The organism is Pricia antarctica (assembly GCF_900101815.1).
GTDB lineage: Bacteria > Bacteroidota > Bacteroidia > Flavobacteriales > Flavobacteriaceae > Pricia > Pricia antarctica.
In genome coordinates this window covers 57,672-435,199 of sequence record NZ_FNAO01000006.1, presented here as the reverse complement: position 1 = coordinate 435,199, position 377,528 = coordinate 57,672, and the positions used below count along the sequence as shown (strand labels likewise).

The 377,528-nt window shown below is 43.8% G+C and carries 317 protein-coding genes, 2 tRNA genes, 3 pseudogenes and 1 riboswitch (1 of these 323 only partly in view); of the genes and pseudogenes, 169 read left to right on the top strand and 153 right to left on the bottom strand.

Annotated elements, in window-relative coordinates:
- Positions 1-125: 125 nt before the first annotated feature.
- The 6 genes from BLT07_RS13890 to BLT07_RS13860 all read right to left on the bottom strand — a co-directional run bounded on the left by BLT07_RS13890 (position 126) and on the right by BLT07_RS13860 (position 5,962).
- Positions 126-566, bottom strand: a complete 441-nt coding sequence (locus tag BLT07_RS13890) for a helix-turn-helix domain-containing protein (protein WP_091869830.1) — start codon at positions 564-566, stop codon at positions 126-128.
- A 9-nt stretch (positions 567-575) separates the two neighbouring features.
- Complete coding sequence (locus tag BLT07_RS13885) at positions 576-887, bottom strand: DNA-binding protein (protein WP_139205146.1); 312 nt, start codon at positions 885-887, stop codon at positions 576-578.
- A gap of 1,245 nt (positions 888-2,132) precedes the next feature.
- Positions 2,133-2,209, bottom strand: a tRNA-Pro gene (locus tag BLT07_RS13875).
- Positions 2,210-2,332: 123 nt separating this feature from the next.
- Positions 2,333-3,253, bottom strand: a complete 921-nt coding sequence (locus BLT07_RS13870) for an alpha/beta hydrolase (RefSeq protein ID WP_091869822.1) — start codon at positions 3,251-3,253, stop codon at positions 2,333-2,335.
- 100 nt (positions 3,254-3,353) lie between these two features.
- The gene (locus BLT07_RS13865) at positions 3,354-4,079 is read right to left on the bottom strand and encodes a M15 family metallopeptidase (protein ID WP_091869819.1); all 726 of its coding nucleotides are present in this window, start codon (positions 4,077-4,079) and stop codon (positions 3,354-3,356) included.
- Between the two features lie 26 nt (positions 4,080-4,105).
- Positions 4,106-5,962, bottom strand: a complete 1,857-nt coding sequence (locus BLT07_RS13860; RefSeq protein ID WP_091869816.1) for a DUF5060 domain-containing protein — start codon at positions 5,960-5,962, stop codon at positions 4,106-4,108.
- Positions 5,963-6,179: 217 nt separating this feature from the next.
- Here BLT07_RS13860 and BLT07_RS13855 point away from each other — a divergent pair, with 217 nt between their 5' ends.
- A complete protein-coding gene (locus BLT07_RS13855) occupies positions 6,180-7,949 on the top strand; it encodes an arylsulfatase (RefSeq protein ID WP_245726547.1) in 1,770 nt (589 codons plus the stop codon).
- A gap of 94 nt (positions 7,950-8,043) precedes the next feature.
- Here the strand turns inward: BLT07_RS13855 and BLT07_RS13850 are convergent, their stop codons facing one another.
- From BLT07_RS13850 to BLT07_RS13800, 11 genes are all read right to left on the bottom strand, one after another.
- The gene (locus BLT07_RS13850; RefSeq protein ID WP_091869810.1) at positions 8,044-9,669 is read right to left on the bottom strand and encodes a sulfatase family protein; all 1,626 of its coding nucleotides are present in this window, start codon (positions 9,667-9,669) and stop codon (positions 8,044-8,046) included.
- A gap of 91 nt (positions 9,670-9,760) precedes the next feature.
- Entirely contained in the window at positions 9,761-10,585 is an 825-nt protein-coding gene (locus tag BLT07_RS13845) for a sugar phosphate isomerase/epimerase family protein (RefSeq protein ID WP_091869807.1), read from the bottom strand.
- Positions 10,586-10,789: 204 nt separating this feature from the next.
- Entirely contained in the window at positions 10,790-11,509 is a 720-nt protein-coding gene (locus BLT07_RS13840; protein WP_091869804.1) for a gluconate 2-dehydrogenase subunit 3 family protein, read from the bottom strand.
- A 6-nt stretch (positions 11,510-11,515) separates the two neighbouring features.
- Positions 11,516-13,234: a GMC family oxidoreductase gene (locus tag BLT07_RS13835; protein WP_091869801.1), complete on the bottom strand. Its 1,719-nt coding sequence runs from the start codon at positions 13,232-13,234 to the stop codon at positions 11,516-11,518.
- Between the two features lie 74 nt (positions 13,235-13,308).
- The gene (locus BLT07_RS13830; protein ID WP_091869798.1) at positions 13,309-15,420 is read right to left on the bottom strand and encodes a thioredoxin domain-containing protein; all 2,112 of its coding nucleotides are present in this window, start codon (positions 15,418-15,420) and stop codon (positions 13,309-13,311) included.
- A 194-nt stretch (positions 15,421-15,614) separates the two neighbouring features.
- On the bottom strand, positions 15,615-16,709 hold the full coding sequence (locus BLT07_RS13825; protein ID WP_091869795.1) for an amidohydrolase family protein: 1,095 nt from the start codon (positions 16,707-16,709) through the stop codon (positions 15,615-15,617).
- A gap of 14 nt (positions 16,710-16,723) precedes the next feature.
- Positions 16,724-17,329, bottom strand: a complete 606-nt coding sequence (locus BLT07_RS13820) for a nucleotidyltransferase family protein (protein ID WP_091869792.1) — start codon at positions 17,327-17,329, stop codon at positions 16,724-16,726.
- Positions 17,329-18,339: an XdhC family protein gene (locus BLT07_RS13815; RefSeq protein WP_091869789.1), complete on the bottom strand. Its 1,011-nt coding sequence runs from the start codon at positions 18,337-18,339 to the stop codon at positions 17,329-17,331. The genes BLT07_RS13820 and BLT07_RS13815 overlap by 1 nt, the downstream gene beginning before the upstream one ends.
- A 26-nt stretch (positions 18,340-18,365) precedes the next feature.
- Positions 18,366-20,600 (bottom strand): xanthine dehydrogenase family protein molybdopterin-binding subunit, encoded by a 2,235-nt coding sequence (locus BLT07_RS13810; RefSeq protein WP_091869786.1) that lies wholly within the window; start codon positions 20,598-20,600, stop codon positions 18,366-18,368.
- A gap of 83 nt (positions 20,601-20,683) precedes the next feature.
- A complete protein-coding gene (locus BLT07_RS13805) occupies positions 20,684-21,145 on the bottom strand; it encodes a (2Fe-2S)-binding protein (protein WP_091869783.1) in 462 nt (153 codons plus the stop codon).
- 191 nt (positions 21,146-21,336) lie between these two features.
- Complete coding sequence (locus BLT07_RS13800; protein ID WP_091869780.1) at positions 21,337-23,511, bottom strand: DUF5916 domain-containing protein; 2,175 nt, start codon at positions 23,509-23,511, stop codon at positions 21,337-21,339.
- Between the two features lie 148 nt (positions 23,512-23,659).
- Between BLT07_RS13800 and BLT07_RS13795 the strand changes: the two genes are divergently transcribed.
- Together BLT07_RS13795 and BLT07_RS21045 are read left to right on the top strand one after the other, a co-directional pair.
- The gene (locus tag BLT07_RS13795; protein ID WP_091869777.1) at positions 23,660-24,745 is read left to right on the top strand and encodes a vWA domain-containing protein; all 1,086 of its coding nucleotides are present in this window, start codon (positions 23,660-23,662) and stop codon (positions 24,743-24,745) included.
- A 226-nt stretch (positions 24,746-24,971) separates the two neighbouring features.
- Complete coding sequence (locus BLT07_RS21045) at positions 24,972-25,148, top strand: hypothetical protein (RefSeq protein ID WP_175455332.1); 177 nt, start codon at positions 24,972-24,974, stop codon at positions 25,146-25,148.
- A 224-nt stretch (positions 25,149-25,372) separates the two neighbouring features.
- On the opposite strand, the gene dapA is transcribed toward BLT07_RS21045, so the two are convergent.
- The gene (gene dapA, locus BLT07_RS13790) at positions 25,373-26,263 is read right to left on the bottom strand and encodes a 4-hydroxy-tetrahydrodipicolinate synthase (RefSeq protein WP_091869774.1); all 891 of its coding nucleotides are present in this window, start codon (positions 26,261-26,263) and stop codon (positions 25,373-25,375) included.
- Complete coding sequence (locus BLT07_RS13785) at positions 26,263-26,796, bottom strand: DUF6913 domain-containing protein (protein ID WP_091869771.1); 534 nt, start codon at positions 26,794-26,796, stop codon at positions 26,263-26,265. Before BLT07_RS13785 ends, dapA begins: the two co-directional genes overlap by 1 nt.
- Positions 26,797-26,903: 107 nt before the next feature.
- On the opposite strand from BLT07_RS13785, the gene BLT07_RS13780 reads away from it, so the two are divergent.
- Both BLT07_RS13780 and BLT07_RS13775 read left to right on the top strand, forming a co-directional pair.
- Positions 26,904-27,665, top strand: a complete 762-nt coding sequence (locus BLT07_RS13780; protein WP_091869769.1) for a 5'-nucleotidase C-terminal domain-containing protein — start codon at positions 26,904-26,906, stop codon at positions 27,663-27,665.
- A gap of 124 nt (positions 27,666-27,789) precedes the next feature.
- On the top strand, positions 27,790-28,701 hold the full coding sequence (locus BLT07_RS13775) for a metallophosphatase (RefSeq protein ID WP_091869765.1): 912 nt from the start codon (positions 27,790-27,792) through the stop codon (positions 28,699-28,701).
- Between the two features lie 50 nt (positions 28,702-28,751).
- On the opposite strand, the gene BLT07_RS13770 is transcribed toward BLT07_RS13775, so the two are convergent.
- Positions 28,752-29,057, bottom strand: a complete 306-nt coding sequence (locus tag BLT07_RS13770; RefSeq protein WP_091869762.1) for a hypothetical protein — start codon at positions 29,055-29,057, stop codon at positions 28,752-28,754.
- Between the two features lie 62 nt (positions 29,058-29,119).
- Here BLT07_RS13770 and BLT07_RS13765 point away from each other — a divergent pair, with 62 nt between their 5' ends.
- Together BLT07_RS13765 and BLT07_RS20775 are read left to right on the top strand one after the other, a co-directional pair.
- On the top strand, positions 29,120-30,400 hold the full coding sequence (locus BLT07_RS13765) for a hypothetical protein (RefSeq protein ID WP_091869759.1): 1,281 nt from the start codon (positions 29,120-29,122) through the stop codon (positions 30,398-30,400).
- A 109-nt stretch (positions 30,401-30,509) separates the two neighbouring features.
- Entirely contained in the window at positions 30,510-30,677 is a 168-nt protein-coding gene (locus BLT07_RS20775) for a lmo0937 family membrane protein (RefSeq protein WP_139205145.1), read from the top strand.
- A gap of 257 nt (positions 30,678-30,934) precedes the next feature.
- Here BLT07_RS20775 and ligA read toward each other — a convergent pair whose 3' ends face one another.
- From ligA to BLT07_RS13745, 4 genes are all read right to left on the bottom strand, one after another.
- Positions 30,935-32,947: an NAD-dependent DNA ligase LigA gene (gene ligA, locus BLT07_RS13760; protein ID WP_091869756.1), complete on the bottom strand. Its 2,013-nt coding sequence runs from the start codon at positions 32,945-32,947 to the stop codon at positions 30,935-30,937.
- 75 nt (positions 32,948-33,022) lie between these two features.
- The gene (locus BLT07_RS13755) at positions 33,023-33,604 is read right to left on the bottom strand and encodes an LOG family protein (protein ID WP_091869753.1); all 582 of its coding nucleotides are present in this window, start codon (positions 33,602-33,604) and stop codon (positions 33,023-33,025) included.
- A 72-nt stretch (positions 33,605-33,676) separates the two neighbouring features.
- Positions 33,677-34,573 (bottom strand): peptide chain release factor N(5)-glutamine methyltransferase, encoded by an 897-nt coding sequence (gene prmC / locus BLT07_RS13750; RefSeq protein ID WP_091869750.1) that lies wholly within the window; start codon positions 34,571-34,573, stop codon positions 33,677-33,679.
- 169 nt (positions 34,574-34,742) lie between these two features.
- A complete protein-coding gene (locus BLT07_RS13745; RefSeq protein ID WP_091869744.1) occupies positions 34,743-35,237 on the bottom strand; it encodes a GNAT family N-acetyltransferase in 495 nt (164 codons plus the stop codon).
- Positions 35,238-35,282: 45 nt separating this feature from the next.
- On the opposite strand from BLT07_RS13745, the gene ribD reads away from it, so the two are divergent.
- Genes ribD through BLT07_RS13730 form a run of 3 tightly spaced genes read left to right on the top strand, consistent with a single transcriptional unit; the run spans position 35,283 to position 37,777 of the window.
- Positions 35,283-36,314 carry a bifunctional diaminohydroxyphosphoribosylaminopyrimidine deaminase/5-amino-6-(5-phosphoribosylamino)uracil reductase RibD gene (gene ribD, locus BLT07_RS13740; protein ID WP_245726546.1) on the top strand — a complete coding sequence of 344 codons (1,032 nt, stop codon included), beginning with the start codon at positions 35,283-35,285 and terminating at the stop codon, positions 36,312-36,314.
- A complete protein-coding gene (locus BLT07_RS13735; protein ID WP_091869739.1) occupies positions 36,307-36,912 on the top strand; it encodes an HAD family hydrolase in 606 nt (201 codons plus the stop codon). Before ribD ends, BLT07_RS13735 begins: the two co-directional genes overlap by 8 nt.
- A 1-nt stretch (position 36,913) precedes the next feature.
- On the top strand, positions 36,914-37,777 hold the full coding sequence (locus tag BLT07_RS13730) for a DMT family transporter (RefSeq protein ID WP_091869736.1): 864 nt from the start codon (positions 36,914-36,916) through the stop codon (positions 37,775-37,777).
- 93 nt (positions 37,778-37,870) lie between these two features.
- Here BLT07_RS13730 and BLT07_RS13725 read toward each other — a convergent pair whose 3' ends face one another.
- Positions 37,871-38,269 carry an acyl-CoA thioesterase gene (locus BLT07_RS13725; protein WP_091869732.1) on the bottom strand — a complete coding sequence of 133 codons (399 nt, stop codon included), beginning with the start codon at positions 38,267-38,269 and terminating at the stop codon, positions 37,871-37,873.
- A 205-nt stretch (positions 38,270-38,474) separates the two neighbouring features.
- Between BLT07_RS13725 and dnaA the strand changes: the two genes are divergently transcribed.
- From dnaA to BLT07_RS13690, 6 genes are all read left to right on the top strand, one after another.
- Positions 38,475-39,899: a chromosomal replication initiator protein DnaA gene (gene dnaA / locus BLT07_RS13715; protein WP_091869726.1), complete on the top strand. Its 1,425-nt coding sequence runs from the start codon at positions 38,475-38,477 to the stop codon at positions 39,897-39,899.
- Positions 39,900-40,187: 288 nt separating this feature from the next.
- Entirely contained in the window at positions 40,188-40,637 is a 450-nt protein-coding gene (locus BLT07_RS13710) for a low molecular weight protein-tyrosine-phosphatase (RefSeq protein WP_091869723.1), read from the top strand.
- Positions 40,638-40,650: 13 nt separating this feature from the next.
- Positions 40,651-41,373, top strand: a complete 723-nt coding sequence (locus BLT07_RS13705) for an SAM-dependent methyltransferase (protein WP_091869720.1) — start codon at positions 40,651-40,653, stop codon at positions 41,371-41,373.
- Positions 41,374-41,849: 476 nt separating this feature from the next.
- Positions 41,850-42,563: an acetyltransferase gene (locus BLT07_RS13700; protein WP_091869938.1), complete on the top strand. Its 714-nt coding sequence runs from the start codon at positions 41,850-41,852 to the stop codon at positions 42,561-42,563.
- A 469-nt stretch (positions 42,564-43,032) separates the two neighbouring features.
- Complete coding sequence (locus tag BLT07_RS13695; RefSeq protein ID WP_217633320.1) at positions 43,033-44,565, top strand: fibronectin type III domain-containing protein; 1,533 nt, start codon at positions 43,033-43,035, stop codon at positions 44,563-44,565.
- Positions 44,566-44,593: 28 nt separating this feature from the next.
- The gene (locus BLT07_RS13690; protein ID WP_091869717.1) at positions 44,594-45,955 is read left to right on the top strand and encodes a tyrosinase family protein; all 1,362 of its coding nucleotides are present in this window, start codon (positions 44,594-44,596) and stop codon (positions 45,953-45,955) included.
- Between the two features lie 111 nt (positions 45,956-46,066).
- Here BLT07_RS13690 and BLT07_RS13685 read toward each other — a convergent pair whose 3' ends face one another.
- The 7 genes from BLT07_RS13685 to dapF all read right to left on the bottom strand — a co-directional run bounded on the left by BLT07_RS13685 (position 46,067) and on the right by dapF (position 54,553).
- Complete coding sequence (locus BLT07_RS13685; RefSeq protein WP_091869714.1) at positions 46,067-46,366, bottom strand: hypothetical protein; 300 nt, start codon at positions 46,364-46,366, stop codon at positions 46,067-46,069.
- A gap of 130 nt (positions 46,367-46,496) precedes the next feature.
- Entirely contained in the window at positions 46,497-49,253 is a 2,757-nt protein-coding gene (locus BLT07_RS13680) for a tyrosinase family protein (protein ID WP_091869711.1), read from the bottom strand.
- 229 nt (positions 49,254-49,482) lie between these two features.
- Positions 49,483-50,817 carry a phenylacetate--CoA ligase family protein gene (locus BLT07_RS13675; RefSeq protein WP_091869708.1) on the bottom strand — a complete coding sequence of 445 codons (1,335 nt, stop codon included), beginning with the start codon at positions 50,815-50,817 and terminating at the stop codon, positions 49,483-49,485.
- A 447-nt stretch (positions 50,818-51,264) separates the two neighbouring features.
- Positions 51,265-51,897, bottom strand: coding sequence for a hypothetical protein (locus BLT07_RS13670; RefSeq protein ID WP_091869705.1), 633 nt, complete (start codon positions 51,895-51,897; stop codon positions 51,265-51,267).
- A 145-nt stretch (positions 51,898-52,042) separates the two neighbouring features.
- A complete protein-coding gene (mltG, locus tag BLT07_RS13665) occupies positions 52,043-53,086 on the bottom strand; it encodes an endolytic transglycosylase MltG (RefSeq protein ID WP_091869702.1) in 1,044 nt (347 codons plus the stop codon).
- Positions 53,087-53,258: 172 nt separating this feature from the next.
- The gene (locus BLT07_RS13660; protein ID WP_091869699.1) at positions 53,259-53,783 is read right to left on the bottom strand and encodes a GNAT family N-acetyltransferase; all 525 of its coding nucleotides are present in this window, start codon (positions 53,781-53,783) and stop codon (positions 53,259-53,261) included.
- A complete protein-coding gene (gene dapF, locus BLT07_RS13655) occupies positions 53,777-54,553 on the bottom strand; it encodes a diaminopimelate epimerase (RefSeq protein WP_091869696.1) in 777 nt (258 codons plus the stop codon). Before dapF ends, BLT07_RS13660 begins: the two co-directional genes overlap by 7 nt.
- Before the next feature lie 312 nt (positions 54,554-54,865).
- Here dapF and BLT07_RS13650 point away from each other — a divergent pair, with 312 nt between their 5' ends.
- From BLT07_RS13650 to BLT07_RS13615, 8 genes are all read left to right on the top strand, one after another.
- Positions 54,866-56,269: a trypsin-like peptidase domain-containing protein gene (locus tag BLT07_RS13650; RefSeq protein ID WP_091869693.1), complete on the top strand. Its 1,404-nt coding sequence runs from the start codon at positions 54,866-54,868 to the stop codon at positions 56,267-56,269.
- A gap of 159 nt (positions 56,270-56,428) precedes the next feature.
- On the top strand, positions 56,429-57,055 hold the full coding sequence (locus BLT07_RS13645; protein WP_091869690.1) for a tRNA (guanine-N1)-methyltransferase: 627 nt from the start codon (positions 56,429-56,431) through the stop codon (positions 57,053-57,055).
- A 50-nt stretch (positions 57,056-57,105) separates the two neighbouring features.
- Positions 57,106-57,780, top strand: coding sequence for a tRNA (guanosine(37)-N1)-methyltransferase TrmD (gene trmD / locus BLT07_RS13640; RefSeq protein ID WP_091869687.1), 675 nt, complete (start codon positions 57,106-57,108; stop codon positions 57,778-57,780).
- Positions 57,781-57,897: 117 nt separating this feature from the next.
- Entirely contained in the window at positions 57,898-58,248 is a 351-nt protein-coding gene (rplS, locus tag BLT07_RS13635; protein ID WP_091869684.1) for a 50S ribosomal protein L19, read from the top strand.
- Between the two features lie 782 nt (positions 58,249-59,030).
- A complete protein-coding gene (locus BLT07_RS13630) occupies positions 59,031-61,250 on the top strand; it encodes an NADP-dependent isocitrate dehydrogenase (RefSeq protein WP_091869932.1) in 2,220 nt (739 codons plus the stop codon).
- Positions 61,251-61,290: 40 nt separating this feature from the next.
- Positions 61,291-63,681 carry a TonB-dependent receptor gene (locus tag BLT07_RS13625; RefSeq protein WP_245726551.1) on the top strand — a complete coding sequence of 797 codons (2,391 nt, stop codon included), beginning with the start codon at positions 61,291-61,293 and terminating at the stop codon, positions 63,679-63,681.
- Between the two features lie 4 nt (positions 63,682-63,685).
- Positions 63,686-64,525: a DUF4249 family protein gene (locus BLT07_RS13620; RefSeq protein ID WP_091869681.1), complete on the top strand. Its 840-nt coding sequence runs from the start codon at positions 63,686-63,688 to the stop codon at positions 64,523-64,525.
- A 142-nt stretch (positions 64,526-64,667) separates the two neighbouring features.
- On the top strand, positions 64,668-64,910 hold the full coding sequence (locus BLT07_RS13615; protein WP_091869678.1) for a DUF6095 family protein: 243 nt from the start codon (positions 64,668-64,670) through the stop codon (positions 64,908-64,910).
- A 10-nt stretch (positions 64,911-64,920) separates the two neighbouring features.
- Here the strand turns inward: BLT07_RS13615 and BLT07_RS13610 are convergent, their stop codons facing one another.
- Entirely contained in the window at positions 64,921-65,604 is a 684-nt protein-coding gene (locus tag BLT07_RS13610) for a DUF4294 domain-containing protein (RefSeq protein WP_091869674.1), read from the bottom strand.
- Between the two features lie 148 nt (positions 65,605-65,752).
- On the opposite strand from BLT07_RS13610, the gene BLT07_RS13605 reads away from it, so the two are divergent.
- Complete coding sequence (locus BLT07_RS13605) at positions 65,753-66,844, top strand: M42 family metallopeptidase (RefSeq protein ID WP_091869671.1); 1,092 nt, start codon at positions 65,753-65,755, stop codon at positions 66,842-66,844.
- Positions 66,845-66,945: 101 nt separating this feature from the next.
- The gene (locus BLT07_RS13600; protein WP_091869668.1) at positions 66,946-67,494 is read left to right on the top strand and encodes an NUDIX hydrolase; all 549 of its coding nucleotides are present in this window, start codon (positions 66,946-66,948) and stop codon (positions 67,492-67,494) included.
- Between the two features lie 232 nt (positions 67,495-67,726).
- Here the strand turns inward: BLT07_RS13600 and hisS are convergent, their stop codons facing one another.
- The 6 genes from hisS to rpsF all read right to left on the bottom strand — a co-directional run bounded on the left by hisS (position 67,727) and on the right by rpsF (position 71,073).
- Positions 67,727-69,112 (bottom strand): histidine--tRNA ligase, encoded by a 1,386-nt coding sequence (hisS, locus tag BLT07_RS13595; protein ID WP_091869665.1) that lies wholly within the window; start codon positions 69,110-69,112, stop codon positions 67,727-67,729.
- A gap of 151 nt (positions 69,113-69,263) precedes the next feature.
- Complete coding sequence (locus BLT07_RS21040) at positions 69,264-69,410, bottom strand: hypothetical protein (protein WP_175455331.1); 147 nt, start codon at positions 69,408-69,410, stop codon at positions 69,264-69,266.
- A 7-nt stretch (positions 69,411-69,417) separates the two neighbouring features.
- Positions 69,418-69,900 carry a DUF6495 family protein gene (locus BLT07_RS13590; protein ID WP_091869662.1) on the bottom strand — a complete coding sequence of 161 codons (483 nt, stop codon included), beginning with the start codon at positions 69,898-69,900 and terminating at the stop codon, positions 69,418-69,420.
- 69 nt (positions 69,901-69,969) lie between these two features.
- Complete coding sequence (gene rplI, locus BLT07_RS13585) at positions 69,970-70,422, bottom strand: 50S ribosomal protein L9 (protein WP_091869659.1); 453 nt, start codon at positions 70,420-70,422, stop codon at positions 69,970-69,972.
- Between the two features lie 11 nt (positions 70,423-70,433).
- Positions 70,434-70,730 (bottom strand): 30S ribosomal protein S18, encoded by a 297-nt coding sequence (rpsR, locus tag BLT07_RS13580; protein ID WP_091869657.1) that lies wholly within the window; start codon positions 70,728-70,730, stop codon positions 70,434-70,436.
- Between the two features lie 4 nt (positions 70,731-70,734).
- Complete coding sequence (rpsF, locus tag BLT07_RS13575; RefSeq protein ID WP_091869655.1) at positions 70,735-71,073, bottom strand: 30S ribosomal protein S6; 339 nt, start codon at positions 71,071-71,073, stop codon at positions 70,735-70,737.
- 234 nt (positions 71,074-71,307) lie between these two features.
- Here rpsF and BLT07_RS13570 point away from each other — a divergent pair, with 234 nt between their 5' ends.
- A complete protein-coding gene (locus BLT07_RS13570) occupies positions 71,308-72,000 on the top strand; it encodes a LytR/AlgR family response regulator transcription factor (RefSeq protein WP_091869652.1) in 693 nt (230 codons plus the stop codon).
- Between the two features lie 136 nt (positions 72,001-72,136).
- Here the strand turns inward: BLT07_RS13570 and priA are convergent, their stop codons facing one another.
- From priA to nadC, 4 genes are read right to left on the bottom strand one after another with little or no spacing between them, the layout of a single operon-like run.
- Positions 72,137-74,593, bottom strand: coding sequence for a replication restart helicase PriA (priA, locus tag BLT07_RS13565; RefSeq protein WP_091869649.1), 2,457 nt, complete (start codon positions 74,591-74,593; stop codon positions 72,137-72,139).
- 11 nt (positions 74,594-74,604) lie between these two features.
- Positions 74,605-75,045, bottom strand: coding sequence for a DUF2147 domain-containing protein (locus BLT07_RS13560; protein ID WP_091869646.1), 441 nt, complete (start codon positions 75,043-75,045; stop codon positions 74,605-74,607).
- The gene (locus BLT07_RS13555) at positions 75,032-76,012 is read right to left on the bottom strand and encodes a YihY/virulence factor BrkB family protein (RefSeq protein ID WP_091869643.1); all 981 of its coding nucleotides are present in this window, start codon (positions 76,010-76,012) and stop codon (positions 75,032-75,034) included. The genes BLT07_RS13560 and BLT07_RS13555 overlap by 14 nt, the downstream gene beginning before the upstream one ends.
- On the bottom strand, positions 76,013-76,870 hold the full coding sequence (nadC, locus tag BLT07_RS13550) for a carboxylating nicotinate-nucleotide diphosphorylase (protein ID WP_091869640.1): 858 nt from the start codon (positions 76,868-76,870) through the stop codon (positions 76,013-76,015).
- Between the two features lie 205 nt (positions 76,871-77,075).
- Between nadC and rlmH the strand changes: the two genes are divergently transcribed.
- The gene (gene rlmH / locus BLT07_RS13545; protein WP_091869637.1) at positions 77,076-77,549 is read left to right on the top strand and encodes a 23S rRNA (pseudouridine(1915)-N(3))-methyltransferase RlmH; all 474 of its coding nucleotides are present in this window, start codon (positions 77,076-77,078) and stop codon (positions 77,547-77,549) included.
- Positions 77,550-77,578: 29 nt separating this feature from the next.
- Here rlmH and serA read toward each other — a convergent pair whose 3' ends face one another.
- From serA to BLT07_RS13525, 4 genes are all read right to left on the bottom strand, one after another.
- Positions 77,579-79,471, bottom strand: a complete 1,893-nt coding sequence (gene serA / locus BLT07_RS13540; RefSeq protein ID WP_091869926.1) for a phosphoglycerate dehydrogenase — start codon at positions 79,469-79,471, stop codon at positions 77,579-77,581.
- 199 nt (positions 79,472-79,670) lie between these two features.
- A complete protein-coding gene (locus BLT07_RS13535; RefSeq protein ID WP_091869635.1) occupies positions 79,671-80,366 on the bottom strand; it encodes a DUF3307 domain-containing protein in 696 nt (231 codons plus the stop codon).
- Complete coding sequence (locus tag BLT07_RS13530) at positions 80,360-80,974, bottom strand: sigma factor-like helix-turn-helix DNA-binding protein (protein ID WP_091869631.1); 615 nt, start codon at positions 80,972-80,974, stop codon at positions 80,360-80,362. The genes BLT07_RS13535 and BLT07_RS13530 overlap by 7 nt, the downstream gene beginning before the upstream one ends.
- Positions 80,975-81,305: 331 nt before the next feature.
- On the bottom strand, positions 81,306-81,758 hold the full coding sequence (locus BLT07_RS13525; protein WP_091869628.1) for a methyltransferase family protein: 453 nt from the start codon (positions 81,756-81,758) through the stop codon (positions 81,306-81,308).
- 26 nt (positions 81,759-81,784) lie between these two features.
- Here BLT07_RS13525 and BLT07_RS13520 point away from each other — a divergent pair, with 26 nt between their 5' ends.
- From BLT07_RS13520 to BLT07_RS13485, 8 genes are all read left to right on the top strand, one after another.
- Complete coding sequence (locus BLT07_RS13520) at positions 81,785-82,369, top strand: non-canonical purine NTP diphosphatase (protein ID WP_091869625.1); 585 nt, start codon at positions 81,785-81,787, stop codon at positions 82,367-82,369.
- A gap of 125 nt (positions 82,370-82,494) precedes the next feature.
- Entirely contained in the window at positions 82,495-84,300 is a 1,806-nt protein-coding gene (locus tag BLT07_RS13515) for a DEAD/DEAH box helicase (RefSeq protein ID WP_091869622.1), read from the top strand.
- 102 nt (positions 84,301-84,402) lie between these two features.
- A complete protein-coding gene (locus BLT07_RS13510; RefSeq protein WP_091869619.1) occupies positions 84,403-85,176 on the top strand; it encodes a carboxypeptidase-like regulatory domain-containing protein in 774 nt (257 codons plus the stop codon).
- A gap of 163 nt (positions 85,177-85,339) precedes the next feature.
- On the top strand, positions 85,340-87,052 hold the full coding sequence (locus BLT07_RS13505; RefSeq protein WP_091869616.1) for an alpha-amylase family glycosyl hydrolase: 1,713 nt from the start codon (positions 85,340-85,342) through the stop codon (positions 87,050-87,052).
- 195 nt (positions 87,053-87,247) lie between these two features.
- Positions 87,248-88,057 carry a metallophosphoesterase gene (locus BLT07_RS13500; protein ID WP_091869614.1) on the top strand — a complete coding sequence of 270 codons (810 nt, stop codon included), beginning with the start codon at positions 87,248-87,250 and terminating at the stop codon, positions 88,055-88,057.
- An 83-nt stretch (positions 88,058-88,140) separates the two neighbouring features.
- Positions 88,141-88,833, top strand: coding sequence for an SIR2 family NAD-dependent protein deacylase (locus BLT07_RS13495; RefSeq protein WP_091869611.1), 693 nt, complete (start codon positions 88,141-88,143; stop codon positions 88,831-88,833).
- A 102-nt stretch (positions 88,834-88,935) separates the two neighbouring features.
- Positions 88,936-90,279: an adenylosuccinate lyase gene (purB, locus tag BLT07_RS13490; RefSeq protein WP_091869607.1), complete on the top strand. Its 1,344-nt coding sequence runs from the start codon at positions 88,936-88,938 to the stop codon at positions 90,277-90,279.
- A gap of 110 nt (positions 90,280-90,389) precedes the next feature.
- Positions 90,390-91,298, top strand: a complete 909-nt coding sequence (locus BLT07_RS13485; protein WP_091869605.1) for a mechanosensitive ion channel family protein — start codon at positions 90,390-90,392, stop codon at positions 91,296-91,298.
- 12 nt (positions 91,299-91,310) lie between these two features.
- Here BLT07_RS13485 and BLT07_RS13480 read toward each other — a convergent pair whose 3' ends face one another.
- The 5 genes from BLT07_RS13480 to BLT07_RS13460 form a co-directional block, all read right to left on the bottom strand.
- Entirely contained in the window at positions 91,311-91,847 is a 537-nt protein-coding gene (locus tag BLT07_RS13480; RefSeq protein WP_091869602.1) for a DUF4252 domain-containing protein, read from the bottom strand.
- 77 nt (positions 91,848-91,924) lie between these two features.
- Positions 91,925-92,470 carry a DUF4252 domain-containing protein gene (locus BLT07_RS13475; RefSeq protein ID WP_091869599.1) on the bottom strand — a complete coding sequence of 182 codons (546 nt, stop codon included), beginning with the start codon at positions 92,468-92,470 and terminating at the stop codon, positions 91,925-91,927.
- A 173-nt stretch (positions 92,471-92,643) separates the two neighbouring features.
- A complete protein-coding gene (locus BLT07_RS13470; RefSeq protein ID WP_091869596.1) occupies positions 92,644-93,192 on the bottom strand; it encodes a DUF4252 domain-containing protein in 549 nt (182 codons plus the stop codon).
- 76 nt (positions 93,193-93,268) lie between these two features.
- Positions 93,269-93,718, bottom strand: a complete 450-nt coding sequence (locus BLT07_RS13465; RefSeq protein ID WP_091869593.1) for a FecR family protein — start codon at positions 93,716-93,718, stop codon at positions 93,269-93,271.
- Entirely contained in the window at positions 93,705-94,214 is a 510-nt protein-coding gene (locus tag BLT07_RS13460; protein ID WP_091869591.1) for an RNA polymerase sigma factor, read from the bottom strand. Before BLT07_RS13460 ends, BLT07_RS13465 begins: the two co-directional genes overlap by 14 nt.
- A 253-nt stretch (positions 94,215-94,467) precedes the next feature.
- Between BLT07_RS13460 and BLT07_RS13455 the strand changes: the two genes are divergently transcribed.
- Complete coding sequence (locus tag BLT07_RS13455) at positions 94,468-96,018, top strand: S41 family peptidase (protein ID WP_091869588.1); 1,551 nt, start codon at positions 94,468-94,470, stop codon at positions 96,016-96,018.
- Positions 96,019-96,095: 77 nt separating this feature from the next.
- A complete protein-coding gene (locus BLT07_RS13450) occupies positions 96,096-97,583 on the top strand; it encodes a S41 family peptidase (protein ID WP_091869587.1) in 1,488 nt (495 codons plus the stop codon).
- A gap of 111 nt (positions 97,584-97,694) precedes the next feature.
- On the opposite strand, the gene BLT07_RS13445 is transcribed toward BLT07_RS13450, so the two are convergent.
- Together BLT07_RS13445 and BLT07_RS13440 are read right to left on the bottom strand one after the other, a co-directional pair.
- Entirely contained in the window at positions 97,695-98,798 is a 1,104-nt protein-coding gene (locus BLT07_RS13445; RefSeq protein ID WP_091869584.1) for a YncE family protein, read from the bottom strand.
- A gap of 4 nt (positions 98,799-98,802) precedes the next feature.
- Positions 98,803-100,632, bottom strand: coding sequence for a TonB-dependent receptor plug domain-containing protein (locus BLT07_RS13440; RefSeq protein WP_091869582.1), 1,830 nt, complete (start codon positions 100,630-100,632; stop codon positions 98,803-98,805).
- 30 nt (positions 100,633-100,662) lie between these two features.
- A riboswitch (cobalamin riboswitch) is annotated at positions 100,663-100,978 on the bottom strand.
- Between the two features lie 70 nt (positions 100,979-101,048).
- Between BLT07_RS13440 and BLT07_RS13435 the strand changes: the two genes are divergently transcribed.
- From BLT07_RS13435 to BLT07_RS13410, 6 genes are all read left to right on the top strand, one after another.
- Complete coding sequence (locus BLT07_RS13435; protein ID WP_091869580.1) at positions 101,049-102,194, top strand: ABC transporter substrate-binding protein; 1,146 nt, start codon at positions 101,049-101,051, stop codon at positions 102,192-102,194.
- Positions 102,195-103,226 carry a FecCD family ABC transporter permease gene (locus BLT07_RS13430; protein WP_091869577.1) on the top strand — a complete coding sequence of 344 codons (1,032 nt, stop codon included), beginning with the start codon at positions 102,195-102,197 and terminating at the stop codon, positions 103,224-103,226.
- Positions 103,227-103,308: 82 nt separating this feature from the next.
- The gene (locus BLT07_RS13425; protein ID WP_091869573.1) at positions 103,309-104,100 is read left to right on the top strand and encodes an ABC transporter ATP-binding protein; all 792 of its coding nucleotides are present in this window, start codon (positions 103,309-103,311) and stop codon (positions 104,098-104,100) included.
- Positions 104,101-104,252: 152 nt separating this feature from the next.
- Positions 104,253-105,626, top strand: a complete 1,374-nt coding sequence (rmuC, locus tag BLT07_RS13420; protein ID WP_091869570.1) for a DNA recombination protein RmuC — start codon at positions 104,253-104,255, stop codon at positions 105,624-105,626.
- 125 nt (positions 105,627-105,751) lie between these two features.
- On the top strand, positions 105,752-106,117 hold the full coding sequence (locus BLT07_RS13415) for a 6-phosphogluconate dehydrogenase (protein ID WP_091869568.1): 366 nt from the start codon (positions 105,752-105,754) through the stop codon (positions 106,115-106,117).
- A 112-nt stretch (positions 106,118-106,229) separates the two neighbouring features.
- Positions 106,230-106,772 (top strand): acyl-CoA thioesterase, encoded by a 543-nt coding sequence (locus tag BLT07_RS13410; protein ID WP_091869566.1) that lies wholly within the window; start codon positions 106,230-106,232, stop codon positions 106,770-106,772.
- Here BLT07_RS13410 and pgl read toward each other — a convergent pair.
- Together pgl and zwf are read right to left on the bottom strand one after the other, a co-directional pair.
- Positions 106,756-107,478 carry a 6-phosphogluconolactonase gene (gene pgl, locus BLT07_RS13405; RefSeq protein ID WP_091869563.1) on the bottom strand — a complete coding sequence of 241 codons (723 nt, stop codon included), beginning with the start codon at positions 107,476-107,478 and terminating at the stop codon, positions 106,756-106,758. The two genes, BLT07_RS13410 and pgl, sit on opposite strands and share 17 nt — an antisense overlap.
- Positions 107,479-107,556: 78 nt before the next feature.
- Positions 107,557-109,086, bottom strand: a complete 1,530-nt coding sequence (gene zwf, locus BLT07_RS13400; RefSeq protein WP_091869561.1) for a glucose-6-phosphate dehydrogenase — start codon at positions 109,084-109,086, stop codon at positions 107,557-107,559.
- 464 nt (positions 109,087-109,550) lie between these two features.
- On the opposite strand from zwf, the gene gndA reads away from it, so the two are divergent.
- From gndA to BLT07_RS13375, 5 genes are all read left to right on the top strand, one after another.
- Positions 109,551-110,963, top strand: coding sequence for an NADP-dependent phosphogluconate dehydrogenase (gndA, locus tag BLT07_RS13395; protein ID WP_091869558.1), 1,413 nt, complete (start codon positions 109,551-109,553; stop codon positions 110,961-110,963).
- A gap of 47 nt (positions 110,964-111,010) precedes the next feature.
- On the top strand, positions 111,011-111,571 hold the full coding sequence (locus BLT07_RS13390; protein WP_091869555.1) for a DUF3124 domain-containing protein: 561 nt from the start codon (positions 111,011-111,013) through the stop codon (positions 111,569-111,571).
- Between the two features lie 266 nt (positions 111,572-111,837).
- Positions 111,838-114,015 carry a tetratricopeptide repeat-containing hybrid sensor histidine kinase/response regulator gene (locus BLT07_RS13385; RefSeq protein WP_175455330.1) on the top strand — a complete coding sequence of 726 codons (2,178 nt, stop codon included), beginning with the start codon at positions 111,838-111,840 and terminating at the stop codon, positions 114,013-114,015.
- Between the two features lie 21 nt (positions 114,016-114,036).
- Positions 114,037-114,381: a ribose-5-phosphate isomerase gene (locus tag BLT07_RS13380; protein ID WP_091869550.1), complete on the top strand. Its 345-nt coding sequence runs from the start codon at positions 114,037-114,039 to the stop codon at positions 114,379-114,381.
- An 81-nt stretch (positions 114,382-114,462) separates the two neighbouring features.
- Positions 114,463-116,091 (top strand): long-chain fatty acid--CoA ligase, encoded by a 1,629-nt coding sequence (locus tag BLT07_RS13375; protein ID WP_091869547.1) that lies wholly within the window; start codon positions 114,463-114,465, stop codon positions 116,089-116,091.
- Between the two features lie 96 nt (positions 116,092-116,187).
- On the opposite strand, the gene carB is transcribed toward BLT07_RS13375, so the two are convergent.
- From carB to BLT07_RS21035, 3 genes are all read right to left on the bottom strand, one after another.
- Positions 116,188-119,043, bottom strand: a complete 2,856-nt coding sequence (carB, locus tag BLT07_RS13370; protein ID WP_091869544.1) for a carbamoyl-phosphate synthase large subunit — start codon at positions 119,041-119,043, stop codon at positions 116,188-116,190.
- 141 nt (positions 119,044-119,184) lie between these two features.
- Entirely contained in the window at positions 119,185-119,352 is a 168-nt protein-coding gene (gene rpmH / locus BLT07_RS13365; protein ID WP_072991142.1) for a 50S ribosomal protein L34, read from the bottom strand.
- Complete coding sequence (locus BLT07_RS21035; protein WP_175455326.1) at positions 119,300-119,551, bottom strand: hypothetical protein; 252 nt, start codon at positions 119,549-119,551, stop codon at positions 119,300-119,302. The genes rpmH and BLT07_RS21035 overlap by 53 nt, the downstream gene beginning before the upstream one ends.
- Here BLT07_RS21035 and BLT07_RS13360 point away from each other — a divergent pair.
- Both BLT07_RS13360 and BLT07_RS13355 read left to right on the top strand, forming a co-directional pair.
- On the top strand, positions 119,538-120,431 hold the full coding sequence (locus BLT07_RS13360) for a DUF6263 family protein (protein ID WP_091869541.1): 894 nt from the start codon (positions 119,538-119,540) through the stop codon (positions 120,429-120,431). The genes BLT07_RS21035 and BLT07_RS13360 overlap by 14 nt on opposite strands.
- A gap of 73 nt (positions 120,432-120,504) precedes the next feature.
- Positions 120,505-121,020 (top strand): hypothetical protein, encoded by a 516-nt coding sequence (locus BLT07_RS13355; RefSeq protein WP_091869538.1) that lies wholly within the window; start codon positions 120,505-120,507, stop codon positions 121,018-121,020.
- Between the two features lie 179 nt (positions 121,021-121,199).
- Here BLT07_RS13355 and cls read toward each other — a convergent pair whose 3' ends face one another.
- From cls to BLT07_RS13340, 3 genes are all read right to left on the bottom strand, one after another.
- Positions 121,200-122,672 carry a cardiolipin synthase gene (gene cls, locus BLT07_RS13350; RefSeq protein WP_317040766.1) on the bottom strand — a complete coding sequence of 491 codons (1,473 nt, stop codon included), beginning with the start codon at positions 122,670-122,672 and terminating at the stop codon, positions 121,200-121,202.
- A gap of 218 nt (positions 122,673-122,890) precedes the next feature.
- On the bottom strand, positions 122,891-123,856 hold the full coding sequence (locus BLT07_RS13345; RefSeq protein ID WP_091869535.1) for a lytic transglycosylase domain-containing protein: 966 nt from the start codon (positions 123,854-123,856) through the stop codon (positions 122,891-122,893).
- Between the two features lie 238 nt (positions 123,857-124,094).
- The gene (locus BLT07_RS13340) at positions 124,095-124,757 is read right to left on the bottom strand and encodes an alpha/beta hydrolase (RefSeq protein ID WP_091869532.1); all 663 of its coding nucleotides are present in this window, start codon (positions 124,755-124,757) and stop codon (positions 124,095-124,097) included.
- 183 nt (positions 124,758-124,940) lie between these two features.
- Here BLT07_RS13340 and BLT07_RS13335 point away from each other — a divergent pair, with 183 nt between their 5' ends.
- Positions 124,941-125,234, top strand: coding sequence for a GNAT family N-acetyltransferase (locus BLT07_RS13335; protein WP_091869529.1), 294 nt, complete (start codon positions 124,941-124,943; stop codon positions 125,232-125,234).
- A 94-nt stretch (positions 125,235-125,328) separates the two neighbouring features.
- On the opposite strand, the gene mtaB is transcribed toward BLT07_RS13335, so the two are convergent.
- From mtaB to BLT07_RS13320, 3 genes and pseudogenes are all read right to left on the bottom strand, one after another.
- On the bottom strand, positions 125,329-126,687 hold the full coding sequence (mtaB, locus tag BLT07_RS13330; RefSeq protein ID WP_091869526.1) for a tRNA (N(6)-L-threonylcarbamoyladenosine(37)-C(2))-methylthiotransferase MtaB: 1,359 nt from the start codon (positions 126,685-126,687) through the stop codon (positions 125,329-125,331).
- Between the two features lie 145 nt (positions 126,688-126,832).
- On the bottom strand, positions 126,833-128,008 hold the full coding sequence (locus tag BLT07_RS13325; protein WP_091869523.1) for a GlmU family protein: 1,176 nt from the start codon (positions 128,006-128,008) through the stop codon (positions 126,833-126,835).
- 423 nt (positions 128,009-128,431) lie between these two features.
- Positions 128,432-128,680, bottom strand: a pseudogene (locus BLT07_RS13320) (type B 50S ribosomal protein L31); the annotation flags it as partial.
- A gap of 184 nt (positions 128,681-128,864) precedes the next feature.
- On the opposite strand from BLT07_RS13320, the gene BLT07_RS13315 reads away from it, so the two are divergent.
- The 4 genes from BLT07_RS13315 to BLT07_RS13300 all read left to right on the top strand — a co-directional run bounded on the left by BLT07_RS13315 (position 128,865) and on the right by BLT07_RS13300 (position 134,332).
- A complete protein-coding gene (locus tag BLT07_RS13315) occupies positions 128,865-129,386 on the top strand; it encodes a DUF4199 domain-containing protein (protein WP_091869519.1) in 522 nt (173 codons plus the stop codon).
- 51 nt (positions 129,387-129,437) lie between these two features.
- Positions 129,438-130,421 carry a glycosyltransferase family 2 protein gene (locus BLT07_RS13310; RefSeq protein WP_091869516.1) on the top strand — a complete coding sequence of 328 codons (984 nt, stop codon included), beginning with the start codon at positions 129,438-129,440 and terminating at the stop codon, positions 130,419-130,421.
- A gap of 236 nt (positions 130,422-130,657) precedes the next feature.
- Positions 130,658-132,367, top strand: a complete 1,710-nt coding sequence (locus BLT07_RS13305) for a phospho-sugar mutase (protein WP_091869510.1) — start codon at positions 130,658-130,660, stop codon at positions 132,365-132,367.
- Between the two features lie 138 nt (positions 132,368-132,505).
- Positions 132,506-134,332, top strand: coding sequence for an ABC transporter ATP-binding protein (locus BLT07_RS13300; RefSeq protein WP_091869504.1), 1,827 nt, complete (start codon positions 132,506-132,508; stop codon positions 134,330-134,332).
- Between the two features lie 21 nt (positions 134,333-134,353).
- Here the strand turns inward: BLT07_RS13300 and BLT07_RS13295 are convergent, their stop codons facing one another.
- Positions 134,354-135,565, bottom strand: a complete 1,212-nt coding sequence (locus tag BLT07_RS13295) for a serpin family protein (protein ID WP_091869499.1) — start codon at positions 135,563-135,565, stop codon at positions 134,354-134,356.
- Positions 135,566-135,748: 183 nt separating this feature from the next.
- Between BLT07_RS13295 and BLT07_RS13290 the strand changes: the two genes are divergently transcribed.
- The 3 genes from BLT07_RS13290 to BLT07_RS13280 all read left to right on the top strand — a co-directional run bounded on the left by BLT07_RS13290 (position 135,749) and on the right by BLT07_RS13280 (position 137,312).
- Positions 135,749-136,294: an RNA polymerase sigma factor gene (locus BLT07_RS13290; protein WP_091869495.1), complete on the top strand. Its 546-nt coding sequence runs from the start codon at positions 135,749-135,751 to the stop codon at positions 136,292-136,294.
- Positions 136,295-136,366: 72 nt separating this feature from the next.
- Positions 136,367-136,879, top strand: a complete 513-nt coding sequence (locus BLT07_RS13285; protein WP_091869492.1) for a hypothetical protein — start codon at positions 136,367-136,369, stop codon at positions 136,877-136,879.
- Positions 136,872-137,312 carry a hypothetical protein gene (locus tag BLT07_RS13280; protein ID WP_091869485.1) on the top strand — a complete coding sequence of 147 codons (441 nt, stop codon included), beginning with the start codon at positions 136,872-136,874 and terminating at the stop codon, positions 137,310-137,312. Before BLT07_RS13285 ends, BLT07_RS13280 begins: the two co-directional genes overlap by 8 nt.
- Before the next feature lie 47 nt (positions 137,313-137,359).
- Here BLT07_RS13280 and BLT07_RS13275 read toward each other — a convergent pair whose 3' ends face one another.
- Positions 137,360-138,403, bottom strand: coding sequence for a WD40/YVTN/BNR-like repeat-containing protein (locus BLT07_RS13275; RefSeq protein ID WP_091869483.1), 1,044 nt, complete (start codon positions 138,401-138,403; stop codon positions 137,360-137,362).
- A 344-nt stretch (positions 138,404-138,747) separates the two neighbouring features.
- On the opposite strand from BLT07_RS13275, the gene BLT07_RS13270 reads away from it, so the two are divergent.
- From BLT07_RS13270 to BLT07_RS13230, 9 genes are all read left to right on the top strand, one after another.
- Positions 138,748-139,959 carry an RsmB/NOP family class I SAM-dependent RNA methyltransferase gene (locus BLT07_RS13270; protein ID WP_091869480.1) on the top strand — a complete coding sequence of 404 codons (1,212 nt, stop codon included), beginning with the start codon at positions 138,748-138,750 and terminating at the stop codon, positions 139,957-139,959.
- A gap of 264 nt (positions 139,960-140,223) precedes the next feature.
- On the top strand, positions 140,224-144,126 hold the full coding sequence (gene purL, locus BLT07_RS13265; RefSeq protein ID WP_091869477.1) for a phosphoribosylformylglycinamidine synthase: 3,903 nt from the start codon (positions 140,224-140,226) through the stop codon (positions 144,124-144,126).
- An 87-nt stretch (positions 144,127-144,213) separates the two neighbouring features.
- Complete coding sequence (locus BLT07_RS13260; RefSeq protein WP_245726544.1) at positions 144,214-144,672, top strand: GNAT family N-acetyltransferase; 459 nt, start codon at positions 144,214-144,216, stop codon at positions 144,670-144,672.
- Between the two features lie 300 nt (positions 144,673-144,972).
- Positions 144,973-146,745 carry an AMP-dependent synthetase/ligase gene (locus BLT07_RS13255; RefSeq protein WP_091869475.1) on the top strand — a complete coding sequence of 591 codons (1,773 nt, stop codon included), beginning with the start codon at positions 144,973-144,975 and terminating at the stop codon, positions 146,743-146,745.
- Positions 146,746-147,049: 304 nt separating this feature from the next.
- Positions 147,050-147,499, top strand: coding sequence for a MarR family winged helix-turn-helix transcriptional regulator (locus tag BLT07_RS13250; protein WP_091869472.1), 450 nt, complete (start codon positions 147,050-147,052; stop codon positions 147,497-147,499).
- 57 nt (positions 147,500-147,556) lie between these two features.
- Complete coding sequence (locus BLT07_RS13245; RefSeq protein WP_091869469.1) at positions 147,557-149,962, top strand: 3-hydroxyacyl-CoA dehydrogenase/enoyl-CoA hydratase family protein; 2,406 nt, start codon at positions 147,557-147,559, stop codon at positions 149,960-149,962.
- 204 nt (positions 149,963-150,166) lie between these two features.
- Positions 150,167-150,391: a four helix bundle protein gene (locus BLT07_RS21650; protein WP_317040765.1), complete on the top strand. Its 225-nt coding sequence runs from the start codon at positions 150,167-150,169 to the stop codon at positions 150,389-150,391.
- A 72-nt stretch (positions 150,392-150,463) separates the two neighbouring features.
- The gene (locus BLT07_RS13235) at positions 150,464-151,654 is read left to right on the top strand and encodes an acetyl-CoA C-acyltransferase (protein ID WP_091869466.1); all 1,191 of its coding nucleotides are present in this window, start codon (positions 150,464-150,466) and stop codon (positions 151,652-151,654) included.
- A 19-nt stretch (positions 151,655-151,673) separates the two neighbouring features.
- Complete coding sequence (locus BLT07_RS13230) at positions 151,674-153,488, top strand: acyl-CoA dehydrogenase family protein (protein WP_091869463.1); 1,815 nt, start codon at positions 151,674-151,676, stop codon at positions 153,486-153,488.
- A gap of 194 nt (positions 153,489-153,682) precedes the next feature.
- Here the strand turns inward: BLT07_RS13230 and BLT07_RS13225 are convergent, their stop codons facing one another.
- Positions 153,683-155,485 (bottom strand): glycoside hydrolase family 15 protein, encoded by a 1,803-nt coding sequence (locus BLT07_RS13225; RefSeq protein ID WP_091869460.1) that lies wholly within the window; start codon positions 155,483-155,485, stop codon positions 153,683-153,685.
- A 307-nt stretch (positions 155,486-155,792) separates the two neighbouring features.
- On the opposite strand from BLT07_RS13225, the gene BLT07_RS13220 reads away from it, so the two are divergent.
- The 4 genes from BLT07_RS13220 to BLT07_RS13205 are packed head-to-tail and all read left to right on the top strand — an operon-like array spanning position 155,793 to position 162,183.
- On the top strand, positions 155,793-158,000 hold the full coding sequence (locus BLT07_RS13220; RefSeq protein WP_091869457.1) for a bifunctional alpha,alpha-trehalose-phosphate synthase (UDP-forming)/trehalose-phosphatase: 2,208 nt from the start codon (positions 155,793-155,795) through the stop codon (positions 157,998-158,000).
- A 25-nt stretch (positions 158,001-158,025) separates the two neighbouring features.
- Entirely contained in the window at positions 158,026-159,207 is a 1,182-nt protein-coding gene (locus tag BLT07_RS13215; protein ID WP_091869454.1) for a nuclear transport factor 2 family protein, read from the top strand.
- A gap of 12 nt (positions 159,208-159,219) precedes the next feature.
- Positions 159,220-160,554: a M28 family peptidase gene (locus tag BLT07_RS13210; protein ID WP_091869451.1), complete on the top strand. Its 1,335-nt coding sequence runs from the start codon at positions 159,220-159,222 to the stop codon at positions 160,552-160,554.
- A gap of 21 nt (positions 160,555-160,575) precedes the next feature.
- The gene (locus BLT07_RS13205) at positions 160,576-162,183 is read left to right on the top strand and encodes a M1 family metallopeptidase (protein ID WP_091869448.1); all 1,608 of its coding nucleotides are present in this window, start codon (positions 160,576-160,578) and stop codon (positions 162,181-162,183) included.
- 171 nt (positions 162,184-162,354) lie between these two features.
- Here BLT07_RS13205 and BLT07_RS13200 read toward each other — a convergent pair whose 3' ends face one another.
- A complete protein-coding gene (locus tag BLT07_RS13200; RefSeq protein ID WP_091869446.1) occupies positions 162,355-165,759 on the bottom strand; it encodes a ThuA domain-containing protein in 3,405 nt (1,134 codons plus the stop codon).
- Between the two features lie 183 nt (positions 165,760-165,942).
- Here BLT07_RS13200 and BLT07_RS13195 point away from each other — a divergent pair, with 183 nt between their 5' ends.
- The gene (locus BLT07_RS13195; RefSeq protein ID WP_091869443.1) at positions 165,943-166,710 is read left to right on the top strand and encodes a CDP-alcohol phosphatidyltransferase family protein; all 768 of its coding nucleotides are present in this window, start codon (positions 165,943-165,945) and stop codon (positions 166,708-166,710) included.
- 186 nt (positions 166,711-166,896) lie between these two features.
- Here the strand turns inward: BLT07_RS13195 and BLT07_RS13190 are convergent, their stop codons facing one another.
- Complete coding sequence (locus tag BLT07_RS13190; RefSeq protein WP_091869440.1) at positions 166,897-167,433, bottom strand: RNA polymerase sigma factor; 537 nt, start codon at positions 167,431-167,433, stop codon at positions 166,897-166,899.
- A 295-nt stretch (positions 167,434-167,728) separates the two neighbouring features.
- Here BLT07_RS13190 and BLT07_RS13185 point away from each other — a divergent pair, with 295 nt between their 5' ends.
- The 5 genes from BLT07_RS13185 (at position 167,729) to BLT07_RS13165 (ending at position 174,293) form a co-directional block, all read left to right on the top strand.
- Complete coding sequence (locus BLT07_RS13185) at positions 167,729-168,898, top strand: FecR family protein (RefSeq protein ID WP_091869437.1); 1,170 nt, start codon at positions 167,729-167,731, stop codon at positions 168,896-168,898.
- A 159-nt stretch (positions 168,899-169,057) separates the two neighbouring features.
- Entirely contained in the window at positions 169,058-172,000 is a 2,943-nt protein-coding gene (locus BLT07_RS13180; RefSeq protein ID WP_245726543.1) for a TonB-dependent receptor domain-containing protein, read from the top strand.
- A gap of 181 nt (positions 172,001-172,181) precedes the next feature.
- Positions 172,182-172,784 (top strand): superoxide dismutase family protein, encoded by a 603-nt coding sequence (locus BLT07_RS13175; protein ID WP_091869434.1) that lies wholly within the window; start codon positions 172,182-172,184, stop codon positions 172,782-172,784.
- Positions 172,785-172,944: 160 nt separating this feature from the next.
- The gene (locus BLT07_RS13170; protein WP_091869431.1) at positions 172,945-173,496 is read left to right on the top strand and encodes an RNA polymerase sigma factor; all 552 of its coding nucleotides are present in this window, start codon (positions 172,945-172,947) and stop codon (positions 173,494-173,496) included.
- Positions 173,487-174,293, top strand: coding sequence for an anti-sigma factor (locus BLT07_RS13165; RefSeq protein WP_091869428.1), 807 nt, complete (start codon positions 173,487-173,489; stop codon positions 174,291-174,293). The genes BLT07_RS13170 and BLT07_RS13165 overlap by 10 nt, the downstream gene beginning before the upstream one ends.
- A 176-nt stretch (positions 174,294-174,469) precedes the next feature.
- On the opposite strand, the gene BLT07_RS13160 is transcribed toward BLT07_RS13165, so the two are convergent.
- The 3 genes from BLT07_RS13160 to BLT07_RS13150 all read right to left on the bottom strand — a co-directional run bounded on the left by BLT07_RS13160 (position 174,470) and on the right by BLT07_RS13150 (position 177,386).
- Positions 174,470-175,327, bottom strand: a complete 858-nt coding sequence (locus BLT07_RS13160) for a phospholipase A (RefSeq protein ID WP_091869916.1) — start codon at positions 175,325-175,327, stop codon at positions 174,470-174,472.
- A gap of 76 nt (positions 175,328-175,403) precedes the next feature.
- Positions 175,404-176,447, bottom strand: a complete 1,044-nt coding sequence (locus BLT07_RS13155; RefSeq protein WP_091869425.1) for a VOC family protein — start codon at positions 176,445-176,447, stop codon at positions 175,404-175,406.
- A 228-nt stretch (positions 176,448-176,675) separates the two neighbouring features.
- On the bottom strand, positions 176,676-177,386 hold the full coding sequence (locus BLT07_RS13150; protein WP_091869421.1) for a TIGR04283 family arsenosugar biosynthesis glycosyltransferase: 711 nt from the start codon (positions 177,384-177,386) through the stop codon (positions 176,676-176,678).
- Between the two features lie 190 nt (positions 177,387-177,576).
- Between BLT07_RS13150 and BLT07_RS13145 the strand changes: the two genes are divergently transcribed.
- Positions 177,577-178,365, top strand: coding sequence for a DUF547 domain-containing protein (locus BLT07_RS13145; RefSeq protein ID WP_091869418.1), 789 nt, complete (start codon positions 177,577-177,579; stop codon positions 178,363-178,365).
- Between the two features lie 43 nt (positions 178,366-178,408).
- On the opposite strand, the gene BLT07_RS13140 is transcribed toward BLT07_RS13145, so the two are convergent.
- Entirely contained in the window at positions 178,409-179,686 is a 1,278-nt protein-coding gene (locus tag BLT07_RS13140; RefSeq protein WP_091869913.1) for a tetratricopeptide repeat protein, read from the bottom strand.
- A gap of 725 nt (positions 179,687-180,411) precedes the next feature.
- Here BLT07_RS13140 and BLT07_RS13130 point away from each other — a divergent pair.
- On the top strand, positions 180,412-181,599 hold the full coding sequence (locus BLT07_RS13130) for an LETM1-related biofilm-associated protein (RefSeq protein ID WP_091869415.1): 1,188 nt from the start codon (positions 180,412-180,414) through the stop codon (positions 181,597-181,599).
- Between the two features lie 80 nt (positions 181,600-181,679).
- Here the strand turns inward: BLT07_RS13130 and BLT07_RS13125 are convergent, their stop codons facing one another.
- The 7 genes from BLT07_RS13125 to BLT07_RS21580 all read right to left on the bottom strand — a co-directional run bounded on the left by BLT07_RS13125 (position 181,680) and on the right by BLT07_RS21580 (position 186,165).
- The gene (locus BLT07_RS13125) at positions 181,680-182,435 is read right to left on the bottom strand and encodes a LytR/AlgR family response regulator transcription factor (protein WP_091869412.1); all 756 of its coding nucleotides are present in this window, start codon (positions 182,433-182,435) and stop codon (positions 181,680-181,682) included.
- A 67-nt stretch (positions 182,436-182,502) separates the two neighbouring features.
- Positions 182,503-182,832, bottom strand: coding sequence for a 2TM domain-containing protein (locus tag BLT07_RS13120; RefSeq protein WP_091869409.1), 330 nt, complete (start codon positions 182,830-182,832; stop codon positions 182,503-182,505).
- Positions 182,833-182,891: 59 nt separating this feature from the next.
- Positions 182,892-183,194, bottom strand: a complete 303-nt coding sequence (locus BLT07_RS13115; protein WP_091869406.1) for a 2TM domain-containing protein — start codon at positions 183,192-183,194, stop codon at positions 182,892-182,894.
- A 117-nt stretch (positions 183,195-183,311) separates the two neighbouring features.
- The gene (locus tag BLT07_RS13110) at positions 183,312-184,646 is read right to left on the bottom strand and encodes a histidine kinase (protein ID WP_091869403.1); all 1,335 of its coding nucleotides are present in this window, start codon (positions 184,644-184,646) and stop codon (positions 183,312-183,314) included.
- 188 nt (positions 184,647-184,834) lie between these two features.
- The gene (locus BLT07_RS13105; protein WP_317040764.1) at positions 184,835-185,653 is read right to left on the bottom strand and encodes a hypothetical protein; all 819 of its coding nucleotides are present in this window, start codon (positions 185,651-185,653) and stop codon (positions 184,835-184,837) included.
- Complete coding sequence (locus tag BLT07_RS13100) at positions 185,650-186,036, bottom strand: hypothetical protein (RefSeq protein WP_139205144.1); 387 nt, start codon at positions 186,034-186,036, stop codon at positions 185,650-185,652. Before BLT07_RS13100 ends, BLT07_RS13105 begins: the two co-directional genes overlap by 4 nt.
- A 6-nt stretch (positions 186,037-186,042) precedes the next feature.
- On the bottom strand, positions 186,043-186,165 hold the full coding sequence (locus tag BLT07_RS21580) for a hypothetical protein (protein WP_262503255.1): 123 nt from the start codon (positions 186,163-186,165) through the stop codon (positions 186,043-186,045).
- 536 nt (positions 186,166-186,701) lie between these two features.
- Between BLT07_RS21580 and BLT07_RS13095 the strand changes: the two genes are divergently transcribed.
- The 3 genes from BLT07_RS13095 (at position 186,702) to BLT07_RS13085 (ending at position 189,523) form a co-directional block, all read left to right on the top strand.
- Positions 186,702-187,145: a hypothetical protein gene (locus BLT07_RS13095; protein ID WP_091869397.1), complete on the top strand. Its 444-nt coding sequence runs from the start codon at positions 186,702-186,704 to the stop codon at positions 187,143-187,145.
- Between the two features lie 105 nt (positions 187,146-187,250).
- The gene (locus BLT07_RS13090) at positions 187,251-187,814 is read left to right on the top strand and encodes a hypothetical protein (protein WP_091869394.1); all 564 of its coding nucleotides are present in this window, start codon (positions 187,251-187,253) and stop codon (positions 187,812-187,814) included.
- Positions 187,815-188,434: 620 nt separating this feature from the next.
- Positions 188,435-189,523: a Gfo/Idh/MocA family protein gene (locus BLT07_RS13085; RefSeq protein ID WP_091869391.1), complete on the top strand. Its 1,089-nt coding sequence runs from the start codon at positions 188,435-188,437 to the stop codon at positions 189,521-189,523.
- Between the two features lie 513 nt (positions 189,524-190,036).
- On the opposite strand, the gene BLT07_RS13080 is transcribed toward BLT07_RS13085, so the two are convergent.
- The 6 genes from BLT07_RS13080 to BLT07_RS13055 form a co-directional block, all read right to left on the bottom strand.
- Entirely contained in the window at positions 190,037-191,572 is a 1,536-nt protein-coding gene (locus BLT07_RS13080; RefSeq protein ID WP_091869389.1) for a YifB family Mg chelatase-like AAA ATPase, read from the bottom strand.
- A gap of 235 nt (positions 191,573-191,807) precedes the next feature.
- Positions 191,808-193,433, bottom strand: a complete 1,626-nt coding sequence (locus BLT07_RS13075; protein WP_091869386.1) for a hypothetical protein — start codon at positions 193,431-193,433, stop codon at positions 191,808-191,810.
- A gap of 148 nt (positions 193,434-193,581) precedes the next feature.
- Positions 193,582-194,769: a DUF4249 domain-containing protein gene (locus BLT07_RS13070; protein WP_091869383.1), complete on the bottom strand. Its 1,188-nt coding sequence runs from the start codon at positions 194,767-194,769 to the stop codon at positions 193,582-193,584.
- Positions 194,770-194,774: 5 nt separating this feature from the next.
- Positions 194,775-197,543, bottom strand: a complete 2,769-nt coding sequence (locus tag BLT07_RS13065; RefSeq protein WP_091869380.1) for a TonB-dependent receptor — start codon at positions 197,541-197,543, stop codon at positions 194,775-194,777.
- A 1-nt stretch (position 197,544) separates the two neighbouring features.
- The gene (locus tag BLT07_RS13060; protein ID WP_091869377.1) at positions 197,545-198,228 is read right to left on the bottom strand and encodes a hypothetical protein; all 684 of its coding nucleotides are present in this window, start codon (positions 198,226-198,228) and stop codon (positions 197,545-197,547) included.
- Between the two features lie 143 nt (positions 198,229-198,371).
- Positions 198,372-200,768, bottom strand: coding sequence for a penicillin acylase family protein (locus BLT07_RS13055; RefSeq protein WP_091869374.1), 2,397 nt, complete (start codon positions 200,766-200,768; stop codon positions 198,372-198,374).
- 169 nt (positions 200,769-200,937) lie between these two features.
- On the opposite strand from BLT07_RS13055, the gene BLT07_RS13050 reads away from it, so the two are divergent.
- Positions 200,938-202,116, top strand: a complete 1,179-nt coding sequence (locus BLT07_RS13050; protein ID WP_091869371.1) for a hypothetical protein — start codon at positions 200,938-200,940, stop codon at positions 202,114-202,116.
- Positions 202,117-202,183: 67 nt separating this feature from the next.
- Here the strand turns inward: BLT07_RS13050 and BLT07_RS13045 are convergent, their stop codons facing one another.
- The 3 genes from BLT07_RS13045 to BLT07_RS13035 form a co-directional block, all read right to left on the bottom strand.
- Positions 202,184-204,160 (bottom strand): protein-disulfide reductase DsbD family protein, encoded by a 1,977-nt coding sequence (locus tag BLT07_RS13045; RefSeq protein ID WP_091869363.1) that lies wholly within the window; start codon positions 204,158-204,160, stop codon positions 202,184-202,186.
- The gene (gene tilS, locus BLT07_RS13040) at positions 204,157-205,464 is read right to left on the bottom strand and encodes a tRNA lysidine(34) synthetase TilS (RefSeq protein WP_091869360.1); all 1,308 of its coding nucleotides are present in this window, start codon (positions 205,462-205,464) and stop codon (positions 204,157-204,159) included. The genes BLT07_RS13045 and tilS overlap by 4 nt, the downstream gene beginning before the upstream one ends.
- Positions 205,465-205,587: 123 nt before the next feature.
- The gene (locus BLT07_RS13035) at positions 205,588-206,886 is read right to left on the bottom strand and encodes an anthranilate synthase component I family protein (protein ID WP_091869910.1); all 1,299 of its coding nucleotides are present in this window, start codon (positions 206,884-206,886) and stop codon (positions 205,588-205,590) included.
- 144 nt (positions 206,887-207,030) lie between these two features.
- On the opposite strand from BLT07_RS13035, the gene BLT07_RS13030 reads away from it, so the two are divergent.
- A complete protein-coding gene (locus tag BLT07_RS13030; RefSeq protein ID WP_091869357.1) occupies positions 207,031-208,215 on the top strand; it encodes a heparan-alpha-glucosaminide N-acetyltransferase domain-containing protein in 1,185 nt (394 codons plus the stop codon).
- 175 nt (positions 208,216-208,390) lie between these two features.
- Here the strand turns inward: BLT07_RS13030 and BLT07_RS13025 are convergent, their stop codons facing one another.
- A complete protein-coding gene (locus BLT07_RS13025) occupies positions 208,391-209,338 on the bottom strand; it encodes a hypothetical protein (RefSeq protein ID WP_091869354.1) in 948 nt (315 codons plus the stop codon).
- A 372-nt stretch (positions 209,339-209,710) separates the two neighbouring features.
- A complete protein-coding gene (lpdA, locus tag BLT07_RS13020; RefSeq protein WP_091869351.1) occupies positions 209,711-211,117 on the bottom strand; it encodes a dihydrolipoyl dehydrogenase in 1,407 nt (468 codons plus the stop codon).
- Between the two features lie 330 nt (positions 211,118-211,447).
- Here lpdA (BLT07_RS13020) and nhaC point away from each other — a divergent pair, with 330 nt between their 5' ends.
- The 7 genes from nhaC to ribB all read left to right on the top strand — a co-directional run bounded on the left by nhaC (position 211,448) and on the right by ribB (position 220,130).
- Positions 211,448-212,971: a Na+/H+ antiporter NhaC gene (gene nhaC, locus BLT07_RS13015; RefSeq protein WP_091869907.1), complete on the top strand. Its 1,524-nt coding sequence runs from the start codon at positions 211,448-211,450 to the stop codon at positions 212,969-212,971.
- A 170-nt stretch (positions 212,972-213,141) separates the two neighbouring features.
- Positions 213,142-213,648, top strand: coding sequence for a thiol peroxidase (gene tpx, locus BLT07_RS13010; protein ID WP_091869348.1), 507 nt, complete (start codon positions 213,142-213,144; stop codon positions 213,646-213,648).
- On the top strand, positions 213,641-214,006 hold the full coding sequence (locus tag BLT07_RS13005; RefSeq protein WP_091869344.1) for a diacylglycerol kinase: 366 nt from the start codon (positions 213,641-213,643) through the stop codon (positions 214,004-214,006). The genes tpx and BLT07_RS13005 overlap by 8 nt, the downstream gene beginning before the upstream one ends.
- Before the next feature lie 81 nt (positions 214,007-214,087).
- Complete coding sequence (locus BLT07_RS13000) at positions 214,088-216,469, top strand: FtsK/SpoIIIE family DNA translocase (protein WP_091869342.1); 2,382 nt, start codon at positions 214,088-214,090, stop codon at positions 216,467-216,469.
- Positions 216,470-216,554: 85 nt separating this feature from the next.
- Positions 216,555-217,202 carry an outer membrane lipoprotein periplasmic chaperone LolA1 gene (locus tag BLT07_RS12995; protein WP_091869340.1) on the top strand — a complete coding sequence of 216 codons (648 nt, stop codon included), beginning with the start codon at positions 216,555-216,557 and terminating at the stop codon, positions 217,200-217,202.
- Between the two features lie 286 nt (positions 217,203-217,488).
- Positions 217,489-218,991 carry an LptF/LptG family permease gene (locus tag BLT07_RS12990; RefSeq protein ID WP_245726550.1) on the top strand — a complete coding sequence of 501 codons (1,503 nt, stop codon included), beginning with the start codon at positions 217,489-217,491 and terminating at the stop codon, positions 218,989-218,991.
- Between the two features lie 8 nt (positions 218,992-218,999).
- Positions 219,000-220,130: a 3,4-dihydroxy-2-butanone-4-phosphate synthase gene (gene ribB, locus BLT07_RS12985; RefSeq protein ID WP_091869336.1), complete on the top strand. Its 1,131-nt coding sequence runs from the start codon at positions 219,000-219,002 to the stop codon at positions 220,128-220,130.
- Here the strand turns inward: ribB and BLT07_RS21740 are convergent.
- From BLT07_RS21740 to BLT07_RS12955, 6 genes are all read right to left on the bottom strand, one after another.
- Complete coding sequence (locus BLT07_RS21740; RefSeq protein WP_091869334.1) at positions 220,063-220,347, bottom strand: sigma factor; 285 nt, start codon at positions 220,345-220,347, stop codon at positions 220,063-220,065. The genes ribB and BLT07_RS21740 overlap by 68 nt on opposite strands.
- Before the next feature lie 387 nt (positions 220,348-220,734).
- The gene (locus BLT07_RS12975; protein ID WP_091869332.1) at positions 220,735-221,523 is read right to left on the bottom strand and encodes a 3-keto-disaccharide hydrolase; all 789 of its coding nucleotides are present in this window, start codon (positions 221,521-221,523) and stop codon (positions 220,735-220,737) included.
- Between the two features lie 26 nt (positions 221,524-221,549).
- Positions 221,550-223,886: a GH92 family glycosyl hydrolase gene (locus tag BLT07_RS12970; RefSeq protein ID WP_245726542.1), complete on the bottom strand. Its 2,337-nt coding sequence runs from the start codon at positions 223,884-223,886 to the stop codon at positions 221,550-221,552.
- 18 nt (positions 223,887-223,904) lie between these two features.
- A complete protein-coding gene (locus BLT07_RS12965; RefSeq protein WP_091869330.1) occupies positions 223,905-224,366 on the bottom strand; it encodes a TonB-dependent receptor plug domain-containing protein in 462 nt (153 codons plus the stop codon).
- A gap of 97 nt (positions 224,367-224,463) precedes the next feature.
- Positions 224,464-225,660: a DegT/DnrJ/EryC1/StrS family aminotransferase gene (locus tag BLT07_RS12960; RefSeq protein WP_091869328.1), complete on the bottom strand. Its 1,197-nt coding sequence runs from the start codon at positions 225,658-225,660 to the stop codon at positions 224,464-224,466.
- A gap of 117 nt (positions 225,661-225,777) precedes the next feature.
- On the bottom strand, positions 225,778-226,413 hold the full coding sequence (locus tag BLT07_RS12955) for an NAD(P)H-dependent oxidoreductase (RefSeq protein WP_091869326.1): 636 nt from the start codon (positions 226,411-226,413) through the stop codon (positions 225,778-225,780).
- Positions 226,414-226,878: 465 nt separating this feature from the next.
- Here BLT07_RS12955 and BLT07_RS12950 point away from each other — a divergent pair, with 465 nt between their 5' ends.
- Complete coding sequence (locus BLT07_RS12950) at positions 226,879-228,465, top strand: sensor histidine kinase (protein ID WP_091869324.1); 1,587 nt, start codon at positions 226,879-226,881, stop codon at positions 228,463-228,465.
- Positions 228,466-228,468: 3 nt separating this feature from the next.
- Positions 228,469-228,855, top strand: coding sequence for a response regulator (locus tag BLT07_RS12945; protein WP_091869322.1), 387 nt, complete (start codon positions 228,469-228,471; stop codon positions 228,853-228,855).
- A gap of 220 nt (positions 228,856-229,075) precedes the next feature.
- On the opposite strand, the gene BLT07_RS12940 is transcribed toward BLT07_RS12945, so the two are convergent.
- The 3 genes from BLT07_RS12940 to BLT07_RS12930 form a co-directional block, all read right to left on the bottom strand.
- Complete coding sequence (locus BLT07_RS12940) at positions 229,076-229,717, bottom strand: response regulator transcription factor (RefSeq protein WP_091869320.1); 642 nt, start codon at positions 229,715-229,717, stop codon at positions 229,076-229,078.
- 737 nt (positions 229,718-230,454) lie between these two features.
- Entirely contained in the window at positions 230,455-232,296 is a 1,842-nt protein-coding gene (locus BLT07_RS12935; RefSeq protein WP_245726541.1) for a PorP/SprF family type IX secretion system membrane protein, read from the bottom strand.
- A gap of 216 nt (positions 232,297-232,512) precedes the next feature.
- Complete coding sequence (locus BLT07_RS12930) at positions 232,513-233,757, bottom strand: PD40 domain-containing protein (RefSeq protein ID WP_091869898.1); 1,245 nt, start codon at positions 233,755-233,757, stop codon at positions 232,513-232,515.
- 460 nt (positions 233,758-234,217) lie between these two features.
- Here BLT07_RS12930 and BLT07_RS12925 point away from each other — a divergent pair, with 460 nt between their 5' ends.
- A complete protein-coding gene (locus tag BLT07_RS12925; protein WP_245726540.1) occupies positions 234,218-237,484 on the top strand; it encodes a sensor histidine kinase in 3,267 nt (1,088 codons plus the stop codon).
- A 563-nt stretch (positions 237,485-238,047) separates the two neighbouring features.
- Here BLT07_RS12925 and BLT07_RS12915 read toward each other — a convergent pair.
- Positions 238,048-238,132, bottom strand: a tRNA-Ser gene (locus BLT07_RS12915).
- Between the two features lie 124 nt (positions 238,133-238,256).
- Here BLT07_RS12915 and BLT07_RS12910 point away from each other — a divergent pair.
- The 6 genes from BLT07_RS12910 (at position 238,257) to BLT07_RS12885 (ending at position 244,287) form a co-directional block, all read left to right on the top strand.
- Positions 238,257-239,264, top strand: coding sequence for a glycosyltransferase family 2 protein (locus BLT07_RS12910; protein WP_091869316.1), 1,008 nt, complete (start codon positions 238,257-238,259; stop codon positions 239,262-239,264).
- Between the two features lie 165 nt (positions 239,265-239,429).
- The gene (locus tag BLT07_RS12905; RefSeq protein WP_091869314.1) at positions 239,430-241,352 is read left to right on the top strand and encodes a BatA domain-containing protein; all 1,923 of its coding nucleotides are present in this window, start codon (positions 239,430-239,432) and stop codon (positions 241,350-241,352) included.
- 111 nt (positions 241,353-241,463) lie between these two features.
- Positions 241,464-242,717 carry a dihydroorotase gene (locus BLT07_RS12900; protein WP_091869312.1) on the top strand — a complete coding sequence of 418 codons (1,254 nt, stop codon included), beginning with the start codon at positions 241,464-241,466 and terminating at the stop codon, positions 242,715-242,717.
- Positions 242,718-242,762: 45 nt separating this feature from the next.
- Positions 242,763-243,074: a magnetosome magnetite crystal formation protein family gene (locus tag BLT07_RS12895; protein WP_091869310.1), complete on the top strand. Its 312-nt coding sequence runs from the start codon at positions 242,763-242,765 to the stop codon at positions 243,072-243,074.
- 92 nt (positions 243,075-243,166) lie between these two features.
- On the top strand, positions 243,167-243,490 hold the full coding sequence (locus tag BLT07_RS12890; protein ID WP_091869308.1) for a hypothetical protein: 324 nt from the start codon (positions 243,167-243,169) through the stop codon (positions 243,488-243,490).
- Between the two features lie 137 nt (positions 243,491-243,627).
- Positions 243,628-244,287, top strand: a complete 660-nt coding sequence (locus BLT07_RS12885; RefSeq protein WP_091869306.1) for an alpha/beta hydrolase — start codon at positions 243,628-243,630, stop codon at positions 244,285-244,287.
- Between the two features lie 4 nt (positions 244,288-244,291).
- Here the strand turns inward: BLT07_RS12885 and BLT07_RS12880 are convergent, their stop codons facing one another.
- Both BLT07_RS12880 and BLT07_RS12875 read right to left on the bottom strand, forming a co-directional pair.
- Positions 244,292-244,786 (bottom strand): hydrolase, encoded by a 495-nt coding sequence (locus tag BLT07_RS12880; RefSeq protein WP_091869304.1) that lies wholly within the window; start codon positions 244,784-244,786, stop codon positions 244,292-244,294.
- Positions 244,787-245,020: 234 nt separating this feature from the next.
- Positions 245,021-245,785: an MBL fold metallo-hydrolase gene (locus BLT07_RS12875; protein WP_091869302.1), complete on the bottom strand. Its 765-nt coding sequence runs from the start codon at positions 245,783-245,785 to the stop codon at positions 245,021-245,023.
- A gap of 87 nt (positions 245,786-245,872) precedes the next feature.
- Here BLT07_RS12875 and BLT07_RS12870 point away from each other — a divergent pair, with 87 nt between their 5' ends.
- Positions 245,873-247,327 (top strand): nicotinate-nucleotide adenylyltransferase, encoded by a 1,455-nt coding sequence (locus tag BLT07_RS12870; protein ID WP_091869892.1) that lies wholly within the window; start codon positions 245,873-245,875, stop codon positions 247,325-247,327.
- 213 nt (positions 247,328-247,540) lie between these two features.
- On the opposite strand, the gene bcp is transcribed toward BLT07_RS12870, so the two are convergent.
- Entirely contained in the window at positions 247,541-247,993 is a 453-nt protein-coding gene (gene bcp, locus BLT07_RS12865) for a thioredoxin-dependent thiol peroxidase (RefSeq protein ID WP_091869299.1), read from the bottom strand.
- A gap of 48 nt (positions 247,994-248,041) precedes the next feature.
- Between bcp and BLT07_RS12860 the strand changes: the two genes are divergently transcribed.
- Complete coding sequence (locus BLT07_RS12860) at positions 248,042-248,698, top strand: endonuclease III domain-containing protein (RefSeq protein ID WP_091869297.1); 657 nt, start codon at positions 248,042-248,044, stop codon at positions 248,696-248,698.
- A 434-nt stretch (positions 248,699-249,132) separates the two neighbouring features.
- On the opposite strand, the gene BLT07_RS12855 is transcribed toward BLT07_RS12860, so the two are convergent.
- Both BLT07_RS12855 and BLT07_RS12850 read right to left on the bottom strand, forming a co-directional pair.
- Entirely contained in the window at positions 249,133-249,714 is a 582-nt protein-coding gene (locus BLT07_RS12855) for an RNA polymerase sigma factor (protein WP_091869295.1), read from the bottom strand.
- Positions 249,715-250,240: 526 nt separating this feature from the next.
- Positions 250,241-250,822, bottom strand: a complete 582-nt coding sequence (locus BLT07_RS12850; protein ID WP_091869293.1) for a sigma-70 family RNA polymerase sigma factor — start codon at positions 250,820-250,822, stop codon at positions 250,241-250,243.
- 300 nt (positions 250,823-251,122) lie between these two features.
- On the opposite strand from BLT07_RS12850, the gene uvrA reads away from it, so the two are divergent.
- Together uvrA and BLT07_RS12840 are read left to right on the top strand one after the other, a co-directional pair.
- The gene (gene uvrA, locus BLT07_RS12845) at positions 251,123-253,912 is read left to right on the top strand and encodes an excinuclease ABC subunit UvrA (protein ID WP_091869291.1); all 2,790 of its coding nucleotides are present in this window, start codon (positions 251,123-251,125) and stop codon (positions 253,910-253,912) included.
- Between the two features lie 383 nt (positions 253,913-254,295).
- The gene (locus BLT07_RS12840; protein ID WP_091869289.1) at positions 254,296-255,633 is read left to right on the top strand and encodes a hypothetical protein; all 1,338 of its coding nucleotides are present in this window, start codon (positions 254,296-254,298) and stop codon (positions 255,631-255,633) included.
- Positions 255,634-255,712: 79 nt separating this feature from the next.
- On the opposite strand, the gene BLT07_RS12835 is transcribed toward BLT07_RS12840, so the two are convergent.
- From BLT07_RS12835 to BLT07_RS12815, 5 genes are all read right to left on the bottom strand, one after another.
- Positions 255,713-258,022 (bottom strand): FdhF/YdeP family oxidoreductase, encoded by a 2,310-nt coding sequence (locus BLT07_RS12835; protein WP_091869287.1) that lies wholly within the window; start codon positions 258,020-258,022, stop codon positions 255,713-255,715.
- 260 nt (positions 258,023-258,282) lie between these two features.
- A complete protein-coding gene (locus tag BLT07_RS12830; RefSeq protein ID WP_091869286.1) occupies positions 258,283-259,737 on the bottom strand; it encodes a lipopolysaccharide biosynthesis protein in 1,455 nt (484 codons plus the stop codon).
- Positions 259,738-259,882: 145 nt separating this feature from the next.
- Entirely contained in the window at positions 259,883-261,154 is a 1,272-nt protein-coding gene (locus BLT07_RS12825) for a glycosyltransferase family 4 protein (RefSeq protein ID WP_091869284.1), read from the bottom strand.
- Positions 261,155-261,256: 102 nt separating this feature from the next.
- Entirely contained in the window at positions 261,257-263,692 is a 2,436-nt protein-coding gene (locus tag BLT07_RS12820) for a YfhO family protein (RefSeq protein ID WP_091869889.1), read from the bottom strand.
- A gap of 76 nt (positions 263,693-263,768) precedes the next feature.
- The gene (locus tag BLT07_RS12815; protein WP_091869282.1) at positions 263,769-264,044 is read right to left on the bottom strand and encodes a DUF4834 family protein; all 276 of its coding nucleotides are present in this window, start codon (positions 264,042-264,044) and stop codon (positions 263,769-263,771) included.
- 147 nt (positions 264,045-264,191) lie between these two features.
- Here BLT07_RS12815 and BLT07_RS12810 point away from each other — a divergent pair, with 147 nt between their 5' ends.
- Both BLT07_RS12810 and BLT07_RS12805 read left to right on the top strand, forming a co-directional pair.
- On the top strand, positions 264,192-265,250 hold the full coding sequence (locus tag BLT07_RS12810; protein WP_091869280.1) for a transporter: 1,059 nt from the start codon (positions 264,192-264,194) through the stop codon (positions 265,248-265,250).
- Positions 265,251-265,329: 79 nt separating this feature from the next.
- A complete protein-coding gene (locus BLT07_RS12805) occupies positions 265,330-266,451 on the top strand; it encodes a GNAT family N-acetyltransferase (protein ID WP_091869278.1) in 1,122 nt (373 codons plus the stop codon).
- Between the two features lie 190 nt (positions 266,452-266,641).
- On the opposite strand, the gene BLT07_RS12800 is transcribed toward BLT07_RS12805, so the two are convergent.
- From BLT07_RS12800 to BLT07_RS12790, 3 genes are all read right to left on the bottom strand, one after another.
- Positions 266,642-267,901 carry a cysteate-C-fatty acyltransferase gene (locus tag BLT07_RS12800; RefSeq protein ID WP_091869276.1) on the bottom strand — a complete coding sequence of 420 codons (1,260 nt, stop codon included), beginning with the start codon at positions 267,899-267,901 and terminating at the stop codon, positions 266,642-266,644.
- 126 nt (positions 267,902-268,027) lie between these two features.
- A complete protein-coding gene (locus BLT07_RS12795) occupies positions 268,028-269,071 on the bottom strand; it encodes a cysteate synthase (protein WP_091869274.1) in 1,044 nt (347 codons plus the stop codon).
- A gap of 196 nt (positions 269,072-269,267) precedes the next feature.
- Positions 269,268-271,403 (bottom strand): S9 family peptidase, encoded by a 2,136-nt coding sequence (locus tag BLT07_RS12790; RefSeq protein WP_091869887.1) that lies wholly within the window; start codon positions 271,401-271,403, stop codon positions 269,268-269,270.
- A gap of 191 nt (positions 271,404-271,594) precedes the next feature.
- Between BLT07_RS12790 and BLT07_RS12785 the strand changes: the two genes are divergently transcribed.
- Positions 271,595-271,924 (top strand): YbaB/EbfC family nucleoid-associated protein, encoded by a 330-nt coding sequence (locus BLT07_RS12785; protein WP_091869273.1) that lies wholly within the window; start codon positions 271,595-271,597, stop codon positions 271,922-271,924.
- A gap of 72 nt (positions 271,925-271,996) precedes the next feature.
- Entirely contained in the window at positions 271,997-272,938 is a 942-nt protein-coding gene (locus BLT07_RS12780; protein WP_091869271.1) for a LysR substrate-binding domain-containing protein, read from the top strand.
- A gap of 31 nt (positions 272,939-272,969) precedes the next feature.
- On the opposite strand, the gene BLT07_RS12775 is transcribed toward BLT07_RS12780, so the two are convergent.
- Positions 272,970-273,167 carry a hypothetical protein gene (locus BLT07_RS12775; protein ID WP_091869269.1) on the bottom strand — a complete coding sequence of 66 codons (198 nt, stop codon included), beginning with the start codon at positions 273,165-273,167 and terminating at the stop codon, positions 272,970-272,972.
- A 153-nt stretch (positions 273,168-273,320) separates the two neighbouring features.
- Here BLT07_RS12775 and BLT07_RS12770 point away from each other — a divergent pair, with 153 nt between their 5' ends.
- Together BLT07_RS12770 and BLT07_RS12765 are read left to right on the top strand one after the other, a co-directional pair.
- Positions 273,321-274,589, top strand: coding sequence for a D-alanyl-D-alanine carboxypeptidase/D-alanyl-D-alanine-endopeptidase (locus BLT07_RS12770; RefSeq protein WP_091869268.1), 1,269 nt, complete (start codon positions 273,321-273,323; stop codon positions 274,587-274,589).
- 109 nt (positions 274,590-274,698) lie between these two features.
- Positions 274,699-276,252 carry a M81 family metallopeptidase gene (locus BLT07_RS12765; protein ID WP_091869266.1) on the top strand — a complete coding sequence of 518 codons (1,554 nt, stop codon included), beginning with the start codon at positions 274,699-274,701 and terminating at the stop codon, positions 276,250-276,252.
- Here BLT07_RS12765 and BLT07_RS12760 read toward each other — a convergent pair.
- The 4 genes from BLT07_RS12760 to BLT07_RS12740 all read right to left on the bottom strand — a co-directional run bounded on the left by BLT07_RS12760 (position 276,249) and on the right by BLT07_RS12740 (position 278,972).
- Positions 276,249-276,665 carry a response regulator gene (locus BLT07_RS12760; protein WP_091869264.1) on the bottom strand — a complete coding sequence of 139 codons (417 nt, stop codon included), beginning with the start codon at positions 276,663-276,665 and terminating at the stop codon, positions 276,249-276,251. The two genes, BLT07_RS12765 and BLT07_RS12760, sit on opposite strands and share 4 nt — an antisense overlap.
- An 89-nt stretch (positions 276,666-276,754) precedes the next feature.
- Positions 276,755-277,408 (bottom strand): DUF2461 domain-containing protein, encoded by a 654-nt coding sequence (locus BLT07_RS12755; RefSeq protein WP_091869262.1) that lies wholly within the window; start codon positions 277,406-277,408, stop codon positions 276,755-276,757.
- A 199-nt stretch (positions 277,409-277,607) separates the two neighbouring features.
- Complete coding sequence (locus BLT07_RS12745; protein ID WP_091869258.1) at positions 277,608-278,405, bottom strand: TIGR00266 family protein; 798 nt, start codon at positions 278,403-278,405, stop codon at positions 277,608-277,610.
- A gap of 111 nt (positions 278,406-278,516) precedes the next feature.
- Positions 278,517-278,972: a DUF4442 domain-containing protein gene (locus BLT07_RS12740; RefSeq protein ID WP_091869256.1), complete on the bottom strand. Its 456-nt coding sequence runs from the start codon at positions 278,970-278,972 to the stop codon at positions 278,517-278,519.
- 133 nt (positions 278,973-279,105) lie between these two features.
- Between BLT07_RS12740 and BLT07_RS12735 the strand changes: the two genes are divergently transcribed.
- The 8 genes from BLT07_RS12735 (at position 279,106) to BLT07_RS12700 (ending at position 288,008) form a co-directional block, all read left to right on the top strand.
- The gene (locus BLT07_RS12735) at positions 279,106-279,588 is read left to right on the top strand and encodes a DUF4870 domain-containing protein (RefSeq protein ID WP_091869254.1); all 483 of its coding nucleotides are present in this window, start codon (positions 279,106-279,108) and stop codon (positions 279,586-279,588) included.
- A 274-nt stretch (positions 279,589-279,862) separates the two neighbouring features.
- The gene (locus tag BLT07_RS12730; protein WP_091869884.1) at positions 279,863-280,192 is read left to right on the top strand and encodes a PadR family transcriptional regulator; all 330 of its coding nucleotides are present in this window, start codon (positions 279,863-279,865) and stop codon (positions 280,190-280,192) included.
- An 87-nt stretch (positions 280,193-280,279) separates the two neighbouring features.
- Positions 280,280-282,097 carry a PspC domain-containing protein gene (locus tag BLT07_RS12725; protein WP_091869252.1) on the top strand — a complete coding sequence of 606 codons (1,818 nt, stop codon included), beginning with the start codon at positions 280,280-280,282 and terminating at the stop codon, positions 282,095-282,097.
- Between the two features lie 198 nt (positions 282,098-282,295).
- Positions 282,296-283,027, top strand: a complete 732-nt coding sequence (locus tag BLT07_RS12720; protein WP_091869250.1) for a head GIN domain-containing protein — start codon at positions 282,296-282,298, stop codon at positions 283,025-283,027.
- Between the two features lie 109 nt (positions 283,028-283,136).
- Positions 283,137-284,147, top strand: a complete 1,011-nt coding sequence (locus BLT07_RS12715) for a dipeptide epimerase (protein WP_091869248.1) — start codon at positions 283,137-283,139, stop codon at positions 284,145-284,147.
- Entirely contained in the window at positions 284,144-285,196 is a 1,053-nt protein-coding gene (locus BLT07_RS12710; protein ID WP_245726539.1) for an aminotransferase class I/II-fold pyridoxal phosphate-dependent enzyme, read from the top strand. Before BLT07_RS12715 ends, BLT07_RS12710 begins: the two co-directional genes overlap by 4 nt.
- Positions 285,197-285,336: 140 nt before the next feature.
- On the top strand, positions 285,337-287,025 hold the full coding sequence (gene ggt, locus BLT07_RS12705) for a gamma-glutamyltransferase (protein ID WP_091869881.1): 1,689 nt from the start codon (positions 285,337-285,339) through the stop codon (positions 287,023-287,025).
- A gap of 77 nt (positions 287,026-287,102) precedes the next feature.
- A complete protein-coding gene (locus BLT07_RS12700; RefSeq protein ID WP_175455329.1) occupies positions 287,103-288,008 on the top strand; it encodes a serine hydrolase in 906 nt (301 codons plus the stop codon).
- A gap of 48 nt (positions 288,009-288,056) precedes the next feature.
- On the opposite strand, the gene BLT07_RS12695 is transcribed toward BLT07_RS12700, so the two are convergent.
- Both BLT07_RS12695 and BLT07_RS12690 read right to left on the bottom strand, forming a co-directional pair.
- The gene (locus BLT07_RS12695) at positions 288,057-289,472 is read right to left on the bottom strand and encodes a SusD/RagB family nutrient-binding outer membrane lipoprotein (RefSeq protein ID WP_091869244.1); all 1,416 of its coding nucleotides are present in this window, start codon (positions 289,470-289,472) and stop codon (positions 288,057-288,059) included.
- Positions 289,473-289,525: 53 nt separating this feature from the next.
- Positions 289,526-292,603, bottom strand: a complete 3,078-nt coding sequence (locus BLT07_RS12690) for a SusC/RagA family TonB-linked outer membrane protein (RefSeq protein ID WP_091869242.1) — start codon at positions 292,601-292,603, stop codon at positions 289,526-289,528.
- A gap of 262 nt (positions 292,604-292,865) precedes the next feature.
- On the opposite strand from BLT07_RS12690, the gene BLT07_RS12685 reads away from it, so the two are divergent.
- Positions 292,866-293,312: a hypothetical protein gene (locus BLT07_RS12685; protein ID WP_091869240.1), complete on the top strand. Its 447-nt coding sequence runs from the start codon at positions 292,866-292,868 to the stop codon at positions 293,310-293,312.
- 117 nt (positions 293,313-293,429) lie between these two features.
- Here the strand turns inward: BLT07_RS12685 and trxB are convergent, their stop codons facing one another.
- Entirely contained in the window at positions 293,430-294,398 is a 969-nt protein-coding gene (gene trxB, locus BLT07_RS12680; protein WP_091869238.1) for a thioredoxin-disulfide reductase, read from the bottom strand.
- A gap of 328 nt (positions 294,399-294,726) precedes the next feature.
- Between trxB and BLT07_RS12675 the strand changes: the two genes are divergently transcribed.
- On the top strand, positions 294,727-295,425 hold the full coding sequence (locus BLT07_RS12675) for a LytR/AlgR family response regulator transcription factor (RefSeq protein ID WP_245726538.1): 699 nt from the start codon (positions 294,727-294,729) through the stop codon (positions 295,423-295,425).
- A 181-nt stretch (positions 295,426-295,606) separates the two neighbouring features.
- Positions 295,607-296,332, top strand: a complete 726-nt coding sequence (locus BLT07_RS12670) for a LytR/AlgR family response regulator transcription factor (protein WP_091869236.1) — start codon at positions 295,607-295,609, stop codon at positions 296,330-296,332.
- Here the strand turns inward: BLT07_RS12670 and galK are convergent.
- The 3 genes from galK to BLT07_RS12650 form a co-directional block, all read right to left on the bottom strand.
- Positions 296,321-297,448: a galactokinase gene (gene galK / locus BLT07_RS12665; protein ID WP_091869234.1), complete on the bottom strand. Its 1,128-nt coding sequence runs from the start codon at positions 297,446-297,448 to the stop codon at positions 296,321-296,323. The two genes, BLT07_RS12670 and galK, sit on opposite strands and share 12 nt — an antisense overlap.
- Positions 297,449-297,477: 29 nt before the next feature.
- The gene (locus tag BLT07_RS12660) at positions 297,478-298,620 is read right to left on the bottom strand and encodes a formylglycine-generating enzyme family protein (protein WP_091869232.1); all 1,143 of its coding nucleotides are present in this window, start codon (positions 298,618-298,620) and stop codon (positions 297,478-297,480) included.
- 291 nt (positions 298,621-298,911) lie between these two features.
- Entirely contained in the window at positions 298,912-300,252 is a 1,341-nt protein-coding gene (locus BLT07_RS12650; protein WP_091869227.1) for a Gfo/Idh/MocA family protein, read from the bottom strand.
- 602 nt (positions 300,253-300,854) lie between these two features.
- On the opposite strand from BLT07_RS12650, the gene BLT07_RS21030 reads away from it, so the two are divergent.
- From BLT07_RS21030 to BLT07_RS12640, 3 genes are all read left to right on the top strand, one after another.
- Positions 300,855-301,022 carry a hypothetical protein gene (locus BLT07_RS21030; protein WP_175455328.1) on the top strand — a complete coding sequence of 56 codons (168 nt, stop codon included), beginning with the start codon at positions 300,855-300,857 and terminating at the stop codon, positions 301,020-301,022.
- 123 nt (positions 301,023-301,145) lie between these two features.
- Positions 301,146-302,414 carry an MFS transporter gene (locus BLT07_RS12645; RefSeq protein WP_091869225.1) on the top strand — a complete coding sequence of 423 codons (1,269 nt, stop codon included), beginning with the start codon at positions 301,146-301,148 and terminating at the stop codon, positions 302,412-302,414.
- Positions 302,415-302,600: 186 nt separating this feature from the next.
- On the top strand, positions 302,601-302,786 hold the full coding sequence (locus BLT07_RS12640; protein WP_091869223.1) for a CsbD family protein: 186 nt from the start codon (positions 302,601-302,603) through the stop codon (positions 302,784-302,786).
- A 59-nt stretch (positions 302,787-302,845) separates the two neighbouring features.
- Here the strand turns inward: BLT07_RS12640 and BLT07_RS12635 are convergent, their stop codons facing one another.
- Complete coding sequence (locus BLT07_RS12635) at positions 302,846-303,718, bottom strand: DUF808 domain-containing protein (protein ID WP_091869221.1); 873 nt, start codon at positions 303,716-303,718, stop codon at positions 302,846-302,848.
- Between the two features lie 319 nt (positions 303,719-304,037).
- Here BLT07_RS12635 and BLT07_RS12630 point away from each other — a divergent pair, with 319 nt between their 5' ends.
- The 4 genes from BLT07_RS12630 to BLT07_RS12615 all read left to right on the top strand — a co-directional run bounded on the left by BLT07_RS12630 (position 304,038) and on the right by BLT07_RS12615 (position 307,107).
- Positions 304,038-304,538: a pyridoxamine 5'-phosphate oxidase family protein gene (locus BLT07_RS12630; RefSeq protein ID WP_091869220.1), complete on the top strand. Its 501-nt coding sequence runs from the start codon at positions 304,038-304,040 to the stop codon at positions 304,536-304,538.
- A 135-nt stretch (positions 304,539-304,673) separates the two neighbouring features.
- Positions 304,674-305,675 (top strand): DNA topoisomerase IB, encoded by a 1,002-nt coding sequence (locus tag BLT07_RS12625; RefSeq protein WP_245726537.1) that lies wholly within the window; start codon positions 304,674-304,676, stop codon positions 305,673-305,675.
- A 189-nt stretch (positions 305,676-305,864) separates the two neighbouring features.
- Entirely contained in the window at positions 305,865-306,356 is a 492-nt protein-coding gene (locus tag BLT07_RS12620; RefSeq protein WP_091869218.1) for a hypothetical protein, read from the top strand.
- A gap of 127 nt (positions 306,357-306,483) precedes the next feature.
- Complete coding sequence (locus tag BLT07_RS12615) at positions 306,484-307,107, top strand: SLC13 family permease (RefSeq protein WP_245726536.1); 624 nt, start codon at positions 306,484-306,486, stop codon at positions 307,105-307,107.
- 78 nt (positions 307,108-307,185) lie between these two features.
- On the opposite strand, the gene BLT07_RS12610 is transcribed toward BLT07_RS12615, so the two are convergent.
- Positions 307,186-307,965 carry an alpha/beta fold hydrolase gene (locus BLT07_RS12610; protein WP_091869214.1) on the bottom strand — a complete coding sequence of 260 codons (780 nt, stop codon included), beginning with the start codon at positions 307,963-307,965 and terminating at the stop codon, positions 307,186-307,188.
- Positions 307,955-308,398, bottom strand: coding sequence for a hypothetical protein (locus tag BLT07_RS12605; protein ID WP_091869212.1), 444 nt, complete (start codon positions 308,396-308,398; stop codon positions 307,955-307,957). Before BLT07_RS12605 ends, BLT07_RS12610 begins: the two co-directional genes overlap by 11 nt.
- A gap of 302 nt (positions 308,399-308,700) precedes the next feature.
- Between BLT07_RS12605 and BLT07_RS12600 the strand changes: the two genes are divergently transcribed.
- The 4 genes and pseudogenes from BLT07_RS12600 to BLT07_RS21735 form a co-directional block, all read left to right on the top strand.
- Entirely contained in the window at positions 308,701-309,519 is an 819-nt protein-coding gene (locus BLT07_RS12600; RefSeq protein ID WP_091869211.1) for an SDR family NAD(P)-dependent oxidoreductase, read from the top strand.
- A gap of 120 nt (positions 309,520-309,639) precedes the next feature.
- Positions 309,640-310,779 carry a DUF2254 domain-containing protein gene (locus tag BLT07_RS12595; RefSeq protein ID WP_091869209.1) on the top strand — a complete coding sequence of 380 codons (1,140 nt, stop codon included), beginning with the start codon at positions 309,640-309,642 and terminating at the stop codon, positions 310,777-310,779.
- Positions 310,780-310,886: 107 nt separating this feature from the next.
- The gene (locus BLT07_RS12590) at positions 310,887-311,336 is read left to right on the top strand and encodes a PA2169 family four-helix-bundle protein (protein ID WP_091869207.1); all 450 of its coding nucleotides are present in this window, start codon (positions 310,887-310,889) and stop codon (positions 311,334-311,336) included.
- Positions 311,337-311,503: 167 nt separating this feature from the next.
- Positions 311,504-311,681 (top strand): annotated as a pseudogene (locus BLT07_RS21735) (ribonuclease BN); the annotation flags it as partial.
- A 66-nt stretch (positions 311,682-311,747) separates the two neighbouring features.
- Here BLT07_RS21735 and BLT07_RS12580 read toward each other — a convergent pair.
- Positions 311,748-312,119, bottom strand: a complete 372-nt coding sequence (locus BLT07_RS12580) for a YtxH domain-containing protein (RefSeq protein ID WP_091869205.1) — start codon at positions 312,117-312,119, stop codon at positions 311,748-311,750.
- A gap of 336 nt (positions 312,120-312,455) precedes the next feature.
- Here BLT07_RS12580 and BLT07_RS12575 point away from each other — a divergent pair, with 336 nt between their 5' ends.
- On the top strand, positions 312,456-312,791 hold the full coding sequence (locus BLT07_RS12575; RefSeq protein ID WP_091869203.1) for a hypothetical protein: 336 nt from the start codon (positions 312,456-312,458) through the stop codon (positions 312,789-312,791).
- Positions 312,792-312,929: 138 nt separating this feature from the next.
- Here the strand turns inward: BLT07_RS12575 and rpsA are convergent, their stop codons facing one another.
- Complete coding sequence (gene rpsA, locus BLT07_RS12570; protein WP_091869201.1) at positions 312,930-314,783, bottom strand: 30S ribosomal protein S1; 1,854 nt, start codon at positions 314,781-314,783, stop codon at positions 312,930-312,932.
- Positions 314,784-315,046: 263 nt separating this feature from the next.
- On the opposite strand from rpsA, the gene BLT07_RS12565 reads away from it, so the two are divergent.
- Positions 315,047-315,427: a LysM peptidoglycan-binding domain-containing protein gene (locus BLT07_RS12565; protein WP_091869199.1), complete on the top strand. Its 381-nt coding sequence runs from the start codon at positions 315,047-315,049 to the stop codon at positions 315,425-315,427.
- A gap of 198 nt (positions 315,428-315,625) precedes the next feature.
- On the opposite strand, the gene cmk is transcribed toward BLT07_RS12565, so the two are convergent.
- Positions 315,626-316,315 (bottom strand): (d)CMP kinase, encoded by a 690-nt coding sequence (gene cmk, locus BLT07_RS12560; protein ID WP_091869197.1) that lies wholly within the window; start codon positions 316,313-316,315, stop codon positions 315,626-315,628.
- Positions 316,315-318,765: an endopeptidase La gene (lon, locus tag BLT07_RS12555; protein ID WP_091869195.1), complete on the bottom strand. Its 2,451-nt coding sequence runs from the start codon at positions 318,763-318,765 to the stop codon at positions 316,315-316,317. Before lon ends, cmk begins: the two co-directional genes overlap by 1 nt.
- Positions 318,766-319,038: 273 nt before the next feature.
- Here lon and BLT07_RS12550 point away from each other — a divergent pair, with 273 nt between their 5' ends.
- The 5 genes from BLT07_RS12550 to BLT07_RS12530 all read left to right on the top strand — a co-directional run bounded on the left by BLT07_RS12550 (position 319,039) and on the right by BLT07_RS12530 (position 322,685).
- On the top strand, positions 319,039-319,590 hold the full coding sequence (locus tag BLT07_RS12550) for an RNA polymerase sigma factor (protein WP_091869193.1): 552 nt from the start codon (positions 319,039-319,041) through the stop codon (positions 319,588-319,590).
- 1 nt (position 319,591) lies between these two features.
- Positions 319,592-320,152: a hypothetical protein gene (locus tag BLT07_RS12545; protein WP_091869191.1), complete on the top strand. Its 561-nt coding sequence runs from the start codon at positions 319,592-319,594 to the stop codon at positions 320,150-320,152.
- Positions 320,130-321,224 carry a hypothetical protein gene (locus BLT07_RS12540; protein WP_091869189.1) on the top strand — a complete coding sequence of 365 codons (1,095 nt, stop codon included), beginning with the start codon at positions 320,130-320,132 and terminating at the stop codon, positions 321,222-321,224. The genes BLT07_RS12545 and BLT07_RS12540 overlap by 23 nt, the downstream gene beginning before the upstream one ends.
- 49 nt (positions 321,225-321,273) lie before the next feature.
- A complete protein-coding gene (locus tag BLT07_RS12535) occupies positions 321,274-321,999 on the top strand; it encodes a head GIN domain-containing protein (protein ID WP_091869871.1) in 726 nt (241 codons plus the stop codon).
- 155 nt (positions 322,000-322,154) lie between these two features.
- Complete coding sequence (locus BLT07_RS12530) at positions 322,155-322,685, top strand: hypothetical protein (protein ID WP_245726535.1); 531 nt, start codon at positions 322,155-322,157, stop codon at positions 322,683-322,685.
- 30 nt (positions 322,686-322,715) lie between these two features.
- Here BLT07_RS12530 and BLT07_RS12525 read toward each other — a convergent pair whose 3' ends face one another.
- From BLT07_RS12525 to BLT07_RS12510, 4 genes are all read right to left on the bottom strand, one after another.
- Positions 322,716-323,000 carry a DUF3817 domain-containing protein gene (locus BLT07_RS12525; protein ID WP_091869187.1) on the bottom strand — a complete coding sequence of 95 codons (285 nt, stop codon included), beginning with the start codon at positions 322,998-323,000 and terminating at the stop codon, positions 322,716-322,718.
- 195 nt (positions 323,001-323,195) lie between these two features.
- Complete coding sequence (lpdA, locus tag BLT07_RS12520; RefSeq protein ID WP_091869184.1) at positions 323,196-324,587, bottom strand: dihydrolipoyl dehydrogenase; 1,392 nt, start codon at positions 324,585-324,587, stop codon at positions 323,196-323,198.
- A 293-nt stretch (positions 324,588-324,880) separates the two neighbouring features.
- Positions 324,881-325,381 (bottom strand): peptide-methionine (R)-S-oxide reductase MsrB, encoded by a 501-nt coding sequence (msrB, locus tag BLT07_RS12515; RefSeq protein ID WP_091869182.1) that lies wholly within the window; start codon positions 325,379-325,381, stop codon positions 324,881-324,883.
- A 174-nt stretch (positions 325,382-325,555) separates the two neighbouring features.
- A complete protein-coding gene (locus tag BLT07_RS12510) occupies positions 325,556-326,107 on the bottom strand; it encodes a collagen-like triple helix repeat-containing protein (RefSeq protein WP_091869181.1) in 552 nt (183 codons plus the stop codon).
- Between the two features lie 194 nt (positions 326,108-326,301).
- Here BLT07_RS12510 and glgB point away from each other — a divergent pair, with 194 nt between their 5' ends.
- The 4 genes from glgB (at position 326,302) to BLT07_RS12490 (ending at position 333,000) form a co-directional block, all read left to right on the top strand.
- Positions 326,302-328,200 (top strand): 1,4-alpha-glucan branching protein GlgB, encoded by a 1,899-nt coding sequence (gene glgB / locus BLT07_RS12505; protein WP_091869179.1) that lies wholly within the window; start codon positions 326,302-326,304, stop codon positions 328,198-328,200.
- Between the two features lie 100 nt (positions 328,201-328,300).
- A complete protein-coding gene (locus BLT07_RS12500) occupies positions 328,301-330,700 on the top strand; it encodes a glycoside hydrolase family 31 protein (RefSeq protein ID WP_091869177.1) in 2,400 nt (799 codons plus the stop codon).
- 77 nt (positions 330,701-330,777) lie between these two features.
- Complete coding sequence (locus tag BLT07_RS12495; protein ID WP_091869175.1) at positions 330,778-331,587, top strand: M48 family metallopeptidase; 810 nt, start codon at positions 330,778-330,780, stop codon at positions 331,585-331,587.
- A 66-nt stretch (positions 331,588-331,653) separates the two neighbouring features.
- A complete protein-coding gene (locus tag BLT07_RS12490) occupies positions 331,654-333,000 on the top strand; it encodes an MFS transporter (protein WP_091869173.1) in 1,347 nt (448 codons plus the stop codon).
- A gap of 73 nt (positions 333,001-333,073) precedes the next feature.
- On the opposite strand, the gene aroQ is transcribed toward BLT07_RS12490, so the two are convergent.
- Together aroQ and BLT07_RS12480 are read right to left on the bottom strand one after the other, a co-directional pair.
- A complete protein-coding gene (gene aroQ / locus BLT07_RS12485) occupies positions 333,074-333,490 on the bottom strand; it encodes a type II 3-dehydroquinate dehydratase (protein ID WP_091869865.1) in 417 nt (138 codons plus the stop codon).
- 35 nt (positions 333,491-333,525) lie between these two features.
- On the bottom strand, positions 333,526-334,104 hold the full coding sequence (locus BLT07_RS12480) for an outer membrane beta-barrel protein (protein WP_091869171.1): 579 nt from the start codon (positions 334,102-334,104) through the stop codon (positions 333,526-333,528).
- A 78-nt stretch (positions 334,105-334,182) separates the two neighbouring features.
- Here BLT07_RS12480 and xerA point away from each other — a divergent pair, with 78 nt between their 5' ends.
- Positions 334,183-335,088, top strand: a complete 906-nt coding sequence (gene xerA / locus BLT07_RS12475) for a site-specific tyrosine recombinase/integron integrase (RefSeq protein ID WP_091869862.1) — start codon at positions 334,183-334,185, stop codon at positions 335,086-335,088.
- Positions 335,089-335,094: 6 nt separating this feature from the next.
- Here the strand turns inward: xerA and BLT07_RS12470 are convergent, their stop codons facing one another.
- Positions 335,095-336,411: an NAD(P)/FAD-dependent oxidoreductase gene (locus tag BLT07_RS12470; RefSeq protein ID WP_091869859.1), complete on the bottom strand. Its 1,317-nt coding sequence runs from the start codon at positions 336,409-336,411 to the stop codon at positions 335,095-335,097.
- A 139-nt stretch (positions 336,412-336,550) separates the two neighbouring features.
- Between BLT07_RS12470 and BLT07_RS12465 the strand changes: the two genes are divergently transcribed.
- Both BLT07_RS12465 and BLT07_RS12460 read left to right on the top strand, forming a co-directional pair.
- The gene (locus BLT07_RS12465; protein ID WP_091869169.1) at positions 336,551-337,045 is read left to right on the top strand and encodes an RNA polymerase sigma factor; all 495 of its coding nucleotides are present in this window, start codon (positions 336,551-336,553) and stop codon (positions 337,043-337,045) included.
- Between the two features lie 5 nt (positions 337,046-337,050).
- A complete protein-coding gene (locus tag BLT07_RS12460) occupies positions 337,051-337,707 on the top strand; it encodes a hypothetical protein (RefSeq protein WP_245726534.1) in 657 nt (218 codons plus the stop codon).
- Positions 337,708-337,716: 9 nt separating this feature from the next.
- Here BLT07_RS12460 and BLT07_RS12455 read toward each other — a convergent pair whose 3' ends face one another.
- Both BLT07_RS12455 and BLT07_RS12450 read right to left on the bottom strand, forming a co-directional pair.
- Positions 337,717-338,532, bottom strand: a complete 816-nt coding sequence (locus BLT07_RS12455; protein ID WP_091869168.1) for a lysophospholipid acyltransferase family protein — start codon at positions 338,530-338,532, stop codon at positions 337,717-337,719.
- Between the two features lie 173 nt (positions 338,533-338,705).
- Positions 338,706-339,311: an NUDIX hydrolase gene (locus tag BLT07_RS12450; RefSeq protein ID WP_317040762.1), complete on the bottom strand. Its 606-nt coding sequence runs from the start codon at positions 339,309-339,311 to the stop codon at positions 338,706-338,708.
- A 43-nt stretch (positions 339,312-339,354) separates the two neighbouring features.
- Between BLT07_RS12450 and BLT07_RS12445 the strand changes: the two genes are divergently transcribed.
- A complete protein-coding gene (locus BLT07_RS12445; RefSeq protein ID WP_091869164.1) occupies positions 339,355-340,080 on the top strand; it encodes a peptidylprolyl isomerase in 726 nt (241 codons plus the stop codon).
- 50 nt (positions 340,081-340,130) lie between these two features.
- Here BLT07_RS12445 and BLT07_RS12440 read toward each other — a convergent pair whose 3' ends face one another.
- The gene (locus tag BLT07_RS12440; protein ID WP_091869163.1) at positions 340,131-340,745 is read right to left on the bottom strand and encodes a trimeric intracellular cation channel family protein; all 615 of its coding nucleotides are present in this window, start codon (positions 340,743-340,745) and stop codon (positions 340,131-340,133) included.
- Between the two features lie 480 nt (positions 340,746-341,225).
- Here BLT07_RS12440 and BLT07_RS12435 point away from each other — a divergent pair, with 480 nt between their 5' ends.
- From BLT07_RS12435 to BLT07_RS12410, 6 genes are all read left to right on the top strand, one after another.
- A complete protein-coding gene (locus tag BLT07_RS12435) occupies positions 341,226-341,768 on the top strand; it encodes a hypothetical protein (RefSeq protein WP_091869161.1) in 543 nt (180 codons plus the stop codon).
- Positions 341,769-342,177: 409 nt separating this feature from the next.
- Entirely contained in the window at positions 342,178-344,367 is a 2,190-nt protein-coding gene (locus tag BLT07_RS12430; RefSeq protein ID WP_091869160.1) for a M28 family metallopeptidase, read from the top strand.
- Between the two features lie 14 nt (positions 344,368-344,381).
- Positions 344,382-344,915 carry a DinB family protein gene (locus BLT07_RS12425; protein ID WP_091869158.1) on the top strand — a complete coding sequence of 178 codons (534 nt, stop codon included), beginning with the start codon at positions 344,382-344,384 and terminating at the stop codon, positions 344,913-344,915.
- 124 nt (positions 344,916-345,039) lie between these two features.
- Positions 345,040-345,273, top strand: coding sequence for a putative signal transducing protein (locus tag BLT07_RS12420; protein ID WP_091869156.1), 234 nt, complete (start codon positions 345,040-345,042; stop codon positions 345,271-345,273).
- A gap of 62 nt (positions 345,274-345,335) precedes the next feature.
- Positions 345,336-348,752: a DUF7133 domain-containing protein gene (locus BLT07_RS12415; protein WP_091869154.1), complete on the top strand. Its 3,417-nt coding sequence runs from the start codon at positions 345,336-345,338 to the stop codon at positions 348,750-348,752.
- A gap of 204 nt (positions 348,753-348,956) precedes the next feature.
- Positions 348,957-350,147, top strand: coding sequence for a molybdopterin molybdotransferase MoeA (locus tag BLT07_RS12410; RefSeq protein ID WP_091869152.1), 1,191 nt, complete (start codon positions 348,957-348,959; stop codon positions 350,145-350,147).
- A 215-nt stretch (positions 350,148-350,362) separates the two neighbouring features.
- On the opposite strand, the gene BLT07_RS12400 is transcribed toward BLT07_RS12410, so the two are convergent.
- The 3 genes from BLT07_RS12400 to BLT07_RS12390 form a co-directional block, all read right to left on the bottom strand.
- The gene (locus tag BLT07_RS12400; protein WP_091869148.1) at positions 350,363-351,664 is read right to left on the bottom strand and encodes an amidohydrolase family protein; all 1,302 of its coding nucleotides are present in this window, start codon (positions 351,662-351,664) and stop codon (positions 350,363-350,365) included.
- A 16-nt stretch (positions 351,665-351,680) separates the two neighbouring features.
- The gene (locus BLT07_RS12395; RefSeq protein WP_091869146.1) at positions 351,681-354,671 is read right to left on the bottom strand and encodes an amidohydrolase family protein; all 2,991 of its coding nucleotides are present in this window, start codon (positions 354,669-354,671) and stop codon (positions 351,681-351,683) included.
- A 109-nt stretch (positions 354,672-354,780) separates the two neighbouring features.
- A complete protein-coding gene (locus tag BLT07_RS12390) occupies positions 354,781-355,848 on the bottom strand; it encodes a DUF3810 domain-containing protein (RefSeq protein ID WP_091869853.1) in 1,068 nt (355 codons plus the stop codon).
- Between the two features lie 100 nt (positions 355,849-355,948).
- Here BLT07_RS12390 and BLT07_RS12385 point away from each other — a divergent pair, with 100 nt between their 5' ends.
- Entirely contained in the window at positions 355,949-357,409 is a 1,461-nt protein-coding gene (locus BLT07_RS12385) for an aminoacyl-histidine dipeptidase (protein ID WP_091869144.1), read from the top strand.
- Between the two features lie 19 nt (positions 357,410-357,428).
- Positions 357,429-357,590: pseudogene (locus BLT07_RS12380) on the top strand (CBS domain-containing protein); the annotation flags it as partial.
- A gap of 47 nt (positions 357,591-357,637) precedes the next feature.
- On the opposite strand, the gene BLT07_RS12375 reads toward BLT07_RS12380, so the two are convergent.
- From BLT07_RS12375 to BLT07_RS12365, 3 genes are all read right to left on the bottom strand, one after another.
- On the bottom strand, positions 357,638-358,750 hold the full coding sequence (locus BLT07_RS12375) for a peptidylprolyl isomerase (RefSeq protein WP_091869142.1): 1,113 nt from the start codon (positions 358,748-358,750) through the stop codon (positions 357,638-357,640).
- A 170-nt stretch (positions 358,751-358,920) separates the two neighbouring features.
- Positions 358,921-359,490, bottom strand: a complete 570-nt coding sequence (gene gldI, locus BLT07_RS12370; RefSeq protein ID WP_175455327.1) for a gliding motility-associated peptidyl-prolyl isomerase GldI — start codon at positions 359,488-359,490, stop codon at positions 358,921-358,923.
- Between the two features lie 151 nt (positions 359,491-359,641).
- Entirely contained in the window at positions 359,642-360,667 is a 1,026-nt protein-coding gene (locus BLT07_RS12365; RefSeq protein WP_091869140.1) for a DHH family phosphoesterase, read from the bottom strand.
- Between the two features lie 79 nt (positions 360,668-360,746).
- Here BLT07_RS12365 and BLT07_RS12360 point away from each other — a divergent pair, with 79 nt between their 5' ends.
- Positions 360,747-361,166: a nucleoside-diphosphate kinase gene (locus BLT07_RS12360; RefSeq protein WP_091869847.1), complete on the top strand. Its 420-nt coding sequence runs from the start codon at positions 360,747-360,749 to the stop codon at positions 361,164-361,166.
- Between the two features lie 5 nt (positions 361,167-361,171).
- Here BLT07_RS12360 and BLT07_RS12355 read toward each other — a convergent pair whose 3' ends face one another.
- The 3 genes from BLT07_RS12355 to recF all read right to left on the bottom strand — a co-directional run bounded on the left by BLT07_RS12355 (position 361,172) and on the right by recF (position 363,138).
- Positions 361,172-361,468, bottom strand: a complete 297-nt coding sequence (locus tag BLT07_RS12355; RefSeq protein WP_091869138.1) for a DciA family protein — start codon at positions 361,466-361,468, stop codon at positions 361,172-361,174.
- A gap of 29 nt (positions 361,469-361,497) precedes the next feature.
- A complete protein-coding gene (locus BLT07_RS12350; protein WP_091869137.1) occupies positions 361,498-361,917 on the bottom strand; it encodes a hypothetical protein in 420 nt (139 codons plus the stop codon).
- A gap of 114 nt (positions 361,918-362,031) precedes the next feature.
- Positions 362,032-363,138, bottom strand: a complete 1,107-nt coding sequence (gene recF, locus BLT07_RS12345) for a DNA replication/repair protein RecF (RefSeq protein ID WP_091869135.1) — start codon at positions 363,136-363,138, stop codon at positions 362,032-362,034.
- A gap of 306 nt (positions 363,139-363,444) precedes the next feature.
- On the opposite strand from recF, the gene BLT07_RS12340 reads away from it, so the two are divergent.
- The 12 genes from BLT07_RS12340 (at position 363,445) to BLT07_RS12285 (ending at position 376,669) form a co-directional block, all read left to right on the top strand.
- Positions 363,445-364,212 (top strand): tetratricopeptide repeat protein, encoded by a 768-nt coding sequence (locus BLT07_RS12340; protein ID WP_091869134.1) that lies wholly within the window; start codon positions 363,445-363,447, stop codon positions 364,210-364,212.
- Positions 364,213-364,277: 65 nt separating this feature from the next.
- Complete coding sequence (gene ribH / locus BLT07_RS12335) at positions 364,278-364,760, top strand: 6,7-dimethyl-8-ribityllumazine synthase (RefSeq protein ID WP_091869132.1); 483 nt, start codon at positions 364,278-364,280, stop codon at positions 364,758-364,760.
- A 184-nt stretch (positions 364,761-364,944) separates the two neighbouring features.
- Complete coding sequence (locus tag BLT07_RS12330) at positions 364,945-365,238, top strand: riboflavin synthase subunit beta (RefSeq protein WP_317040761.1); 294 nt, start codon at positions 364,945-364,947, stop codon at positions 365,236-365,238.
- A complete protein-coding gene (mutL, locus tag BLT07_RS12325) occupies positions 365,238-367,085 on the top strand; it encodes a DNA mismatch repair endonuclease MutL (protein WP_091869129.1) in 1,848 nt (615 codons plus the stop codon). The genes BLT07_RS12330 and mutL overlap by 1 nt, the downstream gene beginning before the upstream one ends.
- A complete protein-coding gene (locus BLT07_RS12320; RefSeq protein ID WP_091869127.1) occupies positions 367,086-367,817 on the top strand; it encodes a rhomboid family intramembrane serine protease in 732 nt (243 codons plus the stop codon). It begins immediately after the preceding gene.
- 13 nt (positions 367,818-367,830) lie between these two features.
- Entirely contained in the window at positions 367,831-368,718 is an 888-nt protein-coding gene (locus BLT07_RS12315) for a rhomboid family protein (protein WP_091869125.1), read from the top strand.
- 382 nt (positions 368,719-369,100) lie between these two features.
- Positions 369,101-369,448, top strand: a complete 348-nt coding sequence (locus BLT07_RS12310; protein WP_091869123.1) for a hypothetical protein — start codon at positions 369,101-369,103, stop codon at positions 369,446-369,448.
- Complete coding sequence (locus BLT07_RS12305) at positions 369,445-371,469, top strand: tetratricopeptide repeat protein (RefSeq protein WP_091869121.1); 2,025 nt, start codon at positions 369,445-369,447, stop codon at positions 371,467-371,469. The genes BLT07_RS12310 and BLT07_RS12305 overlap by 4 nt, the downstream gene beginning before the upstream one ends.
- Before the next feature lie 46 nt (positions 371,470-371,515).
- Complete coding sequence (locus tag BLT07_RS12300) at positions 371,516-373,780, top strand: caspase family protein (RefSeq protein ID WP_091869119.1); 2,265 nt, start codon at positions 371,516-371,518, stop codon at positions 373,778-373,780.
- A gap of 11 nt (positions 373,781-373,791) precedes the next feature.
- Positions 373,792-374,016 carry a hypothetical protein gene (locus BLT07_RS12295; RefSeq protein WP_091869117.1) on the top strand — a complete coding sequence of 75 codons (225 nt, stop codon included), beginning with the start codon at positions 373,792-373,794 and terminating at the stop codon, positions 374,014-374,016.
- A gap of 273 nt (positions 374,017-374,289) precedes the next feature.
- Positions 374,290-375,378: a patatin-like phospholipase family protein gene (locus BLT07_RS12290; protein ID WP_091869115.1), complete on the top strand. Its 1,089-nt coding sequence runs from the start codon at positions 374,290-374,292 to the stop codon at positions 375,376-375,378.
- 37 nt (positions 375,379-375,415) lie between these two features.
- On the top strand, positions 375,416-376,669 hold the full coding sequence (locus tag BLT07_RS12285) for a peptidoglycan-binding domain-containing protein (protein WP_091869113.1): 1,254 nt from the start codon (positions 375,416-375,418) through the stop codon (positions 376,667-376,669).
- Positions 376,670-377,240: 571 nt separating this feature from the next.
- Here BLT07_RS12285 and BLT07_RS12280 read toward each other — a convergent pair.
- Positions 377,241-377,528 carry the 3' portion of a DUF4231 domain-containing protein gene (locus BLT07_RS12280; protein ID WP_091869111.1) on the bottom strand. It continues 177 nt past the right edge of the window, so 288 of the gene's 465 nt are visible here — the last part of the coding sequence; the start codon falls outside the window, past its right edge — the gene reads right to left on this strand; the stop codon is at positions 377,241-377,243.

The following is a 377,528-nucleotide window of genomic DNA, read 5'->3' as shown; positions in this document are numbered from 1 at the left end:
CCGATTTTATGCCGGATCAAGATCCGTCACAAAATCCGGGCTTAAGAACAAAAAATTTCTGAATTTAGCATTGTCCTAAAACGGGTAAGGCTACAAACGTTCCGACCGATTATTTTCCATAGGTCCTATTCTAAAATTCGATTTTTTACTTTTAAATAATTAATTGATTTTATGTCTTGTTTTGTAGCTTGTTTTATATGATGGTCATTTCTGACGTTGCTGCCACGATAGAGATGTCCATCCTGCCTGGACACTTTTGTCGTATCAGGTGCGCCCGTTCGGAAATTGAACTCGAGTGCGCTCCTTAGATACCGCCTCCTCCCGTCGAAGGAAACCTCCTCCATCCAGCCGATCGTCTTCAGTTCGGAAATATATCGGGAAACCTGCCGTTCGGAGATATTCAGGAACGACGAGATATATCCGTTCGACATATAACATTCCTTTCCGTTCGCGGTAAAGCTGTGTATCTCCAGGAACAGGATCTTGGCGTACCAGTTCACCTCGGTATTCAAGTAGATCATCTTGGGGATCCATATGCCCTGAAAATTCCTATCGGCAGCTTTCATAGCTATATATTATGAATTACCGCGATGGTTTTTTCTCAAGTGTGCACTGACCCTTTCCTCGATATCGTCTTCCGTATAGGAAGGGTTTTGAAGCAGCCATTCCTCGATCTTCTCCCGTTCGAAGAACAGCGACCCGTTGGTCGGTTTGGAAAATGGGATCAACCGTGCCGAGGTGAGCTTGTAGATCTTGGAAAGGCTCCAGCCCGTATACATCTGTAAATTGGAGACGTTGAACACCTTTTTTTTGACCAGGGCGGCCTCGTCCAGATGGTATATTTTTTCGAGGAGCAGTCGTACCAGGGAAGAATTCTGTTTGTCCATATCGCTTTCGGATTGAGTTTTCACATTGTTTCCATGATCGGCCCATGGAACTATTTGAAAGCAATTTGAGGGTATTATGTAATGAAATCAAGTAAAGGAAAGCGTTCCGCCGTTTTCCTATGCATTCCCTTTCATTTTATGATCGGTCAATAAGTACAAGGTGGTTTTCGATATCTATCTTCAGGTCCATACGCCGTTTCGGATTGCAGTTTTTCCAGCCCGAATGTGCCTTTTGAAGTTGTTTTACCGACCATTCCATATCCCTTGACTCAAAGTGGGAAATGATATAGTTACATAGGCGTAAAAGGTTTTCCCCGTAATACCCTTACAGGTTCTCTTCGGAGATATGGTTCAGGAACTCGAAAAAAAGCCGGAAGTTGGGCAGCTTCCTATCGGTCAAGGGCAGCCATATCAATTTTTGGGAAACCCGCTTTCCCGATTGCAGTCTTAAGAAGTCCTCCCTATCCGTTCTTAGATAGTCCTTAAAAAGATTGGCCCTATCATAATCAATGCAATGGGCTGTTTTGGAATAGCGGAAAGGTATCTCGAAATCGCTTTCGCTATATGGGATTTCTTGTTTTGGATCGGATACGGGCTCGTATAATTGAGAAGCCGTGAAATGTAGATTTTAGCGAACACCAAGAACAGGATCGTAAATACCAGCAGAAAGAAAGATCCAAGATATCCAAAAAAGGATATTTGCGGATTCGATAGGAACGGCCATAACTGCCAAAGTAAAAGAAAGTACGACCCGATCGCGAAGACCAGAACGATCCAATGTGGGACTTTCCTGTTTTTCCACGCCGTACCCGTTCGATGCAGATCGAAAATTGTTTTGTCGATCCGCCGGAAAAGCGAAATAATGGTATCTTTAAAGGAGTATTTCATAACCGCATGAAAGCCGCTTATGAAGATAGGAAGATAAATGCAAAGATTAATTGTTTCACCCTTGTTTCAACCCTGCCAAAAAAGAAAGGCCCCACATTTCTGCGGGGCCTTTGTTGGTAATAGCTTCTCCTCTTGGGCTCGAACTAGCGACAACCTATTCAACAGGTAAATTTCAAAATTGAATCTTGCAGTCTTCAAGATTGGATTAAAAATCCATCATTCCCAAATCGGTGTTTTTTAAAAGTAATCCACAAGGTTATGTTCGTACAGGTTCAGTTACATATTTCAAAACATTCAAAAATGTTGTACCTGTGGAAAAACAAAAGGCCCCCGATCTCTCGGAGGCCCCGTGCTTACTGGTCGGGATGACAGGATTTGAACCTGCGACCACACGCCCCCCAGGCGTGTACGCTACCGGACTGCGCTACATCCCGAAAAATAGCTAACGCTATTACATTCCAAATTCGAAAAAAAGGGATTCCGTTTTTCGAAATTGGATTGCAAAAATATAAAACACCTTTTGATTACCCTTCGTTTTTTACGAAAAATCCGAAAAACTAATTCAAACTTTCCATCCATTCGAAAAGTTGTTCTGTCCAACCTCTCAAGTGCGGGTCTTTGCGCGCCAGGGAAAATCCGTGTCCGCCTTTTGGATAAACGTGCATCGTGGCGGATACGTTCTTGTCTTTTAAGGCCTGAAAAAACATGAGACTATTCTCCACCGGAACGCCGGGATCATCGGTTGCATGTACCAATAGGGTTGGCGGGGTTTCCGAAGTCACTTGAAGCTCGTTCGAGAAATGTTTTAGCATTTCTTGTGTTGGATTTTCTCCCAAAAGGTTTTTTTGCGAACCGGAATGCTTTGTACTTTTCGTAAACGTAATCACTGGATATATCAATGCCATAAAATCGGGGCGGGCACTCTGAGCATCCGCCTCATCAATTTGATCGTATACTTTTTCTTCGAAATGCGTACCCAAGGTCGATGCCAAATGACCCCCTGCGGAAAAGCCGATAATTCCAATTTTGTCAGAGGCAATATTAAAATCCTTTGCCTTGCTACGTACCAATCGTAGGGCGCGCTGGGCATCGATAAGGGGCACGTTCCATTTTTCGGTCTGCGATTTGTCGGAAGGTAATCGGTACTTTACCACAATCCCGGCAATGCCCTTTCCGTTGAGGAATTTAGCAATATCAGTACCTTCCCAATCATAGGCCAAAATTCCATATCCGCCACCTGGAAATATCAACATGGCCTGTCCGGTAGCGTTTTTTTTGGCGGGCAGATATACCTCGATCGTAGGTTCTTGCACCTTGCTGATCCTTACAATGTCTTCGCTGACATGCTCCTCTTTTTCATCACTTTCGATGCGATTTGGAATTTTATCTTTGGGCCATAGGGGCATGATGGTGTCTTGGGCCAGAACAGTGGCTCCGAAAAAGAAGGTTGACATAATAATGTAAATTTTATTTTTCATAATGATACTATTACTTTTTGGACAAATGGAAATTATTTTCAAATCTACCGATTTTTAAACCGGTCTGGCGGACACACGGACAAGTTTTCAAATTCAACCATCAATCGCAGTCCCATTTAAAATCAGCCACCCTATCATTGGATGCCGCCCCTAAGTTATAATGCCACCACTCGGTTCTAATGGACCAAAAACCATGTTTTTCCATAGTTTCCTTGAGCAATTTTCGGTTATCGAGTATCTCTTGCCGCAAATCGGACATATCGTGGTAGGCTCGCTTTCCGAAAAAATCAAAATCCGTACCCATATCGAGTTCCTCCCCCGCCAAGGTTTCCAAAGTAATGTCTACCGCTCCACCTTTATTATGAATGGACCCCTTTTTAGGATTGGCGACGTATTGGGGATTCGGTACGATTTCCCACATTTTATACTGCACGGAATTCGGCCGATAACAATCAAAAAACTTGATTCGTACCCCATTATCGTGAAATTCGCTGTTGGCCGCCAGCAAAGCCTTGGCAGTTTTTACCCGGGTATAGCACTCGGCGCAGTCGTACACTTTTTCCTTTAAAAAATTATTTGTGGTAGCATAGCGCAAATCATAGGCAAAGCCGTCGCTAAAATCCGCCAAACGCACAAAGGTAGTATCCGCCAGGTGCTCAAAAGTACGAAACGATTTTTGGGGAGAGGTCTGTTTTTGCGGTACTCTATTGATAGTTTCCTCAATCTTCTGAAACACCGCTGCGGGTTTCTTTTCTTTATTTGGATTTTCTTTACATCCGTAGAAAAAACTAATTGTTAAAAATAATATCAAGGTATTGCGAGTCATTTGGTGCTTTCTGTATAAGCTTTAGGTTATTTTCTTTTTATGACAATCACCCAATCTTTGTTCTTTTGACCGTTAAACGCCGAAAGTTCTACGCTATTCGGTTTGGTGATTTTCCATCCTTCGTTTTGTTTGTCGAGCAGCATGCCGCCCTTTTTCGGGTCATAGAAGGCTATGGTAAAGGCACCATCGCCGATCTGAAGGTCGGTTGTCTCATTTTTGGGCAGGTACACCACGTAAATATCATCTTTTTTGGCAAAACAGTAGCTTTTTTCATTGCTCACCAGTTCATCGTGATTTTGCATCTCCCAAAATGGCAGATGGTGATTGAAAAACTGGTGGGCGTTAGTGGCTATATCCCACCATTGATCCCGTGTCCTAAAATCTTCTGCGGACAGATCATTGTTGGGAATATCAGAACCTCCAAAATACCAAGATGTCCCCGCCCCACCAGACATCAGGCTTCCCCAAAGACTAGTGTGCATGACCGCGTCATAATTATTGTTGGCCGCGGAATCGGTGGTGACGCCAATATCATAAGGGCCGATCTCATCTAAATATATGACCCAAGGTCGCTTTTTATCCAAGGAAAGATTACGCCATTTGTTGACTTCCTCATGAATCTCCATGGTATCGGCCATCTGTAACGACGGAATCTCAAAGTCTTTAAAGCCCAACAAAGGCAAAAATGTTTCCTGTATGGGATCTAATGGCCTTCCTGCAATACTTTTTCCGGTTACCCGAACGTGATTGTGCGCCGCTATGGGATGATTATACGGATCGACACTTCGAATGTAAGTGGCATAGCTTTCCAATTGTTCGGTACTACGGTTGGTCTCCTCGCCCAGATTCCACACAACGCCTAAATGATGACCGAACCGTGCCACGAGTTCTTTGTAATATAACTTTCGCTCGAGACCGAGGTCCCCATGGTTCAAAAGCGTATCGTTTTCGGTCTCCTGGGTGAAAACGTTCATCGCCATACCCAACTTGTCCATATGTGTAAAAACCTTTTCCCACTGCGCCAGCTTGCTAACATCATATCGGGTTTGCTTGTCCGGATCGATCCACGGCCATACATCGTTGCCGTCGCCCGCCACATTCATAGTCATGAAATACAGGCTGTTCATGCCTTTATCGGCTAAATAATTAAGCGAGCCAATAATTCCCTTGCCCTTATCGTCGCCCCAAATGGGATCTCCATCCTTCCAATCGCCTATATGTTGCGAATACTGGTGCAATCCATTCGTCAGCGTGGGAGTTTCTGCCCCTCCGTTATCAAAAGTACCGTCGAATTCATGATAGGCCAAAAAGTTCTCTGGGCTACCTACACCACTTTTAAGGAACTGCTTTCCGGTTTCGGATTCCTCCAAATAATGCTTTCCGGTGTACTCCAATCTTCCCGTACTATAGAATCCTGTCGCCGTAGAATCTGGGGGAGCAATTTCAAAACTTCCAGATGATTTCCATAAGGCCTTTTTCTTTTCCTTCAGCGGATCTTCGCTAATACCTATATCCGTGCCTTCCGCCAAATACGCCTCGAATTCCCATTTTCCTTCTGCATCTGGCGCGAATTTTACTCGCCATTTGTTGCCACTTTCGGCTCCGGTCTCGGCGGCCTCCCCATCCGCGGCAAAATAACCGTGAACCGTAAAATACTCTTTGCCATTATGAAAATTCACCAAAAGCGCATAGTCCAAAAACGGATTGATCGCGTCGTTTTTCGAAACTTGAGGTCCGTCAAAAGTAAGGGTTACAGGCTGCCATTTTTTAAGGGAACCTTCGAGTACATGATTTTGGACTTTCTCTTTTTTATTACAGGCCGATAACCCGAAAATGAGTGCACATAACGACAGATAAAACGTATAGAATCTTCGGTGGGACATTGGGGTAGCTGTTCGGTTTTACCAGCCTCAAGATACCATTTTTTTTGAATTCAAATGTTAAATCCGAGCTGGCCCGATATAGGAATTTATCGTTATATCCACTGAAACAAAGGTGGGTTAGGCTATGCGTAGCATCAGAATACAATAAATCGTATTTTTACCTACAAAAGTTTTAGAAACCATGTATAGTCGTCTTAGCATCGTCCTATTTTATGTTATGTTTTGTTTAATAGGATGTCAAGAAAAGAAGGAAGAAACCCCCAAAAACGCCGATTCACGTGGTGAAAAAAAACCGAACATCGTACTGATCTTGGCCGATGATCAAGGTTGGGGAGATCTTGGCAGCAGTGGAAACACCGACCTCAAGACCCCGAATATCGATGCCATTGCCAAATATGGCATATCATTCGATAATTTTTACGTGCAACCGGTCTGCTCCCCTACCCGCGCCGAACTGTTGACCGGAAGGCACTTTCCACGAACCGGAGTCTATTCCACGTCGGCCGGTGGCGAACGGATGGACTACGAGGAGACCACCTTGGCGGAAATCTTGAATAAAGCAGGCTACCAAACTGCCGCTTACGGAAAATGGCACAACGGAACGCAACCGCCCTATCATCCGAATTCACAGGGATTCCAAGATTTTTACGGATTCGCCTCCGGCCATTGGGGCAACTATTTCAGTCCCATGCTTGAACATAATGGACAACCCGTTGAAGGAAATGGATTTTTAGTGGATGACCTCACCGAACACGGACTGAAGTTTATCGAAAAAAACCAGGACAATCCATTTTTTCTTTATCTGCCCTTCAACACGCCACATAGCCCTATGCAAGTACCCGACGAATACTGGGATAGATTTAAGGACAAAGATTTAACCCTAATTTCCAATGAAAAGGATGCAAAAGATACCGAAAACATAAATGTTAACAAAGCAGCGCTGGCGATGGTAGAAAACATCGATTACAACGTCGGGAGGATTATGGCCAAGTTGCGCAAGCTGTACCTAGAGGATGACACCATTGTCATCTATCTGAGTGACAACGGCCCGAACAGTTTTAGGTGGAACGGCGGAATGCGCGGCAAAAAAGGGGATACGGACGAAGGAGGCGTGCGTACCCCCTTCTACATCCAATGGAAAAACTCACTTCCCGAAGGGAAAACAATTCCTCAAATCGCTAGTGCGTTGGACATTTTGCCCACACTGTCGAAATTGGTAGGCGTGCCGCCGATTACCGCCAAACCTATCGATGGGAAAGACCTAACGCCATTACTTTTCGATAAAAATCCCGAATGGGAAGATCGCTTGATCTACAATCATTGGAACGGAAGAACCAGCCTACGCACCCAAAAATACCGATTGGACGCTGAGGACCAACTTTACGATATTCAAAAAGACCGGGGACAAAAAACCGATATCTCCGCCCGATATCCACAGTTGAGGGATTCTTTGGTAAAGGCAAAAACGGATTGGCTGTCCGAAGTCAAACCGCAGACAGCGGAAACCGATACAAGGCTTTTTACCTTGGGTCATCCTAGCTATCTGTACACATGGTTCCCCGCCCGCGACGGTATTCCCCATGGTGCTATCGAGCGTAGTAACCAATACCCGAACGACAGTTTTTTCACCAATTGGTCAAGCGCAAATGATTCCATTACGTGGGATGTCGAAGTCTTGGCCAATGGTCATTTTGATGTCGAACTTTACTACACTGTTACCGAAGAAAACCTGGGATCTATCGTTGAACTGAGCCTTGGTAACAGTAAAATAGCCAAAAAGATAACCGAGTCGAACAATCCGCCGTTAGAAGGAATGGAAAATGATCGCGTACCCAGAAAAGAATCCTATGTAAAGGATTTTAAGCCCATGGATTTGGGTACGATGGTATTGAAAAAAGGGAAGGGTACGTTGACCTTGAAAACCTTGAAAGTCGCCGGCCGGGAGGTTGCGGATGTTCGGTTGTTGGTTTTTAGGAAGGTGGAATGAAAATTAGCTGTAAAAATGGATTCACCTAACCACATATCCGCTATTTTCGGTTCGAAACAAAAAGTCTAAGTGTGTTCCATAACAGAAATATCGACTATTCAAACCGCAAAACCGCAGAATCCGAATAGCCGATCCGCTCTGCTTTGGCCTCGAAGGGAATAGTGGCGGGCAAGGGTTCACCATAGACGTTCCAAACGGAATCTTGAGGCTGCTTCCAAACGATGGTGGCATCCGATTTTTTGGAGATAAGACGGATACTTTCATTTTTCTCTTCCACTTCCAAGGGGGGTAGTTTGGGTTGTTTGCCGTCGACCAACCAGTTATCGATCAGTTCCTTTTCTGGATATTCTCCGAGATCCTTGGTATCCTTAATCCAATCTTTCAAGATTTTTCGATAGCGTACCAAGGTGTCCTTTAAATCTTTATTGCCGGCCAGATTATGGAGTTCATACGGGTCTTTCTGGAGGTCATAAAGCTCTTCCTCGGGTTTTATGGTGCTGAGCCAAAGGTCTTGGTTAACGTTCAACTTCCCGGTTTCATGCAGCTTTCTAAGTTCTTGCATCATGGGCATCTGCTCGCGATAGCCTACGGGCAGGGCATGGCTGATATTGGTATTGTAACTTTTTATGTATTTATAGCGTTTTGATCTGACGGCGCGGAGGCGATCGTAGAGTTCATCGAAGCGGTCTGAAGAATGAAAAGTATATTCGGATTCCTTTTCTACCTCATACGCTCCGAACTGCGCGATACCTTGCATGACTTTGGGCGGTTCTATACCGGCAAAGGATAATACCGTCGGCGCATAATCGATAAAACAGAACAATCGGTCGTCACGTTCACCTGCATGCGCATTTTCAGGGAATTTTATGATCAGAGGCACTAGGACGCCCGTATCGTATAAGGCCCGTTTATGCCTTGGAAAAGGTCCGCCATGGTCGCCATAAAAGAAAATAATGCTATTCTCGTAGAGGCCATCTTCCTTTAAATCAGCGATAATTTCTCCGATTTGTTCATCGAGCCGCTTGAGGTTGCTGTAATTGACCGCAAGATCGTGGCGAACGGTCTCCGTATCCGGAAAATACGGAGGTACGTGGATTTTTGAAGGATCCACAAAAAGGGAATCCTGACCCCTTTTCCAAATTTGGGATTCGTGGCAAACGGCAAAATTAAAAACTGTGAAAAAGGGCTGCCCGTTCCTCCTTTTTCGCCAATGTCGATCCGAGCTGCTTTCGTCCCAAGCGGCATCGGTCTTTTCGAAGTTGTAGTCTTCCTTAGGGCCGTTAGCGGTATAATAGCCTTTCCTCCGAAGATATTGGGGAAACATTTTGACGCCGTCGGGAACCACGGGAGAATAACTTGGAATGTCCAAACCCGGATACGGCCGGTCGCCCTCCCGTCGGCCTGGCGCATAGGTACGCATATTGTGCGTACCTAGGGTTGTCGGGTACATACCCGTAATCAATGCACTCCTTGCCGGAGCACAGACGGGAACGGGTGCTACAGCATTGTCGTACACCACACCGTCTTTGGCCAAAGCTTCTAAATTCGGCAAGGATATCGTACTGTCGCCATACATGGGGAACCATTCGGGAGACTGGTCTTCGGCAACAAGCCAAATGATATTGGGAAGGGGTTTGTTTGTAGCAGCTTCTTCGGATATTTTTTGATTACAACTTGAGAGTGATAGGGCAAAAAGACAAAATAAGCTTGGAATTCTCATATAGAACAGCTTTTAAGGGGGATGTTCCTTTAAGCAGTCGTAGAAAGCTCCACCCATTTTTTCACTTGACTCCGACGACCGATACCTAAACTCATTGATCCTCTAGTCCGTTCAAAAACTCCAAACTTTGGGGTACTTGCTCGACCACCCTAGAAGATTCGTCCTCGATAAACATATACTCTATACCTAATTTTTTGGCTTCCGCAACCGTACCGGCGATATCTATCTGACCCGTACCGAGTACCACATTGGTCTCCACGTCTTCATGGCCCGTATTGTTGCCTTTCACGCCCTTTTCCATATCCTTTAAATGCATCAAACTGAATTTATCGGGATATTTTTTCATCAACGCCAAAGGATCCGCTCCTCCGTGCTGGGCCCAATATACATCGAGTTCAAATGTAAAATCGGTGGCGTTCTGGGCCATATAATCGAAAAGCGTACCGTCTTTATACGGGCGGAATTCATATCCGTGAGCATGATAGGCCAGGGTTAAACCGTTCTTTTTCAACTGCTTTCCCGCTTTGTTGAACACCTCGGTAGCATGTTGGGTCTCTTCGAGATCCCATTTGTTATTATCATGTGGCACCCAGGCGCACATGACGTATTTTGCCCCGAAAGATTTAGCATTGTTGATTACTTTTTGGACATCGTTCTCCAAATCTCCAAAATCGGCGCCCACACTTACCACTTCAAGATTGTTTTTCTTTAAAAGCGCCTCGAATTCCTTCATGGGCAGGTCGTAAGTTCCTCCGCCCTCGATCTTCGTGATACCCCAATCCTTGATCACCTGCAACGTACCAGGTACGTCTTCCTTGAACTGGTCGCGCAAACTATAAAGTTGTAGACCGACTTCTTGCGCGAAAATTGGACTTGTGAACACTAGTATCCCTAAAACAATGAGTAGTTTTTTCATTTAAAATTTTATCAATTAACCTGTGACTTTAAACCTTTAACTTTTTTACCTTGAACGCTTTTGCTGAGTGCATCCGAAGTATTGAACCTGCTTTTAGACAGTATAAACCCATCTCCTAACCTTTTCGACTGGGCTGAATGAACTTCGTGGAAGAGCCGAACAATTAACCTGTTCGTTGAAACCTTTAACAAGCAACCATACATACTACGTCAGCAGCTTCCCGTTCTCGTCCCACTCCGCAATCTCGTTACGCTTGCTTTGATCAACACATTTGGCGATCCATTCCGGGTCGTACGCCACACCGTGTTGATCTAAAACATCTTGCGGTACCCCATCCCAGACATTGGGCGAATTTCCCTTGTAGCCCAAATCGGCAATTCCTACTTTTGAGGTGTAGTAGCCTGATACGGTTAGATTTCGCATCAATGCAAAGAATTGGATTTCTAAAGGTTGCCTGTTTAAGGGAATTTCCGGATCATGAAAACAAATTTCATCACATATTTGTTTTTGCTGCTCGAGCGTTGCGGATTTAAATTCGATTCCGAACTCCGTATTGCTCTTATGGTCCATCCACATGAGTCCTCCCAGTAAAGTGTTCTGCATCTCTGGAATATCCTTGCCCATGAACTCGATGAATTCGGGAACGTCTGCCTCGATCGGGCCTCCGTGGGGTTCTTTTGGAGGCAGGATGACCGTACTGAGAACAGCTATGGTTTCCATTTCGTGGTCGTTGAACAATTGCTCGGCGTTCAGTTTTTCTATCCGTTCCAGTTCCACGGGCCTTCGTCCAAAATATTTAGTATCGTCGGTCGCCGGAATATCTTCGTTTACCGTTTTTTCCCCATCGGTCTTACAACCATGAAACGCCAAAGCGGATGCTCCGGCACCTAGGATTATCGTTTGTATACTTTTTCTTCTATCCATGCTGTCCTAGATATTTTGTTGTTTTAATTGTTCGATTATATAATCTGATGCCCGCCAAGAAAGTGCCATAATCGTCCAAGTACAATTTTTATCCGCTTGTGATACGAACGGACCGGCATCGACTATGAATACGTTATCCACATCATGAAGCTGTTGAAATTTATTGGTTACTGACGTTTTTGGATCATTACCCATACGGGTCGTTCCTACTTCATGTATAATTTCGCCTGGGGCATGAAGTCCGTAATTCCGATCTTTTCCTGGTTTATCTCCCATTGGTTCCCCACCCATATTATGGATGATTTCTTCAAAGGTATCCTGCATATGTTTGGCCTGATTTATCTCAAAGTCCGACCATTGATAATTGAACTTTAACACGGGAATACCATAAGCGTCTACTGTTGTAGGATCTATTTCACAATAATTCTCTTTTCGCGCTATAGCCTCTCCTCTACCCGCCATGCCAACAACTGCACCGTAATATTTCTTAACATCAGTTCTTAGACTATCCCCGTAACCGCCTACTGGAAGACCAAAAAACGCATTGAACGCATTTGGGTTCATACCAAAACCATAATTGGGATTTCCCATACCCCCACCGACTTCAATATGATAACCCCGCGGGAAATCGAGCTTTGAATTGTCGCCCCACCATGGTGAATAGACATGCATACCCCCTACGCCATCTTCATTGTATGAAACCTTTCTGTTCATTAAATCGGGAACGAAACCTGCACGGTCCCCGCCGGTAGAATCGTGTAAATATTTACCGACCAAATCACTACTATTGCCTAAACCAGTAGGATGTTGTTTGCTTTTGGAATTCAACAGAATACGGGCAGAACTACAAGCAGAAGCCGCCAAGACCACCACTTTGGCCTTTAATTTATATTCCTTTCGATCTATTTTATTGATGAACGATACTCCTGTAGCCTTTCCTTCCTCATTGGTAGTCACTTCTCGTACCATAGAGTCACAGTACAGTTTAACTTGGCCGCCTTTTTGGGCCGGAAATATCAAGCAACTTCCCGCAGAGAAATCGGCGTATACCGAACAGGAACGATTACATTGGCCGCAATAGAAACACACGCCTCTATCATTGTTTATCCGTTTTGTCAACATGGATAGCCTTCCGGGTATTACGGGAACTGCCGATTTTTTGGCGCCTTTGATGTAGAATAGTTCGTGCAATCGAGGTTTTGGCGGCGGAAGAAAGAAGCCGTCTGGATCGTTCTCACGACCTTCGTTGCTGCCAAATACGCCTATCAATTTGTCTACTTTATCGTAATAGGGCTTTACGTCTTCATAGCCGATGGGCCAATCTTCCCCATGGCCATCACGTGATTTTCCTTTAAAATCCTTTGGGCCAAAACGCAGCGATATACGTCCCCAGTGATTGGTACGCCCACCCAGCATTCTAGAACGCCACCAACGGAAAGTAGAACCTTCAGCATGTGTGTACGGTTCTCCCTCGACTTTCCAATCGCCCCAAGACATATCGGCGCCGCCGAAAGCACGGTCGGTTCCGGCAAACCTCCGTGGAGATTCATAGGCCCATTTCAATTGGGTCATCGTCTTGGGATCCGCAGGGTCGAAAAACGGACCCGCCTCTATAACGGCGACGTTTAGACCGGCATCGGCCAATTGTTTGGTGGCCATACCGCCACCAGCACCCGATCCGACAATTATCACGTCATACTGCTCGGGGGTTTCCTTTATTTGCATAGTTTGGATTTTTTGTAATTCAATTAAGCAGACAAGTTAAAAATTATATATCTAAAACACTAAAAAATTAGTTTTCAAAAATTCCTCAACTGATACAAGGCTTTTTCAACCGTTTCCACCGGCAACTTACACGTCGTATTCTTACATACGTATATAAAGGTACCATCATCAAAATAGCGATCTTCAAATAGTGGCAGATCACTCTCGGAAGTACTTCCAACGACCACGGTATTTGGTACATAATTCTGAGCAAGCGCTTTGAGCAAAGGCGCTGCTTTTTTACCTACTACGGCAATCTCGTAATAAGGATAGGCCGTGTTTAGTAACAGGGAATTCCACTTTGAATAACTGGGGGCGTGTTCTGTTATCATGGGAACCATGGCCGAAAGCATCCGCTGCGCTTTTTCAGTGTAATCGGTTTTGTATTCGAGGTGTCCCAATCTGAAAAGATTGTGCGCCATGACGGCATTGGGCGAGGGCAGCACGCCGTCATCCGTCTTGATTATCTTGGCGATTAGCTCATCACCGTCGTTGTAGCGGTACATGCCCGAGGCGGTATCGAAAAATAGGTTTTCCGCCTTTTGGGTCAACTTTTGCGCAAATTTAAGGTATTTGGTATTCATGGTCGCGCTGTAAAGCTGCAGGGATGCATCCGTTAAAAACGCATAATCCTCCAAAAACCCTTCCTTTTGGCGACTGCCCTTCTTATAGGTATGCACCAGTTTTCCATCATCGTAGGCATTTGCCTTTATAAATTCATAAATGGATTTCGCTTTGTCCAGATGCTCAATTTCCCCAAAGGTTTCATACACATCTATAAATCCATTGATTAACAGGGCGTTCCAAGAGGTAATGATTTTATCGTCGGTGGACGGCCGTATTCTTTCATCCCTAGCTTTCAAGAGTTTATCACGCCATACTTTCTTGGAAACTTTAAGTTTATTTTCCGCTAAGGAATGCTCCTTTTCAAAAGCAGAATCGGGCATTGGCTTGTGCAGTACGTACTTTCCCTCTTCCCAAATCGCTTTGGGCTTGATGTTATTATAGGATGCAAAAAGCTCGAAATCGTTCCCTAAGACGGACTTCAATTCAGCTTCTTGCCAGACGTAAAACTTGCCTTCCTCTCCCTCGCTATCCGCGTTCAATGCGGCGAAATAGCCGCCAGCGGTGTTCTTCATTTCCCGGTCTAAAAATTCGATGGTTTCGAAAACGACCGCTTTGTATTCCGGATTTTTGAAAATTTGGTAGGCCTTGGCATACAGACTCAACAATTGGGCATTGTCATAGAGCATTTTTTCAAAGTGTGGCACTTTCCAATGAGCGTCCGTACTGTATCGGTAAAATCCGCCTCCGAGCTGATCATAGACACCGCCGAGTGCCATTTTATCCAAAGTATTTTTCACGTGCGCTTTGGCACTAGCATCGCCGGTCAATAGCGCATAATCCAAAAGAAAGCTCAAATTCGTGGGAATCATGAATTTCTGCGTACCCTTATCACCCCCTTCTTGCAAATCCCAGTTCGGTTTCCAATTTGCAATACTTTTAGTAACGGTCTCCTCTGTTAGCGAACCGATATTTTCCGCAGGCTCGATAATATTGGCATCGGCAATGCCGGAAGCGACCATATCAGCATATTCAGCCGCCTTTTTGGGGTCGTTATTGTAAAGATCGCTGATTTTGGTCAACACCTTGGCCCACTGTTCCTTGGTGTGGTAAGTGCCACCGTAAAGGGGTTTCCCATTTGGCAGGGTAATGACGTTCAGGGGCCATCCGCCATTGCCCGAAATCAACTGCAAGGCGGTCATATAGACCTGGTCGACATCGGGCCGCTCTTCACGGTCGACCTTGATATTGATAAAGTTTTCGTTCATTATCTTGGCCACTGCTTCATCTTCAAAGGTCTCCTCTTCCATAACATGGCACCAATGGCAAGAGGAATAACCGATACTGACCAACACCAATTTGTTCTCTTTTTCAGCGTCTTTTAAGGCTTCTTGGCTCCAAGGTCTCCAATTTACGGGATTGTGGGCGTGTTGCAACAGATACGGACTGGTCTCGTCTGCCAAGGCATTAGTAAATTTATGGGTTTTTTCCATTTGTTGGCCTTGGTTTTCCTTGCAGGACAAAAGAAAGAGTAAGGGCAAGACAAGATATCCTAAAGACGGTCTTGGGAACGCAAAAATCATAGCTGTTTATTATCCTACGAAAATACGATATTCAAAATCAAGTTCAAGTGTAATGTTAAGTTCAAGCCTATGCGCTTTAGCAAAGTTCAAGCCTTCGACGCAGTTTATGGCGGGTGTTCAAAGATGCCTAACGGCAGACTCGTTATTTCGACAAAATTTTAATTGCGTAAGGACGAAATGCACGGGACCTGGAATCAATTTTTGGAAAAAAGACTTTTATCCAAACCGGGAATCAGTTTCAGGGCATTTTTATAGTACACCTTTTTTAAGACTTCATCCGGTAGGTTCAACCCGTACATGGCCCAGAAGGCATGGTACTTTTTATAATACGGGAAATATTCGTCATCGGTTTCCAACACCCTGAAATAGGTCGGAAACTCCTCAGGTTGCCAACTGTCCTTACCAAATAAGATGCGATCCTGGTACTTGATAAAGAACTCCCTTGCATTACGGGGCTGCCGACCCAATTCGGCAATAACGGCGGCAATACCTACATTCATATTCGGTATTTCGTCCAAAAGCTGGCCCAGTTTGCCCAAATCATTGGCGTACCAGCCCATGTGGGCATTTATGAATTTTGTATTCGGATGTTTTTTGAACATCCGGTGCTGCTCCTCAATAATCTGTTCCCAAGAGGCCGGATCTGTGTCGGAACGTTTTCTTCGGGGATGCGTTTTCAACTCTAGCCAGCGTTCGTTGTCCCCATCCATATCGTCCCAAAAGGATTTTGGATCTGCGGAATGTATCAATACGGGGACGCCCATTTCCGCACATTTCGCCCAGATGGCATCTATACGCTCATCATCGACCGCCAATCGGTTACCATCGCTATCCATGTTCCGTAAGCCAAGACTTTTGAATACCTTGAGTCCCTTGGCACCGTTTTTAATATCCGCTTCAAGTTGTGCTACTGCGTTTTCCGTCCATCCTTTGGTGCCGACGCCATCAAAGTCGACATTGGCAAACACCACGAAACGGTTGGGATAGACTTGGTTGATATTCTCGATTTGCTCCCGAAGACTTGAACCCGACCCGCCACTTAAATTGACCATGACGGCCTCGTTCAAGGCATCCATATCGGTGATCAGCCCTTTCAAGCTTTCGGGGGACATATTACGTTGATGACTATGGACATCGATAAAAGGAAATTTAGACTTTGACACTTTATGCACGGGCACTACCAGTGTAGATTTAGGATTGTATTCCTCAAAGCCCATTTCTTGGGCGGGCAATTCTGGCACATAGAACAATATAGAAGATATTGAAAAAAATAATAATCTAATTTTCATATATTTAAAACACTTTAACTTAAGTCTTTATTTACTTTTTTGTAGTCTGATTTTGTATCTATGTCAACAGTAATCTTCCCAAAATTTAAAATCGAAACCTTCTTTTTATCACAATCTATGATTTTCTTCGCTCCAAAATCATCATCTAAATTAGTTAATTTCTTATAATAGTCTTTAGAAAATAATGCGGGTACGCCTGCCCTATCTTCATACGCAGTGGCAATAATCATTTCTTGCCGAGGATTGAAAACGGCCATCATCGCATTGAGATAGGCGGGATCAATCAAAGGCTGGTCGGCCAACATGACTAAAATACCTTTAGGTTTATTTTTTTTTCTGAGCAGGAATATCGTCCCGCAGGCAATGGAACTTCCCAATCCGGAAGCCCAGCCCCGGTTTTCCACAATTGCTATCTGACTTTCTGAGATTTCGTTTCGGATAGCTTCCGCATTTGCACCCAACACGACAGTTACGGAATTGGCATGGGAAGCTTTTGCGTTTCGAATGGCGTTGCCCAACAAAGTGGTATCCTGCCACGGCAACAATTGTTTGGCCTCACCCATTCGGGAAGAAGCCCCGGCAGCCAGTATGACAATGGCTATTTTTTTAGGGAAAGTCATCAACTTAAAATCTTACCTGACTTGTTTTTCAACAGCATAGGCTTTTTGTTCCTGGTCACGGAAAGTATTTCTGCAATAATGGCCAGGGCGATTTCTTGAGCCGTTTCCGCACCGATGTTGAGACCCGCCGGACCATGGATATTCTCGATAAACGCATCGGAAATTTCGGGGTGGCGTTCGATAAAATCCCCCAATAATCTTTCCCGGCGTCTTGACGGACCTAAAAGGCCCAAATAGGCCGGTCGGGAGTTCTTATAGGCCAAAAGATATTTCAGGTCGCGCACGTAGCTATGGGTCATGATCATCAATGCGGTTTGCCCATCGATATTTTCTGTGGATAGCATTTCGGGCTCTATCGACCTAAAATTTTCGGCACCCGGAAAATCGGTAATTTTCTTTTCTTCGGATGCCGAGGCAACAATAGTCACCTCCCATCCGGAAAGGGATGCGAGGAGGCACAATTGAACGGCATCGTGTTCCGCCCCGACAATCACAAGCTTAAAGCAAGGTTGCATCTGTTGTTCAAAACATTCCGTGACCGTATTTGGTTTCAATGAGGACCGAACAGGGATTTTCTTTCCATCAAAACGAAAAACGGACCCATAGGCTTGGTCCGAACCCTCCGTTTTTGAGAAAAAGGAAGTTACCTGAAACGGATGGCGTTTTTGTAGCATATCATCAAAAGCCGTAAAAAACTCGGTTTCGGGTTCAAATGGCTCGATTAAAATGTACAGAATACCTTCACATCCCAATCGATAGCGCCCATCGTAAGTCATCATTTTCGGAACGCCGGTGGCAAAAACGCTTTGGGCCTGTAAAACAATTTCCTTTTCGACACATCCCCCGCTCACCGCACCGACCGTTCTACCGTCATCGCGAACAAGCATGCGGACTCCTGGCCTTCGATACGAAGAGCCCTCTAAAGCAACGACCGTCACGAGGACGGTCTTTACCTTTTTGGCCTTTGCATTTTTAAAAGCTTGGATAATCTTTTTTAGTTCGTGGGTCATTTAGTGTGAACTTGTGTTTGACCTATTTATCCTATGATTTCCTTTTCCTCGACCCTCCAAAAATCCAGATCTTCCATAAAGGGCTGTTTGTAAATGCGTTTTCCGGTGGCGGCTCTTAGTGCGTTGGCGACTGCGCCACCAGCTGGTGGTAGGGCCGGCTCGCCAAGTCCCGTTGGGGAAAGTTCATTTTGTATCATGTAAGCGTCGACAACCGGAGCTTCATTCATACGGATGAGCCGATACGTATCATAATTGTTGGAACTGGGCACACCATCTTTAAATCCGAATTGGCCGTACATGGCATGTCCGACACCGTCGATTACCCCGCCTACGATTTGATTCTTGGCACCTAGGGGGTTGATTACGATACCGCAATCGACCACACAAGTCACTTTTTTCACGACCGGCATGCCGTTTTCAATCTGTACATCGGCTACCTCGGCGACGTGGGAATTGTGACAATAATAGGCGACGACTCCTTGATACGTGCCTTCCGGCGCCTTGCCCCATCCAGATTTATCAACAGCCATTTTAAGGACCGCCTGAAGGCGTTCGGGGTTGTATTGAATTCGCTCGTCTGTAGTACCCTTTACTTTTTCAAGCAAATCTAACCGCAATTGCACTTTGTCCATATCCATCGCCTCGGCGATTTCGTCAAAAAAGCTCTGTTCGGCATAGGCCAAAAAGTTGGTGTAGGGTGCGCGCCAAGCCCCCGTGGTGATATTGCTCTCATAATTGGCGACATCTACCCGATAGTTTTCTACCGCACCAGCGGGAAAGAAATTGGGAATGAGACCGTACATATTGCCGTTGATTGCTGCTTCTTTTAATTGATATCCCGTTAATTTACCGCCTTTTATAGCCGCTTTGATGCGATATTTAATGGCGGGACGGTATACTCCTGTGGTCATATCGTCTTCTCGTGAAGAGACCATCTTGACCGGTTTCCGAATGGCATCCGCTATTTCGGCAGCTTCGTAAACGAAATCGCCATATAATCGTCGCCCAAAACCGCCTCCTTGACGGGTCATTTCCAAATGGATGTCCTTTACGTCACGACCTAACAACTCGGCTACCGTGTTTGCCGCATCTTCGGGCGTTTGTATAGGACCCACTAAATGGATTTTTTTATCGGTTACATGGGCGAAGAAATTCATGGGCTCCATACAATTATGAGGCAGGAACGGGGATTCGTAGGTACGCTCCAAGACATTATCGGCTTGGGCGAAGGCTTTATTGACATCGCCATCTTCCCTTAGGGTAGTAAACTCCTTACCATCTAAAAGATCGTTTAATTTTTTGTCCTGATACTCTGTGCTTTCCAAGGTTGAGGTATCTTTCCACTGGGCCTTGATGGCTTTTTTTGCCTTAAAGGCATCCCAGGTTGTTTTGGCGATTACGACCACTTTTTCACTAGGGCTTAATTGTGCAGTCCAGTTGATTTCTTCTTTTCCTAAAAGTGCTTTTGCCTTTTCGCCAATTTTGATAACGTCGATAACCCCGGGCATGGTCTTGGCCTCGGTCGCATCGTACGATTCCAGCTCCTGTCCGAATGCAGGCGGGCGCAGTACTGCGGCATAGACCATTCCGTCTACCTTATAATCCAACCCGAAAAGGGGTTTTCCTGTGATAATTTTGTCGATATCGACGTTAACCTGATCCGTACCAATGATTTTATAATCCTTGGGCTCCTTAAGTACAACATTTTCGGGTATTTCGAGCTTCGCGGCTGCGTCGACTACATCACCATATCCTAAAGTTTTCCCAGCCGCGTTTGTAATCACACCTTCACTGACCGAAAGTTCTGAGGCATCGACGCCCCATTTGGCAGCAGCGGCGTTCACCAACATTTGTTTTGCGGTCGCCCCCGTCTGGCGTAGGGCGTCCCAGCTAAAACGAATAGACTGGCTACCCCCTGCCACTTGTCGGGTGTAGTTTTCGGTGTCGAGAACACCCTGCTCCACCAACACTTTATCCCATGCGACATCCAATTCCTCTGCGATGATCATGGGCATCGCTGTTTTTACGCCCTGACCGATTTCGGGATTCGGCGAGAAAATTGTGACCGCGCCATTCTTAGCTATTTTAATAAAGGCATTGAAATCTTTATAGTTAAGTTCTGCCAAATCAATTGGAGGTTTAACATCGGATTTGCAAGCGGTAAAGAGATTGAAACCGATAAGAAGACCACCACTGGCCAAGGATGACGTGCGGAGAAAATTTCTTCTGCTGAAAGTTATTGAAGCTGATGTTGCTGACATGTTTTGAAAGTTAAGGATAGAGTTAGTAAGACTTCCATCATGGTGGATGATTACCAATTAGGAAATCCTGTTCCAAAAGGTTTTTATTCCATATTTCCGGCCGCGATTTCCACGGCTTTCTGAATGCGATTGTACGCCGCACAGCGACAAATATTACCGTGCATAACGTTCTTGATTTCGGCTTCGGACGGATTTTTGTTCTGCGCTAAAAATGCGGAGGCTGTCATGATCTGACCCGCCTGGCAATACCCACATTGGGGGACATCAACTTCTTTCCAGGCCATCTGTACGGGGTGCGAGCCATCTTCTGAAAGTCCCTCGATTGTAGTAATCTCCTTGCCCTCCGCCGAAGCTACAGGCAAAGAGCAGCTGCGGGCCGCGTTTCCATCGATATGGACAGTGCAGGCACCGCATTGGGCAATGCCGCATCCAAATTTCGTGCCGACCATGTCTAGATGGTCCCTTAAAATCCACAACAGGGGAGTATCTGCGCTGGCTTCGATAGACCGGGGTTTTCCGTTGACGTTCAGATTATATTTTGGCATATGTGCTATTTTTCAATTGATTCCAGAACCTAGAATCTATAAGATTAGCTTTGAAGATATGAAAAAAATCGGCTTTTAATTTTATTTTAACAATTTCTTAATTTCAAGGGGGCTCCAAACCCCTTTTTTCCGCGATTCATTAAGTAAGACTAGTTTTGCAATACTAAAAATCCGTGAGTTGTTTTCCGCCACTACCGGTTGAACCAATAGGTGAATTTTAAGGTCAACCCCCAATTCCGCCCTTCGAAAGGTTCGATAAAATAATTGTTGGTGTAGACCAAAAATAGATCTGAAGCGGGACTGTACCGCCATTGAAAACGGGAATTCAAGTTAAAGTTTTTCGTCTGTTCGTTGTATTGAAATAGATTGGCAAAAAACAGCTTATTGGTAAAGGTTATATCAATTTCGGAGCCTATAAGCCAAAATTCATTCGTATTCCAAGGTGCGGGCAATCGTATATGATTATAGTTCAAGTTGCCGCTTAGGCTTACATACGGCTGAAAGCGGTAGCCTAGTTCCGCCGTTAGGCTGGTACGGTTGCCATCGAGGTAATAGCCGCCTAAACGTCCGGCAAGGGTATAGGTGAACAGGCTCTGTGGTTTCGATATATACTCCCACCCCAGTGCATTCCATTGATGTTCGGTGCCAATATTGAGTTTTGCTATGCCAAGTTGGGTAGGGTCGAAAGGGGACAGTAGTTTTACGTAATCGTCGGAAACAAAGACCATCAAGTCGCTTCGATTTCGAAAATTGACCAAGTATTGTAAGAAGCTGGTATTGTCAGTCTTAGCAAAATTCTCATTAAAGTAATATTTGGCGTTCATACGAGGGCCGTGGCTTAATACGGTGCCACCTTTCGGAAAGAACAAATGGCCAACATATCCATTAAAGTTTAAATATCCGATTCTAGGCACAAAACCGACTTCGGCCGAATAGTCATCGCTTACCCATTCTTCTTGAACCCGCCAGCTCCACTTTCGGCTTTTATATTCCAAATGGGCTGCCTGTGTAATGCCGTTCGCCGTTTCATCGGGGGAAAAGGATTTTAGAAAAAAGGCTTTCCCGTTCCATAGATTGTCGGATGAAGCCAAATTATATTCCAATCCCAAATTCCGGTTAAATTTTGGATAAAGTGCTGAAATCGAGTCGTTTTCCCGAGGATAGTTGACAGATTGCTTGTTCACGAAAAGCAATCCGATATTAGACCTGCTGAAAACCTTGCGTTGCAGTGACAACACTCCAAAATTCTGACTCGGCAATCCCGTTTCATCAACGCTTGCGGTCTGCATATCCATCAGGCCCAAACGCCATTTTTTGTTCAGGTTGCCACTGACCCTTGCCCCGGCCTGAATGGGCACGCCCAAACCGATACGCCGCGAAAAAAAGGGACGGATGTTCTCATATCCGAAACTGGCGAAGAGGTCGCCGTTCTCTAAAAAAAACTGCCGCTTTTCCGGAAAAAACAGTTCGAACCGATCCAGATTGGTAATCTGCCGGTCTACTTCCACCTGCGAGAAATCGGGATTTACGGTCAGGTCCAGATTCAGGGAAGACGTAAGACTGAACTTCACATCACCACCTACTTTGATAACGTATTCCGAATCCCCGGTATTTTCGAGATCCTTGCCGACGCTCCCCAAAACATAGGGAATAAGAGAAAAATTTAGGCCAGGCGGCGGCGGCGGGGTATCCCATACCAACGTACCGGTATGCGCCAGGGATGCAGTGGGCAATTGCCTTGGTATAGGCGTCCAGCTTGATTTTTCGGTGGACTTCAAATCCAAACGGCTAAAGTTGATGCCCCATTCCGAAACGCCATCCTCATAGCGAATGGACTTAAAGGGGAGTGCCATCTCGAAAACCCATTTTTCATCGTCACGGGTCGTTTCAGAAATCCACTTACTATCCCAATTCAAATCTACGGTGCTACCGTTGTACATGGTACCGTCCCATTGGGCACCATAGGCATTCGATCCAAAGGAAAAGCCGGTAGTCTGGTTGTTGAACGGATCTAAAAATAGCAGAAAGTTGTCGTTTTTTCCGAAATTAAAATCCCGCCGCAGTGATTCTACATAGTAATCCCCCTTCATATTATGGTAAAAAGTTGCCAGCAAGTATATATTTTTATCATCGTAGGCCATCCGGATTTCTGTGGGTTCATTGGCCTTTCCTTCATCCATAGGCAAAACCATAAAAAAATCGGTGGCCACATCGGTATCCTGCCAGGCCTTATCGTCGCCAACACCATCTATGGTTATCGGTGCCGAAGCCTTCCGAATGTTTAGTCGGAACGACGCATTCGTTTTTTGGGAAAGGCAAGGCTGGAAAGTGCAAAGTAGGAGAAGAAAAAAGGCAATCCGAATCATAAATTCTGCATTATAAAGAAATCTGTGGGAAAACTACAAAATTATAGGGCATCCTACTTAACAATCTTTAACATTTTTTGTGGTTCCTAGTATACTATTCAATCGAATTGTTCGTTGTGTTGGTTGAAACTAACACTAAATCTCAACAATGAAATCCTATTTCAATTTATTAGTATTATTTTGCGCTATCAGCTTATTTGTGTCTTGTGGCAATGCCGATGACGACGTGAATTTCGGCCTGAACACCGGTGGAGATCTCGGCGAAGGAAAGCCGGTCGATGATTGTCTTGAACTTGGCGAGAATGACCTCATCCTTTCCATTCAGGACCAGTATACCACAGAACCGGGGAAAGTATCGGTATTTTTCAAGGTTTCCGATGCGGACGGAAATCCCGTACCGGGCCTTACCGCAGATGAATTTACCATCTACGAGCAGGGGCAAAATGATGCTTGTTTCAATACCATATCGAAATCAGAGGCCAACTCCCGTATTTCACCCAATTCGCAGATTTTTAGCAATAATACATTGTTGGTACTCGATTTGAGCAACAGTGTATTAAGCAGCAGCCTCGATGAACTAAAGACCGCCAGCGCCAGTTTTATAGAGAATGTGATGCCCGCGACTACCCAAGAGTCCTATAAAATGGCCATCTATTGGTTCGATGGCGAAGACGTATTGCACGAACTGAACCCGTTGACCTCAGAAAAGGCGGAACTTACGGCGGCAGTCGAAGGTATTACGGTCGATATAAGCAACGACCCCTCTACCGATTTGTACGGGGCGGTCATTAAATCTACCGATATTGCTTCTAACCTTTTGGCGGAAAGCACAAAAGGTGAAAAAATCGGGGCGGCGTCGGTCGTCATCTTTACCGATGGTACCGATCAAGCTTCCCGTTTTACGCAACAGGCCGCACAGAAGAAAGTCGATACGGCCAATCCTAATATCTCTTTCTTTACGATCGGTCTCGGTGCCGAAATCGATACCCAGGTGCTGACCGATATCGGAAAGACATCGAGTGTTGTTGCGAATAATAAAGAAGAGCTTGAAACGACCTTTAACAATATATCGGAATTGGTCTCCCTTAGGGCCAGCAGTTTTTACCTTTTCGAATACTGCAGTCCGAAACGTAGTGGTGATAACAATCTGGCCATTCAAGTAACAAAAGGTGGTGTACAAGGCGCGGTCCAGACCAAATTTAACGCCACTGGTTTTTCCGGGGGATGTGAATAGATATATTGATCTGGACATTTCGAGACCCCAAACTTAAAAAAAGGAAGAACGCTACTGTTCTTCCTTTTTTTATGCCGTTCAGCGAAAAATAATACTGCGAATTAGGGATTTGGTTCTATTTGTTGTTTCATTGCAAAGAACCCCAAGTTCGACAGAGACCGAGACCTACATCCGAAAAAATCATGCTGTGTGTATTAACGAACTCAAAACGAGTTTAACACTAAAAATGAAAAATATGGATGTTTATTACACTATTGTTCAAAACACTTCTCTTAAAGACATGCCGAAATGGTTCAAGGCCACATCGCTTCTGTTGTTTACAGCGATTGTCAGCCTTATTTTAGCCATGTGCACGATGTTGTTCATGTACGGACCTAATATGGTGATACGGTATGGGTATTAATCCGGTAGCCCAATCAAAAAATAAAAAGGCGTCTCAAAACAAAACGAGACGGCTTTTTTGGTGGTTTATTCACGGGTTCCTACAAGAGAGGATTCTTAAATAGTCAATTCTCAGCGACCTTCAAGAGTATTGAGTTACGTGCCCCGTTGTCGGAACGGCCAAAGAAAAACGCAATTGTTTTTTTGGATTTGATCTTGAGATTTCGGGGGATTTGCAATTTTTTTTCATGCCGTAACCTTCAAAAACGGCTGTACAAAGGCGGCAATGTCCTTTTTTAAAGCCGATGAAGCTTCCACCAAAGGAAGTCGCACTTCGGCGCTCGAAAGGCCCAGCGTCTCGAAAATCGCTTTGATTCCTGCCGGGTTTCCTTCCTTAAATATGAGTTCCATGCCATCCTGCAATGCATAATGTAGCTGGTATGCCGCGTCTACTTCGCGATTCAGGCCCGCTCGGATCATCTGAGAAAATGCTGTGGGCAATCCCTGTCCCAAAACGGATATCACGCCAGATCCCCCGGCGAGAACCGTCGGTAAAGCGGTGATATCATCCCCGGAAATCACCATGAAGTCCTTGTTTTTATTTTTTAGGATTTTCTGTACCTGCACCATATCACCCGAAGCTTCTTTAATTCCGATTATATTTTCAAAATCATGCGACAAGCGTAGGCTAGTTTCCGGCAGCATATTGCTGCCCGTTCTACCGGGCACGTTATACATGATAATCGGGGTATGGGTCACCTCTGAAATGGCTTTGAAATGCTGATAAATACCTTCTTGGGTAGGCTTGTTATAATAGGGGGAAACGGAAAGAATTGCTGAAAAATGCTCGGATTCAAAGGACTTGATTTCATCTACGATTCTATAGGTACTGTTGCCACCTATACCCAATACCAAAGGTAAACGACCCATGTTAGCGCTAACAATAGTATCCATTACCAACATTTTTTCGGCCTTGTTCAGGGTAACGGACTCGCCTGTTGTACCGAGTACGACCAAATAGTCGACCCCGCCATCGATGCAATAATTGACGATGCGCCGCAAAGCCTCGGTATCTATGGATAAGTCTGTATTAAACGGGGTGACCAGTGCCACGCCCGTACCTTGTAATTGTTCCATTATCGTATCTCGTTTAAAACACCGAGGTATTTTTTAATTTCCTTTCTAAAGGTGGTAAAATCATTCAATGGAGTGTCAATAATCAAATCATTGTAGACCCGGTCTACATCTTTGAAACCCACCCGAAAACGGGCTCGGGTCTTGATACTCATTAACTGGATGAGCAAATTCTCTGACGTATAATAATTGACCAACAGATCGTATTCCCTACTTAAAAATTCATGGGCGTAACTGTTTTCGATATTGCCGTTCCAGCCTAAATCCTTATCCGAAAAAACGGGAGTGGAATAGGGCGAAGTCTTATCGTAGTAGCTTCTGTAGCCGATAATCTTGACCCCGTTGGGCCGCAGATTATAATCCTCCACAAAATCATAGAACAGGTTGGCATCCTCAAAACTGTCTAGATCTACGATACATCCTACCGAGCTGATACCACTTTCCCGCTCTATTTTCGGGGGGTCTTTTGCCAATTCCTGCTTAAGGAATTTAACACTCGAATTGTACTTGAACTTGTCTTTTATACCCGTAAACATGTACTTTTACATTTTGTGCATCCGACATTCCAATATAAAGAAAGGCAGCCATACAAATGTAAGGAAACTCCTCGCATTATTTTTATTGCACAAAGATAAAACGAACCATGAGTTTAAAAATTGAACATTTTGTTATATTTTTAACAATCAGTTGTTTTTTATCCTGTCGGGATGTCACTTCCTTAGCCAAAATCCAAGGCCGGCAGATTGGAATTGAGGCATCGATCAAGGCCTCGGATTCCATAGAAAATTTTGTCTCCCCCTATCGAAAGCGGATAGACGCGGTGCTGGATAGCGCATTGGCTTATGCTCCGTCGACGATTTCAAAAACAGACGGTAAGTACAATACCACCGCAGGGAATCTTTTGGCCGATATCGTGCTATCCGAAGCGGAACCTATTTTTAGGTCCCGTACCGGTGAGGATATTGATTTCGTACTACTGAACCACGGGAGCATCCGCTCCATCATTTCCAAGGGCAAAGTGACCGCTCGCAATGCATACGAAGTGATGCCCTTCGAGAATTCAATCGTCATAGCGGCGCTTAGCGGAAAATCCGTGCAGAACCTGGTGCTTTATTTGAGGGATTATGGAGTACCGCATCCCATATCGGGCCTACAGGTAGTACTTACCAAAGAAAACGAGATTCAGTCCATTCGTATACAGGGAAAGCCCTTAAATGAAAAGGATACCTACAACGTAGCCACGTCGGACTATTTGTTGAACGGAGGTGATGATATGGTTTTTTTCAAGGATGCAACCCAAGTAACTAACATCGATTATAAGATCCGAAATGCCATAATCGATTATTTCAGTAAAGTGGATACCATTACGCCAGATATTGATGATCGGTTTTATAGGATGGAGTGAGGGGGTGCGGGATGTTAGGATTGGTAAAGATGAATGCGTACTTACTTTTACGACCCCTACTCGCAGACTAGCAGTAGCGCATCTGAATTGGTATTTTTAGGTGGATAGGATTTGAACATTTTTCATGAAAAGAAGAAAATTTATTAAGCAGGGTGCCGCTTCGACCGCACTGTTAGGCCTTAGCGGGATATCCCTAAATTCCTGCCTTGGGGAGACCAAAAAGCACATCACCGTCTTACACACCAACGACGTGCATAGCCATATCGACCCGTTTCCGAAAAGTCATTCCGAATTTCCAAATTTGGGAGGCCTGGCGCGGAGGGCTACGTTAGTGGATACGATTCGTAGGGAAAATCCGAATACCTTATTGTTCGATGCAGGAGATATCTTTCAGGGTACCCCCTATTTTAACTTTTACGGCGGCGAACTGGAATTCAAATTGATGAGCAAACTGAAATATGACGCCGCGACCATCGGCAACCATGATTTTGACAACGGTATAGAAGGACTTTTAGCCCAAATGCCGAATGCGGAATTTGACCTGCTCTCCGCCAACTACGATTTTAGCAATACCGTGATGGACGGACATGTCAAACCCTATAAAACCTACACGGTCGATGGTATCAAAGTCGGGGTCTACGGCTTAGGTATCGGATTGGCAGGTTTGGTCGACAAAAAAATGTACAAAGAAACGGTGTATCTTGATCCGTATGAGATTGCCATTGATTTCGAGCGCCGTCTTAAAGAGGATGAAAACTGCCATCTGGTTATTTGCCTATCGCATATTGGTTACGATTATAAAATCAATGACAGACCCAACGATCTTGCGCTTGCGGCCAAAACCAGATACACCGACTTGATTATCGGGGGCCATACCCATACTTTTTTGGACAAGCCTACCATCGTAAAAAATAGAATGGACCGTGAAATATTGGTCAACCAAGTTGGATGTTTCGGTCTCAACTTGGGGCGAATTGATTTTTATTTTGATAGCAATACCAGTAGAACGGCGGAGGGGGTATCGATAATGGTGTGAAAATAGCGGTGTTAACTGTAGTGGATGATTGATGCGTAATCATATAGGTTTTAGATTCCAATTACAAACTCCGTAATCTTCCGATGTTCCTCCTCCAATGAAATTTCAGGGAACTCTTGGTTCGCCCTTCGGTACCAATATCCCGCATTGTATTCATCACCTTCTTTTCGGTGCAGATAGGCATGGATCCAGCTTCCGATATCATTGTGTAGTTCTTGGGCGATATCATGGGAAGCTTTCCAATCACCTTTGGCATCGTACCAAAGGGATTTTAGCGCTTCCGGCCAGGCGGAATCCGGTTTTTTATGTAGTAGCGTACTTTTAAAATCCTCGTAGTTCTTTTGATCGGGCATCATTTTCAGTTTTCGTGTTCTTTCTTTTCCAAAATTACCTAAATTCGATGGGTTAATCCGTATCCATGACGCTTACAAGGTTCGAAAAAATAGTACGCTGGCCGCCCCTACCCTATTTGGTGGCATTGTCGTTTACATTGATTATTCTCGGCATCCACATGCTGCCGAATATGGATAGTATGCTGAACGAGAACAACACGCGTATCTCCCACGGATTTTTAAAATCGCAGATTGATTATCACCAAGAGATTGCTCCCTTTGCCCGAAGGCCGCTTACCAGTTTTCTTATCGAGAGTGTCACGGGTAAATTCGGACTGCGATCCGGACACGCCTTTATTTTAATCAATTTTACACTTTTGTTCCTCAGCGGATTGGTACTTTTCAAGTTATCAAAAACTCTAAAAGCCAGTACCGAACAGGCCTTGGCCAATATATGTGCCTATTTTTTATCCTTTTCCGTACTGTTTGCCTTTTTTCCGCCGGTTTTTAGCTATGACGAGCCGTTGCAATACTGTTTTATTTTACTGGCTCTTATCGCTTTCGTTCAAAAAAAATGGGCCTGGTACGTGCCTTATTTTACGCTGGCTTTGATTTCGAGGGAAACGAGTATGTTAGTACTGCCGGCTTTGTTATTCTTTATGCCGGGGCTGAGAAAATTAAATGAAAATTTGTTTTCCAAAGAACACCTAAGACTATGCATTCCGATTTTGCTTCCTCTACTCTTCTATAGTATCTATCTAGCACTTTTTATTTACACCCATGACCAGCTGAAAGCGACCCAAATCGAAATGGCCAGTCGCTACTCCTGTTTCCTTGAAAATTTTGAGAGTGCCAAGAACACTGTTGAAACTTGGACATCCGTTTTTCTGGCCTTGGCCCCGTTTTTGTATTTGGTCGCCGTGCAAATGCGAAGAAAACAGGCCCTCGCCTCCCCAAAGAAATGGGTCGGCGCCTTTCTGATCACCGTAATAATCAACACACCTATCGTTATTCTGACCGCCTTCGCACGGGAAACGCGATTGTTCGCACTACCTCTATTCTTTATATGGCCCGTGTTTTTCCAATTATTCGGACAGGAAATCAAACTTATATTTTCATTTGGACTTTATTCGAAGGTATTTAAAAGAGGATCCTATCTACTTGCCTTTATGGCCTTAAATTCAGTAAACTTTTGGTTCTGTTTTCAGTGGTATCCTGAATTGGGCCTCGGGCAAAATACGTTTTTTGGGGAGTACTTATTTTTACTAATTGCACTGATGGTACTTCATGGAATGCTGTATCATTTTGTAGAAAAAAATCCCGAAAGAGATTTGAATTTTAAATTCCCATCCCCAAATCCATCCTAGAATCGTCGCGTACGTAGCTTATACCATATACTCCATTTTTTTTCTTCAATTTATGACTCGTATTAAAATCTTTAGTATATTAGTTAAATAAATCATAAAATAATCAATCATGAGAGGACTTCTTTGGCTTGTAGCCGTAATCTGTATTGTAGTTTGGCTTTTGGGGATGTTGGGTGTTGTGCCTGGACTGGGCACCAATAGCCTAATCCATATTCTAATTGTTATTGCGGTTGTGATAATACTTTACAACATCATTTCTGGGCGTAAACCGCTTTAAGAGCATGTTTTAAGGATTCTTGGACAATTTTTTTACGGAAAGTCGATTCCATGGGGTCGACTTTCCTATTTTGGAATGTTTAATTTCTGCTATTTTTAGAGAATAAATCAAAAAAGGATGAAGAATCCATTCTTTGTTGCGGTATTCTATTTTGCATTTCTTTCAGGACTCAATGCCCAAAATCAGCTGCCTTCCATATCGCGAAACTGACGTTCGCTTCTTACTCAGCTAATCCCATAAGACCTAATTTTTTCAACCTAATCCTGCATGGGGGAGTCGACCATTTTCATAAATTCTCCCTCAGAAATGATCGGTATGCCAAGACTTTCGGCCTTTGTACGTTTGCTCGGACCCATATTATCACCAGCGACGAGATATGCGGTTTTTGAGGATATACTCGACCCGACCTTGCCCCCATTGTTCTCGATCATTTTTTTTAGTTCGTCACGGCTTAGGCTTTTAAAGACTCCCGACACCACGATGGTCAACCCTTTGAAGGTATCTGTTTGGTTTTCCATCTGTTTTTCGGACAAAGAGAACTGTATGCCGTAGCCTTTTAAACGGGATATGATATCGCGATTCGCCTCGTTTTGGAAAAACTCCGTTACCGAGTTGGCGATACGTTCCCCGATTTCGTTTACGGCGGTCAGTTCTTCTTCCGAAGCGGACATCAGGGCATCAATATTCTTATAGGCCCTAGCCAGCTTTTTAGCCACCGTTTCGCCTACAAAGCGGATGCCCAATGCAAAAAGTACCCGTTCAAAGGGAATCTTTACCGATTCCGCTATTCCTTTGACCAAATTCGCTGCTGATTTTTCGGCCATCCGGTCCAACGGAAGAATCTGTTCCTTGGTCAATGTATACAGGTCGGCGTAATTTTTTAGCAATCCCTCTTTAAACAACAACTCTACGGTCTCCCCACCTATACCTTCGATGTCCATTGCCTTTCGGGATATATAATGTTGGATGCGTCCTGTAATCTGAGGCGGACAACCGTAAAAATTGGGGCAATAATGTTTGGCATCGCCCTCGGTGCGTTCCAATTGGGTGCTACATTCAGGGCAATGGTCAATATATAGGGTTGGCTTCGAATCTTGGGGTCGTTTCGAAAAATCGACTCCGATAATTTTAGGAATGATTTCCCCACCCTTCTCTACAAAGACCGTATCCCCCTCACGGATATCGAACTTGGCAATCTGATCGGCGTTGTGCAGAGAGGCCCTTTTCACAGTGGTACCCGCCAACAATACTGGCGCGAGATTAGCTACAGGAGTAATAGCTCCGGTACGACCCACCTGATAGGTAATCTCGTTCAGTAATGTGGTAACCTGTTCCGTCTTGAATTTATATGCCATTGCCCATCGGGGAGATTTTGAAGTGAATCCCAGTTCATCCTGATGTTGAATACTATTTACCTTCACCACTACCCCATCGGTCTCATAAGGCAAATCGTGCCGGTTATTGTCCCAATAATTCACGAAGGCCATGACCTCGGATGTCGACTTGCACAATTTGGCGGCCGTGGGTACTTTGAAGCCCCATTCCCTCGCTTTTTCCAGCATTTGCCATTGGGATGTTATTCCCGTGTTTTGACCTACAATCCCGTAAAGCAAGCAATCGAGCGGGCGTTGCGCCACCACGGCGCTGTCTTGTAACTTCAAACTGCCGGCGGCGGTATTCCGTGGATTCATATAGGGTTCTTCCCCATTTTCTATCCGATCGGCGTTCATTTTTGCAAATCCTTCGAACGGAAGCACTATTTCGCCGCGAATATCAAATTTATCCGGATAATCGCCCTTTAAACGCAACGGGACCGATTTAATGGTCTTTACGTTAGTAGTGACGGCATCGCCTTGAAAGCCATCGCCTCGTGTTAGCGCCTGCACAAGTTCACCCTTTTCGTAGGTAAGGCTTATCGACGCGCCATCGTATTTCAGTTCGCAGGTAAATTCCACTTCGGCATCACCCAAAATACGTTGGATCCGTTTTTCCCAATCCTCTAAATCCTCTTTGGAATACGAATTGTCAAGAGAATACATGCGGTAATTGTGTACTACGGTCTCGAAATTTTTGGTCACCATACCCCCGACCCGTAAAGTCGGCGAGGTCAGATCTTGAAATTCCGGATACTGTTCTTCCAGCTTCTGCAATTCCTTCAATTTCATGTCGAAATCGTAATCGGAAATTATCGGGTTGTCAAGCACATAATAATTATGGTTGTGCTCACGAAGTTCTTTTCGCAAAGATTCTATGTTCTCTTTATTGGTCATGGTCAAAAATAATGGCTTTAGGGGTAAAGATGTGCAGGTCACCATTTAAAAATATAAAATTCAAGAATATTGACTTCACATTTGGTCTTTTTGAATCCATTTGGGCAAGGGCAGGGGTTTATACGTGTCCATTTTTTGTAGCAGTCCGTTTACGGAATCGTCGACCAAAAGCATCTCGTAGTTCTCGTTTTTCAAGAATCCCTGAGACACCATCTTTTCGAGCATTTTTAGCAAGTCGTTATAAAATCCGTTTATGTTCAAAATTCCGATCGGTTTTTGATGCAGTCCCAGTTGCGCCCAGGTAATCATCTCAAAGAGTTCTTCTAAAGTGCCGTACCCGCCTGGCAGTGCAATGATGCCCTCGGAAAGCTCGTACATTTTCAGTTTACGTTCGTGCATATTCTTGGTGATGATTAATTCCGCCAAGCCGTTATGATAGACCTCACGGAGCATCAAAAAATCGGGAATCACACCGATAACATTTCCGCCATAATCTAAACAGCCTTGCGCCACTTTACCCATTACGCCGATTTTGGCGGCACCGTAAATTAAGGTAATTTGCCGTTCGGCCAAGGTCTTTCCCAGTCGGGCCGCATACTCCAAAATATCAGGGTCGTTGCCTTCGCTGCTGCCACAGAATACTACTATGCTTTTCATTTAAATTATTTTATTGAGAACTTTCTGAATCAGGGAATATTCGTTTTCACGCAAGGAAGTTCCATTTTCAAATCAATCCAACTTCAAATTGACACCTTTCATCATCCTAAAATTCCCGAACATATCTTTTCGTAGCTCGATTTCCGATAAATTATGTTTTCTGAGAAGGTGTTCGGTTTCTTTTGCTAGATACTGGTTGATTTCTAGATACAAACTTCCGTTTTTTTTCAGCTTTTTGCTGGCAAAAGTGGCGATGGCTTCATAGAATTTTAAGGGATTCTCATCGGAAACGAATAAGGCAAGTCCCGGTTCATGGTCGATGACATTTTTATGCATATCCTTTTTCTCCTGTTCCCGTACATATGGGGGATTGGAGACCATAATGTCATATTCTATGGTTGAATCTTCACTATTTACGGCTGAAGTTTCAATGTCTAAAATATCAATTTCAACGAAGGTGACGTCAACATCGTTTGCTTTTGCGTTACTTCTTGCAGTATGAAGCGCCCCGAGTGAAACATCCAATGCATGTACTTCATAATTTGGGAGATTTTTAGCCAAAGAAACAGCAATACAACCACTACCGGTGCCTATATCTAAAATGGTGCTCCTTTTGCTTCGTACCGGGCTCTTAATTGGGTCTAACTCTTCAATAATCCATCGTACCAGTTCTTCGGTTTCCGGCCTTGGAATAAGCACAGTACCATCGACCGAAAAATCCATATCCATAAAATGGGACTTCCCGATGATGTATTGTATAGGGCGATGTAATCGCAGTTGCGCCAAGGCTTCGAAAAGGGGTTGTTCTTCTTTCTTGTTTATGGTCAAATTCGGTTGCAAAGCCAACACGAAACGCTCCAGACCCAAATAATGCTCGATGAGCAAATAGAAAAAGCTGTCGACCTCTGCCTTGTCATAACTTCCGTCGAGTTCTTTGTGAAAGATGTTCTTTATTTCTTTTAGCAGCATATCTTTTGTGTTGACAGCAACAGTCGGCCGCGCAAGGTTCAAGCTTGACCATGCAAGCTTCACCACCACCTACCGATAAAACAGGTTTCGAAATTGGTATTTTCACCTAAGTCTTGAACAGCTACGAAACGGCGGTCAAACCTTGAATTTTTGCTACCTACGGCCCCTGTCATTGAACACTTTTAAGCATCCAAACCGGACACGAAAAATGGCCGGTATTTCCCATGGGGGCATCGATATATTCAAATCCTGATTTTGTATACAACTTTTGGGCGGCCTTCATGTACGGCATCGTTTCGATATATACTTTTTCGTATCCGTATTTCCTTGCCCTATCCAGACAAACTTGCATCATATCTTTGCCTATGCCCCTTCCTCGCGCTTGCTCCAAAAAATACATCTTTTGCAGCTCGCAGACATTGCCCTGGTAATTTTCAAGTTGGGCGATGCCCGCGCACCCCAGAATTTTTCCTTCTTGGACGGCCAAAAAATAATCGGCGCGCGGCACATCGTAGTTTTCATACATGTGGTCCAAGGCCTTGTCGGCATAGGCCGTACCTACCCTTGGAACGCCTATTTCAACTAGGACCTTTCTGATCACCTGGGCCACTTCGGCATTGTCTTCCGGTCTGATCTCGCGAATGACAGGGGTGCTGGATTCCATAAATTAATATCCTATTTTTGCGCTGTGAATATACGGCAAAAATATATGTCAAGGGCCATTGAAATCGCTCGAAACGGATTGGGTCCTGCGGCACCGAACCCTATGGTGGGGGCAGTACTAGTTCACGACGGGCAACTAATCGGCGAGGGTTTTACGAGTCCCTATGGCGGTCCGCATGCCGAGGTGAATGCTATCGGTTCGGTAGCCGATAAGGCACTCTTGAAAAAAGCTACCTTATATGTGACCTTGGAGCCCTGTTCTCATTTTGGGAAAACTCCGCCTTGCGCCGATCTGATTATCAAACATAAAATTCCGTCTGTAGTTGTCGGACTCTTGGATCCGCACGAGAAAGTAGCCGGCCAAGGTATTGCAAAACTTCGGAATGCAGGTGTTGACGTCATTACGGGAATACTGGAATCCGAGTGTCGCGATCACCATAAGCGTTTTTTGACATTTCACGAAAAAAAACGCCCCTATATCGTTTTGAAATGGGCCGAAACTGCGGATGGTTTTATAGCTCCAGATACAACGGAACGCAATGAAAATCCGGAACCCTATTGGATCAGCAATTCATATTCCCGACAATTGACACATAAATGGCGGAGCGAGGAACAGGCGATTTTGGTGGGTACGAATACGGTATTGGAAGATAATCCGAAACTGGATGTACGGCAATGGACAGGAAAAAATCCGCTTAGGGTCGTACTAGACCGGAAATTAAGGATAAATGGGGATTACCATGTGTTAGATGGCAGCAATCCCACCCTGATCCTCACCGAAATCGCAGAGGCTTCGCGCTATTATGAAGGCATCGACTATCGGATATTGGATTTTTCTAAGGATGTAATATCGCAAATTTGCAGTATCCTTCATGAAATCAACATCTTGAGCGTTCTGGTCGAAGGGGGCGCACAGACTCTTCAAAGTTTTATCGATGCCGGTCTATGGGATGAAGCCCGCATTTTTACAGGAACATCCTCCTTTAAAAAAGGAATAGCCGCACCCCACTTATCCGGAAAAATAGTAGCTTCTACACCTATCGGTTTGGAAACTTTAAAAATCCATTACAATGATTAAAAACATCATCTTCGATTTTGGCGACGTCTTTATCAATCTTGATAAACAGGTTATCTACCGGGAAATGGTAAAATTCGGGGGTACCGCCGAACCTACTCCTGAAATCATAACGCTCAATGATACTTATGAGGTCGGTGGTATTTCTTCGGAGGAGTTTATCGAAAATCTGGGCCAAGTATATCCCCGAGCCAAATCTGAGGAAATTACACACATATGGAACAGCATGTTACTGGATTTTCCAGATGAGCGCCTAGAATTCATAGAGGCTTTGGCTGAAGAAGGCCACTATCGCCTATTTCTATTGAGCAATACCAATGCCCTCCACATTCCACATGTAGAAGATATCATGGGCAGCGAAAAGTTCCATCGATTCAAGAATTCCTTTGAAAAGTTCTATCTGTCCCACGAAATCAACTTAAGAAAGCCCAACCTCGAAATTTATGAGTTCGTTCTCAATGAAAACGGATTAAAGGCCGAAGAGACGTTCTTTATCGACGACACCCGGGAAAATACGGAAGCCGCTGAAAAATTGGGTATCCATTGTTGGAATCTACAGGTAGGTAAAGAGGATATCGTACAACTAAAATCCAAATTATAGCGTGATCTATTTGGCTCTGAGCGTTTTATCGTCCTCATTCATTTTTGTTGTATTCAAGCTGTTTACTCGATTCAAAGTCGAGACGCTTTTCGCCATTGTCGTTAATTATGTGGTGGCCTGCGCTGCGGGACTGTTTTTTTATAAGGGGGATGTTTCCCTTTCCGAAATTCCCGGAAAATCATGGTTTTTTGCAACCGTGGCATTAGGCTTACTTTTTATTCTGGTATTCAATCTCATGGCCACAACAGCGCAAAAAGTGGGTGTCTCGGTGGCATCGGTCGCTACAAAAATGTCATTGGTTATTCCCGTAATTTTTGGGGTTAGCGTATATCACGAAGAACTGGGGCCTTTGAAAGTTGTTGGAATCGTTTTAGCCTTGGCCGCCGTCTATTTTGCATCCGCCAAAGATACATCCGTCAACTTGCAAAAAACTTCCTTTCTACTGCCTTTATCGGTATTTTTGGGATCTGGCATTATCGACACAAGTATCAAGTATATTCAGGAATTCCATATTAGGGAAGACGACTATCCCATTTTCTCGGCGACCGTGTTTGCCGCTGCGGCCATGTCTGGTATTCTATTTATCGGCTTTAAATCGTCTAAAAAGCGAGTTAAAATTAATTTCCGGAATATTTTGGGAGGTATTGCCCTAGGGGTTCCCAACTATTTTTCAATCTACTTTTTGCTCAAGGCACTGCAACAAGATAGCTTAAACAGCGCCTCTGTTTTTACGATCAACAATGTGGCTATCGTCATGTTCTCTACCCTTTTGGGTATCGTGCTTTTTAAAGAGCATATCAGCGCCAAAAACTGGGGCGGCATCGGGCTGGCGGTCATAAGTATTTTATTAGTCGCCTTTTTCTGATGGATATCACTTCTGATACATATACATTGAATGATGCCGACGAGGTACCGCAATTTTTTGATGGTATTTAGGGAATAGAAATATAGGACACCTCTACATTTTGATTTTGTCCAAAACATAATCCGGACATTTGACCGGACGTTTGGTATGCTTGTCCAAAAACGCCAAAACGGTATTAGCTTCCGCTAACAATTCCTGCTTTTCATTGTAAATTTTATAGTTGAATTCAATCTTGACCAGTGGCGTTCTTTTGAGCTGGGTTTCAACGGTAATAAGATCGTCATACAGGGCTGATTTTTTAAAATTTATATGTAAAGAAACGACAGGCAGCATAATACCACTTTCTTCCATACTTTTGTAAGAAATTCCGAACCTCCTCAACCACTCGATTCTTCCCATCTCCAAGTATTGCGCATAGTTGCCATGATAGACGACACCCATCTGATCGGTCTCTGCATATCGCACACGGAAAGAAATTTTGTTAAAATTCATCTAGTATCGGTTTAAAATCCTATATTTAAAAGATATGGATATAGGGTCTTCGAACATGGTGAAAAAAAAGGGTAAAATCAATAGACTTTCGATTTTTTTTTTAGCTTTTTTGTTCACATATTTGCCCATCCAAGAAAGTAAGTCTCCTCCGACGGATTTCGACCAACTGACGTTTTTTCTAACCGATAAATAAGTAAATTTTAACATGGGTGCGACTGCAAATTCCGTATGGAACAACTGTTTGGTATTTATCAACGACAACATTCAACCGCAGGCATTCAAAACTTGGTTCGAACCCATAAAACCCGTCAAGCTTTGCGACAGTGCTTTGAGCATTCAGGTACCCAGTAAGTTTTTTTACGAATGGCTCGAAGAGCATTACGTAAAACTTTTAAAGGTGGCCCTGACGAAAGAGCTCGGGGATACGGCGAAATTGGTGTATATCATCCGTATGGAAAACACCTACGGCAATAAAGAACCTTTTACCGAAAAAATACCCAGCTCTAACCGCGGGAATATGGGCGCCCAAGAAATGGATGTTCCCATAAAATCTAAAAACCCGCAGCTGAAGAATCCCTTCGTGATTCCGGGTATCCGCAATATCAAGATCGAATCACAATTAAATCCCAACTATAATTTCGATAATTTTCTGGAAGGCGATTCGAACCGTTTGGCGCGATCAGCCGGTATGGCTGTGGCCAACAAACCGGGCGGTACCTCGTTCAATCCGTTACTGGTATTCGGTGGTGTCGGTCTTGGCAAGACCCATCTGGCCCATGCCATAGGAGTCGAAATCAAAGACAAGTATCCAGAACGCACCGTACTCTATATTTCTGCCGAGAAGTTTACCCAACAATATATCGAATCGGTCAAGAAAAACACCCGAAACGATTTTATCCACTTTTATCAGTTGATCGATGTGCTGATCATCGATGATGTACAGTTCCTTTCCGGGAAGTCGGGTACACAAGATGTATTTTTTCATATTTTCAACCATTTGCACCAAAACGGAAAGCAGGTCATCTTGACATCCGACAAGGCCCCCGTCGACATGCAGGATATCGAGCAACGGCTATTGTCCCGATTCAAATGGGGGCTTTCCGCCGAATTGCAGAATCCCGATTACGAGACCCGGGTGTCCATTCTGAAAAATAAGCTATACCGCGACGGAGTTGAAATGCCCGATGATATTATTGATTATGTGGCCAAAAATATCAAGACCAACATTCGTGAACTTGAGGGTGCCGTTATTTCACTGATCGCCCAGTCTTCGTTCAACAAAAAGGAGGTTACCCTTGAACTCGCCCAGCAGGTCGTTGAAAAATTCGTCAAGAATACCAAGCGCGAGGTATCGATAGAATATATTCAAAAAGTGGTCTCCGACTATTTCGAAATGGATGTGGCCACCCTACAATCTAAAACTCGCAAAAGACATATTGTACAGGCACGCCAATTGGCCATGTTCTTTGCCAAAAAACTCACTAAGGCCTCGTTGGCCAGTATCGGTTCACAAATCGGAAAACGCGACCACGCCACGGTATTGCACGCCTGTAAGACCGTCGATAACCTGGCCGAGACCGATAAGCAGTTTCGTAAATACATTGAAGATCTTCGTAAGAAGTTGTCATGATCACGGATAATCGCCTATCTACGAACGATAAAACATATAAAATTTGGCTTAGAAATTGAAGAGGCATTAAAAATTCAAAGTTCAATCCCTACTTCGTTGCTGTTCAAGGTAAAGATTACATTGAACATACTGCAAGGCGCACTCACCTTACTGGACTAATAGATTTGTACTTTAAATTCTTGGTCTACAATTTTCATCGGCAATTTTAACCTTTTATTTATTGGGTTTGCCCTTTTAAACGCCTCTTTATTCCTTCCATTGACCTATTAAAGTCAAAAAGATCTTTTTATGAGATATAAAGTGTTAATGGTATGTCTTGGAAATATCTGTCGGTCGCCTTTGGCCGAAGGTATTCTCAAAAGCAAAGTTAATCCCGAAGCCGTTTTTGTCGATTCAGCAGGCACGGGCGGTTTTCACGTCGGAAATGCTCCCGACCCCCGTTCCATTGCCGTTGCCCGGAAATATGGACTAAACATCGAAAAGCAGCGTTGTAGAAAGTTTCAAGTGCCGGACTTCCAGAAATTCGACGTAATTTATGTCATGGATAAAACAAACTACGATAATATCGTTGCCTTGGCTCAAAACAATACCGATATCCAAAAGGTAAAATTACTTTTGGAGGAAGTCGATTTGCCTGAAAAACAAGTCCCCGATCCATATTATGATGAAGAGGATGGCTTTGAGCATGTGTACCACCTTATTGATCAGGCCTGCGATGCAATCGTAAAAAAAATATAACCGAACCTAATTCATGGCAAAGAAAATTAATGGTACTGGAAAACTGTATTTGATACCCGTTACCTTGGGCGACACCGCACCCTTGGAGGTTTTACCCATTTCCATTAAAAAGGCCATCGAACGCATTGACTATTATATTGTTGAAAACGAAAAGTCCGCGCGTCGTTTCATCAAAAAAATAAGCTCGGGAAAGTCCCAATCCGCCCTTCATATATCGGTCTTGAATAAGTTTACGGAAGCACAGGAAATTCCTAGTTTTTTGACGCCCGGTTCCCAAGGCCATGACATCGGTATCATTTCCGAGGCCGGCTGTCCCGGTATTGCCGATCCAGGTGCCGACGTAGTGCGGATTGCTCACGAAAAAGGCATTCAGGTTGTTCCCTTAGTCGGCCCTTCTTCGATAATCTTGGCATTAATGGCAAGTGGAATGAACGGACAGAATTTTGCCTTTAACGGCTATCTGCCCATCGATACGGCCGAGCGAAAGTCAGCTATCAAGCGTTTGGAGAAAATTTCACGGGATTCGGGCCAAACCCAACTTTTCATAGAAACCCCCTACCGCAATGACAAGCTGTTGGCGGAACTCATTAAAGTGCTGCATCCGAACACCCGATTATGCGTGGCTTGCGATATTACACTTCCTTCTGAATACATTGCCACCAAATCTGTTACAGATTGGAAAATGACCAAAGTCGAACTTCACAAACGACCGGCAATTTTCATTGTTCAAGGATAGAAGGTGAACAACACTTCCTCAAAGGACTTTAAGATTACTTCAAACTAATTTTCAGTAGTTCGTTCGTAGTCTCAAGGTCGGCAAGACCTCAAATTTTTAGAATATCCAAATCGCATCAGTTTTGGTATACTGATACTGTACACCATCTCAAAACGGGCTCTAAATTGGGCCATCCCACATAAATCCTACTTTAAAAATGAAGTGGAACCTTTCAAAAGGTACATTTTTACGTGCTTTATACATTTTTATTGTCTAGTTATACAAAACCATATGGTACGGCCTAGAATATTTTAGAGATTGCAATCATTGAACATCAAAGTTTTCCCTCCATTATACTTCTTACATCCCTCCGGCTTACTTTTCAAGTAAAATCCCCCACCTAGTTTTTTTAAAGTCTAAGTAATTCAGTCGTGGTACTGTTCAAATTTACTTTACCCTATTTTAATATTCTATATATCGCTTTAACACTTATTGAAATGAAAAATATTGTAATCATCGGAGCTTCAGGTCACGGGAGTGTGATTCTGGATTGTATTGAAAAGGAAGGTAAATTCAACGTTATGGGATTCATAGATTCCTTTAAGGAAAAAGGAGGAAAACAAAACGGATACGAACTACTGGGAAGCGAGCACGACCTTCCGTACTTGATTGACATGTTCAATTTGCATGGCGGTATTGTGGCCATTGGTGACAACTGGACTAGAAAGAACGTTGTGGAGAGAATCTCTGAGATAGCCCCAAACTTCAAGTTTATTACATCGATCCATCCAAAAGCCGTAATCGGGAAGGATGTACAAATCGGAAAAGGCACCGTAATCATGCCCGGAGCCATCGTAAATGCCAATTCTAGACTGGGAGATTTTTGCGTTTTGAATACGAATGCAACACTTGGGCACGACAGTTTTATGGATAATTTTTCCAGCATGGCATCCGGTGTCACTGCTGGAGGCTGTTTTTATCTCGGAAAATTTTCCGCGGTTTGTTTGGGGGCCAATATCATAGAGAATATTAGGGTTATGGACCATACAGTTATCGGTGCGGGTTCTCTTGTAATAAAAGATGTTAGGGGAAGTGAGGTAGCCTATGGATCCCCCGCGCATAAAGTGAGAAAAAGGAAAGCTGGCGAACGCTATCTCAGCGGGGGTAAGCGCAAGACTCCCAAGTTGTCATTAGTAGCCCGCAACATGTGACCCATCGTTTCCATGCGGGGAAGCTTTTTGTTCCATCATACCTTATGTATTTGCAGTAAATATGTGTCAAATATACTTTTGTAGCTACGCTAATGTTCCTTACGAATTATTGATTGCTTTACCCTGAAAACCAAAATATTAATCTGGAAAGTTTGTAAAAAATATGCAGTTCATCGTCATTTATTTGTTGTTCGAAGATTAATTTAAAATATATCAAAAAATAGAGATATTTTTATTGAAAATCCCTCTTCATTTTATTTTATTTTCCCCCGAAAAAATACCTGCTTTGCAGGCAATCATTTTCTTTTTTCTTAGTCTGAGTGCAAACTCTGGCCGCGATTTGTTTTGGTTATGTAATCCTTTTGTCCATCGGTATTAATCACCAATCGGCATTTTTCCCCTATATCTCCCCCAATGGATAAGGCTTTAAAAACCTTTTGACAAGGCGATATATTTTAATAAGAAGCTTATGAAATCAGTACCATTACTACTTTTAGCAATGTGCCTAATAAGCACTCAGATGGGGGCCCAAAACGCGCATACCCATGCCAATGCCGCTTCTATTGAAAATGAGGCCAACTCCGTAACAGGTTGGTCGGGCGGAGCCGTAATTTCTTCGGATGCCTCAGAGTCGCAACACGGAAGTTTTTCTATAAGAGCAGTTTCAACCGCTTCGAACGGTCGTACTTTGACGTATACCTACAATGCGCAGATCGGGGTACAATATACCATTCGCATTTGGGCAAAAGAAGGGCCACAGGTTTCCAATCCCGCAGCTCCAGCTTTTGCCGTATGGTCCGGAATGACCGGATTTACGACCACTTTGATCCGTGGAACCGATTGGGCGGAGTATGTGTTCAATGTCACGGCTACCTCGACTTCACCTCTGATAAGAATTTATACGAGCAATGCAGCCACGAGTTCCACGGCAGGAAACACCATCTTTATAGATAACGTATCCATACTGCGAGTGAACTCCGATTCCGCGCCGCCGAGCGCGGTCACGACGCTGGCGGCCACCGGCACGACCGCCACGGGAACGCAGCTCTCCTGGTCGGCCTCCACCGACAATATCGGTGTCACCGGCTACCAAGTGTTTCGGAACGGGACGCAAATAGGGACCCCGGTGGGCACTGCCTATACGGTCACCGGTCTTACGCAGAGCACCTCATACGCATTCACAGTAAGGGCGGTCGACGCCGCGGGCAATGTCTCCGCCGCCGGTAATACGGTCAACGTCACCACCACACAGGGCACTGACTCCGCGCCGCCGAGTGCGGTCACGACGCTGACGGCCACCGGCACGACCGCCACGGGAACGCAGCTCTCCTGGTCGGCCTCCACCGACAATATCGGTGTCACCGGCTACCAAGTGTTTCGGAACGGGACGCAAATAGGGACTCCGGTGGGCACTGCCTATACGGTCACCGGTCTTACACAGAGCACCTCATACGCATTCACAGTAAGGGCGGTCGACGCCGCGGGCAACGTCTCCGCCGCCGGTAATACGGTCAACGTCACCACTCAAGGATCCGGCGGAATAGTAGATTACACTTCCCAAAATGCAAATTTGGCCTCGGTCGATTGGCAAGCCAGAAATGTATTCGCCGCCCAAACTTTGGGTATAGGGACTACCGATACGCAGGGTTATGCATTGGCCGTCGCCGGAAATGTTTTGGCGGAGAGCGTTAAAATAGCATTACAGACGAATTGGCCCGATTATGTATTTGATAAAGATTACAGCCTTTATTCACTGGAAGAAGTGGAAAGATTTATAATCGAAAAAGGGTATTTACCGGGTTTGCCCAGCGCAGATGAAGTCAAGGACAACGGAATTGATGTGGGAGAAATGAATGCCCTACTATTAAAGAAAATAGAGGAGATTACTTTATATGTAATACAGCAAGATAAGAAAATAAAGGAACTTGAGAAAAAGGGCAAGAGGCTTGAGTTCTTTCACGTAACCCCAGAACAAAGAAAAAGGAATAAAAGCACTTATTAGTCTCAAGGCAAACCACAATTCTACTCCTATGAAATATTACGTGTTTTTTGTATTGGCCTTTCTTGCATTTGAGATTCATGCCCAAAGCATCCGTAAGAATTATCAAGAAATGACAGTTGCGGAAAAAAGCGCGCTCGTCAATGCGTTTTACCAATTACGAACAGGCCCGGATTTAATCAGTGACCTTGCCAATTTTCATAGTGATAATTTTAATTTTGGAATTTCACCCCAACCGGACATTCATTTTAACTTGCCCGATGAGCCTGAACGTCAAATTTTCTTTGCCTGGCACAGAATGCAGATGTTAGAGCTAGAACGGGCCATGCAAGCTATCGACCCGAATATCAGTATTCCGTGGTGGGATTCTTCGACAGATCAATCTCCAACGTCACCTCTATGGGCCCCCGATTTTATGGGCCAATTTAATACCGCCTGGGCGTTGAACAGGAACTTGGGAGGAAATGGCCCATTGCCAACCCCTACCGTAATTTCGACAGTACAGAATACAGGCGATTTCCTCGTATATTCCAATGATATGGAACGAGGAGCTACACATAGGGGTGCCCATGTTTGGACGGGTGGGGCGATGAGTACGCCACTTTCCCCTAGAGACCCTATTTTTTATCTTCACCATACCTATATCGATAAACTTTGGGCGGATTGGGAACACCTACATCAAGGGGAATCTTCCTTTATAATTAGTTCCATGCTACGATATGATGGCACGTATGTTTTTGACGGCTCAACCCTCCCATCTGTAGATCCGAATGACCTGATTACCAGCAACACCCTAGGCGTCTTTTATGCAGAAAATCAAATGGCAGAATTGTTTGGGTACACCGTGAACAATGCGTACAATCCCGTAGAAAGTTTTTATTATCAATATACCATCGAAGTGGGTAATGGTTTTATGGTGCCTTCCGGTGCCAACTGTAAAATAGAATCTGTCAATGAGATAAGGCTTGTTCCTGGTTTTGAAACGGCTGCCGGTGCCTTATTTGTGGGTAGTATAGACACTGACAACGATATTTTACCCAAAGCACTACTCTTAAATACTGGAATTGCAAGAAGTCAGAACCCATTTGAATACGATGCGGCAATTTTGGATGTAAACGCCTATGATCTGGTGGAATTTATGGTTAACAACATAGCCATAACCTATTCACCCAATCCGTTTACAGATATTATTGGAATACAAATGGATAAGAGAATCCGTACTTCTACCGTACTAATGTATAACCTGTCGGGGAAAATCGTAGCATCAAAATCTTTTAATAATAAAGCCTATTTAGAAATGGATAACGTAACCGATTTACCAATTGGGTTCTATGTCATTGAAGTGATCGCCGATGGGGAAACGGTACTGAGAGAAAAAGTGATCAAGAAATAATATGAAATTTAGAATAATCTCTTGCTATTTTCAGCTTTTGGGCCAAGCTGTGTACGAGGCAACATATATTTCTCCATAAACAAGCCTTTGTTTCTAAAAATAGACTGGTTGTCAATATCCCGAATTGGAAGAAGTACATCCTTTGACGCAAATACAATAGGGAATCATCATTTTCGGATTACCCGAAACATCTTGTACTTCCAGTTCAAACTGCCTTAAAAATTCCCTACGCAATGCGGTAGAAGCAGCTCCTTTATGCGCTGCGCCCATGACCATACTATGAATCCAGATATATACGTCATATCTGTATTGTGCCCCGGCCATATTGGCGGCGGCAGGCCTTGCACTCGTAGTATCGGCCTTTAGGGCCAAAACCGCATTAACGTAAGCGGCTTTCTCCGCTGTGCTCATTTTACTAATGTTCTTTCTAATGTTTATATCTATATTTTTTATGTATCACCGAGGATTTTTTAAGCATTGAGACTCGCAGCCGGTTTAGGCCCGATAACCTAATCCGTTGTACACCGGGCCTTAGTTTTTGTCATGCACCGATAACGCCAATACTAATATTTAACAGTCTTGAAAAAGTTTCAGGTTCGCCTTCGTTCGCGGGCGCATTTTCCATGTTTCCATGCTCGTGGTTATTTTTCTCATTAGGGGCGTTGGGGATATAGGTACCTTCTACATAAATACCGAAATGATAGGTACCCGGCACCTCAGTGTCTTTCACATGAACATGCAAAGGCCCGCCCTCATGGCTTACTACTTTAACCTCGCTATCCTTGATAAATTCCAGTCCTTCTTTTTCTTTTTCTAAGTGGCCTAGTATAAGGGCTATATCAAGTTCGGATTTACATTTTCCATCTTTCTTCCCGTCATTCTCCCGCTTTGGATGTTCGATTTTTTTTAGTATAATGTCCACTTTATCCTTGGGCAATAGTTTTTGAATATCAAAACCTGGTGCGACCATTCGGGCAAATCCGCTTAATTGGTTTACTCCGCCTATCATGGCTTGCATGTTTACCATAATATTCAGTTCCTCTCCTGATTTGATTACCAAGCTCTTGGGGTCAAGTGTTACTTTCAGATTGGTGCGCGAATAGATGTTCACCGTAATATTGCAGGCATCGTTGTCGTTTCTATTGGAACTCAAGGCCCGCATATCCAACCCATGTTGGCTCTTGGTAAAAATATTCCTGACGGCCGTCCTTTTTTTGGGCTGGGCAAGGAGACGCGAATACCGATGGCCCCTTATAGGTCCGGCTGCAACGGGGAACATCAATTCCCCCAGCATCTGCATCACCATTCCGTCTATATTTTTGGCTTTGTAGGCGATCATGAGCTCCCATTTTCCGACCCAGCAATGCTTTGCGGTATTCCCCCGTTGCACCACTACCGTCAAACGCCCATCGGAGCGCTTGGCAGTAACATGGGGGGAAGGACAGCAATGATGGCAAGATTCCCCGTGTCCATGCGCCATATCATCTCCATAGAGCACATACCCATTGGGGCCATGCAACATAAATTTCCAATTTCTGTCCTCAAAATCCATTCCCTGGGCGGTTATAAAAAAGGAATCCTCGGCAGAGGTGGCATCAAAATAAAGATGGGTATGCTCCCCGGCAAAAAGTTCGATGACGGGATCAAAAATAGTCGTAAAGCCAATAGCTGCAGCTAATGAATTCGAAAAGAACTTATCGATGGTACCGGCATTTTCCCCGTGGAATATCTGCTGTGAACCCAATATTTGCCCCTTGTTCCTCATCGTCTCCAAGGTAGTATAACTTACATCGGCCCCGGTACCGAAACCCATCGCAAAGATGGCCGTTCTGCTAAAACTGCCGTTTGGGATGGAGTTCATGGGAGACCCGGAGGTTCGTACGCCATCGGTCAACATGGCCAGATAGCGCCGTTCATCGCCGGGGTCGCCGCCGAATGGGGTTTCCACCAGGGTATTTTGCACATCCTGAAGCGCATCGGCCAAGGGCGTGCTCCCCCCAGGGGTTACCGAGGCAATATTAGAATCAAAAATCGATTTGCTAAAACTGCTTCCTGTTTTAATCAGTCCATAATCCGGAGCACCAAAGACGGAGTCAAAATCATTAGCGATTAAACTCCGAAAAGTCTTTACACCGGCCGTCAAATAGATTTCGCCACTGGCCTGGGCGGTTTCGGCATCCTGTAAAAATGCGGACACTCCTCTTTTGGCGGCTTCCCATTTGGTGACATCAGCATCGGTAACGACCATGGGATCGGGCGTAAGGCCGGTCATGCTGCCGGTACGGTCAAGCCCTATGCCCATTATGGGAATGGTATCGTAGGTATAATCGAATTCGTTTCGGAAATCGAGGGTGTTTGCGTTCGTTTTTGCACCAGGCCCCGTTACCCAAGAAGGCATGGGCACGGAACCCGCAATGGCCGCATTGGTACCATACCCGGCCGCACCCCCCATCCAAGGGTACATTAAGTCGTTTCTACGGTGGTGCTGAAAGCCCCCTGCATTGGGATATTCGTTCATGTGACCGTCCGTTTGCCACATGGCCCAAAGCCGATCTACATTGGCGTGCACCAGATAAAAAAACGGGTCGAAAGGAGATGCCTGAAGAATCTGCATATGTCCCCCGATCCATTTATGCATATCGTTGTGCAATCGATGTCCCGAGGCTATTCCTGCACCCGCTTCCAAGGCGCCTTGAAAGTCCGGGAAGTTGGCCTTGGCAAGGGCCTGCTGTATATCGGCAGGAGAAGGCAGCGGTGTGGCTGCGGCGGCCCCTGTACTGCGTTTAAGCCCCCCACGGGCGTTTGTAGGAAATATATTGCTCAAGGTCCACCCGTCGAGCGATGCCGGCCACCAGCCGGGAGAAGTAGTGGTGTTCGGACCCGTGCCGGGCCTATTCACCGCAAAATAGCCCTGTTGTACCCGACCCCCTGTCGTTCCGTCAGGGCCCATAAAGGTATTGGTCATGATACTGGTGGGATCGGTCCAATCCCAATAGGGTACAGTTACACCAGCAACTTTGGTTTGCAGCTGCTGTTCCATATGGAACAAAAAATAACGATGCCAGCTCAAAAACGAGTACGCCCCCATACCGCCATGACCAAAATTAACGGTCGGGGATCCCGGCGCAAATGCCTCTTGAATCATCCAATGTACTGCAGCAAATTCGTCCCATTTACTATATCGTAGGCTCGCCAGGGCTCCCGGATTTACGATATCGGCCTTAAGCAAAACGCAGGCCCTCACAAAATTTTCCCTTTCGGAAGGAGTTAAAAACTTGGCGTTCTTTCTTGTTCCCATGATGTTTTTTTTTGGGTTTATGATTTTTCTTTGGGGGAACAATTGAGTTGGGGAATCCTAATCTTCAATATATTATGAAATAACCAGTTAAGATTCATTTGAGGATGAAAGAACCATAGTTCCCGTACGCCCAAGAATTTTAAATCCTGTGGCAATACAGGCAACTAACCATGGGACCTTGTTTTAGGAAACAATTCGAATTAAAAATCGTTATATTTTCTAATTTCCTTCACGCCTGCAATCGCGATGGTTCCTCTACTAAGTTACTGCGCCATTTGTTGATGACAAATTTCCGTTTGCCAGAAGAGAGCAACGGAATATCCTCTACGAAATCCAGCAGGATCTCTGCGTCCGTTCCCAGATGTTTCTTGAACTCACTAAGAATGTTCTTACCGCTATTGAACTCAGGTGATACGTTCAATTTGATCAAATACTTTTTTTCGCCTTCCTGAATAAACTGATACTGTTTTATATGCGGATATTTTAAAATATGGTATACCACGTAGGGTGACATCATTTCACCGTCGGTATCATATATCATATCCAATTTTCGCCCTTCCACCCTATCCAAGACGGGATACTCCATACCATTTTTAATACGGTAGTCCATCTGACCCAGATCACCGGTATCATATCTGATCATAGGCATACACTGGTTATATAGATCGGTAATTACGATTCGGCCACGCTCGCCGGGTGCAGCGGGCTCATCGGTATCCATATCCAATACTTCAACAAAATAACTGGCCCAGTTGATATGAAATTCATTACCAGTTAAGAATTGCTGAGCCAAGATTCCGTTTTCTACATTGGCATATCTTGAGACAACGGGAACGCCCAAATGCTTTTCAATACCTTTTTTTGTATCCTCTTTTAAAGTCTCGGAAATAGCAATTATGGAATTTATCCGCTCAATCGATGGTGCCGTATCGGAACTATCTAAAAAGATTTTCATTTCATCCAAGACCGAAGCATAGCATAAGATTCCCTTTGGGGTCGTGTCTTTTGACATTGTGTCGAAAAGGTGGTGCAAATCTTCATGGGATAATCGTGATACCGGATGCATATGCACGTTTTTTCTCCAGACCATCCAAGGGTTCGATGTATTGTATTGGTCCCAATGCCTAATGTAGTAAGATTTATGGCCTATCTCAAAACCAGCTTTTCGGTTAAAATAGGTAACGTCGGCCGAATGCCTGTCCCTCTTATTCTTGTCGTGGAATATTCTAAATGGGGTGCCGGTAGAACCGCTGGTGTAGACAGCATAATTTTTTTGATCCCTAAATATCGAAGACTTAAAATCATCGTAATGATCACGGATCATATTTTTGTTTATGACCGGAAAGTCGTTCAACGAGGAGAAGTTCGTAAACCTTTTATAAAAAGGAGTGGTATTTACCGCATGTTTCAAAAGTTTGCCAAGACATTCGGCCCTTTTCTTTTTTGATTCAATCGAATCAAAATTTTCCAGAATATTCTTGACATCCTTGTAGTGGGTCTTGATCTTGCTTCCCTTTAAAACGTCCAATGACCAAAACAATTTTTTCCTGAAAGTTTGTAGCATTTTCCCCGCTTTTGAATTAATTGAGATTACATAACTTCATTGGGGGCTTTTTTTACACAAGTTCTAAACAAGTAACCGATGAGCACTTCTTGCAAAATTCTAAATTATTGAACTGGAACATCAAGTCATATTCACCAACTACTTAATGTCATTACTATTGATAAAAATAACAAATAAATTAGGATCGACCGGATGAATTGTGTGAATGGTAAGTTTTACGGGATGAACTGCCTATTTTTATTTTTAAAGTCTACCAGTCCAATTTAAAAAATAAACCCCGATGTTGCCGTCGGGGCCTATCCCATCTTCATATGTACTAAAAATTGTACTGTTGCAACGAAATAGCCAAGTGCTAGAATCCGGTAAGGTAACTGAGCTTGTTTCCTGAGCCTCGTCGAAGGATTTGGAAGGGCAGCTGTGGAAGTTTTACCATACTAGTAGGTACACTTAAACCTTCGGATTGCGTTTCATAGCTATGTGTGATACATCGTATCCCGAAAACTTTTTCATGTAGTTAGCAATGTTGGTCCCGTAGCTGTCCGAAACGTCGAAGGCACCCCATGAACGCAGGTATCTTTTTACGTTACCGGCACCGGCCAAGTGGGCCGCAGCGAGCATACCGGATTCCGTAATCTCGATACCGCCGATAGTTGCACCGACGAAACGTTCGATATCCTTTCTGAGAATCCATTTGTTACGGGCTATGTTCGTGTGAAAAGCCTGTTCCTGCAAAATAGGATCGTTCAAAAAAAGTGTGGCATTGTAAACACCCATAAGCTGTAAGGTGCCTATACCAAATTGGTATTTGCCCAAGTACCCCAAGGTGTTGATCGTAAAGTAATTACCTCGAGACTCTTTAAAGGCCAAGGCTTCTTTAAAACCGATGTACGAGCTGCCCAAAAAGGGCGGAGCCATTAACATCTTAGCATTCAAGGTTTTGTTTTTGGGGAACAAAACCGCAGTAGGTTTGTTGACTTTAAGGGTTTCGGGCACTTTAACCTCTTCTTTTGGTTTGAACGCAAAACTCAATAAAATACTGGTAATGATCAGGGGAATCGAAACTCGAATCCACTTTCTCATATGTTGCTTTTCCTAAGACTTACGAAATTAAAGGTTCGCTTAGATTACTGGGGACAAAGATAAAGGCGTTTATATCCTATTTTATAAATGCTTTGTTAAAAAATGCGGGTTTTAGATGACCGACATTTAAATACGGATGAATTGCCTATCTCTTAATTTTCTGTTCATTCAACCATCGGATATACTGTACCTTATTACGGTTATGCTGCGCCGCCGTTTTCGCAAACATATGATATCCGAAATTCTGGACATCGGCGACCATATAATAATAGTCGTTTTTTTCAGCATTTAAAACCGCGTCAACGGCTGTGATATCGGGCATGGTAATTGGTCCCGGGGGTACCCCCGCATATTTATAGGTGTTATAGGGAGAATCCAATTCTAAATCTTTGTACAGCACTCTTTTAATAATGGTATCAAAATTTCCCGTACGTTTTTTTATGGCATAAATAACGGTAGGATCTGCCTGTAGCAACATTCCTGAACGAATGCGATTAAGGTAAAGCCCGGCGACCCTGGGGCGTTCATCGACCTTGGCGGTCTCTTTGTGTACGATGGCGGCCAAAGAAACTACTTCCGAAGGCGTCAAGTTAAGCGCTTTCGCCTTTTCCAAACGCTTTTGGTTCCAAAAGCGTTTGTATTCCTTTAGCATGCGATCTCTAAAATCTTCGGCCGAAGTATTCCAGAAAAATTCATAGCTGTTCGGAACGTACATCGTCAGTTTTGTATCATCGGTAAATCCGCTGGCTTTTAAAAAATCGGGGTCATTCAACGTATTCATTAATATGAGGCTATCGGGTTCCAGTTGAACGGCTATCCGTCCGGCGAGATCCGCCAAAGTTTCCTGGTTATTAAAGGCCACTTTTACAGGAAGGTTGTTACTACGGAGGGAGTTGATGATCTCATTGTTGTTCATTCCCTTTTTGATGGCGTACTTTCCTGCTTTGATATTGAGAATATATCCTTTTCTATCCGCCACTTTGCGAAACGAATCCATGTCCTGCAAAAGGGGATCCAATTGTTGTTTCACATCCTCAAAATTAGCATCCGAGGGAATAAATACATAGGCCTGTTCATTACTGAAACTGGTATTGGGCGCAAATATGGCATCGTAGACCATGTAGGCGAATATGCCACCTACCACAAGGCCGGCGAGAAGAATGAAAAGCAATATTTTTTTAATGTACATGAAGTTGTTGGGTTCGTGGTTACTAGTTTGTGATTCGAAAAAGTGACCTTCATACGCTGTACCTCATATTATGTACCTCGTACTTTGTTTTTTTAATAACTACCTACTGCTAGGTTAAGCCAAAATCGTTGTAAAATTCAATACGCCTTTCGGCTTACTTAACACTAGTACTTCAAGTCTTCAATTTTTGAAACAAAATTTCATCTTTATACCTACCATTGGAAAAAATCCAGTCTTTCTTTATACCTACCTCCTGAAAGCCCAACTTTTTAAAAAGATGGATGCTCGCATCATTCCCTACCAACACATTGGCAAATAATTGCCTCAAGGCCAAAGTAGAAAATGCATAATCCATCATAAGACGGATGGCTTCTGTACCTACTCCCTTATTCCTATTTTTATCCTCTAAAACGATGATGCCTATACCGGCCCTGTGGTTCTTAGGGTCAAAATCGAACAAGTCGATAAGGCCGATACCCTTGTCATTTTTATCACAGATACACAATCGCAATTGTTTTACGTCGTATATGTCGCGATGGGCATTGTCAAGATACTGCTTCAACACGTGCCGGGAATAAGGGGTCGTCGTACCGCTTATTTCCCAGACGGTCACATTGTTTTCCAGTTCGTATAAAAAGTCAAGATCATCAGTCTCTAGGGCCCGTAGACGTATGTGCTCTCCTTTTAAACTCAACATGTGACCTCGCCTTTGAATACCTGTTTTGCAGGCCCGATTAAATGGATGTTTCTGTAGGTGCCCCCATTTTGTTCAAACTCAACCATCAAGTCTCCACCCTGGGTCTTGACCGTTACCACATTTACTTTGGTTTTTCCCGTTTTGTGCATCGCCAAGGCCACTGCGGTAACACCCGTACCGCAAGACAGGGTTTCATTTTCTACCCCGCGCTCATAGGTTCGCACCGCAAAGGTCGTATCGTCGAGCTGCTCAACAAAATTGATATTACTACCGGATTTTCCATACAGTCCGTACCGTAATTTTCTACCTTCCGCAAACACTTCAAAATCGGCAAGACCCTTTACCAGTTGCACATGGTGGGGAGATCCGGTATCCAAAAAGAGACAATCTGGTTTTACCCTGATTTCAGAGACCTCTTGCATTTGAAGGCTTACCCGATCGTGGTCAATAGTGGCTTCATGTATTCCATCTACGGCGGTAAAAGTCGCGGTATCCGCAATAATATCCAAATACTTCGCAAAGGCTACCGTACATCTTCCCCCATTACCGCACATACTGCCCTCGTTACCGTCTGCGTTAAAATACACCATTTTAAAATGGGAAAGCGCGTCATTTTCCAAAAGGATGAGTCCGTCCGCGCCGATGCCGAATCTGCGGTCACATAGCGTTGACACCAACTTGGCATTGTTTTTGTAAAAAACGGATTGCCGATTATCGATCATTATAAAATCGTTGCCGGTACCTTGATATTTATAGAAAGGAACAGTCATAGTTTAAGAAACGACAAATATAAGGCATTATACTTTTTACTGTGTATAGCGCATCGGTCAATCTGGAAAAGAGCGTATTGCTGAAGGGATTTCGCTTTTTATTTTCTCACTATAAATTAGCTAAATCCAAGTTGCAAATAAAATTATCCCAACAAATTTAAAGAGCGAAATCACCATATGAGAGGGATTAGGGCTTTTTTGGTAAAAAATGTTTAAGAATTTCTTGGCAGTTAAAAAGCCGTTAAAGCGTGCCAAAAGAGAATAGGATTGTCTCTTAAAACCTTAATTTTAACATTATAAAATAACAAAAACATGAAAAGGATTGCAAGTACATTATTGGTCGCCGTTTTTGCGGGAGCGATTACTTTGGGGGCCTACAAATATTTCTTTGAAAACACCAAATACGCCGTAGTTTCCGACGACCCAGGTACATCGACGTTCCATACCAGTTTGACCCCTACGTCGCCCAATGGTTCGGGACTCAATGACGTTGATTTTACAACGGCTGCAGAACGCACCGTAAATGCGGTAGTGCACGTTAAAAACGTCTCTATCGGCAGGTCCCAGCCTTCGAATATCATGGAATTTTTCTATGGGCAGGGCAGCGGTCAGGAAAGGGCGCAGGTAGGCACAGGTTCGGGGGTAATCATCTCCCAAGACGGTTATATCGTAACGAACAATCACGTCATCGAGAATGCCACCCAATTACAAGTCACCCTCAATAATAATAAGACCTACGATGCCGAGCTGATCGGTACCGATCCAAATTCCGATATTGCATTGATTAAAATCGATACGGACAGAGATTTACCCTACCTCGCGTTTGGGGATTCCGACAATATCAAGATTGGCGAATGGGTCTTGGCGGTCGGCAATCCGTTTAACCTGACCTCCACGGTTACCGCGGGTATCATAAGTGCCAAGGCAAGGGATTTGCATATGGGCCGCAACCAATCGTTCATACAAACGGACGCTGCCGTTAACCCTGGTAATAGTGGTGGTGCACTGGTAAATACCAATGGAGATCTCGTTGGCATCAACACTGCCATCACGTCGCAGACCGGTTCTTACGTAGGGTATTCTTTCGCCGTACCTAGCAACATTGCCAAAAAAGTGGTAGACGATATTTTGGAATATGGTAATGTGCAGAAGGGCATTTTAGGAGTGAATACCATTCCAATGAATACGCCCTACGCCGCGAAAAAGGGGATTAAGGATATCGATGGGGTTTATATAGATGCGGTCGAAGAAAACACCGGTGCGGCCGATGCCGACCTTCGCAGTGGGGACATCATTAAACAAGTAGATAATATTGCGGTACATCAGTTTCCCGACCTGACCGGATATCTTTCTACCAAAAAACCGGGAGACGAGGTGAAGGTTACCGTTGATAGGGATGGCGAAAAATTGACCCTTCCCGTAATGCTTAGCGAGATACAGACCTTGGTGGTTCCTGAGATGGGCCTCGAGGTTAAAAATCTAACGGATAAGGAACGTAAAAAGTTTAAGATAAAATCCGGAGTACGTATTGTCGGGGTGCCCGAAAGATATCGCGGATACGGACTTGACGGAAAAATATTGTTGGCTCTCGGTGATGAGGAAATCAACGATATACAGGAGGCACGTGCCCTTTTTGGCCGGATTTCGAACTATGGAAAGACCGTTATCACCATGTTGAACGAAGATGGGGAACGCGAAAGATTGATTTTTCAATAAATAATGAACCTCCTTAAAATAAAAAAACGTCCTTAATTAGGACGTTTTTTTTTGGTGCCCACCTGCTAAAGGATAACCTTATGGGCAATTTTTTTTCTAAATTGAGAATATTGAATTACTTTCGTCCCCTAAATCAATAACGCAAAGACCCAACTTTACATGAAAGGTTTTAGAATACTACTGATGGCAGCGGCCTTGTTGACTTTTGGTCTACAATTTTCGCACGCCCAAGACGAGGATCAAGAGGAAGAGGTGTCGTTGGAAAGAGGTCCGATCGATAGTCAATTTGAATTTGTTTATAAACAATCGGGGAACTATAGAGCGGATGGAAAAAGATACGAGGTGGTACGCACAATTTCTTTGGACCAGCTTCGCCAAAATGTTTTAGACACCCTTAGTGGATTCAATACCCGCGCTGCTGAACTGAAAGCAACCATTGCGGGCCACGAATCGACGATTACTTCTTTAGAAAAAAAACTGGAGGATACCACGAATAGCCTCGCGGTCGTTACCGAAGAGAAAGACAATATGTCGTTCTTGGGCATTGCTGTGTCAAAAGGCACTTACAACGCTATTTTATGGACGGTCATCGCCGGACTGCTCATCCTTTTACTTTTCTTTATCTATAGATTTAGGAACAGCAATATTCTGACCCAAGAAGCCAAAACCAATCTTTCGGAACTGGAAACGGAATACGAAGACCATCGAAGAAGGGCGCTGGAAAGAGAGCAGAAGATAAGTAGACAACTGCAGGACGAAATCAATAAATACAAAAAACAGAAATAAAAATCAAAAAAGCTCCCTTCGGAGCTTTTTTAAGTTTACCAAAGGCCCTTATGCGCATTGATATCATCACCGTTCTACCGGAACTTTTAGAAAGTCCATTCGGGGCCTCCATACTAAAAAGGGCCATCGAAAAAGGATTGGTAGAAGTACATATGCACAACCTTAGGGACTATACTGACAAAAGCTACAACCAAGTAGACGACTATCAATTCGGCGGCGGTGCGGGAATGGTCTTGATGATCGAACCTATCGACAAGTGTATCGCCGCTCTGAAAGCGGAGCGGGATTACGATGAAATCATTTATATGACGCCTGATGGCGAGACCCTGAACCAAAAGATGGCCAACGGCCTTTCGCTATTAAAAAATGTCATTATTCTTTGTGGCCACTACAAAGGTGTTGACCACCGGGTCAGGGAGGCTTATATTACCAAAGAGATTTCTGTAGGCGATTACGTGCTTTCAGGGGGTGAACTTGGGGCTGCCATAGTGTGCGACGCCGTTATTCGCCTTATTCCCGGTGTACTTAACAATGAGACCTCCGCCTTGACCGACACGTTTCAGGATAATCTTCTCGCCCCGCCCGTATATACGCGTCCCTCAGAATACAAAGGCATGAAAGTGCCCGCAATACTACTGAGCGGCAACTTCAAAAAAATCGAGGAGTGGCGTGAAGATGAAGCCCAGAAGCGAACGGAACGATTGCGACCGGATTTAATGGAATGAAAAATTCAAAAGAAATACATTGCAGGTTCTAATATATCTCTTATTTTTGCATCCTGTTAATTCAACCTCTGACGAAAATCGTGAACGTTGATTTTAATATAACCATAAATCAAGTTCATGGATTCATTGATACAATTCGTAGAAGACGAGTTTGTTCCAAAAAAAGAGTTTCCGAAATTTTCAGCAGGTGACACCATTACGGTGTACTACGAAATTAAAGAAGGTGAAAAAACACGAACCCAGTTTTTTAAGGGGATAGTCATTCAGAGAAGGGGAAGCGGCTCTACGGAGACCTTTACCATTCGCAAAATGTCAGGCACCGTCGGGGTAGAAAGAATATTTCCCGTAAATATGCCCGCTTTGCAAAAGGTTGAAGTAAATAAAAAAGGAAAAGTACGAAGAGCACGTATTTTCTATTTCCGAGAGCTTACCGGTAAGAAAGCACGGATTAAAGAAATACGCTCGTAGCCTTATTTTAAGCGCATATACACGACCCGTCAGGATATCTATCTTGACGGGTCGTTTGTTTATGAACAATTGTTCATAACTTCTGTTCATAAAGTGTTGATTTTACATTTGGTAAATAATTTGGTAACTGAACTATTTTACACTATTTTTAAAGTATGATTAGGAAGGATGCTTGTCTAAAGCGGATTTTGAAATCATTATAAAGTTCACGTTCTTTATATTTATTGTTTAGTTTTTAGTTGGGTATACTGATTCTTAATGATATCATGACTACCAATTAAAAAACGAGCTTGGTGCCAAGAGGCTGTCGCTTTTTGGACAAAGACCAGGTGGATGTATCACTTGTTCGAACCTGTAAAACACTGGTTTTACACACAGAAACAAGCATATTAAAACAATGGAAAAGAAACAATAATTGGTCGTTTGGCGTAAAAATCAAGGACTGAAACTGTTTCAAACGTCAGGATGAGTGATGCGAATGCGATCAAGGATTGCCGATCTGTTTTTATACAGTGAAGAGAGTTCGCTAACTACTTCTTAAAAGCCATATCAATGTATTTATACAATGATATGGCTTTTTGTTTTACTGCGATTAAAATTACACCGCCATGCGACTTTTATCTTTCCCTTCCCAACATCACATAAAATTGTATATTTGCTCCGCTTAAAGCAAGAACTGCCTTTGAGTTTTTTCTTTTAGGACGTATTGAAATGCAATGCCCCTTATACTCCCGCAGTTTTACGGATTAAAGTACAAGACGAATTCCAAAATTAAAACCTTCATGTCCAAAATTTTCTACACCAAAACAGACGAGGCCCCGGCTTTGGCTACCCAATCCTTTTTGCCGATTGTAAAAGCTTTTGCACAAACAGCGGATGTTGACCTTGAAACAAAGGACATATCGCTTGCAGCGCGGTTAATCGCTTCTTTCCCCGACTTTTTGAACAACGATCAGAAAATCTCGGACGACCTTGTCGAGTTAGCGCAACTCGCCAAAAAGCCCGAAGCCAATATCATTAAATTGCCGAATATCAGCGCATCCGTACCCCAATTAAAAGAAGCAATCAACGAGTTGCAGCAAAAAGGTTACGCTTTGCCCGATTACACCGATGAACCCTCGAACGACGAGGAAAAGGAAATAAAATCAAGATACGATAAAATTAAGGGAAGTGCTGTAAATCCAGTACTTCGGGAAGGTAATTCCGATAGAAGGGCACCCCGTGCGGTTAAAAATTATGCTAAGAAAAATCCACACTCCATGGGCGAATGGAGCGCCGATTCAAAAACGCATGTCGCGACTATGAATCACGGTGATTTCAAATCCAATGAAAAATCGCTTACCATCGAGAAGGCTACCGATATAAAAATTCAATTGGTACAAAACGATGGAAAAACCATTCTTTTAAAGGAAAAAACTTCACTGTTGGCCGGTGAGATTATCGATGCCACGGTGATGGAAAAAAAAGCGTTGATGAGCTTCCTTCAGAAACAGCTGAAGGATGCCAACGAAAAAGGAGTGCTTTTTTCATTGCACTTGAAGGCCACCATGATGAAAGTTTCCGACCCAATTATTTTCGGCCATGCGGTCGAAGTATTTTTTGCGGACGTTTTTGATAAATACGAGTCCACTTTCAAGAAACTGGGCGTCAGCGCCAATGATGGACTCGAAAACCTATACCGCAAACTCGACGAATTATCTTCAGATAAACGCGAAGAAATCGAAAACGATATCAAAAAAGCCATCTCCGATGGGCCTGATCTCGCTATGGTCAATTCCGATAAGGGCATTACGAATTTACATGTACCAAGTGACATAATCATCGACGCTTCGATGCCCGCCATGATCCGCAATTCCGGAAAAATGTGGAACGCCCTCGGAAAAACACAAGATATTAAAGCCGTGATACCCGATAGCAGTTACGCCGATGTCTATTCCGCCACAATTGCTTTCTGTAAAAAACACGGGGCTTTTGACCCGACTACCATGGGTACGGTGCCCAATGTCGGGCTTATGGCCCAAAAGGCCGAGGAATATGGCTCACATGATAAAACTTTTGAAATCGGCGCTGCCGGTTCGGTCCAGGTAATAGATTTGGACACCGAGGCCGTGCTGTTCGAACGTTCCGTTGAAAAGGGCGATATCTGGCGTATGTGCCAAGTGAAAGACGCTCCGATCCAGGATTGGGTAAAGCTGGCCGTGTCACGTGCAAGGGCCACAAAAGATCCGACCGTTTTTTGGTTGGACGAAAATCGCGCCCACGATGCCCAGTTGATCAAAAAAGTAAACACTTACCTTCCGCAACACGATACCTCAGGTCTTGATATCCGTATTTTATCACCTCTAGAAGCTACAAAATTTACGCTTGAACGGATTAAGGAAGGAAAAGATACCATATCCGTAACCGGAAACGTGTTGCGTGATTATCTGACCGACCTCTTTCCTATTTTGGAAGTAGGGACGAGTGCCAAGATGTTATCGATCGTTCCATTGATGAACGGCGGTGGTCTCTTTGAGACCGGTGCTGGCGGTTCCGCGCCAAAACACGTAGAACAGTTCTTGGAAGAAGGACATCTTCGATGGGATTCCCTAGGGGAATTCTTGGCCTTGGGAGTATCGCTGGATTTTTATGGCGAGAAATACAACAATGAAAAAGCCCGTATTCTTGGGGATGCTTTGGATACCGCCACGGAAAAATTTCTCCTCAATGATAGGTCACCTTCTCGCAAGGTAAATGAGCTCGATACCCGTGGCAGCCATTTTTATTTGGCATTCTATTGGGCCGAAGCCTTGGCTGAACAAAATAAAGATAAAGATTTGAAATCTAGGTTCTCAGAGGTTTTCGAAATCCTGAAGGAAAACGAATCAAAAATAATCGGGGAGTTGGCGGCCGCCCAAGGTCGTCCACAAAAAATTGGGGGATATTATTTGCCTGACTCAAAAATGGTGGAGGAAGCCATGCGGCCCAGTAAAACCTTGAATGGGATACTTGCGAATATTTAGAGGATGCCCGATGCTAAAAAAATTGTCGTTGATGGATAGAATGACCCAAATCTTTCTTTTTATTTTTATCAACAGCTTCCTACTGGCCTTTCCACAACAAAAATTTACCATCAGCGGCACCGTTTCCGAAGCGGCCAGCAATGAAACCCTAATTGGCGTAACTGTTGCCGTCCCAGAACTAAGAACCGGGGTAACCACCAATGAATATGGTTTTTATTCCATTACACTTCCCGAAGGGGAGTATCAGCTGCAAATAAGTTATCTAGGTTTCAAAGAAGTAGTGCAGACCATCGGTCTCTCCCAAAATTTAAAGCTCAACATCAAAATGGAGGAGGCTGCCGAAGCACTGGATGAGGTCGTGGTTACCCAGGATGTGGAAAAAATGGATATTCGGAAACCTCAAATGAGCGTCAATACATTATCCGCAGGAACTATTAAAAAGATTCCCGTGATTTTGGGAGAAGCCGACGTTATTAAATCCATCTTGCTATTGCCCGGCGTGACGAATGCCGGAGAAGGCGCATCCGGATTCAATGTTCGGGGTGGTGCGGTAGACCAGAATCTCATTTTATTGGATGAAGCCATCATTTTCAATTCCTCGCATCTGTTCGGTTTTTTTTCTGTCTTCAATCCCGATGCTATCAAAGATATCAAGTTGTATAAAGGGGGAATTCCCGCACGTTATGGCGGTCGGGTCTCGTCGGTGCTGGATATTTTTCAAAAAGAAGGCAACAGTAAAAAATTCGAGGTCAACGGAGGTATCGGACTGGTCGCGAGCAGGCTGTTGGCAGAAGGCCCCATCGTAAAGGACAAGGCAGCGTTCTTGGTCGGTGGCCGATCATCATACGCGCATTTGTTCCTTCCGCTCTTCAATATAGATAATAAAGCGTATTTCTATGACCTGAATACGAAAATCAACTACAACATCAACGAGCGGAACAGTGTTTTTCTTTCCGGTTATTTCGGTAGGGACGTTTTTAGCATCAGCGATAGCTTCGTCAACACCTATGGCAATGCCGTTGGCAATTTTCGCTGGAACCATCTCTTTTCCGACAAGTTATTCTCCAACCTATCCCTCATTTATTCGGATTACTACTACGGTCTCAAACTTGATTTCGTAGGCTTCGATTGGAATTCCGGCATTCAGAACTTCAATCTGAAATACGATCTTAAGCACTATGTCAACGATAAGTTACAGATAAACTATGGCGTCAATGATATCTACTATCGGTTTAATCCCGGTAAAATTGAGCCCAGCCGAGCGGATTCGGGAATTTTGGAAGAGCAACTCATCCAAAAATATGCCAATGAATTTGCGGCTTACGTCGATGTAGAACATGAAATTACTCCGAAACTGAGCCTGAATTACGGCCTTCGTTTGAGCAACTTTATCCGTCTGGGGCAAGAAGAACTGAACGTATACGAAAATGATAATCCAGTAGCCTATGATTCTTCCTTATCCATATATTCCGAGGCCGACCCCATAGGAACTATTAATCCAGGTCGGGATGGTAGGTTGGCCACTTTCAATACTTTAGAACCGAGGGCCGCGCTCGCGTATACCATCAACGATTATAGTTCGGTAAAGGCAAGCTATACCCGCTTGGCGCAATACCTGCATCTATTGTCGAACACCAGCTCCCCTACCCCATTGGATGTTTGGACACCCAGCGGCCCGTTTATCAAACCCCAGCTTTTAGATCAATATGCCCTGGGCTATTTTAAGGATCTCAAAAATGGTGATTATTCCTTGGAAACTGAGGTCTTCTATAAGGATGTAAAAAACCGGATCGATTATATCGACGGGGCCAACCTGATTGCCAACGACGCGATTGAGACCGTAATATTAAACGGAAAGGCAAGGGCTTATGGCCTTGAACTATTGTTACGAAAGAACGAGGGGCGGTTTCAGGGATGGTTGGCCTATACCCTTTCCAAATCCGAACAGCGAACACCCGGTAGAATCGCAACCACCGAAAATGGACTCTCAGAAAATGAACCCGGCATAAATTTCGGTGAATGGTACAATACACCCTACGATAAAACCCATGACTTTTCGCTGTATGGCAGTTATGACCTGAACAAAAAATGGACCTTCAATGCCAACTTTGTGTATCAGACCGGACAGCCTACCAATTACCCCATTGGTCAATTCGAATTTCAAAATCTTACCGTACCTTATTACGGGGTGCGCAACGAACAGCGTCTGCCCGACTATCACCGTATCGATGTTGCGGCGACCCTTACCCCAAAAAAGAACGCCGGTAGAAGATGGCAGGGCGAATGGGTGTTCAGTATCTACAATCTGTACAACCGTCGAAATGCGGCTTCGATCAGTTTTAGTCGCAACCAAGACACGGGAGTTAATGAAGCCGTACGTACTTCGATTTTCGGTATTGTTCCTGCAGCAACCTATAATTTCAAATTCTAAGGCCATGAAGCGATATATTCTATTCTTTGTAGGGATATTCCTTTTTATCGGATGTGAAGATGTCGTAGAAATCGACACACCTTCCGAACCGCCACGACTTTCAGTAGACGCCCTAATCCGTATCGATGAGAGCGAGCCTATTACCAATGTCGTCGTCAAGGTGAATCTTACCAGTTCTTTTTTTGGAGATACCGAAGCTGCAGATTTGGATGAAATCAGCATTTTGAACCGCGATTATATACCCACGGGACCTTCAGATGAAAATTTTATAGCACTGACCAAAACTGGGGCCGGTCGTTATGAGGCCACAAAAAACACGTCGTTTTTCACCGACGGAACCTTGGAACTTTCAATCATTCACGGTGACACCCGCTATCTAGCGATAACCAAATACGTACCCGCTGTACCTATCGACAGTTTAGTACAGGGCGAAGGAGAACTGTTTACGGGTGACGAGACCGAAATACTGGTCGCTTTTACCGACAACCCAACCCGAGATGATTTTTATCTCTTTGATTTCGATTTTAATGAATATTTAGTTACCGATGACGGATTCTATCAAGGACAGACTTTCGAATTTTCCTATTTCTACGATGAGGATGTTAACCCGGGAATGGAAATCAAAATAGACCTTCTTGGTGTTGATGAAACTTTTTACAATTACATGAACCAATTAATAGTACAGGCAGGCGGTGATCAAGGCCCGTTTCAGACCCCCTCGGCAACCGTTCGGGGCAATATTACGAATGTAACGAGCAGCGACGATATTGAAAATCGTAACAATTTTGGACTAGGCTATTTTGCAGTTTGCCAGACGTTTAGTAAGTCGATTGTAATAGAATAATCTAAGTGGACCGTGTAGCGTCCGAATTAGGATTTCGCGATGACGGATGACAATCACTCCTGTGGCATCCAAAGAAGCCATAAATTTATCCGAAATTAACAGAACCCTCATAGTACCGCTATAAGCGGTCTAAAAATAAGTAATGAAAACGGATAAAGACCTGCTGGTAAAAGGATTAAAGTACATCGCATACACCATTGCGCTCATGTTCTCGGCACCGGTCGTCATCTATCAGGCGTTCAAAAATGAAGAACATGCTTGGTATTGGCCTGTGCTTATCGTAGGATTGATACTCGGCGTATCGGCAATAGCCATGGGATTTTACGGCATTAAAGTTATTCTTGATTCTTTATTTGGAAAGAAAGAGAAAAGCAGTAATCGGTAGCTCGTTCGGCCTATTGCTTCGCACCCGTAGATCCCCACTTGTCGGTAAGTTGGGCGTAATCGTAGTCTAAAACGGATTCCTGCCGTTCTAATCGGTAGGCTGCAAAAGCGCGTTGTAGAATGTCTTCGATCTGGTAGTCTTCATGAATACGCTCGGGATGAAATTGCTCTTTAAGGCTAATGCTAAATATGCTGGCGGTCGTATTATACCAAAAAGCGCGCCACCCGCTACGCAATTCCTTGACCAGATCAAAAGCGGTGGTACCCGTTTGCCGATAAATAAGCTTGACGAGAATCTGGCCCTCGGTACGCGTCAATTTCTTGAGTTCCGCTGAAAATTCATCCTCAATAAACTTTTGGACTTCCTTGGTGTAACGCTTCTGATGTCTTCTTTTCTTGATTTTAGTTATGCTATCGTTCAATTCGACCAGCCGTTCCGCCGCTAATTTGGCGTAAGGGTAGACCTTTAGAGTCTTTCTGCGAAGAATGTAATACCGCAGCTTATCTTTATAGGAGTCAAATTTGAGGTTTCCGAAAAGATAGACCTCGTCAAGATCGATGGAACTGCGAAAAATGGAATCCCCCTCGATAATAATCATGTTTTCGGTGGTGGAATCGATAGGTTGTTCCTCGACTTGGGCATAGCCCGACCAGCCGAGAATCAAAAAAAGTAAAGTACTATAAAACTTTTTCATTGGGGTTGTTGGAACAAAAGTCCTGCCAAAATTAACGATAAATAAACGCTCTTATTATCGAATTCCTCTTAATTTAAAGTGAATATTAGCTTTAACATTTTGCATGCTCTTAAACATACTCTAAGTTTGTGGGAAATAAGAAAAACAAATGGCCAAAAAAAATATACTGAACAAAAAATCACTGGATTTTTTCGAAAAATACCTGAATAATCCTTCCCCGACCGGATATGAATGGGAAGGGCAGAAACTCTGGATGAACTACTTAAAACCTTATGTAGACACTTTTATTACAGACACTTACGGTACAGCGGTCGGTGTCATCAATCCAGAAGCGAAATACAAAGTGGTCATCGAAGGGCATTCCGATGAAATTTCATGGTACGTTAATTACATTACCGATAACGGATTGATCTACGTCATTCGAAACGGGGGCAGCGACCATCAGATAGCGCCTTCAAAGTGGGTGAACGTCCATACCAAGAATGGAATGGTGAAAGGGGTCTTCGGGTGGCCTGCAATTCATACAAGGGATAAATCAAAGGAAGAAGCACCTAAACTGGACAATATTTTTATCGATATCGGTGCCAAGGATAAAAAAGAGGTAGAGAAATTGGGCGTGCATGTCGGCTGCGTTATCACCTACCCCGATGAATTTCAAGTCTTGAACAAGGATAAATTCGTGTGCCGGGCCATTGACAACCGGGCAGGAGGATTTATGGTCGCCGAGGTAGCGCGCTTGCTTCATGAAAACAAAAAGAAACTCCCTTTCGGATTGTATATCACCAATTCGGTACAAGAAGAAATCGGTCTACGCGGTGCGGAAATGATTACGCAGCGGATCAAACCCAATGTGGCGATTATCACCGATGTATGTCATGATACGACCACCCCAATGATCGAAAAGAAAACACAGGGCCATACCGAAATCGGTGCGGGACCTGTCATCTCCTATGCCCCCGCGGTACAGAATAAACTACGCGAGCGGATACTTGAAACGGCAGAGAAAAACAAGATACCCTTTCAACGCATGGCGGCATCCAGAGCTACTGGAACCGATACCGACGCCTTTGCCTACAGTAATGGAGGCGTAGCATCTGCCTTGATTTCATTGCCTTTACGCTATATGCACACCACGGTCGAAACCATTCATCGAGACGATGTGGAGAACGTAATCCGATTGATCTATGAAACCTTGCTGAATATCAAGGATGGGGAGACTTTTAGTTATTTTGAGGATTAGCGGTATAATAGGTAGAATTCCAACGAACCTTGACCAAACCATCCGCCTACGGCACCTCCCCTCAAAATTGAGGAGAGGCTTTTGAGTTAATTTTTTTTTCAATGGATGAACTTGTAGATATTCTCGATTCCGAAGGTAAATTTACCGGTAGAACCGGTCTAAAATCGGAAGCACACGAAAATGGCTGGTTTCACGCTACCGTGCACATTTGGTTTTTTACTTCGGATGGGAGCGTTTTAATTCAACAGAGGGCAAAGAACAAGGACGCACATCCCCTACTCTGGGATGTATCCGTAGCGGGGCACGTGGGCGCTGGAGAACAAATTGAAGATGCTGCAGTTCGGGAGGTAAAAGAAGAAATTGGACTTGAAATTATCAACGCCGATTTACAGGAAATAGGCATTTTCAAAGCGATTCATAAACACACTGAAAATTTGTTAGACTGCGAATTTCACCATGTATTTTTAGGCAAGTTGAATCTACCCTTGAGCGCATTGATAAAACAGGTTAGCGAGGTAGCGGAATTGAAATTGATTCCCCTTATCCGCTTTTCTGAAGAAACTTGGGGATTAGCCAATCTCGGCAAATATGTACCGCATGGGGCGGAGTATTACAAAACGATTATAAAGGCGGTAAAGGAACGATTGTAAAGGTTTTCAGAAGTAAGGTTTTTGGAATCGTCGAATTTTAGTTAAAAATCATCGGGGCAAGCCCCCCAAGGCAGTTTTCGGGACCTATTTTTCATTTCATGAGGCAAGGCTTAGGGAATTATACCCAATAGAGATTATAAGCGGGCACGAGAAAACTCCTGAATTTTATTGGTAAACAGGGGGGAAAAGCCTTAGAGTCTTCCACCAGCCCCCGCTTTATAACCGATATAGCTTACCCGTTTTTCAATTGTTGAATAAAATCATCGGGGTTTTTAAGGTCATAGGACTTTTGGTCCCCGCTGTCCATATGCTTTACCACAAACGAATTCCCCTTCAATTCCTTTTCACCGATTAAGATTACATAGGGAACATTACGGTTATTGGCGTACTTAAACTGTTTTTGGATTTTAGCATCCGATGGATACAAATCTGCCTTAATTCCTGATTTTCGTAGGGAAGTCGTCAGTTTGAGAGCGGCCATTGCTTCTTTTACCCCAAAATTTAAACATAGTACTTGTAAACTTTGGTCCAAAGTGTCAGGAAACAATCCCAATTCCTCCAAAACCAAATAGATCCGATCCAATCCAAAGGATATACCAACACCACTGACATCTTTAAGGCCAAAGATTCCCGTAAGGTCATCGTAGCGGCCACCACCACCGATGGAACCCATATCTACGTTTTTGGGAGCGGCTACCTCTAAAATCGCACCGGTATAGTAATTCAGTCCCCGGGCCAAGGTAACGTCTATGGAAAGTTTTGCGGATTGAAGTCCCAATGCCGCTACGGTTTCAAAGATATAGGCCAGCTCTTCAACGCCCTTGCTTCCTTCCTCGCTATCGGACAACAGTTCCTTTAAAGTGGATACTTTTGCGGAATTGCTTCCGGATAATGAGAAAAGTGGTTCGACTTCAGCGATGGAATCCGCTGAAATACCTTTGGTGACCATTTCCTTTTTTACGCCTTCCGCTCCGATTTTGTCCAATTTATCCAATGCGACCGTAAAGTCGATCAGCAAATCTTTGGCTCCGATTACTTCGGCAATACCTGCTAAAATTTTACGGTTGTTGATTTTGATGTCGACTCCATCTAGTCCTAGATCGGTAAAAACGGCGTCATATAGTTGTATGAATTCTACTTCCTGGAGTAAAGAATCTGCACCTACGACATCGGCGTCGCACTGGTAAAACTCCCGGAATCGGCCTTTTTGGGGGCGGTCGGCACGCCATACGGGTTGGATCTGATAGCGCTTAAAGGGGAAGTCGATTTCGTTGTGGTGCATGACGACGTAGCGGGCGAAGGGTACGGTCAAATCGTAGCGGAGGGCTTTTTCGGAAATTTTTGAAGTTAAAGAGGTGCTATTCTTAGTTGTATAGGTGGCATCATCCACCTTATTTAGGTAATCTCCCGAATTCAAAATCTTAAAAATCAAACGGTCCCCCTCATCGCCATACTTGCCCATCAAAGTTTCGGAATTTTCAAAAGAAGGGGTTTCAATAGGCTGAAAACCGAAGGTTTCGAAATGTCTTTTTGTAACATCGAATATGTAGTTGCGCTTTGCTACTTCTGCGGGCGTAAAATCGCGAGTGCCTTTAGGTATACTTGGTTTTTGTGCCATTTAAATAATTTGATGTACAAATATCCCTTCGATTACTCTCTGGGACCACTAATTTTTTTCATGCACGAAGATAACAGTTTACGACCTTCAAATAATAATGGATAGCGTTGTTTTCCCACAGTCTAAGAAGGAAGAACAAATAACTTGGGCTCTAAATTTCACTTTCAAAGTTTAATGCAACTTTCAAATCAGAATCCGCTTTGAGCTTTGAACTGTGAGCTTTGAGCTTTGAATCTACCATCGCAAGCATTAAACTCTCAATTTTTTCAGCAAAGCGGCATTGGAAACCCAAATTCATTTAGAAACTATTTGGCCGAGGGACCGATCACGTTCTCAAACCACTGATACAATTCCCCTTTCGTAATCACCGCACCCTGGTCGATTAACTTAAACTTATCGAGGTTAGGTTCTTCGGAATACGCCTTTGAGGCGGTCAGGTATTCCACAAAATCTGATTGCCAGTTTTTCTTAAACCAATCGAAGCCTATTGTGGTGGTCAGATCGATATCAGGATTCATTATTTTAACCGACAGCAGTTTCATTTCCTTTTCCTCACAATGAAATAGATGCATGTTCATGGCCGAAATATTTTCGAGATAGGCTACTTTACCAAGTACCCCTTCCCAGATCAAATCGCTAAAAACATCGATTTCATCCTCGGCAACGGCGGGTTTTTCCGCCTTTAACGTTTTCCATTCTTCACCAGTAATGGACTGTGTAGCCAGAAAGTTGATGAACTCCGGTTTCAATTCTTCCAACTGTTGTTGCGTGAGCCTTCTGTATTTCATTTCATAAACGTTCACAAAAAAGCCCTCCTGGAATTACGGGAAGGCTTATCTTATTTAACTTAATAGGGGTTACTTCTGATCAGAAACCACCTCGAAATTGAACTCGACGATGACCTCTCGGTGCAATCGGATATCGGCGGTGTAAGGCCCGGCTCTTTTAATAGCTCCCCCTTTAATACTGATAAATTTCTTATCGATTTCATGACCATCTTTGGCCAATACATTGGAAAGATCTGAAGCAGTAACCGAACCGAACAATTTGTCGGCGGCACCTACTTTTGCGGGTATCTTAATATCCAGTGTTTTAAGTGCTTCAGCAGTTTTATTGGCCGAATCAACGACTTTTTTCTCCTTATGGGCACTTTGGCGCAAATTCTCCTCCAATACCTTTTTGGCCGAAGGAGTCGCCATTGTGGCCATGCCACGTGGGATCAAATAATTTCTACCGTATCCGTTTTTCACGTCTACGAGGTCATCCTTAAAGCCCAAATGCTCTACGTCTTTTTTTAGTATAAGTTCCATCTTTGCTTTGATTATTTTAGTAAGTCCCCTACGTACGGCATGAGTGCGATGTGACGGCACCTTTTAATGGCCTGAGCCACTTTGCGCTGATATTTCAATGATGTTCCGGTAAGCCTCCTGGGCAAAAGTTTGCCCTGTTCGTTTACCAGCATCATAAGAAAATCGGGATTCTTATAGTCGATATATTTAATACCGTTTTTCTTGAAACGGCAATACTTCTTTTTCGTATTGGTCTCAATGTTCAATGGGGTCAAATAGCGGATTTCGCCATCCTTTTTCCCTTTCGCCTGTTGTTGTAGTGTTGCCATACTTTTACGCTTTGGTTTTTAACCTAGTTCTTCTTTCCTCTGCCCACGCGATGGCGTGCTTATCCAATCGTACCGTTAAAAAGCGCATAACACGCTCTTCCCTTTTCAGTTCTTGCTCATATGGAGAAACAACTTCGCCGGGGGCGGTAAATTCGAACAAGTGGTAAAAACCACTTTTTTTGTGCTGTATGGCATAGGCCAATTTTTTAAGTCCCCAATTTTCTTTGGTGACCATTTTGGCGCCATTCTTAATTAAGAAATCCTCGAATTTCTTAACTGTTTCCGCTATCTGTTCATCAGAAAGCACGGGATTCAAAATGAAAACAGTTTCGTAATGGTTCATATAATATATATTTTTTAAGTGCGCAAAAGTAAGAATAATTGAGACACATTACAAGAAAACTGGAATTTCTTCGTTCTATAGGAGTATAATCCTAAAAATCGAACTTTACCCAAATCTTAACCTATGTTCATTGTCAATTATAAAGAAAACACGACCGGCAATACATTATTTTGTAGTTGAAGGAGTTTTTTTTAGTATTTTGTCGATGATTTAACCCCACAAATCGCCCTATTTATGAAACTAAGAAGTATTATCGTAGACGATTCGTCTATGCAACGTATGGCCGTTGCAAAGTTGGTGAACAGTCATCCGCACCTTGCTATGGTTGCGGAATACAGCAATGCGATCGAGGCCAAAAACGGTATTAAAAATCATGAGATCGATCTTATTTTTCTCGACGTTGAAATGCCTATCATTAACGGATTCGACCTACTCGAATCGCTAGAAAACAGTCCACAGGTAATATTAATCACCGGTAAACCCGATTATGCGCTCAAGGCATTTGATTATGACGTAACCGATTATTTGCACAAGCCGATTACTTTGGCCCGCTTCGATGCCTCGGTCAAAAGAGCTATTTCGAAATTCGAGCAAATGCATCAGGTACAAGAAGACGAGGAGCATATTTTCGTCAAGAGCAACCTGAAAAAGCGCAAGGTCATCCTTAACGATATCAAATGGATCGAAGCGCTTGGCGATTACATCAAATTAGTAACGGACGAGGCCAATATCGTTATCTTATCGACGATGAAGTCTTTCGAACAGCAATTACCCGAAGATAAATTTCTTCGTATTCACAAATCGTATATCGTGAACTTGGAGAAAATCGAAAAGTTCAATAGTAAAAACGTCGAAGTAAGTGGACGGTCTATTCCTTTAAGCAGGAACAAGAAGACCGAGTTGGCCGAAGCATTGAGCAACGTCTAGCACTTCTACTTCTTTAAGTATAGACCGCTGTTTCCTGAAGGAAATGGCGGTTTTTTTTTGATTACCCCTCGACTGCCAGCCCGATATGTCATTCAAGCGCGCGCTCGGGATGACAAATTAGGCTATTTGCTTAATCTTAAATATGATCCACATTATAAATTACCCGCACACTTCGATACTGGGATACCGAGTTGAACGATTTTTCGATTCGCTTGATCACCGTCTTGGTTTTTGGCAAGGATTGATTTTGGGGAATCTTGACCATCACATTCTTTAAGAATTGATTACGTATTCGAGCGACCGGTGGGTATTCGGGCCCCAACACATTAATGCCTAATGCATTTCGCAGTGCTTGGGCGAACCATTCGGCCGCCTCATTTAATCGGTTGTATTCCTTATGCTTAAATGTAATGCGGATAATACGGTTTTGAGGGGGATAGTTGTACTGCTCCCGTTCGTACAATTGCTCTTTAAACATACCTTCGTAGTCGTTTGTCGAGACCTGTTTTAAGATTTGATGGTAAGGATTGTAACTTTGGATGAGCACCCTGCCCTGTTTCTTTGTCCGCCCTGCCCTGCCTGCTACTTGTGTCAACAATTGAAAGCAGCGCTCGTGCGCCCGATAGTCAGGAAAGTTCAAGAGGGAATCCGCATTCATAATACCTACTAAGCTAACATTTCTGAAATCGAGGCCCTTGGTAAGCATTTGGGTTCCGACGAGAATATCCATCTCTTGCTGTTCAAAGGCGGTAATTATTTTTTCATAGCCGTGCTTGCCTCGGGTGGTATCGAGATCCATACGCCAGGTCTTGGCGTCGGGAAATAAGGTTTCCAGTTCTTTTTCAACTTGCTCGGTACCGAAGCCCTTAGTATCCAACGAAAGGCTTCCGCAGGCTTGGCAACTTTCCGGCAGTGCCATATGATAACCACAATAATGGCAGCGCAACTGTTTTTTGTACTGATGAAAGGTAAGGCTCACATCGCAATTGGAGCATTGGGGCGAATGGCCGCATGTCGTACATTCCACGATAGGCGCGTATCCGCGGCGGTTTTGAAACAGGATGACCTGTTCGCCAGCATCCAACGTTTCTTTTATTTCCTCAAGCAAACGTTTCGAAAAATGGCCTTTCATCCGTTTTTTTCGGGTGTGCTCCTTAAGATCCAAGAGTTCTATCTCTGGCATGAGTACGTTGCCATAGCGGCGTTTTATTTGGGCATAGCCGTATTTGCCCGTTTGTGCATTAAAAAAACTTTCAATGCTGGGCGTGGCCGAACCCAGTATAATATTGCTTTGGTGCAGGTTTGCCAGTACAATAGCGGCATCGCGGGCGTGATAACGCGGAGCAGGGTCGAACTGTTTGAAAGACCCCTCGTGCTCCTCGTCGACGATGATCAAACCCAAATCGGAATAGGGTAAAAACAGGGCGGACCTTGCCCCGATAACTATCTGTGCCTTTGGTTTTTTGGCCAAAACATTGTTCCATACCTCTACTCTTTCCTGTATGTTGTATTTGGAATGATAAACGGATACCTTCTCTCCGAAATAATCTTGCAAACGGGAAATCAACTGGGTTGTTAACGCAATTTCCGGCAAAAGATAAAGCGCCTGCTTGCCCAACCGGATGCATTCCTCGATCAATTTCACATACACCTCGGTCTTTCCCGAAGAGGTGACGCCGTGCAACAATACCGTTTTTTTATCCTCAAAACCTCGGGATATATCCTTGAAAGCCTGCTGCTGATATTGGTTTAGCTCCTTAAGGGCGAAATTCTCTTCTTCACCCTCATACTTTACCCGATCGGTTCGGATGAAATATTCCTCTAGAATTTCCTTGTCCACCAAAGATTTGATGACCGCCTTTGAACCTCCGCTGGTTTCCTCGAGCTCCGAAACCTTTATGGGTTTTTTTTTGACCGCTTGCAACTGAAAAAGGGACAGTACGACCTGACTTTGTTTTGGGGCGCGGCTCAAGGATTCCAACAAAGCTTCCAATTTTTCTTCGGATAGATATTTCGTATCCAACTTGACGTAGCGCACCAATTTCGGCTTATACTGCTCGTACATTTCCTCCTTTAAAAGGATGACTTTCTTTTCCAGCAACCGATTGAGAATGGGCAGAATATTCTTTTTATCGACGATGGAATTTACTTCATGAACCTTAAGGGTGGACTGATGTTGTAGGGCCTCATAGACCAAAAATTCATCATCCTCCAAATCGCTTTCAAGGACCTCTACCCTATCGTTGCGCAGGATCAGGGTCTCACTTTCCAGTAAAAATGCACTAGGCACGGCCGATCGGAAAACTTCCCCCAATGAACACATATAGTAGTCCGCGATCCACTGCCAATGTTCAAGCTGATAAAGATTTACGATGGGATGTTCATCTAAAATCCGATGGATTTCTTTGGCCTCGTATACTACGGGTGGCTTGTTATGGACCGAATACACCAAGGCCGTATAAATTTTGGACTTCCCGAAGGGGACCCCTATCCGCATTCCGGGTCTTAAAAACTCCGCTTCCGACTTTGAAACACTGTATGTGAACAATTTTTCTAAGGGAATCGGTAAGATGACGTTGATGAAGTATTCCATGGCTTTTTTCGTCACCCTCCAACACGCTTCCACGTCTGCGTACGATAAATAAAGGCAAAATAGCCTCTAACCATGAGCTCGTTGGGGTTTTCGGGGTTTAGCCAAATCTTACAGCGAAAGGTCATGGCCTGTTGCGGGTCGAATAAGGTATCGCCCTTGTAAATGCCCTCACCTTTATGTTCGGCATCTTCTATAATGGTCATGCCCAAAACGGGTTTGTCTCTGCGGTCACCTTCACATTTTTCGCAGATAAAATTTTCTTTTCCCTCTTCAACTATTTCGATGACCTTACCATCCATCAAGCCCGCATCATCTTTATAAATATCGATAATGGCCTTCGGCTTCCCGGTACGGTCGTCAATGGTCTTCCACTTTCCGAAAACGGATTGTGCCTGCAGCGTAGGCACGGCTAGTATCAAAAAGCATATAATGACTAATTTATTCAATATCATCCTGTTTTTTATAGGTTTTCCGAAGGGAATTCAAGGTGGCGTTCAACTCAAAGCCGAGCAACAATATATTGGAATTTATCCAGATATAGACCATTAAAATCAATAATCCCCCCAAGGCACCGTACAATTCGTTGTACCGCGCAAATTTATCCACATATACACCAAAGAGATAGGAAGTTAACATAAAAAGTAAAGTGGTCATTAAGGCTCCCAAAGAGAAAAACCGAGCTTTTTTACCTTCAGCTGTTCCAAAATAATACAAGATGGCAGTAGTAAAATACGACAGTATGATAAAGAAAAGTATCTTACCGACCTGTGCCGCGATAATATCGCCATCGGTAAGATCGTAACCCCTCGTCTTCGATGCCCAAACGCTCAGATAGTCCAAAATATAAAATTCAAAATATACAAAAACGATTGCGCCGACAATCAGTAGAACAGAAAGAATGATACCAACCATGAGCGCGTAGAGGTATTGCCTGAAAAAATTACGTGTCAGTTCGACATGGTACGAATTTTCAAATCCTCCAAAAATGGCGTTTACCCCATTGGCCATTAAAAATATAGATATAAAAAATGCGGATGATAGCAGGCCGCCTTGCTTCTGGTCTTTTATCTGTTGGTAGATCTCATGGAAATAATCGCTGGTAGCAGAGGGTAAGAACGATTCCAAAAACAAGAGAAACTGAAAATCAAAATCCTCGGTTCCGACGCTTACATAGGGAATTACGAACGGGACCAAAGTCAGTAAAAAAATCAGTAAAGGAAAAAGGGCCAGGAACAAGCTGAAGGCAATCGAACTGGCGCGGGTGGACAAGGTGCCTTTTAAAATACCGAAAACGTAAATTTCCAGAAGATCGAAAAGTGAGAGACCTTCAAAAGCGGATAGCTTTATCCCCTTTAAGAAGCGCACCAAAACTTTGACACCGGGAATTTTATCTAATTTTTCCTCTACTTCTTGAGACATTTATACCGCTTTAAGGCTCAAATCCAAATTATAAACGGAATGGGTCAGGGCACCAGAAGAGATATAGTCCACACCGCATTCCGCATATTTTCTGATTGTCGTTTCGTCAATACCACCTGAGGATTCTGTCAGGCAGGTATTACCGATCATTTCTACCGCCTTTCGGGTATCCTCATAATTAAAATTATCGATAAGAATGCGATACACGTCTTCGAATTCTAGAATTTCTTTGATTTCATGCAAATTTCGGGCCTCAACGATGATTTTTAGATTGCGGCCAGTATCTTCGAGATACTGTTTTGTTTTCTGGATGGCCTTTGTGATGCCGCCTGCAAAATCGATATGGTTATCCTTTAGCATAATCATATCGTACAATGCGAATCTATGGTTCTCGCCGCCACCGATTTTGACCGCCCACTTCTCGATGGCACGTATGCCCGGTGTGGTTTTACGGGTATCGAGAATTTGGGTACGGGTACCATCCAATAACTTTACAAAGGCGTTGGTTTTGGTAGCAATGGCACTCATGCGCTGCATGGCGTTCAATACGATGCGCTCTGCTTTCAAAATGCTCCTTGAACTGCCGGAAACATAAAAGGCGATATCCCCGTATTTTACCGGTGAACCATCCGTAATACCAATTTCAAGTTCCAAATTTCCATCTATCCGCGCAAAGACCTGCATAGCAAAATCGATACCTGCAATTATACCGTCTTCCTTGACCAGCAATTTGGCCTTTCCCTTGGCCGATTTGGGTATACAGGCCAATGAACTATGGTCACCATCGCCCACATCTTCGCGAATAGCGTTTTCTATGATACGATCGATTTCTTTTTGAAATTGTGCTTCGGTAATCATGTGTGCGATTATGGGTTTGTGCTAAAGTAGTAAATTGTTATTAGGTTCTATGGTATTAGCCAGAGTTACACATAGAATTCACAGATAGAAAATGCGATAGTGATAGATGTACTTTTACGAAGCCAGTCGTGCGCTTGAAGGTAGGATTGCATACATTTTGGAATTTGTTGCTTGAGATTTGGAATTTGCAAATTACATTTGCCACATGACCATCAAATTACTCGCCATTGGCAAAACGGACAGTAAACCACTTCAACAGCTTATTTCAGAATATGAGAACCGCTTGAAGCATTACGTTCGGTTTAAGCTCGAGACCATTGCAGATATCAAGAACGCAAAAAACCTTTCGGAAGTACAACAAAAAGATAAAGAGGGCGAATTAATTTTAAAAAAATTGGGGCCGACCGATATCCTCGTGCTTCTTGACGAAAACGGAAAACATTTTTCCTCAATCCATTTTTCGAAATATCTTCAAAAGAAGATGAATTCAGGCATTAAGCAATTGGTGTTTGTCATTGGAGGCCCTTATGGTTTCAGTGATGCCATTTACAACAAGGCACATGGCAAAATCAGCCTGTCAAAAATGACATTTTCCCATCAGATGGTGCGTTTATTTGTTGTCGAGCAGGTATATAGGGCGTTTACGATCTTGAAGAACGAGCCATATCATCATGGGTGAAGTCCAAAAGCAAACGCAAACGACAAAAATTAGTACAGCACCCGAAACTTGATCGTATTCTCCACTTTTTTCAAGGCCTTGATAACATCTTTGTTATATTCTTTGTCCAAATCCGTGATTACGTAGCCTACTTCGCTGTCGGTAGATAGATACTGTCCCGAAATGTTCAGCTCATACTCAGCTAAAACTGCGTTGATCTTAGCCATTATTCCAGGCATGTTTTTATGGATATGCAAAAAGCGGTGTGCCTTACTCAATTTAGGCAAACGAATATTGGGAAAGTTTACGGCATCGACCGTATTACCTGAATTAATATAGTCCATTATTTTATTGGGAACAAAATCGGCTATATCTCGTTGGGCCTCTTCGGTACTTCCCCCGATATGTGGTGTAAGAATTACATTGTCAAGGCCTTGCAATTCAGTCTTGAACTCACCATTGCTCGCAGGTTCTTCAGGATATACGTCAATGGCGGAACCCCCCAGTTTTCCACTTTTCAGGGCCTTCGCCAAGGCTTCGATATCCACTACAAAACCTCGGGAGAGATTGACCAAAAGGGCTCCGTCCCGCATCTGCTTGATTTCGCGTTCGCCGATAAAATTCTTGTTTGCCGGATTGTCGTCGATATGCAGGGTGACCACATCGGAAACGTTCAATAGATCTTCAAGGGTTGCGCATTTTTTTGCGTTGCCCAAGGCCAGACTATCCTCTATGTCATAATAATAAACCCGCATGCCCAAGGCTTCCGCCAAAATGGACAATTGTTTTCCGATATTTCCATAGCCCACGATACCGAGGTTCTTTCCCCGAACTTCCCGTGATCCAGTAGCCGTCTTTTGCCAAGATCCGCCGTGTATTTCAGTACTTCTGGGAAATATACTGCGCATTAGCATAATAATTTCGCCTATGGCCAGTTCGACCACCGATCGCGTATTACTATAGGGGGCATTGAAAACGACTACCCCCTTCTTTTTGGCATGTTCAAGATCGATCTGGGTAGTACCGATACAAAAAGCTCCGACCACCAATAATTTATTGGCGGCATCGAGCACTTTTTGGGTAACTTGGGTCTTCGATCGAATACCCAGTACGTGTACTCCTTTGATCTTTTCAATAAGTTCGTCTTCGGGAATGCTATGTTTTAAAAGTTCTACGGAAAATCCATCCCCCGAAAGATTATCGAAAGCGTTAGGATGTACATTTTCCAACAACAATATTTTAATGCGGTTTTTGGGATAAGAAATATTTCTAGGTAAATCGTTCACAAATAAAAATTCATCCATATTCGGAGTTATATAATCGGCTTTATTGGCTGCTTTTTCGCGGTGTACGTTTTCGGTATAGGCAAAGAATTTGTGGGCGATTCCGGCCTCTCGCATCACATAATCGCTGTATCCATCGCCAATGACCTGAACCTCACCATCTAGGTCCAAGCGCTTTAGGCACTCGATTTTACCATTATGGGAAGCGAGTACGTTATCTTCGTCGAACCCGATTATCTTTCCGTCTTCATCGAATTCAAAGGTGTTGGCGTATACCCTATCCGACGGAATATTGTATTCTTTCACTATTGGATCGATAAACTCCTTGAATCCGCAGGAAATCACATAGATATCATCGGAGAATTTTTCAAAGAACTCTTTGTTCGCTTCGATGGATTTAGAAATTTTCTGCCTTAATTCTTCCACCAATGGCTCAAGATCATTTTTATGTGCGTTTAATAATTTAATCCGCCTTTCCAAGGATTCCGTAAAAGAAATATCCCCATCGATACCCAAATTGGTGATTTCCTGGATTTTGTTGATGATTTCATCGCGGTTGGAATTTCCCGCCAGGGTCATTTCCGCCAAAACATCCAAGGCCTCTACCCTGGTCAAAGTGCTATCGAAATCAAATACGTACTTTCTACCTGTATTTACCATATATCTATTGCAACCAAATCCTGTATAACGACTGGAATCGGCATTTAATTTTAAAATTAAGGAGACAAATGTAAAGATAAATTTTTTCCGATTTCCGGGATTGGCATTAAATGTTATTCCTATCACTAATCCATAGTAATTTGATAGGGATTTATCGAAACGGATACGAATCGATAATCGCTTTTTAAGCGGAAATTTTTTAGCCTCTGTATATAATACCGGTCACAATGGCAAGACCGAAACTCATAAGCGTGCCGATCAAGATATACTCCGTGAGCTTCCGATTATTGCTTTCCTTCAAATCATTGAAACGAAAAACGGATTTGGCACCTATCAATAATCCGATAGCCTCCCAACGTCCTAAAATAATGAACATCAGAACAAAAAGGCGTTCGATGATACCGATATATTTTCCCGCATTGGGAAGGGATTTATGGTCCAGTTCAATCTTTTCGCCCATAGCTTCCAACAATTTTCCCATGATGATTGCTGCGGGAAAGGTGACAAAGACAATGGCGGTGACCAATGGCCAATCCAGTTTTTCGAACAGGGCAATCGTATGCCCTACCAGATTCCCGTAGTATGCAACGGCATACAAAACAGCCAAATGTAAGACCTGATCAATGAAAAAAGGGATGCTCCTCAGTCTGAACAAAGGCGTGGTGTATAGCTTGGCCAAATCGATAATGAAATGGGAAACGGCAATGATCAAGACCAGTTTCCAGTACTTCAAATCCCACAAAAGCATCATGGTCAGCACAAAATGTAGCAATACATGTATATATAGATATTTAGATCTGACCTTGTTTGCTTCCTTGTGAACGATCCAGCGTTTTGGCTGTACTAGGAAATCCCCAATTAAATGCGCCAGTAGAAGTTTCGTGAAAATCAGCATGGGTTCAGATCTTTTAAAATTTTATCGTAATAATCAAGTAATTCAAAGACCAGGTCTAAACGCGCCCTTTTTTGGCGTTGGCTCACGGCCGATTGCTGGATGCCCAACCGTTTGGCCAAATCGGCTTGCGAAGCTTTTGGATGTTCAAAGGCCATAACCACGATTTCTGCGGAAACGGGGCTCCAATCATCCATGAAGTCGAGGGCCAATTTGAGCATTAGGTTCAGGGTATCGTCGTAGAAACCGCTGCCCGTTGCGATGGTAAGGTTCAATTTATCTTCTTTCAACGATTCGAAAGTTCTACCGGAACGTTGGTACGCAGGCCCGTTGGATTCACTGACCCCTGAACCTGTAAAGGTTTCGGTGCCCAAGCCGATACCCATGCGTACATCTAGCCCTTTTATGGTCTTTAACAAAGCTTTGATGTGTATTGCCACACCAAGTACGTCTTCGCGGGGTATTTTTAATTGAAACTCGTCGCCCCGGTATACATCCCAGTCGGTGGGCGATTCACCAAAATTGGACAAGTACTTTTTTAATATGCCGAGCCACTCGGAAACCTCATAGTTTTCGGAATTAATAATATCGCCCGTTATAATCGCTATCATATCAAATTATAAGTCAAAACGCTAATATATGAATATATAATCGAATTAGCTAATATTTCATTATATAAGCTAAAAAGCTAATAATATGCAATATAAGTTAAAATGCTTATCGTGGGAAACTATTCCAAAAGTTTCTATGGGTGTACGACAAATTTCCATAAATCCAGCTATTTAATTAAAGCACGTCTAAAAGCAAACTCAAGATCAGTGGATTGAGCTTTTGGCCATAGCTATAAATAGGTTCATATCGAGATACGGAACCTATTTAGTTTGACGCCAAGGTTCTCAAAATGCTGTTTGAGAAAGCAGGGTCTTTAAACATGTTCTACTATCAAAACCATCTTCGGACCAATAGACCATATTGTTTGTAGTCTTTATTGAAAATTTTCGTTAACGCCTGCTCTTCGGGTTCGATTTGAAATCGGTTCATATAGGCAACAAAACCTGCGGCCAAAAGGGTATTGAACGCATTGCCCAGCCAAACGCCCCACGCTAGCAACAGTAACAGCATTGCAAGATACATCGGGTTTCGGGTATAGGCATAGATTCCATTGGTTACCAATTTTTTTGTTTTACCGGGTTGTGTAGGATCTATCGTGGTATTTGCAGCGTAAAACTGGAAAAGTGCCACTCCTGCAATTAGTATAGCGGAAATGGCCAAGACAATCATAAGATGATGGCGTCCAAAAAAATCAAAATATCCGACAGGAAGAAATTCGGCGAGTAGGTACATCAACAAACCGAAACTCAAAAAAACAACGCCCGGGGGAATTTTTAGCTTCATGCGCTAAATTTACTATTTTTACAAGAATGAAACTCGTCTTCGCAACACACAATCAAAACAAATTCGCTGAAGTCAAAAAACTGATACCTGCGCATATAGACCTGGTGGCTCTGGCCGATATCGGATGTACGGTAGAAATCCCCGAAACAGGAAAAACATTGGAGCAGAACGCCAGAATAAAAGCAGATTACGTGACCGATAATTTTGACTTATCCTGTTTTGCCGATGATACGGGACTTCTAGTAGACGCCCTTCATGGTATGCCAGGCGTGCTTTCTGCTCGATATGCCGGAGACCAAAAAAGCTCGGAGGACAATATGGATAAACTACTAGCAGCACTACAAGGTAAAAACGACAGAAAAGCAAGATTTACGACTGTAATCGCCCTCAACCTTAACCAAGAACGCCATACCTTCACAGGCTCGGTAGAAGGTGAAATCATAAACGAAAAAAGAGGAAGCGGCGGTTTCGGCTACGACCCTATCTTCAGGCCTTCGGGCTACGAAAAAACCTTTGCGGAACTTTCCGTAGCAACAAAAAACAAAATCGGCCACCGGGGAAAAGCCATACATCAACTGCTATGCTTCTTGGAAAATAGCATATCCCAATAAATAAACGTACCTTTGCCGCCATTTTTAACGCCGCCGGTATGGCAGGTGTTGTACGGAGAAGTCCAATGGGTTATACGCTAATCGCTCTTTACAACACACATATTTGCGATTAACTATAACACATTATGACTAAATTTGAAGCACTGGGGCTAAACAAGCCTCTATTAGATGCTGTTGCTGACATGGGTTTTGATACCCCATCGGAAGTACAGGAAAAAGCAATCCCTATTTTATTGGAAAGCGATACCGATCTGGTCGCACTTGCCCAGACTGGAACGGGAAAAACCGCCGCTTTCGGATTTCCGCTCATCCAAAAACTGGATAGCAATAGCCGTACCACACAAGGATTGATTCTCTCCCCTACCCGCGAACTCTGCTTGCAGATCACCAACGAAATGCAGGCCTATTCCAAGTACGTAAAAGGGCTGAACACCGTTGCTATTTATGGGGGTGCGAGCATCACCGATCAGGCACGGCAAATCAAACGCGGAGCGCAGATAATAGTCGCTACCCCCGGTCGGATGAAAGATATGATCGGCCGCGGACTTGTCGATATTTCCAAAATCGATTATTGTATTCTAGATGAGGCCGATGAGATGCTCAATATGGGCTTTTATGAGGATATCAAGGATATTCTCAGCAATACGCCCAAAGAAAAATCCACTTGGTTGTTTTCTGCCACCATGCCAAAGGAAGTTTCGAAGATTGCCAAGAAATTTATGGACAATCCTGTTGAGATTACCGTAGGTACCAGAAATGCAGGTATCTCAACGGTCAACCACGAGTTCTATGTGGTCGGCGGACGAGATCGATATCCTGCCTTGAAAAGACTGGCCGATGCTAATCCCGATATCTTTTCCGTGGTCTTTTGTCGAACGAAAAGAGATACGCAACGCGTTGCCGAAAAACTGATTGAAGATGGATATAACGCAGGCGCTTTACATGGGGATTTAAGCCAGAACCAGCGTGATCTGGTCATGAATTCCTTTAGAAAAAAGCAGATACAGATGTTGGTCGCCACCGATGTGGCGGCACGCGGTATCGATGTAGATGACATTACGCACGTCATCAACTATCAGCTTCCCGATGAAATTGAAGTATATACCCACAGAAGCGGGCGTACGGGTCGAGCCGGCAAATCGGGAATCTCAATGGTCATTGTGACGCGTAGTGAAATTCGTAAAATAAAATCCATAGAGAAAAAAATCCAACAGCAATTCATCCAAAAAACGATACCTACAGGTATTGAAATCTGTGAGACCCAGCTCTATCACTTAGCCAATAAAATCAAGGAAACCAAAATAAACAAGGACGTTGAAAACTATCTGCCCGCTATCAATGAGGTTTTGGAAGGTATTGATCGCGAAGAGTTAATAAAAAAAATCGTATCGGTCGAATTTACCCGTTTTTCTAACTACTACAACAAGACGAAAGACCTGAATACGGTCGATAGTAGAGAAAGTAGAAGTAGCAGGGGCGATCGAGAAGCTAGCAGTGCGCCATCATCTAACGGATCTGTGCGCTATTTCATTAATGTGGGCGAAAAAGACGGCTACGATTGGATGACCTTAAAAGATTTTCTGCGTGATACTTTGAGCCTAGGCCAAGACGATGTGTATAAAGTCGATACTAAAGAATCTTTTTCCTTCTTTAACACAGAAGCCGAACATACTGATCAGATACTCAGGTTCTTTACCGATTTTAAATTGAACGGAAGGTTTATCAATGTTGAAATTTCACAGAATCCCGGAGGCAGCGGCGGCGGTGATAGCGGTGGCTATCGCGGCAAGAAAGGCAAAGGAAAAAGAAAGGATAACAAATTCAACGATCGAGGTGGCCGAAGTAAGGGTCGCGAAAGAAACGGTGCGAAAGATAAATCGGGTAATTCCGGCAAAAGAAGGAGCAAGCAGAGCAGAAGTGATTTCTTTTAGCTTATCTTGATAACCTAATTTTTGAGTTAATTGTATATTAAAAAATACGCTTCGGCGTATTTTTTTGTTTTGTTTAGTACATTTATTCCGTAACCATACATAATGAGACCATTTTTATTGTTTGTCTGTATCCTATTTACAAGTATTGCTTTTTCCCAACAAGACGAAGCTGTCGACCAGGAAATTACCGCCGTGGTGGTAAATGCACAGAACGAAAAAACCATGGAAAGCGTTCATGTCATCAATCTCAACCAAGTGGTCGGTACGATTACCAACGAAAAAGGTGAGTTCACGATTTCCGCAGCGGTAAACGACACCCTTTATTTTTCCTTTTTAGGTTTTAAGTCCCAAAAAATAAGGGTCACAAATGATATGTTTAAGTTTGAGGACACCAAAATTTCTTTGACCGAACTAGCCTATGCCCTCGAGGAAGTCATTGTACGGCCCTACCAACTTACGGGCTACCTAGAAATAGACGTAAAGAATCTTCCTATCAACAATGCCTACCAATACAGTATTTCAGGGCTTTCGGTGGGCTACGAAGCGGGTAACAAAAGCGCGAGTGCGGTCACCAAGGTTTTGGGGGCAATTCTAAATCCCGCCGACCTGCTGCGCAATTTATTCGGCAAACAGCCCAACCAAATGAAGAAATTGCGCAAGATGAAGGAAGATGATCAGATACGGGATTTATTGGCCTCGAAATTCGATCGTGAAATTCTTATGGAAATGCTACAGATCGAAAAAGTTGATATTCAGGATATCTTAAATAACTGCAATTACTCAAAATCTTTCATCACCACCGCAAACGACCTTCAAATTCTGGATGCCATCAGCAGTTGTTACGAAGACTTTAAGGTACTCAATCGAAAAAATTAGGCAGGTCAGGTGCATGCGTGCTTTGCGCTAAAAGCATATCGCACTGCGCTTTTTTTGCTCCTCGTAATGCGGATTTCGGGTAGGGGAAAGCTTCTTCTCAACGAAACAAATTATAGCTTCAAAAATATTTTTCGTTTCCACCTTCATTTTATAGCTTTAGAACATGAAAAAAATGCTCCTGGCTATTGTGATTTTGACTTTTTTTGCTTCCTGCAAACAAGCAGAAACCGATACAATCCAAAACACAACTTTAATCAGGGATTCGATTCCCGCAGCGCCTAATCCTAATAAAGTGCCTTTTGCTTGGGAAGGGGCAAATATTTATTTTCTACTTACCGACCGTTTCAACAACGGTGACACTTTGAACGATGTCAATTTCGAGCGAACGGACCCCACAGGTCCCTTGAGAGGCTTTATGGGCGGCGACATTGTTGGTATCACGGAAAAAATAGAGCAGGGCTACTTTAGCGAACTAGGGGTGAATGCCATTTGGTTTACCCCGGTAGTGGAACAAATTCATGGTGCCACAAATGAAGAAACCGGGAATACGTATGGCTATCATGGGTATTGGACCAAGGATTGGACGGTGTTAGATCCCAACTTTGGCACGAAAAAAGACCTGGAAGAATTGGTCGAAACCGCTCATAAATTTGGTATTCGTATGCTTATGGATGTGGTGCTTAACCATACTGGTCCCGTTACTGAAAAAGATCCCGTTTGGCCCGAAGAATGGGTACGCACTGACCCTACTTGTACGTTTGCAGATTATCAGAGTACCACCCAATGCACCTTGGTCGAAAATCTACCTGACATCCGTACAGAATCCGACAAAGCGGTCGAACTGCCCGACGGCCTTTTGGCAAAGTGGAAGGCAGAGGGCCGTCTGAGCCAAGAACTCGACGAACTGCAATTGTTTTTTGAACGGACAGGCTATCCACGGGCACCTAGATACTACATAATTAAATGGCTGACCGATTATGTGAACGCCCTAGGAATTGACGGCTTTAGGGTCGACACCGTAAAGCATGTAAACGAAAACGCATGGACGGAACTGCAAAAAGAAGCTTCGCACGCCTTTGCAAACTGGAAAAAAATGCATCCTGACGAAGTGTTGGACGATACTCCCTTTTACATGGTCGGCGAAGTATACGACTATGGAATTTCAGAAGGAAGGAAATTTGATTTCAAGGATAAAAAAGTAGACTATTTCAACCACGGCTTTAAAAGTCTGATCAATTTTGAGCTTAAAACGGATGCGCTTCAAGAATACGAGACGATCTTCACGAAATATAGCGATATTCTGCATACCACCTTAAAGGACAAAAGCGTATTGAACTACCTGACATCCCATGACGATGGCCACCCTTATGACGTCGAACGTAACGACCCCTTTAAGGCCGCCAATATACTACTATTGACACCAGGTGCATCACAAATCTATTATGGGGACGAAACCGCGAGAGACCTTACCCTAGAAGGCACTGAAGATCGTCCCGTGATGGGCGATGCCACTTTGCGATCTTTTATGAACTGGAACGAAATCGATAGTCTTCCCCAAACCCTAAAAATACTTGAACATTGGCGTAAATTGGGGAAATTTAGACACGACCATTTGGCAGTAGGGGCCGGCAAACATCTCAGGCTTGGCAAAAAACCCTATGTTTTTAGTAGAACCTATCTCAATGGTACTATTAAGGATAAGGTGGTCATCGGGCTCGAATTACCCAAGGGGAAAAAATCGCTATGGGTAAAAGGTTTCTTCGGTGATGGCACCAAACTTCACGACACATACTCAAATACCGTGGTTACCGTTGCGAACGGCAAGGTAATTCTCGATAATGAATATGATATTGCCCTTCTTGAAGTGGCCGAGTAAGGTTTAGCCTCTTTTATGACTTTCCGATTGCATTTTGGTCGATTTTCGGTTTTTTTAAGTATTCCTATATGCGTATGGTATGGCTTTTGACCATTGAGGGCTTTTCGTCTCAATTCCAACTTTCAAAGACTACATGTTTTAGTACTGACAAACCATAATTCTAGAATGAACATCCTAAAAACCAAGAGATCAACAATGAGTAGAAGAAAGTTTCTTCTAACGTTTTTTCTGGGAAGCATGGGTTTGGTGTTCTTAGATTCATTTTGGCTCGAGCGATATATTATCGATTGGAAGGAATTCGATATTTCGGAAGGTTCTGAGAATAAGATAAAATTGATACATCTCTCGGATCTACATATCAATTCCATCAAGTCTTTTCACAAAACGATGGCCGAAAGAATCAACAACGAGCGGCCCGATGCTCTTTTTGTGACCGGCGACTCCGTAAATAGTAAGCGTGGGGTTCCGATCTTGGATGCCTTTTTATCCATGATCGATTACGACATCCCCAAATTTGCTATAATGGGCAATGTAGATTATACGGGGCGAGTCAACAGTGCTACGTTGAGAGAAACCTATAAAAAACATAACGGAAAGCTTTTGATCAATCAAAATCATAAGCTTAAAGTGAGAGATCGTACAGTGAACATTGTCGGTGTTGACGACTACCTCTGCGGTTATCCGGATTTTTTGAAAGCTTCCCGAGATTTAGACCTGTCGGTAGATACCATCGTTCTTAACCATTGTCCGGCCTATCGAGACGAAATAGATGCGATAAACGCCAAACTCGGGCAAAAGATAAAATTGATTCTATCGGGCCACACGCATGGCGGTCAAATAACTTTTTTCGGAAAAGCTATTTTCACTCCTCATGGCAGCGGCAACTATGTCAAAGGCTGGTATAAAAATGCCCTGAGCAGCCTGTACGTTTCAAAGGGAATAGGGACCAGAGGCCTGCCCCTGCGCTTCGGATCAAGGGCCGAGGCGATCATATTCCAGGTTTGACCCAATTTACCCATCCTCTTTATTCTTTATCCTGCGGTTGAAAAGTCTGGGGAGAATGGGTAAACTTTATTTATTTTTATAGGATGAAGAAAATTACCGTTTTGACCGGTGCTGGCGTAAGTGCGGAAAGTGGTATTAATACCTTTCGGGATGCGGGGGGACTATGGGAAGGTCACGAGGTGATGGAAGTGGCCTCCCCGCAAGGTTTTGCAAAAAATCCCGCTTTGGTCCTCGATTTTTACAACCAAAGACGAAAACAATTAAAGAAAGTTTCCCCCAATCGTGCCCATTTCGCTTTGGTGGAACTCGAGGATCATTATGACGTAACCATTATTACCCAAAATGTTGACGATCTGCACGAACGGGCGGGAAGCTCCAACGTAATACATCTACATGGTGAACTTTTGAAAATGCGGAGTTCGGGAAATGAACGTTCCATTTTAGACTGCGAGGGGGATATAATGCTCGGAGATCTTTGCGAACAAGGGTATCAACTGCGGCCTCATATCGTATGGTTCGGCGAGGCCGTGCCGCTGTTGGAAAAAGCGGCAGAGAAGACCCAATCGGCCCATATCGTCATCATTATCGGTACATCTATGCAAGTATATCCCGCAGCTAGTCTGGTAGATTATGCGCAAAAGGGCGTACCTGTCTATTTTATCGACCCCAAACCCAGCGTTTCAAAATACGATTACGACAATTTGACTATCATTCCCAAAACGGCTGTGCAAGGGATTCCTCCTTTAGTTTTGGATTTAATCGCCCAATCTTCGTGACCAAAAGACAACAATACCCCTTTTTAGATTAAGTAAGCCGCCCTAAACTTTTTTTAATCCAGTATCTTTGTATTTTCCAAAAATCCAATCCAAATAAAAATTATGTCCTTACATATACTGAACGCAATCTCACCTATCGACGGGCGTTATCGAAACAAAACGGAATCACTGTCCCCTTTTTTTTCCGAAGAAGCCCTGATCAAATATCGCGTTCGGGTAGAAATCGAGTATTTTATTGCCCTTTGTGAGCTTCCCCTGCCGCAGCTATCTTCTTTTGACGCTTCCCAATTCGAAGCTTTGCGGAACATTTATCGGGACTTCAATACGACCAATGCCCAAGAAATCAAGGAAATCGAAAGCACGACCAACCACGATGTAAAAGCGGTTGAGTATTTCATTAAAAACGCTTTTGACGGATTGGAACTCCAAAAATTCAAGGAATTCATTCATTTCGGATTGACATCCCAAGATATCAATAACACGGCCGTGCCGCTTTCCGTAAAAGAGGCCATGAACGAGGTCTACGTTCCACAATATCTCGAACTATTGAAAAAGCTAGAGCAATTGGCATCAGAATGGGCCGACGTACCCATGTTGGCACGTACGCACGGGCAACCGGCCTCTCCTACCCGTTTGGGCAAAGAGATCGCCGTATTCACCGTACGCTTAAAAGAACAGTTCAATCTGCTGAACGACATCCCTAGTGCCGCTAAGTTCGGCGGTGCCACGGGAAACTTCAACGCCCACAAAGTCGCATATCCGCAGATAGACTGGAAGGCTTTTGCTCAAAAATTCGTACAGGAGCAATTGGGCTTGCACCACTCGTTCCCAACCACACAAATCGAACATTATGACCATCTGGCAGCCCTGTTCGATACCTTAAAACGCATCAATACCATTATTCTCGATTTGAACAGGGATTTTTGGACCTACGTATCCATGGATTATTTCAAACAACAAATTAAAAAAGGCGAAGTCGGTTCATCGGCCATGCCCCATAAAGTCAACCCGATCGATTTTGAGAACTCCGAGGGGAACCTGGGCATTGCGAATGCTCTTTTCGAACACATGTCGGCCAAGCTTCCCGTTTCACGTTTACAGCGCGACCTGACCGATAGCACAGTCCTACGGAATGTTGGAGTGCCTTTTGCCCATACGATAATTGCCTTTCAATCGACCTTGAAGGGATTGAACAAACTATTGCTCAATAGGCCCAAGTTCGATCAAGATCTCGAAAATAACTGGGCGGTCGTTGCCGAGGCGATTCAAACGATTTTGAGACGCGAGGGCTATCCGAATCCCTATGAAGCCTTAAAAGGGCTGACCCGTACCAATACCCAAATAGATCAAAAATCGATTGCCGGATTTATAGATACCTTGCAGGTTTCAGACAGCATCAAAAAAGAACTGAAAGCTATTTCCCCCATGAATTACACAGGTATTTGAAGCAGGATTTTTTCAGATTACAGCCATAGAATAACAGATTGTAAATGGATTAAGCGATATTTGTTATAGCTATGCTATACGTAAATAGCAACTAAAAAACACAAACGAACATGCAAGACAAATTTTCGATACAAGACTCCATTGGCAAACTTTGGGATAAAATGGATGCATGGCTAGATGCAATCATCTTGAAACTACCCAATATTGTATTGGCCATTTTAACCATGGTTCTTTTCTACTTTATTGCCAAGGGTGTCCGAAATTTACTCAGAAAATATCTCTTGAGGCATATTGGTCAAGAGTCTATACAAAATATTGTGGGCAAAAGCGTGTTCATCGCAGTAATCTTGATAGGATTTTTCACCGCCTTGAGCGTTCTAGATTTGGATAAGGTTCTCACCAGTATTTTGGCGGGAGCCGGGGTTCTGGGTCTGGCCATCGGTTTGGCCTTACAAGGTACCCTGAGCAATACCGTAGGAGGTTTTATGCTCTCCTTTATGCCCGACATCCGCATTCATGATTCTATTAAGAACGGGGATGCATCGGGTGTAGTACAGGAAATTTCGCTTCGCAACATCGTTATAAAGACCCCGGAGAACTACATTACCGTAATACCCAATTCAAAATTTGTAGATGGGGCTTTTACCAATTATTCCTTAACGGAGAGAGGCCGTATTGCCGTTAATTGCGGTGTAGGCTATGAAAGCGATCTTCAAGAAGTCGAAGACCTTACCGTCAAGATTATAGGTGAGAATTTTGAACAAAGAAATGGTGAGGGCGTAGAATTTTTCTTTACCGAATTCGGAGATAGCTCCATTAACTTTATGGTGCGTTTTTGGACGGATGTTACAGGGTTCAAACAGGAACATGCCGCCAGGCACAAAGCCATCAAACTGATGAAGCAGCATTTCGATGGCAACGATATCAATATCCCTTTCCCCATTCGCACGTTGGATTTTGGTAAGAATAATTTGACCGTTCATACGGAAAGCCAAATTGGGAAGGAGTCGAAGAGTTAATACCTTAAATCATCATTTGATCAGCTCTCCTATTTTTTCAAGGCCCTCGCCATTATAATCCGACTTTTGTAGCGCTTGGGTAAATTGGACGATTTTGGCTGGATTCATGTTTTTGCCCAAAACCCTTACCAACATAAAACCTTTCTCGTCGCTGTCACCGTAAATGACCACCTCATCAATGGCATCCTCAGCACCCAAGTAGGTGATTGTGGCCTTGCCGTAGCTTGTATTTATCTTCATGAGCTCGTTAAACTTTTTCTGCTGCAAAATAGATTTTACTTTGGCCTTTTCGGTTTTGAATTCCGCAACATTGTCATCCGTTTTTTTGAATGCCAAAACATTGAGCTTGCGTAGAGACTGCAATGCATCTTTTTGCGCTCCCGTCAAATCGGCCTTTGTCATGTTCAAGAGACTGACAGGCAAATCGACGGACAAAAAATTCGGGTTTGAAGAATTCTCTACATAGTACTCCTGTAGGCTTTGAGTCGAATTACACGCAGCAAAGGCCAACAAAAACAGCGTATAGATGCTTAGTCTTATAGTTTTCATATTGATATTTTCAGATTATTAGGGAAAGTCAAGGGTCTTCAATGGCTGCGCTCATTGTCCTCCGCAAAAGCGTCTGCCTATTTCCTGCTTGCTTGATTCAGTTCTTTTGGCAGCCCCATCTTGTTGGTTAGCGCCCCGATTTTATTCAAATCTATATTCCCTGTCATGGAAACTAAAATACTTTCGAATTTTCGGTTCTTGAATCCGATTTTGGGGTTGTCAATATCGGATACAAACAGTAATAGTTCGCTGACATGGTCCTCGTCTTTTCCCTCCTTAACGTAGAGTTTTACTGTGGCATCTTTATCTTTTACTTGCATCAGTTCCTCTAAGGTCGAAGCTTTCAAATAGTGTTTAACAGTTAGGGCCATATCTTCTGAGATATCGGCATCCTCGGTTATAAAAACCTTGATGCCCTCCAGACTTTGGGCAATGTCCGCAAAATCCTGGGATTCTTGGTCGTTTTGATCGAAGGCCGCAATACTGCCCGCAAGTTTGATCATGCTTTGGTTTACGGTTACCGAACCCACATTATCCATGGAGTCATATTTATCGAAAACGGATTGTGAAAAACCGAAGAGCGGCAAAAGCGCCAAAGCGAAGATTACATTTAATTTTTTCATGACTATTTGTTTTTCACCCTGAATGTATTTCAGGGCCTGATTAATGATTATTAATTGATGATTAAAATGAAACGAATTATTAATTATGTACTGTGGCGACTGAAGCTTTTTACGTAACTTGGTTTATATGGTTCAACATGCCATCACCTCCTGCAACTACCAACCGCAAATGCCTACCGACTCCCCGCTTTCTTCAACTGCTTCCCACCGGGCAAGTCCATTTTATCGGTCAGTTTGGCGATTTCCTGTAAATTGATATCCCCAGTTAGCGATAACAAAACGGTCTCTATTTTTCTTCCATCGATATCGATATCGGCTTCTTGAAGGCCCGTTACGAACATGAGCAGTTCTTTTACATGGTCGGCATCTTTACCTTCCTTGACATAAAATTTTACATTGGAACCGCCATCCTTGACCCGCATCAATTCTTCGTAGGCCGAACCTTTTAGGCGTGTGGTCACCCAACTGTCAATATCCTTTGAAATTTTGGCATTCTCGGTAGTAATGACCTTAAAACTGGTAATCGAATTCACCAGCTTAAAAAAATCCGCCGCTTCGGGATCATCGCTGCTGACACTCATTTTGCCGAGCATCTGGAACATCTTCGGCTGCATGGCCACAAAAGTGACCTGATCACTGTCTTCATATTTATCGAAAATATCCTGGCCAAAGCTTACGATGGGCAAAAAGGCCAGTACGGTTAGAATAATTGTCTTTGTCATGATTTCTAATTTATTTTGTTATTGAGGGATTTTATTCGCGCTTGCTATTTAATTAGTTTTAGTAATGTGATTTTTGTCAGTTATCCAAAAAACGGTTGGTGTTCTTTTCAAATTCTTCTAAATATACTATTTGCCCTGCTCCTTTATTGAAATTGATAGATAGTAGGGACAAAGCTTCTTGCGCGGCCGCAATTTCTTCTTGGGTGTACTCATCTTCCAAGGTACTTGAAGCCATAGATGTTTTGAAATAGGCCCCGACCAAAAGTAATACGATGGCTGCGATAGAAACCCAAGAGTACCAAATTCTTCGAGATGTACCGGTTTTTGGCTTCAACACCTCTTTCGTAAACCGCTCTTCTTTTTCTTTGGAAAAATACTGGAACATTGGAGCATACTGCTCTAAATGTTCCGCGACCGTATCTTGGGAAAAATAAGCACGCAGATCCGCTTCTTCGAAGGCCGTAGTGTCGGCCTCGAAATATTTTTCCAGTAATTGTTCTATTTTATCTGTTTTATACGATTCCATAATTATGTTTTTTTGTCAATTCTTCCCGGACCGCTTTCCGTGCCCGGGATAAAGCTACTCGTACTGCGGTAGGCTTCATTTCGAGCATTTCCGATATTTCCTCGTACTCGTACTGCTCCACATCTCGCAATTGTAATACCATTTTTTGTTGCTCGGGCAGTTCCTCCATAATTTTCTGTACCCAGGAGACACTATCGGTCGCCTCCAGTTTTTTATCCAGCGAACTATCGTTGTCCGTATAATTGCTGTGCACCAATTTCAGATTTGCCGCCTGTTTGGACTTCAGACGGTCCAAACAAAAATTCTTGGTCATGGTCATGGCGAAGGCTTCTACATTGTTATATCCTTCCATTTTCTTGTTTTTCGACCACAATTTCAACAGGACTTCCTGAGTAGCATCCTCCGCCTCCTCCTTCGAAACCAGCAAACGTTTGGCCAGTCGAAACAACTTATCCTTAAAAGGCATTACGATAGTAAGAAATTCCGTTTGTTGCATTTTGAGGTGCGCCTGATTGTTTTTTGATTGATGTGATCGTTCTACATAAGGAAGACGAAGTACAACGATTTTTGTTACAATAAATTTTAATTTCCCTGAAATGTAAGTAATTTAGGCAACCTTATACTAAATGCTTACGTATATTAGGATGTAATAAATCCATGCCATCCCCCGATTAATAAGTCATTTTCTTTTTCTTTGGAACGTTACTTGATTTGGGGATGTATCACATAATCCACGATACTCTTCCGCTATGAAAAAGTATATGAAATCTCTTTTAGTATGTATTGCCATGGGACTGTTCTTGACGAGCTGTTCCAATGATGATAATATCTTGCCGGATGTCGAACCGGAGCAGGAAAAGCCGCAACCAGCGGAAACAAAAACCGCAGCGGATTATCCCGTTCAGAATTTTATGTGGCAGGCCATGAATCTTTTTTACTTCTGGCAGTCTGATGTACCTAATTTGGCGGATAATAAATTTTCTGATTTGGAAGACCCAGATTATATTTCTTTTTTAGACTCCGAAGATAACCCGACCGATTTTTTCTACAAGGACCTAACTTACCAGCATGAGCAATCGGTCGGAAATAATGCCGCAATTGATCGGTTTAGTGTGGTCAATGAAAATTATAAAGATTTGGTAAACGCGTTACAAGGCATTTCACAAAGTAATGGCCTTGAGTTTAATCTGTACCTGAATGACGACGGTTTTGGGGTATATGGTGTCGTTACTTATGTAATGTTAAATTCCGATGCATCTACCAAAGACATTAAAAGAGGTGACGTTTTCGTAGGCGTTGATGGCCAAAATCTGAATATTGATAATTATATCAGTTTATTGTTCGGGGATGCAAGTAGCTACATCTTGAATATGGCCGACATTGCCGGAAAAGATATTGTGAATAACGGCAAAGCCATTTCTTTGGATAAAATTGTTGACTTTTCTGAAAATCCCATTCTTGTCCATAAAGTTATCGAACAAGGTGATAAAAGAATTGGTTATTTGATGTATAATGGCTTTCTGGCGGCATACGATGATGAACTAAATGATGTTTTTGGGGACTTCTCTGCACAGGGCATTGATGAACTCATACTGGATTTCCGATATAATCCGGGGGGAAGAGTATCCTCTGCCGTGCAAATCGCCAGTTCAATATATAAAGCGGATACTACCGCGATTTTTATTCAACCTAGTGTCAATAAAAATCTACAGGATACTTTTTTTGGACAGCCCGATAAATTTACCAATGTTACTATTGATTCCGAAACCCCGCTGAACGAACTTGGTCTCAATCGCGTATACGTGCTTACCAGCCGTTCTACCGCATCTGCCAGCGAGTTGGTAATAAACGGATTAGAGCCTTTTGTCGATGTCGTACAAATCGGGACCACAACAACGGGTAAAAGTGAATTTTCCTATACTTTGGTAGATGATCCTCAAGGTGCTTTTCTCTACGACCCCCAGCGGATACAGTTTATCAATCCCGACAATCAGTGGGCACTTCAGCCTTTATTAGGGAAAAATGCGAATGCCGACGGCTTTTCTGGCTATGAAAACGGACTTGTGCCTGATTTCGAAATAAGGGAGGACATTGAAAATTTAGGGGTTCTCGGTGATGAAAACGAACGCATGCTAGCGTTTACGCTTTCCGTCATTACAGGCAACACGGCAAAAAGTAGCTTTCAAGCTGTTTTATCTGTTGATTACCTTACCAACTCAAAAATGTTTAAACCCGCTGGTGATAATATGTTTATGGATGGTTTGATCAAACCATCTGCTTTAACATCCATTCAAAAATAAATTGATGTTTTTTTCGTTGTACCGTCTAGGAGGATCGACCTTTCATCCTTAAAATACAACCCATCATCGAAAAAGCTATGCTTAACTATTTTAAAACAGGGGTGATTTTATCCCTTTTCCTATTGTCCTCTTGCGTAAAAGAAGACGATTTATACCTCTCTGATACCGTAGAACCAGATCCCGATGCAGGGGTACAGGTTCAGGATTTTATGTGGAAGGCCATGAATTTCTGGTATTTCTGGCAAGCCGATGTCGAAAACCTGGCGGATAACCGATTTCCAAATACTACTCAAGGTACAGCAGCGTATACTGAATTTCTGGCCTCCGAAGACGATCCCGGTAAATTTTTTGAAAACAAATTACAATTTAACGAAGATCGTTTTAGTTTCTACAGTGACGACTATGTAGAACTGACACAATCACTTTCGGGTATTTCGAAAAGCAATGGTATGGAATTCGGCCTCGTTCGTATTCCTAATAGCAACGACATTATAGGCTATGTAAGATATATCATTCCCAATTCCGATGCCGCTACAAAACCTATTCACCGGGGAGACCTTTTTACGGGAGTCAACGGTACTACCCTGACGGAATCGAACTATCGAGGTCTGCTCTTCGGTAACAGCGACACCTATACCCTGAACATGGCTACTATAGTGGATAATACACCGGTACCCAACGGAGAAGAAATTACCTTAACAAAACAGAAGGACTTACAAGAAAATCCCGTTTTTCTTGACAAGATTATTGAAACCAACGGAAAAAAAATTGGTTATTTGGTCTATAACAGTTTTACCAATGAGTTTGATGAACAGTTGAATGACGCTTTCGGTCGGTTTAAAACCGGCGGTGTGACCGATTTGGTTTTAGACATGCGCTATAATCCCGGTGGTTCTGTGAATACTGCTCGCCTACTTTCGAGTATGATTTACGGAACAAATACCAAAGATGTTTTCTTAAAAGCCAGATACAATGATAAATATCAAAAAATTCTGGAAGACAAGAAAACCGATTTGCATGACTATTTTGCGGACAAGACTGGTAAAGGAACTGCAATAAACACCTTGAAACTTTCCAAGATCTATGTTTTGACTACTCAGGGCTCAGCCTCTGCTAGCGAATTGGTCATTAATGGCCTCGAACCCTATATGGATGTCGTGCAAATAGGTGAAAAAACCCGTGGTAAAAACGAATTTTCGGTCACCATGGTCGATGATCGGGAAAACAACTATCTCTACAGCCCGAAACGCGTAGGCAAAATTAAGTCCAATAACCGATGGGCCATCCAGCCTCTTTTGGGACGCAATGAAAATGCGGACGGATTCTCCGATTATACCGCAGGACTACAACCTGATATCCCATTAAAGGAAGATTTGTCCAACTTAGGTGATTTAGGTGATTTAAACGAGCCACTCTTGGCCAAGGCCATTCAACAAATCACGGGCACCGTCTCCGCCAAAATGGATTTTACGGTAGCCTTGCCCATGGAAACCATCACCAGTTCTAAGTTGCAAACCCCTATGGGAGATACTATGTATGTTACGGATTTGCCGGTGATTAGATAGATTCTATTTGATATACAGATGGCTGGTGATGAAACGCTAGAAAAAAAGGGTGGCTATGCGCACATAGATCACCCTTCTTAATTGAACTTATCTTGAGTCCTGTAAACTTTACTATTTTACCGCGGAACCGTTGAAATAGATCGCTCCGGGATTAATGCCAACTTCCTTAGTAGTTACAAGCGAATTATCAGATAGGTCATAAATTTCCAATGCCCCTTTGCTGGCGAAATCCTTGGCATCCGCGCCGTAAAGTTTTCCATCCTTTACCGTCATATCGTAAAAACGGGTTCCTGTAATCGTTGCTTCCCCCGGTAATGTCATACTTGAAACATCCATCTTAAAAATACTTCCCGCTACGCTATAATATAAAAGACCATCTTCATAAGCCAAGTATCCGGGATGTTCCGTCGAGGAGAACGCATACGTCTCGGTAACGGTATTATTGGACGTATCGATTTTATTCAGTTGACCAGCGGTTTCATCTTCCGTGTAGGCAGGCTTTCCACTGGAAAGTATCCAAAGGTTACCTTCTGCATCCAACTGTAAAGAATTAGGGCCTTCTGCGACCGTGATGGAATCTGCTACGGTATCGGAAGTCGCGTCGATCCGAATAACGCTGGTATTAAAATTATAACCACCCTCTAAAGCAACATAAATGGAATTATCCTTTACTAAAACACGCTCGGGACCTTCCCCAACCGGAATTTTTGTTGCGACGGAATTGCTTTCCAAATTTATGACGGCTACAAAATCGTCGTCGGGATTTTCTGGGTCTCCCCAATTGGACACATAGCCCTTTCCATTGGCAATCGCCATGTAACGGGGATTTAAAAATTCAGACTTACCGGGACCTCCGATGGTGGCGATAGATTCAAAAGTGTATCGGTTCACTATCTCTATTTTTTGGGAATAACTGACTACGATGTATCCAAAATCTCCATCAAAAGCCATACTCTGTGCCGTATCGCCCCAAGCATCTACCCCGTTAGCAGTATTGAAAATAGCATTCTGCACTTCGCTCAAATCATCGGATATAAAGCTTACCGAGGCGTTTCCATTAGTAATACCGCCTTCGTTCACGACTATAATTCCGTTTTCATAGGCCGCGGAATCGGTACCGGGTTCCGGCAAGACCGGTGCGCCATCATCGGTGCTACATCCTGTCAATAACAAAGCGGCCGCAACCGTGCTCAATACGAATTGTTTTAATCTCATCGTTTTAAAAATTTAGAAGTAATTGGGTTTGAATATTTCTGTTGGGCATGGGGCGCAGGGCCACATTTTCGTAATAGGTATTAAAAAGATTGTTCAGGGTCAAGCCAAGACTATATTGTAATTTTCCTTTCAATTTTTGTGAATACGTGATACCTGCATTGGCTACCTGATAGCCTTCGAGCTCTCCTCCGATTATGGATACCGGACCAGTATATAAGTGCTGATAGAAAAGGCCAACGTGTGACAGATTATAAGCGATAGAGGCATTAGCCTTATGGAACGGCACATAGATCAGCTGTTTATCGGTCGCCAGGTCTTCGGAAACCGTATAGGCATAGTTTGCCTTGAATTCGATATTTTGTTTTCTTTGGATGGGATAGGCCAGCGCTAATTCGCCTTCCAGCCCATAAATACGAACTGCGTCTATGTTGGATGGCGACCAGATATCCGATCCGTTTGGAAGCCATCGAATCATATCATCGGTGGCGATGTAGTATCCGTTTAAGTTGAATCTAGCTGCTCCAAATTCTAAACGCTGCCCTAAATCGATCTGGTACGAACTTTCGGGTACGAGGTCAAGGTTGCCGCCGGGTTTCCAATAAAAATCGTTGAAAGTAGGCATCCTGAAATTTCGGGAAGCACTTAATTGCAGACCATAGTGATCCCCTACCGTATACTCTCCATCCAAGGAAAAAACAAGGGGACTTGAAAAATCGGATGAGAAATCTTTTCGGAGTCCAAAATTATAAACAAAAACCTCTGAAACCTCGTGTTTTAGTAGGGCTGTCAAAGAAACATCATTACGCTGTGGGTCACCAAAACTACTACCACCGCCTTTAAAATGATTATACTCCAGAAAGGAGTTTAACCGAAAGGCATCGGAGAGCTTTATGTCATAAGCGTATCGGGCTAATAAAGTGGTCACGTTTCCCTCGGAGAAAATAGCGGAGTCTTTGTTCTCAAAATAGTTGAAACCTTCATAAAGATAGGCCAGCTTTAGTTTTGAGGTAGATGTTTTGCCCAAGCTTACCCATTCCAGTTGGGTGCGATAGTGATTATCTTCATATCGGCTCCTACCCTGTGTAACCAGATTACCGGAAAGGTTTCGATCTCCGATAAAGCTTTGATGATATAGGCGCAGCAGATTCTTATCTGACAGCACATATCCGGCATTAAAATTCAGGGTGACATTTTGGAATTCCCCATTGCGGTTCCTGTTATCCGTTTCCAGATATTTATAATCATTATCCGATGTCGTGTAATTGATTCCGAAATTATGTGACCATCTTCCGTTTCCAAAATTTTGGCCGTAGTTTACTTTTTTGGTATCAAAGCTCCCGTACCCCGCCAGAATCCGGTTGTCAAAATGGGTTTCGAATCGGAGGTCGTTGTTCAGGTGCACACTGCCACCGATCGCCCCGGTACCGAACTGAACGCTGCCCCCACCACTACGAATGTCTACCGAACTATAGTTAAAGGGATTGATGGTGTTGAAATCTACCTGTCCGTTCAACGGGGAATTGATATTAATGCCGTTCCAGATTACGGCGGTGTGAGAGGCATTGGTGCCCCGAAAGGCTGGGGAAGATACCATCCCAAAGCCGTTTTCCTTAAAATAGAGGTTGGAATTGAATGCAAGCAGCGCCGTTAAAAAAGTGCCGCTTCGTTGTATCGTGCTATCCTTTAAACGGCTCAACTTATGCCCTTCGGTGTAATTTTTTAAGCGGGTGTCGGATACGACCACTTCATCCAGTTCCCAGAGCGGTTTATCTTGGGCGGATACATGTCCGGATATAGACAATAGGAATGCTATGGCGGTTATGGCGCGTTTCATCGTTTGTAAACCCTTATCCCGAAAGTTTGACAGTATTTGATGAACCTGGCAGGTCTCCTGACTTATTTTATAGCATTTGACCTTCCCATCCGCTGAGGCGGACAGTGGTCTGAAGAAATACTATCCCTTGTTCGGGGTGCCAATACATAACTGCCGAAAAGCAGTTAGGGCAAAAACTTACAGTTGCGGGAACAGTTCCGGATTCTTTGATGTCCGATTGCGGAATTACGATCGTACTATTTTATGTTGTACCTCGTATTTTCCATCTCGTACCTCATCCCACCGGATTCCCTTTTAATCCCATCACCTCAAAATGGGGATAGAAACCAAAATTCACGGCGAAAGTAAACATTACGATTCATCTTTCAGCGTTAACTTGAAATAATACTACTTTTGGATGCACCAAATTTCCAGATTTGAAAAAAGTACTTCTTTTGATCTTTCTTATTTCTTTTGTTTCCTGTAAGGATGAAAAAAAAGAATCCCTTCCGACCCTACCGGTTACGCAAACTTCTACAATCAACTATGCCAAAGGCTTTTCCATAGAAAAATCGGATTCCGGACTGACCATCATCAAAGTAGCATCCCCATGGCCAGATGCTAAAACAGCTTTTACCTATGCCCTGATTCCCAAGAAAAAAATGGCGGCGATGACCTTGAACAAAGATGAATATGATGCCGTAGTCGCCGTACCCGTCGAGCGGATTGTCGTCACATCGACCACTCATATTCCCGCATTGGAAGCATTAGGCGTCGGCAATCGGTTGGTCGGTTTCCCGAATACGAAATACATATCCTCCGAAGCGACTCGAAAACGTATCGATGCGGGCCAGGTGAAAGAACTCGGCAACAATGAGGCCATCAATACCGAAATGGTTCTGGAACTGAATCCCGAAGTCGTAGTCGGCTTTGGCGTTGATGGACAGAACAAAGCTTATAGCACCTTGCAACGGGCGAATATTTCCGTTGTATATAATGGGGATTGGACGGAAGAGACACCTTTGGGAAAAGCGGAATGGATCAAGTTTTTTGCTCCTTTTTTTAATAAGGATGTGAAAGCGGATAGCATTTTTAAAGGGATAAAAACTTCCTACTTGGAAGCTAAGGCCCTGGCCAAAACCGCTAACAAAAAACCGACCGTGCTTAGCGGCGCGCTTTATAAGGATGTCTGGTACCTGCCCGGAGGAAACAGTTGGATGGCCCAGTTCTTTAGCGATGCCCATGCGGATTACTTATGGACGGACACTCAGGAAACAGGAAGCATTTCCCTTAGCCTAGAATCCGTTTTCGAAAAAGGGAAGTTAGCAGATTTTTGGATATCCCCAGCACAATTCACTTCGTATAAAGCCATACAAGGCGCCAACCGCCATTATCTGCAATTTGATGCATTCAAAAACCAAAACATCTATTCGTATGCCGGAAATACAGGGGAAACGGGTGGGGTGCTGTATTACGAACTCGCTCCGCAGCGGCCTGATCTTGTTTTGAAAGACCTCATCCATATCTTTCATCCCGAACTGTTACCCGACCATGAACTTTTCTTTTTTAAACCCTTGGATTAATTGAGAAGTCGAAAAACATATCGTCTTTCCTTTTCGCTGCTACTGGCCGCCCTTGTGGTCTGTTTTGGGTTGAATATCAGTTTGGGTTCCGTCTCCATTCCCTTTTCGGAAACCTTCAGCACATTGGTCGGCGGAAATCTTGAAAACCGATCGTGGGAATATATTATTTGGAATTATAGGATTCCCAAGGCTTTCACAGCCATTTTGGTCGGCAGCGGCCTGGCCTTAAGCGGACTATTAATGCAGACCCTGTTCCGCAACCCGCTCGCGGGGCCCTTTGTACTGGGCATCAGTTCCGGGGCGAGTTTGGGGGCCGCGCTGCTTATCATGGGCTCCTCATTATTTTCGGGATTTATGGCCTTCGGACTCCTAAACGACATTTCATTGGCCATCGCCTCAAGTATCGGAAGTTTTTTGGTACTGTTGGGCGTGATGGTCATCGCCGCGAAAGTTAAGGATACCATGGCCTTATTGATTATCGGCCTTATGTTCGGCAGTATTACCGCGGCCATTGTAAGTGTGCTATCCTATTTTACCGATGCGGAAAAGTTACAGCAATTCATCTATTGGTCCTTTGGAAGCGTAGGCAACCTATCTTGGGCGCAACTATCTATTCTATTGGGGATTATTCTAATCGGAATTCTCTGCAGTATTTTGTCGATAAAAGCTTTGAACGCCTTTTTATTAGGCGAAGATTATGCGCGAAGTTTGGGCGTCGACCTTAAAAGATCCCGCTATCTTATAATTATGGCGACCGGACTGCTGGCCGGAAGTGTAACGGCATTCGCCGGCCCCATCGCCTTTATCGGACTGGCAGTTCCCCACCTGACCCGACAGATTATCAGCACTACGGACCATAAAATTCTAATTCCGGCCGTGCTGGTCTACGGTGCGATTCTGATGTTGCTCTGCGACACCGTGGCGCAATTTCCGAATTCCGCCAGCGTCTTGCCCATCAATGCGATTACCAGTATTTTAGGGGCACCGGTCGTGATTTGGTTGCTGGTGAGGAAACGGCGGATGATTTTTTAAGGTAGAGAAAACGTGTGGAGTTCCGTTTTGAATTTTTGTTATGAGTTATGAGTTATGAGTTATGAGTTATGAGTTATGAGTTATGAGTTTTAAAAAGGATGAAAAATTAAGGCTTACCTTGGAAGTGGCGGATTTAGCGATCGGTTACAAATCCGCTGTTATTGCCAAAAATATCAATTTCAACGTGTCGGAGGGCGAACTGATGGCCATTGTCGGGATAAACGGCATCGGGAAGTCTACCCTGTTACGGACTTTGGGCAATGTACAGCCGAAATTATCGGGAAGCATCAAAATAGAGCAAAGGGAACTGGAAAATTATCCCGCTTTAAAACTGGCCGCCAAAATCAGTCTGGTGCTGACCGAACCCATCGCCTCCAAAAACATGTCAGTTCTCGAATTGATCGCACTCGGTCGGCAGCCGTATACGAATTGGCTTGGCAGCCTATCCAAAGAAGACCGAACGAAAATCAAGGAAGCCATTTCCATGCTCCAATTGGAAGAGCTGCAACACCGAAAATGTTTTGAACTCAGCGATGGGCAACTGCAGCGAGTGATGATTGCACGTGCCTTGGCGCAAGACACCACAATCATTTTACTGGATGAACCGACCACCCATTTGGATCTTTACCATAAAGTGAAGATTTTGAAACTCTTGAAATCCATCGCCCATCGGACCAAAAAAACCATTGTCTTTACTTCCCATGAAATCGAAATGGCCATTCAGTTATGCGATAAGATGGTACTGTTAGATAGAAAGAACAATCCCTTCGGGCAACCTTGCCATCTTATTGAACAAGGGGCGTTCGAGGCCCTTTTTCCGGGAGATGCTGTCTCCTTTGACGCCTCGACCGGTTCTTTTCGAATACAAAAATAAAATCATTTCCGCGGTCAAGGCTGCGAAACGCGGGGAATCTACTACGTGCATTTGCAGGATAGCTCTTACATAGAGTTGCATAGAGTACCGCAGAGATACACTGAGGATTCAATACCAATCTTGTATCTTTATCCCAAACCTTTTCACCACCAATGAACGACTATTTAACATACCTTCCAATAAGTCTTATATGTTTGGCCGTAGGCTATATTCTGGGCAACTACATCCAAATCCTGAAAACCAAAACTACTCAAGGCACGCTCGAAGAACGAGAACAACAATTGAAAAACAATATCACGGTATTGAATCAACGATTAAGCGATTCCGAAGCGCACAAAACCCACCTACAAGCTGAAAAAGAGCAGCTGGGCAACCAGATTGTACGTTATCAAGCCGATCTCGAGAACCTACACGAAAAGAACCTTGAGCAAAAACAAGAAGTGGAAAAACTACAGGAAAAGTTTACCAAGGAATTCGAAAACCTGGCCAATAAGATACTGGAAGAAAAAAGTCTGAAGTTTACCGAGCGTAATGAAAAGAATATCAAAAATATCTTGATGCCGCTCAATGAAAAGATTCTCCTATTCGAGAAAAAAGTGGAGGAAAGTAGAAAGGAAAGTTATGGTATCCATCAGGCGTTACGGGAGCAACTGCTCAACCTGCAAACCCAAAACCTAAAGATTACCCAAGAGGCCGAAAACCTGACCAAGGCCCTTAAAGGGGATAGTAAGATGCAGGGCAATTGGGGCGAATTGGTGCTGGAGCGCGTGCTCGAAAAATCGGGACTGGAAAAAGACCGCGAATACTCCGTGCAGCAAAGTTTTCAACGGGAGGATGGCTCACGGGTATTGCCCGATGTGATCATCAATCTTCCGGACGGTAAAAAGATGGTCGTCGATTCAAAAGTATCCTTGGTCGCCTACGAGCGTATGGTGAACGCGGAGGACGAGTTTCGGGATAAATTCTTGAAAGAACATATCCTATCTCTCAGAAATCACGTCGACCAACTTTCCGCCAAAAAATACGAGGATCTCTATGCGATGGAGAGTCCGGATTTCGTATTGATGTTCATTCCCATCGAACCTGCGTTTGCAGTTGCTATAAACAATGACAACTCTTTGTACAACAGGGCTTTTGAGCAGAATATCGTTATCGTTACACCATCGACCTTATTGGCGACCTTGCGCACCATAGACAGCATGTGGAATAACGAAAAACAACAACGCAACGCCCTTGAAATCGCGCGGCAGGCGGGAGCCCTCTACGATAAATTCGAAGGTTTCGTAACCGACCTCACCAAAGTCGGAAAGAAAATGGACGATGCGAAATCGGAGTACGAAGGCGCCATGAACAAGTTGGTGGAAGGCCGTGGTAACATTGTCTCCAGTATCCAAAAACTAAAAAAAATGGGTGCGAAAGCTAAAAAGTCCATTCCAGAACGTATATTGAAACGGGCGGAGGAAGATGATAATGAAGAAATTGAGATTGAGATTGAGATTGAGATTGAGAATGAGATTGAGAAGTAGCAGTTGCCGTTGCAGTAAACAAACTAGTGAAATTCCGAATAATCCAAGTCCTAATACGTAAAGCTCTTAATATCCTGTAGTCCTAAAATCCTAAATAGTCCTAATTCAGACCACAACAAGAACTCATGAAAAAAGCAGTAATTATAACCCTAGGCGGTATCGCAGTCCTTTTTGCCCTAATTTACGCCTTCATCTATTTTGTAACCTTTAGCGATGGGATCCGAACGGGCGAACTCATTAAGATAAGCCACAAAGGCATGCTTGTCAAAACCTGGGAAGGCGAGATTAGCCAAGGTATCTCCGGGGCACAGATATTTTCATTTTCCGTGTTGGACAAAGATCAAGAGGTCATCGAAAAACTACAGGAGTACCAAGGGCAATACGTAAAACTGAACTATATTGAACGTTACGCCACCTTCTTTTGGCTGGGCGATACCAAATATTTTGTGACAAATGTCGAACAGGAAGAATCGCCACATTTCAGAAAGTAATATCTCGAATATATAAATTCCGAAATAGTCTGCCTGCCGCAGGTTCCAAATGCGGTGGACGAAAAAACGAAAAACCCTATATCTTCCAACCTTTAAATGACCACCAGCAGCCATGAAAAACTACAAAAACCCAAGCGATTCGCGCGTATCGATAACCGAACTGATGCTTCCCTCCCACTCTAATTTTGGCGGAAAGGTACACGGGGGGCACATATTGAATCTGATGGATCAAATCGCTTTCGCCTGTGCTTCGAAACATTCCCAGCGCTATTGCGTAACGGCATCGGTAAATAGGGTGGACTTTTTAAGTCCCGTGGAGGTGGGTGAGCTAATTACGCTTAGGGCATCTATCAATTATACCGGTAAAACTTCAATGGTAGTAGGCGTTCGTGTGGATTCCGAAAACATCACCGAAGGCACCAAGCGTCATTGCAATTCCTCTTATTTTACGATGGTAGCCAAAGATGAGGAGGGAAAAAGCGTACCTGTACCCGGACTTATTCTGGAAAACGAACAGGCGGTGCGGCGTTTTGCGCGAAGCAAACAACGGAAAAAGGAAGCCTTCTCAAGGGATACCCGATTCGATGAATCGCAATTCCAGATGAAAGAGCACCTGAAAAGGTTGATCGATGAAAATGTTAAGATTGACTTGTAATTTCGGAAGCCGCAGCTTCGTCCAAAAACCAAAATAGATTTCCGTTTAGGGGATGAACCAAATTAGCGGGGTAGGATTTATAACCGCCTCTTTCATCGACAATCTCCCCAACCTTTTCCGCCTTACTTTCCCCGGTCACCAAAAAAGCTACATTATCTGCATGGTTGATGATTCTACCGGTAATGGTAATCCGTTTCTGCCCCGTATTCGGATGTTCGGCAACTTCGCAGAGCTGATCGGCATTCCACAATCCGATTTCATAAGGGAAAATGGAGGCTGTATGCCCGTCATCGCCCATACCTAAAATAATCAGGTCGAATTGTGGAAGGCCATCGATTATCGGGAGTTTCTCCCTTAAAACTTGCGTATAACGTTCCGCTTCCTGTCGTGGATCGTTCTCGCCCTTGATACGGTGGATGTTTTCTTCGGGAATCTCGATTTTCGACAAAAGATATTCTACGGTCATCTTATAATTGCTTTCGGGATCATCGGGAGAAACGCAGCGCTCGTCGCCCCAATATAAATGTACTTTCTGCCAGTCGTTTTTCGAAAGATGGCGTGATGCCAGTTCATCAAACACGATTTTTGGGGTACTACCGCCGGATAGGGCAATGTGCAGACTATCCTGCGAACCGATCAACTGTATAAGCCAATCCGTAAATGCCTCGGCCGTTTGCTGTTTTGTCCTTGAGATTTTCAATTGCATAATAATAGATTAGAATCTGTCGATCGGCAGGCAGTTTACATTTTTGAATTGGATACGTTCTTTTGAACTCGTACTTGACTAGCAAATTACACAATACCCAGGATCATCGGCCAACTGCTCACTGGGGTTTCGCCACATTCCGACACCGTCTATGAGGCTATCGGCATTCTCAGGGCCCCATGCCCCGGCGGAATATCCGTGCACCTTGGCGTCGGAATTCTTCCAATACTCCAATATCGGATCGACGAACGCCCATGCGGCCTCCACTTCATCGGCACGTGCATAAAGGGTGGCATCGCCTTGCATGGCATCTAAAAGCAAACGTTCATAGGCTTCCATAACATGGTTTTCTGCCAGACCGGAATAATAAAAATCAAGATTTGCCCGTTCGACCTTAAAGCCTTGTCCGGGAACTTTCACGCCGAATTTGATGAGAATGCCTTCGTCGGGCTGAATGCGAATGATCAACTTATTATCCTTATTGCTCATCCCCGCATCCTTAAAGATCTGGTGGTGCGGGGTCTTAAAATGAATGACCACCTCTGTTACCTTGGTGGGCATCCGCTTGGCCGTCCGCACATAAAAGGGCACCTCGGCCCAGCGCCAATTATCCACAAAAAATTTAATGGCCGCATAGGTTTCGGTCTTTGATTCCGGATCGACATCGGCTTCTTCCCGATATCCCTTTACTTTTTCCCCATCGATAACCGAACTTATATATTGGGCCCGTATAGTATTGTCATGGAGTACTTTGGGATCGGTCATTACCCGCAAAGATTTCAACGCTTTTAATTTTTCGTCACGTATCTGTTCTGCATTCGAATTTAACGGTGGTTCCATAATCACAAAGGCGATTATCTGCATCAGATGGCTTTGGAACATATCGCGCAACGCCCCTGATTTATCATAATAACCGCCACGTTTCTCGACGCCCCCGCTCTCGGCGTTGGTAATTTCGATATGGTGAATGTAATTCCGGTTCCAAAGCGGCTCGAAAATACTATTCGCAAAACGGGTCACCAAAAGATTCTGTACCGTTTCCTTGCCTAAATAATGGTCGATTCTGAAAATTTGGGGTTCCTTAAAATACTGGTGTAGACTTTTGTTCAACTTTTTAGCAGTTTCCAAGCTGTATCCGAAAGGTTTTTCCACAATCAGACGCCTCCAACCCTCATCTTCTTTGTGGAGTCCCTGCTGGTGTAGATTCTTAGAAATCGGACCATAAACGGATGGTGGTGTGGAAAGATAAAATATGTAATTACTGTCGGTATGATGTTCACTGTTCAGGCTATCGATACGTTTTTTCAGGGGACCATAATCGGAATCTTGATCATCGCTCAACTCGTGATAGAACAAGCGGTCGGCAAACCCCGTGATCATTTTCTTTTGACTCTCGTCAATTTTCTCTCTGAGATGCTTACTCTCGGTAACCACGTTTTCTCTGAACTCCTCGTCCGACCATGGGCTGCGGCTCGCGCCAAGAACGACAAAGTTTTCAGGCAAATAACCGTCCCTGGCCAAAGCGAATATAGCAGGTATCAGTTTTCGAGCGGTAAGGTCTCCCGAGGCGCCGAATATGACCAACATTTGGTTTTCTGTCTTGTTCATAGTGTATTATAAGATTTAGAACCTTAAAAGTATCGAAAAGAATGCCCAATACCAACGAGTTTCCCCTAAGTTAATCTTACATCTCAATATTTTCGTTTATTTTTGAAGGAAGTATGCTTAAAATGAAAACTTGAATTAGAGGATAAAAAAACACATACGTTGTTTATTTCGGGTGCTTGCAAAAATGCCCAACATGAAATTAATCCAAGTGATAAAATAAAAAACTTAGCGCATGTTTAAAACAAGGCGAACTGACAATCAGCAGTTTGAGGTTCTGGCTATACATTAAATCAGTTGCATATCGGGATACAGAACTTATTTAATTTGACGCCATGGTTTCTCAAAATACTGGTTTTCAGCAAATAGGTTTTTTAAACATGCTCTTAGGGATAAAATTCAACAGATTTCCGCCTGAGTTTCTCCTTAGGTGAGCCGCATGGCGGGAATGACAAATACATTTATTAATGGAAGAAAAATACGATTTCGGATTGGTAGGTCTCGGTGTAATGGGACGTAATTTTATATTGAACGTGGCGGATAACGGATTTTCCGCTTTCGGCCATGATCTCGACGTTGAAAAGGTCAATGCCCTTAAAAATGAAGGAAACAAAGCACATAAGATTGATGCTTCCACAAGTATCAAAACCTTTGTAAAAGCCTTAAAACAGCCCCGAAAAATAATGCTTTTAGTCCCTGCGGGAAAAATTGTGGATTCGGTGATCGAAAGCCTTTTACCGCATATCGATCGTGGGGATATCCTAATCGATGGTGGCAATTCCTTTTTTACGGATACCGATCGCCGGGAAGAGGAGCTTCAAAAAAGAGCGGTCAACTTTTTCGGTGCCGGAGTTTCCGGAGGAGCTAAAGGCGCCCGTCTTGGGCCAAGCATTATGCCTGGAGGTTCAAAATCCGCTTACGCCCATATCAAACCCATTTTTGAGGCCGTCGCCGCGAAATACGATGGGGAGCCTTGCGTAGCGTATCTAGGACCAAAATCCGCTGGGAACTACGTGAAAATGGTCCACAATGGTATCGAATACGGACTCATGCAACTCACCTCCGAAATATATGACCTTCTCAAAAAAGCCGGGGATTTCGACAACGACGAGGTACACAATAGCTTTAAAAAATGGAACGAAGGCCGTTTACAGTCCTTCTTAGTAGAGATTACCTCCCAAATCTTCAAACAAGAGGACGATGAAAGTAACGAAAGATTAATCGATAAAATTTTGGATAAGGCCAAGCAAAAAGGTACCGGTAAATGGACAAGCCAAAATGCGATGGACTTAGGTATTCCCGTGCCAACCATAGATATAGCGGTGAACATGCGCGAGATTTCCGCTTTAAAATCCGAACGCACGGCTGCGGACAAAATCTACGATAGGCCCAAAGTAGCAACCATGGAGAAGGCCAAACTGGAAAAATTGGCTGAAGAAGCCCTCTATTTCTCCTTTATAGTAACTTATGCCCAAGGACTGCATGTATTGGCGGAAGCCTCAAAAGAGTACGGGTATCAGCTTGATATTTCCGTTATCGCCAAAATCTGGCGTGCAGGTTGTATTATACGTGCTGCATTGTTGGCCGATATTACCGAAGCCTTCGAAAAAGACAAAGACCTTCCGAATCTATTGGTTTCTCCAAATTTTGTGGACAAAGTTCAGGGCAGTGTAGCTTCCGCCCGTGAGCTGGTCGCCTTTGGTGCCAAAAACGGTATTCCCTTACCGGGACTTTCAAATTCCCTGATTTATTTTGATGCCTACACAACTACCCGATTGCCTTTAAACCTAATTCAAGCGCAACGGGATTATTTTGGATCACATACCTATGAAAGATTGGACAAGGAAGGGATTTTCCATACGGAATGGGAGTCAAAGTAGCGGTAATTCGTGTCAAGCCCACCAACACAAGCAGGTAATTCTAAAAAATGAATGCTATTAACTTCGTACGTCCAGCTATTTTGGCAAAAAACGCTTTGACCGTTTCCATGTCGATCCTTTTATTTTGTGCTATTTCCTGCAAAGATTCGAACCCAGCAGATCAGCGGGTAGATGTGTTGGACGAACATACTTTAGATAGGCGTGTCAAAGAGGCTTTCGTTGATTCGCTGATGCGCGAAGTCTATGTACCCATCTATTCCGACATCTACAACCAGACCCGCGATTCTCGCACCTTACTTACCGCAACCTTGAGCATTCGCAACACCAGCATCGGTGACAGTCTTTTTATTAGTAAAATAGATTACTATAATACCGAAGGCGATTTGGTAAGAAGTTATATCGATCAGCCGATATACCTCCGCCCTATGGAATCTCTCGATTACGTCATAGAACAACGGGATAACGCTGGCGGCAGCGGCGCCAATTTTCTTATCGATTGGTATTCAAGAAAACCATTGCATCCCTTGTTTCAAGCGGTCATGGTAGGGGGCCTTGGGGCGCAGGCGTTCTCCTTTACTGCCGATGGGGTCGAAGTTTATAAGAATTGAGTTTCAATGTACTTTGTTGTAGAGTTTAAGTAGGGTATGGGATACCTACAGACACTTTTTATAGGATGATCGGGTTTCAGCAAAGAAACGCTCAGAACAGAAAAGTGAAAGCCATTATTCCAAAAAATTCCTACAAAAAATGCTGCAAATTAGTATCTTAGCAATGTAAGAAAGCTAGATAATTATAATCGAATGCATCCCCAATCGGCCTCATGACTCTTCGAATTACCATAATTATTTGCCTTCTTCTACTTTTGTCTAATCGTGTGACATCCCAAGAATTACTGGAGCATCAGATCGATAGCCTACAGTCGATTATTTCCCGATCGAACGAGGCCTATGAGACATATAATTACAAAGACGTTATAAAGTACGGTGCGACACTTATCAAAAAGGGTAAGGAATATAAAAGCGCCTACGCCACATTTTTAGGATATGATATGCTTGGCGGTGTTTACGCCGAACTTGATGATACCTTACGTGGCAGAATATATTCGGAAAAAGCTTTGGAGATAGCCAGAATTTCAAAGTCGGACAGTCTTATTGCCTGGGGTACCTTAAATCTGGGTATTCTATTCTCCGACATACCTCAAACGTACCAAAAAGCAATCCGGTTTTTTGAAGAAAGTATTACCATCAATGAACAAAACAATGAACTGGGCCAAGTCTATCTGACCTACATTAATTTGGCATGGACGCATTTAGACCACGCCGAAGTAGACAAAGCGTACATTGTATTAAAAAAAGCGAGATCCATAGGTAATACGACAAAAGTAGCTTCGTTAGATAGACGCTATGTCGAATTACTTTTTGGAAGGTATTATTTGGCCAAGCAAGAGTATACACCTGCAATAATTCAACTGGAATCTGTAGCAAAGGAGGCCGATAGAGACTCTTTAACAGACTTAGCCTTAGAGACCTATGAACATCTTGCCATAGGATATCATAAAGCAAAAGACTACAAAAACGCCTTCGAAAGTCTGAACAAATACAACCATTACAAGCAAAAAGCTTTTACCGAAGAAAAAATTGAGGAAACGGAAAAGGCAAAGGCCAAATTTAATCTGAATCAAACGCAAAAAGACTTGAATGCAGCGCTTAAGGAAAAGCAATATTCCCAAGAGCTTGTTTCGAAATCGAAGTTCTTCACCACCATTCTAATTGTGGCTACAATTATTCTACTTTTTGCCCTCTTGGGTTTTTACCTGTTTTTCAACACACGCAAGAAGTATATACGACAACTCAAAACCAAAAATCAAGAACTCGTATTGGCCAAAGAAAAAGCAGAGAAACTTTCGAAAATAAAGACAAGATTTCTGTCAACGGTAAGTCACGAACTGCGCACGCCTTTATATGGGGTCATAGGTATTTCAACACTTCTCAAGGAAGACGAGAAATTAAAGGCGTATGAAGAAGATCTGAAGTCACTAAAGTTTTCTGCGGATTATTTGTTGGCATTGGTCAACGATGTGCTATTGCTCAGTAAAATGGATGCCGAAGCGATAAAACTTTCGCAAAACCCATTCAAACTTGACTTTCTGATACAGAATATCGTTCGTTCCTTTGAATTTATTTTACAAAAAAACAACAATAAACTACATCTAAAGATTGATAAAAATATTCCCAATGCCTTAATCGGCGATCCCATAAGACTATCGCAAATAGTGATCAACTTGATTGGTAATGCCGCTAAATTCAATCAAGACGGAAATATCTGGGTAGCCTTAGACCTTCTCAAAGTCACTAACAAGGGCTTATATCAAACCCGTTTTACGATAAAGGACGATGGCCCCGGTATACCACTGGACAAGCAAAAAACAGTATTCGAAGAATTTTCACAAATTGAACATACGAACCATGATTATAAGGGAACCGGCCTAGGGTTGACCATAGTCAAAAAACTATTGAAATTATACAAAAGTAAAATTCAACTTGAAAGTAATCCGGGAGAGGGCTCGGAGTTTAGTTTTTCGCTTAATCTCAAAAAAAACACGGACGAGGTGGTAGAAAAAAATCAATATAGCGCCACAAAGTCTAGTCTTGCGGACCGCTTTAGCAATACCGATTTACATATTTTAATTGTCGACGATAATAGAATAAATCAAAAAATCACACAAAAAATCCTGAAACGATACCACATTAGATCAAGTCTGGCCGATGACGGGCAACAAGCCATAGAAATGAACCGATCGCAAAAATTTGACATGATATTAATGGATATCAACATGCCGAAAATTAACGGAATGGAAGCGGCAAAAATGATACTAAAAATTGACAAAACAATTCCGATTATCGCCTTGACCGCCGTCGAGCTGGATGAGATGCGAAATGATATATTGAACTCGGGCATCAGCGATATCATTCACAAACCCTATGAAGTTTCGGAATTTTTACATATTATCCTAAAGAATTTACCCTCTGAAAGGATTGATTTACAAAAGTAAAGTTAGATTGTTTTTAGTTTTATGCCAACATACCACATCTACGTCATCGAACTTTCCAAAAAAGTCTATACCGAAAACAAGCGGTTTCGTGAAGCCAACCCGCAGTTTAATGGGGTATTGGAATGCCTATATGTCGGCATGACCAGTAAGACCCCAAAAGAGCGTTTTAAACAGCATAAAACGGGCTATATCAATAAAAAAGGACATAAACTCTCATCCTCTATCGTGAAAAGATACGGTTCGTATCTGCGTCCTAGTCTTTACATCCATATTCAACCTATTCTTTCAAGAGCGGACGCCCTGAAAATGGAAGAGACCTTGGCATTGGAGCTGCGCCGAAAACGCTATGCAGTTTGGTTCAACTGATTTAAGTTTCAACAGAAATCCATTTTAAAAAAAGCGTAACTTTAGAAATTCGAACACAATAATTCATCCTAAAAACGCTTTATGGAAGGTTTGATGATGCACTACCCGCTTACCACCAATACGATATTGGAATATGGTAACTCCGCCTTTCCCCATAAAAAACTGATCACTCATTTACCGGATGGCACCCGCCACGAATACTGTTACGGAGACCTCTACAGACGTACCAAGCAATTGGCCAACGCCCTGACCAAAAAGTTGGGTATTACCAAGGGCGATATGGTCGGCACTTTCGCTTGGAACCATTACCAGCATGTGGAACTCTATTATGGTATACCGGCCATAGGAGCGGTCTGCCATACCATCAACATTCGGCTATCACCGCAACAGACGGAATTTATCATCAACCATTCCGAGGATAAGGTCATTTTTGTTGACGCGACCTTAGTGCCGCTATTGGAAAAAATCAGTGCGAAACTGGAAACGGTCGAACATTTTATCGTTATCAATGCCTCTGAAAGTTTCAGCACTAGCCTACCCAATATCCTGCATTACGAAGACCTAATGAAAGGACAATCCGAAACTTTCAAATGGCCAGAACTTAACGAGAACGATGCCAGTGGCATGTGCTATACCAGCGGAACGACCGGCATGCCCAAAGGCGTGTTGTATTCCCATCGTTCGACCTACCTTCATGCGCTGACCATCCTTTCCCCAAATGCGGGAAACTATAGCAATTCGGAGACTGTTTTATTGATAGTGCCCCAATTTCACGTAATGGCTTGGGGTTTCCCGTATATGTGCCTTTTGTGTGGATCCGATATGGTGATGCCATCCTCAAATCTTGGTCCGCAAGCGATTATCAAAATACTTCAAGAAGAAAAAGTGACCAAGGCCAACGGCGTTCCGACCATCTGGATGGCCGTATACGAGGAAATGAAGAAAAATCCTCCGAAAAAGAAATTGATGCTTAAGGAATATATCGTGGGCGGTTCGGCACTTACCGGAAGTCTGATCGAGGGTTTTGAAAAAGATTTTGGAATTAAAGCCGTACATGCTTGGGGAATGACAGAGACCTCACCTTTGGGCACGGCCAGCAGACTACAGCCGATGCATGAACATTTAAATCCGGATGAAAAAATCAAGGTACGTGCGAAGCAAGGTATCGAGTTCCCCGGAATCGAAATGCGGATAGTCGGGGAAGACGGATCGGTCGCCCCAAGAGACGGGAAAACTATGGGCGAACTTCAAGTACGGGGCGCTTGGGTAATCCGCTCTTATTTCAAGACCCACAACCGTGAGAATTTTACTGAAGACGGATGGTTCAGAACCGGGGATGTAAGTACCATTGACGCTAACGGCTACATGGAAATCACCGACCGCACCAAAGACCTGATCAAAAGTGGTGGCGAATGGATTTCGAGTGTAGCTTTGGAATCCGCATTAATGGCCCATCCCAAGATTAAGGAAGCTGCCGTTATCGCCATTCCCGATAAAAAATGGTCCGAACGGCCTTTGGCAATCATCGTTCTTGCGGACAAAAAGGAGACCTTATCGCACGACGAACTGAAAAAATTCCTAGCTCATGATTTTGTCAGCTACCAGATTCCCGATACCTATGTCTTTATCGAACAGGTACCCCGCACCAGCGTGGGCAAGTTTGACAAAAAAGAAATCAGACGGCTTTATGGGGAGGGTAAATTAACTTGAAAAAACAAAGACCTGCAACCCGCATCTAGCCAGAGACCCACATGATGGATCGTTCGTGGATCGTTCTTACTATACAGGACAAGAAGCGATAGAATGTTACTTCGATAAGTACATCTTCCGCCGACCGTAAAGGTCATAGAATTGATCATCCTTTAAGTTATCGATAAATAAGATACTCTCTCCCGTACTCTTCATTTCAGGCCCTAGGTTCTTGTTTACGTTGGGGAATTTGTTAAACGAGAATACGGGCTGTTTGATAGCAAATCCTTCCAATTGGGGATTGAAATCAAAGTCCTTTACCTTTTTCTCGCCCAGCATCACTTTGGTGGCGTAGTTTACGTAAGGTTCGCCATAGGCTTTTGCGATAAAGGGCACGGTTCGCGATGCCCTAGGGTTGGCCTCGATGATATAAACGATATCGTCTTTGATAGCGAACTGAATATTTATAAGACCGACCGTGTTGAGTGCCAAGGCGATTTTATTGGTGTGATCCTTGATTTGTTGTAGCACGAATTCCCCGAGGTTGAACGGTGGCAAGGTGGCATTCGAATCTCCGGAGTGTATTCCACAGGGTTCGATATGTTCCATAATACCGATGATGTAGACGTCTTTCCCGTCACAGATGGCATCGGCCTCTGCCTCGATGGCTCCATCGAGATAATGATCGAGCAGGAGTTTGTTATTCGGAATTTTTCGCAGTAGGTCTACAACATGTTCTTCGAGTTCAGTTTTATTGATGACGATTTTCATGCCTTGGCCGCCCAATACATACGAAGGTCGCACTAACAATGGAAAATCCAGTTTATCGGCCAGCGCAAGGGCTTCGTCCGCTGTTTCCGCGACCCCGAATTCGGGAAAGGGAATATCGTTGGCTTTTAGCAGTTCGGAAAAACTGCCCCGGTCTTCGGCAAGGTCGAGGGACTGAAAACTGGTGCCAATGATCTTGATACCGTACTTGTCCAGTTTTTCGGCCAATTTTAACGCGGTCTGCCCCCCAAGCTGTACGATAACGCCTTCCGGTTTTTCGTGCAGGATGATGTCGTAGATATGTTCCCAGAAAACGGGTTCGAAGTAAAGTTTATCCGCCGTATCGAAATCCGTTGATACTGTTTCGGGGTTACAATTGATCATAATGGTCTCATAGCCACATTCCGCCGCGGCAAGTACTCCGTGCACACAGCAATAATCGAACTCTATGCCCTGCCCTATCCGGTTTGGACCGGAACCGAGCACCACGACTTTTTTCTTATCGGTAACGATACTGTCGTTTTCAACATATCGCGTACCGTCGGGCTTTTCAATTTCTGCCTCAAAAGTAGAATAGTAATAAGGCGTCATCGCCTTGAACTCGGCCGCACAGGTATCCACAAGTTTATAGACCCGATTGATATCCATCTCTAGCGTACGCTTTTTATGGACTTCACTTTCGTAGCAATCGAGCATGTGTGCGATCTGACGGTCGGCAAAGCCCTTTTGTTTGGCTTCCAACATCAGTTCACGGGTAATCGTGGCGATGGTATAAGTTGATATTTCCTTTTCAAGATAATGCAGTTCTTCATATTGTTTCAAGAACCACATATCGATTTTAGTAATTTCGTGGATGCGGCTGAGCGGAATGCCCAATTGAATGGCATCGTAAATGACAAAGACCCTGTCCCAACTAGGGATAGTGAGTTTGCTGATGATTTGGTCGTAATCTTTATATCCCTTGCCATCGGCACCCAAGCCATTTCTTTTTATTTCAAGGGATTGTGTCGCCTTATGCAAAGCTTCCTGAAACGAGCGGCCGATACCCATGACCTCTCCTACGGATTTCATCTGAAGGCCCAAGGTACGATCGGAACCTTCGAACTTATCGAAATTCCATCGCGGGATTTTTACGATGACATAGTCCAAAGCCGGTTCAAAAAGGGCTGATGTCGATTTGGTAATCTGGTTATCAAGCTCATCGAGATGATAGCCAATGGCCAGCTTTGAGGCAATCTTAGCAATCGGATATCCTGTTGCCTTGGAAGCCAAGGCCGAAGATCGGGAAACCCTGGGATTTATCTCGATGGCAATGATATCTTCATTTTCATCGGGACTCACGGCAAACTGCACATTACATCCTCCGGCAAAATCTCCGATACTGCGCATCATATGAATCGCCATATCCCGCATCTTTTGATAGGTGCGATCGGAGAGGGTCATCGCGGGTGCGACCGTAATGGAATCACCGGTATGGATGCCCATTGGATCCATATTCTCAATGGCACAGATAATCACAACATTGTCATTTCTGTCGCGAAGTAGCTCCAGTTCATATTCTTTCCATCCGATCAAAGCCTTATCGATCATTACCTCGTGAATGGGTGATATCTCAAGGCCGCGGCTTAGCATTTCGTCGAATTCTTCCGGTTTATAGACAATTGAAGCTCCGTCGCCGCCCAAGGTGTACGATGCCCTGATGACCAAGGGAAATCCGAATTCTTGCGCAATTTCCTTTCCCTTTAAAAATGAAGTGGCCGTAGCTTGAGGCGCCATTCCTATTCCAATTTTCAACATCAGCTCACGGAATTTTTCCCTATCCTCCGTAATATTAATGGCATCGATATCGACTCCAATAATCTCTACTCCGAAATCTTCCCAAATACCTTTTTCGTCCGCTTGTATACACAAATTCAGTGCAGTCTGTCCGCCCATCGTTGGCAGAACCGCGTCTATCTGTGGATGTGCCTTTAAAATTTCAACAATAGATTTCGTGGTCAACGGCTTTAAATAGACATGGTCCGCCATGGTCGGGTCCGTCATAATCGTAGCCGGGTTGCTGTTTATCAGTATCGTTTCGACACCATCTTCGCGAAGGCTTCGCAAAGACTGGGATCCTGCATAGTCAAATTCACAGGCCTGACCAATGATAATGGGACCTGAACCTATAATCAATATCGATTTTAAATCTTCTCTTTTGGGCATTTGCTACATGGTGTATAAAAGGTTCTACGGAAATGGTATCGGATCTTGTCAGGCATAAACACCGGAAAAATTCCAGTGCAGGCAAAAAAAAGGTGCTACTTTAAAAAAGTAACACCTTAATATTTTAAAAGAATGGAATCATTATTTTTTGTGTCTCGGCTCAGAGGATACGGATAGCTTTTTTCTTCCTTTTGCCCTTCTTCGGGCCAATACTTTTCTTCCGTTAACGGATGCCATGCGTTCCCTGAACCCATGTTTATTTCGTCTCTTGCGCTTTGATGGTTGATATGTTCTCTTCTGTCCGGGCATTTTTTGATACTTTTCTTGATTGTGAAACTTGAAGGTTCGTCCCCAAAATTCCGGTGGCAAATATACAAAGGCTTTTTGCTTTTACAAATGGATTCGGTAAAATTATTTTTACCGAGCTTCTTTCTGTTACAAATGCCTTTTTCACTACTTTTGCAGCCTGAATTCGAGACGGGTACATACCATATATGAAATACTTCACCCCCTTACTTTTTTTACTTGTTTATAGCGTTCCCCTTTCGGCACAGTCCATTTTGGAATATACGCTGGAAAAAGGGGACACATTTACCATAAAACAAGATGCCGAACAGATCATAATTCAAGAGCTCGATGGGGCGACCCATGAATTGACCAACAAAATCGATGGTATCTTGCAGTTCAAAGTATTGACCCAACGGGACAGCACGTACGAAATTGCTTTGACCTTTAAAGACCTCAATCTTAAAATGACTTCGAGTATTCAGGGCGAACTGTTGAACGTACGTGCCAAAGAAATAAGCGAAGACGATATGCAATCGAAGGTATTCAGTAGTCTGTTGAATAGTCCTGTTCAAATGATACTTGCCAAAACGGGGGATATCCTAGAAGTCAAGGGAGGGGATAGCCTTGTGGTAAAAATGGCGGAGGCATCCGGACTAGAAGATGCGTTTTCGTTGAACATGATGAAAAAATCCCTTCAAAAGGAATTTGGTTCCGAAGCCCTTTCCGAAAGCTACAAACAGATGACTTTTATTTATCCCAAAAAACCGGTAAAGATCGGTGATAGTTGGAAAAATGAATATTCAGGTAAACTCGGGGCCAAAAATACATGGACCTTGGAAGCCTTAATGAAAGATGAAGCAACAATTAATGGAACCGCGGATGTCACCATGGATGTAATCGAGTTAGCGACCACCATGAAGCTTACCGGTACGCAACAAACCCGGATAACCACCGACACCGCTTCTGGATTTATCAAATTCATGAACGTTGAGGGCCAATCGAAAGGGACTTCGACCATGACCCAAATGGGAGACCAAGAAATTCCGACCCGCATAAAATCGAAGATTACCTATGAACGTATAGATTCATACGTCGAGTAGATTTTAAGGGGTAAGGGTTCAATTAGCAAAATTCGCGTCTCGTTATAAATAGAGACGCATAATTTAAAACAATATGTTCAATAAAAACATAAAACTTGTTATCGCCGGCCTTATCATCGCTTATGCCGTTTACCAGTTTGTCGACGGCAATATCGGCAATGGGATTGCATTGCTATTGCTTTCCCTTATCTTTATCTTTCTATATTTCAGGAATGAGATAATTTTATTGGCCTTTCTTCGGATGCGCAAGCAAGATCTCGAAGGCACCCAAAAATGGCTTAACAAGATAAAAAAACCGAAATCGGCATTGATTACCAAACAGCAGGGCTACTACAATTATCTCCATGGCATTATTTATTCCCAAAAAAATCTGACTACCGCAGAAAAATATTTCAAAAAAGCACTTAAATTAGGGTTAACTATGGATTATGACGTGGCCATGGCGAAATTGAGCCTTGCGGGTATCTCGATGCAAAAACGTCGTAAAAGGGAAGCTACCAAACTATTGCAGGAAGCCAAAAAGTTGGACAAGAACAATATGCTTACGGATCAAATTAAGATGATGCAGCAGCAGATGAAGAAAATTTAAATAACTGCAAATTTCAAATAGGAAAATTCCAAATTCCAATTTTCACGTTTAAACAGTAAAGCATCCTATTAAAATTATATCCCAACCTGAGCACAAACAAATCATCGACCCATCGCAGCGAAAAACACTTTTTTAGGAATTTGATGCTTGGGAATTGGTGCTTACGATTTGGTGCTTTTTCACAACAACGGTGCCCACAGCCGACTGAACGATTCCTTCAATTTCCGCCGAATACCACGTTCTTTCCAGCGATCTAATGTTACTTCTTCGCAATTTTCGAGGTCGGTTTCGAAGATGCCCGCCATTTGATCGTTGATAGCCGTGTTATAGATAAGGGCGGTAATTTCGAAATTCAGGGCAAAACTTCGATAATCCAAATTGGCCGTACCTATTGTAGACAATCGATTATCGACCAACATGGTCTTCGCATGCACAAAGCCTTTACAGTACCTAAATATACGGATACCAGACTCTAGACTTTCCTCGATATACGAATCGGAGGCATACTGCGCTGCCCAGGAATCGGATTCATAAGGCAATATGACCCGAACATCGACACCGCTGCGTGCAGCAGTTTTCATAGCTGTAAATATGGCGTCGTTGGGCATATAATATGGCGAAGTGATGAAAATACGTTCGCGCGCCGCGGTCATGGCACAGAAGAGTGCTTCCATTATATTGGCCCAATCGGTATCGGGCCCACTAGCAGCCATTTGTACCGCAACCGGATCCTGTGATTCGGGTTTGTTGTCAGGAAAAAGATTTTGATCGATCTCTGTTTCATCGCCCGTAACGAAATTCCAGGTCAGTAAAAAAGAAGATTGTAAAGAACCTACAGCACCGCCCTGCAAACGCAAATGGGTATCGCGCCAGTATCTTTCGTTGTTATAGGAGTTATCATATCTCTGATCAAGATTTATGCCACCTACATAACCGACAGTTCCGTCGATAACTACTATTTTTCTATGATCGCGATAGTTCAGTTTACTGGTAGAGTTCGAGAACCGCACGGGCATGAACGGTAAATGTAGCACGCCCGCCTCCGTCATCTTTTTCTTGGCTTTGGAAGATATATCGCTTCCTACGTCATCGTACACCAACCGTACCTTTACGCCCTCTTTCGCCTTTTTGCTGAGTATATCGATCAGTTCGGTACCCAATTCGTCGTCGAAGAGCACGAAATATTCCATATGGATATGATTTTTGGCTTTTCCGAGATCCTCCCGTAGGCGCTCGAACTTTTTTTCTCCGTTGACCAATATTTCCAACTCGTTATCGAAAGTAAGAATGGCTTTCTCGTTCTTTTTCAACAAGGTGTAGATCTTATAAATACCTTCGCCAAAATCCGATCGGAAACTATCCTTTTCTTCTTGATCGAGCTTGAACTGTTCACGCCATCCTTTTATTCGATCATTGTCGAGAATGTATTTTTTCTCAAAAATTTTCGATTTCCTATAGTCCTGTCCAAAGAAATAGTAAACCACCAGCCCTAAAAAAGGAAGCGCGGCCAGCGCAAATAGAAAGGATAGCGTCTTTACGGGATTCTTATTCTTTAATATGATGAAGATGGACAAGCTGATGACCAAAATATAGTTTATGGTCAGGGCGATAAGCCAGATATTGTCTCTGCCGTATGCAAGTATTGAATTCACGAACGCGAGTTTAGATTGCTTCGGAATCTAATGTACGGAATAAAATTATGGTTTTGTTAAAAGAAGATAAGTGACTAATACTATCGTAAAAAAAACAGGAGGGAAGCCATGCCTGGCGCCCCTTGGACAATTAGGGTGTTAACCTTAAAATTTTCTAATTAAAACCGTCCAATGTCATCCCCTACAGCAGCGGGCATCACCGCTAAAAGAAATTTTTTTTACTTAGTAACCCTGTAATATCCCGTTTTAGGAATTTCAATACTGTACTTCTTTCTCGAACTGTTGTTCAAGTGCGCCTCGCGCAGCCAAGGGTTATGCCTTTTCAAAATCTTATAGTTGATTTCATATTTTTGGGCAAAATCGGCGAAACTGAGTACAGGCTGATCCAAATCTACTTTAAAAGTAGGCACGGCGGTATAGAGATCTTCTTCTTTCACATCGAAACCATACTTTTCGGGATGGCTCAAAATCTCTTTTATCGCCATAATTCTGAAGACGTATCTACCGGTTTCTTGGCCGAGCAACAAATCGTAATAATTGGTGACTTGCTGTATGCCCATATATTTGTCTATTGCCCCGGTACCGGCATTATAGGATGCGGCAGTCAGCGTCCAAGTACCATATTTTTTCTTGTAGTTTTTCAGATATTCACAAGCGACCTGAGTCGATTTTTCCAAGTGATAGCGTTCATCGACGTTATCGTTCACCTCAAGACCGTACTGCTGGGCGGTGGGCTTCATGATTTGCCAAAACCCTGTAGCACCAGCGTGGGATACCACATTTTGGAGTCCACTCTCAGCAACGGCCAAGTATTTAAAATCATCAGGGATACCATTTTTAGCTAATATCGGTTCGATTATCGGAAAGTACATATTCGCCCTTTTAATCAACAAAACAGCATTCGACTGCCAATAGGTATTGACCAAAAACTCTCGGTCGATACGCTCCATGACCTCGGGATCGTTTTGGGGGACGGACTCTCCCGCAAAATTGAGGTCTTCGGGGATGTCGATTGCGGAAATGCGATATCCTTGTGCAACGTTTTTCTCTAGTATCGAGTCGGTCGCATCGGTAGGAATACGCACATTATTACCCTCTTCACTATCGCCCTGCACGGCATAAATTAAAGTGCTGACCACGAAAAAAAGGCCCAAAAATAGTAAACCGTTCTTTAAAATCTTCATATTTCTAATTGGTGTTTTTTCAAAGTTACGAACCGATTGTTATTATATATTAAAGAACTCGTCTTGAGTTTCTCTTTTGCCTGCGATTTTAAATTTTGCACACTTCATTTTTCTTTTTCGGGAACCGTATCTACGGCTATGCTGTTAAAAAAAGTCGTCATTAGCGCACAAAGTCGAAAATTTCGGTTCCAAAAAAACTCAAATCGAATTTATGAGTTAATATAATACTACAACTCCATTATTGCAAAATAATTGTGGGTAAATGTTCATTAAACCATTTTGCCCTATGGATGATCATGGTGTGCGTACCATTTTTCACGGGAATACAATCTGTAATGTTCCGAATCGGAAAAACGGTATCTTTTTCTCCATGGATATGTACAAGGTTATCGGGAAGTTCGGACTGTTGCCAATTGACCATCTTATCAATCGACCAATCGATGTACACTTTATCACGTAAAGAGAGATATTCTTCATATAATGATAAGCGTTTGGTCACAGTTTCGCCAAAAGCATACTTGGCGAGAAGTTCGATATTGTTGACTAAACCTGTTGGCAAAATCTTATGAATTTTAGTATATCTGGCAAAGTGCATCCGTCTGGGCAGTTCCGAAGCATCTTTTACACTTGAAATAATAATGATCTTTCGCACCGCAATCAATTTGGCCATCTCCTGGACAAGCAAACCCCCAAAAGAAACTCCTATCAAAACTGGATTCTCATGTGCTATCTGCCTATTCATGGTCCGGGCATAGTCCACAAGGCTCATATTCTTTGAGGGCACGAACCATTCCAGCAAATGCGGTTCAAAGATTTCATGTGGTAAATGGATGTGCTTAAAGATGGTAGGATTGGCTGCCATACCCGGCATAAAATAGACATGAATCTTGCTATCGTTCATAAAGAACTTTAATTTTTCAGTAGCAAAAGCAGGTAATAATTAGGAAATTAACATAGTATTCACTACTTTTGTTGTCAGCTTTGGAAAATTCCATCGTTTATCTAATCTAGGCAAAAGTAGCTAAATTAACGGCTTGAGAACACCGTTTTTTTCTTCTGATGCCAAAACACAAATCCTAACTATATGAATGAAGTAGAAATCAACGACAACAGTTTCTTGCGTCAATTTGAAACTAGGGTCGATGGTCACTTGGCCAAAATCGAGTATTCTTCACAGGAGCGTAAAGTATTTCTGACCAAATTAGTAGTTCCGGAAGAAATCACCAAAGCGGGTTTCAAGGAAGATTTTATAAAATCGGTTCTTCACCGCATTCAAGAGCAAAATCTTCGAGTAGTTCCAACAAGCCCTGAAATTGCAGGCTTTTTGAGGAAAAACAGACAGTACAAAGAGATGTTGCCCGTAGGCATCAGAATCTGATATGATTTTTAGGATTATCATAAAAAAATCCCGCCGATCGGCGGGATTTTTTTATGGGAAATTGCGAGCGAGGCGACGCAATCTATTGGGCATTCTAGAAAATTGAAACAGCTTGCGTCGCTTCGCTCGCAATGAATTCAAACCGCACCATTCCGTCATCCGCAATTTCGGTCAATTTGACCGTATGCAATGTATTTACCAAGGTTGGATCCCAAGGAGCTTTTACCTTAACGTAATTTTCGGTGAATCCATGAATATAGCCCGATTTGTTTTCCCCTTCGAATAAAACACGACGCACCGCGCCTAACTGACCCTCATAAAATACTCTACGTTTTTTGGCGGATAGCCCGCGAAGCATCTTGCTGCGCTTCTTTCTGACGTTGTTGGACACTACCCCATCCATTTCAGCTGCAGGGGTGTTTTCCCTTTCCGAATAGGTAAACACATGTAAATACGAAATATCGAGTTCGTTGAGATAATGATAGGTCTCCAAAAAAAGTTCGTCGGTTTCCCCTGGAAAGCCAACAATAACATCTACTCCGATACAGGCATGCGGCATGGCTTCCCTAATCCTTCGAACTCTATCCTCATACAGATTGCTCATATAGCGGCGGCGCATCCGTTTTAGCATCTGGTCGCTTCCGCTTTGTAAGGGAATATGGAAATGGGGTACAAAGGTTTTGCTCTGCGCAACAAAGTCAATGGTCTCGTTCTTTAAAAGATTGGGCTCTATGGATGAAATCCGCAATCTGTGGATGCCTTCTACTTCATCCAAAGCCTTAACCAAATCAAAAAAAGTATGTTCGTGCTTTTTGTTAGCGAACTCCCCTTTGCCATAATCACCAATATTGACACCGGTCAAAACGATTTCCTTAATTCCCTGGGCCGATATCTCCGCAGCATTTCTTAGCACATTATCCAGCGTATCGCTACGGGAAATACCCCGCGCCAGTGGAATGGTGCAATAGGTGCATTTGTAATCACATCCATCCTGCACTTTCAAAAAAGCACGTGTCCGGTCCCCGATGGCGTAGCTGCCAACGTAGAAGTCAGCATCCTCAATTTCGCAGGAATGAATTTCTGTCATCCTAAGCGCGGTCGAGGGACGATTCAAAATATCATTGATGTAATCGGTAATCTTAAATTTTTCGGTAGCACCCAAAACCAGATCGACACCATCGACCGCGGCCAGCTCTTCGGGCTTTAGCTGTGCATAGCAACCAATGGCAGCCACAAAGGCATCGGGATTCGCTTTTTGCGCTTTTTTCACAATGGTCTTGAAGCGCTTGTCGGCATTCTCGGTTACCGAGCAGGTATTGATGACGTACATATCGGCAGCTTCCGAAAAGGCTACGCGTTGGAAGCCTTCCTCGGTAAACCCTCTTGCTATGGTAGAGGTTTCGGAGAAGTTGAGCTTACAGCCCAAGGTGTAGAAGGCAACTTTCTTGTTCATACCCTAATTCTTTTCAAATACTTGCAAATACGCTTTCCAATGTATGGATTACAAATATACTGGTGCCATTTAGAAATTTGGGAATTTTGGTAATTTGTTTTTCTTATTATGGTATCCCCGTAGCCTCGGGACTCACTTGCACCCCCTAATAATGCCGCCACTTCTTCGTAAGCTCAAATACATGCTCTAGAATATGGGCTTCCCTATTGTCGAATTCCACATGTCTTCGAGCCATCATTACTTGGGCAGCTTCAAATGCTTTTTCAGGCAAGTAGGTAGAAAAGCCAGTTGCCCCGCCCCAACTAAAACTAGGAACGAAATTTCTCGGAAATCCGGGTACATAAATATTACAGTTCACGCCGATTACGGTGCCCGTATTGAACATGGTATTAATAGCCGTTTTGCTATGGTCGCCCATCATCAGGCCGCAAAACTGGAGTCCCGTTTGTTCAAAAGTTTCAGTAGCATAATTCCATAAACGCACTTTGGCGTAATTGTTCTTTAGGTTCGAGTTGTTGCTGCTAGCACCGATATTGCACCACTCACCCAGCACCGAATTGCCCAAATATCCGTCATGGCCCTTACTGGAATACCCAAAAATCACCGCATTACTAATTTCGCCACAGACTTTGGAATAGGGCCCGATGGTAGTGGCGCCATAGATCATGGCACCCATTTTTACCACTGCTTTTTCACATAGCGCAAAAGCACCGCGAATCAAATTACCTTCCCAGATTTCGCTATCCTTCCCCAAATAGATCGGGCCATCTTTAGCATTCAAAATACTATGCTCGACAATCGCACCATGCTCCGCAAAAATGCGATCGGGACAGATTAGGGTATTTGATTTTGAAATGGGTGCACTTTTTCTTCCAGAGGTAATCAGCTCGAAATCGGCTTCGAGAGCCGCTCCATTTTTTTCGAAAATATCCCAGGTATTGACAAGCCTCAGTATATCTTCCTTGAAGTCTATGGCTTTATAGGATGAAAAATCAACCTCTTCCTGGCTTTGCTTTGTAAAAAAGGCAATGACTTCCTCCCCTTGGAAAATGGCCTCGTTCTCTTTGAGATCTGCTATCAAATTTGCCAATTTTTTGGTCGGTAAAAAGGAGGCATTTATCAAAACATTCTCCTCCATTTCTACCATCGGATATTTTTCGGATAGGTAGTCTTCAGTAATCGTCGTAGTCGTATTTCCCAGATACTTTTCCCATTTTTCGCGGATGGTAAGAATACCGATACGGATGTCCGCGACTGGTCTGGTAAACGTAAATGGCAACAGATTGTTCCGGACCGCGCCGTCAAAAAGAATGTAGTTCATGGGTTGCTATTTCGGTGAAGCAATAAAAAGCGGTATTGCCTTAAAAACGCTAAAGTTTGATGCTTATTCTATTCGAAAGGATTTTGTTGGACGAAGATGTGGAAAAAAAATGCCCCCGAACATCGAGGGCATTTTATAAAATAGCTTTGTACAAAAAGATTACTCTTTTTCTTTGGTATCCCCTGCAGCTTTCGGAGCCTCCTTTTTAGGAGTGTCTGCCTTTGCTTCGGCTTTTGGAGCTTCCTTTTTAACAGTGTCAGCTTTTGCTTCTGCCTTCGGAGCTTCTTTTTTAGCGGGTACCGCCTTTGTTTCAGCTTTTGGAGCCTCTGTTTTAATAGCTTCGGCTTTTGGTGCTTCCTTCTTGCCAGCTTCGGCCTTTGGAGCTTCTTGCCTTGCCGATTTTTCTGCGGGAGCCGCCTTTTTCTTCTTGAACTTGTCGTACTTGTTCTTGAACTTGTCGATACGCCCGGCAGTATCCAAAAGTTTGGCCTTTCCGGTATAGAACGGATGCGATGTTCTTGAAATTTCCAACTTCACCAGTGGATATTCGGTTCCGTCGACCTCTAGGGTCTCTTTGGTATCCGCGGTAGATTTGGTCAAGAACACTTCGTCGTTCGACATGTCCTTAAAAGCTACCAATCTATAATTCTCTGGGTGGATGTCTTTTTTCATTGAGCTAAAAATTTTATGCGCCCATTCCGACAGGCACTCATTTTAAGGCTGCAAATTTAGGTATTTTTTGGAGAATTGCAATGCTAACCTATAAAAAGTACGATAAAAATAATGTACATTTAGCTGTAACAATATCCCATTTGGAACAACCAACTTTTTAAACAACCTAAAATTAGAACTTAAAATGGAAGAAAATCAACCTAAAACCGGAAAATACGCTTTGAATTATGGCTTGCTCGTAGGTGGTGCGGGTATTGTATTCGGCGTTATGCTTTACATGATAGACATGCAATACGAACGGGGTATTGCAGTTCAAGGCACTCAAATAGCCATATTAGCTGCTGGTATCGTTTTGGGTATCGTACAATTTAAAAAAGCGAATCTCGGTTTTTTAACTATTTCCGACGCACTAAAGGTGGGGGCCGGTGTGGCCTTGATCGCCGGGGTAATCGGACTACTTTATTTTTACGTTTTTTCGAACTTCATCGAGCCCGATTATATGGCAAACCTTACAGAAATCGGAAAACAGGAGGCGTTGGCAAACAATCCAAAACTTACCGAGGAGCAAATTGATCAGGGTATCGAGATGCAAAAGAAATTTGCATGGGTGACATATCCCCTAATCCTCCTATTTAACATTATTATTGGTTTTGTGATTGGTTTGATTACCGGCCTTATTCTAAAAAAACAAAAACCGGCCTATTAAATATCTTCGGTATCAAAATCGTATTTTTGGACGGATCTACAGCAGCAATCCATGAATCTATCCATAATCATACCGCTTCTCAACGAGGAAGAATCCCTTCAAGAACTGCACGATTGGATTGTTAAGGTCATGCGGTCAAAAGGGTATTCGTACGAAATTCTATTTATCGATGATGGCAGTACGGACAATTCATGGGAACTGATCCAGCAGCTTTCCCAAGCGTATCCCCAAGTCAGAGGTATACGTTTTTTCAAGAACTACGGAAAGTCACAGGCCTTGCATGCCGGTTTCAAAGCGGCTCAAGGCGAGGTAATAATTACCATGGATGCCGATCTACAGGATAATCCCGAAGAAATTCCCGAATTATACCAGCTCATTACCAAGGAAGGATACGACCTGGTTTCGGGCTGGAAGAAAAAACGCTACGATTCCGTTCTCTCCAAAAATATGCCCTCGAAATTATTCAACTGGGCGGCGAGACGCACGTCGGGCGTACAACTGCACGACTTCAATTGTGGGTTAAAAGCTTTCAACAAGACCGTGGTTAAAAATATCGAAGTCTCGGGAGAAATGCACCGATATATTCCCGTACTCGCCAAAAATGCGGGCTTCTCCAATATTGGCGAAAAAATCGTATCCCACCAAGCCCGAAAATACGGTAAAACAAAATTCGGCATGGAACGATTTACCAATGGATTTCTAGACCTCATCACCATCTGGTTCGTATCGAAATTCGCCCGCCGCCCGATGCACCTCTTCGGCGCTTTGGGCGTATTGATGTTTATTATCGGTTTCGGTTTCGCCATCTACTTGGGTATCGACAAACTCTTCATCAACAAATTCGGACGCTTAATCACCGATCGGCCCCAATTCTATATCGCCCTGACCGCTATGCTTCTCGGCACACAGTTGTTTTTGGCCGGGTTTCTTGGGGAGATTTTGGTTCGTAACCGGAGAAATGAGACGCGGTATACGATTTCGGAGGGGGTTAATTTAGGGGATGTCAATGGAAATACTAAAAAAAATAAAAACTAGATTCTTCCTTATCATATTATTTTTAATCGAAAGTTTATCGTCTTCTTGTAATAGCCTAATTTTAAATTATCAACATGACTAAGAAATTAGTCGTAAGGTTTAGTTAAAATAACATCCGACGAAATAGCATTTTCCATCCTTTTATCCCAAAAATTCCATATCTTCCTACCTTTATCGGCCGCTCACGCCGAACATTATTGATAAAGAAACAATACAATAACAAAAGAACCTAGTCCATGGAGAACATTCTAGACACCGCAAAAACCTGGCTCACCGATTTTTTTGATCCCGCCGTTAAAAAGGAAGTACAACAGTTGATCGAGAACGATAACGACGAGCTCAAGGACCGCTTTTATAAGAACATGGAATTTGGTACCGGCGGTATGCGCGGTATTATGGGCGTCGGCACCAACCGAATCAATAAATATACCTTGGGAAAAAGTACCCAAGGGCTGAGCAACTACCTTAAAAAGGTACATAAAGGCGAAGATATCAAAGTAGTCATTGCCTACGACTGCCGTCATAACAGCGATACCCTCGCACGAACGGTGGCCGAAGTCTTCTCCGCCAACGGCATCAAAGTATTTCTATTTTCGGCATTGCGCACTACCCCAGAACTTTCGTTCGCCGTACGCTATTTGAAATGCAATGCGGGTATTGTTTTGACGGCATCCCATAATCCTCCTGAATACAACGGTTATAAAGTATATTGGTCCGATGGTTGCCAAATCGTTCCGCCAGAGGATGGGGAAATTGTTGCGGCTATCAATGCGCTTTCTTTTGAGGAAATTAAATTCAAGGCAGATGAAAGCCTGATAGAACTCATCGATACCCAAGTCGACGAACCTTTTTTCAAGGCCTCAGTCGCCCACGGAAATTTCAATGCGGACGGGAAAGACGATTTTAAGATTGTCTTTACTTCATTGCACGGTACATCGATTACCGCCATTCCCGAAGTATTGAAACGTGCGGGCTATAAAAACGTGACGGTAATTGAAGCGCAGGCCAAACCCGATGGGGATTTCCCGACGGTAAAATCTCCTAACCCCGAAGAACCGGAAGCCCTGTCTATGGCCATTGAAAAAGCGGAAGAAATTGGAGCGGACATGGTAGTGGGCACCGACCCCGACAGTGATCGTCTGGGTGTGGCGGTCCGTAATCTCGAAGGGGAAATGGAAATCGTAAACGGCAATCAGGCCATGATCATGATGACCCATTTTCTTTTGGAACAGCAAAAGCAAAAAGGTTTCGAAGGCAATGAGTTCGTAGCGACGACCATCGTTTCCACCCCTATGATGGAAGCTATGGCCAAAGCCTACGGCGTAACATTTAAAACTGCGTTAACGGGATTCAAATGGATCGGTAAAATGATAAAGGATTATCCCCAAGAGCGATTTTTAGGAGGTGGGGAGGAAAGCTTCGGCTATATGATCGGCGATTTCGTGCGTGATAAAGATGCCGTCACCGCTACCCTACTCGCCTGTGAGATCGGTGCCCAGGCAAAGGCAAACGGTAGTTCGTTCTATAAAGAACTGATCGATTGCTATGTAGCGTACGGGTTTTACAAAGAACACCTCATATCCCTGACAAAAAAAGGGATGAGCGGCGCCGAAGAAATAAAGCAGATGTTGAAGGATTTTAAGGAAAATCCTGTTAATTCCGTAGCCGGTTCCAAAGTAAAATGGATCGAGGATTACAACACCTCGACCGCTAAAAATGTTTTGACCGGCGAGGAAAAAGCGATTGACATCCCGAAATCAAATGTACTGATTTATGAAACCGAAGACGGTACACGTATCGCCGCCCGGCCCAGCGGTACGGAACCTAAGGTCAAATTCTACATCAGCACGAATGGGAAACTGGACAAGGCCGAAAATTTCAAAAAAGTCTCCGCGGAACTTGATGCCAAGATTGATCGAATCAAAAGTGAACTCAAATTGGGTTAATACTTCTCAATGTATTCATTTTGAAACCACCGCTTCACCATTATTTTAAAAGCAACGCTGTCTTGTTTTTAAAATAATGGTGAAATCGCGGTTTAAAATGTGATATTTGTAGGTGTCAAAATAGCCTAAAGGTCTTTAATGGAATATTTCAAAAAAATTCTTCGCTTTGCGAAGCCGTATAGCAAGTACGGTTATCTCAATATCTTCTTTAACATTCTTTACTCACTTTTTAGTGCCTTGTCTTTTGCAGCATTGATTCCAATGTTGAATGTACTGTTCGACAAAACGGAACAACTCAAAGAACCCCCTGTTTTTCGTGGGTTTGGAAATGCCAAGGATTATTTTATGGATTCCATGAATTACAAAGTTTCGCAGTATTCCGGCGATGATGAGATGAAGGGCCTTATTTTGGTCATTGGTTTGGTATTGATACTTTTTCTGCTCAAGAACCTTTTTAATTATTTGGCGATGTACTTTATTACGTTTCTGCGAAACGGGGTTTTAAAGGATATTCGTAATAAAATGTACAGTAAAATTACCGAATTGCCGATCTCTTACTATTCCGAAAAGCGAAAGGGGGACGTAATTGCGCGTATCACTTCTGACGTTCTGGAAATACAACACTCATTTCTATCAATTTTGGAACTGATCGTTCGCGATCCCCTGACCATATTATTTACGATTATTGTCATGTTTTTGATTAGTGTGAAACTGACGCTGTTTGTTTTTATTTTCATTCCCCTGGCGGGTGCGCTTATTTCCAGGGTAGGAAAGTCGCTTAAGAAACAGTCCGACAACGTACAAAGGGAACAGGGTCAGTTTCTCTCTATCGTCGAAGAAACCTTGGGCGGTCTACGTGTAATAAAAGCCTTCAATGCGGAGTCCCGGTTTTACAACACCTTCAAGGCTTCGACGGGGCGCTTTTTCAAATTCTCGAACATTCTGTTGAATCGCCAAAATCTTGCCTCTCCCATTGGGGAGTTTTTAGGTATTTTGGTCATTGGCGTGCTTTTGTGGTTCGGAGGTAAAATGGTCTTGATCGACGGCACGTTGGACGCGGCATCCTTCATAGCGTATATGGGCCTTTCGTATAACATTTTGACACCGGCAAAATCTATCAGCAAAGCCTCCTATGGCGTCAAAAAAGGAAATGCTGCCGCGGAAAGGGTACTGGAAATTTTGGAAACCGAAAATCCGATAACCGACAAGCCTGATGCCATTGAAAAAAGCAGTTTTGCAAATGGAATTACGCTGAAAAATGTTTCCTTCAAATATGAGGATGATTACGTACTGAAACACTTTGATCTGACCGTTCCCAAAGGGGAAACGGTAGCCTTGGTCGGGCAATCGGGTAGCGGTAAGAGTACTATTGCCAATCTGGTGACCCGTTTTTATGACGTGAATGAGGGAGAAATTAAAATTGATGGTACCGATATTAAGGATATCACCAAAAAATCATTGCGGCAGCTGATGGGACTCGTCACCCAAGATTCCATTCTGTTCAATGATAGCGTGGCCAAGAATATTTCTTTGGGCAAAGAAACCGCCAGTCGGGAGGAAATTATGGAAGCCGCCAAAATCGCGAACGCCCACGAATTTATCGAAGGCTTACCGAAAGGTTACGATACCAATATCGGCGATGGCGGCAACAAATTAAGTGGCGGACAAAAGCAACGACTCTCCATCGCACGGGCCGTCCTGAAAAATCCGCCGATCATGATCTTGGACGAGGCCACCTCGGCGCTTGATACCGAAAGTGAGCGCTTGGTACAGGATGCGCTCGAAAAAATGATGCGTAACCGTACTTCCATTGTAATCGCACACCGGCTTTCGACCATTCAAAATGCCAATAAGATTGTGGTACTGCAAAAAGGGGAAATTGTCGAACAAGGCTCCCATACCGAACTGCTCGCCCAAAATGGGGTGTATAAAAAATTGGTGGACATGCAGTCGCTTGCAGGATGATGAGGGTGCGCGATTTTCGGTTTATGGTTTACCTATGCGCCCCATAATGCAAATCGATCCTGTATAGCTGTCCCTTATCATATAAAGAAAAGGATGGTCCGCAATAAATGTAGCACCTGTGGAAGTTAACCCGATTTCAACGCTCGTTACTGCTGCGGCTTCCGTTCCCTCCTCATTGACCTCTATAAACGTTTTTTGGAGCACCTTCGAAATCCGTAGCGCAGCTTGTTTGTTGATTTTTCCAAAGTCCGCAGTATTTGAAAAGGCAACGCCTAAGCCCATATTGGTCAATTCTTCATTGAGCTCGCGTTTATATTCCAACTTGAACTTTGGCAACTGTATGGCCAATCCGCTTTTCGAATAACTATCCAGCCAGTTCTTTAAATTTTCCATGTTGAGTTCAGAAACAATATCGGTCGTCGAAAAGCCTTCGTGGGGTAAAAATAGCAACATTTCATAGCGGTCGTTTTTATAAGGCAGAATAATTGAGGAAAACATTTCGTTTGTAAAATAGGGTACGGTAGCGTTCATAAACATCATCGGCACTTGTACCGTTTCACTCAATGAAGCATGGAAGGCGGCCTGTCGGGTGTCGCTAGGGTCAAATTCAAATTTCCAAGTTCCCTTAAAGTAAAGGGCATTGGCCAAAAAAAGAACCGTATTGGGTTCGAAACTATCGATATACTTATCGATTTTGCCCTTGGTATGGTCATACGCCCAAGAATTGACTACGTCTACCGCTTTTGGGTCTTCAAAATCCAAATTGCCCACTTCAGCATCATAAAAGTTTTGGTTGGTGGTTACAAAGTCCGCCTCAACAGGGAAATCGTCCTTAATCCAAATGGCTTGGGCCAGATTTAAAACGGCACCGCTACCGGAGGCCGTAAGCGATTTTATCAGCTTTTTGTTGAAGCTATTGGCCGCATCCACATCGGCGTAGCCCAAGACGTCGCCGAAGGCCGCCTTGGTGTCTCCGTCGGCTCCGTTATAGGTCATTCCCAAAGCCAAACTGAGACTCAATGGGGAAACCATATAATTTTCCGCTGCTTCGGTAGTTGCGATTTCCTTGAAAAAATCCAAGGCAAATTCGTTATTTGTTGCTACCATCGTTTTGGCTTCCGTAGTCTCGAGCGCGCGATCCAAGCCCAAATCTTTGTCGCTAGGCCCATCATCGGAGGTCGTACAACCAACCAATACTAGTAAAATCGCAAAATAAGCTTTTATAAATTTCATTAGGTTGTTTTTAGAATAGATGGGCTACTGCATAAAAGGTTGCGTCATAAAAGTAAACACTTTCGTCAAATGTTCCGGCTCGTTTTCCATTTTTCATTCCCTGCTTTCAGTGAATTTATAAAAAGCTTGATGTTAAACCTTTTCCTTACTTTAGAGTCCAATTATCGAACCTAATTCCGACTATTGATTGCCGAAGAAACTTTAGTGCAGGATTTACAGCATCCGGAAACCCGTTCACAGGCTTTCGAGGTGTTGGTCGACACCTACAAACAGCGGTTGTATTGGCATATTCGAAGAATCGTGCTAAACCACGACGATGCCGATGATGTTTTGCAGAATACGTTTATCAAGGTGTACAAGAATATCAAGGGTTTCAAGGGCGAAAGCAAATTGTATTCGTGGATGTACCGGATAGCGACGAACGAGGCCTTGACCCTTTTGAAAAGCAACGCCAAAAAACTCGACGTAGGTTCTGGTGAGTTACAGGATAGGATGCTTGGCAACCTAAAGGCGGATGTCTATTTCGAGGGTGATGCCATTCAATTAAAGTTGCAAAAGGCAATGGCCACCCTTCCGGAAAAACAGAAGCTTGTTTTTAATATGAAATATTTCGAGGAACTGAAGTATACCGAAATTTCGGAAATTTTGGAGACTTCTGTAGGCGGACTGAAAGCCTCATACCATTTGGCGGTGAAAAAAATAGAGGCGTATCTAAAAGAAGAGGCGTAGAATTTTAGGAAATGGGGAATCGAGCCCCTAATTGATTAAACCTTTTAAGCATTTGACAGTCAAATTAAAACGATGAAAGATTTTAATAATAAAAATCCATTTAAAACTCCCGAGGGGTATTTTGAGGATTTTTCCAGAGGTCTTATGAAAAGGCTTGCGGAGAAAGACACTGATATTCCCAGAAATGAAGGTTTTATCGTTCCGGACGCTTATTTCGAAGGAATACACAAAGACATCTTGCAAAAATTGGAAGCTGAGAAAACCAAAGTTATCCCTTTACATCGGTATAAAAAATACTATTTTGCGGCGGCATCCATCGCTGCGGTTGCCTTGGTCGCATTTATGCTAAACCGAAATCTATCCCAAGAAATCACTTTTGAAGACATCGCCAACATTGATATAGAAAACTATTTTGAAGACAATTCACTGGATTTAAGTACGTATGAAATTGCTGAAGTAGTACCGGTCGACGAACTGGAAATCGGAGATATTTTATCCAAAGAACTAAACGAGGATATGATCTTGAACTACCTCGATAACAATACCGAAAACTTTGAAGAACTAAATATGGAATACGATGAATAATCGAACAAAAATAATGGTCACGTCGGTATTGCTAATGTCGTCTATACTTTTCGCCCAGCACAAACCGGATAAGGACAAAATAAAATCCCTTAAAGTAGCCTTTCTTACAGAGCGTTTGGATCTGAGCTCCAAAGAGGCTCAGACCTTTTGGCCCATTTACAATGAATACAACGAAAAACGGGATGCCATGCACGAGCAGAAACAAGACCGTGTATACCGTAAAATGGGGGATGTGGAGAATCTTTCTGAAAAAGAAGCGGGCGAGCTCATAAAGCAATATCTCACTTTCGAAGAAAACGAAGAGGAACTGGACAAAAATTTTACCGAAAGGATAAGCAAGGTCATCTCCGCAAAAAAAACACTGTTATTGCTGCGTTCGGAGTATGAATTCAAAAAACAGTTGTTAAAGCAGTACCGGCATAACAAGGAGTAATCTACTAGACTTCCCCGTCGGCTGAAAAGCTAGCAGATCGATTCTTTTCACTTAAAGACCAACTTCGCAATCCTGTTCTTGCCCGCGGCATACGCCACCGAATCGTTCAAAAAACGGAGCGTATAAAAAGAAGTGTCATCGGAAAGCTGCTGCCAGGTCGCTCCTTTATCCTCACTATAGGAAATACCCGTAAAACCGAGGGCCACCATGCCATTTCCCTTGGCATTCGGCACAAATTGAATACAACTTTTATACTGCGGATTTTGACTATCAGCAATCAATTGCCAAGTTTTGCCACCATTGTCGGTCAAGGCTTTATTGGCCGTATTCGCTTCAGGTTTTAGATAATCGCCCCCAATGGCAACCCCTAAGTTTTCGTCGTAAAAATCTATGGAATAAATGCCTTGTGTGGGTTCTTGCATTACGATGGGCGTTTGTTGTATTTCCCAAGTTTTCCCTTTATCCGAAGAAAAATAGATGCGGCTGCTGGTGGTCGCTATCCATGTTTTTTTTCCTACGACCTCAATATTCGTGTTACTGGCCGCAAAGGCACCTTCGCCGTCAATACCGTCTGGGAGACTGGAACAGGGAATTTTGTTCCAGGTATTCCCTCCATCCCTTGTAACAATAATACTTAGACAACCCTCCAAACTGTCGCCCATGGCGATGCCCTCTTGATCGTTCCAAAAAGTCATAGCGTCATAAAAGACCGCTTCATCGGCTTCGGTGTAGACCAGTTGCATTTTTCCGCCATCGCCCGTCTTATACAGCAAAGCAGGATTCGCAACCGAGAGCATAAAAAAGTCGGAAGAAGTATGCGCCACCGCCCTGAATTCTGGAAGTATCGTGTCGTACTTTTGCACGCTTTCCATAATTTTTCCGGACTTTAGGTCGATATTTCCAAATACACCATTGCTTCCGGCATAAGCTAGACTTTTATCAATAATCTCGATAGCGCGGATACTAACGGAATCTTCATAGATAGTTTCGATTTTGACAGATGTAAAGGGAAGGGATGGCTTGGCGTTATCTTTATCGTCGGAACAGGAGAAACCGAGCATAACAACCAGAATGAGGGCAAGGTGTTGCATCGTTTGAGGTATTTTGTGGACATTCGTTTCAAAACCAAACCTGATAGGTCTAGTTCAGAAGGGAAACCTGAAAGGTCTAGCTCCGATTAAAAATCCTATGCGCCTTAATCTATGGTTTCCAAATCAAATGTAGCCGATATCCCGACCAATACCATGAATTCGTCTTGAGTTTTTCTTTGGAACCGAAAATTTTGGCTTTTGTGCCCTAATGAAGGGTTTTTTGAATTGCATAGCCTTAGCTACGGAACTCAAAAAAGACAAAATTAGGTTGCACAATGTGAAATTTGAAGGTAAAAGAAAAACTTGAGAGGAGTTCACTACCTTTGCGGCCTTAATTTTCAAGAATGAAATTACATAGAAATCTGGTATTTGCGGTAATCGATGGCCTGAACCTTATCTTTAATGAAGACCAGTATGCGGACAAGGTGGTACAGAAAGTGTTAAAGTTCGATAAACGCTGGGGTAGTCGGGATCGGGGGTTTATCGCTGAGACCACCTACGAAATGGTGCGCTATAAACGTCTTTATGCCGAAATTGCCGAGGTCAAAGCTCCGTTCAGCCGTACCGATCTGTTCCGGATGTGGGCGGTTTGGGCGGTTTTAAAGGGGATAAAATTACCGGATTGGAAACAGATCGAGCCTACGCCCGAACGCCGTATAAAAGGGAAATTTGACGAACTCTCCAAAATACGGAAATACCGGGAAGCCTTTCCCGATTGGATCGACGAGCTCTGCGCCAAGGCCTTGGGAGAAAAATTATGGACGGCCGAGAGCGCCGCCTTAAACCAGCAGGCCGAAGTTATCTTGCGGACAAACACCTTGCAGACCACAAAGAAACAATTGGCTCAAGCCTTATTGGACGAAGATATTGTCACCGAGCCGATTAAAGGTTATCCATCGGCCCTACGCTTACCCGAGCGCGCCAATGTATTCGTCACCGAAGCCTTCAAAAAGGGCTTATTCGAGGTACAGGATGCCAATTCACAATTGGTTGCCGCATTTTTGGAGGTGCAACCGGGGATGCGGGTCGTAGATACGTGCGCAGGAGCCGGGGGGAAATCCCTTCACCTCGCTGCTTTGATGGAAAACAAAGGCCAGATTATCGCCATGGATGTTTATGGTAGCAAGCTCAAGGAGCTCAAACGCCGTGCCCGAAGAAACGGCGCGCACAATATAGAACCCCGGGAAATTGACTCCACCAAAGTAGTTAAAAAATTGTATGGCAGTGCCGACCGGGTGCTGATCGATGCGCCCTGTACGGGCTTGGGGGTCATCCGCAGGAATCCCGATACGAAGTGGAAACTGCAGCCAGATTTTTTGGAGAAAATTACAAAGACACAACAAGAAATTCTGCGCAGTTATAGTAAAATCGTAAAGCCGGGCGGTAAAATGGTGTACGCCACCTGCTCGATACTACCGCAAGAAAATGCCGATCAAATACAAGCGTTTTTGGCTTCGGAGGAAGGCAAGGATTTTTCGTTGGAAAGACAAAAGAAAATCTATGCGAGCAAGAGCGGTTTTGACGGGTTTTTTATGGCGCTTTTAGCTAGAAATTAGGCCAGACCTAAAAGGAGGTTGCTTCCGCGACAGCACACTTCGACTGAGCTAAGTGCAATGCCCTGCAGATCTTGGTCGACTTGTATGGGCCAGACGTCGTGCTGAGCCTAGTCCAAGTACACGAGAGATCTTTGTAGGTCTACCTTCCTATCAAACGTCAAAGTAATTAACAATCAACCCTCTTCCCTGTTAACTATTCCCCAGAAATCATTGCCTAAAAATCCGTAAATTCGCGTTTTCCCAACCCATTAATTTATACGGTCAATGATTTATTTTTTCGGGGATGCGAGCGCAAAGGTTTTCGCAGTTCAAACGCATAAAGAACTTTCACAGGAAGATACCGATAAACTCATCTGGTTGTTCGCCTGTCCTGAACTTTCTGCCCCTCCGGCAGGCGGGGTTTCAGGAACGACCGACAAACCTTTGGCGTCTCTTGACGCCTTTTTTGTTGGTCCGCGTGCCGCCATGATTACACCTTGGAGTACCAATGCCACGGAAATCACTCAAAATATGGGTGTTTCGGGGATAGTCCGTATCGAGGAATTCCAAGCGGTTAAGGAAGATTTTACGGATTTCGACCCGATGCTTTCCCAAAAATATGACGGGCTTGATCAAGATGTTTTCAAAGTGGATATCATTCCCGAATCCATCCTTGAAATTGATGACATTGCCGCTTACAACAGCAAAGAAGGATTGGCGCTGAACAAAGAAGAAGTTGATTATCTGAACGAAGTTTCGCAAAAAATAGGCCGCAAACTGACCGATTCGGAGGTCTTCGGATTTAGTCAGGTCAACTCGGAACACTGCCGACATAAAATTTTTAACGGTACGTTTATCATCGATGGCAAAGAGATGCCTTCGTCACTTTTTAAGCTGATTAAAAAAACATCCCAAGAACATCCTAACGGTATAGTTTCGGCCTATAAAGATAATGTGGCTTTCGTAAAAGGACCTAAAGTGGTGCAGTTTGCTCCCAGATCCGCAGACAAACCTGATTTTTATGCGGAAAAGGACTTCGATTCCGTCATATCACTAAAAGCGGAAACCCATAATTTTCCCACTACCGTCGAACCGTTCAACGGCGCCGCAACGGGTTCGGGCGGGGAAATCCGTGATCGTCTGGCGGGAGGAAAAGGCTCCTTGCCTTTGGCTGGAACCGCCGTTTACATGACCGCCTATTCCCGATTGGAAAAGAACAGGCCTTGGGAAATGGCTATGACCGAGCGGGATTGGCTCTATCAGACCCCAATGGATATTCTTATCAAAGCATCGAACGGGGCGTCGGACTTTGGCAATAAATTCGGACAACCCTTGATTGCGGGGAGCGTGCTAACTTTTGAGCATCAATATACAACGGCCATACCTGACGCCACTTACAATACCGGAGAAACTGAGCCGGACGATTCCGAAGATGATATACATGCCAAACGCACTTGGCACGAGAGCAGGCGAAGACTGGGCTACGACAAAGTTATCATGCAGGCCGGTGGCATCGGCTACGGCAAAGCGGATCAAGCTTTGAAGGACACACCCAAAGCCGGCGATAAAATCGTGATTCTCGGTGGTGACAATTATCGCATCGGCATGGGTGGGGCGGCCGTTTCCAGTGCGGATACGGGGGAACTCGATTCCAAGATCGAGCTAAATGCCATACAACGTTCCAATCCCGAAATGCAAAAGCGGGCGGCGAACGCCATTCGTGGGATGGTTGAAAACGATACCAACCCCATTGTTTCTATTCACGATCACGGGGCGGGAGGGCATCTCAACTGCTTATCCGAACTTGTGGAAGAAACCGGCGGAAAAATCGATCTCGATAAACTTCCCGTAGGTGACCCGACCCTATCAGCAAAGGAGATAATCGGCAACGAATCCCAAGAACGCATGGGCTTGGTCATCGGTGAAAAAGACATAGACCTGCTCGCCCGAATCGCCGAACGCGAACGTTCACCGATGTATGAAGTCGGCGAAGTTACCGGAGACGACCGTTTTACCTTCGAATCCAAAACCAGCGGCCAAAAGCCTATGGATGTGAATCTTTCGGACATTTTCGGAAGCTCGCCGAAGACCGTGATGACCGATACAACTCTTCAAAGAACTTATGAAAATGCGGATTATTCCTTGGAATTCTTTCATGAATATCTCGAACAGCTATTGCAGCTGGAGGCCGTCGCCTGTAAAGACTGGCTGACCAATAAAGTAGATCGCTGCGTCGGCGGACGGGTCGCCAAACAGCAATGTACAGGTCCCTTACAGCTACCCTTGAACAATTGTGCCGTAATGGCCTTGGATTTTAAAGGAAAAGAAGGTATCGCCACCAGCATTGGCCACTCCCCTATTTCAGGGCTTATCGATCCGGCGGCAGGCAGCAAAAACAGCATTGCCGAGGCCTTGACTAATATCATCTGGGCACCGCTGAAAGACGGACTCAAATCCGTCTCCCTCTCCGCCAATTGGATGTGGCCCTGTAAGAATGAAGGTGAGGATGCCCGATTATACAAGGCGGTCGAGGCCATCTCGGAATTTGCCATCGCACTCGGAATTAACGTTCCCACGGGGAAGGATTCGTTATCCATGAAACAAAAATATCCTGATGGCGACGTAATTTCTCCCGGAACGGTCATTATTTCTGCCGCTGGACATTGCGATGATATCACCAAAGTCATTGAGCCGGTATTACAAAAAGACGGCGGTTTAATCTATTACATCAACCTATCAAAAGATACTTACAAATTGGGCGGTTCATCCTTCGGGCAAATCCGAAATGCCATCGGAAACGAAGCCCCAACAATTATCGATGACGCTTATTTTAAATCCGCATTCAACGCGATTCAAACTTTAATTAAAAACGGACAAATTAGGGCAGGCCATGATGTTGCTTCCGGTGGATTGATAACTACATTGCTAGAAATGTGCTTTGCGGATAACGGGTTGGGCGCCGAATTAGATCTATCGGATCTGGGGGAATCGGATACGATAAAACTCTTGTTCTCCGAAAATGCGGGGATTGTTTTTCAAGGGGATGCCTCCCTGGAAAAAATACTATCCACCAAAAAAATCGATTTTAAAACGATAGGTAAAGTTGCTTCCGAAAGTAAGCTGAACATAAAAAACGGAGGTATGGAAATGGGATTGAACATAGCCTCTTTAAGGGATACATGGTTCAAGACTTCCTATTTATTGGATGATAAACAAACGTCGAACGGTTTGGCAAAAGAGCGGTATAAGAATTATAAGGAGCAGGGGTTGACGTATGTTTTTCCTGAAGAAATTGCGAGCTCGACTGCCCGCAGGGCAGACGAAGCGAAGCAATCGGTTGAGCATGGTGGGAAGTCTCTTGAAGTACCCTCGCCCCGATCTCAACAGATTGCTTCGTCTCAAGGCCCTTCGGGCGTTGCTCCTCGCAATGGGCGTCCCAAAGCGGCAATACTCCGCGAAAAAGGCAGTAACTCCGAACGCGAAATGGCCAACGCCATGTTCTTGGCCGGCTTCGATGTCAAAGACGTGCACATGACCGACCTGATTTCAGGGCGTGAAAACCTTGAAGACATTAAATTCCTAGGTGCAGTCGGCGGTTTTTCCAACTCCGATGTGTTGGGGAGTGCCAAGGGTTGGGCCGGAGCGATCAAATACAACGAAAAGGCCAATACGGTTATCAAAAACTTTTTTGCCAGACCCGATACTTTATCCGTAGGCATCTGCAACGGTTGCCAGTTGTTCATGGAGCTCGACCTCATCAATCCCGATCACGAAACGCACGGTAAAATGACGTACAACGCTTCCCACAAACACGAGAGCAATTTTAGCTCGGTCAAAATCCAAAAAAACAACTCGGTAATGCTTTCCAGTTTGGAAGGTTGCACCTTAGGTGTTTGGATTTCCCACGGTGAGGGCAAGTTTGTCCTCCCGCAGTCCGAAGAAAACTATCATATCGTGGCGAAATACGGTTACGCTGGCTATCCCGCCAATCCCAACGGCAGCGATTACAATACTGCTATGCTGTGCGACACATCCGGCCGCCATTTAGTAACAATGCCACATATAGAACGTTCGATTTTTCCTTGGAACTGGGCCTATTATCCAAAGGATAGAAACGACACTGTTTCACCTTGGTTGGCCGCTTTTGTGAATGCTAGGGAATGGGTGGAGGAAAAGAGTAAGCAGTAAAAGTAGCAGTAGCAGTAGCAGTAGCAGTAGCAGTAGCAGTAGCAGTAGCAGTAGCAGTAGCAGTAGCAAAAATAAAATATTATAATTGTGTTGACCATTCGTGAAGCCAAAAAAAAGGATGTCCCATCGATTGTCTCCTTGATCGCTAACGATACACTAGGCCAGCTGCGTGAAGATTACCGTGACCCTCTTCCCGAAAAATACTACGACGCCTATAAAAATATCTTCGCCGACCCCAATCAAGAATTAATGGTTATGGAAACCCAATCAGGTCAGATTATTGGTGCCTTACAATTGAGCTTCATTCAATACCTGACCTATCAAGGCGGCATCCGCGCCCAAATCGAAGCTGTTCGAGTGCATGAGGATTATCGCGGACAAGGCATCGGACAACAGTTGTTCCAATGGGCCATCCAAAGAGCAAAAGAGAAAAAAGCTCATTTGGTGCAACTGACCACGGACAAAAAACGGTCGAAAGCTTTAAAATTCTATGAAAATTTGGGATTCACCGCCAGTCATGTGGGGATGAAATTACATTTGAAGTAGAAAGTCGCGGTCGCAGTCGCAGTCGCAGTCGCAGTCGCAGTCGCAGTCGCAGTCGCAGTCGCAGTCGCAGTCGCAGTCGCAGTCGCAGTCGCAGTCGCAGTCGCAGTAAAAATTAATGAAAATTCTTTTCATCATTCTCCGTGAAACCTCGACTCGCCGGCAGGACGGTCTGTGCATCCCTTGTGCAATCTTGTAAAATATATAACGTGCCTTTCCTGCTATTTTTTCGGCCCCAAACCATAAACGCTAAACTCCAAACCAAAATTTTCCCTATATTTCAACAACCATTCGAATCAAGCTATGCAAAACATCACCCGACTTTTCGATTTCCCGTATTACCAACTGGAAAAGTACAATCTAGAAAAATCATTGGTCACCAAATACGACGGACAATGGATTGCGACCTCTACGCAAGAATATGTGGACCAGGCCAATGCCATCAGCCGTGGCCTGTTGCGCCTTGGGATAAAACCCAATGATAAAATCGCGCTGATTTCGATGAACAACCGTTCGGAATGGAATATTATGGATATCGGCATCCTACAGCTCGGTGCTCAAAACGTACCTATTTATCCTACTATATCCGAAGAAGAATATGCTTATGTACTCAATCACTCCGAATCGATCTACTGTTTTGTCTCCTGCCGCGAAGTTTACGACAAGGTAAAGGTGGTGCAAAATCGTGTGCCGGCCCTGAAGGAGGTCTACTCTTTCGACGACCTATCCGATTGTAAAAACTGGAAAGAAATACTAAAGCTTGGTGAAGATACTTCGAACCAAGGGGAAGTGGAAAAATTAAAGGATGCGGTCAAGACCGAAGATTTGGCTACCTTAATATATACCTCTGGAACGACCGGCAAGCCCAAAGGGGTCATGCTGTCCCATTCAAACCTCGTCAGCAATGCCCTTGAAAGCGCCAAACGGCTGGCCATCGACTACGGTCAGGTCAAGTGCCTGAGCTTTTTGCCGATCTGCCATGTCTACGAGCGTATGATGATATATCTCTATCAATATGCGGGAGTGACCATTTATTTTGCGGAGTCGTTAGACAAGATCAGCGAAAATTTAAAGGAGACCGCGCCCCATGTGATGACCGCCGTGCCGCGATTGCTGGAAAAGGTCTACGACAAAATTCTCGCTAAAGGAAAGTCCCTGACCGGAATAAAAAAAGCACTCTTTTTCTGGGCGGTGGATCTGGGATTGGAATACGAACCCTACGGACAGAACGGATGGTGGTACGAAACCAAATTAAAGCTGGCACGAAAACTGATCTTCAGTAAATGGAAAGAAGGCCTGGGTGGAAACCTTTCGCTTATATCTTCGGGCAGCGCCGCCCTGCAGCCCCGATTGGCCCGCATTTTCAATGCGGCAGAATTAGGGGTAATGGAAGGCTACGGCCTCACCGAGACCTCTCCGGTAGTTTCGGTAAACGATATGCGCAATGGTGGATTTCGGATCGGAACCGTCGGAAAACCGCTCGACAGAACAGAGGTCAAAATTGCCGACGATGGCGAAATCTGTATTAAAGGGCCCCAAGTCATGATCGGCTATTACAATGATGCCGCACAGACTGAAAAAGTGTTGCAGGACGGCTATTTCCTTACCGGTGATATTGGGGAAATAGATGCGGACGGTTTCTTAAAAATCACCGATCGGAAAAAAGAGATGTTCAAGACCTCGGGGGGGAAATATGTGGCACCTCAGTTATTGGAAAACCGTTTTAAGCAATCCCAATTCATCGAACAGATCATGGTGGTCGGCGAGGGCGAGAAAATGCCGGCGGCCCTGATACAGCCCGATTTCGAATATTTGCACGACTGGGCGGTCAAAGATGGTATCACTATTCCTGAAAATTCCGATATTGTAATCAACGAGAAAGTCCTCGCCAAATATCAGGAAGAAGTGGACAAGGCCAACGAAAAGTTCGCCAAGTGGGAAAAGGTCAAGGTATTCAGACTCACGCCCGATGTCTGGAGTATCAATGACGGCCATCTCACCCCTACCATGAAATTACGGCGTAAAATTGTAAAGGAGAAATATATTGATTTGTATAATGATATCTACGGTCATTGATGGTTTTTGGGGGTATTTTCCTGTTGAGTTTTACTTTTAAAAAGGCTAAACGACTTCACTACGATCTATTGAAAAAGAAGGATATAATTTCCTAAACCTTATAGATTTAGAGCATAACACACCCTAAATTACCTTTTGGCCTTATTTCTTCCTAGCCCGATTCATGCAAAAAAAGCCATGCAACCTGCAATTAGAAATTGACCTCTTAAGTTTCCACTCCACCACTAACGATTACTAAAAATTACACTCTTTTATTATGCATGCATAACATATTTTAGTATATTTGATTTCCAACGAAACCTAAATGAAAGAAATCACCATCGACTATGCTCTTCGTGCGACTTGGCAATCGGTTGCCCGCATGTATAACGAAGAGGCAAAAAAGTTCGATTCGACCATGGCGGTCGGGTTTACATTATTAAGTATAGACCCTAAAACAGGAACACCTTCCACAGCCCTTGGCCCCAAAATGGGCATGGAGGCCACAAGCCTTTCCCGTATTTTAAAGCGCATGGAAGAATTGGGACTTATTGAGCGTAGACCTAACCCAAAAGATGGTCGGGGCGTGTTGATTTACTTGACGGCTTTCGGTTTGGAAAAAAGAAAAGATTCCAAAGATGTGGTTCTAAAGTTTAATGATACCGTAAGAGCCAACGTTTCCCAAGAGAAACTGGACGGGTTTTTTGAGGTCATGGAAGTCATCAATCAACTGGTTTCGGAAAAGAATATATTTAGTGAGAATTCAGTGAAATGAAAGGTACGAGGTTAGAAGTACTTGTTACCCAGTATGAATCATCAATAAGAGTATATTGTGAATAAACATATCAAAAACGTAGCAGTCATCGGATCAGGAATCATGGGCAGCGGCATTGCTTGCCATTTCGCCAATATCGGCGTCAACGTTTTGTTGCTCGATATTGTGCCCCGAGAATTGAACCATGCCGAATTAGCAAAAGGATTGACCTTGAAAGATAAGGGAGTCCGCAATCGATTGGTCAACGATTCGTTGGCAGCTTCCCTTAAAGCAAAGCCCTCCCCTATTTACCATCAAGATTTTGCCAACCGGATTACTACCGGTAATATGGAGGATGATATCGCCAAAGTGTCCAAAGTAGATTGGATTATCGAGGTGGTGGTGGAGCGATTGGATATTAAAAAACAGGTTTTCGAAAAACTCGAAGAACACCGAACGCCCGGAACATTGATTACTTCGAACACTTCAGGTATTCCCATTCACTTTATGTCTGAAGGGCGCAGCGATGATTTTCAAAAACATTTCTGTGGTACCCACTTTTTTAATCCTGTTCGTTACTTAGATCTATTCGAAATAATTCCCGGTCCCAAGACCTTGCCGGAAGTATTGGATTTCCTAAACGGATATGGTGAAAAATTCTTAGGAAAAACTTCCGTGGTCTCAAAGGATACCCCTGCGTTTATCGGTAACCGAATCGGTACGTTCAGCATTCAGAGCCTTTTTCATACGGTGAAGGATATGGACATGACCGTCGAAGAAGTCGATAAGTTGACCGGCCCGGTTATTGGCCGCCCAAAATCAGCCACATTCAGAACAGTTGACGTGGTAGGCCTGGATACGCTGGTTCATGTGGCCAACGGTATCCACGAAAACTGCCCGGATGACGAGCGCAGGGACGTCTTCAAACTGCCCGGTTTTATCGATACCATGATGGAAAACAAATGGTATGGCAGCAAGACAGATCAAGGTTTCTACAAAAAAGTAAAGGATAAAGAGGGTAACAGCGAAATACTTGGACTCGATCTTGATTCGATGGACTATCGCCCCAAGAAAAGCACTAAGTTCGCCGTGCTGGAAAAGACCAAGACCATCGATAATGTGCAAGACCGTTTTGAGGTACTTGTTGACGACACCGGAAAGGCCGGTAAATTCTATCGCAGAAATTTTGGGGCCTTGTTCGCCTATTCCTCGAACCGTATTCCAGAAATCACCGATGAGCTTTACAAAATCGACGATGCCATGCGGGCGGGATTCGGATGGGGCCACGGTCCGTTTCAGATTTGGGATGCCATCGGTATTGAAAAGGGATTGAAACTGATAGAGGATGAAGATTTGGAGGTAGCGGAATGGGTCAACGAACTGAAGGCATCCGGCAGTGATTCTTTTTATTCCGTCAAGGACGGAGCATCTTATTTCTATGATATTCCTTCCAAATCCATGAAAAAGGTTCCCGGACAGGATGCCTTTATCATTTTGGACAACATCCGAAAATCCAAGGAAGTATTTAAGAATAAGGGAGTCGTCGTTGAAGATTTGGGTGATGGCATTTTAAACGTGGAATTCCAGTCCAAAATGAACACTATCGGCGGCGATGTCTTGGCGGGATTGAACACCGCGATCGACAAGGCCGAAAAGGACTTTCAGGGCTTGGTCGTCGGCAACCAAGGCGCCAATTTTTCCGTAGGCGCGAATATCGGGATGATTTTTATGATGGCTGTAGAGCAGGAATATGACGAATTAAATAGGGCTATCAAGATGTTTCAGGATACGATGATGCGGATGCGCTATTCTTCCATTCCAACCGTGTCCGCCCCCCATAATATGACCTTGGGCGGAGGTTGTGAATTATCCCTTCATGCCGACAAAGTGGTAGCTGCCGCGGAAACCTATATCGGTTTGGTAGAATTCGGTGTTGGGGTGATTCCCGGTGGCGGCGGTTCCAAAGAAATGGCCGTACGCGCGCAGGATACGTTTAGAAAAGGGGATGTAGAACTCAACATCCTCCAAGAATATTTCTTGACCATCGGAATGGCTAAAGTATCCACTTCCGCCTATGAAGCTTATGATTTGGGCTATCTACAACACGGAAAGGACATTGTAGTTGTCAACAAAGACCGACAGATTGCGACCGCCAAGGCACATGCCAAATTGATGGCGGAAGCAGGATACACTCAGCCCGTAAAAAGAACGGATATCAAAGTGCTGGGCAAACAGGCCTTGGGTATGTTTTTAGTCGGTACCGATTCCATGGAAGCCAGTAAATATATTAGCGAGCACGACCGTAAAATTGCCGACAAGCTAGCGTATGTGATGGCCGGGGGCGATCTGTCAGAACCCACACGAGTTTCTGAACAATACCTGTTGAACCTGGAACGTGAGGCATTTTTGTCACTTTGTTCGGAAAAGAAAACTTTGGAGCGGATTCAGCATATGTTGAAGACGGGGAAGCCGTTGAGGAATTAACTAGTATTGAGTACTTAGTACATAGTATTTAGAACTACTCATTTGGAAAATTGAAATTTAGATTAAAATCATGCATCAATTTGAAAAATTGAAAATATGGCAAAAGGCATGGATATCACGGAGGAGGTTTATCTGTTGTCGGCATTATTTCCCAAGGCAGAAAAATACGGGCTCACAAGTTAAGTTCAAAGAAGTGCAGCGCCCGTGCCTTCTAATATTGCAGAGGGAGCAGGTAGAAATACGAATGGAGAATTTAAAAATTTTCTAGGAATAGCGAGTGGTTCCTTGATCGAGCTATTCACACAATTAGTCCTAGCCTATCGATTGCATTTGTTTTCAGAAAATCAAGTGCAACACTTATTAAGCCGAGTAGGTGAGATTCAAAAAATGAATTATGCACTAATAAAATCACTTAAACTCAAAAAATAGCGTCGTCAGACGCTTTACACACAGTATCCACAAAATACTTTGTACTAACTACTTAATACTTTGTACTAAAAAATGAAGACTGCATATATAGTAAAAGCATATCGTACAGCTGTGGGAAAAGCCCCGAAAGGCGTTTTCCGTTTCAAACGAACCGACGAACTCGCTGCCGAGACCATCCAATACATGATGAAGGAACTACCCGAATTCGATAAAAAGCGAATCGACGATGTTATTGTAGGGAACGCAATGCCAGAAGGAAGTCAAGGCCTAAACATGGCCCGTCTGATTTCCTTAATGGGTTTGGATATTGTTGACGTACCTGGAGTTACGGTCAACCGTTTCTGCTCATCAGGTATCGAGACTATCGGTATCGCAACGGCTAAAATTCAAGCGGGAATGGGGGATTGTATCATCGCGGGAGGTGCGGAAAGCATGAGTTCCGTGCCCATGACAGGCTACAAACCTGAACTGAACTACGATTTGGCCAAATCAGGTCATGAAGACTATTATTGGGGCATGGGGAATACGGCCGAAGCGGTAGCCAACGAGTTCAAGGTTTCCCGTGAAGACCAAGACGAGTTTGCCTATAACTCCCATATGAAAGCTTTGAAGGCCCAGGCCGAAGACCGCTTTCAAGACCAAATCGTTCCAATCGAAGTTGAGCAGACCTATATAGACGAGAAAGGAAAGCGGGCAACAAAAAAATATACGGTAACTAAGGATGAAGGCCCCAGAAAAGAAACTTCCATAGAAGTTTTGAACAAGCTTCCTCCGGTCTTTGCCGCGAACGGTTCCGTTACTGCGGGTAATTCATCGCAAATGAGCGATGGTGCCGCTTTCGTAATGGTGATGAGCGAGGAAATGGTCAAGGAATTGAACCTCGAACCCATCGCGAGATTGGTCAACTATGCCGCCGCTGGAGTACCGCCGCGCATCATGGGCATTGGCCCAGTCGCAGCCGTTCCCAAAGCCCTAAAGCAAGCGGGATTAAAGCAATCGGATATTGAGCTCATAGAGCTGAACGAAGCCTTTGCTTCCCAATCCATCGCTGTAATCCGTGAGCTTGGTTTAGATAAGGATATTGTTAACGTCAACGGTGGTGCTATAGCTTTGGGCCATCCGCTTGGCTGTACCGGAGCAAAATTATCAGTGCAGCTCTTCGATGAAATGCGCAAACGCAACATGCAGGGGAAATATGGCTTGGTCACCATGTGCATTGGCACTGGCCAAGGAGCAGCCGGCATCTATGAATTTTTAAATTAAATACGTAATACTGACAAGCATGAGCACCGAAACAAAACAAGAAGATAGCTTACTACGTGGTGGACAGTTTCTGGTAAAAGAAACCAACTGCGAAGATGTTTTCACCCTAGAAGACCTGAACGAAGAACAACGTATGATGCGCGACAGTACCAATGAGTTCGTCGATCGTGAACTTTGGGCGCATTGGGAGCGATTTGAACAAAAAGATTATGCCTACACAGAAGAATGTATGCGCAAAGCGGGCGAACTTGGTCTACTGAGTGTAGCCGTTCCCGAAGAATACGGCGGTATGGGCATGGGCTTTGTTTCCACTATGTTGGTCTGTGATTATATTTCCGGGGCGACAGGCTCTTTCAGTACCGCTTTTGGGGCACATACCGGAATTGGCACCATGCCGATTACCTTGTATGGCACCGAGGAGCAAAAACAAAAATACGTGCCAAAATTGGCTTCCGGAGAGTGGTTCGGCGCTTATTGCTTGACCGAACCTGGAGCGGGGTCGGATGCGAACTCGGGAAAAACAAAGGCGGTACTGTCCGAGGACGGAACCCATTATTCCATTACGGGACAAAAAATGTGGATTTCAAATGCAGGTTTCTGCAATCTTTTCATCGTTTTCGCCAGAATAGAAGACGACAAATACGTTACTGGGTTTATCCTCGAGAACGACCCTGAAAATGGAATTTCAATGAATCCCGAGGAAAAAAAGCTCGGCATCCACTCCTCCTCTACCCGACAGGTTTTCTTTAATGAGACGAAAGTCCCGGTAGAAAACATGCTCTCCGACCGTGGCAACGGCTTTAAGATTGCCATGAACGCCTTGAACATCGGCCGTATAAAATTGGCAGCCGCATGCTTGGAAGCACAACGCAGGGTCATTGACGAAGCTGCAAAATATGCCAACGAGCGCATCCAATTTAAAACGCCGATAGCAAATTTCGGAGCCATAAAAGCTAAATTGGCCAAAATGGCCACAAATGCCTATGCGGGTGAATCCGCGAGTTATAGAGCTGCGAAAAATATCGAAGACCGAATCGCCATTCGGGAAGCTGAAGGCAATTCCCATCAAGAAGCGGAATTAAAGGGTGTCGAAGAATATGCCATCGAATGCTCTATTTTAAAGGTAGCCGTTTCGGAGGATGCCCAAACCACCACCGACGAGGGCATTCAGATTTTCGGGGGAATGGGCTTCAGTGCCGATGCCCCGATGGAAAAAGCGTGGCGCGATGCCCGTATCGCCCGTATCTACGAAGGTACCAACGAAATCAACCGTATGTTGGCCGTTGGCATGCTTGTCAAAAAAGCCATGAAAGGCCATGTTGACTTGTTAGGCCCTGCCACTGCGGTCGGTGAAGAATTGATGGGAATCCCCTCTTTTGACACTCCCGATCATTCAGAACTCTTCGCAGAGGAAAAAGATGTGTTGGCCCGATTGAAAAAGGTGTTCCTAATGGTAGCCGGAAGCGCGGTGCAGAAATTCGGTCCAGAACTGGAGCAGCACCAACAGCTAATGTTGGCGGCCTCGGATATTCTTATCGAAGTCTATATGGCCGAAAGCACCCTGCTGAGAACGGAGAAAAACGCCAAACGCTACGGGGAAGAAGCCCAGGCAATCCAAATTGCCATGTCAAGACTATATCTATACGAGGCCACCGAGACCATCATCCAAAAAGGAAAGGAAGCCATTATTTCCTTTGCCGAAGGTGACGAACAGCGTATGATGTTGATGGGATTGAAACGTTTCACGAAATACACCAACAATCCAAATATTATAGCCCTACGAACCCAAATCGCAGACCGAATTTCGGCCGATAGCGGTTATACGTTTGATTGATTCAAGATTATACTAACTCAAATTGTAGCTTCTATTTTTAGAAGGAGAAACCGCTTCATAATCCAAGCGGTTTTTTTGTGCGCTACATCAGAAATCTACTACTAAATTAAACGTCCTAACAGCCTGCGGGAACCCCTCCGGCTGTCGCCACCTCCCCTTCGCGGTGGAGGATTTTAGCTTCACGTCTCGCCCTTTCACTCCCGCATCGACTCCAAAATCTTCTCCTCACTATGTTTTTTCGAAAAGTTGATGGCACATTCGATCAATGCGAGATGCGAGTAGGCCTGTGGGAAGTTTCCTAGCAAGCGTTTGCTCTTAAAATCAATATCCTCACTAAAGAGACCTAAATGGTTACTGTAGCTCAATAATTTTTCGAAATGTGCTTCCGCTTCCGCGACTTCCCCGATTTTAAATAAGCTGTTGATGTACCAAAAGGTGCATACCGTAAATGAGGATGATGGCAGGCCAAAATCGTCTTCGTTCTTGTAGCGGTATAACAGGCCGTCGTTGCTCAATTCCTTTCCGATGGCCTTGACGGTCTTTCTAAAACGCTCATCCTTGGCATCAACACAGCCGTAAGATTCCATTAACAGTACGGAGGCATCCAGATGTTTGGTTCCATAGGATTGGGTGTACGCCCCGACCTCTTCGTTCCAAGCTTTCTCATAGATATCATTCCAGATTTCTTCCCTTAAGGGCTTCCATTTTTCAATTTTATGGTTTTTGTTCATGATGTTGGCCACTTTAATGGCGCGGTCGATTGCCGTCCAACAAAGTACTTTTGAAAAGGTAAAATGCCTGTCCTCGGAACGGAATTCCCAGATGCCCTTATCGGCTTCCTGCCAATGATTTTCAACAATCCAGACAATGCCTTTGGTAATACTCCAGATTTCTTCGCTGTTCTCTACATCGGTACTGAAACGTTTCAGCTGTTCGTAGATCACATCCATCAAAATACCGTAAATATCATTTTGTTTTTGTTCGTAGGCCGCGTTACCGACCCGTACGGGCTTTGAGCCTTTATATCCGCTGAGATGTTCCAAGGTCTCTTCGGTCAATTTCTTTTCTTTGTTGATACCGTACATGATCTGTAACTTCTCGTCTTTGTCCGGCATCAGGTCGATGATAAACTGAAGGTAGCGTTTAGCGATATTTTTGTGGCCCAGATCGGAGACCACTTTCACTACCATCGAGGCATCCCGTATCCAGCAGAACCGGTAGTCCCAATTCCGTACTTCGCCAATGGTTTCCGGCAACGAGGTCGTGGCGGCAGCCAATACCGCCCCGGTCTTATCGTAACTTAGCAGTTTTAAGGTCACTGCACTGCGATGTATTTCGTCGTTATATTTTTTATAGGTGGGGGTATTATTGCTCCAGTTCAACCAATAAACCTTGGTACGCTCGAGCTCGAGATACATCTTTTCGGTGTTTGGCGCTAGAATTTTCTCGTTGTATCCCAATAAAAAATAGCCGTCTTCAGTCAAATCGATTTCACGGCCCTCCACTACGGCATTTTTGTTGAACGAGGTATAAAGAAAAGCAGTGTCGAATTTTTCAGCATGGGTCAGGCTGGCGACAAAATTCCGTTTGACATAGGTTTTGGTCTCTCCTATGGCGTATTCCAATTTCGGCTCATAATGCACCTTGAATTTCGGTTTTCCCTTAATATGCCTGATATATCGCACGATTTCGGGTGGTGCGTGATACCCACCGTCTGCTTTGTGATAGCGCGGCATAAAATCACGTATTTCAAAAATATCATCACCCGTCGAGAATTTAGTTACCAAAACCGCAGTATGCTCTTTATAGCGCTGGGTAATCGTATATGTGTCATCGACCAGTATTTCAAAACTGCCGCCTATGTCCTTGTCCAACAACTTGGCAAATACCGATGGGGAATCGAATTCCGGTAAACAGCACCAATCGATGCTTCCTGTTTTTGACACCAGTGCGGCGCTTCTGCAATTCCCAATTATTCCATAATCTAAGTTATCCATTCAATAAAATTCTTGATTCATTTGGGCGTTAAGAACTCACATACACCTTTTCTTCTACCTTCGAATATCACATTTTGAGTCCATATTTCCTCATTTTTAATTACCGTAGCCCTGCTATGCTACTTAAAAATGAGATTATCTGGCCACAAAAGCTGATATTCTCGGTTCCAAATAAAAAGTTTAAATGAGTTCTGATTGCATTTGCCCTTGGTTTTTCCGAAATTTAGAGAAATAATTTTTATTTGAAGGGGAATCCAGCCAAATAATACCGCTACCTTAGACTTCAATCCTAAAATCACAAATCGTCATGGGCAAAACTATCATAATCTCAAACCGACTACCGGTTCAATTGCAAATCGACAATGGGGAAATTACCGCAATACCCAGCGTCGGCGGATTGGCGACAGGTATGAAATCGGTTCATTCGGGCGGTGATAGTCTTTGGATAGGATGGAGCGGACTAACTGACGAGGAAATTCCCGACCGGCTTGCCCCTAAAATCGATAAAGCGCTAGCGAAACATGGATCCTCAAAAGTAAACCTGACCGAGTCCGAAATTGACGGCTACTATTACGGATTCAGTAACCGTACCATTTGGCCGTTGTTCCATTATTTTTTGGAATATTCAGAGTTCGAAAGCGAATATTGGGAAGCGTACAAAAAAGTAAATCAAAAATTTGCGGATGCCATCCTCGAAAAAGCGGATGATGGCGATACGATTTGGGTGCACGACTACCAGCTGATGCTCGTTCCGCAAATGGTGCGTGAAAAAAAACCGGATATTTCCATAGGTTTCTTTTTACACATTCCATTTCCATCCTTTGAAATATTCCGGACCTTACCTTGGCGCGAAGAAATTTTGAACGGGCTATTGGGTTCGGATTTGATCGGTTTTCATACCTATGACTACGAACGGCATTTTTTAAGTTCAGTACGCCGCTTGCTGGGTCTAGAAGTCAGTTTCAATGATATTTCTTTGGATGATCGGGTAATTAAAGTGGACTCGTTTCCCATGGGGATAGATTACAAAAAGTTTAGTGAAGCCGCCAAAAAGCACAATCAGAACAAGGAAAAGGATAAATCGGAATTGCAAAAACGCCTAGATACCCATAAAAAGTCCGCACCGGATGCCAAATTCTTTCTGTCCATAGATCGGTTGGACTATTCAAAGGGGATTGCCAAACGCATATACGCTTTTGAATATTTTCTGAACAAATATCCGCAGTACAAAGAGAAAGTCCGTTTGATCGTTTTGGCGGTGCCCTCCCGTTCCAACGTGCCCCAATATCAATTATTGAAGCGCGAAGTTGACGAACTTGTCGGCCGCATCAACGGGGAATTCTCAACGGTTAGCTGGACGCCCATTTGGTACTTCTACCGCTCGATGCCCTTCGAAAACCTGATCGATCTCTACACCTCTAGCGATATTGCTTGGTTAACACCACTGCGCGATGGTATGAACCTGGTCGCCAAAGAATATATCGCCACACGTACCGACCAAACCGGCGTATTGATATTGAGCGAAATGGCCGGATCCGCCAATGAAATGAACGAATCCTTACTTATCAATCCGAATAATTTTGAGCAGATTGCCGATGCCTTGCATACAGCAATCAATATGCCGGTTGAAGAACAAAAGCAGCGCAATGCCATATTACAAAAACGATTGGAACGCTACAATGTCGAAAAATGGGCCAACGATTTTATGAACTCCCTGTTGGACCAAAAAGAAAAAGATTATTCGTACGTTGCCCGAAGAATGTCGGTCGACCAGATGAACAGCGTTACCAAAGCTTACAAAAAGGCCAAGAAGAAGCTGTTGTTCATCGATTACGACGGTACCTTGGCCGGTTTTCACAACGACCCGCAAAAAGCGGCGCCCGATAAAGAGCTTTATGCCCTTTTAGATGCGATCTCAGCAGTGGAAAACACTGATATGTACCTTATTAGTGGTCGGGATAAGGATACGTTCACCAAATGGTTCTTGCCCAAGAAATATAATATGATCGTCGAGCATGGGGTATGGATTTCAACTGGGGGCGAAGATTTCAAGGTATTGGAAAACGTTAAAAAGGATTGGATGGAAAAAATCAGACCGGTTCTGGAATCGTTCGTAGACCGTACCCCCGGTAGCTTTATCGAAGAAAAAAACTATTCCTTGGCCTGGCACTATCGAAACACCGATCCCGATTTCGGACAAAAGCGCGCCACCGAGCTCAACACCGTATTGACCAGCCTGATAGGCACCGACGAGCTCAGCGTTCTGAACGGGAATAAGGTCATGGAAATAAAAAGTAGCAACGTGAACAAAGGCCGCGCCGCCATGCGGATTTTCGGAGAAGATGAGTACGATTTCGTATTCGCCATCGGTGACGACTGGACCGATGAATTCATGTTTCAGGAACTACCCGAAACTGCGGTCACCGTTAAGGTCGGCCGCCAGAAGACGCAGGCAGGGTACTATGTCGATAGCATCAAGAATGTTCGGGCGTTGTTGAAGCGGTTCACAAAGTGAGAAAAGAAAGAACCAAACTACACCCATGAAAACCACCCTATCCACACTATTTCTTTTGGCGGCGACCGCCCTTTTCGCCCAGACAAATACCGAAGTGTATCTTTTGGATATCAAGACTGTCGACCGAAAGACGGAGCTTGTAAACCCAAGGAACATTTCGAATAATGAGGGCTACGACAACCAACCCTCCTTTTACGACGGGGAAACCATTTTATTTTCGTCCACAAGAAACGGACAGACCGATATTGCCCGATACCATATTAAGTTGGATAGTATTTCATGGATTACCGATACCCCTCAAGGCAGCGAGTACTCCCCACTAAAAATTCCGGGTCAAAATTCTATCTCTGCCATCCGTTTGGATACTACCGGACTGCAACGTCTTTATGAATATAGCGTTTGGGACGGAAGTTCGACCGAGCTGCTCAAAGATCTCAAAGTGGCCTATCATGTATGGTATACCAAAGATATCATAGTGTCGGCGGTTCTGGCAGCCGACGGTATGGACCTGGTAGTCTCAAACCTAAGAGACGGCACCCATGATACCGTTCAGCAAAATGTAGGCCGGTCATTGCATAAAATTCCAGATTCCGATCTTGTCAGTTTTATCAGTAAGGCACAAGACCCTTGGGAAATCCGCTCCTTGAACCCGTTGACCGGCGCAGTTCGAAAGATTACCGACATGTATCAAAAAACAGATGATATGTGCTGGTTGGCCGATGGTACCATCATCGCCGCGGATGATAAGGTATTGGTCGAGGTCCATCCTAAAAACCAAAAGGAATGGACGCGGTTTCTGCGACTTGAAAAAAAGGAAATCAGCAATATCAGTCGAATAGCGGTGAGTCCCAATGGCAAATACCTATCCTTGGTATTCGAACAGTCGGCCGAAGCTATAGTCCAAAACCAATTAAACGCCTATAACGACAGAAATATCGATGCCTTTTTGAATACCTACTCCGAAGATGTGCAAGTGTTTAACTTTCCCGATGAGCTACGTTTTAAAGGTAAGGCCAACATGCGCGAGCAATATGCCGATTTTTTTCGGAACACTCCGGATTTACATTGTAAGATAAAAAATCGGATCGTTATCGGAAACAAGGTCATTGATGAAGAATATATTACCATGAACGGTTCGAATTTCAGCGCCGTGGCGATTTACGAAGTGGAAAATGGAAAAATTGCCAAAGTTACTTTTATCCGCTAAGAGGAATAAACTATGATGAAAACAACTGCACTTCTGATTTTATTTTCTTTTTCTACTGTCGGCCTCTGCCAGACCGACCAGCGCATTTATGACATTATCGATGCGGTTTCGGCAGAGCATATCGAAGCAGATGTTTCGAGGTTAGTCCAATTTGGGACGCGCCATACCCTAAGTGATACCATTTCCCAAACCCGGGGCATCGGCGCAGCAAGGCGATGGATTAAAGCGGAGTTCGAAAAGATCTCGGCAGCCTGTAATGCCTGTTTGGACGTCTCTTATCAGAAAAATTTAGTCAAAAAGGGCGACAACGATCGCATTTTCAAAGATGTTGAAATCGTAAACGTTCTTGCCGTCAAACTGGGTACCAAATATCCAAATCGCTATATTTTGATGAGCGGGGATATCGATTCCAGGGTCAGCGATATCAACAATGTCACTTCCGATTCCCCTGGTGCCAACGATAATGCCAGCGGAATGGCCGGTACTCTGGAAGCTGCCCGGGTACTCAGCAAATATGACTTTGAAAACAGCATCATTTTCATCGGACTTTCGGGAGAGGAACAAGGGCTCTATGGCGGAAAAGGATTAGCTGCCCATGCCAAGGAAAAAGGTTGGAAAATAATCGGTATCTTAAACAACGATATGATCGGGAACATCAAAGGGGTCGACGGCATTATCAGCAATACCGATTTCAGGATATTCTCAGAGCCCGTTTCACCCACCGAAACGGAGCAACAACGAAACGCAAGACGCTTTTACGGTGGCGAAGTCGATGGCATCTCTCGGCAACTGGCTCGGTATGTCCATAAAACCACTCAAACCTACATGCCAGAAATGAATCCCATGATGATATATCGACTGGATCGCTTTGGCCGAGGGGGACATCACCGTCCGTTTAACGATACCGGTTTTGCGGGTATCCGGATTATGGAGGCACACGAGAATTACACCCAACAGCATCAGGATATACGAACGGAAGACGGAATCGAATATGGCGATAAGCTGGAGCATGTCAATTTTCACTACGCCAAAAAACTTACGGCCGTCAACGCTATCAATTTGGCTGCCATCGCTTGGGCCCCGCCCGCTCCCGAAACGGTAATGATCGGCGGCATAGTAGAACCCGCTGCTAAATTGCAATGGAGCAAGGTCGACGGCGCAGCAGGTTATAAAATCTATTGGCGCGACACCACCTCTCCCACTTGGGACCATAGCCGCTATGTAGGCGATATTTCAGAGTACACCCTAGATGGAGTCGTTATCGATAATTTTTTCTTTGGCGTAGCGGCCGTTGAGGAGAACGGGTTTGAGAGCGTGGTAGTTTTCCCGAATGGGATCATAAGATAAAAAGCACTAAATACTACAGAAATGAAGTACACCCTTTTAATAGCAGCAAGCATCATAACAACATCATTATTCGGTCAAAATTTCTCCGAACAAGACACCCTCCGCGGCAGCATCACTCCTGAAAGGGAATGGTGGGACCTCAACTACTACGACCTTTACGTCGATGTAGACCCCGACCAAAAATTTATATCCGGAAAAAATACCATTCGTTATAAGGTTGTGAAACCCGAGCAAGTACTGCAGGTCGATCTACAGCCTCCCCTAATAATCGATAAGGTGACCCAAGATGGAAAAGCACTGAAAGTCGAGGATAACGGAAACGCCCATTTCGTTCAATTGCAAAAAATTCAGAAAAAAGGAGATTTCAATGAGATTATCGTCCACTATTCCGGTCATCCGAAGGTAGCGGTTCGTGCCCCTTGGGACGGTGGTTTTTCATGGGCCAAAGATACAAATGGCAAAGACTTTGTGGCCACTTCGAACCAAGGGCTGGGCGCCAGCGTTTGGTGGCCCAACAAAGACCACATGTACGACGAGGTCGATAGTATGCTCATACGCATAAAAGCCCCAAAAGGCCTGATGGACGTCTCTAACGGCAGGCTTCGCAATGTGGATGAGGCCACCAATACCTACGATTGGTTCGTATCAAACCCAATCAATAACTACGGGGTGAACATCAATATCGGCGATTACGTGCATTTCGGGGAAAAGTATAAGGGGGAAAAGGGCAGGCTTGATATGGACTATTATGTACTGCGGGATAATTTGGAAAAAGCCAAAAAACAGTTTCAGGACGCCCCAAAAATGATGAAGGCGTTCGAATATTGGTTCGGTCCCTATCCCTTTTATGAGGATAGTTATAAATTAGTGGAAGCCCCATACCTGGGTATGGAACACCAAAGCTCCGTTACCTATGGCAACCAATTCGAAAACGGGTATCTGGGCAAAGACTTATCGGGAACGGGTTGGGGACTCAAATTCGATTTTATCATCGTACACGAATCCGGCCACGAATGGTTTGCCAATAATATAACTTATCGGGATATTGCCGATATGTGGATACATGAAGCCTTTACCGCCTACTCCGAAAACCTAATGGTGGATTATTACTATGGAAAAGAGGCCTCCGCCGATTATGTAATCGGCACCCAAAAAAATATTGTCAACGACAAACCAATTATTGGTCCTTATGGCGTCAACCAAGAAGGTTCCAAAGACATGTACTATAAAGGGGCCAATATGCTACATACCATCCGTCAGCTGGTAGACGACGATGAAAAATGGCGGCAGGTCTTACGTGGATTGAACAAAGAATTCTACCACCAGACCGTGACCACCAAACAGATCGAGAACTATATGTCCAAAAAATCCGGCATGAATCTATCCAAAGTTTTCGACCAGTATCTGAGGACTGCAAAAATTCCTGTTTTCGAGTATAAAGTGGATGACACTTCCGTAAAGTATCGCTATACAGATGTCGTAAAAGGTTTTAAAATGCCTATTAAAATAGTTGTAGACGGCGAAATGCATTGGATCACCCCCTCCGAAAAATGGAAAACGGAAAAAATAAAGGGCGATTTGTCCAGTTTGAAGGTCGACCGTAATTTTTATGTGCAATCCAAGGGGTAGGATTTAGCGAGGGAATGGTTTAATGCGGGGTACAGTGCAGTGTTCACCAAAATAGGAGTAAAATAGCACCTTATTGACGAATCAACGCAAATCGTTTCTAAACGTAAAGATTTGCGTCAAACGCCTGCCCTACTCCAAAACCGGGTTCTAAGACGGAATGGAATCCGCCTATTATTTCGCCTCGAACCGTACATTCCTTAGTGCTACGGGCGCACCACTATCTTCACCTTCCTTAGGTTTATATACAAAATAGATTTCATCCGCTTTGACATCCTTGTCCTTTTCCATTTCAATCGAAAAAATTCCTCCCGGCTGACCGGCCGCTGGTTTGGGCATACTACCTTTACCCAAAAGTTCGCCGTCCGGTGCATTCAAATGCATCTCGAAATCAAGTCCGGTTTTGGGGGCTTTTCGCCATCCTGCGGTCAAGGTGACCGAATTGACTCCCTTAAGATCTACGTTATCCAGCGCAAACCATCCTTGTTGTTTGGGCACCATCAACAGGTTCTGACCATTGAATTGAACAGCGGTGAATCCCTCTGCTTTGGTTTTATCGGAAAAGCTGACCGTACTCCCTTGCAAGGCTACTGATTTTACTCCCGTCAGGGGAATGGTACCGGTTGCCCCATTATCGGTATAACTAGCGGTCAACACCAGCACGTTATCACCTTGTTTGGGGTTGGGTTCGATGATCCCGGAAGCGGGCAACGATTTTGCTTTTGCGGAATCGTCTGCCAAAGCCATAATGTACTCGACAATTTGCCGGGTCTCATCCGGCGTTACACTCGGGTGTGCAGGCATGACTACCTCGCCCCAAACGCCACCCCCACCTGATACTATTTTTTTCTGAAGGTAACTCTTGGCATCCGATTTGCCCGCGTACTTCTTGGCCACATCGGTGTACTTCGGCCCGATAGAGGCTTCCGCTTCCTTGTGACAAGTCTTACAGTCCATACCTTGGGTCAAGGCTTTACCTGTTACTGTGGCAGATACTTGTTGATGCCCTAACGATTGGTTCTGCTGATCGTAACTCTCAAGATAATCTACCGAAACGAACAAGTTTGAAGGGTCAATGGTAGTACCGTCAGGGTCAGTGGCCGTAACGGAATACTTAATTGGCACGCCCTTTAAGAAGAACGAAGAGTTACCCCCGTTCAAATCGATGGCGATCTCAGGCCTTGAATTACCGGCGACCACCGGAACGATTTCACTTTTCACGGCCTCGCCCTTGTCGTCTTTCACGGTTACGGAAACCTTGTAATCCCCAGCATCCTGATAAGTGTAAGATACTTCGGGATCCTTGGTTTCTAGGGTTTCCCCGTTCCCGAGGTCCCAAACATAGGTCAGGGCATCGGCTTCCCTATCCTTGGCTTCCACCTTGGCGGTTATCGACAAGGGCAATTTGCCCGAGGTTTTGTCCACTATCATATTATCGATCAGTGGCGGACGGTTCCCGCCGTTATATTCAATATAGCTCAAACCGGAATCCGCATTTTTCGAGAACCACCCGCTGCCATATTCTAGAAGGTATACTCGGCCATCGGGACCCATTTCCATATCGATCAGATTGTTTAGGTCGATATCCGAGGCAAAAGGTTCCATTTTGTTGAACGTGGCATCATCGAAGAGAGTGACGGCCATCATCCAGCCCCGCATCCAATCGTAGATAATCGTCTTACCATCATAATATCCCGGGAGGGTGCCTCCGTTGGGATACTGATCGGAATAATAGGTCGGGCCGGCCATAGCGTTTCTCCCGCCAGAACCCACCTCCGGGAACTCAGTGGTTTCCGCATAGGGATAAAAAATGTACGCGGGCTGCGCAGGCGGCAGTTCTCTTAACCCCGTATTGTTCTGCGAATCGTTAATCGGCTTTTTGGGGTCGAAAGCTTTCCCACTTTCCCCGGTTTTGTAGTTGTAACTCACATAAGGTTTGTTATCTCCGATAAATAATGGCCAACCGTAGTTACCCGCTTCCCTTGCTTGGTTCATTTCGTCGTAGCCACGAGGCCCCCGGGTATCCATGGAATCCTGTCGCGCATCGGGTCCGACTTCGCCCCAATACAAATAGCCCTTTTTCGGGTCTACGGAAATCCGATACGGGTTACGATGCCCCATGGTATATATTTCAGGACGGGTCTTTTCGGTTCCTTTGGCGAAGAGATTTCCTTCGGGAATATCATAACTACCATCGGCATTGACTTTTATCCGTATAATTTTTCCTCGCAAATCATTGGTGTTGCCAGATGATCGGCGCGCATCGTACTGCTCATGTCCGGGAATATCGTTTAAGGGCGCATACCCGCTATTTACATATTTCACACCCTTTTCATTGAAAGGCGTGGAGTTGTCCCCTGTGGATAAGTAGAGCAAATCATCAGGTCCAAAAGCAATGGATCCCCCAGTGTGGCAGCAGATTTCGCGTTGGGTTTCCACATTCAAAATAATCTGTTCGGATGCTTTGTCGAAAACACCGTCCTTAAAAGTAAAGCGCGAAAGCCGGTTCACCCATTCATCCCCGGAAGGGGCATAATACAGGTAAATCCAATGGTTCTCGGCATAGTTCGGGTCTTTTTGCAATCCCATCAAACCTTCCTCGGCATTGACCCCGGGTGTGTTCAAAGTTTTGAAATAAACGTCAAGAGCCCCCACTTGTTTCACCTCTTTGGTTGCGTCTTCGTACAACATGATCTCGCCCCGCCGTTGCGCTATCAGCACGTCGTTATTGGGAAGTACCGCCATTTCGGTAGGTTCAAAAAATTCACCGACCACTAGCTGTTTTTTTGAAAACCGGTCCGCATCAGGTGGAATTTGGGTCACCGCTTTTTCATAATCCAGATTTTCGTTATCGCCAATGGCATATTCGATACCCCCCAAAATGTGTTTGAGGAATTGCTCGTCCGAATAACTCTCATCGGTATGTCCCGCTCCGGTGTAAAAGGCACGTCCTCCATCATATTGGTGATACCAGGCAAAAGGATGGTAATCGCCGTTTGCACCGCCCTTATAGGAAGATTCGTCGACCGTCATGATGACCTTAACATCAGGATTTATTTTTTTATAGTTATAGATTTCGTCGGCCCTGTGCCAAATAGTATCTGTAAAGAATTGGGTCGCGACAAATTTTTTGTCCTTAATTATAAAGTCCGCTTCGGGCGTACCGGAAGGATGGCTCAGAAATTGCGCCCCGACCAATTTGGTATACCAGCCCCAATCGTATTCGGTATCGGCCGCGGCATGAATACCGGCGTATCCGCCACCCGATTGAATATAACGCTCGAACGCGGCCTCTTGCTTGGCGTCCAGCACGTTCATCGTTGTGCTCAGAAAAACGACGGCGGAGTATTGATTTAGGTTGTCTTCGTTGAAAAGTTCCGCATTTTTAGTCGTGTCCACTTCGAATCCGTTTTCTTTCCCCAACTTTTGAATGGCGGCAATTCCAGTAGGTATTGAGGCGTGCTTAAAGCCCATGGTTTTTGAAAAGACTAGGATTTTTGGATTTCCGTCGCGTTGATTTCCGCAACTTGCAAAGATTAGGCAAAGGGTCAATATCGAGAGAAGGACACTATTTTTCATGTATGGGGGGAATATTTGTTAAATTTCAGGGTATAAAAGTAAGGATAAGCATTGAAAACACCACAAAACTATATGGTTTAAATTCTGAGATCTATTTTTAGCCTTATCTTTGCATCCTGTTTGAAAAACGTGACCGGCCAGCGTGTTTTCGTTTCCGGTTTTCAATTTCAACGGGTATGCTTCATGTCGAAACTCCCCAAAGAACACCAATTCATCGACCTGTCCGATTATGGCAGACCGGTCGCCAAAGCTATTGCCCGAGTGCTTAAAAATACATCCGTTACCCCGGTGCAGGTGACCTTGTCCTTTATCGTTTCCGGTTTGGTCGCCATCGCCAGCATACTCCAGTATATGCCATGGGCCGCGCTCTTCTTTTTGGTACTAAAATCCATTCTAGATGCTGCGGACGGGGAATTGGCCCGTATCAAGCATACGCCCTCACACACAGGCCGCTATCTCGATTCGGTATCCGATATTGTAATTAACCTGCTGGTTTTGTTGAGCATATGCTACGTGACCGAAGGGTCGCTGATTTATACATTGTTGGCATTTTTTGGCATACAGCTCCAAGGTACATTGTACAACTATTATTATGTAATCCTGAGAAATAAATATCAAGGAGACACCACCAGCCGTATTTTCGAAATCGATGCCCCAAAGGCGCTGCAAGGCGAAAAGCAAAGTCATGTAGATTTCCTCTTCTCCCTATACCAATTATTCTATGGGATTTTTGATCGTGTCGTTTATTTTCTGGATCCCAAGGCAGCGGAGGCTAAAAGCCTGCCTAAATGGTTAATGACCGGTGTTTCAACGTTCGGGTTAGGTTTTCAATTATTACTCATCGGATTGATGCAAGTCGCTGGGCTAAAAGACTACATTATTCCTTTTTTTATTGGGTATACGGGATTGGTGTTTGTTTTTATTGGGATAAGGAGGTACCATCTGAATTAGGGTTTGCGGAATAATTGGTCAAACTTTTACCATATTAAATGGATGTATAAAGAGATACCTAGATTCAAACAGGTGTTGGCAATGATAACGATGAAATTTGGAAACGGGCTGAATGAAATCCCGATTGAAGTAATTTTTATGTATCGAGCATCCTACAGTCCTAGGATTCCAATTCGAGAAAAATCTTCACAACATAAACCCTGTAGCATTCTCCCTTAAGAACTGCAGGGCCTTCGACATTTGGTTTTCTACGGTCTTAATAGATATACCCATATCGACGGCTATTTCTTTGTATTGCCTTTTTTCGAACTTATTCTTGACGAAGACTTCCCTGCACCGCGGGGGAAGTTCATCGATAAGTCGATGCATTTTTTGGATTTTCGAATCTTGCCGTACTTCGGGTTCGATGCGGACCTCGGCAAGTATATCCCAACGGATTTGATCCAAAAAATCAAACCTTACTTTCTTTTTTCTTAAATGGGCCAAGAATCGATTGTGGCAAGACCGGAACAGATAATTTTTAAGGGAGTGTTGAACGGATATTCGTTTTCTTTTCTCCCAAATATGGATGATGGTCTCTTGCACGATATCCTCCGATAGGCCTCTATCATTGGATAGCGTGAAGATGTAATTGCACAGCCAGACATAGTATTCCGAAAAAAGTTCATTGTACGCGGAAGCATTGCCTTTTTGCAATCCTTTTAACAATGTATCCTCTTTCATTCGTATTTAATCACCTCTCAAAGCTAATAAAAATTATTAAACATAGGGGTTTTTTAAAAAAACGCATCCTTTAAGTAAAGAAGACTTTTTGAATCCATCTGTTTGATTCCATCTAAGTTATGAATAGAACTCATTCAGAGGTATTGTTTTGGAACGGGGCATATCGGCTTTTGAGCTCAGATGAAGTCATCGTTTAACAGCATAGTAGGGCTACGGTTTTTAAAAATGAGGAATAGGGCCTCAAAATATAATATTCGTAGGTAAAAGAAAAAGACAAAATGAATTTATAATTAGTATGTGCGAAACATCGGTTTTAATAGAAAAATACCTTCAAGGCGAACTGACCAAAGCTGAGCGTCAAAAGTTAATGGAGTGGGTACTTGCCAAAGAGGAAAATAGGGTCTTTTTCAAGAACCGCATTCGTGAATACGACCGCAACTGCTCAACGGATTTTGACCACGAAGCTGCCTTTTTAAAGTTCTCAGGTGCTATTACTACAAAGAAATCCAAAAAAAGAATCCCCTTTCATATCTTCAGGTATGCGGCAGTCTTTGCCATCCTTCTAGCCTCGGCCATTTTTGTGAAATCACATTTTTTGGATAATCCCCAACCCACCGACAACAGGGTTACCAAAGAGCAGCCTATATTTCCTGACAAAGAGGGCATCGTACTTAAGTTGGACGACGGCAGCACTCAAGAAATCGATTCAGAAAGCGATGGCCTAGTACAAGATGCACAGGGAAATGTCATCGCGAACAAAGACAAGAACCAATTGACCTTCGATTCGAAAGCAGAAACAGAAAAAACAAGGGTCAGATTCAATGAGCTCTACGTTCCGAACGGGCAGAGGTTCAAGGTTAAATTATCCGACGGTACCTGGGTCTGGTTGAACTCCGGTTCAAAGCTACGCTTTCCACAGCACTTTGCCAGAGGCTCGAAATCAAGGGAAGTATTTCTCGAAGGCGAAGCATTTTTCGATGTTACCAAGAATGCGCAAAAACCTTTTATCGTTACTGCGGAAAATATAAATATTAAAGTGCTGGGCACCCGGTTCAACCTGTCGGCCTACGGAACTGACGATGCGATTGCCACTACCTTGGTTGAGGGGGCCGTGAATGTTTATGAAATCAAAACGCCCAAAAACAGAACGCGGCTCTCCCCAAGTTATCAGGCGAATTTCAACAAATCGACTAAAAGTCTTGGGAAACAAAAGGTCAATACCAGCCTGTATACCGCTTGGATGCAAAATAAATTGATAATAAATGATTTAACCTTTCCTGAAATATTAAAAAAATTGGAACGCACCCATAATGTGACGTTTATCAACAAGGCGCCGCATTTGAACGCGGCCGTATTTCAGGGTGAATTCCATAACGAGAGTGTTGAATCGATTTTGAAAACAATAGCCCTGAGCACCCCATTTTCATATAAAATAGAACAAAATAGAATAACGATACTAAAATAAAAAAGGGAAATGCGCCAACATTCCCCCTGAAAATTAGAATATCATCATACTGCTTAAACGAAAACTGATACACTAATTCCAATACTCTAAATTATGAAAAATTGTTACACGAGTACCGACATTATTCGAAGAAATCGTCGTAGAAAAACCAATCTGAAAATGAAACTTAGTTTCGCAGCCGTCTTTTTTTTTATGTTGCAGTTATCGGCCAATTCGATATTCTCACAAAAGAAAATTGATCTGGATTATAAGGAAGTCCCTCTAAAGACTGTTTTGGATGAGATAAAGGCCCAAACGGATTATAGTTTTTTTTACAACGTTAAGGAAATCGATGATGCTGCCACCGTTACCTTTAAGGTAAAGCGGGAAACTATCGATAAGGTGCTCTATAAATTAGGCGTCCTCGCCAATTTTGATTTTAAAATTAACGAAAGTCAAATAGTGCTGACCTCAAAATCAAGGGGAACCACTGAGGCATCCAAACAGGACATGGAAATCAACGGTACGATTACCGATAAAAGCGGTACGCCGTTGCCGGGTGCCAACGTTTTGGTCAAAGGTACCACTGTCGGCGCGCAGGCCGATTTCGACGGAAAGTTCACGTTGGAAGTCCCTGAAGGAAAAACCATTCTAGAAGTATCCTATATCGGTTTTCGCACCTTAGAAGTAGATATTACAGGAAAAGATACCATTACCATTGCTTTGGAAGAGGCCGCCGCACAACTTGACGACGTGGTTGTCGTGGGCAGCCGTGGCAAGCCTAGAACTTCTTTTGATTCCCCCGTTCCCGTTGACAACCTAAAGCTCGCAGAACTGGAAGCTACAGGTAGAGGTGTACTCGATCAACAGTTGATGTTCAAAGTACCCTCGTACAATTCCACCCAACAACCGATTTCCGATGCCGCGGCCCACTTTAGTCCCGCCGATTTACGAGGACTTTTTCCAAGCAGGACTTTGGTGCTGGTCAATGGAAAACGTAAAAATGCCAGTGCGCTCGTTTACAGTTATGTGACGCCCGGCCGCGGTGAGGTCGGCGTAGATATGAAATCGATACCCTCGGGTGCCTTGGAGCGGGTCGAAGTGCTCCGTGACGGTGCCGCTGCACAATACGGTTCCGATGCCGTCGCCGGGGTCATCAACCTGGTCATGAAGAAAAAATCCGATCCCTTCATCAATACCAGTTACAGTACGACCACAGAAGGTGATGGTCAGCAATATCAAATAGAAGCCGGCTTTGGAATGGATATAACGGATAAAGGCTACGCCAATTTTACCTTCAATTATTTTGACCAGTCACGTTCCCAGCGTGCGGGTACGGTTACCAGCGCGGCCGACGAAGAAGCGTATTGGGGCGTGACAGAAGATCTCACCTCTTTTCTACAACGAAATCCAAGTGCCGGTTTTCAAGTGGGACTGCCCGATATGACCATCACCAACATCGCCTACAATATGGGATACACGCTAGACGAAGAGAGCAGCACTGAAGTGTATTCTTTTGGTGCCTTGGCGAATAGAAGCGGGTCGGCACCACAATTCGCCCGTGTCCCGTATTGGGTACCCGGATTTGAACAAATCTATCCCGGTGCAGATTTCTTTTTGGCCGAAATGGCTCCGCAAATCGGAGATTACACCTTTTCATTGGGCCTTAAGACCACGTACAACAACTGGAATTTTGATTTGAGCTCTACCATGGGCAGGAACAGAATTGACTATTATATCAAAAATTCCTTCAACCAGTCCTTCGGCGCTGGCAGCCCTTCTGATTTTTACAATGGCGCACACCAGTTCGGCCACGTCGTGAATAATCTAGATGTCGTACGAACCTTTGAGGATATCGGTATAGATGCCTTTACCCTTGCCTTTGGTGCGGAACATAGAACCGAGCACTTCGTCACCGAGGCGGGTGAATTCGCCTCCTACGGTGACGCCACTCCCGACGACCCGACCGACCGAACCGGATCGGAATCTTTCGGTGGTTTTAAGCCAGAGAACGCCTCGAACGATTATCGCAGTAATATTGGCCTGTATACGGATATGACAGCCGATATTTCTGAATCATTTTTGGTAGGTGGTGCGTTGCGGTATGAAAATTACAGTGATTTCGGCTCCAACTTAAGCTGGAAAGTGAACAGCAGGCTGAAAACATTCAATGACAAGCTCGCCTTTCGAGTCTCGATAAGCAGTGGTTTTAGGGCGCCCTCTTTACATCAGGTATTTTATACGGCTCTGACCACTACCCTGACCGAAAACGGGGTACAGCAGAACGGTATTCTTAACAATGCCGATCCCGCGTTGAGGGCTTTGGGCATTCCCAAACTCGATGCCGAAACTTCTTTTAACGTTGGTGGCGGTATGACGTATCGTATCAGTAAAAATATTGGTGTGACCGCCGATGTCTATCAAATCGATGTTGACGACCGCATCGTACTGTCGGGCCAGGTGACACCAACGGGTGATCCCAATAGCCCCATAGACCAGACACTACAGAGTGTAAACGTAGGCGCGGCCGGTTTCTTTTTGAATGCCATTGATACTCGTACACAAGGTATCGATATCGTATTCAATTACGATAACATCGCATTGGGCAGTGGGTTTTTAAGTGGTAGTATCGCTGCCAATTTCAACAAGACCGAGGTAAAGGATACCAACTTCCCGGAATTTATAGTTCAAAATAATTTAGAGGATGCCCTTTTCTCCCGGGAAGATATTTCTAGGGTAGAAAGTTGGAGGCCTAGACAAAAAATAGTGGCCGCGGTCAACTATAGCATCAACAAGTTCAGAACGAATTTATCCTTTCTGAACTACGGAAAAGTTACCTATCGCCACCCTAGCAACACCGACGACGATGCCACCTACGGTGGTAAATGGCTTACGGATTTGAGCTTTAGCTACGACTTCACCGATAAAATAACCTTCACCCTTGGGGCCAACAACCTATTCAATATTTACCCGGATACGTTCGCCGATGCCTATAGTGATAATGGAGGAGTACCCAACGACAGAAACCTCGATTTTGTCGGAAGATTCAAATATCCATGGCAAACGACCCAGTTCGGCATCGATGGAACACGGATATTCAGCAAACTGAATTTCAAGTTTTAATGATTCAATGCATATAGTTTGACTTAATTCATTTTTGAGTTAGTTTTTTGATAGCGTTCAACGCCATCAGTTGTGAAATCGGATGCTTTCTGTGGCCGATACTGTTAAAATCAAATCGGTTTGAGCAAGAGTGAATCTATATTATGCTTACCTTTAACACAGAATTTTTAAATCTAAAAACATGAAAACAATACAATTAACGCTAGTAGGTCTTTTGTTAATAGGCACTTACAGTTGTAAAGAAGTTAAAAAGGATGCCGATAAGGCTGGGGATTCGATGGAAGAATCCATGGACGGTATGGAAGACAATGCCATGAACGATGATATGATGGGCAAAACGCTCACCGTACAAATGCAAGCCAAAGGGGGTAGCGAGGTTCAAGGTACCGTTACTTTTGAGCAAATGGATGGCGAAGTAAAAATGATGGCTGATTTTTCCGGACTAAAGGAAGGGGAACACGCCATACACATTCACGAAAATGCCGACTGTTCTTCTGATGACGGTAAATCGGCCGGGGGACATTGGAACCCAACGGATATGCCACATGGCAAATGGGGCGCTGAAGAAGGCTACCATACCGGTGATATTGGTAATATGACCGCTGATGCCGAGGGTAAGGCCACTATGGAGTTTACGACCGATGAATGGTGTATCGGCTGTGATGACGAGAAAATGAATATTATAGGTCATGGGATTATTGTACACGACGGTCCCGATGACTTTACGTCACAACCTAGCGGCGATGCTGGATCGAGAGTAAGTTGTGGTGAAATCACTGAGTAAATTGTTAATCAATTAAAAACCGCCTATTTGGCGGTTTTTTTTATATTTATAAACTGGACAAACTAACTTTATCAAGGGTGAAATCCGTTGTTCAGTTTAGCTTCTCGGAAATATGGGGCCTCTAAGTTCCGCAACTCCTAAATAACCAATTTCAATACGTATGGATTTAGACGAATTAGTAACGCGTTTCCAGAAAAAAGACGTCATAGCGTTTGAAAAGCTTTATGAAATGTACTGGGAAAATATTTGCGGGGCAATCAATACCGTCGTGAGAGACAAATTTTTGGCCGAAGAGATCGCTCAGGACGTTTTTACCAAAATTTGGAACAAATCCGATAGCTACAGCCCGTCAAAAGGCCGTTTCTTTACTTGGATATTGAATATTGCCCGTAATTCCGCCATCGATAAAGTGCGCTCAAAATCCTATAAAAATCAACAAAAGAATCTGTCCGCCGACTTCTTCGTAGGTATTTTAGACAGAGCGGATACTAACGATTCACCGAACGAAACTACCATCGACACTTCCGCGCTCAAAAAACTGGTACTGAATTTGAAAGAAAAATGCCTTCAGATTATCGAAATGCTCTATTTTAGGGGATATACTCAAAAAGAAGCATCCCACGAGCTCGACATACCTTTGGGAACGGTAAAGACCAGGAACAGAAGCTGTATTTCTAAACTAAGGGAAAATATAACGTTGGAATGGAAGTAGAAAAATACATAACATCGGGAATTTTGGAACTTTACGTGGCTGGATTGCTAACGGAGGACGAAAACTTGGAGGTACATGAGAATGCCACCCAGTATACCGAAATCAGAAACGAAATCTTGGCCATCGAGGCGGCCATACTCGAACTGTCCCAGGCCGTAGCGCCAAAATATGCGAAACGAAAAGGGTTTGAAGACGTTAAAGTACGTATCGGTGAGCGCAAGGATACCAAAGTGGTACAAATGCCGAAAGAGGAAAAATCCAACCTAAGCACCTATATCGGCTGGGCGGCCGCAGTAATCTTCGCTGCCGGATTAGCTTGGTTCTATGTACAGAACGACCAACTGAAATCGGATATCGAAATGGTCAACGAGGAGAATGGGGTATTGGAGCAACAAATAATAGAGGCCCGCGGTTCTTTGACCAATACAGAGCAACTTTTGAGCGCTCTAAGGGACAAAGACGTTTCGGTGATAACCTTGGGCGGACAGGAAGTTTCGCCCGACTCGTATGCCAAGGCCTACTGGAACAAAGAACAGAGAAAAGTGCTTATCGATGCCCAGGGGCTGCCCGAACCTCCCGATGGCATGGTATATCAGGTATGGTCGTTGAAAATGAATCCGCTAACCCCAACGAGCGTTGGGCTTCTTGAGAATTTTGCTTCTGACGATAATAAGATATTCACCTTGAACAACCCCAACGAATCGGAAGCCTTCGGAATTACGCTCGAACCTGCCGGTGGTAGTGAAGGGCCGACCATGGAACAGTTGTATACACTTGGGGCCGTTTCTTCATCCTAGGGAAAAGTACCGATAAAGCTTTGTCAATCCCTGTAAAATTAGTTTTTTACAGGGATTTTTTATCCCTAAACGTTAACAAGGGCGGCTCTCTTATTTTGATAAATAATTGGGGAAATCCAAATTCCAAATACTTCCTGAACTGACTCTGTATCGATAAACTTTTGAAGTGATTGCAATCACTTGCCTTTGAGAAAATTAAGCTCGTTGCTTTTTATGACATAGCCGATGCGCACCATACTAGTAAAAGCCTTATAGTCCATAAGACTTTCGGCCTGGCCCACGTACCATTCCAACATAAAATATTGGTTCGATCTGTTTTTTTTAAAAGGACTATAATAAATACGGGGCCGGTAAGTTCCTTTAGTATCCCAGGTCAAGCCTTTTCGCAGAAGTACCTCAAAATAGAGTTTATTCGGTTTCATTTCATAAGAAAGTTGAAGTTCCCCGAGCCCCCTATACTCTAAAATATCTGAATTTCCTTTTTTATAGGCAAACGGTAACCAAAGTTTTCCTCGAGCCCTTATTTTGTCGCTTAAATTAGTAGCATATTCTATGTTCAATCTATTCCAACTTCTTGAAAATATACTATCCCTGCCGTTTGATTCGTGTTCAAAGTTGATAGATATAATACCCTTCAACCGGTCCCTTTTATTAAAAATAGCCTTCCCTACCCCAATACTTGGATTGAAATTTATTTCTCGAAAGGGGAAAGATTCCTTATAAACGTCCCAAAACGCTTTTTGGCTATAGGTCGCAAAAAGATAGGTGTCCCAGGGCAAGGCGTTTCGCGTTATCATTTGTTTGAAACTGATCTGATACTTGGCATTGGCCGTGTTGCTGTTTACGGAAGTATTCGTGGGTAATCCGGTGATAAAATAATTATCTTTATGGATGGTAAAATAAGGTATATTCTGTATAGAATCCTTGAATTCATCCCGTGTGAAGGCCTGGGCACTGAGTTCCATCATCGGTAAAAGGATGATTGCCAATAAAAAAAACAGAAAATAGGAATTTGGATATTTCCTAGCTATCATGCGCCAATTTTGCGGCAAAGGTACCATTGCAAAATCGTTTCGTTAATCACTTCCAACTAATTTTTGGATTCTTTTATCAACGTACCCGATGTATCCTCATCATTTTGACCAACCATTTGGGAAGGGGTTTTTCCGAATGTCTATTTTTCAGGTCTATGTGAATTCCCAGACGTTTGAAAATGGGTACTTTATGGGTCTCCACCAATTCGATTAAGGTGCCGTCGGGATCTTCGACATAGGCGAATCTGCCGGCTGCATCGCCCATGTCAAAACTGTCGGCGCTATCGACGGTAAACGGATGATTTAGGCCTTTGGCCTCCGAACGAAAGGCATCCATACCCCGTATATCGAAACATAGATGAATGTATCCCAAATCGCCCCACATTCGATCCTTGAAAACAGGGACCGGACTACGATCTAGCGATTGAACCAGTTCAATTTGGGAGGGGCCGTAAAGATCACCAAAACCTCCAACAGGCCGTTTGCGATGTTTTAAAAGAACACGTCTAAAGTTTCCCTTTCCGCCGGGCATATCCGCGAAATCATTAAAAACACCTTTAAGGTCGCTTTCGATGGTATCATAACCCAACAATTTTCGATAAAATTTCAGGGAAACCTCCATGTCCGAAACTCCTATTAAAGCGCCTAATACACCCCCTGATAAATATTTGGTGGATGTAAAACTATAGTCTTCCCGTACGACCTGCACCCAGTTACGCCAAGGATCGGCGAAGAAAAAATGTGATTCTTCATAGATAGTCTTTACATCGTCAAGAGACAACCCGGTCAGGTGTTCTCGGAATTCGGCTAGGTTCCGCGATCGAATTTTCATGGCGTTGATTCCCAAATCTCCTAGTTGTAGTGGCTGTTCAGGTGCCTGCGGCTTACGGTCTTTGAATTGCCATATTTCAAGTCCCCCTCCCCCGACCATATTCAGGGCTAAAAGTGCAACGCGGTTCTGAACACTGCCTTCGGTATATCGAGTCATCAGCTTGGCCGGGGCCACGTCTTCAAAAACAAGGATATCGAAACCCAACTGTTTTTGATACCAGTCGAAAACCTTCTTGGCATCGGCCGCACCTATACCTATCTGCTGGATTCCGTTGATGATTTTGGCCATGTTGTCAGGGTATTGGTTCAATCACGAATTTTGACTGTTGTACGCTTCAAGCTGTTCGCTGTTCGCCGTTCGCTGTTCGCTGTTCGCTGTTCGCAAAGAAAATAGGACGGTTGGTGCGAAACGTTTATTGTTTAGCGTTTAGCGTTTAGCGTTTAGCGTTTAGCCAATCAAACGGATTGATTTCGGACGCAAATAATTCCAATTTTAAGGCTTCGTTATTGCAATTACCTATGTATTATTTTGATAAGGCATCTTGATCAGTCGTTCGTGTAGTGCTTTTAATTTTATTGCTGGATAACCGCACTTAAAAAGTATTACCAACAGAAAATTGGCCAAGTTTATTCTCATATACGAATTGTTCCTATATTTTCTCGCCGAAACAATGAGGTCGTTTTTTATGATGGTGTACCGGATGTTATTTTTTTTCATCCTCTTAAAAAATTCAAAATCCTCCATCAAAACCTGTTTCTCGTCGAAACCTCCCAAGGTATCGAAAACTTTCTTTTTAATAAAAAGACATTGATCGCCACCGCCCGTAAAAATACCATCCTTAGCAGTAAAAAAAGCGTTTATTTGTAGGAAAAAGTCTTTTTTGTCGAAATGGTACGAAAAAAAACCAGCATCGAATCCCTCTTGAATCGCCGCTGAAATATCCGAGATAAATGCATCGGGAGGGGTAACGTCCGCATGTAAAAAAACCAAGATACCTTCTTTCGCCAGTTTCGCCGCGGAATTCATTTGTACAGCCCTTCCCTTGTTCTTGCACCGTATGCATTTTATAGAATACGCTGAAGTCAACCTCTCGGAACCATCTGAATTATCGGAAGAAAGCGCTACTATAATCTCTAAAGGAAAGTCTTCACGAAATTCGGTCAATTGCGGTAGTAGCGCTTGCAAGTTTTCCTTTTCGTTGTGGGCAGGAATGATAATGGTCGTCATAAAAGGGTGCGCCAAGGGGCAGGAGATATCAATTAGTAAATATAAGTATGCGTAGTAAATATGCGTATGAGAAGGTTGTCTGCAATGAGTACTATCTATGTAGATTTACCGTTAAGGTTTTGTGATTATTTTCGACCAAACCGGTATACCCAGTTTTTGTAAATAACAGTATAAACCATAAACAAATCTAATGAACGTATCCCGATTTAAATATTTAACTACTTCAATTTACGTTTTTTTCACATTTTTTAGTATTCAGGCCCAAAACCAGAACGTAAAAATTTCGGATTTTAACGCCCTTTCCGAACAATTCTTAAAAAACATCATCAATGACGGTGACACCAATGAAATCAGGGCCCAATTGTACAATACGACCCTGGATGAACTGGAAAACGGACTAAAGACCGATAATGAAAAACTGGCTTTTTGGACGAATATTTACAATGCCTATATACAGGTAATCCTATCAGAAAATCCGGAACTATACAAAGATAGGCAAGCATTCTTCAAAAAAGAGCAAATTCCTATAGCTGGAAGATTAATTTCCTTTGCCAAAATCGAGCATGGCATCATCCGTAAATCCCAATGGGAACTGGGCGGGGGACTTATACGAAAATGGTTTCCGAATAAATTCGAGCGTAAACTGCGGGTCGATGACCGCAACTATCACATCCATTTTGCACTGAACTGTGGCGCAAAAGACTGTCCGCCGGTAGCCATCTACGAAGCTGATCGACTTGAGAAACAGTTCGATAAAGGCACAAAGGCCTATTTAAAGCGAGTGTCGGAGTACGATTCAGATACAAAAGAAGTAAAGACAACTCCCCTATTCAGCTGGTTCCGAGGTGATTTTGGCTGTAAAAACGGCGTAAAGGATATTCTAAAGGAATACGGTATCATCCCCACCACGAAAAACATAGACCTTACCTATAAAAATTACGACTGGACTTTAGATTTGGATAATTTTACAGAACTGTAGGAAATCTCATTCTAAGCGTTGAATCAAAATCTTTTGCAATCCCCTACAATTGCGCTATCTCCTTTTCCGTTGCAGGACCTAATTCGTATACTGCCCCGAGCAATTCGTCCTTAAGTTGCTTTACACGATCGGTCGAACCGGTGGCCTTATAGATTTCTGCGGTACGAAGAAGTACAGCAGGTTCATAGGTCTTGCCCTCAATGTGCTCTTCAACAATATCGAGCGCTTTTTGCGTGTCTCCCTTTTTTAAATAGGAATTCGCCAAAAAACTGTAGGATTCGGGAGTCGGCCTGTTTGTTACCTCCCTTTCGGCTAGCGCTAAGGCTTTATCATATTGCTCAGTATCGTTTAAATAGAGGGAAATATTATATGAATTGTACATATCGCCATAAGCGGAATCTTGAACCAATTTGAAATATTTGTCGAGATTGACCACACTTTTCATATCGTCGCCCATATATTCGGCGATTTCGGATTTTAGTAAAAAATAAACGGGAGATTTATAATACTGGGTAACGGAGTCTAAAATGCGCATCGCCTCTTCCGGTTTTTTTTCATAGGAAAATACAATCCAGGCAATTCCCTTTTTAGCATAAGCATTTTCGGGGTCTATCCGTAAGGCTTTTAGAAAATGACCGTACGATTCGTCGATTCTTCCGGCATGACCGTAATAATCGGCTAAATGGGTATACGACCATACCATTAATCCCGTGTTTTTAGAATTTTCGGCTTTCTCCGTAGCTTTTTCCATAAAACGGATGGTCGTATCAAGATCTCCGTTATGATCGTTCCATTTGGCCAAACGGATTAAATATCCGAAATCGTCCCTATTTTTAAGGCTGTCCAAATATTTTTCGGCCGTATCGTAATTGCCCAGCTCCATTTGCACGTCGAACATCAAGCCTTTGGTCTGTTTGAGACCGCTGCCTATGGCGTTCGCCGAGTCGGCCCATTGCTTGGCTTCCTTAAATCGATGCTGCGAAATATAGTTTCGCGCCAAAGCCCTATACATACTCGCTCGGCTGACATTGGCAATATCGGCGGCTTTTTTAAGCACTTTTTCTGCTTTTTTCAAGTATCTAATGTCGCCAGTGTTCTGAAAGTAGCGGTTATACTCCCCACCAACGATTCCAAAGCTCATCAGTTGCGAGCTATCGGGCTTAATTTTGGAATTCCAAAGTTCAAAATATTTTGAATTGGTTTTCGGGGGACTGGAAACCAAATATTTGTCATAATCCTTTTTATCCGTGATTTGATTCTCACTAGCTGTTTGGCAGGAGGATAAAAAAAGTACCCATATAATTGTAGTAATATATTTCATCTTCGAAATTTTAGCAGTCATTGTGTTAGTAAGGTTGTAAAGCGTATTGAGCGTATTTGATAAATAACTAGGATAAAAAAAGGGAGGATGGGAAACCCATCCCCCCAGAATAACTCCCTTTTTCATAGACTGATGTCTTATTCAGGAGCTCCCAAATATGGGAAATCGTCTGATGGGGATGCTGTTAGGGCAACACCATCTGATACTAATTGTGGGAAGGTTCCAACGCCTTCAACTTCTTGACCGTTAAAACGATCACCGGTCGAACCTCCAAAAAGAAGGATAAGGGAAACATCGATTACGTCATCTTGTGGTGTTCTACCCGTAAAACCAATCGCGTAAAATCAGGCGCTCCGGACCCTGTAATGAATTAGGTTGTGGCGGCATCAGGCGCTATTTCATTTTAAAGTTTTAAGATTATTATTCAACCCTACTTACGTAACAATTTTAGCGAGGTTTTAACGTAAGTGTTAAAATAAAGTTAATACTAATTTTCTCGTAGAAGTGTAATATGATGCTGGTTAATGATGTATCAATATCAAAGCAAATCTTGTTTTTCGACTCAATTTGTACCATAAAGCAATATTTTTATGTTTCTATCCTCCCAAACCACTAACTTTTAATACGGTAACTGATTATCACCTAAATATTTTTAGACTTTAAGCCATATGAAATCTATAGATCTTTATTCATTTTATAGTAATTTCGCCCTTTAATCGCAACCTATGAACCCTTCAGCCTCCGGTTGGATAAATAAATTCGGCTCCTTGATTACCAAGGACGTAACTTCCCATTCGGATTTTACTGCACTCTACGGATCCTTAAAAAAAACAGGGTTTATATACGGTATCAATACTTCGATTCCTGATTTTATTTCACCAGAACACGTTCTTTCGGAAGATGAAAAAGCCAAGATCAATCTACTGAACGCCCTTTACACAACGTTCAGATTGACCTCGCAAGAACCTGATTTCGGACAATTTGTATCTCAGGTTTTTCAATTTTACAAAGATCTCCAGGTCAGCCGCAGCTCCTTTCTCAACAAAATACTTACCGGGAGTAAAACATCCGCACAGCTCGAAAAACTGATAGATTCTCGGGTATATCTTGCCGATAACGTCATCAGCAAGACCTTTAACCGTATCATCACCAACTCCCTATTGTGTATTGACGTACTTCTATTTAAAAGGTACCTCCACCGCCCGGGTGATATTCGAAAACATGCGGAATTGTTGGAATACTTGGCCATCAACATAACCTATCACGCATTGAGTTCGAAAGAAAAGAGCAAAAGCGATGAACGGCTGGCCGACCTGTTTGCGGCCTCGTTGACCTTTATCGATAGCAATGCAGAGGATTTTGACGGTTCGTACCGTGAAAAGCTGTGGCATAATCGTAAAACATGGGAAAATCAATATTTACTCGATATCGCCTGTATGACGGTTTGGGAGGATAAATCGCTGGCGCATAGGGAGTCGGAATTTATTTTCGGCCTAGGCCAAAACCTTGGCTTTGATGACGGACATATTGCCAAAACATTAGATGAAACCCGCATTTTTTTTAATGAAAATGCAGAAGAGATTCCCTTTTTAAAGGATACAAATGCGGCGGTACAGTTTTATGACAGTATGGCCAAAGTGGTAGACAAGCTCATTTTAAGGAACAGCAAGCGTCTTCAAAAAGAACTTTCGGAAAGTAAGGAACTCGTTTATCTGCTTTCGAAATCCGCGGTGAAGGATCTTAGCAAAGAGGAAAAGAAAAAAGTTCAAAACCAGTTGATGGATGTATTCAAAAGTATCCCTTCCTTAGCCATTTTCATACTCCCCGGAGGGGCGGTTTTGCTTCCCATATTCATTAAATTGATTCCTAAGTTACTACCCTCTGCTTTTGATGAAAATCGAATTGAAAAATAAGTATTATCTTACAAATTTTCAATTATAAGAAAAATCTATAGTTAATAGTAAATAACTTAAAATCAATATTTTATATACATCTACTCCAACCATAACTTAAAATCGCGCACTCGCTCTCTACTCACTATGATTTCTTGCTCCGAAAACCGTTTCATCTTGATTTGAAGCCTTGAATTTGTGTATGAAATAATATCTTTGATATGGTCGATGTTCACATAGAACTTACGACTGACACGGAAGAAAGTTTTAGGCTCAAGTTCACGCTCCAAATTTTCTAAAGTGGTATCGAGCAGGTAATTTCTTCCATCGGAGGTAGCGGCATAAGTGCCCTTGTTTTCACTGTAAAAACATTCAACCTCATCGGCGTTTATAATTTTAAGATGCTGCCCTACCCGAGCGGTAAATCGTTTTTTGTATTCCCGCTCCAGCGGATCGACCAATAACCTTTTGATATCCTCAAAATCCAACGCCATTTTTTGAAGTGCCGGCTTTCGGGTTCGGTACTTTTTGACAGCCATCTCAAGTTCTTCGTCATCGATAGGCTTCAAGAGATAATCGATGCTGTTCAGTTTGAACGCCTGCAACGCATATTCGTCGAAGGCCGTGGTAAAGATGATGGCACTGTGTACTTCAACCGCATCGAATATTTCGAAGGAAAGTCCGTCGGACAGTTGGATATCCAAAAAAATGAGATCGGGATGTTCGTTGTCCTTGAACCAATCGATTGATTCTTCGACGGAATGAAGCATTGTGGTGACCTCAACGCCCAAATCGGCCAACAGGCGCGCCAAACGGCGGGCTGAGGGTTTTTCATCTTCGATGATGATGGTAGTCATAGAACGCGGGATTGGGGTTTACTAAAACGAATTATTAGTTGAAGGTTGCGGTGGGGCAAGGAATACATTATTTGTACTTTTCCGAATGTATCCGATCTTCTTCCATGTATTTTTGAATTTGTCGGTCCTCCCAGTCCTTGCTGAAAAAAGGACTGTAGCCCAATACCCTTACGGCATGAAATGCCAGACCTATGCCCCAAAATAGGGGAGTTATAAACGTATCCAAATCAAAAAGTGCTTCGTTGAAACTCTCACCGTTGCCCATTCGTGAGTTGACCGATACTATTGTTAGAAAAAGGTTTACCAGCACATATACCGTCGCATGAATGTAAAAACCCTTGAGCTGTGCGACCCGTTTTCTAGCTATTAACTGTTTGTTTCTTCTATTTGTTTCCATAATGCTTATTTATAATTTATCGTTAGTTTGCGTTCTATATCGGTAAATTGCTACTGTCACTACTCCCAACGGGCTTTCCGCTCATCTTCTTGCATAAATTCCTTGATTTTTCGCTCTTCCCAATCCCGTCCAAAAAAAGGATTTATGACGAAGGCCCTTGCGGCTTGAAAGGCCAGTCCGATGCCCCACCCGAAAGCGGCCCAGAGAAACCAGGGATAATTCCATTCGTCGGTATAATAATTCAGGCCGGCCAGCAATGATATGACTACTATATAGGATATCAGATTATTATAAAATTTTCTGATTTCCGCTATCCGCTCCTTGGCATTTAGATACTTGTTTTCTTGGTCTATATTATTCATTTGAAGTATTTTAATTAGTTACTCTTGTAAATATCCGAATATCTGAAAGCTCTTGTAAATAGGAATTTCCGAAGTGTCGGTTTCTGGGGATGAACTGTTCCTCACCGCATTTAAGGGCTACTTCTCATCCTCCATAAACTCCCGCATTTTTTTCTCTTCCCAGTCTTTACCTAAAATCGGATTATACCCAAAAGCTTCCATGACTTGCCTGGCAAGCCCAAAGCCCCAACCGATGGCCGGAAAAAGCACCCACGCAAAACTTGTCGTGCGGTAGTTCACAACCGCCAAGATTGGAATGACAATACAGTAAGCTATTAAATTGCCGTAAAAACGCTTTATGGCTTCCATTCGTGCCTTCGCCTTTTCGTAGCGCTTGTCAGCAATAAATTCCTGTTGCGTCTCCATAAACGCTATTTTTTTGAAGAGCATCGGTAGACGGACGCTAAAATGAGTTCCGTTTTTATCTATGTGCACCTTTCGCTCGGTAAGAATGCCGTAACGCTGTTGGATATTGCGCAAGCCAAAGCCACTGCTTTTTTTTACGGTCTGTTTTTCTTGCAGATTATTTTGGACGACAAGATTATCAACATCTTCGAACACCTTTATGTATAAGGGATTTGATGGGGTTACCACATTGTGTTTTACTGCATTTTCTAACAATAACTGCAGGGAAAGCGGTACAATTTTGGCGTCGGGATTCAGGCTTGTATCGGGAATTTCTAAAACGATACTGTCTTCAAAACGCATTTTTAAAAGCTGCACGTAGGTCTTGGCGAATTGAAGCTCTTCATCGACACTGATCAGATCTTTGTTTTTCTGTTCCAACACATACCGATATACCTTGGATAGCGACGTAGTAAATTTCTGCGCCTGCTGTGGATTCTCCTCGATCAAGCTGGTCAGCACGTTCAGGCTGTTGAACAGAAAGTGCGGATCTAACTGATTTTTAAGGGCATCGAACTTGGCGGAAGCGGTACCGGCTATAATTTTTTGTTCCTTGAACTTGGATTCCTGACGGTTCTTGAAATAGAAGAAAGCGTAGAAAATGCTTGACACCACAATAATTATGACTACGGATACCCAGTAATACCTTAAACTTTCTTTGGTCCAAAACTCCTGTACCGGCATACCCTCTAAAACTATCCGGTGTAAAAATCGTGCAAAAAATAGGGCCGCCAAGGAAACGGTTACCGTACCAGCTATGGAAATCGGAAAACTTTTGGAGCCAAATAGTTTTCTATCGAATTTATTCAAAAGGTAAATGAAGAGATAGGCATTCGCCATATAAATAATGACCGAATACATTAGGTTGATGTAATACTCTTCCCATAATTCGTCATAGTTAAGGCCGTTGTCGAATTTCCCACTGAAGTAGCCTATAATCAGCAACACTGCAAAAATGCAGGTTCCGACAATGGTCCCTTTACTCATTTCCCTTAAAAATACTCGCATATCCTACTATCTAACACTCTGAATTTTAAAAATATCTTATTGACCGATTTGAAATCTGTTAACTTCTGAGCTAATCGCAGATTTCAAAACGGTCTCTTACCTGATTCGAAAGGGTCTAAAATCTTACTTCGATTAAAGGTAGCAAAAAGTAACAAGTTGAACTGTTTATTCGCCCATGCACTGCTTCGCTACCCCTTCCGCCCTTTCCTTTCCCCATTTTGGGTAAAACGGGGTGTCATTTTCAAAGGTTTCGAAAAGTTCCAAAGCTCGCTCCACATCCTTGCAATAGGGGGTGGTATCCTTACCGAATACCGTGCGGAGCCCAAGTCCCATTCCGCTTTGGAAAAAACTACTCGAGGTTTTTTCGGGGCAAGTTGTAGCGCCTTTTGATAGAGTTGTGTATTCTTTCCAGTTAGCGTCATGCCGTAGGTGGCTCCGTCAAAAGCGATCCAGGCGGTATTAATCAAAGCCTCCATCACCAGCAGTTCGGGGTTGGCGGGCGACAGGTTTTTAGCGATGTCGTTGAACTCCTTTGCCTTTTCCAACTGTTGGGTAAGGATTTTTTTATCGCTCTCCCCGAAGGATGCGGTCGTGTTCACCAAGGCGGCATAGTGATAGGGCAACCAGTTGTACTCTTCCGCCATGGCAATGCGCTCAAAAAGGTTCGAGGCCAGTGTTGTCTTTTGTTCACCCCAAAGTTGTGGGGCCCTTTGCATGCCGTCGGTGTATTTGTTTTGGGCACTCATCGGAAGTGATGTTGTTAAAAAGAGAATGATAATTGTATTTTTCTTGAGGGTTCGTTGGGTGTCTAGATAGCCGTAGGATACCCAATAATCGAGGTTCTTAATACTCTTGTTGTCCGTCCAGAAAATATCCAGTCCCGATGCGTATCCGGTTCCGAAATTGTTGAAATTGGAATCGATCCGAGGTATTTTGGTGTTGTATTTAACCAGGCTACCGTACTCTTTATAGTACGCCTCGGCCCTAAACGTATTTCCGTCACTCAAAACTGATAGTTCAGGATATAATGGGATGCTTTCTCAAAATTCAAGGAACTGTCGTACCGCAGCGTTTCCTTAGTGGGAGTTTGGTAAAAGTCCCCATAAGCCAGTGAGAACTGTCCTTTTTCACTTGACTTGTAGGCCAACGAGGGCCGGGGCGACAGGGTAAAGTCTTCGATTAAACCGCTAAACTTCCCTCTTACCCCCAGCTTTAAGGGCAGTCTATTGCTGAAAAAAATATCGCTCTCGACAAAACCGGCCCACAGTTGGTCGCCATACCCCGAGTTGCGGGCAAAGTCATCCGATGATTTAAAACGCTCTTCGTAATCGGTGATAAAATACTCGCTTCCCAAAGACAGGTTGAAGCGACTGCTAAAGTTCTTTTTCAATTTGACCTATACGTTTACCCCGGAAATTGGAATTCCCGAAGTATCGTTGACCGTTCCAGAAACAATGGTCTGGCAGAGGGCATATTGGGTTACAAGAAGAAAAATACCTAAGGTACAGTTGCTTATCATGACTATTCGTTTTTTGATGTGCCAAAAATCGATCAGATAATCAACAACGAAGAATAAGAAATACCGAGTTGTGGAATTTTATGGATAAAGTGGGACGGCCATGATGTGCAACAACATGCCGTCGGCGACCTGGGGGTAGGTCGGACTCCGACTTCTATTTTTCACTGACCAAGGCAGCGCGTAAAAATAGTTGATACGGCACCACCCGAATGCCGACCAGGGCAATGGCTGTTACCATTGCGTCATAATCTTCAACCTTTGTTTGCTGTTTATTGCGCTATGCTAGAAAAAAACCACCGTTGCCTTCTGCCTTTTGCTCCATTTTCAAATCCTCTTAGGGCAGCTAGCTTGAACCTGTCTCCCATCCTACACCACAATTTTAACATTTTCTAACGCCGTTAATCTAAAAATTTGCAATTCGTCTAAAACTAGGGTGCCGTACGTCGAACGGGTATACTATCCCATAAAAAACAGGGTTATTAGAAGAAGTCCCCTGGACATAATTATCTCAAATCAAACCCAGTTAAACTATGTCAATGACGTGTTTAGAATGTAATAAGCAGCTTGGTTATGCCAATCACAAAAATGCCATGGATACTCTTGGTGTCGAGCTCTGTGAAGTGCATCAACGGCGAATAACCAAACTTATGGATACCAACGCCACCCCCCGCGAGGCGATTCAACTCTATTATGGTCTGAAAGAGGCCGGGGTTAACGCGATGTTGGAATGGTGGGACGGCAACAAATCTATCGATATCGCTATTTCACGAGTCAAGCTTAACATAGAAATCGATACGGAATATGACAGAATGACGCACGAACAAGCCATCAACGATCTGGAAAAAGCAATGCATTCCTTTAAAAACGGATTTACCACCATTCGAATTCCCCATGTTCTTATAAAATATTATCTCAAAGAAACCGTTGTAAATATTCTTGGTATTATGGAAGGCCTTCGGGTACACTTGAAGGCTATTTAGATCTATGCTGCCAAACGCTATACGCTTATCGCTTTACGCCCAGCGCTTTTTTACGCTAGGCAGATAGCTCGAAGCGAATGGCCATCCCAATCTAAACCTACTTTTATGCCTACGCCGAAAAAAATATTGACGACTCCCCTAAGAATTGCTATTTCAGTTTTACTCTTGGGCATGCTGTCGCGGATTCTGCATTGGCCGTACGCTACCGAAATTATTATAGCGTCTTTTGTAGGCATAGGACTATTATATCCCTTTCGATTTTGGAAAAAACCCGAAAAACATTTCCTTGATTATACAAAATTGATTTTGGTCGTATTCTGGGCGACAAACGGAATTTTCAGAGCTTTGGATTTCACGTATTCCCTATTCTTTCAAATTATTATTGCCATATCCTTCCTGATCTGGATTATCCTTGAAGGTACCGCTTACTTTTTAGACGAAGATCGAAAAGCCAAACGCAATACATCGCAAGTGCTTTGGAATTTCGCCATGGTCATTGGCACCTTCGCCATTATCGCCGGTAGTCTGCTCAACATATTAGGTTGGCAATTTGCCATTCCCCTGATGGTATTTGGAATCTTAATCATCGTGGCCTTCATTCTCAAAGATGTCTTTACATCGAACAAACTTGAAAAAGAGGATAGTAATAACGAGGAGTATCAGCTTTAACGGAATAGCCAAACGTGTAGTCATTCTTGAAAACTGCCCCTCTCCGGCGGGCGGGTTTATTTCTATCCCATCTGTCAAAATCATTCTCCTTCTATCCATTTTGAGCTCATTTTATCCACGATAAACTGTGGTTTTATCGGTTATTCCGTAAAGTGCCGCATCTGTTTTTATAGATAAAAATTACGTTTTGACGGAATTATTGTCGCAAATCGGTTTTTCTTCCCTTTGTCCGAATTGTGACACCGTATATTCAGGATTCCCCCGTTTTAGTTTAAAGAACTCGTCTGGACTTCTATGGCCGCCTCCCTCTAAATATTGGGGTCGGCGATAACAGAAAGTGGAGACTTGTGAAAAAAAGTCCCTTATGAAAGATAAAACTACCCTGAACGAATACTTGATCTATACTTTTTGTACTTTTTGCTTTCTGTGGGCCATCTATGTGATACTTTTAAGTCTGACCCCATAGCACGCTTGCTGTTCAAGTTTATTGATCATAAGTTTTGATGATTCTAATACTAAGTTCCCTCATAAATCTTTGGCGATTCAAAATCAACATTGTTCATCTTGTATTGATTTATTCGGATTCTTATCGTATTTTCTGACCTTAAAACTATAAGGATATGGAAAATCAACGTCGAAAATTCATTCAACAAACTGGACTCATAGCTGCATCTACCGCATTTTTACCCAATGCCCTATGGTCCGCCACGCGGCCTCAAAAAGAAAAACTGGGTATCGCCCTAGTAGGTTTGGGATACTATAGTACCGATTTGTTAGCTCCCGCCCTACAACTCACCAAACATTGCGAGTTAAAAGGCATTGTTACCGGAAGTCCGGATAAGATTCCCAACTGGAAGGAAAAATACGGTATAGCTGATAAGAACATCTACGATTACGAAGGCATGGATAGAATTGCCGACAACCCCGATATCGACGTTATCTACATTGTACTGCCGCCATCGATGCATGCCGAATATGCTATTCGGGCGGCCAACACCGGAAAGCACGTTTGGTGTGAAAAACCAATGGCACCAAGTGTTACGGAATGCGAATCGATGATCAAGGCATGTAATGCCAATAAGGTGAAATTGTCTATCGGTTACCGTTGCCAGCACGACCCCAATATTCAAGCTTATATGAAAGCCGCCAAGGAAAAAACATTTGGAGCCGTCAAGATGGTTTCTTCAAGTGCAGGTTATTTCGACGGTCGTACCGATCATTGGAAACAAAAGAAAGCCATGGGCGGTGGAGTTATGGGCGATATGGGCGTCTATGCTATTCAGGGTGCGCGCTTGGCGACGGGCGAGGAACCCATATCGGTAATGGCGCAGACGTTTACTACGCGACCCGACATTTACAATGAAGTGGAGGAAACCGCTATGTACCAACTTGAATTCCCAAGTGGTGCGCGCGCAGCCTGCCAGAGTAGCTTCGGCATTCAAATGAACTATTTGAACATCAACTACGAAAAAGGTTGGATTAAAATGTCGCCACATTCTTCCTATAGCGGCAACAAAGGCGTACGTTCCGACAATACCATTATTGATTTCCCCCTAGAAAACCAACAGGCCAAGCAGATGGACGATGATGCGCTGTCCATTCTCAATACTACCGATATGTTGGTGCCAGGCGAGGAGGGATTGCGCGATATCCGAGTGGTCGAAGCGGTTTACAAAGCTGCTGAAAAGAATTGTTTGGTGAAGCTGTAAAAGTAATTCCCACACACTAAACCTAAGAATTGTGGGTTAATCGAATGATTACATCGCGATAGATTAAAGTGACTTAATAATTAAAACAAATCGTACTATTCTGAAAAATAGCGTACAGATATTTCAAAGAATCGAAGAAGAGCGAAAGCTTTGTATCTAAATTATGAAAGATTTCAAGCGATAGAAAAATAACTTTATTTGCGAACAAGCCCCTAGGAATAAAAGGCTAGGTTTATGTATAGGAATACTATTTTCAAAATTTAGAACACAACCCTCATATCCTAACAAATAAAACCCAAAATTATGGGGTTTTTATTGGTGGTGTTTATATTGTTCAAGTTTATTTTTGTGTCACAACCTCCAAAATAGTAGGACATGAAAAGACGTGACATCCTTATAAACATCTATATCGCAATAAACATCATCTTTATTGTAATTATGTCTTATTATCTTTTAACTAATATTCCGTTTTAGTTGAAAAACAACCGTTTGTAGCCGGTTTCCAACTTTGATTCAACCTAACCAACCCTCACGGTCCAAGCTTCTGTACTGGATAGCTTCGGCGATATGATTACCATTCACTTTTTGGGTTTTTTCCAGATCGGCGATGGTCCGTGCCACTTTTAAGATACGATCATAGGCGCGCGCGGAAAGATTGAGCCTTTCCATAGCGTTTTTTAGGAGTTCTTTGGACGGCTCATCGAGCCTGCAAAAATCGTGGATCTGCCTTGCACCCATTTGAGCATTGTAATGCACCGTATCGAATGCCTCAAAACGTTGGGTCTGAATTTCCCTCGCGGCCGTCACCCGTTTGCGGATGTCGACACTACTTTCACCTTTTCGGTCTTCGGATAATTTTTCGAAAGGTACGGGCGTTACCTCGATGTGGATGTCGATACGATCCAGTAAGGGTCCTGATATTTTACCCAGATAGCGCTGCATTTCAGCGGGAGAGGAAGTTATTGGAGCGTCGGCATCGTTGAAGTAGCCACTGGGACTTGGGTTCATGCTGGCCACTAGCATAAAGCTGCTCGGATAGGTCACCGTAAAACGAGCCCGGGAAATGGTTACCTCCCGATCTTCCAAGGGCTGGCGCATGACCTCCAAAACTCCGCGTTTAAATTCCGGCAGCTCATCTAAAAACAGTACCCCGTTGTGCGATAACGAGATTTCCCCGGGCTGCGGGTAGGCTCCCCCGCCAACTAAAGCAACATCGCTAATGGTATGATGCGGCGACCGGAATGGCCTTTGGCCCATCAACCCCATTTTCTTGGTCTTTCCGACTACACTGTGAATCTTAGTGGTTTCTAGCGCTTCGTGCAAGGTCATCGGAGGCAAGATGGAAGGCAAACGCTTTGCCAACATGGTTTTTCCCGCTCCCGGAGGGCCGATCAGAATGATATTATGCCCACCTGCGGCAGCAATTTCCATGCAGCGTTTAATACTTTCCTGCCCCTTGACCTCGGAGAAATCAAATTCAGGGAAATCCAGGGTTTTATGGAATTCCGCGCGAGTATCGATGATGGTCTCCTCCAAGGGCTTTTCCGAATCGAAGAACGCGATGACCTCGCTGATATTTTCAACGCCATATACCTTCAGGTCGGAAACGATAGCGGCTTCGCGTGCATTGTCCTTTGGAAGAATAAAGCCCTCAAAACCTTCCTCCTTCGCCTTGATGGCAATAGGTAGGGCGCCTGTGATAGGATGTAGACTGCCATCCAACGAAAGTTCGCCCATAATTATGTACTTCTCCAGATTAGCGGACTTTATCTGTCCCGATGCGGTCAGAATTCCCAAGGCTAAGGTCAGATCGTAGGCAGATCCTTCCTTTCGCAGGTCGGCAGGAGCCAAATTGAGCGTTATTTTTTTACCTGGAATCCTGTAGCCGTTGTTCAAGAGGGCGGCCGCGATACGGTAATTGCTTTCCTTTATGGCATTATCGGGTAGACCGACCAGATGATAGCCTACGCCGGTATCTACGTTGACTTCAACGGTAACGGTAGTTGCCTCTATGCCGAAAACGGCGCTTCCATAGACTTTTGTGAGCATGGTAGGGTCTGGTTTTATAAGTTCAAGGGTAGAACTCGTATTAATCGGATTAAATTAGGTTGGAGATGTAAGATACAAGAACCCAGAAACAAAATCGGACGCGATGGCATAAATTAGACCAATGGCACGATTTTGCCCGATGACCTATGTGTCACGATTTTTTATTTCCATGTTTCCGCATCTTGAATAGGTCCGAAATGAAGTAAAGGTGCGGGATTTTAAACCTGATCGAATGTCATTCGACCAGAAAGCTTTCGGTCAGGGAAATAGCTTTGCCCCCGGTAGTGAAACCTTTTAAGGACACTTCAAACCTTCCGTTTACATCGGAAGTATAAAAAGAAAAACTAGCCTCTTTTTCATGGATAACGATATTCGGCTTCCATAACAGCTGATGCCGAAAATCGGGAATCCGCTCTTTTTGGGATAGACTATCCCCGTATACCGGACTAAAATACTTTTTGCGCTCCTGTGGCTTCCCTAATTGTTGTATAGTTGTAAAAGCGTCGGTTTCCGGTAAGCTGAAATCCCCATCAATGGTTTCCATGACCACCACCCCTTGAAAAATCTGTAGGCCAAGAATATACTTATCCTGTAAAACCCCGATTTTTTCGATTTTTCGCGCATCATAATCCAAAAGATACGTATGATCTTGAACAAATATACCATCGACCAATACCAAAGGTTGGGCGTTTGGGGGTACATAACTATCGAAAATATAGTTTCTGACCTGAATGCGATAGTTTTCATGATCTATCTTACGGGAATAGACGTTATTTACTATTTCGACCAAAGTTTCTCGAACGGTTGGAAACCGGGTATATTCATCCAAGTCATAAAAATACATTTTGTCTAAATACGCGGGTCTTCGACTTTCGGCAGTTACAGACGTATCGGGTTTGACCGAAAAAAAAGCGTTTTCGATTTGATTATGGACACTTCTTTGAAGCAGCGCATCTTTCATTTGAGGGGTGAGCTTAAAGTGGTAAAAAGACAGAGCGGTATATTCCAAAGAAGCCTTGGGGTCGATGGAAATTCGATATTGGTCCTTCTTTCGGTTTATTACTTGGAAAATCGCTTGACCTGAAGTATATGGTTTATCTAGGTTGAGGTAAAAGATACCTTCATTATCGCTATTTGCAACCTTTGTCATACCTTCCTCACCGGGTATGGACATGGCAATCTGGGCATCTTTAAGAGGGTTGTTTTCAGCTATGGATGTGACCGTTCCAGAAATAAGGTCGCCTCGCATTTCAGGAATATAGAAGAAATGCTCAGCCTTTGAATCTCTCCGAGTTTCGGATGGATTGAAATTTTGTAAGGAAATCATTGGAGAGGCCGTAAACGAATCGACTTTACGAACGGAAAGGGAGTAATCCCCTTGAATACTAGCTCCGGACTTGGCTCGAAAGGTCAAATTTACTTTTTCCCGATTACTAAAGACAGAATCGTTTAGGGAGAGTACCTCTCCATCTATCCGATATTCGGTGCGACTTCTATTTGCCTCGACTTCTACTTTGAAATTACTTTCCGTGTACAAGGTATCGTTGGTGTTTGCCAATAGCGGGGTCTGATCAGATAGATACGGGTTTACAATACTGATGTCTCCCTGAAAAAAATGGTCAATACCCCTATTTTTCATCCATTGGGTATATCCAACAAGTTTGTAATTACCGGATTTCACTGAAACCGGAACAAAAAAATCGCCCTGGCCCCTGCCCTGTTCAAGAAATATTTTATGTCGGAAAACGGATTTTCCATTTTCTGCGACCAGCTCAACGTAGGCTATTTTACTTATAGAACTAGCACTGTTCGTCTTTGCGTTTCTACAGTAAATCTCGTAATACAGATATTCTCCGGACATTAACAACGTCGTGTTGTAATGTATAAAAAGATTTTCCTGAGGGATTTCATTAATATTCATGTCGCTACCTGCAGACGATTGCCCACAAACGACCCTTACACCTAGACAAACTACTAGCAAATATGTAAATAAATTTCTTTTCATTCTCTTATTCTTCCCAAAAATCGGGTACCACATTATCCCCTAAAACCCTACAATCCCCACAAACCCTGGACACCAAGACATAGGGCCCTTCATATTGACCCGGTTCGACGTTATACCCAAAAAATTTGGCATCCCCACTTTCCAGCAGTGGTATGGCCACCAGCGATTCTGGCTTCGCAACTTCACAGCTATTCGGATACGAAAGCGAAAAATCATCGGGAAAAAGGTCCCTATGGTTAAAAAATATCCTTTTGGAGGTCGAAGATGATACTTCAAAATAACCCAAAACCTTTTCGCTGCCATTATCGGAAAATATATTTCCGGCCAAAAAACCCGGCTGACTCTCCGAGAAGAGGCTTCCTGAAGTCGATAAATCCGCCAAATAGGTATAGTAGCTGAAAGCTTCTGGCGATATGACATATTGATGTACGAGAATACTGTACCGATGCGCTATTATATAATTATCCTTTTCAATAAAACGGAGAGGAAAACCAGTAAGCCTATCCTCAACCCGTCCATTGGTCGAAGCCAGGTTGATCGTGTTGGAAAGTACCGTGTTATAACAGGTCTGTTGCTCACGTGTCTTGGGCTGAAAGCTTAGTGCACCATTCTCAAACACGGCATCGACATTCACCCATTTGGGCGCGATTATTTTATAGCTTTCCTCGTAATCGAAACGGTAATATCGGGAATTGCCCGTAGGGTCAAAAGTATCGATCCGCAAAGATACCCCTTCAACATTGTTTAGGTTCGTCGCAGCAACTGCATACACTTCTTGAATATCGGCAGCTCCGGTCAATTTAGAAGCATCCGAATTATATCTTGTGCCGTCATCGGTCTCAATGTTTAGCCTGTATTCCTTTTCGGGTATGGCCCCAAAAGCATCGGTCGAAAGATACCTACCGGGTTCTACCTCTGTAAAGGCGTATTCAATTTCATCGTTGTCGATGATACTTACTTTTGCATTTTGCTCGGGTTGGGGATTGTTTTCTTCAAATCGAAAGGTTCTGCTCAATACAATTTCCTGCGGCTTAACTTCATCGGTAACCACCGATTCGATGACCAAAGCGCTTTCAAAAAATTCCGTGTCCGGTTGAAATTCCTCAACACACCCGCTATGAAGAAGGCTCAGGATAAAAAGGAGGTATACTCCTTTTTTTCTCCGATATTTCCGATAAGATCTTGCCGGCATCTGGGTTAAAATTTAAAATTATACGTTATTGTGGGTATAGGAATCGAAAAAATAGAACTTTGATACGCCTTTACCTCCCCATTGTTGGTTACAAAAAAAACGGAGTAGGGATTGTTCCTTCCCAATACATTATATATGGATAGGTTCCAAAAACTATGGGCGAATTTTTTTATTTTGTGATTCCCTTCCATATTAAAACTGAGATCCAATCTATAATAATCGGGAATCCTGAATTTATTTCGATCGCTGTAAAAAACATAGTCCGCATTTTGGAACCGATAACTCCCCAAAGGGTAGGTAACCGGTCGGCCGGTCTGGTACACGAAATTTGCGGAAAAACTAAAACGTCTCGTAAGTTTATAGTTGGCCACTACACTTAAATCATGAGGCTTATCGTAATTGGAAGCAAAATAATCGCCGCCGTTGACCTGCTCTTCACTAAAATCACTGTCGAGTTTTATATACGAGCGCGCATAGGTGTACGCCAGCCAACCATTTAATTTGCCTTCGTTTTTACGGATCAAGAACTCAAGGCCATAGGTCTTACCAAGGCCTTGTAGAACCTCGGTTTCAATGTTTTCGTTGAGCAATAGCTGTGCCCCGGTCTTAAAATCAAGAATATCGTTTATGTTCTTATAGTAGCCTTCTAAACTCACTTCATAAGTGTTTTCCTTAAAATTTTTAAAGAGGCCCAGTGAATATTGGTCGGCGCTTTGAGGTTTGATGTTCAGGTCCGATAGTTTCCAGGTATCGATGGGCGAAGCGGTCGTATTGTTCGACAGGGTATGAATGTATTGATAGGCCCTGTTGTAACTTGCCTTTACCGAAAAATCGGGCGTAAGAAAATATCGGGCCGATACGCGCGGCTCAAGACCCCCATAGCTTTTTACGGTTTCACCTCCCTTGAATTGTAAAGTATCTAAAACAGTCTCCTCGTTCTTGGGCATACCCGGCTCATAAACCCTGGGCGAAGCCTCACCTAAGGCCTGAAACATGGAATATCGTAAACCGATATCAAAAAGAAGTCTATCGCTTACCTTAAAGTTATCGGATATAAAAATCCCCGATTCCAAACCCTTTTCCTTTGCAATATCAACTGGAATTATATTTGATTCCGCACCTTTTGGAGAAATACCGCCGGGGCTTACATTATAGAGTTTGGAGGATAGGCCATACGTGAATTTATGTGCTTCGCTATGGAGGTATCTCATCTTCAATTTTATTCCGGTTTCGTTGATCCCGAATCCAAAATCAAAATCGGTACTGTTGGGACCGTCATAGCCGATGTCAAAATCATAACCGCTATGGGTCAAGATTAGACTTCCGGTATTTTTCCGGTTTATTTCATGGTTCCACTCTGCGGAAAAAAGCTGATTGTTGTATCCGTATAGGGAGTCCGAGGTAATGCTGAACTGGTCTCTACTGTAGTATCCATTTAGCCTTAGCTCATTTTTGTCGTTTATTTTATGGTTGTACTTCGCCACCACATCATAGAAGGAGGCCTTGCTATTTTTCAGGGATTCTTCGTCCAAAGACCTCAAAATCCAGTCCGAATAAGTGCCTCTACCCCCTAACATCAGTGCGGACTTCCCTTTTATTACAGGGATTTCCAAAGCCAAATTTCCTGTGACAGGGCCAATGGATGCTTCTCCGGCAAATTTATCGACATTGCCGTCTTTGGTCGTAATATCAAAAACCGAGGACAACCGCCCACCGTATTCCGCCGGGATACTGCCCGTATAAATCGTAACATTTTTAGTGGTAAACGGATTCAGGGCCTGAAAGATGCCAAAAAAGTGGGTGGGATTATAGATTACGGCGTTATCCAGCAAAATCAGGTTCTGGTCGGTCTTCCCGCCCCTCACATTGAAGCCTGTGGCGCCTTCCCCAGCGGTCGAAATGCCCGGAAGGGCCGTGGCGACCTTTAAGATGTTCCGTTCGCCCAGCACCAAAGGGATGTTTTTTGATTCTTCGGCATCGATCTGATTGGTGCCGGTAAGCGCTTCCTCAACATTTTTGGCCGCATCTGCTTCCACAATAACTTCGTTCAGGCGCTCTACACTTTCATCGAGAACAAAATCGAGCCTTCCGTCGTTGTAAATGATGACCCTCTTTTTTTGGTTTTCGATACCGAGCGACCTGGTTTGCAATAGGTTTTCCCCTCGTGGGAGCGGAAGCTCATAAAATCCTAGATCATCGGTAGTAGCTCCATTTTTCGACGAAATAATGGAGAGGTTTGAAATAGGTTGCTCGTCCGTTTTATTGGTCACGTACCCCGACAGAATAAAAGCTTTTCGTTGATCTTGAATAGTTTCCTTGCCTATAAAAACAGTTTCTATCTTTGTATTTTTCCCGCCACCATTATCATCCATAAATAAAATAGGATTCGTATCAACGGTAGTTTGCGCGATTCCAGTATTTAAACCTCCCTCTTTTCTTCCAAAAAAGGTGTTGGGTAAACTATCGTAAACTCTTTTGTTTTGCGTAAGTATGATGCTACTCTTATCGAGGATGTAAAAGTTGATTACGGTATTTTTTAGGATATCCCCCAAAATTTCGGAAACTTTCATTTCTGTGTAGTTACCTGAAATTGTATTTTTTGGAAGCCATTCTTTCAAGTAATAAAACCGGTAATCGGTAACATCTTCGATTTGTTCAATAGCATGCTCGATGCTATTTTCTTCGATGCGCAATGATATCGTAGGCTCCTGTTCTTGGGAATAGAGAAAAGAAATATTCAAAAAAAATATAAAAAGTAAAATTCTATGAATCAAGCTATTGTTTGTTTTTATTGGACATTATAAGGGAAAGCCGTTTTAACAATGCTTTCATAGCCTCATCCTTGTTCGATTTTTTTATTTTGTATTTTTTTATCTCTTTTCGATACGCTGGAAATAATTTGCTAAAATCCCTGTTCGAGTTAACCCTATGGTACCTCCCGTCATGGCGTAGCACATAAAAGTTATCGTCGTAAAACTCGTAATATACCAGTTTCCCTATTTTCTTCGATTTTTTTTTATGATGTTTTTTTAAAAGCGAAAGTGATGGGGCAGTAAATAAAATTTCAAAAAATCCTGAAATTTCAGGAGCCGATGCTGTGGGATTTCCGATATTCTCAAATTTACTTCCATAAACGGTAAAACCGCTGATTTTTCTCTTTTCAGGTTGAAGTGATACCGTTTCAAATCCATCCTTAAGATTAACGATCACTTCATCAACCGAGAGATCGTATTTCAAATTTAGGCGATGATACTCCTGACCATCATACATGATCGAACCCGGTGCAAAATCTTCGGAGGTAAAGAATTTGTGCTTTTCATTAATGGACTTAAATTGTTCCACATACCCCAGCCCCTCAAAAATTGGTGTATTCTCGATACCAACTGTTGAATCGAACCAAGTTAAATAATCGGGATTTTGATTTTGAGCATTTACGCCGGAAAATAAAAGGATTGCCATGAAGAAAAGAATACTTTGCCTAATTACAGTCATAGTTAGAAATGGGATGATTCGATATACTGCTTACAAGATGGGAAAATATTCAAATGGTTGCGCGAATTTATCAATAATAAGGTATTGTTCGTCCTAAAAAAATAGAACGTTCAATATTGGGGAACAAATCGAAGCACGGCCTCCGAATTAGCCTTGATTTCCGCTTCGTTCATCATCATCTTCCGAAACTCTCCATTTACGAACATTTCCGCTTGATCTTTGTAATGTTTACTAAAGGGATTCCCGGATTGGCCGGTCGGAAGAATACTCATGCTATTTTCCACGTCCGAAAAATCGATGACACGCCGTGTCGATGGCCCGGAAGTGACTTTATAAAATCCGTCTTGGGTATAGGGAAAGGCCATATTGTTAATGACCTCACGTGTTCCGGTGACGGGGAAGGGGCCTACGTTGAAAAAGGGCCGAAGCGCGTCTATCTGTCCTATGGGGTGGCCATGCTCCAACGTATGTACACGGTCCCAGGTCCAATCGGTGGAATTTTCGCCCAAGGTGGCTTCAAGGTCTTGCAAGGCTTGTCGAAAAGAGATGTTGACAATATTCTTTTTGGTTTCTATAGTATTCTTTGTCGCCACGTCATCCCACCAAATTGACGATTCATTGTGAGACAGTGGTGCGATCAAGCGCTTTAACAGATGGGTTTCTAGGAGGGCATCGAACAAATCTTGTCCTAATTCATCTTCAAAGGTATCGGCCAACAAAAAGTATATCCAACGGTGATACATGGTCGCCTCAATAGTTTTCAAGGGATAATCCCCCTTCCAATATCGCAATTTGTCCAAGGCTATTACTTGATTTCCGGTGAGGCCATCGGTATCAATATCCTTTAACAAGTGGGACAAGATGATGGGGTTTACGGGGGATGTCATATCGGTCATCATCGTACGTACCGACTCCCCATCCCAATCATTTTTTGGGGCCAATAAACTGACGATACGCTTGGCCCTATTTTCAGGTAAATAATATCCGGGATACAACATACCGGCAATGGAGTCGGGTTGGTTGTTGGCGGAATACACGTAATGCCATGGTGGATTTATCGCATGCGGATTTTCTGAAAAATCAAGAAATTGCCTATCCCCTGAAAGTCCCTTGTTGGCATCGTATATGAGTTTAGTTTGGATGCTGTCTGGAATTTTGTACAGTTTTGCCGTCGCCCACCAAGCCACATTTCCCTCGGCATCACCATACATTATGTTGAGGCCCGGCGCGTGTATATACGGTAACGCCCTTTGGAATTCCTGAATGTTTTGGGCGTGCGACATGCCGTAAAGTGCGTCCATTACCTTGTTTTCGAGTTGGGTATAGGCCCACCACATTGAAATGGGACGCTCGCCGTTGATTTGGTCGGCAATTCCGTTCAAAACGGGACGGTGATTGGTTTTTTTATAGGAAAACTTGATATCCGTGGAATCCTTGACCCTGATGGCTTTCTCAATAATTTCATAATCCGCCCAACCCGAATCGGTTTTGTATTTGGTACTGTCGGATGGGTGGTCTTCTTCGTAATAGAAATCCACATCATCGTTCTCGAACATGGTCATGCCATAGGCCAAGTTTCGGTCATGGCCCAGCAGCGGAAAAGGGATGCCCGCCAAATGATAGCCATATTTTTCGTAAGATGGCGTGCTCACATGCGCCTCGTACCAGACCGAGGGCTGAGAGAACCCGATATGCGGATCGTTGGCGAAAATGACCTTGCCGTTCTTGGTTTTTTCGGGGGCGAGCACCCAGCTATTACTTCCCTCGAATAGGGGAATCTCTAATTTTTTGAGGGATTGCATTACTCTGGCAATTACGGTATTTTGGAACGTATCTGAAGTTCCGGGAGTATAGTTCTTAATCCACACCGAACCGGAATCGCTTTCGATTTCGAGATCTTTCAGATAGTCGGGTCCCAACTTGTCCCGAATGTCGGTCAGCAAAGGATCGGTCTTGTGCGCCATGGCGAAACTAAAGGCCATATATCCCATGGTATTGTAAATGTCTTTCAGGGTAAATTCTCGTTTTTCGATGCCCGTAAGAAAAAACTCGATTGGCGTAGGGCCCTCGTCGATAAATTGGTTGATGCCATCGAGATAGGCTTGGGAAAGTAAAACGGATTTCTTGGTCCTGTCCAGTTGAGCCACGGTTTTAACAGAAGCATCGTCAATACCCAAAGCAAGGAAGAATTTGTCCGTGCCGATAAAATCTTTTCCAAAGACCTCGGAGATTCCGCCACTTCCGATCCGCCGCAACAATTCCATTTGCCACAGGCGGTCTTGGGCATGTACGTAGCCCAAAGCGGTAAAAGCATCCTTTTCATTATTTCCGTAAATATGGGGAATCCCGTAGGTATCGAAATAGACCTCGACTTCGCCCGAAAGGCCGGATAGCTGTTTTTTGCCGTTGTAGTCGGGTTTTGCCAAATAGATGAAGATACCGATTACCAAGCATAAAATTACCACAAGGATAAGTAGTGACCACGCAACTTTTCGTACAATTCGCATTTAGCCCGGTTTTATAGGAAAGATAGTCGTATTAGATGTATTATAAAAATAAAAGTAACCATGGTAATGAGTTAATAAAAATCGTTGCTCCTACAAAAAATGTTTGAATTTTAACTTTTCTGGTTAAATAAATTGTAATACTTTCGAAGAAATCTTAAAAAAAACCCCTATGAAGACGATTTCAAAAAAGTTTTATCCGCTTGCATTGGGCTTAAGCCTAATGTTAACTTCCTGTACTAAGGAAGAAAAAAATGTAATCGAGGAAGCACCTGCAAGTGCGGTTTCGGCTAAAACATCCTTTAAAAAACTTCCAAATAACATCACCCCCTCAAATAGGTTTAACATATCGTCCTCTCTCTTGACCGTAAGCGATTTTGATAGCAAACTGAATCTTTCCGACGCAGTAGCACCCAGTGAATGTAGCGATACGCCTTTCAATGAAGTTGCGGATTTCTATAATGATTTACTCATTGAAGGATTTATCGCGGTCTGGGATGGTAATCCGGATGCCATAGGCATAATATTAGAAGACTATTTTGTTATTAATCAAATTGCAGCGGCCGATGAAAACAAAAATACGGACTATTTCGGCGCAGACGGTAAATACACCAATTATGTCAAGAAAAGAGTCCGTAGTTTGGAGAAGTTCTGGGACATGGCCGACTTGGTCACCGTTAACGGTCAACATACCGAAACACTGGAAGATCTTGATTTCATCCGATATGTTTATGAAAATTATTCTTCCGCAACAGAAGATGAAATCGAGGAAATCTTGATTATTGCGGAATCTTTCAATACCGCTAGTAATCAAATTCCAGAAAATCCGTTCTACGCCTCCGATGGGTTTGCAACATTCGATAAAAAGATAGTAATTGGTGACGGCATAGTTACCTTTCTTGAAGACACAGGACTCGATCCTAAAGTTATTTGGTCAAGTATTTTAGCCCATGAATGGGGACACCAAATACAGTTCTTAAATTTCGGAAAATGGGAATATCCGATACCCGTATTTTCGGACACGCCCGAATCAACACGAATGACGGAATTGGAAGCCGATTTTATCACAGGCTATTACCTCACGCATAAAAGGGGTGGAACCTATAACTGGAAGCGTGTCGAAGATTTCTTGACTGCCTTTTTCAACATTGGCGACTGTGGTTTTGAAAGCCCGGGACACCATGGTACGCCAATCGAGCGATTAGCTGCTGCCAGGGCTGGATATGATTTGGCCAGCGGGGCACAAAAAAATGGTAAGATAATCAGTCAACAGGCCGTTCATGAAGCCTTTCTTTCAAAACTGGACGAAATTCTGAATTCGCCGCTTTCAGTGGATGCCGTGGCAAGATAATTAAATACATACTAGAAAGTGTTACCAAAGGCTGTCCAAGAGGGCGGCCTTTTTTCTTGGCAACTAACTAATCAGCTGTAATTTCGTTAAACCGCTGTAGACCTTTCAACAGCCAATTCCGATAGTCATCCCTATCGGTATATTGTACTGCGTTATTCAGAACTTCTAAATCAGGAGAAAGTAGCACGTAATAGGGCTGCGAAGCGGCGTTGAAATTAACGCTCTGAAAAGTGCCCCACTTCTGCCCTATCGTTTTAATACTTTTTATCCGTCCGGAATCGAATTTGAAATCGAATTGTTGGTCTTCAGGAAGTTCTTCGCGGTCGTCGATATAGAGGGAAATTAAGACATACTCCTCTTTTATAATAGGATAGATATCGGCTTCGCTCCAAACATTGGCTTCCATTTTACGGCAATTGACGCAGGCCCATCCCGTAAAATCCAAAAGTATCGGTTTATCCACTTTTTTGGCATGTGCCACCCCTTCATCAAAATCCTTAAAGCAATCGATACCGAGGGGACAGTCGCTCTCCGTTTCAAAAATGCTATAGAAATGGGGCGGTGGAAAGCCACTCAACAGTTTTAAACTGGAAAAATTGAAAAGTCCCAGTATCAAATAGATGGAAAATGCGGCACTGACAACGCCGATGCCCTTTCTAACCGGGGGCAACTTAGTCTTAGGCCCATCATGCGGAAAACGGATGACGCCAAAAAGATAAAGCGTCAGTGCGACGAATAATACAATCCATATACCTAAAAATATTTCACGTTTTAAAATCCCCCATCCAGCGACCATATCGGCGTTGGATAGGAATTTCAGGGCCAAGGCCAGTTCCAAAAAGCCCAATACCACCTTTACCGTGGTCATCCAACCCCCGGATTTGGGCAGGGAGTTCAACCAGGTCGGAAAAAGTGCAAAAAGACCAAACGGAAGCGCCAATGCGACCCCAAAACCGGTCATACCGGCGCTCAAATTCGTAGCCACATCGCCTTCGCCCAAAACGGTACTGCCCAACAGACCTCCCAAAATTGGTCCGGTACAGGAAAAAGAAACCAGTGCCAAGGTAACGGCCATAAAAAAAATACCGATACCACCGCCAACCTTGGTAGACGCCGCATCCATTCGGTTTGCCCAAGAACTGGGGAGGGTCAACTCGTAATAGCCGAAAAAGGAAAAGGCAAAGAATAGAAAGATTACAAAAAACCCAACGTTAAGCCAAATATTCGTTGCAATGGTATTCAATATCTGCGAATCGACGGAATCGAACAAATGGAAGGGCAGGCTCAATAAAAAGTAAATCAACACGATAAAGAATCCATAAAGCATGGCATTGGCGATGCCCTTGGATTTCTTCTCGGAATGCTTCGTAAAAAAGGAGACCGTAAGGGGAATCATTGGGAAGACGCATGGGGTCAGCAGGGCAATTAAACCGCCCAAGAAACCTAATCCGAATATTACCCATAGGCCAGAGGCGGCACCGATATCTTCTCCGACATTATGTAGCAGTTCTTTATTCTTAAGGTCCAGTTTTAAAGTCGACCCCATGGCCAAGCTGCGTTCGTCGACGGAGTCTTTTGTGTTGGTCGCCACACTTCCGTCCAACATAAAGCTGAAATCATGATCGGCGGGAATACAGACTTCTTTACAGACTTGATAGAATAAGTTGACGTCTACTTGATTGACATCTGGTTTTAAGAGTTTTATCTTTTGGGTAAAAATCGCGTGTTCTTTAAAAAAGGTCTCATCCACCTCGAAAACATCGCTAAACTCCACTATAGTTTCGCTTTCAGTAGTCTCGCCAATAAGTTCATAGTCTTCTCCCGCTTTTTCGTAGGCGAACTCACTGGGTAGGGAACCACCATCAGCGGTTTTTTGGGAATAGACATGCCAGCCTTCATAAATGTCCGCCTTCATGATCAGCTCGTATTCCGTATCCGAAATCTTGCGAATTTCATTGGAGAACTTAACAGGGTTTTGGTCATCCTGTGAGAAAACAGATACACCACTGATAAATAAAACGATAAATAGGGTTATTTGCTTCATAACTTCAATTTAAACCTTACAATCTCTTCGGTATTTTCCAACACCTTAAACCGCTCATCGGCCCGTTTACCGACGACCCAGACAATCGCCTTTTCGGAACAGAGCAGCCATTGGTTTTCCTTGGCGATGAGATCTATCTTCTCGTCCTTGAAGAACTTGGATAGTTTTTTGGTACCTTCCATGCCAAACGGGCAAAAATAGTCTCCTTTTTCCCTTTTTCTGAGGGTTAGGGGGTACTTTAACGCATTTTTGGCTACATAAAGTATATGCGGGCCGGTTTCTTCAATACCCGCTACTTCCGTAATGCTAATTTTAACCGGTTTTTCGATTTCGGTCTGGCCTTCCTGAATTTGATAGGTTCGGCTGTCGCGGGATTTAATTTTGGTCAATAAAAGAAAATTCCGATTCTTGACCAAGCGATGGGTTTTTGATCTCAGCTCTTTTCCAGTCATGGCCGTTAGCAGGTTCTCAACATCGTCCCATTCCGTAAATCCGTATGAGTTGAACAATCCATAGAGGTACCCTTGTAAGGGTCCTAAACCGGTAAGTTCCGCGATCGGTATTTTAATAACTTTTCCTTTCTTTTCAAAAATAGCGGCCCTCACCCGACCGATATGATTATCGGCAATTGTCGCTGTTTGGGACAAATAATTTTGGCTATCCCGAAAGTTCGCCGAGAACTTAGGGTTTAAAGCTTTTAGCAATGGCAAAATTCGATGCCGGATGTTATTCCTAAGATATTTGATATCTAAATTGCTACTGTCTTCGCGCCACTCGATTTTTTCATCATGAGCATACTCTGCAATTTGTTCTCGTGAAAATGGCAGCAAAGGCCGGGCGATACTATCCGTTTTTTCGGGGATTCCCGTTAAACCTTTAATACCGGTTCCACGGGATAGATTGATCAGAAAAGTTTCCAGATTATCATCCGCATGATGAGCGGTGACCAAAAGTTTGATGCCGCTTTGTCGCATAATTTCAGCAAACCAGGCATATCGAAGTTCCCTGGCAGCCATTTGCATTGAAACTTTATGTTTCTTTGTATAATTAATTGTATCAAAATGGGTTACGTAATATTTTAGATTCAAAGTATTTGCCGCATCCCCAACAAATTTTTCATCGGCATCGCTATCTGCCCCGCGCAACTGAAAGTTACAGTGGACTAGGGCAAAATCCATTCCGCACTTCGCACACAGATCGGTCAGCACCATGCTATCAATACCTCCGCTGCAGGCCAAAAGAAAGCGCGTTTTCAGCAACTCCGGAAACTTCGTTTCGATATGGATTTTAAATGCCTGTAACACATCCCAAAGGTAGTGAAGAAGTTTGGTTTGAGGTTTTAGAATTATAGGAGTATGGGTTAATGGCTCGGCAGTGCAAGAGTCAGAAGTATATACTCTTTTGAAGTTGGGCTTGCACTCGAACTTTTAACCTTCCAATACCTCCCGCATCGCCTTGGCCTTTAACAAACACTCCTCATACTCCCTTTCAGGAACGGATTTGGCGGTGATGGCACCACCCACGGCGTAGGACACATACTTTTCTGAAGCATTGTACAGGATACTGCGAATGACCACATTAAAATCAAAATCCCCCTTGGGCGTAAAATAGCCTACAGCGCCGCTGTAAAGTCCGCGTTTAAAAGCTTCCAGCACCTCAATAATCCGCATCGCCGATATTTTGGGGGCTCCGGTCATACTGCCCATGGGAAAAGTCTCCCTAATGATATCAACGGGATTTTTATTTTCGGCGACTTCGGCGGTTACGGTCGAAATCATTTGGTGCACCTGTTCAAAGGAATAGACTTCACACAGTTCTTCTATGCGAACACTACCTTTAATGGCGCTCTTGGAGAGGTCGTTGCGTACCAAATCAACAATCATGATATTTTCGGCCCGTTCCTTGGCATCCTTCTTTAAGGCCGACCGTAATCCAGCATCCATTTTAGGATCTGTGGCCCGTTTTGCTGTGCCTTTGATCGGCTGGGAGACAATCCGATTACCTTTCTTTTTCAAATAGCGTTCGGGAGAGGCCGATAATAGGAATTTATCCTGGAATTTTAAAAATGTGGCGAACGGGGCTTTTGAAATAGCATTTAGTTTGCGATAGGTTCTCAGGGAATCGATTATTGTATTTTCCGCATAGAACTCCTGACAAAAATTGGCTTCATAAATGTCGCCTCGATGGATGTGCGCCAACAGTTCGGCGACCCGTTTAAAATAGTCATCCTTAAAAGTTCTAAGTTTTATACGGATATCATTCGCGGCCTGAATTCCACCCTTCTTCGGAAGTTTTCTTCTGGAAATTGTCCCAAAATCCGCATCGATTTCATCGCCCACCATGTTCAAATAGATAAAATCAATCGTATTCCCCGTAATACGGATGATTTTTTTGGGTTGAAAAAAATACAGCTCGGGAAAATGGAGTCCATCGAAATTTTTTGAAGATAATAGCTCAATATCGTTTTTAAGATCATAGGAAAGGTAGCCGAAAATCCAGTCATGTATCCCTTCTTGATATTCCTTTAAATCCGAAAAGGCATTTTGCACGTCCGTTACGAGCGAAGTAAGGCCGTCTACCGCCAACAAGGCATCGAAGGCACCGTAGCGGTCTTCGTGACCATTACTATCCAGCCAGACTATCTCGTCAAAACTCTGGGCCCAATGCAGGACCTTATTTTTGAAGTCGGCAATGTCGGAAACCGTGAAAGTGTTGGTTTTGCGCAAGGGATGGTACATTTTAGTGCTGTGCTTTTTAGCGAAAATATGGCAATTCCCTATAATTTGACCGAATTTTGGTTAATTTTGCCGCCTTAAACATCCAAATGTGCTGTTGTACAAGTATATTAGGGAGTGGGAAAGTAAATTAAAGTGGACAACAAGACCAAAAGATTATATTTCATCGACGCCATGAGGGCCTGGGCCATTCTGATGATGCTGCAAGGGCATTTTGTGGATGGACTTCTGGATACCGCATTTCGCGACGATTCCAGTCCCATATTCGCGGTTTGGAAGTATTTTAGGGGAATGACCGCACCGGTTTTCTTTACCGTTTCCGGATTTATTTTCACCTATCTTTTGGTACGCGGCGACAAACAGGGATTAAAAAATCCTAGGGTCAAAAAGGGAATCAAACGTGGCCTGGAACTCCTTTTTATTGGATATCTGCTGCGAATGAACCTGTTCGGACTTTTACAAGGTGAACTTTACGATTCTTTTTATCTGGTGGATGTTTTACATTGTATCGGACTTTCCCTTTTGGGCATTATCGGGATTTATTTGATGGTTCAAAAACACAAAAAATCCCTCTTCCCATTTCTGTTATTGGGTGTCACAGTAATTCTATTTCTATTTGAACCGATTTATAAGACATGGAGCTTTAGTTTTCTTCCGGACGCATTTGCCAACTATTTGACCAAATCGAACGGGTCGGTATTCACCATTTTCCCTTGGTTCGGCTATGCGGCCTTTGGAGGCTTTATTTCCCTATTATTCACCAAATTCAAGAATTTTAACTATTTATATCCAACTGCTAGCGCTATTGCCATATTGGGAGGCATAGGATTGATTTTTGGTTCATCCGATCCATTCTTGGCCCTTTCGCGATTCACGGGAATACAATTGTTCGCCGATATTTCCTTTAACAATTATCTATTTATCCGTTTGGGAGATGTGCTTCTGGTTTTTGCCGTATTCATGTTGTTCCGAAGTTTGCTGAAAAATACGACCGTTTTAAAAATAGGACAGAGTACCTTATCCATATACATTGTCCACTTTATCATTCTTTATGGAAGTTTCACAGGTCTCGGACTATATAGATTCCTTCATCATTCCTTGAACCCAGCGCTAGCAATTTCAGGTGCGTTGGCGTTTATGATTATCAGCACCTATACAGCTTTGCAATACGAAAAGCACAAATTTTCCATCAAATTAAGTCTGGCTACGGCAGGAAAATACACTTTGGTACAATTGGAAATAGTGGGCGCTAATGCCCTGGAGTTTGCGAAAGACCGATTTTATAAAGTATTGCGCCGCTTTGGCGTTGTGAAGAACTAATCTTTTCACCATGCATGGCTATGCGCCCGTAAGCGCAACGCCACAACGCCGTATGGCAATGGATTGCATAAAATTTATTCAGAGCAAGATGTAATCGGAAAATGAAAAAGCCTCGAAATTTGAGATTTCGAGGCTTTTAGCTTGTATAGATTTACATTTAAAAATCTTCATTCCCTTAGAACTCCTCGACCAGACAATCGTAACTGAACTTTACCAAATCTTCGGTTTTCAGCACTCCATCTGCATTATAAGGCTGCGCTGCGGTAAAGGTAAACACCTCAAAATCGTTAACACCCGATTGAAACTCCGGAGTGTAGGCCCGTATCTCCATTTGATCATAATTCTCTGGAATGGGAATATCATATAATCCATCTTGAAAAGGATAGATTTCAAGCACTCTATAGGCATCGATTGTCACCGTGACAATATCGATGCACTCTCCCTGAATATCGATCCAAAGGGTCTGTAACCTTTGGGTACCGAAACCGCCATTTATCAGCTCCTCTTCAGGAACATCGATTGGTTCTTGGGTATAACAGAACGCGGAACCGGTCAATTCCGTGTTTTCGGTCACCTCGACCTCAAAGGGTACGGTAGCATCGGCAAACCGGGCAAGATCAAAGTCGGTCTCACTAGGTATGGCGTAAAGCGTATCCTTGCCTTTCATCAAAAGTATGGCATTGATGGTGCTTTGCCCTATGGGTAATGACGCAGGGGTCAATGTAGTGACCAATCCGTCGTTTTCTTCGGCAGGAACGCTTTCTTCACGGCTGGTGCCCGTAGCATCTACCAATCTGAAGATAACTGTATCAGGACTACCGGTCTTACAAGACGGTACTTTGGAAGTTTCACTAGGAATTCTACCCCTATAGGAAACCAAGCCAAATTGTGGCTCACTAGGCTCTTCAACCTGCCCGGGGGCTTGGGTTTCTTCAGTTGTTGTTTCTTCCGCGGTCGATTCTTCTTCGCCCTCTTCAGTCCCCTCCGAACCTTCGCTTTCCAGCGCTTCCTCGACTTTTTCCTTCTTTTCGGGCTGTGCCTCAAGATGGGTAACTTCCTCTGCTTCACAGCCCCATAGAAGAGTTGCTAAAACAAAAATGACACCTGCCAGTCCCTTTTTCATAACGTATTGGTTTATGGTTGCTTATTAATACCCAGTTAATCCCCTCCAAATAATACCCTAAAATCAACTAATAGGCCATCCCAGCTTTTATTTTCAAACTGATCTGAATGAGCTCCCAAGAGATAATTCTTACAAATAGAATAGAAATAATACAGGCTTCGGGGTATTTTCGTTCAATTGAAAGCGAAAATATTAATTTAATTTTAAGAAAACAAATGAATTCCACCAAATGCCCATTTTCTCTAGTAACTGCAAATCAAGAGAATAAACGAAAAGGAGAACTGAAGATAATTCATCCGGTTCAGCGTGACAAAAACCAGGTGCTTCGCCATTCTTCCACCCAGCTACGCATAGCTGCACGAAAGGAAGTTTTCAAATATGCAGTGCCCTATCCCCAGTAGCTGCAAGGGCCGCTTCTTTGACTGCCTCGGCGTAGGTAGGGTGCGAATGGCTCATTCTCGAAATATCTTCCGCGGAAGCCCGAAATTCCATGGCGGTAACGGCTTCGGCAATCAGATCGGCACAACGGGCTCCGATCATATGCACGCCTAAAACCTCATCGGTTTTTTTGTCGGCCAATATTTTAACGAAACCATCCAGGTCCATACTCGCCCTTGAACGGCCCAAGGCGCGCATGGGGAACTGTCCGGATTTATATTCGATGCCTGCTTCTTTCAACTCCTCCTCCGTTTTGCCGACAGCGGCCACTTCGGGCCAAGTATAGACCACGCCGGGAATCAGGTTGTAATCGATATGCGGCTTTTGGCCCGCCAATTGTTCCGCCACCAAAGTTCCTTCCTCCTCGGCCTTGTGCGCCAACATGGCACCACGGATGACGTCGCCGATGGCATAAACGTTAGCGGTCGAAGTCTGCAAATGTTCATTGACCTCCACTCTACCTTTGCCGTCGATTTTTACCCCGGCAGCTTCGGCATTCAAGCCATCGGTATATGGGCGACGGCCAACGGAAACTAGGCAATAGTCTCCCTTGAACTCCACTTCCTCGCCCTTTTTGTTGTCCGCTTTAACAATAATCTCGTCCCCTTTTCGCTCAACGGATTTGACTTTGTGCGATAGATTGAACTTTACCTTCTGCTTTTTCATCACTTTCATCAATTCCTTCGAAAGTGCGGCATCCATTGTGGGAATGATACGGTCCATAAATTCGATAACCGTCACCTCGGCACCGAGACGCTTATAGACTTGGCCCAGTTCGAGTCCGATGACTCCGCCACCGATTACGATCATGTGCTTGGGAATCTCTTTTAATTTTAAAGCTTCGGTCGAAGTAATGACCCGCTCTTTGTCCAATTCGATAAAAGGAAGATTTGAAGGTTTACTTCCGGTAGCAATGATAATATTCTTTGCCTCAATAGTTTCTGATTCACCATCGCTATTTATGATATCGATATGGGTCTTGTCCTTAAAACTCCCCAGACCTTCATAAACCGTAATATTATTTTTCTTCATCAAAAACTTGACCCCATTGCAAGTCTGATCGACAACGGACTGTTTTCGAGCGATCATTTTTTCCAGATTGACTTTAATCTCCCCGGGAATGTCGATACCGTGCTCTTCGAAATGTGTAACGGCATCCTCGTAATGGTGAGAGGAATCCAGCATGGCTTTTGAGGGAATACAGCCCACATTGAGGCAGGTACCTCCCAATGTGCTATACTTTTCGATAATCGCGGTCTTCATTCCCAATTGTGCGCAACGGATTGCCGCTACATAACCCCCAGGGCCCGAGCCGATAATGGCTACGTCGTATGAACTCATAATCTTAGCTTTTGTTGAAGGACAAAATTAACACTATTTTCCGGTTTCAAGGCAAAATCCCAAACACGAAATCTTTAACTCTAGAGTGGATTAAGGGGTTAAGACCCATCCATATCAACTCGAGCGCAATTAGTAAACTTATCGAAGTAAAACCGAGAGGCCAGCATTCAAATATCCTGCCTTGTACTAAATGTAAGCCGCCTAGCGTTTTATACTAGGAGAATTAGGTTTAACCAAGCCTATGGCCTATAGCGAAGGGCGAATAGCAAAGGGAAGTTGCACAAACGTATCCAAAATCGTAATATTACCACCTATAGAATCCAACTTTTTATGAAAGGTCCTAAATCAAGCGAACATCGCGAAAACGAACATATTGTGGAGAATAGGGAGTTGAGCATCTGGGAAGCCCTGATTCCCGTAGTAGCCCTTGTAGGCATGTTGGCTTACAACGTCTATGTTTTCGGTGATGACGCGTTAAGCGGCTCCAACCAGTTTATTTTACTGATGGGCGGAGCGGTCGCCGCTATCGTTGGCTTTCTAAATAAGGTGTCCTATGAACAAATGTTGGCCGAGGTCGAAGAAAACGTCAAATCCACCACTGGGGCCTTGTTAATTTTATTAATGGTGGGCGCGCTGGCCGGCACTTGGATGATCAGCGGTGTCATTCCCGCCATGATCTATTACGGACTACAGATTTTAAATCCCACCATATTTTTGGGTGCCTGTGTAGTCATCTGCTCCATTATTTCAATAGCCACCGGAAGCAGTTGGACGACCTCGGCGACTGTTGGTATAGCTCTGATCGGTATTGGAGATGCGTTGGGCATATCGTTGGGTATGACCGCCGGTGCCGTGCTATCCGGCGCGTATTTCGGAGATAAACTTTCTCCGCTCAGCGACACCACGAACTTGGCACCCGCCATGGCGGGAGGTGAACTTTTTGACCATATACAATATATGCTCTACACCACGGTACCTACCATTATTGTGACCCTCATTGTATTTGTGATCATAGGCTTGAATATCGACACGAGCGGAACAGCGGATATCCATTCCCTTTTAGCCTCCATTGATTCGACCTTCACCATTAATGCGTGGTTGTTTATCGTACCCACCGCTGTTATATTCCTGATCGTAAAAAAGACTCCCCCCCTGGCCGCCCTGTTGATCGGCACTTTGTTGGGAGCGGTCTTTGCACTAATTTTTCAACCCGACATCGTGGCGGGAATTACAGGAGCTGATACACTCACTTTCGAATCGGGCTATAAGGGCGTGCTAAACGCCATAACGGTAGAGACGGCCATACCAACCGATAACCCGGTACTAAATGATCTGTTCTCCGCTAAGGGTATGGCAGGAATGTTGGGCACCATATGGTTGATCGTTTGTGCGATGGTCTTCGGAGGGGTTATGGACGGCATCGGTGCCCTGGACCGAATTACCAATTCGTTATTGGCGATGGCCAAAACGACATTTGGACTTTTTGCAAGCACTGTGGGGAGCTGTTTGGCATTGAACGTTACCGCCTCCGACCAATATCTCGCCATTGTCGTGCCCGGGAAAATGTTCGCCAAAGCCTACAAAGACAGGGGACTTGCCCCTGAAAACCTGAGCAGGACCTTGGAAGATTCCGGTACCGTAACCTCGGTATTGATCCCTTGGAATACCTGTGGTGCCTATCACAGCGGTGTTCTGGGCGTACCGACTGTAGATTATGCCTTTTTTGCCATCTTTAATTGGTTAAGTCCCATCATGACCCTGATATTTGCCGCTTTTCACATAAAAATCAAGCAGTTGGCGTCTAAGAAGTCGACTTCCAATAAAAAAAAGAATTCTCGCCAAGATGGATTTTAAATCCATTTTTCAGTATAAAAGGTGGCGCTCAATAAATTTATGTAAAGGTTCATGGGGTCCATCGATTCTTGATTTGAATACATCCAATACGATCATTTAACGTAAATATTTTATAATTTCCCCATCCACTTATTTTTCATAATTTCACGCTTCACTTTAACACAAATAACATGGCGACAATAACCTTAAAGGGCAACAAAGTACATACAACGGGCAGCCTGCCCGCAACCGGAAGCAAGGCTCCCGATTTTGAATTGACAAAGACAGACCTATCCCATGCTTCACTTTCAGACTATTCAGGTAAAAAAACAGTGCTGAACGTATTTCCCAGCATCGATACCGGAACCTGTGCGCAATCCGTTAGGCAATTCAACGAAAAGGCCGCGAAATTAGACAATACGGCGGTGTTGTGCATTTCTAAGGATCTACCCTTCGCCCAAGCCCGTTTCTGTGGTGCCGAGGGTATCGAAAACGTCGAAATGCTATCCGATTTTCGCGACGGGAATTTTGGTAAGGCCTATAATCTTGAATTTTCCGATGGTCCACTACAATCTTTGCTTTCACGGGTCGTTGTAGTGATTAACGAGAATCAAGAGATTGTCTATACCGAACAGGTACCCGAAATCGTCGACGAACCTGATTATAAGGCAGCTCTAGAAGCCATTACCAATGCCTAAAGAATCTTTTTTACGAAATCGTATAAAAAGTGTGGGCTTCGCATTACGCGGGGCCCTTCTTTTGATTCGTACCGAACCTAGCATTAAAATACAGGTCGTTCTGGCCATTTTGATGACCGCCGTCGGTTTTTATTTTGAAATATCCAACACAGAGTGGATTTTACAAGTACTTGCCATCTCACTGGTAATCGGTATCGAAGGGGCCAATACGGCCATCGAAAAAATATGCGACTTCATTCATCCGGAATTCAATAAGCGAATAGGCTTTATCAAAGACGTGTCCGCAGGGGCCGTAATGCTGGTCTCCCTAGGAGCTATCATTGTGGGGCTTATCATCTATCTCCCCAAAATATTTTAAAGCGGCGATTCACCATCCGGCTCCTTCCCCGACAAATTCGTAATTTAGCCCCCTGAAATAGAAAATTCCTTAAAAAGATAGATGGCAAAAAAGGCACGAAAACCAAAGCCGAAAACGAAGAAGAAAGGCTTTTCCCTACAATTATCCAAGCAGAACAAAATTATTTTGGGCAGCCTTTTGATATTGCTCAGCATGGCCCTGTTTTTCTCGTTCGTCTCCTTTTATTTCACATGGCAAGACGACCAAAGCCTTTTGACGGAGTTCGCGGATAGAAACGAAGAGGCTAAGAACCTGCTCAACAAATTCGGGGCGAGCGTCAGTCATTTTGTGGTCTATAAAGGTTTCGGAATAGCCTCGTTGATACTTACGATATTGCTCTGTGTAACGGGACTTTATTATTTCTTGAGCCTTGAGAAAAAAGGACTGTTTAAAAAATGGATCTGGGGCTTGATCTTTATGATATGGATTTCCATCGCTCTTGGTTTTCTCGCGGATACACAACCCTTACTGGGCGGTTTGGTCGGCTATGAAATGAACGATTTTTTACAGGATTATACAGGAAAGATCGGCGTTTTTCTACTATTGCTTTTCGGATTGACCTTTATCCTAGTCCGATTTTTTGAGTTTACGCCCGATGGGATAGCCCGTTTTTTCAAGTCAAAAACAGCTTCCTTGTCCTCCGATTTAAAAGGAAGTTCGCAAACAAAGGCCGACGCGATACACTCGGATGACATGCTATTGAGTAACGAAAAGGATGCTCCCTTAACCATCGACACCTACACCCATAAAAAGGATATTCCGGCGCTTGAAAAAGAAAAGCAGGCCAAAGACGATTTTGAGGTCACCGTTCCCGTTGAGGAAGAAACTGAAGAGTTGGCCATGGAGGTCGAAAAAATCGTAGAAGAAAAGGAGGAAAAAGACAACACGGCGGACAAGCTGGTCGCCGATTTCGGGGAGTTCGATCCGACCCTTGAACTGGGCAGCTATAAGTTCCCCACTATGGACCTCTTAGATCCGCACGGGGTAACCGGCGGAATCACTATCAATCAAGAAGAATTGGAGAACAACAAGAATAAAATTGTTGAAACCCTCAAGAACTACAAAATCGGTATTGCGCAGATCAAAGCAACCATCGGCCCTACCGTGACCCTGTACGAAATCGTACCGGAGGCGGGCGTCCGTATTTCGAAAATCAAGAACTTGGAAGATGACATCGCCCTTTCCCTTGCCGCACTCGGTATACGTATCATTGCGCCCATTCCCGGAAAAGGCACCATCGGTATCGAAGTTCCCAATAAAAATGCCACAGTCGTTTCGATGCGTTCCGTCATCGCGTCGAGCAAGTTCCAAAAGGCGGAAATGGAATTGCCCATCGCCTTTGGCAAAACGATCAGCAACGAGACCTTTGTTGTAGATTTGGCCAAAATGCCGCACATGCTCATGGCGGGAGCGACCGGGCAGGGAAAATCAGTCGGCCTGAATGCCGTATTGACATCCCTACTCTACAAGAAGCATCCTGCGGAGGTAAAATTCATTCTTGTAGACCCTAAGAAGGTTGAACTGACGCTCTACAACAAAATTGAACGCCACTATTTGGCAAAGCTACCCGGTTCCGACGAGGCCATTATAACGGACAATACCAAAGTTATCAATACCTTAAACTCCCTTTGTATCGAAATGGACGACCGTTACGAGCTGTTAAAGATAGCCATGGTCCGGAATCTTAAGGAATACAATACCAAATTCAAGGCAAGGAAACTGAACCCCAACGACGGACACAAATTTTTACCTTATATCGTATTGGTCATCGATGAGTTCGCCGATCTGATCATGACCGCGGGGAAAGAGGTAGAAACGCCTATTGCCCGTTTGGCCCAACTGGCACGAGCCATTGGCATTCATTTGATTGTTGCCACACAGCGACCTTCGGTCAACGTGATAACGGGTATTATTAAAGCCAATTTTCCCGCCCGCATCGCCTTTCGGGTTACCTCGAAAATCGATTCCCGCACCATTTTGGATGCACAGGGCGCCGACCAACTGATTGGACGTGGTGACATGCTATTTACACAAGGGAATGAGGTGACCCGTATTCAATGTGCCTTCGTCGATACACCCGAAATCGCGAAAATTACCGATTATATAGGCTCGCAAAGAGCATATCCGCAAGCCTATGAGCTACCGGAATATTCCGGGGAGGATTCTGGCACAAACCTTGATTATGATATAGCGGACAGGGACGCCCTTTTTCAAGAGGCCGCCGAGGTCATTGTCATAGCCCAACAAGGTTCGGCATCCCTTATCCAAAGAAAACTGAAATTAGGCTATAACCGTGCGGGACGCATTGTCGACCAGCTCGAGGCTGCGGGAATTGTCGGTCCGTTCGAAGGCAGTAAGGCGCGGCAAGTGCTAGTGCCCGACCTGGCCGCCTTGAATATGTTGTTGAGCGAGGAGCTTAAGTAATTGCCGTGAGGTGTGTTTAGCGGTAAGAAGTTGTGGTACTTGCAAATATCAAATGGATTATAAATAAAAAAAAACAAATAAAACAATGAAAAAATTATACTTCATAATCTGTATCCTACTAGTTTCGGCAACTCCAACCATGGCACAAAGCTCAGGTGAGGCCAAGGCTTTGCTTGAAGAGGTGTACAGCAATGTCAAAAGTTACGACAATATCGTAATTGATTTCAAATACGTGCTGAACAATAAAGAAGCGGGTATTAACCAAGAAACCCGGGGCAATGTTTCCCTCGAGGGCGAAAAATATGCAGCCGATCTTTTCGGGGCGCAGCAAATTTTTGACGGCACGAAGGTATATACCATAGTACCTGAAAACAAAGAGGTCACCATCGAGGACAAATCGCAAGATGAAAATGCGCTGACCCCGGCCAAGATGCTCACCTTCTATCGTGAAGACCATAATTACGAGATTGGGGAACTAAAAACAATCGAGGGGAAAAAAATTCAGTACGTCAAATTGACCCCAATGGACACTGATTCCGAGACAAAGTCCATCTTACTGGGTGTCGACGCGGAGACCAAGAATATTTATCAGGTCATAGAAAAAGGACAGAACGGCACCACCACAACGTATACCGTTAATTCTTTCAAAACCGATCAGCCCTTGTCGAAAACCTTGTTTACTTTTGACGAGAAGAAATATGAGGATGATGGCTACTATATTATTAAGAATTAAATTTTCTTTGGATTAAGAGTAAACATTCCGTTTAAGTTGATTACCTATCCAATAACAGTATAAAACGCTTTACGCGATATGGAAAAACGTATAGCTGTCAGCGAATAGCGAATAGCGAATAGCGAATAGCGAATAGCGAATAGAAAAATTCGAATAAGGATTTATTCCAAAACTGGTTCAGTGTCAAAAATTTCTTCTAATTTTTAAGATTGTAAAATTGAGAATCCTAGACCGGTACATTTTATCACGATTCCTGTATAACTTTCTCAGTTCGTTCGTGATACTGATGTTTATTTTCGTCTTTCAGACCATCTGGCTGTTTATTGACGATTTTGCCGGCAAGGGGCTGGACGTGGTGATAATCGGCAAGTTTTTTTTCTATATGATACCCAGCCTTACCGAAAAAGTTCTTCCCCTAACGGTCCTGCTCGCCTCCATTTTGACCTTTGGTACCTTTGCCGAAAATTACGAGTTTGCCGCTATGAAAGCCTCCGGTATCTCGTTACAGCGCTCCATGCTTCCCTTGATTGTTTTTATGGTCATTTTGGGAGGGGTTACCTTTTATTTCGCGAATAACGTAATTCCCGCTTCCGAACAAAAAATCTACAATATGCGGCGTAATATCGCCAAGGTCAAACCCGCAGCGGCCATAGAAAAGGGAGTTTTCAGTGATTTTGAGGGGATGAGCATCAAGGTGGAAGATAAATATGGCGAACAAGACCGGTTTTTAAAGGATGTCATCATCCATCAGAAAACGGCAGCAAATGTAAATAGCACGGTCATCAAGTCGAAAACGGGGGAATTGATCAGTAGTGAGGCCTCCGATGTTATCCAATTGGTGCTACGGGACGGTCATTATTATAGGGATATCGCGACTAACAAGGCTGCGGATAAGAAAAAGCATCCTTTTGCCAAGGCGAATTTTAATATCTATAGGATGAACATCGAAATCCCAGAAATGGATATGGATCTTGAGGAAGAAAATGTATCCAACCGAGAAAAGATGAAGAACGTTTCCCGCTTATTAAAGGATATGGATTCGCTGGAACAGGATAACCGCCGTATCGTTGAGGCATTTTCGAAAAATATCGTGTACCGTATGGGCGCCTTTGCACCTATTGTCCAGCGCGACACCTCATTGACCCACAAAATACAACAACGAAAAAAAGATTCTCTGGCCCTAATCGCGACCTCGTTAGATTCTACCAATGTGTCTCAAACTAATGGCAATACGGCGGCCGTGGTACCATCCGACATCCCAGCCCCAAACCTTGAAAAAGAGACATCCAAAGCACAAAAAAACATCGTCGATCTTTTTCAGGATTGGCAAAAGTTACAGCTGATGAACACGGCAAAAAATTCCGTTACCAACCTATTGACCTCCATAACTGGAAAAAAAATGGAGCTGGACAAGCGGTACGAAATCCACAGAAGGCATATTTTTTCATTACACGATAAATACGCCCTGGCATTTTCTTGCATCATCCTGTTTTTTGTAGGTGCACCCTTGGGCGCTATCATACGCAAAGGTGGTATCGGATTGCCCATGGTAATCGCCGTTCTTCTATTTTTGGCCTATTATTTCTTGGGGGTCTTTTCTGAGAACTATTCCTATAAAGGAAACATCAATCCTATTCTGGGTGCATGGCTACCTTCGATGATAATGTTACCTTTGGGTGTTTATTTGACCAAACGCGCCACGGCGGACAAGGGCATGATGACTTTCGGAAATGGCTTGGACCGCCTGAAAAGGCTTTTTACTAAAAAAGATAAAAATGCTACGGCATAATCGTCGATATGAAGAAAGAAATTTTGCTGAACACCATAGAAGAAGCCATACCCGATATTCTAGATGGGAAAATTATCATAGTAGTCGATGACGAAAACCGCGAGAACGAGGGCGATTTTATTGCGGCAGCAGAAAAAGTGACGCCCGAGATGATCAACTTTATGGCCAAACATGGCCGCGGTCTCATCTGCGCACCGCTGACCGAAGACCGATGCAACGAGCTTGGCCTCGAAATGATGGTTCGAAACAACACCGTTCTGCACCAGACCCAGTTTACCGTTTCCGTCGATTTGATCGGACAGGGCTGTACTACCGGAATTTCCGTACACGACCGCTCAAAGACGATTTTATCGCTCGTTGATCCGAATACAAAGCCCCATGATTTGGGGAGACCGGGACACATTTTTCCCCTACGCTCCAAAAATGGCGGCGTTTTAAGACGTACGGGGCATACTGAGGCAGCCATTGATTTGGCCCGGTTGGCAGGGTTGCAGCCTGCCGGCATTTTGGTGGAAATCTTAAACGAAGACGGCACTATGGCACGTCTGCCACAACTGGTGGAAGTAGCCAAAAAATTCGATCTTAAGATTATATCCATCGAAGATTTGGTTGCCTACCGAATGAACCACGATTCACTCATCAAAAAGAAAGAGGAATTCGATATCGAGACCCGTTTCGGGAAATTCCGTCTTCACGCCTACCAACAGACTACGAATAATCAAATACATATCGCCCTGACCAAAGGGAGTTGGGAAGCAGGTGAACCCGTCCTGACCCGTATCAACGCTACTTTGGTAAACAATGATATTTTAGGCACATTGACCAACAATCCCGATAAAAAATTGGAGGACATGTTCAATGCCATCAACGCCGCCGATAAAGGAGCTTTTGTTTTCATCAATCAAGAATCACAGTCCCTCAACCTCTTGAACAGGCTTTCCGAACTCAAGGAACTTCAGCAAAAAGGCATCTTCAAAGCCCCAAAAATCGATATGGATACCAAAGACTTTGGGGTCGGCGCACAGATTCTGCACGATATCAATATCTCTAAAATCCGGTTGCTAACAAATTCTACGCAGACCAAACGGGTCGGGATCGTGGGGTATGGGTTGGAGATTGTGGAGCAGGTAGGATATTAGGGTTGAGACTTGAACCCTGCCCGTTGATTTCCTTTGAACGCATACGAAGACAAACGTTCAGGGTGATGCGGTACATCCATGTTCCGATGGCAGTATCACTGTTAAAACTGGACATGGATTTCCAAATATTGAAAAGTACTTCCTGAAAAAGGTCTTTGGTACCGCTAGCATCTTTTGCGTATACGAAGCAGCTTTTGCTGATTTTGTTACCCTGCATTTAGAAAGATATCTTCAAACTCTTTGTCCATATTTGCCACTTGTCTCTACACTATTGGTTACAAAAAGGTTTAAAATATGACAAAAATTTAGAAAAATTGAAAACAAAGGCTTGGCCAAAGGTGAATTTAGTTCAAATTGGCAAAAATCAAAATTTAGGTGGCACTTTCCCTTATTTTGTCTGATTCAGACAACTAAACTGCGATCAACTAAAAACCAATGGGTTTTGTTTCCGACTCAAAGTCGACTAACGTCCGACCGTTTGGCCCAAGGCCATATGCAGATCGCTTTACGCTTTTTTTTGCGTGCGGCGTATAGCGCAAAGCGAACAGCAGATCAAACTAAAGTGTTCGCCTAAAGGCAAGGAATTTTCTCTCAGAATGATTTATTAAAGTTTCCTAAGCCAAATATTCCTGAACTGGGTTTTGTTGCCGTGGTCCTGTAGGGAGATAACATCGTCGCCATGGGCTGAGGGGTAATTATGCAGTCCGATATAATAGGTGTTGCCGTTGATGGTCGTATTGTTCTGCACCAAAACGCCGTTATGCAACACCGTAATCGTTGCGGGGGTGTCCAATTGGCCATCGTCCTTAAAACGGGGTGCGCGGTAGACCACATCGTAGGTATTCCATTCTAGGGGACCTCTCATGGCGTTGACCAAAGGGGCTTTATCTTTGTAAATACTGCCGGCCTGTCCGTTGCGATAAGTTCGATTTTGATAGGAATCCAGTATTTGTAGCTCGTATCGGTTCTGTAAAAACAGACCACTGTTGCCCCTACCCTGGCTCTCGCCCTCTACCTTGTCGGGGGCACTGAATTCGATGTGCAGCTGTACATCCCCAAATTTCATCTTGGTCTGGATGTTTCCAGAACCGGGTACCACTTCGAAATGGTCGTTATCGACTATTTTCCAAGGGGCCGCTGAAGTACTATCCTTAGAGCTTACCCATTGGTCAAAATTAGTTCCATCGAAAAGTGTAATGGCGTCGGACGGGGCATCTCCCAAGGTTTTGGCGGGTTCCACCACTGTCACTTCGGGCTCCCAAATCTCGGTCATTTCCGGTTTCATGGGCATGGGGGATACTTCAGGTGGCGTACCTGAATGCTTTTGGGCGGTTACTGCGGATACTGCAAATACAATTGCGGTCAAACTTGACCAAAGTGTTCTTGATTTCATGTTTGTACTGAATTTGGATTTAGAAATTATTTGGATGTAATCATTTTTAAAACCAACTCCCCACCTTCGGTTATTTGCGAATGCAAAAGGGCTGATCCTTCAATTTTTTCACCGTTCAAGGTACTATTTTTTATTTGAATAGTGTCTTCACTATTGTTGATAGTTTTAATGCTAAAAGTTTTGCCCGGATAAAAATTTTGATCGAGTCTGATTTTCACGGAATCAAAAATAGGGCTTCCGATTTGATACTGCGGGTTTTCTTCCGTACCCCCGTTCATTTGAAAAAGACCGATTTTCAACAACACGGCCAGACTTCCCATAAGTCCCTGATCTTCGTCCCCGTTATACCCTGTGGATGGCGAAAGACCGCTGAAAACTTTCTCCGTGACTTTTCGAGACCAATATTGGGTCAGCTCGGGGCGGTTTAGCTGATTGAAGATAAATGCGGTCTGAATGGAGGGTTGATTACCATAATTAATGGGAATACGGCTGTATTCGGGATGCAGTTCCTGAGAATGGGAGCTTCCGGACGTAAATCCCAGTTTTTTGGCAGTTTCGAACTGGAGGTTCAACTTTTCAACCGCTTTTTTGCTTCCGCCCATCAATTCTACCAAACCCTCCAGGTCATGGGGTACGAACCAAGTGGCCTGGGCCCCGTTCGATTCGATAAAACCATGTTCATGTTGGTAAGGGTCGTAGTCTTCCTTCCACTGGCCATCGACATTCTTGGGCCGCATCCAGCCTGTGGAAACATCGAACACATTTTTGTAGTTTTTGGAACGTGACAGAAAATAGTCGTAATCCTCCACATGTCCTAATTTATCAGCCAGCTGCGCCAGCGTCCAGTCTTGATAAGCATACTCCAAAGTAAGGCTGGCACCGTCTTGATGGCCTCCAAATTTACCTTCGGGAATGGGATAGGGTACATACCCATCCTCCAAATAATATTTTAATCCCCCGCCCAATGAGGTATTGTGTTCATACCCTGCTTTGGCCATGATTCCGTTGACCATATGATTTTTCTTCAAGGCTTGATATACAGATTCCAGATCTTCGGTCAATATGCCCTTTTGGATGGCACTAACAATAAAGGGAGTTGAAGAGGCCCCGGTCATCACATACGTATAATTACCCCCGGAAGGACCACGGGGAACCAATCCGCCATCTTTTTGATATTGCAAAAGGGATAAGGCGAAGTCTTGCATAATATTCGGGTAGACCAATCCCCATAGGGTGTTTAAGGTCCATTGCGCTCCCCAAAAGGAGTCGGAATTGTAGTGGGCGAACTTCGGATTTCCATTTTCATCAAGCGGCAGCTGTCCGATTCGAAATTTCTCATCCGTATTGTCAGGGTAGGATCCGTTAAAATCGCTAATAGTTCTTCTTCCCTGAAGGGCATGCCAGAGATCCGTATAAAATCGACGCTGCGCCGTTTCTGTACCCCCTTCAATTTGTATTCTACCCAAGAGATCGTTCCATTCTTTTTTGGAATCGGCCACCGTTTTTTCGAAATCCCAATGCTTCAGTTCGGAATCCAAATTAGTAGTGGCGTTTTCTAAGGAGGTATAAGAAATGGCCACTTTCATTAGTATATTCTTTATGCCCGAATCAGTGTAGACCAAATAATTTCCTGTTCCCTCATCTTGACGGACCGAATCGATATCGACATTCAACTTGATTTTAAAATACAATTTGAAGGGTTTCGGGCGGCGGTGCGTGGGTTCCATAGCTAGGGAACCGGATAAGCTTCTATTTCCCGTCTTTTCCATCATGCCATTTGCATTCGCACTGGGGCCTAGCATCGTGTTCAGATTAAATAGGATGGCAGGACGGCCACTATCTGGAAAAGAATATCTGTGCAGTCCTACCCGCTTGGTACTAGTTAGTTCGGCTCTTATACCGTATCGTTCCAGTTCGACCGAATGGTACCCAGGAAACACTTGTTCGGTATTATGGGAAAATTTGGAGTAAAAATCGGTGAAAACGGCTTCCGTATTCTCATCGGAAACAACAACCGGCATTACCGAAAGTCCGGAAATCTGCCAACCATGTACATGACTGAAGCCCTTAACGGTATCCGTTTTGTAGCGATAGCCGCTGCCCCAAGCACCGTCTATTTCGGTATCGGGACTCAAATTGACCATCCCAAAAGGGCGGCTGGCCGAGGAAAAGAAAAACCAGCGGGAATTTTCGGTGTCGAGCAGGGGGTATACAAGGTCGACAGGGTCGGATGCTGGGTCGGAGGCTGGGAAATCTTTGGGCTTTTGGGCCTCGCAAAATCCAACAGAAAAAAGGGCAATACATAAGTATACCCAGCTATAATGAGGTCCTTTTTTAGGATAAGAATTTTTCTGCTTGAGCACCAAAATGTTGATGATTTTCTAAAAGAGTCCTTTTCCGATAGAAGAGTCATATATAAATCGTACGCCCTCGATACCATTCTTTGTGGTAATCGTGACAACTCCATTCCCTCCCCTAGAACCATAAATGGCAGTGGCGGACCCACCTTTCAAAATAGTCATGGATTGAATATCATCGGGGTTTAACATGTTGATAGTTTCGAAGATTGCACCATCTACAACGTATAAAGGCTTTGAAAGATTACGACTTACATCATACACTTCGCCATCGCCCTCTAAATTAGTAGTAGTGATTACGCTATTATTTCTTGTTATATTAATGGTAAGAGAGTCTCTGTTTTTGTATTCAAAGCCTTTTCTATCGACATCGGAAATCGGTGTTTCCGTTTCGCTTAAATTGGTTGAGGAAATTTCGTTCTGTGACCAAGCCATGGTTCCACAGGCTAAAATCATAAGAAATAATAGAAATCGTTGCTGTTTCATTTTTCAGAAGTGTGGGTCTATACTCAAAAATAACTTAAAAAATCCAATTTGTCGCAGACTCAACGAACAACAATTTTTCAAAACATGTTATAATTATTTATTTGAGAAGATTTTTTAATACCTCTACCATTTTATCCGTCCTTTCCCGAACCTCCTCTTCCGACCATTTTAATTTTATCAGGCACGAAATAGCCCGCCCCACCCAATGGTCGGATCTGGAAAAATCGGAAGTCAAATAATCCGGAAGTCTGTCGTATACCTCTTGTGGCAATTTCCCAAGGGATGTTTTATGGATAAGATGTTCCCATTTCCGATAATAATGCCAATTGTTATCGTACCAATAAAAACAAGCGTCAACGCCAGCCTGCCCCAATGCGGTATGTGCCTTTTTAGCGATATCGGCATCCGGCAGGAAATAAGTCAGGAAGGCATAGCTCCCCACTCCGCCTTCTGGCACGCGCCTAAAGGTGACTCCTTCGATGTCTTCCAAAGCTTTACGCAAAACGGAATAGTTCTTTTTTTGAAGGGCCAGAAATTCATCCAAACGCGCTAGTTGGGCAAGGCCGACTGCTGCGTTCAATTCGGATATTCGATAGTTATATCCTAAAAAGGGATGGCTTTCCGCTCCACGGTCCTCTCCTATATGGTCATGGCCGTGATCGGAATAATGATCGGCGTTGGCTTTGTAATTTTCGTTGTTCGTTATGATTGCACCGCCTTCTCCGCAAGTAATTGTCTTCACATAATCAAAGGAAAAACAGCCTAAATCGCCGTAGCTGCCAAGGGGTTTGCCCTCGAAGGTGCCGCCAATAGCTTGGCAGGCATCCTCCAATAATAGTAAACCATGTGTTTCGCAAATGGACTTCAAGGCTTTCAAATCGGCCATAGAACCGCACATGTGAACGGGCATCACGATTTTGGTTTTGGTAGTAATTGCCTTTTCTACCGCTTCCGGGTCCAAGGTCATGGTATCATCGACATCCACCAAGATCGGCACAGCCCCAATCGCCAAGATGGACTCAAAACTGGCCACAAAGGTAAAGGTGGGCATAATGACCTCATCCCCTGCCCCAATGCCTGCGCTGACTAAAGCGACCGTCAGAGCAGAGGTGCCACTACTGACTAGCTGTGCATGCTTCACCTTCATACGTTTCTCCAAAGCCCTTTCCAGTTCTATGGCCTTCCAGTGGCCGTTGCGCATACCGTCGAAACCGTAGCGCATGAGAACGCCGGAATCCAATACGTCTTGTACTTGTGCTCTTTCTTTATCTCCAAAAAGTTCGAATCCGGGCATTCAGTGGGGTTTTTATGTTTGTTATTTATGGTCATTTGGTAAAACTCAAATTCAAATATCAAACCCAGGAAAAAAATTGAAAAAACCGAGTTTGACCTATGCACTTGTACTTGTTGATTATCTGATTTCGATCACACTATCCTCTAAATCTTTACGTACTTTCTTGAATTCGGAAAACATATCGTCATTGGCCCTATACCCTACGGGCAAAACCAAAACGGACGTCAGGCCTTTGCTTTTGAGTTGTAAAACGGTATCGTAGCCCTCTGGATCGAAACCTTCCATCGGACAGGAATCGATTTTTTCCATGGCGCAAATGGTAAGTAGGTTTCCTAAAGCCAAATAGGCTTGATTTTTGGCCCATTGCCGGATTTCTAAAATATCTTTTTTTGAAAAATCATCGACCATAGCGTCCTTAAAGGAATCAAGAATGGTATCGCTGGTGCCCCTGATTTTTTTTACCTGTTTGAAATAGTTGGTAATATAATCCTTACTGATGATTTTTTGGATACAGATAACGAGAACGTGCGATGCTTGCGCGACCTGTTGTTGTTGGTAGGAATGCGCCACCAATTCGTCTTGAAGTGCCTTATTCTGCAGCACTATCAGCGTAATGGGTTGCAGCCCATAGGAGGTTGCCGTAAGATTGAACGCTTTTTTCAAGCCTTCAATTTTTTTTTCGGAAAGGGTTCTTTCCGCATCGAATTTTTTAACGGCGTACCTCCATTCGAGATTTTTTATGGTTTTTGTCATAAAACTTTAAAATTCCATTATCAACCTACAAAAGTAAAATAATTACGGCGCTTAATCGACCATTACAGCAGGTTGTATAAAGTTAAGCCCAAATTATCATATTGGTCAATGCTGCGGGCCTTTCTATCTTTGACTAAGATCTGGAATTTGTAATAAAAAACTTATTAATTTCTCATTTTTTACCCTACATTTGTCCGTAATTAAGAATTTATAAGTGAGATGCAATTTATTGTCGGCATTTTTTAGATTTTTGTGTGTGAACCAATTTATACCTTTTATGTGCGGCCGAATACTTTTGATTGTTGGGCCCAAGAAAAGTTATTTGTATTCTGCTGGGCAAAATCACGGCGGTCAAAAATGACAAATTTTGGCTACCAAATGTGATATTTCCCAATTAAAGAACAAATTGAAATCGTTCGCAGTATTTGTTTGTAAAATCGATTCGAACTTCTATTTCCCCTGCCTATGAAATTCAAGTTGACCGCTATTCAACTTACCGTTTTCTCCTTGATACTCTTTCTTATCACGAATATTTTTATTTGGACATCGATTCAAACAAGGGTATCCCACCAAAAACAAAATCTTTTTGAGTTAGAACAGGAAAAGGCGAACAACACGCTTAATCAGGCCGAAACTCGTTTGCTCGCACTCTATACTATCACCAAAAGAAAAACGCTTTTCTTGGCGAATCTGCGCGAGCTTGATTCCCTCAATAACGTCCCCACGTCCTTTACGGCACAGCAGTTGGCAGCGTTTTTAAGGGTTCACCTCAACTACTATCAGGCCGTTCTGTTAGACTCCACCGGAACGGAGCTGGTCAACGCCATACGGATTGAAGGTTCAGTAATACTTGAAGATGCGGACAAACTTCAATATAAGGGCGATCGAAATTATATTAAAGAAGCCCTTCGATTAAAGAAGGGTGATGTTGCGCTCTCGTTAACGGATATCAAGTACGGGGAGAATAAAATCGGAAATCGCTCTCGCCCTACCATGCGTTTTTTTACACCCGTTTTCGATTCTGAAAGAAAAACAGAACTTCTAGGCCTTAATCTAGATCCTGAAAGTTGGTTCAATATTTTTGAGGATATCGAATTTGGGCTAATTAGTTCCCAACATGAAATTTATTTTGGGGCAGAGAACAACTTTGATAAAAAAAACAGAACAAATCTAGACGAAAAAGATGAGTATGGATATCCCTTATTTTTTTCAAAGAAAATCAATCTAGAAAATAATTTAAAGTGGACTTTATACACCAAACAGGATAATATCGCACTTGATGCAAAATTTGAAAAATTCAGGAATCAGGCATATAAGACCGGAGCGGCCCTATCGATAGGGATATTGTTCTTTCTGCTGGTGGTACAAATACTCCATATAAAAAACAGGAACATTTCAAGATTAAACCGATCTATAGAAAATCGGTTGCAGGAAAGGGATACCCTTATCAAGGAAATACACCATAGGGTCAAAAACAATCTTCAGGTCGTGGCCAGTCTTTTGAGCTTACAATCTAGCTTCATCAAGGATGAAAAAACCAAGATGTTGTTCCGGTATAGCCAGTACCGGATAAATTCCATGGGCATCGTGCATGAAATGCTCTATAAGAGCGATGACCTCAACCGGATCGACTATGGCGCCTATATCCGGGAACTCGTCAATACTTTGATTCAATCGATGAAAGGTGACCAAAGTAATATCAGACTTGAAACAGAGGTCGAGAATATCCGCTTAAATATCGATACCTCAATCCCCTTGGGCCTTTTGATAAATGAAATCATAACTAATTCCTTAAAATACGGATTTTCCGATTCCGAAGAAGGCACGATTACCGTAAAAATGAATAAGTTAAGTACCTTTAGTTATTCGCTTAGAATTGGCGACAATGGTTCCGGGATTCCTAAAGATATCAATTTCAGAAATACCAAGTCCCTTGGTCTTAAGTTGATACATAAATTAGCCCTACAGTTGCGTGGAAATGTAGAAATGGATAATTCAAAAATTGGTACTAACTACATCATCACATTTCAAGAAATTGAACAAACTTCATAGCCTATGCCAAAGAAAATTTTAATTGTAGAGGATAATTTTATCATACAAATGTTCTTAGAAGAAATTTTATCGGGAATCGGGCATGAAGTTCTCGATTCGACCGACAATGGCGATGATGCCATTGCACTGATCAAAGAGCATTCCCCCGATGTGATTTTGCTTGATATTGGACTTTCCGGAGGTTGGAACGGCATCGAATTGGCCGGCATTATCAACGAAAAACACCATATTCCCTTTGTATTTCTAACAGGAAATTCAGATTACGCGACCCTGGAAAATGCCAAAAGCGAAGGCCCTCTGCATATCATCAACAAGCCCATTGATGAGGACAAGTTAAAAGCGGAGTTCGAAATCATTGTTAAAAAACTGGATAGCCTAAAAATCATTTGATAGACATCATATCGATTGTATTATCCCCATTGGCAAGAAATCATAGCTATTGCCGCTAATTACACATAAAAAAAGGCCGCTTTTTCAAACGGCCTCTTTGCTACAGGGGAAAAAATGATGTACAACTGAAGAGGATTTCTACTTTGAAACCTATCGAAATTTAGTCAGCACCACCGACGGACCGCTTAAAATGCTCGACTGCGGTCGATCAGACCTGTCACTAGGCGGCCTTTTCCACATAGTCTAACTGCTGTAACTTCAACAGGGCCTCCGATTTGGAATTCACATCCAACTTCAAATAAATATTCTGCACGTGAAAGTTGACCGCGCTGGCGGTTACGAACAGTTTTTCGGCGATGGATTTGTAGGTCGCGCCCTGGCAAAGCAAGTCGATGACCTGATTTTCCCTTTCCGAAAAAATATCGCGTGATTTTCGCTGAAAAGTGGCAATGAACAGACTGATTATGTCGTTGCTCATGGTCGCGCCTTCATTTTTAATGGAATCCAGCGCGTTGTAAAGCTTCCGCTCGCTTATGGGTTTTGACAGGTAGCCGTTGGCATTATTCTTGAACGCTTTTTTAACAAGATCGAAATCGTTCCGACCGCTCAACATGATGATCTTCACCTTGCCATCCTTTTTTCTGAAACGCTCAATGCATTCGATACCACATTCCCCGTTAAGGGATTCTTCGATAAAAACGATATCGGGAGATTGGGTGTCATACGCCATTAGCGCCTCTTCTACGGAAGTGTAAACGTCGGCCAGTGAATATTCTAAAAACATGTCAAAATACTGGCGATACGTGTTGTGAAGTGAACGGTCGTTATCGATAACGATACTCTTTAAGGTGTTAATACTCATGGTAGTGGGATTTTTTTGGATATAGTCGCGAACCCTATTGAGACTCTGGGCTATATCGGTTAGATTTAGGGTGAATTGTAATTATTATTCCATCGAAATACGTGAAATCATAGTCGATCAAGGCATAGGAACTTACGGTCTCATCAATCAGGTTAATCGAGAGAAAGCTAGGTTGACGTGGCAAAATATCTGGTTAAAAACCTTGTAAAGAGATAGGTATACTACAGGGTTTTAGCTCAATATTTCAACGGAAAACCATCCGTATGCACTTTAAATCAAAAAGATTTTACACAATGCAGGTTACATTGTCAAGCAACACGATTTCGATTGTGATTTTGGAATAGGATAAAAACTTCCTCATTGAAGTGAATGGGAAGAGGATGTGAACTCATTTCGGAATTCTTTTCTTTTCTGTAACGGGGTAGATGTAGGTAGAATTTCATGGTGTGGGATTTGGGTTTCTACTAAGGTTAAATTTCTATATAATTGTTTATAATACCATTGAATTAGAAATCAAACTTAGTGAAATTCATAAACCACCTATGAATTTTAGATAGATTTTCGTTCAAATACAGTAGTTTGCCAAAATTTTGCGTCGTACATCCGATTTTTTGGATATAATAAATTCGCCTTTTTGTAGAAACAAAAAAAACAGCGGGGCCTCCCCCGCTGTAAATTTACCTGATTTCTCTTTTCGAAAAACAAGGTCCCACTAACCATATTGTAATATTGTAATTCTATTGATCTTCGTAAAAGTTATCGACAATCGCTGAGGCATTATCTACTTGCATGATCCACTTTTCAGCATTGTACTGTCCGTTCATATTCGATACATAAGCAGTCTTGGCATCCGATTTATAATTGTAATCGGCCAAATAAACATAATGCAATCCGTTTTCTTTGTTGTAAAAATAGCCGGCGTCCAAACCTTTTTGCTTTAGGTCGCCCATAAAGGCATCCAAATATTTTCTGCTTTTGAATACATTAGCGATTACGTAGTATCCGGATTTAACACCTACCAAATCGGACTGCTTCATTGTTTTAAACGGAAGTTTGACACCATCTTTCATATCACCGGAATCTACATTTTGGGTTACTGCCGGTTTTGAAATAAACTCTCCCAATACTTTATGTACCGGCTCAAATTTTACGGTTCGGGTATAAGCCTCGTCGGTTTCAGCTAAAAGAGCATCCTTCTTCTCGGGTGTAGCTATCGCAGTTTTGATCATATCCGAAGTAGTATCCTTCTTACTGATTATGCCGGATGGTGTATCGTTCGACGCTACCGCTGTCTTAAACGCCCCTTTACCCTGCTGTTCGGGCAATTGCATGCTACGCTTTAAGGAATCCTTTATAACGCCTACCAAAGATTGTAAACGCAAATCGAAAGCGGCGGTGCGTGCGGCATCGATAGAATCTTGTCTGAGAATAAGCTCGTCCAAGATCAAACGGTTCTCATAGGCGAGGGCATTGGCATCCGCGTCGTTCATATTCGCCATGGCCTCCATAACCTCACGATCGGCGACTTCGGTTACAGCCTCCTTTTTGGAATTGGCCGCCTTATTTTTCTCCACTTCCTCTTTAAGAGCTAATATCTGTTCTTCATAGTTACGTACGATACGGTCGACCTTCTCATCCTCTGAACCCTCTGCAAAAAGACCTTTGGCGTTGTGTTCCCTATCCAAAGTATAGGCTAAGGTAACTTCATGGTTCCAGCCCAAATCGGCTTCTTTGTTCACTACATCCCGCTCCAATAGGTATCCCAAAGACATTTTTTTGCTCAGGTTGAAACCAAGGCCTAGAGAAAGTCCGTATTCTTGGTCAAAATTGGTTTGAAACCATCCATAATCCGGCAGATCGAGCAGCATAGAGCCTGCATAATTGACGCTACCGTCTTCGTTCTGGCCGACCTGTACGAGCGGCATTAGACGGGCATTGGCCAAAAGGCCCCTGTTCTGCATAAATTCATAGGTATACTGTACCGAGGCTTTTACACTTTTGGCGCTCAAGTCGGTCACGAATTCGTTCGTGGTCTGGTTATATTTGAAAAGGTCTGTGGCGTAAACTCCGAAATCGAATTGGCCCATTGAGAGCGTAATGCCCGGCTTAATGGCAATTTGGCTTTCCTTTTTGGACTCTTCGAGTTTGTTGTCAACATCGGCAACGATGACCCGGTTTTTGTCAAGACCTTTGGTGAAATATGTAATGTTGGTACCGAATGTCAGTTTATTTTTTTCGCCCAAGCGTACTGCCGTAGCGTAATTGGCATTAAAGCCGAATTCTTGAACAACGCCGGACCATTGGCTGTAGACACTGATGCCCAGGGCGGTTCGATCGTTCAATTTGTTGCTAAATCCTAAGAAATAGTTCTGATCGTTATCTTCGAAGGTCGCGTATTGGTTTCTGTGGAGTATATTGATGTAGGATTTGTTCTCGCGGACCAATGAAAAGGTAGGGTTGATCAGATATCGGTTGAAGAACAATTGGTTTTGATAGGTGCTCTTGGTGCCCAAACTCGGGGCCTGTTCTTGACCGAAGCTGCTTTGCAGGCCTAGTACGGCGCAAAACAAGAGGAGCATTCCTATTTTATTTTGTATGTTATTAGAGATTTTCATGGCAATAGAATTATGGTTAATCTGTGGGGTAGTATTTGGGATTTTACTGTGGGATGATGGATCGACTTGGGGAAACTTTTTGTCAAGTTTTTCTTCCGGTCGACCCAATGCATCCGCTACACAGTTTTATACTGACCGGGCCTTAAGGTATCGGCTGGCGATCGGTAGGGTCAAGTTCGATCATTCGTCCTCGAAAAGAGAACTGGTATAATCGATCTGGGAATTGTTCATGGCTTCCATAATATCATAGTCGCCTTGTCCGTTTCCATTATCGTTGTAAGAGAACGCCACTTTTTGCACATCCGTCTTGTTGTTTCCTCGATTCGACATTACATATCCCGTACCGTTTTTAGAAGCTAGGGACACCGCAAATTCATCGCCGTCACTGTTGATTTCGTCGCCAAGATTGATGGCCAAGCTAACATTGGCGCGTCCCACCTGGGCCATGTAGACATCGAGTCCACCTTTACCCCTATGGCCTTCAGATGCAAAAGACAGGGTGTTGCCTTCTATTATATTAGGATACAGGTCGTTTTTCTTGGTGTTGACCTTTCTGCCCAAGTTTTTGGCGACACCCAAGCTACCATCCACTTCTACGGTAGATACATAGATATCAAACTCTCCAAAGGTACCGGGCATATTAGAGGCGAAGAACAACCGCTTACCATCTTCGGACAAGGCCGGATGCATTACGGACGCATATTTTGGGGCCACGGCGACTTCACGTACATTTTTCCACTGTCCGTTTTTCTTTTCCGCCCGATATATCCTATGTACCAGTTCTTTTTTGGAAAAAGCCCCGTACTCAGGCTTTACATATTTCGGTTTACTGAAATAGGCGACGTTGCCATCAGGCGTCAAGGCAATCGGCGCCTTGTACCTATTCTCCATTTCAGATCTATCGTTTTCCAATAGTTCAACATCGGCGTCCGAAAGCAATTGATCTTCCACAAACTGTATATCATAACCTCTGTTGAAATCGAGATTCCGGTATTTGCCTGTGCTATTATCGGTACTGGCCATTTTGTTGCCGTTCACCTGATAGTCCGTTTGAATCATCGCCATCCAATCTTGAGTATTCGTTGTAGTTGACGAATTATCGGCCAGCATTTGTTGTTTGGCGTGCAGGTATCTTTTATTGTAGCTGGCACTTAAGGTATTGTGCTTGCTGCTTTCTTGTAGTTTTTCGTACCAGAATAAAGCCGTTTCATAATCTTTATTGAGGAAATTGGCATTGCCAAGGTCTTCATAAATAGCTTTGTCATCGTAGCCCAAATTTTTCAGGGTACGGTAATTGTCCATTCTTTTTTCGGTTTGGCCGTTTGCATCCTGATTACTATTCTTATGGATATCCTGTGCGGATACCGAATAGCTCAGACAGGTAAAAACAGAGCCGAAAATCACGGAGGTCAGGGGGTATTTCATGATTTCATCGATTAAGGGGTTAATAACTTCGACAAAGTTCAAAAAACATTCCCGTTGCGTTCTTAGTAAAAATTCATAGGTTTTTGGTTTTATGGGATGGGTTTTGTTAAAAAGGCAGGGGTTTTGGCAGAGGATTATCGGCAGAAAAACGCCTGAATCTCGCATGTTTATTGACATTTACAAGGATGGTCTACGTGTTCGGGATACCTTCAAGTAAAAAATTGGGTATTTCAAAGATATTCGATGAAATACAGGGCTTATTAGGTAAAAAGATTTTATGTATAACCGAAATAGGTTTCTGGCGACCGAACTACAAAACACCCTATTTCATTCACAGTGATTTAAATTTCAGATTGTCAAGTAAGGATACAGTAGCCTCTACTTTTTAATATTATGTAAGTAAAAGTAATTTCGTACCCAACATTACGTTACTATAAGGCCCCTACCCAAAGAGCCTACAATGATACTACCCCAATTATCAACGATTCTAACTTCGGCGCTCATCTGTTGTAGTGCCGCCAACCTACAGGCACAGCTTCAAGAACCTTACACCTTTCACCATATCGAAAATGGCATGTCGCTAAGCTCGGCTACCGTACTTTTAGAGGATAGTTATGGTTTTATCTGGGTTGGAACCCGAAACGGTCTGAATAAGTATGACGGTACGGATTTTCAGATATTCGAGAAAAGTGTAGATGGCGTGACCGGCCTGACGGATGAATATATCGGAGCCCTATACGAAGATGGCCGGGACATATATATCGGCACCGATCAAGGTTTGAGCATCTATGACCGTACCCTGAAACGCGTAACTCCTTATCATTTTAAGAAGTCGGCAAAGGAAATCGAATCGAAGAATATCATATCGATTGCCAAGACTGCGAACACATTATGGCTGGGCACCTCATCTGACGGATTGTATACCTACCAGACGAAGACCGGCGAAGTGAGACACTTCCTGGCGAACGAAAAATTAGAGATTCGAAAGTATAGTAACAATCATATTTTAAAAGTGACCTCCTTGGGCGCTGAGCATCTATTGGTCGTATCCAGTTACAATATTTTTGTGATCGATACTGATCTGAACATAGTTAATCAGTTACCCGTACAAGAAAATATAACGAGTGTTGTACAATTCGATGAAATGAATTTCGTAATCGGCACATCGGAGGGATCGATAATTGAATTTAATGTAAGCCCTACTTGGGAGACATCGATCAAAAAAACCAGCATAAGTCCGGGGTTCGTAATTTTATCTTTGGCAAAGTATAAAAACGATGCCCTTTGGATTGGTACGGAAAATAATGGTCTGTTCATCTACTCCAAAGTTACCGGCGATGTAGCGCATTTAAAGTATAGTTCGGCGCGCCCCAATTCGATTTCCAACAATTCTATTTGGTCGCTTTTAAGTGCACGCAATGGGGTAATGTGGATTGCTTGTTTTAAGAGCGGGCTAAGTTTCTACGATTCCGAATACCATAAATTCAAACATATAAACATAGATCCCTTTAATTCAACCTCCCTAAACAATAAATTGGTCAATTCTTTTAATGAGGATATCGCTGGAAACATATGGATAGGAACCGACGGCGGGGGACTGAATTACTGGAACCGGGCTACTGACACCTTCGATCATTATTCATTAAATGATAAAAATTTTGCGACCAATGTGGTTTTATCCATCCTTCAAACCAAAGACGATGAGCTTTGGGTGGGTTCTTGGGGAAACGGTATCATTGTTTTTAACACAGTAAGTAAAGAATTTTATCAGTGGAATACCGAGAATTCCTTTTTAAAATCCAATCACATCAGCGATTTAATGCGGGATAAAAAAGGACGTATTTGGATTATAAACTATAATGGTGGTGTTCAAGTATATAATCCGGATACGGATAGCCATACCGACGTTATACTGAAATCGGCCCATGATGGCTCTGAAATTACTTCCGCCTACACGATACTAGAGGATAACAATGGCCAGGTTTGGATTGGCACCCTTAATGCCGGGCTGTTTCGGCTGACAGCGAAGAAAGATTCCTGGAAAATCGATCACTTCCATAATATTGGTAGGAAAGGAACCTTAAGTAATAACTATGTCAATACCATTGTGCAGGATAAATCGAGTACCATATGGGTAGGCACACAAGGGGGGCTTAACCAATATCATCCTAAAAGCAACTCTTTCCGGGCCATCACAAAAGCCAACGGTCTGAAGAACGATGCCATAAGAAGTGTACTAATTGATGGGACAAGGCACTTATGGCTCGGTACCGAATGGGGAATGGCAAAATACGATACAGCGACGAAAACTGTTTTAGATTATGATATGAAAGACGGTCTTCAGTCTAATGAGTTCAACGCAAAATCTGCTCTTAAAACGGCTTCGGGCGAGTTTTTGTTCGGTGGAAGTAATGGATTCAACATTTTTAAGTCTGAGGATGTGGTGAAGAGAGACGACGAGCCGAAACTATTTATTTCGGGACTAAAGATTTTCAATAAGCCTGTAATGCCCAATGATGGGTCCGACATCCTCAAAAGGGATATCAGCCAGATAGATTCCATAAGTTTGGATTATAATCAATCCGTTATCAACTTTAATTTTAGAACACTCACCTTCAGACATCCCGAAAAAGTAAACTATGCTTATTTCTTGGAAGGTTTTGAAACGGATTGGAATTATGTGGGCAACAACCCCACAGCGACCTATACCAATTTAAATCCGGGGGAGTATACCCTTAGAATTAAATCGACCAATTCAGATGGAGTTTGGGTTACCAACGACATTAGCCTTGCCCTAACCATAAATCCTCCTTTTTGGAAAACCTGGTGGTTCCGCACCTTGCTTTCAATTGTCTTCTTAGGAATCATATATCTGCTGTACTTCTTTAAGGTACGGAATATAAAAAGGCATCAGATAAAGCTGGAACAACAAATAGCCGATCGCACCCAAGAATTACAGTTACAAAAGAAAAAATTAGCGGATGTGGCGGAAGAGCTGTCCATAAAAAATGATGAAATTCAGAGGTTTACGTATTCTGTTTCCCATGATCTTAAAAGTCCGCTCAACAGTATCCAGGTCATGGCCGACCTCATTTCGCTGGATTTCGAGGAGGGTAAAATCACCGATGCAAAAGAATGTCTTGGGTATATCATCCAGTCCTGTACCATCATGAACAGTCTAATTGCCGATATTACCGAAATTGCCAAATTGGGAAAAATTGAAAATAAAATGGAAATTTTAGACTCCAAAGAGATTATTGGAGTAGCCAGCAATATGGCCATCGGTCGCCTTCGGGAACGGAAGGCCCAGGTAATCATTGAAGATGCGCTTCCGAATATTTACGGAGATCGCAACCGGTTCGTCCAAGTTTTTGAGAATCTAATCGATAATGCGATAAAGTATATGGGGAATCAAGAAAAACCTGTGGTAGCCATCAAAACTAAGGTCGGTCCGGATTTTCAGCAGTTTTTTATCAGTGATAACGGTTCAGGCATGGATACAAAGTCTTTAGATAAGTTATTCACCCCTTTCAAACGTTTCCATGCAAAAACAAAGGGAACCGGACTTGGGCTATATATGGTGAGAAAAATCATCGCCTCCCATGGCGGAACGATTACGGCAGAATCCGAGGGTAAAGGAAAAGGCACAACCTTTATATTGACCTTACCAAAAGCTGACAATCCGGTTCAAAAAGCGGTGGGTAGCGTAGAATATACGGTGGTATAATGAAGATAATTTATTTGCAATACTAATCCACTAGAGAGCCCCTTACACACTTTTTTTTCTATTTCCTTTTTCCTTAGTATTTCAAATCCTTTATAGATGCGCTTACCATCCAAACCTAGTGTAGAAGAGAATAGAAAATGAATTTTTCATAAGTGAGTAATTAATATTGGTGTAACAGAACACCAAAAGGTAGAAAAAATATAGTTTTAAGTAATACAAAATCAGTAAATTATAGCTAAATCGGTGAGTAGTAATCATTCGGAAGACTACTCACCGATTAGCTCACTTTATCTTTAGTATCATTCGAATTCAAATGGATACATATAAAATGAAAAACCCTGTAAACATGATGTTTACAGGGTTTTGTGCAGTTTTGGTAAACTACGAGTGGAGAAAGAGGGATTACCTGCGGTGTTCCCTACAATCTCCCCACCTGACAATAATGCTCGAAATTGCTGTCGCAATTACGGTCTTTTTGTTTTGGACACTTACGAAAACTGTGTTTTCGAAGCGGCCAAAACAAAAAGCCCGATTTCTTTTCAGAAATCGAGCTTTGCTCTAAGCGGAGAAAGAGGGATTCGAACCCCCGGAGGTGTGACCCTCAACAGTTTTCAAGACTGCCGCATTCGACCACTCTGCCATTTCTCCTATGCGAGCGCAAATATAGAAAGCTTTTTCTGTTTCTTAAAAGTATTTCTATAATAATTCGTAACAGGGTATTTATAACGTATTACAAATAGGATTTTCCCATGCTTTTTATACCTTGTCTATCATGAAAAACCCTTTGGTAAGCATCCTGATCCCTTTTAAAAATACCGAAAGGTTTTTTTATGATTGTCTGGATTCGATGCGCTCACAAACCTACCAAAATTGGGAGGTATTGGCGGTGGATGATTATTCTTCGGATTCAAGTAGGGCTCTCGTCGAATCCCTTTCTGAAAAAGAAACACGGATAAAGGTGCTCAACAACAAAGGTACTGGTATTATCCAAGCCCTACGTACTGCTTACCATCAGAGCAAGGGCCAACTGATTACCCGTATGGACTCCGACGATATCATGACGGCGGACAAACTGCGGATCATGGTCGATTGCCTTTTAGGGCATGGCAAGGGCCATTTGGCTGTGGGGCAGGTCAACTATTTCTCCGACCAAGGCATCGGCGACGGATACGCCCGCTACGAAAAATGGTTGAACGCACTTACCGAAACCGGCAGCAACTATTCCGAAATCTATAAGGAATGTGTTATCCCCTCCCCTTGTTGGATGGCCTTTCGGGAGGATCTGGACTTCTGTGGCGCCTTTATACCGGACCGCTATCCCGAAGATTATGATCTGGCCTTCCGTTTTTATGAAAAGGGACTGCAATGTATTCCCTGCAACCAAGTACTCCACCATTGGCGGGACTACGACACCCGCACTTCCCGCACCAGCCAACACTACGCCCAAAACTATTTTTTGGATATCAAATTGCATTATTTCCTCAAACTGGATTACAATCCTGACCGACCTTTGATCGTTTGGGGGGCAGGCAAAAAGGGCAAGGAAATCGCAAAAGGACTCCAAAAACAAGACATCCCTTTTCAATGGATCTGCGATAATCCGAAAAAAATCGGAAAGGAAATTTATGGGAAAAAGATGCTGCACTACGGCGAATTGCAGGTTTTAGAGAACCCACAGAGCATTATCACCGTGGCAAATGGCGAGGCCCAAACCATCATAATGGGCTATTTCGAAAAGTTGGGGCGAAAGCATATGGTGGATTATTTCTTTTTCTGCTAGAATTGTATTGAAGATGAAATAGGGGTCAATAAACAAAACTATTACGAATCGTGCTTACTAGTTTGTACTATGTACTTTTATCTTGTAATATTTTCACCTATGCGAGCATTACTTTATACCAAGTACTAACTACTTTTCCCTACCTTTGCAATCTCAAACCGGGAAATGCAGTTTAAACATCCAGAACTTCTTTGGGCCCTCCTCCTTCTCCTGATTCCCCTTATTATCCATCTTTTTCAATTGCGGCGGTTTCAAAAAACGCCGTTTACCAACGTCAAGTTTCTTAAAAAAGTCGTGTCGGAATCCCGGCGTAGCAATGTCTTGAAAAAATGGCTTCTTTTACTGACCAGATTGGTTATGCTGGCAGGCTTGGTCATTGCCTTTGCCCAACCCTTTTTTGCGGAGCAATCCGCACTGCAACAGAAGGAAACGATTATTTATTTGGATAATTCTTTTAGCATGCAAGCCAAATCCGACGGAGTTACATTGTTGGAAAATGCGGTGCAATCCCTCCTACAATCCATACCCAAAGACCAAAATTTTACGCTGTTCACGAATGACATGGTCTTTAAACAGGTTTCCTTGCCCGAGGCGCAGAACGACTTAATAGCAATCGTACCTACTCCGAAACAACTTCAACTGAACGAAATATATCTTAAGGGAAATACTTTTTTTAAGGGAGATTCGGAGACTGTCCGGAATCTTGTACTGGTTTCCGATTTTCAGCGACGGATGCTCTCCTCCGTAATCGATTCGGCCAGCACTATGCAAAAACATCTTGTTCCATTGACACCCGAAAACACGGAAAACATAGCTTTGGATTCCATTTATTTAGATGGGCAAAATTCTGAAAACATAGAACTTACAGCAATAGTGTCACGTAAAGGTTCAATAAAGAGCACTCCCGTTTCCCTGTTTAACGGCGAGCAACTTATCGCGAAAACGTCAGCCGTTTTCAAGGATAGCGACAGGACGGAGGTACAATTTACACTTCCCAAAAATGAGCAAATCGATGGTAAACTAGAAATTTCCGATACGGGATTGGCCTATGACAACCACCTATACTTTAATATCGACACGAAAGAAAAAATCAAGGTTCTGGTTGTCGGTGATTCCAATAGCAACTTTCTGAAAAGGATTTATCCCGATGATGAATTCGAATTTACGCCCACAGCCCCAAAGAACCTCAATTACGGTGATTTGGGCACTCAAAACCTGATTATTTTAAACGAAGTGCCAGCCTTGCCAATTGCCTTAACCACTAGCCTCAAGTCGTTTACGGAAGGTGGTGGAAGCCTGGTCATTATTCCATCCGAAGAAATCGAGTTAAATTCTTACAACCTTTTGACTTCCAATTATTTTTCAACTTCATTCATACAAAAGGTTGACGCTAAACGCCCTCTCACCAATATTTCCTTTTCGCATCCTTTATACCGCAATGTATTTGTAAAAAATGTGACAAATTTTCAATATCCGGAAGTTTCGAAACATTTCAAGATCAAGACCACCGCACCTTCAGTACTTTCGTTTCAGGATAATACGCCGTTCCTGATTGGTGGCGACGGCAAGTACATTTTCACCGCATCGCTCGCTGCAGACAATTCCAACTTCAAAAACTCACCCTTGATTGTACCGACCTTCTACAATATGGGCAGCAACAGCTTACGATTGCCCCCGCTATATGGAGTTTTGGGAAACGGCTTTTCCATAGACGTTTCCGCCAGCTTGCCCGACGACACTATTTTAAAAGTCTCGAAGGGGGAGAATGAATTTATTCCCCAACAAAAGGCACTTTCCAACAAGGTCACGCTAACCTTCGACGAAAATTTGAAGGAGGATGGCATTTACACAATTTCTCAAGGCGACACACCTCTTACAAACATCAGTTTTAATTTTGACCGCGAAGAAAGCGACCTCACCTACCTAAACCTTGACCAACTTAAAGGGGTATCAAAAGCGTCTTCCATCGCCTCGCTCTTCGACGCCTTTGAAAAAGACAATCGCATCACCGCACTTTGGAAATGGTTCGTTATTTTAGCGTTACTGATGTTGCTGATGGAGGTGTTGATTCAAAAGCTTATCCCTTAAATCAAACTATTGCATCTAAAAGTAAAAGATGGTTTACACTTGAATAAAAAATTTAAATTACGACTTTTAAAAATTGTATACTCTATGTTTTATAATCAATACTGATTCCCAATGAACTTACTGATTAAAGCCGCAAAGATTATTGATGTATCCAACCCGGAACTTCATTCCAAGAAACGGGACATCCTCATCAAAAACGGTAAAATCGAGAAGATAGCCGCCAAAATAGCCCCCGATCACCAGACGGAGACCGTGAGCTTAAAAAACCTACATATCTCCTTAGGGTGGTTCGATAGCGGGGTATGCTTTGGCGAGCCGGGTTTTGAGGAGCGTGAAACCATTGCGAATGGATTAGAAACGGCCGCCAAAAGCGGCTTTACCGATATCGTATTGAATCCTAATACTCATCCGGTGCCGGATAGTAGTTCCGATATCGTTTTCCTTAAAAATGCGGCAAAAGGCCAGGTAACCGGTCTGCATCCTTTGGGCACATTAACCATGAAGGCCCAGGGAAATGACCTTGCCGAACTCTTCGATATGAAAAATACCGGAGCGGTAGGTTTCTACGATTTTAAACATCCCATGGAAAATGCGAACCTTTTAAAAATCGCGCTGCAATATGTATCGAATTTCGGGGGATTGGCCTATTCCTTTCCGATGGATGCTGCTATTGCCGGCAAGGGAAATGTTAACGAAGGTGAGTCAGCGGTAAGGCTTGGACTAAAAGGAATCCCAGCCCTTGCGGAAGAATTACGGATAGCCAGGGACCTATTTATTTTAGAATATACCGGGGGAAAATTACACATCCCCACCCTATCGACCGCGCGTTCAGTGAAATTGATTGCAGATGCCAAGAAAAAAGGATTGGATATTAGCTGCAGCGTCGCGATTCACAATCTATTGTATACCGATTCCAAATTAGAGGAGTTCGACGCGGCCTACAAGGTAATGCCGCCTTTGCGCACCAAAGTAGATACCAAGGCATTGATAAAAGGGGTTAAGGAAGGCAGTATCGATTTCGTCACCAGCGACCACATACCTATGAATATCGAGGAAAAGCAAGTGGAGTTCGAAAATGCGGCCTACGGAACTATCGGGCTAGAAAGCTCATTTGGCATTCTAAACCGAATTTTCGAAACCGAAACCGCCATAGGCCTTCTCACCAAGGGAAGGGAAAGATATGGTATGGAACAACCAAAAATCAAGGAAGGCGAAGCGGCCAACCTCACGCTATTCGATCCAGAAGTGAAATATCGTTTTGAGGCCAAGAACATCCATTCCACTTCCAAGAACAGTATGTTTTTGGGTGCAGGGCTCAAGGGCAAGGTTTATGGGGTAATACATAATGGACGAACACTTTTTTGATTACTTTTAAGCCTACTTTATATTTTCAACCTAGAAACCAAGATTATGGACCAAACAACTATTGACGAGGGAAAAACTATTGCGATCATCAGCTACATCACCATCATTGGGCTGATTATAGCTTACCTACTGAACAACAGCAAAAATAACCCCTTTGCTCAATTTCATATTGAGCAATCGGTTAGAATTGTTGTACTGGCGTTCGCCAATTATTTGCTCGCATGGATACTACCATCTTCTTTAGGTCTTATAACCACCCTAATAAGTCTGGGTATATTCGTCCTTGTCATTTTAGGAATCGTAAACGCGGCAAACGGTAAAACGACCCCGCTTCCTGTTATCGGAACTATAGGGTAATAATCCAATTAAAAAATCGGAAATCGGAAATAAGGGGTCAAGTCACGTCCTCTTTTTTGTACGCCTTCCGTACTTATACTAACTTTGAAGCTATGAATTCCATTAAAGAAGGAAAGACAGCAGCCATTGTCGCCTATTTCACCCTTGTCGGTGCCTTGATCGCCATAAGCATGAACAGCGAGCCAAAGAATGATTTTGCCCGTTTCCACATTCGGCAGGCGTTCGGGCTACATCTATTTTTTTTGGGATTCGCCCTTTTTCTCAGTGTTTGGTTCAACGCCTATGCCTTTTACGGTTTATACATCGGCTATATCGTGCTCTGGGGATATGGATTTATCGGTGCCCTGCAAGAGAAAAGGCAGTCCGTGCCCATCTTGGGAGATTTTTTTCAAAAATGGTTAACTTTTATAAGTTGAAGTTGGTATGACGGATAAAAGAGGAAAGATGATTTAAAATTTGAGCTTCTACTGGGCTAAAATAGTACTGGGCATCGCGCCAAAAAATCCCATTACTGAGTTCCTGAATAAAATTCCCTAAACTACAGTTTCCAAGAATGACGACAGCCCCATTATCTCTCGAACACGTAATACGTCCTTCATCCTTGACCAAGGGCAAACCACCTGTATTGTTTATGCTACACGGTTACGGAAGCAACGAAGAAGATCTTTTTTCTTTTGCCCCTGAACTTCCCATGGAATTATGCATCATTTCAGTCCGTGCCCCCTACCCCATGGAACCTTTCGGAAATGCTTGGTACGCTATTAATTTCGATGCGCAACAGGGTAAATGGAGCGATGACGAACAGGCCGTACTGTCCCGGGAAAAAATTGTAAAATTTATCGCAGAAGCCTGTAAAGTTTATGGATTGGATGATGAGCGAATTACCTTGCTTGGGTTTAGCCAAGGGACGATACTGAGCTATGCGGTGGCCTTGTCTTATCCTGAAAAGATTAAAAATTTAATTGCATTAAGTGGGTATATCAACGAGAATATACTTGTGGATGGCTATGCGGGTAAAAACCATCAAAATCTCAACCTCTACGCCTCGCATGGACAAGTAGATCAGGTTATTCCACCGGAATGGGCCCAAAAAGCTTCTCCGTTTTTAAATACATTAGGAATTGACCATGTATATGAGGAATTCCCCGTAGGACATGGTGTCGCGCCACAGAATTTTCATTCGTTTAAAAAGTGGCTAACTGACAAAATTTAAGGAATCAATTATTTCTCGTATACAACAAGTGATCTATCAAGGTGAAATCTACGCCTAAATCATCTTTCAATTCATATTTAATTAGTAGTTCGCCCCAATATTTGCCATCGGAAAAATCGGCCAATATCCATTTATGGTTCAACACCTTGATTTTATTGATTTTGAAATCGCCCTCCATACCCTCATAAGGCACAAGCGGGTTGGTGCCTTTGCTTTCATTGGTCTCCAGTAGTTTATCGGATATGTATCCCGAAGGGTTTTTCAAGGACAAATGGTCGTAGTAAGCCAGGGCATCATCATTGTTTTCCAAAGAAAAATACTGCATTTCCAGCACCTTTAACTGGGTATTTTTAACGGAATCCTGCAATTGTTCCACATCGGCCTGCAGGTTTTTGATCTGTGCATCCTTGGCTTCCGCCATTTTGCCACTACTAACAAAAAGGTATAGGCTAATCATCGCCATAAAAAGGAATAGGTACAGGAAAATTTTGCTTTTCAATGGTGTTTATTTTTTTGGTAAGGGAGCGCTAGCGTTGCGTCCCAAAGGTTTTTACTATTTCTTCGGGGTTCTAGTAAACAAGTATAACGTACAACATCAATCGTCTATTGTCTCGAATGCCACTTGTCAAATCCCAAATATCGAATCTCATTCCTCAAATTTCAAATCTGATTGCTCACATCTAATTCCCAATATCTCAAATCTCTTTCTTCAAATTTCTCGTTTAGCAGCATCTCATATCTCGACTATCAATCCATCATAAGCCAAGTGCACGCCTTTGGGCAATTTCTTTTCCACATCTGCGTGAAATCCTAACATATGACTGATATGAGTGAAATAAGCGGTTTCGGGTTTCAACTTTTTAACAAATGCCAAGGCCTCCTCCAAATTGAAATGGGAATGGTGTGCCTCTTCCCGAAGGGCATTGATCACTAAAACTTTCGATCCCTTGATTTTATCCATTTCTTTTTCATCTATTGTCTTTACGTCCGTGAGATACGTAAAATCTCCAAATCGGTACCCAAATACCTGTACCCGATTATGCTTGGCGGATATAGGTATTACGGAAATATCGCCCAAAGGAAAAGGTCGATTGTTTTCGACCAGATGGACATCCACACACGGAGCTCCTGGATACCGATTGGTATCCGCAAAAATATAATCGAAACGTTTGCGCAAGGAATCGGCAACCCTCTGATGGGCATATATGGGGATATCACCCTGACGGAAAAAATAGGGACGGATGTCGTCAAGTCCCGCCGTATGATCGGAATGCTCGTGGGTAAACAGGATACCATCCAATCTATCGACCGGGTGGGCGAGCATCTGCTGCCGGAAGTCAGGGCCACAGTCAATGACGTAATTGTAGTTTTCCCAAGAAATCAAAACGGATACCCGCAGTCTTTTATCCTTTATGTCATCACTCAGACAAACGGGATGCTTGCTGCCAATAATTGGAATACCTTGGGATGTTCCAGTACCTAAAAATATAATTCTCAAAGCGTCATTATTCTAAAATCAAATTTATAACTAAATAATCTATTAGATCTCCCGAACTTGTTAACTTTGTTTAACAAAAAAAAAGCTATGGCTTCAGTTCTTGATAGGGACATCGCATTTGAAAACATTCCTTCCATCAAGGCCAAAACCTTGAGAATCAACTTAAATCCCGATATCTACGGTACCTTTTCTGAAATAGGCGCAGGACAGGAAACTGCACGTAATTTTTTTAGGTCCGGAGGGGCTTCCGGTACCATAGCGAAGGCTATGAGTGCCTATGATAAGGATTTCAGTGACGCGATTTACGGCATCGAGGAAGACGGCAGATATGTGACCCAACCCCGTTTAAAAAAAATGTTGACCCACGAAATGAAGCTGATGGAAGAACGCATCAGCAGGGAGACACATCCAGATCGCCTTTTCTTCTCTTATGCGAATACCGTGGCTACCATCGATTTTTCGAAACGCTATAAAGGCCATGGGTGGCTGGGAATACGCTACCAGCTGGATCCCCAACAGAAGGATTATGACGAAATCGTACTGCATATACGTTTCAAACAGAACGAGGCACGTTTGCAGCAAGAGACATTGGGCGTGGTAGGCACAAACCTAATTTATGGGGCCTTTTACAAATACCACAAGCCCAGAAAACTACTGAAATATCTCTATGACCATATCGATAAGGACACCATCGAAATCGATATGATCAACTTTTCAGGTCCCAATTTTAAGGATGTCGACAACCGGTTGATGAGCTTGCAATTAATACGAAACGATATGACAGATGCGGTCATGTTCGGACCCGATGGCAATAATTTGCTTCCTGCGACGCTCCTTTACAAAAAAAATATTCTGGCTTTGCGGGGCAGTTTTAGGCCTGTGACTAAGGTTAATATGGATATGTTCCATAAATCGTATGATATTTTTCTGCGAGATCCGGCGGTCGATCAAGAGCGTACCATTGTCATTTTCGAAATTACCCTGTCGAATCTAAAGGCCTCGGGCGAAATCGATGAGCGCGATTTTATGGACCGGGCCGAGTTGTTGGGTGCATTGGGCCATACGGTAATGATATCAAAATTTCAGGAATACTATAAATTGGTCGAATATTTCAACAACTATACAAAAGAGAAAATCGGCTTAACGATGGGGGTTAACAATCTTATCGACATTTTCGACGAGAAATATTACCGCCATTTGAGTGGTGGTATCCTCGAAGCCTTCGGCAAATTGTTCTTTAAAGATCTTCAGGTCTATCTCTACCCGATGAAAAATGCCGATACCGGACAGATTATGACCAGCAATAACATCAAGGTGCATCCGAGAATGAAGGAACTCTACAAATTTTTCAAGTACAACGGCAAAGTGATGGACATTATTGACTACGATCCCGAAATTATGCACATCTTTTCTAGAGACGTACTTAAGAAAATCATCAACGACGAAAAAGGATGGGAAGAAATGCTACCCAAGGGAATCGCCAAGACGATTAAGGATAAGAATCTGTTTACGAGAAAACTTGTCAAAACGGAAAAGGCGTAAGGAAAGTCTGCAATTGAAGTAGACCGGTCAAAGCGTTCAATTCTGTGGTAAGTGGGGTTTAAGGTTGAATGTGGTTTACTGGCATTTAAGTCTTTAAGAGCTATTAAATCGCAATCGAAACTTGAGTTTTCAGCGATTCAAACCAAATAACAACTTAGGGCCTGTCTAAAAAATAAACTGCCAGTTTCTAAACAGGTCCAAAGTCCAAACCCGTTAGTTTAAAATCTGCTCGGCGTGTGCCTTAGTCTTTACTTTGTCGATTACTTTTTCCACCACCCCATCTTCATCGAGTAAAAAGGTAGTTCTATGCAATCCGTCGAATTTCTTACCCATGAATTTTTTTGGGCCCCAGACCCCAAACGTGTCGATAACCGTGTGATCTTCGTCGGCCAATAAAGGAAAGGGCAGATCGTATTTGTTTTTGAAGTTGGACTGTTTTTTACCGGTATCTTCGCTTACCCCCAAAAGCTCATATCCAGCCGCCTTTAACTTCGAATAGTTATCGCGTAAATTACAGGCTTCCGCAGTACAACCCGGTGTATTGGCCCTTGGATAGAAAAAAACAACAAGTTTTTGCCCTTGGTAATCGGATAATTTTATAATGGTACCATCTTGATCTTTGGATAAAAATTCGGGAACCTGATCTCCTACTTGCAATCTGTTCATAGCTAATTTTGATGTTAGATTTGTAAATTGCAACGAAATTAAACAAAAATGACGAAAGCCGAAAAGGTCGATTTCACAATACGGACTTTGCAGGAAATCTATCCTGAAATTCCTGTTCCCCTTGCTCATAAGGACCCTTACACCTTGTTGATCGCCGTACTGATGTCGGCCCAAAGCACCGATGTTCGGGTAAACCAGATAACGCCCTTTTTATTTGAAAGAGCGGATAATCCCTATGATATGGCAAAACTATCCGTAGAAGAAATTAGGGAAATTATCAAACCGGTCGGGCTCTCGCCCATGAAATCCAAAGGCATTCACGGACTATCGAAAATACTGATTGAAAAGTACGACGGACAAGTGCCCCAAGAAATGGAATTATTGGAAGAACTGCCCTCCGTCGGCCACAAAACGGCGAGTGTGGTGGTGTCGCAAGCTTTTGGAATACCCGCTTTTCCAGTCGATACCCACATCCATCGTTTAATGTACCGCTGGGGATTCTCGAACGGAAAAAATGTGGTGCGGACAGAAAAAGATGCCAAACGTCTTTTTCCCAAAGAACTTTGGAACGACTTGCATCTTCAGATTATCTGGTACGGCAGGGAATATTGCCAAGCGAGAGGCTGGAATTTGGAAAACGATATTATCACAAAGACCATTGGAAGGAAGTCGGTCTTGAACGCATATTATCGTAAAAAGGGATAAGACGATAGCGAGTGCACTATTTTCTGATCGAATGCTAAATTAAGCCGAAATTATCGCATAATCCGATACCTCTTTTTTGCATTAGCCTAGAGCACTCACTGGGAGTAAAAAGGAATGATTTGGTAAACCTACATCGCCAGGGGCTGTGCGCAAAAGATGGCAAACGGCACATGGCGATACCATAAGGCGATAAAGCTCTAATTCAAATTGTTCTCAAATCGGAAATTTTGATATTTCACGATATGCAGCGATTTAGAGAAACCCAACAAAAACTGTACGGTTTCAGGCTTAGCTGTAATGTTTGTACCTCTTTCAAGGTTTTCAGAGTAGATTTTTTCCATAATAGTAGCTTTGTTATACAAGAATAACGCAACTACATCTGAAATATTGTCAAAATGAATGACAAGATGTAAAATCTACGGAAATAAATTATATTAATTGGTCAATACGATATTATTTTTATCGATGATCTTACGAAGGTTGATTAGCGCATAACGCATTCTTCCCAAAGCGGTATTGATGCTGACCCCTGTATTTTCGGAGATTTCCTTAAAGCTCATGTCCTTGTAGATGCGCATGACCAAGACCTCTTTCTGATCATCGGGCAATTCTTCGATAAGATGTTGTAAATCGGCAGTAATCTGATCTTGAATAAGCTGTTTTTCGGCATTGAGTTTATCGTCGCCGATAACCGAGAAAATATTAAAATCATCGTTACCCTCGAACATCGGCATTCTTTTGTTCTTTCTGAAATGATCGATGATCAAGTTGTGGGCGATACGCATGACCCAAGGCAAAAACTTACCTTCCTCACTGTATGAACCCTTTTTCAGGGTCTTGATAACCTTTATAAAGGTATCCTGAAAAATATCTTCCGTAACATCCCTATCAAGCACCTTAGAATAAATAAAGCTACTGATACGTTGGTTATGGCGGTTGATCAGAACCTCGAGGGCTTTTTCGTCACCGCTGATGTAATTGCTTACTAGTACTGAATCTTCAATTTGCTGGGTCATCTTGTAGGGTTTTTTAGAGTTGGGACTTTCGAGGGGAAAATACCGGAGTTAGGGTTAATTTTTGAGTGATTTGTTATCCTGTGGGGATAGCCTTGTTTTTTTTATCTGAAGTAAAACTAGACAGAAGTGGGCGTTTGGAAAAAACTATGTTGTCAAACCCCCGATTTTTGATGTGAAATCCTACTTTTTGCATTTTCGATAAAATAAATCCGTTTCATTTGCGTTGGATGGCGCAATTCGGATGGTCGGAAATTAAAAAGCCCCTGAAACGGATTGTTTCAGGGGCCTTAAAATTATATGTAGTAACCTCAGTTCAAATGCGTTTCGAAATAAGCACCCCCAACTTCGGTCATTTGTAAGGATTTTGAATACGCCAGTAAAAAGTCCACACCGGGTTTACTTGCCTTTATCAATCTACAGTTACCCTGTATATCAAAGTATATTTCTTCCATGATTATTCGGTATTGTTTCGCTACCATAACGCCACCCAACCTAAAAAGGATGCCACCATTCGACCTAGAACGCGTTAATTCGTTAAAACAATATCGTTCTCCTCGATAATTTTTCTCAAATTGATAAGGGCATAGCGCATCCGGCCTAGGGCAGTATTGATGCTAACCCCGGTGTTTTCTGAAATTTCCTTGAAACTCATATCTCTATAGATACGCATGACCAATACTTCCTTTTGATCTAATGGCAGTTCTTCTATCAACACCCCGAGGTCAGAATCGATCTGGTCTTTGATGATCTGCCGTTCGGCATCAAGCTTATCGTCGCCCATCATAGAAAAGAGGTTATAACTGTCCGCCCCCTCGAACATTGGCATTCGACTGCTCTTTCGAAAGTGGTCTATAATTAGGTTGTGGGCGATACGCATAATCCACGGCAGAAATTTACCTTCTTCATTATAGGTGCCCCTTCGCAAGGTCTTGATGACCTTTATAAAAGTGTCTTGAAAAATATCTTCGGTAATACTGCGATTGCCTACCTTGGAATAGATAAAACTGCTAAGTCGTTGATTGTGTTTGTCGATAAGGCCTTCCAAGGCTCTTTCATCACCGGAAACATAACGTTGTATAAGAAGGGAATCTTCGATTTGTGGCTCCATAACAATTACTTTTTTTGATTATACCCAAGTACTTTTCATATTGAAAAGAACCTGCTAAAGAATACTAAAATCTTTAAAAAGTAATTTTATGCTATAGGCGTGAAGTTGTATTAACGTTTCGTTAGGGGCCAAATATAGAAAAAAAATAACCGACCGGGAAAAATCATTTATAAATACTATCATTTGCTGTATACATATACGTTAAAATTTACCAAATGGTTCATTAATTTGATCGGCTTGCGCTAAAATATTGCCATTAAAAGAACTTATCAACCTAGGGGCAAGTTGTATCTTTGCAAAATGAACAAAGGCGCACTTAAGCTACAGGATGTAAATCCGAAGGAAAACATCATTATAAAGGGTGCAAAACTGCACAATCTGAAGAATATCGATGTGGTTATTCCCCGGAACAAATTGGTGGTTATTACGGGACTATCCGGGTCGGGGAAATCCAGTCTGGCCTTCGATACGCTCTATGCAGAGGGACAGCGGCGTTATGTGGAAAGCCTTTCTTCGTATGCCCGCCAGTTCTTGGGCAAGCTCGATAAGCCCAAAGTGGATTATATAAAAGGAATCGCCCCGGCCATCGCCATCGAGCAGAAAGTGAATTCTACCAATCCAAGGTCTACCGTTGGTACCACTACTGAAATCTACGACTACCTCAAGTTGCTCTATGCCCGTGTCGGGAAGACTTTTTCGCCGATTTCGGGAAATCAAGTGAAAAAACATACCGTCAGCGATGTCATTAATTATATCAAAACCTTTGAAGAGGGAACAAAACTATTATTGTTGGCCCCTTTGAAAATCGACGAAAAACGGGATACCCTAAAATCCCTACAATTATTATCCAAGCAAGGATACGCCCGTATAAAATATAAGAATGAAATCTTTCGGATCGATGCCGCGCCCAAGGATATCGGTAGGGAATTCGATTTGGTAGTTGACCGTATCATTACCAAAGATGATGAAGATTTCCTTAATCGCCTGGCCAATGCCGTTGATTCCGCCTTTTTTGAAGGAAAAGGGGAATTGATCATAGAAGAACTATCAACCGAAAACCGGAAACATTTCAGCAATAATTTTGAATTGGACGGGATGACCTTTTTGGAACCGAATGTGCACCTGTTCAGTTTCAATAATCCCTATGGCGCCTGCCCCAAATGCGAAGGTTACGGCGATGTTATTGGCATTGATGAGGATTTGGTGATTCCGAATACGGCCCTATCCGTTTATGACAACGCCATTTTTGCATGGCGCGGGGAAAGTATGGGCTGGTACCGGGACCAACTGGTGAATTCAGCCTATAAGTTCGATTTCCCCATCCACAAACCTTGGTTCGAACTTTCGGAAGAGCAAAAACAACTGATATGGGATGGCAACGACCATTTTATAGGGCTACATAAGTTTTTCGAGACCTTAGAGGAAAAAAGTTACAAAATCCAGAACCGTGTAATGCTCTCCCGCTACCGGGGCAAGACCCGTTGTAGCCAATGCAAGGGGAAGCGTTTACGTAAAGAGACGGAGTATGTAAAAGTAGATGGTCAGCACATTTCCAACCTGGTAGAACTGCCCATCAAGCGATTGATCGGTTTCTTTGCCGAAATTACATTGGGCGAACACGATGCCCAAATTGCCTCTCGCCTGTTAAAGGAAATCAACACCCGTCTGGGCTTTTTGGAAAAAGTTGGATTAGGATATTTGACGCTTAATAGAAAATCGAACAGCCTCTCCGGCGGGGAAAGCCAACGTATCAACTTAGCCACCTCCTTGGGCAGCAGCCTGGTAGGAAGCATGTATATTTTGGACGAACCCAGTATTGGGTTGCACCCGAAGGACACCGAAAATCTTATCGAAGTCCTGAAATCCCTTCGCGACCTGGGCAATACCGTAATTGTAGTCGAGCACGACGAGGATATCATGAAAGCGGCGGACGAGGTAATCGATATCGGTCCCGAAGCCGGTACACACGGGGGCGAAGTGGTGGCTTATGGACCCTTAAGCGAAATTTTGAAGTCAAATTCCCTGACAGCGGACTATCTTAACGGTACCCAAGAAATTGCGGTACCTAAACAAAGGCGCACCTCAAAAAATTACATTACTATAAAAGGAGCGCGCGAACATAATCTGAAAAATATCAACGTTACTTTTCCATTGAACATGCTTACAGTGGTGACCGGGGTTTCCGGAAGTGGGAAAAGTACCTTGGTGAAAAAGCTGCTGTATCCTATTATACTAAAGGAAACCGGTGGCTATGGCGAAAAAGCGGGACAATTTACCAGCTTCGAAGGCCAGTATAAGGCCATAAAACATGTCGAATTCGTTGACCAAAACCCAATCGGAAGGTCTTCTCGCTCCAATCCCGTTACCTATATCAAGGCCTACGACGACATCCGCAATCTTTTCGCCTCCCAGAAATTGAGCAAAATAAGGGGCTATCAGGCCAAACACTTTTCCTTTAATGTAGATGGCGGCCGTTGCGAAAAATGCAAGGGCGAGGGAGAAATCACCGTGGAGATGCAATTTATGGCCGACGTGCATCTCGAATGTGATACCTGCGGTGGTAAACGCTTTAAAAAGGAAGTGCTGGAAGTCAAATTTGCAGAGGCCAATATTGACGCCGTACTCAATATGACCATCGACGATGCTATCGCCTTTTTTAATCGGAACAAACAGGATAAAATAGTTAACAAGCTGAAACCTCTGCAAGATGTAGGTCTGGGTTACGTGACTTTGGGACAGTCCTCCTCTACCCTGTCCGGTGGCGAGGCGCAGCGGATTAAACTGGCCTCGTTTCTAGTCAAGGCAACGACTAGGGATAAGGTGCTTTTTATCTTCGACGAACCCACAACCGGGCTCCATTTTCACGACATCAAAAAACTATTGAAATCTTTTGATGCCTTAATTGCCAAAGGTCATTCCGTGATCGTCATCGAGCATAATATCGAACTCATCAAATGTGCCGACCATATCATTGATTTAGGGCCCGAAGGTGGTGAGAATGGCGGCCAATTGTTAGCGGAAGGCACTCCCGAGGAAATAATTAAAAGTAAGGATTCCTTTACTGCGGGGTATTTAAAGGACAAGTTATGAGGGGTTTTGTGATACTTGACGTGTTACTTTAGCACATCTCTCATTTCGACTATGCTTACGATTCTAATTCCACAATAGCATTTAAAATACGTTGTAGCCGAATTTTATCTCCAGCACTACCTCGCATAGATCAATTTTTTTTCACTGTCAATTAATGGTTTGATATATTTTGATAATCCATTCGAGAGAACGAGTTCTACTCCTTTATAAAATTAGCCCGCTAACGCAATACGCCCTAGTTCCAGGCTACCATTAACACCCCTCTTTCATAATTTTAAAAATCTAACAATCAGTTAATTACGATTTTAATTATTCTTTGGCACGTTGTTTGTTTTATTCAAGACGGATGTAAATAGTTGCATTCTCAATTTAAACCTTATATCATGAAAAACGTAGTCCTCTTTTTATCGGCTATACTTTTAGGCACCTCAGGTGCTAAGGCCTCAGCTACCAATACTTCTGCGGATAAGGTTTCGGAAAACGAAGCCTATCGCTACAACGACTCCTTTATTTTTGTCGAGAACGGCATAACGTTTTCGGTATATCCTGATGGGGAATTTGATTTTTATATCGAAAATCAGGTTACGGGACGTAGGGACGGGGTAACATTCAACTCCGGATATGATTATAGTCCCTATGCCCAATATGACGACTATGGTGCAGTCATTCAGGTTGAGGATGTACCTGTTTATTACGATAATTACGGTCGTGTTACCCAAATCGGTGATGTTGATATCAACTATAACCGGAATAGGGTAAACCGTGTGGGCAACATGTATGTCTATTATAACCGTAGTGGATTCTACGATCATCATACCGGATATATCAACGTGTTCAACAGACATTACGTCTACCAACCTTTCCATGCGTTTTTTGCGAGACCTTCTATAGGATTATGTTTGGTGTACAACAGACCTTATCGAAGGTATTATACCCCGGTACGCTATACCTACTATAACCCTTATCAGCACAACACCCGAAGGGCATATGCCACGATAGGTCGCACCCACCGCTACAATTCAGCGCGCAGCGAACGTTCGCAAATCTATAGAAACGATAAAAGGGTCTCGGTTAGGAACAATTCAGTACGCAGCAATCGAAGTGTAGCCACAAGAAGTACCAATGCCTCTAGAAGAGGGGACGCTGTCAGTTCAAGAAGTTCCTCATCGAGGAGCGTGAATAATGCAACATCTAGAAGTAGAAAAAGTATCGGTTCGAGAAGTTCTTCATCAAGAAGCGTGAGCAAGGCTCCGTCTAGTAACAGAAATACTTCTGCAACCAGAGGTTCTTCTTCAAGAAGCATGAGCAAGGCTCCGTCTAGTAACAGCAATACTTCTGCGACCAGAAGTTCTTCTTCAAGGAGCATAAGCAAAGCGCCATCAAGAAGGGGAAACAGTGTCGGTTCGAGAAGTTCTTCATCGAGGAGCGTGAGCCAAGCACCGTCCAGAAGCAGAAGCAGTGCCGCTACAAGAAGCTCGTCTTCAAGAACCATGGGCACAGTTCCATCAAAAAGCGCAAACAGCGTTAGCTCAAGAAGTTCTTCATCGAGGAGCGTGAGCCAAGCACCGTCAAGAAGCAGAAGCAGTGCCGCTACAAGAAGCTCGTCTTCAAGAAGTATAAGCAAGGCCCCTTCGAGAAGTACGGCAAGCAGGTCGTCTTCGGTAAGCAACAGGAACACCGCAGCAAAAACACCGTCATCACGAAGTTCTAGAAGAAATTAAAATAGTTTTTAGGTTGGTTAGTTGTTTGCCCCCGTAGCGGATTTATGCGCTGCGGGGGTTTTTCATAAGGGGCATCTTGTCAAGAACCTCTAACAAGCTCCACCGTAACCTTGATCGATTTACTGATGGGCGTCTTGCTTTTTTCAGCAAAGTGGTTGTAAGGCACCAGCACATTGGTCTCGGGAAAATACGCCGCCAAATCTCCTTTGGGAATGTTGTAAGGGAGCACCAAAAAATTCGGCGCGGTCCTTAACGTATTGTCATAGTTACTGTGAATGTTGACTACATCCATTTTTGTAAAGTTTCTGGAGGCCATATCCTCGGCGTTCATAAATAGCACCCTTCGTTCGTTATAGACCCCTCGGTAACGGTCATCAAGCCCATAAATCGTGGTATTGAACTGATCGTGGGAACGGATAGTCATTAGCATAAATTCATCATCGGCCAAGGTATGGTCGGGCAGTGCATTGAGCGTCAACTGCGCCTTCCCTTCGGGCAGCATGCTGAAATCAAGATTACGGACGTTGTTAGGCAGATAGAAACCGATTCCTTTGGAACGTTCCCCCGTTCTCTCAAAGCCTTTGGCCACTTTGTCGATACTTTCCCGAATCAGGGAATAGTCATCGCCCATGGCTTTCCAGGGTACGGCGTGTTTTCCTTGAAAATAGGTGTCCGCCAGTTCGGCAATCAGTTCAGGTTCGCTTTTGATGTTTTCGGAAGCCGGTTTTAATAGTCCGCGGGATTGGCGCACCCGGCCCATACTATCTTCCATGGTGAGGTAGCGAAGGTCGCCATTTTTCAAATCCTTTTCCGAGCGGCCATAGGTGGGCAATATCAGTGCGGTTTTGCCGGTCACCAGATGCGTACGGTTGAGCTTGGTACTGACCTGCACGGTCAGGTCGCAGTTTTGCAAGGCCTTTGCAGTGTATTGGGTATCGGAAGCGGCCATTAGAAAATTTCCGCCCAAGCAAAGAAAGACTTTGGCCTTTCCATCGTGCATGGCCTTCATGGCACCGACGGTATCAACGCCTTCCTTATCCGGAGGTGTGAAGCCCAAATGTTTTTCAATACGTTGGTTCATTGCCGCATCGACAAAATGCTGGATACCTACACTGCGGTCGCCCTGTACGTTGCTATGGCCGCGCACGGGGCAGGTGCCTGCGCCAGGTTTTCCGATGGATCCTTTCAACAAGAGCAAATTGACGTACTCCTGAATGTTGGCGACGCCATTTTTATGCTGCGTCAGACCCATCGCCCAGCAGACGACAATCTTGGATTTTTTAGCAAGCAGCAATGCGGTGTCCCCGATTTTGCCTTCCTCGACACCGCACAGTCGTAAAAGTTCGTTTACATCATAAGTGTCAATATCGGCCATCAGACGTTCGTAACCGGTCACATGTTGACGTAAAAACTCATGATCGAAGACATCCTTCTTCGCGGTATCCATGTCCGCCAGTTTTTTGATTACAAGCTTAATAAGAGGAATATCCTGATTTATCCGCACCGCAAGATGAATATCCGCCATATCCTCTCCCCCACCTACCCATCCCGTAATTTTTTGGGGATTTTTGAAGTTTACCAGTCCCGTTTCTTCCAAGGGATTGATGCTGATGATCTTTCCGCCGTTCTTCTTGCATTTTTCAAGGGCGGACAGCATTCGCGGATGGTTCGTACCGGGATTTTGTCCGGCTACGATCACTACTTCGGCTTCATAGAGATCTTCCAGTTTTGTCGATCCTTTTCCGATACCCAAGGTTTCTCCTAAAGCGATGCCGCTTGATTCGTGGCACATGTTCGAACAATCGGGCATATTATTGGTACCGAAGGCCCTTGCGAACATACCATAGAGATAGGCCGCCTCATTGCTAGAACGCCCGGAGGTATAAAAGATGGCCTCGTTGGGGGAATCAAGGGCATGCAGTTGGTCGGAAATCAGTCCGTAGGCATCCGTCCAAGAAATAGGCTCATAGTGAATGCTTCCGGGCCGAAGTACTAAGGGTTCGGTAAGCCTTCCGAATTTGTTGAGTTGGTAATCGGTGAGTTGGGACAATGCTTCGACGGAATTTTCGCTAAAAAAAGAGGCTCCAATATGTGCCGTTGTAGCCTCATCGGCTAACGCTTTTGCCCCATTTTCACAATATTCGGCGACGGGAGAAGGGTCTTCGGGGTTGGGCCACGCGCAGCTCGGACAATCGAAACCACTTTCTTGGTTCATATCGAGCAGCGCGCGCATGGATCTTACGATGCCCATTTCCTTAAAGCCGTGTTTGAGGGCTTCCTTTACGCCCAAAATACCGGCGGCGTGGTGAACGGGATCCTTAAACTCAAAATTATCCGAAAATTCTTGTGATCCGTGAATCGAAACCTTCCTTTTAAAGTCATCTTTCATATTTCCCTCCCATTTATTTCTTTTTGAAACCCGTATCGAGCAATCTTTGGACTGATGTATTTATCGGACCCATCCTATATCCTGTTATACCAATACGTAAAATTACCCCGTATTTTCTGATCACTTTCGAGGCTATCCATTAGGTAGTAAAGAACGCTGAGTACGTATTTACGAAAAGTCTTACTACTTAACCTTGTCCAGATAAATTATACGAATAAAAATAGGGATTGGCCCAAGGTAAAACAAATACACAGGATGAATTATTTTCTCAAGATTTTGGTCAGGACCCCAAAAACATCCTCCGAAATCTTAAAACGATAGATAACGCCGATATACAAGGCACTGATCAAAATACTTTTTAGGGCAATATTCAAGATGGGATGAAAAGGAAAATCCAAAAAATAGAAGATAACCCCGATGCCGATCAACAATGCGGATACTTTCAAGGTTTCGTCGGTAAAAGGAAGGATGCCGAATTTGGATTTCACATAGATCAATTTAATCGTATTGTAAATAAAAAAAGCGGCAAAACTGGCGATAGCGGCACCGTCGAGTCCGTATTTTGGAATCAGCCATAGATTGAAAAGAATGGTCAAGACCGCCAAAAGAAACCCCATTACCAATATGGCCCGATAATAGTCGGAGTTATAGAGGATGGAGTTATTATTTCCCAAAAGCGCATCGTACACCTTAGCAAGCCCCAGCCAAACGAAGATGACAAAACCACTGCGATAGGGTTCTGGAAGCATTTTGTAAAGGTCGTCCAAATTTAATAGAATGAGCATGAATAGCAATCCGGAAACAATATATAGCGTCAGGGAACTGCGTTGATACAATGCTGCAAGGGCAGGCTTGTCCCTTTTGTTCAATAGCTCCGCCGTCAACGGATAGGTAATCTGGTGCATCGACCGGGATGGCACGGCGATGACCATGGCTATAAAGCCGGCTACGCTGTAGTAAGCCACGTTTTCAATTTCTATGAATTGGTTGATCATCACCTTATCTATCTCCAGCAGTACTATGGCTGCGGAACCTCCTAAGATAATTAGAGCGGAATACACCAGGATATTCCTCGTATTCTTCGGAAAATCAAAGACCAATCGGGGCCTGCGAATACTAAAAGCGTAAACGGCCATAATAAGCGTACGCAACAAATAGATACCGACCGCAATAGGGATAAAAGCTTCTACGAAAATCAAATCGAAATATAGAAGGAACAATAGCAAGGTAACCCCGACCCTTGAAAAAATCTCTTTCATAAAGTTACCGAAAACGGACCGCATCCGTACTCTGGCCCAAGCGTAAAAGACTTCGAAATAGGCCATGGCCATACCAATCCAAAAAATAGGCCAGATATACTCTTTTACAATCGGGTTTTCTTTGGATAAAAAATTGCCTATGGCTTCATGGGCTACAAATGTCAAACCGGCGACGGGGAGAATTAGGACGACGGGAAGAAAAAGCATCAGGGTCAAAAAACCGTCCGTGGTTCTGTCATCTTTAAAACTGCTGTAAAATTTAATTAAACTGTTCGGAACCCCAAAGGCTAAAACGGGCATTAACACCATTGCGGCGGAAAGCACCACGTTGACCAGTCCGTAATATTCATCGGACATGAAATTGGTGTATAAAAAAAGTACGTTGATCGCTCCCACCCCAAAGCCAAGGTAGGTCACGAGGGTATTGTTCAAGGATTGTTTAAGGACTACACCCATTTGGGAACTTTTCTTACTGAGATTTTACCCAGAGAGCTATGTGAAATTATCAAACTTTTTGTCTTCATGAAGGTGTATGTAAATTCAATCTTCCCCCGTCGCATTCAGATATATCTTAAACCACACTAGGAAAACATTACGATTTTCAAATAATATTCGCTAACTCCTCGGTTAGCGCCCTTCGGCTATATTTTTCAATGCTTTTTGCCTTCGAATACAAATTTTCTTTCTTGAAACTGGCGTACCAGTCCAAAACTGTTTTTTTTAGTCCCTCGTGGGAATCGTAATCGAAAATGGCACCGGTTTGGGTTTCGGCAATAATTTTTCCCGCCTCCCAGTTTTTAGGGCCCAGGGCTAAAATAGGACGCTTTGCGGCCATGTACTCGAAAAGTTTTCCGGGGATGATGCCTTTCGTTTCTTCGGAGTCGATTTCGACCAACAGCAAAACCTGCGATTTTTGCTGTCGGCGCTGTGCCTCTGCATGTGATCCGTAACCCCGCATTTTGATGTACGGTCCGAGTTCGAAGCGGTAGAGGCTGTCCATGACGTCCTTGCTCACGACACCCATAAATTCCAGCTGCAGGTCAGCACGGAAGACGGAGTTCTCGGAGGCGATCTGGGAGAGCGCCTTCCACAAGTTTTTCGGGTTTCTGCCCGTTAGCAGGGATCCGATATGGGAGATGGTAAAGTCATTATCCAAATGGGCGCCGCCTTCGTAGTCGGAATCATGGCCGTTGGTTATGACGGTGATAGGCTTTACTGTAATGTGTTGGAATTCCCTTTGGGTCGCCGGGCTGGTAACGATTATATGATCGGCCTGGTTCAGGACCGAACTTTCCAATACCTTGTGTTTTTTTTTACTGGATGCGGTAAGTTTCAATTTTTTATGGTAGCCGATGGATGTCCAGGGATCCCGGAAATCCGCCAGCCATCGCACTCCTTTTTCCGCTTTCAATTGCCGTCCGATCAAATGAACGCTATGTGGCGGCCCAGTGGTGATGACGGTATCGATGTCCTCTTTATCCAATACCTCGGATAAAAACCGCACAGAGGGCTTTATCCAATATTTTCGGGCATCGGGTATAAAAAAATTGCCCCTGATCCATAGCATCGCCTTCTCCAAAACGGATTGGTTCTTGGCCTGTATAATGCCCGAACTAATGCGCTTTGTTTTTTTGGAGGATAGTAATTTGGCCAGACCATAAGGTTCGAACAAGGGCTGTTTGTAAACGGCAATGTCTTTTGGGATTTCCTTTTCCAAAGATGGATCCTCGATGGGATAATGGGGATTTTCAGGAACATACACTACGGGTTCTATCCCGAAATCCCGAAGATATTTCACGAACTTCAACCACCGCTGAACACCGGGCCCGCCCGCGGGAGGCCAATAGTAGGTGATGATTAAAACTTTCTTCATGAAAATAAGTTTAATAACCAGACAATTGTCAAAGAAAATCTTTGTTTGAAAAATTTAAGGTTCAAATATGCTGTTGGCACTTAAACCTTAGACCATTCGGTGCTAAGCCTTTTCATCCTTGCGGGACCGGTAAAACGTAAACCCGATTCCCCCGAAAAGAATCAACCCGAATACTATCGAACTGGCCAAGGTAATCTGACTTCCGGTTTTGATTACTTCAGGTTCGAACTTAAATTCTATGGTATGTTGGCCCGAAGGCACTTGTAGGGCGCGCAAGGTGTAATCGACCCGAAAATGATCTTTGGGTTGTCGGTCGATATAGGCGTTCCATCCTTGGGCATAATACATTTCTGAAAAGACGGCCACTCCGTTGTCATCATTTTTGGAAGTATAGGTCAGATGATTGGGGACATAATCCGTCAAGACAATGCTGCTCAGGGAGTCCACATTAAATTCGGAACCGGCAACGTCTTGTAGCATCTCGGTTGTAGCAACCGCTACAGTTTTCGTCTGCAAGGTATCCAAAGACTGTATTTCCGCATCTGCATTTTCGACTTTGACAAGTTTTTCTATGAACCAGGCATTGCCGTTCGCTTCGGGATTTACTGCAGGATAGGCTTGCCCCTTTTCATCCTGCTGCACGACATATTTGACATTTAGCATGTTGAGTACGCCCATGTTGCCTTTATAAATATGGAAACTGAACAGGTCTTCTAAGCGCGCCGGTTTTGCCGCATGATACCCGCCGATAGACTGGTGGTAGTAAGAGACACGTGCCCCATTGAGACCCTCGGACGGATCGTAGACCCTAAAAATACTTTTGTCCTTATTAATCTGTTGGTCTAAAGGCAATTCGGGAAAAGGTTGCAACATTTTCCGTTTCGCCACGAAATCGTTGTTATCGACGTATCGTTTATCCACGCCCACTAAATCGGCAATAATCAACACTCCTAAAGCGATAATGGCACTATTGGACTTCAGCGTATCCTTTATAAAAAACCAAAGGGCAAGCGCTGCCAAAAAGATGTAAATAAGGGAACGGAAAAGGTCACTATTGTACACCGCCTTTCGATCGGCCTGGATGAGGGAAACCAATTCATCGCCGTAATTCTTTTTCAGGAAGGCATCGTTCGGACCTTCAAAACTGAACATCCCTTTGAAAAGGAATAGGCAGACGCCCAATCCGAGGACGATGAAAAAGGAAATTTTCAGTGATTTAATTTTATCCGATTTTTCTACAGATGCACTAAAAATTTCCCTTAGCGCCAAAATTGCCAAGATGGGGACACAAAGTTCAAGAACAATCTGTGCCGAAGAAACCGCCCGGAACTTATCGTACAGCGGAAAGTAATCGATCATAAAATCGGTCAATAGGCTAAAATTCTTGCCCCACGAAAGAAAAAGTGACAATAGAGTACCCCCCAAAAGCCACCATTTGGCCCTTCCCTTTACCATAATCAATCCAAGAATAAAAAGGAAAAAAATAATGGCTCCAATATATGCCGGGGCGGAAGTACCGGGTTGGTCGGCCCAATACAAAGGCAGGGCACTGGAAAAACTCAGTGCCTGACTGCGGGAAATGCCCTGATCGATCAAGAAATCATAGCTTTTGGAATTCTCCCCAAGGTCTTCGCTACTAGATCCACCAAAAAGTCGTGGAACAAATAAGTTCAAGGATTCCGTGATACCATAGCTCCACTGGGTAATGTATTCCTTTTCGAGTCCGTCTGTATTTCCTTTGGTCGAGCCATCCGGATTTATGGTGAGGTCCGATTTTCCACGGGTACTCCAATCCGCATACTCCTTGGTAGCCATCAGGGGGGTCGCATTGGCGGCGATACCCAATCCTACGGCAACCAAAAGCAATCCCACTGCTGAGAAATATTCTTTTAAGGTTTTCCTACGGAGGGCATCCACCAGATAGGCCACGCCCAAGACCAGAACCAGCAACATAAAGTAATAGGTCATCTGATAGTGGTTGGCCCTGATTTCCAAAGCCATGGCGATAGCGGTCAGTAAAAACCCCCATAAATATTTTTTTCGAAAGACCAGGATGATCCCTCCCAAAAGCATCGGCAAGTAGGCCAGGGCGTGAGCCTTCGCATTATGACCTACACCTAAAATAATAATGAGATAGGTGGAAAAACCAAAGGCCAGGGCCCCTAATATGGCCAATCGAAAATCGACCTTCATACAGCAAAGAAGGATGTAAAATCCAACAAAATAAAGAAAGACATAATCCGCCGGACGCGGCAAAAATCGAATAAACAGATCCAGTTTCTTTACATAATCATGGGGATAGTAGGCACCCAATTGATAGGTAGGCATCCCTCCAAAGGCGGAGTTCGTCCAGTAGGGTTCGTCGCCGGTCTTCTTCCGGAAATCGACTTGCTCTTTGGCCATCCCCGTAAACTGCTCGATATCGGATTGCTTAATGACCTTACCTTGAAGTACTGGGTAAAAATAGGCCAGGGCGGCAATGACAAAGAAAACGATAACGAAAAAATGAATGAAAAATGCCTTTAATCCCTTTTGCATACCTATAATTAGTGGGTTGAGTACTTCGGGCACTTAACAATCCAGAACTTTAAGTGACGGGAGTATAAAGGCAAAACTAATCAATTTCCTCAAAATCGATGTAGTCACCGACTGTATTGGAAGAATCGTTCTTTGAAGTATTCTTTTTGGAAGGTTTTTTGTCGATAATCACATCGCCAACTCGTTCTTCATTACGCTGATTTTGCTGGGCAAACTCCCCGAATTTTTCCTTAAAATGTTCCTCTGTCTTTTTGGCGGCGTAGCCAAAAATCTTTGGGGCGAATAGTTGCACCAATATCTTCAATCCGTAGTAAATCAGAAGAATTACAAGAATTGTCTTTAATAATACCATAATAATCGGTTATTGATATATCAAAAATACGATTTTAACGTTGTACTGATAACGGAGAAACGCTAAAATAATGGTAAAAACGGTTTCCTGTAGGCAATTGCAGTCGCGGTGAGCCGTAGCAAATAAAAAATTCAACCTTCACAATCAATGAAACATTCTCTTTTAATAATCGCATTCGTCCTACCCCTGACGGCCTTCGCCCAATACACCGACGTAATCAATTCGAACCGGCCCGGACTATCGGTCAGTGCCTATGCCGTTGGGAAGAATGTGATACAGTTGGAAGCGGGACTTTTCTACGAACAGAGCGACCACTCACTTTTGAACACCGAAAGCAACATCTGGGGCACCGATATCTCCTTGCGCTACGGCCTGCTCTTCGAACAATTGGAGCTCAATTACGAAGGCAGCTATCAAAATCAAAACATCACTTTGATCAACTTTGGAACCTCCGAAAGTCTCACGGACTTTTCAAGAAACCGAGTCGGACTGAAATATTTGATCTACGACAGGTACAAATCCGAAGAGCGCAATAAGGTGAATCTTTACAGCTGGCGGGCGAACAATGTTTTTCAATTTAAGAATTTGATTCCCTCCGTTTCTATTTATGGTGGGGCCACTTTCAATTTGGGAGACAATCCGTTTTATATCGGCGACCCCAGTGTTTCCTATCGAGGAATGGTGGCGACACAAAGCAAACTCACGCCGAGGTTCGTGCTGATAACCAACATCGCTTACGACCGTATCAGCACCGATTTTCCTGAATTAAGCTATTTGGTATCGCTATCCCATGCCTTTCGAAATCCAAAATGGAGCGCGTTCTTGGAGAATCAAGGTATTCAAAGCGACCGATATTCAGATGTTCTACTCCGTGGCGGTGTGGCACATTTGCTGACCGAAGACCTTCAAGTGGATTTTAATCTGGGTGCCAGTTTTAAGAACACCCCTTCCCGGATCTTCGTAACCATGGGTGCATCGTACCGCTTCGATCTGCACAACGACAAAGCATTAGCCATCGACGATCAAGATGCGGACGGTAATGGCGGGGCGATCCAGAAAAATGCCATGAAAAGAAACAAACGAGGGAATAGAGAAGATGGTATGGGGGCGGAGGATATTGATTTAGGACCTTCAAAAAAGCAATTGAAAAAAATGAGGAAGGCGGAGAAAAAGAAGCGGGAGGATAGTGGGGAGATTGAATTTTGAACATGGGGTGCACTATTTATCCTTTTGTTTTCGTTCCTTCCCCATTAATACCTAATATTGAAGACACAAAATTCACTGCATGATTACCTTAAAGGAAGCAACATCAAAAGCTGAAATCAAACAGTTCGTAAAGTTTCCCTTTACCCTTTACAAAGGCTCTCCCTATTGGGTGCCGCCACTGATTTCCGATGAGATGGATACTTTTGACAAAGAGAAAAATCCCGCATTCAAAACCGCCCGCATGTGGCTTTTCCTAGCGTATAAAAACAATGAAATCGTGGGGCGTGTTGCAGCCATTATCAACACGCTGGAAGTCGAGCAACAAAACATTAAAAAAATGAGATTCGGTTGGTGCGATTTTATCGATGATTACGAGGCTTCTAAAGCCTTGTTCAATAAGGTCATCGAACTCGCCAAAACCGAACAGATGGATCACGTCGAAGGTCCGATAGGCTTTTCAAATCTTGACAAAGTTGGTGTATTGACCGAGGGCTTTGACAGCCTAGGTACCATGGTCACATGGTATAATCATCCGTATTACCAATCCCATTATGAGCGGCTGGGCCTTACAGTAGAAAAGGAGTATGTTGAGAATACGTTACCGACGAAAAAGGCGGATCCGTCATTCTTTGCACGCATCAATGAACTGGTCAAAAAGCGGTATTCGCTTCGGGAAGTCAATGTAAAAAACAAAAAGGAATTACTTCGTTGGGTAGACCCCATGTTCGACCTTCTGGACCTTACCTATAGTGGTTTGGCCTCCTACGCCCCGATTTCGAGCGAGCAGCGGGAGTACATTAAAAACCGCTTTATGAGCTTCGTAGATCCGGAATTTATCAAGTTTGTGGTAGATAAAGACGACAAGCTAGTCGCCTTTGCGGTAGTATTGCCGTCTTTTGCGCAAGCCCTACAAAAGGCCAAAGGCAAGCTCTTCCCGTTCGGATGGTATTATTTGCTGAAGGCTCGCAAAAATTGCACACGCGCTATTTTCTATCTTATCGGCGTTCACCCCGATTATCAGAACAAAGGCGTGACCGCCATTATCTTCAACCAGTATTACAAAACCTTCAATAAAAGGGGAATTACAACGGGTATTCGAACACCGGAACTAAGTGACAATACCGCAGCGCGTCAGATTTGGAAGCACGTGCAGCCGACTGTTCATAAGCGGAGGTGTACGTACCGCATGGAAGTTTCATGATGGACCTCGACCTATATACCTATGCGGTAAATTCCAAATATCAAATCTCAAATAAAATTAGGTTTACCTAGTACTATCGACCCGTGCCGGTTCGAAAAATAGTCAATGAAACCCTCAATAAATTTGGATTAATAAAATTGGAATTTGGAACTTTACATTTTTGGTATTTGAGAAAATCTCAGATTTCGTCTCACTCCCCCATCGCAGCAGCAACGGCAGCTGACAACTTTTTGTACGTACCGTTTTCCAGTCTGTCTCGAATCGCGGAGAAGGCGACCAAGGTCTCCTCGATGTCTTGCATAGTATGCGTTGCAGTGGGAATCATACGAAGTAAAATCAGCCCTTTAGGTATAACTGGATAAACAACTATGGAACAAAATATTCCGTGGTTTTCACGTAAATCCTTTACCAAGGCCATCGCTTCGGGAATGCTTCCGTTCAGGTAGACAGGAGTGACACAAGTGTTCGTATCCCCGATATTGAATCCCTTGTCTTTGAGTCCATTTTGGAGGGCGTTTACATTTTCCCACAGTTTTGCCTTAAGTTCGGGTTGGGTCCGTAACATATCCAGCCTTTTAAGGGCACCCTTCACATATATCATAGGTAGGGATTTGGCGAACATCTGCGAGCGTAGGTTGTATTTCAGATAGTCGATAATCTGTTTGTCAGCGGCCAAAAAGGCCCCGATACCGGCCATTGATTTGGCGAAAGTGGCAAAGTAGACGTCAATACCGTCTTGAACACCTTGCTCCTCACCTGTTCCTGCGCCTGTTTTTCCCAAAGTGCCGAATCCGTGAGCATCATCGACCAATAACCTGAAGGTGAATTTCTTTTTTAGTGCGATGATTTCCTTAAGTTTTCCCTGTTCACCTCGCATACCGAATACCCCTTCCGAGATTACCAAAATGCCTCCTCCGGTCTGCTCTGCCATCTTCGTAGCCCGATCTAAATTCTTTTCGAGACTTTCCATGTCGTTATGAACGAACGTGAAACGTTTGCCCATGTGCAAGCGAACCCCATCGATGATGCAGGCGTGCGAATCAACATCGTAAACAATAATATCGTCTTTCGATACCAATGCATCGATTGCCGACAGAATACCTTGATAGCCAAAGTTCAGCAAGTAGGCGGACTCCTTTTTCACGAAATCGGCCAACTCTTGTTCCAATTGTTCATGAAATTCCGTATGGCCACTCATCATACGAGCCCCCATCGGATACGCAGAACCGTACTCGGCGGCTACCTCACCATCTATTTTTTTGATTTCGGGCAAATTCGCCAGACCTAGATAATCGTTGATACTCCAGGTAATCACTTCTTTGCCCTGAAATTTCATTCTGTTCGAAATCGGGCCCTCAAGCTTGGGAAAAACAAAATAGCCTTCCGCCTGCGACGCCCATTTGCCCAACGGGCCTTTATTTTCCAATATTCTGTCGAATAGATCTTGCATTGATTTTCACTTATGATTCGTTTGCAAAAGTAAGCGTTTATAGGGAATATTTGGGAAATTTTTATCCCCAAAAAAAAAGCGACGGTGTTGATAACCGTCGCTCTTTTGTTTTCTGCATTTAAAGAACTATTCCTTAATATACTGTATTTCTTGAGTTTTCTCAACAGGTTCGGTATCAAGAAAACCTTGGTCTTCCATCCATTGATCGCTGTAGATTTTACTCATGTAACGTGATCCGTGATCTGGGAAGATGACCACCACGTTATCGTCCGCACCAAATTCGCCGCGTTCGTTGAGCTGTTTTATAGCTTGAATGGCGGCACCACTGGTATAACCTGCAAATATACCTTCGGTTTGTGCTATTTCACGGGCGGTATGGGCACTTTCGGAATCGGTCACCTTGATGAACTCATCGATAAGTTCAAATTCCGTTGCACCTGGAATCAGGTTTTTGCCCAATCCCTCGATACGATAAGGATAAACCTCCTTAGCATCGAATTTTCCGGTTTCGTGATATTTTTTCAGAACAGACCCGTAGGCATCGACACCTATGACCTTTATATCCGGGTTTTGTTCTTTCAGATATTTGGCCGTTCCGGAAATTGTTCCACCTGTACCGCTACAAGCAACCAGATGGGTGATATGCCCATTGGTCTGCTCCCATATTTCCGGGCCGGTACTGACATAATGGGCCTCTATGTTCAGTTCGTTGAAATATTGGTTAATATAAATCGATCCCTCTGTCTCTTCATGCAGTCTTTTGGCCACCTCATAGTAAGATCTTGGGTCATCGGCGCTGACGTGCGCCGGACAGACATACACCGTAGCGCCCATCGAGCGTAACATGTTTATTTTATCGGTAGAGGATTTAGAACTTACGGCCAAAATACAATCATAACCCTTGATGATGCTGACCATGGCGATACTGAAACCGGTATTGCCCGAAGTGGTCTCGATAATGGTGCTTCCCTCGGTCAAAATACCCTTACGTTCAGCCTCTTCAATTATATACATCGCGATACGGTCTTTCGAGGAGTGACCGGGATTAAAGGCTTCGACCTTGGCAAAGAAGTTGCCGGCAAAGCCTTTAGTGATTTTATTGAGTTTGACGAGGGGCGTATTTCCTATGAGTTCTAGGACGTTGTTATAAGCGTTTATCTTATGTGCCATACAGAATGTCTGGTTTTGGAATCCCCTAAAATAGCTAGAGTTTGGTCAATTCTTACTGCAAAATTACTAATTATTTTGGAAAGCTTGCTTCTGAAACGGGAAAAAACGCCACTTGCGCTATGTGCTGTGCGCTGCACGCCATTCTCGGATACCGAAAATTGCGTATAGCTTACGACGCTGAGTTCTGAGCACAACCTCAAATCTTCCCTTCCAGATCCAATAAAAATGCATATTCCTTGGCTACTTCCTTCAAGGCTTCAAACCGCCCGGAAGCCCCGCCATGACCGGCATCCATATTTATATCGAAGAGCAGCTGATTGGTATCGGTCTTGACCTCGCGCAGTTTGGCCACCCATTTTGCGGGCTCGAAATACTGGACTTGCGAATCGTGCAGCCCCGTAGTTACCAACATATTCGGATAGGATTGTGCCTTGACCTGATCATAGGGCGAATACGATTTCATATAGTCATACGATTCCTTTTCATTGGGGTTGCCCCATTCATCGTACTCACCTGTAGTCAAGGGAATCGAATCATCGAGCATTGTAGTAACCACGTCTACAAAGGGTACCGCGGCAATAATTCCATTGTATATTTCGGGTGCAATGTTCACGACGGCGCCCATCAAAAGTCCACCGGCAGAACCGCCCATGGCATACAAATGATCACCACTGGTATAGCCTTCCGTAATCAAATATTTGGAGCAATCCACAAAATCGGTGAACGTATTCTTCTTTTTCAACAATTTACCGTCTTCATACCAGGGTCTGCCCAGATACTGCCCCCCCCTAATATGCGCGAGCACATACACAAAGCCCCTGTCCAAAAGGCTCAAACGGACCGTAGAAAAATAAGGGTCGATGGTGGCGCCATAAGATCCGTAGGCATATTGTAAAACCGGGGTGTCTTTGCCCAATTTTGTATCCTTATGGTATACGACAGACATGGGTACTTTCACGCCATCCCGCGCCGTGGCCCATATACGTTTCTCCACATAATTGTTCTTGTCGAACTTACCGCCAAGTACTTCCTGTTCTTTCTTAACTTCCTTTTCTTTCGTACGCATATTAAAATCGATGACTGAAGTCGGGGTAGCCATGGAAGTATACCCATATCGTAGCGTCTCGGTATCGAAGTCCGGATTTTGGCCGACGCCCGCTGTGTAAGTCTCGCTGTCAAAGGGCAGATAATAACTATCCGAACCGTCCCATCTGACAATCTTGATTTTGTTGAGTCCGTTTTCACGTTCTGAAAGCACATAATACTCCTTGAAAATATCGATGTCCTCCAAAAGAACATCCTTTCTATGCGGAATAAACTCCTCCCATTTATCCGAAGCCGTTTGCGCCTCACCGACTTGCATCAATTTAAAATTGGTCGCGCCATCCTTATTGGTCAGTACATAAAAATGGTCGTCATAATGCGAAATACTGTATTCAAGACCCCTTGTTCTGGGCGAGAACATTTTGAATTCCCCGTCTGGCTGGTCGGCACGTATGACCTGATATTCAGAAGTTAAGGTGCTGTACGAACCAATAACAATGTATTTCTTTGATTTGGTTTTGTAGACAAACGTTCCGAAGGTATCATCCTTTTCATGAAAAATCAGTTCGTCATCTTCAGAAGAAGTACCTAGTTTGTGCTTGTAGATTTTATCCGATCGCAGGGTTATCGGATCCTTTTTGCTGTAAAACAGAGTTGTATTATCGTCCGCCCAGACCGAGCCACCGGTCGTATTCTCTATCCTATCTTCATAAATTTCCCCGTTCCGTAAATTTTTTATTTGGATGTGATACTGCCTTCTAGAAACCGTATCCACACCGAAAGCGGCCAGCGTATTATCGGGGCTCACAGCGATGCCCCCGATACTGAAATAATCGTGCCCCTCGGCCATTTCGTTACCGTTGAACATAATTTCCTCCTTCGCCTCTAAACTTTCCTTTTTTCGGGAATAGATGGGATATTCCTTTCCCGTCTCATAACGGGTAATATACCAGTAACCTTCCTGTTTATAGGGTACCGACTCATCATCCTCCTTAATTCGGGATTTCATTTCGGCAAAAAGGGAATCCTGAAAAATCTTGGTATGCGCGGTCAATGTATTGTAGTACGCATTTTCCGCTTCAAGATGGGAGATGACCTCGGGGTTTTCCCTATCCTTCATCCAATAATAATCATCTACCCTGATATCGCCGTGCTTTTCCAGTTTTTCGGGAATCTTTTGAGCTACGGGCGCGGTAACTTCCTTCATAGTATTTTCTTGGCTGTACATTGAGCCGGCAAATGTAAAGAATAGCGCCAAGATTGTTTTGTATTTAATGGATATGTTCATCTTTGACACTTTTCGTTGGATTGTAAAACGGCCTTTCGCCATTTACCATAGGCTATACGCCTTTCGCCTTGGGGCTTTAAATGACCATTAAGAGTATTGCGATACGCGTACGAAGGTAAAGCGATAGACGTATAGCCCTAATCAACCGACAATTTAGTAAATTTGGACACATAAATTTAAAAAATAGGATTATGTTCGGAGATATGATGGGAATGATGGGGAAACTCAAGGAAACCCAAGAAAAGGTGGCCGCTACCAAAAAACGATTGGATACAGTTCTGTTGGATGAAAGTTCTGCGGAAGGTCTCGTAAAGGTTACCATAACCGCCAATCGAAAAGTGAAGGAAATCAAAATTGACGAAAGTTTACTGGAGGATAGGGAACAATTGGAGGATTACCTGATACTGACCCTTAATAAAGCCATCGAAAAAGCGACCCAGGTAAACGAAACTGAACTGGCCGCTGTCGCTAAAGAGGGAATGCCCAATATTCCCGGGATGGATGCGCTCTATGGCAAATAACTAGTACAAGCTACAACAACGATAGTTTCTATCGCCTGTTTTCCTATTTTTATCGGCTGAACTTATTTTGCTATGACTATCACACAATTGCAGTACGTACTGGCCGTTGCCGAGTACCGGAACTTTACCTTGGCGGCCGAAAAAAGCTTTGTGACCCAACCGACCTTAAGCATGCAGGTGCAAAAGCTGGAAGATGAGCTGGATGTATTGATTTTTGATCGCGGCAAAAAACCGATAGCCATTACCGAGGTAGGCAAAAAAATCGTTGCACAGGCCCAAAATATTGTGAACGAGGCCCACCGCATCAAAGATGTAGTAGACCAGGAAAAGGGATTCATCGGTGGCGATTTCAAGCTCGGAATCATCCCTACGGTCATGCCTACCCTACTGCCCATGTTCCTAAAAACCTTCATTAACAGATATCCCAAAGTAAACCTGATAATCAAGGAACAAAATACCGAGAGCCTTATCCGCAACTTGCAAGACGGCCATTTAGATGCCGCCATTGCCGCAACACCCCTCGAAATCGAGTATATTAGGGAACGCCCCCTGTATTATGAACCTTTCGTCGGCTATGTGCCGAAAAACCATCGGTTGGCAAAGGCGCAAAAAATAAACCCAAAAGACCTTGACATCAACGACATACTGCTCTTAAGGGACGGCCATTGTTTTCGTGAGGGGATTATCAACCTTTGCGAGGTTCCGCAGAATTTTGAAAATGCAAATTTCCATCTGCAAAGTGGCAGTTTCGAAACCTTGGTCAACTTGGCCGACGAGGGTTTGGGAATGACACTTTTGCCATTTTTAAATACGCTGGTACTTGATGATGAAAAGAAAAAAAATCTACGGTATTTCGAGAACCCCTCCCCTGCTCGGGAAGTCAGCCTTATCTATCATAAAAGTGAGCTGAAAATACAGATTACGGAAGCCTTGAAGGATGTAATATCGGCGATTGTAAGAGGTGCAATCGCTTTTCAAGACGTGAAAATCATCAGTCCAATAAGCAAAAATTAAAAAGCCCCTCGAAAATCGAAGGGCGGTTAGATTAAGCTTTTATGTAAACGAGGCTGTTTTGAAGTTCCGGTTTGTCCGTTATGAACTGTTTTAACCAGCTTTTGAGTTCTTCGATTTCCTCGGGAAGCAATCTTGAAATCGCTTTTTCCAGTTCCTTGCAAAATAGTTTTACATCAAAACTGACTTTTTTGAGTACCGTTTTAGAGTACTCAAGCATGCTGCTAGCCATATTCAAAATGTTTAATTAATTAGGTTGTTATGAGTATATCTCATGCATAAAGTTAAACAATAAAGCCTGAAATATGTTGTAGACGTCTAGTTAAAAGTTCGCCAAAGTCTTGTTAAACGCCCTATCTTTGGTATTCCAAACGAATAAAAAACAATGAAAAAAATTGTATTCGGTTGCACCGTCCTATTATTTTTATTTGGATGTGCGAGTGCTAAGAGAACCCTACAACGTTCGACCAAAACCATTCTGGAATCACCATTTTTCGATAATCAATTTACGGGATTTCTATTGCTTGATGCCGACTCGAACGATACGCTCTACCACCTCAATAGCACCAAATATTTTACCCCGGCGAGCAATACCAAGATTTTCACCCTGTTTACGGCCCTCCAGTTTTTACCGGACAAAATTCCCGCGCTGAAGTATCTGATCGAAAACGACACCCTTTATATTGAAGGTACTGGAGACCCCTCTTTTTTACATCCCTATTTTAAGGATAGCACAGCGTTAAACTTCTTGCGCGGACATAAAAATATTGCTCTTTATCTCAACAATTTTGAAGAAGATAAGTTCGGTCCCGGATGGTCTTGGGCCGATTATGAATATTATTACCAGCCCGAAAGAAGTCCGTTGCCCCTCTACGGCAACGTAGCGACCCTACATAATACGGATGTACTGAAGGTGGCCCCATCTTATCTTCTGAACAAAGTGGTTCCAATCAATTATAAGCTACAACGAGAACCTGAGAAAAACGTTTTCTATTTTGGGAAATTCCGCAAAGACACCGTTGAGATTCCCTATAAAACGGATTCCACCTTAACAAGGATGCTTTTGCAGGATGTATTGGGGAAAAAGATCCGGATAGCCGACCATATGCCTATTGGGGAAAAGCAGGTTTTATACAGCCTTCCCTCCGACTCCCTCTACCGGCGGATGATGCACGTAAGCGATAATATGGTTGCGGAGCAACTTTTATTGCTGGCCTCCTCCACCCTGTCCGACACGCTTAATGGCGGAAAGGTGCGGGACTCCGTCTTGAACAATCAACTTTCCGATCTTAAACAAACACCCCAATGGGTCGATGGATCGGGCCTGTCACGATATAACCTATTTACTCCGGAATCCATAGTACACGTACTGCATAAATTGTACAAGAAAATACCGAAAGAACGCCTTTTTGATATCTTCCCTACCGGAGGCGTTTCCGGAACCCTGGAGCGCTGGTACCCCGGTGATCCAGAGCCCTACCTCCACGCCAAGACCGGAAGTTTGGGTAACGTACATTGCGTGAGCGGCTATCTGGTAACAAAATCCGGAAAGACCCTGATCTTCAGTTTTATGAACAACCATTTTCGCCACCCCAGCTCGGAAGTGAAAAAAAGGATGCAGGATATTTTTGAGGAGATTCGGGATACTTATTGAGGTAGAAGGGACTACATGGTATTCCAAAAAGATTGAATTTGCAATGGAGATACCCTCATATGGGTAAAATTGCTATTTTAAATTATCTTTGAGATTGAAGAACTTGATTATGAAAAAACGATTCCTATTCGCCATACTCCTCCAATTCGCCACCGTTACGGTATTTGCGCAATCCGAAAAACTTCCTCGCATTGCCATTGCCGGCCTCGGCATAGAATCGAGCACGTTCTCCCCTGCCCAATCGACTGAAGAAGCCTTTCACGCCAGAACGGGAGATTCCATTTTTAGCAGGTACCCTTTTATGACGGCGGGTTCAAACGAGAGAACACGCGCGGAATGGGTACCCATATTGGTGGGGAAATCCCTGCCGGGTGGTATCGTTACCCGGGAGGCCTATGAGTCGCTTACGGGGCAAATCTTAAAAATGCTTGAGGAAAATGGACCGTATGACGGACTTTTTTTTGACATCCATGGGGCGATGAGCGTGGTGGGTCTCGATGACCCGGAAGGGGATTTGATCAAGCGCATCCGTGAAGTCATCGGTACGGAACCTTTGATTTCTACTTCGATGGATTTGCACGGCAATGTATCCGAACGTTTGGCAAAGCACTCCGACCTGATTACGTGTTATCGCATGGCGCCCCATGAAGATGCCAACGAATCTAGACAACGCGCGGTTGATAATCTATTGGATCGCCTTGAAAGTGGAAAAGGAAAACCGAAATACAAGGCGTATGTTCCCGTCCCCATTCTGCTGCCCGGCGAGATGACAAGTACCCGTATCGAACCGGGGAAAAGTCTGTATGCCGAAGTTCCAAACGTCGCGAATCAAGAGGGTGTGATCGATGCCGCGATTTGGATTGGCTATGCCTGGGCTGATGAACCGCGCAACCATGCGGTAGTTATGGTCACAGGAGACGACAAGGAAAAAGTGGAAAATGGCGCGGAAAGACTGGCGGAAAGCTTTTGGGATGTACGAGAATCTTTTGAGTTCGTGGCACCGGTCGCGCCGCTCAACGAAAGTCTGGACATGGCCCTTGCCAGTGATAAAAAGCCATTTATGATTAGTGACATGGGTGATAACCCGACGGCAGGCGGCGCTGGCGATGTTACTTGGACCTTAGCAAAAATTCTGGCCCGGCCGGAATTCAAGTCCGAACAAGGACCTTCATTGATCTATGCCTCATTGCCAGGACCTCAACTCATCAAAGAAGCCGTCAAAGTCGGGGTCGGTGGAAAAGTCAGCGCTCCGGTCGGTGCCGAAGTTGACGACCGATTTGCACCACCGATTCCATTATCCGGTACGGTTGAAGCCATCAAGCAAGGTGATGTCGATGCGGAAACCGAAGTGGTCGTAAAGGTCGGAAGCGTTCACGTCATCGTGACCAAAAAGCGGAAGCCCTATCACCATACAAGTGATTTCACAGATTTGGGACTGCAACCTAAAAAATCGGATATCATCGTGGTGAAAATCGGCTACCTCGTTCCCGAACTTTACGACATGCGTGGGGACTGGATTATGGCACTAACCCCCGGCGGCGTAGACCAAGATCTACAACGGCTTGGCTATAAACGAATCAAAAGACCCATGTTTCCTTTAGATAAAGACATGAAAGAACCAGATCTTAGTGCCAAGATGATACCGGCTTCGGATACCCTTTAGGGGTTAACAGTCAACAACGTCCGATCCATATCGATTCTGGAAAGCGGTTTGTCATAATGACCGATAATGGCCGTATGTTCCTTGGCCTGCATCCGGTCTTTAGAATTCGAAAAGGCCGAAAGTACGTAGACTTGGGTTTTCTTGCGCGCTTCCGAAATTTTGGCAAGTTGTTCCAAAAACTGCCATCCGCTCATTCCGGGCATAATCAAATCTAAAAAGATGATATGGGGTAATTCTTGTCCATCCTGTTTATTTTTATAGTAAGCTTGCAAAGCGATTTCCGCGGTATCAAAATCGAAGACTTTGGCGTTACTTCCAGATTGTTTTATCCGATATCGGGTTGCATATAGCGAAACCAGGTCATCGTCAATAATCCAAATAACTAAAGGCGTTTCAAAAACTTTTTTTCTCAATGGTGTACAAAATTTGGCAGGTTGGCTTTACTATAAATCGCAGCTTTTAAACAATATTTAACTAACGTCCGAATTTGCTTCTTATTGTATCAAACGGTAACCGCCTTGTTCAGATAGCGACGAAAAGGAAGTATTTCTTGGTACACTTCGATTACCTTATCCTGAAAATCAGAATCCATCACCTCTTTTTGCGTCACCTGTCGGGTCACTGCAAAACTCTTGTGATTCAGTAGCGCGATGTGTTTATGGTCGGCAGGATATCCCTTGGGAGAGGTCTTTAACGGATTGTCATCTATCAGGCCGCCAAACATTTTCCTAAAGGATTTTTTATCCAAAACCTTTTGAAAATCGTCACCATTATAATCAATCGCATCGCGGATACTTTTTAGCACTTTGGTACCGGGATGCCAATATCCACCGCCCATAAACGATTCGTTGGTACCGATATGGATATAAAAATCTCCAAATTTATTGGGATTGTCCAAGCCCGCCCCGAAATGGTTTTTATAGGTAGGTTTATTTGGATGGTACATCAGATTATTATTGATACGGTTCAGGGCCTTCTTTCCCGGTTTGGGTGTGTAGTCTTTATCGACTTTTTGTAGCTTGATATTCAATTCCTCGATCCAGGAGGCGAACCAATCCCGGTTTTCGTGATACCGTTTTCGGTTGTCATCCATCCAGTCTTTGGAGTTGTTCTTTTCAAGCTCACGGAGGAAATCGTATAGTTTATTGAAACTCATTTATTGGAGATTAATAGTTAATGGGAACACGCAATTGCGAGCCGTTTTTTGGCTCCGCCAAGAAAAGGCGTGGCAATCTGTTGAACTTGGTCAAGAAGGCGAAAAATGCGATACGCTGTGCTCACTCTGGTTCAAAAGATAAAAATCAAGTCGCCATTTGTGTTCCTGTTCAAAAGATGGCTTCGCTTCGCTCGCAATTTTAGAAACGATTATCCCCGTCCAGCAAATCACCTAATCCGCCTAAAATACTGCCTTCGCCTTTATCCTTTCCGCCCCTTGGGATGGAGGCCAGCACCCGACCGGCCAATCGACTAAAGGGCAAGGATTGAATATAAACGGTTCCGGGACCCCGTAAGGTAGCAAAGAAAAGGCCTTCCCCACCAAAAAGAGTATTTTTGATACCTCCCACAAACTCGATATCGTAATCGACCGTTTGGGTAAAGCCAACGATGCAGCCCGTGTCCACTTTTAAAACTTCGCCTTCGACCAATTGTTTCTTGGCCAAAGTACCTCCCGCATGTACGAACGCCAGTCCATCACCTTCCAATTTTTGCATGATAAAACCCTCGCCACCGAAAAGGCCGCGGCCTAATTTCTTTGAGAATTCAATACCTATGGACACGCCTTTTGCCGCGCATAGAAAAGCATCTTTCTGGCAGATAAACTTCCCTTGAACTTCCGAAAGGTCGATAGTTAAGATCTTTCCCGGATATGGTGAAGCGAAACTGATCTGCTTCTTGCCCTGCCCCGCGTTAAGAAAAGCAGTCATAAAAAGGCTTTCACCCGTCAGAACTCGTTTTCCGGCCGAAAAAATCTTGCCTAAAATTCCTTTTTCTTGATTGGAGCCGTCTCCAAAAATGGTATCCATATCAATACCGGAATCCATCATCATAAAACTCCCCGCCTCAGCGACCACCGCCTCGTTCGGGTCCAACTCAATTTCGACGTATTGCATTTCCTCGCCAAATATTTTGTAATCTATTTCGTGTGCGTTCATTTTGAAAAAAGTTTATAAGTTTATATGTTTAGGAGTTTATCAACAGAATATTGGTAGCGAAAATAAGATTTTGTTACAAAATAAATTCAAGGCATGTTGAAACTTTATGATCTAACCTTTAACCCTTACCGTCCACTCAAAATTAAAGGTTGAAACGACCACCCCGTCTTCGTTCACGCCGATGGACTTCATCCAAAAAGTCTGCCCCTCACCTGTTCCCACAGTCTCATCGATGGCTTCCTGAATCAAATGGCCATCCTCACAAGTAAACGTAATTCTCCCAGTAGCTTTTTTTGAAAAATTCGCATTGTTATTTTGAACAAGCATGGAAATCTTTTTCCCGCTCTCCCGTATTTGATTGATGACCATGGCTCCCGTACTCAGCTCCGCGGCCATGCCCTGAACCGCCCAGAACATCGAATTAAAAGGGTTCTGGTTTCGCCATCCGTACTTCACGGCAACCACACATTGCTGCTCGGTAATGGATTTCACTCTAACTCCGGTCCACCAAGCAGCAGGTAATTTAAAAAAAGTGAACTTGTTGAATTTTTGTGCTGTAACGCCCATTATGGTTTGTGGTTTCCTCAAAAGTAGCCAAAATTAACGAAGTTATAAATGTTAATATTTTACTAAATTACAGTACTTTGTTTTGCATAGTACCTTCTTTTAGATATATATTTGCATAAGAAACTAATATCCAATGGAAACTACTTTGACCAAACATGAGCGAAATCTAGCCGCGGCAATCCATGCCTCCACCTTTTCGAAATTCTTTATTCCCTTTGGAAATTTTATCATTCCATTGGTATTATGGACAGCCAATAAGGAGGAGTATCCGTTTGTGAACCAAAACGGAAAGCAGGCGCTGAACTTTCAAATCAGTCTACTACTCTACTCCATCGTACTTGGTTTTATAAGTATTCCTTTTTTTATAGGGTTCTTTCCCGACATTTTTGATATCGGGTTTTTCGGGTTCGACCGGCTGAATAATTACAACAATTTGAATATCCATTTTGATAGCGACAACTTTAATTTTAGATCCTGGTTGTTGCCTTTAGGTATTGCAGGATTGGTTCAGGGCACTTTATTTATCGTGAATATCGTCTATACCATTTTAGCGACAATCCGTACGAACGAAGGACAGGTATTCGAGTATCCAATAACCATTAAGTTTATTAAATAGTGGAAAAAGAACAGTGAAAAGTGAGCAGTGAACAGTGGAAAGTGGAAAGTGGAAAGTGGAAAGTGGATAAGAAATAACGGCAAGTAATCAGTAATTAATCCCATCGGGTTCTCATCACACCCCTTAAATCTAAACAGGAGTTTATTCATCAAATCGAAAAACGAACACCGAACTTAAATTCGGTACTAGCAGTCAATCTATGCAGGCAAAGGCCATACATCAAAAACCGCGTTCCCCCGATTCAGCGGAACTGCATAAAAAGCAAAAAGAAATTATGAACGTAGAAAATACAAAGGCACAAATGCGCAAAGGGGTGCTGGAATACTGCATTCTGGCCATTCTTAATGGAAAGGACAAGTATGCTTCCGAAATTCTGGATACCCTCAAAGACGCCAAGATGCTCGTAGTCGAGGGTACCATTTATCCCCTCTTGACCCGATTAAAAAATGCAGGCCTGCTCAGCTACCGCTGGGAGGAATCCACTTCGGGGCCGCCCAGAAAATACTATGCCTTGACGGAGACCGGTATTCTATTTTTGAAAGAACTGGACAACACCTGGGACGAACTGAGAACGGCCACCAATTTGGTGACACAGAATAAATAAGCTGGTAAAAACGTAAATCAATCAACAAATAGACCCTGTGCTTCGACCGCCCCCAGCATAAAAGTTCAGGAGAAAAGAATCAAAAAAATGAACAAGACAGTCAATATAAACCTCGCCAACAGGCTCTTTCATATCGATGAAGGGGCGTACCTAAAGATGCAGCGTTATCTGGAATCCGTAAAACGTTCTTTTGCGAACACGCCGGGAAGCGACGAGATTCTGGCCGATATAGAGGCCCGAATCGCCGAACTTTTTTATGAAAAATTGGAAAACGAGCGACAGGTCATTACCCAAAAAGAGGTGGACGAGGTCATCGCCGTCATGGGACAGCCCGAAGATTATATCGTCGACGAGGATATCTTCGAAGACGAGCCCCGATCGAATGAACGCACGGCCGAACCTAAAAGGTCAAGAAAACTCTATCGCGATACCGACCAGAAATATGTGGCCGGCGTTTCATCGGGATTGGCCCATTATTTCAATATAGATTCGCTATGGATCCGATTGTTATGGATTATTCTCACCATCGGTTCGAGCGGCGGATTCATTCTGATTTACGGTCTTCTCTGGCTTTTGGTACCCGAAGCGGTCACAACCTCCCAAAAGCTCGATATGCGGGGGGAGGATGTCAACATCAGCAATATAGAACGCAAGGTCAAGGAAGGCTTTGATGATGTTGCCCAAAAAATTAAGAGCGTCGATTACGAGGGGGTCGGGAACAGGGTAAAAAGCAGCGGCAAGACCTTTTTTGATACCGTAGGCGATGTCATCCTATTCCTCTTTAAAATTATCGGTAAATTCATAGGCATCCTGTTGATCATCATCGGTGCCTCGACGATTATCGGTCTCTTTATCGGTATGATTACGGTAGGCATCGCCGATGCGGTCAATATACCCGGCCTTAACCTATACCAAGTAGTCGATGCCAGTAATATGCCCATCTGGTTCGTATCACTGTTAGGCTTTTTTGCCATCGGTATTCCCTTTTTCTTCCTACTTTATTTAGGATTGAAAATTCTGGTCAACAACCTGAAATCCATTGGAAGCATTGCGAAATTCTCCCTACTCGGCCTGTGGTTGATATCGATAATACTGCTCATCGTCTTCGGTGTTCGGCAGGCGACCGCCCGGGCGTATTCCGATGTTGTGGAAAGTAAGGAACAACTGGTTTTTCAAGATCTGAACGACACCTTGAGCATTGATATCGCCTCGTATGACCGTGCCTATAGAAACAAACGAACGATAAAGATGGGCGATGGAAGAACCATTAGCCGCAACGAAGCAGGTGAAGAGGTCATTGTTCTTGACGATGTACAGGTCTATCTTGAAAAATCAAAAGATACCCTCGCCCACATCGAAATGATAAAGGAATCGGACGGTTCTTCATTCGATAGGGCCGAGGAACTGGCAACTGCTATTGTTTATGATTATGAAATAGAGGGCAACACCCTATTTTTGAACGATTTTATCACTACGCCGCGGGAAAATAGGATGATGGACCAAGAAATACGTGTCAATCTGATGCTTCCAGAGGGTACGGTACTGGATTTCAGGAACGAATCGAACTACCGTTGCTGGCGTTTCCATTTTGACAATGACAGGAATTTAGGAGGATGTGATTTACAGGAGTTTACATGGAAAATGGGTGCCGACGGTGAGCTGGAATGTCAGGGATGTCCCGAATCGGAAATAACGGATACCCCTGAAAAAAATAAAATTAGTATTAATAAGGATGGCGTGGATATCGATATTCAAGAGAATGGCGAATCTTTCAAACTTAAGATCAATAAAGAGGGCATCAACCTAAAAGCAAAGGAAAACGAGAATGACGGAGACAATGAAATCCATATTAATCGCGAAGGAATGGATATCGATTTGCAGGGGGAAGTGGATTCTTTGAATTAGCATCACCGAAATTTACGATCCAGCAACTAAATCCAACAATTCAAGACTAAAAACTATTAGAAAACAATCATAATAAACACCTTTACATCAATCGAAAAACAAGTAGTAATCAAAGCTGTACAAATTCTGGTAAATGCTAAAACCCTTAAAATTTCGGGGTATTAGATACGGAAACGAGTTCAGCATAAAACAAGCATCATGACAACTTTAGTACGTATTGCGGTAGCCGCATTGGTAGCCTTATTTTTATCTTCCTGCGGATTCGACATCAACCTTGGGGACTTCACGACCGGCAAAAAAGGAAACGGCAAAATAGTAACCGAAACCCGTGAAATTACCGAGGATTTTACCGAGGTCTCCGCTTCGGAAGGCCTAATGGTCTATGTAACCCAAGCCAATGACTTTAATATCGAGGTCGAGGCTGACGATAATATCATCAATCTGATCGCCACGGACATCAAAAACGGAAAGCTCCGCATTCACGCCCGTGAGAATATCGGCAATGCTACCAAGAAAGTCTACGTGTCCTTGCCCGAAGTGACCGCTTTAAAAAGTTCAAGTGGATCACATTTGCAAGGAGAAAGCATCGTATCAAGTGATCGACTCGAAGTCGACGGTAGCAGCGGTGCCCTGATTGAATTGGAATTGTCGGTCGACAACCTTGAAATCGATGCCAGTAGCGGGGCGAACCTGACTATTTCCGGAGATGCCGAGTATGCCGAAGTAGATGTCAGCAGCGGTGGCAATATCAACGCGAAAGACCTAAAGACCAAAAGTTGTAACGCCGATGCCAGCAGCGGTGGCAACGTTAAGATACAAGTCTCCGAAGCGCTGACCGCCGATGCCAGCAGCGGAGGAAATATTGGATATTCGGGGAATCCGAAAGTACAAAATAAGAAATCACTTTCGGGAAGTGTCCATCATTATTAATTATTGATTCCATAATCAATCGGGAGTATGCTCAAAAGACTTCCCAATTAGACCTGTTAGGTTTTTGAAACCTGACAGGTCTTTTGCTATCTTCGTAAAAACGATTTTAATGCAGCTAAAATTTAAAAAATACACCCTTCCCTTAAAGCATACCTTTAGTATTTCCAGGGAATCCCACGATTTTCAGGATACGTTGATCGTATCGCTTTCTTTGGATGGGAAATCCGGATTCGGTGAAACCACTTCCAATCCCTATTATAAAATTACGATGGAAAGCCTCTCCGATGAAATCGAGGCGGTTCGCGGCGATATCGAAAACTTCCGGTTCGAAAAGCCGGAAGCCTTCCATCAATTTCTTTCGCAGAAGAACCTCTCCAATTTTGCGCTCTGTGCCCTAGATTTGGCGGCACACGATCTCTACGGAAAACTGTTGGGCAAACCGCTGTATGAAATTTGGGGAACGACCATTGATCATTATCCCATTACAAATTATACCATCGGTATCGCATCCATAGAAAAAATGCGCTCCAAGATGCAGGAAACCCCATGGCCCATCTATAAGATAAAACTGGGTACGGAAGATGACGTGGCCATTGTAAGGGAACTCCGTAAACATACCAGCGCGGTGTTTCGAGTCGATGCCAACTGTGCTTGGACCGCCGAAGAGACTATCGAAAATGCGCCCTTGCTAAAAGATTTGGGAGTAGAGTTCTTAGAGCAGCCGCTGAAAGCCGATGATTGGGCTGGCATGGAAAAAGTAATGCATAAAAGCGTATTGCCCGTTATCGCGGACGAAAGCTGTATTGTGGAAGCCGATGTCGAAAAATGTGGACTGCACTTCAACGGCATCAATATCAAGCTTACCAAATGTGGCGGCCTTACCCCTGCCCTGCGCATGATTCAAAAGTCAAAAGAATTAGGACTAAAAACCATGGTCGGCTGTATGACGGAATCCACCGTCGGCATCTCGGCCATTGCCCAGTTGCTGCCGCAGCTCGATTATGTTGATATGGACGGGCCACTGTTGATCAAAGAAGATATCGCAGACGGAATCCAAATTCTGGAGGGTGGGAAACTGATTTTCCCCGAATTGGGAGGAAGTGGCGTAACCTTAAGATGATGGCACAGTATATCGATTCCTTTCCGGGCCGTGAGATTTTGATAAATGGAAAAAAACACCTGTACTTTGGGGGTACTGCCTATTTGGGCCTGCAGACCGATGAGGCCTTTCAGGATCTTTTTATTAAAAACATCAAAAAGTACGGTACCAACTATAGTGCCTCCCGTAAGTCGAACATACGAATGTCGATTTTCGAAAAAACCGAACACTACTTGTCCCGTTTGGTAGGAACGGAGGCTTGTGCTATCGTATCCTCCGGTTATTTGGCCGGACAATTCGTGGCCCAGACCCTAAACACGAAAGCACACCGTTTTTTTTATGCGCCCAACACCCATTCCGCCCTTTATCCCGTCCAAACCAAATCCTACACCACATTTACAGCCCTAAACATTGCCATCAGGGAACATTTGCGGTCCCAGCCCGGAAAAACTCCCGTAGTCTTTTTGGATACCATCGATTTTTCGGGCTGTAACTACCCCGATTTTGACCCTTTACAACTATTACCATTAGCCCAAGTTATACTGGTCGTCGATGATTCGCACGGTATTGGTATCGTTGGTAATAACGGAAGTGGCGTTTTTGGGATTCTTTCAAAATTGCCCGTAAAAGAATTGCTAGTGTGTTGTTCGCTCGGTAAAGGTTTCGGTATACAAGCGGGAGCCGTCTTCGGTAAGAAAAAACGGATATCAGAATTAAAGGAAACTGCCTTTTTCGGCGGTTCAAGTCCCGCAGCCCCTGCGGCACTGGCAACGCTGTTGGATGCAGAAATAATATATTCGGGGAAAAGAAAACAACTGCAGAACAATATCGCCTTATTCTTACGTAGCCTTAAAAATCCAAAGAAATTCAGTGGCATGAAAGACCATCCCGCTTTTAGTTTTTCAGATGTGCAACTCACGGAATATCTAGCGCAAGAAGGAATCATTTTGACCAATTTTCCGTATCCTGATGAGCATTCCCAACTTATGAGCAGAATCGTTCTCAGCGCCCATCATCGCAAACAGGATATTATAAGGTTGACCGATTTGCTCAATGAGCAGCGGGTTTGAAATAGTGTAAAATACAAAATTAAGGTAGCTAGGGCTGGCCGATTTTCTGACCAGGACCATATAAATTTACGAGCACTACCCTTGCTGAGCCATCGAATTGTTCTAAAATTGAAAAAACATAGCAAATGCTAATCAGTATCATGAAAAACTTTCGCTACAAAAGCGCCAGCCTCTTTTTGGTGGCACTACTAACGCTCACAACTTCATGGGCGCAAACCCATGGTAAACAGGGTATGGTCGTTTCCGATAATGCCTTGGCATCACAGGTGGGGATCGATATTCTAAAAAAGGGAGGCAATGCGATAGATGCTGCCGTTGCCACCGCATTTGCGCTCGCAGTCGTTCACCCCCAGGCCGGCAATATCGGTGGCGGCGGTTTTATCGTTTTTATGGATAGCTCCGGCAAAACAACAACCATTGATTTCAGGGAAAAAGCTCCCTTGCTCGCCACACCCGATATGTTTTTGGACGAAGAGGGCAAGCTTGTCGAAGGGAGTAACCATAATGGACTAAAATCAGTGGGAGTTCCAGGAACAGTGGCGGGACTCTATCTGGCACATGGCAAATACGGAGTATTACCTTGGAAAAAATTGGTGCAGCCCGCTATCGATTTGGCCAAGAAAGGGGTCGTTCTTTCCTATACGCTTGCGTCCCATGCTAAAAATATTCAATCGGGCCCGTCCCCGGATTTTATTAAAAATTACTTTACCGATACCGAGGGGAGGTTGCTTGAATATGGAGATGTATGGGTACAGAAAGAACTGGCAAATACCTTAAAACAGATTAAAAAACACGGTAAGGACGGATTTTATAAAGGCAAAGTAGCTCAAGAAATCGCCGATTACATGAAAAATAATGGCGGACTTATTAGCCTTGAAGACCTGGAAAAATATACCGCTATTGAACGCGAGCCAATGAAAGGCACGTATCATGGCTATGATATTTATTCCATGCCCCCGCCCAGTTCTGGAGGTGTAGCCCTCATCGAAATGATGAATCTGATGGAGCAGGCCAATCTTGATTCCGTAGCCTTCAATTCCACTGCTTATGTGCACCTTGTGGCCGAAACCATGCGAAGGGCCTTTGCCGATCGGGCCGAAAATCTAGGCGATCCCGATTTCAATCCTGATCTGCCACTTGATAAATTGACTTCGAAGGAATTTGCTAAAATGCGGTATGGCAATATCGATTTTGATAAGGCCACCGTAAGTGATTCCACTAAATTCGCACAGCTCTATGACGGAACTAATACCACGCATTTATCCGTCGTCGACAAAGACCATAATGCCGTATCGCTTACCTATACCCTGGAACAGTCCTATGGATCCGAAATGGGTTCCTCGAAACTAGGGTTTATCTTCAACAATGAAATGGGGGACTTCAACCCTCAACCAGGGTATACGAACAGCAGTGGACTGATTGGAAGCGACCCCAACCTCATTCGCCCCGAAAAACGGATGCTTTCGAGCATGACACCAACTATAGTCGGCAAGGACGGGAAACCCTATTTGGTTATTGGGAGTCCCGGAGGCAGAACGATTATCAACACCGTTTTTCAGACCGTGCTGAACGTTTTGGGGTACGAAATGCCCATCAAGAAAGCGATAGAAACGATGAAGATTCATCACCAATGGCTGCCAGATCAACTGGTCTACGAAAAGGATCTGCTTTCCCCGGATACCCAAAAGTCCCTTGAAAAAATGGGACATAAAACGAGAGGAGTGCAAAACTTAGGTCGACTCATGGGTATTATTTATGACCCTAAACTGAATATGTATATCGGCGCTTCCGATTCATCGAGTCCGGATGGAGCGTCGATTGGGTATTGAAATTAAAAATCTGCGTGCGGGATACACGTCCCAAGTACACAACCTGGCTGCTGACAGGCAGGAGATTCAAAAAAATTATGAGGTGGTTAATAATTAAAAGGACTTATTTTTTCCTGTTTCTAGGTCTTCTTGGGGCTTGTCGGGAAACATTGTCCAAGGCAGAGAATTTCGAAAAGACGGTCCTATCCCAAATCGATTCTATTGATGGCGATGTGGCCGTGGTATTTTATACCCTCTCCGATCCGAAAGACAGCCTATTTATAAATGAGAACGAGAAATTTCATGCCGCCAGCACGATGAAAGTCCCGGTTATGATAGAGCTGTTCAAACAGGCCGAACAGGGGAAAATAGATTTGAACGATTCGATACTATTGAAAAATGAGTTTAAAAGTATTGTTGACGGTAGTTCTTACAGCATGGACGTCAGTGACGATAGTGATGATGTCGTTTATGGCCAAATCGGGTCTAAAGTAGCCCTTAGAGATTTGATGTACAGTATGATTACCGTAAGCAGCAATCTGGCTACCAATGTGTTGATTGAACTGGTCGGCGCAAAAAAGGTCACCGGGACCATGAGAGATCTGGGAGCCGAAAATATTGAAGTTTTAAGAGGCGTCGAAGACCAGAAAGCTTATAATCAAGGTTTGAGCAATTCGACGACCGCCAAAGACCTACTCTTAATTATGGAAGGCATCGCTGACGGTTCCGCAGGCACACCGGAAGATTGTGAAATCATGATAGCTATTTTAAAAGAGCAGCAGTTTAACGATATCGTTCCTTTTTATTTACCCAAAAACGTGAGTGTAGCCCATAAGACTGGATCAATTACAGGGGTCCATCATGATACGGCCATCGTATTTCTACCGGATGGCCGCAGCTACATCTTAGTTTTACTTTCTAAAAATTTAGAGAATTTTGATAAGGGTACGGAACAGTTGGCCGGGATATCTAAGACGGTTTATGATTATATGATGGATCAATAATTCTCTGGGAAACGGTTTTGTAAAGCATACTATACACTTTTTGGTCTTTTACTCGGCATCCCAAAAAATACGGTCTAGCAAGGTGACGGAAGGAACGTTCTGCCCGTTTCGACTAGTTTCGCTATCGGGATAGGGCAATCTTCTAATATATTCGCCGTTCAGGCCTGAATTCAAGTTCGCGGGCAAGGTCATGTCCTTATACTGATAATCGTACCGTCGCGCATCGTTCCATGCCTCAGGATGTAAGAACAAAGCTATCCATTTTTCTTTGAAAATGGCATCGATCGTAAACGCAGCTTCGCCCATACCCACTTGCGGATTGGCCAAATAGGCATCTATTTCATCTTGCGGCACTTCCAACATGTTCATGTGGGCTGTGATACCGTCTAAATAGGCCTGATACGATCTGGCCTTATCAACGGCAAAAGCCGCCTCGGCCTCTATAAATTTTTGTTCGCTGTAAGTAGCAATCAAAATTGGTGCAGTCTGGGAAGTATAGTATTGGTCCTCTATCAGGGTTGATCTTGCCCCTTGTTCAGGTGCATTCCCCCTACCGGCACCATTTTCAGTGCCGACGAATTCCCCGTCATCGGTCGTGCCGACCATGAGTTTTAACCTAGGGTCTACCGCATCATACGAAGTTCCGTCCAAGGCTTGGATCAACTGTTCGGAAATCCAACCGCCCAATAGCAAATCGGCGTTGTCCCTTGCCACATTGAACCACGGATTGACCGATTGTTCAAAAAAATTGACCTTCGCATTATTGTCATTGGATTGAAATCCGTTTTCGACCGCGGTGAGCACTTCGGCCGCGCTATAGCCCTGTACGTCCTTTAAATGAATCATGTATCTTGCTTTCAGCATATTGGCAAAGGCAATCCATTTATCGATATCTCCCCCGTAAATAAAATCGTCATCTCCAAGCTCGGCCGTAGTTTCCCCTTGAAGGTTGGCTATGCCCTCATTTAATAAAGTCATTACATTACCATACAATTCCACATCGGGGTCATATTTCGGTGTCACTGTCTCGAAATTAAAACTTTCCGAAAAAGGTATATCCCCAAAAATATCCACACCCGTACCGAGATTAAGCGCCATTAGAACTTGGGCCGCACCCTGATAGTGGCCGGCACCTTCTTCTTCAGCCTTATCAATTAAAACGCTAAGATCGGTCATAACATTATACAGATTAAACCAAGTGTTGCTGTTACTTACCGGCTCCATCGTATCCGATGAGCTGCCGGGATTAGGTGACGCCAAATACTGTACATAGTTGGAGGTAATATCTCCCACACGATATACATTATTGGCGGACTCGTACGTACTATTTATCATCAAGCCTGAAATCGGCGCATCCTCGGGATTGTTTGGGTTCTCGTTGACATCTAAATAAGAATCACAGGAGATGGCCAGAAAAACCAGTCCTAACATCCAAACCGTTCTAATTTTATTTTTGTAAATCATCTGTTCGCATTTTTAAGTGTTCAATCTATAAAAAGGACTAAAAATCAAGTAATCTAAAGTCCGAAATTAAAGGTCAAGAAATAACTTTGCGTACCTGGAAACCCAAGGCCCGTAAAGCCAACGGCATTACCGCCCGCTCCCGCGGAAAAGGATTCGGGGTCGAACCCATCCCATGGGGAATATAAAATAATATTATTTGCAGCAAGCGAGATTCTCAAAGACTTAAAGGGAATCCTATCGAGCATTTTATCGCTGAGGTTATAGGCTAATGATATATTCCTCAGCTTTATAAAGCTGGCATCCTGTACGAAATTCTCGCTCACGCCCCGGTATGCATTTCTCCAGTATCCGGCACCATAGTCCCTGCCATCTGGTCCGACCCCTTGGCCCAGCCAAACCTCTTGGGTGTTGGGGGTACCGTCGGCCAAAACACCTTCAAAAACCCTAAAATCGTTTCTGGCCAAGGAATATTCCGGTTTACCAAAGGCAGAGAGAAAGTTGTCGAATTGGTTATATTGTTCTAGGCCGGTCCTAAAATCCACGAGAACACTGAGTTCAAAATTCTTATAGGTCAGTTCATTTCGTAGGCCCCCGAACCATTTCGGCACGGCATTTCCGAGAATAAGCTGATTCCCGCCTGTAACCGGAAAACCGTCGTCTCCGATGACAATAGGCAGTTCGCTATCCAAAAATATATTGTTTTCATCGGCACCAAAACGCTCGTAACTGGTGCCGTATAGATTTCCGAATGCTTCACCCCTTATCAATTTCATGGTCACACTGCTTCCCGCGTATCCGAACTGGTCACCTACTACGATTTCATCGATACCTTCGCGTATCGCCTTTATCTCATTGTTGTTCATGGAAACGTTGGCTGTAGCCGTCCATTGAAAATCCTCATTTTTGATAATGTCGCCGCCAAGAACGACCTCGATCCCGCTATTCTGAATTTCTCCGGCATTGGTAATGTATTGGGAAAAACCGGTGCCGTCGGAGATGGGCACAGGAATAATTTGGTCGACGGCATTCGATTTGTAATACGTAACATCCAAATCGAGCCGACTCTCAAAAAAGGACAGCTGTGTACCGAATTCAATCGATGTGGTCAACTCCGGTTTGAGTTCGGGATCTCCAAAGGAGCTATTTCGACTAAAGCCTACCTGCCCGTCGAGTGGAAAAACGTCTGGGGCAACGTATGTGATTCCTAAAACATGGGGATTGGTATCCTTACCGACCTGTGCCCAAGATCCCCTCAGCTTTCCGAAGGTAAACCATGAAGGAAGCTCTAAATGTTCGCTAAAAACATAACCCAGGTTGACAGAGGGATAAAAGAAAGAGTTGTTATCTTTCGGTAAAGTAGAAGATATATCGTTACGCCCGGTCACGTTCAGGAACAAATATTCTTTATAGTTTACCATAAGATCGCCATAAAAACCGACCAACCTACGAATGCTTTTGTCCTGACCGAGAAAACCCTGACGAGTAACATTGACATTATAAAAATCCGGAATAACAAAATCTTCACCTCTTAATGATACCCGATCGAATTTTCGTTGAAAAACATCGTTACCCAATCGTAGGGTGGTGTTCAAGTCATCGTTCCATTGTTTTTTCAGTGTAAGATAAAAGTTCGAGGTGATGTCCTTACTATTGATACGGGTCTCTTCAATTGTACCCGTAGAGCTCAACGGGACTTCGCCAACGATACCTTTAGGTCCCGGCGTGATCTTCGTTCTTGAATCACTGTAATAGTCGGTGCCCAATCGATAGGACAGAGTCAGCCAATCGGTAGGACTGTAGTTAAAGTTCAAATTACCGATCATTCGGTTGACATCATCTTCGTACGTACTAAAACGGGCATCATAAATGGGGTTGGTATTGCCGTAGGTTTTCATCGTTCCGTCAGCATTGATATAATCCCTTACATCCGTTGTTTCCGACCAATACATCATCCGTTCCATAAATCGGTCATGTGGTACCCGGTTACCTCCTGAGTTGGAGTAATTGATAGATCCGCTAAAATCAAACTTTTCGCTAACCTTTACCGTACCGGATAATTTAGCGGTCGTTCGCGCCCAATCACTGAAGGGGATGATGCCCTTTTGGTCCAAGCGGCCGAATGATCCATAGAACGTTGCATTTTCACCTCCGCCGGAAACGCTGAGGCTATTATCCGTTTGAAGCCCGGTATTGAAGGCGCGGTTCCAGTTGTCCTGATATTTGTGTCCCGGTACGGTCTGGGCCACCTCCGAAATGGGGGCGCCCCAAGACGGCCAAAAACTTTCCGGGTCATACTCGCCACTGAACCCCTGTCCGTATTCTTTCTGAAGCTTTGGCAAACTGTTCAATTCATCAAAGCCTACCGAGGTATTTAGGTTAATACTGACCCTACCGCTTTTTCCCCTTTTTGTAGTGATGATCACAGCACCGTTTGCAGCCCTTACACCATATAGAGCAGTCGCCGCAGCACCTTTAAGTACGGACATGGATTCAACGTCGGCCGGATTGATATCCGCCGCCCTATTGGTAAGACCACGAGGGGTATCGTTATTGCCCGATTCAATGGTAGAGTTGTCTATCGGCACACCATCGACCACAAATAGGGGTTGGTTATCGGCAGAAGGATCCAATGAGTTTATCCCCCTAATAATTATTCGTGAACTTTGGCCGGGCGCCCCGCCAGAATTCGTGATCTGCACACCGGCCACCTGACCTTGTAATGCACTGACCAAATTGGTCTGCTTGGTCTTGGTAATGGCATCGGCATCAATATTCTGCGCGGCGTAGCCCAAAGATTTTTTCTCTTGGGAAATACCGAAAGCGGTTACAATAACCTCATCCAACTGTTCGGAATCTTCCTGTAGGATAACATTTATCAAATTGCTGGACCCTACAGTTACCTCTTTGGACTGCATACCGATATATGAGAATTGCAATACATCGCCCGAATTTGCTACTATCGAATAATTACCGTCAAAATCAGTCGTTGTTCCATTTGTTGTCCCACCAATAACAATAGTTACCCCCGGTAAGGGTGCATCGCTTGCATCAGTAACATTTCCCGTAATCGTCTGTCCATACGAGTTGTAGGAATACAACAGGACAAACAGTATTAAAGTAAGTGATTTCATAGATCTTAGAGTTAATTAACACTTAAAAGTAAGAAATAAATCTAATATCTTAATATTTATCAAAACGGGGTAGCGTTTGAAATTATATACGCTTAGTGACAAGACCTTAACAATATGTGAGTTAGATTAGAAAAGACCTATTTTGAACGACTTCCTCATATTAACATTTTGATAAATTTTAAATGTAAAAATTATCGTTATTATAAAATAAATCGTACTTTAATAAAGTTAATTGGATTAGAGAACTTTAAAATACTATATCATGAAAAAGCTACTTAAATCGGCTCTTGCCTTAGCCCTATTGATCTCTGCGACCGCTTTTATTTCATCGAAACCCCAAGCCAAAAGCTCTTTGGAAGGTACTTGGGAACTGATCAACCGCTACAATTGGGAAGATGGCTATGTTGTGGATACGTTGCCGAATACCAATGGGTATAGACAAGTTAAAATCTATAGCAAAGGTAAGGTGATGTGGACCCGCTATTCCCCAGACGACCCATCGGAATGGTTCGGGTACGGATCGTATACCAATACGGATAACGAACTTGAAGAACGCCTTGAATACGGATCGAAAACTATGATGGATATTCAAGATACTGTTAAAGTATTCAAATTCGAACTGCAACTTGACGCAGACAATTATAGTCAATTTACGGTCGACGAAAATGGGGTACGTAGCTTTTCTGAAAATTACAGACGGATTGATTAGAAAGTCGTCCCAACAAAAAAGTCCTGATGTTTATAACATCAGGACTTTTTTTGGTTTTATACCTTCGAAGTCTGTCTTCTGGGTGGGTCTTTGAACCTTGCACAGGCTACAGTTTTGTCACACCACTTCTTCAGGCGCCGCTTCGATAGTTGCGAGATACCGCTCTGCATCTAGTGCGGCCATACAACCTGTTCCCGCGGCAGTAACGGCTTGACGATAAATTTTGTCCTGCGCGTCGCCGCTTGCGAAAACGCCGGGTCTGTTCGTCTTGGTGGATTTTGCGTCGGTAATAATATAACCGGTTTCGTCCATGTCAAGCTGTCCCTTGAAAATATCGGTATTCGGTTTATGACCGATGGCAATAAAAAGTCCTGTGATAGCGATTTCCTCTTTTTCGCCGGTCTGATTGTTGACAATCCGTAGGCCTTCGACCACCTGATCGCCCAAAACTTCGTCAACTTCTGAATTATAACGGATTTCAAGATTTTTAAGACTATCCACCCGGTGCTGCATGGCCTTTGAGGCCCGCATATAATCCTTGCGTACCAACATGGTGACCTTGTTACAGATATTCGCCAAATAGGAGGCTTCCTCGGCAGCGGTATCTCCGGCGCCAACAATCGCGACATCCTGTCCCTTATAAAAAAATCCGTCGCAGACGGCACAAGCGGAAACGCCACCACCCCGCAAGCGCTGTTCACTGGGTATGTTCAGGTATTTTGCGGTGGCCCCTGTAGAAATGATGATCGTTTCGGCCTCGACTACCCTATCCTCGTCTATCGTGACCTTATGTATGCCACCCACCTCATCACTCAATTCGACCGCGGTTGCCCTACCAATACGAACATCGGTACCAAAACGCTCGGCCTGTTGTTGTAATTCTACCATCATGCTGGGCCCGTCGATACCGTTGGGATAGCCTGGAAAATTATCGACTTCGGTTGTTGTGGTCAATTGCCCGCCCGGTTCCAATCCTGTGTATACGACAGGCTTTAAATCCGCACGCGCCGCGTATATCGCGGCGGTATATCCGGCGGGGCCGGATCCTATGATCATCGTTTTCAATCGTTCGGTCTTGTCTGACATAATCTAATACTTCTATGAATTCTTCTTGAGTTCTATGTAATGCTAAGGACAAAAATAGCCTTTTTAAAAAAAATGTATCCCTAAATTTATCAAAAGTTATCTATACTACCTATGCCCTATCTCTATGCGAAAAAATTCGGGAACCAATTAGTCGTTTTTCAATATGCAAGCTTACAAGCCGCGAAATACATCCTACAAAGTATACTAAATCAACGCTGTAAATCAAAATTATTCAAAAACCAAACCATCGATTCCTTACTTCGTAAGTACTATTGAAATCGTCATCCTAAAACAAACAGAAGGCGTCACAGCCAAAACGCATGCTTTAATGGAAACCGAAACAATGAAAAGCGTCATAATCGATGATTCCTCAACGCACCGTGCCCTGCTGAAACAACTCATCGAAAACCATCGCGACTTGGTGCTCGAGGGCAGCTACCGCAACGGTATCGAGGCGAAGAATAACGGATGCGAAAAAAACGCCGACCTAATTTTTTTGGATGTGGAGATGCCTTTTTTAGATGGGTTCGACCTGTTGGAATCGTTTGAAAAACCACCACAGATCATTATGGTCAGCGGGACGGCCCACCACGCCCTCAGGGCTTTCGATTACGATGTTACCGATTTCCTGTTGAAGCCTGTATCGCCCACGCGGTTCGATATGGCCATCAAAAAGGCGCAACGAAGTACCGGCACTGTAAACCGACAAAATGAGGAAGAACATATTTTTGTGCGGAGCAATTTCAGAAAAGTTAGGGTGGACTATAACGATATCAAATGGATCGAAGCTTTGGGCGACTATGTGAAATTGATTACCGAAAAGAAGAATATTCTTGTCTTGACCTCTATGAAGGCTTTTGAACAAAAATTGCCGGATAATCGGTTCCTCAGAATACATAAATCGTACATCATAAACCTCGACCGCATAGAGAATTTCAACAATACCGCAGTTCAGGTGTGCGGAAAACAATTGCCCCTGAGTCGAAAAAGAAAGTCAAGATTGTTAGATGCGCTTGGAGTGGAGTGAAGTAAAGCCTCTATTGGATTCAGGTTCAGATTCAACTTCAATATCATTTCAAAATAGACGTCATTATTCATAAATGGCATGGTTTTATCCCTACAAATAGCGTTCGGTTTTTTCCCTATCGAATAATATCCTTTATATTTGATGCACGGCAGCTTGGCCTAAACCAGAACCACAACTCATCATGGAGCCCCGAATACTCAAAACAATCGTCATCGACGATTCAAAATTGCAGCGTACCGCTATCGCCGAACTCGTACGAAAACATCAAAAACTGGAATTTACGGCGGACTACAAGAACGGTATCGAAGCACGTATCGCCATGAAAGAGCACCCGGTAGATTTGGTCTTTCTTGACATCGAAATGCCGATCATCAGCGGTTTCGACTTTATTGAATCCTTAGAAGAGCGGCCACAGATTATCTTGGTAACCGGAAAGGCCGATTATGCCATGCAAGCTTTCGATTACGATGTGACGGATTATCTGCTCAAGCCCATTACGGCCGAGCGCTTCGGTACTTCTGTCAAAAAGGCCTTGGCCAACTGTACCGATCCTGAATCGGAAATAACGGATGACCAATACATTATCGTGAATAGCAAGCTTAAAAAAGTAAAAGTGTCGGTAAACAGCATTCGATGGATAGAAGGTTTGGGCGACTACATAAAAATCGTTACCGAAAAAGAAAACATTTTAGTGCTTATGACCATGAAGGCCCTGATGGAGGACTTACCGAAAAGAAAATTTATGCGCATCCACAAGTCCTACATTGTTAATCTGGAAAAAGTACAGAATTTCAGTGGGGCCGAGGTAGAAGTTTCCGGGCATCGCCTACCCTTGAGCAGGCATAAAAAAACAGTACTGGAAGAAGCCTTGCTTAACACACCCGACGAATCAAGGTTAAAAAAATGAAGTTCCCCCACTAGGTTTCACCTCAAAAGCTTCAAGGGAAATATCGAATTCCTTCTTATACGCTTTGGTAGCAGCGGTTATAAATGTATCGACCTCATCTTCGTGTACGATATTCAGCGTACAACCGCCAAATCCGCCGCCGGTCTGCCGCGCCCCCAGTACATCAGGGTTATCTTTTGAGAATTCGACCAAAAAGTCCGATTCTGCGCAGCTTACCTCGTAGAGTTTGCTGATCCCGTGATGGGCCGCGTATAAAAGTTGCCCCGCCGATATCAGGTCTTTTTCGCGTAGCGCCTTGGCCATTTCAAGTACCCTTTTGTTTTCCGCTACGATAAAGGAGCACCGATTAAATACCGTAGAGTCCATTTCCGGTTTGCTCGCATCTAACATTTCTTCCGTCACATCACGCAGCGATTTTATCTTCGGATGTTTTCTTTGGATAATTTTCACCCCCTCCTCACATTCCCGCCTTCGGGTATTGTACTCGCTAGACGCCAGATTATGGGAAACTTTGGTATTCAATAGGATGATTCGATACGGATGCAGATCAATGGGGATGTAATCGTATTCCAAAGATTCGCAATCCAACAGGATGACGTGTCCCGATTTGCTCATTACCGAAGCAAATTGATCCATTATACCACACTGCGTGCCCACATAGGTATGTTCGGCAGTTTGGGACAATTGCACCATTTCCAAATTTGACAGCCCCAGATCGAAGAGTTCGTTCAGGCCAAAGGCTAGTCCGCATTCCAAGGCGGCCGAGGAACTTAGGCCCGACCCCGTGGGCAAGTCACTTTGCAATACGCAGTCGAATCCTCTCACTTTATCGGTACGTAGCGAAATTTCGTTCAAAACGCCTAAAATATAGTTTTCCCACTCCACTTCACTTCTGGCGATGGTGTTCAGATCGAGTTGAAACCCTGTATCATAGGTTTCGCTGTATACGTTACATGCGGAATCGGAACCGTTCTTTTGAAATTTAAAAATAATTTTCTTTTCAATGGCCGTAGGCAGTACATACCCCATATTATAATCGGTATGTTCGCCGATAAGGTTGATTCTTCCTGGGGATGTAATGGTCAACTCGGGGGTGAAGGTCGTTAGGAATTCCATAGATTGTTTTAGGTTTAAACTACCAACGGTTAGCGTTTACTATTTTCCACCATGTCAGCGCTCGCCACGGTACGAAAGCCCAAGTGCTCTAAAGAAGAATCCAGACTTGTTGCCATTCGCGCCGAAATTCGGTAACTGGCACAATAGGAGGCATTGCATAAAAAAGATCCTCCTTTCATCACCTTTTCCTTGGCATAGGGGTCTCTTGCGTTAAAGGGAGATTCGGCTCCTTTGGGATTTTTAAGGATGGTGTTCCGGGCAGCTACCTCAGTATAATAATCCGTGTTGTACCAATCGTTGGTCCACTCCCACACGTTGCCGGCCATATCGTAGAGTCCGAAATCGTTGGGCGGGTACGATTTTACGGGGGCGCGTTTATCGAACCCGTCCGCTTCCGTATTGGTCACGGGAAATTCGCCTTCCCACGTATTCGCTTTTTTTGATAGTCCGGAGGCATCATCGCCCCAGAAGTAAACGGATTCGGACTGGTTGCCCTGAGCTGCCCGCTCCCACTCCGCTTCTGTGGGCAAACGACGACCGGCCCATTCGCAATAGGCTAGGGCATCTTCATAGGCGATGTGAACGACAGGCTCGTTCTCCTTTCCGATCAAGGAACTTTCAGGGCCGTCGGGATGTTTCCAATTCGCTCCGATCTGCCACTGCCACCATTGGGAAAAATCATAGAGATTAGGTACCGAAGTTTTGGCTTTTTTAAAGGTAAGCGACCCGGGCTGCATGATGCTGTCGTGGGGTTTCGGAGTACCTTCGGGCAGCTGCTTTTTCATTTCCTCCCAATCGATTTCACGTTCCGCGACCGTTTTGTATCCGGTTTCATCGACGAACTTTTTGAACTCGGCGTTGGTGACTTCGGTGATGTCCATAAAAAAGCCATCAATCGCTACCTTATGCGCCGGCTTTTCGTGTTCCATGGCCATTTTATCCTGGGGTACGGCGCCTTGTTCGATGATGGCTCCGGGAATCCATACCATACCGTCCGGGGTGTCGATACCTTGAGGCTTTTCTTTTATGACGGTCGTATCCTGAGGAGATACTTCCTTTTTTATCTTCTGGGAAGTTTCTTCGGATGTTGGGGCTGTCTTTTTTTCCTCCTTACATCCTATTAAAAAAACGAAAGCGGAGAGAAACGTAAAAACTTGGATACTATGGTACATGTATTTTTTTGAAAATTTGAGAAACAAATATAATCAAATAATCAGCGAAACCTTGGCCTTTGCCAATGGGAGCATCCGCAAGAGAATGCGTTTGAAGTTGCAACCCGAAATTTTGGCTTCGGGCAGTGTTCACTTGTACATATTGGGAACAAAGGGAAACTGGGACAGCGTACCATTTATTCGGTATTGCCCATAAAAAATCCCTGCCAAAAGCAGGGATACTTTAATTTTCTATACAAAGGTCTAGAACGGAGCATGACGCAAATATTCCAAAACCATATGTTCCAAAACTTAGATTACCTCGGTCTCTCCAGGTGTGGGAATTTTGTAAAGGCCATTTTCTAAGGGTTGTACCGGAGCGGGTGAATCCCAGGTCAGGTCGTCGGGCGCCAGATCGTGATCTGATTGCATGGCCTCGTCCCATTTAATGACCTTCCCGGAATAAGTGGCCATTCTGCCGATGATTGCGGTCATCGTGCTTTTTGCCCCGTATTCCGCATTGGCGAGAACACCGCCGCTTCGAATGGATTCAAAAAGTTTGACATGCTCCACGGCGTACGGGTTGGGATCATCCTTGCCCCGGTGTTCGAAGAGGGTCTTGCCGCTCCAATCCTTTAAGGTAGCGTTGTCGCCTTCGGTGGAAATGGTTCCCTTGGTTCCCTGAAAAAATTCTGCTACGCGGCTCATCGTTTCCGGCTGATGACGGCATTGGCTGGCGATAACCGCGCCGTTAGGATAGGTAAACTCTACAAAATGGTGGTCGAAAATCTCTCCGTGATTCGATCCCTTTCGGACTTCACGGCCACCCATGCCCTGAGCGGATACAGGATAGTCACCTATAAACCAGTTAGCAACGTCAATATTGTGAATATGCTGCTCTAGGATGTGGTCACCGCACAGCCAGTTAAAATAATACCAGTTGCGCATCTGGAATTCGAGTTCGCTTTGGTCGGGCTCTCGTTCACGCGTCCATACTCCGCCGCTATTCCAATATACCTGTCCCGATACAATACTACCTATGCTGTCTTTTTTTAGTTCCTCGATCGCCGCCAGATAACTATCTTGATAATGCCGTTGCAGGCCTACGACTACGTTCAATTTGTTTTCCTTCGCTTTTTTTGCGGCGGCAAGTACTTTCCTCACACCGGGCGCATCGACCGCGACGGGTTTTTCCATAAAGATATGTTTGCCGCTGTTGACGGCATATTCAAAATGCTGGGGACGGAAACCGGGAGGGGTTGCCAAAATGACCACATCGGCCAAATCCATGGCCTTTTTCGCCGCATCAAAGCCTACGAACTGGTTTTCAGGGGTAACGTTCACTTTTTTTGTTTCACCCATCTCCTTGGAGATATTCATCAAACTACCTTTTAACCGATCCTCAAAGGCATCGGCCATCGCGACCAATTCTACATTGTCGTCAGCGGACAGCGCCTGTACCGCCGCGCCCGTACCACGGCCACCGCAACCCACCAAGGCGATTTTCAGCTTTTTGTCGTTGGCCGAGTTGAACATGCCCTGCATGTGTAGATTAGGCAACAGCATCGCACCTCCGGTAAAAAGGGCTGTATTCTTTACGAAATCCCTACGTGGATTTTTACTATTATCAGGTTTGGTCTCGTCTCTTTTCATTTTATGTGTTTCTTTAAATTATATTTAAAATTAGCCAAATGTCCAATCTTATTTAAACAGCCCTCAAGGTATAAAGAATCTCGCAGTTAATACCAATCATCATCTATGAATTTCACATTCCTGATACAATATAATTGTCGAAAAACGAAATAAACGCTACATTTATCCCCCAAGGAAGCAAGGGGTACTTTATAGAAACTGTTTTAGAGCGCTTGGACTGGGTAGTGCTCGGCGCCCGAGTAAAAACTAGTGCACCTTGGCCGGGTCGCCATTGGCCTAGTCGTTCTTTTAGGGATTATCTGGATTCCCATTATGGATAAAATCGGTGGGGGCGTGCTCCATCAGTACCTGCAAAGCGCACAGTCATACATCGCGCCACCCATTACCGCCGTGTTCGTTTCGGGAATTCTTTAGAAGCGCGTCAACTCTACCGTCGCCATCGTAACGCTGTTCTCCGGACTGATAGTAGCCGCATTGCGGATTACCGCCGAAATACAGATAAACGAGCTTTCAGGTATTGCCTATGCATTTGCGACCATCAACTTTGCACACACGACCATTTTAATGTTTATTTTTCTGTAATCGTTTGCTTTGGCACCAGTTTGGCGACCGCAGCGCCCGATTATGCCACAATCAAAGGTTTGGCTTTCGGAGCGTTGACTTCGGAGCAAAAAGAAGCGGCTATCGGAAGTTATACTTGGGTCGATATTTTGTTATCGGATATGCTGGTCCTTGTTGTGGTTGCAGTATTGACCTATTTTACAGGATAATGGCCCCACATTTGGCTACTAACCTTCCCTTAAACACTTTTTTGTTTGGGTTTTCTTAAAAATCAAGTTGGAAAAAGTATATATTTATAAAAATTTATCCCTCTAAACCCTAAACCAATATTCATGGAATCATCTACAAACGTAGCAACAATTAATGCGAACAGACTCTTTTTTGCAAGCTGTCTCGCACTTATCACCACCGCTTTCTCTTTTAGCATAAGGGCTGGAATCCTCCCACAATTGGGCAATGAACTGAGTCTTTCAGCTGAACAATTGGGCTTTATCAACTCTATGTGGTTTTTGGGATTTCCGATAGCCATGGTAATTGGCGGACTTATCTATCATAAAGTTGGAGGAAAAGCAATCATGCAATTCGCATTTTTTGCCCATGCCGTCGGAATTATTTTGACCATATATGCGGGAAGCTATACTGGTCTGTTAATTTCCACACTTCTAATCGGTTTGGGCAACGGCTGTACCGAGGCTGCCTGTAATCCTATGATAGCCGATGCCTACAAGGGAAATCGAATGAGCACTCAGCTAAACCGTTTTCACATGTGGTTTCCTGGCGGTATCGTTATAGGTAGCCTGATTTCAAAATTTATGACCGATAGTGGGTTCAGTTGGGAAACCCAAGTCTGGATCATTATGCTCCCTACCCTGATATACGCTTATCTTTTCTTTGGACAAACGTGGCCAAAAGCGAAAATCGATGAAGCTTCCAATCTAACAAGTAACTTTAAGGCTATGTTATCGCCCTTGTTCATTTTTATGGCCTGTTGTATGGCACTTACCGCCATTAGCGAGTTCGGACCGCAACAATGGGTCGGACTTATTTTAGCAAAAAGCGGGGCCGAACCCATGCTGGTTTTGGCCTTGGTTACCGGCTTGATGGCGGTCGCTAGATACTTCGGCGGAAGTGTGGTAGCCAAATTCGACCAGACCGGTGTGCTTTTGGGCGGTGCCGTGCTGGCAACGATCGGCGTCTACCTTTTTAGTACGCAAACCGGTGCAATGGCCTATGTAGCCGCTATATTTTTCGCATTAGGGGTTGCTTATTTTTGGCCCAATATGCTTGGTTTTATTGCTGATAAAGTTCCGAAAAGTGGGGCTTTGGGCCTCTCCATTATGGGAGGTATAGGTATGTTCTCAACCTCTATATTTCAACCTATAATAGGTGGCTGGATCGATACGGATAAAACAGCTGCGGCCGCCAAAGGACTTACGGGTGATGAACTTGAATTGGTCGCAGGCCAGGACACACTTGGTACAATGGTAACGTTTCCCGCCATCCTCATCGTACTATTTATTATTCTTCTATTTTGGGTCCGGAATAGAAAAGCCAATAATAAAGCCCAAGCCCAAACAGTAGTGGAAGGTACAGCGATGTAAATTTTTAAAGAAATTCTTAAAATATCAAAAAAGCGGTTCTCTAAAAAAGAATCGCTTTTTTTATTCCCATTGTCGGATGAGAGCATTTTTCGCATTAAAACATATTCGTTTAGCGCTCATCGTATCTAGAGTTATAACTTAATTTTACTTTAACTAAAATGAAAATATTAATTTAAAACGAATATTATGAACAGTGATCAAGTTGAAGGAAAATGGAAACAGGTCAAGGGTCAATTCAAGCAAAAATATGGTAAGCTGACTGACGATGACGTTACTTATGGTGAAGGAAAATTCGATGAAATGCTCGGTAAGCTCCAAGAAAAAACTGGAAAGACCAAAGAGGAGTTGAAAGATGAAATAGATAAGATGTAATTTAAATCTATTAATTCACAAAAGCCGGCAATTTAAATTGCCGGCTTTTGTATTTGCTATCACCCCTTTATTTTCTTCCAAGCTTTTTTAAATCCCATTACCAAGGGTAAACAAGCAAACCCGACTACCAAACCGGTTAAAAATTCAGCCAAAATGGATGGCAAGGCATGAAGCCAATCATGGATAAAGTGTACATTATGTACGAAGATTCCGCCAGCTACTAAAATCAGCGCAACAGTACCGATTACGGATAGGCTTTTAACCACTTTTGGAAGGGCGCTAACTAAAAAGCGGCCGATTTTATCCGAAAAACTATCGTCCCTTTTGTTGAGGGAAATAAGCTTGGTCCCGAAATCGTCCATACGTACGATAAGTGCGACGATACCATATACACCAACGGTTGCCAACAGGGCAATGATGGAGACAACTATTACTTGTGTCCAAATATCTTCTTTAACTACGCTGCCTAAAGCAATGATAACAATTTCGACCGATAGAATAAAATCAGTCACGATGGCCGATTTTATCTTCTCCTTTTCTACAGCCAAGATTTCCGCCTCGGTCATCTCCGTGGCGACTGCTTCGATGGCATGTTCATGCGGTACAAAAAACTCATAGATTTTTTCTGCCCCCTCGTATGCAAGATAGAGCCCACCAAGTATTAAGATTATGGTAACCGCTGCCGGCAGAAAAGCACTGAGCAGAAAAGCGACCGGTAAAATAATCAACTTGTTCAGCAATGAGCCCTTGGTAATCGCCCAAAGCACGGGGATTTCACGGGAGGCCATAAATCCGGATGCCTTTTCGGCGTTTACGGCCAAATCATCGCCCAATATACCGGCGGTCTTTTTGCCCGCAACCTTGGTCATGACGGCCACATCGTCCATCATACTTGCGATATCGTCGAGTAATGCGAAAAATCCTGATGCCATTGGTAGTACGTATTATTAATTTATCTGTTTAAGATTCAAACGCTACTTTGTAGCATTTAATCTTTGTAACTGTTCAGTGTTTAAAGTATAAAACCTTCAAAATAGTTCTATGCCTAACCGGTCGAGGCAATGTTGACCTACTATCGGAATTTTTAAACCTTACACGGTTCCCTATAGTTGCGAAAGATAGGAATTTCATTGTTTTTTTGAAATCCTAAAAACGATTTTGAACAAGCCCTTTTCGAAACAGCTAAAACATCCTCTTTTTGGGATAACAAACTGGACCTGTCTATATTATTTTTAAAAAAATTTAAAACTCATGAGCAAGAACAATTTATTCAACGAGGAAGCAAAAGCAAAAATTAAGGAACTGGCAGAAAATATCGACTTTGCGATGATGGAAACCCATTTGGGATCAAAGCCGACACATGTCATTCCTATGAGTACCAAAGATGTAGATGAAGATGGATGCATTTGGTTCTTAAGCAATAAAAATAGTGAGCATAACGCTTATTTAAGTACCGAAAATAGCATTCAACTGATTTATTCCAAACCTAGCGATATGGAATTCATGACCGTTTTCGGTCATGCTTTTATATCTACCGAACGACCCGTACTTGAAAAATATTACGGAAAGTCGGACGATGCATGGTTCGACGGCATTGACGACCCGAATCTGACGGCAATAAAAGTGATACCAAAGGATGCCCATTACTGGGATACTAAAAACGGCAAACTGGTGAGCCTTCTGAAAATGGGTATGGGTGCTATAACCGGGGAAAAGCAAGATTTGGGTGAGCAGGGCGATTTAAAAATTTAGCATTCTAGAATTGTTTTCGATCGAAAAGGTCAAATCGGGGGGCGTTCCCCTGCAACGAAAAATCTAAATACTCATTCCCTAGAAATTAGATATCCAAATTTTGACCCTATCTCCATGTTAATATTTTGAGCTTCCATGAAAAAAATTAGGGAAATCGACGATTCGGCCATGTGCATCTCAAGAAAGAAACGCGGCAAGGGTTATAGTTTTTATGATGAAAATGGAAAACTAATCAAGGACCAAAAAGTCCTGAAACGCCTCCGTGGCATGGTGATACCACCAATGTGGCAGGGTGTTATGATATGCCGTTTTGACGACGGCCATATACAGGCTATCGGGCGCGATGCCAAAAATAGAAAGCAGTACATATACCATTCAGTATATGAAAAGCAGCAGCAGGAGGCGAAATTTAAGAAGATGCTCGACTTTTCGAAGCTGCTTCCTAAAATTCGTGAAAAAGCGCATAAAGATCTTGACGTCAAAGGCTGGGATAAACATAAATTAGTAGCATTGATTATCTTGATTTTGGACGAGTACGGCATCCGCATAGGAAATAAGGAATACAAAAAACAGAACGAATCATACGGACTCACCACCTTGCGAAGAAAACACCTAAACATAGAAGATGACGAATTGTTGTTATCCTTTATGGGAAAAAGCCATCAAGAACAGGAGGTGCATATCGATGATGAAACCTTAGTGCCTTTCATCAAGGAAGTCGCCAACTTACCTGGCTATGAGATTTTTAGGTACCGCGATGAGCAAAAGAACTTTCACGATGTAGACAGTGATGACGTCAACGAATATATTGCGGAATATATGGGTCCGGATTTTTCGAGCAAGGATTTTCGCACATGGTCCGCCAACCGATTGGCGGTGGAATGTTATCCGTTGGCCTTGGAGGAACTTGAGGATGGCAGCAGAAAGAAGTTCAGCAACATTGTTATAAAAATGGTCGCCGCTGAATTAGGAAATACCCCGACCGTTTGTCGGGATTATTACGTGCACCCAGCGCTATTCAGATCCATCGACGAAAAAACCCTGCCCGACCCAAATCCATTTAAAGAAGTTAAAACCGCGTTCGGACTTTCGGCAAGTGAGAAACTGGCCCGAAAGGTCATTGAGGAGAGTTACTGAATGGATACTTGAGTATTGAACTCATTTAGAGTTCTTATTTGGAAGTGAAATTAGCAGCTTTTAATAAAATCATTTTTTAGCAGCATAGCAAGAATACAGTTTTCAAAAATGAGCTAATGGGGCGTCAAAATGTGATTCGCAAGTAAAAGAAAAAGTTTAAATAAGTCTATTAACAAATAATCTAAAAAAATGAAAACAGGTAGCAGAATTATCGCCGCAATAATAGTACTGTTTAGTGTGGCCTGCGGGGCCAAAAAAAGTACACAATCAAAAATGGAAAAAAATCAAAATGAGATGGTCGCCGAAGGTACCGATGAAAGCCAAGTTGGGGCTATGGGGGACGATTCTGTCGAAAACACCGGAGAGATGGACGACGCTACGAGTTCCGTGCAAATGGCCAACGGGTCCGGCGGTGGCAATTCCAATGTCAATATCGACGCTGCGTCCACAACTACCGTGACCGATAAATCGGACAATACGCAAATGTATCAAGAACTTAGGATGACAGACGACCAAATCCAAAGTTTTGAAAATGCCATAAAAGATTTTACCACCCAGCAACAAAATACGGCCAGCGGTGAAATGATGGGCACCCTATCCGACGAAAAAGATCGTCAGTTAGAAGAAATACTTTCCAAGGAACAATATTCCGCCTACGAAAGCTGGAAACAGGATAATTAGGGTTGTGTTAAGCCTTTGTTAGCAGGGCCATCGCTGAGATTCGCAGCGGGCTTAGTCTTTCTTTTTTTAGATCTTTAAACTGTTTCCGTGGAGGATAAGTTGGGTATTGAATGCCACTGAAAATGTGGTGATTCTCCAAGAATTCGAGGGTACGAACGTGGTATCACAATTCAAGCGGTATTTTTCGCTTTCCATACTCCTTTTAGTCATTATACTGGCCTCCACAGGGCTACTTTCCATAATGGTCAGCGCCCTAACAGGGGTTTGTTTGCTGCTGTTGACCGGAAACCTTGATCTGACCACCGTATATAAAAAGGTCAATTGGCAAATCTTTTTTTTGTTGGCCGGTATGATTCCTTTGGGCCTTGCCATGAACAATACGGGTACGGATATGTGGATCTCGGAGCAACTATTGGGCTTTTTATCGGGGCGGCCGAACTGGGTCGTGACTGGAACCCTGTTCTTGGTTACCATGCTGATGAGCGGGGTGGTCAGCAACAACGCTACGGCTATCATCATGACCCCTATCGCCATTTCGGTGGCACAGGGCTTGGAACTGGATTTTAAACCTTTTATACTCGGGGTAATGTTCGCGGCCAATTTTAGCTTTTTCACCCCTGTAGGATACCAAACGAACACGCTAATTTATGGAATAGGCAATTATAAATTCAAGCACTTTCTTTTGATAGGTGGCTTCCTATCCTTACTGCTATGGGTGGTGGCTACTTTTTTACTTACCGAAATGCTCTAGGCTAAAATCGCTGACCAGACCACGGGTCAATACCCTCAAATTCATGCTTATCAAGGGAAAGGTAGGATTTAGCTACAGTTATAAAACATCCTGTTTGGTTATTCTCTTGATTTGTCTGGCCAATTTACGGGGAGCTTCCATTGGGATCAAATGACCTATCTTGCCCAAGGTGATGACCGAGGGATTTTTAAGGTACGGCAATACTTCCGAATAAATGGCCTCTTGTGCTATGACCGGGTCGTTCTTTGAGAATATAATATGTGTAGAAATATCCATATCCTTTATTCTTTCGGCAATATTGTTTTGCATCCCTTCATTTAACCACCAGTCCCAAGTGTTTTCGTCAATTCTAAGTTGGGATTCTATCGCATAGGTAAACTTTTTCTTTCCCAACTTCTTCTTAATTGCACCTTTCACGGTCTTTAGGGCCTCCTCCGCGTTCGGATGCTTCAGCATGCGGTCCCGTTCTTCAGCGGCCATATTTTCTACGGTGGGTGGAGAGGGCGCAATTAGTATGATTTTTTTTGGCTTGACACCCTCCATAATCTTGGCAGCGTACAGGGCGAGTTTTCCTCCCATGGAATGGCCGCAGAGTATATATTCAGTTAGCCCGAGTTCATCGATGCAGGCATTGATAAACTTTGAGAATTCATAGATAGAAGGATGGGACATAGGCCGGGTCGACCCAAAGCCGGGCAAGTTCAACAAAATACACCTATGATTTGTTTGGAGTCTCCTGGCCAACCAATGCCAACTACCGGCATCACCGCCAAAATAATGGATAAAAACTAGCGTCTTCTTTCCGCTACCCATAATTTCATAATCGTGATCAACCTGCACTTCACCTTTAATTTTCATTGAAAGTCTTTACTGGTTCTTGCATCTTTTCAAAGCACTCCACATGTTTTTCTAAAACCTTTATCAGGACGGGCGGTGCATTCGTGTCGGAAATAATAAATTCTGCTTCCTCAATAACCTCCTTGTCCGCCTCGATAAGATCTTTTTGAAAATCTGATGGATTTTTACCCCACTGAAGCTTCTTACCGCCGTACCATGAGGTAATGGCCTTGCACCGGGAAGAGGGTACAAAAGGTGTCGAAGGTTTGAGATTTAGACAAAAACTGACAAGTTGTGCCCGTACAGAACGCAATGCCTCAAATCGTAGCTTTATCAACTTTTCGGTCTGGGCAAATACGGTCCGGATTTTTAAGAGCTCCAGATTAATCAGGGCACATTGAATTTTATCAATGTAAATTTTTACTCTTTGATATATTTTGTAGTGAAGTTCCATGATAATAAATGCTAATAGTTGCGTGTTCTTACTGCAAAAAAGTAAGGAACTATTTGTATTTTATTTAAAGTTACTGAATTGTCCGGTTTAAAAACCCGGCAAATGCTATTCCATCAATCCTTATTTCATTTGGGCTACAATTCTAGTGCGACGGCTACTTAATCGGGTGTATCAACGTCGGAATAAGTGCTTAAGATACTTCCGGAACTCGAATCCATTTGAAGCCGGAATTAAACGCATAGGGTCATTATGCGTAGAAATTACTGGGTATTTTTATTTTTAAATAAATTTAAGTACATACTATGGATTTACAGATAAAAGGAAAAACGGCATTGATTACCGGGGGAGATTCCGGTTTGGGTATCGAGACCGCAAAGTTTCTTGTAAGGGAAGGCGTTAATGTTATTTTGTCGGACAAGAAAAATAATAAGGAACTGAAGGAAGCCGTAAAACAAGTCGAAAAAGACTGCGAAAACGGAGCTAAGGTGATGGGGATAGCGGCCGATATCTCCAAAAACCAGGAAGTTTTGGATTTAGCCGATAAAATCGATACGGAATTCGGTGGCGCACACATCATATTCCATTCCGCCGGTGCCCGGGGTGCGGCAGGCGATTTCTTGAAACTCACCGATGATGACTGGATGAAGACCATAGAGGTAGATTTGATGGGTGCGGTCCGCATTGCAAGAGCGTTCGTACCTCAGATGCAAAAGCTGAAATGGGGGCGTATGATTTTGGTAGCTTCCGAAAATGCCTTTCAGCCTTACGAAGAAGAAAGTCCATATAACGCCTGCAAAGCGGCGATTATTAACCTATCTAAATGTTTGTCGAGATCGTACTCCAAAGAGAACCTACTTTTCAATTGTATTTCGCCTGCCTATATCGAAACCCCGATGACCGATGCCATGATGGAAGAACTGGCCAAGGAAAAAGATACGACAGTAGAAAAAGCGGTACAATGGTTCGTGAAAAACAAACGTCCACATATCGCCATGCAACGCAGGGGAAGACCTGAAGAAGTGGCATCGGTGGTCGCATTTTTATGTTCGGAACACGCGAGCTACGTTAATGGTAGCAACATTCGTATTGACGGAGGTGCCGTGGAATCCGCCTTCGGGTGATTGCCCTATTTTTCCTACGGATGTTAAGAACTATGAACTAAAAACGGAAGAATTCAATAATATGCTACATGAATTACGATTAGATTTTCGTACCTGTAGGCCATTTTTATACCCAGAATAATGAACAATGTTTTACCATTACTGCGGCGCATACGCAACAGTATCTCGTTTATAACCATGTGTATCGCTTTAGGTTTTGGAGTTTTGGCACTTGCCCTGGTCTTCTTTCGACCGAACCTTTTAACCGATTATCCTAGATTGGCCATTACCGATAAGGAAAATATCAAATTCATACTTTCCTTTACTATCGGGGGCGTTTTTACGCTGACCATCTTCACCTTTACGATGGTAATGAATGTTTTAGATCGGAGTATCAGTAATTATTCGCCTCGGTTGATTCCTCTTATCCTTCGGGAAAAAAAGCATCAAATCCTTTTAGGAGTGACCAGCGGAACGCTACTCTATGCCCTTGTAATGGCTATTGTTATATCTAATTCTAATAACGAAGACTTTCCTCCTATGGCCGCATCCTTGGCCATTATTATGAGCATGGCCAACATCGTACTTTTCATTTATTTTATCCACAGCGTATCACAGACCATTCAAGTGAATTTTATCCTGTATAAATCCTTTAAAAATACCAGGGATAATCTGATGAAACTAATTTATTCCGATCTGCAATTTATATCGAATAAGGAGGAAGACGTCTGGATCGATACCATTTGTTTTAAACACTGCGGATACCTCAACAAAATCAGGCTACAGAAATTGATAGGCATTTCCGAAAAACAGGGAATCAGTTTTAAACTATTGAAAACCATGGGTAGTTTTGTAATGGAAAACGAACCGGTTTTGGCGGCTTCTGCAAAAATCGATACCAAGAGTGTCAATAGCATCAAAAGATGTATCAGCATAGACCGTGTGGAAGCGATCGATGTATTCGAAATCGGTTTCAAACATTTGGTCGAAGTGGCCGTAAAGGCAAGCTCGCCCGCCATTAATGACCCCGGAACGGCCTTGACCGCCATCGACTATTTGACCCAGTTGTTTATACTTCGCCATAAACTTCCCGATGCCAAGGGAATGAAATCTGCCAAAGGCGGCGTGCTGTTTTTCGAATTTGTTCCCAGCACCCAACTCGCTGAATTTTGCTTTGTAGAAATGGAAGCTTATATGGGAGATGACCCCCTTCTGATGCGGAAACTAGCACAGAGCAAAAAAAGTATTGCACAGAATGGGAATTCAAAAAAAATTAAATGAACCAAAAATCTCTATAACAATCTGGATGCAGTCAAAAATTCTTTCAAAAAGAATAAACCCATGGCTCACTTGCATCTAATTTTAGATAACCTTAAAAATAAAATATCATGAGCAAAAAAACTGAAGAAATATTCGATGAAATTAAAGAGATTTTAGCGAAGAACGAAGATGCCTTTAAAGGGTATGAAAAAGCTGCCGAAAACGCCGACAGTCATACTTTAACGGTTTATTTCCGTCAAAAGGCGATCAAAAGAAAGGAATTCAATATCAACCTTAGACGGGAAATCAAGGGCGCCTTTACCGATTTCGACGATAGTGGATCATTTGGGGGCACTGTACACCGTGCATGGATGGATATCAAAAATTTATTTTCTGCGGATAGCGATGAGTCTATGCTAGAAGAATCCCTCACCGGTGATAAGGCAGCGATTGATGAGTATAACGATGTCATCAAATATGACAATCTCCCAATCGGACTTAAAAATTTACTGATTGCACAGCGGGACGATATTCAACGGGACATTGCAAAAAATGACAGCTTAGAAAGTCTGCATTAAATTTTAAGACTAATTGAAGGGGCGCTCAACACGGCGCCCTTTTTATTCACAAAAATCCATCGGAACGAGTCGATGAAACTGGCTTGATTGGGTTTTTTTGCCGAGGATACAAAAGCAAATTAAATTAGTATGGACAACAAAGAAACTGACAAGAATACTGAATTCGTACCTACGGGGCTGCAGGCTTCGTCGTGCTGATTTTACTTTGGGCGTCTTACTCCTGTTTAATCTTATAATTTTGGGGCGGAGTTCACTAAGGTATACGCCGACCACTACGGTCATGGCATTCAGCCTAGTGAAATAGCGGTCAAGAAGGAAGAAAAAAAATTGAATATAGATATATAAAGTACGGAGTATTCTTTGCGAGTGTCAGCATCACTTTTCTAAATATATTACACGACCAAAATTGCATCAATTATCTTCTGATGGAAGTTCGATAATCCGATGGTTATTTTTCGTTAGTTCCGCCTCGTGTACCATTTCGGAAAGTTTATCCTTTACTATTTGAACGACTTTTTCCAGATTAAATATTGTGCGTACCACTGCAGATACAACGAGATAACTTAGACTGTCACCGCTCTCCGATAGATCCTGTTTCGCACTGTCAGTTAAATTCCTTACCCTACTTGCAATTTCTTCAGAACCTTTGACCGCCTCATCCTTGATTTTTGTTCTCGTTACTTTACCACTTTCCGGTGCATAAAGCACGGCCACGGTTGCACCTATAGCCGCACCGGCCAAGACGGCCATAAATATTTTTCCAGTAGTTTCTGTCTTTCCCATTTGAGTATTTATTTTCTAAGGTTTAAAGATAGAATTTAACCCCATGCGCTCGCGGTCGCAAATCATCTTATTCTTGACCCTAATACATTTACCATAACAAAAGGGAGAAAGCCCTTTGACCCAAAATGTAATAGGCCCAACCCATTTTTGGATATGGTTACTTTTTATTGCAATAAAGTCCACCAGCCGATAATAGAAAGTATAGTTTCATTATTTATTACCGTGTATTGAAATGAGCAATCGAGGACTTTCTGAAAGACAATCCTAACACATCGTGATTAATACCGGATAGAAAAAGCTTCTAAAATACCGGTATAATTTAAAAAATATAGAGATATGGAAGATGAATATGCCAAACATGAACTAGAATTCATCAAAGAATATAAAGAAAAGGGATTCACTGATAATTTTAGGATAGTCAAAGGAAAGTTAATCTCATCCGAGACCAGCCAAGAGTTTGAACCGACTGATCTTATGATTATGGGCGAAAATCGTTTTGAGGGCATGAGTAACCCTTCCGATTTATCGATTCTCTACGCTATCAAAGCTCCAGATGGATTGAAGGGAACCCTATTGATGGCCTATGGACCGAATGCCGATATCTCCCAGCACGAGTTTATAGAGCAAATTCCTGAGGCTGATCAAGCTGATCGCGTTGATGAGCCTTTATAAAACCAGCTAATAATTTCAATAACATCATAAGAACCTACTACGAACCTTATTTCGCAGTACTAAAATATAGTATATTAAAACCCCGTTCGCATAACCATGCGAACGGGGTTTTTCAGTCCTTAAATCAAAAACTACGTACTACTCGTTACCTTCCATTTTCTTTTTCAATGCCTGTAAGGCCTCGTTAGCGTCACCTAAGGTAGGCTTGGCCTCATCGGCAGCGGCAGCGGCTTTCTTCTGTGCCTGCTTGACATTGCGTATCTCCTCTTCACGGAAAATAGCGGTATGACTGGCTACGACCCTTTTGAAGTCTTTATTGAATTCAATAATCTTGAATTCGGCCTCTTCGCCCTTACCGAGCTTTTTACCATCTTCTTTCTCCAAGTGACGTTGCGGTACAAAAGCCGTAATGTCTTCGTTGAAATCGATAGTCGCCCCTTTATCTACCATGTCGCCAATAGTGGCTTTATGAATAGTACCTAGGGCAAACTCTTTTTCGTATTTGTCCCATGGGTTTTCGGTAACCTGCTTGTGACCGATACTCAGTTTGCGGCCTTCCACATCCAATTCTAGCACTTCCACTTCAATAGTTTCGCCAACGTTGACGAATTCCGAGGGATGCTTGATTTTCTTGGTCCAAGATAAATCGGAGATATAAATTAATCCGTCGATACCTTCTTCCATTTCTACAAAGACACCGAAATTGGTGAAATTGCGAACAATCCCTTTATGTTTCGAACCAACAGGATACTTAGAGGTAATATCCGTCCATGGATCTGGAGTCAATTGCTTGATACCCAAAGACATTTTTCGGTCTTCGCGGTCTAAGGTCAATACTACCGCATCTACCTCATCGCCTACGTTTACGAAATCCTGCGCCGAACGCAAGTGTGTTGACCAAGACATTTCAGATACGTGGATCAGGCCTTCTACACCTTCTACCACTTCGACAAACGCCCCGTAGTCGGCAATAACCACAACTTTACCTTTGACTTTATCGCCAATCTTGATCTCATCGCTCAAGGCATCCCAAGGATGTTTCTCCAACTGCTTCATACCTAGTTGGATACGTGATTTGTTCTCGTCGAAATCGAGGATAACCACGTTGATTTTCTGATCCAAATCGACCACTTCGTTCGGGTGATTGATTCTGCTCCACGACAAGTCGGTAATATGCACCAATCCATCTACACCACCAAGATCTACGAACACACCATACGAAGTGATGTTTTTCACAACACCTTCCAACACCTGTCCTTTTTCCAACTGGCTGATAATTTCTTTTTTCTGCTCTTCGATATCGGCCTCGATCAGAGCTTTATGAGATACTACTACGTTTTTGAACTCGTGGTTGATTTTCACCACCTTGAATTCCATAGTCTTACCTACATACTGATCGTAATCGCGAATCGGCTTGACATCGATTTGAGAACCGGGCAAGAAGGCCTCGATTCCGAATACATCGACGATCATACCGCCTTTCGTTCTACATTTCACAAATCCGCTTACGACCAATTCTTCGTCATGGGATTTGTTCACCCGGTCCCAAGCCATAATCGTTCTGGCCTTTCTGTGGGATAAGATCAACTGCCCGCTTTTATCCTCACGGATATCGATAAGCACGTCAACTTTATCACCGACCTTCAAATCGGGATTATAACGGAATTCGTTAAGGGAAATAACACCTTCGGACTTTGCGTTGATGTCTATAATCGCCTCACGTTCGGTCATATAGGTAACAGTACCTTCAACGACTTCTTCGTCTGCAGTATCCACGAAATTCTCCGTAACCAATTTTTCGAATTCCGCCAATTTCGCGTCGTCGACCGGCTCTATGCCCTCTTCGTATTTTTCCCAATCAAAATTCTCCAAAAATTCCTGGGGATTTTGTTTTGGGGCCTCTTCTTTCACTTTCTGTTCCTGTTGAACGTCCTGTTCCTGTTGTGCGTCGGTGGTTTCTTCCACCTCTGCGGTTGCTTTTTCTTCAGCCATTTGCCGATTTAAAATTTGTATCCTACGATGCTACAAGAGTTGAACAATCGCCGTAGAAGTAGTTAAAATTATAGTTTTCAGTATCCCTTTTCCTCTTGCTACCCTGTAAAAAAGGAGTGCAAAAATACGATATTATTCTTGTTTTAGCAACCTTATATATCACAGGTTATATTCATCCGAAGAATTTTTGGCCAAATTCCCTAAAATAAGCCAATTATCCTTATCTTGAGAGCCATTATTTTAATCATTTTAAAGCTATTATTATGAGTGTTAAAGACAAATATCAGCCTGTATTGAACTTGGGTGAAAAATTGAATATTAAAGACGGGGACGTAACCGAGGAAAACGGGGTTTTAAAAGTAAAGGGACAAGCCAATACCCAATATGAAAAAAATCTGTTGTGGGATAAAATCAAAGAAATCGGAGGCGAAAATCCATCGGATATAAAGGCCAACATTACAGTTGCTGACGAATCGGTATACGCACGGCACGTGGTAAAAAGCGGAGAATCGCTAAGCAAGATTTCCAAGCACTATTATGGCGACCCCATGAAGTACAAAAAGATTTTTGAGGCGAATTCGGGCATTTTGAAGAACCCCGATGTAATTCATCCAGATCAGGTTTTGGTGATTCCGAATCCGTAGTCGCTAGCGCTTGGCGCCATGCGCATTGCGCAAAAAACTTATTTTATGTGTTGACAAACGCAACATTTAAACAGGGTCGCCCTAAATGGTCGGCCCTGTTTACTTTTTGACAGGCCGCGCGAGTATTGTGATATGTCTTTAAACAAATTCCAATGGCGTAAAGCTTTCGGCGCAAAGCGTTGGGCGCAAAGCGCAAAGCTATTTCTCCATATACCGCCGCGCAATACTCTCCAACCTTTCGAACTGTTCTTTTAACCCCATATCGCTGTTGTCGAATACAATGGCATCCTCCGCTTTTTTCAAAGGCGAAAATTCACGATGGGTATCGATATGATCCCGTTTTTGAACATTTTCGAGTACCTCGTCGTAGACTACGTTCTCCCCTTTATCCAAAAGTTCCTTATATCTTCTCGTAGCCCTTGCCTGAAGTGATGCAGTCATGAAAATCTTCAGCTCGGCATCGGGAAAAACGGTGGTGCCGATGTCGCGACCGTCCATGACAATCCCTTTATTCTTTCCCATAGCTTTTTGCATGTCCACCAACTTATAACGCACTTGTTCAATTTCTGCAATACGGCTTACCTGGTTGGATACTTCCATTTGGCGAATTTCCTCTTCTACGTTTTCACCGTTCAGATACATTTCGGAAAAACCCAGTTCCGCATTGGGTACGAATTTTAACCGAATTTTGGGCAACAACTGCACAAGGGCCTGCAAACGTTCAGTTCCATTGCCGATAAACCCATTTCGTATGGCAAAAAGCGTTACCGCCCGGTACATCGCCCCGGTATCGACATAGGCATAGCCCAAAGCCCGCGCCAATTGCTTGGCCAGCGTGCTTTTTCCTGTAGATGAATAGCCATCAATGGCAATAGTGATCTTTCGCATTACAATTTTTTGGCATTTTTCACTGTCTGCCCCGTAATCGCAATATCGACAACTTCGTGCATGTCGGTAACATAGTGGAACGTCAATCCTTTTAAATAGTCCTTTTTAATTTCTAGGATGTCCTTCTCATTGTCCTTACAAAGAATGATTTCTTTAATACGTGCCCGTTTGGCCGCCAATATTTTTTCCTTGATACCGCCGACGGGAAGCACCTTGCCCCGGAGCGTGATTTCACCGGTCATGGCCAGACTTTTCTTCACCTTTTTCTGGGTAAAAAGGGAGACGAGGGATGTCAACATGGTAATCCCGGCACTTGGTCCGTCTTTCGGGGTCGCTCCTTCCGGCACGTGAATATGTACATTATACTTTTCGAACACCTCGGAATCGATTCCGAACCGATCGGCGTTCGATTTGATATACTCCATAGCGATAGTGGCTGATTCCTTCATCACTTTACCAAGATTTCCCGTAATATTCAAAGTGCCTTTCCCCTTGGATAAAATGGATTCGATAAAAAGGATGTCGCCGCCGACGCTCGTCCATGCCAATCCTGTAACTACCCCTGCTACATCGTTGTTCTCATATTTATCGCGCTCCATTCGTGCGGGGCCCAAAATGGTTTCTACGTCTTCCTTCGATATTTTTATGTTGTATTTCTCTTCCGTGGCAATATTTTTCGCCGCATAACGCACCATTTTGGCAATCTGCTTTTCCAAGGCACGTACGCCGGATTCCCGGGTGTAGCCCTCGACGATTTTCTCCAATTGGGGCATTCCGATCTTGATATCCTTCGCCGTAAGTCCGTGTTCCCTTAATTGCTTCGGCAGCAGGTGTCTTTTGGCAATCATGACTTTTTCTTCGATGGTGTATCCAGTCACCTTAATGATTTCCATACGGTCGAGCAAAGCGGGCTGAATGTTCGAAAGGTTGTTGGCCGTGGCGATGAACATAACTTTGGACAGGTCGTAGCCCATCTCCAAAAAATTATCGTGGAACTCGCTGTTCTGTTCGGGATCAAGCACCTCCAACATCGCGGAGGACGGATCGCCCTGATGGCTACTGGCCAGTTTGTCGATTTCGTCGAGGATGAAAACGGGATTCGAAGTGCCCGCCTTTTTCAAGCTCTGTACAATCCTACCGGGCATAGCGCCGATATAGGTTTTCCGGTGGCCGCGTATTTCAGCCTCATCGCGTAGGCCGCCTAACGACATCCGCACATATTCCCTTCCCAAGGCTTCCGCAATGGATTTTCCAAGGGAGGTCTTACCAACGCCAGGAGGACCATAAAGACACAAAATCGGGGATTTCATATCATTACGAAGCTTCAGTACCGCTAAATATTCAATGATTCGGCGTTTCACATCCTCAAGTCCATAATGGTCTCGATCCAGAATTCTCTCCGCACGTTTTAAGTCGAATTTATCCTTGGAGTATTTATTCCACGGTAAATCTAGAAAAAGGTCCAGATAATTTCTTTGGATGGAATACTCCGCGACCTGCGGATTCATCCGTTGTATTTTGGTGAGCTCCTTATCAAAGTGTTTACCTATTTTTTTGGACCATTTTTTTTTCTTGGCCCTCGCCTTCATTTCCAGCACTTCATCATCATGGGATACCCCGCCCAGCTCCTCCTGAATGGTCTTCATTTGCTGGTGAAGAAAATATTCGCGCTGCTGCTGGTCCATATCGCTGCGCACCTTGCTCTGAATATTGTTCTTAAGCTCCAATTTCTGAAGCTCCACGTTCATATATTTCAAAGTGGACAAGGCGCGTTCTTGCAAACTATTGATTTCAAGAAGTTCCTGTTTTTCTTTCACCCCGAGATTGAGGTTCGACGATACAAAATTGATCAAAAAGGAGTTGCTTTGGATGTTCTTAATGGCAAAGGAGGCTTCACTCGGAATATTCGGATTGTCGCGAATAATCCTGAGCGCCAGATCTTTTATCGATTCAATAATGGCCAAAAATTCCTGTCCGTCTTTTTCCGGCCTTTCCTCGGCGGTTTCTCTTACCGTTGCCGTCATATAAGGCTTCTCGGTAAGAATTTCAGCGACTTCGAAACGTTTTTTGCCCTGTAGGATGACCGTAGTATTTCCATCCGGCATTTTTAGGACGCGTAAGATGCGGGCTACCGTGCCCAAGGTATTGATATCCTTGGCATGTGGATTTTCGGTCTCCTCGTCCTTTTGGGAAACGACGCCGATAACCTTTGATCCATTGTTGGCATCCTTTATTAAATTGATAGAAGTATCCCGTCCGGCCGTGATCGGAATTACGACTCCGGGAAACAGGACCGTATTGCGAAGTGGCAAAATCGGCAAAGTTTCCGGCAACTTTTCGTTGGCCATTTCCTCCTCGTCCTCGGGTGTCAATAACGGAATCAATTCCGCATCCTCGTCGATGGACTGTAACGACATATTGTCAAAATCTGAAAAATTAGAATCTCCCATAGGTATATTTTCGGTCATTCTGTCATTGATGAGACAGAAATCCTATATTATCTTAAATTATAAAATACTTGTAAGGCCCCTTAGTGCCTATTAAAATACAATAAAACTTTTTCTTTCGACCGTATAAAGACAATTGTTGTGCCACAGACTTCGGGGAAGCACCAAATATCAAATGCCAAATCCCAAATACTTCCTGAAATTTCGGAACCAAAAAAATCCAAAAAACTGTAACAATCCCTAACTTATCCCATCCTTATAAAAACCATCCACTTTTTGAGCCACAAAGAGGAACATATCGATACGCTGATACAACGGTGTCTTGAAGGAAAACAAAGTGCACAGCTTGAGGTCTACAACCGCTATTACAGAGCTATGTACAACACATCCTTTAGAATCGTAAAAAATAGCAACGAGGCAGAAGACGTTATGCAGGATTCCTTTTTAAAGGCATTTACGAAACTGCATACCTTCAAGGGAGAGGTCGCGTTCGGGGCCTGGTTGAAGCGCATTGTTATCAATAACAGCATTCAACACTATCGAAAACAACTGAAAAAGAATGAGATAGCACTCCAAGATATAATGTACAAGGTCGAATATAACGAGACAAGTGTTCCGGACCATGCGTCTACCGAACTGAAGGCTCAAAAAGTGATGGAGACCATGAACCGATTAAAGGATAACTACCGGATTTCTTTGACCTTACATCTCATCGAAGGCTATGATTATGAGGAAGTCAGCCGAATTATGAATATCAGCTATGCCAATTGCAGAACGACGATATCCCGGGCAAAAAATAGCTTGAGGAAAAAATTGATACCCGCTTAAGATGGAAAAAGAAAATATAGAAAAACTGTTCGACAGCCTTCGGGGATCCTTCGATACCAGAGCACCGAAGGCCGGCCATGAACTTCGGTTTCTCGAAAAGTTGAACGCTTCAAAAGGAATCGCACCCGTTAAAAAGAGAAAGAAATTAGGGTGGAAACCTTTCGCCATAGCGGCTTCGATCGCTTTGCTATGTACCCTCGCTTTCGGGCTTTACCAATCAGAGCCTACTTTGGAAGAGCAGGTGGCCCATATTTCGCCCGAAGTTAGTCGAACCTCGTTTTATTTTTCCGGTCTGATCGAAGAACAGGTCAAGGCACTTGAAAACGAGGGTACCCCGCAGACCCGACAGATAATCGACGATACCTTGCTGCAACTTGGAAAACTAGAATCCGACTATGCCCAATTGGAACAAGATCTCGTAAACGGGGGCAACAGCAAACTTCTTTTAAGTGCGATGATCACCAACTTTCGCACGCGCATCGATTTTTTGCAGGAGGTTCTCGACACAATTGAATCTATTAAAAACTTAAAACCTTACGATGATACGGAAACTACGATTTAAAGGTATTGCCTTGGTAATCTTCATAGTGCCCATGATAATCTTTGCCCATGACGGCAAGGGTAACGGAAAATATAGGAAAGAAAAGACGGTCAAAAAGGAGTTCGATGTAAATTCGGATGTGCTTCTAGCGGTCGATAACAGCTACGGCAACCTAAACATTACCTCTTGGAACGAAGATAGAATACTGATCGAGGTGCAGGTCAAGACCAGCGGCAACAACGCCGAGAAGGTGCAGCAAAAACTGGACGATATCCATATCGATTTCGAGAACAGTAGCAGTCGGGTTTCCGCCCGCACCATCTTTGACAACAGCGATTCGGGCTGGGGATGGAACTGGGGCAGGAACAACAATGTCGATATGCAGGTCAATTATACCATAAAACTGCCCGTAAAAAGTAAGGTGGACTTGAACAACGATTATGGAAGCATCTTTTTGGACCGGATTGATGGTCATGCCAACATCAGCTGCGACTACGGTCGCTTGGATATCGGTGAACTCAACGGCCGCGAAAACCAACTGAATTTCGACTACACCTCGAAATCGACCATCGGATATATCAAAAGCGGAAAAATTTCAGCGGATTACTCCGGTTTTACCATCGAAAAAGCGGGAGACTTAATCATCAGCGCCGATTATACGAATTCGGAAGTTAGGCAGATGGGCAACCTGCAATATTCTAGCGATTACGGCAAAATCGAGGTCGGCGAGGCCAAGAACGTACAGGGCAACGGAGATTACATCAACGTTCAGCTGGGCACCATTCATGGCAATATAGATATTTCTGCGGATTACGGCTCGCTAAAAATTGACAAGATGGCGTCCGACGCCGGAAACCTGCGGATAAATACGGACTATACGGGGGTAAAAATTGGTTACGATCCCGAATACCATTTCAATTTCGAAATTAAAACCAGTTATTCAGGCGTCATCGGCAAAGACAATTTTCAGATCAATATCAGCGAAGAGAAAAATACGAGTACCTATTATAAAGGCTATTATGGATCTTCCAATAGCAGCAACGTAGTTTCGATAAGTAGTGATTATGGGGGAATTACGTTTTATCAAAATTAAATCATCAATCCGGTCCTGGAATGAATTCAGGGCAAAAAACAAGAAATTCATGAAAAAAGTAGCAATTTTAAGTTTAGTGGCAATATGCACGATCTCCTGTTCAGCGCAATGGGGCAAGGGCATCAAAGGAAATGGCAACACCGTCAGCATCGACCGCAGCGTTGGGGAATATGACGGAATAGCGGTATCGGGATGGTTCGATGTGGACCTGGTGCATGGTAAAGAGGGCGAACTCTCTTTGGAAGGAGAAGAAAATCTTCTGGAGTATATCATTACCGAGGTTGAAAACGGTAAATTGGTCATCAAAACGGAAAAAGGCGTCAACTTAAAACCTTCAAGTTGGAAGGACGGCATTCGTATCACCGTTCCGGTGGAAAGCATCGATGCCATAAGTTTATCAGGTTCTGCCGACATCGTTGGAAAAACGACCTTAAAAGCATCCGATTTCAAGACCGCCATGTCCGGCTCAGGCGATATCACCCTAGACCTCGAAACGGAATCCCTTAGCGCTTCGATGTCCGGTTCCGGTGATATGAACCTTAGCGGAAATACCGAAAATTTCGAGGCAACCATTTCCGGTTCAGGTGATATTAAGGCTTTCGACCTCATTGCCGACAATGTGGAAGCGACCGTTTCAGGTTCTGCGGACATCAAGGTTACCGCCAATAAAACGCTAAAGGCCCGAGTTTCTGGCTCTGGCGATATTAGCTACCGTGGCAACCCGAAAAAAGTGGATACGAAGACGTCGGGGTCTGGGGATATTTCGAGGGGATAACTTTCAGATTATCCGCTCTCTTAGTAAGAAAATAAGGGAGCTTTAACGTCGCATGTTCAACATAAATAATTTCAATCCCTTTACAACAAAACCAACAAAAAATACGTTCTAGAGGCTGTTTTTAGCTGTAATCTTTTTCAAAACAGACCTCAACCATGACCATCAAAATCACTCAGCAGTTTCTGACACTTGTATTATTTGCACTTACATGCCAAATAGCCACATCACAAGAAGGCTTCAAGATCGGCGCCCATGGCGGAATACCTCTTGGGGATTTAAATGAACAAATAGGCATTGTCATCGGAGCCGATATAGGGTACCTATGGGCACCCAACAAAGTCTTTGACTTAGGAGTAAAAACAGGAATAATTCACGGATTTCCGGAAACGTTTAAAGCAGAAACGGTCAGCGTAAAACTGCCCAGTGTGCAGTTCGCACCAATAGCCGCTTCTGTAAGGATCTGGCCCGTGAAATCATTTTCATTCGGAGGCGACGTAGGCCATGCTTTGGGTTTGAACAAAGGCAATGAAGGCGGATTCTACTACCGGCCGCAAATCGGATTTCAGGTGGGTCCGCAATCGGAGATTAATTTCTCCTACACCGCCATTGATTTAGGTGAGACTACATGGTCGACCGTTACCCTTGGTTATGTGTACACCTTTTTATCGGCACGGCACTTTAGATAACCGAAGTATGGGTACACAGAATATTGAAATTTAATCTGCTATGGGCGCCAAATACTTCCTTTCCACATAGAATGTGGCAAAGGGCAAGAGTGAAGCCAATAAAAGGATAAATCCCTTTTTGAAGCCCCACTTTTTCGTTCTCCAGAAAAGGATGGCCAAAACGACATAGGCAATAAACAGCACCCCGTGGGCATAGCCTACATATTTATTGGGCATTGGCAAATCCGCTAGATATTTCAACGGCATGGTAACCGCAAAGAGCGCCAAATAAGATATGCCTTCGAGAATGGCCGTAGTTCTGAAAAGAGTTAGCATTTGCAAGAGTTTATTAGTTTATGGGTTTATGGGTTTATAGCTCTTTGCTCATTTCCGTTATTGGTGAAATGATAAAATCCATGCATTTTTTAAAAATTACAAGGGCTCAATCTCAATTCCCTTTTGAGGTTTCCAACAGCTTTTTATAAAGTCATAAACTACGGCCAAAGGCCGCCCATAAACTGATAAACTATATTAGAGATGGATAACCTCATCGTAAGCGGCCGCAACAGCCTCCATGACCGCTTCGCTCATGGTAGGATGCGGGTGTACCGCTTTTAGGATTTCGTGCCCCGTTGTTTCCAACTTACGGGCGACTACGGCTTCGGCAATCATATCGGTAACGCCTGCGCCGATCATGTGGCAGCCGAGCCATTCCCCATATTTTGCATCGAAAATAACTTTTACAAAACCATCGGGGGTACCGGAAGCCTTGGCCTTTCCGCTAGCGGAGAAGGGGAATTTCCCGATTTTGATGTCGAGACCCTTATCCTTTGCCTGTTTTTCAGTAAGTCCTACGGATGCTACTTCCGGCATGCAATACGTACAACCCGGGATGTTCCCATAATCCAATGGCTCAACGTGCATATCGGCGATTTTTTCAACACATAGGATGCCTTCCGCCGACGCTACGTGCGCCAATGCCTGACCGGGAGTGACATCGCCAATAGCGTAGTATCCAGGAACGTTGGTCTGATAGAAGTCGTCGACCACAATTTTGTCCTTATCGGTTTTAATACCCAAATCCTCCAAACCAATATTTTCGATGTTAGATTTGATTCCCACTGCCGATAGAACAATATCGGCTTCCAACACTTCCTCCCCTTTTGAAGTTTTAACGGTCGCCTTTACGCCATCGCCAGAGGTATCGACTTTGGTCACTTCCGATGCGGTCATGATTTTTACGCCCGCCTTTTTAAAGCTGCGCTCCAATTGTTTGGAGATATCCTCATCCTCTACCGGAACGATATTAGGAAGGTATTCGACAACAGTCACCTCGGTTCCCATGGAATTGTAGAAGTAGGCGAATTCGATACCAATAGCACCACTGCCTACGACAATCATTTTCTTCGGCTGTTTCTCCAAGGTCATGGCCTCGCGGTAGCCAATGATTTTTTTACCATCCTGTTTTAAACTGGGAAGTTCGCGGCTCCGTGCACCTGTAGCAATAATAATATGTTTGGCAGTGTATTCGGTTTCCTTGCCATCTTCACCCTTAACTGCTACTTTTTTTCCGGCTTTTAAGGTGCCATATCCCTTAAGGACCTCAATTTTGTTCTTTTTCATTAAGAACTGGACCCCCTTGCTCATGTCATCGGCTACCTTTCGGCTACGCTTCACTACCCCATCGAAATCTTTATCGATGTTTTCAGCTTTGAGACCATACTCTTCCGCATGTTTAAGATATTCGAATACTTGGGCGGATTTTAGTAAGGCCTTGGTCGGGATACAGCCCCAGTTCAAGCAAACCCCTCCGAGACTTTCCTTCTCAATAATAGCGGTCTTGAACCCTAGTTGCGAAGATCGGATAGCGGTTACATATCCTCCGGGGCCACTGCCCAAAACAATTACATCGAAATCGGCCATATTCTTGTTTATTTGCAATTAGAGCTGCAAAAGTACGGAAATGAAATTCCAAATCCCAAGTACCTTTCGAAGTTTCAGGACCAAAAAAATTCAAGGTCCAGATCCTGCCCGTCCGGCAGGCGGGTCTGCCTGAAACAGATTCTAGGTATAAAGTAGACCTTGATCAGTTTGAACCTAGAACAGCTAGGAAGTTGCGATTGAACCTTTGTACAAATGGGAATCGAAGAGATAAACCAATTTAGCAGAATTTCAAACTTTAGCAGAACCCCACCGCCAACTGCTATTGCGGATCGCTAATTTTTCGCCGGCACAAACTTCAAAGCCGCGCCATTGACACAATGTCTCAGGCCAGTAGGTTCCGGGCCATCTTCAAAAACATGTCCGAGATGGCCACCACAGGTGGCACAATGCTCTTCGGTACGCTTGTAGCCGATTTTGTAATCGACATCATAAGCGACATTCCCTTTGATTTCCTTATAGAAACTGGGCCATCCGGTACCGGATTTGAATTTGGTGTCACTTTTAAAGAGCTCGGTGCCACAGCCAGCGCAGACATAGGTGCCTTCCTTTTTGTTTTCGAGCAAGTCACTTGAAAAAGGGTTTTCAGTGGCCGCATGGCGCAGCACTTGATATTCCATGGGAGTCAATTCCTTTTGCCACTCGGCATCCGTTTTGACGATCTCGAATTTCTTTTCGGTCTGGTCATCTTGGGTCATTGCCGTTTTCTTTTCCTGTGAGTTTCCCTGGCAGCCTGTGAGTAAGAGACAAAGTGCAAATGCTATTTTAATGTACATGATGTTTGAGTTTTATATGTGTATGTTTTAGACGTAATGGAGGTACAATCCTTTCAACTATACGTACGGGGATTTCACGCCTAAGTTTTATTGGCATATGGGATAAAGATACGTCCAAAAAAATCGAACCCTACTTGTATAGCAGGGTCCAATAATTTAAATATGATAATCAAATCAATTCATATGTATTTTCTGAACATCCTTTTCTGTAATTCCCAGAGAACTCATTACAGAGCTAAGATTCGATTTGTCCATTTTTGCCGTTGTACCCAAATCCGCTGGTATGATCACAACTCGGAATACTTGTCCGTCGATTAAATCATTCGCAACCAATGCTGCATCAAATTCGGGCTCAAGAAAAACACCGTAGTTTTCTTGAGTGAAATCGAAATTATAGTAGAGAAGGCCTTGATCACTGAAAAAAGGTTGCGGTAACTGTCGCCATACGTCAAGACCATTATCAATCTCTTCCAGCCTATATATTAATACAACGTCATCTGGCAAAAGTGTAATATCTGATGGATATTGCAATAAAGCCTCGTAACGATTTAATCCGGTATTAAAATCCATATCCACATCAATTTCAAAGGCTGCTGCTTCAAAAGCCGCACCATCTATCCCATCTTGCCCATCAAGACCATCAAATCCCGGAGGCCCCGGGTCACCTGTACACGAAACTAAAAACAGGGTCAAAAAAGTACCCAAGACTGTTGCTACATTTTTCATAATTCTAAATTTTTAAAGATTTAAATTCCGTAATCTAAACTTAAAGATTCAAAAAGTGTTCCGTTTTTTAAAAAACCGTATCTTTTGTCCGAAAAACAAGAAAACTCCTTAAGTTTAAGACAAAGAAGTCAGGCATTGGGCAAAGTTGCTTAGATTTGATGCCAATTTCTATTATTAACCCAACATCCATCATTATGGCCGACGTAACCGTTTACAGTCTTTTTTCCGAATTCGATATCGATCTTTTCAAATCGGGCAAACACTTTCGCCTTTATGAAAAACTGGGCTCTCACCCCATGGAACTCGAAGGGGTCAAGGGCACCTATTTTGCGGTCTGGGCACCTACCGCGCGCTCGGTATCGGTGATCGGTAATTTTAACGGATGGAACGAACACGAGCATCGCCTGCACGTACGCTGGGACGCCAGTGGTATTTGGGAAGGTTTTATTCCCGATATCGGCCAAGGCGAAATCTACAAATATAAAATCCATTCGAACAATCACGGCGTAGTGACCGAAAAGGCAGACCCCTTTGCCCGATATTGCGAACAGCCCCCAAAAACGGCCTCCGTCATCTGGGAAGCCGATTACAATTGGAAGGACAAAAAATGGATGGATACCCGTAAGTCTAAAAATTCTTTGGATACCCCGTTTTCGGTGTACGAAGTTCACCTTGGTTCTTGGAAACGGGATAAGGACAATAATTTTCTCTCCTACGAACAATTATCGGAAGATTTGGTCGCCTATATTAAGGATATGGGCTTTACCCATGTGGAGTTCATGCCGATCATGGAATTTCCCTATGACCCGTCCTGGGGCTACCAACTTACCGGATATTTCGCCCCGACCTCGCGTTTCGGGGACCCGGCAGGGTTCAAGTTGCTGGTCGATAAACTGCACCAGGCCGGTATCGGAGTGATTTTGGACTGGGTACCCTCTCATTTTCCGGAGGATGCCCACGGCCTCGGATTTTTCGACGGATCGCATCTGTACGAACATCCCGATAGACAAAAGGGATATCATCCCGATTGGAAAAGCCTTATCTTTAATTATGGCCGAAACGAGGTCCGTGCCTTTTTGATCAGTAACGCCCTTTTTTGGCTAGACCAGTATCATGTCGATGCCCTGCGGGTAGATGCCGTAGCATCGATGATCTATTTGGATTATTCAAGGGAGGAAGGTGAATGGCAGCCCAATATGTACGGCAACAACGAATATCTCGAAGCTCTATCTTTTATCAGGGAATTCAACGAGGCGGTCTATGGCAGCTTTCCCGATGTGCAGACCATCGCCGAAGAATCCACGGCCTTTACCGGGGTATCGAAACCCGTACAATACGGCGGACTCGGTTTCGGCATGAAATGGATGATGGGATGGATGCACGATACATTACAGTATTTCAAAAAAGAGCCGATATACCGCAAGCACCATCAGAATGACCTGACCTTTAGCATGACCTACGCTTTTACGGAAAATTTTATGCTTCCATTTTCACACGACGAGGTCGTTTACGGGAAGCAGTCGCTGGTATATCGTATGCCAGGGGACGAATGGCAGCAGTTTGCGAATTTACGTCTGATGTTCGGTTATATGTTCACCCACCCCGGCACCAAACTTATATTCCAGGGCGGGGAATTCGGCCAGACTTCGGAATGGAACTTTCAACAAAGCCTCGATTGGCACCTGACGCAATACGAAGTGCATGCAGGAGTGCAAGCCTTGGTAAAGGATTTGAACAAGATGTATAAGAGCCAACCCGCGCTTTATGAAAAACAGTTTAGTCCCGATGGCTTTCAATGGATCGATTACGGGGATCATGAAAATTCCGTCTTGACCTATATCCGAAGGGGGCACGACACCAAGAACGATCTTTTCGTCGTCTGCAACTTTACACCGGCACCTAGAGAGAATTATAAGGTCGGTATACCCAAAGACTCTGGAAAAATCAAGGAAATCTTGAATAGCGACGACAAGAAATACGGCGGATCGGGCATGAAGAGTAAACTGACGCAACTTATCGAAAAACCGTGGAACGGCCGAGAGCAGTCTATCGAATTGACCATTCCGCCCCTGAGCATTGTTGTTTTTCAGTAATCTTACCCAACGACAACGTTATAGTTCACAAATGATAACAGCCCATTTCGTAACTAAACGTTAATATGCTTATTTTTGCGGGTCTTTAAAGATATACTGAATGATTACCAATACAGAACTGGAATACAAAGGCAATCTCTATCCTAACCATATTGTCGAGTATATAAGGGATAAAGATAAGTTTTACTTTACCACTGATAATGGGGTAATACTGGAAATTACCGTCATTCAAGACCGCACCATCAGGTTTCGCTATGCCACCGAGCATACCTTTCAACCCGATTTTTCCTACGCCATTGATCCCGATGCTCGAAGGGGCTACAACCGTCTTGATATTGTCGAGACGAAAACGGAATATATTATCGAGACCGCCAAAGTTCAGGTACTGGTCGACAAAAAAACCTTACGGACCCAAATTTCTGATCTCGAGGGAAACATCATCAACGAAGATGAACTTGGTTTTCACTGGGAAGAAAACTATGAATATGGCGGCAACACCGTTAAAATGGGTAAAATAACCCAAAACTCCGAAAGTTACTACGGTATGGGCGACAAGGCCACCCATAGCAATTTAAAGGGCAAACGGGTGAGCAACTGGGTCACCGATCAATATGCCTACGGGAAAGACCAAGACCCTCTGTACAAGGCCATCCCATTTTATATAGGCTTGCATGGAGGCCAGGCTTACGGTATCTTTTTCGATAATAGTTTTAAGACACACTTCGATTTTGCCCACGAAAGGCGCAACACGACCAGTTACTGGGCGGATGGTGGGGATATGGATTATTATTTCTTCTACGGTCCTGAAATGTACAAAGTTGTCCGAGCCTACACGAATTTGACCGGAGCACCTGAATTACCTCCGCTTTGGGCCTTGGGATACCATCAATCCAAATGGAGCTATTTTCCCGAAAGTCAGGTTAAAGAGCTTGCCCAAACGTTCAGGGACGAAAAAATACCCTGTGATGCGATTTATTTGGATATCGATTATATGGATGGCTTCCGCTGTTTTACTTGGGACAAAACCAAATTTCCGGACCCGAAACGAATGATCGCCGAATTGGAGGAGGATGGTTTCAAGACTGTTATCATGATCGATCCCGGAATCAAAATAGACAAAGAGTATTCGGTCTATCAAGAAGCTCTGAAAAACGATTATTTCTGCAAACGTGCCGACGGTCCGAACATGAAGGGAAAGGTATGGCCGGGCGAATGTAATTTTCCGGATTTTACAAATCCTGAAGTGCGGGAATGGTGGGCAAATCTGTATAAGGAATTCATGGTCGAAATGGGCGTGCATGCGGTCTGGAACGATATGAACGAGCCCGCCGTGATGGAGGTGCCGACAAAGACCGCACCCTTGGATACCCGACATAACTATGATGGCCACCCCTGTAGCCATCGTAAGGCACACAACGTATATGGTATGCAGATGGTAAGGGCCACTTACGAAGGTGTCAAAAAATATGTCTACCCGAAAAGACCCATGGTCATAACTAGGGCGGCCTACGCCGGCACCCAACGTTTTTCATCGACCTGGACGGGCGATAACGTTGCCACTTGGGAACATCTTTGGATCGCAAACGTACAGATGCAGCGTATGTGTATGAGCGGATATTCGTTCGTGGGTTCCGACATCGGCGGGTTTGCCGAGCAGCCCAATGGAGAACTTTTTGCCCGATGGATTCAGATCGGGATATTCCACCCGTTCTGCCGGGTCCATTCCAGCGGCGACCATGGTGACCAAGAACCTTGGTCTTTTGGTACGGAAATCACCGATATTGTACGGAAATTCATAGAACTACGCTATCAATTATTGCCCTATTTATACACTATGTTCTGGCGATACACCAGAGAAGGTAGGCCCATGCTACAACCGATAGTGTGCTTTGACCAAAAAGATACCCAGACCCACTTTAGAACAGACGAGTTTATTTTTGGGGAGCAGATTTTGGTTTGCCCGGTACAGGAACCCAACGCACAAGGTCGCCGAATGTATATACCGAAAGGTAATTGGTATAATTATTGGAACGATGAGATGATAGGAGGAGGAAAAGAAAAGTGGGTCGTTGCCGGTATTGATAAAATCCCGATGTTCATCAAGGCAGGCGCTATGATTCCGAAATACCCGGTACAGCAGTATGTCGGCGAAAAAGTGATCAAAGAATTGGTTTTGGACGTATATTATACCAAAGGGGCCGAGAATTCTATGGTGTATGAAGATGCCAATGATGGCTATGCCTATGAAAATGGCAAGTATAGTCTTCGGAATTTTAAATTGTTGGGCAAAGAAAAAGAACTTATCATTCAACAGTTTAAAGACGGTAGTTTTATAACGACTTACGAAACTTTCAAAATACAGTTGCACGGGCTTCCCTTCAAAATCAAAAGTGTAGAGGTCGACAATGAGAAAGTGGATCTAGAGGCCATCAAATTGAATGGGGATAATAGCATCGAAGTATTCAAAGATTTTACGCAATTGCATATTACGGGAGAGTGAAACAAGGGATTTAAGATTCCGATTTTTTCTGTATCCGTCTTTTTCTCTGTTCTTTTAAAAATGCTAAATAAAATAGTATGAAAAAAATAATTTTAATCCTATTTATATTCATAGGGGTATCGGCTTGCAAGACCAATCCGTTCACGGGCAAAAAGACTCTTAATTTTTACGGAAACAGTCAGATATTTCCAACGGCTTTCGCTCAATACGACCAGTTCTTAGAAGAAAACAATGTTGTTGAAAACACTGCGGATGCCAAAATGATCACCAAGGTGGGGCAACGGATATCCTCCGCTGCAGAAAAATGGCTTTCGGCAAACGGATATCAAGGCTATCTGAAAGACTACAAATGGGAATATAATCTGGTCAAGGACGAGACGGTAAATGCTTGGTGCATGCCCGGAGGTAAAATTGTATTCTATACCGGTATATTACCGATTTGCAAGGGGGAGACCGGTGTTGCCGTGGTAATGGGCCATGAAGTGGCGCATGCCTTGGCAGACCATGGGGCGCAACGCATGAGTGCGGGAACCTTACAACAGTTAGGGGCAGTAGCCGGTAATATTGCGATTCAGGACGACCAAAAGCGGAACCTCTTCAATCAAGCTTACGGCGTAGGTTCGACCGTTGGTATTATGCTACCCTTTGGCAGAAGCCACGAGACCGAGGCCGATCGTATCGGGCTACAGATCATGGCCATCGCAGGCTATAATCCCGATGAAGCCGCTGCACTGTGGAAGCGGATGAAAGCCAGCAGTGGCGGACAGGCTCCACCGGAATTCTTGAGCACCCACCCTTCCAATGACACCCGAATCAAAAACCTGACCGAATGGGCGCCAGCTGCAAAGGCCGAAGCCAAAAAATACGGGGTGACATCGTTCCAGTAGACCAGATTATCGACAATAATCGTATCTTGAAAGCCGTTCTTGAACAGAACGGCTTTTTATTTTGTTATGACCGACCCGAACCAACCCCTTGCCAAAGGAAGCACAAAATTGTTGAACGCTTGGGCGTTCTATGATTGGGCGAACTCCGTCTACAATCTAGTCATTTCCTCTACTGTCTTTCCTATTTTTTATGGGGCATTGACTCTAGTAAAGGATGAAAATGGCAAGGTAGTCGATGATACCGTTCGATTTTTGGGTACGGATTTTAATAATGACACCTTAATCAGTTACGTGACGGCCGCCGCTTTTCTGGTCGTCTCCTTTCTGAGTCCTTTTTTGAGCGGGATTGCCGACTATGTAGGTAACAAGAAGGTCTTTTTGAAATTCTTCTGTTATTTGGGTGCCATTTCGTGCATCGGGCTGTATTGGTTTGACCTTGAACACTTGTGGTTTGGGCTCCTCTGCTACTTTACGGCCCTGATAGGCTTTTGGTCAAGTTTGGTTTTCTACAATTCGTACCTGCCCGACATCGCCTTTTCCGAGCAACAGGATGCTATCAGTGCCAAGGGCTACTCGCTCGGTTACATCGGTAGTGTGCTATTGCTATTGATATGTCTGGCGATGATCTTAAAATTCGACACCTTCGGATTTGAAGATGAGTCCACCCCTACCCGATTGTCCTTTGTACTGACCGGACTTTGGTGGATCGGATTTAGTCAATACACCTATTACCATTTGCCCAAGGGAAACAAGAAACAAACCTTAACTAAAAACGTACTCTTCAATGGCTTTAAGGAATTAATGCAGATTTGGAAAAAAATCAAGGCCAATGTGCCCCTTAAACGATATTTAGGTGCCTTTTTTGTGTACAGCATGGCCGTGCAGACCATTATGCTGATCGCCACCTATTTTGGTATCGAAGAACTGGATTGGGGCGAGACCAACTCCACCACCGGTTTGATCGTCAGCATTCTGCTCATACAGATCGTTGCAATTTTAGGTGCCTTCCTTACCTCAAAATGTTCCGCTCGATTCGGGAATATCGGTACGTTGATCGCCCTGAATTTTATATGGATAGGTATCTGTATTTTCGCCTATACGATCGTTACGCCAATGGAATTCTATTTTACAGCGGCTTTCGTCGGGCTGGTGATGGGCGGCATACAATCTTTGTCCCGATCGACCTATTCAAAACTGCTTCCCGAGAATGCTGTGGACACCACGTCGTACTTTAGCTTTTACGATGTCTCGGAAAAAATAGGTATCGTTATCGGAATGCTCAGCTACGGATACATCGCCCAAGTAACCGGTAGCATACGCTATTCGATTATTTTTTTGGGATTGTTTTTTTTGATCGGTATGCTCTTGTTGCTGCGGGTCAGAAAAGTGGAGTTCAAAGATAATTTAGTATAAAATTCTCGCTACCAATCCCCGGAATTTTACTGAAATAAAAGCGGATGTGTGCTCAGTGTACTAATTTCTCACGCTACTCAAGAAAACTCTGTATCGCCAATTCATAGCTTTTCAATCCAAAACCGAGAATGACGCCCTTGGCATTGGGCGAAATATAGGAGATATGCCGAAACGGCTCTCGCTGGTGTGTATTGGAAATATGTACCTCGACCACAGGCGTTTCTATAGCCTTAACAGCATCGCCGATACCGACCGAGGTATGGGTGTAGGCGGCGGCGTTGAGTACGATACCGCCGTACGAAAAACCCACTTCCTGAATCTTACCGATCAGCTCTCCTTCGATATTCGATTGAAAATATTCCAATTGAACCTCCTTGAATTTAAACTGTAAGTCCGCAAAATAGTCATCAAAGGTCTGGTCACCATAGATATCGGGTTCACGTTTCCCCAAAAGATTAAGATTTGGGCCGTTAACAATGAGAATCTTCATACCAACAATTTTATATATCAAAACATTCAACAAATTTAGAAGAAATAGGCACCTCCTAATGAAACTACACCGTTTCTTAAATCGGTATTGTCGCGCACCTTTGAAAGGCCTAGGCCGTAACGCAACTGGAAATAAAAATTGTCATTCAGCCGATAGCCCCCACCAAAATTCAGTCCTATATGCGTATTATTTGTATCAAATCCTCCAAAATCATCTCCATTATCACCCAGGCGCACCCCTATCTGCGGTCCAAATTCGACCGCAATCCCATCGGTAATATGATATTTGACCATTAGCGGAAGATGAAGATACGTTAGGTTCAAATTACCCGGACCGATATCGGCTCCCTGAAATGAAAGGAGTAGTTCGGGTTGCAAGTAAAAATTTTCAAAAAATGCCGGTATCTCGGCCATACCTCCTGCATACGCCCCAATTTTTGAGCTGATGCCTACAAAATCGTTACCTAAAAATGTGGAAAGGTGAACTCCCGCTTTTGCCCCGAACCCAATGTCCCCGATACTACCCGAAATGTCGCTATCCTGCATAGCTTGGGCATGTATCAGTGCCGAACCAAAAAAAACTATTGCGATTATCGCAAAAAAATTACGCTTCATACTTTGTGGATTTATGGTTGTTTAAAATTCAAAGATAGAAAACTTTGGAATGCGCAACGAATACCTTTATTTTATAAAATGAAATGGCAGCAGGCACTCGCTGATTACCGGCACTATCTAAAAATAGAAAGGGGACTTTCGGACAATACCCAACAGAATTATATTCGGGACATTAAAAAACTTGTTTTATTTCTTGACACCCATGGTTTGACCGATAATCCCATACAGATTGCCAAAGAGACGGTACAGCGCTTTATCTATGAAGTGGCCAAGACCATGAACCCTAGGTCACAGGCAAGGATAATTTCAGGACTTAAAAGTTTTTTTAATTATCTGGTGTTCGAAGAGTATCGCAAAGACCATCCTTTAGACCTCATAGAATCCCCAAAAATAGGAAGGAAATTGCCCGACACCCTTTCCGAGGACGAGATCAATACATTGATCAGTGCCATTGATCTATCAAAACCCGAGGGCGAACGCAACCGAGCTATGATAGAAACGCTTTACGGATGCGGCCTACGCGCATCAGAGCTGATTAACTTAAAAATTTCGGACCTTTTTTTCGAGGAGGATTTTATCAAGGTCACAGGCAAAGGCGATAAACAACGTTTTGTACCCATCAGCCCCATAAACAAGAAGTATATAGAAATATACCGCATGGAAATACGGATACACCAAATCATCCAAAAAGGCTTCGAAGACATCCTTTTTTTGAACCGAAGGGGCAAACAGCTGACGCGGGCCATGTTATTTACCATCGTCAAACGCTTGGCCGAAAAAATAGGTTTGCAAAAAAATATAAGTCCCCATACCTTCCGACATTCCTTCGCCACACATTTACTGCAGAACGGTGCTGATTTACGGGCTATCCAGCAGATGTTGGGCCACGAAAGCATTACCACGACAGAAATATATTTTCACATAAATCGTAACGATCTGTCTCGCGTCATGAACGAATTTCATCCGCGGAAAGGTGACGGGTGAAGGGTTTTAACTTTCGCTCTTAGAATCTTTACAATCTTTGAACTGACTATAGTCCCGTTTATAGGGCCGGATAATTAACCGAGCCTCACGATCGAATCTAATGTAATTATAAACCCAGTTTACAAAGACTACCATACGGTCTCGAAAGCCGATCAAGAAGAAAAGGTGTACGAACATCCAAACGAACCAAGCGAATATGCCTTGAAATCGGTAATGTTTTAAGTCCACCACTGCCTTATTACGGCCCACGGTCGCCATGCTACCCTTATCCTTGTAAACAAAAGGCTTCATTGGCTTTTTCTTCAAAAGGCGAACGAGGTTTTCACCAAGGTGCCGTCCCTGCTGTATGGCAGGCTGCGCTACCATTGGATGTCCTTGGGGTGCATCCTCGGAAAACATACAGGCTGCATCGCCGATTGCAAAAATAGCCTCATGGTCTAGTACTTGATTAAATTCGTTTACTTTCATTCGGTTACCGGGCGCTAAAAGTTCTTTGGCGTTCAGCCCTTGTATGGAAACGGCCTTTACTCCCGCAGCCCATACCATTGTAGCTGCCTCAAACACTAAATCGGTTTTAGTGCGGACTGTTTTTCCATCGTATCCGGTGACCCGGCAATCTTTCCATACTTCAACGCCCAGGTTTTCTAAAAAATCCTCTGCCTTTTTAGAGGCTTGCTCGCTCATTTCAGCTAAAATCCGATTTCCTGATTGAATCAGGTTGATCTGTGCCTTTCGGGTGTCAAGATCCGGATAATCCTTGGGCAAAATTCCCTTTTTAATTTCGGCAAGGGCACCGGCCAGTTCCACTCCCGTTGGGCCGCCGCCTACTATAACGAAGTTCATCAAGGCATCGCGCTCGCGCAGGTTATCGGTCAATAGGGCCTGTTCGAAATTTTCCAAAATCAGGCTCCTCAAGTTCAAGGATTGAGGAATGGATTTCATGCCCATACTGTTTTTCTCGATTTCGTTGTTTCCGAAAAAATTGGTTTCCGAACCTGTTCCGATAACGAGATAATCATACCCCAAATCGCCGATATCGGTGCGGATCAGCTTTGATCCGGGAATCACTTCGCGTACTTCGGCAAGACGGAAGTAAACATCGGGATAGCCCTGTAAAACCTTCCGCAGCGGATACGCGATGGAATCGGGTTCGAGACCGCCCGTCGAGACTTGGTAGAGCAAGGGCTGAAAGGTGTGATAGTTGTTCTTGTCCAGCAGCACTACCTGCATTTCCTTTCCTTTCAAGGCCTTGGCAAGGGCTATGCCGCCAAAGCCGCCTCCTACGATCACGATTCTAGATAAACTTGATTTCGGAATGTTCAGTGCGTCGGTATCGCCCATAATTCTTTTTCTGATCGCTAAAATTAAACAAAAGGTTTTTGTTAAATTGACCCCATTTCAGCTTTTTCTGTAACGAAGCATATAAAGACACTACTAATCGACAGCAACCTACCATCTTGACGTGAACAAAGACCTGGAACATCAATTTGTAACGGAACTCGAGAACAACCAGAACATTGTTCACAAGGTATGTACGCTGTACACCAATAATCGCGATGCCCATAACGACCTGTTTCAAGAAATTACCATTCAACTATGGAAAGCCTACCCCAAGTTTCGTGGGGATTCGAAATTCAGTACTTGGATGTATAGGGTAGCCTTAAATACCGCGATAACCCTTTACAGAAAGACAAAAAAAAGCATTCCTACCCAAGATTACGAATCGGTAATCTTCAAGATAAAAGCTGACGAATACGACGCGACCGAAGAAGAACAACTGAAATTGATGTACAAGGCCGTCAAGGAATTGGGCGATATCGACAAAGCCTTGGTCTTCTTGTATCTTGAGGATAAAAACTATCGTGAGATCAGTGACACTTTGGGAATCAGCGAAGTGAACGCCAGAGTAAAGATGAACCGGATCAAAATCAAATTAAGAACCATATTGAATCCATAGAAATTATGATGGATGAGCTAGAACTATTAAAGAAAGATTGGCAGCGAAAGGGAGAAAATCTCCCCAAGCTGACCTACCACGAAATCTATCGGATGCTCAGGAAGGAATCCTCATCCATCGTCAAATGGCTGTTCTATATCAGTTTAATTGAACTGGCGTTTTGGATTCTACTAAGTGCCCTGCCCTTTTTTTGGAAAAATATTCAAAAGAAATTTAACGATACTTATGGTGAGGGCGATGACGTTTTTTTTATTGCTTTCACCGTTCTTTCTATCGTGATAGTCTTGGTTTTTGTATACTATCTCTTTAAATCCTATAAAGCAATCTCGACGGTCGACAGTGTAAAGAATGTGATGGAGAGCATATTGCGCACCCGGCGTATCGTTCGCTATTATGTAGCATACAATCTGATTATGGTGGTAATTATTACCCTTCATACTTTTTATAGCCTTTTCACTCACGATGAAAAAACGATAAAATTGCTCGATACCCTAAAAGATAATGGATCGGAAATGCGTTTTTGGTTACTTTGCGGTCTGATAGTTCTCCTGGGCATCGGCTTTATGATAGGCTTTATCTGGTTGTTTTACCGACTGGTTTATGGTATTCTGTTGAAAAGGCTCAACAAAAATTATAACGAGCTAAAACGCCTTGAGGTGTGAGAGACCGAATTACACTTTTTTACGATTTCGAAAACGGCGCAGTTCGTTCTCTTGCTCATAAGCCATCAGATCTTTTTGCGGAATGACCTTTAAAAAGGAAGGATGTTGTTCGATGGCATACTCTAGTTTTTCGATGATGGCGTCGAAGGATTCGTTTTCATAGTCGATATCCAAAGGTTCCTTGATAACAATAGATTGGAGGATGCCCTTTTTCTTGATACGTAGTCCCTTTTTGTCGAACGAACGCCGAAAACCATCTATAACCACCGGCACGACGACAGGCTTGTACTTTTTGATGATGTGCGCCGTACCCTTACGCAAGGGCTTCCACGGTGTGGTAGTGCCCTGTGGAAAAGTGATGACCCAGCCATCGTCCAAGGCCTTTCCGATGCTTGAAATATCACTAAACTTCACCTTCCGGTTAATATCTTGACCCTCTGAACGCCATGTGCGCTCGACACTAATGGATCCCGCATAGGCAAAAATCTTGGTCAACAGGCTTTTTTTCATGGTTTCCGATGCGGCCACATAGTACATGTTCAACTTCGGGTTCCAGATATATCCGATATTTTTAATACTATCGACCCTTCCGCTCAAACTGGCATTGAACACGTGAAACATCGCCACCACATCGGCAAAATAGGTTTGGTGATTACTTACGAAAAGTACGTTTCTATCAGGAAGCGACCGTATAATCTCAGAACCGTCCACTTCAAGACTATTGAACTGTTTGTACCGCGAATGGGTCATCAGCCCCAAAATACGGATCAACCATTTTTTTAAAAACAGGATATGCCCGAACGGATTTTTTTTGAATAACCCCATAGGGTGCTAATGTACGAAACAATGGAGAAACCGGAAACAAGATTTGAGAATTGAGATATTCGTTGGAAGACAAATGACTGGATGCACGCTGCCCGGTGCTTGATAAAACAGATGTGTTTTAGTCCGATAAATAAGAATTCACCCTGCCTATCCAATAATCCAGTAATCTTACTTTACAGAACCCCCCGCAACAACGTTCTCATCTCGTTGAGCATCATACCGGTCGCGCCCCATACGGTATATCCGTTTAATTTAAAGGCAGGTACCGTAACATTTTGGGCGTACGAGGTGGTCAGGGTTTGGGTAAAAAGATTGGCATCGTCAAGTAAAGCGGACAAGCTCACTTCGATCAAGGCGGCAACTTCCGATTTTTGTGGTACAAAGGGCTCCCGTCCACGGTTATGATAAAGGCCCATAAAAGGCTTTACCTCAAAATTACTTGGAGGAATATATATCTCACTACATCCCTTAATTACTTCTATTTTTTCTGGGGATACCCCGACCTCTTCCCAAGTTTCACGCAAGGCTGTCGCCATTAAATCCGTATCCTGATTTTCGAATTTACCGCCAGGAAAACCAATTTGGTTGGAATGTACGTCTTTCGGATGGGGTGGACGTAAAATAAGTAGCAAATGCGTATTGTTTTGGCTATCGGGATAGAACAACGCCATCACCCCAGCCTTCTTCGGATTTTTTTGTTCCGATCTCGCCCTTTGCATTTCTTTCAATCGGAAATTCGGCGCCATTTTTATATGGGATGCTTCCCCAGGTAACGGCATTTGTTTTATTTTTGGGACCCGTAAAGCAAAATCATCAAAATTCATGGTACTTCACCGTTTTTTTACAGTTGCAATATTACTACTATTTTTTATGGCTTCCTGTGGGGATAATCCAAAAGGAAAGTCCGCAACGACTACCAAAACGGAAGCTGAAAAAGATTCAGTTACAATCGATTCCGCAAAACAAAAAAATAAGCAAAAAAAGGAAGAAAAATTTGTGCTGACCGATGAAAATGCCGTAGATTTCTTTTTCGAATACCAAAAAGACCTCAAAGTAAACAAGGTAAAAATCACGACCCGATTGGGCAGTTTTACAGTACAGCTCTTTGACGATGTGCCCTACCACAAGGCAAATTTCATCTATCTGACCCGAAAGGGCTATTTCAACGAAACACAATTCCACCGCGTGGTCAAGGATTTTATAATTCAGGGCGGTAATTCAGATGATATAAAAACAGGGAAAAAACGTAGTGAAATCGGCCGTTACCTGCTACCGCCGGATACCCGAAAAGGACACCGGCACGATCGTGGCACCCTTTCGATGCCCAGTAGCGAAAAAGAAAACAATCCCCATATGCTCGCCTCACCCTACGAATTTTTTATCGTAGTAACCCATCCTGGTTCCTATCATCTCGATGGCGACTACACTCCTTTCGGTCGGGTTATCGAAGGAATGGATGTGGTCGATAAAATCAACAGCGTAGAGGTCGGCGAAGGTGACTGGCCAAATCAGAACGTCTACATTCAAAAGGCGGAGGTTGTAGAGTAGTTGGTACCTGGATTTGAGCCTGAAATATCGACAATCGCTAACGCCAATGCTCACCTATTCCCATTCCTGTAAATATTCGGCAGCGAAATACCGAACCTGAGCGCCAATAAACGGACTACGATGATGACCGTAATGGCAATACTATAGGCATAGGCATCCTCAAAAGGCAAACGTATGAGAACAAAATAAATAATACCGCCCAGAATACAGGGAGTGGCATAGATTTCCTTACTGAAAACAGCGGGAATTTGATTACAAAGAATATCACGGATCACCCCCCCAAAGCAGGCGGTAATTGTTCCCAAGGCAATGCATATTATCGGCAATAGGTCATAGGCCAATCCCTTTTCTATCCCAACCATGGTAAACAGGCCGATACCGATGGCATCGAAAAGTAAAAGGGTCTTGCGAAAATTGTGCAGATGTTTTGCAAAAAGTACCGCAAATATCACCGTGCCGATAATGATTGAAATATAACTGTAATCCCGCATCCAAAATACCGGGGTGCTACCGATCAGCAGGTCCCGTAACGTGCCTCCCCCAACAGCGGTAACAAATGCGATGATGAGGACCCCAAACATATCCAGCTTTTTTTCCATGGCGACCAGCACGCCCGAAATGGCGAAGGCAATGGTTCCTAGAAGATCGATGATGAAGTAGAACATGAGGCGGTCAGGTTTACAGTTTGAAAGTTCGAGGTTATGCGGTCAATAGCTCAATTTTTGCCTTTTTGTCACCTCTTGATTTGATCGCTCAAAGATACGATTACATTATGATTGCCGTTGCGTTTGAAGCCAAGCGTACATTTTCTAAAACCGTACATACTATCAATAAATACCTCCCGATCAAGGAAAGAGGCCTTTTGTAAATATTACCCTACGCAATACGCCATGCGTCATATACAGGATTGTGAGAGAACTAATTATATACCGTATTGTTAATAAGTTATCGATAACAATTAACAACTTTCTCTGCCACCGACCGGTAGGGCTCCATCGACGAAATACATCTTTTTACAGCCTGTAAAATAGGATTACAACCAGTTATGGAGTCAAAATTTTTACTCAAAACGCTAAATTGCAGCTTCCAATCCAGATACTTTTGCCCTGGTTATTTCAATACTCATCAAAACTGTCCCCATAGGAATGAACACCGCACCTACCTCATCCGATTTAAGCCGAGTTAAACCTACCGGGGCAACCTTCAAAAAAACAAAATATCGGTATCGCTTGGTAGATTATAAGAACGAACAGCACAAAACCGATATATTGCTGAGCCAAACTAAATGTAATTTAGAGGTTCTACCCGTTGGCATCATGGTTTTAGGTAATTTTACGGCCAATTTCCGTACGATTCCGGTAATTAAAGATGAAATCGAATCGATTACCCTTATCCGTGGAAAAGAAGTTATAGATACTTTTCCGCTTTCCCCTATGCACATTCTTTCCAAACTTGGTGTACCCAATTCTATTTCTCGGTACTTGAGTATTCTTCCATCAGAATATCGAATAAGCGAGACCCAGATTATTATCAAATGCAGGGAGTGTCAGTTGACCATGATAACCAGCGGCAATAGATATGAAAGTCTGCTTCGTTCCTTTAAAAAAGAAGGATACGACAAACAGCTCGACCTCATCGAAAAACCAAGTATCAATCTGCTCAGTTACAGTGCTGATTCTGTATTATAAAAGTCTTCCAATCCAAAACTGCAACCTTTCGCTTTTTCTTAGTGATTTCATTTAGACTTTTTCGTTTGCCTACGAATAGCACATTTTGAGGCCCTATTTCCTTATTTTTAAAAACCGTAGCCGCTGTCAAAAAATGGCTTCATCTGACCTCAAAAATCGATATTCTCGGTACCAAACAACACCTCTAATGAGTTCAGTTTAACTGGGTTCATTAGATTTTCCATATCAGGCAGAAATAGTGACTAAATACGTTGTCGGATACTTTCAAAAAAAATGGTATCTTCCCTCATCATCCGCGTTGGTATCGGCTTCCATCTCAACGTCAAAAACCAATTCGTAGTTGATGCGCGTTTGCAGCGCGTTCCATCATAGCATTTGCAAGGCTTTCCAAACGTCTAAATCAAAATCAATGCAACGAAATTTCTTTATCATCTTGTTTGTTACCGCAATTTGTACGGGCAATGCCCAAACCACAATCACCGGTTTCACCCCCGATAACGCTAAAAAGGAAATCGCCCTTGAAAAGGCCTTCGAGGGCAAACTGTCTGCCAATAATCTCGACTCATGGATGCAACGCATGTCCGCCGAACCGCATTGGGTAGGCACCGAATACGGACGCCAAAATGCCGAGTGGATCCAAAAGCAATTCAAATCCTGGGGCTATGACACGAAAATCGAGACGTATCATGTCTTGTTTCCCTATCCCAAGATACGGATACTCGAACTTACCGCCCCAACGACTTATAAAGCGAAATTAACGCCCGCGGCCGTCGAAGGCGACAAATATACCGCCCAGGGTGATGCACTTTTGCCTAGTTATAACGCCTTTTCGAAGGATGGTGATGTCGAAGCCGAACTCGTTTTCGTGAACTATGGCGTACCTGAAGATTATGAGCAGCTCGAAAAATTGGGAATCGATGTCAAGGGAAAAATCGTAATCGCAAAATACTACGGCTCATGGCGGGGCATCAAACCGAAGCTGGCCGCGGAAAAAGGGGCTATCGGATGTATTATTTACTCCGATCCCAAAGATGACGGGTATGTGCAAGGGGATGTCTATCCTAAAGGTCCCTTTAAAAACAAAACGGGCGTACAGCGTGGTTCGGTGATGGACATGCCTCTTTATCCTGGAGATGTGCTTACTCCCGGCTATGCGGCAACCAAGGATGCCAAACGTTTAAAAAGGGAGGATGCCCCTACCCTTACGAAAATCCCGGTGCTGCCCATTTCATACGAAGATGCGCAACCCTTGTTGGAAGCTTTGAAAGGACAGGTCGCGCCGGAAACATGGCGCGGTGGACTACCGATTACATACCACATCGGCCCCGGTCCGGCGAAAGTCCACCTAAAGCTTGAGTTCGACTGGCAGCTCGTACCCGCCCACAACGTAATCGCCACGATGAAAGGTACTGATTTCCCGGATCAATGGGTACTGCGCGGCAACCATCATGATGCTTGGGTACATGGCGCCAGCGACCCGGTAAGCGGGATGGTCGCCCTGATGGAAGAGGCCCGGGCCATTGGTGAACTCGCCAAAAATGGAGAGAAACCGAAACGGACTTTGGTCTATTGTGCCTGGGATGCCGAGGAGCCGGGACTTATAGGCTCTACCGAGTGGGTTGAGGACCATATCAAAGAATTGCAAGAAAAGGCGGTGGCCTATATCAACACCGATGGCAACGGACGCGGATTTCTTAGCGCAGGCGGCTCGCATACGCTGCAGGTCATGGTGAGTGAAGTCGCCGGAACGGTTACCGATCCGCAAAAAGGAGTTTCCGTCAAGGAACGGAAAATTGCACACAATCGTATCGACGGTGGTAGCGATGATTTTGAAATCTATGCCGTGGGTTCTGGCTCCGATTATTCCCCCTTTATACAACATGCGGGCATCGCTTCGTTAAATCTAGGATATGGCGGGGAAGATTCTGGCGGGGAATATCATACCATCTACGACACCTATCCCAATTACAAAAGATTTAAAGATCCAGACTTTGCATACGGCGTAGCACTCGCCAATACGGCGGGACGTATCGTTCTGCGTTTGGCCAATGCCGACGTGCTTCCCTTAGAGTTCGAACAATGGCACAAAACCGTTTCAAGCTATTTGGATGAGATAATGAAGGAAACAGATACCCTGCGTAAAACCGTCGAAAAACATAACAAAATGGTAGATAGCAATACCTTCGAACTGGCGGCAGACCCCAAGGAACCTTTTGTAAAGCCCGAAAAAGAGGAAGCTGTTCCTTATCTGGATTTTGCGCCGGTACAAAACCAGTTGGCCTCCCTTAAAAGCAGCATCGATACATTCGAATCCACCGATAAATCCAATCTATCTCCAGAAAAGCGCAACAAACTGAACCAAGAGTTGATGCAGGTAGAGCAAGTATTGACCACCGAAAAAGGACTCCCACGAAGATCTTGGTATAAACATCAGATCTACGCCCCGGGATTTTATACCGGATATGGCGTGAAGACCCTGCCTGGCGTGCGGGAAGCCATCGAGCAAAAAGACTGGAAAGAAGCTCAGGAACAGATTACGGTGCTGGCAGAAACTTTAGAACGGTTTAATAGGCATATAGAAAGTATGAACACGTTGTAAACAACCACAATTCAATGAACAAAAGTACAAAAAACGAACGCCCCGAAGTCTGGCTCAGAGGTCCGATCGAAGGCATTCCCGATCAATTGCAACCTGCTGCCCACGCCCTAGTACAATCCACCGAGGATACCAAAAAATATATGGACGGCTTTCCCGAAAACCTACTTTGGGAAAAACCATCCGGCAGGGCCTCCGTGGGATTTCATCTGCAACATCTGACCGGAGTGCTCGACCGCTTGATGACTTATGCCAAGGCGGAATCCCTATCCGAAGAACAGTTTGAATATTTACGCAATGAGGGAAATGCCGACACGAAAACGACATCGGCACAGCTGATAGAAAATTTTAAGCAAAAGGTGGATGAGGCCATACCATACTTTAAAACGTTGAACGGTTCCGATTTGATGGAAAACCGTAGCGTTGGCCGAAAAAAACTGCCGACCACAATCCTCGGCCTTCTCTTTCACGCGGCCGAACACAGCCAGCGCCATGTAGGGCAACTATTAGTGACGGTCAGCGTTTTAAAAAATTCCGAATTCAGTGAATAATCCTCGGGGCAAGCCTACACGAATTAAACCCAATATTCATTAAAAAATCAGTGTTGTCGGGTAATAACTAAAGATTTTTAGAAACTTATTGCTACTTTAGTAGCTGTTTTTCAAAAATAGGAATATGAGCTCTGACTACATTAAAATCTACACCGGTAACCCGTTTATTACGCAATTGATTGTTTCGGAACTGCGGGAAATGGGCATAGAACCCATCGTAAAAGACGAATCGGAATCGGCACGTTTGGCAGGTTTTGCCGCTAATATCGATGGAGACAGGGAGATTCATGTAAACAATGATGAGGCCGAGAAGGCGCTGGCCGGAGTAAAACGCGTTTTAGCGGATAATAAGGAATAAATTTTCCCTTTCGACACTATGTACCCCTTCACCTATCATCTAATAATACGCTAATACTGACTATGAAATCGAACTTCAAACCCAATTCCCTCATTGTACTTTTTACCTCGTTACTCCTCTTCGTTTCCTGCGATACCACCCCAAAAAAACCTAAGGAAAAACCCTTGGTCATTCAAGAGGACTCCCTTACTGAAGTAAACAGGGCCAAAGAGATACGGGAAAGTATTACCCCAAAAATTGCAGAGGGCCTTGAACTTAAACTTTGGGCCTCAGACTCGTTGGCTCCCGATCCCATTGCGATGTCCATCGACAACGAGGGTAAGGTGTACCTGACCCGTACCAATCGCCAAAAAAATTCGGAGTTCGATATCCGTGGGCATCAAGATTGGATGACCGCCTCCATCGCCTTGCAATCCGTAGAACAAAGGCGCGAATTTCTGCACGCGACCTTTGCGCCCGAAAAGAGCGCAGAAAATGAATGGCTTGCCGACCTGAACGGAGACGGCTCACACGACTGGAAAGATCTCGCCGTTGAAAAAGAGGAAGTGTGGATGTTGGAAGACAGCAATAATAACGGTACTGCTGACCGATCTACCCGCATTCTCGAAGATTTCAACGAAGAGATTACCGATGTTGCCGGTGCTTTACTCGTTCGCGACAACGATGTTTTTGTAGGCGTAGGTCCCGATATGTGGCGGCTTACCGATACCAACAATGATTTAGTTTTGGACGAAAAAACATCCATTTCCCATGGTTTCGATGTACATATCGGCTTTGGCGGACACGGCATGTCCGGTGCCATTGAGGGTCCGGATGGAAAAATCTACTGGGGCATCGGCGATATCGGCGCTAATATTACGGATCAAAAAGACATTGAACATTTCTATCCCAACCAAGGGATCATCGTACGCAGCAATCCCGATGGCAGCGATTTCGAGGTTTTCGCCCATGGTCTTCGCAATACCCACGAATTCGTTTTCGATGCCTATGGCAATATCATTTCTTCGGACAACGATGGCGACCACGCGGGAGAAAGCGAGCGTTTGGTGCATGTCGTAGAAGGGTCCGATGCCGGATGGCGCTCCAATTGGCAGTATGGAAAATATACGGACCCCCAGAACAACGGCTACAATGTTTGGATGGATGAAAAAATGTTCACCCCCAGATGGGAAGGTCAGGCGGCCTATATCATCCCTCCTATCCAAAATTTCCACAATGGTCCAACGGGCATGCAATATAATCCTGGAACGGCCTTAGGTAAAAAGTGGTTGGACAAGTTTTTTCTGGTCGAATTTGTCGGCAATCCCGATCGATCACATATTTGGGCCTTTGATCTAAAACCAAAGGGTGCCAGTTTTGAATTGGACACCGACGAAAGCATCTTGAGCGGGGTTTTGCCGACCGGTATCGAATTCGGTCCCGATGGCGCCCTTTATGTGGCAGATTGGATCAATGGATGGAACACCAAAAACTACGGCCGCGTCTGGAAGCTTGACGTTACGGATACTGAAAATGACCTCGCCAAACAGCGTCAAGAAACCGAGCGGTTGATGACCTTGGACTACGAAGACCAATCGACGGACAAATTGGTAGCATTGCTCGCCTACCCCGATATGCGCATCCGTCAAAAAGCGCAGTTCGCCTTGGTGAAAAGCGGTTCAGGAGATACAGCTTTTAATGGGGTGATCAAGGATGGTAAAGACCAGCTCGCGCGCATTCACGCTATCTGGGGTATCGGTCAGCTCGCCGCAAACGATTTGGACAAGGCTGAACCACTTACGGGACTTTTGTCGGACAAAGATCCCGAAATCATCGCGCAAGCCGTGAAAATATTAGGGGATGTTAAATATAAGGACGCAGGACCGGAGTTGATTCCCCTTCTAAAAAACGTAAATCCGAGAATCAAGTTCTTTGCGGCGCAAGCTTTAGGGAGAATACACCAAGAATCGGCCGTACAACCCCTATTGGATATGATTGCCGCAAACAACGACAAAGATCTATACCTACGACACGCCGCTGTGCTCGCACTTTCGCGAATAGGAAAAAAGGAACCGATAGTTGCCTTGGCGGATAATCCCGACCGCAGCCTTCGCATTGCCGCGGTTTTGATCCTGCGCAAATGGCAGGACCCACGCGTAGCAAAATTCCTCCAAGATAAGGACGAATACATCGTCACCGAAGCCGCTCGTGCCATCAACGACGATTGGTCCATCGAAAAAGCCCTTCCGGAATTGGCGGAGGTATTGACCGTTGAAAAATTCACCTCCGAACCTTTGTTGCGTCGGGGTATCAACGCGGCACTACGGGTCGGTAGCGACCCGGCATTGGAAAATCTGCTTGCCTTTGCCAAAAGAAAAAGTGTGTCGGATACTTTAAGGGGAGAGGCTCTGGCGGCCATTGGTACTTGGGCCGAACCTTCCGTACTCGATAGGGTCGATGGCCGATATAGAGGCGAGATAAAACGGGACGCTAATACGGTCAAGGAGAAAATCGAGAAGGATATTCCTATATTTTTGGAGGATAAAAATCCTGAAATTCTGATAGGTATTTCGAAGACCTTGGCCAATCTTGGTATCGATTCCCACAATAAAAAATTGCTTCAGATAATGCGGACAAACCAATCCGCTGACGTTCGTTCCGCTGCCTTAAAGGCTCTAGGTCGGCTACAATTCACGGATATCGAAACCGCCATGGCCCTAGGTATGCAAGATAAAGACCAACAAGTTAGGGCTACCGCTTTGGGACTGATTCCCCAAATGGATATTTCGAAGGAAAAACTTCCGGCCATCGTCAATCCGATTTTCAAAAAGGGATCGGTACGCGAACAGCAAGAGTTGTTGAGTGTTTTGGGGAAACTCCCCTTGGAAAAAAGTGGCGATGTCCTAGAAAAATTAATTGCCCAAGCAAATGCCGATCAGCTAGATGAAAGTATCGTGCTTGACTTGACCGAAGCCGTTAAAGCCACAGATTCCGAAAAATTGATCGCCCAATTGGACACCCCAAAAGACAGCGGCGACCCATTGGCCGCCTACGAAGAAACCCTGCAAGGGGGTAACGCCCGACAGGGATGGCGAGTCTTCAACAACAACCCCACTGCCCAGTGTACGCGTTGCCATGCCGTTGGCGCAGCCGGAGGCGACGTAGGTCCACACTTGGAAAATATCGGAAACACGCTGACCCGAGAACAGCTTCTAGAAGCATTGATCGAACCAAGCGCACGTTTGGCACCCGGATACGGTAGTGTGGCCCTGACCTTAAAAGACGGTCAAAAAGTAAACGGCATTTTGGAGGAGGAAACCGAAGAAGGACTCACCCTTCGAACCAATGCCGCCGAACCTTTGGAAATTCCAGCTGCTCGCATCGAAAAAAGGGAAAATATGCCATCGGCGATGCCTGCTATGGGCAAGCTGATTACGAAACGGGAGTTGCGTGATCTGATCGAATATTTAGCCGGGCTCAAAGAAGAAAAAAGTTCTTGATTATAGACGACAAATCTGGCTGGGGACTCAAAGCAAGTAATACGGCACTCTTCCCCGATTTCAGAGATTTCGCCGCCTGTTTCCAAATGGCGTTCAGCTTGGGGCGTTCCTCAGAGAGGGGATAAAAACCAGCCTAGGTAGGTTCGTTTCACGATTGCTAATTTGTGACCCAGTTTTTAAATCAAATAATCTTGTTACCGCACCATGATTTCTTTCGAAGAAGCATTCCAAAACGTTTTGGATCACCCCTTAAATCTAGGAAATGAACAGGTTACCTTATTGCAGAGTACCGGCCGTATTCTAGCCGAGGTTATCAAGGCCGATAGGGACTTCCCACCTTTTGACCGCTCTACCAAAGATGGTATTGCCATTCATTTTTCCGCCATCGAACAGGGAAACGACCGCTTTAAAATCGTGGGGACTTTAAGCGCAGGTATGGCGCAACAAACGCTTTCTTCGGATGCCAACTGTTTTGAAATCATGACAGGGGCCGTACTTCCGAAAGCCGCCGACACCATCGTCATGTACGAAGAAACGGCAATCAAGGACGGATGGGCGATACTATCAAAAACACCAAAAAAAGGCCAAAATATACATAGACAAGGTAGCGATGAAAAAGCAGGCGCCGTGTTATTGGAGAAAGGCAGAAAAATAACCGCCGCTGTAATTGGTGTCCTAGCCTCGGTCGGCAAAACCGAGGTTTTAGTCAAAAAATTACCCAAAGTCTGTGTCGTTTCGACAGGAAATGAACTCGTCGAAGTTTCGGAAACTCCCTTACCTCATCAGATACGAAAATCTAACATGCTTTCATTAACGGCGGCTTTGGAAAAAATCAAAATTTTTCCTACACAATTACATTTGGCAGATGACCGTACGGTTGTTGAAAAGAAACTTCAAAAAGCCTTGGCGGAATTCGACGTACTGATGCTCAGCGGAGGAGTATCGAAAGGAAAATTCGATTTTATTCCCGATGCCCTGGAGGCCTTGGGTGTAGAGAAAATCTTCCATCGCGTGTCGCAACGGCCAGGAAAGCCTTTTTGGTTCGGCATACAGATAGCCCATAAAAAAGTGGTTTTTTCTTTTCCCGGAAATCCCGTATCCACTTTTGCGAACTATCACGTCTACTTTTTGCCGTGGTTGTCGAAAACATTGGGTATCGAAATGGAAAAACAACATGTAATTTTAGATGAGACTGTTCAGCCGCAATCCAACTTAACCCTTTTTCTTCAAGTACGAACGGAGCGGCGAAAAGGAAAGCTTCTCGCAAAATTAGTACAGGGCAACGGGTCGGGAGATTTAGTAAGCTTGGCAAAAACAGATGGATTCATTTGCGTGCCAGCAGGGGAAACAGAAATTGCGAAAGGGAATGCATTTGAGCTTATTTCTTGTGTTTAAATCGGGCCTTGATTTAGCCCGTTTTCAAAATCTGCTAGGTCTTCCATCTGCAGATTAACCATTGCCCCCGAATAGTCCATAGCAGCCCACATTGACAATTTTGCTACCGATAGCAAATACACAAAAGGTACTACCGCAATTTTAACTGCTTGGCAAACCTTGTGCCTCCTTTGCGACAATTGCCGATAAACCCCCATCCGGCTGGTAAAGTTTGCTCATCTCTGATTTCCCCTATACTTTCCAGAATATTTCCTCCATAGCGCCGTCTGGTGGGTTTCGAGGGAAATTTCACGGCCATCGATAAAGGCGTGGGTCAACTGATTGCTCCGCATATCAAGGGCATCGCCTTCCGATATAAAAAGCGTGGCACTTTTACCTTCCGCCAAAGTGCCGTAGTTTTCATCGATACCTAAGATTTTAGCGGTGTTACCGGTTATCAATTGAAGGGCTTTTTCTTTGTCCATTCCCTGCCCCACGAGCTGTCCGGCGTAGAAGGCCAGGTTGCGGGTCTGGAAGTTGGAGGCCTCTCCATTCTGTAATCCGACAAGTAATCCCGCATCGACCAAAAGTTTGGGCAATTTGTAGGGCAGGTCATAATCCTCATCCTCAAAAACGGGGAGGTTATGGGTCAACTGTGCGAGTACGGGTACCTTGTTCTCCTTTAGAAAATCGGTGATTTTATAAGCATGATAACCGCCTACCAATACAACGTTTTTTACACCCGCCTTTTTAGACAAGGTGATGGCATCGATGATTTCCTTCTCGCCATCGGCATATACGTATACTTTCTTGGAACCGTCGAAAGAACCCTGCATGGCTGCAAAAGCGGGATTCATATCTTCACCGTTACCATCACCGTAAGCGTTGGCATTCCTCAAGAATACTTCGACCTCCGTTACCTGTTCCTCATATTTTTCATTCGGTTGATAGCCGCGTTCCTCGCCCTCCCACCATTTTCCTTGTCGGAAGGTGTTCGGCCATCGCAAGTGAATACCGTCATCAACTTTTACCGCGGCGTCTTCCCAGTTCCAAGCATCGAACTGTACAATGGACGAGGTTCCGGAAATACGGCCTCCCATTGGAGTGATCTGCCCCAGCAACACACCATTGGGCCGCATGGATTCCACCACTTTCGATTCCGCATTATAGGCGATAAGGCTTCGCACATGGGGAATCATTTCACCCAGTTCTTCTTGGTCATCCGTAGCCCGTACTGCATCTATCTCGATCAAACCCAAGGAAGTGCTGGGCGCAATAAATCCGGGATACACATGTTTACCCTTGCCTTTTATCTGTGTACCATTTCTGGCAATTTTAGTCGTTGCGGGCCCTACAAAGGTCAATTTCCCGTCCTCGAACATGATCAGGGAGTTTTCAATAATCTCTCCATTGCCCAAATGTGCGGTCGCGCCTTCGATGACAACCGGCTCGGATTGAGATGGAGCAGGAGTTTGTTGGGCTGCCCCTGAAAATACGGTGCCCATTGACAGTACTATAAATTCTATTATTTTTTTCATAATCAACTATTACATTTTACTTCGCACCTACCCCACTCTCACAATGCATCGCCTCCTTCTTATCCTGCTTTGGTTTTTGGGTTTCTCCACCTTCGGCTTTTTCCTTTAGCATCATGTTGATGAGTTGGTTACGCTCTTCTTTGATGGCCTCGCGCTGTTGCTTGTCTTTTTCGAGATCGAAATAGGTAGCACCATCGATGACCGTTTTTTCGGCATTGGCGTAAACGGACAGTGGATTGTCGCTCCACAACACCAAATCGGCATCCTTGCCTTCTTTGATACTTCCGGTTCGATTGTCGAGATGTAGGAGTTTTGCGGGATTGATGGTCACCATTTTCCAGGCTTCCAGTTCGGTGATTCCCCCATACTTTATCGTTTTGCCGGCCTCCTGGTTCAGCCTACGGATCATTTCGCCATCATCGCTATTGATCGCCACGGTGATGCCTTGGTCGTGCATGATGGCTGCGTTATAGGGAATGGCATCGTTCACCTCGTACTTATAGGCCCACCAGTCACTGAACGTGCCGGCACCCACGCCATGCTCGGCCATTTTATCCGCCACCTTGTAGCCTTCAAGAATATGGGTGAACGTATTGATCCGAAACCCGAATTTCTCCGCGACTTTCATCATCATATTGATTTCGCTCTGCACGTAACTATGACACGTGATAAACCGATCGCCGTTTAATATCTCTACCAAGGTCTCCATTTCCTCGTCGGTGCGATAGGGTTCGCCGCTTTTCTTTTTGGCCTCGTATTCCTTCGCGCGCTGAAAGTAGTTCGTAAACACCTGTTCAACGCCCATACGCGTTTGAGGAAAACGGGTGTGGCTGTCCCAATTACTCTGTTTGACGTTTTCGCCAAGGGCAAACTTGATGAATTTCGGGGAGTTGTCATAGCTCATATGCGCTGCACTTTCTCCCCATTTCAATTTCAGGATAGCGGATTGCCCGCCGATAGGGTTGGCAGAGCCATGTAACAGCTGAAGGGAAGTAACCCCACCTGCCAAGGCATAATAAATACCAACATCTTCAGGATCGACTACATCGGTCATCTTTACCTCGGCGGATGAGTTCTGTCCGGCCTCGTTGATGGCCAAGGCTCCAATGTGGCTATGTTCGTCGATGATACCAGCCGTTAGGTGTTTGCCTGTCGCATCGATGACTTGGGCGTTTCCGCCACGGAGATTTTTTCCAATTTTGGAGATTTTTCCATCCTTTACAAGTACATCGGTGCTTTCGAGGATACCTGCATCCTCGCTGGTCCAGACTGTGGCGTTTTTAAAAAGGATATTTTCGGGTTTGGGGATGGAAGAATAGCCGTAGCCTACATTGGGATAGGTCACCGCGACCATTTCTGGAGCATCCTTTTCGTGGTCTTTCTTATCTTTTTTGTCCTTTTCGGATGTGTCCTTTTCGGTAAATGGAGAAGTTTTTATCGCTTTAAAAACGGTTTCGCTACCATTTGGAAGCACGGCCTTGCCGTTTAATTCATCCGAAGTTTTATTGATCAGGCCCGTCATGCGGTAGTTTTCTTCTCCGTCTTTTGTGGCGAAAGAAAGCGCCATCCACCCGTCGGCATAGCTGAATTTGGATTTCAATTTGGCGGTATCCTGTTTAACTTCCGCATTGGGACTTCCAGCTTCTCCCTTTATGGAAAGTTTGAAGGTCTGTCCGGATGCCGTTAAATCATATTCCCCACGGATATCCTTCAACGTCAAATCATTGACTACATTTTTAGTGCCTTGCACCCAGTTTTCGTAGAGTTCTGTTTCTTTGTCAAAAACATCCCCCGAAGTCACCAAGAAATTGGCATAACTGCCCTTTTGCAGCGTACCTATTGCCGCCGATTTTCCTAGAATCTGTGCAGGAACAGTGGTCAGCGCCTCTAAAGCCTTGGTTTTGGGAAGACCGTATGCAATGGCCTTCAAGAGTTTTTCCTTGAAGTCTGCAGGGGTTTTCAGGTCGTACAGCGTAAAGGAAAAAGCGATATCGTTATCCGCCAGGATTTTAGGATTGGCCGGAGCCTGGTTCCAATGCCGCATATCCTTTAAATTGACATATCCGGAAGCATAGGGGTCTGAAACCTCGTAGGCTTCCGGAAAATTCAAGGGCAGGATCAGTTTGGCGTTCGTCGCCTTGATATCGGCCACTCGCTCGTATTCGTCCCCACCGCCTAAAATCGCATATTGTATTCCAAAAGCATCCCCAATACCATCGGCCCGGATGACATTCCCCTTATCGTCTGCCCCGAATATTTGAACGAGCCCCTTGTTTTTATTCAGGGCTTCAAGAGAACGGTCCTTGGTCTCAATAGTACCTTTGGCGTACCAATCGGCATCATAATACATTTGACGCAACAGCGCCATTGCGCCCATCAAGGAGGTCGGATACGACTGTTTTTTTGCGATACTTTTTTCAAACGAGAAATACTGGGCAGATCGGTCATCTATGATGCGCTCGCCATCGTTTCCAGCACCGTTCAGTGCGACTAGCACTCCCGTTCCCCGAGCGATACCATCCTGTATGTGAGAGTTGACTACTCCAAAGCCCGCTTCCCTAAGGGTTTTGGCCACGGTATCATCGTATTCGAATTTAGCGACCGCCTCGTTTTCAGGCATGATATGGTCGTTCCAGTAGAAACCTTCCCGTGAGGTATCGAACTCCGCAGAACGCCCGTCCGATTTTGCTTTTTCCGGTTTTTCCACCCCGAAACCAGAATAAATATCGATAAAAGAGGGATAAACGGATTTCCCACTAATATCAATCACCACCGTATTTTTAGGTAGGGTCACCGATTGGCCGACGGCGACTACCTTGCCCTTTCGAAACAATAGCGTACCCCCATCGATAACCTCCGTGGGTGTTACGTGTATTTTAGCATTGGTAAGGGCGGTATAGTTGTTGTTCTCGGCCTTGACACCGTCATTTTTCGGAAAGTATTCCTGTGCAAAAGAAAAAGTAGAGCCCGCCAAAAGTGCGAGGACCAAAAGTTGTATTTTTCTCATTCGTCGTAGTATTTTTCGTCGGGTTTAAAATTAGGAAAAGAAATGGGAAGTACGAAGTCCGAAATTGTAGCTGGGTACGTTCATAAACTTCTGATTTTGAACTTGAACTTTACACCGGATATTTCTCATGATACCCGACCATCAGTTCCACGATCTTACTATAACTCTTGATACCCTCCTTCTGTTGGTTCGCTTTTAGGAAGGTGCTGAAGATGGATTTAAAAATAGGTTCGAAGGGGTTGGCATAACTTAGATTGAATTCGTACAACTCCCTATAATTCTCTTGCACCCCGAAATTTACCTTGGCGAATAGCCCTTCGAACTTTTGCTCATCGGTTCTGCGGACCGCGGTAAGACAATGGCTTAGGGCGTAGGCCGTGGCGGAATACTGAAAATAGATATCCTCGGTTTTCAGGGTAACCAGATAACCGATAAAATTCGTCTCATTTTCTTTGGCATAGCCCACCTGGTGTCCGATTTCATGGGCGGTAACGACCGGCAGACGAAAGACCGGAGTCAGGCCGTTCACTTGGGCCTCGTTGGTAAAGGGGTTCAGATAGCCTCCGATACCCATGTAGCTGGCCAAGATGCCAAGGGTTGCTTTTTTAACGCTTGGATGGGAATAGGTTAGTAAAGGGAGTTCCTCTCCAATACGACTGTATTCTTCAACGGTTTTGTCGAAAATGGTGTTGCCATCATAGGGCACGTGCACCATTTCGGTGCTGTCCCCCGTTATTTCCAATTGCAGGCGATTGGTCTTTACAATCAATTTTTCCGTCAGGTCAATGACTTCGGAAGGGGTTACGCTGTCGCGGATGGCGAATTGCTCCGCTATCGGGATGCGGTAGTAATTGAGGGCCCAGACCAAATTGAAGGTAAAATAGAAAACGGAAAACACCAGTACAACGTTCCTAAGGAAAAGCCAAGGATGCTTTTTGATTTTTGTCCGATTTGTAAATAGGTACCGAACGGCCAATATGATCAACAACGTATAGAGCATCTCGCCGATAGAAAAGGGTATCCATCCAAAAAGTATCCTAAAAAATTGGCTGATAACCGGATAGATGCCGTTGCTGTAATAGGTTTCGACCAAATCGGGCCGACTGCCGAGCCATAGTACAAAAAGCAACTGGGGTATCAGGCTTAGCGCAATGCCATTCCTTAATTTGTCGTTCAAATCGATACGGATTAAAATTTCATCCTTTCGGGCATCAAAATTAACCAATAATACGCCATATCAATTTTTGACGGTGTATTTTTGAAAAAAACAACATTCCATGAACGAAGCGATACGAAAACTAAAGCCTACGGAGGTCTGGAACAAATTTGCCGACCTGAACGCCGTACCAAGACCCTCGAAAAAAGAAGAAAAGGTCATTCAATTTATGATGGACTTCGGAAAATCCCTCAAATTGGAAACCTTAAAGGATGCGGTAGGAAACGTCATCATCCGAAAACCGGCCAGCAAGGGTATGGACAATTGTAAGATGATTACCTTACAGTCTCACCTCGATATGGTACACCAGAAGAATGCGGACACGGAATTCGACTTCCAAACCCAAGGGATAAAAATGTTGGTGGACGGCGACTGGGTAATGGCAGACGGTACTACCCTTGGCGCGGATAACGGCATGGGTGTAGCGGCGATAATGGCCCTTTTGGAGAGTAAAGTCATCAAGCATCCTGCTTTGGAAGCCCTTTTTACGATTGACGAAGAAACGGGAATGACCGGGGCGATGGGGCTCGAAGGAGGCGTTCTTCAGGGGGAAATCCTCTTAAACCTCGACACCGAAGAAGATGATGAGCTCGACATCGGCTGCGCCGGTGGTATCGACGTGACCGCCACTAGAAGATACAACGGAAAACCGGTACCAAGAGCCGTTACTGCATATGAAATAAAAGTCAAGGGACTTCAAGGTGGGCATAGCGGTATTGACATCCACCGAGGGTTGGGCAATGCGAACAAAATCATGAACCGTTTGCTATACCACGCCTCCAACAATTTCATGATGCGCCTAGCGGAAATCGACGGAGGCGGACTCCGTAATGCGATTCCTCGTGAAAGCGTCGCCAAGCTGGTCGTTCTGAAATCCCAGATCGAGGAGTTCGAGACCGCAATGATGAAACTGGCGGTTACCATTAAGAAAGAGCTACAAAGCTTGGAGCCGACGCTGGCCATAACCCTCGAACAAACGTCTGCACCGAATATGATCATGGGTCTTGGCGCCCAAGAACGTTTGCTAAAGGGAATCTATGCGGCCCATAACGGTGTCTATGCCATGAATGCGACCATTCCCGATTTGGTCGAAACCTCGAACAATATTGCACGTGTAGCCGTCAGTGATGGGGCAATCCTCATCAATTGCCTGACCCGATCTTCAGTGGATTCGGCCAAAATGGACCTAGCCAATACCTTAAGATCCGCTTTCGAACTGGCACGTTGTGATGTCCAATTTAATGGTGAATATCCGGGTTGGACACCAAATCCCAATTCCTCGGTTTTGAAAATTGCAGAAGCCAAGTACAAAGAACTCTTTAAAGAAAATCCGAAAGTGGCCGCCTGCCATGCGGGATTGGAATGTGGTATATTGGGCCAAAACTATCCCGATTTGGATATGATTAGCTTTGGTCCCACTATTAACGGAGCCCACTCCCCCGACGAACGGGTCAGCATTTCGTCGGTACAGAAATTCTGGAAATTTTTGTTGGCAATTTTGGAAGATGCGCCGAAAAAGTGACCCTCCTGCCCAACTTGATATTGACGGCAACACGAACATTTTTGATGTCGCCAACAAATTTCTGAATGACAAGCGACGCCGATTTCCTATTTTGGAAGATGGCAAGTTGATCGGACAGATCTCACAGAAGGATATTCTAAAGGCTACCGTAAAAATGAGGTCACAGCGTTGGTGGAAGTAGCGGTCGAAAATTATCAATAACCTCTTACAACGTTTGATTCATACGCCCTATTCCGCGATACCGGTAATCTCTAAATCGAATACCAAATCGGAGTTTGGAGGGATTGGACCAGTTCCTTGGGAGCCATAACCTAGATGCGAAGGAATGAACAAACGTATCTTGTCACCAATTTTCATCTGTTGTAGCCCTTCTTTGAACCCGGCGATAAGCTGGGCATCTGGACTGTATTCCATCGGAATTGGCTGATAGCCTCCACCTTGCTTTCTACGGTCATCGAACATATTATACTTTTTGGCCACCGCTTCATAATTACTGTCAAAGAGCGACCCATCCTCTAAATAGCCGGCATAGAAAACGTTTACTTTTTGGCCGATTTTCGGTTTTTCCCCATTACCTTCCTCCAGTTTAAAAACTTTTAGACCCGACGGCAACGTCTCGGCCGTTTCCTTCTGCTCGGCAATCGTCGCGACAAAATCGGATTTCATTTTTTCAAAGGCCGCGATTCGGGCTTCTTCTTCCTTAAAATAATCGGAAAACACCTGAACCGCATCAAAATTTTTGGCCGCCTTTCCGTTGCGAACAATGGACACTTTTTCCATCTTAATATCGACCAAAGGTCTATCTTTTGTCATTTGTTCTTGGGAAGTCTCTACATTAGCAATGGAATCTACGACATCAAGACCTTCGACAACATGACCAAATACGGTATGTCTTCCATCTAAAAATGGGGTTGGTTTGTGGGTAATAAAGAATTGGCTTCCGTTCGTGGTCGGACCCGAATTGGCCATGGAGAGCGTGCCCTTTTTATCGTGTTTCAACGAATCGTTGAACTCGTCCATAAATTTATATCCGGGATTGCCCATCCCTGTTCCTGTCGGATCACCGGTCTGGATCATAAAATCTTTGATGACCCGGTGGAAGATGATTCCGTCATAGTATGGCTTTCCCTTTAAACTATCGGAAACGAAAGGACTCGTGCCTTCGGCCAAGGTAATAAAGTTGGCCACCGTAACGGGAGTCTTTTCGTATTCCAATTTTACGATGATATCTCCGTTCGTGGTCTGGATATCAGCGAACAATCCATCACCCAATTCGGCGTATTGGCTTTTGCAGCCGGTCAGGGCAATGGCGAGCGTCATTAAAAAATATACTTTTTTCATGTCTTGAATTTTAATTTTAATTTGAGGATGTACTGATTTGAAGCGATTGTGATTTAAAAACCTGCCTTTTAGACAAGAAAATTTAATAATTTGAAAACGAGATTATTGTCTACTTGCCGACTGTTCAATACCTACTGTTTACTTTGTCTTAAGTTATTGGTTTATTCTTACTACTGAACACTATCCCTATATTTTTCAATTTTTAAGATGGATAGGGTAGTTTTAATCGGAACGTTGACTCCAATTTTTTCGTCATCACCATGATACCCGTAAGCCAAGGATGATGGAAACAAAAATGTCGCCGTTTCACCTTCCTTTAACAACTTTACGCTATTTCGTAATCCAGGAAACAATTCCTGTTTGTCCACTTTATAGGTAACAACGCCGATATCATCCTTTGTGTATAGGGTATCGTTATTTAAACCGATCACATTGTAGGTCATGACCACCAGATCGTCAGGTCGGGGGTTATATTGCGCCGCTGCGTTTACGACGTCGAGACGATACCAGGACCCTGCGGCACTTTGCACGTATTCGTTGGCCGAATCTTTTTCAATGATTTCCTGAATCTTTTTTTCCTCCTTCGCCAAAAGCGCTTTGCTACGTTCGACGGATGCCTTAAAAAAACTACCTGATTTCACCTCCACCGGCCTACGTGGTTCGGGGCCGCCACAGCCGAGGAGAAAAAGCACCAGCAAGAGCAGTGAACCGGATTGTATTGTTTTATATGTTTGAAACATTATCCCTTTTAAAAAATTCCAAAATCCAAGCACCAAATTCCAAAATTTAGGTCGGCCTGAGGTTTACTGGTAAAAAGTTTAGTAGTTAATTTATAATTCTAAGTTTATACGACATAGTTTCGAACTGGTAATTTTTCCTATTTCCCAAAACTCAAATTGAAGGTCTTGCAAGTTCCACCGCATAATCTTCCAAAAGCGACTCAAAATGAGTAGCCGTTTCCGTCAACGATGTATTACTTTTACCACCAGCGGCATTGGTATGTCCCCCACCCTCAAAATGCCTTCGCGCAAACTCGTTGACCGAAAAATCCCCTACGGATCGGAAAGATATCTTGATGATGCCCTCTTCCCTATTTTCGATAAAAATCACGGCAAATATAATACCTTCGAGCGTAAGTCCATAATTCACAAAACCTTCGGTATCGCCTTTTTGGTATTTATGGGCGTCGAGTTCCTCTTGGCTTAGGGTGATATAGGCGGTCTGATAATCCTTCAAGATGACCATATTGTTCAACGCCGTACCCAAAAGATGAAGTCTGCCCGGTGTATTGGTATCGAAAACACGATGGTGTATCTCGGTACTTTCCGCTCCTTTTTCAATAAGCTGGGCGGCCACCCGGTGTGTTTTAGCGGTGGTGGACGAAAATTTAAAGGAACCCGTATCGGTCATGATACCCGTATATAGACAACTTGCCATTTCAGGAGTGATCGACTCCGCATCGCCCAGATATTCGATAAAATTATAGACCATTTCACAAGTGGAGCTCATCGTTACATCGGAGTACATGATCTCTGCATAATCAGAAGGCTCTTGATGATGGTCGATCATGACAAAAGGTACCGTTAACTTTCCAAGAGGCTCTTCCATTTGTCCGATTCTTCCAAGATGGTTGAAATCCAGCGTAAAGATTAACGTGGCGGCTTCAATCTTGGACTTGGCTTGGGAGTTTTCCCTTTCGAAATTAAGGATTTGGTCGTTGCCGGACATCCATTTTAAGAATTTGGGATAGTCGTTCGGTACGATAACGGTTGCTTCATGACCTCTATACTTCAAATAATGCCATAGGGCCAAGGTCGAGCCAATAGCGTCACCATCTGGATTCTTATGGGGTATGATTACGATTTTTTGCGGTTCGGAAAGTAGATTTTTTACCGCTTGGATGTCTTCAAAATTCATGCGGGCAAAGATAGGGTTTTAAAACTTTTATACATTGTCGATTACCGAAGAAAGCGTACTTTTGCCAAAATTTCGAAAAATGACCACACACAGAACTTTTACGATGATAAAGCCCGATGCGGTAGAAAATGGACATATTGGTGGTATCCTGGAAAAGATAACTTCCGCAGGCTTTACCATTGTCGCCATGAAATACACGCAGTTGAGCAAGCGGGATGCCCAAGCATTCTATGCGATTCACAAAGAGCGGCCGTTCTTTGATGAGCTGGTAGATTTTATGACCCGTGGCCCCATTGTTTCTGCAATTCTTGAAAAGGAAAATGCCGTGGAGGATTTTCGAGCCTTGATCGGAGCAACGAATCCAGAGGATGCCGCCGAGGGAACCATCCGTAAATTATATGCAACGGATATTGCCGAGAACGCAGTACATGGTTCCGATAGTGATGAAAATGCCGCTATCGAAGGGGCGTTTCATTTTTCGGGAAGGGAGATCTATTAAGCCCCTCAACGCAGTACTAACTTTTTCACCAAATCTCGGCCGAGTTCTTCGTTGAGCATGGTGATGATTTTTGATTTTCCTAAACTGAGCTCCTCGCGGAGCACCGAAGAGGATAGGGATACGAAAAGGGTATCGCTGCGCAGTTCGACGGCAGTGGTGTAGTTGCTTACTCCATTGCCCATTAGATTCGACCAGGCTTCGCGGACATCAACCTTGTCCATACCTTTTTGTAGCTGGTTTTCTTTGATAAATTCCTGTAAGGCCTCGCCCATATTCAGGTTGTCGTTTTTTCTTTTTGCCATTTTGGATTGTAGGTTGAAGGGTAACAGTTCTATTTTTCAATCGAAATCGGTTCAAAACGTTTGTAATCGTATTGAAAACCTTCTGCATTGACCACGGAAAACGTATCGGTATCAAGGGCTACCAATTTTTCGGACCATTCGCTGAGTTCCGTTTTGTAGTTGATGGTAAAACTTCCATCAGTTTCCAAAATTGTAAAGGTCTCGGCGTCATCCGACGTTTGATAGGTGCCATCGAATTTCGGACTCACTTTTTTTCGTAATCCCTCCAAGCCTTCCAATTGTATATAATCGACCGTAGTGCTGACTTTGTACTCTTTGGTGTTACCATCCGGAAAAACTACTTGCTCTATTTCCCAATATCCGTTGAGCTGGGTTAGGTCTTCTTTGGATACGCCGCTGGAACATCCGAAGAAAATAAAAAGATATCCTATTACAATAATTTTATGCATGTCCAAATTCCTTTTTAGAAGGCTAAGTGCTTTTCGCGCCACGCCATACGCCCTAAAAGTTTGAGCAATAATCGGTTAGCGGTTAGCGGTTAGCGGTTAGCGGTTAGCGTAATTTCATTTCTCAATCTTTTGATTCTCCAATCCCAATCTGAAAATTTTGTAGGACTGATGGATTTGTTTCACCACTGTTTCCGTACGTTCGGCGTGGGTGTCGCTGATAAAAATCTGTCCGAAATTCTCGTTGTTGACCAATGATACGATATGAGCGACCCTATGCTCGTCCAACTTATCGAAAATATCATCCAAAAGCAAGATCGGGGTTGTTTTCGACTGTTCTTTGATAAACTGGAACTGCGCGAACTTCAGCGCAATCAAAAAAGATTTCTGTTGCCCCTGGCTCCCAAATTTTTTAATGGGGTGGCCCGCTATCTCAAACCCCAGATCATCTTTATGTATACCGACAGAGGTGTACTGCAAGGCCCTATCCTTCTCAATATTATTTTTCAACAGATCAAGAAGTCCCTCTTCACCTAGCTTACTATCATATAGGAGCGAAACTTCTTCGTTACCGCCTGAAATCGCAATATATTGCGCCTTAAAAATAGGGATAAACGCCTCAAGAAATTCCACACGTTTGTTAAAAATATCGGTGCCGTAGCCATTTAGCTGTTCGTTATAAACGGATAAGGTCGCCGCGTCGTAGGTATGGTTTGCGGCGAAGTATTTCAACAACGAGTTCCGTTGCGCAAGAATCTTGTTATACTTCATGAGATCCTGCAGATAAATTTGGTCGGATTGGGCGATAACCCCATCCATAAACTTGCGACGCGTTTCGCTGCCTTCGATAATCAGGTCCCGGTCCGCCGGGGATATGATAACTAATGGAAGTAACCCGATGTGGTCGGACAGTCGATCATAGATTTTTCCGTTACGTTTTATGATTTTCTTTGTTCCCCGTTTAAGACTACAAACGATTCTTTCATCCCGATCGTTCTTTTCGAATTCCCCATCGATTACGAAGAAATCCTCCTCATGTTTTATGTTCTGCGTTGAAATGGGATTGAAATAGCCCTTTCCGAAGCATAGATGGTAAATGGCGTCAAGCACATTGGTCTTGCCGATACCGTTCGGGCCAACGATACAGTTTATCTTGTTATCGAACGTAAAGTCTTGGGATTCGAAATTTTTATAGTTTAATAGGGACAATCGTTTTAAAAACATCGTGGTTTGCTATGGGATTTTGACTTTGAAGTCAGTTTAAACTGTATGACTACTTTTCTGACGCGTAAGGCTAAACGACCTAAGACGCAAGACTTTTTTATATAGGCCACTAAAATTTTGCGTGCTGCCGGCAATAGCGTGTATTAAGCCATGACATCGCATTTCGGTAGCTGTAAAAAAATGGGTTTGTCGATAAAACCAGGATGATAATTTTCACGACAATCGCAAATCCCCAAAAATAACGAATAAATACCCTTTCGGTTTTCGATAAAAACTTTATTTTTGCGCGACTTTAAGAAAACGACCATGGCCACATTTAAGAAAAGGGGATTCAAACCAAAGAACAAGGAAGAGGAACAGGAACGTTTGGAGCACGACAGTGCCACTGCCGAGGTTTTCAGCTCGCTTGACGAAGGGGCATCGAGAACGGAGGCCTGGGTCTCGAAAAACCAAAACTATATTTTGGGCCTTATCGGGGTAGTCGCCGTGGGAGTGCTGGGCTATCTGGCCTATGTGCAATTTGTCGAAAAACCCAAGGAAACCAGCGCATCCAACGAAATGTACTATCCGCAGCAGTATTTTGATCAGGCATTGATCAATACGGCCGCAAAAGATTCCCTTTACAACCTCGCCTTGAACGGCGGCGAAGGCAAATATGGATTTTTGGATATCATTGACGAATACAGTGGCACCCGGGCAGCCAACCTGGCCAATTATTCCGCAGGAATGTCGTATCTGAACTTACAAAAATATCAGGAAGCCATATCCCACTTGGAAAAATTCAGCTCTGAAGATGCTATTTTAGGCGCTATGGCCAAAGGAGGAATCGGAGATGCCTTTATGCAGCTCGGCCAACCCGATGATGCCTTGGGCTACTACGAGAGCGCTTTTAATCACAGTGATAACGAGTATACCGCGCCTAAATATCTGTACAAGGCAGGGATTACCGCGCTGGAACTCAACCAAAACGACAAAGCCCTAAAATTCTTTCAAAGGATAAAAGAGGAGTACGCCGACTCGGAGGCTGCCAGAAACATTGATGCCTTTATCGGAATGGCAGAAGGTGGGGTTTGAAATCCCGAATTCCAAATTGTTCACGTCGAGCGCACCGTCGAAGCGCAAAATTTAAAAACTGACCCATGGCTACGGCTGCTAAAAATCTTTCCGCTTACGACAAATCGACTATTCCGAATGCTAAAAATTTTCTTTTCGGCATAGTGGTCTCCGAGTGGAATTCTGAAATCACGGAAGGATTGTATTCGGGCGCCCATGAAGCTTTGTTGGATTGTGGTGCTTTGGAAAAAAATATCCTCCGTTGGAACGTGCCCGGCAGTTTTGAACTGACTTTTGGCTGTAAAAAGATGATGACTTCCCAAAAGGTGGATGCCGTTATCGCCATTGGTAGTGTTATCCAAGGGGAAACCAAACACTTCGATTTCGTATGCGGTGCGACCGCACAAGGCATAATGGACCTCAACGTCAACGGCGAGATACCTGTTATTTTTTGTGTGCTTACCGACAACAATCTTCAGCAAGCTCAAGAACGAAGCGGTGGAAAACATGGTAACAAAGGCACTGAAGCGGCAATTGCGGCGATTAAAATGGTAACCTTGGGGATTTAAATCCAAAACCCATTCCTCCCGAAATTTTGAGACCATCAACATTCTCGTTAGCAAACGGCAGCGAGCAACTAAAACCACCATTTGTACTACTTGAGGAGCCGCCCTGCAAAAAAAAGGTTAACAAATTTTGGCACTGACTTTACGGCATATTTTTTGATTTTGAGTAACTTTGAAAATCATGGGTATGCTCAGTAAATTCACACGATTAAAGAACAGTAAGAAGTTCGATTACCAGCCGCGTTATTTCGATGACGAGGGCAAGGGCAATCCGTTTAAAATGGAGCCTAAATTTGACAAATACCGGAGCACCGTCAATTCCCCAAGGGGTTTAAAAGGTAAGTTCGGCAGCGCCATGTCCGATGTGCGCCAACAAGGCGATCGCAACCTTAAAAAACGGATGGTCATTATTATTGCGGTACTTGTTTTTATTGCACTCTACATATTAGATTTTGACCTATCCATATTCCTTTCGAAATAATGGCAGATATCATCCAACTCTTGCCGGACCATGTGGCTAATCAGATAGCAGCGGGTGAAGTGGTACAACGGCCTGCATCGGTTGTCAAGGAACTTCTTGAAAATGCCCTGGATGCGGGTGCCGCTTGCATAAAGCTCATCATCAAAGATGGTGGTAAAGTCTTGATTCAGGTCGTTGACGATGGTCTGGGAATGAGCGCCACAGACGCGCGGTTGAGCTTTTCGCGTCACGCTACCTCCAAAATTAAAAAGGCGGAGGATCTTTTTAATTTGCACACCAAAGGGTTCCGCGGGGAAGCCTTGGCCTCTATCGCCGCTATCGCCCATGTCGAGATGCAGACCAAACCCGATACCGAAGAGCTTGGCACCCATCTTCGGATAGAAGGTAGTGAAATAGTTTTTCAAGAAACTGCCGTAACGCCAAAAGGAACGTCGATTGCGGTGAAAAATCTTTTTTTCAATATTCCCGCACGCCGGAATTTTCTCAAATCGAACCACGTCGAACTTCGGCATATAACCGACGAATTTCATAGGGTGGCACTGGCCCACCCCGATGTGGCTTTTCATTTTTACCACAACGGCAGCGAACTTTTCAATTTGCCGGCGGACAATCATCGAAAACGTATCGTTACTATTTTCGGAACCCGAGCCAACCAAAAATTGGTTCCCGTGGAAGAAGAAACGCCTATTGTAAAGATAAAGGGCTTTATTACGAAACCCGAATTTGCCAAAAAAAGCCGCGGAGAGCAATTCTTTTTTGTCAACCATCGGTTTATCAAGAGTCCATATCTGCACCATGCGGTTGTCGCCGCTTTTGAGGGACTGATAAAATCGGATACCTATCCTGGTTATTTTCTGTATCTCGAGGTGAATCCGGCGTCACTGGATATTAATATCCATCCAACTAAAACAGAGGTAAAATTCGACGACGAGCATAGTCTTTACGCTATCCTACGCTCCACCATCAAACACAGCCTAGGCCAGTTCAATGTGGCACCGGCGCTTGATTTTGATCAGGATCCGAACTTGCAAACACCGTACGGTTTCAGGAACAGATCGGCCATCATACCCCAAGTCACCGTTGATGCGGGGTTCAATCCGTTTCAAGAGAAGCAGCAAGGCGGTTTTACAGCACAAACTTTCAAAAAGCAAAGCGCCAACTGGGAAAATGGCTACATCGGTATGGAATCCAAATTGGGCAACGACAGTAATGGTGGCAGTATCAGCTACGAATCCGATACCATTACCGGAACTATTTTCGAAGGTGAAAAAGAAGCACAGGAGACCGTTACGACCACGTTTCAAATCCGCAGAAAATATATAGTGACCACCATCAAGTCAGGTATGGTGGTCATCGATCAGAGCCGGGCGCATCAGCGGGTGCTTTATGAACGGTTTTTGAAAAACAGTACGATCAAAGAAGCCATAAGCCAACAATTACTATTTCCGTTGACACTTACTTTTTCAAATTCGGAAATCGGCGCATTACAAGAAATCGAGGACATACTGGTCTCGGTGGGCTTTATTTTTGAAAAAATCGAAGGAGAATCCATTACCGTAAGCGGTGTACCTTTACTAGTGGCCGAAAGCGAGGTTGGCATGGTGTTGGATCAGTTGATTTCCGACTATCAGCAAGAAGTAATCGGCGAGAGTTTCTCGCATACCGATATGTTGTCGAAAACTTTGGCAAAAACGCTATCGGTAAAGACTGGGGAAATATTGGATCGACAATCGCAATTGGCCTTGGTTAACGACCTTTTTGCCTGTACCGAATCCATGATCAGCCCTTTCAACAAACCCGTATATATTACTATTACGGAAAACGATATCGATAAAAAATTTATATAAATGGGAAGATTGACCGATGCCGTAAAGCATTTGCTGATTATAAATGTAATAGTTTTTGTGGCTTCACAAATCTATCCTCAAATGTTTACCTGGTTCTCGCTTTATTACCCCGAGAACCCGAATTTTGAGTGGTGGCAGATCATTACGCATATGTTCATGCATGGCGGGTTTTTCCACATTGCGTTCAATATGTATGCCCTTTGGGCTTTCGGCACACCCTTGGAACAGATGTGGGGCCGCAATAAGTTTTTGTTCTTTTATTTTTCGGCTGGAATCGGGGCGGCCCTGTTGCATAGTGGTGTGAATTACTACGTGTTTCACGATAGTTTACAGGCCTTGGTCGGTCAAGGTGTCGATGAAAATCAGGTTATGGAAATTATCGCAGGCGGACAATATAGTCCCGCTTGGAACGATTTAATCGGAGCGGATAAGGTGAACAGCCTTCTAAGCGCCTTTAATACCCCGGCTGTCGGTGCGTCAGGTGCGATTTACGGAATTCTGGTCGCGTTCGCTTTTGCCTTTTCCGAAGCGGAACTTATGCTTATCTTTCTACCGATTCCCATAAAGGCCAAATATTTCGTGCCCTTGTTGATTGCGGGCGACCTGATTTTCGGTTTTACGGGTGCCTCTACCGGCATTGCCCATTTTGCGCATATTGGCGGTGCTATCGCAGGATTTATTATGATGTGGTACTGGAAAAAGAATGATTTCAATAATAAGAGGTGGAATTAACAGGATATTTGGGATGAAAGGAGGAGAACTAAGATATCATTATGCAAGGCTGAGCGTTGCCGAAAAGCTGATTGCGATTAACGTAATCGTCTTTATCGTGATGTGGCTTATTACCGCCTTGATAGGTCCCAACATCGAAAACTGGTTCGCGTTGCCTCAGGATTTTTTTGATTTTCTCGTTCAGCCTTGGTCCATCGTCACCTATTCCTTTTTACATGCCGACTTTTTTCATATTCTTTGGAACATGTATATTCTTTACGTCGCCGGACGCATTATGCTCAATCTTTTTGATGGTAAACGGTTTTTGAACGTCTACTTTTTGGGCGTGATTTTAGGGGGACTTCTATTTCTATTCAGCTACAATATTTTTCCCTCGCTTATTGGACTAAATACCTCCCTAGTTGGGGCATCGGCCGGGGTCATGGCTGTGCTGATCTTTATATGCACCTATATCCCTAATCAAGAGGTACGTATTATTTTTTTCAACGTCAAACTATGGCAGGTCGGGATTTTCGTGGTATTGATGGATTTGATAAAAATTCCCATGGGCGGCAACCTCGGGGGACATCTCGCCCATTTAGGGGGTGCTTTCTTAGGATATGTCTATGCCAAACAATTATACAAGGGTACGGATATCGGAGAGGGATTCTCGAAATTGATGGACAGTATTGCGGACCTTTTCAAGAAAAGCAGTGCGACCGTCGGCAATGGTAGGAAGAAAGCGCCAATGAAAACCGTCTATCGCAAGCAACAATCTTCCTCTGGCTCGAAGTCCAGCCCTCCCAAGGATAACCACCAACAAAAAATAGATGCCATACTTGATAAAATAAGTAAATCTGGCTACGAAAGCCTTTCCAAATCGGAAAAAGATTATCTTTTTAAGGCGGGGAAAGAGGATTAGGCCGGTAAACGGCAAATCCCAAAATTAAGTGAATCATTGCATCTACATCCAAAAAGCCCGGAAGCCTGCGAGCCATGCGATAACAAGTAATTACTATAATCTATACCGTTCTCCCATAACCTTGATTATTTATGGTTTTATAAACAATTTATGGCTAAATACCGGTTGGGTTCAGCATCCCCCAATTTGCTTAAAAGGAATGGAATAGGATAAGAAACCAAAAGTCACATGACCTTACACCAAATATATTTGCATGGTTTTGGGAAAAACCCACATTGGTACGCTTTGATGTGTTCCAAACGAACTTAAAATTGGACCCGAGAAATATTTAATCATTAAAATTACCCCGCAGCGGAGGCGTTAGAGGAAAGTTTGAAAACGGATGGCTTTCATCCAACGCTCTTCCGTTAAATACCTCGTCGGTTGTCCTTCGAGAATCAATTATTTGGGCTTAGGCCCTGTTTTCGATTTGATGGCTGGTCCTGTTTTCGATTTGATGGCTGGTCCTGTTTTCGATTTGATGGCTGGTCCTGTTTTGGATTTGATGGCAGGCCCTGTTTTCGATTTGATGGCTGGACCTGACTTTGATGTGATACCTGATTTGGGTGTTTCTGGCTTGGACATGACGGACGGTTTTAAAATTTCTTTCACTATATTAGTAAAAAATACGCGACAAACCAAAAATAAGTCGGCTAATCAATGTATTAACGACTTTTTACTACCACCATGAAATTCAAAAAATTTATCGATGAGTGCCGTTCAAAAGGTGTTTTAAGGTATCTTTCCGTTTACATTGTCTCGAGTTGGGTCCTTTTACAAGTGGTCGCACTTATCGCCGAACCTTTGGGTTTTTCGCAATCCGTTGTGGCCTACATCCTTCTTGTCTTGTTAGTTGGCTTTCCCTTATACATTTATTCCGTATGGAAGTATCAATTGGTTGACACTGTCGAAAAAAAACCGCTGCTAGACCAAACGGGAACACCGGTGCCCGGCAAATTCACTAAAAGTCCCTTTCAAAAGGCGTACTTTACTTTTTTATCCATAATTACCGTAATTGCCCTGGGGGTTATCCTTTTTATCGTACGAAGAAACTTCCCCGAAAAGAGCGCTGTATTGGCAGTTGAAACCGGCGTTACACCTACCAAGACATCGGGTGATAAAATAGCGGTTTTGGAGTTTGACAATAATACAGGCAACGCGGAATACGACATTGCCGGCAAAATGGCAGTAGATTGGATTATCCATGGAATTACCCAAAACAAGTTCGGCCAGGTTATTTCTCCCGAGATTATCGCTGATTATTCCAAAATTCTGAAGTCCTCCGTAGTTTCTACAGGTGGGAATACTTTAGTAACCGATTACTTAAAACCTGCAAAGATTATTGATGGCGAGTTTTTTTTGAACAAAAATCGCCTTTTGTTCCAATGTTCCATCCGGGATGAAGTTATGGATAAAACCTTAATTTCCTTTAAACCGGTAGACTGTGACCCTAATTCTCCCCTAGAATGCATCGAGGCTTTAAGGGAACGTATTTTGGGCTATCTTGCCACAGAAGGCAACGGAAAAATCAGCCTACAAGGTACCCCACCTAGTTTTGAAGCGTACCGATATCTTGAAAATGCAAAGCATCAGGCCAACAATAAAAATTATAAGGAATACTTAAAATTGCTTGATAGGGCCATTGTAGCCGATAGTACCTTTTTTGAACCAAGGCTTTATAAGTTTATGTACTATTATAATTCGCAACAATATGAGATGGCCGATTCCTTGTTAAACAGGCTCAATGTAAAGGCCGATTTGGACGAGCGACAACAAAACATTCTGAATCTTTATGCCGCCTTATTGGAAGCGGATTATAAAATGGCCTACGAATACCAACAGAAAGAGTATAATATTACACCATTTCACCTAGAAACCAATTCCAGTATGATGACTTTGTCACTACAATTGGTAAACAAACCCGAGGCCGTCGACTCCATCTATCGCGAAATCGATATGCAAGAAGGCATGCTTCAACGTTGTGCTATATGCCCTGAACGCCTCAAAATTATGGCCTTAGCGGATATTGAACTGCAAGAATATGACCAAGCTATAAACCTATTGAAAGAGTTCTCCAATCTGAAGGGGTACGCCATGCTCAAAAAAGTCATATTGAGGGCATATATAAAATCCGACAACTTGGAGGCTGCTAAAAAAATACTTTCTGATATCACCCTTACCAATCCCCAGGAATGGATGGATATCTATTTGTTCGCATCCAAGGAATTCTTAATTCGTGACAATAAGGAATTGGCAAATCCATATCTGGACAAGATTATCGATGCCATTGTTTCTACCGGCAATACGGATACTAAGGAAAAACAAATAGTATTGGCGGAAGTGCTGTTTCTTAAGGAAAACTATCCTGAAGCGGAAGCGGTTCTTAACGAATTACTTGAACTAGACCCATCATTAATACCGCAAAACGCACTATTGGGCGTCGTATATCAAAGAAATGGTAAACCTGCTGAAGCGGAAAATCAAATTAAACATTTGCAAGGGCTAAAATCGAAATATCAGTATGGAAGCGTTCCTTATGCCCTAGCTCAGTATTATGCCGCCATTGGCAAGGATGCAGATGCCATGGACTACCTAGCTATGGCCGTTGCGGAAGGACATTGGTATGAAACTTCCTCCTTTCAAAACGACCCATTTTTTAAAGCCTATCTCAAAACCGACGGATTCCAACGCGTTTTAAAGTTTTGGCATTAACAACGATACGAATTGAATAACAGTCCCCCCTGATAAAATAGATATAATGAGCAAATTAGAAAAAGCCTATGCACTCCTTATAGGCATAGCTTACGAGGACGGGCTAAATACCATCGGGGATGCCGAAGATATTGCCACAATCCTAACAGATGAAACCATTTGTGGCTATCCCTTTGAAAATGTGCTGCTGCTTACCGGTAAGAAAGCGGACAGAAATGGGATTCTCAACGCCTTTAAAACACTTCAAGAGAAAACGGACGAGCATTCTTCCGTATTCATATTTTATTCCGGTCACGGGGGCGTTTTCGAAGAAACGTTTCATTTTGTGCCCCACGGAATGAAAGACGGTATGACCGAAGAAGAATATAAGGCCGCATGGGTAACCGCCGATGAAATTAAGGAAAGTATAAATGCCCTACAGACCAAAAGGCTTATTTTCTTTTTGGACTGCTGTCATGCTACCGGAATTGCTAAAAGTGGGATATCGGCAAATCGGAATGCTGGGGCTACTTCTGTTGAAGAGAAACAAGATACCTCTCAAAAGTTTACGAAAGCGGAAGGCCTGGCCCAAAAAATCGATAATGAAAGAGGCATTTCAATCGTAGCCTCGTGCAAGGAAGACCAAGAATCATATCAATTGGGGGACGATAGAAATAGTTTATTTACCAAGTACTTACTACAAGCCCTAAACGGCCATCATCAAACCCATTTTGAAGAACCCTATGTTCGCATATTAGAAGTGGCGGGGTATTTGTTACGCATCATTCCCCAGACCATCAAAGATGTGGCGGCACAACAGGATCCACCCTTGACCATCAAACAAGAGCCCTATGTGAACTTGGAAATGTACGACAACTTCATCCTCAGTCAAGTTCCCGAGAAATTGCGCAAGCGACTCGAATTGGATGAACTGCAAGCATCCCAGATTGAAAATAGCAAAGGTGCCCCCGAAGCCAAAACTATTTTTCGGGAGTCCCCAGATGCCAATAATCTGCTTTTGTTTATACACGGTTTTACCGGAGAAGCTAGTGCCACTTTTGGCGATATCCCCGAAATGCTCATCAACGACCCTAAAATGAATGGATGGGATATGAAACCCTTTGGATATTCACAATATGTAACCCCTGAAATGGGCAAGGATGTCTGGGCTGGTATCGAAGATGTTGATAGGATTGCAAATAACCTCTGTACCTCGGTGAAATATAAGTACGATAAATACGACCGAATAGCTATCGTAGCCCATAGTCTCGGAGGGCTGATCGCCCAAAGGGCCATTCTTGATTTCAAGAAAGAATATCGAACTAAAATTTCACATTTAATTTTACTGGGCACACCGAGTGCCGGTATTTCGCCTCTAAAGCTTAAAAAGATATGGAACGGTAAGTATAACGAGATGAGTAGTGAGGGCCATTTTATCAGGACATTACGAAAGGATTGGAACGAACTTTTCCAAAAGGAATATCCCTTTACCTTAAAAGTTGTGGCGGCCATAGACGATGAGTTCGTGGATATGGATTCATGCTATGGCCCGTTTGAAAGCGAACATCATATTGCTATCGAGGGCAATCATTTTTCCATGGTGAAACCCAAAACAGAAAATGATGACGGCTATATCCTTATCCAAAGCACATTGACCAATTCTGAGTTTTACCAACAATACACCAATAGCGAAGAAGTAAATATCGCACTTGGCAAGTACGATAAGGTGGTAAAAAAATTATTGCCGGAAAAGGACAGACTGGATCAAAAAGGCTTGAAGCAGCTTATCTTCGGCTTGGAAGGTTTGGATAGAAGGGATGAAGCGTTCCAAATTTTAAATGAACATCCGAAAGCTCAGGTAGACACCGATTTAATGGGGATTATCGGGGGCAGATATAAACGGGCCTATTTGAAGTTTCCTTCCAAGAACGATGGGGAAGCGGCCTTTGTCTATTACGAACTGGCACTGGAGCAATCGACTGCAAAAGAAAACTACGACCAGATGTACTATCATGCCATTAACCTTGCATTTCTCAGCATCGTCGTTGAAAACGATAAAGAAAAAATGCGCCACTATGCCAACATCGCTCTTGATGCTTGCGAAAAGTGCGGAGATAATCTATGGAAATTTGCAACCTTGGCAGAAGCTAATATGTATCTGGGCCAATTGGATCTGGCAAAGAAGTTTTATAAAAAAGCTGCAGATATAGCGGGTATTCGCGAAAAAATCTCTATCCACTTAAATGCATACGCGGGGTACACCTCCTTGATGCAAACCAACTCCCTAAAAGATGATTTTATTCAATTCTTACATGAAAAGTTTTTATCCTAACACCCTGTTCCATGAAAGAATTCAAGGCAAATCGAATACCGGAATTAGCGTTTAAGGAGGCCATTAAAAAACCCTTGCGCGTAAAATGCGTGCAGATCAAGGAGCCCTTTACCATCGAAACTCTCGAAGGAACCTTAAAAGGTAAAGCCGGTGACTGGCTTATGGTCGGGATTGAAGGGGAAATGTGGGCCATCGATAACGACATTTTCAAAAAGACCTACGACCTATGTTCGTAATTCATCTTGTAGCCTAAACTATTCGGACACGATATCCCCATAAAAACAGAATAAACTTGGAGTCGATTGGAATGCCGAGTTTCTTTAATAGACCACATTATATTTATTTGTTTTTTAAACGGACTTTATCTATTAATTCTTAACTTACTCTCATAATTTTACCCTTCAATTTTTTCGGTTACTATTTTTTGTTGATGTATGTACAGACCCCCGATGTAGTACTTAGATGTAATCTATGGTCATCGGATAATTGTCGAACAAAGCATCAACCAAATGAAAACCGAACTACCGAAACGAATTCTCGCCCTTGACGGCGGGGGAATAAGGGGAGCCTTAACGCTCGGATTCCTAGAAAAAATCGAAACTATCCTTCGCGAGCGGGAAGGGAATCCCCATCTCCTTTTATGCGATTACTTTGACCTTATCGGCGGCACAAGTACCGGTGCCATCATTGCAGCAGGACTATCCATTGGAATGTCGGCCGGTGATATTAAAGAGCTCTACCTGAATATTGGCGATAAGATTTTTGGGGAAAAATACAGTTTCTTCAAACATCCCGTAAAGCGGATGAAAGCCGCATACAGTTTTGAACCCCTTGAGCGCGCCCTTGCCGAAGTATTCGGTAATATCACCATGGGCGGGGACGAAATCAAAACTGGACTTTGCGTGGTTACCAAACGGGCCGATACGCTGAGTACCTGGCCCATATTGAACCATCCTAAAGGCAAGTACTTCAAGTATAACAAGAATATGCTGCTGCGGCAGGTAGTCCGTGCCAGTGCCGCTGCCCCGAGCTATTTCATGGCGCAACAAATCGATGTGGGCGATAACCAGATCGCCACCTTTGTCGATGGAGGCGTAAGCCTAGCAAACAATCCGGGCCTACAATTGTTTCTGATCGCTACCTTAAAGGAGTTCCCCTATAGATGGCGACTGGGAGAAGATAATTTATCGCTTGTTTCCATCGGAACAGGAACTTATACCAAGCGTTATGATGCAAAAAAAATAGCCGGAAAAAACCTGTTGGGTTGGGCACAGATGATTCCCGAACTGTTTATGGAAGATGCCAATTATCTGAACCAAACCATTCTGCAATATCTTTCCAATTCGCCAACTGCCCGTAGGATAGATTCCGAGATATTAGATCTCAAAGATGACCTGCTCACCGAGAAACCGGCCCTTCATTATGTGCGCTATAATGTGTTGCTAGAGGAAAATGAACTGAACGGACTGGGATTGAACTTTAATCAAAAGCAATTGGAATCCCTAAGAAAGATGGACGAAGCAAAAAACAAGAATACCCTTTACGACATTGGATCTAGAGCAGCGGCCAGATTTATAAAGCCGGAACACATTATTTAAAGAAATAGCAACGGAATATTCACCTAAACAAACCATCATGAGTACATTGACACTTGGCAGCTTTGATGTCGGTAGAATTAAAACGGCAGAAGATAGAAAAGCCTATCTCAGGCAATACCATAAGGGAGGTATTGAAGACCTAACCGAGAAAATGGTATTTAACGATGACGACCTTAAAAAGAACCGTGAATTTACCGAATTGACGGGGAACGAGGTCACCCAATTACAGGAATTTCTTTTCCATAAGGGCTTTATGCCAAGAGGGGTCATTGACGGGGTGTTCGATTATGTAACCCAGGCCGCCGTGCGGCTGTTTCAAGAATATGTCCGTAGTGTAGAAGGATTAAAAATAGACGTCGACGGAATCGTAGGATCGGGAACCATGAAACATATGGAACGTTGGGGAGCCGATGCCGAAAAAGTTTCCGACTGGAAAAAATGGTCTTCGGATAACCCCACCCCTGAGTATACGCAATGGTTGGCTTTGCTGAACAAGGCCAAAAGCTACTATAAAGTGAATTCCAATCCTATTCTGGACCAAGTAAAACAATTTGGGAAAGATTCCGCCGGTGGTAAGGAAACGGACACCCGGAAGGTAGACGATTGGGATTTCGACCCCAAGCAGGTGCATCTGATCGGTATTCGTAGGGGGCAGAACCTTGGCAGTTCGGCCCGCGAAAGCGACGATCTGTTCGTATTGCTCATCAAGGGTATGGTCTTTAAGTTTTGGGGCTCTACCGACCCGAGTCAGGCAATGGCCTACAACGCAAAGAACAAAAAGGGACGTTTTGATGAGGCTTTTCTGGTAGAGGGACAGCACAAATACAAATTTGGATGGCACAATAGCGTTTATCGCGCGTTAAAGCCTTACGGGAAAGGAGTGCTGGTATTTCGCGATCGAAATGATGACAATGCACTTACCGAGGCGGATCTCGAGGTGGGCCTGGATCCTGAACCCAACCATACTATCAATATTCATTGGTCGGGAATAGGGAAGACCAATTTTTCCGCAGGCTGCCAGGTAATAGCTGGACAAAGCTATATCAACCATAAGGATGAGGGAGTGGACTGTGCCTCTTTTGCGGCCTATGGAGATGGGCAATTGGGCAACGGTAAATTTACCAAAGCTGCCTACAATGTTTTGGCCGATCTGATAGTCTCCTATTCCGAACCCGGCATTGATTGTATTTACTATACGCTAGGTAGGGAAAAGTCGCTCGATATTGATGCCAACTTCGGAAAAAAATACATCACCAACGCTTTTCTTAAGTTCAAGCCAAAACTACAGTGATCTGTAACTAACTGAAGAAAGACAGGAACTACACCGTGAATTCCCGATTCCATTTTCTGAAACAAGCTAAGGACAACACTAAAACAACCAATTTATAAAAAAGTATAGCCACTTGAACCAAAACCCGGTCTATTGGTGCTTTGGTCTTATCGTATCAATGTTCCTACTGGCTTCATCGGCCACCTCTGCACAATCGACCATTAGTAAATTGGAAGAAAACAGTGCAATAGGACTGAGGGTTCAAAAATATCTTTTAACCCTTAAAAGATTGTCGTAGACCCGATGGCGATAAAGGCAACCTATTTTTCGATTCGAAGCGTATCGGTATAGGCGAAGCCCTTACATCTAAGTACACGTGGGGCATAGTAGATTCCAAGATTTTTATTTTCATATCAAGCCGTACCGCAAATATATACCACTATCCACATTTTGGATATTACCGTTAATCTAAATTTTATGCACGCCGTGAAAAAAAACCATGGTCGATATAGACCGGAAAGGGGTGGGCAATCGGCAATCTTGACCTATTTCAAATGGCCGCCAAGTAGCGTTCTGTGGTTTATGGTTGGGTTTATTTTGGAATTACCGTCGTGTCTTCCGTTTCGGAACTCTCCTCCTTTTTATGGATAACCTGCGTCCACACGGCATTTTCGTTGTTCATAATATTTTCCATGGTACGCACAAATTCCGGAAAGGACGAGGCCTTACCCTGGTACGGTTGGGCGCCTGTCAAATACAGAAGTTTCTCTCTTTTTAATGATTCCCCGGCAATTCTATAGGTCATCCATTTTTCCTGAAATTTATACAGGGCCGAGATACCTGTAAAAGTTGCCGTCAGCACTCCCAATAAGGCTATAAG

What these genes read in the sequence shown, in the direction of transcription:
- glgB (WP_091869179.1), top strand. Translation starts at nt 326,302, where the DNA reads ATGGCCGACGTAACCGTTTACAGTCTTTTTTCCGAATTCGATATCGAT.
- BLT07_RS13485 (WP_091869605.1), top strand. Translation starts at nt 90,390, where the DNA reads ATGCAAGACAAATTTTCGATACAAGACTCCATTGGCAAACTTTGGGAT.
- BLT07_RS12300 (WP_091869119.1), top strand. Translation starts at nt 371,516, where the DNA reads ATGAGCAAATTAGAAAAAGCCTATGCACTCCTTATAGGCATAGCTTAC.
- BLT07_RS13050 (WP_091869371.1), top strand. Translation starts at nt 200,938, where the DNA reads ATGAAGACGATTTCAAAAAAGTTTTATCCGCTTGCATTGGGCTTAAGC.
- pgl (WP_091869563.1), bottom strand. Translation starts at nt 107,478, where the DNA reads ATGCAATTGAAAATCTCAAGGACAAAACAGCAAACGGCCGAGGCATTT.
- rpsR (WP_091869657.1), bottom strand. Translation starts at nt 70,730, where the DNA reads ATGGCAACACTACAACAACAGGCGAAAGGGAAAAAGGATGGCGAAATC.
- BLT07_RS13075 (WP_091869386.1), bottom strand. Translation starts at nt 193,433, where the DNA reads ATGTCCGGAGAATATCTGTATTACGAGATTTACTGTAGAAACGCAAAG.
- BLT07_RS13340 (WP_091869532.1), bottom strand. Translation starts at nt 124,757, where the DNA reads ATGAACGATAGCAAGATTCATGTCTATTTTATGCCGGGTATGGCAGCC.
- BLT07_RS13120 (WP_091869409.1), bottom strand. Translation starts at nt 182,832, where the DNA reads ATGGAAACAAATAGAAGAAACAAACAGTTAATAGCTAGAAAACGGGTC.
- BLT07_RS13225 (WP_091869460.1), bottom strand. Translation starts at nt 155,485, where the DNA reads ATGGATAACTTAGATTATGGAATAATTGGGAATTGCAGAAGCGCCGCA.
- BLT07_RS12755 (WP_091869262.1), bottom strand. Translation starts at nt 277,408, where the DNA reads ATGAGTTTCAATAAACTATACGATTTCCTCCGTGAGCTTGAAAAGAAC.
- BLT07_RS12855 (WP_091869295.1), bottom strand. Translation starts at nt 249,714, where the DNA reads ATGACCCAGCAAATTGAAGATTCAGTACTAGTAAGCAATTACATCAGC.
- BLT07_RS12995 (WP_091869340.1), top strand. Translation starts at nt 216,555, where the DNA reads ATGAAAAAATTATACTTCATAATCTGTATCCTACTAGTTTCGGCAACT.
- BLT07_RS21045 (WP_175455332.1), top strand. Translation starts at nt 24,972, where the DNA reads ATGAAAAATATGGATGTTTATTACACTATTGTTCAAAACACTTCTCTT.
- ggt (WP_091869881.1), top strand. Translation starts at nt 285,337, where the DNA reads ATGAAAAACTTTCGCTACAAAAGCGCCAGCCTCTTTTTGGTGGCACTA.
- cmk (WP_091869197.1), bottom strand. Translation starts at nt 316,315, where the DNA reads ATGCGAAAGATCACTATTGCCATTGATGGCTATTCATCTACAGGAAAA.
- BLT07_RS12990 (WP_245726550.1), top strand. Translation starts at nt 217,489, where the DNA reads ATGTTTATTTTCGTCTTTCAGACCATCTGGCTGTTTATTGACGATTTT.
- BLT07_RS12685 (WP_091869240.1), top strand. Translation starts at nt 292,866, where the DNA reads ATGAAAAAGCTACTTAAATCGGCTCTTGCCTTAGCCCTATTGATCTCT.
- BLT07_RS13335 (WP_091869529.1), top strand. Translation starts at nt 124,941, where the DNA reads ATGAATGAAGTAGAAATCAACGACAACAGTTTCTTGCGTCAATTTGAA.
- BLT07_RS12310 (WP_091869123.1), top strand. Translation starts at nt 369,101, where the DNA reads ATGGCTTTCATCCAACGCTCTTCCGTTAAATACCTCGTCGGTTGTCCT.
- BLT07_RS12675 (WP_245726538.1), top strand. Translation starts at nt 294,727, where the DNA reads ATGGAAACCGAAACAATGAAAAGCGTCATAATCGATGATTCCTCAACG.
- BLT07_RS13175 (WP_091869434.1), top strand. Translation starts at nt 172,182, where the DNA reads ATGAAAACAATACAATTAACGCTAGTAGGTCTTTTGTTAATAGGCACT.
- lon (WP_091869195.1), bottom strand. Translation starts at nt 318,765, where the DNA reads ATGGGAGATTCTAATTTTTCAGATTTTGACAATATGTCGTTACAGTCC.
- BLT07_RS13140 (WP_091869913.1), bottom strand. Translation starts at nt 179,686, where the DNA reads ATGAAATATATTACTACAATTATATGGGTACTTTTTTTATCCTCCTGC.
- ribD (WP_245726546.1), top strand. Translation starts at nt 35,283, where the DNA reads ATGTCAAGGGCCATTGAAATCGCTCGAAACGGATTGGGTCCTGCGGCA.
- bcp (WP_091869299.1), bottom strand. Translation starts at nt 247,993, where the DNA reads ATGAACAGATTGCAAGTAGGAGATCAGGTTCCCGAATTTTTATCCAAA.
- BLT07_RS13820 (WP_091869792.1), bottom strand. Translation starts at nt 17,329, where the DNA reads ATGACTTTCCCTAAAAAAATAGCCATTGTCATACTGGCTGCCGGGGCT.
- BLT07_RS13165 (WP_091869428.1), top strand. Translation starts at nt 173,487, where the DNA reads ATGGAAGTAGAAAAATACATAACATCGGGAATTTTGGAACTTTACGTG.
- BLT07_RS13625 (WP_245726551.1), top strand. Translation starts at nt 61,291, where the DNA reads ATGACCCAAATCTTTCTTTTTATTTTTATCAACAGCTTCCTACTGGCC.
- BLT07_RS13530 (WP_091869631.1), bottom strand. Translation starts at nt 80,974, where the DNA reads ATGATAGCGATTATAACGGGCGATATTATTAATTCCGAAAACTATGAG.
- BLT07_RS13605 (WP_091869671.1), top strand. Translation starts at nt 65,753, where the DNA reads ATGGCCAAAAAAAATATACTGAACAAAAAATCACTGGATTTTTTCGAA.
- xerA (WP_091869862.1), top strand. Translation starts at nt 334,183, where the DNA reads ATGAAATGGCAGCAGGCACTCGCTGATTACCGGCACTATCTAAAAATA.
- BLT07_RS12495 (WP_091869175.1), top strand. Translation starts at nt 330,778, where the DNA reads ATGAAAAAAATAATTTTAATCCTATTTATATTCATAGGGGTATCGGCT.
- BLT07_RS12950 (WP_091869324.1), top strand. Translation starts at nt 226,879, where the DNA reads ATGAAATTCAAGTTGACCGCTATTCAACTTACCGTTTTCTCCTTGATA.
- BLT07_RS13235 (WP_091869466.1), top strand. Translation starts at nt 150,464, where the DNA reads ATGAAGACTGCATATATAGTAAAAGCATATCGTACAGCTGTGGGAAAA.
- BLT07_RS13685 (WP_091869714.1), bottom strand. Translation starts at nt 46,366, where the DNA reads ATGAGCACAGCGGAGAAAGCCGCTTACGTTAATGCGGTTTTGGCCCTA.
- BLT07_RS13690 (WP_091869717.1), top strand. Translation starts at nt 44,594, where the DNA reads ATGAAATATTACGTGTTTTTTGTATTGGCCTTTCTTGCATTTGAGATT.
- BLT07_RS12935 (WP_245726541.1), bottom strand. Translation starts at nt 232,296, where the DNA reads ATGCTCCTCTTGTTTTGCGCCGTACTAGGCCTGCAAAGCAGCTTCGGT.
- BLT07_RS13885 (WP_139205146.1), bottom strand. Translation starts at nt 887, where the DNA reads ATGGACAAACAGAATTCTTCCCTGGTACGACTGCTCCTCGAAAAAATA.
- BLT07_RS12525 (WP_091869187.1), bottom strand. Translation starts at nt 323,000, where the DNA reads ATGCTAACTCTTTTCAGAACTACGGCCATTCTCGAAGGCATATCTTAT.
- purB (WP_091869607.1), top strand. Translation starts at nt 88,936, where the DNA reads ATGTCCTTACATATACTGAACGCAATCTCACCTATCGACGGGCGTTAT.
- BLT07_RS13070 (WP_091869383.1), bottom strand. Translation starts at nt 194,769, where the DNA reads ATGCCGGCAAGATCTTATCGGAAATATCGGAGAAAAAAAGGAGTATAC.
- BLT07_RS13840 (WP_091869804.1), bottom strand. Translation starts at nt 11,509, where the DNA reads ATGGATAGAAGAAAAAGTATACAAACGATAATCCTAGGTGCCGGAGCA.
- BLT07_RS12600 (WP_091869211.1), top strand. Translation starts at nt 308,701, where the DNA reads ATGGATTTACAGATAAAAGGAAAAACGGCATTGATTACCGGGGGAGAT.
- BLT07_RS13180 (WP_245726543.1), top strand. Translation starts at nt 169,058, where the DNA reads ATGAAACTTAGTTTCGCAGCCGTCTTTTTTTTTATGTTGCAGTTATCG.
- BLT07_RS13695 (WP_217633320.1), top strand. Translation starts at nt 43,033, where the DNA reads ATGAAATCAGTACCATTACTACTTTTAGCAATGTGCCTAATAAGCACT.
- BLT07_RS12540 (WP_091869189.1), top strand. Translation starts at nt 320,130, where the DNA reads ATGATACGGAAACTACGATTTAAAGGTATTGCCTTGGTAATCTTCATA.
- BLT07_RS12580 (WP_091869205.1), bottom strand. Translation starts at nt 312,119, where the DNA reads ATGGGAAAGACAGAAACTACTGGAAAAATATTTATGGCCGTCTTGGCC.
- BLT07_RS12415 (WP_091869154.1), top strand. Translation starts at nt 345,336, where the DNA reads ATGAAATCGAACTTCAAACCCAATTCCCTCATTGTACTTTTTACCTCG.
- BLT07_RS12435 (WP_091869161.1), top strand. Translation starts at nt 341,226, where the DNA reads ATGAACACCGCACCTACCTCATCCGATTTAAGCCGAGTTAAACCTACC.
- BLT07_RS13215 (WP_091869454.1), top strand. Translation starts at nt 158,026, where the DNA reads ATGAAAACCACCCTATCCACACTATTTCTTTTGGCGGCGACCGCCCTT.
- BLT07_RS13500 (WP_091869614.1), top strand. Translation starts at nt 87,248, where the DNA reads ATGAGTAGAAGAAAGTTTCTTCTAACGTTTTTTCTGGGAAGCATGGGT.
- BLT07_RS13870 (WP_091869822.1), bottom strand. Translation starts at nt 3,253, where the DNA reads ATGAAAAATAAAATTTACATTATTATGTCAACCTTCTTTTTCGGAGCC.
- BLT07_RS12835 (WP_091869287.1), bottom strand. Translation starts at nt 258,022, where the DNA reads ATGAAAGATGACTTTAAAAGGAAGGTTTCGATTCACGGATCACAAGAA.
- BLT07_RS13850 (WP_091869810.1), bottom strand. Translation starts at nt 9,669, where the DNA reads ATGAGAATTCCAAGCTTATTTTGTCTTTTTGCCCTATCACTCTCAAGT.
- galK (WP_091869234.1), bottom strand. Translation starts at nt 297,448, where the DNA reads ATGGAATTCCTAACGACCTTCACCCCCGAGTTGACCATTACATCCCCA.
- BLT07_RS12900 (WP_091869312.1), top strand. Translation starts at nt 241,464, where the DNA reads ATGAACTTACTGATTAAAGCCGCAAAGATTATTGATGTATCCAACCCG.
- BLT07_RS12870 (WP_091869892.1), top strand. Translation starts at nt 245,873, where the DNA reads ATGGCTTCAGTTCTTGATAGGGACATCGCATTTGAAAACATTCCTTCC.
- BLT07_RS12360 (WP_091869847.1), top strand. Translation starts at nt 360,747, where the DNA reads ATGACCACACACAGAACTTTTACGATGATAAAGCCCGATGCGGTAGAA.
- BLT07_RS13660 (WP_091869699.1), bottom strand. Translation starts at nt 53,783, where the DNA reads ATGTTGAGTTTAAAAGGAGAGCACATACGTCTACGGGCCCTAGAGACT.
- BLT07_RS13890 (WP_091869830.1), bottom strand. Translation starts at nt 566, where the DNA reads ATGAAAGCTGCCGATAGGAATTTTCAGGGCATATGGATCCCCAAGATG.
- BLT07_RS12730 (WP_091869884.1), top strand. Translation starts at nt 279,863, where the DNA reads ATGAACGTAGAAAATACAAAGGCACAAATGCGCAAAGGGGTGCTGGAA.
- rpsA (WP_091869201.1), bottom strand. Translation starts at nt 314,783, where the DNA reads ATGGCTGAAGAAAAAGCAACCGCAGAGGTGGAAGAAACCACCGACGCA.
- aroQ (WP_091869865.1), bottom strand. Translation starts at nt 333,490, where the DNA reads ATGAAGATTCTCATTGTTAACGGCCCAAATCTTAATCTTTTGGGGAAA.
- BLT07_RS13155 (WP_091869425.1), bottom strand. Translation starts at nt 176,447, where the DNA reads ATGGCCAAAATCATCAACGGAATCCAGCAGATAGGTATAGGTGCGGCC.
- zwf (WP_091869561.1), bottom strand. Translation starts at nt 109,086, where the DNA reads ATGAACAAGACAGAAAACCAAATGTTGGTCATATTCGGCGCCTCGGGA.
- BLT07_RS12700 (WP_175455329.1), top strand. Translation starts at nt 287,103, where the DNA reads ATGAGGTGGTTAATAATTAAAAGGACTTATTTTTTCCTGTTTCTAGGT.
- BLT07_RS13210 (WP_091869451.1), top strand. Translation starts at nt 159,220, where the DNA reads ATGATGAAAACAACTGCACTTCTGATTTTATTTTCTTTTTCTACTGTC.
- BLT07_RS13845 (WP_091869807.1), bottom strand. Translation starts at nt 10,585, where the DNA reads ATGAAAAAACTACTCATTGTTTTAGGGATACTAGTGTTCACAAGTCCA.
- rplS (WP_091869684.1), top strand. Translation starts at nt 57,898, where the DNA reads ATGGATTCATTGATACAATTCGTAGAAGACGAGTTTGTTCCAAAAAAA.
- tpx (WP_091869348.1), top strand. Translation starts at nt 213,142, where the DNA reads ATGGCGACAATAACCTTAAAGGGCAACAAAGTACATACAACGGGCAGC.
- BLT07_RS21580 (WP_262503255.1), bottom strand. Translation starts at nt 186,165, where the DNA reads ATGATAAGCAACTGTACCTTAGGTATTTTTCTTCTTGTAACCCAATAT.
- BLT07_RS12295 (WP_091869117.1), top strand. Translation starts at nt 373,792, where the DNA reads ATGAAAGAATTCAAGGCAAATCGAATACCGGAATTAGCGTTTAAGGAG.
- BLT07_RS13610 (WP_091869674.1), bottom strand. Translation starts at nt 65,604, where the DNA reads ATGAAAAAGTTTTATAGTACTTTACTTTTTTTGATTCTCGGCTGGTCG.
- BLT07_RS13765 (WP_091869759.1), top strand. Translation starts at nt 29,120, where the DNA reads ATGACGCTTACAAGGTTCGAAAAAATAGTACGCTGGCCGCCCCTACCC.
- BLT07_RS13160 (WP_091869916.1), bottom strand. Translation starts at nt 175,327, where the DNA reads ATGATAGCTAGGAAATATCCAAATTCCTATTTTCTGTTTTTTTTATTG.
- BLT07_RS13305 (WP_091869510.1), top strand. Translation starts at nt 130,658, where the DNA reads ATGGAGAACATTCTAGACACCGCAAAAACCTGGCTCACCGATTTTTTT.
- BLT07_RS13810 (WP_091869786.1), bottom strand. Translation starts at nt 20,600, where the DNA reads ATGTCAGCAACATCAGCTTCAATAACTTTCAGCAGAAGAAATTTTCTC.
- mltG (WP_091869702.1), bottom strand. Translation starts at nt 53,086, where the DNA reads ATGTACATTAAAAAAATATTGCTTTTCATTCTTCTCGCCGGCCTTGTG.
- BLT07_RS12910 (WP_091869316.1), top strand. Translation starts at nt 238,257, where the DNA reads ATGAAAAACCCTTTGGTAAGCATCCTGATCCCTTTTAAAAATACCGAA.
- lpdA (WP_091869351.1), bottom strand. Translation starts at nt 211,117, where the DNA reads ATGAGTTCATACGACGTAGCCATTATCGGCTCGGGCCCTGGGGGTTAT.
- BLT07_RS13280 (WP_091869485.1), top strand. Translation starts at nt 136,872, where the DNA reads ATGAATAATCGAACAAAAATAATGGTCACGTCGGTATTGCTAATGTCG.
- prmC (WP_091869750.1), bottom strand. Translation starts at nt 34,573, where the DNA reads ATGCTGCTAAAAGAAATAAAGAACATCTTTCACAAAGAACTCGACGGA.
- BLT07_RS12815 (WP_091869282.1), bottom strand. Translation starts at nt 264,044, where the DNA reads ATGGTATTATTAAAGACAATTCTTGTAATTCTTCTGATTTACTACGGA.
- BLT07_RS12795 (WP_091869274.1), bottom strand. Translation starts at nt 269,071, where the DNA reads ATGGCACATAAGATAAACGCTTATAACAACGTCCTAGAACTCATAGGA.
- recF (WP_091869135.1), bottom strand. Translation starts at nt 363,138, where the DNA reads ATGTTTTTAAAACGATTGTCCCTATTAAACTATAAAAATTTCGAATCC.
- uvrA (WP_091869291.1), top strand. Translation starts at nt 251,123, where the DNA reads ATGAACAAAGGCGCACTTAAGCTACAGGATGTAAATCCGAAGGAAAAC.
- BLT07_RS12770 (WP_091869268.1), top strand. Translation starts at nt 273,321, where the DNA reads ATGAAAAAAATTGTATTCGGTTGCACCGTCCTATTATTTTTATTTGGA.
- BLT07_RS12825 (WP_091869284.1), bottom strand. Translation starts at nt 261,154, where the DNA reads ATGAAGAAAGTTTTAATCATCACCTACTATTGGCCTCCCGCGGGCGGG.
- BLT07_RS13800 (WP_091869780.1), bottom strand. Translation starts at nt 23,511, where the DNA reads ATGATTCGGATTGCCTTTTTTCTTCTCCTACTTTGCACTTTCCAGCCT.
- BLT07_RS12840 (WP_091869289.1), top strand. Translation starts at nt 254,296, where the DNA reads ATGAAAAACGTAGTCCTCTTTTTATCGGCTATACTTTTAGGCACCTCA.
- BLT07_RS12480 (WP_091869171.1), bottom strand. Translation starts at nt 334,104, where the DNA reads ATGAAGCGTAATTTTTTTGCGATAATCGCAATAGTTTTTTTTGGTTCG.
- BLT07_RS12605 (WP_091869212.1), bottom strand. Translation starts at nt 308,398, where the DNA reads ATGGAACTTCACTACAAAATATATCAAAGAGTAAAAATTTACATTGAT.
- BLT07_RS13495 (WP_091869611.1), top strand. Translation starts at nt 88,141, where the DNA reads ATGAAGAAAATTACCGTTTTGACCGGTGCTGGCGTAAGTGCGGAAAGT.
- BLT07_RS13835 (WP_091869801.1), bottom strand. Translation starts at nt 13,234, where the DNA reads ATGCAAATAAAGGAAACCCCCGAGCAGTATGACGTGATAATTGTCGGA.
- BLT07_RS13205 (WP_091869448.1), top strand. Translation starts at nt 160,576, where the DNA reads ATGAAGTACACCCTTTTAATAGCAGCAAGCATCATAACAACATCATTA.
- BLT07_RS12395 (WP_091869146.1), bottom strand. Translation starts at nt 354,671, where the DNA reads ATGAGAAAAATACAACTTTTGGTCCTCGCACTTTTGGCGGGCTCTACT.
- BLT07_RS12530 (WP_245726535.1), top strand. Translation starts at nt 322,155, where the DNA reads ATGACCATCAAAATCACTCAGCAGTTTCTGACACTTGTATTATTTGCA.
- BLT07_RS13505 (WP_091869616.1), top strand. Translation starts at nt 85,340, where the DNA reads ATGAAAAAAATGCTCCTGGCTATTGTGATTTTGACTTTTTTTGCTTCC.
- BLT07_RS13670 (WP_091869705.1), bottom strand. Translation starts at nt 51,897, where the DNA reads ATGAGAAAGTGGATTCGAGTTTCGATTCCCCTGATCATTACCAGTATT.
- msrB (WP_091869182.1), bottom strand. Translation starts at nt 325,381, where the DNA reads ATGTACATTAAAATAGCATTTGCACTTTGTCTCTTACTCACAGGCTGC.
- BLT07_RS13145 (WP_091869418.1), top strand. Translation starts at nt 177,577, where the DNA reads ATGAACGTATCCCGATTTAAATATTTAACTACTTCAATTTACGTTTTT.
- trmD (WP_091869687.1), top strand. Translation starts at nt 57,106, where the DNA reads ATGCGCATTGATATCATCACCGTTCTACCGGAACTTTTAGAAAGTCCA.
- nhaC (WP_091869907.1), top strand. Translation starts at nt 211,448, where the DNA reads ATGAAAGGTCCTAAATCAAGCGAACATCGCGAAAACGAACATATTGTG.
- BLT07_RS13440 (WP_091869582.1), bottom strand. Translation starts at nt 100,632, where the DNA reads ATGAAACGCGCCATAACCGCCATAGCATTCCTATTGTCTATATCCGGA.
- serA (WP_091869926.1), bottom strand. Translation starts at nt 79,471, where the DNA reads ATGGTAAATACAGGTAGAAAGTACGTATTTGATTTCGATAGCACTTTG.
- BLT07_RS12460 (WP_245726534.1), top strand. Translation starts at nt 337,051, where the DNA reads ATGATGGATGAGCTAGAACTATTAAAGAAAGATTGGCAGCGAAAGGGA.
- BLT07_RS12575 (WP_091869203.1), top strand. Translation starts at nt 312,456, where the DNA reads ATGGAAGATGAATATGCCAAACATGAACTAGAATTCATCAAAGAATAT.
- BLT07_RS13745 (WP_091869744.1), bottom strand. Translation starts at nt 35,237, where the DNA reads ATGGAATCCAGCACCCCTGTCATTCGCGAGATCAGACCGGAAGACAAT.
- rpmH (WP_072991142.1), bottom strand. Translation starts at nt 119,352, where the DNA reads ATGCCCGGACAGAAGAGAACATATCAACCATCAAAGCGCAAGAGACGA.
- BLT07_RS12510 (WP_091869181.1), bottom strand. Translation starts at nt 326,107, where the DNA reads ATGAAAAATGTAGCAACAGTCTTGGGTACTTTTTTGACCCTGTTTTTA.
- BLT07_RS12695 (WP_091869244.1), bottom strand. Translation starts at nt 289,472, where the DNA reads ATGATTTACAAAAATAAAATTAGAACGGTTTGGATGTTAGGACTGGTT.
- BLT07_RS13085 (WP_091869391.1), top strand. Translation starts at nt 188,435, where the DNA reads ATGGAAAATCAACGTCGAAAATTCATTCAACAAACTGGACTCATAGCT.
- BLT07_RS13130 (WP_091869415.1), top strand. Translation starts at nt 180,412, where the DNA reads ATGAACCCTTCAGCCTCCGGTTGGATAAATAAATTCGGCTCCTTGATT.
- BLT07_RS13510 (WP_091869619.1), top strand. Translation starts at nt 84,403, where the DNA reads ATGAGACCATTTTTATTGTTTGTCTGTATCCTATTTACAAGTATTGCT.
- BLT07_RS12375 (WP_091869142.1), bottom strand. Translation starts at nt 358,750, where the DNA reads ATGAAAAAAGTATATTTTTTAATGACGCTCGCCATTGCCCTGACCGGC.
- BLT07_RS12410 (WP_091869152.1), top strand. Translation starts at nt 348,957, where the DNA reads ATGATTTCTTTCGAAGAAGCATTCCAAAACGTTTTGGATCACCCCTTA.
- ribB (WP_091869336.1), top strand. Translation starts at nt 219,000, where the DNA reads ATGAAGAAAGAAATTTTGCTGAACACCATAGAAGAAGCCATACCCGAT.
- BLT07_RS13345 (WP_091869535.1), bottom strand. Translation starts at nt 123,856, where the DNA reads ATGAAGATTTTAAAGAACGGTTTACTATTTTTGGGCCTTTTTTTCGTG.
- BLT07_RS13680 (WP_091869711.1), bottom strand. Translation starts at nt 49,253, where the DNA reads ATGGGAACAAGAAAGAACGCCAAGTTTTTAACTCCTTCCGAAAGGGAA.
- BLT07_RS13310 (WP_091869516.1), top strand. Translation starts at nt 129,438, where the DNA reads ATGAATCTATCCATAATCATACCGCTTCTCAACGAGGAAGAATCCCTT.
- ribH (WP_091869132.1), top strand. Translation starts at nt 364,278, where the DNA reads ATGGCTACGGCTGCTAAAAATCTTTCCGCTTACGACAAATCGACTATT.
- BLT07_RS12340 (WP_091869134.1), top strand. Translation starts at nt 363,445, where the DNA reads ATGGCCACATTTAAGAAAAGGGGATTCAAACCAAAGAACAAGGAAGAG.
- BLT07_RS13515 (WP_091869622.1), top strand. Translation starts at nt 82,495, where the DNA reads ATGACTAAATTTGAAGCACTGGGGCTAAACAAGCCTCTATTAGATGCT.
- BLT07_RS12535 (WP_091869871.1), top strand. Translation starts at nt 321,274, where the DNA reads ATGAAAAAAGTAGCAATTTTAAGTTTAGTGGCAATATGCACGATCTCC.
- BLT07_RS13315 (WP_091869519.1), top strand. Translation starts at nt 128,865, where the DNA reads ATGGAAGAAAATCAACCTAAAACCGGAAAATACGCTTTGAATTATGGC.
- BLT07_RS12905 (WP_091869314.1), top strand. Translation starts at nt 239,430, where the DNA reads ATGCAGTTTAAACATCCAGAACTTCTTTGGGCCCTCCTCCTTCTCCTG.
- BLT07_RS13830 (WP_091869798.1), bottom strand. Translation starts at nt 15,420, where the DNA reads ATGATTTTTGCGTTCCCAAGACCGTCTTTAGGATATCTTGTCTTGCCC.
- BLT07_RS13045 (WP_091869363.1), bottom strand. Translation starts at nt 204,160, where the DNA reads ATGAAGCAAATAACCCTATTTATCGTTTTATTTATCAGTGGTGTATCT.
- BLT07_RS12320 (WP_091869127.1), top strand. Translation starts at nt 367,086, where the DNA reads ATGGGAAGATTGACCGATGCCGTAAAGCATTTGCTGATTATAAATGTA.
- BLT07_RS13220 (WP_091869457.1), top strand. Translation starts at nt 155,793, where the DNA reads ATGGGCAAAACTATCATAATCTCAAACCGACTACCGGTTCAATTGCAA.
- BLT07_RS13855 (WP_245726547.1), top strand. Translation starts at nt 6,180, where the DNA reads ATGTTTTGTTTAATAGGATGTCAAGAAAAGAAGGAAGAAACCCCCAAA.
- BLT07_RS12440 (WP_091869163.1), bottom strand. Translation starts at nt 340,745, where the DNA reads ATGTTCTACTTCATCATCGATCTTCTAGGAACCATTGCCTTCGCCATT.
- hisS (WP_091869665.1), bottom strand. Translation starts at nt 69,112, where the DNA reads ATGGCACAAAAACCAAGTATACCTAAAGGCACTCGCGATTTTACGCCC.
- BLT07_RS12330 (WP_317040761.1), top strand. Translation starts at nt 364,945, where the DNA reads ATGCTCAGTAAATTCACACGATTAAAGAACAGTAAGAAGTTCGATTAC.
- BLT07_RS13170 (WP_091869431.1), top strand. Translation starts at nt 172,945, where the DNA reads ATGGATTTAGACGAATTAGTAACGCGTTTCCAGAAAAAAGACGTCATA.
- BLT07_RS12625 (WP_245726537.1), top strand. Translation starts at nt 304,674, where the DNA reads ATGAAAAAAATTAGGGAAATCGACGATTCGGCCATGTGCATCTCAAGA.
- ligA (WP_091869756.1), bottom strand. Translation starts at nt 32,947, where the DNA reads ATGACCAATAAAGAGAACATAGAATCTTTGCGAAAAGAACTTCGTGAG.
- BLT07_RS12710 (WP_245726539.1), top strand. Translation starts at nt 284,144, where the DNA reads ATGATGGCACAGTATATCGATTCCTTTCCGGGCCGTGAGATTTTGATA.
- BLT07_RS12430 (WP_091869160.1), top strand. Translation starts at nt 342,178, where the DNA reads ATGCAACGAAATTTCTTTATCATCTTGTTTGTTACCGCAATTTGTACG.
- BLT07_RS13470 (WP_091869596.1), bottom strand. Translation starts at nt 93,192, where the DNA reads ATGACAAAGACAATTATTCTAACCGTACTGGCCTTTTTGCCCATCGTA.
- BLT07_RS13150 (WP_091869421.1), bottom strand. Translation starts at nt 177,386, where the DNA reads ATGACGACCATTATCATTCCTGCCCACAACGAAAAGGAAAACTTGCAA.
- BLT07_RS12670 (WP_091869236.1), top strand. Translation starts at nt 295,607, where the DNA reads ATGGAGCCCCGAATACTCAAAACAATCGTCATCGACGATTCAAAATTG.
- BLT07_RS13425 (WP_091869573.1), top strand. Translation starts at nt 103,309, where the DNA reads ATGAGTTTTAAAAAGGATGAAAAATTAAGGCTTACCTTGGAAGTGGCG.
- BLT07_RS13570 (WP_091869652.1), top strand. Translation starts at nt 71,308, where the DNA reads ATGAAACTAAGAAGTATTATCGTAGACGATTCGTCTATGCAACGTATG.
- gndA (WP_091869558.1), top strand. Translation starts at nt 109,551, where the DNA reads ATGGAAGAAAAATACGATTTCGGATTGGTAGGTCTCGGTGTAATGGGA.
- BLT07_RS12850 (WP_091869293.1), bottom strand. Translation starts at nt 250,822, where the DNA reads ATGGAGCCACAAATCGAAGATTCCCTTCTTATACAACGTTATGTTTCC.
- BLT07_RS12955 (WP_091869326.1), bottom strand. Translation starts at nt 226,413, where the DNA reads ATGACAAAAACCATAAAAAATCTCGAATGGAGGTACGCCGTTAAAAAA.
- BLT07_RS13250 (WP_091869472.1), top strand. Translation starts at nt 147,050, where the DNA reads ATGAAAGAAATCACCATCGACTATGCTCTTCGTGCGACTTGGCAATCG.
- BLT07_RS13090 (WP_091869394.1), top strand. Translation starts at nt 187,251, where the DNA reads ATGCCTACGCCGAAAAAAATATTGACGACTCCCCTAAGAATTGCTATT.
- BLT07_RS13095 (WP_091869397.1), top strand. Translation starts at nt 186,702, where the DNA reads ATGACGTGTTTAGAATGTAATAAGCAGCTTGGTTATGCCAATCACAAA.
- BLT07_RS13390 (WP_091869555.1), top strand. Translation starts at nt 111,011, where the DNA reads ATGAATGCTATTAACTTCGTACGTCCAGCTATTTTGGCAAAAAACGCT.
- BLT07_RS12775 (WP_091869269.1), bottom strand. Translation starts at nt 273,167, where the DNA reads ATGGCTAGCAGCATGCTTGAGTACTCTAAAACGGTACTCAAAAAAGTC.
- carB (WP_091869544.1), bottom strand. Translation starts at nt 119,043, where the DNA reads ATGCCCAAAAGAGAAGATTTAAAATCGATATTGATTATAGGTTCAGGT.
- BLT07_RS13865 (WP_091869819.1), bottom strand. Translation starts at nt 4,079, where the DNA reads ATGACTCGCAATACCTTGATATTATTTTTAACAATTAGTTTTTTCTAC.
- BLT07_RS13410 (WP_091869566.1), top strand. Translation starts at nt 106,230, where the DNA reads ATGAAAAACTACAAAAACCCAAGCGATTCGCGCGTATCGATAACCGAA.
- BLT07_RS12445 (WP_091869164.1), top strand. Translation starts at nt 339,355, where the DNA reads ATGGTACTTCACCGTTTTTTTACAGTTGCAATATTACTACTATTTTTT.
- BLT07_RS13255 (WP_091869475.1), top strand. Translation starts at nt 144,973, where the DNA reads ATGCAAAACATCACCCGACTTTTCGATTTCCCGTATTACCAACTGGAA.
- BLT07_RS12640 (WP_091869223.1), top strand. Translation starts at nt 302,601, where the DNA reads ATGAACAGTGATCAAGTTGAAGGAAAATGGAAACAGGTCAAGGGTCAA.
- BLT07_RS13645 (WP_091869690.1), top strand. Translation starts at nt 56,429, where the DNA reads ATGAAAGGTTTTAGAATACTACTGATGGCAGCGGCCTTGTTGACTTTT.
- BLT07_RS13535 (WP_091869635.1), bottom strand. Translation starts at nt 80,366, where the DNA reads ATGCTGATTTTCACGAAACTTCTACTGGCGCATTTAATTGGGGATTTC.
- BLT07_RS13275 (WP_091869483.1), bottom strand. Translation starts at nt 138,403, where the DNA reads ATGCAACACCTTGCCCTCATTCTGGTTGTTATGCTCGGTTTCTCCTGT.
- BLT07_RS13300 (WP_091869504.1), top strand. Translation starts at nt 132,506, where the DNA reads ATGGAATATTTCAAAAAAATTCTTCGCTTTGCGAAGCCGTATAGCAAG.
- BLT07_RS12455 (WP_091869168.1), bottom strand. Translation starts at nt 338,532, where the DNA reads ATGGGGTTATTCAAAAAAAATCCGTTCGGGCATATCCTGTTTTTAAAA.
- BLT07_RS12545 (WP_091869191.1), top strand. Translation starts at nt 319,592, where the DNA reads ATGGAAAAAGAAAATATAGAAAAACTGTTCGACAGCCTTCGGGGATCC.
- BLT07_RS21740 (WP_091869334.1), bottom strand. Translation starts at nt 220,347, where the DNA reads ATGCAGGGTAACAAAATCAGCAAAAGCTGCTTCGTATACGCAAAAGAT.
- BLT07_RS12790 (WP_091869887.1), bottom strand. Translation starts at nt 271,403, where the DNA reads ATGAACATATCCATTAAATACAAAACAATCTTGGCGCTATTCTTTACA.
- purL (WP_091869477.1), top strand. Translation starts at nt 140,224, where the DNA reads ATGATTTATTTTTTCGGGGATGCGAGCGCAAAGGTTTTCGCAGTTCAA.
- BLT07_RS12595 (WP_091869209.1), top strand. Translation starts at nt 309,640, where the DNA reads ATGAACAATGTTTTACCATTACTGCGGCGCATACGCAACAGTATCTCG.
- BLT07_RS13230 (WP_091869463.1), top strand. Translation starts at nt 151,674, where the DNA reads ATGAGCACCGAAACAAAACAAGAAGATAGCTTACTACGTGGTGGACAG.
- BLT07_RS12565 (WP_091869199.1), top strand. Translation starts at nt 315,047, where the DNA reads ATGAGTGTTAAAGACAAATATCAGCCTGTATTGAACTTGGGTGAAAAA.
- BLT07_RS13465 (WP_091869593.1), bottom strand. Translation starts at nt 93,718, where the DNA reads ATGGAATCGTATAAAACAGATAAAATAGAACAATTACTGGAAAAATAT.
- BLT07_RS12400 (WP_091869148.1), bottom strand. Translation starts at nt 351,664, where the DNA reads ATGAAAAAAATAATAGAATTTATAGTACTGTCAATGGGCACCGTATTT.
- BLT07_RS13285 (WP_091869492.1), top strand. Translation starts at nt 136,367, where the DNA reads ATGAAAGATTTTAATAATAAAAATCCATTTAAAACTCCCGAGGGGTAT.
- BLT07_RS13375 (WP_091869547.1), top strand. Translation starts at nt 114,463, where the DNA reads ATGGAAGGTTTGATGATGCACTACCCGCTTACCACCAATACGATATTG.
- BLT07_RS12805 (WP_091869278.1), top strand. Translation starts at nt 265,330, where the DNA reads ATGATTACCTTAAAGGAAGCAACATCAAAAGCTGAAATCAAACAGTTC.
- BLT07_RS12630 (WP_091869220.1), top strand. Translation starts at nt 304,038, where the DNA reads ATGAGCAAGAACAATTTATTCAACGAGGAAGCAAAAGCAAAAATTAAG.
- BLT07_RS13775 (WP_091869765.1), top strand. Translation starts at nt 27,790, where the DNA reads ATGAAAAGAAGAAAATTTATTAAGCAGGGTGCCGCTTCGACCGCACTG.
- BLT07_RS13805 (WP_091869783.1), bottom strand. Translation starts at nt 21,145, where the DNA reads ATGCCAAAATATAATCTGAACGTCAACGGAAAACCCCGGTCTATCGAA.
- BLT07_RS13295 (WP_091869499.1), bottom strand. Translation starts at nt 135,565, where the DNA reads ATGAAATTTATAAAAGCTTATTTTGCGATTTTACTAGTATTGGTTGGT.
- BLT07_RS13650 (WP_091869693.1), top strand. Translation starts at nt 54,866, where the DNA reads ATGAAAAGGATTGCAAGTACATTATTGGTCGCCGTTTTTGCGGGAGCG.
- BLT07_RS12350 (WP_091869137.1), bottom strand. Translation starts at nt 361,917, where the DNA reads ATGCATAAAATTATTGTAATAGGATATCTTTTTATTTTCTTCGGATGT.
- BLT07_RS12500 (WP_091869177.1), top strand. Translation starts at nt 328,301, where the DNA reads ATGATTACCAATACAGAACTGGAATACAAAGGCAATCTCTATCCTAAC.
- BLT07_RS12620 (WP_091869218.1), top strand. Translation starts at nt 305,865, where the DNA reads ATGAAAACAGGTAGCAGAATTATCGCCGCAATAATAGTACTGTTTAGT.
- BLT07_RS12975 (WP_091869332.1), bottom strand. Translation starts at nt 221,523, where the DNA reads ATGAAATCAAGAACACTTTGGTCAAGTTTGACCGCAATTGTATTTGCA.
- nadC (WP_091869640.1), bottom strand. Translation starts at nt 76,870, where the DNA reads ATGATTACCGAAGCACAATTTCAAAAAGAAATCGATCGTATCATAGAA.
- BLT07_RS12450 (WP_317040762.1), bottom strand. Translation starts at nt 339,311, where the DNA reads ATGCCGTTACCTGGGGAAGCATCCCATATAAAAATGGCGCCGAATTTC.
- BLT07_RS12735 (WP_091869254.1), top strand. Translation starts at nt 279,106, where the DNA reads ATGGAAACTACTTTGACCAAACATGAGCGAAATCTAGCCGCGGCAATC.
- BLT07_RS13355 (WP_091869538.1), top strand. Translation starts at nt 120,505, where the DNA reads ATGTTCAATAAAAACATAAAACTTGTTATCGCCGGCCTTATCATCGCT.
- BLT07_RS12425 (WP_091869158.1), top strand. Translation starts at nt 344,382, where the DNA reads ATGAACAAAAGTACAAAAAACGAACGCCCCGAAGTCTGGCTCAGAGGT.
- BLT07_RS13270 (WP_091869480.1), top strand. Translation starts at nt 138,748, where the DNA reads ATGAAATTACATAGAAATCTGGTATTTGCGGTAATCGATGGCCTGAAC.
- gldI (WP_175455327.1), bottom strand. Translation starts at nt 359,490, where the DNA reads ATGTTTCAAACATATAAAACAATACAATCCGGTTCACTGCTCTTGCTG.
- BLT07_RS12420 (WP_091869156.1), top strand. Translation starts at nt 345,040, where the DNA reads ATGAGCTCTGACTACATTAAAATCTACACCGGTAACCCGTTTATTACG.
- BLT07_RS13445 (WP_091869584.1), bottom strand. Translation starts at nt 98,798, where the DNA reads ATGAGATTAAAACAATTCGTATTGAGCACGGTTGCGGCCGCTTTGTTA.
- trxB (WP_091869238.1), bottom strand. Translation starts at nt 294,398, where the DNA reads ATGTCAGACAAGACCGAACGATTGAAAACGATGATCATAGGATCCGGC.
- BLT07_RS12610 (WP_091869214.1), bottom strand. Translation starts at nt 307,965, where the DNA reads ATGAAAATTAAAGGTGAAGTGCAGGTTGATCACGATTATGAAATTATG.
- BLT07_RS13460 (WP_091869591.1), bottom strand. Translation starts at nt 94,214, where the DNA reads ATGCAACAAACGGAATTTCTTACTATCGTAATGCCTTTTAAGGATAAG.
- BLT07_RS12930 (WP_091869898.1), bottom strand. Translation starts at nt 233,757, where the DNA reads ATGAAATACCCCCTGACCTCCGTGATTTTCGGCTCTGTTTTTACCTGT.
- rpsF (WP_091869655.1), bottom strand. Translation starts at nt 71,073, where the DNA reads ATGAACCATTACGAAACTGTTTTCATTTTGAATCCCGTGCTTTCTGAT.
- BLT07_RS13725 (WP_091869732.1), bottom strand. Translation starts at nt 38,269, where the DNA reads ATGAATTTTAACAAAATTTCTTTCCGTGTGCGATATGCAGAGACCGAT.
- BLT07_RS12810 (WP_091869280.1), top strand. Translation starts at nt 264,192, where the DNA reads ATGAAACATTCTCTTTTAATAATCGCATTCGTCCTACCCCTGACGGCC.
- BLT07_RS12650 (WP_091869227.1), bottom strand. Translation starts at nt 300,252, where the DNA reads ATGAAAAGAGACGAGACCAAACCTGATAATAGTAAAAATCCACGTAGG.
- BLT07_RS13200 (WP_091869446.1), bottom strand. Translation starts at nt 165,759, where the DNA reads ATGAAAAATAGTGTCCTTCTCTCGATATTGACCCTTTGCCTAATCTTT.
- BLT07_RS13780 (WP_091869769.1), top strand. Translation starts at nt 26,904, where the DNA reads ATGAGTTTAAAAATTGAACATTTTGTTATATTTTTAACAATCAGTTGT.
- BLT07_RS13025 (WP_091869354.1), bottom strand. Translation starts at nt 209,338, where the DNA reads ATGAAAAAGGGACTGGCAGGTGTCATTTTTGTTTTAGCAACTCTTCTA.
- BLT07_RS12590 (WP_091869207.1), top strand. Translation starts at nt 310,887, where the DNA reads ATGAGCAAAAAAACTGAAGAAATATTCGATGAAATTAAAGAGATTTTA.
- BLT07_RS12305 (WP_091869121.1), top strand. Translation starts at nt 369,445, where the DNA reads ATGAAATTCAAAAAATTTATCGATGAGTGCCGTTCAAAAGGTGTTTTA.
- BLT07_RS12365 (WP_091869140.1), bottom strand. Translation starts at nt 360,667, where the DNA reads ATGAATTTTGAAGACATCCAAGCGGTAAAAAATCTACTTTCCGAACCG.
- BLT07_RS12830 (WP_091869286.1), bottom strand. Translation starts at nt 259,737, where the DNA reads ATGGGTGTAGTCCTTAAACAATCCTTGAACAATACCCTCGTGACCTAC.
- BLT07_RS12745 (WP_091869258.1), bottom strand. Translation starts at nt 278,405, where the DNA reads ATGAACGCACACGAAATAGATTACAAAATATTTGGCGAGGAAATGCAA.
- BLT07_RS13600 (WP_091869668.1), top strand. Translation starts at nt 66,946, where the DNA reads ATGGATGAACTTGTAGATATTCTCGATTCCGAAGGTAAATTTACCGGT.
- BLT07_RS13755 (WP_091869753.1), bottom strand. Translation starts at nt 33,604, where the DNA reads ATGAAAAGCATAGTAGTATTCTGTGGCAGCAGCGAAGGCAACGACCCT.
- BLT07_RS13520 (WP_091869625.1), top strand. Translation starts at nt 81,785, where the DNA reads ATGAAACTCGTCTTCGCAACACACAATCAAAACAAATTCGCTGAAGTC.
- BLT07_RS12945 (WP_091869322.1), top strand. Translation starts at nt 228,469, where the DNA reads ATGCCAAAGAAAATTTTAATTGTAGAGGATAATTTTATCATACAAATG.
- BLT07_RS13735 (WP_091869739.1), top strand. Translation starts at nt 36,307, where the DNA reads ATGATTAAAAACATCATCTTCGATTTTGGCGACGTCTTTATCAATCTT.
- BLT07_RS13525 (WP_091869628.1), bottom strand. Translation starts at nt 81,758, where the DNA reads ATGAAGCTAAAAATTCCCCCGGGCGTTGTTTTTTTGAGTTTCGGTTTG.
- BLT07_RS13115 (WP_091869406.1), bottom strand. Translation starts at nt 183,194, where the DNA reads ATGAATAATATAGACCAAGAAAACAAGTATCTAAATGCCAAGGAGCGG.
- BLT07_RS13005 (WP_091869344.1), top strand. Translation starts at nt 213,641, where the DNA reads ATGCCTAAAGAATCTTTTTTACGAAATCGTATAAAAAGTGTGGGCTTC.
- rlmH (WP_091869637.1), top strand. Translation starts at nt 77,076, where the DNA reads ATGACCATCAAATTACTCGCCATTGGCAAAACGGACAGTAAACCACTT.
- dnaA (WP_091869726.1), top strand. Translation starts at nt 38,475, where the DNA reads ATGGGTGCGACTGCAAATTCCGTATGGAACAACTGTTTGGTATTTATC.
- mtaB (WP_091869526.1), bottom strand. Translation starts at nt 126,687, where the DNA reads ATGAACAAGAAAGTTGCCTTCTACACCTTGGGCTGTAAGCTCAACTTC.
- BLT07_RS12690 (WP_091869242.1), bottom strand. Translation starts at nt 292,603, where the DNA reads ATGAAATCACTTACTTTAATACTGTTTGTCCTGTTGTATTCCTACAAC.
- BLT07_RS13450 (WP_091869587.1), top strand. Translation starts at nt 96,096, where the DNA reads ATGCTTAACTATTTTAAAACAGGGGTGATTTTATCCCTTTTCCTATTG.
- BLT07_RS12785 (WP_091869273.1), top strand. Translation starts at nt 271,595, where the DNA reads ATGTTCGGAGATATGATGGGAATGATGGGGAAACTCAAGGAAACCCAA.
- BLT07_RS13190 (WP_091869440.1), bottom strand. Translation starts at nt 167,433, where the DNA reads ATGAAAGAGGATACATTGTTAAAAGGATTGCAAAAAGGCAATGCTTCC.
- BLT07_RS13630 (WP_091869932.1), top strand. Translation starts at nt 59,031, where the DNA reads ATGTCCAAAATTTTCTACACCAAAACAGACGAGGCCCCGGCTTTGGCT.
- priA (WP_091869649.1), bottom strand. Translation starts at nt 74,593, where the DNA reads ATGGAATACTTCATCAACGTCATCTTACCGATTCCCTTAGAAAAATTG.
- BLT07_RS13080 (WP_091869389.1), bottom strand. Translation starts at nt 191,572, where the DNA reads ATGCTCACAAAAGTCTATGGAAGCGCCGTTTTCGGCATAGAGGCAACT.
- BLT07_RS13620 (WP_091869681.1), top strand. Translation starts at nt 63,686, where the DNA reads ATGAAGCGATATATTCTATTCTTTGTAGGGATATTCCTTTTTATCGGA.
- BLT07_RS13360 (WP_091869541.1), top strand. Translation starts at nt 119,538, where the DNA reads ATGAAATACTTCACCCCCTTACTTTTTTTACTTGTTTATAGCGTTCCC.
- BLT07_RS13710 (WP_091869723.1), top strand. Translation starts at nt 40,188, where the DNA reads ATGAGATATAAAGTGTTAATGGTATGTCTTGGAAATATCTGTCGGTCG.
- BLT07_RS12925 (WP_245726540.1), top strand. Translation starts at nt 234,218, where the DNA reads ATGATACTACCCCAATTATCAACGATTCTAACTTCGGCGCTCATCTGT.
- BLT07_RS12780 (WP_091869271.1), top strand. Translation starts at nt 271,997, where the DNA reads ATGACTATCACACAATTGCAGTACGTACTGGCCGTTGCCGAGTACCGG.
- BLT07_RS13615 (WP_091869678.1), top strand. Translation starts at nt 64,668, where the DNA reads ATGAAAACGGATAAAGACCTGCTGGTAAAAGGATTAAAGTACATCGCA.
- BLT07_RS12890 (WP_091869308.1), top strand. Translation starts at nt 243,167, where the DNA reads ATGAATTCCATTAAAGAAGGAAAGACAGCAGCCATTGTCGCCTATTTC.
- mutL (WP_091869129.1), top strand. Translation starts at nt 365,238, where the DNA reads ATGGCAGATATCATCCAACTCTTGCCGGACCATGTGGCTAATCAGATA.
- rplI (WP_091869659.1), bottom strand. Translation starts at nt 70,422, where the DNA reads ATGGAACTTATACTAAAAAAAGACGTAGAGCATTTGGGCTTTAAGGAT.
- BLT07_RS12895 (WP_091869310.1), top strand. Translation starts at nt 242,763, where the DNA reads ATGGACCAAACAACTATTGACGAGGGAAAAACTATTGCGATCATCAGC.
- BLT07_RS13125 (WP_091869412.1), bottom strand. Translation starts at nt 182,435, where the DNA reads ATGACTACCATCATCATCGAAGATGAAAAACCCTCAGCCCGCCGTTTG.
- BLT07_RS12490 (WP_091869173.1), top strand. Translation starts at nt 331,654, where the DNA reads ATGACCGACCCGAACCAACCCCTTGCCAAAGGAAGCACAAAATTGTTG.
- BLT07_RS21040 (WP_175455331.1), bottom strand. Translation starts at nt 69,410, where the DNA reads ATGAATTTGGGTTTCCAATGCCGCTTTGCTGAAAAAATTGAGAGTTTA.
- lpdA (WP_091869184.1), bottom strand. Translation starts at nt 324,587, where the DNA reads ATGGCCGATTTCGATGTAATTGTTTTGGGCAGTGGCCCCGGAGGATAT.
- BLT07_RS13060 (WP_091869377.1), bottom strand. Translation starts at nt 198,228, where the DNA reads ATGGCAATCCTTTTATTTTCCGGCGTAAATGCTCAAAATCAAAATCCC.
- BLT07_RS12820 (WP_091869889.1), bottom strand. Translation starts at nt 263,692, where the DNA reads ATGCAAAAGGGATTAAAGGCATTTTTCATTCATTTTTTCGTTATCGTT.
- BLT07_RS12385 (WP_091869144.1), top strand. Translation starts at nt 355,949, where the DNA reads ATGAACGAAGCGATACGAAAACTAAAGCCTACGGAGGTCTGGAACAAA.
- BLT07_RS12285 (WP_091869113.1), top strand. Translation starts at nt 375,416, where the DNA reads ATGAGTACATTGACACTTGGCAGCTTTGATGTCGGTAGAATTAAAACG.
- BLT07_RS13795 (WP_091869777.1), top strand. Translation starts at nt 23,660, where the DNA reads ATGAAATCCTATTTCAATTTATTAGTATTATTTTGCGCTATCAGCTTA.
- BLT07_RS13380 (WP_091869550.1), top strand. Translation starts at nt 114,037, where the DNA reads ATGCCAACATACCACATCTACGTCATCGAACTTTCCAAAAAAGTCTAT.
- BLT07_RS12715 (WP_091869248.1), top strand. Translation starts at nt 283,137, where the DNA reads ATGCAGCTAAAATTTAAAAAATACACCCTTCCCTTAAAGCATACCTTT.
- BLT07_RS12720 (WP_091869250.1), top strand. Translation starts at nt 282,296, where the DNA reads ATGACAACTTTAGTACGTATTGCGGTAGCCGCATTGGTAGCCTTATTT.
- BLT07_RS12315 (WP_091869125.1), top strand. Translation starts at nt 367,831, where the DNA reads ATGAAAGGAGGAGAACTAAGATATCATTATGCAAGGCTGAGCGTTGCC.
- BLT07_RS12860 (WP_091869297.1), top strand. Translation starts at nt 248,042, where the DNA reads ATGACGAAAGCCGAAAAGGTCGATTTCACAATACGGACTTTGCAGGAA.
- BLT07_RS13480 (WP_091869602.1), bottom strand. Translation starts at nt 91,847, where the DNA reads ATGAAAACTATAAGACTAAGCATCTATACGCTGTTTTTGTTGGCCTTT.
- BLT07_RS13055 (WP_091869374.1), bottom strand. Translation starts at nt 200,768, where the DNA reads ATGCGAATTGTACGAAAAGTTGCGTGGTCACTACTTATCCTTGTGGTA.
- rmuC (WP_091869570.1), top strand. Translation starts at nt 104,253, where the DNA reads ATGAACGACTATTTAACATACCTTCCAATAAGTCTTATATGTTTGGCC.
- BLT07_RS13555 (WP_091869643.1), bottom strand. Translation starts at nt 76,012, where the DNA reads ATGTCTCAAGAAGTAGAGGAAAAATTAGATAAAATTCCCGGTGTCAAA.
- BLT07_RS13000 (WP_091869342.1), top strand. Translation starts at nt 214,088, where the DNA reads ATGGCAAAAAAGGCACGAAAACCAAAGCCGAAAACGAAGAAGAAAGGC.
- BLT07_RS13455 (WP_091869588.1), top strand. Translation starts at nt 94,468, where the DNA reads ATGAAAAAGTATATGAAATCTCTTTTAGTATGTATTGCCATGGGACTG.
- BLT07_RS13860 (WP_091869816.1), bottom strand. Translation starts at nt 5,962, where the DNA reads ATGTCCCACCGAAGATTCTATACGTTTTATCTGTCGTTATGTGCACTC.
- BLT07_RS13825 (WP_091869795.1), bottom strand. Translation starts at nt 16,709, where the DNA reads ATGAAAATTAGATTATTATTTTTTTCAATATCTTCTATATTGTTCTAT.
- BLT07_RS13815 (WP_091869789.1), bottom strand. Translation starts at nt 18,339, where the DNA reads ATGACCCACGAACTAAAAAAGATTATCCAAGCTTTTAAAAATGCAAAG.
- BLT07_RS13700 (WP_091869938.1), top strand. Translation starts at nt 41,850, where the DNA reads ATGAAAAATATTGTAATCATCGGAGCTTCAGGTCACGGGAGTGTGATT.
- BLT07_RS13590 (WP_091869662.1), bottom strand. Translation starts at nt 69,900, where the DNA reads ATGAAATACAGAAGGCTCACGCAACAACAGTTGGAAGAATTGAAACCG.
- BLT07_RS12940 (WP_091869320.1), bottom strand. Translation starts at nt 229,717, where the DNA reads ATGAGTATTAACACCTTAAAGAGTATCGTTATCGATAACGACCGTTCA.
- BLT07_RS12725 (WP_091869252.1), top strand. Translation starts at nt 280,280, where the DNA reads ATGAACAAGACAGTCAATATAAACCTCGCCAACAGGCTCTTTCATATC.
- BLT07_RS13195 (WP_091869443.1), top strand. Translation starts at nt 165,943, where the DNA reads ATGTCGAAACTCCCCAAAGAACACCAATTCATCGACCTGTCCGATTAT.
- BLT07_RS12740 (WP_091869256.1), bottom strand. Translation starts at nt 278,972, where the DNA reads ATGGGCGTTACAGCACAAAAATTCAACAAGTTCACTTTTTTTAAATTA.
- BLT07_RS12635 (WP_091869221.1), bottom strand. Translation starts at nt 303,718, where the DNA reads ATGGCATCAGGATTTTTCGCATTACTCGACGATATCGCAAGTATGATG.
- BLT07_RS13325 (WP_091869523.1), bottom strand. Translation starts at nt 128,008, where the DNA reads ATGAACTACATTCTTTTTGACGGCGCGGTCCGGAACAATCTGTTGCCA.
- BLT07_RS12645 (WP_091869225.1), top strand. Translation starts at nt 301,146, where the DNA reads ATGGAATCATCTACAAACGTAGCAACAATTAATGCGAACAGACTCTTT.
- BLT07_RS13415 (WP_091869568.1), top strand. Translation starts at nt 105,752, where the DNA reads ATGAAAAAAGCAGTAATTATAACCCTAGGCGGTATCGCAGTCCTTTTT.
- BLT07_RS13785 (WP_091869771.1), bottom strand. Translation starts at nt 26,796, where the DNA reads ATGTTTACGGGTATAAAAGACAAGTTCAAGTACAATTCGAGTGTTAAA.
- BLT07_RS12800 (WP_091869276.1), bottom strand. Translation starts at nt 267,901, where the DNA reads ATGCAAGATCTATTCGACAGAATATTGGAAAATAAAGGCCCGTTGGGC.
- BLT07_RS12885 (WP_091869306.1), top strand. Translation starts at nt 243,628, where the DNA reads ATGACGACAGCCCCATTATCTCTCGAACACGTAATACGTCCTTCATCC.
- BLT07_RS12960 (WP_091869328.1), bottom strand. Translation starts at nt 225,660, where the DNA reads ATGCCCGGATTCGAACTTTTTGGAGATAAAGAAAGAGCACAAGTACAA.
- BLT07_RS13770 (WP_091869762.1), bottom strand. Translation starts at nt 29,057, where the DNA reads ATGATGCCCGATCAAAAGAACTACGAGGATTTTAAAAGTACGCTACTA.
- BLT07_RS13475 (WP_091869599.1), bottom strand. Translation starts at nt 92,470, where the DNA reads ATGAAAAAATTAAATGTAATCTTCGCTTTGGCGCTTTTGCCGCTCTTC.
- BLT07_RS13705 (WP_091869720.1), top strand. Translation starts at nt 40,651, where the DNA reads ATGGCAAAGAAAATTAATGGTACTGGAAAACTGTATTTGATACCCGTT.
- dapA (WP_091869774.1), bottom strand. Translation starts at nt 26,263, where the DNA reads ATGGAACAATTACAAGGTACGGGCGTGGCACTGGTCACCCCGTTTAAT.
- BLT07_RS13675 (WP_091869708.1), bottom strand. Translation starts at nt 50,817, where the DNA reads ATGCTACAAACTTTCAGGAAAAAATTGTTTTGGTCATTGGACGTTTTA.
- BLT07_RS20775 (WP_139205145.1), top strand. Translation starts at nt 30,510, where the DNA reads ATGAGAGGACTTCTTTGGCTTGTAGCCGTAATCTGTATTGTAGTTTGG.
- BLT07_RS12355 (WP_091869138.1), bottom strand. Translation starts at nt 361,468, where the DNA reads ATGGCAAAAAGAAAAAACGACAACCTGAATATGGGCGAGGCCTTACAG.
- BLT07_RS12290 (WP_091869115.1), top strand. Translation starts at nt 374,290, where the DNA reads ATGAAAACCGAACTACCGAAACGAATTCTCGCCCTTGACGGCGGGGGA.
- BLT07_RS13110 (WP_091869403.1), bottom strand. Translation starts at nt 184,646, where the DNA reads ATGCGAGTATTTTTAAGGGAAATGAGTAAAGGGACCATTGTCGGAACC.
- BLT07_RS12660 (WP_091869232.1), bottom strand. Translation starts at nt 298,620, where the DNA reads ATGTACCATAGTATCCAAGTTTTTACGTTTCTCTCCGCTTTCGTTTTT.
- BLT07_RS12965 (WP_091869330.1), bottom strand. Translation starts at nt 224,366, where the DNA reads ATGAAACAGCAACGATTTCTATTATTTCTTATGATTTTAGCCTGTGGA.
- BLT07_RS13185 (WP_091869437.1), top strand. Translation starts at nt 167,729, where the DNA reads ATGTGCGAAACATCGGTTTTAATAGAAAAATACCTTCAAGGCGAACTG.
- BLT07_RS12765 (WP_091869266.1), top strand. Translation starts at nt 274,699, where the DNA reads ATGAAAAAACGATTCCTATTCGCCATACTCCTCCAATTCGCCACCGTT.
- BLT07_RS13560 (WP_091869646.1), bottom strand. Translation starts at nt 75,045, where the DNA reads ATGATATTGAATAAATTAGTCATTATATGCTTTTTGATACTAGCCGTG.
- dapF (WP_091869696.1), bottom strand. Translation starts at nt 54,553, where the DNA reads ATGACTGTTCCTTTCTATAAATATCAAGGTACCGGCAACGATTTTATA.